This window comes from Cystobacter fuscus DSM 2262, assembly GCF_000335475.2.
Taxonomy (GTDB): Bacteria; Myxococcota; Myxococcia; order Myxococcales; family Myxococcaceae; genus Cystobacter; species Cystobacter fuscus.
The window spans coordinates 56,696-518,068 of sequence record NZ_ANAH02000001.1; the positions used below are offsets into that span (position 1 = coordinate 56,696).

The 461,373-nt window shown below is 68.8% G+C and carries 352 protein-coding genes, 2 pseudogenes and 1 riboswitch (2 of these 355 only partly in view); of the genes and pseudogenes, 185 read left to right on the forward strand and 169 right to left on the reverse strand.

The annotated features are described in order from the left end of the window. Positions 1 to 407: the end of a hypothetical protein gene (locus D187_RS00235; protein WP_002630077.1), read on the forward strand. The gene continues 712 nt to the left of window position 1, outside the view; only the last 407 of its 1,119 coding nucleotides appear in the window; its start codon lies off the left edge, out of view; its stop codon occupies positions 405 to 407. Positions 408 to 418: 11 nt separating this feature from the next. Here D187_RS00235 and D187_RS00240 read toward each other — a convergent pair whose 3' ends face one another. Both D187_RS00240 and D187_RS00245 read right to left on the reverse strand, forming a co-directional pair. Further along, entirely contained in the window at positions 419 to 1,417 is a 999-nt protein-coding gene (locus D187_RS00240; RefSeq protein ID WP_002630075.1) for an aldo/keto reductase family protein, read from the reverse strand. Between the two features lie 63 nt (positions 1,418 to 1,480). After that, positions 1,481 to 3,793 carry a Tex family protein gene (locus D187_RS00245; RefSeq protein ID WP_002630074.1) on the reverse strand — a complete coding sequence of 771 codons (2,313 nt, stop codon included), beginning with the start codon at positions 3,791 to 3,793 and terminating at the stop codon, positions 1,481 to 1,483. 261 nt (positions 3,794 to 4,054) lie between these two features. Here D187_RS00245 and D187_RS00250 point away from each other — a divergent pair, with 261 nt between their 5' ends. Continuing rightward, positions 4,055 to 4,573, forward strand: coding sequence for a Uma2 family endonuclease (locus tag D187_RS00250; RefSeq protein WP_002630072.1), 519 nt, complete (start codon positions 4,055 to 4,057; stop codon positions 4,571 to 4,573). An 11-nt stretch (positions 4,574 to 4,584) separates the two neighbouring features. On the opposite strand, the gene D187_RS00255 is transcribed toward D187_RS00250, so the two are convergent. The 6 genes from D187_RS00255 to D187_RS00280 form a co-directional block, all read right to left on the reverse strand. Next, positions 4,585 to 5,232: a hypothetical protein gene (locus D187_RS00255; protein ID WP_002630070.1), complete on the reverse strand. Its 648-nt coding sequence runs from the start codon at positions 5,230 to 5,232 to the stop codon at positions 4,585 to 4,587. A gap of 45 nt (positions 5,233 to 5,277) precedes the next feature. After that, positions 5,278 to 6,396 (reverse strand): tetratricopeptide repeat protein, encoded by a 1,119-nt coding sequence (locus D187_RS00260; protein WP_002630068.1) that lies wholly within the window; start codon positions 6,394 to 6,396, stop codon positions 5,278 to 5,280. 60 nt (positions 6,397 to 6,456) lie between these two features. After that, on the reverse strand, positions 6,457 to 7,683 hold the full coding sequence (locus tag D187_RS00265) for a hypothetical protein (RefSeq protein WP_002630066.1): 1,227 nt from the start codon (positions 7,681 to 7,683) through the stop codon (positions 6,457 to 6,459). A 189-nt stretch (positions 7,684 to 7,872) separates the two neighbouring features. Continuing rightward, the gene (locus D187_RS00270) at positions 7,873 to 8,589 is read right to left on the reverse strand and encodes a hypothetical protein (protein WP_002630064.1); all 717 of its coding nucleotides are present in this window, start codon (positions 8,587 to 8,589) and stop codon (positions 7,873 to 7,875) included. A gap of 24 nt (positions 8,590 to 8,613) precedes the next feature. After that, a complete protein-coding gene (locus D187_RS00275; protein WP_002630063.1) occupies positions 8,614 to 11,811 on the reverse strand; it encodes a TonB-dependent receptor in 3,198 nt (1,065 codons plus the stop codon). 61 nt (positions 11,812 to 11,872) lie between these two features. After that, on the reverse strand, positions 11,873 to 13,156 hold the full coding sequence (locus tag D187_RS00280; RefSeq protein ID WP_002630062.1) for a M14 family metallopeptidase: 1,284 nt from the start codon (positions 13,154 to 13,156) through the stop codon (positions 11,873 to 11,875). 124 nt (positions 13,157 to 13,280) lie between these two features. On the opposite strand from D187_RS00280, the gene D187_RS59680 reads away from it, so the two are divergent. Further along, a complete protein-coding gene (locus D187_RS59680; RefSeq protein ID WP_497463182.1) occupies positions 13,281 to 13,400 on the forward strand; it encodes a hypothetical protein in 120 nt (39 codons plus the stop codon). Further along, a complete protein-coding gene (sitI6, locus tag D187_RS51820; RefSeq protein ID WP_281171750.1) occupies positions 13,372 to 13,680 on the forward strand; it encodes a SitI6 family double-CXXCG motif immunity protein in 309 nt (102 codons plus the stop codon). The genes D187_RS59680 and sitI6 overlap by 29 nt, the downstream gene beginning before the upstream one ends. A 171-nt stretch (positions 13,681 to 13,851) precedes the next feature. Here the strand turns inward: sitI6 and D187_RS00285 are convergent, their stop codons facing one another. Next, positions 13,852 to 14,664, reverse strand: coding sequence for a YdcF family protein (locus tag D187_RS00285; protein ID WP_002630060.1), 813 nt, complete (start codon positions 14,662 to 14,664; stop codon positions 13,852 to 13,854). A gap of 223 nt (positions 14,665 to 14,887) precedes the next feature. On the opposite strand from D187_RS00285, the gene D187_RS00290 reads away from it, so the two are divergent. Continuing rightward, the gene (locus D187_RS00290) at positions 14,888 to 15,415 is read left to right on the forward strand and encodes an ester cyclase (RefSeq protein ID WP_002630059.1); all 528 of its coding nucleotides are present in this window, start codon (positions 14,888 to 14,890) and stop codon (positions 15,413 to 15,415) included. Positions 15,416 to 15,458: 43 nt separating this feature from the next. On the opposite strand, the gene D187_RS54580 is transcribed toward D187_RS00290, so the two are convergent. The 4 genes from D187_RS54580 to D187_RS00305 form a co-directional block, all read right to left on the reverse strand. Beyond that, positions 15,459 to 15,908: a hypothetical protein gene (locus D187_RS54580; RefSeq protein ID WP_155893093.1), complete on the reverse strand. Its 450-nt coding sequence runs from the start codon at positions 15,906 to 15,908 to the stop codon at positions 15,459 to 15,461. Then, positions 15,905 to 16,516, reverse strand: coding sequence for a hypothetical protein (locus D187_RS59070; RefSeq protein WP_306413552.1), 612 nt, complete (start codon positions 16,514 to 16,516; stop codon positions 15,905 to 15,907). The genes D187_RS54580 and D187_RS59070 overlap by 4 nt, the downstream gene beginning before the upstream one ends. A gap of 310 nt (positions 16,517 to 16,826) precedes the next feature. Next, the gene (locus D187_RS00300) at positions 16,827 to 18,029 is read right to left on the reverse strand and encodes a DUF819 family protein (protein WP_002630057.1); all 1,203 of its coding nucleotides are present in this window, start codon (positions 18,027 to 18,029) and stop codon (positions 16,827 to 16,829) included. Next, positions 18,026 to 19,051 carry a dipeptide epimerase gene (locus D187_RS00305; RefSeq protein WP_043427633.1) on the reverse strand — a complete coding sequence of 342 codons (1,026 nt, stop codon included), beginning with the start codon at positions 19,049 to 19,051 and terminating at the stop codon, positions 18,026 to 18,028. Before D187_RS00305 ends, D187_RS00300 begins: the two co-directional genes overlap by 4 nt. A 66-nt stretch (positions 19,052 to 19,117) precedes the next feature. Between D187_RS00305 and D187_RS00310 the strand changes: the two genes are divergently transcribed. After that, positions 19,118 to 20,515: a M20/M25/M40 family metallo-hydrolase gene (locus D187_RS00310; protein ID WP_002630054.1), complete on the forward strand. Its 1,398-nt coding sequence runs from the start codon at positions 19,118 to 19,120 to the stop codon at positions 20,513 to 20,515. A gap of 42 nt (positions 20,516 to 20,557) precedes the next feature. Continuing rightward, on the forward strand, positions 20,558 to 21,814 hold the full coding sequence (locus tag D187_RS00315; RefSeq protein ID WP_155893094.1) for a C39 family peptidase: 1,257 nt from the start codon (positions 20,558 to 20,560) through the stop codon (positions 21,812 to 21,814). A gap of 28 nt (positions 21,815 to 21,842) precedes the next feature. Here D187_RS00315 and D187_RS00320 read toward each other — a convergent pair whose 3' ends face one another. The 3 genes from D187_RS00320 to D187_RS00330 all read right to left on the reverse strand — a co-directional run bounded on the left by D187_RS00320 (position 21,843) and on the right by D187_RS00330 (position 25,435). Beyond that, positions 21,843 to 23,213: a hypothetical protein gene (locus D187_RS00320; protein ID WP_002630052.1), complete on the reverse strand. Its 1,371-nt coding sequence runs from the start codon at positions 23,211 to 23,213 to the stop codon at positions 21,843 to 21,845. A gap of 251 nt (positions 23,214 to 23,464) precedes the next feature. Then, on the reverse strand, positions 23,465 to 24,559 hold the full coding sequence (gene recA / locus D187_RS00325) for a recombinase RecA (protein WP_002630050.1): 1,095 nt from the start codon (positions 24,557 to 24,559) through the stop codon (positions 23,465 to 23,467). A gap of 108 nt (positions 24,560 to 24,667) precedes the next feature. Beyond that, positions 24,668 to 25,435, reverse strand: a complete 768-nt coding sequence (locus D187_RS00330; protein WP_051256146.1) for a hypothetical protein — start codon at positions 25,433 to 25,435, stop codon at positions 24,668 to 24,670. Between the two features lie 129 nt (positions 25,436 to 25,564). After that, positions 25,565 to 25,768, forward strand: a riboswitch (cobalamin riboswitch). 149 nt (positions 25,769 to 25,917) lie between these two features. Between D187_RS00330 and D187_RS00335 the strand changes: the two genes are divergently transcribed. Beyond that, positions 25,918 to 28,308 carry a ribonucleoside-diphosphate reductase subunit alpha gene (locus D187_RS00335; RefSeq protein ID WP_002630047.1) on the forward strand — a complete coding sequence of 797 codons (2,391 nt, stop codon included), beginning with the start codon at positions 25,918 to 25,920 and terminating at the stop codon, positions 28,306 to 28,308. A 26-nt stretch (positions 28,309 to 28,334) separates the two neighbouring features. After that, a complete protein-coding gene (locus tag D187_RS00340) occupies positions 28,335 to 29,366 on the forward strand; it encodes a ribonucleotide-diphosphate reductase subunit beta (RefSeq protein WP_051256191.1) in 1,032 nt (343 codons plus the stop codon). A 51-nt stretch (positions 29,367 to 29,417) separates the two neighbouring features. Here the strand turns inward: D187_RS00340 and D187_RS00345 are convergent, their stop codons facing one another. The 3 genes from D187_RS00345 to glmU form a co-directional block, all read right to left on the reverse strand. Further along, on the reverse strand, positions 29,418 to 30,191 hold the full coding sequence (locus D187_RS00345) for a DNA/RNA non-specific endonuclease (protein ID WP_002630045.1): 774 nt from the start codon (positions 30,189 to 30,191) through the stop codon (positions 29,418 to 29,420). A gap of 199 nt (positions 30,192 to 30,390) precedes the next feature. Beyond that, positions 30,391 to 32,226, reverse strand: coding sequence for a glutamine--fructose-6-phosphate transaminase (isomerizing) (gene glmS / locus D187_RS00350; protein WP_002630044.1), 1,836 nt, complete (start codon positions 32,224 to 32,226; stop codon positions 30,391 to 30,393). A 109-nt stretch (positions 32,227 to 32,335) separates the two neighbouring features. Next, positions 32,336 to 33,772, reverse strand: coding sequence for a bifunctional UDP-N-acetylglucosamine diphosphorylase/glucosamine-1-phosphate N-acetyltransferase GlmU (glmU, locus tag D187_RS00355; RefSeq protein ID WP_043427634.1), 1,437 nt, complete (start codon positions 33,770 to 33,772; stop codon positions 32,336 to 32,338). Positions 33,773 to 34,197: 425 nt separating this feature from the next. On the opposite strand from glmU, the gene ggt reads away from it, so the two are divergent. Both ggt and D187_RS00365 read left to right on the forward strand, forming a co-directional pair. Beyond that, positions 34,198 to 35,964 (forward strand): gamma-glutamyltransferase, encoded by a 1,767-nt coding sequence (ggt, locus tag D187_RS00360; RefSeq protein WP_245591571.1) that lies wholly within the window; start codon positions 34,198 to 34,200, stop codon positions 35,962 to 35,964. A gap of 20 nt (positions 35,965 to 35,984) precedes the next feature. After that, on the forward strand, positions 35,985 to 36,764 hold the full coding sequence (locus D187_RS00365; RefSeq protein ID WP_002630040.1) for a TatD family hydrolase: 780 nt from the start codon (positions 35,985 to 35,987) through the stop codon (positions 36,762 to 36,764). Here the strand turns inward: D187_RS00365 and D187_RS00370 are convergent, their stop codons facing one another. Continuing rightward, entirely contained in the window at positions 36,765 to 37,037 is a 273-nt protein-coding gene (locus tag D187_RS00370) for a hypothetical protein (protein ID WP_002630039.1), read from the reverse strand. A gap of 308 nt (positions 37,038 to 37,345) precedes the next feature. On the opposite strand from D187_RS00370, the gene D187_RS00375 reads away from it, so the two are divergent. The 3 genes from D187_RS00375 to D187_RS00385 all read left to right on the forward strand — a co-directional run bounded on the left by D187_RS00375 (position 37,346) and on the right by D187_RS00385 (position 39,017). Beyond that, positions 37,346 to 37,576 (forward strand): hypothetical protein, encoded by a 231-nt coding sequence (locus tag D187_RS00375; RefSeq protein ID WP_002630038.1) that lies wholly within the window; start codon positions 37,346 to 37,348, stop codon positions 37,574 to 37,576. A gap of 13 nt (positions 37,577 to 37,589) precedes the next feature. Further along, positions 37,590 to 38,546: an amidohydrolase family protein gene (locus D187_RS00380; protein WP_020917690.1), complete on the forward strand. Its 957-nt coding sequence runs from the start codon at positions 37,590 to 37,592 to the stop codon at positions 38,544 to 38,546. A gap of 93 nt (positions 38,547 to 38,639) precedes the next feature. After that, positions 38,640 to 39,017 carry a response regulator gene (locus D187_RS00385; RefSeq protein ID WP_002630036.1) on the forward strand — a complete coding sequence of 126 codons (378 nt, stop codon included), beginning with the start codon at positions 38,640 to 38,642 and terminating at the stop codon, positions 39,015 to 39,017. Between the two features lie 45 nt (positions 39,018 to 39,062). On the opposite strand, the gene purU is transcribed toward D187_RS00385, so the two are convergent. The 3 genes from purU to D187_RS59145 form a co-directional block, all read right to left on the reverse strand. Then, positions 39,063 to 39,938, reverse strand: coding sequence for a formyltetrahydrofolate deformylase (gene purU / locus D187_RS00390; RefSeq protein ID WP_002630035.1), 876 nt, complete (start codon positions 39,936 to 39,938; stop codon positions 39,063 to 39,065). A gap of 86 nt (positions 39,939 to 40,024) precedes the next feature. Next, positions 40,025 to 40,501, reverse strand: coding sequence for a bacterioferritin (bfr, locus tag D187_RS00395; RefSeq protein ID WP_002630034.1), 477 nt, complete (start codon positions 40,499 to 40,501; stop codon positions 40,025 to 40,027). After that, positions 40,498 to 40,734 (reverse strand): (2Fe-2S)-binding protein, encoded by a 237-nt coding sequence (locus tag D187_RS59145; RefSeq protein WP_076606063.1) that lies wholly within the window; start codon positions 40,732 to 40,734, stop codon positions 40,498 to 40,500. The genes bfr and D187_RS59145 overlap by 4 nt, the downstream gene beginning before the upstream one ends. Positions 40,735 to 40,949: 215 nt before the next feature. Here D187_RS59145 and D187_RS00400 point away from each other — a divergent pair, with 215 nt between their 5' ends. The 9 genes from D187_RS00400 to D187_RS00440 all read left to right on the forward strand — a co-directional run bounded on the left by D187_RS00400 (position 40,950) and on the right by D187_RS00440 (position 52,998). Then, complete coding sequence (locus tag D187_RS00400) at positions 40,950 to 41,780, forward strand: ABC transporter ATP-binding protein (RefSeq protein ID WP_043427953.1); 831 nt, start codon at positions 40,950 to 40,952, stop codon at positions 41,778 to 41,780. After that, entirely contained in the window at positions 41,777 to 43,432 is a 1,656-nt protein-coding gene (locus tag D187_RS00405; protein WP_002630032.1) for a hypothetical protein, read from the forward strand. The genes D187_RS00400 and D187_RS00405 overlap by 4 nt, the downstream gene beginning before the upstream one ends. A 46-nt stretch (positions 43,433 to 43,478) precedes the next feature. Further along, positions 43,479 to 45,335: a two-component system sensor histidine kinase NtrB gene (locus tag D187_RS49220; RefSeq protein WP_245591572.1), complete on the forward strand. Its 1,857-nt coding sequence runs from the start codon at positions 43,479 to 43,481 to the stop codon at positions 45,333 to 45,335. Between the two features lie 176 nt (positions 45,336 to 45,511). Continuing rightward, complete coding sequence (locus tag D187_RS00415; protein WP_002630030.1) at positions 45,512 to 46,645, forward strand: hypothetical protein; 1,134 nt, start codon at positions 45,512 to 45,514, stop codon at positions 46,643 to 46,645. A 16-nt stretch (positions 46,646 to 46,661) separates the two neighbouring features. Continuing rightward, positions 46,662 to 47,672 (forward strand): hypothetical protein, encoded by a 1,011-nt coding sequence (locus tag D187_RS00420; RefSeq protein WP_002630029.1) that lies wholly within the window; start codon positions 46,662 to 46,664, stop codon positions 47,670 to 47,672. A gap of 52 nt (positions 47,673 to 47,724) precedes the next feature. Next, on the forward strand, positions 47,725 to 48,255 hold the full coding sequence (locus D187_RS00425; RefSeq protein ID WP_002630028.1) for a M23 family metallopeptidase: 531 nt from the start codon (positions 47,725 to 47,727) through the stop codon (positions 48,253 to 48,255). Between the two features lie 132 nt (positions 48,256 to 48,387). Next, a complete protein-coding gene (locus D187_RS00430) occupies positions 48,388 to 48,915 on the forward strand; it encodes a hypothetical protein (RefSeq protein WP_002630027.1) in 528 nt (175 codons plus the stop codon). Positions 48,916 to 48,985: 70 nt separating this feature from the next. Beyond that, positions 48,986 to 52,108, forward strand: coding sequence for a tetratricopeptide repeat protein (locus D187_RS00435; protein ID WP_002630026.1), 3,123 nt, complete (start codon positions 48,986 to 48,988; stop codon positions 52,106 to 52,108). Then, positions 52,105 to 52,998, forward strand: coding sequence for a sigma-70 family RNA polymerase sigma factor (locus tag D187_RS00440; protein WP_002630025.1), 894 nt, complete (start codon positions 52,105 to 52,107; stop codon positions 52,996 to 52,998). Before D187_RS00435 ends, D187_RS00440 begins: the two co-directional genes overlap by 4 nt. A 54-nt stretch (positions 52,999 to 53,052) precedes the next feature. On the opposite strand, the gene D187_RS00445 is transcribed toward D187_RS00440, so the two are convergent. After that, positions 53,053 to 55,728 carry a response regulator gene (locus D187_RS00445; protein ID WP_002630024.1) on the reverse strand — a complete coding sequence of 892 codons (2,676 nt, stop codon included), beginning with the start codon at positions 55,726 to 55,728 and terminating at the stop codon, positions 53,053 to 53,055. Between the two features lie 365 nt (positions 55,729 to 56,093). On the opposite strand from D187_RS00445, the gene D187_RS49225 reads away from it, so the two are divergent. The 3 genes from D187_RS49225 to D187_RS00460 all read left to right on the forward strand — a co-directional run bounded on the left by D187_RS49225 (position 56,094) and on the right by D187_RS00460 (position 59,428). Beyond that, positions 56,094 to 57,677 (forward strand): serine/threonine-protein kinase, encoded by a 1,584-nt coding sequence (locus D187_RS49225; protein ID WP_081713501.1) that lies wholly within the window; start codon positions 56,094 to 56,096, stop codon positions 57,675 to 57,677. Positions 57,678 to 57,819: 142 nt separating this feature from the next. Continuing rightward, complete coding sequence (gene uvsE / locus D187_RS00455) at positions 57,820 to 58,758, forward strand: UV DNA damage repair endonuclease UvsE (protein ID WP_002630022.1); 939 nt, start codon at positions 57,820 to 57,822, stop codon at positions 58,756 to 58,758. A gap of 115 nt (positions 58,759 to 58,873) precedes the next feature. After that, on the forward strand, positions 58,874 to 59,428 hold the full coding sequence (locus D187_RS00460; protein ID WP_002630021.1) for a hemerythrin domain-containing protein: 555 nt from the start codon (positions 58,874 to 58,876) through the stop codon (positions 59,426 to 59,428). Positions 59,429 to 59,447: 19 nt separating this feature from the next. Here D187_RS00460 and D187_RS00465 read toward each other — a convergent pair whose 3' ends face one another. Further along, on the reverse strand, positions 59,448 to 61,352 hold the full coding sequence (locus D187_RS00465) for a glycoside hydrolase family 3 protein (RefSeq protein ID WP_002630020.1): 1,905 nt from the start codon (positions 61,350 to 61,352) through the stop codon (positions 59,448 to 59,450). A 274-nt stretch (positions 61,353 to 61,626) separates the two neighbouring features. Between D187_RS00465 and D187_RS00470 the strand changes: the two genes are divergently transcribed. Both D187_RS00470 and D187_RS00475 read left to right on the forward strand, forming a co-directional pair. Then, positions 61,627 to 62,622 (forward strand): lipin/Ned1/Smp2 family protein, encoded by a 996-nt coding sequence (locus D187_RS00470; RefSeq protein WP_002630019.1) that lies wholly within the window; start codon positions 61,627 to 61,629, stop codon positions 62,620 to 62,622. Between the two features lie 594 nt (positions 62,623 to 63,216). After that, entirely contained in the window at positions 63,217 to 64,098 is an 882-nt protein-coding gene (locus D187_RS00475; RefSeq protein WP_020917692.1) for a pectate lyase, read from the forward strand. A 66-nt stretch (positions 64,099 to 64,164) separates the two neighbouring features. Here D187_RS00475 and D187_RS56295 read toward each other — a convergent pair whose 3' ends face one another. Then, positions 64,165 to 64,515, reverse strand: coding sequence for an MmpS family transport accessory protein (locus tag D187_RS56295; protein ID WP_002630017.1), 351 nt, complete (start codon positions 64,513 to 64,515; stop codon positions 64,165 to 64,167). A 533-nt stretch (positions 64,516 to 65,048) separates the two neighbouring features. Here D187_RS56295 and D187_RS00485 point away from each other — a divergent pair. The 3 genes from D187_RS00485 (at position 65,049) to D187_RS00495 (ending at position 75,596) form a co-directional block, all read left to right on the forward strand. Then, positions 65,049 to 68,807 (forward strand): beta-galactosidase, encoded by a 3,759-nt coding sequence (locus D187_RS00485; protein WP_162159604.1) that lies wholly within the window; start codon positions 65,049 to 65,051, stop codon positions 68,805 to 68,807. 246 nt (positions 68,808 to 69,053) lie between these two features. Beyond that, positions 69,054 to 74,447, forward strand: a complete 5,394-nt coding sequence (locus D187_RS00490) for a trifunctional serine/threonine-protein kinase/ATP-binding protein/sensor histidine kinase (RefSeq protein ID WP_002630015.1) — start codon at positions 69,054 to 69,056, stop codon at positions 74,445 to 74,447. A gap of 144 nt (positions 74,448 to 74,591) precedes the next feature. Then, entirely contained in the window at positions 74,592 to 75,596 is a 1,005-nt protein-coding gene (locus D187_RS00495; RefSeq protein ID WP_002630014.1) for a M28 family peptidase, read from the forward strand. A 103-nt stretch (positions 75,597 to 75,699) separates the two neighbouring features. Here D187_RS00495 and agmC read toward each other — a convergent pair whose 3' ends face one another. The 6 genes from agmC to D187_RS00525 all read right to left on the reverse strand — a co-directional run bounded on the left by agmC (position 75,700) and on the right by D187_RS00525 (position 83,539). Beyond that, the gene (gene agmC / locus D187_RS58630; RefSeq protein WP_020917695.1) at positions 75,700 to 77,703 is read right to left on the reverse strand and encodes an adventurous gliding motility protein AgmC; all 2,004 of its coding nucleotides are present in this window, start codon (positions 77,701 to 77,703) and stop codon (positions 75,700 to 75,702) included. Beyond that, on the reverse strand, positions 77,700 to 78,182 hold the full coding sequence (locus tag D187_RS00505; RefSeq protein ID WP_002630012.1) for a hypothetical protein: 483 nt from the start codon (positions 78,180 to 78,182) through the stop codon (positions 77,700 to 77,702). Before D187_RS00505 ends, agmC begins: the two co-directional genes overlap by 4 nt. A gap of 465 nt (positions 78,183 to 78,647) precedes the next feature. Further along, positions 78,648 to 79,406 (reverse strand): slipin family protein, encoded by a 759-nt coding sequence (locus D187_RS00510; RefSeq protein ID WP_002630011.1) that lies wholly within the window; start codon positions 79,404 to 79,406, stop codon positions 78,648 to 78,650. Continuing rightward, positions 79,403 to 80,743 carry an NfeD family protein gene (locus tag D187_RS00515; protein WP_051256149.1) on the reverse strand — a complete coding sequence of 447 codons (1,341 nt, stop codon included), beginning with the start codon at positions 80,741 to 80,743 and terminating at the stop codon, positions 79,403 to 79,405. The genes D187_RS00510 and D187_RS00515 overlap by 4 nt, the downstream gene beginning before the upstream one ends. Positions 80,744 to 80,898: 155 nt before the next feature. Beyond that, positions 80,899 to 82,116 (reverse strand): cytochrome P450, encoded by a 1,218-nt coding sequence (locus tag D187_RS00520; protein ID WP_002630009.1) that lies wholly within the window; start codon positions 82,114 to 82,116, stop codon positions 80,899 to 80,901. A 43-nt stretch (positions 82,117 to 82,159) separates the two neighbouring features. Beyond that, a complete protein-coding gene (locus D187_RS00525; protein WP_155893097.1) occupies positions 82,160 to 83,539 on the reverse strand; it encodes a cytochrome P450 in 1,380 nt (459 codons plus the stop codon). Between the two features lie 166 nt (positions 83,540 to 83,705). On the opposite strand from D187_RS00525, the gene D187_RS00530 reads away from it, so the two are divergent. From D187_RS00530 to D187_RS00545, 4 genes are all read left to right on the forward strand, one after another. After that, entirely contained in the window at positions 83,706 to 84,419 is a 714-nt protein-coding gene (locus D187_RS00530) for an acyl-CoA-like ligand-binding transcription factor (RefSeq protein WP_081713502.1), read from the forward strand. A 147-nt stretch (positions 84,420 to 84,566) separates the two neighbouring features. Continuing rightward, complete coding sequence (locus tag D187_RS00535; protein ID WP_002630006.1) at positions 84,567 to 85,709, forward strand: hypothetical protein; 1,143 nt, start codon at positions 84,567 to 84,569, stop codon at positions 85,707 to 85,709. Between the two features lie 95 nt (positions 85,710 to 85,804). After that, positions 85,805 to 86,194 carry a VOC family protein gene (locus D187_RS00540; RefSeq protein ID WP_002630005.1) on the forward strand — a complete coding sequence of 130 codons (390 nt, stop codon included), beginning with the start codon at positions 85,805 to 85,807 and terminating at the stop codon, positions 86,192 to 86,194. A 129-nt stretch (positions 86,195 to 86,323) separates the two neighbouring features. Further along, the gene (locus D187_RS00545; RefSeq protein ID WP_245591574.1) at positions 86,324 to 86,848 is read left to right on the forward strand and encodes an RpnC/YadD family protein; all 525 of its coding nucleotides are present in this window, start codon (positions 86,324 to 86,326) and stop codon (positions 86,846 to 86,848) included. A gap of 131 nt (positions 86,849 to 86,979) precedes the next feature. Here the strand turns inward: D187_RS00545 and D187_RS00550 are convergent, their stop codons facing one another. The 3 genes from D187_RS00550 to D187_RS00560 all read right to left on the reverse strand — a co-directional run bounded on the left by D187_RS00550 (position 86,980) and on the right by D187_RS00560 (position 89,509). After that, positions 86,980 to 88,173 (reverse strand): hypothetical protein, encoded by a 1,194-nt coding sequence (locus D187_RS00550; protein WP_002630003.1) that lies wholly within the window; start codon positions 88,171 to 88,173, stop codon positions 86,980 to 86,982. A gap of 126 nt (positions 88,174 to 88,299) precedes the next feature. After that, entirely contained in the window at positions 88,300 to 88,530 is a 231-nt protein-coding gene (locus D187_RS00555) for a hypothetical protein (protein ID WP_155893098.1), read from the reverse strand. A 16-nt stretch (positions 88,531 to 88,546) separates the two neighbouring features. Next, positions 88,547 to 89,509 (reverse strand): LysR family transcriptional regulator, encoded by a 963-nt coding sequence (locus D187_RS00560; protein ID WP_002630001.1) that lies wholly within the window; start codon positions 89,507 to 89,509, stop codon positions 88,547 to 88,549. 140 nt (positions 89,510 to 89,649) lie between these two features. On the opposite strand from D187_RS00560, the gene D187_RS00565 reads away from it, so the two are divergent. Then, a complete protein-coding gene (locus D187_RS00565) occupies positions 89,650 to 90,639 on the forward strand; it encodes an MBL fold metallo-hydrolase (RefSeq protein ID WP_043427646.1) in 990 nt (329 codons plus the stop codon). Between the two features lie 46 nt (positions 90,640 to 90,685). On the opposite strand, the gene D187_RS00570 is transcribed toward D187_RS00565, so the two are convergent. The 4 genes from D187_RS00570 to D187_RS00595 all read right to left on the reverse strand — a co-directional run bounded on the left by D187_RS00570 (position 90,686) and on the right by D187_RS00595 (position 98,693). Then, a complete protein-coding gene (locus tag D187_RS00570) occupies positions 90,686 to 91,429 on the reverse strand; it encodes a sigma-70 family RNA polymerase sigma factor (protein WP_076606064.1) in 744 nt (247 codons plus the stop codon). A 174-nt stretch (positions 91,430 to 91,603) separates the two neighbouring features. Then, positions 91,604 to 94,750 carry a serine/threonine-protein kinase gene (locus D187_RS00575; protein ID WP_002629998.1) on the reverse strand — a complete coding sequence of 1,049 codons (3,147 nt, stop codon included), beginning with the start codon at positions 94,748 to 94,750 and terminating at the stop codon, positions 91,604 to 91,606. Positions 94,751 to 95,125: 375 nt separating this feature from the next. Next, complete coding sequence (locus D187_RS49230; RefSeq protein WP_002629997.1) at positions 95,126 to 97,006, reverse strand: golvesin C-terminal-like domain-containing protein; 1,881 nt, start codon at positions 97,004 to 97,006, stop codon at positions 95,126 to 95,128. Positions 97,007 to 97,154: 148 nt separating this feature from the next. Next, entirely contained in the window at positions 97,155 to 98,693 is a 1,539-nt protein-coding gene (locus D187_RS00595; protein WP_020917699.1) for a hypothetical protein, read from the reverse strand. 1,099 nt (positions 98,694 to 99,792) lie between these two features. Here D187_RS00595 and D187_RS00600 point away from each other — a divergent pair. From D187_RS00600 to D187_RS00610, 3 genes are all read left to right on the forward strand, one after another. Further along, a complete protein-coding gene (locus D187_RS00600; protein WP_306413553.1) occupies positions 99,793 to 100,533 on the forward strand; it encodes a DUF6310 domain-containing protein in 741 nt (246 codons plus the stop codon). Between the two features lie 12 nt (positions 100,534 to 100,545). Beyond that, positions 100,546 to 101,310, forward strand: coding sequence for a DUF5953 family protein (locus D187_RS00605; protein WP_043427653.1), 765 nt, complete (start codon positions 100,546 to 100,548; stop codon positions 101,308 to 101,310). Positions 101,311 to 101,931: 621 nt separating this feature from the next. Beyond that, complete coding sequence (locus D187_RS00610) at positions 101,932 to 102,183, forward strand: hypothetical protein (protein WP_245591576.1); 252 nt, start codon at positions 101,932 to 101,934, stop codon at positions 102,181 to 102,183. Positions 102,184 to 102,334: 151 nt separating this feature from the next. Here D187_RS00610 and D187_RS49235 read toward each other — a convergent pair whose 3' ends face one another. The 4 genes and pseudogenes from D187_RS49235 to D187_RS00625 form a co-directional block, all read right to left on the reverse strand. After that, a complete protein-coding gene (locus tag D187_RS49235) occupies positions 102,335 to 104,422 on the reverse strand; it encodes a tetratricopeptide repeat protein (RefSeq protein ID WP_051256151.1) in 2,088 nt (695 codons plus the stop codon). Between the two features lie 39 nt (positions 104,423 to 104,461). Continuing rightward, positions 104,462 to 105,529, reverse strand: a pseudogene (locus D187_RS59155) (serine/threonine-protein kinase); the annotation flags it as partial. A gap of 445 nt (positions 105,530 to 105,974) precedes the next feature. Further along, positions 105,975 to 107,009: an aldo/keto reductase gene (locus D187_RS00620; RefSeq protein ID WP_002629590.1), complete on the reverse strand. Its 1,035-nt coding sequence runs from the start codon at positions 107,007 to 107,009 to the stop codon at positions 105,975 to 105,977. Between the two features lie 130 nt (positions 107,010 to 107,139). Next, complete coding sequence (locus tag D187_RS00625; protein ID WP_162159606.1) at positions 107,140 to 110,283, reverse strand: RCC1 domain-containing protein; 3,144 nt, start codon at positions 110,281 to 110,283, stop codon at positions 107,140 to 107,142. 421 nt (positions 110,284 to 110,704) lie between these two features. Between D187_RS00625 and D187_RS00630 the strand changes: the two genes are divergently transcribed. Then, positions 110,705 to 111,082 carry a peptide chain release factor family protein gene (locus tag D187_RS00630; protein WP_002629592.1) on the forward strand — a complete coding sequence of 126 codons (378 nt, stop codon included), beginning with the start codon at positions 110,705 to 110,707 and terminating at the stop codon, positions 111,080 to 111,082. Positions 111,083 to 111,092: 10 nt separating this feature from the next. Continuing rightward, the gene (locus tag D187_RS00635) at positions 111,093 to 111,515 is read left to right on the forward strand and encodes an HD domain-containing protein (protein WP_002629593.1); all 423 of its coding nucleotides are present in this window, start codon (positions 111,093 to 111,095) and stop codon (positions 111,513 to 111,515) included. Between the two features lie 212 nt (positions 111,516 to 111,727). Here the strand turns inward: D187_RS00635 and D187_RS00640 are convergent, their stop codons facing one another. The 11 genes from D187_RS00640 to D187_RS00690 form a co-directional block, all read right to left on the reverse strand. Continuing rightward, positions 111,728 to 112,612 (reverse strand): alpha/beta fold hydrolase, encoded by an 885-nt coding sequence (locus D187_RS00640; protein ID WP_002629594.1) that lies wholly within the window; start codon positions 112,610 to 112,612, stop codon positions 111,728 to 111,730. Positions 112,613 to 112,764: 152 nt separating this feature from the next. Continuing rightward, positions 112,765 to 115,497 carry an aconitate hydratase AcnA gene (gene acnA / locus D187_RS00645; RefSeq protein WP_002629595.1) on the reverse strand — a complete coding sequence of 911 codons (2,733 nt, stop codon included), beginning with the start codon at positions 115,495 to 115,497 and terminating at the stop codon, positions 112,765 to 112,767. 145 nt (positions 115,498 to 115,642) lie between these two features. Further along, a complete protein-coding gene (locus D187_RS00650; RefSeq protein ID WP_155893099.1) occupies positions 115,643 to 116,752 on the reverse strand; it encodes a cyclic nucleotide-binding domain-containing protein in 1,110 nt (369 codons plus the stop codon). A 98-nt stretch (positions 116,753 to 116,850) separates the two neighbouring features. After that, positions 116,851 to 119,448, reverse strand: a complete 2,598-nt coding sequence (gene ligD, locus D187_RS00655; protein ID WP_002629597.1) for a DNA ligase D — start codon at positions 119,446 to 119,448, stop codon at positions 116,851 to 116,853. A 168-nt stretch (positions 119,449 to 119,616) separates the two neighbouring features. Further along, the gene (locus tag D187_RS00660) at positions 119,617 to 120,819 is read right to left on the reverse strand and encodes an AAA family ATPase (protein WP_155893100.1); all 1,203 of its coding nucleotides are present in this window, start codon (positions 120,817 to 120,819) and stop codon (positions 119,617 to 119,619) included. A gap of 84 nt (positions 120,820 to 120,903) precedes the next feature. Next, entirely contained in the window at positions 120,904 to 122,775 is a 1,872-nt protein-coding gene (locus tag D187_RS49240) for a serine/threonine protein kinase (RefSeq protein ID WP_002629599.1), read from the reverse strand. Then, positions 122,772 to 123,605: a DUF2381 family protein gene (locus D187_RS00670; protein WP_043427662.1), complete on the reverse strand. Its 834-nt coding sequence runs from the start codon at positions 123,603 to 123,605 to the stop codon at positions 122,772 to 122,774. The genes D187_RS49240 and D187_RS00670 overlap by 4 nt, the downstream gene beginning before the upstream one ends. A gap of 257 nt (positions 123,606 to 123,862) precedes the next feature. Beyond that, positions 123,863 to 125,140, reverse strand: coding sequence for a phospholipase D-like domain-containing protein (locus D187_RS00675; protein WP_043427665.1), 1,278 nt, complete (start codon positions 125,138 to 125,140; stop codon positions 123,863 to 123,865). Between the two features lie 48 nt (positions 125,141 to 125,188). Continuing rightward, positions 125,189 to 126,811 carry an FHA domain-containing protein gene (locus D187_RS00680; protein WP_002629602.1) on the reverse strand — a complete coding sequence of 541 codons (1,623 nt, stop codon included), beginning with the start codon at positions 126,809 to 126,811 and terminating at the stop codon, positions 125,189 to 125,191. 7 nt (positions 126,812 to 126,818) lie between these two features. Continuing rightward, on the reverse strand, positions 126,819 to 127,742 hold the full coding sequence (locus D187_RS00685; RefSeq protein ID WP_002629603.1) for a helix-turn-helix transcriptional regulator: 924 nt from the start codon (positions 127,740 to 127,742) through the stop codon (positions 126,819 to 126,821). Continuing rightward, positions 127,739 to 128,767 (reverse strand): helix-turn-helix transcriptional regulator, encoded by a 1,029-nt coding sequence (locus D187_RS00690; protein WP_002629604.1) that lies wholly within the window; start codon positions 128,765 to 128,767, stop codon positions 127,739 to 127,741. Before D187_RS00690 ends, D187_RS00685 begins: the two co-directional genes overlap by 4 nt. A gap of 336 nt (positions 128,768 to 129,103) precedes the next feature. On the opposite strand from D187_RS00690, the gene D187_RS00695 reads away from it, so the two are divergent. Then, on the forward strand, positions 129,104 to 129,580 hold the full coding sequence (locus tag D187_RS00695) for a hypothetical protein (protein ID WP_002629605.1): 477 nt from the start codon (positions 129,104 to 129,106) through the stop codon (positions 129,578 to 129,580). Positions 129,581 to 129,614: 34 nt separating this feature from the next. Here the strand turns inward: D187_RS00695 and proB are convergent, their stop codons facing one another. After that, the gene (proB, locus tag D187_RS00700; protein ID WP_043427669.1) at positions 129,615 to 130,742 is read right to left on the reverse strand and encodes a glutamate 5-kinase; all 1,128 of its coding nucleotides are present in this window, start codon (positions 130,740 to 130,742) and stop codon (positions 129,615 to 129,617) included. Positions 130,743 to 130,910: 168 nt separating this feature from the next. On the opposite strand from proB, the gene hflX reads away from it, so the two are divergent. Together hflX and D187_RS00710 are read left to right on the forward strand one after the other, a co-directional pair. Then, entirely contained in the window at positions 130,911 to 132,563 is a 1,653-nt protein-coding gene (hflX, locus tag D187_RS00705; RefSeq protein ID WP_002629607.1) for a GTPase HflX, read from the forward strand. Positions 132,564 to 132,621: 58 nt separating this feature from the next. Beyond that, positions 132,622 to 133,056: a hypothetical protein gene (locus D187_RS00710; protein ID WP_002629608.1), complete on the forward strand. Its 435-nt coding sequence runs from the start codon at positions 132,622 to 132,624 to the stop codon at positions 133,054 to 133,056. Here D187_RS00710 and D187_RS00715 read toward each other — a convergent pair. Further along, positions 133,050 to 134,036, reverse strand: a complete 987-nt coding sequence (locus D187_RS00715) for a LysR family transcriptional regulator (RefSeq protein ID WP_211241427.1) — start codon at positions 134,034 to 134,036, stop codon at positions 133,050 to 133,052. The two genes, D187_RS00710 and D187_RS00715, sit on opposite strands and share 7 nt — an antisense overlap. Positions 134,037 to 134,123: 87 nt before the next feature. Between D187_RS00715 and D187_RS00720 the strand changes: the two genes are divergently transcribed. Both D187_RS00720 and D187_RS00725 read left to right on the forward strand, forming a co-directional pair. Then, positions 134,124 to 134,606: an ester cyclase gene (locus D187_RS00720; protein WP_051256152.1), complete on the forward strand. Its 483-nt coding sequence runs from the start codon at positions 134,124 to 134,126 to the stop codon at positions 134,604 to 134,606. Continuing rightward, positions 134,603 to 135,532: an NADP-dependent oxidoreductase gene (locus D187_RS00725; RefSeq protein WP_002629611.1), complete on the forward strand. Its 930-nt coding sequence runs from the start codon at positions 134,603 to 134,605 to the stop codon at positions 135,530 to 135,532. Before D187_RS00720 ends, D187_RS00725 begins: the two co-directional genes overlap by 4 nt. A gap of 22 nt (positions 135,533 to 135,554) precedes the next feature. Here the strand turns inward: D187_RS00725 and D187_RS00730 are convergent, their stop codons facing one another. The 3 genes from D187_RS00730 to D187_RS00740 form a co-directional block, all read right to left on the reverse strand. Next, positions 135,555 to 136,133 carry a hypothetical protein gene (locus D187_RS00730; protein WP_155893101.1) on the reverse strand — a complete coding sequence of 193 codons (579 nt, stop codon included), beginning with the start codon at positions 136,131 to 136,133 and terminating at the stop codon, positions 135,555 to 135,557. Positions 136,134 to 136,237: 104 nt separating this feature from the next. Beyond that, positions 136,238 to 138,280 (reverse strand): alkaline phosphatase family protein, encoded by a 2,043-nt coding sequence (locus D187_RS00735; protein WP_002629613.1) that lies wholly within the window; start codon positions 138,278 to 138,280, stop codon positions 136,238 to 136,240. Positions 138,281 to 138,290: 10 nt separating this feature from the next. Continuing rightward, the gene (locus D187_RS00740; RefSeq protein ID WP_002629614.1) at positions 138,291 to 139,292 is read right to left on the reverse strand and encodes an NAD(P)H-dependent glycerol-3-phosphate dehydrogenase; all 1,002 of its coding nucleotides are present in this window, start codon (positions 139,290 to 139,292) and stop codon (positions 138,291 to 138,293) included. Between the two features lie 207 nt (positions 139,293 to 139,499). Between D187_RS00740 and D187_RS00745 the strand changes: the two genes are divergently transcribed. The 9 genes from D187_RS00745 to D187_RS00785 all read left to right on the forward strand — a co-directional run bounded on the left by D187_RS00745 (position 139,500) and on the right by D187_RS00785 (position 149,715). Next, positions 139,500 to 140,081, forward strand: coding sequence for a hypothetical protein (locus D187_RS00745; protein ID WP_002629615.1), 582 nt, complete (start codon positions 139,500 to 139,502; stop codon positions 140,079 to 140,081). A gap of 96 nt (positions 140,082 to 140,177) precedes the next feature. Further along, positions 140,178 to 141,122, forward strand: a complete 945-nt coding sequence (locus D187_RS00750) for an efflux RND transporter periplasmic adaptor subunit (protein ID WP_002629616.1) — start codon at positions 140,178 to 140,180, stop codon at positions 141,120 to 141,122. A gap of 48 nt (positions 141,123 to 141,170) precedes the next feature. Next, entirely contained in the window at positions 141,171 to 142,160 is a 990-nt protein-coding gene (locus D187_RS00755) for an efflux RND transporter periplasmic adaptor subunit (RefSeq protein ID WP_002629617.1), read from the forward strand. Then, positions 142,147 to 144,372: a peptidase domain-containing ABC transporter gene (locus D187_RS00760; protein WP_002629618.1), complete on the forward strand. Its 2,226-nt coding sequence runs from the start codon at positions 142,147 to 142,149 to the stop codon at positions 144,370 to 144,372. Before D187_RS00755 ends, D187_RS00760 begins: the two co-directional genes overlap by 14 nt. Before the next feature lie 81 nt (positions 144,373 to 144,453). Continuing rightward, a complete protein-coding gene (locus tag D187_RS00765) occupies positions 144,454 to 145,977 on the forward strand; it encodes a sensor histidine kinase (RefSeq protein ID WP_002629619.1) in 1,524 nt (507 codons plus the stop codon). Between the two features lie 253 nt (positions 145,978 to 146,230). Next, the gene (locus tag D187_RS00770) at positions 146,231 to 146,809 is read left to right on the forward strand and encodes a hypothetical protein (protein WP_051256154.1); all 579 of its coding nucleotides are present in this window, start codon (positions 146,231 to 146,233) and stop codon (positions 146,807 to 146,809) included. Then, on the forward strand, positions 146,806 to 147,720 hold the full coding sequence (locus D187_RS00775; RefSeq protein WP_002629622.1) for a DUF3396 domain-containing protein: 915 nt from the start codon (positions 146,806 to 146,808) through the stop codon (positions 147,718 to 147,720). The genes D187_RS00770 and D187_RS00775 overlap by 4 nt, the downstream gene beginning before the upstream one ends. Positions 147,721 to 147,728: 8 nt before the next feature. After that, positions 147,729 to 148,808, forward strand: a complete 1,080-nt coding sequence (locus D187_RS00780; RefSeq protein ID WP_245591577.1) for an alpha/beta hydrolase — start codon at positions 147,729 to 147,731, stop codon at positions 148,806 to 148,808. A 217-nt stretch (positions 148,809 to 149,025) separates the two neighbouring features. Next, positions 149,026 to 149,715: a response regulator transcription factor gene (locus D187_RS00785; protein ID WP_002629624.1), complete on the forward strand. Its 690-nt coding sequence runs from the start codon at positions 149,026 to 149,028 to the stop codon at positions 149,713 to 149,715. A 13-nt stretch (positions 149,716 to 149,728) separates the two neighbouring features. Here D187_RS00785 and D187_RS00790 read toward each other — a convergent pair whose 3' ends face one another. Continuing rightward, a complete protein-coding gene (locus tag D187_RS00790; protein WP_002629625.1) occupies positions 149,729 to 150,424 on the reverse strand; it encodes a class I SAM-dependent methyltransferase in 696 nt (231 codons plus the stop codon). A 133-nt stretch (positions 150,425 to 150,557) separates the two neighbouring features. Between D187_RS00790 and D187_RS00795 the strand changes: the two genes are divergently transcribed. Further along, positions 150,558 to 152,135, forward strand: coding sequence for a hypothetical protein (locus D187_RS00795; RefSeq protein ID WP_002629626.1), 1,578 nt, complete (start codon positions 150,558 to 150,560; stop codon positions 152,133 to 152,135). Between the two features lie 89 nt (positions 152,136 to 152,224). On the opposite strand, the gene D187_RS49245 is transcribed toward D187_RS00795, so the two are convergent. From D187_RS49245 to D187_RS00825, 6 genes are all read right to left on the reverse strand, one after another. Next, complete coding sequence (locus tag D187_RS49245) at positions 152,225 to 155,038, reverse strand: Kelch repeat-containing protein (protein WP_002629627.1); 2,814 nt, start codon at positions 155,036 to 155,038, stop codon at positions 152,225 to 152,227. A 320-nt stretch (positions 155,039 to 155,358) separates the two neighbouring features. Further along, complete coding sequence (locus tag D187_RS00805) at positions 155,359 to 156,726, reverse strand: hypothetical protein (RefSeq protein ID WP_002629629.1); 1,368 nt, start codon at positions 156,724 to 156,726, stop codon at positions 155,359 to 155,361. After that, positions 156,723 to 158,135 carry a DUF1501 domain-containing protein gene (locus D187_RS00810; protein WP_002629630.1) on the reverse strand — a complete coding sequence of 471 codons (1,413 nt, stop codon included), beginning with the start codon at positions 158,133 to 158,135 and terminating at the stop codon, positions 156,723 to 156,725. The genes D187_RS00805 and D187_RS00810 overlap by 4 nt, the downstream gene beginning before the upstream one ends. Before the next feature lie 17 nt (positions 158,136 to 158,152). After that, entirely contained in the window at positions 158,153 to 159,949 is a 1,797-nt protein-coding gene (locus tag D187_RS00815; protein ID WP_002629631.1) for a hypothetical protein, read from the reverse strand. A 31-nt stretch (positions 159,950 to 159,980) separates the two neighbouring features. Further along, entirely contained in the window at positions 159,981 to 160,985 is a 1,005-nt protein-coding gene (locus D187_RS00820) for a hypothetical protein (RefSeq protein WP_002629632.1), read from the reverse strand. Positions 160,986 to 161,028: 43 nt separating this feature from the next. After that, a complete protein-coding gene (locus tag D187_RS00825) occupies positions 161,029 to 161,901 on the reverse strand; it encodes an MXAN_6652 family MXYO-CTERM-anchored protein (RefSeq protein ID WP_306413554.1) in 873 nt (290 codons plus the stop codon). Between the two features lie 101 nt (positions 161,902 to 162,002). On the opposite strand from D187_RS00825, the gene D187_RS00830 reads away from it, so the two are divergent. Further along, a complete protein-coding gene (locus D187_RS00830; protein ID WP_002629634.1) occupies positions 162,003 to 164,666 on the forward strand; it encodes a carboxypeptidase-like regulatory domain-containing protein in 2,664 nt (887 codons plus the stop codon). A gap of 71 nt (positions 164,667 to 164,737) precedes the next feature. Continuing rightward, the gene (locus D187_RS00835) at positions 164,738 to 165,982 is read left to right on the forward strand and encodes an AAA family ATPase (protein ID WP_051256156.1); all 1,245 of its coding nucleotides are present in this window, start codon (positions 164,738 to 164,740) and stop codon (positions 165,980 to 165,982) included. A gap of 204 nt (positions 165,983 to 166,186) precedes the next feature. Here the strand turns inward: D187_RS00835 and D187_RS00840 are convergent, their stop codons facing one another. From D187_RS00840 to D187_RS00870, 6 genes are all read right to left on the reverse strand, one after another. Further along, complete coding sequence (locus tag D187_RS00840) at positions 166,187 to 166,891, reverse strand: SMI1/KNR4 family protein (protein ID WP_043427678.1); 705 nt, start codon at positions 166,889 to 166,891, stop codon at positions 166,187 to 166,189. A gap of 44 nt (positions 166,892 to 166,935) precedes the next feature. After that, entirely contained in the window at positions 166,936 to 171,018 is a 4,083-nt protein-coding gene (locus tag D187_RS49250) for an RHS repeat-associated core domain-containing protein (RefSeq protein ID WP_002629637.1), read from the reverse strand. After that, positions 171,015 to 172,325, reverse strand: coding sequence for a hypothetical protein (locus D187_RS00855; RefSeq protein ID WP_002629638.1), 1,311 nt, complete (start codon positions 172,323 to 172,325; stop codon positions 171,015 to 171,017). The genes D187_RS49250 and D187_RS00855 overlap by 4 nt, the downstream gene beginning before the upstream one ends. A gap of 10 nt (positions 172,326 to 172,335) precedes the next feature. Beyond that, positions 172,336 to 174,798 (reverse strand): type VI secretion system Vgr family protein, encoded by a 2,463-nt coding sequence (locus D187_RS49255; RefSeq protein ID WP_002629639.1) that lies wholly within the window; start codon positions 174,796 to 174,798, stop codon positions 172,336 to 172,338. A 111-nt stretch (positions 174,799 to 174,909) separates the two neighbouring features. Beyond that, positions 174,910 to 175,551, reverse strand: coding sequence for a zinc ribbon domain-containing protein (locus D187_RS00865; protein WP_002629640.1), 642 nt, complete (start codon positions 175,549 to 175,551; stop codon positions 174,910 to 174,912). 21 nt (positions 175,552 to 175,572) lie between these two features. Further along, positions 175,573 to 176,835: a glucan 1,4-alpha-maltotetraohydrolase domain-containing protein gene (locus D187_RS00870; protein ID WP_002629641.1), complete on the reverse strand. Its 1,263-nt coding sequence runs from the start codon at positions 176,833 to 176,835 to the stop codon at positions 175,573 to 175,575. Positions 176,836 to 176,993: 158 nt separating this feature from the next. Here D187_RS00870 and D187_RS00875 point away from each other — a divergent pair, with 158 nt between their 5' ends. Further along, the gene (locus tag D187_RS00875; RefSeq protein WP_043427686.1) at positions 176,994 to 177,338 is read left to right on the forward strand and encodes a hypothetical protein; all 345 of its coding nucleotides are present in this window, start codon (positions 176,994 to 176,996) and stop codon (positions 177,336 to 177,338) included. An 18-nt stretch (positions 177,339 to 177,356) separates the two neighbouring features. Here the strand turns inward: D187_RS00875 and D187_RS00880 are convergent, their stop codons facing one another. After that, positions 177,357 to 178,013, reverse strand: coding sequence for a putative metallopeptidase (locus D187_RS00880; protein ID WP_002629644.1), 657 nt, complete (start codon positions 178,011 to 178,013; stop codon positions 177,357 to 177,359). 66 nt (positions 178,014 to 178,079) lie between these two features. Between D187_RS00880 and D187_RS00885 the strand changes: the two genes are divergently transcribed. Beyond that, positions 178,080 to 178,916 (forward strand): LEA type 2 family protein, encoded by an 837-nt coding sequence (locus D187_RS00885; protein WP_002629645.1) that lies wholly within the window; start codon positions 178,080 to 178,082, stop codon positions 178,914 to 178,916. Next, positions 178,916 to 179,626 carry a leucyl/phenylalanyl-tRNA--protein transferase gene (aat, locus tag D187_RS00890; RefSeq protein ID WP_002629646.1) on the forward strand — a complete coding sequence of 237 codons (711 nt, stop codon included), beginning with the start codon at positions 178,916 to 178,918 and terminating at the stop codon, positions 179,624 to 179,626. Before D187_RS00885 ends, aat begins: the two co-directional genes overlap by 1 nt. On the opposite strand, the gene D187_RS49260 is transcribed toward aat, so the two are convergent. From D187_RS49260 to glgX, 3 genes are all read right to left on the reverse strand, one after another. Beyond that, positions 179,615 to 181,489 (reverse strand): ATP-binding protein, encoded by a 1,875-nt coding sequence (locus tag D187_RS49260; protein ID WP_002629647.1) that lies wholly within the window; start codon positions 181,487 to 181,489, stop codon positions 179,615 to 179,617. The two genes, aat and D187_RS49260, sit on opposite strands and share 12 nt — an antisense overlap. A 45-nt stretch (positions 181,490 to 181,534) precedes the next feature. Further along, positions 181,535 to 182,836 (reverse strand): ATP-binding protein, encoded by a 1,302-nt coding sequence (locus D187_RS00900; RefSeq protein WP_002629648.1) that lies wholly within the window; start codon positions 182,834 to 182,836, stop codon positions 181,535 to 181,537. 212 nt (positions 182,837 to 183,048) lie between these two features. Beyond that, positions 183,049 to 185,184 carry a glycogen debranching protein GlgX gene (gene glgX / locus D187_RS00905; protein ID WP_002629650.1) on the reverse strand — a complete coding sequence of 712 codons (2,136 nt, stop codon included), beginning with the start codon at positions 185,182 to 185,184 and terminating at the stop codon, positions 183,049 to 183,051. Between the two features lie 225 nt (positions 185,185 to 185,409). On the opposite strand from glgX, the gene D187_RS00910 reads away from it, so the two are divergent. The 4 genes from D187_RS00910 (at position 185,410) to D187_RS00920 (ending at position 189,180) form a co-directional block, all read left to right on the forward strand. After that, positions 185,410 to 186,123 (forward strand): DUF4142 domain-containing protein, encoded by a 714-nt coding sequence (locus D187_RS00910; RefSeq protein ID WP_002629652.1) that lies wholly within the window; start codon positions 185,410 to 185,412, stop codon positions 186,121 to 186,123. A gap of 115 nt (positions 186,124 to 186,238) precedes the next feature. Next, positions 186,239 to 186,694, forward strand: coding sequence for a hypothetical protein (locus tag D187_RS00915; protein WP_155893104.1), 456 nt, complete (start codon positions 186,239 to 186,241; stop codon positions 186,692 to 186,694). A gap of 140 nt (positions 186,695 to 186,834) precedes the next feature. Next, a complete protein-coding gene (locus D187_RS54595; protein WP_002629656.1) occupies positions 186,835 to 186,996 on the forward strand; it encodes a hypothetical protein in 162 nt (53 codons plus the stop codon). A gap of 99 nt (positions 186,997 to 187,095) precedes the next feature. Beyond that, positions 187,096 to 189,180, forward strand: coding sequence for a monovalent cation:proton antiporter family protein (locus D187_RS00920; protein WP_002629658.1), 2,085 nt, complete (start codon positions 187,096 to 187,098; stop codon positions 189,178 to 189,180). Positions 189,181 to 189,260: 80 nt separating this feature from the next. On the opposite strand, the gene D187_RS00925 is transcribed toward D187_RS00920, so the two are convergent. The 3 genes from D187_RS00925 to D187_RS00935 form a co-directional block, all read right to left on the reverse strand. Next, positions 189,261 to 189,671 (reverse strand): hypothetical protein, encoded by a 411-nt coding sequence (locus D187_RS00925; protein ID WP_002629659.1) that lies wholly within the window; start codon positions 189,669 to 189,671, stop codon positions 189,261 to 189,263. Positions 189,672 to 189,944: 273 nt separating this feature from the next. Then, a complete protein-coding gene (locus D187_RS00930; RefSeq protein ID WP_002629660.1) occupies positions 189,945 to 190,724 on the reverse strand; it encodes an SDR family NAD(P)-dependent oxidoreductase in 780 nt (259 codons plus the stop codon). Between the two features lie 213 nt (positions 190,725 to 190,937). Continuing rightward, entirely contained in the window at positions 190,938 to 194,036 is a 3,099-nt protein-coding gene (locus D187_RS00935) for a glycoside hydrolase family 2 TIM barrel-domain containing protein (RefSeq protein ID WP_002629661.1), read from the reverse strand. A gap of 246 nt (positions 194,037 to 194,282) precedes the next feature. On the opposite strand from D187_RS00935, the gene D187_RS00940 reads away from it, so the two are divergent. From D187_RS00940 to D187_RS00960, 5 genes are all read left to right on the forward strand, one after another. After that, positions 194,283 to 194,765, forward strand: coding sequence for a hypothetical protein (locus D187_RS00940; RefSeq protein ID WP_162159607.1), 483 nt, complete (start codon positions 194,283 to 194,285; stop codon positions 194,763 to 194,765). Between the two features lie 201 nt (positions 194,766 to 194,966). After that, positions 194,967 to 196,238, forward strand: coding sequence for a phospholipase D-like domain-containing protein (locus D187_RS00945; protein WP_155893105.1), 1,272 nt, complete (start codon positions 194,967 to 194,969; stop codon positions 196,236 to 196,238). 196 nt (positions 196,239 to 196,434) lie between these two features. Beyond that, complete coding sequence (locus D187_RS00950) at positions 196,435 to 197,082, forward strand: type IV pilin protein (protein ID WP_002629664.1); 648 nt, start codon at positions 196,435 to 196,437, stop codon at positions 197,080 to 197,082. Between the two features lie 234 nt (positions 197,083 to 197,316). After that, positions 197,317 to 199,038, forward strand: coding sequence for a B12-binding domain-containing radical SAM protein (locus tag D187_RS00955; RefSeq protein ID WP_002629665.1), 1,722 nt, complete (start codon positions 197,317 to 197,319; stop codon positions 199,036 to 199,038). A 40-nt stretch (positions 199,039 to 199,078) separates the two neighbouring features. Then, positions 199,079 to 199,867: a DeoR/GlpR family DNA-binding transcription regulator gene (locus D187_RS00960; RefSeq protein WP_002629666.1), complete on the forward strand. Its 789-nt coding sequence runs from the start codon at positions 199,079 to 199,081 to the stop codon at positions 199,865 to 199,867. A gap of 23 nt (positions 199,868 to 199,890) precedes the next feature. On the opposite strand, the gene D187_RS00965 is transcribed toward D187_RS00960, so the two are convergent. Beyond that, positions 199,891 to 201,156, reverse strand: coding sequence for an alpha/beta fold hydrolase (locus D187_RS00965; protein WP_002629667.1), 1,266 nt, complete (start codon positions 201,154 to 201,156; stop codon positions 199,891 to 199,893). 266 nt (positions 201,157 to 201,422) lie between these two features. Then, positions 201,423 to 202,199: a dimethylargininase gene (ddaH, locus tag D187_RS00970; protein WP_020917706.1), complete on the reverse strand. Its 777-nt coding sequence runs from the start codon at positions 202,197 to 202,199 to the stop codon at positions 201,423 to 201,425. Positions 202,200 to 202,866: 667 nt separating this feature from the next. Between ddaH and D187_RS00975 the strand changes: the two genes are divergently transcribed. The 5 genes from D187_RS00975 (at position 202,867) to D187_RS00995 (ending at position 208,180) form a co-directional block, all read left to right on the forward strand. After that, on the forward strand, positions 202,867 to 203,334 hold the full coding sequence (locus tag D187_RS00975) for a DUF3302 domain-containing protein (protein WP_081713546.1): 468 nt from the start codon (positions 202,867 to 202,869) through the stop codon (positions 203,332 to 203,334). Further along, positions 203,334 to 204,515 carry an HlyD family secretion protein gene (locus tag D187_RS00980; protein ID WP_002629671.1) on the forward strand — a complete coding sequence of 394 codons (1,182 nt, stop codon included), beginning with the start codon at positions 203,334 to 203,336 and terminating at the stop codon, positions 204,513 to 204,515. Before D187_RS00975 ends, D187_RS00980 begins: the two co-directional genes overlap by 1 nt. Positions 204,516 to 204,529: 14 nt before the next feature. Then, complete coding sequence (locus tag D187_RS00985; RefSeq protein WP_002629672.1) at positions 204,530 to 205,990, forward strand: efflux transporter outer membrane subunit; 1,461 nt, start codon at positions 204,530 to 204,532, stop codon at positions 205,988 to 205,990. 105 nt (positions 205,991 to 206,095) lie between these two features. Next, positions 206,096 to 206,755, forward strand: a complete 660-nt coding sequence (locus D187_RS00990) for a DUF4142 domain-containing protein (RefSeq protein WP_002629673.1) — start codon at positions 206,096 to 206,098, stop codon at positions 206,753 to 206,755. A 60-nt stretch (positions 206,756 to 206,815) separates the two neighbouring features. Further along, positions 206,816 to 208,180 (forward strand): DUF2254 domain-containing protein, encoded by a 1,365-nt coding sequence (locus D187_RS00995; RefSeq protein ID WP_051256194.1) that lies wholly within the window; start codon positions 206,816 to 206,818, stop codon positions 208,178 to 208,180. Between the two features lie 28 nt (positions 208,181 to 208,208). Here D187_RS00995 and D187_RS54600 read toward each other — a convergent pair whose 3' ends face one another. From D187_RS54600 to D187_RS01010, 3 genes are all read right to left on the reverse strand, one after another. Next, positions 208,209 to 209,135 carry a hypothetical protein gene (locus D187_RS54600; RefSeq protein ID WP_002629675.1) on the reverse strand — a complete coding sequence of 309 codons (927 nt, stop codon included), beginning with the start codon at positions 209,133 to 209,135 and terminating at the stop codon, positions 208,209 to 208,211. 136 nt (positions 209,136 to 209,271) lie between these two features. Continuing rightward, the gene (locus tag D187_RS01005) at positions 209,272 to 210,486 is read right to left on the reverse strand and encodes a chemotaxis protein (RefSeq protein WP_211241429.1); all 1,215 of its coding nucleotides are present in this window, start codon (positions 210,484 to 210,486) and stop codon (positions 209,272 to 209,274) included. 133 nt (positions 210,487 to 210,619) lie between these two features. Then, positions 210,620 to 211,360, reverse strand: coding sequence for an Ig-like domain-containing protein (locus tag D187_RS01010; RefSeq protein ID WP_051256157.1), 741 nt, complete (start codon positions 211,358 to 211,360; stop codon positions 210,620 to 210,622). Between the two features lie 63 nt (positions 211,361 to 211,423). Here D187_RS01010 and D187_RS01015 point away from each other — a divergent pair, with 63 nt between their 5' ends. Further along, the gene (locus D187_RS01015) at positions 211,424 to 212,797 is read left to right on the forward strand and encodes a hemolysin family protein (RefSeq protein WP_002629678.1); all 1,374 of its coding nucleotides are present in this window, start codon (positions 211,424 to 211,426) and stop codon (positions 212,795 to 212,797) included. Positions 212,798 to 212,810: 13 nt separating this feature from the next. Here D187_RS01015 and D187_RS01020 read toward each other — a convergent pair whose 3' ends face one another. The 3 genes from D187_RS01020 to glgA are packed head-to-tail and all read right to left on the reverse strand — an operon-like array spanning position 212,811 to position 215,662. Further along, positions 212,811 to 213,281, reverse strand: coding sequence for a hypothetical protein (locus D187_RS01020; protein ID WP_002629679.1), 471 nt, complete (start codon positions 213,279 to 213,281; stop codon positions 212,811 to 212,813). Next, positions 213,281 to 214,198 carry a serine/threonine protein kinase gene (locus D187_RS01025; protein WP_020917708.1) on the reverse strand — a complete coding sequence of 306 codons (918 nt, stop codon included), beginning with the start codon at positions 214,196 to 214,198 and terminating at the stop codon, positions 213,281 to 213,283. The genes D187_RS01020 and D187_RS01025 overlap by 1 nt, the downstream gene beginning before the upstream one ends. Positions 214,199 to 214,234: 36 nt before the next feature. After that, the gene (gene glgA, locus D187_RS01030) at positions 214,235 to 215,662 is read right to left on the reverse strand and encodes a glycogen synthase GlgA (RefSeq protein ID WP_043427692.1); all 1,428 of its coding nucleotides are present in this window, start codon (positions 215,660 to 215,662) and stop codon (positions 214,235 to 214,237) included. Between the two features lie 85 nt (positions 215,663 to 215,747). Here glgA and pdxH point away from each other — a divergent pair, with 85 nt between their 5' ends. The 6 genes from pdxH (at position 215,748) to D187_RS49265 (ending at position 225,652) form a co-directional block, all read left to right on the forward strand. Further along, on the forward strand, positions 215,748 to 216,332 hold the full coding sequence (pdxH, locus tag D187_RS01035) for a pyridoxamine 5'-phosphate oxidase (RefSeq protein ID WP_002629682.1): 585 nt from the start codon (positions 215,748 to 215,750) through the stop codon (positions 216,330 to 216,332). A 41-nt stretch (positions 216,333 to 216,373) separates the two neighbouring features. Next, the gene (gene hemG / locus D187_RS01040; protein ID WP_002629683.1) at positions 216,374 to 217,735 is read left to right on the forward strand and encodes a protoporphyrinogen oxidase; all 1,362 of its coding nucleotides are present in this window, start codon (positions 216,374 to 216,376) and stop codon (positions 217,733 to 217,735) included. Positions 217,736 to 217,752: 17 nt separating this feature from the next. After that, on the forward strand, positions 217,753 to 218,799 hold the full coding sequence (locus D187_RS01045; protein ID WP_002629684.1) for a sensor histidine kinase: 1,047 nt from the start codon (positions 217,753 to 217,755) through the stop codon (positions 218,797 to 218,799). Positions 218,800 to 218,845: 46 nt separating this feature from the next. Next, positions 218,846 to 222,421 carry a serine/threonine-protein kinase gene (locus D187_RS01050; protein WP_002629685.1) on the forward strand — a complete coding sequence of 1,192 codons (3,576 nt, stop codon included), beginning with the start codon at positions 218,846 to 218,848 and terminating at the stop codon, positions 222,419 to 222,421. 182 nt (positions 222,422 to 222,603) lie between these two features. Beyond that, on the forward strand, positions 222,604 to 223,959 hold the full coding sequence (locus D187_RS01055; RefSeq protein ID WP_002629686.1) for a GON domain-containing protein: 1,356 nt from the start codon (positions 222,604 to 222,606) through the stop codon (positions 223,957 to 223,959). A gap of 79 nt (positions 223,960 to 224,038) precedes the next feature. Then, positions 224,039 to 225,652: a trypsin-like serine protease gene (locus tag D187_RS49265; protein WP_002629687.1), complete on the forward strand. Its 1,614-nt coding sequence runs from the start codon at positions 224,039 to 224,041 to the stop codon at positions 225,650 to 225,652. A 66-nt stretch (positions 225,653 to 225,718) separates the two neighbouring features. Here D187_RS49265 and D187_RS01065 read toward each other — a convergent pair whose 3' ends face one another. Together D187_RS01065 and D187_RS01070 are read right to left on the reverse strand one after the other, a co-directional pair. Continuing rightward, on the reverse strand, positions 225,719 to 226,165 hold the full coding sequence (locus tag D187_RS01065; protein ID WP_002629688.1) for a hypothetical protein: 447 nt from the start codon (positions 226,163 to 226,165) through the stop codon (positions 225,719 to 225,721). Positions 226,166 to 226,236: 71 nt separating this feature from the next. Beyond that, positions 226,237 to 227,844 (reverse strand): sigma 54-interacting transcriptional regulator, encoded by a 1,608-nt coding sequence (locus D187_RS01070; RefSeq protein ID WP_051256158.1) that lies wholly within the window; start codon positions 227,842 to 227,844, stop codon positions 226,237 to 226,239. 256 nt (positions 227,845 to 228,100) lie between these two features. Between D187_RS01070 and D187_RS01075 the strand changes: the two genes are divergently transcribed. After that, on the forward strand, positions 228,101 to 228,583 hold the full coding sequence (locus tag D187_RS01075; protein WP_002629691.1) for a tetratricopeptide repeat protein: 483 nt from the start codon (positions 228,101 to 228,103) through the stop codon (positions 228,581 to 228,583). A gap of 27 nt (positions 228,584 to 228,610) precedes the next feature. On the opposite strand, the gene D187_RS01080 is transcribed toward D187_RS01075, so the two are convergent. From D187_RS01080 to D187_RS01095, 4 genes are all read right to left on the reverse strand, one after another. After that, positions 228,611 to 229,702 (reverse strand): M91 family zinc metallopeptidase, encoded by a 1,092-nt coding sequence (locus D187_RS01080; RefSeq protein WP_002629692.1) that lies wholly within the window; start codon positions 229,700 to 229,702, stop codon positions 228,611 to 228,613. 153 nt (positions 229,703 to 229,855) lie between these two features. Continuing rightward, positions 229,856 to 230,176 carry a hypothetical protein gene (locus tag D187_RS01085; protein WP_002629693.1) on the reverse strand — a complete coding sequence of 107 codons (321 nt, stop codon included), beginning with the start codon at positions 230,174 to 230,176 and terminating at the stop codon, positions 229,856 to 229,858. Beyond that, a complete protein-coding gene (locus D187_RS01090) occupies positions 230,173 to 231,240 on the reverse strand; it encodes an esterase/lipase family protein (protein ID WP_002629694.1) in 1,068 nt (355 codons plus the stop codon). Before D187_RS01090 ends, D187_RS01085 begins: the two co-directional genes overlap by 4 nt. Before the next feature lie 135 nt (positions 231,241 to 231,375). After that, on the reverse strand, positions 231,376 to 231,747 hold the full coding sequence (locus D187_RS01095; RefSeq protein ID WP_002629695.1) for a hypothetical protein: 372 nt from the start codon (positions 231,745 to 231,747) through the stop codon (positions 231,376 to 231,378). A gap of 345 nt (positions 231,748 to 232,092) precedes the next feature. On the opposite strand from D187_RS01095, the gene D187_RS01100 reads away from it, so the two are divergent. Continuing rightward, a complete protein-coding gene (locus D187_RS01100) occupies positions 232,093 to 233,142 on the forward strand; it encodes an SMP-30/gluconolactonase/LRE family protein (protein WP_002629696.1) in 1,050 nt (349 codons plus the stop codon). Positions 233,143 to 233,172: 30 nt separating this feature from the next. After that, positions 233,173 to 233,778 carry a cysteine hydrolase family protein gene (locus tag D187_RS01105; RefSeq protein WP_002629697.1) on the forward strand — a complete coding sequence of 202 codons (606 nt, stop codon included), beginning with the start codon at positions 233,173 to 233,175 and terminating at the stop codon, positions 233,776 to 233,778. Here the strand turns inward: D187_RS01105 and D187_RS01110 are convergent, their stop codons facing one another. From D187_RS01110 to D187_RS01120, 3 genes are read right to left on the reverse strand one after another with little or no spacing between them, the layout of a single operon-like run. After that, entirely contained in the window at positions 233,779 to 235,545 is a 1,767-nt protein-coding gene (locus D187_RS01110) for a class II glutamine amidotransferase (RefSeq protein WP_002629698.1), read from the reverse strand. It lies immediately after the preceding gene. Between the two features lie 11 nt (positions 235,546 to 235,556). Beyond that, positions 235,557 to 236,555: an alpha-E domain-containing protein gene (locus tag D187_RS01115; RefSeq protein ID WP_002629699.1), complete on the reverse strand. Its 999-nt coding sequence runs from the start codon at positions 236,553 to 236,555 to the stop codon at positions 235,557 to 235,559. Beyond that, positions 236,552 to 238,027 (reverse strand): circularly permuted type 2 ATP-grasp protein, encoded by a 1,476-nt coding sequence (locus tag D187_RS01120; RefSeq protein ID WP_002629700.1) that lies wholly within the window; start codon positions 238,025 to 238,027, stop codon positions 236,552 to 236,554. Before D187_RS01120 ends, D187_RS01115 begins: the two co-directional genes overlap by 4 nt. Positions 238,028 to 238,281: 254 nt before the next feature. Between D187_RS01120 and queD the strand changes: the two genes are divergently transcribed. After that, complete coding sequence (gene queD / locus D187_RS01125) at positions 238,282 to 238,680, forward strand: 6-carboxytetrahydropterin synthase QueD (protein WP_002629702.1); 399 nt, start codon at positions 238,282 to 238,284, stop codon at positions 238,678 to 238,680. Between the two features lie 6 nt (positions 238,681 to 238,686). On the opposite strand, the gene D187_RS01130 is transcribed toward queD, so the two are convergent. After that, on the reverse strand, positions 238,687 to 239,394 hold the full coding sequence (locus tag D187_RS01130) for an SDR family oxidoreductase (protein ID WP_002629703.1): 708 nt from the start codon (positions 239,392 to 239,394) through the stop codon (positions 238,687 to 238,689). Then, the gene (locus tag D187_RS01135; protein ID WP_002629704.1) at positions 239,387 to 239,884 is read right to left on the reverse strand and encodes a 6-pyruvoyl trahydropterin synthase family protein; all 498 of its coding nucleotides are present in this window, start codon (positions 239,882 to 239,884) and stop codon (positions 239,387 to 239,389) included. The genes D187_RS01130 and D187_RS01135 overlap by 8 nt, the downstream gene beginning before the upstream one ends. Positions 239,885 to 239,967: 83 nt before the next feature. Between D187_RS01135 and D187_RS01140 the strand changes: the two genes are divergently transcribed. Continuing rightward, the gene (locus D187_RS01140; protein ID WP_043427697.1) at positions 239,968 to 240,954 is read left to right on the forward strand and encodes a Rieske 2Fe-2S domain-containing protein; all 987 of its coding nucleotides are present in this window, start codon (positions 239,968 to 239,970) and stop codon (positions 240,952 to 240,954) included. Then, complete coding sequence (locus D187_RS01145) at positions 240,938 to 241,849, forward strand: hypothetical protein (protein WP_051256159.1); 912 nt, start codon at positions 240,938 to 240,940, stop codon at positions 241,847 to 241,849. Before D187_RS01140 ends, D187_RS01145 begins: the two co-directional genes overlap by 17 nt. On the opposite strand, the gene D187_RS01150 is transcribed toward D187_RS01145, so the two are convergent. Continuing rightward, entirely contained in the window at positions 241,818 to 242,438 is a 621-nt protein-coding gene (locus D187_RS01150; RefSeq protein WP_002629707.1) for an SgcJ/EcaC family oxidoreductase, read from the reverse strand. The two genes, D187_RS01145 and D187_RS01150, sit on opposite strands and share 32 nt — an antisense overlap. 83 nt (positions 242,439 to 242,521) lie before the next feature. Here D187_RS01150 and D187_RS01155 point away from each other — a divergent pair, with 83 nt between their 5' ends. The 9 genes from D187_RS01155 to D187_RS01195 all read left to right on the forward strand — a co-directional run bounded on the left by D187_RS01155 (position 242,522) and on the right by D187_RS01195 (position 266,248). Further along, a complete protein-coding gene (locus tag D187_RS01155) occupies positions 242,522 to 243,289 on the forward strand; it encodes an ROK family protein (RefSeq protein ID WP_002629708.1) in 768 nt (255 codons plus the stop codon). A 148-nt stretch (positions 243,290 to 243,437) separates the two neighbouring features. Next, the gene (locus tag D187_RS01160; RefSeq protein ID WP_002629709.1) at positions 243,438 to 243,686 is read left to right on the forward strand and encodes a hypothetical protein; all 249 of its coding nucleotides are present in this window, start codon (positions 243,438 to 243,440) and stop codon (positions 243,684 to 243,686) included. A 100-nt stretch (positions 243,687 to 243,786) separates the two neighbouring features. Next, a complete protein-coding gene (locus tag D187_RS01165; RefSeq protein WP_002629710.1) occupies positions 243,787 to 244,806 on the forward strand; it encodes a ligase-associated DNA damage response exonuclease in 1,020 nt (339 codons plus the stop codon). 4 nt (positions 244,807 to 244,810) lie between these two features. Beyond that, positions 244,811 to 246,406: an ATP-dependent DNA ligase gene (locus D187_RS01170; protein WP_002629711.1), complete on the forward strand. Its 1,596-nt coding sequence runs from the start codon at positions 244,811 to 244,813 to the stop codon at positions 246,404 to 246,406. Further along, positions 246,393 to 248,921, forward strand: coding sequence for a ligase-associated DNA damage response DEXH box helicase (locus tag D187_RS01175; RefSeq protein ID WP_043427698.1), 2,529 nt, complete (start codon positions 246,393 to 246,395; stop codon positions 248,919 to 248,921). Before D187_RS01170 ends, D187_RS01175 begins: the two co-directional genes overlap by 14 nt. After that, a complete protein-coding gene (gene pdeM, locus D187_RS01180; protein ID WP_043427700.1) occupies positions 248,891 to 249,574 on the forward strand; it encodes a ligase-associated DNA damage response endonuclease PdeM in 684 nt (227 codons plus the stop codon). The genes D187_RS01175 and pdeM overlap by 31 nt, the downstream gene beginning before the upstream one ends. A gap of 119 nt (positions 249,575 to 249,693) precedes the next feature. After that, positions 249,694 to 255,165, forward strand: coding sequence for an nSTAND1 domain-containing NTPase (locus tag D187_RS49270; RefSeq protein ID WP_051256160.1), 5,472 nt, complete (start codon positions 249,694 to 249,696; stop codon positions 255,163 to 255,165). Positions 255,166 to 255,366: 201 nt separating this feature from the next. Further along, positions 255,367 to 260,688 carry a trifunctional serine/threonine-protein kinase/ATP-binding protein/sensor histidine kinase gene (locus D187_RS01190; RefSeq protein ID WP_043427703.1) on the forward strand — a complete coding sequence of 1,774 codons (5,322 nt, stop codon included), beginning with the start codon at positions 255,367 to 255,369 and terminating at the stop codon, positions 260,686 to 260,688. 235 nt (positions 260,689 to 260,923) lie between these two features. Continuing rightward, positions 260,924 to 266,248 (forward strand): trifunctional serine/threonine-protein kinase/ATP-binding protein/sensor histidine kinase, encoded by a 5,325-nt coding sequence (locus D187_RS01195; protein ID WP_020917711.1) that lies wholly within the window; start codon positions 260,924 to 260,926, stop codon positions 266,246 to 266,248. Here the strand turns inward: D187_RS01195 and D187_RS01200 are convergent. After that, on the reverse strand, positions 266,214 to 266,546 hold the full coding sequence (locus tag D187_RS01200; RefSeq protein ID WP_002622083.1) for a DUF6881 domain-containing protein: 333 nt from the start codon (positions 266,544 to 266,546) through the stop codon (positions 266,214 to 266,216). The two genes, D187_RS01195 and D187_RS01200, sit on opposite strands and share 35 nt — an antisense overlap. Before the next feature lie 147 nt (positions 266,547 to 266,693). Here D187_RS01200 and D187_RS01205 point away from each other — a divergent pair, with 147 nt between their 5' ends. Genes D187_RS01205 through D187_RS01215 form a run of 3 tightly spaced genes read left to right on the forward strand, consistent with a single transcriptional unit; the run spans position 266,694 to position 269,045 of the window. After that, complete coding sequence (locus D187_RS01205) at positions 266,694 to 267,620, forward strand: TraB/GumN family protein (RefSeq protein ID WP_002622084.1); 927 nt, start codon at positions 266,694 to 266,696, stop codon at positions 267,618 to 267,620. A gap of 22 nt (positions 267,621 to 267,642) precedes the next feature. Then, positions 267,643 to 268,389 (forward strand): LytR/AlgR family response regulator transcription factor, encoded by a 747-nt coding sequence (locus D187_RS01210; protein WP_002622085.1) that lies wholly within the window; start codon positions 267,643 to 267,645, stop codon positions 268,387 to 268,389. Between the two features lie 44 nt (positions 268,390 to 268,433). Further along, entirely contained in the window at positions 268,434 to 269,045 is a 612-nt protein-coding gene (locus D187_RS01215; RefSeq protein ID WP_002622086.1) for an RDD family protein, read from the forward strand. 117 nt (positions 269,046 to 269,162) lie between these two features. On the opposite strand, the gene D187_RS01220 is transcribed toward D187_RS01215, so the two are convergent. The 3 genes from D187_RS01220 to D187_RS01230 all read right to left on the reverse strand — a co-directional run bounded on the left by D187_RS01220 (position 269,163) and on the right by D187_RS01230 (position 273,278). Continuing rightward, positions 269,163 to 270,257: a GGDEF domain-containing response regulator gene (locus D187_RS01220; protein WP_281171741.1), complete on the reverse strand. Its 1,095-nt coding sequence runs from the start codon at positions 270,255 to 270,257 to the stop codon at positions 269,163 to 269,165. Positions 270,258 to 270,353: 96 nt separating this feature from the next. Continuing rightward, positions 270,354 to 271,841, reverse strand: a complete 1,488-nt coding sequence (locus D187_RS01225; RefSeq protein WP_002622088.1) for a glutamate-cysteine ligase family protein — start codon at positions 271,839 to 271,841, stop codon at positions 270,354 to 270,356. A gap of 18 nt (positions 271,842 to 271,859) precedes the next feature. Beyond that, positions 271,860 to 273,278: an FAD/NAD(P)-binding protein gene (locus D187_RS01230; RefSeq protein ID WP_002622089.1), complete on the reverse strand. Its 1,419-nt coding sequence runs from the start codon at positions 273,276 to 273,278 to the stop codon at positions 271,860 to 271,862. 207 nt (positions 273,279 to 273,485) lie between these two features. On the opposite strand from D187_RS01230, the gene rlmN reads away from it, so the two are divergent. The 8 genes from rlmN to D187_RS01270 all read left to right on the forward strand — a co-directional run bounded on the left by rlmN (position 273,486) and on the right by D187_RS01270 (position 282,817). Continuing rightward, on the forward strand, positions 273,486 to 274,574 hold the full coding sequence (gene rlmN / locus D187_RS01235) for a dual-specificity RNA methyltransferase RlmN (RefSeq protein WP_002622090.1): 1,089 nt from the start codon (positions 273,486 to 273,488) through the stop codon (positions 274,572 to 274,574). A 145-nt stretch (positions 274,575 to 274,719) separates the two neighbouring features. After that, positions 274,720 to 276,078, forward strand: coding sequence for a sigma-54-dependent transcriptional regulator (locus tag D187_RS01240; protein ID WP_002622092.1), 1,359 nt, complete (start codon positions 274,720 to 274,722; stop codon positions 276,076 to 276,078). Between the two features lie 116 nt (positions 276,079 to 276,194). Continuing rightward, positions 276,195 to 277,826 carry a chemotaxis protein CheA gene (locus D187_RS01245; protein ID WP_043427707.1) on the forward strand — a complete coding sequence of 544 codons (1,632 nt, stop codon included), beginning with the start codon at positions 276,195 to 276,197 and terminating at the stop codon, positions 277,824 to 277,826. A 30-nt stretch (positions 277,827 to 277,856) separates the two neighbouring features. Continuing rightward, a complete protein-coding gene (locus D187_RS01250; RefSeq protein ID WP_002622095.1) occupies positions 277,857 to 279,548 on the forward strand; it encodes a methyl-accepting chemotaxis protein in 1,692 nt (563 codons plus the stop codon). Positions 279,549 to 279,559: 11 nt separating this feature from the next. Beyond that, entirely contained in the window at positions 279,560 to 280,090 is a 531-nt protein-coding gene (locus D187_RS01255) for a chemotaxis protein CheW (RefSeq protein WP_155893107.1), read from the forward strand. Beyond that, entirely contained in the window at positions 280,087 to 280,995 is a 909-nt protein-coding gene (locus D187_RS01260; protein WP_002622099.1) for a CheR family methyltransferase, read from the forward strand. Before D187_RS01255 ends, D187_RS01260 begins: the two co-directional genes overlap by 4 nt. Positions 280,996 to 281,048: 53 nt before the next feature. Beyond that, positions 281,049 to 282,254, forward strand: coding sequence for an NAD(P)/FAD-dependent oxidoreductase (locus D187_RS01265; RefSeq protein ID WP_002622101.1), 1,206 nt, complete (start codon positions 281,049 to 281,051; stop codon positions 282,252 to 282,254). A gap of 185 nt (positions 282,255 to 282,439) precedes the next feature. Further along, a complete protein-coding gene (locus tag D187_RS01270) occupies positions 282,440 to 282,817 on the forward strand; it encodes a hypothetical protein (protein ID WP_002622103.1) in 378 nt (125 codons plus the stop codon). Here the strand turns inward: D187_RS01270 and D187_RS01275 are convergent. Beyond that, the gene (locus D187_RS01275) at positions 282,808 to 283,695 is read right to left on the reverse strand and encodes a metallophosphoesterase family protein (protein WP_002622105.1); all 888 of its coding nucleotides are present in this window, start codon (positions 283,693 to 283,695) and stop codon (positions 282,808 to 282,810) included. The genes D187_RS01270 and D187_RS01275 overlap by 10 nt on opposite strands. A 145-nt stretch (positions 283,696 to 283,840) precedes the next feature. Here D187_RS01275 and gluQRS point away from each other — a divergent pair, with 145 nt between their 5' ends. The 4 genes from gluQRS (at position 283,841) to D187_RS51845 (ending at position 288,199) form a co-directional block, all read left to right on the forward strand. Then, entirely contained in the window at positions 283,841 to 284,785 is a 945-nt protein-coding gene (gene gluQRS, locus D187_RS01280) for a tRNA glutamyl-Q(34) synthetase GluQRS (protein ID WP_002622108.1), read from the forward strand. A gap of 100 nt (positions 284,786 to 284,885) precedes the next feature. Continuing rightward, the gene (locus D187_RS01285; protein WP_002622110.1) at positions 284,886 to 285,722 is read left to right on the forward strand and encodes a GNAT family N-acetyltransferase; all 837 of its coding nucleotides are present in this window, start codon (positions 284,886 to 284,888) and stop codon (positions 285,720 to 285,722) included. Between the two features lie 442 nt (positions 285,723 to 286,164). Beyond that, the gene (locus D187_RS51840; protein WP_076606069.1) at positions 286,165 to 286,905 is read left to right on the forward strand and encodes a DUF5131 family protein; all 741 of its coding nucleotides are present in this window, start codon (positions 286,165 to 286,167) and stop codon (positions 286,903 to 286,905) included. 25 nt (positions 286,906 to 286,930) lie between these two features. Next, positions 286,931 to 288,199 carry a three-Cys-motif partner protein TcmP gene (locus tag D187_RS51845; protein ID WP_020917714.1) on the forward strand — a complete coding sequence of 423 codons (1,269 nt, stop codon included), beginning with the start codon at positions 286,931 to 286,933 and terminating at the stop codon, positions 288,197 to 288,199. A gap of 160 nt (positions 288,200 to 288,359) precedes the next feature. Here D187_RS51845 and D187_RS01290 read toward each other — a convergent pair whose 3' ends face one another. Then, on the reverse strand, positions 288,360 to 289,112 hold the full coding sequence (locus D187_RS01290) for a hypothetical protein (RefSeq protein ID WP_043427709.1): 753 nt from the start codon (positions 289,110 to 289,112) through the stop codon (positions 288,360 to 288,362). Between the two features lie 214 nt (positions 289,113 to 289,326). On the opposite strand from D187_RS01290, the gene D187_RS01295 reads away from it, so the two are divergent. From D187_RS01295 to D187_RS01320, 6 genes are all read left to right on the forward strand, one after another. Further along, a complete protein-coding gene (locus D187_RS01295; RefSeq protein ID WP_002622115.1) occupies positions 289,327 to 290,367 on the forward strand; it encodes a nucleoside hydrolase in 1,041 nt (346 codons plus the stop codon). Positions 290,368 to 290,438: 71 nt separating this feature from the next. Further along, complete coding sequence (locus D187_RS49275) at positions 290,439 to 291,734, forward strand: AHH domain-containing protein (RefSeq protein WP_051256163.1); 1,296 nt, start codon at positions 290,439 to 290,441, stop codon at positions 291,732 to 291,734. A gap of 85 nt (positions 291,735 to 291,819) precedes the next feature. Further along, positions 291,820 to 292,317, forward strand: coding sequence for an imm11 family protein (locus tag D187_RS01305; RefSeq protein ID WP_002622117.1), 498 nt, complete (start codon positions 291,820 to 291,822; stop codon positions 292,315 to 292,317). 87 nt (positions 292,318 to 292,404) lie between these two features. Further along, positions 292,405 to 292,740, forward strand: coding sequence for a hypothetical protein (locus D187_RS01310; RefSeq protein ID WP_002622118.1), 336 nt, complete (start codon positions 292,405 to 292,407; stop codon positions 292,738 to 292,740). A gap of 178 nt (positions 292,741 to 292,918) precedes the next feature. Further along, complete coding sequence (locus D187_RS01315; RefSeq protein ID WP_002622119.1) at positions 292,919 to 293,767, forward strand: DUF5131 family protein; 849 nt, start codon at positions 292,919 to 292,921, stop codon at positions 293,765 to 293,767. A gap of 322 nt (positions 293,768 to 294,089) precedes the next feature. Continuing rightward, the gene (locus D187_RS01320) at positions 294,090 to 294,614 is read left to right on the forward strand and encodes a DUF2267 domain-containing protein (protein WP_002622120.1); all 525 of its coding nucleotides are present in this window, start codon (positions 294,090 to 294,092) and stop codon (positions 294,612 to 294,614) included. Positions 294,615 to 294,647: 33 nt separating this feature from the next. On the opposite strand, the gene D187_RS01325 is transcribed toward D187_RS01320, so the two are convergent. Then, positions 294,648 to 295,169, reverse strand: coding sequence for a SixA phosphatase family protein (locus D187_RS01325; protein WP_002622121.1), 522 nt, complete (start codon positions 295,167 to 295,169; stop codon positions 294,648 to 294,650). A gap of 126 nt (positions 295,170 to 295,295) precedes the next feature. Between D187_RS01325 and D187_RS01330 the strand changes: the two genes are divergently transcribed. From D187_RS01330 to D187_RS01355, 6 genes are all read left to right on the forward strand, one after another. Continuing rightward, on the forward strand, positions 295,296 to 295,919 hold the full coding sequence (locus D187_RS01330; RefSeq protein WP_002622122.1) for a MiaE family protein: 624 nt from the start codon (positions 295,296 to 295,298) through the stop codon (positions 295,917 to 295,919). 317 nt (positions 295,920 to 296,236) lie between these two features. Beyond that, positions 296,237 to 297,844, forward strand: coding sequence for a glycoside hydrolase family 44 protein (locus tag D187_RS01335; protein ID WP_043427713.1), 1,608 nt, complete (start codon positions 296,237 to 296,239; stop codon positions 297,842 to 297,844). 47 nt (positions 297,845 to 297,891) lie between these two features. Continuing rightward, positions 297,892 to 299,151, forward strand: coding sequence for an MFS transporter (locus D187_RS01340; RefSeq protein ID WP_245591578.1), 1,260 nt, complete (start codon positions 297,892 to 297,894; stop codon positions 299,149 to 299,151). 59 nt (positions 299,152 to 299,210) lie between these two features. Beyond that, the gene (locus D187_RS01345; RefSeq protein ID WP_002622126.1) at positions 299,211 to 299,891 is read left to right on the forward strand and encodes a (2Fe-2S)-binding protein; all 681 of its coding nucleotides are present in this window, start codon (positions 299,211 to 299,213) and stop codon (positions 299,889 to 299,891) included. Between the two features lie 18 nt (positions 299,892 to 299,909). After that, on the forward strand, positions 299,910 to 300,896 hold the full coding sequence (locus tag D187_RS01350) for an FAD binding domain-containing protein (protein WP_002622127.1): 987 nt from the start codon (positions 299,910 to 299,912) through the stop codon (positions 300,894 to 300,896). Continuing rightward, the gene (locus D187_RS01355; RefSeq protein WP_002622128.1) at positions 300,893 to 303,109 is read left to right on the forward strand and encodes a xanthine dehydrogenase family protein molybdopterin-binding subunit; all 2,217 of its coding nucleotides are present in this window, start codon (positions 300,893 to 300,895) and stop codon (positions 303,107 to 303,109) included. Before D187_RS01350 ends, D187_RS01355 begins: the two co-directional genes overlap by 4 nt. A gap of 40 nt (positions 303,110 to 303,149) precedes the next feature. Here D187_RS01355 and D187_RS01360 read toward each other — a convergent pair whose 3' ends face one another. Then, entirely contained in the window at positions 303,150 to 305,054 is a 1,905-nt protein-coding gene (locus D187_RS01360; RefSeq protein WP_081713547.1) for an SLC13 family permease, read from the reverse strand. A gap of 202 nt (positions 305,055 to 305,256) precedes the next feature. Here D187_RS01360 and D187_RS01365 point away from each other — a divergent pair, with 202 nt between their 5' ends. From D187_RS01365 to D187_RS01375, 3 genes are all read left to right on the forward strand, one after another. Beyond that, positions 305,257 to 307,050 carry a phosphoenolpyruvate carboxykinase (GTP) gene (locus tag D187_RS01365; RefSeq protein ID WP_002622130.1) on the forward strand — a complete coding sequence of 598 codons (1,794 nt, stop codon included), beginning with the start codon at positions 305,257 to 305,259 and terminating at the stop codon, positions 307,048 to 307,050. Between the two features lie 102 nt (positions 307,051 to 307,152). Continuing rightward, the gene (locus D187_RS01370; RefSeq protein WP_002622131.1) at positions 307,153 to 307,962 is read left to right on the forward strand and encodes a tetratricopeptide repeat protein; all 810 of its coding nucleotides are present in this window, start codon (positions 307,153 to 307,155) and stop codon (positions 307,960 to 307,962) included. Next, positions 307,962 to 309,371: an ABC transporter substrate-binding protein gene (locus D187_RS01375; RefSeq protein WP_002622132.1), complete on the forward strand. Its 1,410-nt coding sequence runs from the start codon at positions 307,962 to 307,964 to the stop codon at positions 309,369 to 309,371. The genes D187_RS01370 and D187_RS01375 overlap by 1 nt, the downstream gene beginning before the upstream one ends. 57 nt (positions 309,372 to 309,428) lie before the next feature. Here the strand turns inward: D187_RS01375 and D187_RS01380 are convergent, their stop codons facing one another. Both D187_RS01380 and gspG read right to left on the reverse strand, forming a co-directional pair. Further along, positions 309,429 to 309,830: a DUF5335 family protein gene (locus tag D187_RS01380; RefSeq protein WP_002622133.1), complete on the reverse strand. Its 402-nt coding sequence runs from the start codon at positions 309,828 to 309,830 to the stop codon at positions 309,429 to 309,431. 124 nt (positions 309,831 to 309,954) lie between these two features. Further along, a complete protein-coding gene (gene gspG, locus D187_RS01385) occupies positions 309,955 to 310,374 on the reverse strand; it encodes a type II secretion system major pseudopilin GspG (protein WP_043427715.1) in 420 nt (139 codons plus the stop codon). Between the two features lie 398 nt (positions 310,375 to 310,772). Between gspG and D187_RS01390 the strand changes: the two genes are divergently transcribed. The 4 genes from D187_RS01390 to D187_RS49280 are packed head-to-tail and all read left to right on the forward strand — an operon-like array spanning position 310,773 to position 322,835. Then, positions 310,773 to 315,845: a type I polyketide synthase gene (locus tag D187_RS01390; protein ID WP_020917715.1), complete on the forward strand. Its 5,073-nt coding sequence runs from the start codon at positions 310,773 to 310,775 to the stop codon at positions 315,843 to 315,845. Positions 315,846 to 315,848: 3 nt separating this feature from the next. Beyond that, complete coding sequence (locus D187_RS01395) at positions 315,849 to 316,772, forward strand: hotdog family protein (protein ID WP_002622136.1); 924 nt, start codon at positions 315,849 to 315,851, stop codon at positions 316,770 to 316,772. Beyond that, positions 316,769 to 322,159: an SDR family NAD(P)-dependent oxidoreductase gene (locus D187_RS01400; protein WP_002622137.1), complete on the forward strand. Its 5,391-nt coding sequence runs from the start codon at positions 316,769 to 316,771 to the stop codon at positions 322,157 to 322,159. The genes D187_RS01395 and D187_RS01400 overlap by 4 nt, the downstream gene beginning before the upstream one ends. Continuing rightward, on the forward strand, positions 322,146 to 322,835 hold the full coding sequence (locus D187_RS49280; protein WP_002622138.1) for a 4'-phosphopantetheinyl transferase family protein: 690 nt from the start codon (positions 322,146 to 322,148) through the stop codon (positions 322,833 to 322,835). The genes D187_RS01400 and D187_RS49280 overlap by 14 nt, the downstream gene beginning before the upstream one ends. Positions 322,836 to 322,862: 27 nt before the next feature. Here the strand turns inward: D187_RS49280 and D187_RS49285 are convergent, their stop codons facing one another. Continuing rightward, positions 322,863 to 324,695: a methyl-accepting chemotaxis protein gene (locus tag D187_RS49285; protein ID WP_002622139.1), complete on the reverse strand. Its 1,833-nt coding sequence runs from the start codon at positions 324,693 to 324,695 to the stop codon at positions 322,863 to 322,865. Positions 324,696 to 324,883: 188 nt separating this feature from the next. Next, positions 324,884 to 325,627: an SDR family NAD(P)-dependent oxidoreductase gene (locus tag D187_RS01415; RefSeq protein WP_002622140.1), complete on the reverse strand. Its 744-nt coding sequence runs from the start codon at positions 325,625 to 325,627 to the stop codon at positions 324,884 to 324,886. Between the two features lie 206 nt (positions 325,628 to 325,833). On the opposite strand from D187_RS01415, the gene D187_RS01420 reads away from it, so the two are divergent. The 3 genes from D187_RS01420 to D187_RS01430 all read left to right on the forward strand — a co-directional run bounded on the left by D187_RS01420 (position 325,834) and on the right by D187_RS01430 (position 330,127). Continuing rightward, positions 325,834 to 327,282, forward strand: coding sequence for an NAD(P)/FAD-dependent oxidoreductase (locus D187_RS01420; protein WP_020917716.1), 1,449 nt, complete (start codon positions 325,834 to 325,836; stop codon positions 327,280 to 327,282). 92 nt (positions 327,283 to 327,374) lie between these two features. Next, a complete protein-coding gene (locus D187_RS01425; RefSeq protein ID WP_002622142.1) occupies positions 327,375 to 329,456 on the forward strand; it encodes an OPT family oligopeptide transporter in 2,082 nt (693 codons plus the stop codon). 233 nt (positions 329,457 to 329,689) lie between these two features. Beyond that, the gene (locus tag D187_RS01430; protein ID WP_002622143.1) at positions 329,690 to 330,127 is read left to right on the forward strand and encodes a citrate lyase holo-[acyl-carrier protein] synthase; all 438 of its coding nucleotides are present in this window, start codon (positions 329,690 to 329,692) and stop codon (positions 330,125 to 330,127) included. Between the two features lie 12 nt (positions 330,128 to 330,139). On the opposite strand, the gene D187_RS01435 is transcribed toward D187_RS01430, so the two are convergent. From D187_RS01435 to D187_RS01460, 6 genes are all read right to left on the reverse strand, one after another. Next, positions 330,140 to 331,312: a pyridoxal phosphate-dependent aminotransferase gene (locus D187_RS01435; protein ID WP_002622144.1), complete on the reverse strand. Its 1,173-nt coding sequence runs from the start codon at positions 331,310 to 331,312 to the stop codon at positions 330,140 to 330,142. After that, positions 331,309 to 331,587: a hypothetical protein gene (locus D187_RS01440; protein ID WP_002622145.1), complete on the reverse strand. Its 279-nt coding sequence runs from the start codon at positions 331,585 to 331,587 to the stop codon at positions 331,309 to 331,311. Before D187_RS01440 ends, D187_RS01435 begins: the two co-directional genes overlap by 4 nt. A gap of 103 nt (positions 331,588 to 331,690) precedes the next feature. Further along, on the reverse strand, positions 331,691 to 332,404 hold the full coding sequence (bioD, locus tag D187_RS01445) for a dethiobiotin synthase (RefSeq protein ID WP_002622146.1): 714 nt from the start codon (positions 332,402 to 332,404) through the stop codon (positions 331,691 to 331,693). A gap of 13 nt (positions 332,405 to 332,417) precedes the next feature. Next, positions 332,418 to 333,590, reverse strand: a complete 1,173-nt coding sequence (bioF, locus tag D187_RS01450; RefSeq protein ID WP_002622147.1) for an 8-amino-7-oxononanoate synthase — start codon at positions 333,588 to 333,590, stop codon at positions 332,418 to 332,420. Continuing rightward, on the reverse strand, positions 333,587 to 334,618 hold the full coding sequence (gene bioB, locus D187_RS01455; protein ID WP_002622148.1) for a biotin synthase BioB: 1,032 nt from the start codon (positions 334,616 to 334,618) through the stop codon (positions 333,587 to 333,589). The genes bioF and bioB overlap by 4 nt, the downstream gene beginning before the upstream one ends. 146 nt (positions 334,619 to 334,764) lie before the next feature. Then, on the reverse strand, positions 334,765 to 335,034 hold the full coding sequence (locus D187_RS01460; RefSeq protein WP_002622149.1) for a GlsB/YeaQ/YmgE family stress response membrane protein: 270 nt from the start codon (positions 335,032 to 335,034) through the stop codon (positions 334,765 to 334,767). A gap of 185 nt (positions 335,035 to 335,219) precedes the next feature. Here D187_RS01460 and radA point away from each other — a divergent pair, with 185 nt between their 5' ends. Beyond that, positions 335,220 to 336,581 carry a DNA repair protein RadA gene (gene radA, locus D187_RS01465; RefSeq protein WP_002622150.1) on the forward strand — a complete coding sequence of 454 codons (1,362 nt, stop codon included), beginning with the start codon at positions 335,220 to 335,222 and terminating at the stop codon, positions 336,579 to 336,581. Positions 336,582 to 336,682: 101 nt separating this feature from the next. Here the strand turns inward: radA and D187_RS01470 are convergent, their stop codons facing one another. Continuing rightward, positions 336,683 to 336,904 (reverse strand): hypothetical protein, encoded by a 222-nt coding sequence (locus D187_RS01470; protein WP_020917717.1) that lies wholly within the window; start codon positions 336,902 to 336,904, stop codon positions 336,683 to 336,685. A gap of 150 nt (positions 336,905 to 337,054) precedes the next feature. Here D187_RS01470 and D187_RS51850 point away from each other — a divergent pair. Then, positions 337,055 to 337,399 (forward strand): annotated as a pseudogene (locus D187_RS51850) (DUF2000 family protein); the annotation flags it as partial. A 158-nt stretch (positions 337,400 to 337,557) separates the two neighbouring features. Next, the gene (locus D187_RS01480) at positions 337,558 to 339,864 is read left to right on the forward strand and encodes an RCC1 domain-containing protein (protein WP_076606070.1); all 2,307 of its coding nucleotides are present in this window, start codon (positions 337,558 to 337,560) and stop codon (positions 339,862 to 339,864) included. An 81-nt stretch (positions 339,865 to 339,945) separates the two neighbouring features. Here the strand turns inward: D187_RS01480 and D187_RS01485 are convergent, their stop codons facing one another. Genes D187_RS01485 through D187_RS01495 form a run of 3 tightly spaced genes read right to left on the reverse strand, consistent with a single transcriptional unit; the run spans position 339,946 to position 345,666 of the window. Beyond that, positions 339,946 to 343,095: an efflux RND transporter permease subunit gene (locus D187_RS01485; RefSeq protein WP_002622153.1), complete on the reverse strand. Its 3,150-nt coding sequence runs from the start codon at positions 343,093 to 343,095 to the stop codon at positions 339,946 to 339,948. Positions 343,096 to 343,116: 21 nt separating this feature from the next. After that, on the reverse strand, positions 343,117 to 344,286 hold the full coding sequence (locus D187_RS01490; RefSeq protein ID WP_002622154.1) for an efflux RND transporter periplasmic adaptor subunit: 1,170 nt from the start codon (positions 344,284 to 344,286) through the stop codon (positions 343,117 to 343,119). Positions 344,287 to 344,322: 36 nt separating this feature from the next. After that, positions 344,323 to 345,666 carry a TolC family protein gene (locus D187_RS01495; protein ID WP_002622155.1) on the reverse strand — a complete coding sequence of 448 codons (1,344 nt, stop codon included), beginning with the start codon at positions 345,664 to 345,666 and terminating at the stop codon, positions 344,323 to 344,325. A 271-nt stretch (positions 345,667 to 345,937) separates the two neighbouring features. Between D187_RS01495 and D187_RS01500 the strand changes: the two genes are divergently transcribed. The 3 genes from D187_RS01500 to D187_RS01510 all read left to right on the forward strand — a co-directional run bounded on the left by D187_RS01500 (position 345,938) and on the right by D187_RS01510 (position 349,486). Further along, positions 345,938 to 346,438, forward strand: a complete 501-nt coding sequence (locus tag D187_RS01500; protein WP_002622156.1) for a DUF6748 domain-containing protein — start codon at positions 345,938 to 345,940, stop codon at positions 346,436 to 346,438. A 1,156-nt stretch (positions 346,439 to 347,594) separates the two neighbouring features. After that, positions 347,595 to 348,548 carry a hypothetical protein gene (locus D187_RS01505; protein ID WP_162159608.1) on the forward strand — a complete coding sequence of 318 codons (954 nt, stop codon included), beginning with the start codon at positions 347,595 to 347,597 and terminating at the stop codon, positions 348,546 to 348,548. Beyond that, on the forward strand, positions 348,545 to 349,486 hold the full coding sequence (locus D187_RS01510; protein WP_002622157.1) for a type VI immunity family protein: 942 nt from the start codon (positions 348,545 to 348,547) through the stop codon (positions 349,484 to 349,486). The genes D187_RS01505 and D187_RS01510 overlap by 4 nt, the downstream gene beginning before the upstream one ends. 52 nt (positions 349,487 to 349,538) lie before the next feature. Here the strand turns inward: D187_RS01510 and D187_RS01515 are convergent, their stop codons facing one another. Next, on the reverse strand, positions 349,539 to 349,724 hold the full coding sequence (locus D187_RS01515) for a DUF1993 family protein (protein WP_002622158.1): 186 nt from the start codon (positions 349,722 to 349,724) through the stop codon (positions 349,539 to 349,541). 22 nt (positions 349,725 to 349,746) lie between these two features. Between D187_RS01515 and D187_RS01520 the strand changes: the two genes are divergently transcribed. From D187_RS01520 to D187_RS49290, 5 genes are all read left to right on the forward strand, one after another. Continuing rightward, a complete protein-coding gene (locus tag D187_RS01520) occupies positions 349,747 to 349,953 on the forward strand; it encodes an imm11 family protein (RefSeq protein ID WP_002622160.1) in 207 nt (68 codons plus the stop codon). Positions 349,954 to 349,983: 30 nt separating this feature from the next. Next, the gene (locus D187_RS01525) at positions 349,984 to 351,456 is read left to right on the forward strand and encodes a sensor histidine kinase (RefSeq protein WP_002622161.1); all 1,473 of its coding nucleotides are present in this window, start codon (positions 349,984 to 349,986) and stop codon (positions 351,454 to 351,456) included. A 208-nt stretch (positions 351,457 to 351,664) separates the two neighbouring features. Further along, positions 351,665 to 353,779, forward strand: coding sequence for a PAS domain-containing sensor histidine kinase (locus D187_RS01530; protein ID WP_002622167.1), 2,115 nt, complete (start codon positions 351,665 to 351,667; stop codon positions 353,777 to 353,779). Further along, on the forward strand, positions 353,779 to 354,198 hold the full coding sequence (locus tag D187_RS01535; protein WP_002622169.1) for a response regulator: 420 nt from the start codon (positions 353,779 to 353,781) through the stop codon (positions 354,196 to 354,198). The genes D187_RS01530 and D187_RS01535 overlap by 1 nt, the downstream gene beginning before the upstream one ends. Beyond that, the gene (locus D187_RS49290) at positions 354,195 to 356,651 is read left to right on the forward strand and encodes a PAS domain-containing protein (protein ID WP_020917719.1); all 2,457 of its coding nucleotides are present in this window, start codon (positions 354,195 to 354,197) and stop codon (positions 356,649 to 356,651) included. The genes D187_RS01535 and D187_RS49290 overlap by 4 nt, the downstream gene beginning before the upstream one ends. A gap of 39 nt (positions 356,652 to 356,690) precedes the next feature. Here D187_RS49290 and D187_RS01545 read toward each other — a convergent pair whose 3' ends face one another. Beyond that, the gene (locus D187_RS01545) at positions 356,691 to 357,263 is read right to left on the reverse strand and encodes an NUDIX hydrolase (protein ID WP_002622172.1); all 573 of its coding nucleotides are present in this window, start codon (positions 357,261 to 357,263) and stop codon (positions 356,691 to 356,693) included. Between the two features lie 58 nt (positions 357,264 to 357,321). Between D187_RS01545 and D187_RS01550 the strand changes: the two genes are divergently transcribed. The 4 genes from D187_RS01550 (at position 357,322) to D187_RS01565 (ending at position 362,010) form a co-directional block, all read left to right on the forward strand. Beyond that, the gene (locus D187_RS01550) at positions 357,322 to 358,731 is read left to right on the forward strand and encodes a sigma-54-dependent transcriptional regulator (protein WP_002622173.1); all 1,410 of its coding nucleotides are present in this window, start codon (positions 357,322 to 357,324) and stop codon (positions 358,729 to 358,731) included. A 194-nt stretch (positions 358,732 to 358,925) separates the two neighbouring features. Further along, entirely contained in the window at positions 358,926 to 360,038 is a 1,113-nt protein-coding gene (locus D187_RS01555; RefSeq protein ID WP_002622174.1) for a coiled-coil domain-containing protein, read from the forward strand. A 103-nt stretch (positions 360,039 to 360,141) separates the two neighbouring features. After that, positions 360,142 to 360,825, forward strand: coding sequence for a TetR/AcrR family transcriptional regulator (locus D187_RS01560; RefSeq protein WP_043427722.1), 684 nt, complete (start codon positions 360,142 to 360,144; stop codon positions 360,823 to 360,825). Between the two features lie 48 nt (positions 360,826 to 360,873). Further along, positions 360,874 to 362,010, forward strand: coding sequence for an FAD-dependent oxidoreductase (locus D187_RS01565; RefSeq protein ID WP_002622176.1), 1,137 nt, complete (start codon positions 360,874 to 360,876; stop codon positions 362,008 to 362,010). Positions 362,011 to 362,015: 5 nt separating this feature from the next. On the opposite strand, the gene D187_RS01570 is transcribed toward D187_RS01565, so the two are convergent. Next, the gene (locus D187_RS01570) at positions 362,016 to 362,555 is read right to left on the reverse strand and encodes a hypothetical protein (protein ID WP_043427725.1); all 540 of its coding nucleotides are present in this window, start codon (positions 362,553 to 362,555) and stop codon (positions 362,016 to 362,018) included. Positions 362,556 to 362,672: 117 nt separating this feature from the next. Between D187_RS01570 and D187_RS01575 the strand changes: the two genes are divergently transcribed. After that, positions 362,673 to 363,725 carry a hypothetical protein gene (locus tag D187_RS01575; protein WP_002622179.1) on the forward strand — a complete coding sequence of 351 codons (1,053 nt, stop codon included), beginning with the start codon at positions 362,673 to 362,675 and terminating at the stop codon, positions 363,723 to 363,725. A gap of 7 nt (positions 363,726 to 363,732) precedes the next feature. Here the strand turns inward: D187_RS01575 and D187_RS01580 are convergent, their stop codons facing one another. Then, complete coding sequence (locus D187_RS01580; RefSeq protein WP_002622181.1) at positions 363,733 to 364,071, reverse strand: tetratricopeptide repeat protein; 339 nt, start codon at positions 364,069 to 364,071, stop codon at positions 363,733 to 363,735. Here D187_RS01580 and D187_RS01585 point away from each other — a divergent pair. The 6 genes from D187_RS01585 to D187_RS01610 are packed head-to-tail and all read left to right on the forward strand — an operon-like array spanning position 364,070 to position 368,605. Continuing rightward, complete coding sequence (locus tag D187_RS01585) at positions 364,070 to 365,338, forward strand: glutamate-5-semialdehyde dehydrogenase (RefSeq protein ID WP_002622183.1); 1,269 nt, start codon at positions 364,070 to 364,072, stop codon at positions 365,336 to 365,338. The two genes, D187_RS01580 and D187_RS01585, sit on opposite strands and share 2 nt — an antisense overlap. Positions 365,339 to 365,355: 17 nt before the next feature. After that, on the forward strand, positions 365,356 to 365,889 hold the full coding sequence (rsfS, locus tag D187_RS01590; protein WP_002622184.1) for a ribosome silencing factor: 534 nt from the start codon (positions 365,356 to 365,358) through the stop codon (positions 365,887 to 365,889). Beyond that, positions 365,886 to 366,350 carry a 23S rRNA (pseudouridine(1915)-N(3))-methyltransferase RlmH gene (locus D187_RS01595; RefSeq protein WP_043427728.1) on the forward strand — a complete coding sequence of 155 codons (465 nt, stop codon included), beginning with the start codon at positions 365,886 to 365,888 and terminating at the stop codon, positions 366,348 to 366,350. Before rsfS ends, D187_RS01595 begins: the two co-directional genes overlap by 4 nt. 53 nt (positions 366,351 to 366,403) lie before the next feature. Beyond that, positions 366,404 to 367,528: an RNA ligase RtcB family protein gene (locus D187_RS01600; protein WP_002622186.1), complete on the forward strand. Its 1,125-nt coding sequence runs from the start codon at positions 366,404 to 366,406 to the stop codon at positions 367,526 to 367,528. Between the two features lie 13 nt (positions 367,529 to 367,541). Next, positions 367,542 to 368,150 (forward strand): glutathione S-transferase family protein, encoded by a 609-nt coding sequence (locus D187_RS01605; protein ID WP_043427731.1) that lies wholly within the window; start codon positions 367,542 to 367,544, stop codon positions 368,148 to 368,150. Further along, a complete protein-coding gene (locus D187_RS01610; RefSeq protein ID WP_002622188.1) occupies positions 368,147 to 368,605 on the forward strand; it encodes a GNAT family N-acetyltransferase in 459 nt (152 codons plus the stop codon). Before D187_RS01605 ends, D187_RS01610 begins: the two co-directional genes overlap by 4 nt. 30 nt (positions 368,606 to 368,635) lie before the next feature. Here the strand turns inward: D187_RS01610 and D187_RS01615 are convergent, their stop codons facing one another. Continuing rightward, a complete protein-coding gene (locus D187_RS01615; protein WP_002622189.1) occupies positions 368,636 to 369,535 on the reverse strand; it encodes a LysR family transcriptional regulator in 900 nt (299 codons plus the stop codon). A gap of 153 nt (positions 369,536 to 369,688) precedes the next feature. Between D187_RS01615 and D187_RS01620 the strand changes: the two genes are divergently transcribed. Next, a complete protein-coding gene (locus D187_RS01620; protein WP_245591579.1) occupies positions 369,689 to 370,717 on the forward strand; it encodes an alkene reductase in 1,029 nt (342 codons plus the stop codon). Further along, positions 370,714 to 371,646, forward strand: coding sequence for an alpha/beta fold hydrolase (locus D187_RS01625; protein WP_002622191.1), 933 nt, complete (start codon positions 370,714 to 370,716; stop codon positions 371,644 to 371,646). The genes D187_RS01620 and D187_RS01625 overlap by 4 nt, the downstream gene beginning before the upstream one ends. A 30-nt stretch (positions 371,647 to 371,676) precedes the next feature. Here D187_RS01625 and D187_RS01630 read toward each other — a convergent pair whose 3' ends face one another. The 7 genes from D187_RS01630 to D187_RS01660 form a co-directional block, all read right to left on the reverse strand. Beyond that, positions 371,677 to 372,978, reverse strand: coding sequence for a hypothetical protein (locus D187_RS01630; protein WP_155893109.1), 1,302 nt, complete (start codon positions 372,976 to 372,978; stop codon positions 371,677 to 371,679). 96 nt (positions 372,979 to 373,074) lie between these two features. Then, the gene (locus D187_RS01635) at positions 373,075 to 373,884 is read right to left on the reverse strand and encodes an aminotransferase class IV (protein WP_002622193.1); all 810 of its coding nucleotides are present in this window, start codon (positions 373,882 to 373,884) and stop codon (positions 373,075 to 373,077) included. Further along, positions 373,881 to 374,453, reverse strand: a complete 573-nt coding sequence (locus tag D187_RS01640; protein ID WP_002622194.1) for an anthranilate synthase component II — start codon at positions 374,451 to 374,453, stop codon at positions 373,881 to 373,883. Before D187_RS01640 ends, D187_RS01635 begins: the two co-directional genes overlap by 4 nt. After that, complete coding sequence (locus D187_RS01645) at positions 374,450 to 375,925, reverse strand: anthranilate synthase component I family protein (protein ID WP_002622195.1); 1,476 nt, start codon at positions 375,923 to 375,925, stop codon at positions 374,450 to 374,452. The genes D187_RS01640 and D187_RS01645 overlap by 4 nt, the downstream gene beginning before the upstream one ends. Before the next feature lie 204 nt (positions 375,926 to 376,129). Beyond that, positions 376,130 to 376,777: a LysE family transporter gene (locus D187_RS01650; RefSeq protein WP_002622196.1), complete on the reverse strand. Its 648-nt coding sequence runs from the start codon at positions 376,775 to 376,777 to the stop codon at positions 376,130 to 376,132. Positions 376,778 to 376,866: 89 nt separating this feature from the next. Then, entirely contained in the window at positions 376,867 to 377,487 is a 621-nt protein-coding gene (locus D187_RS01655) for a hypothetical protein (protein WP_002622197.1), read from the reverse strand. Positions 377,488 to 377,626: 139 nt separating this feature from the next. Beyond that, the gene (locus tag D187_RS01660) at positions 377,627 to 377,821 is read right to left on the reverse strand and encodes a hypothetical protein (RefSeq protein WP_002622198.1); all 195 of its coding nucleotides are present in this window, start codon (positions 377,819 to 377,821) and stop codon (positions 377,627 to 377,629) included. 70 nt (positions 377,822 to 377,891) lie between these two features. On the opposite strand from D187_RS01660, the gene D187_RS01665 reads away from it, so the two are divergent. The 5 genes from D187_RS01665 (at position 377,892) to D187_RS01680 (ending at position 385,459) form a co-directional block, all read left to right on the forward strand. Continuing rightward, a complete protein-coding gene (locus D187_RS01665) occupies positions 377,892 to 378,695 on the forward strand; it encodes a hypothetical protein (RefSeq protein ID WP_002622199.1) in 804 nt (267 codons plus the stop codon). Between the two features lie 245 nt (positions 378,696 to 378,940). Beyond that, entirely contained in the window at positions 378,941 to 379,564 is a 624-nt protein-coding gene (locus D187_RS54605; protein ID WP_002622200.1) for a hypothetical protein, read from the forward strand. Positions 379,565 to 380,551: 987 nt separating this feature from the next. Next, positions 380,552 to 384,967, forward strand: coding sequence for a CHAT domain-containing tetratricopeptide repeat protein (locus D187_RS01670; protein ID WP_002627057.1), 4,416 nt, complete (start codon positions 380,552 to 380,554; stop codon positions 384,965 to 384,967). Continuing rightward, positions 384,964 to 385,230, forward strand: coding sequence for a glutathione S-transferase family protein (locus D187_RS01675; RefSeq protein WP_043427737.1), 267 nt, complete (start codon positions 384,964 to 384,966; stop codon positions 385,228 to 385,230). Before D187_RS01670 ends, D187_RS01675 begins: the two co-directional genes overlap by 4 nt. After that, entirely contained in the window at positions 385,211 to 385,459 is a 249-nt protein-coding gene (locus D187_RS01680; protein WP_020917720.1) for a glutathione binding-like protein, read from the forward strand. Before D187_RS01675 ends, D187_RS01680 begins: the two co-directional genes overlap by 20 nt. Positions 385,460 to 385,545: 86 nt before the next feature. Here the strand turns inward: D187_RS01680 and D187_RS01685 are convergent, their stop codons facing one another. Further along, positions 385,546 to 388,029: a heavy metal translocating P-type ATPase gene (locus tag D187_RS01685; protein WP_002627055.1), complete on the reverse strand. Its 2,484-nt coding sequence runs from the start codon at positions 388,027 to 388,029 to the stop codon at positions 385,546 to 385,548. Between the two features lie 209 nt (positions 388,030 to 388,238). Continuing rightward, entirely contained in the window at positions 388,239 to 388,709 is a 471-nt protein-coding gene (locus tag D187_RS01690; protein ID WP_002627053.1) for a nuclear transport factor 2 family protein, read from the reverse strand. Between the two features lie 362 nt (positions 388,710 to 389,071). Between D187_RS01690 and D187_RS01695 the strand changes: the two genes are divergently transcribed. The 3 genes from D187_RS01695 to D187_RS01705 all read left to right on the forward strand — a co-directional run bounded on the left by D187_RS01695 (position 389,072) and on the right by D187_RS01705 (position 396,700). Further along, the gene (locus D187_RS01695; RefSeq protein ID WP_043427740.1) at positions 389,072 to 390,376 is read left to right on the forward strand and encodes an SMP-30/gluconolactonase/LRE family protein; all 1,305 of its coding nucleotides are present in this window, start codon (positions 389,072 to 389,074) and stop codon (positions 390,374 to 390,376) included. 333 nt (positions 390,377 to 390,709) lie between these two features. After that, positions 390,710 to 395,989 (forward strand): trifunctional serine/threonine-protein kinase/ATP-binding protein/sensor histidine kinase, encoded by a 5,280-nt coding sequence (locus D187_RS01700; protein ID WP_020917722.1) that lies wholly within the window; start codon positions 390,710 to 390,712, stop codon positions 395,987 to 395,989. Between the two features lie 171 nt (positions 395,990 to 396,160). Then, positions 396,161 to 396,700, forward strand: a complete 540-nt coding sequence (locus D187_RS01705; RefSeq protein ID WP_002627049.1) for a hypothetical protein — start codon at positions 396,161 to 396,163, stop codon at positions 396,698 to 396,700. A gap of 30 nt (positions 396,701 to 396,730) precedes the next feature. On the opposite strand, the gene thiE is transcribed toward D187_RS01705, so the two are convergent. Both thiE and thiM read right to left on the reverse strand, forming a co-directional pair. Next, complete coding sequence (gene thiE, locus D187_RS01710) at positions 396,731 to 397,387, reverse strand: thiamine phosphate synthase (protein WP_002627048.1); 657 nt, start codon at positions 397,385 to 397,387, stop codon at positions 396,731 to 396,733. A 14-nt stretch (positions 397,388 to 397,401) separates the two neighbouring features. Next, on the reverse strand, positions 397,402 to 398,265 hold the full coding sequence (gene thiM, locus D187_RS01715) for a hydroxyethylthiazole kinase (RefSeq protein ID WP_002627047.1): 864 nt from the start codon (positions 398,263 to 398,265) through the stop codon (positions 397,402 to 397,404). Between the two features lie 266 nt (positions 398,266 to 398,531). Here thiM and D187_RS01720 point away from each other — a divergent pair, with 266 nt between their 5' ends. The 3 genes from D187_RS01720 to D187_RS01730 all read left to right on the forward strand — a co-directional run bounded on the left by D187_RS01720 (position 398,532) and on the right by D187_RS01730 (position 402,065). Beyond that, on the forward strand, positions 398,532 to 399,836 hold the full coding sequence (locus D187_RS01720) for a hypothetical protein (RefSeq protein WP_002627046.1): 1,305 nt from the start codon (positions 398,532 to 398,534) through the stop codon (positions 399,834 to 399,836). A gap of 468 nt (positions 399,837 to 400,304) precedes the next feature. Further along, on the forward strand, positions 400,305 to 400,619 hold the full coding sequence (locus D187_RS01725) for a hypothetical protein (protein WP_002627045.1): 315 nt from the start codon (positions 400,305 to 400,307) through the stop codon (positions 400,617 to 400,619). Positions 400,620 to 400,862: 243 nt separating this feature from the next. Then, complete coding sequence (locus D187_RS01730) at positions 400,863 to 402,065, forward strand: acyl-CoA dehydrogenase family protein (protein ID WP_043427744.1); 1,203 nt, start codon at positions 400,863 to 400,865, stop codon at positions 402,063 to 402,065. A gap of 9 nt (positions 402,066 to 402,074) precedes the next feature. On the opposite strand, the gene D187_RS01735 is transcribed toward D187_RS01730, so the two are convergent. Beyond that, positions 402,075 to 402,944: a LysR family transcriptional regulator gene (locus D187_RS01735; RefSeq protein ID WP_002627043.1), complete on the reverse strand. Its 870-nt coding sequence runs from the start codon at positions 402,942 to 402,944 to the stop codon at positions 402,075 to 402,077. Positions 402,945 to 403,019: 75 nt separating this feature from the next. Between D187_RS01735 and D187_RS01740 the strand changes: the two genes are divergently transcribed. Further along, positions 403,020 to 403,523, forward strand: a complete 504-nt coding sequence (locus tag D187_RS01740; protein ID WP_002627042.1) for a luciferase domain-containing protein — start codon at positions 403,020 to 403,022, stop codon at positions 403,521 to 403,523. A 45-nt stretch (positions 403,524 to 403,568) separates the two neighbouring features. Here the strand turns inward: D187_RS01740 and D187_RS01745 are convergent, their stop codons facing one another. Further along, the gene (locus D187_RS01745) at positions 403,569 to 404,549 is read right to left on the reverse strand and encodes an NAD(P)-dependent alcohol dehydrogenase (protein ID WP_002627041.1); all 981 of its coding nucleotides are present in this window, start codon (positions 404,547 to 404,549) and stop codon (positions 403,569 to 403,571) included. Positions 404,550 to 404,820: 271 nt separating this feature from the next. Here D187_RS01745 and D187_RS01750 point away from each other — a divergent pair, with 271 nt between their 5' ends. The 5 genes from D187_RS01750 (at position 404,821) to D187_RS01770 (ending at position 409,312) form a co-directional block, all read left to right on the forward strand. After that, the gene (locus D187_RS01750) at positions 404,821 to 407,010 is read left to right on the forward strand and encodes an ATP-binding protein (protein WP_043427746.1); all 2,190 of its coding nucleotides are present in this window, start codon (positions 404,821 to 404,823) and stop codon (positions 407,008 to 407,010) included. Between the two features lie 103 nt (positions 407,011 to 407,113). Then, a complete protein-coding gene (locus tag D187_RS01755; protein WP_002627039.1) occupies positions 407,114 to 407,641 on the forward strand; it encodes a hypothetical protein in 528 nt (175 codons plus the stop codon). Between the two features lie 387 nt (positions 407,642 to 408,028). Then, positions 408,029 to 408,424 (forward strand): type II toxin-antitoxin system PemK/MazF family toxin, encoded by a 396-nt coding sequence (locus D187_RS01760; protein ID WP_002627038.1) that lies wholly within the window; start codon positions 408,029 to 408,031, stop codon positions 408,422 to 408,424. A 51-nt stretch (positions 408,425 to 408,475) separates the two neighbouring features. Then, a complete protein-coding gene (locus D187_RS01765) occupies positions 408,476 to 408,673 on the forward strand; it encodes a hypothetical protein (RefSeq protein ID WP_043427750.1) in 198 nt (65 codons plus the stop codon). 195 nt (positions 408,674 to 408,868) lie between these two features. Beyond that, on the forward strand, positions 408,869 to 409,312 hold the full coding sequence (locus tag D187_RS01770; protein ID WP_002627036.1) for a nuclear transport factor 2 family protein: 444 nt from the start codon (positions 408,869 to 408,871) through the stop codon (positions 409,310 to 409,312). 155 nt (positions 409,313 to 409,467) lie between these two features. Here the strand turns inward: D187_RS01770 and D187_RS01775 are convergent, their stop codons facing one another. From D187_RS01775 to D187_RS01790, 5 genes are all read right to left on the reverse strand, one after another. Further along, the gene (locus D187_RS01775) at positions 409,468 to 409,947 is read right to left on the reverse strand and encodes a VOC family protein (protein ID WP_002627035.1); all 480 of its coding nucleotides are present in this window, start codon (positions 409,945 to 409,947) and stop codon (positions 409,468 to 409,470) included. A gap of 12 nt (positions 409,948 to 409,959) precedes the next feature. Further along, positions 409,960 to 410,094, reverse strand: a complete 135-nt coding sequence (locus D187_RS58635; RefSeq protein WP_002627034.1) for a hypothetical protein — start codon at positions 410,092 to 410,094, stop codon at positions 409,960 to 409,962. 286 nt (positions 410,095 to 410,380) lie between these two features. After that, the gene (locus D187_RS01780; RefSeq protein WP_002627033.1) at positions 410,381 to 413,848 is read right to left on the reverse strand and encodes a TolB-like translocation protein; all 3,468 of its coding nucleotides are present in this window, start codon (positions 413,846 to 413,848) and stop codon (positions 410,381 to 410,383) included. Continuing rightward, the gene (locus D187_RS01785; protein WP_002627032.1) at positions 413,842 to 414,381 is read right to left on the reverse strand and encodes a YdbL family probable chaperone protein; all 540 of its coding nucleotides are present in this window, start codon (positions 414,379 to 414,381) and stop codon (positions 413,842 to 413,844) included. Before D187_RS01785 ends, D187_RS01780 begins: the two co-directional genes overlap by 7 nt. After that, positions 414,378 to 418,064: a translocation/assembly module TamB domain-containing protein gene (locus D187_RS01790; protein ID WP_043427753.1), complete on the reverse strand. Its 3,687-nt coding sequence runs from the start codon at positions 418,062 to 418,064 to the stop codon at positions 414,378 to 414,380. The genes D187_RS01785 and D187_RS01790 overlap by 4 nt, the downstream gene beginning before the upstream one ends. A 122-nt stretch (positions 418,065 to 418,186) precedes the next feature. On the opposite strand from D187_RS01790, the gene D187_RS01795 reads away from it, so the two are divergent. After that, positions 418,187 to 418,546, forward strand: coding sequence for an EamA family transporter (locus D187_RS01795; RefSeq protein WP_051256166.1), 360 nt, complete (start codon positions 418,187 to 418,189; stop codon positions 418,544 to 418,546). Between the two features lie 99 nt (positions 418,547 to 418,645). Here D187_RS01795 and D187_RS01800 read toward each other — a convergent pair whose 3' ends face one another. The 5 genes from D187_RS01800 to D187_RS01820 all read right to left on the reverse strand — a co-directional run bounded on the left by D187_RS01800 (position 418,646) and on the right by D187_RS01820 (position 425,731). Beyond that, complete coding sequence (locus tag D187_RS01800; RefSeq protein WP_162159609.1) at positions 418,646 to 420,331, reverse strand: methyl-accepting chemotaxis protein; 1,686 nt, start codon at positions 420,329 to 420,331, stop codon at positions 418,646 to 418,648. A 270-nt stretch (positions 420,332 to 420,601) separates the two neighbouring features. Then, positions 420,602 to 421,159: a GNAT family N-acetyltransferase gene (locus D187_RS01805; RefSeq protein ID WP_051256167.1), complete on the reverse strand. Its 558-nt coding sequence runs from the start codon at positions 421,157 to 421,159 to the stop codon at positions 420,602 to 420,604. A gap of 168 nt (positions 421,160 to 421,327) precedes the next feature. Next, on the reverse strand, positions 421,328 to 422,386 hold the full coding sequence (locus D187_RS01810; RefSeq protein ID WP_002627026.1) for an isopenicillin N synthase family dioxygenase: 1,059 nt from the start codon (positions 422,384 to 422,386) through the stop codon (positions 421,328 to 421,330). Between the two features lie 88 nt (positions 422,387 to 422,474). Beyond that, on the reverse strand, positions 422,475 to 424,907 hold the full coding sequence (locus tag D187_RS01815; RefSeq protein WP_002627025.1) for an FG-GAP repeat domain-containing protein: 2,433 nt from the start codon (positions 424,905 to 424,907) through the stop codon (positions 422,475 to 422,477). Between the two features lie 158 nt (positions 424,908 to 425,065). After that, complete coding sequence (locus D187_RS01820) at positions 425,066 to 425,731, reverse strand: oxalate:formate antiporter (RefSeq protein WP_155893110.1); 666 nt, start codon at positions 425,729 to 425,731, stop codon at positions 425,066 to 425,068. Between the two features lie 181 nt (positions 425,732 to 425,912). On the opposite strand from D187_RS01820, the gene pdxR reads away from it, so the two are divergent. Together pdxR and D187_RS01830 are read left to right on the forward strand one after the other, a co-directional pair. After that, the gene (gene pdxR, locus D187_RS01825; protein WP_002627023.1) at positions 425,913 to 427,406 is read left to right on the forward strand and encodes a MocR-like pyridoxine biosynthesis transcription factor PdxR; all 1,494 of its coding nucleotides are present in this window, start codon (positions 425,913 to 425,915) and stop codon (positions 427,404 to 427,406) included. Between the two features lie 30 nt (positions 427,407 to 427,436). After that, positions 427,437 to 428,993 (forward strand): hypothetical protein, encoded by a 1,557-nt coding sequence (locus tag D187_RS01830; protein ID WP_002627022.1) that lies wholly within the window; start codon positions 427,437 to 427,439, stop codon positions 428,991 to 428,993. Between the two features lie 8 nt (positions 428,994 to 429,001). Here D187_RS01830 and D187_RS01835 read toward each other — a convergent pair whose 3' ends face one another. The 4 genes from D187_RS01835 to D187_RS01850 form a co-directional block, all read right to left on the reverse strand. Further along, positions 429,002 to 430,177 (reverse strand): tetratricopeptide repeat protein, encoded by a 1,176-nt coding sequence (locus D187_RS01835; RefSeq protein WP_002627021.1) that lies wholly within the window; start codon positions 430,175 to 430,177, stop codon positions 429,002 to 429,004. Positions 430,178 to 430,207: 30 nt separating this feature from the next. After that, entirely contained in the window at positions 430,208 to 430,939 is a 732-nt protein-coding gene (locus D187_RS01840) for a hypothetical protein (RefSeq protein ID WP_043427757.1), read from the reverse strand. Positions 430,940 to 432,229: 1,290 nt separating this feature from the next. Beyond that, on the reverse strand, positions 432,230 to 433,030 hold the full coding sequence (locus tag D187_RS01845) for a hypothetical protein (protein ID WP_002623229.1): 801 nt from the start codon (positions 433,028 to 433,030) through the stop codon (positions 432,230 to 432,232). Between the two features lie 87 nt (positions 433,031 to 433,117). After that, on the reverse strand, positions 433,118 to 433,840 hold the full coding sequence (locus D187_RS01850; protein WP_043427759.1) for a hypothetical protein: 723 nt from the start codon (positions 433,838 to 433,840) through the stop codon (positions 433,118 to 433,120). A 217-nt stretch (positions 433,841 to 434,057) separates the two neighbouring features. Here D187_RS01850 and D187_RS01855 point away from each other — a divergent pair, with 217 nt between their 5' ends. Beyond that, a complete protein-coding gene (locus D187_RS01855) occupies positions 434,058 to 434,819 on the forward strand; it encodes an SDR family NAD(P)-dependent oxidoreductase (protein WP_002623227.1) in 762 nt (253 codons plus the stop codon). A 21-nt stretch (positions 434,820 to 434,840) separates the two neighbouring features. On the opposite strand, the gene D187_RS01860 is transcribed toward D187_RS01855, so the two are convergent. Beyond that, positions 434,841 to 437,426, reverse strand: coding sequence for a penicillin-binding protein 1A (locus D187_RS01860; protein WP_002623226.1), 2,586 nt, complete (start codon positions 437,424 to 437,426; stop codon positions 434,841 to 434,843). Further along, complete coding sequence (locus D187_RS01865) at positions 437,423 to 438,388, reverse strand: RluA family pseudouridine synthase (RefSeq protein WP_002623225.1); 966 nt, start codon at positions 438,386 to 438,388, stop codon at positions 437,423 to 437,425. The genes D187_RS01860 and D187_RS01865 overlap by 4 nt, the downstream gene beginning before the upstream one ends. A gap of 43 nt (positions 438,389 to 438,431) precedes the next feature. Here D187_RS01865 and D187_RS01870 point away from each other — a divergent pair, with 43 nt between their 5' ends. Next, the gene (locus tag D187_RS01870) at positions 438,432 to 439,907 is read left to right on the forward strand and encodes a pentapeptide repeat-containing protein (RefSeq protein WP_002623224.1); all 1,476 of its coding nucleotides are present in this window, start codon (positions 438,432 to 438,434) and stop codon (positions 439,905 to 439,907) included. 17 nt (positions 439,908 to 439,924) lie between these two features. Here D187_RS01870 and D187_RS01875 read toward each other — a convergent pair whose 3' ends face one another. Beyond that, the gene (locus D187_RS01875; protein WP_002623223.1) at positions 439,925 to 440,902 is read right to left on the reverse strand and encodes an MBL fold metallo-hydrolase; all 978 of its coding nucleotides are present in this window, start codon (positions 440,900 to 440,902) and stop codon (positions 439,925 to 439,927) included. A gap of 202 nt (positions 440,903 to 441,104) precedes the next feature. On the opposite strand from D187_RS01875, the gene D187_RS49295 reads away from it, so the two are divergent. Beyond that, entirely contained in the window at positions 441,105 to 443,516 is a 2,412-nt protein-coding gene (locus D187_RS49295; protein WP_002623222.1) for a sensor histidine kinase, read from the forward strand. Here the strand turns inward: D187_RS49295 and D187_RS01885 are convergent. Next, positions 443,491 to 444,414 (reverse strand): DMT family transporter, encoded by a 924-nt coding sequence (locus D187_RS01885; RefSeq protein ID WP_002623221.1) that lies wholly within the window; start codon positions 444,412 to 444,414, stop codon positions 443,491 to 443,493. The two genes, D187_RS49295 and D187_RS01885, sit on opposite strands and share 26 nt — an antisense overlap. A 143-nt stretch (positions 444,415 to 444,557) precedes the next feature. Here D187_RS01885 and D187_RS01890 point away from each other — a divergent pair, with 143 nt between their 5' ends. Beyond that, positions 444,558 to 445,112, forward strand: coding sequence for a cytochrome c oxidase assembly factor Coa1 family protein (locus D187_RS01890; RefSeq protein ID WP_002623220.1), 555 nt, complete (start codon positions 444,558 to 444,560; stop codon positions 445,110 to 445,112). Between the two features lie 108 nt (positions 445,113 to 445,220). Here the strand turns inward: D187_RS01890 and D187_RS01895 are convergent, their stop codons facing one another. From D187_RS01895 to fsa, 4 genes are all read right to left on the reverse strand, one after another. Then, positions 445,221 to 446,186 (reverse strand): electron transfer flavoprotein subunit alpha/FixB family protein, encoded by a 966-nt coding sequence (locus D187_RS01895; protein ID WP_002623219.1) that lies wholly within the window; start codon positions 446,184 to 446,186, stop codon positions 445,221 to 445,223. A gap of 45 nt (positions 446,187 to 446,231) precedes the next feature. Further along, positions 446,232 to 447,029, reverse strand: coding sequence for an electron transfer flavoprotein subunit beta/FixA family protein (locus tag D187_RS01900; protein WP_002623218.1), 798 nt, complete (start codon positions 447,027 to 447,029; stop codon positions 446,232 to 446,234). Between the two features lie 182 nt (positions 447,030 to 447,211). After that, positions 447,212 to 448,348 (reverse strand): acyl-CoA dehydrogenase family protein, encoded by a 1,137-nt coding sequence (locus tag D187_RS01905; RefSeq protein ID WP_002623217.1) that lies wholly within the window; start codon positions 448,346 to 448,348, stop codon positions 447,212 to 447,214. Positions 448,349 to 448,593: 245 nt separating this feature from the next. Then, positions 448,594 to 449,250: a fructose-6-phosphate aldolase gene (fsa, locus tag D187_RS01910; protein ID WP_002623216.1), complete on the reverse strand. Its 657-nt coding sequence runs from the start codon at positions 449,248 to 449,250 to the stop codon at positions 448,594 to 448,596. A gap of 173 nt (positions 449,251 to 449,423) precedes the next feature. Between fsa and D187_RS01915 the strand changes: the two genes are divergently transcribed. Further along, entirely contained in the window at positions 449,424 to 450,497 is a 1,074-nt protein-coding gene (locus D187_RS01915) for a KpsF/GutQ family sugar-phosphate isomerase (RefSeq protein WP_043427767.1), read from the forward strand. Between the two features lie 11 nt (positions 450,498 to 450,508). After that, positions 450,509 to 451,456, forward strand: coding sequence for a D-2-hydroxyacid dehydrogenase family protein (locus D187_RS01920; protein ID WP_002623214.1), 948 nt, complete (start codon positions 450,509 to 450,511; stop codon positions 451,454 to 451,456). A gap of 18 nt (positions 451,457 to 451,474) precedes the next feature. On the opposite strand, the gene D187_RS01925 is transcribed toward D187_RS01920, so the two are convergent. From D187_RS01925 to mutM, 8 genes are all read right to left on the reverse strand, one after another. Continuing rightward, positions 451,475 to 452,896: a tetratricopeptide repeat protein gene (locus D187_RS01925; RefSeq protein ID WP_002623213.1), complete on the reverse strand. Its 1,422-nt coding sequence runs from the start codon at positions 452,894 to 452,896 to the stop codon at positions 451,475 to 451,477. Further along, positions 452,893 to 453,420 carry a 2-amino-4-hydroxy-6-hydroxymethyldihydropteridine diphosphokinase gene (gene folK, locus D187_RS01930; protein WP_002623212.1) on the reverse strand — a complete coding sequence of 176 codons (528 nt, stop codon included), beginning with the start codon at positions 453,418 to 453,420 and terminating at the stop codon, positions 452,893 to 452,895. Before folK ends, D187_RS01925 begins: the two co-directional genes overlap by 4 nt. Before the next feature lie 46 nt (positions 453,421 to 453,466). Next, positions 453,467 to 454,252, reverse strand: coding sequence for a 4-hydroxy-tetrahydrodipicolinate reductase (dapB, locus tag D187_RS01935; protein WP_002623211.1), 786 nt, complete (start codon positions 454,250 to 454,252; stop codon positions 453,467 to 453,469). Between the two features lie 12 nt (positions 454,253 to 454,264). Next, positions 454,265 to 455,152 carry a 4-hydroxy-tetrahydrodipicolinate synthase gene (gene dapA / locus D187_RS01940; protein WP_043427770.1) on the reverse strand — a complete coding sequence of 296 codons (888 nt, stop codon included), beginning with the start codon at positions 455,150 to 455,152 and terminating at the stop codon, positions 454,265 to 454,267. Between the two features lie 16 nt (positions 455,153 to 455,168). After that, positions 455,169 to 456,410, reverse strand: coding sequence for a diaminopimelate decarboxylase (gene lysA, locus D187_RS01945; RefSeq protein ID WP_002623209.1), 1,242 nt, complete (start codon positions 456,408 to 456,410; stop codon positions 455,169 to 455,171). Further along, positions 456,407 to 456,616, reverse strand: a complete 210-nt coding sequence (locus D187_RS01950; RefSeq protein ID WP_002623208.1) for a hypothetical protein — start codon at positions 456,614 to 456,616, stop codon at positions 456,407 to 456,409. Before D187_RS01950 ends, lysA begins: the two co-directional genes overlap by 4 nt. 12 nt (positions 456,617 to 456,628) lie before the next feature. Then, entirely contained in the window at positions 456,629 to 458,482 is a 1,854-nt protein-coding gene (locus D187_RS01955; RefSeq protein WP_002623207.1) for a TIGR04551 family protein, read from the reverse strand. A gap of 77 nt (positions 458,483 to 458,559) precedes the next feature. Then, positions 458,560 to 459,420, reverse strand: coding sequence for a bifunctional DNA-formamidopyrimidine glycosylase/DNA-(apurinic or apyrimidinic site) lyase (mutM, locus tag D187_RS01960; RefSeq protein ID WP_002623206.1), 861 nt, complete (start codon positions 459,418 to 459,420; stop codon positions 458,560 to 458,562). A gap of 88 nt (positions 459,421 to 459,508) precedes the next feature. Between mutM and D187_RS01965 the strand changes: the two genes are divergently transcribed. After that, on the forward strand, positions 459,509 to 461,373 hold the 5' portion of the coding sequence (locus tag D187_RS01965) for an SIR2 family protein (RefSeq protein ID WP_002623205.1). Its footprint extends 94 nt past the window's final position; the window shows 1,865 of its 1,959 coding nt (coding positions 1-1,865); its start codon is at positions 459,509 to 459,511; its stop codon lies off the right edge, out of view.

Consider the following 461,373-nt stretch of genomic DNA (forward strand, 5'->3'; position numbering starts at 1 on the left):
GCGGAGACCGGTACTTCGTCAGCACCGTGGGCGAGCACCTGGAGTTCCTCGCGCTCACGGGGAACGTGGCGCGGGGGCTGAAGCTCTTCGAGCGGCACCTGGGCTGGGCACTGGAGCACGCGACGCCCCTCAACCGCTTCACCTTCCACGCGGCCGCGCTCGCCCTGATGGAGCGCGCCGGAGTGGAAGCGAGGGAGCGGGTGGAACTCGCCCTGCCGCGCACCTTCGCGCTGTACTCCCCCGCGGGCACCTACGAGACCCGGGCCCTGCGTGGCTGGCTCGCCGCGCAGACGGAGGAGCTCGCCGCGAAGTTCGACGCGCGCAACGGCACGGACCGCTTCCACCAACTGCTCGCGCGCACCCAGCGCCTCGCCTCTGAGGCTCGGCCCCTGCCCATCGACGACTGAGGCCCCTCAGCTCACGGCCGCTTCGGGGGACTCCCGGTGCGCGCGGGATCCCGTTCGGCGACGGGGCCGATGATCTCGTCGATCCGCCGCATCACCTCCGCGCTCAATTTCACCCCCGCGGCCTTCACGTTCTCCTTGACCTGCTCGGGCCGCGAGGCGCCGATGATGGCCGAGGAGACGTTCGGGTTCTGCAGCACCCACGCCACGGCGAGCTGCGCCAGCGACAGCCCCACCTCGTCCGCCACCGGCTTGAGCTGCTGTACGCGCTCGAGGATCTCATCGCGGATGAAGCGCTTGACGAAATCGGCTCCGCCCTTCTCGTCCGTGGCGCGGCTGCCCGGCGGCGGCGCCTGTCCCGGGCGGTACTTGCCCGTGAGCACCCCTTGGGCAATCGGGGAATAGACGATCTGCCCCACCCCCAGCTCCTGGCACGTGGGCACCACCTGGGCCTCGATGATCCGCCACAGCATCGAGTACTGCGGCTGGCTGGACACGAGCTGGATGCCGAGCTGCCGGGCCAGCGTCACGCCCGCGCGGATCTCCTCCGCCTTCCACTCGGACACGCCGATGTAGAGCGCCTTGCCCTGACGGACGATGTCGGCGAACGCCTGCATCGTCTCCTCCAGGGGCGTCTCGTAGTCGTAGCGATGCGCCTGGTACAGGTCCACGTAGTCCGTCTTCAGCCGCTTGAGCGAACCATGGATGGATTCCATGATGTGCTTGCGCGACAGGCCCCGGTCGTTGGGCCCCTTGCCCGTCGGCCAGTAGACCTTGGTGAGGGTCTCCAGGCCCTCGCGGCGTTGTCCCGCGAGGGCGCGGCCCAGGACCGCCTCCGCGCGCGTCTCGGCGTAGACGTCGGCGGTATCGAAGGTGGTGATGCCCTCGTCGAGCGCCGCGCGGACGCAGGCGAGCGCCGCGTCCTCCTCGACCTGGGAACCATGGGTCAGCCAGTTGCCGTAGGAAATCTCGCTGACCATCAGACCGCTGCCGCCAAGATGTCGGAAGTGCATGGGGGAGACTTAATTCGTCCCCCTCCCCCTGTCCGCTCCAAACCGCCCTGGATGCTGGCCGGGTCAGCGCTTGAGCTTGCTGAACGGATTGTTGAAGGGCTCGGCCGAGGGCTTCGGCGCCGCGGGAGCCTTGCCGCCCCCCTGCTTGCTCATGGGCGCATGGGACGGGCCCGAGGGGCGGCTGGACGGGGCCGCGGGACGGCTGGAAGGCGCCGTCGCCGGAGTGCCCTCGGTGAGCGCGCGCACGGACAAGCCGAGCCGCTTGCGCACCAGGTCCACGTTCACCACCTTCACCGTCAGCCGATCCCCTACCTTCACGGCCTCGGACGGATCCTTGATGAAGCGGTTGGACAACTGGGACACGTGCACGAGCCCATCCTGGTGCACGCCCACGTCCACGAAGGCGCCAAAGGCCGTCACGTTGGTGACCACGCCCTGCAACACCATGCCCTCCTTCACGTCCTCCAGCTTCTGCAAATCCTCGCGGTAGGAGGGCGCGGTGAAGTCGCCGCGCGGATCGCGGCTGGGCTTCTCCAGCTCGGCGAGGATGTCCTTGAGCGTCATCTCCCCCAGGTCCGGCCCGAGGTAGCGCTTGGGATCGATCTTCCGCACCAGCGCGGCGTTGCCCACGAGCTGCTTCACGTCCACGCCCAGGTCCTTCGCCATGCGCTCGACGACGCTATAGCGCTCGGGGTGCACGGCGCTCGCGTCCAGGGGCTCCGGGCCGTGGACGCGCAGGAAGCCCGCGGCCTGCTCGAACGTCTTGGGGCCGAGCCCACTCACCTTGAGGATCTCCCGGCGCGTGGTGAAGCGGCCCTTGGCGGCGCGGTGGGTGACGATCTTCTTGGCCAGCGTGGGGCCAATGCCCGACACGTGCTCGAGCAGCTGCGGCGACGCCGTGTTGACGTCCACCCCCACCGCGTTGACGCACGAGTCCACCACCTCGCCCAGCTTCTTCTTGAGCTGCCCCTGGTCCACGTCGTGCTGGTACTGGCCCACGCCGATGCTCTTCGGATCGATCTTCACCAGCTCCGCGAGCGGATCCTGCAGGCGCCGACCGATGGACACCGCGCCGCGCAGCGACACGTCCAGGTCGGGGAACTCCTCCCGGGCCACCTCGGACGCCGAGTAGATGGAGGCGCCCTGCTCGCTCACGGACACCACGGGCACATTCACCCCGAGCACCTTGAGCACCTCGCGCACGAAGCCCTCCGCCTCGCGGCTGCCCGTGCCATTGCCCACGGCGATGAGCTCCGGCTTGTGCTTCTGGATGATGGCGCCGCACTGCCGCGCCGCCGTGGCGCGCTCGTTGGCGCCGCGCTCGGTGTAGAGCGTGGCCGTGTCCACGAGCTTCCCCGTGGCATCCAGCATGGTGGCCTTGACGCCCGTGCGCAGGCCCGGATCCAACGCGAGCACGGCCCGGCCACCCGCGGGTGGGGACAGGAGCAGGTGGCGCAGGTTCTGACCGAACACGGTGATGGCCTCGCGGTCCGCGCGCTCCTTGAGCTCGTTGCGCAGCTCGCTCTCCAGCGAGGGCCCCATGAGCCGCTCCCACGAGTCCTCCACCGCGGCGCGCAGGTGCGGGGCGAACGGAGACTGGGGCTTCGTCACCACGCGCGAGGCGAGCGTGCCCTTCACCTCGTCATCCGGCAGGGCGAGCTGGAGGCGCAGCACCTCCTCGGCCTCGCCGCGCAGCAGCGCGAGGATGCGGTGCGAGGGCGCCTTGGACAGGTCCTCCTCGTGGTCGGCGTAGTTGTCGAACTTGGTGGCCTCGCCCTTCTTGGCGGCCACGACGGCCGAGCGCAGACGGCCCTTGTTCACGCACAGCTCGCGCGCGGTGCGGCGCAGGCCCGCGTCCTCGGCCACGCGCTCGGCGCAGATGTCGCGCGCGCCCGCCAGCGCCGCCTCCTGGTCCGGCACCTCCTTGTCGGCGTGGATGAACGGGCGCACCCGGGTGGCCACGTCCTCGCCGCGCGCGCCCTCCTGCTTCCAGAGCAGGTCCGCCAGCGGCTCCAGGCCCCGCTCCCGGGCGATGGCCGCGCGGGTGCGGCGCTTGGGCTTGTAGGGCAGGTACAGGTCCTCCAGCTCCGTGCGCGTCTTCGCCCGCTGCAGCGCCTGGGTCAGCTCGGGGGTGAGCTTCCCCTGCCCCTCGATGGAGCGCAGGATGGTTTCCCGGCGCGCGTCCAGCTCCTCGCGCTCGGCGGCGCGGTCGAGGATGGTCTGGATCTGCACCTCGTCCAGGCCCCCCGTGGCCTCCTTGCGGTAGCGGGCGATGAACGGAACCGTGGCCCCCTCGGCGCTCAGCGCCAGGGTACGGTCCACCTGCTCGGCCTTGAGGCCCAATTCCTTCGACAGCTCGATGGCGTAGACGTGCATGGCGACTCGCACCCTACACCATCCCACACCCGATGGCGAGGCCCCGTCCGGGAGCCCTCCCCCACCCCGCCCATATAAGGAGGGACCGGGCGGGCCCGTGGCACACGGATCCTCACTGGGAGGAATCCGGCCCCCGCGTTGCACGAGCCGCGGGCCATGCTGAATTCTTCCCTCATGCCTCCCCGCGACCCGCCAGGCTCCGACGCCACCGAACGCAATGCCCCGTCCGTGGAGGCGGCCTTCCAGGCGTCTCCACCTGAGATGGTGGCGGAGATCCTCGACGGGGAGCTGCACGTCAGCCCTCGCCCCGCCCGTCCGCATGCCAACGTGGCATCGAACCTCGGTGGCCTCATCACGGTGCCCTTCAAGCTTGGCAGGGGCGGACCGGGCGGGTGGGTCATCCTCGTTGAGCCGGAGCTGCACCTCGGCCCACGCCCGGACAAGCTCGTCCCGGACCTCGCGGGCTGGAGGCGAGAACGCCTGCCGGATGCGCTCGGCGGGGACGACGCTCCAGCGCACTACGACCTCGCTCCGGACTGGGTGTGCGAGATCCTCTCCGAGCGCACGCGGCAGAGGGACAAGGGGCCCAAACAGCGCATCTACGCCCGGGAAGGGGTCCAGCACATGTGGCACGTGGACCCGTTGGCCCGCACGCTCGAGATCTTCCGGCTCCAAGGCAGCCAATGGCTCCTGGTCGACTCCTTCTCCGGAGAGCAGCGGGTCCGCGCCGAGCCCTTCGAGGCCATCGAACTCGAGATGGCGTTGCTCTGGTCCACGTGAGGCATGCCTCCTCACCCGTCGAGCACGAGCTTTGAGAACCACGGCTGACGGACCGAGGTGATTGTCCGGAGCACATCCGCCCGCCGCTTCACCCAGGCGTAGCGGAGCCGGTACCCGGAGGGGAGTTCCTTCCAATAGGTGGCCCGCCAGGGCACCAACACCTCCCCCTGCTTCGACTCCGGAAGGGGCTGCTCGGTGCCGCCGTCGTCCATGCAGCGCTGAAACGCCGCCTCCGCGGCCTCACGGCTGGAGGCATTGATGATGCCCTCCTGTGGTTCGAAGCCATCGTATGAGACGTAGCGGCTCCAGTCTGGCCGGGCGTAGTGCTCCCAGGTGATCCCCCCGCGAGCGGTCAACAGAAAGCCAAAGCCCTCGGGGTCACGCGGCTTGCTCCCAGCCAATGCTCGCGCGATGTCCTCGCGGGTGCGCGCCACCTGCCCCCCATCCACGGACTGACGAATCTGTATGAGGTCACGCTCACACAGCGAGGCCAACTTCTCGCACAGAGCCTCGGGAGAAAGGCCATGTGAACGACGCATGTTCAACGCCACCGCCACATCGGGAAGCAGCAGCATGTAGAGCGGCGTACCGAATTCCGCCACGACTTCCAGGAACCACAGGTCATCCTTGTCAATGACGGCGGGAGGAGCAGAGGACATGGAACGCGAAAGCATCCCATCTGCTCGCGCGCGGAGCCACCCCGCTCAAGCCTCGCCCAGCTTCTGGAGCAGGGCCCGGGCATGGCCGTGGAAGGGATGTTCGGCGGGCAGAGAGCTCACGAGCCGCCGCGCCAGCTCGGCGCTCTCGGTGGTCCTTCCACCCTTGGAGCATGCCACCGCCAGGTTGAAGACCGGCTCGGGCCGGGTGGGCGCGCGCCGCCGGGCCTCGCGCAGCACCTCGATGGCGAGCGCCGCGTGCCTCTGGCCCCTCCGCAGCAGGAACAGCCCCAGATCGTTGCACGCCTCCCACGCCTTGGGATCCATCCCCATCGCCTCTTCATAGGCGCGGATGACCCCGTCCTCATCCGGCCGGAGCTGGGACTCGCGGGCCTTGGCCTCCAGGAGCTTGAGGGTCAACGAGCGCACGCCCTTGCCTTCCGCCTCCCGCACGAGCGCCAATGCCTCGCGATTGCGGCTGCGGCCCAGCAGCTCCACCACCTGTTCGATCAGGGCGGCGTTTGGATCCGCGGCCGGGGCGGGCGTGGGCAACGGCTCGCGAAGCACCGCCGCCTCGGGCACCAGTTCCAGGCCCCGCTTCAAGAGCCGCTCGGCGGAGCGCACCTTGCCCCGCTGCGCCAACAGCTCGGCCAGGAAGCGCCACGCCCGAGCATCCCGCGCGTCCAACCGCAAGCAGCAGACGAACTGACGCACCGCGGGCCGGACCCGCTCCCCCATCGCCCACGCACGACCCAGCTCGAAGCGGTAGGAGGGTGCCTGGGGATCGATCGTCACGGCGCGCTCCAGCGCCTCGCGCGCGGCCTCGGCGTTGCCCAGCCGGAGCAACACCACCCCCAGGCCATACCAGACCTCGGGCCGGTCATCGCCCTGGGCGGCGAGCGGCAGGTAGAGCGTCCTGGCCACCTCCCAGTCCTCGCGATGGAGCGCCAGGGCACCCCGCACGAGCGCCACGTCCCGCCGCGCGCCATGAGCGTCCGCCTGCTGGAGCAGGGACTCGGCCCGAGCCCCATCGCCCTCCACCAGCGACACCCTGGCCAGCGCGACGAGCGCCTCCCCATCGTTGGGATTGCGGCTCAACCGCTGAGTCGCCAGCACCGCGGCCTGCTTCACCTGGCCCATCGCCAACATCTCACCGAGGGATGGCATCACGACTCCTGGACTCGAGAACTCACGAACGGGCCGCCAGCGGGGGACGGCCTCGACTCATCACGTGGGGTGGGATACCTGGGGGAGCCCGGGCGCCGTGGCCATCTGGCTCGACTTGAGCAGGGCCCCGAGCGCCGACTTGGAAGGGCCGGTCATCGGGCCCGTGCTCGCCGCCGGGAGCGCGGGCGACAGGCCCATCAGTCCGGAGTTCACCAGTCCCTGCTTGATCGAGCGCTTCGGGTGGTGGCTGGTGTCGAGCGCCACCTCGGTCCTGACGCGAGTGCCCACGCCCATCGCGGCCTTCACGTCCGTGGCGAGCGTGAACTTGCCCTTGTCGAACCCGGCCCTGCCGCCGGCGGTCGCCACCGCGCCCGCGACCGCGCCCAGGGTGACGGAGCCGTGCATGCGGCCCAAATGGCCCCCGAAGGTGGCATTGGCCTCGGCGGACGCCCCCGTCCCGACCCGGCCCGCCACCAGGAGCGTGCGGTTCTTCGGATCGAAGGCCGCGCTGCCCTCCGCGACCGCCAGGGCGGAGGCCCTCGCCGACCCTGTCGCGTACGCACCGACGTGCTCGTTGAAGTCATGGCTCACCTGGCCCGCGACCCCCACCGAGGTCTCGGCCTTGAGGAACGCATTCGCCGTGTACACGTGGTTGCGCGTGTCGAGGCTGTAGCCCGCCTGGCCCTGCACCTTGAGGGCATTGGCGTCGGCGACGAACTGCACTGAGCTCGTCCCCAGGCGGCCATCGTGCTGCGCGTTGGCCACGAAGGAGGCGTTGGGCCCGTTGGCCTCGCCCTGGACGTACAGTTGGTGGGAGCCCTCGGCGTTGTGTTTGACGGTCTTCAGGTTCGCCGAGCCGGCCTGCGCCGTCAGCGTGGCTCCCGGGAGGTTCTTCTCCACCTTGGGGCCCTGGGCATCGACGAGCGTGTTCGGCTTGGCGCCCGTGGCCGGCTGGAAGGGCGCGGGGCCCGGCAGGTTGACCGCATTGCCCGAGCTCGCGAGCATCCCATTGTTGTTGTTGACGGGGACGAGCAGCGCACCGCCCGGGGTGCCGGGGGTCGGCTTCTTCGCCACCGTCGGCGCGCTCGCCGGAGCGGACGCCTGGGGCGACGCCGAGGGGGGCAGAGCCGGCAGCGGCTTGTTGAGGTTGGGCGCGGGGGCGTTCTTCGGCTGGGCCCCGGGGGGCATGGGCAGCGGCTTGGACTGCGAGAGTTGATTGGGCTGCGAGGAGGAGGGAGCGTGGGTCCGGTGGAACAGCGACCTGGGTGAGTGGAAGCGAACGCTCATCACGAAGTCCTCGAGTGAAACCAGTACGTACTCAGCGCACGTACTGGTTATATGTAGGATTATCGCCCCTAGAGTTCGCGGAGTTTCCGAGCGCGGAGCGAAAGCCTGTCACTCAAAGCTTTTGAGAAAAAGCGCCTGGGAGTGACGCTTTTTCTCACATCCGAAGAAAGAGCCGCCCGACGCCTGGGGCTACGGAACGGAAGGCACCTCGCCCGTGAGCACGCAGAGGAGGGCGATCGGATCGCACTTCACGGGGAAGCTCGGGTTGATGCCCGAGCCGCGCAGGCGCCTGGGCGGGTCCGCGTAGGGATCGCACTTGGACTCGTCGGGCTGATTGTTCGTGGCGCAAGACACCACGGGCCAGATGCCGCGCACCGTGTACTGGGCGGTGCACCCGTTCTCCGTGTAGCGCAGGTCCGCGATGAACTGCGTGCCGGGGATGGAGGGGGTGTTGTAGATGCGCAGCCCGGACCACTCGTACGTCAGCGCCTTGGCCCCCTCCGACGAGGACGCGAGCGTGACGAGTTGCGTGGGGTTGAGGACGGGCACCTCGCAGAAGTTGTCCGGCCCCGGGGCCTCGGTCGTCAACGCGCCCACGGAGTTGGGCTGGTTCGCGGCCGCGGGGTCCAGCATCGCCTCCTTCACCAGCTTGCCCACCCGCGCGGTGCGCAAGCTCACCGAGTCCAGTGCCCCCTCCTCACCGAGGTACTTCTGCAGGCCCACCGGCTCGGACTTGAGCTGGGCGCAGGCGCGTGCCGGATCCTCCCCCGGCTTGAGCGAATAGGTGGCCGCGAACGAGCCGGGGGCGCCATCGGACACGGCCCTCGCCACCACGCATTGCGGATCCTGCCTTTGGGCCCCACAGGCGCCCAGGAGCAACCCCAAACCAATCAGTCCACGCTTCATGATGTCTCTCCGGAGCGCACGCGCCTAGAAGCTCAGCCTCACGCCCAGGCGGACGGAGCGCGGCGCCTGGTAGGCGATGGGGCGTTTGAAATTGGGGTTGATGTCCGCGCTGGTGATGAGGGGGTTGCTGGCCGCCGAGGAGCGCACGAGGCACCCGGTGTTGCCCGGCTCGGCGCAGCTCGCCACATCCGCGGGCTTGCCGCCCTCCTCGATGGGGAGCACCTGGGTGAACGTGAATACTTGATCCACGTCCGTCACCTGCTGGAAGTTGAAGAGGTTGAAGACATCCAGGGTGACGCCGAGCGAGGTGTCGCGGCCGAGCCGATAGCTCAGGCCCAGGTGCCCGTCGATGTTGTGGACCCACGGAAGCCGGCCCGCGCTGCCACGCGGCAGGATGAACGTCTCCGCGCCACTGCGCCGCGGGTGGTAGCCCAGGTAGTTGAGCGGCGAGCCCGAGCGCACCCGGTAGCTCCCACCGAGGTCGATGTTCACGTCGCGCGACACGCGGAACTCCTTGGCGCCGAAGGCCTTGAACGCGTGCGTGCGATCTCCCGGCAGTGGCCCATCGCGGTTGGTGGTGAGCGACAGCAGGTCGAAGTCGCGCGTCAGGTTGGGAGACAACTGGTTGGTGTCCGCCCGGAAGAGGCCCGAGTAGTTGCCACGCAGCGAGGACGCCGTGTAGCTCACCTGCGCCAGCCACGAATTGGAGAAGGTCTTGGTGTAATAGACATTCACCGCGTCGTAGTCGCGACGGGCCAGGGGAAAGTCCGACGAGGTGCCCTTGCCGGGATTGCCCAGGAAGAAGGTGCTGCCGTCGTCGCGGCTCATGTCCTCGATGACGTCATTGAGGTAGCGCTTCGTGTAGGAAGCGCCCAGGCGGCCGAACACGAGCTCGTACTCCGCGCCCACGACGAGCTCGTCACTGGACTGCGCCCGGATGTGGGGATCCACCGGCACGCGGTCTCCGCCCTGGGCGATCCAATACTGGTTGGGGTTCTCCGGGTTGCCCCTGGGCTGCCGGTTGCTGTTCGAGTTGCAGGCGCCCCCCGGCGCGAGGTCGCCCGGGCGGGAGGGGTTGCAGGCGGGAGCGTTGTAGTAGGCCGACAGCAGCCGCTGCTGGGGGAAGGACAGGTCGGCCATGTCGAGCGGGACGTTCTCGTAGAAGCGCGCGAAGTTGGCGTAGAGCTTCGAGCGGCCCTGCTGGGTGAAGTCATAGATGACGCCCAGGCGGGGCGACCACTGGTGGGGCAGGCTCAAGCCCACCTTGCCATCCAACCCCCAGATGGTCTGCGTGTCGTAGCGCACGCCCACGTTGACCGTGACCTTGTCGAGCACGGACCAGCTGTCCTGCACGAAGCCGCCCAGGGTCATCGAGGTGGACGTGCCCTCCTTGTTCGGGTCGAACACGGGCACGTCCGGCGCCTCGAGGTAGCCGTACTGGTTCTGGGTGTAGAAGCACGAGCCGTTGCCGCACTCGACCCAGGGCGCGAGGCCCGTGCGCACCCGGTTGTTGTAGAAGCTGGCGCCCTCGCCATCGAAGCCGGCCTTGAGCACATGGTGACCCAGCGCCTGGAACAGGTACGTCCCCAGCACCTTGCCCTGATAGCGATTGAGCTCCGAGACACTGAGGGTGCCGGGCCCTCCCGTCGTGTACGAGGAGACCGGGCAGCGCCCGCCCTCACAGACGGAAGGATCCGGGAGGCGCTCGAACTCGGTGATGGAGTGGTAGCCCGGGTTGCTCGTGCGCCGCCAGGAGATGTTGGACTGGGAGGAGAGGCCCCAGCCGCCGGACAGCCCCGAGCCATCCGTCGGCAGCGTGGAGGCCTGCTGGTGGTGCCAGCCCACCGTCGCGTCGAGCAGCAGGGACTTGTCGAAGAAGGACGAGGACTGCTTGGCCACCACGTCCATCGCGCCCCCCGTGCGAAGGGTGGCGATGGACTCATACGCCCCCTGCACGTACGCGGTGCACGACAGCCCGCTGGTGCACACCTCCGGGGCTCCATCGCGGCTGAAGGAGTAGCGGCCCGGGCCGCCGGACTGGTTGGGCGTGCCATACACCGACACGCTCAGGGTGTGGTCCGGGTTGAAGAGGTAGGTCAGCTTGCCGATGTACTGCAGGGTCCGCTCGTCCGCGAAGCGCTCCACCCGGGTGCCCTCGATGGGCGTGGCGCGCTGGAGGCCGGTGACCGGATCCGTCTGGGCCGCCCCCACCTTCGCGCAGCCGATGGCGGGATTCACCTCCGTGCACAGGGTCAAGGCGCTGATCTGCCGGGCGACCTGGATGCGATTGAACGAGGGCGCCGCGCCCGCGTAGAACCAGAGCTTGTCGCGCAGGATGGGGCCGCCCAGCTCGAAGCCCACGTCCCCCTGGTTCCACGGCGTGCCCTGCGCGGAGATGACGCTGCCGGCCCGTCGGATCTCCAGCCCCGGCGTCTGCAGGAAGCCCGGGGCGATGGTGCCGAAGACGGAGCCATGGAACTCGTTGGAGCCGGACTTGGTGACCACGTTGAGCACCCCGCCCGTGGAGCGGCCGTACTCGGGCATGTAGCCCCCGGTGATGACGTTGACCTCCTTGATGAACTCCACCGACAGCGGCGTGCCGATGGTGCCCACCGAGGGATCATTCACCGACAGGCCATCCACCACGTACTGGCTCTCGGGCGAGGTGCTGCCATTGATGCTCACTCCGAAGGCGTCCTCCTGCGCGCCCGGAGCCAGTTCGGCCAGGGACTCGAAGGAGCGCGACGCCGAGCCCTTGCTGCCCGGGCGGATCAACGCGAGGTTGCGCAGCTGGGCGGTATCCACGCTCACCCCCTGCGTGCTCGAGCCCACGTCCACCGTGGGCGGCGTGGCCACGACGATCACGTCCTCGCTCAGGCCCGCCTCCGGCAGCAGCTCCACGTTGAAGCGGATGGTGCGATCAATCCGCAGCTGGATGTCCGTCCGGGAGTAGGGCTTGAACCCCTCGCGGTCCACCCGGAGGGTGTAGACGCCCGGCGGCAGTTGCGGAATGCGGTAGAGACCGCTGGCGTCCGACACCACCACCTGCTCGCCCTGGAGGCTCGGCGAGGAGGCCGTCACCACCGCGTCCTGCAAGGCCTGCTTGTCCGCGCCGTTGATGATCTTCCCGACGATGACCGCCGTGCCCTGCGCCATCGCGCTGGTGCCCCACAGCAACAACAGCACACACCACGCGCGCACGCGTCCTACCTGCGAGTTCACGGTCGTTCCCCTCCTGGGATGCGGAGGGGAATCCTTTGCCATATTTCTTGGGAACTGGGAATCAGCGCTCGTAACGGATGACCCGCTCCACGCGGTGGTTCCCGAAGGAATCCACCGGCCGCAGCACCATCAACTCCGCGGGTTGCTCCGTGCGCACCACACGGGCGCTCCGGGGAGGCAGCGGCAACACCTGTCCGACCGTCACGTCCCCGGGCGGGAGCGGGACGACCGTGAGGCCCGAGCCGTCCACCACCTCCATCGCCCCCAGGACGCTCAGGTCGCCCAGTTCCTCGACGGTTCCCGTGAGCACGATGCACGGGGCACCCTGGCGCTGGCGCAGCGCCCGCTGCGCGACCACCCCGATGTCCGCGACGAAGGCGTCTCCCGCCTCGCCAAACACCCGGGCGCCCCGGATGAGCAGGTGGAGGAGACCGTTGCTTCGATTGAAGGGAATGGACTCGTAGCGGCCGACGTCGGCGTGCTCCGCGCTGCCCTGGGCGAGCGACTCCAGGGCGGACACCAGGGCCACGAAGGTGAGCCGGAGCATGGGCTCATCGGGCTCGGGAGAGGGCCAGGGGCCCGTCTCGATGAGCACGGTGGGCGTGCCCCAGCGTCCCAGGTTGTCGCCAAAGGCGCGCGCCTCGAAGGAGTCATCGAAGCGGCCAAGCTGGCCGGGGATGAGCGGCTCCAGGGCATCGCGGATGACGGCGCACACCTTCTTGGCGAACACCCGCCCGGGGTTGTCGTTGCGCGCGGCGTCAAAGGGAGGAGCCAGCACGGAGATGGAGGCGGGCCGCCCCGTGTCGCCCACCGCCGTGCGCCAGCTCTGGTCGTGGAGGTTGAAGCCGAGCGCCGGCTGGAGCCGGTCGCGCACGGCCTTGAGCGTGCGGCCCTCGGGCGTCTGGAGCGCCAGCGCGTCGCGGTTGATGTCGATGCCTTGCGCGTTGCGTCGCTGGAAGCGCTCGGCGCCATCCGGGTTGAGCAGGGGGAGCGCATGCACGGTGAGCGAGGAGAGCCAGCGCGCGACGCGGGGGGAGTGGCGGTGGCGGTGGACGTACTCGAGGACATCGAGGAGCGCGGTGGTGGCGGAGGGCTCGTCTCCGTGCATCTGGGACCAGAGCAGGAGGTGGAGCGGGCCCTGGCCGAAGCGCACGAGTTCGAGCGGCCGGCCCTCCACCGAGCGACCCACCTCCTCGAGGTGGAACAGCTCCGGAGCGGCGTCGCGCAGACGCCGCAGCGCGGCACCCACGTGGGGCTGGCGCACGAGGGCGGGGGGCGGCAGATCCCCGGGGTGGACGTCCGCCCAGAGATCGAGGAGTTCACGGGAGGGGGTGGGAACGATCATGAGCGCAGTGTCCTCGCGATGGCGTACCGCGGAGGTTGCCACGGGAGTATGACGGAAGGTCATGCGGCCTGAATCCATCCGCCATGCCCTCGATGTAGCAAGCAACACGGTGTGGGGGCCGTGGATGTTGGCGCTCCTGCTGGGAACCGGTGTGTTCCTGACGATCCGGCTCCGGTTCGATCAGGAGGTGCGCTTTCGGGAGGCCCCGCGGGCCACTGAACACCCGCCAGACAGACCTGCCTGACTTGCACGAGTTGGAGCTCCTTCCCCAGGGCCGACTCCACCCGGACTGCCTTCCAACGAAGCGCGCTCCTCCCTGCCCACGCTGCGGTCGAACCGGACTCTCCTTGCCTGATGAGCTTCTGCTCGATGCCGAGACGCTACCAGCTCACATGGACCTGTTCCGGCTGGAGGACTTCTCTTCCGTAATGGTCTGCACCGAGCGCTTCTTCGCAACCCGCCAGCGGTCGGGCCTGGATGGAGTCGTGTTCCAGCCACTGCCCACACGGACCTCAGCCACATAGCGGCCTCTGAAGTCCCATGGGCTCCGTCGGCTGGCGACTGGCTCCTCCCCAGATGTCGCGCCTGGATGCGAGAGGCGGGCCTTGAGCCCGGCGAGGTGGTGCCGACCCTCGTGCACTGTGGCGTGCTGCCGGCGCGCAAGCCGGGCCAGCCTTCACGCTAGAGGCGCTCCGTCAGCCGGGCTTGCGCACCAGGGAGCCGAACTCCGGGAGGAGCTGGCGGTAGGCCTCCAGGATGTCCTCGGGCACGTCCACGTGGGCAATGAACCCCTTCCCACGAGGGCCATAGCCCGCCTCGTCATCGTGGAGCCGTGGAATCTCCCCCAGGAGGAGGGAGATGAAGCGCTCCACGCTCCAGATCGGCCCGGCATCAATCCCCGGCTCGATGGCGAACGCGCCGTCCCGCACGACGAGCTGGGGAACGAAGGGCGCATGGCTGATGAGCTGGATTCCTTCCGCCTGGGCGTTCCAGTACAGGTCGAAGGACGCGTGGGTCCTGAGCTGCATGGTCGGGTCCTGCACCAGGATGACGGTGCGTGGCGACAGCCCGAGCTGCTTCAAGACGCGTCTCGACTGGATCGCGTTGTCGCCGCAGTTGGTCGACACGGTTTCCAGGAGGATGTCGCTCGGCACCAGCCCCGCGGTGCGGGCGGAGATGTGGGCCATGATTTCCGCTTCGCTCCTGCCCTCCAGCTCGAGGTCCGAGTACCGCGGCTCCTCGCGGACCGCCGCCCTCAACATCGCGGTCGAGTGACCGATACCGCCGGCGATCATGAAGCGCTCGGCGATCCCCGAAGCGAAGGCGGCGGCGGCCCACTCGGCGGTTCGCGGCAGGCTGCTGCCCAGCAAGAGGAGCAGGTCCGCCCGCTCGATCCCCGCGCTCGTACGCAGAGCGGCCTTCGTCAGCGCTCCGAGATCACGGCGGGCCAGGAACGTGGCGATCCGATTCAGCATGTGTACCGCGCCAATGTTTCCCTGGGTCGTCATGCGAGGCTCCTGCTCCGGGGTCCTTCCGGTGAGGCGCCTCTTTTAGTGAGGGGAACATCGATATGCCAGGGCCGGAGTGGCATCGGCGGGCGTTCCAATCGAGCAACAGTGAAGCACGCTGAAGTCATCTAGTCGCTCGGGTGCAACGCCGACATATTGCTCTTCGAACAGCGCGACGGCGGGCTGGGCCCGACGTCACGCATCAACCCGGAGAAGCACCATCATGATCACTCGACCCCTGTTGCTCACGTTGTCGTTGCTCGGCACTGCCCCCTACACGAATCCGTGGCAGGAGTTGGAGCAGTACCGGGAGGACGCGCGCCGGGTGCGCGAGAACCTCGCCACCTTCGACACGCTCGACTTCGATGTGTTCACGAACCAGAAGTGGGACCAGCTCCATCACAGCCACGGCAAGAACATCATCGTCCACTGGCCCGATGGTCATCAGACGCAAGGGATTGACGTCCACATCGAGGACTTGAAGGCGATGTTCGTGTACGCACCGGACACGCGCATCCAGGTGCATCCCATCAAGTTCGGCTCGGGGGAGTGGACGAGCGTCATCGGGGTGATGGAGGGAACCTTCACCCGGCCCATGCCGCTGCCGGATGGAACGAGCATCCCGCCGACGGGCAAGTCGTTCAGGCTGGTGATGAACACCGTGGGCCGCTGGAAGAACGGCGTCATGGTCGAGGAGTACTTGTTCTGGGACAACCAGACGTACATGCAGCAACTGGGGCTGGCGCCGTAGCGCTGACGTGAGGACCCTTCCTGGGGTCCTTTGACACGGGCCCCTATGCGGTGAGAGTACAGACAAAACCCAGCAACTCGGCCCCCTCACAACATCGAAGAGCACACTCCCGATCATCGCTCTCCACTGCTGTTTCACCCAAGCCAACCAGTCGATCAACCAAGCGGCCTGCCTCATCCACCGCGAGGCCACCATCCTCCGAGAGCAAGTGAACCAGAGATTCCCGACTCGCGTTGGGTCTCAGGCCAGTGAAATAGATCTTCGGTCCCCTCACGGCGGCATATAGTCCGATACCCGCACCGAGTTCGCGCACCTGTTTCGCGACCATTTCATTGGGGACCTCGATCATCTCCACTGGTCGAGCAACAATAGAATCCACGATCCGCTTGGAAACACCAAGCGACAGCTTGAGCTCACGACGAAGAAGATGAACGAGATCCACTGAGCGCGGCTCGTCCTTCCAGCCCGAGAATACGAGTTGAATGGTGCTCATTTCACCCTGACTCGAATTGGACGAGGAATGTGACCGGGGCGCGCTCCCGTCGTTCGCGTCGCACCTTGAATGATGACTTCGCTTGCGCCACGTGATCGCCCGAACTCGCGGATGATCTCACCCATTTCCCTCAAACCGCTTGTTCCGGCGCCCTGACCTTGAATGTGGGTTTGATCAAGCGTGATCGTCTCCTCATTGGTTTCGATGTTGCCTATGATTCGAATTTCGCCATTCTCACCTTCTGCGACGATCTCAATCACCCCCTCCTCTTCCTTGACCTCGGTAATCCTCGGTCCCTGCTCCTTCGTGTTCTCATTGAACAGCGGCGTGAAAGATTCCGTTTCAGGTACGGGCTTCGTTTCAGGCACGGGCCTTACTTGGGGACGGCCCCTCTTCTCATATGCATCCAGCGCCTCTTTGATCGCGAATCCCACCACCACCACGCCCGCCACAACCACCGCTCCCACGACGATCTCCGGCGCCGCCAGGACGCAGAGTCCGACGCCCGCGGCAGCGGCACCCACTGAGGCGATCGCGCATCGTCCCATGGTGTCGTGAAATTCGATCCGGTCATGGTCGAGGGCATGAAAGCATCTCTCCGCCAGCACGGACCAGGGCTCGGAAGCCTCCTGGACGGCGCACCGCCCCCCATCCATCCAGGGCAGCGTCGCCGCTCGCTGGAGGTTGGTGAGCCGCGGGTCCCAGGCCGCTGGCTCTCTTGGGCTGGGGGCTGACGTAGCGCAGGCTGAGACATAAAGCAGAAGCGCGATGCACGCTCGGAAACGCATGGCCACGTCCCCCAAGGGTATATCAGGCGTTCCAAGGCCTCATCCGACGAGGCACGCACTCAATACAACCAACTGAACACTTGCTCTCATGTAACACTGGTTTATAGCATTCGACGTCGAACAGATGAATTCAGTGTAGCCAATTGTACACTTGTTCCAGCATCACCGCGCACACGAGCCCGCCGTAGGTGCCCAGCACATAACCCGCCACCGCCAGCATGACGCCCACCGGAGCCAGCGCGGGGTGGAAGGCCGCGGCCACCACGGATGCCGAGGCCGCGCCCCCCACGTTCGCCTGCGAGCCCACCGCCGCGAAGAAGATGGGCGCGCGCAGCCACCGCCGTGCCGCCAGGATGAAGCCCGCGTGGATCGCCATCCACACCAGCCCCACCGCCACCATCGCCGGCGCGTCCAGCAGCCGCCGGAAGTCCGCCTTGGCCCCGATGGTCATCACCAGTACGTAGAGGAACAACGCACCCACCCGGCTCGCCCCCGCCCCCTCCAGCTCTCGCAGGCGGGTGAAAGACATCGCCGCCCCCACCGTCGTCACCAACAACACCACCCACGTGAAGCCAGTGATGAAGGTGCCCACGTCCGGCAGGTGCCGCGCCACCTCCGTGCACACCACCGTCGTCCCGAGCCCCAGGGTGAGCAGCCACACCAGGTCCGACAACGTCACGGGCCTCGCCACCGAGGCCTGGAAGTGCGCCACCTGCTCGCGTACCGCATCGAGCGCCCGCCGGTCCGCGCCCATCCGCGCGTCCATCTTCAACTCCTGGCCCGCGAACCACAGCAGCACCGCCGTCCACAGGTTCGACACCCCCACGTCCACCACCACCATCATGCTCAACGTGTCCTCGTGCGCCCCGATGCTCCGCCCGATGGCCACGAAGTTCGCGCTCCCCCCGATCCACGAGCCACTCAGCGCCGCCAATCCCTTCCATGCCTGATCTCCCAGCTCCGCCGGCATCCACCGGCCCAGCAGCAGATAGGCGATCGGCCCCCCGAGCATGATGCCCGCCGTCCCCGCCAGGAAGGGCACCACCGCGTTGCGCCCCAACCGGGCAATGGCTCCCAGGTCCATCGACAACACCTGGAGCACCAGGCTCGCGGGCAGCAGGTACGCCGACACGAAGCCATACAGCGGCGATTGTGTGGGAATGACCCCCGTGTTCGAGAGCAGCGTGGGAATGAAATAGACGAGCACCAGCAGGGGCACGACCTTGAAGAAGCGCCCGAGCACCGGGTGCCGCTCGACGAAGAGCAGCAGCGCCAACACGGCCAGCAGCACCGTGAGCACCGCCATGGGCTCCTGGATGAGCGGTCCGCTCATGGTTGGGATGGGGGCTCCACGCCGAGCCCGGGCCCATCCCCCAGACGGATGCGCCCGTCCACCACCGGGTGCCCCTGGAAGGGATCCGCCGCCAGCAGCAGGTTGCCGTCCAAATCCAACCAGTCCGCCAGCGGCCCCAGGTGCGCCGCCGCCGCGATGCCCACCGACGTCTCCACCATGCACCCCAACATCACCTTCAGCCCGCACGCGCGCGCCGTCTCGATGATGCGCAATGCCTCGCGGATGCCCCCGCACTTCTGCAGCTTCACGTTGATGCCGTGATAGCCCTCGGCCAGCCGCGGCACGTCCGAGGCCTTCATCAGCGCCTCGTCCGCCACCAGCGGCAGCGGCGAGCGCTCGCGCAGCCACTTCGCGCCCTCGACATCCGCCGCCGGCAGGGGCTGCTCCACCAGTTCCACTCCCCGCTCCGCCAGCCACTCGATGTGACGCAGCGCTTCCTCGGGGCCCCACGCCTCGTTGGCGTCCACCCGCACCACCTTGGACGTGGCCTCCCGCACCGCGCCGAAGGTCTCTCGCACCGCCTGTGCGCCCAGTTTCACCTTGAGCACCGGATACGGCTCCGCCTCGCGCACCTTGCGCGCCAGCGTCTGTGCGTCGTCGATGCCAATGGAGAAGGACGTGATCGGCATGCGCGCCGGATCCAGCCCCAGCATCCGGTAGAGCGGAACCCCCAGGCGCTTGCCCGCCAGGTCATGCAGCGCCACGTCCAACGCCGCCTTGGCCGCATGGTTTCCCGGCAGGGCCTCGTCGATGCGCTCGGAGAGGACCCGGAAGTGCCAGGGGTCCCCCTCGAGCGCCGGAGCGAGCCGCCCGAGCGCCTCCGTCACCGTGTCGGCGGACTCCCCATAGCGCACGTTCGGCGCCGCTTCGCCCCGGCCCACCACCCCGTCCACGCTCAGCTCGACGATGACGTTGCGTTTGAAGGTGCTCGTCCCCCGCGCGATCGTCCAGGCGTGGCGCAGGGGAAGCTCGAGGACTCGGACATCCATGGGGAGTGGCATGCGGAGGACCCTGGGAAAGGAGCCGCATTAGCACAGCCCCGAGCGACTCCCCTAGACTCCCCACGCATGCGCCCCCTCCTGTTGGCCCTCGCCCTCCTGTTCGCGCCCGGCCGCGGACTCGCCGCCAGCGCCCCGCCCCCGGCGAAGGGAGAGATGCGCGCATTGCTCGCCGAGCTCATCGCCGTGGACACCTCCAACCCTCCCGGCAACGAGGCCGCCGCCGCCCAGGTGGCCGCGCGATGGCTGCGCGAGGCCGGCATCTCCTCCGAGCTCGTCGAGGCCACTCCCGGACGTGCCCACCTCCTCGCCCGGCTGAAGGGCTCCGGCGCCGCGAGGCCCCTGCTCGTGCTCGCCCACCTCGACACCGTGCCCGCGCGGCGCGAGGAGTGGGCCTCCGATCCCTGGACGCTCACCGAGCGCGACGGCTTCCTGTATGGGCGCGGCGTCCAGGACAACAAGGGCATGGCCGCGGCCAGCATCCTCGCGCTGCGGCGGCTCGCGCGAGAGGGAGGGAAGCGCTCGCGCGACGTGGTGCTCGTGCTCAGCGCCGACGAGGAGGTGGGCTCCCAGGCTGGCATCGACTGGCTGCTGGAGCGCCGCCCCGAGCTGCGAGAGGCGGAGTTCGCCATCAATGAAGGCGGGCTCACGGAGCTGAGCGAGGACCGCCGCCAGGTGCGCTTCGTCAACCTCCAGGCCGCCGAGCGCGTCTCGCGCCACATGGTGCTCCGGGCCACCGGCCCCGGTGGTCATTCCTCGGTGCCGCCCGTCACGCCCTCGCCCCTGGTGCGGCTGGCGGCGGCGGTGGCCCGCGTCGGCGCGGTCACCTTCCCCCCCCGGCTCACTCCCGTGACCCGGCTGAACATCGAGGGCCGGCTCAAGGTCACGGGCGGCGAGACGGGCGAGGCCCTCAAGCGGCTCGCCGCCACTCCAGAGGCTCCGCCCCAGGACGCGGTGGACACGCTCGCGCGGCTCGAGCCCGCCCTGGCCGCCGTGCTGCGCACCACGTGCGTGCCCACCGTCTTCACCGCGGGCACCCGCCCCAACGTCATCCCCGCCACCGCCGAGGCCACCCTCAACTGCCGGCTGCTCCCGGACGACGAGCCCGAGCAGGTCCGCGCGCGGCTCGTCGCGGCGATCGCCGACCCGGACATCCAGGTGGAATGGAACGCGCGGCCCCTGGACTCTCCCGCCTCGCCCGTGGGCGACAACGCGATGTTCCGGGCCGCCCGCGCCGCCGCCGCCCGGGTCTGGCCCGGCGCGCCCGTCTTCCCCCGCATGTCCACCGGCACCACCGAGTCCACCGCCCTGCGCCGCGCGGGCATCCACGCCTACGGCATCGATCCCTTCGCCCTCACGCCGGAGGACGCTCGCACGGCCCACGCCCCCAACGAGCGCATCCCCGTGGCCTCGCTCCAGCCCGGCGCCGACTTCGTCCACCGGCTCCTGTCCGAGTTGGTGAAGTGAGCCCCGGCGCCCTCCCCTTGCGCTTCATCCCGAGAGGATCTCATGACGACTTTCCCCAAGGCCCCTGTCCGCGCGTCCCTGGTCCTCCTGACGGCCGCGCTGACGGCGTGTAGCTGGCAGACCCGGCCCTCATCCCCCGAGGAGACAACACCCGTGGCGAGAATCTGGAGGAAGAGCGCCCAGGCGCGCGACTTCGAGCACTTCACCCGCGAGGGCACCCGGCTCACCCCGGAGGGCCAGCTCGAGCTGGATCCCTCCAGCCCCGCCCCCGCGGATCCCTTCCCGGGCCACACCCTCCCCGGCACGGACAGTCCCCTGCCCGAGGGGGGCGCGCTCGTGGGCCGGGCCCGCTCCGAGGTGCAAGCCATGCCGGGTGGCTTCGACAACGTGGTGCCCTCGTTCGACGTGCTCACCCCGCCGGGCACCTGGGTGCGGCTGACGCTCGCGGCGCGCGTGGAGGGCGAGTGGACGAAGGACTACGACTTCGGCGTCTGGGCGCTCGAACCGGGCACCGTGACGCGCCACAGCGTGGAGCGCCAGGAGGACGCGCGGGGCAAGGTGCTCACCGACACCCTCGTGCTCAAGCAGAAGGCGGACGGGCTGCGGATGACGGTGTGGCTCTTCTCCACCCAGCCCGGCACGAGCCCCCGCGTGCGCGCGCTCGCGGCGGCGGTGACCGACACGGGCCGCACCGCGCCCGAGGAGCCCTCGGACCAGCGCGCCTGGGGCACGGTGCTCGAGGTGCCCGGCCGCTCGCAGATGCTCTACCCGCCCCATGGCGGTGCCTGGTGCTCCCCCACCTCGGTCTCCATGCTGCTCGCGTACTGGAGCCACCGGCTCAGCCAGGACGCGCTCCAGGTGAGCGTGCCCGTGGCGGCCGCCTCCGTCCATGACGCGGTCTATGGGGGCACGGGCAACTGGCCCTTCAACACCGCCTATGCCTCGGCGCTGGCGGGCGGAGCGCTCCACGGGCTGGTGGCGCGCTTCGACACCTTCACCCAGGTGGAGCGGCTCATCGCCCAGGGCATCCCCGTGAGCATCAGCGTCGCCTACGAGCGCGGCGAGCTGACCGGCTCGCCCGTTCCCCGCTCGGATGGGCACCTGCTCGTGGTGAAGGGCTTCACTCCCCAGGGCGACGTCGTCTGCAACGACCCGGCCTTCCCCAGCGACGACACGGTGAGCGTGACGTACCGCCGCGAGGAGTTGCTGCGGGCGTGGGACCATTCGCGCCGCTCGGCCTACCTGCTGTGGCCCGCGGGAACGCAACTACCCCCGGGCGCGCTCACCTTCGTGCCCTGAGCCGCACGGCGCGGCTCCAGGCCCGCGCTCACGGCGCGCGCAGCTCGTCGATCTGCGCGAAGCGGGCGAACGTCATGTCCGCGCCCGCCGTGCACTTGATCTCCCCGGGGCCGGGATTCGAGCCACCGCCGCTGATGTCCTGCGCGCGGTACGCCACCCGGGGCAGGCCCTCCTTGCCCAGCGCGATCGACGGACTGTGCAGGAACCAGCCCCCCGCGATGTTGCAGTCGGGATAGGGGATGATCTTGTCCTTCTCCATGTCCGCGGCGAACTCCACCTTGGCCAGGTTCCACTTCGACTTCGTCTCGTCGGTGCAGTTGGCGTCACAGTGGGCGATCACGATGTTGTAGCCCGCCGCGTAGGCGATGCGCGGTTGATCCTTGCTGTCGAGCGCGAGCTCGAGCCCCGCCTTGAGCTCCGCGCCTCCTTTGTCGGACGGCAAGAGGATCTGCGCGAACCAGCCCTCCGCGGAGGTGCAGTTCGTGTCGCACTCCAGGTAGAGCAGGTTGCGGCCGCTGCCGTCATCGCCCATCAGCGCCAGGCGCGGCTTGCCCTGGCTCGAGAGCCGCAGCGACATGGCCGGGTACATGCGGACCGCCTCGGAGAAGCCGTAGAACGTCTTGTAGAGGGCCGTGCCCTTCCAGTTGGCGGCCGACGCGCAATCCGTGTCGCACTCGTAGTAATAGCTCAGGTGATTGCCGCCATCGACGAGCTCCGCCTTGACCAGGCGCGGCTGGCCCGAGGGGGTGAAGCGCAGCGAGTTCATCTGCCAGTTGCGCGCGGAGATCTGCCCCTGGGTCCAGCTCGCCGGGTTCTGGCAGTTGTTGTCACACTGCACATAGAAGGTCGCGGGAGTCGGCGCCCCGATGCCGATGCTGCGGTAGCTGTGCATGATGAAGCGCGGCTTGCCCTGGGGCGTGACGGCGAAGGCGTCTCCGGAGACCTCGCGCTCGCCGCCGTGCTCGATGATGGGCGTCACCGTCCACGAGGCGCGCTGGGTGCAGTCGCCCGAGCACGTGGCGTAGTAGACGCGCTCGTGGGTGCTGAGCAGCACTTGCGGCTTGCCGTCCGGACCGACCGCCACCCGGGCGTTGTCCACCGTGCCCTGCGTCTCCAGGTGCACCACCTTGGCCTGCTCGACCGAGCTGCAATTGGACGGGCAGAACGCGTAGTAGGCATCGCCCCGGGAGTAGGCCGGGTAGACGATGTGGAAGTTGCCCTGCGCATCCGCCTGGATGTGCGGATCCCCCGTGTTGCGAGGCTCGCCCGTGGGCAGGAAGAACTGGCTCGTCTTGCTGACGGGGCCGTTGGGATTGTCCTTCCCTCCACACGCGGAACAGGCCACGAAAACCACGGCACAGACGGCGGCGAACAGGGCGGTCTCGATGCGACGCATCATGCGGCTCCTTGTCTCCAGTACCTCACCGCGGCGCGGCCCGCGGTTGGGGACAGAGACCTTCCGGCGGAAGGCCCACCGTTGTCCACAGAGAACCACCACGCCCCCTCCAGGAGTGTCGGACCGAGGCGCCCCTCGCCACCCAGGCCAGGGTCCCGCCAGACGGCGTCGGAGCCGAAAAGCGAAGGGGCCGCCCCCCGGTGAAGGGAGACGGCCCCTGGGACTTCAGGCACGACAGGCCATGAAGGCGTGGACTACTTCACGGCCTTCACGCGCTGGCGCTTCTCGGTGTGGCCCTCGGCCGCGGGCTCGCCATCCGTCGGAGGCGGCACCGCCGCCACGGCCGGCTTGCCGATGCCGTACTTCTCGTACACCTGCCGCTCCACTTCCTTCATGACCTCGGGATGGTCACGCAGGTAGTCCTTGGCGTTCTCGCGGCCCTGGCCGATGCGCTCTCCCTTGAAGGAGAACCAGCTGCCGCTCTTCTCGATGATGTTGTCCGTCGACGCCAGGTCGATGAGGTCGCCCTCCCTCGAGATGCCCGTGCCGTACATGATGTCGAACTCGACCTCCTTGAAGGGAGGCGCCACCTTGTTCTTCACCACCTTCACGCGGGTGCGGCTGCCCACCACGTTCTCGCCATTCTTGATGGCGCCCACGCGGCGGATGTCCAGGCGCTGCGACGCGTAGAACTTCAGCGCGTTGCCGCCCGTCGTCGTCTCGGGGTTGCCGAACATCACGCCGATCTTCATGCGGATCTGATTGATGAAGATGACGCACGTCTGGCTCTTGCTGATGGTACCGGTGAGCTTGCGCAGCGCCTGGCTCATGAGGCGCGCCTGCACGCCCATGTGCGCATCGCCCATCTCGCCCTCGAGTTCCGCCTTCGGCACGAGCGCGGCCACCGAGTCCACCACCAGCACGTCGATGGCTCCCGAGCGCACCAGCATCTCGGCGATTTCCAGCGCCTGCTCGCCGGTGTCCGGCTGGCTCAACAGCAGGTCATCGGTGCGCACGCCCAGCTTGCGCGCGTAGCCGATGTCCATGGCGTGCTCGGCGTCGATGTAGCCCGCCACGCCGCCGCGCTTCTGCGCCTCGGCCACGATGTGGAGGCACAACGTCGTCTTACCCGAGGATTCCGGCCCGTAGATTTCCACGATACGGCCCTTGGGCACGCCACCGACGCCCAAGGCGATGTCGAGCGAGACGCTTCCCGTCGAAATGGCCTGAACATCCCTCACCAGCGGCTCCTCGTTACCGAGCCGCATGATGGACCCCTTACCGAACTGGCGCTCCACCGCGGACATCGCCAACTCGATCGCCTTCTCCTTCTCCGGATTCACGGCCATTTCGTCTTGCTCCTTGCGTATGCGGCGAGCCACCCCGGCTCACCTGAACTCACGTTTAGTACGCGATGGGAAAACCCTAGTCCATCCGTCTGACATGACCCAGAACGTTCAGCGTCGTGTCCGCACGAGCAGCAGGCAGGCCACCAGCCCGCCCAGGCCACTCGCCGCTCCGTGATAACCGGCGGGCCCCCCCAAAAACACCTCGACGAGGGAGAGCAGGAGCAGCACGAACAGGCCCGCCCGCCTGGAGGGAGAACGTTCAGGGGCCAACAGGGCCATCATCAGCCCCATCAGCGCCAGGCCCATGAGCACCACCAGGAACGGCCCCAGCCCCCCCACCTCGGAAGCCACCTCCGGGGGCAGGGCCCACCACTGCCCGACGAAGCCCACCCCCAACGCCCCCGCCGGCACCACGCCCGAGGGCAGCGCCGGGCCGCGCCGCCGCCGGGTCCACGCCCGGAGATGCTCCAGGTCCTCGGGACTCACCTCCAGGGCATAGGGAAAGCCGAGCCGCGTCAGGGACTCGACGGCCGCGCTCCGGCACGTCCGGCCCCCCCGCTCCACCAGCCCCTCCAACTGGCCGCTCTCCAAGAGGTGCAGGAGCAGATCCGCCACCTCGCGCGAGCCGCCTCCCTCCCCCAGCGCCTCCAGTTGGGCGCCCAACTGACCGGCCAGTACCTCCCGCTCGTCCCCCGTGGCGTTCCGGGCCGCCTCCACCAGGCGTGGCACCTCGCGCCGCGTCGCCTCCGGAAGGGACGCCTGGGGGGAATCGGGGAGCGGCTCCCAGGAGGCCAGCGACGGCACCTCCGGCTCCCGCCCGGCGTCACGGACGCGCGGGCCCGGAGAGAGGGGGTGGGGAGGGCGGAGCGTGCTCATGGCTCATGAAGGTAATGATCGCCTCTTATCGAAGCCGACGCGTTCCGCCCAGAGCAGCGCCCCCGTCGGGCACCCGACAACCCCCCCCGGCGCGCGCCGCTTTTTTGGACAGGTGGGGCACCTTCCGCGAATGTAGCGCTCGTCGCTGGTGCCCGGACGCACGTCGCCCGGGCTCAAAAGGGAATCCGGTGCGAATCCGGAGCTGCCCCGCAGCGGTCAGCGAGAACGAAGCCGTCCACACCACTGGCTCCTCGGAGTTGGGAAGGGGACGGTGTAGGCGGCATCACCCCAACGCTCGCGAGCCCGAAGACCTGCCAACGACCCGCGTCCGGGAGAGACATCCCGGGGCGGCGCAGACCTGGAGTTCCTCGGGGGAGGGACGCGGTCCAACACGCCACGAGCGCCGCTCGTCGCGTGCGGGCTCCCGTTGCTCTCCTCACCCGTCCGGGCTCCAGCCACGGTCGTGTAGGAGGAGCCGCAACATGTTGGACACCATCCCCGTCTCGCCCCCCAACTCGCAACCGACCGCCACCACCATGCGGGTGCGCAAGCGCAATGGGACACTCGAGGCCGCGGATCTGAACAAAATCGTCCGCGCCATCAGCCGCTGCTGTGATGGCCTGCGTCAGGTGGACGCCATCCGCGTGGCCACCAAGACGATCGCCGGCCTCTATGACGGCGCCTCGACCCAGGAGCTGGATCAGCTCTCCATCCAGACGGCGGCCTCGCTCACGCTCGAGGAGCCCGAGTACGCCAGGCTCGCCGCGCGGCTGCTCGCGACCTACATCGACAAGGAGCTGTCGGGCCAGGAGGTCCACTCCTTCTCGCAGTCCATCGCCGCGGCCCACCGGCTGGGGCTCGTCAACGAGCGCGTCGCCCAGCTCGTCGCCGCCAACGCGCGCAAGCTCAACGACTCCATCGATCCCACGCGCAACCGCCTCTTCGAGTACTTCGGCCTGCGCACCGTCTACGACCGCTACCTGCTCAAGCACCCCACCACGCGCGCGGTGCTGGAGACGCCCCAGCACTTCTTCATGCGCATCGCGGTGGCGCTCGGCGAGACGGTGCCCGAGGCCCTGGAGCTCTACCGGCGCTTCTCGCTGCTGGAGTACGTGCCCAGCTCCCCCACCCTCTTCAACTCCGGCACCCGGCACGAGCAGCTCTCCTCGTGCTTCCTGCTCGACTCGCCCGAGGACGAGCTGGGCAGCATCTACCAGCGCTACACCGACGTGGCCATGCTCTCGAAGTTCTCGGGTGGCATCGGGCTCGCGTACCACCGCATCCGCTCGCGCGGCTCGCTCATCACCAGCACCAACGGACACAGCAACGGCATCGTCCCGTGGCTCAAGACGCTGGACGCGTCCGTGGCGGCGGTGAACCAGGGCGGCAAGCGCAAGGGCGCGGCGTGCGTGTACCTGGAGACGTGGCACGCGGACCTGGAGGAGTTCCTCGAGCTGCGCGACAACACGGGCGACGAGGCCCGGCGCACGCACAACCTGAACCTCGCCAACTGGGTGCCCGACCTGTTCATGAAGCGCGTCGAGGCGGATGGCGCCTGGTCGCTCTTCGACCCCAAGGTGGTGCCCCACCTCACCGACCTGTACGGCGAGGACTTCGAGCGCGCCTACCTCGAGGCGGAGGCCAAGGGGCTCGCCGCCAAGAGCATCAAGGCGCGCGAGATGTACGCGCGCATGATGCGCACGCTCGCCCAGACGGGTAACGGCTGGATGACGTTCAAGGACAAGAGCAACCGCGCGTGCAACCAGACGGCGCGCCCGGGCCGCGTCGTGCACCTGTCCAACCTGTGCACGGAAATCCTCGAGGTGACGAGCAAGGACGAGACGGCCGTCTGCAACCTCGGCTCCATCAACCTCGCGCGGCACACCTCCACGGACGCGCAGGGCAAGGTGACGTTCGACTGGGAGAAGCTCGCCCAGACGGTGCGCACGGCGGTGCGGCAGCTCGACCGGGTCATCGACCTGAACTACTACCCCATCGCCACCGCCGAGAGTTCCAACCAGCGCTGGCGCCCGGTGGGCCTGGGCATCATGGGCCTGCAGGACGTCTTCTTCCAGATGCGCCTGCCCTTCGACGCCCCCGAGGCGCGCACGCTCTCGCGCAAGGTGTCCGAGGAGATCTACTTCCATGCCCTCTCGGCGTCCGTGGAGCTGGCGGCCGAGCACGGCGCCCACCCCGCCTTCCCCGAGACGCGCGCCGCCCAGGGCGAGCTCCAGTTCGAGGCCTGGGGCGTGACGCCCGAGGACAGCGCGCGCTGGGAGGCCCTGCGCACGCGGGTGAAGCAGACGGGCCTGCGCAACTCGCTGCTCATCGCCATCGCGCCCACGGCGACCATCGCCTCCATCGCGGGCTGCTACGAGTGCATCGAGCCCCAGGTGTCCAACCTCTTCAAGCGCGAGACGCTCTCGGGGGACTTCCTCCAGGTCAACCGCTACCTCGTCGAGGAGCTCAAGGCCCTGGGCAAGTGGAACGAGGAGATGCGCACGCGCATCAAGCTCGCGGAGGGCTCCATCCAGGGGATTTCGGAGATTCCCGCCGAGGTGCGCGCCATCTACCGCACCGCGTGGGAGCTGCCCATGCGCTCGCTCATCGACATGGCGGCCGATCGCGGCGCATTCATCGACCAGAGCCAGTCGCTCAACCTGTTCATGGAGTCGCCCAACATCGGGCAGCTCAGCTCCATGTACATGTACGCCTGGAAGAAGGGGCTGAAGACGACGTACTACCTGCGCTCGCGCCCCGCCACGCGCATCGCCAAGGCCACCGTCGAGGCCCCCCGCGAGGAGAAGCCCACCGAGGCGCAGGCCATCGCCTGCTCCCTGGAAAACCCCGAAGCCTGCGAGGCCTGCCAGTGACCGCCGCCCAGCCGCTCCACCCCGCCATGCCCTCCAACGCGACTCCCAAGACGGGCGGGCGCCTGCTCGACCCGGGGCTCAACCTCACCCTGCGCCCCATGCAGTACCCGGCGTTCTTCGAGATGTACCGCAACGCCATCAAGAACACCTGGACGGTGGAGGAGGTGGACTTCTCCACGGACGTGGGTGATTTGCGCTCGAAGATGTCGGCCGCGGACCGCCACCTCATCCAGCGCCTCGTGGCCTTCTTCGCCACGGGCGACTCCATCGTGTCCAACAACCTCGTGCTCAACCTGTACAAGCACGTGAACGCGCCCGAGGCGCGCATGTACCTGTCCCGCCAGCTCTACGAGGAGGCACTGCACGTGCAGTTCTACCTCACGCTGCTCGACACGTACGTGCCGGACCCCGCCGAGCGCGCCAAGGCGTTCGCCGCCATCGACAACATCCCGAGCATCCAGGAGAAGGCCGCCTTCTGCTTCAAGTGGATGGACTCGGTGCACCAGTTGGACAGGCTGGAGACGCGCGAGCAGCGCCGCGCCTTCCTGCTCAACCTCATCTGCTTCGCCGCCTGCATCGAGGGGCTCTTCTTCTTCGCGGCCTTCGCCTACGTGTACTTCCTGCGCTCGCGCGGGCTCCTGCATGGCCTCGCGGGGGGCACCAACTGGGTGTTCCGCGACGAGAGCGCCCACATGGCGTTCGCCTTCGAGGTGGTCAAGTGCGTGCGCCGCGAGGAGCCCGGCCTCTTCGACGCGCAGATGGAGCGCGACGTGGTGACCATGATGGAGGAGGCGGTGGCGTGCGAGCTGCGCTTCGCCGAGGACCTCCTGGGCGGCGGCGTGGCGGGGCTGTCGGTGAACGAGATGCGCCAGTACCTCGAGTACGTGGCGGATCAGCGCCTGGGGATGCTGGAGCTGCCCAAGCGCTACGGGGCGAAGAACCCGTTCGGCTTCATGGACCTGCAGGACGTGCAGGAGCTGGCCAACTTCTTCGAGCGCCGCGTCTCCGCCTACCAGGTGGGCGTCGTCGGGGAAGTCACCTTCGACGCCGCGTTCTAGGCGCCTGGACGTGGATGTCGTCCACCCCCTGAGAGCGCCGGGGTGGACGCATCAGTTGCAGCCCTGGCTCGACAGCCAATTCACGCCACGGGTCCGCTCGTTCGTGCCGTTCGAGCCACCGTAGTCCACGTTCGAGAAGGACATGGACACGTAGCTCCCCGTGGACTGGTTGGTGATCTCCATCGTCATGGTGTTGGGGATGAGCGTGGTGGAGTTCGGGTAGTTCGCCCCGATGGAGTAGCGCAGCCGGCCGCTCGGCAGGCTCCCACATTTGGCCATCTTGTTCTCGAGCTGCACCCAGTTGCCCCGGTTGAAGTTGGCATCCTGGGGCACGATGTTCGCCCGACCTCCCCAGCCCCCGAGCTGTGAACCGATGAGGTGTCCCCCGTCGTAGTCGTTGCTGGGGTTTTCCGCGTCGCCCCACTGACCCACGCTCGTCTGACAGGAGTCGAGGCGCGGCGCGGCGACGATGGGCGGCAGGTACTTGTACGCCCGGTTCGGCCGGCCCGCGCTGTCGATGAAGTAGTACTCGCCGTCGAAGTTGTGCCAGATGCTCCGGTCGCCCGACGGGAAGAACTTCGGGCAGTCGCTGATCAGCGCCGCGGTGACGTTGCCGTGGGCAACGTAGCCGACACCGTAGAGCGCCATCACCCCCCGGATCTCCTCCTCCGTGTGGCTCTCGAAGAAGTCCATGAGGCCGCTCGGGCCACCGAAGTCTTGCTCGAGCTGGCTGGCGACGCCTTCGCCGCCCAGGTCCGTGACTCCGCAACCGCCGAGCAACAGGCCCAACACCGCCACGACCGAAAGCCCGTTCAGGGTGCGCATTCTTCTTGGCCCTTCCTCATGGGATTCGTTGACTTCGAAACCCCAATTACCAAGAAATTGAGAAAAAGACGAGACGCGGATTGTCAAGATTCCGCCACAATGCCGGACATGAAAACGCCCGGGGCCTCGTGAAGGAGGCACCCGGGCGTCGTTCGCCATCCCCCGTGAGAGGGGGGGCGGCGGCCGGAGCGGCGGCGGACTACTCCACCGTCACGCTCTTGGCGAGGTTGCGCGGCTGGTCCACGTCGTTCCCGCGCATCTCCGCCACGTGGTAGGCGAGCAGCTGCAGGGGAATGGTGGCCACCACGGGCGCGAGCAGCGCGGTGGCGGCGGGGATGCGGATGACGTGGTCGGCGAGCGTGGCCGCGTGCGTGTCGTCCTCGTCGATGACGGCGATGACCTTGCCGCCGCGCGCGCGCACCTCCTCGATGTTGCCGATGATCTTCTCGTAGGCGACGTGCGGCTGCTTGGGGGCGATCACCACCACGGGCATCTTCTCGTCGATGAGGGCGATGGGGCCGTGCTTCATCTCGCCGCCAGCGTAGCCCTCGGCGTGGATGTAGGAGATCTCCTTGAGCTTGAGCGCGCCCTCGAGCGCCACCGGGTGCATGGGGCCGCGGCCGAGGAAGAGGAAGTCCTGGGCGTTCATGAAGTCACGCGCCACGCGCTTCACGGCGGGCTCGCACTTGAGCACGTCCTCGATCATCTTCGGAATCTCGGTGAGCGAGGTGAGGTGCTCCTGGGCGGCCTTGACGGAGAGCGTGCCGCGCATGCGGCCGAGCTTCACCGCCAGCAGGTACAGGCCCACGAGCTGCGTGGTGAAGGCCTTGGTGGAGGCCACGCCGATCTCCGGGCCCGCGTTGGTGAGCACGGTGACCTCGGCCTCGCGAGTCATGGCGCTGCCGATGACGTTGCACAGCGCGAGCGAGGAAGCGCCACGCGCCTTGGCCTCCTTGAAGGCCGCCAGCGTGTCCGCCGTCTCACCCGACTGGCTGATGGCGATCGCCAGGTGCGTGGACTCGACGATGGGGTCGCGGTAGCGGAACTCGCTCGCCAGCTCCACCTCCACCGGGATGCGCGCCAGCGACTCGATCATCGCCTTGCCCGCGATGCCCGAGTGCCACGAGGTGCCGCACGCGAGGATGGTGATCTTCGTGAGCGCCTTCACCTTCTCCGGGCTCATCGTCCAGCCCTCGAAGTGCACGTCGCCCTCGGACAGCATCATGCGGCCGCGCAAGGTGTCCGCCACGGCGCGAGGCTGCTCGTGGATCTCCTTGTGCATGAAGTGCTTGTGGCCGCCCTTCTCCGCCATCATCGGCGTCCAGTCGATGCGCCGCGTGACGCGGTTCACCTTCTGGTTGGAGCGGTTGAAGATCTCCACGCCGCCGGCGGTGAGGATGGCCAGGTCGCCCTCCTCCATGTAGATGAAGTCACGCGTGTGCTCGAGCAGCGCGGGCACGTCGCTCGCCACGAAGTTCTGACCCTGGCCCAGGCCCAGCACCATGGGCGAGGACTCCTTGGTGCACACGATGCGGTTGGGGTCGCTCTCCGTCACCACCGCCAGGGCGTAGGTGCCCTTCACGTGGGTGATGGCCGCGCGCACCGCCGCGGGCAAGTCCAGCCCGCTCTTGAGCTCGTCGGAGATGAGGTGGGCGAACACCTCGGAATCCGTCTCCGAGGAGAACACGTGGCCCTTGGAGCGCAGCTCCTCCTTGAGCGCCAGGTGGTTCTCGATGATGCCGTTGTGCACCACCGCCACGCCGCCATAGGTGTGCGGGTGCGCGTTCTCGTCCGACGGCCGGCCGTGCGTGGCCCAGCGCGTATGGCCGATGCCCACCGTGCCTTGCGGCAGGTCCGTCTGGACACGGCTCTCCAGGTTCTTCAGCTTGCCCGTGGCGCGCACCACGTTGAGGACGTTGCGGTTGATCACCGCCACGCCCGCCGAGTCATAGCCGCGGTACTCGAGCTTCTTCAGCCCGGAGACCAGGATGGGAGCCGACTGCTTGTCACCAACGTACCCGACGATTCCGCACATATTGTTCTGTCCTCTCTCACGCCCATGGTCCCCGAGCTTCCACCCGGGGAGCAAACCCACCTACATCGGGCGACCTCTGTCGCCCTGACGACAAGCAAGACCCACGCCACTACCCCGCCGACACCTTGTCCGACTTGGCCGGGCCTGATTCCGCGGACTTCTTGAGCCGAGCCTTGTTGCGCTCGACCCACCCTTCCTTGTTCACCTGCGGCGACCGGGACACAGCGAGGCTCCCGGAGGGCACATCTTTCGTCACCGTGGTGCCCGCACCGACATAGGCACCGTCGCCGACCTTGACCGGAGCGACGAGCTGGGAGTCGGAGCCAATGAACACTCCGTCCCCGAGTTCGGTGACGTGTTTGTTCACTCCGTCATAGTTGCAGGTGATGGTGCCGGCGCCGATGTTCACCCCGGAGCCGATCTTCGCGTCGCCCAGGTAGGCCAGATGGTTGGCCTTGGTGCCCCGGCCGAGGCGGGCTTTCTTCGTCTCCACGAAATTCCCCAGATGCACTTCCTCGGCGAGGTCCGTCCCGGGCCGCAGCCGCGAGAAGGGCCCCAGGATACACCGCTCGCCGACGCGGGCCTCCTCCAGCACGGTGTAGGGCTTCAAGGTCGTTCCGTCAGCGACCGAGGAGGCATGAAGTACGCAGCCCTGGCCGATGGTGACCTGGCGGCCCACCACGGTGGCGCCCGACAGGCTGACTCCCGGAGCGATTTCCGTGTCCGGGCCGATCGTCACGCCCTCCTCGATGTAGGTGGTGGCGGGATCGGCCAGGGAGACGCCGTTGCGCATGTGCCAGGCGTTGATGCGCAGTTGCAAGTCCTTGGCGCGCGCGGCCAGCTCCACGCGATCATTCACCCCGGCCGTCTCGTTGAAGTCCGCCTCGATGGCGGGCACCGGCCCCTGCGAGGCGGCCATCTCCACCAGGTCCGTGAGGTAGAACTCGCCCTGGGCGTTGGTGCTCTTGATGTTGGCGAGCGCCGCCCAGAGGAAGGACGAGTCGACGAGGTAGATGCCGGCGTTGCACTCGCGCACCAGGCGCTCCTCGGGGGAGCAGTCCTTGTGCTCGACGATGCGCTTGACCAGGCCGCCCTCGCGGATGACGCGCCCGTAGCCGGTCGGGTCCTCCAGGCGGGTGGACACGAGCGAGAGCACGCCCCCGCCCTGCTCATGCGCGGTGGCGAGCGCGGCGAGCGTCTCGCGGCGCACGAGCGGCACGTCCCCGTAGAGGATGAGCACGCGGCCCTTGAAGTCCTTGAGCGCCTCCTCGGCCGAGCGCACCGCGTCGGCCGTGCCCCGCTGCTCCTTTTGGAGCGCGAAGCGCAGGGGCGCGGCGGCGAAGAGGTCGCGCACGGAGCGTTCCACCTCGCCCGCCTGGTGGCCCACCACCGGCACCACGGGCGAGGCGCCCAGCTCCAGCGCACGCATCAGGGGATAGAAACACAGGGGCTTGCCGAGAATGGGGTGAAGGACCTTGGCCTTCTCCGAGCGCATCCGCGTGCCCTTGCCCGCGCACAGCACTACCGCCGCCAAAGGAGTTGTCATGTCGGCGATAACTAGGGATGGCTTGGGGGCACGTCAACCACGAGCCGCGGAACGGGGCCCGCGAGCGTCCTCCAGATGCGCCCTGACGGACACGGCCAGCGTGTTGCGGCTCACGGTGATGCCATAGACGGGCTTGAGGAAGAGCGTCGTCACGGACACATCCGACGGCGGTGGCATCGTTGGATTGACTGGGTTCGGATCGGCGTTCATGGTTCCCCGGCGCCATGCGACGTCCCGCGCAAGATGCCGGGCCCGCCAGGTCCCGTCCATCCGTGGTCCGTCGTTGTTGGCAGCCGCCGGACACTTCGAAATGAAATGCGTTGTGGTGGCTACGGTCGGCGGCCGGGATACTCCACAACCCCCGGTGCGGGGAAGAACGAGTTGCAGGCCTTCTCATGGAGACGTGGCACGTGCGGATGGGAAAGATGAGGACTCACCGGAAGAGCTGGGCGCTGGCACTGGGAGTATTCCTCGCGGCGGGCCCGGTGGGGGCGACGCGGCAGTACCGGGGCGGCGCGGTGGCGACGGCCCACCCGGTGGCGAGCGAGGCCGCGCTGAAGATGCTGAACAAGGGCGGCAACGCGGTGGACGCGGCGGTGGCGGCGGCCTTCACCCTGGCGGTGGTGGTGCCCTATTACTCGGGGCTGGGCGGGGGCGGCTTCGCGCTGGTGCATGACGCGAAGACGGGCGAGACGCGGGCGGTGGACTTCCGCGAGGTGGCGCCCCAGGCCGCCACCCGGGACATGTACGTCAAGGACGGCAAGGTGGTGCCGGGGCTGTCCACGGACGGCGTGCTGAGCGTGGCCGTGCCCGGGGCGGTGGCGGGCTATCTCGAGCTGCTCGAGAAGCACGGCAAGCTGTCGCGCTCGGTGGTGTTGCAGCCGGCCATCGACGCGGCGCGCGCGGGCTTCTGGGTGTCGCCCAAGTACCATGCCATCGCGAAGACGCGGCGCGCCTGCCTGGAGCAGGATCCGGAGGCCGCGCGCATCTTCCTCGTGAAGAACGCCGAGGGCGCGCTGGAGGTGCCCCCCATCGGGCACCCGCTGCGCCAGCCGGACCTGGCCCGCACGCTCACCACGCTCTCCAAGAGTGGCCCGGCGCCCTTCTACACGGGCGCGCTCGGCCAGGCGGTGGTGGACACGGTGAAGGCCGGAGGCGGCCTGCTCACCCGCGAGGACCTGAAGGCCTACAAGACGCGCACCCACGCGCCCATGGAGGGCAGCTACCGCGGCTACCGGCTGCTCACCATGCCGCCGCCGAGCGCGGGGGGAGTCGCGGTGGTGCAGGTGCTCGGCGTGCTGGAGAAGCTGCGGCCCCAGGGGCTCGCCTTCCGCGACCCGGAGGAGATCCACCTGTACGCCGAGACGCTGCGGCGCGCGTACGTGGACCGCACGAAGTACCTGGGAGATCCCGCCATGGTGCAGATCCCCCTGGAGCGCCTCACCTCGTCCGGCTACCTCGCGGACCTGGCCGGCGGCATCGATCCGAAGAAGGCCACGCCCAGCGTCTCGCTGCTGCCTCCCGGCGAGGGCGAGGGCGGCTCCACGCTCAAGCAGCCGGATGCCGGCTGGTATGATCCCGCCACGTCCTCGGAGAAGAAGAACACCACGCACGTGTCCGTCATCGACAAGGACGGCAACGCCGTGGCGCTCACCACCACGGTGAACTACGGCTTCGGCTCGTGCGTGGTGGCCAAGGGCACGGGCATCCTGCTCAATGATCAGATGGACGACTTCTCCGCGCGGCCCGGGGTGCCCAACGCCTATGGGCTCGTGGGCTACGAGGCCAACGCCATCGCCCCGGGCAAGGTGCCCCTGTCCTCCATGTCCCCCACGCTCGTCTTCTCCAAGGAGGATCCGAAGAAGGTGATGCTCGCGGTGGGCAGCCCCGGCGGCTCCACCATCCCCACCACCGTCATCCAGGTCATCTCCAACATCGTGGACCAGGGCATGGACGTGACGCGCGCGGTGGGCGAGGGACGCCTGCACCACCAGTACCTGCCGGATGAGCTGTGGGTGGACCAGTGGGGGCTGGAGGCGGCCACGCTCAAGGCGCTGGAGGCCAAGGGCCACAAGCTGCGCCGGCTGCCGGCCTGGGGCGACGCGGAGGCCGTCTACAGCGATCCCCGGACGAACCTGCGCAGCGCGGCGAGCGACCCGCGCAATGAAGGCGTCGCCCTGGGCCAGGACTGACCGAGAGGACGCGCGCCACCGTGCCCGAGCTGCCCGAACTCTTCGACGCACACCTCCACCCCGAGTCCCTGAGCGATCAGGACCTCGAGTCCATGCGCTATTTCGGGGTGGCGCGGGCAATCGTCGTGGCCCACCACCTGCCCGAGCCCACGCCCAAGGCGCTGCGCAAGCACTTCGACGAGCTGGTGCTCAAGCAACTGCCGCGCCTGGAGCGGCTGGGCATCCGCGCCTGGGCGGTGCTGGGCGTGCACCCGCGCTGCATCCCCCGCCGCGGCCTGTCCGAGGTGCTCTCCCACCTGCCCGACTACTTCCGGGGCGGCCGCGTCGTGGCCCTGGGCGAGACGGGCCTGCACTCGGGGGGCATCGAGGAGGAGGAGGCCTTCATCGAGCAGCTCGCGCTCGCGCGCCAGCTCAAGCTCAAGGTGGTGGTGCACACGCCCGTGCTCGACAAGGAGCGCCACACCCGGCGCATCCTCACCCTCGTGCGCGACTCCGGCGTGCTGCCCTCGCGCGTGCTCGTGGATCACGCCAACGGCCGCACCGTGCGCAACATCCTCGGGTGTGGGCATTGGGCGGGGCTCACCTTACATCCGGAGGCGCTCCGGGCCGAGCGTGCCGTGGCGCTGGTGCGCCGGTTGGGCAGCGAGCGGCTGGTGCTCAACTCCGATGCCGGCGATGGCGCCGGGGACATCCTCGGACTGGCTCGCCTGGCCAACCTGCTGACCAAGGCGAAGCTGTCCGAGAGGGTGGTGAAGCGCGTGGCCCATGAAAACGCCGCGCGCTTCTACCAGCCCCGCTGACTAATTCACCGCACTCGACTGCAACTCCGGCTGCAGGGTCAGGCGCTGGGCTCCATCATCCAGCGTCGCCTGCACCACGATGCCTCTCTGCCGGTAATCCGCCAGTGAGTCCGCTGCCTCATCCAACAAGCGCTGGTAGCGCTCGTCCAACTCCACTGCGATCAACATCATCGTCTCGCCCGCGTCATCGACGCCCGGGCGGTACACCTGGCAGCGCTGGAACCGCGCCCAGCGGCCGTTCGCCATCTTCACCAATTCGCCGTCATAAGCCATTGCGCAGTCCCCCTTTCGACCGTCCGACACGATGCCGGCACGTGAGTGGAATCACTGTAGTCACAAATTTTCCGCGCGCCATCCCCCCCTTTGAAAATTCGTGAAAGCCCCTCTCCAGGGTCCTATAGGAAACTCTTTCCCTCGAAGCCGCCCCGGCCGCCCGCCGGGCAGAACACACTTTGTAAATTTGCTGTGGTGTCAATCTGTTGATCGACCCGCCCGGCCGCCCTCCAATCTGGAGGAAGAGAGCGACGGCGGGAAGTGAGCGACAGTGGCCCTCGAACGGGTCATCCCTTAGATTGCCTGGGATGAAGTTGCCCTCGTTGTTCCGCCGAGAGCGGACCGTCATCAAGCGGGCGGACGCACAGGATCAGGTGGAGAAGGTCCTGGCCGAGTCGCTGCGTGTGCTGGGACAGGTATGCACCAAGGTCGCGGATGTCATCGAGACCCAGCGCCTGGAGCGTGCCGGCTACGCGCAGAACACCCTGCTGCGGCGCCTGGACACGCCCGAGGACGAGCAGGCGCCCAAGAAGCAGTAGCCGCGCTCCACCCATGGACCCCTCCGAGGACCCCTCCGAACAGCTTCCCGCCTGCCTGGGAGCCGCGGGATGGCTGGCGCCCGGCGAGACCCGGGTGCCACCACTGCCCGCCCTGGAGGACGAGGAGGGGCCCCGGCTGCCCGAGGGGCTGCCACCCGTGGTGGATGCCCACGTCCACCTCTTCCCGGATCGGGTGTTCGAGGCCATCTGGCGCTGGTTCGACCAGTACGGCTGGCCCATCCGCTACAAGCTGCACACCCCCCAGGTGCTCTCCTTCCTGCTGTCGCGGGGCGTGCACCGGGTGGTGGCGCTGCACTACGCCCACAAGCCGGGCATGGCGCGCTTCCTCAACACCTACATGGCCGAGGTGGTCCGCGCCGAGCCACGCGTGCTGGGGCTGGCCACCGTGCTCCCCGGGGAGGCGGGCGCGGCGGACATCCTCGCCGAGGCCTTCGCCGCCGGGCTCAAGGGGGTGAAGTTGCACTGCCACGTGCAGTGCTTCGCCCCGGACTCGCCCGCCCTGCACGAGGTGTACGCGGCGTGCGCCCGGGCCCAAAAGCCCCTGGTGATGCACGCGGGCCGCGAGCCCTCCAGTCCCCACTACGCCTGCGATGTCCACGCCCTGTGCTCGGCCGAGCGCGTGGAGCGGGTGCTGAAGGACCATCCGGACCTGCGCCTGTGCATCCCCCACCTGGGCGCGGACGAGTTCGACGCCTACACGCGGCTGCTCGAGCGCCACGACAATCTCTGGCTGGACACCACCATGGCGCTCGCGGGCTACTTCCCCACCACCCCGCCACGCCGCCTGCTGGAGGTGCGTCCCGAGCGCATCCTCTACGGGACGGACTTCCCCAATCTGCCCTATGCGTGGGATCGCGAACTCCAGCGGTTGCTGGAGCTCGAACTCGACGACGAGGTAGAAGCGGGCATCCTCGGCCAGAACGCCTTGCACCTCTTCGAAGGGTGTTGAAAAGCGGGCAGACCCCTTCCGCAACTGACGGGCCGTTCGCATCTTGCCCCCCATAGAATCCGGTTTTGTCACCGGATACGCTTCGAGGCTTCCATGTCCTACATCTTGGTCGTCGATGACGACGCGAGCCACCGCACGCTCATCTGCGATGCCCTTGAGGAAATGGGCTACCGCACGGGTCAGGCCGCCAATGGGCGGGAAGCCCTGGATGTCTTCGAGGGCGAACTGCCCCAGGCCGTGCTCCTGGACCTGCGCATGCCCGTCATGAGCGGCTGGGGGCTCCTGGACGCTCTCAAGAAGATGCCGCGGGCGCGCGGCCTGCCCATCATCATCATCTCCGGCTACGGCTTCGAGTGGGAGGCCGAGCTCGTGGGCGCCGCGGGCTACATCTCCAAGCCGGTGGACCTCGACAAGGTGCGCATGACCGTGCAGCGCATCATCGGACCGCCCGAAGTGGCGATGATGCACTGAGGAAGCGCTCGGTACCGCGCTGAAGGTCCCCGCCTCCCGGCGGGCTCAGGAGAAGACGACGGTCTTGTTGCCGTGCGGCAACACCCGGTCCTCCAGGTGCCACGAGACAGCGCGGGCCAGCACGGTGCGTTCCACCCGGCGGCCGATGCGCACCAGGTCCGCCACCGCGTCCCGATGCCCCACCCGGTGCACGTCCTGCTCGATGATGGGCCCGGCGTCGAGTTCCGCCGTCACGTAGTGGGCCGTGGCGCCGATGAGCTTCACGCCCCGCGAGTGCGCCTGGGCATAGGGGTTGGCGCCCACGAAGGCCGGCAGGAAGCTGTGGTGGATGTTGATGATGGGACCCCCGAAGCTCGCGATGAAGTCCCCGCTGAGGATCTGCATGTAGCGGGCGAGCACGACCAGGTCCACCTGGTGCGCGCGCATGAGCTCCAGCGTGGCCGCCTCCGCCTGTGCCTTGGTATCCGCCGTCACGGGCACGTGGTGCAGGGGGATGCCGAAGGGGGCCACCACCTCGCGCGCGTCCGGGTGATTGCTCACCACCAGCGGGATGTCGGCCATCAGCTCCCCCTTCTTCCACAGCCACAACAGTTCCTGCAGGCAGTGGTCCTGCTTGGAGACGAAGAGCGCCATGCGCTTGACGCGCGCGGCGGGGATGAGCCGCCACTGCATGCCGAAGCGCTCGGCCACGGGCGCGAAGGCCTCCTCCAGCGCCCCCAGCCGCTCCGCCAGCCCGGGCAGATCGAACTCCAGCCGCATGAAGAAGCGCAGATCATCCGGCTCGGTGTGCTGATCCGAGTCGACCACGTTGGCGCCGTGCTCGAACAGCAACCGCGTCACGGTCGCGACCACACCGGGACGATCCGCGCAGGAAATCAGGAGCCGGGCGCGCTCCGCGCTCGGACGCACGAGGGAAGGCATGGGAGCACTCATCGCAAGGGGTCACGGACCGGACGCGGTCCCCCCCACACTCCCCTCCCCCCCGGGAAGAGCGGGAGGCAGCGCGCTCAGCTTTCCTTCTTGATCTGCTGGGCCAGGTAGTTCGTCTCACCCACCTGCTTGATGAGCTCGAGCTGGGCCTCGATCCAGTCGATGTGCTCCTCGGTGTCCTCGAGGATGCGCTCGAGCACTTCCCGGCTGCCGTTGTCCGCCAGCGAGCGGCACAGCTCGATGCCCTCGTTGAGACGCTTCTGGGAGCCCTGCTCCAGGGCCAGGTCCAGGCGGAGCATCTCCAGAATGCTCTCACCCACGTTCACCTTGGCCAGGCGCTGCAGGTTCGGCAGGCCCTCCAGGAAGAGGATGCGCTTGACGAGCCTGTCCGCGTGCTTCATCTCGCCGATCGACTCTTCGTAGATCTTCTTGCCGATCCGCTCATACCCCCAGTTCTGGGCGATGCGCGCGTGCAGGAAGTACTCGTTGATCGCCGTCAGCTCGGTCGTCAGGACGTCGTTGAGCAGGTCGATGACCTGGGGATGGCCTTTCATAGGGCCACGGAAGCTACCCGCAGGGTCGCCGCGGCACAACTCTCGCGGCACGCAGGCCGCACGGTGTTGGACTGACGGGCCTCGCCGATGAGCTGGGTGAGCTGATCGTGACAACCACCGCACCCTGTCCCCGCCCCACAGGCCGATCCCAGCTCCTCGACTGTGTGGGCTCCCTCGGAGATGCGGGCACGAATGGTCCGATCCGAAACAGCACGGCACAGGCAAACGATCATAGGAGAGGCTCGAAACGGTGAAGGCCGCAACTCGCGGCGGTCAAAGTGATAATGAGAATAGGTTTCAAAAACGTCCCGGTCAAGTCACCCCCAGTAGCTCGCCCGCACGCCCGGAGCGAAGTGCCCCCTCGGCCGGGTGGGCCAAGGTGGGCGGAGCGGAGCAGAGGGGGGATTGTCAACGGGAGCGGGTGTCGGATGAGATCATGGGCTCGCGCATGGCACCCCCTTCCCCTGATCTGGCCGTCGACGCCCGTGGGCTCGTGAAGCGCTTTGGCGGCTTCACCGCGCTGCAAGGCATGGACCTGAACATCCCCCGAGGCGCCTTCTATGCGTTCCTCGGGCCCAACGGGGCGGGCAAGTCCACCACCATCGCGCTGCTCACCGGCGTGTACGCGCCCGACGCCGGACACATCCGGTTGCTGGGCGTGGACGCGGTGGCGCGCCCCCTGGAGATCAAACGCCACATCGGCGTGGTGCCCGAGGAGCTGAGCCTCTTCGAGCGGCTGAGCGGGCGGCAGTACCTCACCTTCTGCGGGCGCATGTACGGGCTGGCGGGCGACGAGGCGGCGGCACGGGCGGCGGAGCTGCTCGAGCTCACCGAGCTCACCTACAAGGCGGGCGCGCTGGTGGCCGAGTACTCCAAGGGCATGCGGCGGCGGCTGGCGATCGCCGCGGCGCTCATCCACGCGCCCGAGCTGGTGCTGCTGGACGAGCCCTTCGAGGGCATCGACGTGCTGGCCGCGGGCGTCATCCGCGAGCTCTTGCGCGAGCTGAGCCGGCGCGGGGTGACGCTGCTGCTCACCACGCACGTGCTGGAGATCGCCGAGCGGCTGGCCACGCACGCGGGCGTCATCCGCGGCGGGAAGATGGTGGACGAGGGCACGGTGGAGCAGTTGAAGGAGCGCCACGGCGCGCCCTCGCTGGAGGCCGTGTTCGAGAAGCTCATCTCCGTGCCGGCCGCGCGCAACGCGAGGCTGTCCTTCTATGGGGAGGCGCCCGAGGCGTCCGAGGCACCCGGAGTGGCACTGCGCCGGGGCTCCGCGTGAGCCGCCCCGCCGCGCCGGGGCTCTTGCGCCACCTGTGGTTGCTGTGGGGCCTGCGCCTCAACCTCGGACTCAACCAGGGCCGGGGCGGCAGCCGGCTGCTCGCGGTGGGCGCCTTCCTCCTGTCGAGCGCTCCCGCCTGGGGCCTGGGCATGACGTTCTACGGGCTCATGCGCCTGCCGGCCGTGGCCGGGGACGGCGTCTGGCCCTTCTTCATCCTCAACCTGCTGTGCTTCGTCACCTCGGCGGTCTGGGTCGCCTGGCCGCTGATGAGCGCGGGCGTGGATGACCACTCGGAGCTGGGCCGCTACGCCCCCTTCCCCATTTCCCCCCTGCGCCTGCTCATCGCCTCCACGGGCGCGAGCCTCCTGGAGCCGCGCGCGCTCGTCTTCTACGCCCCCCTGACGGGAGCGGCGCTCGGCTACGCCTCGGTCCACCCGGTGCGCCACGGGCTGCTCGCCCTGGCCCTCTACGTGCTCTTCGCCCTGCTCAACGCCGCCTGGAGCCGGGTGGGGCTGCACCTGGTGCTCAACGTGCTGCGCGCGAAGAACAGCGCCCAGCTGCTCGGCGGCGGCTTCGTGCTCTTCCTCACGGCCGCCTCGTTCATCCCCCCCATCGACACCTCGTGGCTCACCGCCGTGGGCGAGGGCGGCGTGGACAAGCTGGACATGGCCCTCATCGTCGACGCCACGCTCGCGCTCGGCCGCGTCCCCTCGGGGCTCTTCGGGGACTCGCTCCTGCAACTCACCTACGGCTCCACGCGCCGCGCCCTGGCCGATGGGCTGGGCATGCTCGTCTTCACCTTCCTGGGCATGGCGCTCGCCTACGCGCTGCTCTTGCGCTTCCACCGAGGCGTGGGCCGTGCGGGCCCGGCGGTCAAGGAGGCCGGCGACAGCGATCCCTTCGCCCACACGCGCACCCGCTTCACCACGCTGCTCGCGCGCGAGGCGTTGGACTTGTGGCGCAACCCCCGCGCCCGGCTGCTCGCCGCCGTGCCCTTCGTGCTGGCCATCCTCATGAAGCTCACCTCCGCGCGCGCCCTGGCCGGGTACGCGCTTGGCCAGGGCGCGGATGCCTGGCTCATGGGCGGCCTGTGCATCTATGGCGCGGTGGTCATGGCCTCCACGTTCTCGCAGAACACGTTCGCCTATGACGGACACGGGCTCGCCCAGCTGCTCGCCGCGCCGGTGCAGCTGGGCGACGTGCTCCGGGCGAAGAACCGGGTGCAGGGCCTGGCGGCCGGCGGCATGGCACTGGGGGTGGGCGTCTTCTACCGGGTGTATTTCGGCCAGGGCTCGGCGCTGGACTTCCTGTGCGCCATGGCGGCCGTCCTGGCGGTGATTCCGGTGATCCTCACCGCGGGCAACTTCCTGTCCCTGTTCTTCCCGGTGAAGTTCCACGCGAGTCTCAAGCGCCGGGACAAGCTGCCCCTCACCGCCTCCCTGCTGGGCATCGGCGCGGCGAGCGTGGGCTGTGCCCCCTTCGTCTGGGCCCTGCGCGCCACCGGGACGGCGGGCCCCGAGGGGCGCACCCTGGCCCTGCTCGCCCTGTGCGCCGCGCTCAATGGAGCGCTCTACCGCGCGCTGCTCCCGCTCGGCCTGCGGCTGCTCGAGCAACGCAAGGAAGGGGTGCTGCGCGCGGTCACCCGGGAGTAACCCCCCATTCCTGCTTGGGCAGGACTCCACGTTAGACTTCACGGCCATGAGTCAAGGGCCGCACGCGTGGATCCTCGGACAACTGGACATGTTCCTCACACGGGAGCAGCGCCGCCTGCCCCCCGAGGAACTCGGACGCTTCCGGGTGTTGGTCGGCACCAATCTCATCCTGTTGTTCGTCTCCCTGATGAACGTGGTGGCGGGGCCACTGCTCTCCTCCGCGAAGTGGCCCGTGGTGTTCGGGCTGGTGATGTCGGTGGGCTGGGTGTCGCTGCTGGTGTTCATGCGCGGACGGACCTCGCCCCGTCTCCCCGCGCTGCTGGCGTGCGGCCTGTTCACCGCCTCGTTCTCGGTGCTCACCTACATCGTGACCACGCCGGGTTTGAGCTCGCCCCACGAGAGCGCCCCCTCCGCGATCGCACTCGTCCCCGTGCTCGCGGTCTATCTGGTGGGAATCCGCACGGGCCTGCTGTTCACCGTGCTCTTCTGCGTCAACGTGGGGATGCTCCACCCGCTCTACATGTCGGGCTTCGGCACCCACCATCCGATCTTCCTCGAACTTCACAGCTGGATGAACGGGGTGCTCGACATCATCGTCCTGGTGCTCACCTGGGCGCTGAGCGCGTTGTTCAGCTCCGCGCGCGATGCGGCGAACGCCGCGGTCCGCGACAGCGAGCGCAAGCTGGCCAGCCTCCTGGAGAGCACGGACGACATCGTGTGCTCGCTGGACGCGCAGGACCGCATCGTCACCATCAACTCCGCCGCCAGACGGCGCTTCCGCGATGCCTACGGACGGGAACCGCGCCCGGGCGACACGCTGGCCGAGCGCGCCTCGCCCGAGATCCGGGACAACTGGCAGAAGACCCTGGCCCTGGTGCGCCAGGGCAAACCCTTCCGCCGCGAGGTCGCCTACCCCCTGGCCAACAACGAAATCCTGGACCTGGACATGTCGCTCAACCCCATCCTGGACGAGCACGGACAGGGGGTGGGCGTGACGCTCTTCGGACGTGACATCCGGGAGCGCAAGCGGGCCGAGGCCCGGCTGGACGAGTTGCACCGCGGCCTGGTGGAGGCCTCGCGCCGGGCCGGCATGGCGGAGATGGCCACGGGCGTGCTGCACAACGTGGGCAACGCGCTCAACAGCGTCAACGTCTCCGCCTCGCTCGTCAGCGAGCAGTTGCGCGGCTCGCGCCTGCGCATGCTGTCGCGCGCCGTGGACCTGATGAAGGAGCACGTCAACGACCTGCCCGCCTTCCTCTCGGACGACGCCAGGGGGCGCCAGCTGCCCGAGTACCTCGCCTCCATCACCCAGCACCTGAGCCAGGAACACGCGACGATGCATGAGGAGATGCAGCGGCTCATCCGCAACATGGAACACATCAAGGCCGTGGTGACCCTGCAACAGGAGCACGCCCGCTCCCGCGGCCAGGTGGAGCCCATCTCCGTGGTGGAGCTCATCGACGACGCGCTGCGCCTGCACGCGACGTCCTTCGACCGGCTGGGCATCCGCATCCAGCGCGAGTACGACGAGCTGCCCCAGGTGCCGGTGGACCGGCACAAGCTGCTGCAGATCCTCGTGAACCTGCTGACCAACGCCCGGCACGCCCTGCTGGAGAGCGGACGGGACGCGAAGCTGCTCTCACTGCGCGTGCGCAAGGGCGAGGACGAGCGGCTGCGCATCGAGGTGAGCGACAACGGGGTGGGCATCGCCCCGGAGCACATGCAGCGCATGTTCGAGCATGGCTTCACCACGAAGAAGGACGGCCACGGCTTCGGGCTGCACGCCAGCGCCCTGGCCGCGCAGGAGATGGACGGACGGCTGAGCTGCGACAGCGCCGGGCAAGGCCAGGGCGCCACCTTCACCATCGAGCTGCCCCTGCGTTCGCGGGAAATGGCGGGATAATCGGTTTATAATAATTCTTTAATCTTTCCTGGGATGGCGCGCCGGCCGGTCGCTCGTAGTCAGTGCAACCCCGCACCTGGCACGCCATGAACCCTGACTCCTCCCCCCGCTCCGGGCCCGCCCCGGTGAGTCCATCGTCCCGGCGCGGTCCGACGATCGCGGTCGCGCTCGGCGCCGTGGCCCTGCTCTCGGCCGTGGCGCTGCTCTCCCAAGGCTCCGGGGAACAGGGCGATGCGTCCGGGTCCGCCCGGGCTTCCACCCCCCGCGAGCCCTCGGCGAACACGGCCCGTGCGGCCTCGGGCTCCCCCACCGGCCAGGGCGGAGCCGAGCAGCCCCAGGAGAAGGCCCCCCGCTTCTCCAAGACGATCTGCTGGCAGGACCTGGAGCGCTTCAACGAGTCGGTGACGCTCGGCACGTTCCGGGACTGGGCCGGGCCCCTGCTCGCCTCGAAGGATCCCCACGTGCTCGCCTACCTCAAGGAGCGCCTCGCCGAGCTCATCGGCGAGGACGAGGGCCGGGCGCTCGAGGTGCTCGGCTGGGCGCGCGAGGCCTCCCCCGCGGAGTTCAAGCTGTTGCTGGCGGGCGTCCGGGGCGCTCCGGCGCTGCTCAAGCCCCGGGTCGTCGAGCAGTTGATGACCCTGGGGCTCGACGAGAAGCTGGACCTGGGACGGCGCGCGGGCTTCCTGGACGGACTGCAGAAGCTGCCCCGGCTCGAGCCCGCGCAGCTCGAGCGGCTCAGCCACTTCGCCAAGGACGCCGCCTCGGGCGAGGCGGGCTGGGTCACCACGCGCGCCATCGGCCGGGTGATGAAGCAGGACTTCGAGCGCACGGGCAACATCAAGCCCTACCTCGACAAGCTGCTCGCCATCGGCACCGAGTCGCTGGACGAGCCGGTGCGCTACCTCGCGCTCGAGATGGAGATGCACGCCGACGCGCCGCTCGACACGCAGACCACCGCGCGGCTGGCCCAGGTGCTCACCACCGAGGGCAGCGGCGACGTGCGGCAGGTGGCCGCGCACGACCTGTCCCTGGCCCAGGACAAGGCCCAGGTGCTGGACATCTACGCCCGGGCCTTCGCCACCGAGCGCGACCTGTGCGTGCGCTGGGCCCTCTTCCGCTTCTCCGCCCGCGCCGCCGGCAAGGACGCGCTGCCCGTGATGGCGAACATGGCCCTCGCGGATCCCCGCTTCCAGGGCGACTACCAGGACTTCGAGCGGCTCTACGCCAGCGGCATCGTCGACTACGACCGCATCTGGTTCAGCCTGCCGTCGCAGGACCCCCATGGCTGTCTGGATCACCATGACGGCTGAGGCCCGGAGACTCCCCATGACCCTTGCCCCTCGCAAGAACCCGCTGTCCGCCCTGGTGCTCGGCCTGGGCCTGCTCACCCCGGCCCTCACGCCCGCCCAGACGTCGACGCCGGCGTCCACCCCTCCGGCCGAGGCCCCCGCGCTCAAGGGCGAGACGTGCTCGACGGCGGGCCTGATGGATCAGATCCGCCGCGGGCTCGGCTCGAAGTCCGAGGCCTACAAGCGCTACCTGCGCACGCTCTTGCGCGAGTCCGCCACGACGCTGCCCCTGGAGGAGCTGCGAGCGGCCTTCGAGCGCGAGTACGACCCGGTCATGGTCGAGCACCTCGCGGCCGCGCTCGTCGCGCGCACCGAGCGCGGCCTGGAGGACACGTCGCTGGAGCAGGTGGCCCAGCGCGCCCTGAACGACCGCGACCCGGCCCTGCGCGCCGCCACCGTCCGGGCCATGCGGCAGACGGGCGCTCTGGAGCGCACGGGCGACATGTACGAGCGCCTGATGCGAGACCCCTCCCCCGAGGTGCGCCAGGAGGCCGCCACCAACCTCGTCACGGACAACCTCGAGGTGTACGGCGGGCGCGATGCCCGGGCGGCGGATACCGCGGTGGCGGCGGCGGCGGCCTCGTCGGATCCCAAGGCGACGGCCCGGATCCTCGGCAACCTCATGACGGGCGAGGTGAGCGCCGACTCGGCGCGCAAGCTCGAGCGGTTGCTCGGCAGCGAGTCCCCGGAGGTGCGCGCGGCGGCGAGCACCGCGCTCGGCGGCGTGCCCGCGGCGGAGATGGCCAGCGCGCGTCAGGCGCTCAGCGCCCAGTACCGCGCCGAGACGGACCCCCAGGCGCGCAAGGCCATGCTCGCGGGCATCGCCCGGCTCGGCTTCTCCAGCGCGGTGCCCGAGCTGCAACGCCTGCGCGACGTGGATCCGCGCCTGGCGCCGGAAGTCGACGCGTGGACGCGCGTGCTGAACATGAACCTTCAAGAGTGGAGCCTGATCCAGAGCGCGAAGCAGCGCTTGTCGCAGGCCCGATGAGTCGCAGTCCTCCCCCGTGGGGGCCGACGAGCCGGCCCGAGAGGAACCTCCGATGCGCAACCCCCTGAAGACGACCCTGGCGTCCCTGATGACCCTGGCCCTGCTGCCCATGGCCGCGAGCGCCGCGTACACCGTCTGCGCGCCCCATCCAGGCAACGTGACGGCCACCACCTACTATTCGAGCGGCGCCTTTCACGGCGCGGTGGACATCGCCAGCGGCGACACATGTGGGGTCAGGCTCGTCAGAACGGCGGTGAAGGGCCTGCTCTCCTGGAACGTCACCGTCCGCACCACCACCAAGGCCTGCTACGGCAACGGCAGCGGCAACCAGAACGAGGTGAAGCACACCTTCGCCAACGGCTACACGTTCCGCCAGTGGCACTTCCTCTACGACGCCGACCTCTCCAAGGACCAGACGTGCGACCGCTGCGCGATCGGCCGGGAGGGCGGCACGGGCAATGTCACGGGTCCCCACACCCACCTGCAGTACGACAAGAGCGGCACCAATAGCACCTCCTGGTACGCGGGCACCGTCAAGGGCGAGTTCCTGGACCTCGACGAGGTCATCGGCACCGTCGGCTAGCGCCTTTGGAAGTCCGTCCCATGAGCCTTCAGGAGTGGAGCCTGCTCCCGAGGGCCCAGCAGCAGCAGTCCCAGGCTCGATGAGCAGCACCCCCCCACGGGGGCCGAACCACCGGCCCGAGAGGAACCTCCGATGCGTAACACCCTGAAGACGACCCTGGCCTCCCTGATGACCCTGGCCCTGCTGCCCACGGCCGCGACCGCGTACTCCGTGGGCTCGCCCTTCCCGGGCACCGTGACGGCCACCACCTACTACTCGAGCGGCTCCTTCCACGGCGCGGTGGACATCTCCAGCGCCAACGCCTGTGGCTACTGGGGCGTGGAGACGGCGGTGAAGGCCTCGCTCTCCTGGAACGTCACCATCCGCACCACCGAGAAGGTCTGCTACGGCAACGGCAGCGGCAACCAGAACGAGGTGAAGCACACCTTCGCCAACGGCTACACGTTCCGCCAGTGGCACTTCCTCTATGTGTCCACCACGTCCAAGGACAAGACGTGCGACCGCTGCCAGATCGGCGACGAGGGCGGCACGGGCAACGTCACCGGTCCCCACACCCACATGCAGTACGACAAGAGTGGCACCAACAGCACGTCCTGGTACTCCGGCACTGTCAAGGGCGAGTTCCTGGACCGGGACGAGGTCGTCGGCACCGTTGGATAGCGAGCGCGGGTAGCTCGCGTCCCAGGGGAGATTTCCCAGGAACCGGGAAAAGTTGTACTCCTAGGAGGACGTGACTACCCCTCCGACGTGTCCGGACGAGACGACGCTGAGTGACTTCCTCGCGGGGATGCTCGCGGAGGCAGACCGGGCACGGGTGCTCGCGCACCTGGATGGGTGCGAGGGGTGCCAGCGGCAGGTGGCGCTGGGGGCGAGCTCCTCCCCGGGCGCCCCGGAGGAGGCGGCGGACACGCCCCTGGCGCCGGGAGCGCGGCTCGCGCGCTACGTGGTGCTCGGGCGTATCGGCCGGGGCTCCATGGGCGAGGTGTACGCGGCGCACGATCCCGAGCTGGAGCGGCAGGTGGCCCTCAAGCTGCTGCGCTCGGAGGGCCGGCACGTGGAGGAGCTGCGGCAGCGGCTGCTGCGCGAGGCCCAGGCACTGGCCCGGCTGTCCCACCCGCACGTCGTCGCGGTGCACGACGTGGGCGTGTGCGACCAGGTGGTCTTCCTGGCCATGGAGCTGGTGGAGGGCTGCACGCTGGCGGACTGGCTGAAGCAGCCGCGCCCCTGGCCCGAGGTGCTGCGCGTCTTCGTCGACGCGGGGCGGGGGCTGGCGGCGGCGCACGCGGCGGGCCTGGTCCACCGCGACTTCAAGCCCGCCAACGTCCTCGTGGGCCGGGACGGCCGCGTGCGGGTGACGGACTTCGGGCTGGCGCGCAGCTCCGAGCGGGAACACACGCCCGGGGAGGACTCCGGCCCCCTGTCCTCCTCCCGGGGGCCCGACGACGTCCGCTCCCCGCTCACCCGGACGGGCGCGCTGCTGGGCACGCCGGCCTACATGGCTCCCGAGCAGCTCGCCGGACAGAGCGCGGACGCGCTGTCGGACCAATTCAGCTTCTGCGTGGCGCTCCACGAGGCACTCCACGGCGTACGGCCCTTCGAGGGCAAGACGCTCGAGGAGCTGCACCAGGCCATGCACGCGGAGCGGATCCGTCCGCCCGGCGGCGAGTCGAAGGTGCCCGCCCGGGTGCGGCGCGCGGTGCGACGGGGCCTGCGGGCCTCGCCCGGCGAGCGTCACCCCTCCATGGAGGCGCTGCTGGCCCAGCTCGCCCCCGCCACCCAGCGCATGCGGACGTGGGTGGCCGCCTCCGCCGTCGCCGCCAGCCTGCTGGGCGTGTCCCTGGGCTACGTGGCGGCCCACCGGCGCGAGGTGCGCTGCGAGCAGGAGACGGAGAAGCTCGCCGCCGCCTGGAGCCCCGAGCGGCGCGAGCACGTGCGCGAGGCCTTCCTCGCCACCGGCAAGCCCTACGCCGCCGCCGCCTGGGAGGCCGTCTCCCGCGCGCTGGATGCCCACGCCGCCACCTGGCGCACGCTGCGCACCGAGTCCTGTCTGGCGGCGACCCGGGACGACTACCATACCGCGTGGCTGAAGACGGCCTGCCTCGACACCCGGCTGTGGCACTTCGCCGCCGTCACCGACGTGCTGGAGAAGGCGGACGCCCAGACGGTGCAGAACGCGCCCCAGATGGTGGCCTCGCTCGAGGGACTCGCCGGGTGCATGGAAGTCCCCCAGGTCGCCACCCGGCCCCAACCTCCCGACGCCCTGCGCCCCCGGGTGGACGCCGCGCGCCGCCGCCTCGCCGAGTCCCGCGCCCGCCTGGAGATTGGCAACCACGCCTCCGGCCTCGAGGTCACCACCGCGCTCCTGAAGGAAATCGAGGGGCTCGACTTCCGCCCCCTGGAGGCCGAGGTGCTCGCCCAGCACGGGCAGCTCCTCGGCCTGCTCGGCAAGACCAAGGAGGCCGAGGAGCTGCTCTACCGCGCCGTGTGGGCCGCCGAGGCCGGGCGCGATGACGAGATGGTGGCGCGCGCGTGGAACCTCCTGCTGTGGGTGGTGGGGGACCAGATGGCGCGCATGGACGAGGCCAACCGCATCGTCCATCACGCCCGGGCCGCCGTGGAGCGGCTGGGGCGCGAGCGCGTCCCGGCGCTCGCCACGGACCTGAACCTGCGCATGGGCGGGCTCCTGCTGATGCAGGGCAAGCTGGACGAGGCGGAGGCGGAGTTCTCCCAGGGGCTGGAGCTGTCGCGCCGCACCCTGGGCCCGGAGAGCCTGCGCACCTCGTACCTGCTGGCCGGGCTGGGGCGGGTGCGCTCGCGGCAGATGCGCGGCGCGGAAGCCCTGGCGTTCTTCCGTCAGGCCCAGGAGCTGCGCGAGCGGATGTGGGGGCCGGATCACCCCACGCTCGCGCTCAACCTCAACAACATCGCCACCCAGTTGCAGCAGCAGGGCCGGCCCGAGGAGGCGCTCGCCACCTTCCGCCGCGCCCTGTCCCTGCTGGAGGCGGCGCGCTCCCCGGACCACCCGAGCCTCGCCGCGCCCATCAACAACCTGGCCGTCCTGCTGAGGTACGCGGGCCGGCTGGAGGAGTCCCGGCGGTACTTCGAGCGTGCGCTCGCCATCTTCGAGCGCGGCAAGGGCCCGGATCACCCCAACACCATCACCGCGCTCGGCGGACTGGGCATGGTGGCCTACGACGAGCAGAACCTCGACAAGGCGCTCGGCTATGCCCAGCAAGCCCTCGAGCGCATCCAACGCAGCCTGGGACCGGACACGCCGCGCGCCGAGCTGCCGCTGCGCACCCTCGCCGCCGTCCACCTGCGCGCGGGCCGCCCCGCCCTGGCGCGCGAGCACCTCACGCGCGCCCTGCGCCTGCTGGAGAAGGCGAACGGCCCGGACAGCGCGGTGCTCACGGGCGTGATGCGCGAGCTGGGCATCGTGAACCTGCGCTCGGCAGCCCCCCGGGAGGGCCTCGCGCGCTGCCAGCGCGCCCTCGAGCTCGACGAGCCGGCGCAGGGCGCCGAGAGCCCGGACGTGGCGTTGGACCTCGCCTGTCTCGGCGAGGCCCACCTGGAGCTCGGGGCCCCCGAGCGGGCGGTGCCGCTGCTCGAGCGCGCCCGGCACATCCACGAGCGGGCCCCCGGAGACAAGCTGGACGCGGCCTGGGCGTCCTTCCTCCTGGCCCGGGCGCTCGAGCACGGCACGGCCGAGGAGAGGACACGCGTGGCCGCCCTGTGGGAGCAGGCCCGGAGCCAGATGGAAGCGCTGGGGACGCGCGCCCGCGTGGAGCAACGCACGCTGATGGAATGGCGGGCCCGGCACCCCCTGCTGGCCGAGCGAGGGCACACCCCATGACGAGCGGAGAGGACGCTCCCCTCACGCGGGTATTGCTGGCGCGGGCCCCCGAGGATCGCCGGGACTGGCTCCGGGAGTGGCCCGGACTGGAGGCGCTGCTCGCGGGACACCTCTCCGCGGGAGAAGGGGCCTGGCCCACGGTGAAGCTCACGCCGGAGTCCTTCCTGCGCCACCTGGCCCGGCACCTGCCCGCCCCGGGGGCGCCCGAGGACGCGCTGCGACAGCTCCACGCGGCGGACCTCTATCTGGCGTGCGCCTGTGCCGAGGGCGAGCCCCAGGCCCTGCTCGCCTTCGAGCAGCACGTGCTGCGCAAGGTGCCCGCGCGCCTCGGCTCACTGCCGGCCGCCACCCTGGACGAGGTGCTCCAGATGTTGCGCCAGCGGCTGCTGCTGGGCGTGGGGGGGGCGCCGCCGCGCATCGCCGACTACGCGGGCCGGGGCCCCCTGCTCGCCTGGGTGCGCATCGTCGCCGCGCGCATGGTCGGCGCGATGTCCAGCCAGAATGGACGCCAGGAGCTCTTCTCCGAGCCCCCCGAGGCGCTCGATCAGTTGCTGGCCCCGGACAACCCGGAGCGCGAGGTGCTGCGCGCCGACTCCTCCGAGGCGTTCTCCCTGGCGCTGCGTGCCGCGCTGGCGGCCCTGCCCGAGCGCGAGCGCGCCCTGCTGCGCATGCACCACCTGCATGGCCTCACCATGGACCGGCTCGCGACGATGTATGGCGAGTCGCGCTCCAGCATCGCGCGCCACGTGGCCCAGGCCCGCGAGCGGCTGCTGCGGCTCACCCGCCATGAGCTGGCGGCCCGGTTGAAGCTCGAAGGCCGCGAACTGGAGAGCCTGCTCGGCCTCGTGCGCAGCCGGTTGGATCTCAACCTCGGTGGGATGATGGACTGACGGGCCCCCGGGCCCGGCGGCCGCATCCGGGCCGCCAGACCTGGAGGGGGTGGCTCAAGGCAGGGCCACCGCCTGCTCCAGCGCCGCCTGGATCTGCGGCAGCCCGTAGGGCTTGGGCAGCACCACCACGCCCTCCAGCGGCGCCTCTCCCCGGGGCAGCGCCACGTGACCATGGCCCGAGGCGAGGATGATCTTGATGCCCGTCTTGCGGCTCGCCACCTCGCGCGCCAGGTCCACACCCGACGCCCCGGGCAGCGTCACGTCCGTGAACAACACGTCGAAGCCGCTGGCGGCCATCGCGCCCTTGGCCTCCTCGGCGCTGGTGACCGCCAGCACCTCGTGGCCCAGCAAGTCCATCAGCTCGCACGCCGAGGAGCGCACGTCCTCGTCGTCCTCCACCAGCAGCACGCGCAGCCGGCGCGACGCGGAGGGCGCGGGAGCACGCTCGGACGAGGAGGCCGTGGGAGGCGTGGGGGAAGGAGCCGCGGGGGATGGGGACGCGGGGGTGGCGGGCACCGGGCGGGCGGCGCCGCGGACCGCCAGCCGCTGCTGGCGGCCGTTGAGCAACTGCCTCAGCTTGCGGGCCAGGTCTTCCCGGCTGTAGGGCTTGCTCAGCAACTGCACGCCCGGATCCAACCGTCCGCCATGGACGATGGCGTTCTCCGTGTAGCCCGAGGTGAAGAGCACCTCGATGTCCGGGTGGAGCCCCTTGGCCTGCTTGGCCAGCTCGGGGCTGCGCACCGGACCGGGCATCACCACGTCGGTGAACAACAGCTCGATGGGCACACCGCTCTGGAGGATCACCAGCGCGCTCTGCGCGTCCACGGCCTTGAGCACGCGGTAGCCCAGCTCGCTCACCATCTCCACCACCGTGGTGCGCACCTCGGGGTCGTCCTCCACCACCAGGATGGTCTCCGAGCCTCCCTCGATGGGGCCGGTGATGACCTGGGCGTCCATCGACTCGGCCTCCACCGCGCGGGGCATGTAGAGCTTGATGGTCGTGCCATGCCCCAGCTCGCTGTAGAGCTTGATGTGGCCGCCACTCTGCTTGACGAAGCCGTACACCATGCTCAGGCCCAGGCCGGTGCCGCGGCCCTCGGGCTTGGTGGTGAAGAACGGCTCGAAGGCCCGCTCCATCACCTCCGGCGTCATGCCGCTGCCCGTGTCCGACACGGCCAGCAACACGTACTGGCCGGGAAGCACCTCGGGGTGCATCCGGCAGTAGCGATCATCGAGCACGGCATTGCTGACCTCGATCGTCAGCTTGCCGTTGTTGCTCATCGCGTCCCGGGCGTTGATGGCCAGGTTGAGGATGACGTTCTCGAGCTGGTTGGGATCGATGGCCGTGTTCCACAGCCCTCCGGCGGTGACGGTCTCCAGCTCCACGTCCTCGCCCAGCGTGCGGCGCAGCAGCTCGTCCATGCCGCGCACCAGCCGGCTCAGGTTGACGACCAGCGGCTGGAGCGGCTGGCGGCGCGCGAAGGAGAGCAACTGGGAGGCGAGCTTGGCGCCGCGCTCCACGGCGCGGGTGGCCGTCTGCACGCGATGCAAGGCGCGCTCGTTGCCCACCACGTCGCGCTGCAGCAGCTGGAGATTGCCGGCGATGACCTGCAACAGGTTGTTGAAGTCGTGCGCCACGCCGCCGGTGAGCTTGCCCACCGCCTCCATCTTCTGGGACTGACGCAGCTGCTCCTCGGTCTTGCGCCGCTCGGCCTCGCTCTCCTCGAGCGCGCGGGTGCGCTCGCGCACCAACTGCTCCAGGTGCTCCTGGTAGTGGCGCACCTGGGCCTCGGCGTGCGCCTTCTCGGTGACGTCCTGGCCGTAGATGAGAACGGCCATGACGGGACCGCCCGACACGCGCACCGGCCGGTACTCGAAGTCCACGACGAGGTTCTCGATCGGCCCATCCTTCTTCGTGCGGATGGAGAGATTGAAGCCCTTCACGGAGATCGTCTCGCCCTGGTGGAACACCCGCCGGAGCATGTCGAAGATGGACTCGTTGCCCGTGAGCTCGGGCCGCGCCTTGAGCAGCGGCAGGCCGATGACGTCCCGGAAGCCAACGTAGGGCAGGTAGTTGGCGTTCATCATGTCGAAGACGTAGTCAGGCCCGCGCAGGACCCCCACGACCCCGGGAAGCAGATCGATCAACTGGCGGAGATAGCGCCGCTCGTAGTCCAGCTCCTTGTTGTTCTCCTGGACGGTCCACGCCTGACCGATGAGGGCCGCGAGCTGCTCCCCGGAGACCCCTTCCAGCCGCTGCCCCTTGGCTCCGTTCGAGCCATTCGTGGTGCGCAGATCCGTGACGTCCACGGCGTGCTGGAGGATGAAGGCCACGTTGCCCGTGGAATCCAGCAGGGGCTTGTGGGAGTAGGTCCACACGCGCTTCTCGAGCACGGGGCCGCCCTCGCCGGGCCGGGAGATGGGCTGGACCGCCATCGCGAGCAGGTCCGGCATGCGACTGGCGAGCACCCGCTCGAGGGACTCCCGGAGCTTCCCCTCGCCGTCGGGGTCCGCGGGGTCCGAGTTCCGGGGGAGCACCTCGAAGAGGTTGCGCCCGATGATCTCGTCACGCCGTAGCGACGTAGCCCGCAGGTAGGCCTGGTTGGCCGCGACATACTTCAGTTCCCGATCCAGGACCATGAGCGGAGCGGGGGCGGAGTCGAACAGTTTCTGGGAGTCGATCATGTCGGACATGCGGAACCAGGAGATGGCGCCCCAGGGCGCGACCATGTGCTTAGTGCATCCAGGATATTCGTCTCACGACAAACGGCGCACCGGGTAAGAATCCCACTGGTGGAAATCTCCCGTGAAATGGGAGGGTCCCCAAGTGTCGACAGGCTGAAAGTTGGCCCGGCTGCCCGGTGGACAGGAGTCCCTTCATGCGCTTCCAGCGCGGGGAATACGCTCGGTCCCCACGGGAGGGAGAGCGGGGCCGCTCGCGATCCCGGACAAAGACAAACACGGACCACTCCCTTCGCGCTGATCGCGCCGCGCCCATGCCGACGCCCCTCCTCTGGTGAGTACCACGTTCCGCTGTCCGTGGCCGCCTTCACCCGCGAAGGGGGCGGGCCTGATAGGCTGTCCCCCCAAGCACCATGGAATCAACCGCTGTCGTCGACCCTCGAATTGGCACTGTCTTGCAGGAGCGCTACCGGATCCTCCAGCGGCTCTCCGCGGGAGGCATGGGGGTGGTGTATCGCGGCGAGCGCATCGAGCTCGGCCGGGCCGTGGCCATCAAGTTCCTCCACTCCTGGATGGCGACGGAGCAGAGCTTCCAGCGGCGCTTCCAGATCGAAGCGCAGGCCATGAGCCGGCTGTCCCACCCGTGCTGCGTCTCGGTCATCGACTTCGGCGTGCAGGATGGCGCCCCCTTCATGGTGATGGACTTCGTCACGGGACAGCCCCTGCGCACGGTGCTGCGCGAGAGCGGACCCCTGCCGGTGAAGCGGGCGGTGGGCATCGTGCGGCAGGTGCTCGCGGGGCTGGCCCACGCCCATGCCCAGAACATCGTCCACCGGGACATCAAGCCGGACAACCTCATCCTGGCCGAGGCCACGGGGCTGGGCGATCAGATCCGCATCCTCGACTTCGGGCTGGCGAAGCTGCGCGACACGGTCTCGGGCCTGACCACGGGACTGGCCGTGGGCACGCCCAGCTACATGGCCCCGGAGCAGATCCGCGCCGGGGAGATCGATGCCCGGACGGACCTGTACGCCGTCGGCGTGCTCCTCTTCGAACTGCTCACCGGGGCCAAGCCCTTCGACAGCGAGCGGATGACGGAGGTGATGCGCCAGCACCAGGAGGACGCGCCGCCCTCCCTGGGCAGCATCCAGCCCGGGGCGGGGTTCTCCCAGGAACTGGAGGCGGTGGTCCGCGAGGCGATGGCGAAACGGCCCGGAGACCGCTTCCAGTCGGCCGAGGACTTCGCCGCCGCGCTGGACGCGCTCCCGGACCTGGACTCCTCGTCCGAGAAACCCCGGGTGAAGGCGCACACGCCCGCCCCGTCCTCGGGCCACGAGGCCACCATGCCCAGCCGGCCCGCCCCGTCCTCGGGCCAGGAGGCCACCGTGTCCAGCCGGCCCCAGCCGATGGTGGCGCCCGAGTCGCGAGCACCCCTGCCCGCCCGGGGCAAGCGGCCGATGCTGGCCATGGGGGCCGCGGGCGTGCTCCTGGTCGGCCTCGGCGCGGCGTTCCTCTGGCGGACGAGCGCGCCTTCCGCCGCGAAGGGCGCTCCGCCCGCTTCCGACGACAGGTCCGTCCCGCCCGAGGACCTGCCCAACATCGAGCAGATCGAACGCTGGGTGAAGGAGGGAGAGCGGCGGAGGGATCAGTCGCTCCGAGCGCTCGCCAGCCTGCGCGCGCAGTACCCCCGGAGCGCCTATGCCCCCTATCTGGAGGGGCACGTCAACTTCGACAACCTCCGCTGGGCGGATGGCCTCGCCTCCTATGGGGCGGCCATCCGCAACAACGAGGCCTACCGCACGGACGCGAAGCTCATCCGCGATGTCATCCGCTGCCTGGTGAGCGATGGCTTCCACACGAGATGCGCGGACTTCCTCGCCCGCGAGGTGGGGGCCCCCGCGGCGCCCTTCCTCGAGGAGGCGGCGAGCTCGGACCCCTACGCCAACGTCCGTGACCGCGCGGCCAAGCTGCTGCGGAAGATGAACGCCCAGCGCTGACGACTCGCCGCGCCCCCACGGGCCATGACGGGTGGGACGTGCGCGGAGCGGCGGAGGGAGCGAGCCCCCGACGAACCCGGCCGCCTGTCCGCCGGGTTCAGCGAGCCTGGGCAAGCCGCCCCTCCGGACGAATCCTAGAGGGGTGCAAGAAGGACTCTCGACCTACCGTCTCGGCTATGTGGCCAACTGCCTCTCGCTCGGCCTGGGAGCGAGCCACACGTGCCGACTCGCCAGTGCCACCCCTCATCGGCTGGAGGAGCTCATCGAGCTGAACCTCTCCGAACTCGAGCAGATCCTCCTCTTCAACGAGGCCCATGGCATCGAGCTGTTCCGGATCGGCTCGTCGCTCATCCCGTTCGGCTCGCATCCCGTCAACACGCTGCCGTGGTGGCGGACCCGGGCGAGCGACTTCGAGCGCCTGGGACGCATCGCCCGGCGCTCGCGCCAGCGCCTGTCCCTGCACCCCTCGCCCGCGGCGGCCTCGCTGACGAGCGTGCACCAGCGGGTGCGTGACGCCGCGCTCGCCGAGCTGCGCTACAGCGCCCGCGTGTTGGATCTGCTCGGCCAGGGGCCCGAGGCGCGCGTGGTCCTCCACCTCGGAGGGGCCGCGCCGAGCCGCTCCGAGGCGCTGGACAACGCGCGCCGCATGCTGGACGCCATGCCCGAGGCGTTGCGCAATCGGATCGTCCTCGAGCATGACGACAAGATCTGGAGCGCGCGCGAGGTCGCCCCCCTGGCCCGGGAGCAGGGACTGCCCTGGCTCGCGGACAACCTTCACAACACCATCAAGCCCTCGGAGCCGGAGTGGCCGTTGGAGCAACTGCTGCGCGAGTCGGCGGCCTCGTGGCGGGTATTGGACTTGCGGCCCAAGTTCCACCTGGCGAGCCAGAAACCAGAGGGCAGGCCGGGAGCACACGCGGACCGTGTGGACCCCGGGGACTTCCGGGCGGTGGTGGCGGCGCTGGATGGACCGGCGGACCTGATGATGGAGGCCAAGGAGAAGGATCTGGCGCTCTTCGCCCTGCGCCGGGAAGCCAGACCGGCGGGTCAGGCCACCACCGGCGAGGCGGCGCCCACCTGAGTGGGCAAGCCGCCAGCGGGCACCTGACGCGCGCCCCGGAGGTGCGCAGGTTGCGCTTGGACTCACCCTTCCCCGGTACGCACCCGCTGCGCCAGGGGACCACCGTGGAGACGGCATGAGCGACACGATCATCGACCTGCAGAAGCGTGACCACATGCTTCTCGACGAGCTGCTGCAACGCCATGAGCGCGCCACGCCGATCGGGCGCCGCGACACGTTCAGGGAGATCGTGAACCTGGTCACGACCCACGCCTTCGCGGAAGAGACGGTGCTCTTCCCGTTTTCGCGCCGGGTGATGACCTCGGCGGAGGCCATCACGTCGGAGATCGAATCACGGCACCAGCGCATCAACGAACTCCTGAAGGAGATGGAGACGTTCGAGCCGGGTGAGGCAGGCTTCGAGGCGCGCGCCAGGGAGCTCTTCCCCTTGCTGCGCGTGGACGTCCGCGACGAGGAGGACCGTCTCCTGGTCACGCTGGAGCAGCGCCTGGACCGCGAGGAGTTGACGCGACTGGGCACCACCTGGGCCATCGCCAAGAGGGGTGCGCCCAACCGGGCCCACCCTGGGATTTCGCGCCGGCCGCTGGGCAACCTGCTCGCGGGCATCCCCCTCTTCTTCGTGGACAGGATGAGGGAACTGCTCGCCCGGTGGCGCCACGCCCCCCAGTAGACCGCGCCCCGACGGGGGCTCAGTAACGCAGCCCGAAGAAGAGGGGGTAGAGCGGATGGGCCGTGTCGTGCGGCATGTCCGAGCGCCCCGCCTCCACTTCCGCCATCGACGAGGGCAGCTCGAAGGGCAGCTTGCCTTGGGGCGAGGCCTTGCCCGTCAAGACATCGAACAGCGCGGAATCGCTCACGCCGAAGTTGCCGAGGAGCGCGCTGACCTTGTCCTTCACGTTCGTCAGGATCGCCGGGCGGTCCAGGTAGACCGTGACGATGGTGGGCACATGGGCGCTCACGCGCTGGATGGCTTCATGGTCGGCGTTGCCCTCCTCGAAGGCGAGGTTGCCTTCGTGTTGCCGGAGTCCGAACACGTACTGGGGATGGAGCGTCTCGAACGGAGTCACCGTCCGCATGATCGCGACATCCGCCTCCTCGGGGGTGTTGACGACCGTCAGCCCATACCCGGCGGCGACGGCGCCATCGATGCCATGGAGGTAAACCTTGCGGATGTGGGCCCCCAGCGGCAGCAGCTTGTCCTTGTTCTCCAGCAGGACGAGTGAGCGCCGCTGGGCCTCCGTCGCCTCGGCCTGGAAGGCGGAGTTGCCCACCACCTCGCCCGCCCGCTCCACGTCGACGTAGGGGTTCTCGAACAGGCCTTGCTGGAACTTCTGCAGCAGGATCCGGTACACCGACTCATCCAGGCGTGCCTCGGTCACCAGGCCGGCGTTGACGGCTTCCACGAGCGCGTCGGGGTCATCGACGCCACCGAACTGATCCATCCCTGCGTTCACGCTCTTGGCGAAGCGCTCCACCTTGGACAGGTGCTCCACGCCCCAGGGAGTTCCAAACCCCACGAAGGAGGGAGTCTGCCCGGGAGGCGCGCCATGGAGGCACGCCTCATCACAATCGTTGGTGATGGCCCAATCCGAGAGGATGACGCCGTCGAAACCATACCGGCCTCGCAGCAGCTCCGTCAGGAGCTGCTTGTTGAAGCCCCCGCCCACCTGCTCCAGGGGCTGACCATTCAAGGTGACGCCTTGGAGGATGGAGTAGGTCGGCATCACCCCGCCGGTCTTCGCGGCGAACGCGCCCTCGAAGGGCTTGAGGTGGTACTCGAAGTTGTTGCCCGGGAACACCGCGTATTGGCCGTAGGCATTGTGGCTGTCGAAGCCATCCTTCGCGGCGCCGTAGCCGGCCCAATGCTTCACGACGGCCACCACGCTGCCCTTGCCAATGCCGTTGCCACCGTCCTGGAAGCCCTCGATGTAGGCTCGCACGAGCGTCCTGGCGAGGTCGGCATCCTCGCCGAAGGTTCCATGGACGCGAGCCCAGCGCGGCTCAGTGGCGAGATCGGCCTGCGGAGAGAGCGCTTCCTGGATACCTACAGCACGGTACTCCCGCCGGGCGATGTCTCCGAAGCGCCGCACCAGGGCCTCGTCCCCGATGGCCGCGAACCCGAGCGCCTCTGGCCACTGGGAGAAGTTCCCCGCGGCGACACTGGCGCCCAACGTGAACTGAAAGTGGTTGCGGGGATCCGTGCTGAGGGTGGCCGGAATGCCCAGGCGCGTCGCCTCCGCGATCTCCTGCAGCGCATTGTTCTCCTCGGCGAGGAGCCGGGCATTGCCCTCCAGCCTCGTGATGAAGCTGTTGACCCCTTTCTCCGAAATCATCCGGGTGGCGAGTGCCCGGTCATAACGGCTGACGCCTTCCGTCTTCTGGGTGGGAGCCGTTCCATGCATCATGACGCCCGCTTTTTCCCGCGGCGTCATCCGGCCGAGGAGATCCCGCGCCCGCTCCTCAGGAGTCCGCCGCCAGTCCTCGTAGACCTCGACCTGGCCATTCTTGTTCAAGTCCTTGAACCGAAGACCCTCCTTGACGATGAAGCCAGCGCCCCTGCTCCCGAGCTCCACCTGAGACGTCAACAATCCCATACCCAATATCACCCACGTTCAGAGCTTGTTGGCTTCCAGCATGCCTGCCTCCACTCGTCCCCGCACGCGACAGGCCGGGCGGCACGGCACCATGCCCCAGGGGACAGGTCATATTTGGTACACCGATATTTTTGCAACGTATTCGCAACAGCAGCACGCCGTCCGGCACGATGACGCATGACGTCATGTCTGATAGTGCCATGACGCGAGATGTCGGGGGACGTCTGTCCACGTCGAGGGGTATGAGGCCAGACCCCCCAACCAGGAGTTCCTCGTGACACGACTCGTGACCCAGCGGCTGGCGTTGATGCTCTGGACTCTGTGTGCTGTTCCCTTTTCCGCGTCCGCGCAGCTCACCTGCCCGGACTATGCCTCGGTCACCAATCCCCCAGCGCTCCAGGGCCCGGCGCGCAAAAGCTTCCGGCACTCGGGCAGCCAGATCCTGTCCTGGACGAATCCGCCCTATCACATGGTGCATGACCAGATCGTCCCCGTGGGCACCCCGGCCACGGTCATGGGCAAGTTCGACTACGGCGGCGTCTTCCACAAGGATCTCGAGGACGAGGACGTCCATGTCTACATCATGGGAACCCTCACGCCGGGTTGGGAGTACGTCGGCAAGTACCGCACGGACACGGATGGCAAGGTCTACGTGCCCCTCACCCGCCCGGTGGGCGAGTACCGGGTGAAGATGATCGTCGAGGGCGATCTCAGCTCGGCCACCGGCTTCGTCTCCGTGGTGGAACCGGGCCGCAAGACCGTCCTGTTCGACATCGACGGCACCTTGACGCTCAATGACTTCGAGGCGGTCGGCGACTACCTGGGCGTCAGCACGGCCCAGGCCTACGCGCATGCCGTCGAGGTGGTGAACAGCTACGCGGCCCTGGGCTACCAGATCGTCTACCTGACGGCCCGGCCGTACTGGGTGACCAAGGACACGCGCGAGTGGATCGACTACCAGGGCCTGCTCGAGGGGCACGTGCACACCAACCCCTACGGGGACGGTCCCATCCCGCCGGACACCGAGCAATACAAGACCGATTATCTCACCTACCTGCTCGAGGACGTCGGGCTCGACATCGTCCGCGTGTACGGCAACGCGACCACGGACATCGGCGCCTACGCGGCCGTGGGCCTGCCCAAGTCCGAGACCTATATCATTGGCGAGCACGCGGGGAGCGAGGGCACCATGCCCATCCGCAACGACTATCTCCAGCACCTGAACACGGTCGTGGCCTCCACGCCCGGCGCCGGCTGCACTCCCCGCTAGCCGGGAAACCACCACGCCGTGAGCCCGTCATCCGGGGGGAACGCAGCCCCCCGGATGTTCCGCGAGCCCCGACACTCATTGCATCCTGGAAAACGTTTTCCGCCCGTCCAAGACCAAGGTGCGCATGAATGCGACACCGTCAAGCCACCAGCCCGGGCGCTCCCGTGGGAAGTCCACGACATTGACCTGAGCCAGGGCCACGCCGGCCCCACGGCATGTCGAGCAGGAGGGGCCCTCTCCGCGCAAGGCCTCCGAGCGGGCGGGGCAGCCCCCACTTGTACGTCCCCCGGGTTGCAGGTCCGGAGATGCGAACAGATTCCTGACAACGGCAGGCAATCGCTGCCGACGATGTCGCATGTCCACCCAATCGGCCGTCCACCCGGAAAAGGAAATCCCCCCTCATCCCCCTTCATTGACGCATCGCACGAAAACGTTTTCCCATTGAATTCGGCCTTTGCCTGGTATACAGATGATTTCGCTGATTCCGCGAATCTCAGCCCTCCTCGACCAGGGGTCCCGCGCACCTCATCGCGCGTGAAAATTGGCCGAGTGCGTCATCAGTTCCAACCGCCGGACCACAAGGAGATGCCAATCATGTTCACATCCAAGACACTGCGTACCCCTGCCCTGCTGCTCGCCATGGGAGTTTTCGGAACCGGGTGCCTGGACGGAGGAATGACGGCGGAAGAAGAGCTCCTGAGCGAGCAGACTGGCGCGCTGGAGACCATCGCGACCACCATCCCGACGCCCAGCAACGGCTCGGCGGGCGAGATCCGGAGCAGCACGACCCGGTTGAAGAACGCCGCCAACGGTGGCTCGGACGTCTACGACTTCGCCAACAAGAAGATCGGCGTGAAGAGCACCAAGTCATGTGACGGCGAAGGCCAGCCGACGGTGTTCGAGGTCGAAGACGGAGTGACGGTCAAGAACCTCATCATCGCGGGCGGGACCGCCGGCGGTAATGGAATCGTCTGTCTGGGCAGCTGCACGCTCGACTACGTCTACTGGGAGGATGTCTGCGAGGACGCGGCGACGAACAGCAAGGACGGGGCGACGATGACGCTCAACCACGTCATCGCCCTGCACGCCACCGACAAGGTCTTCCAGCACAACGCCAAGGGCAACTCCAAGACCATCATCAAGAACTCCTACATCAGCGATTTCGGCAAGCTCTGGCGCTCCTGCGGCGACTGCACGGCCAACGGCGGTCCGCGCAACCTCATCCTCGACAACGTCAAGGTCGAGGGCATCAAGTCGGCCACCGCCGGCGCGAACCAGAACTACGGCGACACGGTCACGATCACCAACCTCTTCGTCAAGGGCGGCTACAACGCCTCGACGGACAAGCCGAAGATCTGCACGGAGTTCATCGGCGTCACGGATCACAATGGCGAGTCGACGAAGGTCAACAATGGCAAGAGCCAGTGGAACACCCCGACCTGCCGCGTGAGCCAGAGCAACGTGCTGAGCTGGTAACGATATCCGGTTGATGGATGTGGGGCCCTGATGGATTTCGTCAGGGCCCTACTCCCGTTGGGAAGGTCAGTTCGCGCTCGTGCTCGAGCTGATCTGCTGTTCACACACCCTGCTGCCTGTCACCTGAGCGTCGCTGCTCCCTCCCGACGTGGAGTTCAGCGTCCCGTTGTACTTCACCTCGAAGCGCCCGTTGGTCACCGAGCCTTCCATCCCGATGCCCACGTTCGCGCCGGGGAAGAGGGTGACGGTCTTCGTCCACGGCAAGGTCGGATTCTCCACGACCGCCGGGGTGGAAGAGCCATCGCGGTAGGTGATCTTCGTGATCGTGCCCTCGCCGCTTCCGATGACCTCGTACTTCACGGCGTAGCCCATGGGCGCCGGCACGAACGTGGGAAGCAGGGAGGTATCGGTCTCCATGGTGCAGTCCCTGGGAAGAGTCTCCTCCGAGGCCGGCCCCCCACATGAGGCCAGGGCAACACCTGCCACCGCGAGGAAGGTACGAGCGAAAGAACGTGAGAGCATGAGTCTCCTCGAGCAAGGCACGCGTGAGTGCGTGCACGGAATCAGGGGCTCCTCTAACACACCGTGAAGACCTGGCCCCACTCCAGGAGCGGCTCGGCAACGGGGTGAAACCGACAACGGCATGGCGTATGGGTCGAGGCCCGCGTTGAACGTCCAAGGTCCGACGCTCGGGTGTCGACGATGGGCGGGAGTCAATCGTCCGGCGAGCCGTGGTGTATGGTGGCTTGGAAACAAAGACACGGGGCGGCATCCCTCCTCTCTCTCGTGCTGGAGCCGTGGCTCCGCGGCATGAGCGGCTCCGGATGACGCCACACGTCACCATGACGCCGTATGTCAATTCATTGAAGACATCGGCGGGAGAAGGATCACACATGAAGCATCAGGCAGGCGGACGGACTCCCCGAAGGACACGCTGGCCAGGCGGAACGATGCTGGCCTCATGGGTGGCGGCGCTGTCAGTGGCCTCGCTCTCGTGTGACAAGCCCCCGAAGCCACCACCCGACCCCCAGCCACCCACCTGCGGAGGCGAGGCCCCGGAGAGCCCTCCTGGTGCGGGAGTGCCCGTGTATGGGGCGGCGGTCGAGGCCTTCGGTGATGGCAAGCCCCATCAAATCACCTACGACAAGTACTCGCTGATGATCGATGGCAAGCGCGAGTACATCTGGTCCGGCGAGTTCCACCCGTTCCGGCTGCCCAACCCCGACCTCTGGTGGGACATGCTCCAGAAGTACAAGGCGATCGGCATGAACGCGGTCTCCTTCTACTTCAGCTGGGCGTACCACTCGCCAGCACCCGGAGTGTATGACTTCAGCTCCGTGCGGGACGTCGAGCGGTTGCTCGACATCGCCGAGGAGGTCGGCCTCTATGTCATTGCCCGGCCCGGTCCATACATCAACGCCGAGGTCGACTCCGGTGGCTTCCCCGGCTGGCTCCAGACGCAGGCAGGGCGTGCCCGCAGCGATGCCGACGACTACCAGGCCGCGTGGGAGCAGTACTTCGACGCCATCAACCCGATCCTCGCCCGCCACCAGCTCACCGACGGCGGAGGCTCGGTGATTCTCTACCAGATCGAGAACGAGTACGACCGGACGGACGGCACCGCGCAGAACTACATGGAGGAGCTCAAGGCCGCCGTCCGCGCGGATGGCATCACGGTGCCCCTCTTCCACAACGACAAGGGCCGCGAGCTGCGCTGGGCGTGCGGCAAGGGGGCGCCCGACCTCTACGCCACCGACACCTACCCAGGCACCTCCGTCACGGATTACGAATTCCTCCGCCATGGCGAGAAGTTCACGCCCCCCCGGTGTGGTGTCGAGGACCGGCCGTTCTTCTGGGCGGAGTTCCAGGGCGGGTGGTTCCAACCCTGGGGAGGCAAGCTGTACGAGGACAACCGCGACGCGTACGGGCCCACGTTCGAGCGCATCACCTACGGCAACAACATCAACAACCACTTCACCATCCAGAACCTCTACATGCTCTACGGCGGGACGAACTGGGGCTGGCAGGCGGACCCCAACGTCGTCTACACGTCGTATGACTACCACGCGGCCTTCGACGAGTACCGCCAGCAGACGAACAAGATTCCCCCGCTGAAGCAGCAGGGCTACCTCGTCGACGCCGTCGCGGACCTGCGCCAGCTCGACAACCTTCCGGAGCAGGTGGAACACAGCAACCCCGAGCTCCACGTCGACGGAGACGTCAATCCCGTCACCGGGGCGAGGTTCTTCTTCGTGCGGCAGGAGAACATCAAGTCGGTCTCGCGCCAGGACACCACGCTGCGGGTGCGGGTCTCCGACGGCGACTACACCGTGCCGCAGCAAGCGGACACGGCGCTGACGATCAACGGCCAGGACTACAAGATCCTCGTCGCCGGATACGACCTGGGCGCACAGCGGCTCGTCTACTCCACCGCTGAAATCTATACGCACCAGCGCATCGGCGAGCGGGACGTCGCCGTGCTCCACACGCGCAAGGGCGAGGCCGCGGAGCTGGTGTTGCGCTACACGGCGGAGCCCTCCGTCCAGGTGCTCTCTGGCGGCGTCACCTCCACGTGGGACAGCTCGAAGAACGACCTGCGCCTCAACTGGTCCGCGGACGGACTCGCCCGGGTCCGCGTCACCGAGGAAGGCCGCGCACCGCTGGAGCTCCTGCTCGCCGACAGCGACACCGCTTCGACCTTCTGGACGGCCCACACCGCACGCGGCCCGGTGCTCGTCCGCGGCGCACAGTTGATCCGCGAGGTCCAGCAGGATGACGCCGCCCTCCGGCTCGTGGGCGACGTCAGCGCGGCGGCGGACATCGAACTCTGGGCGGGTGCTTCGTTCTGTCAGCTCACCTGGAACCGTGGCGAGCAGACCTGGTCGGAGACGGAGTACGGCACCAAGGTCCTCTCCGTGCCCGGTCCCCAGCCGGTGACACTGCCTCCGCTGACCTCCTGGAAGCACACCGTGGATCAGCCCGAGGCGGCTCCCTCCTTCGATGACTCGGCATGGCTCGTCGCCGATCGCACGACGACGAACAACCCGACGAAGCCCTCCACCCTGCCCGTCCTCTACGCCGACGATTACGGGTTCCACTATGGAGACGTCTGGTATCGCGGGCGCTTCCAGGCCGTTGGCGACGAGACGGGCATCTCCCTGACCGCGGGCACCGGCAAGGCGGGAGCCTGGGCTGTCTGGCTCAACGGCACCTACCTCGGCACGGTGCGCACGAGCCCCCAGGCACAGAACTCGAGCAAGGACATCCCCTTCCCCAGTGGGCTGCTCGAGCCGGGGCAGGAGAACCAGCTCTCCGTGCTGGTGCGCAACATGGGGCACAACGAGGATGGTGGCAGCAACGACGGACACAAGAACCCCCGGGGTCTGCTCGCGGCGAAGATGATGGGTTCCGGGTCGGTGATCTCCTGGCGCATCCAGGGTGCACGCGGCGGCGAGAGCCTCGTCGAGCCGCTGACCGGGCCCCAGAACAATGGAGGACTGCACGGAGAGCGGGCCGGCTACACCCTGCCGGGCTTCCCCGACGAGACGTGGGAGTCCGCCACCCTGCCGCAAGCGACGGTGGCCCCGGGCCTCCATTGGTACCGCACGGAGGTCCAGCTCGAGCTCCCCGAGGGACAGGACATCCCCATCGCGCTGCGCTTCGGCGGAGAGACGGCCCCCAAGTACCGCGCGTTGATCTTCGTCAACGGCTACAACCTGGGTCAGTACGTCAATGACGTCGGTCCCCAGCGAGACTTCTCGCTCCCCCAGGGCTTCCTGCGCCATCGCGGGAAGAACACGCTCGCGCTCGCGGTGTGGAGCGACGACGGCGCGGGACCGGGCCCGGTGGAGTTCGTGGCGAAGGCGAACGCCGTGACGGGGCTCGTGGTCCGTGACGTGGAGAGCCCCTCGTATGCGCCAGTGCGCTACACCGAGCAGCGGGCGACCACGGCGCGGCTCGAACTGCCCGCGGAGGCCGAGGATGGTGCGTCCTTCACGGCCACCGCGCGGTTGGAGGTTCCCTCGGGAGAGCCAGCGGCCACGGGAGTACGATTCACCCTGGAGGTCCCCAGCGGCTGGACGTCCGAGCCGACGGGTACCACCCCCGACGGCATCACGTCCTGGAAGGTCACGGTCCCCTCCACGGGCCGCACGCCGGCATCCCCGCCCGCGCTGCTGAGGGCGACGGCCGCCTACGTGCAAGCAGGCGCGGCCCGCTCGGCGAGCGACGTTCGCTTCGTCGGCCGTCCGGTTCCTCCGCCGGTGGCTGGCGAGCAGTGGGTCAGCGACATGCTCTTCGACGCCAGCACCAACGCCTGGGGCCCCGTGGAGCGGGACATGTCCAACGGGGAGCAGGCGGCCGGCGACGGGCGTCCGCTCACGGTGGGCGGCACCGAGCACGCCAAGGGCCTCGGCACGCACGCGGATTCGTCCGTCACGGTGACCCTGAAGGGCTGCGAGTCCTTCACCGCGATCGTCGGCGTGGACGACGAGGTGGGGGATCGGGGAGATGTCACGTTCGAGGTCATCGGGGACGGCAAGTCCTTGTGGAAGTCCCCGACCGTGACGGGCAGCAGCGCGCCGCTCCCCGTGAGCGTCGATGTCACGGGCGTGACCCAGTTGCGCCTGGTCGTCGACGACCTCGGGAGCAACGGCAAGGACCATGCGGATTGGGCCTCGGCGAAGCTCACCGGCTGCACCGGCCCATGAGGTGGAACGAGCGCTGAGCGAAAGGAAGCCCAGCGCTCCGGTCGCATCGTCCCCCCCGAGAGCCCTCCGAGGGGGGTTGAGAGGGCAACCGGCTGCTTCCGAGCCCCCAGCGGCGTCCAACACCAGCGCCCTACCAGCTCCCGCGCCCCACGTGCTGTGACGCGGTTCATAGAAGAGCGAAGCGGACTGCGAGAAGATGGGCTCCTCTCGAACCCAACGGCGTCTGGCGGGGGAAACACTGAGCCCATGAACTCGAGCGCGAGCTATTCGATCCGGGAGACGCTGTTCACCAGCACGAAATCGCGCATCTACCGGGCGACGCGGACCGCCGACCAGCGGCCCGTGATCCTCAAGGTGCTGCACGCGGACTTCCCCAGCACGGAGCAGGTCGCCCGGCTTCACCGGGAGTACCGGCTCACCCGCGACGTTGCGATGGATGGGGTCATCGAAGTCTTCGGACTGGAGAGATTCGGAACGAGCACGGCGATCGTGCTCGAGGACTTCGGGGGGGAGTCGCTCGCACAACGGCTGTCCAGCCGCCCGCTAGAGCTTCCACATGTGTTGAGCGTGGCGATCCGGCTCGCGGACATCCTGGGGCGTGTCCATCGGCGCCACGTCATCCACAAGGACATCAATCCCTCCAACATCGTCTGGAACTCCGACACCGACAAGCTCGCGCTCATCGACTTCGGAATCGCGACCGAGCTGTCGCGCGAGACCCCCACCGTCCTCAACCCGAACGTGCTCGAGGGAACCCTCCCCTACCTGTCGCCAGAGGCCACCGGCCGCATGAACCGGGTGCTCGACTACCGCACCGACTTCTACTCGCTCGGGGTCACCCTGTACGAGCTGCTCACCGGGCAGCTCCCCTTCACCGCGACCGATCCCATGGAGCTGGTGCACTGCCACATCGCCCGCGTGCCGGTGCCGCCGTGCGAGCGGGTTGCCGGGTTGCCCGTCACCCTCTCCAACATCTTGCTCCGCCTGCTCTCCAAACGAGCCGAGGAGCGCTACCAGAGCGCCTTCTCGCTCGCCATGGATCTCCAGCGATGCCTCGACGAGGTACTCACCACCGGAACCATCTCCACCTTCGAGCTCGCACAGGGTGACGTCTCCGAGCGGTTCCAGCTCCCGCAGAAGCTCTACGGTCGCACGCGGCAGCTCGACGAGCTGCTCGCGGCCTTCGACCGGGTGAATGAAGGCGCGACGGAGCTGGTGCTCGTCGCGGGTTACTCCGGGATGGGCAAGAGCGCGCTCGTGCACGAGGTGCACAAGCCGATCGTGAAGCGCCGGGGCTACTTCGTCTCCGGCAAGTTCGATCAGTTCAACCGGAACATTCCCTATGACTCCCTCATCCAGGCCCTCCAGGAGCTGATCCGGCAGTTGCTCGCCGAGCCGCCAGAGCGCCTGGCGAGGTGGAGGGCGGAGCTCCTGGCGGCGGTGGGACCGAACATCTCGTTGCTCATCGACGTGCTGCCCGAGGTGGAGCTCATCGTCGGAGCGCAGCCGAAGGCCCCCGAGTTGCCGCCCGCCGAGGCCCAGAACCGTTTCACCCGGACCCTCGAGAGTTTCGTCCGGACCTTCGCCGGGCCGGAGCACCCGCTCGTCGTCTTCCTCGATGACCTCCAGTGGGCCGATCTTCCCTCGCTCGAGCTGATCGAGCGGCTCACGACGGATGCGAGCACGAAGTACCTGCTCCTGCTCGGCGCCTATCGCGACAATGAGACCGATGCCTCGCACCCGCTCGTCCACATGCTCGCCAGGATGCGCGAGGACGGCGCGACCCTGAGCACGCTGACCCTGGGTCCGCTGTTGCGCGAGCATTGCATCCAGATCCTCGCCGAGGCGTTGAGCAGCGCCGCGCCGGACGTCGAACCGCTCGCGGACCTCGCCGTCCACAAGACGGGGGGCAATCCCTTCTTCCTCGGGCAGTTCCTGCTGTCCCTCAACGAGGCGGGAATGATCGTCCTGGACGAGCGAACGCGCCGCTGGACCTGGGACATGGACCGCATCTCCCGCACACCGATGACGAACAATGTCGTCGAGCTGATGGCGGCGAAGATCCAGAAGCTGCCGGAAGACACCCAGCGTGTCCTGCGTCTGGCGGCCTGCATCGGCAACACCTTCGATCTGAACACCCTCACCCTCGTCGATGCCCGCCCTCCCCGGGAGACGGCGGACTCACTCTGGGCCGGGCTGCGCGAGGGTCTGATCCTGCCCTTGGACGACGCCTATAAGTTCATCGAGGACCGCTCCGTCGCCGAGGGGTTCGTGACGGGCCACTCGCGTGAGCCGGCGGCCCCGGGCGAGAAGGTCGCCTACCGCTTCCTGCACGATCGCGTGCAGCAAGCGGCCTACTCGTGGCTCCCCGAGGGGCAGCGGCGCGAACTCCACCTGCGGATCGGCCGGCTGATGCTCTCGGGACTCGCGCCCGAGGCTCGGGACGAGCAGCTCTTCACCATCGTGGGTCACCTCAACCTCGGCTCGGAGTTGCTCTCCCGTCAGGAAGAGCGCGACGAACTCGCGGAACTCAACCTCCTCGCGGGACGCAAGGCGCAGTCCTCGGCCGCGCGCACCGCCGCCATGCGCTATCTCGAGGCGGGGCTCGCGCTCCTCGGCGAGGAGCGCTGGACGCGCCACTACCCGCTGACCCTCGCGCTCCACACCCAGGCGGCGGAGGCGAGCCTCATGAGCACGGACTTCGAGCGGATGGAGCACCACGCGGACCAGGTGCTCGAGTACGCCCGGAGTCCGCTCGATCTGGTGAAGGTCTACGAGGTCAAGATCAGGGCCTGCACGGTCCAGAACCAGCTCCAGGAGGCGGTTCGCACCGCGCGCCGGATCTTCGCGCTGCTGGGCATCATGTTCCCCGAACAGCCGACGCCCGAGCATGTGCGCATCGAAATCACGAAGCTCAGGACGGCCATGGGGCAGCGCCGGATTGAAGAGCTCATCGAGCTTCCCCCCATGACGGATCCGGTGATGCTCGCCGCCACGCGCATCTTCGCGATCATCTTCTCCGCCGCGTATATCGGCGATCGGCTGCTCTTTCCGTTACTCGTGCTCCGCCAGATCCAAATCGCGGTGAAGTACGGCAACACCGGAGCGGTGGCGTACGGCTACGGCACGTATGGAATGGTCCTGCTCGGCATGAGGGGTGACATCGAATCCGCCTATGCGTTCGGCAAGCTGTCACTGCGGGTGCTCGAGCGCTACGACGCAAGGGAGTACGTTCCCCGCACGCTCTACCTCTGGCACTACTTCATCCGCCATTGGAAGGAACACGCACGCGAGAGCTTCCGCGGCCTCCAGGAGGTCTACCGGACTGGACTGGATCTCGGAGATCTCGAGTTCGCGGGTTGGGCGGCACAGGCGGGCCTGGGTACTGCCCGCTTCCTGGGCCTGGATCTCGCGGAGTTCGAACGAAGCTCCAGTGGCTGGCTCCAGGCCATTGCTCAGATCAAGCAGGAGAGCGCGCTCTACATGGCAAGGATTTCATGCCAGACCGCACTGAACCTGAGGGGAGTATCCGCCGACCCATGCCGCCTCATCGGGACCGCGTACGACGAGGACAAGCAGCTCCCCGTCCACCTGGAGGCCAACCACGTTTCAAGCCTGGCCGCTCTCTTCACCTGCAAAACGCAACTCTGCTACCTGTTCGGGCGTCACACCGAAGCGCTCGCTCACGCAGTGATGGCGGAGCGCTACCTCGGGGGGGCGGTGGCCACCCACGCGGTTCCCACCTTCTACTTCTTCGACTCGCTCGTGCGCCTGGCGCTCTACTCCGGCATGTCCACAGAGGAGCGCGAACAGACGGTGAAACGCGTGGAGGACGGGCTGGCCAAGATGAAGATCTGGGCCGAGCACGCGCCCATGAACAACGGGGCGAAGCATGCGCTGATGGCCGCGGAGCGCCACCGCGTGCTCGGCGAGGTGGAATTGGCGCGGGAGGAGTACTACCGCGCCATCGAGCTCGCCCGAGAGCACGAATACCGCAACGACGAGGCGCTCGCGACGGAGCTGTTCGCCGCGTTCCTCGCGGGCCGAAGAGAGCACGAGGTCGCGCGGCTCTTCAGGGCCAAGGCACGCCACCTCTACCACCTCTGGGGAGCCGAGGCGAAGGTGGCCCAGCTCGACCGCACCTTCCCGGAGCTGCGCACGGTGACGATGTCCAGCGCGCCGTCCAAGGTGTCCGACACCACGACTTCCGAACTCACCCACCCCTCGAGCGCGCTCGACCTCGTGAGCGTGCTCAAGGCCTCGCAGGCGATCTCCGGAGAGCGGGTCCTCACCCATCTGCTCGAGAAGCTGATGCAGATCGTGATCGAGAACGCCGGGGCACGCTGGGGCGTCTTGATCCTCGAGGACGAGCGTCCGCTCGTCGCCGTGGCGAAGCAGCCGTCGAAGGACGGGCCGGGTGGCGTCACGCTGCACGAGAGCCTCGAGCAGACCCCCGTCGCCTTCTCCGAGGCCATCGTGCGCTACGTGCAACGGACCCAGGAGGTGGTGGTGCTCGATGACGCCTCCACCGCCACCTCCTTCGATTCGGATCCCTACATCGCGGCGAACCGGCCCAAGTCGGTGCTGTGCATGCCGATCATCCACCACAAGAAGCGCGCGGGCATCCTCTACCTGGAGAACGAGCTGCTCGCGAATGCCTTCACCCCGGAGCGCTGCAAGGTACTCGAACTGCTCACCGCCCAGGCCGCCATCTCGCTGGAGAACGCCAAGCTCTACGACACGCTCGAGATGCGGGTGAAGGAGCGGACGCGGGAGCTGTCCGAGACACTCCAGCGCCTCCAGGACACGCAGAAACAGCTCATCCTCCAGGAGAAGCTCGCGTCGCTTGGCAGCCTGACGTCCGGGATCGCGCATGAGATCAAGAACCCGCTCAACTTCGTGAGCAACTTCGCCGAGTCCGCGGTATCGCTGGTCGCGGAACTCCGCGAGGAGCTCAAGCACCAGCGGGAGGACCCGAAGCAGGCGAGACCCGAGAACGTGGAGCAGATCCTGGATGACCTCTCGCAGGGAGCGACGAAGATCCGCGAGAACAGCGCGCGCGCGGACCGGATCGTCCGCGCGATGCTCGAGCACGCGCGGACGGGTTCCGGGAAGATCCGGCAGGTGGAGCTCAATGCACTGGTGCGCGAGCACGTGAGCCTGGCCATGAGCGGCCGGAAGGTCCGTGCCGGCAGCGAGATGGTCATGCCCACGCTCCTCGCCCACTACGACGAGTCACTCGGGAGCGTGTCCATCGCACCGGAGGACATCGGGCGGGTCATCCTGAACCTCACCAACAATGCCCTCTACACGCTCGCGGCCAAGAAGAAGACGCGAGGCAGCGGATTCACGCCCCAGCTCATGGTGTCGACCCAGGATCTGGGCGAGCGTTTCGAGATCCGCATTCGCGACAATGGGATGGGGATCCCCACGTCGGTGAGAGAGAAGATCTGCACCCCCTTCTTCACCACCAAGCCGCCAGGCGAAGGGACAGGGCTTGGCCTGTCGATCAGCCACGACATCGTCGTCCAGGGTCACGGCGGAGGTCTGAGTTTCACCTCCGCGGAGGGAGAGTACACCGAGTTCGTATTGGTGTTGCCCAAGCGCGCGAGCATCGGGCAGTTGGATTCGCTCAGGTGACGTGGCCCGCGTCGAATGCCGCCCTTGCCGACGAGGGGCCGCCGTCCTGGCACGCCTCCAGCCAAGCCTGGTTCTCTTTCAAGTGGGAAGCCCCACGCACGGGTTGCATCATGGCTCCCGAGAAGACCTTCGAGGGGGGTCGAGATGGAGAAGCGTCGCGAGAGCAGGAAGCGGATGGGGTGGATCCTCGTGGCCATGGGACTGGGAGGACTCGCCGCCGTAGGGTACGGGGTGGGCCGCGCGCCGTCGGAGCCCGAGAGCAGCGCGAGCCCGTGCACTCCCGGCCACGTGGACCCCGAGCGATTGAAGGCGCATGTACGCACCCTGAGCGAGACCTTCGTGCCTCGCGATCACCTGCACCCGGAGAACCTGGAGCGCACGGCGGACTACCTCGCCGAGGCGCTCACCCGCGCGGGCGGCCGTGTGCGCTCGGAGCCATACTCGGTGGGGGAAACACGCTACCGCAACGTCGTCGCCACCTTCGGACCGGAGAGCGGGGAGCGGCTCGTCATCGGCGCGCACTACGACGCGGCCGAAGGAGCACCGGGCGCGGATGACAACGCCAGTGGGGTGGCGGGCCTGATGGAACTGGCGGTGCTGCTCGGGGCGCGCCCCCCGCCGATGCGCGTGGACCTCGTGGGCTTCACCCTGGAGGAGCCTCCCCACTTCCGCCAACCCACCATGGGCAGCAAGGTCCACGCCCGGGCGCTGCGCCAGCAGGGGGTGAAGGTGCGCGCGATGATCTCCCTGGAGAGCCTGGGCTACTTCTCCGACGCGCCCAACAGCCAGCGCTACCCGGTGGCCGCGCTCGAGTGGCGCTATCCCTCCCGAGGCCAGTTCATCGCCGTGGTGGGACGCACCGACGAACAGGCCCTCATCACCACCGTGCACGACGCCCTGCGCGCGCGGGAGGGCCTGGCCACCGAGTCATTGGCCGCGCCTCGCTCGCTCACCGGCGTGGACTTCTCCGACCATGCGAGCTTCTGGGACGAGGGCTACCCGGCCGTCCTCGTCACCGACACCGCCCTGTTCCGCAACCCCGGCTACCACACGGCCGAGGACACCTGGGATCGGCTCGACTACGCACGCATGGCGCTCACGGTCCAAGGCGTCCAATGCGCCGTGGAGGCGCTCCTCCCACGGCGGTGACGGGTGAACCAACTCGGGCAGTGTGTCAGACGACTCGTAGGGGCGAGGTGTCGATACGATTCCTTTGACACCTTCGCCGGAGACACCTTCGCCGACGAGGACGTCAGCGTCCGAGATGCCGACGTCGCAGGCCCACGGCGAGCGCGCACAAGCTGAGCCACAGCATCGACGTGTCCCGGCCTGGGGCTGAGCAGCCGAATCCATCCCCGATCGACGCGCGATCAGCAGCCGCGACGCGGAAGTGCCAGGAGGCGGGGCTGTCGTCCTCGTTGCCCGCGCGGTCCCGGGAACGCACCCTCACTGTATGCGAACCATCGGGCACGTCCGTGAAGATGCCCGAGGCCGGACAGGGGTTGAATGCCCCCCCATCCAAGCTGCACGTGTAGGTCACCGTCTCCTCGCTCGATCCGAATTCGAAACGAGGGTTGTGCTCATGGATGGTCCCCTGGGGCCCAGAGACGAAGGTGTCCGGGGGCGTGATGTCCACGAGGAAGGTACTGGGCGTGCTGTCGAGGCTCTGCACGGCATCCACCGCCGCAACGGCCCGCACCGTGTGCGAGCCCTCGGCAAGGTCCTGGGGAAGCGCGAAGGAGAAACTCCCCGAGGCATCGGACAACACCCGGCCGACCTCCTCTCCATCAATGAGGAGGAGGATCTCGGTGTTGGGTGATGCCCGCTGCGGGTAGAGCGCGGAGGTGCCCGTGATGCGGGGACGCACGTTGTTGGTGATGGTCCCGTTGGGAGGTGTGACCACGGTGGGCGGCGTGGGGATGATGAAACCGTAGGCCAGCTTGATAGGCGTGCTGTTAACACCCGCCTGGGCACCGTAGGAATACGCACTGGCGTCTTGCTGTGCTCCGGGGGAGGACCCCATGGAGAGGATCTCGCAACTGGCTCCCGGCTCGGACTGGAACAGCGCCTGTCCCCCGCCGCCTCCTCCTCCCGGACCGACCCGCGGGGTGGGCGAGGAGCCACCAATACCACCCGTCACGGCGGCGATGTGACACCCGGCCGACCTGACGATGCGCACGTAGAGCGCGCCACCTGCGCCACCGCCACCGCTCCCCTCATAGGCCGACCCCCCCAAACCGCCCGAGGCGTCGAGCACCCCCCCACCCATGAGCTGGCGGGCTCGCAGGAAGACGGCCCCGCCTCCGGCCCCGCCGCTTCCCCCGAATGATGTGGAAGGGCCATGGCCCGCGCCGCCGCCCCCGCCGAACAGGAGTCGGGTCAACAAGGGGGCGGAGACGGCCGCCCCTCCCTTTCCTCCTACGTCCCGCCCACCATCGTTCGCGTCCGAGCGTCCACCCTGCCCGCCGCTACCGCCGTTGCCTCCCCCTCCGCCTCCAGACCGGAAGCAGATGCCGCCGCCCGCGCCATTGGCCACGTTGCCCCGCCCGGTCTGGGAGGCGCCATAACGGCTCACCCCCGCGAGACCCTCGCCCTTTTGAGCGCCATTGGGCACGCCCTCGTCCAGCTCGATACAGCCCCGGGTCACCCATTCATTGGCGACGTACTGACCGCCCCGGAAACCCGAGTCCCTCGCGGAAATGGAGCCCTGGTTGTTCACCTCGTCGGTGGCCAGGAACGCGACGACGCCGCCCACGCTCCCATTCCAGCGAGCGGCCGTGAGGCTCCCACCCGCGGGAACGGTGACAGTGGTGTATTCCGGCACGCGGATGACCTGGCTCAGGTTGGCCGGATAGTCCTGGACGAGGGGAGCGGTCAGCCGCAGCGTCGAGGGCGTCACCTCGGCCAGCCGCGCGAACTCCCAACGCCCCGCCCCGCTGGTGTTCACGTCCACGGGACCCGGGTCTCCAGACGCGGGAGCGGGCGAGAGGCCCGAGACCTGATACACGAGCACCAGGTCGCCTTGCGCGAAGCAGGTGTCCGCGAGACAAGCGCCTACCTCCAAGGAGGTGGCCTTGCGAGCCGCGGGGGCTGTCAGGGGCGCGTAGGCGTTGATGACGGTGTTCGACCCGGTCACGGTGAGCGCCCCGTCGCGTCCCGAGCCCAGTCCGAAGGTGTCGGGTTCCGCCCGAGCCAGTAATGGGCCCAGGGCCAGCAGGCCCACGGCGGGAAGCCACTTCCGCATGAATGGAGTCATGATCTTGGGTTCCCTTCGTCATTGAAGCGCGCGACATTGGAGGCCAGCTCAGTGCGCCCGAAGGCCACGCCGAGCAGTACCCGGAAGACGGGCGTGCCCAAGCCCGTCGTGGCTGGAGTGCCCAACTGCTCGGTCCGCAGGTCGTCCCCGCGCTGCCATGCCACCAGGGGCAGCTGGGCGTTCAATTCCAGCCAGCGCAGCGGAGCCCAGGCCAGCAACACGTGCGCCATGGCACGATCCGACACCAAAGCGCCCTTGCGGACTCCATCCAGGTAGAACACCAGGGGGTTGCGCTCGTAATGGCCCGCGACCGAGAGGCGGAATCCTCCTCGGGGCAACAGCTCTCCCGACCCCAACACCAGTGAGCCCTTGCCGCTGGGATTCAGCTCCAGGCGCTCCAGGTCGAAGACCGGAAGACCGGCGGGTTGGGCGAACGAGACCGAGGCTAACAACAGCGCCGCCACGAGAACCAGACGCACGTCTCTCACCCAGCGCCTCGGGGGGCAAGGCTTCGCGTGACTCACGAACTCTCCATATCGGCGAAGAGGTGCGCCTCATCGCGCTCCTACCCGGCCCTGTCATCAATGCATCTCAAGAATGACAAGAAGCGTGGCATGAAGCCGCGAGGCGCACAGCAGAAATCCTTGCCGCCCATGCTCGTTCGATGCGTATCGAGCAATTGGAGCAGGGCTCTGGGGTTCCCCTCACACTAATGCATCTCAAAAATGACAGGAAGCGTGGCATGAAGCCCGAGGCGCACAGCAGAAATCCTTGCCGCCCATGCTCGTTCGATGCGTATCGAGCAATTGGAGCAGGGCTCTGGGGTTCCCCCCACACTGGGACCCACCGCCCCGTCCGTAAGCAACCCCAGGCCCCCTAATCCCCTGAGGAGCCGTGTTGGCGGGGCAGCCATGGCCGACGTGTGCCCCATGGGCGGCCTCGAGTCACTTCCGCGTGAGGTCGAGCATGCGCATCAGGTCCAGGGGGATGGGGATGATGGTCTGATTGCCCCCTCCGGTGATCTCCACGAGCGTCTGCAGGTAGCGCAGTTGGAGGGTGATGGGATTGCGGCTGAGCACCTCGGCGGCCAGGCTGAGCTTCTCGGCGGCCTGGTGCTCGCCCTCGGCGGCGATGATCTTCGCGCGGCGCTCGCGCTCGGCCTCCGCCTGCCGGGCGATGGCGCGCTGCATCTCCACCGGCAGGTCGATGTGCTTCACCTCCACGTTGGAGACCTTGATGCCCCAGGGGTCGGTGTGGGCATCCAGCACCTTCTGGATCTCCCGGTTGATGCGCTCGCGTTCGGAGAGCAGCTGGTCCAGCTCGACCTGACCGAGGATGGCGCGAAGGGTGGTCTGGGAGAGCTGGCTGGTGGCGTAGAGGTAGTCCTCCACCTGGAGCACCGCCTTGTCGGCGTGGATGACGCGGAAGTAGACGACGGCGTTCACCTTCACGCTGACGTTGTCCTTGGTGATGACGTCCTGGGGGGGCACGTCACGCGCGACGGTGCGCAGGTCGATGATGACGATGCGCTCGATGAAGGGGATGATCCACCGGAAGCCGGCGCGCTTGAGGCCCACGAAGCGGCCGAGCCGGAAGACAACGCCGTTCTCGTACTCATTCACGATGCGCACGCCGGAGAGGAAGGCGAGCACGAGGATGCCCAGGGGAATGAGCAACCCGAGGGCGCCATAGACGTCGTTCATGTCTTGACCTCATCGACGAACAGGGTGAGCCCCTCCACCCGGCGCACCACCACGCGGGAGCCAGGAGGAAGGGGGGTGGAGGAAACAGCGGACCAGCGCTCGCCATGGACGAACACCGCGCCGCCGGAGGGCGAGACGGTGTCGAGCGTCTGACCCACCTCGCCGATGAGGCCCAGGTCTCCACCCTGTTGGGGCTGGCGGCGGGTTTCGGCGGCGCGAAAGGCGAGATAGACGGCCGCCCCGGCGACGAAGACGGCGGTGGGGATCAGCGTGGACAGGGGAACCCGAGGCGGGCTGTCGAGGAACCACCCCGGGTCGAAGCGGTCCATGAGGAACACGCCGCCGAGCACGAGCAGCCCCAGGCCGGCGGCACCGAGCAGGCCGCTGGTGACGAAGAGCTCGGCCACGAGCAGGGCGACCCCCAGCAGCAGCAGCACGATGGCCCCGGCGCGCACGGGCAGGGCGGAGGAGGCGAGCAGGGCCAGCACGAGGCACACCACGCCGGTGAGACCGGGGACGAAGAGGCCGGGGTGGGTGAACTCCACGGCGAAGCCGAGGCCCGCGAGAAGGAAGAGGATGTAGACGACGGCTGGCTGGGCGAGGGCGTGGAGGGCGCGCTGGGAGAAGGAGGGTTCCAGTTCCACGAGCCAGGCGTTGGCGGTGCGCAGCGTGACGGGGGAGTCGGCGACGGTGACGGAACGGCCGTCGGCCCACTGGAGAAAAGCCTCCTGGGTGGGGGCCACGTGCTCGATGACGCGCAGCTCGAGGGCCTTCTCGGCGGGGACGCTCTCGCTCTCGCGAACAGCGCTGATGGCCCACTCGGCATTGCGGCCGCGCTGTCTGGCGATGGACTCGACGAAGGCGACGGCGTCGTTCTCGATCTTCCGGGCCATCTCCTTGCCTCCGGTCTGTTCGGGGTCCTGCCCGGAGAGGCCGGAGACGGGGTGGGCGGCGCCGATGTTGGTGCCGGGCGCCATGCCCGCGAGGTGGGAGGCCAGGGTGATGAAGACTCCGGCACTGCCCGCCCGGGCGCCGGAGGGGCCGACCCACACGAGGACGGGGACGCGGGCCCCCAGGAAGGCGCGGACGATGTCGCGGGTGGACTCGAGCTCTCCGCCAGGAGTGTCGAGCCGGACGAGCAGGGCCTGATGACCGGCCTCCTGCGCGCGGCGGACGCAATCGACGAGGAAGGCACTGGAGCCGGCATCCACGGTGCCATCCAGGACGCAGCGGGAGACCACGGCGGGGGGAGGAGCATCCGCACGGCTGGTTGCCTGGCCAAACATCACCATCCCCAGCACGAGCACTCCCCACACCGAATGCCCAGACTTGCTCATGGCGCCGGTCCCCGTGTCCCATCCGTGAATCCGTCTGGGACATCTGGCCACCGCGCCCCAGGGTGTCGCCCCTCCCTGAAGGCCATCCATCCAGCCGCGAACTCCCCCCAGGGGCCAGTGTCTCCTGGTCTACACCGCGGCCAGCCCGTGTCTGGCTATGACCAGACCAGCGGCAGGCGCGTGAGGGCCAGGGCGAAGCCCCCCGAGAACCGGGGCGGGGCCTGGGGATCCAACCGGAACGGCGGCACGCGCTTCAACCACTCCTGGTAGAACACCTTCATCTCCAGGCGGGCCAGGTTCAGGCCGACGCACCGGTGCGGACCCGTGTTGAACGTCATGTGCTGCTCCGTCCGGCCGATGACGAACTGCTCGGGGTTGGGGAACGCCGCGTCGTCGTAGTTGGCCGCGGGCAGGAGCAACAACAACGCATCGCCCTGCTTGAACTGGACGCCATGGCAGACCGTGTCGCGCGTCACGTGCCGGGGAATGGACGCGATGCCATAGAGCCGCAGCAGCTCCTCGATGGCTCCGGGAATGAGGCTGGGGTCGGCCCGGAGCTTCGCCTGCAGCTCCTGATCGCGCGCCAGGTGCCGGACACCAAAGCACAGGGCATTCACCACGGTGTCCAGCCCCCCGAGGAACAGGAGGATGCTGTAGCCCATCATCTCGTGGAACGTGGGGTTGCGGCCGTCGAGGTTCGCGTCGAGCAGCCGGCTGATCAGATCATCCTCGCGCTTGTCCTGCCGGGCCTGAATGGTCTCCGCCAGGATTCCGGCGATCTGCTTGAAGGTCTTCGCGCGGGTCTCGGGATCCACCGTGGCGGACGCCGCCTGCAAGGCCAGCTCACGAAACTCCGCCAGACGGTTGGTCGGCATGCCGGCCAGCTTCAGGAACAACGTGACGGGCAGCGGCTCGGCGATGTCCGGGAGGAAGTCGCAGCGCCCCGCGGCGAGCACCTTGTCGATGAGCTCGTTCGTCATGGCCCGGATCGCCGTCTCCAGTCCGGCCACGGATTTGGCCGACAGCGGCTGGTTGAGCGGGGTCCGGTACATCGTGTGCTGCGGCGGATCCACCGAGATGGGCAGCAGCGACAACCCCCCCGTCGCTTCCTTGCTGTGTTCCCCCGGGTTCCTGCTGCTGTAGACCTCCGGGTCCATCGTGATGTCCACGATGGCCTTCTTCCGGGTCACGAACCAATGGCCCCCATTGTACGGAGAGAAGAAGATGGGCGGGGCCTCACGGATGAGCGAGCGCATCCGGGCGTGCGGATCCTCGAGCACCCGCGGATCCGTGGCGATGTCATATTCGTAGACCAGCTCCGGCGGAACGTGCGCGGGGATCTTGTCCACCTTCTGTCCGTTGAAAGCTTGCATGTTCGAACCTCTGGGGTTGTTGGAGAAAGGGTGATGGAGAGGCTCACCGCGCCTCGATCAGCATCGGCAAGCCGTTGCTCGAGCCGAGGGTGCCGAACATGTCGATTCGCGGCACGTGGCCGGGCTTCAGGCGCAGCTTGAAGCGGCGTGCGAGCATCGCCGTCATCACGTGGGTCTCGAGCAGGGAGAAATTATTGCCCAGGCAGATGCGCGGTCCGATGGCGAACGGGTGGTAGGCGTGAGCATGGCGTGCCGCCTCGCGCTCGGGCAACCAGCGGTCGGGATCGAAGCGCTCCGGCTCGACCCAGAAATCCGGGTGCCGGTGGGTGCCGTAGGAGAAGACCAACATCCTCGTGCCCGCCGGGATGCGGACCCCATCGAGCTCGTCATCGGCCACGGCATCACGGGCGTACATCGGCGCGGCCGGATAGAGCCGGAGGACCTCCTTCACGACCTGGAGGGTGTACGGGAGCTTCTTCAAGTCGTTGAGCGTCGGAGGCGCGTCGCCCAGCACCGAGTCCAGCTCGGCGTGCAGCCGCCGCTCCACCTCCGGGTTCTGGGACAGCGCGTACCACAAGAACGAGAGTGTCCGTGCCGTGGTCTCATGCCCGGCGGCGAACATGGTCAGGCCATTGTCGATGAGGAGCTGCTCCGCCATGAGCGTCCCCGTCTCCTCGTCCCGGATCGTCATCAGCTTCGTCAGCAGATCGTCCGGCCACTGCTCGGTGGGGAGGGCCCGGCGCCGCTCGATGAGCTCGCGGATGTAGGCCGTCACGAGCTTGTGGGCCCGGCGGAACCGCAGGTTGCCGGGGGTGGGCACCCACCGCGGCACCTGAACGGGGCGCATCCCCATCTCCGAGATGTGGGAAACCATCGTCTCGATGGAGTTCTTGATGCGCACCAGGGCCTCGTCCGACTCGGTGCTGAAGACCGAGTGAAGGATGACGGAGGCGGTGACCCGCATCATCTCCTCGAGCATCTCGACAGGGCGGCCGGAGCCCTGGAGCTGGGACCGCCAGCGCTCGATGAGCTGCTGCGTGTCGGAGAGGAAGATGGGGTAGAACTTCTCCACGCCGCGAGGGGTGAAGAACGGCGCCATGAGCCTGCGCTGCCAGCGCCAGTCCTCCCCGGTGGCGGTGACGATGCCATTGCCGAGCAGCTGCTCGCGGAGGACGTCGTAGCTCGCGCCCTTGTCGTAGCTCTCGCGGCGCGTGACGTTGACGTGGCGGACGTGGTCCGGGTGGGTCACCAGCACGAGCGACTGCGCACCCATCCGGATGCGGAGCAGATCCCCGTGCTGGCGCCAGGTGTTCGTCATCCAGCCGAGGAACCCCTCTCGCCGGATCGCCTTGAGCAGCTCGAGGGTGGAGGGGGCGTACTCCTTGAGGGGACGGGGCGTGTCGATGGCGAGTGCCGTATTCATGGTCGTGGGGTCCTCGGGCAGGCGCCCCATGCGAAGGCGCCTGAACCTCGTGGCAGTTTATGCCACGGAACTGGCAGAAACCGCCACATGCGTCAGCGTGGGGAGATGGGTGCGCGACCGCGCCCGGCTGTGACAGTTCCCGCCACGACTTGTTAAGTTCCGTACCATGCCCCAGCGAGTGCGCCCCCAACCCCAGGAACGACCGGCCGCGGGTACGGACCGGGAACCTCCGCCCCTCACCCTCGCCCCGCGCGAGGGGCGCGACCGGGCGATGCTCGAGGCCTCGCGCGCCATCATCGACCTGTTCCTGCGGAAGCGGACGAGTGACTTCTCCGTCAAGGAACTCGCGGCCCACGCGGGCCTCTCCGAGCGGACCTTCTACCGGTACTTCCCCCGGAAGGAGGACGCCATCCGCCCAGCCGTCGACGCGTCGCTCGCACGTCTCGTCTCCGACGTGCGCGCCGCCCCCCGCGACAAGCCCCTGCGCGAGGCGATGGTGGAGGCGCTCGGCCGACTTCCCGTGGAGGAGGACCCCATGAGCTGGGAGAACTTCCTCCCCGTGCTCAACGAGACGGAGAGTCTCCGCGCGGTGTGGCTGCAGATCCTCACCAACGCGGAGGTGGCGCTCGCGCACGTCGTCGCCGAGCGGCTGGGGATCTCTCCGGACTCGCAGCGGGCGCGCCTGGCCGGCGCTGTCCTGGCCACCGCGGGACGCCTCGCGCTGGAGCAGCCGTTCTCCGCGGGGCGGAAGCGAGACCTGGGCGAGGCTTTCGCCGAGTGCCTCGAGTTGCTCGGCCCGACCCTGTTCGAGGAGCCCGCGGGCGGGCGCCAGTCCGCGAGACGCCCGCCGCCCCAGCGCTCCCGCCAGGCACGCAGGTAGGAGCAGCACCCGACGCCAGGGCATTCCTACTACTCCTCGAGGGGTACAGACACACAGAGAACCACGGCGGTACATCTCCTGGTTCGAATCAGCAGGCGACGTTCGTCCTCATCGCGAGGGGAGTGCCTGAGTCATCAGGAGAAAAGAATGTCTCTCAAGGACGAGGCGCGCAGAGAGTACGAGGAGCTGAAGAGCCACTTTCGCTCCATGAACTTCGAGGAGTTCAAGGGCGGTGGATGGTTTCCAAAGTATGTCCGGTGGATGCTCGAGGAGTATTCGAAGGGCGTTGATGCCGAGTACATCCGCCGCAAATATCCCGGCGCGGGCCCTGTCAATCAGGCCAACAAGGCGATCGCCATCGCGAGCAAGTACTCCTCCCTGGTAGGCGGAGCCAGCGCGGCCGCCGTGACGGGGCTGGAGCTCGCGGTTCCGACACCGGGTGGGCCCCTCGCGGTGGCAGGGGTCGCCACGTCCATCATGGCCGACATCGGCCTCAACACCCGGCTTCAGCTCAGGACGACCTACGACCTTTCCGTCATCCACAACGCCCCGCTCTCCCTCCAGGATGCCGAGGATTGCTACCTCATCTTCTGCAACGCCTTGGGCTTGAAGATGTCGGAGGTCCTGGGTGAGTTCGCCCTCTCCGTCGGCCCCAAGATCATCCAGTACAACGTCCGGAAACTCCTGCGCGGCGGGTTCCGCAAAGCCCTTGTCGAGCTCATCAGGCGCGTGGCTGGGACGGCCATCGCCCGGAAGCTGACCGAGCGGGCCATGTTGCGGCTCCTCGTTCCTGGAATCAGCATCCCGATCTCCGCGGGCGCCAGCTATCTCTTCACGAAGAGCATGATGAAGGTCGCGAACATCCAGATGCAAAGGCGCGGGAGTGTGATCGATCCGTTGATTCGGCTCTACCGCACGGACAAGTCCATTCCGCGCGAACTCCTCATCCAGGGGCTCATCGTCGTGATGGAGGCGCCCCGCCGGGAGGGTTGGAGTGAGGAGCAGATGAATGCGCTGCGCCATACGCAGAACTTTCTCGCCCTCAATGATGAGCAGATCGCCGCGCTCGAAGGCTGGTGGGAGCGGGGGGCGAACGAGTTCGCCGCGAACCTCCCTCCCCTCTCCCGCCCAGCCAGGGCCGCATTCCTCCAGTTCCTCGCGCGCGCGGCCGCACTTGGAGATGAAGCGCACGAAGGACAGTACGTCACGGCGCTCCGGGCGATCGCTACGCGGTGGGACCATCCCTTCGGTTCCGAGGACATGGATGAAGCCCGGAAGGCGGTCGGTTGAACCCGCCAGGAGCGGAAGGACACCCATTCGCCATGCCAGGACCACGGGAGGCCTGGGTGCCGCTGGATCGAGACGGCCTCCAGTAGGATGAGCCCATGCGCATCGAACACATCGCCATCTGGACGCGGGACCTCGAGCGGCTCCGCTCGTTCTACGAGACGTATTTCCAGGCCAGCACGGGGCCTCGGTACGTCAACGAGCGCAAGCGCTTCTCCTCGTACTTCCTGAGCTTCGCCTCGGGCGCGCGCCTGGAACTCATGGCGAAGCCCCATCTGGTGGACGCGAGCGGCAACTCCGACACGCCCCCCACCGGCTATGCGCACCTGGCGCTCTCGGTGGGCTCGCGCGAGGAGGTGGACGCCATGGCCGAGCGCTTCCGCCGTGACGGGCTCCCCGTGGTGGATGGCCCCCGGCAGACGGGGGACGGCTACTACGAGTGCGTCGTGCTCGATCCCGACGGCAACCGCATCGAAATCACCGTGTGAGCCGTGTGCCCTGTTCCCCGGCGCCCTCCGCGAAAGGAACGGGGTGAGGGTGCTTGACGTACTCGGGACGAGAGCACCCGGGCGAATGAGTACCTGCTCGATGACCTGACGGTCGAGCGGGAAGAAGCGTTGAAAGCACGGCCGGGTCCTCCGCTTGTCCGGCTGGCGTGGTTGGTGCTGCGCTACGGACGGACTGGGGAACTGGCGCGCGAGCTGCCGGAGTGGGTGGGCCTCTTCGCCCAGGTCCAGGCGGCTCCAGAGGGTACCGAACAGCTGAGGGTGGTCATCCGTTACCTGCTGTGGACCGGGGACAAGGCCGTCCACGACAGCACGGGTCAGGTGCTACATTCAGTCCTGGATGAGCAACGCACGGAGGAGTTGATGCGAAGCTATGGCGAGGAACTCATCGAGCAGGGACGTCAACAGGGCCTGGCGCAGGGCCTGGCGCAGGGGCTGAGCCGAGGACGTGCCGAGGGCATCCTGCGGATTCTCAACATCCGGGGGATTCACGTGGAGGAAGGAGTCCGGCAGCGCATCCTCGACTGCACGGACGTGGACACGCTCGACAGCTGGTTCGACCGGGCCCTCCAGTCCACGAGCCTCTCCGAAGTGCTGGACGGCGAGGCACACGCCTCTCGGCGAAAGGACTCGTGACACGGTCTCCGCTCGCGTGCCTCTGACGTGGAGGCGGCGGGAATCGAACCCGCCGCCTGTCACTCCCAGAACTCCGGATGAGGTGTCAGACGACTCGTAGGGGAGGCCCAGTGGGGAAGGTCCAGCCCGGCTCAAAGTCCGTCGGGATAGCACCATCCGGAGGTGTTATCGGTCCCACCGTTGGCGAGCGGGTAAGCGATATAGCCAAGCTCTTCTCCCGCGCCGCAGTCCGAGCGGGCGCGTGCGTAGCGGTAGCAGGTGCCACGGCCCGAGCGTGTCAGGTCGACGCAGACGCCTCGTGCACCTTCGACGCCGCAGTACTCGGCCCAGTTGACGCTACAGGTCTCGCCGATGTGCGCCGGATCGAAGAGATAGCCGATGGGCTCCATGACCGACTGCTCGATGCACAGGCCATAGACGCCGCACACCGTGCCGGTCGGGCACCCCGGATCCGCCGCCATGAAGTCGCACGTGGCGAGGCACTGCCGCGTGTCGGTGTAGGTGTCAGAGCAGGCATGGCCAGGGGCGCAGTCCGTCGACGCGAGCTGGTCCACGCTCGCCGCGGGTGTGTACGTGCACGCCTCTCCCTGCGTCTTGGTGCCCAGCGACTGCTCGAGCGTACCGTCACTGGCCACGGTGTCGTCGGCGACACAGGTGTGGTTCGGGGGGATCGTGGTCAGCGCACCTTCGCGGGGATCGCAGCCGCCGTGGCGGATCGTGCTCCACTGCGCGAACCGGATCCAACGGCACTCACCGCCCTCCACCGGTGCGGTTCCGGCGTACGGCACACGGAGCGGCGGCGCGGCCACCGACTCGCGCAAGAGCACATTGGCGATCGCGCCGGCGGTCTGCTGGGGCGTGAGTTTGCTCGCGAGGAAGAGCTTGCCCGACTCGGCGACGAAGGTCTTCGCCGTCGACGCACCGGCGTCCTGGTAGCCATAGACGCACTGCTCGCACGAGAACAGGCTGGTGCCGCCGTTGGCCAGCTCATGAAGCCCCAGGGCGGTGTTCACGTCCAATCGGATGTACGCGGGATCCGCCAACGCGGGATCCCCGAGGTTCGAAAACTCCCCGCGATACGTCGGCTGTTGCCCATACATCACGGGTGACAGCTCGATGCCATTCTTGAGCTCGCCGAGGGTGAGCTCCGTACACCCGGCGGGCGGTGACAGCCCCAATGCCCACTGCTCGAGTGCTTGCACGGAGTCCCGCTCGGGAACCGGAGCTTGTTGTGTTTCCCGGCCACACCCGCCCACCACCGTCAGCAGAACCACGCCCCACCGCCACGCACTGGAAGATGCAACGTCGACTCGATGGTACGTCATGTGCCTTGCCCCATTCGCGAGTGGCTGAAATATTCCAGCCCAGCAGATTCATGGTTCACATGATTTACGCGGAGTGGTCAAGACAATTGCAGACATGAGAAGAGAACAGGAGACGCGGCGGGAGAATCATTTTCTCATGGCCGAAGAAAGTGCACGCTGGCTGTGCGCCTTGGCGAGCCTGTAGGTGGCCACGGTGAAGAACGCGTTGCGAGCCAGACGGCGACCGAGCTCATCCTGGTCGGGAGAGTCCTGCTCCGCGAGATCCGGGTAGTAGCGCTTGGGGAATCTGACCTGGGTGACGCTCACCGCCAGATCGACGATCTGGCTCGGGTTGCCCTTGAGCTGGTCAAGCACCACGCTCCCGTCATTGACGTCAGTCCGTGGTGCGGGGGGCCCGCGCATTGACCGCGCTTCGCCGGGCGACCTCGATGAGCTGTTCGCGCAGCCAGAGATGCCCGGGGTCCTCCTGGCAGCGCGGGTGCCAGGCCGCCGACAGCGTGAAGTCCGGGAGAGTCAGCGGCAGTTCGAAGCTGTCGAGTCTGTCGGCGAAGCCCGCCAGGAAGCGGGCGGGCAGCGTACACACATAGTCGGTGGCCTCGAGCACCATGGGGGCCAGGGTGTAGGTGTGGACCGAGACCGCGACGGTGCGCTGGTGACCCTGTTTCTCCAGGTGCTCATCCATGAAACCGTGAAAGCTTCCGCCGACGGACGACACGAGCACGTGCTGGAGCCCGCAGTACTCTTCGAGGGTCAAGGTGCCCGTTCCTCGGGGATGCCCCTTGCGCTGGGCCATCCGGAAGCGCTCGTCGAGGAGCTTGCGCATCTTCATCCCCCGGGGAATCGTCCGCTCCGAGCCGAGCAGGACATCCACCTCGCCTCGCTCGAGCAGGCCCGGCAGGAGCTCCGCGCGAGGGCCCTGGAACGAGACGCGGATCCCGGGTCCCGCCCCTGAGCGCAGGCGGTGGAGCAGGCCGAGCCCGAGCATCACCACCGCGTTGTCATTCGCCACGATCGAGAAGACGCGCTGGGCGGTCATCGGATCGAAGACCGGTGGGCGCTTGACGATCCGCTCCAACTCCTCAAGGGCCGCCCGCAGGGGCTCCTTCAACTCGAGCGCGCGGGCCGTGAGGGCCATTCCCCGCCCTGTCTCCGAGGGGACGAGCAGCGGATCCTGGAACACCTCGCGCAGCCGGGCGAGTTGGGCGGACAGCGCGGGCTGGCTGAGGCCCAGCCGGGCCGCGGCCCGCGTGACGTTGGCCTGCTCGAGGAGCGTGTCGAGCGAAACCAGCAGGTTGAGGTCCACACCGCGGATATCCAGCATGTTGATGGGTCCCATCCAGGTAATCGATTTCAAGCAGCCATGGGGCGTCGGTTATCGAAGAGTCTTCACGGGGAGGACCCGTGCCTCCGTCGCTGGCGTCAACGGCCTGGACGGTGTTCGCGAGGCCAGCTTCATTCAAACAAAGGAGACGTCCCATGACGATGAATACAGTTCTTGGGCCCGCCACGATGGCGGCCCTCCTCACCGCCGCGACGGGCGGCGTGTTCACGGCTACCGCTCACGCCGCCCCGCCCCAGGTTAGAACCCAGGCGCCAGCCTTCTACCGCATGAAGCTGGGCGACTTCGAGATCACGGCGCTCAGCGATGGCACCGTGTTGCAAGCAACGGACAAGGTGTTGACCAACATCCGGCCGGAGCTGATCGCGCCACTGCTGGCCGCCTCGTACCTCACCCCGCCGGTAGAACAGTCGATCAATGCCTTTTTGATCAACACGGGCTCCAAGCTATTCCTGGTGGATACGGGGGCTGGTGAGCTGTTCGGACCGGGAGCGGGCCACCTGGTCACCCACATGCGGGCGGCCGGCTACGAGCCCGAACAGGTCGACGCGGTGCTCCTCACCCATATCCACACCGACCATTCGGGCGGGCTGGAGATGGCGGGCAAGCGCGTCTTCCCCAACGCCGTCGTGTACGCGAACAAGCGCGAAGTGGACTTCTGGCTGAATCCGGCCAACGCGGAGACGGCCTCGGACATCCAGAAGCCTCTTTTCCGGCAGGCGATGATCGCGCTGAGCCCATACATCGCAGCGGGAAGACTCGGTACGTTCGAGGCGAACACGGAGCTGGCACCTGGCATCAAGACCTTCGCTGCTCCGGGCCATACGCCCGGGCATAGCTTCTACGTCGTGGAGAGCCAGGGCCAGAAGCTCGTGTTCTGGGGGGACGTGATGCATCAGGCGGCGATCCAGTTTCTCGAGCCCTCGGTGACCATCAAATACGACGTCGACTCCCATGCGGCGGAGACCCAGCGCCAGAGAGCCTTCGCCGAAGCCGCGTGGCAGGGCTACTGGGTGGCGATTGCTCACGTCCCCTTCCCGGGCATCGGCCATCTGCGCCCCAACTTCAAGGGCTACACCTGGTTGCCGGCCCACTACAGTCGCGCTCCGTGGGGCGGCTCGCCCTGACCGGGCGGTGGGAGGGTCCAAAACCGTGCGGGTCCAGGAGTAGCGCTCAGTCGGCCCGGCTTCGCAGCAGGCTCTCCAGGCTCATGTCGAGCGACAGGGCCAGGCCGAGCATGCTCTCGACCTGCGAGGAGGTCATCTTCAGGTGGGCGCTGAGCGCACCGCGGGTGCGCTCGAGCACCTCCTCGCGGGCTCGCGCGATCCAGCGGGAGATCGTCGAGGCGTTCACCCGGTACATGACGCCCAGCTTCTCGAGCTTGATTCCCTCCGCGTAGTACATGCGCAGGAGGTTGCGCTCGCGGCTCGACAGCGCCGCCATGGCCTCACGCAGCGCCGAGCGGAGCAGTTCCGCGTGGCGCTCGCGCAGCAACCGCGACTCCGGATCCAGCGCCGGGTCCATGGCCTGCAACAGGACCCGGTCCTCCGTCAGCACCTCGTGCCGGGTGCCCCGACGCAGGCTGATTCCCGTCCTCAGCGCGGCCACCCGGAGCCAGGCGGCGAGCGGCCCGAGCCCGGTATAGGCCGCGAGCTTCGGCGCCTCCCCCTCGCCCACGAGCAGTCTGTGGCCGAGCACCGACTTCACCTCATCGACGAGATCGAGCTCGGCGCCCATCCCCCGCAGCGCGGCGCGCACCTCGACGTCCAATCGATGGCTCAGCTCCCGCAGTGCGGCGGCGTCGCCCGAGAGGCACGCGAAGGCGAGCAGCAGGTCGTGCACCTGGACACAGGAGAGCACCTCCTCGAGGTCCCCTCCCTCGGTGAGCCGCTCCGCCATATAGCTGACGAACGCCACCTCATCCCCTCCGATGCCCGGGAGTCGGAGACGGGCTTCATCGAGCAGTGAGCGCAGGCGACGCTCGAGTGCGCCGATATCACCAAGCTTCGCCGCCGCCGCGGGTGCGAGGCGTTCGCGAAAGGCACGGGAAAGAGGGGGCAGGGAGTCCACACGGGCATGATACACACCGCCTCACGGGGACGGTGAATCGTGGCCCATGCTCCGGCCGCCTCCGGCACGCGCGCGGGCGAGATAGCTCCGGGCCCTGACGAGCGCTTCCTTGTTGCCGCCAGTTTCCCGCAGCTTCACGGCGCGCTCCAGTGAAGGGAGGGCCCGCTCGAAGCGCCCGAGGTGGAAGGCCGCCACGCCGATGACGTCGAGGGACGAAGCGAGGCTGGAGTGCTCGGGCCCCCACTCCTTTTCCTGGGCGGCGAGGGCACGCTCGGCCACCGTGAGCGCCTCGGCATACCGGCGCAGCCCGATCAAGGCCTCGGCGATGTGCAACAGGATGCCGGCCTTGTAGGCGCTGTCCGGCTCGAAGCTCTGCTCGTACACCGCGAGCGCCTTCTGGTACGCCGCGAGCGCATCGGCATGGCGGCCTTCCATGAAGAGGATCCTCCCGAGGATGTCGAGATCGTCGGAGACCGCGACATGCTCGGGGCCCAGCGCCTCGGTGTGGATGGCGATGGCCCGCTCCACCAGCTGCTTCGCGGCGGCATACCGCTTCTGGAGGGCCAGGAGATTGCCGAGCTCGGCCAGGACGATGCCGTGATCCGGATGCTCCGGGCCGAGCGCCTTCTCGGTGATGGCCCGCGCACGATGGAGCGCGGCGAGCGCCTCGTCGCGCCTGCCCATCCTGGAGAGCACCTGGCCGAGTTGCACCAGTGCCTTCGCGACGTCCGGATGCTCGGGGCCATGAAGCTTCTCGGCGAGGGCTCGCGCGCGGTCGTACACCCGGAACGCGCGGGCATCGTCACCACGGCGGTTCTCCTCCGTGCCGAGCGCCATCAGGATCCTGGCGACCACGGGGTGCTCACCGAGCCCGGCCTGCTCCATGATCTCGAGGGCACGCCGATAGCGCGCCGCCGCCTCCTCGTACTTTTCCTCGAGCTGGAGCACCACCCCCAGGTTGAACAGCGAGATGGCGACCTTCGGATGCCGGGGCCCGAAGACCGTCTCGAAGATCGCGAGCGCTCGCTCGTGGTGCGCGCGGGCCTCCTCGTAGAGGGAGAGACCCAAGGACGTGATGGCGACCTCGCTGAGGGACTGGGCAAGGTCCGGGTGGTCCTCGGGCAGCAGCCGGCGGTGGATCGCCAGCGCCTCCCGCGCGTCCTTCAAGGCCTCCTGATAGTCACCCTTCGCCCACAGCACGCCGCCGCGTATCGAGAGCAGCCGGGCCATTTCCAGCTCGGCGTTACCGAGGCGGACGATGGCGGCGTGCGCGTGCTTGCCGAGCGCCAGCGCCTCGTCGAAACGCGACAGCCTCCGGCCGACGATGTGGACGAGCTTCGTCCAGGCCCGCGCCGCGGTGACGTCATCGCGGCCGGCCTCCGCCGCGAGCACGGCCTCACGCAGGGTCTTCTCGGCGGCCTTCTCCTCTCCCAGAAACGCCTCGGCATCCCCCTGGAGCACACCGAGCCGCGCCTCGAGTGGCTGGTAACCCGTGGCCCTGGCCTCCTCACGTACCCCGCGCACCACCTCGAGGGCCTCCCTGGGCTTGCCCGCCTGGACGAGCGCATGGACCTCGGCCGCCTTCACGCCGAGCGCCTCCACCTTCGCGCGTACCGCCGGATCCGTCGGCGGCGGCACCTTCGCGCTCAGCGCCCGGAGGTCCGAGCACAGGGAGAGCGGAGGGAGGGCGCGCGCCGCTTCCACCGCGTGCTCCACGACACCCGGGTCCGCCCGGGTGAAGAACGTCCCGAGTGCCCTCACCTCCTCGAGCCGCTCGTCGAGGCACATCATCCGGAGCGCCTGATGCGCCTCGAGCTGCTCCCTGCGCACCTGGGTCGCCTCGCAGGCGTCCCGGCGGGCCTCGACCCAGGCACGTGTGTAGCCGTCGAGGAGCGCCGCGCTCATCCGCGCGGCGTCCCGTGCGAAGGGGGCGCCGGTGGCGAGGAACGCGTCGAGCATCGCGCGCTCGCGCTCGTCATCCCAGACGCCGGCGAGCCTGCGCTCCCCACCGGCACACACCTGGCTCGGCGACGTTCCGAGCGTGAGGGCCCCGAGCGCGCCCAGGGAGAGCAGCGCGAGGACGCCCACACCGAGGCGTACCCGGCGCCAGGGCACGGCCTGATTCGGCGAGAGCTCCGCGAGCAACGCCTCCATCGAGGCGAAGCGCTCTTCCCGCCGTGGACGCAACGCGCGGAGCAGGGCGCGCCGGACGCGCTCCGGAACCCCTCCGCCGACGGGCGGCTGCGCGGGGCCCCGCGCCTTGCTCGCCGCGAGCTCCTCGAGGCTGTTGCCCTCGAAGGCCCCGCGCCGGTAGAGCGCCTCGTGCAGCGCGACCCCGAAGCTGAACTGGTCCGCGAGCGGACCGGCCCGCTCTCCGCGGTGCTGCTCCGGTGCCATGTAGAGCGGTGTACCCATCAGCCCGCCCGTCCGGGACACCCGCGAGGACGACGAGCACCCGCCAGCCGGGCCCTCTCCAGAAGCGTCCTCGCTCGTCCACCCGGCGAGGCCGAAGTCAGTGACGCGGACGCGGCCATCCAGGCCGACCAGCACGTTGGCGGGCTTGAAGTCCCGGTGCACGAGGCCCACCGCGTGGGCCGCCGCGAGCCCCCGCCCCGCCTGCACGAAGCGCTCAAGGATCGCGTCCGCGGGATGGGGGCCTTCGTCCAGCCAGGTGCAGAGCGGCCGCCCGTCGACATACTCCATGGCGATGAAGATCTGCCCGTCGTGGCTGTTGACGTCGTAGATCGTCACCACGTTCGGATGGGAGAGCCGCGCGGCGATGCGCGCCTCGCGTACGAGCCGGGCCGAGGCGAGGTCCACCCCGATGCGCGCGGCCAGTTCGCCTCGCAGGACCTTGAGCGCCACCTTGCGCTCGAGCACGGAGTCGTGCGCGGCATACACGACCCCCATCCCTCCCCGGCCGAGCACGTCGAGCAGGGTGTAGCGGCCGAACCGCACGCCGCGCTCGAGCGGCTCGGGGCCGGAGGCGGGCGCCACGACGGCCTCGTCTTCCGCGCCTCCCGTGGTGAGCGATGCCCTGACGGCCGCGACCACCAGGGAGCGGCACGACTCGCAGATGTCGACGTGCGCGTCGAACGCGGTTGCCTCGGCGGCCGACAATCGCCCCTCGACGAAGGCAACAATCGTGTTCTCTCCAGGGTGCTTCATCGCCGTCCCAGGGCCATGCCGATTTATCCAGAATACCTGGATTAATTAGAGCATGTCGAGTGTCCGCTCCAGTCCCAGTATGGACGGTCTTGAGACCTCCATGCGAGTCAAGGCGGCGATGTTTTGTAGCCTCCTGGTGGCATGTTGGTGGCGGAGCGGGCCGGCCGCTGCCAGCGGGCACCCCGTCCAGTACGAGCTGGCTGCCGCCTACCAGCCGAAGGTTCGGGTGACCGCAGGCGCGGGGATGGACCTGGGCGCCCTGGATGCTGGGCGGCCTGTCGCATACCTGAGCCATCTGCGCTGTCGCTCACGGTGGACGCTGCCGCAGGTGCGTAGACGGCTACAGTACCTGCTCCCTCAACGCATTGAGCAGTACTAGGGCAGCACCAATTCGAAGCGCACGGCGTCGGCAACGACGTGTCCGGTGGTTCCGCCGTTTGAAATCACCACGCCGCCACTCGTCCCGGCGTTGAAGGGATAGGTGCCGAGCAACTGCCAGGAGCCGCCGTTCACCTGTTGATTCCTATACACGAGAACGGTGCCTGCGTTGTAGGTGATGCGATAGGGGACGTTGTTCGAGCGGGTATCATCAGCCGTCCATCGGGCATAGACATTGTAAGTGCCTGCCACGGGAAGGTTGGGGGTGAACCTGGCGGTCGTCGACCCCTTGCCGACGTTGTTGTCGTGGGCGTAGTCATATCCGTGAAACCCGGGGGCGCTCCTGCTGTGGACCCAGGTGCCGGTCTTGTCGCTGTTGCTGAGTCTGGCGTTGTCCACGATGACCTCGCTCGCGATGGGAGTGAAGCGAACGGCATCGGCGATGACGGTCCCGGTGGTGCCGGTCGTGCGAACCGTCACCGACGCGTTCCTCTTGGAGAGCGCGTAGGTGCCGAGCAGGTTCCAGGTGCCACCGTCAACCGTCTGATTGACAGTCACCGTGGTCGTCGTTCCATTGGCCTTGACGATGTCGACCGGAACGTTGGTGGCGCGACCGCTGCCGGAGGTCCACTGCATGTAGACGTTGTAGGTGCCGTCCTGGCTCAGGGTCGGTGTATACTGGACCGACTTGGTGCCCTTGCCGGTGTCATTGTCGTGCAGATAATTGGTGCCGATATGACCAGGGGTTACGGAGCTGGCCACCCATGCGCCGGTGCCGGCTGTCAGGGTGATGCCGGTCGAGTCCGTATTGTCCTTCACGGGCTCGGTCCGCAGGTAGACGCGGCTGTAATCCCATTCGTAATATTTTCCCGCCAGCTCGGAAGCAGGGATGGAAAAGTCATTTCTCGTCTCCGGCTTCCGGCTGCCCCACGTGCCGTCGAAATGGAAACTCATGTTGACGGCCGGAGCGGTCGAGCCGCCGCCAACGGTCCAGTGGATGGTGCCGCTTTGCACCTGGACGCCGTCCACGAAGGCCGCGTAGGTATTGTCCTGGCGATAGAGCCAGGTCCAGACATGCCATTCGGCTGGGTTGTAGACCGGGGAGGAATAAGCGGGGATGCCGTTGGCGGTCATGCCGTTGGCCCAGTTGGCGTGATAATTGGTCGCGGAGCTTCCTCCGACCACGCTTGAATGCCAATACCGGCCGTCGTAGTTGTTGCCGCCGCCAATCGAGGCGTTGTCATAGCCGAAACTCTCTATCAAGTCGTATTCGGCCCCCTTGTTCCAATTGTTGCCGTCGGCCCAGAGGGCGAACCAGAAGTGGCGCGGCGTGACATAACGCACCCGGGTTTCCCAGAGAACGTCCTGCCCGAGTCTAGAGCCGCCACCCGGCAGGTTCCACTTGGGCTGGAATGCCCCACTACCCGTGTTGAGCAAGTAGGGGTCAAGAGTGGTGGCACCGTTCAGCGGCACGAGATAGGTGCGCAGCGTATCCGTGAAGAACGCGCGAACCGGTGACGTGGTATCCACGCCCTCGATGGGCTGGCCCGAAATCGCGGTTGCCGCGTTCGGGGCCACCATGCTCGCGCCATAACCTGGGTTCGCGTCCAGCCCGTGCTGATCGTGATACTGGAAATGGCTGTTCATGATCGACATGTCCGTGACGGTGCTGCTGGGGCTCGTGCCGAAGTTCCAGTTCTTCACGAGAACGAAGCCGGAGCCGTCCACCGCGTATGCCGGAGCTGGTCCGACCGCCGGAGTGGCGATGGTGCCGCCGCCGATGGTTTCGGCCGCCGCCCATGCGGGAGAGAGGAGGAGGGCAAGGCCGACGGAGAGTGCGACTCCTCGGATCATGACGCGGCGCAGGGCGAATGACATTGTCGACATGAACTCCCCTTGGAACAGGCACGGAGTGCCACACCAGCGGCGTGGTGGATGAAAAGGGGCCCGCGGCAAGGCGGCGCCCCTCCTCTGCGGGAAACGAGGACCCCGAGGGGCCCTCATTCGTTGGCGACGTGCCGCGGCATCACTTCAACGCGCCCGCCGGAATCTCGACCACGTACGTATCGACGTCCGTGGCGCTGCCACTGCCCCAGTTGGAGCCGAAGACCACCCGCGTGAAGTCACGGTTGACGCTGGCGTGCGGCTCGCTCCAGTAACCGTTCGAAACGGTGCGGTGGTGCGCCAGCGTGTAGATGGTGGGGTTGGCATTGAGCTGCACGGCCATCACCTTGCGGTGCAGCCACTGCAGCGAGCCGCCGTAGTCGGCATAGGTGCTGACCACCACCCAGCCGGGTCTGGCGAACGCCTTGCCCGAGACATGCAGCGCCGTCGCGGTGCCGCTCAGGTAGGTCGAAAACAGCGCCGTGCGCACGCCCGTGCGCAGGTTCACCATGAACACGTCGCCCGCGTTGGACTGGTAGTCGACGGCCACGTAGACGTCGTCGCCGTTGGCGTCCAGCGCCAGGTCCGAGTGCTCGGACTTCGCGAGCAGCTGGGTCTTCTTGCTGAAGTCCCGAGAGAACGCCACCGTGCCCCGCGCACCGTCGCCGGACACCACGCAGGAGTTGCCGCTGGGGGACATGCTCACATGGTCGGGACGCTCACCCTTGGTGTCATACATGCCCAGGATGGTGTTGGTGTCGCGGTCCCAGGTGAACACGCCGACGCTGCTCCAGTCGCTCGCGTCGACCATGAAGCACCAGTAGCGTCCGTCCGCCGAGGGAGAGCCCTCCGATTTCGTCCATGCCGCCGCCGAGGTCGGCCACCTGGCTTTCAGCCGTGCGCCAAAGTCGCCCACGACGCGGGAGACCCCGGTCGAGACATTCAACTCGTGGAGCCGCATGCCGACGCCATTGGTGGGCAGGTAGTACAGCAGGTCCGGATTCGTCGGGTGCCATTGCGGCTCCGCGTCCGCGGCCGGGCCCGACAGCTGCTTCAGGCGCGCATGGGTGTTGGCGTCATACACATGCCAATACCCATCGAGGGCGTACACCAGTTGCTTGGTGCTGTTCGAGTTGAAGGCCTGGCGGCGCGAGTAGTCGTTTCGGGCAAAGCCCGACACGCCGTCAGCGGCGTGGTCGGTGGCGCGCACGACACACGTCTTGTAGGTGGGCTCCGAAAACGCCGCCCCCTTGGCGGGCTTCGCCACCGTGGGGATCGGCGAGGCCAGACGGGTGCTGGTAAGAGCGAAGTCGGGTGCATAGAACGAGGCACACGCCGGGCTGAGCGCCGACTCGCTCACCGGAGCCGGCTGCGTGCTGCGCTGGCACGTCTTGAACTGGCCGGGCGCGGGGTCTGGATCGAAAAAGCAGTACACGCGGCCCGCGGCCAACTCTCGAGTGACCCAGGTATCCCCTTGCCCGAATCTCACGGTCGACGGCTTGTCCAACGTGAAGGTCTGATACTGGTTCGCGACCGTCTCCCACCCCCCCGCGGCGAGTCCAGAAGCACCCGGCGTCAAAGGGGGACCGCCGTCGACCGTGTCCACGCCACAGCCCACCAAGGAGAGACACACCAGCGCCACCTTCCACACACCTACGTCGCACCTCAAGCCACGATTCATGCCAAACGCTCCTCGTTGATCGCCGACAGCAGGACACCGTCGTGTTATTCCTGACGCGCGGGGGTTGAGGGGTTTGCATTTTTTCATTTCTTGAGACTGGGCGAGGTTTCCACGGCTTCGCGCCTCCTCGTCAGGAGTGGGTTTGACTCGAGGCGGCGGGCAACCTCTATTGGAGGCGGCGGGAAGCGAAGCCGCTAACGGCGAATCCGCCTTCCCTCGGGACCAGAGGCCCACCCCCCTATTTTCCCTCTGAAAATGGGGGGCCCATCTGTCCGGGCGCGTCCATGCGCGTCCGTCCGATTTGGTCCTTTTTTGGTCCCCTTGGGCCCCTCGCTGGGAGAGAGCGGCGAGCCCTTCAGTCCTGAATCCACCTTCCGGCGCCGATACTCGAACCTACTACCACCAGCCCCCGAGGCTCCCACCGGCCCGAAGTGCCTGCCGGGCCCCGGGCGGCCCCCAGCGAGCCCAAGGTGCCCGCCATGGACGCCGTCGTGCCATGGAGACCCCCACCGCTCCGAGCCTCACATGCCAGGCCCCGGACACTGGCGCCGTTGCTGCCCTCCACACTGGCCCGGGGTTGTTGCCACGCTCTTCACGTCCTCGACCACGTTTCGGCTGTTGTGAACTGGGGCGCCTGCTCACTCCTGTTGCGGAAGACGCTTCGTGACTTCCAGGACGGAGAGCTGCCAGCACCCGCCCCCGACCCAGGGAGGCGGGTCGCTGAAATCTCGTGCCCTGGCGTTAGCACCGTGCCCGAGCATGGGCTGTCGGTTGCATTGGCGCTCGCCCCTGGCCCGAACTGCGGCTGACGTGTGCTGCTCTCCGCTCGTGCTCGTTCGTTGCTGTCGGAGCGCGCTGGCATACTGCGAACGGCCCAACCAGGACCCGTTAGGTCCTGACTCAATTGGAGAACGTAGCCATGCGTTTCCGATCGCGCATCGCTCTTCTGCTCTATGTCTCAGCCTGCGCGACGTCAGCGCCGAGCCCAAGAGAGCCAGCGGCCCGGGACCCGAGGCTCGCCAACCTCCAGCGAGCGGCGACGCGGCCCTGGACGGACGGGGGGCGTTGCACCGTACAGGAGGCTTCCGAGCCCTGGCCCGTGCTGGTGGAGAGGTGCTTTCATGCCCTCGACCATGACCGGATCGAGTTTCACGACACCACAGGACGATGCGCGGTCGCCTCTGCGGGTGCCGCTGCCGTGGGGCTCGGGGTCTGCGTCCTGGCGGCCCCGGAGATCGTCGTGGGAGCGGTGATCCTCACGGGCGTTGTGGTCGTGGGCTTCGCCATCAAAGAAGCGTTGGATACTTACGCGGAGAAGAGGGGCCGTCCCCAGGTAAGGCCCGCGCCTGAAACGCGGCCCGTGCCTGAAACAGCGCTCGCCCCGCCGAAGCCCTCGCCGAAAAAAAGGCTCAAGCCGGAGCCCAAAGGACCGGATTTCCCTCCCATTGGGCCAGTCGAAGTCACGGAGCGAGATCGCCCCAGGTGCGAGCCCGACCCAGTGCCGTACCACCTTGGCGGTAATAAACTGCACGACAAGTGCGCCGACAGAATTCCGAACAACAGTTTCCCCGGCGGGGATGTGTTCGTGAATGGGAAGAACTTCGACGCGCTGCAACTGTCCACGCGCACGCTCTGGGAAGTCAAGACCGACAACTTCGACACCTACCCGCCCGAACTTCGGAGAATTGTGCTTGAGGACCAAGTGCCGGAGCTAGCGCACGAGCGCGCTCTCGCTCTGGCCTGCGGATTTGACTTCAAGGTCGGCGTGCGCAGCGCACAGCGCACAAAGCCGCACTGGAATTCGCAGAGCCACGACTCAAGGGCATCATCGTCGTCATGAACTGGTGCTGAAATGCCTGCAACGCAAGAAAATGACATTGGAATTATCGTCTACGCACCTGCGCTCGTGAGCGCCGACAGTCGCCCCTTGGCCGTTGTTCATGGAATGGAACGCGCGTTCCCTGGCTTACGTCTGGAGTGGACAATTTCTCGCGAGGGGAAGCTGATCCGGCTGCCGCAGCGCGAGGCATGGCTCGCCCAAGGGAGGCCGACCGGAAGGGGGTTTCGGCTCATTTGCAATGGCGACGAGAGCTACCGGGTAACGGTGTCTGCATGGGAAAGCCCGGCGGGGCTCTCCCCGGGAGGGCAGGCACAGTTTGAAGTCCATGCAGCCCTGCCGCTCGACACAACCGGCATCGCGGCGGCAGTGGAGGTGCTGGAGGCCATAGCGGAGGGTGCTCGCTCATACTGGGGGCATGCGACGCCGTTCAACGCGGGGGTGGACATCGCACGCCAGACGAAGAATCGGCCAGACGACCTGGAGCCTCCACCCCGAGGGCTACCGGTGATCAAGTCCCCTAGTGCCATGCGCTCGCCTGAGATTCCGCATCGCCTCGGGTGGCTGAGCTACTGGTCGGCCGCTGCGGCACGGGCCATCGGCTTTCCGGACCCCTCACGCGACGCGGAGCTGCTGTCACGCTCACGGCGTACCGCGACGGGCGGGTGGGTTGTTCAGCTCACCGATGCGCCGCTCAACCTGGACAACCCCGCGCACCTGGACGCGCTTAAACAGGCCTACGAGCGCTTCCCGGAAATCGGCGGGCGTTCCACCCCTTGAGGCTCGGTACGGCTCGAAAGCCCCCAGTCGACCCCGGGGGAATGGGCGCCTCTTGCCACCGGGCAAGTTCCACCTCTTCACCCGCCGAGTCCACCAACGCCGCCCCCGCCAGAGTCCAGGGCTCAGCCGCCGGGGTTTAAGAGGAGCAATCGCACTGCCACGCTTGCCGGTTGGGACTCACCGTTGTGCGTGTAGTTGTAACTCCAGGCTGCATCACACTTGAGCGCGTCTGCCGGGTTGCGCTTCGCCTGTGGGCCAAATTGCCAAGACGCGAGGCGCCCGGCTCGCTCCATCCATGCGGCACCCATGAGCCCGCCCGGACTCTCACGCTCGGCCAGAAGCCGCGCCTTGTCCTCCTGGCACTGGCGCGCTTCGGACTGTGCCTCGTCCCTCTCTTTCTTGAGCACGTCCGGCGGGCGCGGCTGGCGGAACACTTCCACACGCCGCGTCCCCCTTGACGCATGGCCCACGAGCCAAAAGCTCGCGGAGAAGGTGTCAGACGATTTGTAGAGACGATTTGTAGAGCGCTACGGACGTACTGGGGAATAGGCGAGAAAGCTGCCGGAGTGGGTGGGCCTGTTCGCCCAGGTCCAGGCGGCTCCTGAGGGTGCCGAACATCTGATGGCGGTCATCCGTTACCTGCTGTGGACCGGGGACAAGGCCGTCCATGACAGCACGGGGCAGGTGCTACATTCAGTCCTGGACGAGCAACGCGCGGAGGAGTTGATACGGAGCGATGGCGAGGAACTCATCGAGCGGGGACGTCAGCAGGGCCTGGCACAGGGGCTGAGCCGAGGACGTGCCAAGGGCATCCTGCGGATTCTCACACAGCCAAGGACCCGGCCTGCACACCACCGCGCCGCTCCTCGCTGACCACCTTCCCGAGGCGAGCGGCAGGACCAGCGCGCCCTGTAGTCAGACGGCGGGTTCGATTCCCGCCGCGTCCATGCAGCTCAATCCGCCGTCCTGAGCCGAGCACCCAAGGCCGAGTTCGTTACTCGAGCCCATCAAAGAAAGCGAGCCGCTATTGCTCGGCGGAGGAATGCGTGGTGATACCCGAACCTTGTTGCTTCAGCAGTTTGTCCAGCCTGACCAGCTCGTTGGCGTGGCGGATGGGCGAGCGGGAGTAGGTGGCGTGGGCGGCCATGGCGAGCTTCCAGGCACGCTCCGGCTGCTGCTGGGTATCCCAGAGCGAGCGCGCGAGGGCGGCCTGCACGGCGGCGGTGTACGCCGGGCGCATGGGATGGGTCTCGATGATGCGCAGCACGCGCTCGAGCAGCGGAAGGGCCTCGGCGGCCCTGCCCAGTTGCTGCAGGGCCGCGCCCTTGCCCGCCAGCGGCAGCACGCCCGAGGGCGAATCCGCGCCCAACATCTTCTCGAAGAAGGCCTGCTCCTTGTCGTAGAGCGCCAGCGCGCGCGCGGGCTCTCCCAGCTCCAGGTAGCTGCTGGCGATGGCTAGGCGCATGAGCGCCGTGTGGATGTGCTCGGGGCCCAGGTCGCGCTCGCGCAGCTCCAGCGCCTGCTGCCGCAGGTGGAGCGCCTGCTCGTGCTGGCCGCGCGCGTCGTTCAGGTCCGCGAGCCCGGCGAGCACCTGGGTATGGACCTGGGCATACTGGCGCGGGTCCTTCTTCGTGAACTCCAGCACCTGCTGGTAGGTACGCTGGGCCGGCGCGAGCTGTCCGAGTTCCGTCCGGGCATCCGCTTCCTTCACCAGGGCCTGCATCAGCTCCAGGCTCTCGGCCCCCATGAGCTCGCGGAACAGGTGCGCCGCCTCCTCGTAGTGCCCGAGCGCCTCGGTGTCATGGCCCTCGGCGGCCTCGAGGTCTCCGTAGGAGATGTGGAACTGGGCCCACTCCTCCGAGCGCGCGCCATAGGCCTGCTGGCCGATGACCCGCACCCTGTCGAGCAGCTGGCGCGCGTCGGCGAAGCGGCCCTGGAAGGCGTAGAAGTTGGACAGGTTGGACAGGGGTTGGCCGAGGAAGGGGTGCAGGGGGCCGAGGTTCGTCTCGCCCAGGTGCACGAGCATCTCGAAGGCCCGCTGGGTCTCGTCGATGCGGTCCAGGTTGCCCAGCGCGGCCACCGAGTTGGTGGCGTAGCGCAGCGTCATGGCATTGGCGGTGCCCAGGCTATGCTCGGCCAGTGCGAAGGCCTTGTCGAAGGCCTCGTAGGCCTCGGCGAAGCTGCCCTCCTGGTAGAGCGCCAGTCCCCGGTTGTTGTGGAAGATGGCGCGCAATTCGCCGTTCTCCCCCAACCGGTCCAACCAAGCCCCTGCGAACTGTTCCCAGTGCCGCGCCTCCTCGGGGGGTCCGTGCGCGCTATGGTAGCCCATCAGCCGCACACTGGCCGCTACCACGACTCGATCATTGCGAGAGGCGTGCGCGAGCCACAGCGCGCGTTGGAGCAGCGCGGGCACCCCCTGGTTCTCCCCGGCGATGAGCTGTGTCCAGCCCTGCATGAAGAGGGCCTCGGCGTACAGGGGAGGGTAGTGGAAGTCCGCCGCCTTCTCGGCCACGTCCTTGGCCAGCTTCTGGGCGTGCTTGAACTTGCCCGCCTCGGTGAGCGCCTTGACGCGGGCGAGCTGGGCGCGCGCGGTGTCCACGGACTGGCGCGTGGCTTGATCCTCCGGAGGCGGCACATCGGCCATGAGCGCCTCCACGTCCGCGCACCCCTCGAGCCCGCGCAGCGCGCTGGTGGCGGAGATGGCCTTCTCCACCACCGTGGCGTCGGCCTCGGTGAAGACCTCGGTGAGCGCGGCCACGTCCTGCAGCCGGTTGTCCAGGCAGGCCATGCGCAGCGACAGGACGGCCTCGGACTGCTCGCCGCGCAGGCGCGTGGCCTCGCACGTGCTCTGGTGCATGTTGCGCCACGCGATGGTGTACGTGTCGAGCGCGTCGTACACCCGCTGCCAGGTGTCATGGGCGTAGGAGCGCTGGGTGGCGAGGAACGCCTTCTCGATGGCCTTCTGCCGGGGCACATCCCAGACGCCGAGCAGGCGCTCCGCGGCGCCGGTGCACAGGCTCGCCTGGCGCTGGTGCCAGGAGAACCAGGCGAGCGTCCCCGAGCCCACGAGGAGCAGCAGCAAGGCGGCGGCGGACAGCTGGCGGCGGCGCACCTGGGCGGGATCCCGCTCCAGTGTGGCTAAAAGTGTATCCAGGGAGGGGTAACGAGCCTCTGGATCAAGGTAAAGAGCGTGGATCAAGACATCATGCACCCAAGAAGGAACCTTGGAATGGGGAGGGCGCTTGATGCGCCCAGCCAGAACGTTTTCCTTCCGCGCAATAAAGGTATCGCCCTCAAAAGGATGCTCGCCATAAAGAGCCTCCCAGAGAGAGACCGCGAAAGAGAACTGATCGCTGCGGGCGTCTGCTGTGATGCCGAGAAATTGCTCGGGTGCCATATAGGCTGGCGTTCCCAGGAGCGCACCCTTTTGTGTCAGCGATAATTCCAGGGGGTTGGTGGTGGACTTGACGGGCGCCTGGGGGGAAGAAAAAATCCCTTGGTGGGTAGTTGCCGTTTCGATTGAATGCTGGCTGGATGATTCATCGCTCAGCTCTTCACTCTGCCGCACCAAACCAAAGTCAGTAACCCGTACCCTACCAGCCTGATCGATCAGCACGTTGTCTGGCTTGAAGTCGCGGTGGACCAAACCAGTCGAGTGAGCCGCCGCCAGCCCTCTCCCCGCCGCCAGAAACACATCCAGAATTACACGCCAGGATGGAGACTGCCGCGCACGCCATTGCCGCAGCGTTTGCCCCTGCACATACTCCATGGCGATGAAAAGTGAACCGTCCTCCAATGTTCCCGCGTCGTATATGGCCATCACATTGGGGTGCGAGAGACGAGCCATAGCCATGGCCTCACGCACCTGACGAGCCTTGTGTTCGCTAGCGTTGTCTCCTTGGCGCGCTCTCTCATGGCGAAGCAGCTTGATGGCCACGCGCCTATCCAAACGTGCGTCGTAGGCAGCCATCACAACGCCCATTCCGCCCTGCCCAAGTTGGTGGAGAATGGTGTAGCGGCTTGCCAGAGTATTCTCAGGAGCCGATGACAATGATGCGGAGATCGCCTTCGCCCAAGGAAGGTTGGGAGCTTTGCCCAATTCGGGAAATGCAGGGGCAATCCGAATCGGATCCACAGTGTGTGTCTCACCCAACTCATCCACTGCCGGGATGGCTACCTCGCCAGACTCCTGCTTTTCCATGATACGGACCTCGCTCATGCACGCGTAACGGCAGCATATCACTGGAGCTGGGCTTGTAGCTGTTCAGTGCGCCGAGGCATGACAAGGGTCAAGCCTGAGCCATCACCTCATTTTAGCAGGGGAGCAAGGGAGGGCTGTGCAGACTGATTGGCGCAAGAAGTAGGACGGGCATGATTACTGCTGCGGTTATGCGCAAGCCACACCTCAATAACCAGCAGGTGCACGCTCTCCTGGAGTCACTCTTCGAATGTGATTATTACCAAGCCATCCCCATGATGCCCGAAGACAAGCGGCTCCCCTTGATGGCTCGATTTGCCGAGTTGCTGGAGAGAACAGCCCATACTTCGAGAAACCTCAGGTCCAACATGTCTGATATGAGGGGATGCACCAGGGGTCGAGCTTGACTTCCTGAAGCTCATCAGTGGAGGCGGCGGGAAGCGAACCCGCCGCCCTCGTGCCCGGCTCAGCGCACCGGAGGCGGATTGCGCTCGGTGAAGCCGCGCTGGTGGAAGTAGGGGTAGGCCAGCGTCGTGGCGCTCGCCGCGTCCAGACGCTCCACCTGCTCGGGCGTCAGGTTCCAGCCCACCGCCGCCAGGTTCTGCCGCAGCTGCTCCTCGTTGCGCGCGCCGATGATGACGTTGGACACCGTCGGCCGCCGCAGCAGCCAGTTGATGGCAACCTGTGGCACCGTCTTGCCCGTCTCCTTCGCCACCTCGTCCAGCGCATCCACGACCCGGTAGAGGTACTCGTCCTCCACCGGCGGGCCCCCCTGCACCGTCGTCTCCGAGCGCATGCGGCTGGTCTCCGGCGGCGGCTGGCCCCGGCGGATCTTCCCCGTCAGCCGGCCCCACCCCAGCGGACTCCAGACGATGGCGCCCACGCCCTGGTCCAGCCCCAGCGGCATCAGCTCCCACTCGTAGCTGCGCCCGATGAGCGAGTAGTACGCCTGGTGCGCCACGTAGCGCGCCCAGCCATACTTCTCGGACACGGCCAGCGACTTCATCAGGTGCCAGCCCGAGAAGTTCGAGCAGCCGATGTAGCGGATCTTCCCCGCGCGCACGAGGTCATCCAGACAGCTCAGCGTCTCCTCCACGGGCGTGGAGGCGTCGAAGCCGTGCAGTTGGTAGATGTCGATGTAGTCGGTGCCCAGCCGCTTCAGACTGCCCTCGACGCCGCGGATGAGGTGGTAGCGAGAGGAGCCCACGTCGTTGGCGCCCTCTCCCATGCGGAACGTGCCCTTGGTCGAGATGATGACCCGATCGCGACGGCCCTTGAGGGCCTGCCCCAGAATCTCCTCCGCGAGGCCGTCGGAGTAGACGTCGGCCGAGTCGAACATGGTGAGCCCCGCCTCGAGCGAGATGTCGACCAGCCGCGTGGCCTCCGCGACCCCCGAGTTGCCAAAGCCCTTGAAGAACTCGTTGGCTCCGCCAAACGTCCCCGTGCCCAGGCTCAACACGGGGACCTTGAACCCTGAACCACCCAACCGTCTGTATTCCATGTGGCCTGATGCTCCTGAGAAAGGGGCGCGGATGGCGCCGCCAGCCCCGGTGCTTTCCCTCATCCCGCACCGGGCGCCAAGCAGCGCCCCCCGGCCGCTTCCTATTGGAGAACAGTCCGCGCGTTGCGCCTCACGGCGAGCTGACAGTGCCCCAGCTCAGGAACGAGTCGTCCGAGCGCAACACCACGGTGTGTTGGGCTCCCGCGGAGAGCGCCACGAAGCTCGAGAGCGTGGGACCCGCCCCTGGCTGGGAGCGGGAGTTCAGGGTGCCATCGCCGAGCTGTCCCGCGGAGTTGTTGCCCCAGGACCACACCTTGCCGGGCGTGAGCGCGAGGGAGAACGAGGCGCCCGCCACGAGGCCCTGGACGCCCGAGAGGCCCGACACCTGGACGGGCCGCGTGCGCGAAGTGGTGGTGCCATCGCCGAGCTGCCCCGAGCCATTGGCCCCCCAGGCCCACACCACGCCCCCTTCCGCCAACGCGAGCGAGTGCTGGGCTCCAGAGGCAATGGCCTGGACCCCCGAGAGCGTCGACACGAAGACCGGGAGGGTGCGCGAGGTGGTGGTGCCATCGCCGAGCTGTCCGGAGCCGTTGGCCCCCCAGGCCCACACCGTCCCATCGGCGCGCACCGCCAGGGAGTGTCCGGAGCCGCCCGCGACGGCCACGACATCGACGAGCTCCTTCACCTGCATGGGGACGGCGCGCGAGGTGGTGGTGCCATCGCCGAGCTGCCCGGAGCCGTTGGCCCCCCAGGCCCACACCGTCCCATCGGCGCGCACCGCCAGGGCATGGTCACTGCCCGCGGCGATCGCCACGACATGGGCGAGGCCAGGCACCCGCGCCGGCGCGGTCCGTGCCGTGACAGCGCCATCGCCGAGCTGCCCGGAGCCATTGTCCCCCCAGGCCCACACGCCGCCATCACAGCTCAACGCCAGGGAGAAGAGCGCCCCGGCGGCCACGGCCTCGATGCACTCGGGCCCGGTGAGCCAGCGCGGGGACGTCTGGGTGGCCGAGCCCTCGTAGCCGAGCTGTCCCCGGGAGTTGCTCCCAAAGCTGAACACGGAGCCGTCGGAGGACACGGCCAGCACATGCTGGGCGCCCGAGGCGAGCGGCACGGTGCGCGGATAGCCCACGGCCTGCACCGGCACGGGCGAGGCACTGGTGGCGCCGTTGCCGAGCTGTCCGAGGGAGTTGTCGCCCCAGGCCCAGACGGTGCCATCCGCGCGCAGCGCGAAGGTCGTGCGCAGGCCGGACGCGAAGCCCTGGACGCGCGCGAAGCTCGGTACCCGCCGGGGCGTACTCTCCGAAACCAGGGTGCCATTGCCGAGCTGGCCGGAGACATTTCGGCCCCAGGCCCAGAGCATGCCCGTGGTGTCGAGCGCCACCGTGTGGCTGCCCCGGGTGGAGAGCGCGACGAGGGTGGCCGGCAGGGAGACGCGCGCGGGCACCGGGCGCGCGGTGGTGGTGCCATCGCCGAGCTGACCGTTGCTGTTCTCGCCCCAGGTCCACACCGAGCCGTCCGCTCCCAGCGCCACCGAGTAGGAGGGACCCGCCACGATGGCCTGGATGCCCGCCGGCAGGCCGCTCACCCGCCCCGGTACGTTGCGCGAGGTGGTGGAGCCATCCCCCAGCTGTCCGTAGACGTTGTCGCCCCAGGCCCACACCTGGCCCGAGCTGTCCAGCGCCAGCGAATGGAAGAGGCCGGCCGCCACGTGGGTGATGACCGCGAGGCCGGGCACCACGGCGGGGGCCCTCGGGCCGCGCGGAGTCGCTCCCGCGCCGAGCTGGCCATAGCTGTTGTCACCCCAGGTCCACACCGTGCCATCGGAGCGCAGCGCCAGCGAGTGGTAGGTGCCCGCGGCGATCTCCGTGGCCCCCGCCACCCCGGGCACCTGGGCGGGGCTGGGGCGCCGGCCACCGGAGGTGTCCCCGAGCTGGCCATAGGCGTTGTCCCCCCAGGCCCACACCGTGCCATCGGAGCGCAGCGCCAGCGAGTGGTAGCTGGAGGCGGAGAGGGCCCGCACGGACGTCAGGGTGGAAGACAGCCGCACCGGCGCCGGCCGGGAAACGAGGGTCCCGTCGCCGAGCTGGCCATAGGTGTTGTCGCCCCACGCCCAGACCGAGCCATCCGCCTGCCGCAGGAAGACATGGTGGTCACCGGCCGCCAGGGACGCGCCCGCCGTGAGCGATGGGACGCGGCCCGGAAGCGCTCGCACGCTCGAGCTGCCATTGCCCAGCTGACCGGAGCCATTGGCGCCCCAGCCCAGGGTGACGTTGTCTCCGCGCCCCACCAGCGAGAAGGCATTGCCGCACGCGAGGGCCTGGGCATCCGAGACCCCCGACACCCGCACCGGGACGCGCTGGACGCTGGTCCCCGTCTGGGCCGTCTGGGCCTGGGCGTTGTCTCCCCAGGCCCACACCGAGTCATCGCCGCGCAGGGCGAGCGAGTGGGAGGTACCGCTGGCGAGCGCGACGACCTGGGTGAGGCCGGGCACCTCCAGGGGCAGCAGGGAGGAGACATCGCCGCCATTGCCTAGCTGGCCATAGGTGTTGTCCCCCCAGGCCCAGACCTTGCCGCCCAGGGTGGTGGAGGACGCCGCCACGCTGTGCGAGCCCCCTCCCGCCAGGGCCACGATGCCCGTGAGACCCGACACCCGCACCGGCGTGGAGCGCGAGTCGAGGGTGCCGTCGCCCAGCTGGCCGGAGTAATTCCCACCCCAGGCCCACACCGTGCCATCCCTCTTGAGCGCCAGGGAGTGGAAGTCACCGGCGGCGATGGCCACCACCTCCGTCAGCCCGGCCACCTTCGCCGGAGTGGAGCGGCTGGTGGACGAGCCATCTCCGAGTTGTCCGGTGGTGTTGTTGCCCCAGGCCCACACCGCCCCGTTGATCAGCGCCAGGGAGTGCAGATTGCCAGCGGCGATGGCCGTCACGCCCGTGAGCCCCGCCACCTGGGCCGGCACCGAGCGCTGCGAGACGCCGTCACCCAACTGTCCATCCGTGTTGGTGCCCCAGGTCCAGACGGTGCCCTCCTCGCGCAACGCCATCGAGTGGGTGTTGCCGGCGGCGACGGCCGTCACCCCCGTGAGCCCCACCACCTGCGTGGGCGTCGAGTGCTGGAGCGTGGAGCCCTCGCCCAACTGCCCCTGGGCGTTGGCGCCCCAGGCCCAGACCGTGCCCGCCGGCGTCACGTACAACGAGTGGTTCAACCCCGCCGCGAGGCGGTAGGGCCGGCCCTGCACGGAGATGGCCGGAGCGCGCCGTTGCCCAGGCACCCAGGCCCGACCGCCCTCCTCTCCCACGCCACAGCCGACGCCAGGCAAGAGCACGACCAGAAGGAGCGCGACCAGGGAGCTCCTCGACGAAAGTTGTTGCATCCTGAAATCCTTTTCTCCGTGCCTCGAACGGGGGCCGGGCACGCGAAGGGGGTCCTCCAGCGGCCTTTCGGGGGTGGGGAAGACCGCTGGCTTTCGGGGCGGGAACACCGCACCTGGACCAGGAATAGCCGTATATGTGGATAAATACGATAGAGTTTCAACTGGGTGGGAGGAGACTCGCCCGAGGAGTGGGGGTCCACCCGGCCCCGGGTGGCGAGCGCCAGGGGGTCCGGTGGACGAAGGAAAGCGCGTGCCTCCGGGGCGGGCGCCCGCGAGGCGGCTGCACAACCCGCGGGGAGATGACTAGGGTGAGCCTCCCATGACGGTCTCCCCTTCCCGCCGACAGGCCGCGCTGGCGGCGCTCGCGCTCGATGACGACGCCCTGCTGCGGGCCTGCGAGGTGGAGTACTTCATCGCCTCCGGCCCGGGCGGCCAGCACCGCAACACCACCGCCAGCGGCGTGCGGATGACGCATCCCCCCACCGAGCTGTCCGTCACCGCCACCGAGCGCCGCAGCCAGACGCAAAACAAGGGCGCCGCGCTCGAGCGGCTGCGCGCGGGACTCCAGGCGCTCACGTATGTGCCCAAGAAGCGCCATAAAACCCAACCCACCAAGGGCTCCCAGCGGCGCCGCCTGGACGCGAAGAAGCGCGTGGGAGAGAAGAAGGCGCGGCGCAACAACAAGGATGGCTGGTAGGGGAACACGCATGCCCACCCTGGAAGATGCCCTGGAGCTCGCGGTGCGGGCCCACCGTGGCCAGCGCGACAAGGCCGGACAGCCCTACATCCTCCACCCGCTCCGGGTGATGGCGCGGCTGGACACCGAGACGGAGCGCATGGTCGCGCTGCTGCACGACGTGGTGGAGGACACGCCCTATACGTTGGAGCGGCTGCGCGAGCTGGGCTACGGCGAGGACGTGCTGGGCGCGCTGGAGCGGCTCACCAAGGCCGAGGGCGAGGACTACGCGGCCTTCATCGAGCGGGTGCGGCCCCACCCCCTGGCGCGCCGGGTGAAGCTGGCGGATCTCGAGGACAACATGGACGTGCGGCGGCTGCCCGCCGTCACGGCGAAGGACGCGGAGCGGCTGGCGCGCTACCGGGCCGCCTGGGCGCGGTTGAAGGACACCTGACGCGCCGCTCATGCCAGGGGCCATGGCCGGCGCGACGGCATACAACGCCACCCCCACCTCATGGCGAATCCTCGCCAGCTCCAGGCAGCCGCATGGAATGTCCCCCCTCCCGGGAAGAATCCCTCCCAGGACGTGAGGCCAGAATAACCTGGATTCGCCGAACTGAAAACACCCTCCGGGAGACAAGTGGATGCGCCGGAGGGCGGAGCGCGTCAGTTCAGGGAGTCCTTGAACACGCCGCGCCGGGCGCCGAACGCGTCGAGGAACAGGCGTTGCTCCTGCTGAGACCGGGGGGGACGGTCCGCGAGGAACTCCGCGAGGGCGTGCGTCACCGCCCTGGGCGCGCTCAGGTGGGGCAGGTGGCCGCGCGCGTCAATCCGCGTCAGCTGCGCGAGCGGAATATGCTCGGCCATGTAGAGGCCGACCTCGTCGGGCACGGCGAAGTCCGCGCCGGACTGGAGGATGAGCGTGGGTGTCTTCAGTCGTGGCAGCTCCGCGCGCAGGTCGGACTCGAAGATGACGCGCGCGCTCGCCAGGGCGATGTCCGGGCGCATGGCGGAGAGCGTCCGGGCGAACTCCCGCGCCAGCTCCGGCATCTCCGGCATGTTCACCACCTGCTCGGCGAAGCCTCCCGCCCAGGCGAGGAAGTTGGCCGACATGGTGGCGTAGAGCGTGTCGAGCTGGGAGCGCTCGAAGCCCCCCACGTAGCCCACGTCATTGAGGTAGCGCGGCGAGGCCTTGACGAAGACGAGCCGCTGGAAGCGCCGCGGCTCGGCGAGCGCCGCCAGCATGCCCACCATTCCGCTCACGGAATGCCCCACCAGGGTGACATCGCGCAGGTCCAACTCCTCACACAGCTCCAGCACGTCCTCCGCGTGGCCGTGAATCCTGCCGTGGCGCTGCGCGCTATAGGCATTGAAGTCCGACCGGCCGCACCCCACGTGATCGAAGAGGATGATTTGGTATTGGCTCTTGAAGGCCGCCACCTGATGCCGCCAGGCGCGCTGATCCGAACCAAAGCCATGGGCGAAGATGAGCGGCGGGCCCATGGCGCCCATGACCCGCACATTGAGCCGATCGTAGATGGACTGACGCATTGCGTTCCCCCCTGTAAAAACTTGACGGGCCAGCCTACTACGCACGGCGAACCCCCCGGAAGAGCCCCCCACCGCAAGACGAACGGCCCGGTGCACTCCCGAAGGAGCACACCGGGCCGTCATGGACTCGGACTCACACGTCCGCGTGAGCCTCAGCCCTTGGCGAGCTGGCGCATGACGTAGAGCAGGATGCCGCCGTGGCGGTAGTAGTCCAGCTCGTTGGGCGTGTCGATGCGGCAGAGCGCCGTGAACTCCTTGGTGCCGCCCTCGCCCGTGGCCTTCACGGTGAGCTTCTTCTGCGGCGCGAGCCCGTCGGCCACGCCGGTGATCTCGAACGTCTCGTGGCCGGTGAGACCCAGCGACTGCGCGTCCTGGCCCGCCTCGAACTGCAGAGGCAGCACGCCCATGCCGATGAGGTTGGAGCGGTGGATGCGCTCGAAGCTCTTGGCGATGACCGCCTTGATGCCGAGCATCGCCGTGCCCTTGGCCGCCCAGTCGCGGCTGGAGCCCGTGCCGTACTCGGCGCCCGCGAGCACCACCAGCGGCGTGCCCTCCTGCTGGTACTTCACCGAGGCGTCGTAGATGCTCGTGCGCTCGCGCGTGGGGATGTGCACGGTGACGCCCCCCTCCACGCCCGGCACGAGCAGGTTCTTCAGGCGGATGTTGGCGAAGGTGCCGCGCACCATCACCTCGTGGTTGCCGCGGCGCGCCCCGTAGGAGTTGAAGTCCTTGGGCTCCACGCCCTGCTCCATGAGGTAGCGGGCCGCGGGGCTCGTCTTGGCGATGTTGCCCGCGGGCGAGATGTGGTCCGTGGTCACCGAGTCACCCAGGAGCGCGAGCACCCGCGCGCCCTTGATGTCGGCGAGCGGCTTGGGCTCGGCGGGGATGTTCTCCAGGAAGGACGGCTTGCGCACGTAGGTGGACTTGGGGTCCCACTTGAACGTGCTGCCGCCATCCACCTTGAGCTGCTGCCAGAGCGCGTCGCCTTCCATGGCGCGCGAGTACTGGTGGCGGAACTGCTCGGGCTTCACCGCGGTGGCGATGGCCTCGCGGATCTCCTCGTTGGTGGGCCAGATGTCCTTGAGGAACACCGGCTTGCCGTTGCGGTCCGTGCCCAGCGGCTCCTTGTTCAGGTCCTTGCCCACCACGCCCGCCAGCGCGTACGCCACCACCAGCGGCGGCGAGGCCAGGTAGTTCATGCGCACGTGCGGGTTGATGCGGCCCTCGAAGTTGCGGTTGCCGCTGAGCACCGCGGCCACCACCAGGTCACCCACCGTGACGGCCTCGGCCACGGGATCCGGCAGGGGGCCGGAGTTGCCGATGCAGGTGGCGCAGCCATAGCCCACCACGTGGAAGCCGAGCGCCTCCAGGTAGGGCATGAGGCCGGCCTCCTTGAGGTAGTCCGTCACCACGCGGCTGCCGGGGGCGAGGCTCGTCTTCACCCAGGGCTGCACGTTGATGCCGCGCTCCACCGCCTTCTTGGCGAGGAGGCCCGCGCCCAGGAGCACCGCCGGGTTGGAGGTGTTGGTGCACGAGGTGATGGAGGCGATGACCACCGCGCCGTGGCCGATCTCGTAGGACTGGGGACCGTTCTTCACGGTGACGGTCTGCGCCAGACGCTCGGGGGGCACCGGGGCCGCGGGGGCCTTGGCCTTGCCGCCCCCCTCGTCGTCCTCGCCCTTGCTCTTGCCCGCGGCGAGCATCTCCACGAGCGACTTCTCGTAGGAGGCCTTCATGTCCGTGAGCGGCACCCGGTCCTGCGGGCGCTTGGGGCCGGCGAGGCTGGGGACGACCGTGGACAAGTCCAGGGTGAGCGTGTCGGTGAAGACGGGCTCGGGGCTGCTCGCCGTGTGGAAGAGGCCCTGCTCCTTGAAGTAGGCCTCGGCGAGCGCCACCGTCTCGGCCGGACGGCCGGTGAAGCGCAGGTAGTTGAGGCTCTCCTCATCCACCGGGAAGAAGCCGATGGTGGCCCCGTACTCGGGCGCCATGTTGGCGATGGTGGCGCGGTCCGGCAGGGACAGGCCGGTGATGCCCTCGCCGAAGAACTCGACGAACTTGCCCACCACGCCGCGCTTGCGCAGCATCTGCGTGACGGTGAGCACCAAGTCGGTCGCCGTGGCGCCCGCGGGCAGCTTGCCGGTGAGCTTGAAGCCCACCACCTGGGGAATGAGCATGGTGATGGGCTGGCCGAGCAGCACCGCCTCGGCCTCGATGCCGCCCACGCCCCAGCCCACCACGCCCAGGCCGTTGATCATCGTGGTGTGGCTGTCGGTGCCCACCAGCGTGTCCGGGTACAGCAGGTTGCCCTGACGGAAGGCCACCTGGGCCAGGTACTCCAGGTTCACCTGGTGGCAGATGCCCACGTCCGGCGGCACCGCGCGGAAGTTCTTGAAGGCGTTCTGGCCCCAGCGCAGGAAGGCGTAGCGCTCCTGGTTGCGCTCGAACTCCAGTTCCGCGTTGGCGCGGAACGCGTCCGTGGTGCCGAACACGTCCACCTGGAAGGAGTGGTCGATGACCAGGTCGGCCGGGTTGCGCGGGTTGATCTTCGTGGGATCTCCCCCCAGGGCCGCGAGCGCCTCGCGCATGGCGGCCATGTCCACCACCGCGGGCACGCCGGTGAAGTCCTGCAGGAGCACGCGCGCCGGGTGGAAGGAGATCTCCGTGTCGGGCTCGGCCTTCGGGTCCCACGCGAGCAGCTTGTCCACGTGCTCGCGCTTGACCACGCGGCCATCTTCGTTACGCAGCAGGTTCTCGAGCAGGATCTTCAGCGAGAAGGGCAGCCGAGCCACGGACGCGTGGTCCTTGCCCACCTTGGCGAGACTGTAGAAGTCATAGGAAGCCGAGCCCACCTTGAGCTGGCTCTTGCTCTTGAAGCTGTCCGTCATTGTCGGTGCCGTCCTTCTTTCCCACAGGAGGAATCGGGAATCTGAACCTGGGAATCCGAATCTGATTCCGAATCTGAATCTGCGAATCTGCCGTCTTCTAGGCTCGCCGCCAGCGGCATGCAAAGGGATCCTTCGTCCGGCGGACTCAACCTTCCGCGAGCAGACGGGCCGTGCGCGCCAGGCGCTCCTTGGCCATCTGCATCAACACTTCCCGCATGGAGGGCTGACTGGAGCTGAGGCGCTCGAACGCCGGGCGGCCCAGCTTGAGCAACACGCTGGGGACGTCCGCTCGCACCGTGGCCGTCACCGACTGGTCCAACAGCAGGGAGATCTCCCCGAAAACATCCCCCTCGCGCAAGAGGGCCAGGGGCGTCTCGCTGCCGTCCGGGTGGACGTGAAAGGGCGTGCACCGGCCCCGCATCAACAGGTAGAGCCCGTCCCCCTTCTCCCCAGCGTGCAGCAACGTGGCCCCCGCCGCCACCCGCTGGAGCTGGAACTCGCGGGAGAAGAGCCGCCGCTGCTCGTGGCGCAGGGACGAGAAGAGCGGGTGGGTGCGCAGCAGGTGGTCCGCCGCGCGCTTGCGGCAGAAGGCCCGGACGATCCGATCCACCAGGGGGAAGCGCTGGGCGAGCTCCGTGAAGCGCGCCCGCGTCAGCTCCAGGAGGATCGACGGCACCGACGGCATCACCGAGGACAGCCGGGGACCCTCGGTGATGAGGGCCATCTCCCCGAACACCCCCCCCTCCACGATCGGCCCCTCCTGCGGTCCCCTCCCCTCCAGCAGCCGCAGCACGTCCCCGCGGCCCTCCACCATGAAGAACATGGACGCGCCCTGGTCCCCCTCGCGAATCACCGGGAAGCCCGTCACGTACGTGCGCACCTCCACCGCCTCGAGCAGCGCCACGAACGCGTCCTGGCCCAGCATCGAGAAGAGCGGCACCGCCACGGGATCCTCCCGGTCCGGCAGCAGCTCGAGCTCCTGGGAGAGCAACTCGCCCGAGGCCTCCACGGGAGCGGGGGGGTAGCGCGCGTAGAGCTGGGCGATGAAGAGCTGGGTGCGGGTATGACCCGGATCGAGCCGCATCAACTCCTTGCATGCCACGATGGCGCGTAGCAGCTGGCTGCCCTGTGCCCAGTGTCTCGCGAGCGCCTCGCACACGGTGGCGGCCTCTCGGGCGGAGGTCTGCTTCTCCAGCCGCCGGATCTCGGCAAGCGCCGCTCCCACCCGACCCCGTTCAGCGAGTCTCGTGGCCAACTCCCGCTCCAGAACCACTGGAACTCCCACACAGGCATCAATGCGAATACTCACGGGCGTCAGACGCTAGCACTTCCCCGCCCGGCGCTCGATGGGCATCAGCGATTGGGCAGCGATTGGCGCCCCTTCAGGGCCGGGGAGAACAGATCTCCCACCTTATCCAGGCGCTTGCGCAACGTGCCCAACGTGAAGCGCGAGGGCTCCAACCGGCGCGTCACCTCCGACCACGCGAGCGGTGTGGACACGGGTGCGTGCGGCAGCGCACGCGGAGAGTAGGGCGCCACCACCGTCTTGCCCCAGGCGTTCTGGTCCGCGTCCAGGTACAGCCGCCCCTGGCGCCGCGACTTGGAGCGCTCGATGGTCGCCAGCTCCGGGTACTCCTCCGAGAGCGCCGCGAAGGTCTCGTGGGCGAACGCGCGCACCTGCTCGTAGGTGTGATCCGGGGACAGGGGCACCAGCACGTGCAGGCCCCGCTTGCCGGACGTCTTCGGCACGCTGGCCAGCTCCAGCCGCTCCAGGTAGCGCCGCAACCCGGTGGCCAGTTCGATCAAATCCCCGAAGGTGCCCCCCGGGCCCGGATCCAGGTCGAACACCACCCAGTCGGGCTGCTCCAGGTGCGGCACCCGGCTCGACCACATGTGCAGGGTGAGCGCGGACTGGTTGGCGAGCCAGAGGAGGGACTCGGGCCGGTCCACCACCACGTGGGACAGCTCCCGCGTCTCGTGGGTGATGCGCACCGTGGTGAGCCCCTCCGGCACGTGCTCCACGCCCTGGCGGAAGAAGCCCGGCGCCTTCACGCCCTGGGGCCACTGCTGCAGCGTGAGCGGCCGGCCCGCCAGCGCCGGCACCATGAGGGGCGCGACGTCCTGGAAGTAGGCGTACACGTCCGCCTTGGTGTAGCCCGGCTCGGGAAAGAGGACCCGGTCCCCATGCGTGAGCCCCACCAGGGCCGCGGCGGCTCCCTTCTTCGCCGGAGCCGACTCCTTCTTCTTCGCCGGAGCGGCCTCCTTCACCGGGGCGGCTGCCTTCCGGGAGACGGCGGATCTGCCCGCGGAGCGCGCCCCCGGGCGGGCCTTGCGCCCCGTTTCACGGTGGGGACCCCGGCGAGCGGGCCGCTCGATGGGCCGCTCCCGGACACACTCCTCGGGGCGCTTGTCGCCGCGCAGCCCCTGGAAGGAGGGATGACGCAGCCGCCCATCCTCGGTCCATTCGGTGAAGGCCACCTGGGCCACGTGGCGGGGCTTCACCCAGATGGCCTCCTCGTGGTGCAGGGCGTCACGCACGCGCGGAGCATCCTGGACGAGGGGCTTCTTCACCTCGTCGCGCGACAGCAGCTCCCGCAGCTCCCGCCGCACCTTCGTCGTGTACCCCGTGCCCACCTTGCCCGCGTAGCGCCAGGCGTTCCCCTCGCGCACCCCCACCAGGAGCGAGCCCAGCTCGGGCCGCTCGTTGGCCATGGGCGTGAAGCCCACGATGGCCACCTCCTGGTTGGCCTGGACCTTGAGCTTGAGCCAGCTCTCGCCGCGGCCCGGTGAATAGGGGGTGCCCACGCGCTTGGCCATGACGCCTTCCCAGCCGCGCCGCTGAGCCTGGGCCAGCGCCTGCCGCGCGCTGCCCTTCACCCGCTCGGCGAGCTGCAGGGGCGCCTTCACGCGCGCCAGCAGCCGCTCGAGCCGCTCGCGACGCTCCTCCAGGGGCAGCGGCCGCAGGTCCTCCCCGTCGAGCCACAGCACATCGAAGATGACGTAGCGCTCCTCGACCCCCTTGCCGAGGAGTTGGAAGCGGGAGCGCCCCTCGTCGTCCAGGGCGACGAGCTCCCCGTCCACCACCGCCTCGTGCCCACCGAGCGCCCCGAGCGCCCGGACGACGTCGGCGAAGCGCGCCGACAAGTCCTTGCCACCGCGCGAGTGCAGCGCGACCTCGCCCTCGCGGAACGCGGCGAGCGCGCGGAACCCGTCGTACTTCACCTCGTAGAGCCACTCACCCTGCGCGGTGGACTCCACCTGGGCGAGCGTGGCGAGCATGGGCGCGCCCACCTTCTCCAGCAGCGCCACGGGAGAGAGGGCCTGGGCCTTCTTCGCGCGGGTGGGGCGGGAGATGCGCACGGGCATGGCCTCGGAGGTGCGCCGGGTGCGCCGCGCGGGGCCATGGGTGACGCGCTCGCCGGACTTCACGGACTCGGGGTGCTCCTCGGTGACGTCGTAGCCAGCGCGCTCGGTGCCATCCTTGGCCTTGAAGCACAGCCACTGGGCCTTCTTGCCCATGGGACGGGTGCGGATGAGGTGCCACTCGCCCTGGAGCTTCGTGCCGCGCAGCAGCACGTGCAGCCGCCCCTTCGCGAGCTGCTCGGAGGCCTGCCCGGGAGGCACCGTGTCGAAGGTGCCCGACTCCCACAGCAGCGAGTCTCCCGCCCCATAGGCCCCATCGGGGATGCGGCCCTCGAAGGTGGCATAGGCCAGGGGGTGGTCCTCGGTCTGCACCGCGAGCCGCTTCTCGGCCGGATCGTAGCTGGGGCCCTTGGGAATGGCCCAGCTCACCAGCACCCCGTCGATCTCCAGCCGCAGGTCATAGTGCAGCCGCGTGGCGTCGTGCTTGTGCACCACGAAGATGGGGGCGTCCCGCGACGGCGAGGCCTCGACATCGGGGCCAGGCTCCGAGGTGAGGGAGAAGTCACGCTTCTCGCCGTAGGTTCCCAATCGCTTCCGAGCCGAGGGTGTCGAGCGTCGCGGGGTCGCCATACCAGGTAAGGGTTGGCACTCCCTACCCGACCGGCAAAGCGCAGCCTCCTGCTCCCGAGCCGCCCGCTTCCTCTACCTCGACCGTCAAGCGGCGCGGAGCACCCGTGGAGTCGGGTTCGACACGCCCTATCCCAGACCCTTGTCCAGCAGCAGCTCCCCGAGCTGCTGGAAGCCGGCGCGATGGGAGGCGAGGAAGTCCTCGGCGAGCTCGGGCGGGGGCTTCTCCCAGCGCATCTGCCCGGCGTCCTCCCACCGGCAGAGCACGAGCTGGGAGCGCACCTGCTCCGGCGACTCGAAGGAGAGCGCGTCCAGGAGGATGGGGTTGGGGCTGGTGAGGAAGACCTGACGGGGGCTCAGCGCCTCGATGCAGTAGGGCAGCCAGGGGTGGGGCAGGCCGTTGACGAGCTCGTCGGCGATGGCGACGTGCTCGACACAGTCCAGGTAGTACAGGAAGGACAGGGTGCGCTTCTGCCCGTAGCTCAGGTGCCTGTCGGGGAGGGTCCACCCCGCGCGATGGGTGAAGTGGAACGCCTGACGTCCGGACTTGCGTGCCTCCACTCCCTCCTCTCCGGGCAGCCGGTTGAACTCGAGGACCGCGGCGGCCGTCTCGAAGTCCAGCAGACTGGCCAACTGACCCAGGAAGGGAAGCTGACGCTCGTCCAGGACGTACTGGTCCTCGTCCCAGCGCTCCCCCGCCAGCTCCGACACCCGCTCGGCGAGGACCTGACCCAGGGGCGAGCCCTCGATGCGGACCCGGCCATCCGCGCCCCGCACCAGGCCGATGTCGAGCTGCCGCAGCAGGGAATAGAACTCCAGGGACTCGTCGAAGCGGCGGGCCTCGGCATCGGGACAGAGCACCAGAACCACCTGCGCGAGCAGCTCCCGCCGGGGATGCGCCACGTCGATCCACCCCGACAGTCCGCTGAACAGGTGACTCCACAGGCACGTACCCACCGGAGGTCCCTCGGACAGGGGCACGTCCACGCCCACCTCCGCTTCCACGCGGATGACGCGCGCGGCCTCGTCGACCACGAAGATGAGCGGCGGTGCGGCGGAGCCGAAGGAGATCTCCACCCGGGCGAAGAGCACGGGCCGGACCTCGCGCTCGGCCGAGGAGCGGGGACGGTGTTCATGCCGGATGGCGAAGTGCGCCCTCACCTCCCCCTCCGAGAAGCCGTACTCCAGATCGAACTCGTCCTCCAGCAGGTCGGAGAAGTCCGCGCTGAACATGGCCGCGACGAGATCGAGCAACGAGCTCTTCCCCGTTCCGCTCTGCCCCAACAGGACATTGCAGACGGGATCGAACGTCAGGCGCGTTCCGGGTTTCACCTTTCGGAATCTATTGAGCTGGAGCCACTGGAGTTTGATCATGGACTGAGAGCCGTTTGGTCCCAAGGGGACTTCAATGGTTGTTTATTGATTGACGCGAATGTCGGGTTTTGCTTCGGGGTCGACCTGCTCGATGTCGAAGCGCCGCCGCTTACCTTTGGGCGGCTCGACGGCGGTCATGAACTGCGGATCATTGAGGACAACACTGCCCGGACCGTGGTCCACCAGCGCCGGGTCCACCAGGACATTTGGAAACGAAAAAGCCTCTCGCGTCAGAAGGCCATACACCATCTCCCCGGTGCTCGCGGCGGCGCCACAAAAGGGCAGCCATGAGCCATCCGGAAGTTGGACTCGGTCGAACTCGATATAGACCCGCATCCGAGTGGTCACCGCCTGTCCCGCGATGACCAGGTATCGAGAGTCCTCACCCTCAAAGGGATACATGTGGGCCGTGATGGGACCCGACTTGACGTTGAGCCCCCCTCCTTCGGTCAGGGGCTTTCTGCGCGAGACAGAGGAGACCGAGGGGCCCGGCTGGATGTAGCTGTCGTACATGTAGTCAGGCAGGAATCCCAGCTTCTGGGGAGTCTCAATCGCCTCGGGGGGACACCGCTTGAGGTAGCCACTGGGATCCGGACGCACGGTGGGGGCCGTGGCACAACCCACGAACTGGACCAGGGTCGCGCCCAGCAGGGCGCGCAGCAGGGCACAGGCACGCGAGGGAACCTCCGCCGAGGTGTCGGCGGCGAAATGAGTCGGAAGAGACGAAGGGGCTGGCACGGGTTGCACTCCTTGTTCGGCGGGCCTCGGCGAGACCGGCACGGTGGACTCCACACGAGGGAGGATCCCGCCTCCCACGTGGAGAAGGAGCCACCCTCCCCACCCAAGCAACCCCATCCCGAGCATCAACACCAGGAACACCTTCATCCAGCGGCGCGGTCCCCGCTCTCTTGCCGAGGACCCAGCCCTTCCAGCAGACCCCCGGACCGCTCTCCCTCGCACCAACGCCGACTCCTGCCCGGAGAACGCCCTTCCCGAGGTCCGCCACGGGGGCGACTGCCCCTCTTCCGCCCGGAGCCGTTGCAGTTCCTCGCGCACGACGCTGGCGCTCGGCGGACGTCGTGACGGCTCCTTCGCCAGCAGCCGCATGGCGAGCGAGCACAAGGACGCGGGAGCCTCGGGGTTGAGCAGCCGGGGCTCCACGGGCGGCTGGGTGAGGATGGCCACCAGCAGCTGGTCCACCGGCAGCTTCGGGTCGAAGGGATGATGGCCCGTGAGCGCTTCGTACAGGAGGACACCCACGGCGTAGAGGTCCGCGGAGGGATGGGCCTCGAAACGGGCGCCCTTCTGCCGGGCCTCCTGACTCATCACGAAACGGATGGCCTCTGGCGGCTGGCAGTACATCGTGCCCGGAGCAATCCCCTCGGTCAGCGGAGGCGCGCAGGGAAGGTGGACGGCCCCGAAGTCGATGAGGAAGGGCCGCGAGTCCTCGTCACGCACCAACACGTTGTCGGCCTTGATGTCCCGGTGGCACATGCCGCGCGCGTGCATGGCCTCGAGCGGACGCAGCACCTCGCACAGCACGTCCACCCACTCGAAGGGAGTGACGCGCCCGCGACGGCACCACTCGATGAAGGTCACTCCCGGGACGTAGTCCGTCACATAGAAGGAGTAGCCCGTGCGCGGATCCGGCCATCGTCCCCACTCGTGCACGGGCAGCAGGTTGGGATGGACCAGGTGTTCCAGGGACACCGCCTCGCGGCGCAACCAGCCATCCACCCGGTCCTCGTCCGCGTCCGAGACGGGTTGCAGCGCCATCTTCAAGGCGTAGTAGTGGCGCCCACGCTCCGCCAGGAAGACCATGGAGAAGCCGCCCACGCCCAGACGACGCAGGAGGCGGTACTCCCGCACGTGGTCCCCGGGCCGGAGCTGGTTGGGGTGAAGGGCCTTGCTCATGGTGTCGACCTCGACCGGGCCAGGGGAAGCGAGAGCGAGCCCTCCGCGTCCCCCTCGCCTCTCAGCACCACCTCCAGCGTGCTGGCCCCCTCCGGGAGGACCGACACGAAGGTGTACTGTCGAGGGTAAGAAGCTGACGACATCGAGGAGACGCGCAGGAGGGGCAAGGGCACGACAGACCCCTCCTGAATGACGGAGCGCAGCAGGAGGCGCTTGCTCACATCGACGGAGCGCCGTCGCTCCCAGAGGAGAAACGAGACGAAGACGTAGTGGTCGAGCCGCAGAACGGAGCGGAACCGCACCAAGGAGTCTCCACTGTTGAGGAAGCACATCCCCGGCGGGGCCATCTCGACGGGCTCCGCACGTGCTGCATTGAGGAGCCGGGCCATGTCTCCGGCGCCCTCTTCGACTTCCACAGCAGCGGACGCGTGGAGCAGGAGCCCGACCTGGGTATCCACCTCGTCGCGGACGGAACTCAACACGAGGGAGAGCAACCCTCCCTGCTCGAGGGGAACGGAAACAAGGAGCCGCTCACCCTTGGGGAGATCCACGGAGGGAAGGATGAGGAAGGACGAGCCCTCCACGGGAACGAGCCGGACGTGGCCGTGCTCGCTCTGGAGCCGTGGCCCCTCGGGGCCCAGGCGCACGTCGAGGGAGACGAGCGTGGGGGAGCCACCCGCGACATGAACTTCGGAGGGCGCCTCGCTCGCGCCAGCGGAGACCCGCACGATGCGCTGCCGGGACATACGTCCGGCGCTCCGGTCTCCAGCGAAGACCGGTACGGAGGTGAGCAGGAGAAGCACGAGGAGAGCCGAGAAAACGGAGCGCACGCGAAGCCTTCGTCGTGAAAGCGGGCGGGCAAGGTATTCGGGATGGCGCGCGACCGGCAAGAACTCGTTGACTTTCGAGGTCAGGTGCTAAAAGGTGACTTCCGGAATCAACTCCGGTAGAGAAGGGGCGCCTTTCGGGAGGAACACGTGCAGTCCCACGCCATGCGGGCGGGGCCATTACCTGTTCATCACCTGGTGGGAGAATCCACGTCTGGAATTGACGGGGTTGAATCCGAATCCATCACAGACGAGCGGATTCAGATGAGCCGGCGGAAGGTGTACAGCACGCGCTCGAGCACCTTGCGCCAGAGGGGCCGCTGGCGGAACACGGTCAGGTCCACCTCGCGGCAGTCCTGGCAGTCGCCGCGAATGGCGCTCTCCAGTTGGAAGCCCAACCGCGGATCGGTGAAGACGGCGTTCGCCTCGTGGTTGAAGGCGAGCGACAACCGCTCGAGGTTGAACGAGCCGATGGTGCCCCACACGCCGTCCACCACCGCCGTCTTGGTGTGCAGCACGCACCGCTCCCACTCGAAGATGCGCACGCCCGCGGTGAGCAGCTTCTCGTAGAAGGAGCGCGTGGCGTTCATGATCCACGGGTGGTCGCCCCGGGCGTTGAGCAGCAGGCGCACCTCCACGCCCCGCTGGGCGGCGTCGCGCAACGCGGCCACGAGCTTCCTGTCCGGCACGAAGTAGGCGGCCGCCACCAGCACGCTGCGGCGGGCGCGGGAGATGGCATGCAGGTAGGCGCGGTGGATGCTCCGGCGGTTGGAGAGCACCGCCAGGCCCACGCCGCCCCGGCCCTGGGACTGGAGCTGCGCGCGCACCTGCTTGCGCCGGCGGCGGCCCTCGCGCCAGGAGCGGAACTTGTCCTGGAAGGCCATGCGCCAGGTGGCCACGAAGCGGCGCTCCAGCTCGTACACCGCGGGCCCTTCCACCCGGAGCACGTCATCGCGCCAGCAGTCGCCCCCCTGCCCCTTCGGGGCCCAGTGCACGGCGATGTTCACCCCACCGATGAAGGCCACCTCGCCATCCACCGAGAGGATCTTCCGGTGATCCCTCCGCAAGAGGTGGCGCAGGCCCCGGCCCAGGCTGCTGAAGGGCTTGAAGGGACGGATGTCCACGCCCCGAGCACGCAGGGACTCGAAGAAGTCGCCGCGGCTCGACCAGGAGCCCAGGGCGTCGTACAGCACCCGCACGTGCACGCCGCGCTCGGCCGCTTCCGCCAGGGCCTTGCCGAACAGCTCGCCCACCGCGTCGGACAAGAACATGTATGTCTCGAGGTGGACATAGCGGCGCGCGTTGCGGATGGCCTCCAGCATGGAGGGGTAGACCTCCACGCCGTCGCGCAGCAACTGGCAGGCGTTCCCCCTCAACGGAGAGTGCGAGGGGGGCAGGTAGTAGCGGGCGAGCAAGGCCGTGGAAACCTCTGCGTTCCAGTGCGGGGTGTTGGTGGGTGGACGAGCGGATATCCGCCCGGGCCCATCCAGCGACCCCGCCCTGACCTCCGCCCCGCTGCCCCCTTCCCGCTCACGCATGGTGGGACAAGGGTGGGAACGCCAGGGCGATCTGGCAACCTTACCGGGTCATTGACTGATTTCCGCGCGCTTCATCTCCGCCTTCTGGGCACAGAGCTGATCCGTCTCGTCCGGGAAGTACTCGCGCGTGTGGTCCAGGGTGGCGTTGGCCTCCTGCCACTTGTTCTGGTTGACGTAGCGTTCCACCTCCAGCATGAGCTTGGCGCACACCTTGTCCAGCTCCTTCTGGGCGTCCTTCATGCGCTCGCGCGCCTCGTAGTAGAGGTCCGGACGGGGCTCGGGGTGGGCTTCCAGCAGCAGCCACGCCTCGCGGAACGACTTCCAACCCTCGTAGCCGTTGCGCGCGCCCACCTTGACGTTGTCCATGTTCTTGCGCCCACGCGTGTACGCCTTGCGCGCTTCCTCCAGGAGCTGCTCGGGGGAGATCTCCGGCAGCGGCACCCGCTCCAACCAGACGTTCCAGATGCGCCAGGGGTCCTCCCCGGGCGGATTCTTGGTGTTGTCGAAGGTGATGCGGTTGATCTCCCCCTTCTTGAGCAACTGCCAGGGGATCATGGTCTCGAGGACCCGGTCCTGGCTGGCGAGGGTATCCGGGGGCACCTTGCCCAGGTCCGCACCATTGACCGTCACGATGACTTCTCCCTCGGAGATGCCCTGCGCCTGGTAGTGCAGGATGGCGAGCGTACGGGTGGCGGCGGTGTACTCCCACTCGAAGTCCTTCCGGTCCGAGTGCTCCCAGTCCACGCCCTCGCCCAGACCGAAGGAGTCGGTGATGATCTGCTTGTTGGCGAAGCTGTCCGGCTCAGGGCCGCGCTGCACTGAGGCCCCGGTGTCGAGCACCAGCCAGAAGACGAGCGCCACGAGGCCCAGCCCCAGCACGCCGCCCAGGCCCATGATGCCGCGGCGCACGTTGGTGCTCGCATCGAGCCAGAAGAGCTTGATGTTGGCCACCAGGCCGGGGGACTCGCGCCGGATGCGGGCACGATCCGCGGCGGACAGGGAGGAGCCGGCGGGCGCACCGGCGGCACCGGTGGAGCGAGCCACCGCGCTGGAGGAGGAGGCCGGACGCCGGGAGGGAGGCGCCGCGGGAGCCGAGTCCGGAGCACGGGCCAGGGCCGCGGCGGAGGCGCCGCCGCCCCGGGCGGGACGGGGAGGAGGAGCGCCCGGAGGCAGCGCGGGCTGCACCCCGGTGCGCGCGCGCGGCATGGCGCGGGTGGAGCTGCGCCGCGCGGCGTCGAGGGTCTCCGCGTCCGCGCCCTCGGGAGCCAGGGCCTCGCCCCGGTTGCGCTGGCGCGACACGGCATCCACGGACACGATGCGCGTGCTGCCCTCATCCACCGTGACCTCGGCCCCGGGCGAGGTGGCATCCTCGACCACCGGCTTGAAGACGAACACCACCGGCCCGAGCGACAGCTGGGCCCCTTCGTCCAGGGCCAGCTTCTCCTTCACGGGGACCAGCGTGCCATTGACCCGGGTGCCGTTGGAGCTGCCCATGTCCTCGACGTAGTACTGGTCCGCCTCGGAGAAGATGCGGCAGTGGCGGCGGGAGATGCCCGCGTCGTACAGGACGACATCACACTCGGCGACACGACCGATGAGGACGGAGTCCTGTTCGAAGACGAACTCCTTGCCCGCCTCCTTGCCCTCGGCGATCGTCAGCTGGAAGCTCATGAAACCCTCAGACTCCTAGCGCGGCCTTCGCCGCTCGCGCCACGGCCGCACGGGCCGAGGCAGGCTCAAGCACCTCGGCCTCGCCGCCGAACGATAGCACCCACTGCGTCAACCAGCGCTCATTGTCTCCGGCGACCCGCACCTCGACGCTCCCGTCCGCGAGCAGGCGGGCGTCCTCGCCGAAGCGCTCCCGGACATAGGGGGCCACCAGGGGGGTGAAGCGCACCCGGACGTCCGCGTCCCGGCGGGCGGGGTTGGGCACCTCGGCCCGGGCGCCCTCGCGCGGCTGGAACAGGGTGGTGGTGAGCGAGAGCGCCCCCATGCGGTCCACCCGGAAGAGCCGCTCGTCCTCGCGGGTGAGGCAGAAGGCCTGCAGGTACCACTGGCCGCGGTGGCTGAGCAGTTCGAGCGGCCGGACGCGCCGGGCCTCGGGAGCGCCCCGTCCGGGGGCCGCGTAGTCGAACGTCACCTCGTAGCGGCCGTGGATGGCCTGGGTGAGCGGGGCCAGGGCCTCGGGGGCCTCCAGCGCCGCGTCGATCTTCCGGTACATCTCGCGGAAGCGCGCCCCCGCGCCCGGAGGCAGCACGCGCTCGAGCTTCTCCACCGCGCCGCGCAGCGTGTCGCCGGCCGCCGGACGCAAGAGCTCCGCCGCGGCGGCCAGGGCCGAGGCCTCGCCCACCGTCAGGCGCGGAGGCGCGGACAGGCGCTGATCCAGGTCCACGTAGACGCGGTCGTTCTCGACGTAGATGTCGATGTAGTCGTCCGGGTTGAAGGGGGGCCGGCCCACGCAGGTGAGCAGATCCAGGTCCTCGAGCAGGTGCTCCCGGCTGACGTTGAGGGCGCGCGCCAGTTCCTCCACGGAGATGCCCTGGCGCGAGGACACATAGGGCACGAGGAACAGCAGGCGGCGCAGACGCTCGTGGACGCTCATGCCCGCACCTCGGGAGTGGCGGACTTCTCGCCGTGTTTTTCCAGGATGCGCCGGGCCATGGCCGCCACGTCCTCGCGCGCCTTGTCCGGGGCCTCCACGTGGCAGTCCGGGCCGAGCTGGAGGCAGAAGCGCAGGAGGCCATCCAGGAACGTCACCGGCAGCGTCACGAGCATGCCCTTGCCCTCCGGGGCCGGGGTGACGTGCGCGCCGGGAAAGAGCGAGGTGGCGCGCGGGGCCAGCTCGCCGGTGAGGCGCAGGCGCGCCTCCACGCGCTCATGGAAGCGGTGCTGCCAGGGGTAGCTGGCCACGTAGTCGTCCGCGGTGAAGTTCGCGGGCACCTCGAAGTCCGGGGTGCGCGGCCGGGAGGTGTTCACCTTGAGGGTGCGGATGCGGTGCACGTGGAAGGTGCGGATGCCCTGGCGCAGGTGGCAGTAGCCCACCAGCGTCCAGATGCCCCGGCGCAGCGCCAGCCCGTACGGCTCCACCCGGCGCTCGGACAGATCGAGCCGCTTGGGCGAGCCGTAGGTCATCTGCACCCACTTGCGCGCGGCGCACGCGCTCCAGAGCTGCTCCAGGTACGCGGCCAGCCGGGGCCCGTCCTGCTCCACGCCCAGCTCCATGCGCACCCGGGGCGTGGGCAGCGCGTCGCCGGCGAAGAAGCCAATCTTGCGCAGGGCATGCGACAGGTCGTCCCGGCCGGGAAAGGCCCCGGAGGTGAGCGCGGCGCTGCCCGCGGCGTAGAGCACCGCCAGTTCCTCCTTGGTGAGGTCCACCTCGGGCAGGTAGTAGGCGTCGCGGTCGACGATGTAGCCGTCCTTCCGCTCGTCGTCGCCCTGGATGTAGGAGAGGGGGAAGCCGAGCTCCAACAATTCCGCCTTGTCGCGCTCGAACTTGCGCTCGGCGGCGTCGTCGGAGGTGCCCCGGTAGTCCTGGGGGAAGTGCTCGCGCAGCTCCGCCCAGGAGATCGGTTCCCGAGCGTCCAGGAACAAGGCCACGAGATCAAGGAGACGTTCGGTCCGGTCCATTCGGAAGGTTTTCGACAATGCGCAAAAGGCTCGCGCCGGGTCAAGGCGAGGACGCCCGGAGACGGACGGATGCCCGTCCCCGTTCCCCGCCTCCCATGGATCTACTCGGCGCCAGGGTCCCTGGACAGCTTTTTACTGAACGAAAGGACAGGTGTGCCCATGAATGGGCGACACCGACCCGGGCAGCAGGGGAGCGAGCCAGGGGGAAGACATCGCGAATGGCGAGCCGCCAGGATATTCCTTAGAATCGACCGCGCACGCAGCCGGCCGGGGCGTGCTCGTCTGGCGGAGGTCCAAGCGCCCAGACAAGGCGTGCGGCTCCACAAAGGATTCAACATGACGCGCTCCACCCTCATCAAGAAGGCCTGGCTCGCACTGGTGCTGGTGGGGTGGGCGAGTGTCGCGCTCACGGCCCTGCCCCGCGAGGCGGAGGCCGAGCCGCTGTACTTCGCGCTGGAGGTCCGGCGCGAGGGGCGGCTCGTGGCCCAGCCCAAGCTGCTGGGAGAGACGGGCCGTACGGTGCGCGCCGAGCGGCGCAAACCCGGTGCCCCGCAGCCCGACTACCGCCTGGTGCTCACCCCCACCGCCGAGGGCAAGGCGTTCCACCTGGAGCTGGACCTGGCCCTGCCGGAGCTCAAGGGCCACTCGGAGCTGTCGCTGCTGCACGGCCAGGAGCGCCGGGTGCAGCTCGGCCGCTCGCCGGGCGACCTGGAAGTGTCGCTGCTCCTCATGAAGGTGGACTCGCCCGAGTTCCGGGCCCTGATGGACCTGACGCGGGACGCCGAGGCGTCCGACTCCGGCCTCACCATCTGATCGCCCGCCGGGCGCGCCGTCGGCGGGCGGCGCCTCAGAGGACGGCCAGGTCGTCGCGGTGCACGGCCTCGTCGAGGTAGCGGTAGCCGAGCACGGACTCGATATCGGAGCTCTTGAGCCCCGCGATACGCCGCAGCTCCCCGTCGTCGTAGGCGCTCAGGCCCCGGGCGAACACCTGCCCCTGGGCGTCCACGAGATCCACCGGGTCTCCCCGGCCGAAGTCCCCCTCCACCGAGCGGATGCCCGAGGGCAGCAGGCTGCGCTTGCCCGCGGTGACGGCCTCGCGCGCCCCGGCGTCCACGAGCAGCCGGCCCTTGGGCTTGAGGGCATGGGCGATCCACGCGGTGCGCGCGCTGCGCCGGCTGCCGGAGCTCTCGAAGAGGGTGCCCACGGGCTCGCCCGACAGCACCGAGCGCAGGCGGCCCGGCACGGCTCCCGAGGTAATGACGCAGCGCACGCCCGATTCGGCGGCGCGCGCGGCGGCGCGGACCTTGGTGGTCATGCCGCCGGTGCCCACCTGGCTGCCCGAGCCCCCCGCGAGCGCGAGCAACTCGGGCGTGACGGCATCCACCTGGGGAAGCATCCGGGCGTCGGGGTTCTTGCGAGGGTCCGCGGTGAAGAGCCCCTCCACATCGGACAGGATGATGAGGGCGTCGGCCTCCACGCCGCCCGCGACCAGGCCCGCCAGCGTGTCGTTGTCGCCGAACTTGAGCTCGTCCACGGACACCGTGTCGTTCTCGTTGATGATGGGCACCACCTGGGCCTCCAGGAGGTGCTCCAGCGCGTGCTTCACGTTGAGGTAGCGCCGCCGGTCCTGCACGTCCCCATGGGTGAGGAGCAGTTGCGCCACGCGGCGGTTGGCCCGGTCGAATGCCTCCTCGTAGGCCCGCATGAGGCGGCTCTGACCGACCGCCGCGCAGGCCTGCTTGCCGGGAATATCCTTGGGACGCGCGGGCAGCCCCAGCCGCTCCACGCCCAGGGCGATGGCGCCGCTGGACACCACCACCAGCTCCCGGCCCTGGGCCGCCCAGAGCAGATCCTCGCTCAGCGCGTCGAAGTGGGCCCGGTTGAAGCGCCCCGTCGCATGGGTGAGGGCATTGGTGCCGATCTTCACCACCACGCGCCGCGCGGCGCGCACCGCGTCTCGTCCGGAAAGGTTCACGGGTGCAGGGTACGACGGAAGTTCGTGTCAGGGATGTGTGTTGTCACAGGTCGGCGATTTGGGCACCCCGGGGGATGAAACCTGCCGGTCAGACCCTTATGCTTGGTTCACCTCAGTTCCGACGGCGAGGCGCGGGCGCCCTTCCCCCCGCGCGGGAGAAGGACACTTTTGAAGGAAATCTACGGCAACACCCTGGGCCTCAAGGCGAGCGAGCAGAGCCGGCTGCGCAACACCTATCGGCGCCGCGTGTCGCCCCATGAGATCGTCTCCCCCGAGCTGGCCCGTCACCTCACCGAGCTGTCGAGGGAGACCAATCGTCAGGTGGGCGTGCTCCTCAACCGCAAGGGGGAAATCGAACACGTGGTGGTGGGCAACGCCCACAAGCTGGAACTGCCGGACATCGGCCGTGCCCGCGCCGGACAGGTGCGTCTGCGTGGCCTGCGCCTCGTGCACACCCACCTCAAGAGCGAGCCGCTCACCAAGGACGACCTGACGGACCTCGCGCTCTTGCGCCTGGACATGGTGGCCGCCATCGGCGTGGGCCACGATGGTCTGCCCGGCGTGCTGCACTACGCCCACCTGGTGCCCGAGAACGGCACGGGTGAGTTCTGGAGCGTCTCCACCCTGCCGGATGTCCACGACGGCCAGCCCGACGTGCTCGACACCCTGGAGGCCCTGGAGGAGGAGCTCAGCCGCAAGGCCGCCGCGCGCGCCGTGTCCGGTCGCGACAAGGCCCTGCTCGTGGCGGTGTGCCTGGATGGCAACCGCGCCGCCGCCGAGGCCAGCCTCTCCGAGCTCAAGGAGCTGGCGCGCACCGCCGGCGTCGAGGTGCTCGACAGCGTGCTGCAGATGCGCCGCGAGGCCGATCCGCGCTACCTCATCGGCCGCGGCAAGCTCGAGGAGCTCAACCTGCGCTCCATGCAGGCCATGGCCGACGTGCTCATCTTCGACAAGGACCTCACCCCCTCGCAGGGGCGCCACATCAGCGAGGCCACCAGCCTCAAGGTCATCGACCGCAGCCAGCTCATCCTCGACATCTTCGCCCAACGGGCGCAGAGCGCCGAGGGTAAGCTCCAGGTGGAACTCGCCCAGCTCAAGTACCGCCTGCCCCGGCTCGTGCAGAGCGACACCTCGCTCAGCCGGCTCGCCGGTGGTATCGGTGGACGCGGCCCGGGTGAAACGAAGCTCGAGATCGATCGCCGCCGCGCGCGCGATCGCATCAACCACCTGGAGAAGCGCATCGACACGCTCTCGCGCGAGCGCGAGGTGCGGCGGGCCCAGCGCAACCGGCGCGACCTGCCCATCATCTCCATCGTGGGCTACACCAACGCGGGCAAGTCCACGCTGCTCAACGCCATCACCGGCTCGGAAGTGCTCGCGGAGAACAAGCTGTTCGCCACGTTGGATCCCACCAGCCGCCGGCTGCGCTTCCCCCAGGAGCGCGAGGTCATCATCACCGACACGGTGGGTTTCATCCGCGACCTGCCCAAGGATCTCGTCGCCGCCTTCCGCGCCACGCTGGAGGAGTTGTACGACGCGGACCTCCTGCTGCACGTGGTGGACGCCAACGATCCCTCGCGCGACGAGCAGGTGGAGGCGGTGGAGAACATCCTCGACTCGCTCGATCTGATGCAGAAGCCCCGCCTCATGGTGTGGAACAAGGCGGAGCTGCTGGGGCCCGACGACGTGGAGGCCCTGCTGCGCTCGCGCGGAGGCGTGGCCATCAGCGCCGCGCGCCGCGAGGGCCTGGCCTCGCTGCTGGCCAAGGCGGACACCACCCTCTTCGCCGAGGGCGCCTCGCAGAGCCTGGGTGTGATGTAGGCCAGAGACGGGCGGCGAGGTTGCGGGCGGCCCCGGGTGCCTCTACAGTCCCGGGGCCGTGTCCCTTCCCTCCGCCCTCATCCTCCTGGCAGAAATCCAGATTCCGGGCCTCGAGCCGCGCCCGGACGGGCCCGCCTCGTCGGTGGACCCGAACTATTTCGAGCTGCTCGAGCGCAACAGCCACATCATCTATCCCGCCCTGGCCATCCTCGTGCTGGGACTGGTGTCGCTGGCCATCCTCCAGGCCTCCCGGGCCCAGGAGATGGATGGCGCCGTGAAGGCCGAGTTCAAGAAGCTCATCATCGAGGAGCTGCGCCGCTTCCCCGCCGGCCTGGAGACCCCCTTGCTGGCGGAATCCACGGGGCTGGAGCGCGGCAAGCTCGTGCGGCTGCTCAGCCAGATGGAGCAGGAAGGTCTGCTCCTGTCGCATCACACCACCAAGAACCAGACGGTGTGGTGCGTGAAGGGCGTGGGCGGCAGGAAGCGCTACTGAGTCCTCGCGCGCGAGGACCTCTTCCCTCCTCCCCGGCCTCCTCGACTCGCCTGCTCCTGGACCTGGGCCGCGATGCAGTCGCGGAACCAGCGCTGCGCGGGATGCGCATCATTGCGCCGGTGCCAGGACAGCACGAAGGCCGCGGGGGCCAGCGCTATCGGCGGCGGCAGGACGCGAAGCGCGTCCCCCATCCCCGAGGACTCGATCACTCCCTCCATCAACGTCGCGATCATGTCCGACGAGGCCACGAGCTTTGGCGCCGCGTACATCTGCGGGAGCGTCAGCCCGAGCCGGCGCTTCAGGCCACGCTTCGCGAGTTCCACGTCCACGTGGCCGAAGCGATCGTTCTCGGGCGACACCAGCAGGTGCGACAGCGCGAGGAAGCGGTCGAGGTCGAGCGGTTCGCGGCCCGCCGGATGATCCTTTCGCAGGACGCAGACGAAACGCTCCTCGAACAAGGGACGCGTGAGAATCCGGTCGGTCGATGCCGGCGGCACCCCGATGGCCACGTCGGCCTCGCCGGCATCCAACATGCCGATCGCCTCGTCCCGTGCCGTGAAGCCGCGCACGTGCAGCGTGACGTGGGGTGCCACCGCGCGCAAGGCCGACACCAAGCGCGGGAGCAGGACGAACGCGGGATGCTCCTGCAGGCCGATCGTGAACGTCCCCGTCGACGAGGCCGGCTCGAACACCTGGGTGAACTCCAACGTGCGCTGGATTTGAGCCAGGGCACGCGAGAGGGGCTCGGCCAGCTCGAGCGCCCGGGGCGTCGGCTGCAACCCGCTCGGGCCACGCACGAAGAGTTCGTCGCGCAAGAGCGCGCGCAGCCGTGACAAGGCGGCGCTCATCGCCGGCTGGGTCCTTCCAATCCGCGTCCCGGCCCGGGTGACGCTGCGCTCGGCCATGAGCGCGTCGAAGGCGACGAGCAGGTTGAGATCGATGCCGTGCAAATCCATGCCGTGGATGATCACACATATCATCAATCGATTTCAATAATGGCCTGCCCCCACCTATCTTGTCTTCGTCGGGCACGTCCCGAACCCAACCACGAGGCAAGGACAATCATCATGAAGAGAGAGAAAGACGTGGCGCCGCCGCAGGTGACCGGGCTGACAGCCACCGAGCAGCGCTCCATCGAGACACTCTACCGCGCGTTCAACGAGAAGAATCCGGACCTTCTCGATGAGGCCGTGACCACGGATTGGAAGGATATTCCGCTCGCGCCGGGCCAGGGCCCGGGACCCGATGGGCTCAAGCCCATCATCCGAGGCTTCATCGCGGCGTTTCCCGATCTCCAGATCACCCTCCAGGAAATCATTGGCGCACCGGGCCGGGCCGGCGTGCGCGCCCTCATCACCGGCACGCACCAGGGGGAATGGTTCGGCATCGCGCCCACCGGCAAGGCCATCCACGTCCCCCTCCACGAGTTCCACCACCTGGAGAACGGACGAATCACCCACACCTGGCATCTCGAGGATTGGTTTGGAATGCTCAACCAGGTCGGAGCCTGGCCCGCCCATGCCATCCCCTCCTCGGAGGCCGCGTCATGAAGGCCGCCCGCATTCATGGATATGGCGACCTCGGCAACGTGGTCATCGAGGACATCCCCACGCCGGAGTTCGGACCCGACGAGGTGTTGATCCGCGTCGAGGCGGCCAGCCTCAACCCGCTCGATGTCCTGCTCCTGGGGGGCAAGCGGCGCGAGGTCTTTCCCCTGTCCTTCCCCTACACGCTCGGCATCGACCTGGCCGGTACGGTCGAAGGCGCCGGTCCGCTCGCGGCGCGCTGGCGCAAGGGCGACCGGGTCATCGCGCGCCCGGATCCGGTGCGCGGGGGCGCCTTCGCTCGCTACGCCGTCGTTCCGGCGACACAGGTGGCCGCCGCTCCGGCCAACCTCTCCCTGGATGAAGCGGCCGGGCTGCCCACCGCGGCCGGTACCGCCTGGCAGGCCCTGTTCGAAGTCGCCCACCTGAAATGCGGTCAGACCGTGCTGATCCACGCGGGCGCGGGCGGCGTCGGCAGCTTCGCGGTGCAGCTCGCCAGGCTCGCGGGCGCCCGGACCCTCGCCACGGCGTCGGGCCCCAACGTGGAACTCGTGCGGCGGCTCGGCGCGGACCAGGTGATCGATTACCGGACGGAGGACTTCTCCGCGAAGCTGTCCGGCGTCGACGTCGTGCTCGACACGGTGGGCGGAGAGACGCAGCAGCGCTCCTTCCCCGTCCTCCGCGCGGGCGGCGTTCTCGTCAGCATCACCACACCAGTGGATGAGGCGCTGGCGAAGGCGCACGCGGTGACGGCCGTCCGCATCGCCAACAAGACCGATGCCACGCGCCTCGGCCTGATCTCCGGACTCTGCGATGCCGGCTCGCTCGAGGTCATCATCGACCGGAAACTCCCGCTCGCGGAGGTGGAGCTCGCGCTTCGCCATCAGGCCTCGGGCCGGGCGCGCGGAAAGATCATCCTCAAGCCAGACTGAGGGCGAGAACCGAGACGCCTCGCTAGTCCTCGTCCGGTTCGGGAAGCGCCAGTTCCCGCAGCCCCGCCGCGTCGAGCCCCCAGTCCCGCTTCTCCGGGGGAATGGGGCCAATGGACTCCACGGAGAGCCGCGTCCACCACTCCGCGCCCCGCTGCTCCTCAATCCGCAGCGGGACCGCGAACTCCCGCGACCAGCAGACCCGCGTGCCGGGCTGCCCGTCCGGCGTGAACAGGTACCACTCACACCGGGCACCACCCCACCGCGCCCCTGGGCCAGGCACACGTTGGAGCGTGTAGCGGGGACCCGGCAGGCTCAACAGGTGCGCCTGCGTCCACCAGGTGAACGTCGGCCCCAGACGCCCGGCCCGCTCCGCCGGCAACCGGCGCAGCGTCCCGGCTCGGCGATCCACCACCGTGAAGACATACGCGGGCGAGCCCGGACGGCCCTCGTCCTCGACCCGGAGCTCCAGGCCATCCCCGTCCACGCGCTTGAGCCGCCGCTCCCCCTCACGCCACAACTCGAACGACCGCGCTGACCCCGAGCCCTCGTGGACCTTCGCCCGCAGGTACACGTCCGGCTTCGTGGCGGGTGCTCCAAACACGCGCTCCCAGGTCAAGGCCGCGGCGCTCGCGGGGGGAGCCGCGAGCGCCCCGGTCCCGCCCGGGCCAGACAGCAGGACAACCGCGAGCCCGAGCGCGGCCCCCCTCACCGCCGCGTCACCCGGGCGAAGTCGAAGTAGGTGTACGTCTTGCCGTCGGCATCCGAGAGGCGCTTGAGGTGCAACGTGGCCGAGTACTCACCCGTGAGCGTGGTATCGAGCGCCGCCCCCGAGGGATCCGTCGGCAGTTGGAACGACAGCCCGCTCACGGGGGACGTGTTCACCTCCACCGGGGTGCTCGTGTAGCGCGTCTCCGGCACCCCACCCGTGGCGAGCGCCTCGTACAGCACGCGGCCCTGGGCCGTGGGCAGCGGCAACCCGAGCAGATGGGCCACCGTGGGCGCCACGTCCACGTTGCCGCTCGGCAGATTGTCCGTGTAGCCCTGCTTGAAATCCGGCCCCGCCGCGACGAGCGTGTTGTGCACGTCCACCGGGCTGAAGCTGCCGTGCATGCCCCGGTACGGCACATACGAGTTGAACTCGATGCCCGGCTTGCCGCCCACCACCGCCGTGTCATCCCAACTGAAGCTCACCGTCACGTCCGGACTGCGCCCGGAGGCATTCTGGATGTTCACGTCCGTGGCGGGGAACGTGCCGGGAATGCTCCCGTAGCGCGTGTCCACGAAGATGGCGCCGTACTCCTCGCGGCTCTGCAGGAAGGTCACCAGCCGGCGCACCAGCGCCGGGTCACGGCTCGGGATGTAGAACTGATCCGAGCCTCCCGGCGCGGCGATGATGATGGCGTCCTGTGGCAGCGTCGCCGGCACCGCGTAGGACGGCGTCGTGTACTTCGCGCCCGCCGTGCCGCACAGCGCTCCCGTCGTGTCCGTCTGGACCGGATACACGGGCGTGCCATCCGCGCGAATGCCGCTGAGCACCGGCGACAGGTCACACCCAGTCCCGTCATACGCGTGGAAGCCCGCGCGGGTCAGCAGATCCGCGCTGCGCACGTAGCCGGACACCGAGTAGCCGGCGTCGCTCACCCCGCCCACCTTGTTCTTGCCCGTCCCCGGATCCGGCTCGACGCCCCGCAGGGGAAAGAGCGACAGCGGCCCCGACACCGTCGAGTGCGCGTGGTCCGAGGCGATGAGGATGTTCGTCGAGTCGAGCTGCTGCTGCGCCTGGAGCTGGGCGAGGATCCGGCCGAGGAACTCGTCCTGAGCGCGCAGGGCCAGCAGGGCGTTGGCCGAGCCCGGTCCATAGTCATGTTCCGTGGCGTCCACCGTGCGCAGCCAGATGAGCGACAGGTCCGGCGAGTGCACGGGCAGCACGTACTCCGTGAAGTACTTCGTCAGGTTCGTGTTCTGCGTGATGTTGCGGCCGCCGCCCTGATCGGATGGATCCGGCGTCTTGCCGTCGGAGAAGTACACGAACGCGCTCGCGCCCGTCGGCGTGCCGTTGTTCGTCGTCAGGGTGAGGCTTCCCGCCGGATACATGTTCGGCGTGCTCGCCGGCAGGGGGAAGCCGCGCTGCTGCAAGTCCTTCGCGGACTCGAGCGGCCAGACCGTGTTCTCGTCGATGATGAGCCCCTCGCGCGACGAGTCCTGGAGGTAGGCCGGTCCACTCTTGCCCACGCTCGCCGTCACCAGGCCCGCGGCCCGCGCCGCCGAGAAGAGCGTCTTCGCGTTGAGCAGGGGCTCGTGGAAGGTCTGGTCATAATAGGCGGCCAGGTTGTCCAGGAGCCTCCAGTCATCCACCGCGACGGGCCGGCGGAAGTTCGTCTCCACCCCGCTCGCGTTCTGCCCCGAGGCGCCCGGCGCATAGGCGAAGTTGCCATTGAAGCCCGTCGCCCCCGGAAAGGCGCCCGTCGCGAACGTCGCGCCGTTGATCAACGTGAAGGTCGGATAGGTCGAGTGGTTGTCGCTGAACCACACGCCCCGCGTCCTCAACGCATGCACGTTCGGCGTGTCCTGGGGGTTGATGAAGTCCGGCCGCAGCCCGTCCCAGACGAAGACGATCATCCGGTGACGCGCGGCGGGAGCCGGCGGCGCGGGCGGCTCATGCCCCTTGCATCCCCCCGTGATGGCCCCCGCCACCGTCGTGAGCACGAGGACTCCCTTCCACCCCTTCATCCCATCGCGTCGGTGCATGTCAGCCCCCTCAGACCAGCTCGTTCTTCGGCTGGCGCGTCATCAGCTCCACCACCGCCGCCCGGGCGCTCTTGCCCTCGTAGGCGATGGCATACACCTGCTCGCAGATGGGCAGTTCCACCCCCACCTTGCGCGCCAGGTCCCTCGCGCTCCGGGCCGTCTTCACGCCCTCGGCCACCTGCTTCATGTCCCCGAGGATCTCCTGGAGCGAGCGGCCCCGACCCAGCTCCATGCCCACGTGCCGGTTGCGGCTCAGCTCGCCCGTGCACGTGAGCACCAGGTCCCCCATGCCCGACAGACCCGAGAGCGTCAGGGGATTGCCCCCCTTGCGCACCGCCAGCCGGGTGATCTCCGCGAGCCCCCGGGTGATGATGGCCGCGCGCGCGTTGTGCCCCATGCTCAGCCCGTCCGCGATCCCCGCGGCGATGGCGATGACGTTCTTGAGCGCCCCGCCATACTGCACGCCCACCACGTCGCTGGAGGTGTAGGAGCGGAACGTCTCCGTCTGCAGCGCCTTCTGGCAGCGCAGGGCCACCTTGTCCCAGGGCGCCGCGATGGTGACCACCGTGGGCATGCGCTGGGCCAGCTCCTTGGCGAAGCTCGGGCCCGAGAGCACCGCGATGTAGGGGTGGTACTCCTCCGGCAGGCAGTCCTCCAACAGCTCCGTCATCGTGAAGAGGGTCTCGTTCTCGATTCCCTTCGCCACCGTCACCAGGGGCACGTGCCGGGGCAGCGACGGCAGCGCCTGGGCCATCACCTGGCGCGTGGCGTGGCTCGGGGCCGCGAGCACCACCAGCTCCGAGCCCTCCAGGGCCTCGGGCAGGTGCGTCGTGGCCCGCACCCGCGGGGAGATGGGGATGCCGGGCAGGTAGGTGGCGTTCTCGTGGCGGGTGTTGATGGCCTCGGCCAGCGCGGCGTCCCGCCCCCACAGGCCCACGTGCTCACAGTTCACCGCGAGCACGTTGGCGAGAGCCGTACCAAAAGAGCCGGAACCAATGACACTGGCGCGCATGGAGTCGCTTCTCCCAGGGAATGAAAATGAAGGGGAGGCGCAGCTTAGAGGACCCGCCCCCTGGCGGGAAACGGGCTTTCCCGGACCCGGGGAGGCCAGCGTCCTGCATCGGGCAGGTCCTCACTTCCCCATGGCCAGCAGGGGGTCGGGTCGGTCTATACCCTCGCCGCGTCCCCGGGTATGCACCCGGTCAGGAGGAACTTCGGGATGAGGGCAGGCCGGGGCGTGGGAGTGATGGTGCTGGCACTGGCGCTGGGCGCCTGCCGCTCGCGCAACGCGGGCTCGGCGGACACGCCGCCGCCCGCCAATGATCTCTCGTGCGAGCGGCTCGTCGCCCCCGAGGTGCGCGACGTCCTGCCCGGCTTCACCCTCCAGCAGTCACGTCCCTGCCCCACCTGCGGACCGCTGTGCACCTTGCGCTCGGCGGAACAGAAGGACGTCACCGTCTCCATCGCCTACGACTGCCGCAAGCACTTCGAGGGAGAGGACGTCCAGGCCCTCTTGACGCCCACCCTGCGCGCGGGCGGCACCGAGATCCCCGCCATGGGCCGGGCGGCGGCTCGCCGGGAACCCGTGCCGGGCATGCTCCAGGTGTCCACCTGGGACGACGATACGCCCTGCGGCATCATCGTCACCTGGCTGGGGGCCGACAAGGAGCGCGCGATCGACATCGCCCGCGCCACCCTCTTCGCCACCACCCCCGAGCGCCTCGCGGCCGCCCACCCCGCTCCCTCCACCCCGGACGCGCTCCCCCCCGAGGTCTCCCCTCCGGACGCGGGCACGCCCTGAGCCGCGTCGCGGGCGGGCGAGGCTCGCCCGGCTGCCCGGTCGGCTGGGGCCACACCCGGAATCCAGAAGAGCAGGTCCGGACGCTATGATGCGCCCATGCCTCGCCCCCTCCTCGCCTGCCTGGTGCTGCTCACCCTGCTGCTGGGCGGAGCCGCGGCCTTGCGCCACGCGATGACCGGCCCGGGCCAGGAGGCCGTGGCCCCCGCGTCCGGGTCCGCTCGGGCCCCCGCGCGAGCGGCCGAGGTGGGACCCCGCGGAGACTTCCTGGGCGTCATCATCCCGAGTGCCTCCGTGGAGATCGTCTCCAGGACCGAGGGGCAGGTGGAGGCCATCGAGGTGCAGGTGGGCGCGCGCGTCCAGGCCGGAGCGCCCCTCGTCCGGCTGGATCTCCACCCCCTGCGCAAGGAACTCGCCATCGCCCAGGCGGCCCTCCAGACGGCCCGGGCCCAGGAGCAACTGGCCCAGGTGGCCTTGAGCGAGGCGCGCGACCGCACCCAGCGCTATGCCCACCCGAAGCTGGTCAGCCTCCAGGCCATGCCCGAAGAGGAGATCGCCGCCGCGGGCTTCCAGGAGAAGAGCGCCGCCGCGAAGCTCCAGTCCGCCCAGGCCCAGGTGCAGGAGCAGGTCGCCCGCGTGGAGCAGATCCAACAGCGCATCTCGGACGCCGTCATCAAGGCGCCCTTCGATGGCGTCATTGCCGAGCGCTATCTCGACCCTGGTGCCCAGACATCACCCTCGCGTCCCATCCTGCGCCTGCTCGGCGCGGGCGGCCTGCGGGTGCGCTTCGCCATTCCCGAGGACGAACCGCGCGGCGTCGCTCCGGGCGCGCCCATCCAGGTCCGCCTCCCCCGGGAAGGTCCCCCCCTCACGGGCCGGGTGGAGAACGTCGCCCCCGAGGTGGATTCGGCATCGCGGATGATCATCGCCCTGGCCCGCCTGGACGTCCCTCCGGGAGCCGACGTGCCCGCCGGCCTCGTGGTGCGCGTGCGGCTCGGCCCCCCGGGTGAACGCGCGGCGCTCGCCGCGCCGGAGACGCCATGAGGTCCGGCATGAGGCCAGGGCGCGACCGCGCGAAGAGAGGACACGCTCGTGGCTGAGAGCAGCTCCGGACAAGACGCTCCGGCGACGCCCGCGCCGCCTCCGCCCGGGAGCATCTACCGGCAACAAGCCCTCCAGGAGCACGCCAACCCCCGCGTGGACAGCGAGCTGTTGCGCCTGTCGCCGGAGTGGTCCCGGTGGACCTACTGGATCCTGCTGCTGGTAGTGACGGTGGGGTTGCTCTTCTGCGCCCTGGGCACCGTCAACGAGTACGCCGCCGGGCCCGCCGTGGTGCGCGTGGAGGGCAAGACGGAAGTCACCGTGGACGTGGCCGGCCTGGTCACCTCCGTGGAAGTCGAACCCGGACAGCGCGTCGCCGCCGGCCAGGTGCTGGTGCGGCTCCAGGCACAGGAGGAGCGCACGGCCCTGGAGCGCATCGAGCGCGAATTCGAGTTGCAGCTCGCCCGCGTCCTGCGCGACCCGAGCGACCAGGCCGCGCGCCAGGTGCTCACCACCCTGCGCGCCGAGCGCGAGCAGGCCCAGGCCCGCCAGGAGGCGCGCACCATCCGCGCCGCGCGCGCGGGCGTGGTCAACGACTTGAGGGTGCGGCCCGCCCAGTACGTCCAGCCCGGCGAGAGTGTCGCCTCGCTCCTGGACGAGGACGCCCAGGCCTCGCTCGTCGCGCTGTTGCCGGGCAGCAGCCGCCCCTTCCTACGGCCCGGCAAGTCGCTCCGGATGGAGCTGGAGGGCTTCCAGTACCAGTACCGCGAGCTGGTCATCGACTACGTGAGCGACCAGATCGTCGGCCCCGCCGAGACGCGCCGCTACCTGGGCCGGGAAATCGCCGACGCGCTGCGCCTCGACGGGCCCCAGGTGCTGGTGCGCGCGCGCCTGCCCGCGTCGACCTTCCGCCGGGACGGACAGACCTTCAACTACGTGGATGGAATGACGGCCCGGGCCGAGGCCCGGCTGCGCGCGGAGAGCATCCTGGTGATGCTCGTCCCCGGGCTCAAGGCGCTGTGGAGCGATGACACCGACTGAACCCAAGCCCAATGGCCTGCTCGACCGCTTCCCGGTGCTGCGCGAGTTGCAGGCGCGGCTGCGCGAGCACCGCGTGCCCGTGGTGCGACAGCTCTCGGCCACCGAGTGTGGCGCGGCGTGCCTCACCATGGTGCTCAACTACCATGGCCGCGCCATGCGCCTGGAGGAGGTGCGCGACCTGCTGGGCCCCCAGCGCGATGGCCTCTCCGCCCTGCAACTGCTCCAGGCCGCGCGCCGCTTCGGCCTGCGCGGCCGCGGCGTCTCGCTGGACAGTGACTCGCTGGAGTATCTGCCCACCGGCGCCATCCTCCACTGGCGCTTCTCCCACTTCGTCGTCTTCGAACGGCTGGGCAAGCACGGCGTGGACATCGTGGATCCGGCGCTCGGCCGGCAGCGGCTCCCCATGGAGGAGTTCCTCCGGGCCTTCACCGGCGTCGCGCTGCTGCTCGAGCCCGGAGACCACTTCGAGACGAGCACGGAGGGCCCCCGGCGCACGTCGCGCTACGTGAAGGAGATCCTCCGGCAGTCGGACTCGCTCTCGCGCGTCCTCGTCGTCTCGTTCATGTTGCAGCTCTTCGCGCTGGCCATTCCGGCCCTCACCGGGCTGGTGGTGGACCGGGTGGTGCCGCGGGGAGACCAGCACCTGCTGCTCGTGTTGAGCCTGGGACTGGCCGCCATCGTCGTCTTCAACCTGATGGCCTCGCTCATCCGCGGCCACATGCTGGTGGAGCTGCGCACGCGCATCGACTCCAGCCTGTCGCTGGGCTTCCTCGAGCACCTGGTCAGCCTCTCCTACGCCTTCTTCCAGGTGCGCTCCTCGGGCGACCTGCTCGCGCGCATGAACACCAACGCCGCCGTGCGCGAAATCCTCTCCTCCACCGCCGTCTCCGGCATCCTCGACGGCTCGCTGGTGCTCATCTACCTGGTGGTCATCTTCATCGCGAGTCCCCCGCTCGGGCTGCTGGTGCTGGGGCTGGCGAGCGCGCAGGTGCTCATCTTCGTGCTCTCGCGCAAGCCGCAGGGCGAGTTGATGGCGCGAACCCTGGAGATGGAAGCGCGGAGCCAGGGCTACCAGGTGGAGCTGCTCACCGGCATCCAGTCGCTCAAGGCCTATGGCGCCGAGCACCGGGCGGTGCAGCACTACGCGAGCCTGCTGGTGCGCGTGCTCAACGTGAGCCTGCAACGCGGCCACCTGTCGGCCTGGGTGGACGCGCTCAACGGTACGCTGCGGCTGGCCTCGCCCCTGGTGTTGCTGTGCGTGGGCACCTGGCGGGTGCTCCAGGGGGACGCCACCCTGGGCACCATGCTGAGCCTCAACGCGCTCGCCATCGGCTTGCTCTCGCCCCTGGCCAACCTGGTGGCGACGGCCAACCAGTTGCAACTGCTGGGCAGCTACATCACCCGGCTGGACGACGTGCTCGACGCCCCTCCGGAGCAGAGCGCCACCCAGACACGCGCCTCGCACGTGCTGCGCGGCGGCATCGCGCTGGAGGGCGTGTCCTTCCGCTACGGCCCCATGGCCCCCCTGGTGGTCAAGGACCTGTCGGTGCACATCGCCCCCGGGCAGTTCGTCGCCATCGTGGGCCGCTCCGGCGCGGGCAAGTCCACCCTGGCCAACCTGCTCATCGGCCTCTATCCCCCCACCACCGGACGCCTGCTCTACGACGGGGTGGACCTGGCCTCCATGGACTTGCAGTCGGTGCGCTCGCAGATGGGCGTGGTGCTGCAGGACGTGGCGTTCTTCAGCACCAGCGTGCGCGCCAACATCGCCATGCTCGACCCCGAGGTGCCACTGGCCGCGGTGGAGGAAGCCGCCCGGGCCGCGCAGGTGCACGAGGACATCATGGCCATGCCCATGCGCTACGAGACGCCCATGGTGGACCGGGGCGCGGCGCTCTCCGGCGGCCAGCGCCAGCGCCTCTCGCTCGCGCGCGCCCTGGTGCGCAAGCCCGCCGTGCTCCTGCTCGACGAGGCCACCAGCTCGCTGGACGCCATCACCGAGCGCAGGGTGCAGGAGGCACTCGCCGGGCTGCGCTGCACGCGCATCGTCATCGCCCACCGGCTGAGCACCGTGGTGAACGCGGACCTCATCCTGGTGATGGACGGCGGCCAGCTCGTGGAGTCGGGCACCCACGCGGAGCTGCTCGCGCGCGGCGGCCTCTACACCGCCCTCGTCCGGGCCCAGCTCGACTCCTCGGACCGCGCCGCGTGAGCCCCGAGGCGGGGTGAGACACCGCCGCACACCTCGGCGCCCACGAGCGTCCCGCCCCGGGGGGAGGTAGAGAGGGGAGCCGTGGCCACCCACCCGCCTCCCATCATCCTCAGTTTCCGGCGCACCTTCGCGCTGCTCATCGTCCTGGTGGTGCTGCCCTCGGCCGGGCTGTCCGGCTTCGGGGTGGTGGCCATCATCAACGAGCGCGCCGCCGTGGAGAAACGGCTCCAGGCCGCGTGGCAGGGGACGCTGAGCGCGCTGGCGGAGGAGCTGCCCGCGGTGCTGCGCGCCGCGAGCTTCCAGCAGGTCAACGGCCAGATGTGGCTGGTGGACGCCGAGGGCCGCCGCCTGTCCACCCGCGACTCGTTCCAACTGGAGGGCAAGCAGGTGCGCACGAGCGATCAGGAGCTCGCCGCGGCCCTGACGGCGGTGGAGTCCTCGTCCGAGGACTTCCCCCCGGGCACCTCGCTCTTCTCGCTCATGGTGGGCGGCCAGGCCACGCTCATCGCCGCCGAGCGCGACGGCCCGGTGGTGCACGGCTCGCGCGTCTCGCGGGAGGCGGTGGAGGCGCTGGTCGCCGAGCAGGCCGAGGCCCAGATGACGTCCGGAGAGCCGGTGCGCTTCGTGCTGCTCGCGCGCCAGGAGCCCGGGAGCGAGGGCCTCATGGGCAGGCTCGCCTCGGAGGTGGCCCAGGCGCGCGCCAGCGCGCTCGGGCCCCAGGTGCTCGCCGAGCGCACCCTGCCCCTGCCCCTGCAGGACTTCCGGCTGGGCGTGGTGCCCACGGGGGAGGATCCCGTGGCGCGGGCCTCCACGCGCAACCGGCTGGTGTACGGGGTGCTGCTGGCGCTCTTCTACCTCACGCTCACCTTCGGCGTCGTCTACACGGGCCGGGTGCTCTACCGCGAGGCGCGGCTGTCGCGCATGAAGACGGACTTCGTGTCGCTGGTGAGCCACGAGCTGCGCACCCCCGTCACCTCCATCCGCATGTTCATCGAGACGCTCGCGCTCGGCCGCGTGCGGGACGAGGCGCAGACGCAGGAGGTGCTGCGGCTGCTCACCCAGGAGACGGAGCGGTTGAGCACGCTCATCGAGCGCGTGCTGGACTGGTCGCGCATCGAGAGCGGCCGCAAGGAGTACCACCCGGAGACGGTTCCCGTGTCCGAGGTGGTGGACACCGCCGTGTCCGCCTTCCGCGCCCAGCACCTGGAGGGAGACGTGCAGCTGTCCGTGGAGATGCCCGACACGGCGACGCCGGTGCACGTGGACCGGAGCGCCATTTCCGGCGCCCTGCTCAACCTCCTGCAGAACGCCTACAAGTACAGCCGGGAGGACAAGCGCATCCAGCTCACCGTGCGGGCGAACCGGAAGTGGGTGGACCTGACGGTGGAGGACCATGGCGTGGGCATCGCCCGGAGGGACCACCGGCGCATCTTCGAGCGCTTCTACCGGGTGGACAACCTGCTCACCCGGCGCACCGAGGGCAGTGGGCTGGGGCTCGCCATCGCCCGGCGCATCGTGGAGGCGCACGGCGGCTACATCACCCTCAAGAGCGAGCTGGGCAAGGGCAGCCGCTTCACCATCCAGCTCCCCGTGGAGAAGGTTTGAATGAGCCCGTTGGAAGCGAAAAGAGAGTGCCCGAGGCTCCGGACCCACTGGCTCCTGGCCGGAGTTCTGGGGCTGAGCGCCTGCGCGGGAGTGCCCGGCCGGGGAGTCCCAAGCCACCAGGCCCTGGACTCGGTGAGCGCTCAGTGCGTGCGAGACCCCTTGTCTTGCGTCTTGCTGAACGGAAAGACGATCGCCATCGGTTCCGTATTGGCGGTAGGGGCGGGCGCATCGGCGGGAGTGGCGCTGAAGGTGCTTGGACGACAGGGCGCGGCTCTCGCTCAAGAAGGAGATGGAAGAGTGCGCGGATCAGGCACGCACGGACGTGTTGCTGCAGCATGGAGGCGTATTCGCGCGCCCGGTGCCCAGCCCCGCGGAGTGCAAGCGCCTGACTGTGGATGCGCAGGGCCGGAGCGTCACGTGGGCCATCCGACTGGGATTGGAGATGCACGAGGCCGCCTTGCGGTGCGCCCAGATGAAGCTGGAGAGGATTCGTCCAGGAGGGTTCAGCCTCGAGCCGCGCTACCGCTTCAATCGGGAGACGAAGGAGAAGGAGTTGATAAGTCCCGAGGAAAAGGCTGCCCTGCTACGCCAGGGAGGAGAGGGCTTGAAAGGCACACTGGAACCCGATGTCGTCATCCACTCAGGAGATCCGCTCCAGATCCAGGTAGTCTTCGACTTCAAATTCCGGTGTGTGAATTTCGATGAAGCGCCCAAGTGGAGGGAATATCCCGAAGGACACCACTACGCGGGCTTTTCTCAAGGAAGAATTTATCGAGAGGCTTTTGGAGAACACGTTGAACTGATTGGGCCCCGGACAGGAGTTTTCCGATGACCGAGCGCTACCCCCGAATCCGTTTTCAGGACAAGTTCAGTGGTGCGTGGCTCCGCGATGGATTGCGGTTCGACTTCTACATGCGCCAGCGCCACACGGAGATGGCTCGGGCGGTGTTTCAGTCGATGGAAACCTACATCCGCGCGGTAGGCTCGGAAGCACTCAGCATTTATGTCGATGAAGAAGGAGATTGGCAGGAACTCGACGAATCGGGCTGGTCGCTCATCCAGCGCAAACTGTTGGAGTACACGTGGCCTCGCGTGATCCTGGGAGGGTCATCGCCTGGCAGCCCAAACAACAACCGATTCGAGTACTACGGGAGCGGACGGGTCGATGTCCCCGGATGGAGAGGGGCGGACAAGGAGACGTGTGTAGCCTCGTTCTGGCTGCCCACTGAATACCTGGAGACCCATGGGCCAGAGCATGTGAGGGCGTTGGCGCTGGAGCTGGCGACCCCGTTGCCCTGGTGTTCGGGCAACGGAGGTCTGGCCATCCTGGCCCCCATCCATCTCATGGGGATGACCAGGGAGGTCTACGAGCGCTGCATGCGCTACCCAGGCATGGACATCCCCGATGTGGAAATCTTCTCGAGCACTATCGGCACGCGCATCCGCGGCCCCTCGTGGCTCACCTTCCTGGGTCAGCCGGTGCTCAGTGCATTGGGGGGGGTGGAGGCCCTTCGCGCCCGGCTGCATACCCCGGGAACCACCGTCCAGGCCCTCGAGGGAGAGCGAGCGGTGGTGACACTCGGAGAGTGGCCCGAGGCGGGCGACCGCGAGCGTGGCCTCACCTTGCCCGCCTATCGAGAGCTCGCGCGTGTCCTGGAGCCCTGGCTCTATCTCGAGCACCGGCTCCACCCTGACTTCCCGCCCGAGGCGCTGCGTCAATGGGAGCGCCGTTTCCTCGAATGAGCCATGGAGTGACACGCCCGAGTTCCGCGCCCTCCCGCGCTTCGTGGCTGCTCTTCGCCCTGGGTCTCCTCCTCGGTCTCCTGGCCGTCCTCCTCTTCGTGACGGCCTGCCTCATGGGAGCGTCCCCCTCGGGTTGGGGATACGTGGTGGGTGGACTCCTCCTCTCGGTGGGGCTGCTCACCAAACGCTGGAGGCGATGGCGGGGACTGACCCGGGCGGGACTCGGCCTGCTGCTGCTCATCATCGGGGCGCGGCTCCTGCTGACGGAGCGGCGAGAACTGCGCACCCTCCGGCTGCCGGACGAGGGCTCCCGGTGGGTGAACCGGCTCGTCGAGGAACGAGATGGAACACTCCTGGCGGCCCATGCGCTCCTGCGCTCCGGGCGAATCCCCCGCGCGGATGCTCATGACTTCGTGCCCGCCCTGGAAGCGGCCTTCGCCCGGCTGCGCGACGCGCAGGGCCCGGTCGCCACGCCCGCCGTCGCGACCTGGCTCGGGCTGCAATCGCCCGAGTCCTTCGATGCCGTCGTCATCCCTCCCCCAGGGAAAGCCGCACCCGAAACCGCCGTGGTGTTCCTCCACGGCTACGCCGGCAACTTCGCCGTCTACTGCTGGCAGATGGCACGCTCGGCCCAGGCCATCTCCGCGCTCACCGTCTGTCCCTCGGTGGGCCCAGCGGGGGATTGGGGATCACGCCAGGGCGAGGACACCCTCGAACGGACCTACGCCTGGCTCACCAGGCGCGGGGTGCGGCGGGTGTACCTCGGTGGCCTGTCCAACGGAGGCGTGGGCGCGAGTGTCCTCGTGCGGCGGGCCGCTCATCCGGGACTGGAGCTCCGGGGCCTGTTGCTGATCTCCGGAGCCGAGACGAAGGCTCCCCTGCCCCATGTCCCCATGCTCCTGGTCGAGGGAAAGCGCGACACCATGATGCCCGCGCGCCTGATGCGCGAGCTCGCCCGGCGAGAGGGCCGCCTCGCCACCTACGTCGAGGTCGACAGCGGCCACTTCGCCTTCCTCGACCGCCATGAGGCTTGTGAGAAGGCCATCGCCTCGTGGTTGCTCGACAGGGAGCGCCAGGCGCGTCCCTGAGTCCCCACCGCGATGACACGCCGCGACAGGAAACGGGGCCACACTCGGCGTGACGAAGCACTGACACAGACCCGCTAACTGTCGAGCGCTCCTAATCGGGAGGACAATCCACCGTGCCATCACCTCCAGGGTTCATGGGTTGGGACTGGCCATCGCCCGGCGCATCGTGGAGGCTCCGGGGCCGCCGCTTCACCCCTCAACTCCCCGTGGACAAGGCATGAGCGACAAGCCACGACGCATCCTGGTGGTGGAGGACGACCTGGCCATCCTCACCGGTCTCTCCATGAACCTGCGCTTCGAGGGCTATGAGATCCTCCAGGCCCAGGATGGCCGGCAGGGGCTCGCGCGCGCGCTCGACGAAACGCCGGACCTCGTGGTGCTGGACGTGATGCTGCCCGAGCTCAACGGCTTCGAGCTCCTCAAGGAGCTGCGCCAGCGCGGCCGGGACACCCCCGTCGTCGTGCTCAGCGCCAAGGGCGCCGAGATGGACAAGATCGTCGGGCTCAACCTCGGCGCGGACGACTACGTGGTCAAACCCTTCGGGCTCCAGGAGCTGCTCGCGCGCATCAAGGCCGTGCTGCGTCGGCGCTACCCGCCCGCCACCCAGGCCCCCGTGGGCTTCGGCGACGTGCAGGTGGACCTCACGGCCAAGACCGTGACCCGCGCCGGCCAGCCCGTGGAGTTCACCGCGCAGGAGTTCAAGCTGCTCGCCCACTTCCTCGCGCACCCGGGACGCACCTTCAGCCGCGAGGAGCTGCTCAGCGCCGCCTGGGGCTACGACTACGAGGGCAGCGCCCGCACCGTGGACAACTTCATGCGCCAGCTGCGGCTCAAGCTGGAGCCCGATCCCGAGGCCCCCGTGCACTTCCTCACCGTGCGCGGCCTCGGCTACCGCTTCGATCGCTGAGTCCCGCCTGCCCTCACCCGTCCACCACGCCGATGTGGTGCGCATCCGCCGGATCGAACGGCTTGCCGTCGAACCCTCCGTAGCGCTCGCGGGGCGTGAGCCCACAGGCCTTCATCGCCTCCTCCAGTTCCTCCCACGAGAAGGGCTTGAACTTGAGGCGGTGGATGCCCGAGGGGGCACCGGGCCGCTTGCGCTCGCGCAGGTGGAAGGAGAAGACGGGCCGGCGCGGCTCGAGCGCGGCGCCCGGCTCCTCCTCCGAGGGACGACCAGGCTCGACGGGGGGGTTGAGCACGTCGTAGATGAAGAGCCCCTCGGGCCGCAGGTGGTGGCGCACCGTGGCCAGGCAGGCCTCCAGGTCCTCGTGCGACGCCATGAGTCCCAGGGCATGTTGCGGCGCGAGCACCACCGGGAAGCGCTCCTCCAGCCGCAGCGAGCGCAGGTCCGCGTGCAACAGCCGCACCCGGCCCGACACCTCGGGCGACTCCGAGGCGCGCGCTTCCTCGGCCGCGTGGATCATCCGCTCGGAGGGGTCCACCCCGAGCACCGCCAGGCCCGCCTGGGCCAGCGTCCACGGCACCCGCCCGTTGGCCGCGCCCAGCACGAGCACGGGCCCACCCTGCGCCTGGGCCTGGCGCGTATAGAAGAGGAGATCGGGCTCCTGCCCGACGAGGGACAGCGGCGTGCGGCCGCGCGTGTCGTTTCCGGCCATTGCACCCGGCGTAGCACGGTTGGCGGCACGAAAGGGCATCCAGTCTGCCCCTCGTGGGCAATCTCCTACCCACCCGGTGTCGCCGAGTCGACGCATGGACCGGACTCCACGGACGGTGGGAGTGGCACCGCACTTGCGAGGCAAGGAGCCTGGAATCGCCACGGAGGCGTTCCAACTCTTCAAGGGTGGGCAGGACATGAAGGCTGGATGGCGGTGGGCGGCGGCGGTGGTGGCGACGGGCGCGGTCTGGACGGGCTGCACGCAAGAGCCCAACAAGAGGGACGTCTCGGAACAGAACAACCCGGGCCTGGACTCACCCAAGCCTGGAACTCCCCAGGACGGCCCGCCCACGGCTCCGCCCGCTCCCGTGCCCGACACGCCCGCTCCCGTGCCCGACACGCCCACGCCCGTGCCCGACACGCCACCGACTCCCACCACGCCGCCGCCTCCCCCGGAAGCGGCCATCGACTTCCCCACGGTCCCGGGCTGGACGTTCTACGGCACCCAGCACGGAGGCCCCCGCCGCATCTATGGGGTGTCCGCGGACGAGGGCGGCAACGTCTGGGTGGCCGGCGGTGAGGATGGCCTCTTCGTGCTGCGTCCGGGGGCGACCACCTTCCAGCGCTTCACCCTGGAGCATGGCCTGCGCCCCTACGGCTACATGCCGGACGGCAGCGCGCCCATGGGGGAGAAGTACCTCAAGGTCATCTCGGTGGCGGGCGGCCCCGCGGACACCGTCTTCGTGGGCTACGAGGGACGGCCCGGCAAGGGCGACGAGCACTGCGAGAACAACTGGGATGGCTCCCGTCCGGATCCCTCGCGCTACAAGAGCGGGGACGCGGACAAGGTGACGCTGCGCGCGGATGGCTCCCTGGCCGTCGTCCACTACGACATCTTCTCCGGCCCCGGCATCGTGGCCGCCGAGATGCGCGGGCGCGAGAAGCTCTGCAGCATCCTGCGCATCGCCTATGACAAGAACACCCAGAGCGTCTGGTTCGGCGGCAACCACGGCTTCGCCCGCGGAGACGCGAACTACCAGGGTGACCCCACGTGCAATGGCCAGCTCAACTGCTCGGGCGTGATGGAGCACGTGCACCCGGCCATCAACGCCTACCCCGACATCCTGCTCACCGACGCCTACTACGGGGTGTCCGTCCACTCGAGCGGAGACGTGCTCTTCGGCGGCGCCAACCGCTCCACCCGCTTCCTCTACGGCACCACGGGCAACGACTACTGGGAGGCGCAATCCAGGACCGAGGACTCGCCCTACGTGAGCAACCGCATCGACATCTGGCCGGACCTGGTGGGCGAGGGCAGCACGCCCAAGCCGGCCGAGCGCGATGACGACAACGTGTCCGCCATGTCCGTGGTGGGAGACACCGTGTGGGTGAGCTCCTTCACCAAGGGACTCGCGCGGATGAACGTGAACGGGGGGGACGTGCAGCACGTGCCGCTCGGCGAGAAGGCCCTGTCCGCGGTGGAGGCCAGGACCGCCGATGGCAGCGTGTGGGTGGGCGCCCGGTGGCTGGGGCTCGTCTACCGGCTCCAGGGGGGCGCGGTGAAGACCTATAGCTGCTCGGAGTTCGGCCGGCGCCTGTGCAGCAGCCGCGTCTCCGACATCAAGGCGGATGGCCACCGCGTCCTCGTGGCCTTCCTGGGCAGTGACGAGAACCACGTGCCGGGTGCCCTCGGCATCTACACCGGCCACTGAGTCCCGCCCCTCGAGGGCCACAGGAACACGGAGGGCGCGAGCGCCCGGGATGCGTCCCGGACTCCTCGCGCCCTCCGCGCATGCGCGGACTACGGACGGTAGTACTCGGCCGAGGCCTGATCGTGGTTGCTGGCCCCGCCCACCACGAGCACCGTGCCGTCGGGCAGCGGCGTGGCCGTGTGCTGGTAGCGATCCACATACATCGAGGCCGTCACCGACCACGTGCCCGTCGCCGGGTTGTAGCGCTCGGCGGCGTACTGGATGCCCGTATGCTGATCGTAGCCACCGGCCACCAACACCTCGCCGTTGGGCAGCAGCGTGGCCGTGTGAAAGCGGCGCGGCGACTTCATGCTCCCCGTGGCCTTCCACGTGCCCGTGGCCGGGTCATACAGCTCCGCCGCGGCGCTCAGGACGGCATCGACGCCCGCCCCGCCCACCACCAGCACCTTGCCACCCGACAGCAGCGTGGCCGTGTGCCAGGCACGTCCCGTGCTCATGCGCCCCGCGCTCGTCCACGTTCCCGCGGCCGGATCATACAGCTCCGCCTCGGGCACGAGCGTATTGCCCTCCGCGTCGGGATTCGGCTGGAGGCCGCCGCCCGTCACCAACACCTTGCCGCCCGGGAGCAGGGTCATGGTGTGGAAGCCGCGCGCATGCGTGAGGTCCCGCGTGGGGGACCACGTGCCCGTGGCCGGATCATACAGCTCGGCCGATTTCAACGCGGGCCCACTCGACTCCGAGCCGAAGCCACCGGCCACGAGCACCTTGCCGTTGGGCAGCAACACGGCCGCGTGGTTGAAGCGCGGCGTGGAGAGCCGGCCGGTGGCCTGCCACGTGCCCGACGCCGGGAGGTAGAGCTCGGCGGAGGGTCGGGTGGTGGAGCTGGTGCCCCCCGCGATGAGCACGCGGCCGTCGCTCAACCGGGTGGCCGTGTGGCCCCGGTGGGAGCCCAGGTTGCTGCCCGTGGCGGAGAAGGTCCGGGTGGACGGGCTGTACAGCTCGGAGGAGATGTTGAAGCCACCGGTCACCAACACCCGGCCGTCCTCCAGCAGGGTCGCGGTGTGGGACAGGCGGGGCTGCGCCATGCTGCCCGTGAGCGTCCATCCCGTCTGGGGCGCCTCGCACGCGCTGCTCGGCGTGACGGTCACCTTGCGGGTGGCACGGCCCACGTTGCCGGACGCGTCCTGGGCCGAGTAGGTGAGGACATAGGTGCCCGGCACCTGGGTGTTGACGGCGCCCGAGGCCGTCACCACCGGAGACGAGGCCTCTCCGTTGTCACAGAGATCCGTGGCCTGAACCCCCGCCTCCACATAGGGCGTGCCGCACGCGAGCGTCTGCGTCGCCTCGCCCACCAGCGTCACCGTGGGCGCCGCCGTGTCGAGCACCCGCACCTGGGTGGCGCACGCGGACGTGTTGCCGGAGCTGTCGAAGGCCTCGTAGCCCACCGGGTACGGGCCTCCCACCGGGAAGGAGGTCGTCCCCGTGGTCCGCTGGTAGCCGTACTCGCACACATCGGACACGACGGGCTCCGGAACCTCGACGGGGGTGAGGCGCCCGGTGCACTCCACCGCGAGCTCGGGCGAGCAGTCGATGCTCGGAGGCGTGGTGTCGGTGACGGTCACCCGCGCCGTGCAGCTCGCGCTCAGGCCCGTGGCGTCCGTGCACGTCAGCGTGACCGCGGTGGTGCCCAGCGCGAACGTCGCGGACGGCGTCTGGGTGCAGCCCACCATGTCTCCATCCGGATCCGACGAGCCATCGTCCACGCTGCCGGTGGCGCCGCACGTGGTGGTGGTGGGCAGGAGGAGATCCTTGCACCGGGCTACCGGAGGACGGGCCAGGGCGCGGCAGGAAGCGCTGCAGGAGCCCGAGCCGTTGGCGGCCCCCGTGTCGCACTCCTCGCCCGGGTCCACCACGCCATCTCCACACCACTGCGTGCGGCACACCGCCGAGCACGGCGTGCCCGGTACGCCATTCTGCGGGCCCGTGTCGCACTGCTCGGGGTACTGCACCAGGCCGTCACCGCAGCGCACCGGCGCCGCTCCGCGCGCCAGCACGTACGGCACGCCGTGCGAACCATCCGGGAAGTCCCGGGAGCCCGGCCAGCGCCCCCCGCTCGGCGGATCCAGCGCGATGACGAGCGGGGTGAAGTCTCCCTCCGGATAGGAGAGGAACACCTCATGCACCGAGCAGGCCCAGTTGGACAGCACCTCGTCCGTCAGGCCCGCGAGGGCCTCGTGCGAGGCGACGATGTGCGCGTCGTTGTAGGACGACTCCTTCTTGCAGTTGGCGCTCGTCCCCGACACCTGGAAGGAGCCGAAGGGGCTGAGCACCGGCACCGGCGTCGGGGAATCCGTCTCGTAGTAGTAGCAGCTCAGGCCCGCGTACATGCCCGTCTTGCCCGCCTCGGCGGCGGCGAACTGCACGGCGTTGAAGGTGACCTGGTTCTGCTTGTGGTAGACGGGGTCGGTGCCCACGACGATGACGTTGCCGTCGACCACCGGGCCCCAGATGTGGCGCGTCTCCTCGGCGGCGAGCAGCAGGCCCGGCGCGACGCTACAGGATTTGTCTCCCAGGACGAGGGCACGGTAGGAGGCGAAGTCCGCGGCGGACAGGGACCGCCACTCCTCGTCGGAGGCGAGCGTCACCTCGTACCCCAGCTGCCTCGCCACCTGGGCCTCGATGCTGTCCGTGCCCCTGGAAACGGTGCTCGCCAGGATCAGCACCTTGTTCAGGCTGTGCAGCCCCCGAGCGGGTGTCTCCAGGGCCTGGGTGGCCGTCTCCGGCTGGGAGGGCACGAGCGACGCGTCCTCCCCTTCCGGCTGCGTCACCCCACTGCAAGCCGCGAGGAACAGGACACTCAGGGCCATCCACATCCGGCCGCGCAGGCCATGACGACACTTCATGCGGGTCTCAGAGCGCATCCATACCCTCCCTCGATGGGCTGCACAGGTGGAGCGGTGAACACAGGCTCGCCGCCTCGTTCTCAGGACAGCCGACTCTTGAAAACCGGGGAAGTCCGGTACAAGACGGGTAACCTTTTTTCTACACTGAGACCGGTTGGAAAATGAATTCCGTTCTTCATGTTTTTTTCCAACGGAGCCGGATTATTGCGTTTTCAACGCTGTAACCCGTGGAGGCATCAGGCCCGGTGAAGAGGTGGGTGTGAAGACCACCCGCCGTTCCGGGAAGCGCGGGCGGCGAGTGGCCCGCGCTCCCGGCGCGCTCAGTTCTCGAGCGCGTTGAAGCTGATCCACTCCTGGATGCTGTTGAGCTGGTCCGCGGGAAGCGAGGCGTTGCCATTGAGCGGGTTGATGGGCATGCGCGCGCCGGTGATGGGACCGTCGCCGGAGATCTTGCGCCACAGATAGCTTTGAAGCGGAACGCCCGGTTGGATCAGCGCCAGAGCGGGCTGCTGGGCGGAGGGCTTCATCAGGCGCTGGTAGACGTCATGGGCCGAGCCGAGCAGGTTCAACCCACCCTGGGGGTTGGCGCCGCCATGGCACCCGCCGCAGTTGGACTGGAGGATGGGCAGCACGCCCTTGCTCCAGGTGGCGCCGGAGCCCGCGAGGTTGAGCGCCTGCGGGTTGGCCGAGTACGAGCACTTCGTGTAGTCGATGGAGGACTCCAGGCTCCACTGGCGGGCCTTGGGATCCAACCCCTCGATGAAGCACATGAGCGCCAGCATGTCCTGCACGGACGGGGGCTGGTTGGCCAGGGGCATGCGCGTGCCGGGGATGGGCGTCTGATTCATGCTCCCACGCAGGCGCGCCACGAGGTAGCTCTCCTCGGGCTTGCCCGGGTTGACGAGCGGCACGGTGGTGCCGGTGCGCGCGCCATACACCCCGTTGCGGTTCTGATCGCCCTGGACGATGCCGCTGGCCACCAGGCCCTCCACGGTGTCGCGCTGGTAGTCGCCCACCTCGGCGAAGAGGTGGCGCCCGTCCTCCAGCACCCACCAGTTCGTGCGGTAGCTGGCGAAGGCGAGATCCTGCACCTCGCCCGCGTCGTTGATGAAGGTGCGCACGAACGTGCCCGTGGAGAAGATGCGCGGCTGGGTGACCTGCACCGCGTCGTGCACGTACAGGTGCAGGCCCGGAGTGCCGGCGTCCGGCCGGGTGCCCTTGGGGTCCAGCTTGGGCGTCTCTCCCGGAATCAGCTCGAACCAGCCGATCTCGTTCTCCTTGATGGCCTGCTCGGTGAAGCGGAAGCGGTCACCCAGGCGCTCGCACCGGTCGAACACGCCGTTCCAGTTGCCGGACTGCACGTTGCACGGCGCGCCGATGGAGGCCAGGAAGGTGCCCGCCGTGTGCAGGTCCGGGTATTCCTTCTGGTTGTGGCACACGCCGTTGGAGCCGCTGCACGTGCGCATCACCAGCTTGCGGTGCAGGTCGAGCCCGGTCGCGTAGGTGTGCTGGGCGGCCTTCACGTCCGGATCCGAGCCCGTGTACGTGGGCGTGCTGCCCGCGCCCACCGGCGAGGGGCGCTCCGGCTCGAAGGGGATGGAGCCCGGGTCCGTCGGAGCCGAGCCCGAGCCCCCACCACAGGCGAGCGCCAGGGCGGCGAGGGAGGCGGAGAGAGAAGAGCGCGTCATGAGAAGAAGTCCTGGATGGGGGCATCCGCGGGGAAGATGCCCTCGTGGTCGGCGCCGAGCAGATCCATCATCGTCTTGAGGACCGAGCGGTACGAGTACACCTTGCCCGTGGCCTTGAGATCCGCGCCGCGCACCGAGCCGAGGCTCTTGCCGCCCTTGCCCGCCTCGCTGATGACGCCGCCCATGAAGGGCATGGACATCCACCGGGTGGCCAGATCGCTGCCGTGGTCACTGCCGTTGGCGGAGTTGAAGCGGCTGCCGCCCGTGGTGCGGCCGAACTCGCTGCCGATCACCACCAGCGTCTTGTCCCAGTACGTACCGCCCTCGGGGTGCTGCATCATCTTGAGCGCCGTGCGCAGACCGCTCACCAGCCGGTTGGCGCCATCCAGCTCGTCCGGCAGCTCCGCGTCCTCGCGCGAGTGGTAGTCGTAGCCGCCCTGGTTGAGGAACACCGCCGGGCAGCCGAAGTGGAACAGGCGCAGCGCGAGCGCCGCGCGCTGGCCCGTGGTGTCGGTGCCGAAAATGGCGCGCAACTGGCGGTTGGTGATGCCATCCACCACCTCGTCGGAGTCGGCGGTCACCCGGAGCATGGGGTCGCGGAAGATCTTCCCGTAGTCGCTCGTGGCCTTGCGCGTCTGCTGGTAGGTGTCCACGCCGCCGCGCAGCGGCAGGTGCAGCCGCGCACGGTAGCGGTTGTCCACCTCGGTGGTCACCTTGGCCGCCCACGGGGGCAGGCCCGCGCTCGGATCCGCGCCGAAGCCCTGGAAGCCACTGCCCTCCAGCACCGGAGGCCGATAGGTGGCGTAGCTCCCCGCCCCCGTCGCCATGCCCGCCTCGCCGAGGCTGAAGGCCGGCAGCAGGGTGTTGCCCTTGGCGGCCTCCTCCGCCACCCGCGCGCGCACCCCGTAGTTCACATACGAGAGGAAGCCCGTGGCTCCGCCCACGTACCCCGTGAGGAAGCGCTCCAGGCCCGTGCCATGCCCTCCGTCCGCGCGCGCCGAGAAGGGCTCGTGGTCCACGCACGGCAGCACGCAGATTTCATTGGAGAACTCCGCCACCGGCTTCATGCCCAGATCGCGCCGGGGCTTGGACGGCTCGCCCTCGAGCCAGCTGGCGCGCTCGAGCAACTTGCCCACGCCCCACTCGGTGCCCGCGGCGCGCTTGTCCGAGCGGCCGAACGGGTTGAACTCGTCGGCCACGTCCGAGTTGAAGGCGGTGGTGAAGCGGAAGCCGCCGGACAGACGGATGTAGATGATGTGGCGCACGCGGCCGCGCCCGTTCGTCTGGGCGAGCGCCGTGCGCGGCAACCACAGGTGGGGGAAGGCCAGCGCGGCGGCCCCCGCGCCCAGGCCCCGGAGGAGCTGGCGGCGGCCCGGGGACTTGGGCTTCGAGTCTTTGGGATCGGACATGGAAGGGCTCCGGGGGGTCAGTAGAAGATGCGCTCGGCGCTCGACAGCAGCGCGAAGCAGTAGGGACGGGCGAACTCCTCGGCCGAGCAACGCGTGATGGAGCACTCGCGGCCCGCCTCGCGCGCCTCGGCCACCTCCGTGGCGTCCGGCGAGCGGCCCAGCAACAGCCGGTACTGGTGGGTGGCGATGCGCTCACCCACCTCCTCGTTCACGGCGAGCGAGGAACTCACGCCCTCGGGCAGCAGCCGCGCCACGTCCGCGCCTTTGATCTTCGGATCCAACGTGGGGTTGCACAGCGACTGCACGAAGGAGAGCTGGGTGGCGGTGGTGAGGATGCTCACCACGCGGAAGCGGCCTCCCACCACGTTCTCCGGACAGCCGCCCAGGGTGCGCGCCAGCTCCGAGTAGCGCTTGTCCACGTTGCCCTTGTCGTTCGTCTTCCAGCGCGACTCGGCCAGCACGCGGTAGCCGGCGATGCTGCCCGCGTTGAGCAGGGACTCGGGCTGGCTGATGCGGTGGTCGCAGCCGGGCAGCTCGTAGCCCGTCTGGCGCGCGAGCGAGTCGATCCACACCTCGGCGTCCACCTGCTTGAGCGGCCCGTAGGCCCAGCGGTAGGTGGAGGCCGCCGCGCCCTCGGCGGACTGGAGGTACGCCACCGAGGTGGCCACCGCGTAGTGCACCGAGCGGATGTCCCCGTGGTTCTCGAGCAGGAAGCGCACCAGCTCCCCGCGCACCTCGGGCACGAGCGCCGGCAGGTCATAACCCAGGTACTGCGCGAGCACGTCATCCACCGCGCGCTCCCAGAAGGACAAGTCCCGCGCGAGGATGCGGCCGGGGATCTGCAACCGCGCCCACTCCTCGGCCGTGAGCAGACCGCTCCACAGCGTCAGCTCGTTGTTGAGGCTCGGGTCGCGCGCGGCGCGCAGGTCCGGGGTGAAGGTGAGCTCGTTGTAGCCCCACAACACGCTGGCGCACTCGCCCCGGGCCGCGTCGTTCACCTTCCCATCCTTGTCCAGGCAGCGAAAGCGCACGAAGGCGTCCGGCAGGCGCATGCCCAGCTGCGGATGATCGTAGTAGCCCGAGTACCAGAGCCGGTAGAGCCGGGCCATGTCCGCGCGCTCGTGCTCGAAGGGCGGGCGCCCCAGGAACTGGCGGAAGAGGGCCTCGGCCTTGTCGCCCGGGTCCGCGTAGCGGCGGGTGAACACCGGGTGGGCGCTCACCACCGACGCGAAGAGATCGTACGGCACGAGCCCCCGGTGCAGCTTGGCTACCAGCCGATCCATGTCGTAGATGGACTGGAGGCTCGCCACCTGGTTGGCGTAGAGGAAGCGGTCGGCGGCGTGGCGCTGCTGGACGAGGATGAACTCGTCGCTGTCCATCAACCGCTTCACCGTGGCGCCCCAGCCGCCCGCGCACGTGGCCTCGGCCTCGGCCGCGTCCGGCACGCGCCCCAGCATGTCCACGAAGAGCCGGCGGCACGCCTCGGAGAAGGAGATGGGCCGGGACGCCAGGCCCACGCCCCACAGGCTCCGGCACAACCCGCGATTGACGGGGTTGGTCAGGCCCGCGTCCCTGCAATACGCCACGCAATCCGCGTCACAGTCCGGCGGGCGCGTCTCGTTGGGCGGGGACGCGTCCCGAGGTGAAGGCAGGGCATCATCCCCGCCCGGGAAGTCTCCCGGGGTGAGCGGCGCGCCATTGCCCACCATGGCCCCCGGCCCGGAGGCGAGCTGCTCGGGCTCGAAGACGTAGGTGGGCTGACACGCGATCAGCGCCGCGAGCAGGGGAAGGATGAGCGGACGAGACACGGACATTCGCGGCTCCCGGAGGAAGGAAAGGGGGGATTCAGAAGTCAAACTCGACCCCGAGCGACAACCCCAGGCGCAGCGCCAGGGTGTTCCAGTTCTTGGTGTAGCGCAGCCCGTCGATGTCCTCGCTCGTGGCGAAGAGGAACTGCTGCTGGACCTGGGCGAGGATGTCCGCGCGCAGCAGGATGCGCTCCGTCATGCGCCGGCGCGCGCCCACGGACGGGCCCGCGAGCCAGCCCACGCGCGGCACGCTCCACACCCCCACGCCCTGCTCCTGCAGCCGGCGGATCTCCGCCGCGAACTCCTGGCCGGGCACCAGCAAGGAGAGGCCCCCGCGCGCGGCGAAGACCACCTCCGTCTTGTTCGCCACCGGCAGCCCGTACTCCGCGAAGGCGAAGGCCTCGTTGAGCAGGCCGAAGCCGAACGTCCGGCCACCGCCCGCGCCGTAGTTGCCGAAGATGCGCGCCCCGGCGCCCACCCTCAGCCGCTCGCTCACCGAGGGCACGGACGTGTTCAACCAGAGGGTGGCGGAGAGGAAGCTCGCGCTCGAGTAGTCGAAGGACTCGTCCCGGCGCGAGATGTTGATGCCCTGCTCGCCGTTGAGCCGCGAGTTCTCCAGGAAGAGATCCGGACCCACGCCGATGCGCATCCGGCCCGAGGTGGCCTTCGGGGAAGACTCGGCGGGCCGGGCCGCCGGAGCGGAACGAGGGGCTGGAGCGGGCCGGGCCGTGGCGGCGGGCTTGGCCGCCACCACGGGACGTGGCTGCTCCACGGGGACCACGGGAGCCACCGCCTCCGCCTCTTCCTCCTTGCGCTCCTCGGACGCGGGCTCCGCGGCGGGCGAAGGCGCCGGCTGCGGTGCGGGAGTCACGGGAGCGGCCTTGGACGTGCCGCTCCGGGTCTTGGAGCTCTTGGCCTTGGACCTGGACTTGGACGCGGCCAGGGCCTCCGGCGTGACGAGCACCAGCAGGGCCGACAACAAGGCACTGCCCAGGCGAAGCATCGAGGAGCGGGGAGCGTTCGAGCGGGGAAGAAGCGGCACGGGAGACTCGGAGACGAAGCGAGGCGGAAGGGGGAAGGAAGGCTCAGGCGCGACGGCGGCGCAGCAGCGTCAGGCCCGCGGAACCCAGCACGAACATCAGCAAGGGAGCACCACCCGTCGAGGAGCAGCCACCGCCCTTGTCGTCGTCCTGGTCGTGGTCGTGGTCGTGGCCAGGATCGCCAGTCCCGGTGCCCGCGTCGGCCACGGTGCCCGCGTCGACTTCGGTGCCCGCGTCGACTTCGATGCCCGCGTCGAGGGGCGTGCCGGAGTCCGGCTCCTCGACACCCGCGTCCGTGCCGTCCGAGACCTTGACGGTCACCTCCAGCTTCGTGGCCGCCACGCCGTCACCGCTCGTGCTGCTGCTTGCGTTGACGGAATTGCCGGCACCGTAGATCGTGACGAGGCCGCCATTGCCCGGCGCGATCATCGAGAAATCGAAGCGGACCTCTCCATTGGAAAACGCCTTGGGGGCGGCGTGCACCAGCTCGACGCCGTCCTTCCTCAGGCCCGAGTTCTCGACCAGATCGAGCGCGGCCTCCACCCGGTCCACCGCCAGGTTGACGCCCCCATTCACCGCGGGTCCTCCCTGGATGATGAAGGTGTACTGGTTCGTCGTCCCCGCCACCACCGACGTGGGACCGGAGATCGCCACGGTCGGTACGGTGGCGCCCGGCGTATGACACGTCGACGAGCAGGTCCGGCCCGCAGTCCCATCAGCGGCTGGCTTTCCAGAACGGCCAGTGATGCCCGTGGAGCGCGCCAGGGCCGGGGTGGACAGAAGACTCGCAGTGAAGACGCCAGCAACAACAAATGATGGGAACCGCATACTTCCTCCGGGAGAAGAAGTTACCTTTTTAACCTGATTTCCTCCATCGGCCCACGACCGTTTGCTGCATCGCGGCAATTCCTCTCTCATCCAGGACCGTGTCGCGAGAGAAGGACGCTGTCACCGGAAAGGCGCCCACGCGGGATAGAGTGCCAGCTCTGCGCCCCTCACGACCGGCCCCGAGGACAGACATGCGAAGGCGGCTCATCGTGGCGGCCCTCCTGGTGGGAGCGCTGCTCGCGCTCCTGTGGGCCGGACTTTCGGCGAGGCCAGACGCCCAGGAGGCGCCGCCGCTCCATTCCTCGTCCAATGAGCGGACAGCCGTGCCACGACCAGTCGCCTCACGGGAGCGGGCCAGAGGGGTCACGGACACGCGGCCTCCGCTGGACGCGAGCGTCGCCGAGGCGGAGGGAATGCTCGAGGTGGAGGTGCTCGCCGCCGAGCGGCCCCTGCCCGGGGCCAGCGTGCGGCTGTACTGGCGTGAGCGGAGGGATCCCAACCTCGGGGAGATCGTCTGGAGGCTGGCGGGCACGGGCCTGACGGATGCACGGGGACAGGCACGGCTCGCCTCCGGGCCCGGTTCCTACCTGGTGGCGGTCCACGCGAATGGCCATGCGCCCCGCGTGCTCTCCGTGGTGCGTCCCCACGGCGTGGCGCGCACGTCCGTGCGGCTCGTCCTGGAGCCGGGCCAGTCCCTCGTGGGCCAGACGGTGGTGAAGGAGACGAAGGAGCCGCTGCCGCTCGTGCAGCTCATCCTCTCGGCGGTGCCGCGCGACCTGGCGCCCGGAATCCCCCCCGAGCTGCCCTCCGAGGAGCGCGTGTACGCGACGAGCGACGAGCGGGGCCGCTTCCGAGTGGACGGGCTCGCCACGGGGGACTACCTGCTGGAGGCCCAGGCGCCGGGCCACGCCCACCTGTGGCTCGTGCCGGTGAAGGTCCCCGCGAAGGAGCCGCTGGAGGTGGCGCTGAGCGTGGCGGGGGTCATCGAGGGCTTCGTCGTGGACGCACGAGGCGCTCCCGCCGAGGGCGCCGAGGTGCGGGTGAGCGGCGTGTCGCCCCAGAGCGTCATCACGGGGCCCGGGGGCGGCTTCTCCGTCGAGGTGGAGGCCGGCACCTACGGCCTGTCCGCGCGGCACGGCGAGGAAGCGGGGGCACTGGAGCAACCGCTCACCCTGAGCGCGGGCAAGACGATCCGTGGCGTGCGGCTCCAGCTCGGCCCGGGGTCGGTGCTGGAGGGGCGCGTGCTGGAGCGCACCTCCGGAGCGCCGGTGGTGGGGGCCCGGGTCGACGTCAGCCCCCACGGACAGAACGGGGACACCGGCCGCGAGTCCACGGATGAAGCGGGTCACTTCCAGGTGGGCGGGCTCGCGCCCGGCAGCTACGACGTGGTGGTGACGGCGCCCGGCTTCACCCCGGCGTTGCGGCGCGGTCTGACGGTGACGCCGCGCGAGCGCTTCTCCGTGGATCTCGTGCTCACCCGCATGGGCGTGGTGGAGGGCCAGGTGCGCGACGTGGCCGGACAGCCGGTGGCGGGCGCACGGGTGATCGCCCCCAACCTCGGGCCAGACGAGCTGGAGTCCACGCCCCTCGAGTCCCGCAGCGATGCCACGGGGCACTACCGGCTCGAGGGCCTGAACGTGGGCCGCCAGCCGCTCACCGCCCGCCGGGAGGAGGCGACGCAAGGGGTCAACCGATGGGTGGACATCACCGAGGAGGGCACGGCCCAGGTGGACTTCACCCTGGAGGGCACGGGCATCGTGGAGGGCGTGGTGCGGGCGGCTCGCGGCGCGCTGCCCTCCCAGCCCCTGGAGGTCCTCGCCTCGCTGGACGAGAAGAGCCCCTTCGGCGCACAGGACTTCCAGCAGGCCGAGGTGGGAGCGAAGGGGAACTTCCGGATGGTGCTGCCCGCGGGCGGCTACGAGCTGTTGCTCTCGGCGCGCGACCACAGCCCCACCTTCCAGAGGACGCACGTCCAGGTGGAGGAAGGCCAGACGGTCCGGGTCGAGCTGCTCTGGGAGGAGAACGCTCCGGCCACCTCCGTGGAGGGGGTCGTCCTCGAGCCGGATGGCGCGCCCTCACCGAGAGCCATCGTCAGCCTGGGCCTCGAGCCCCAGGAAGGCGGGGTCATCCAGGCGAAGTACGCGGACGAGGAGGGGCGCTTCTCCTTCGGCCTCGGCTCCGACATCGAGCCCGGCATGGGCGGGCTGAAGGTCAGCGCGCTCAATGGAGGGCGGAGCGGCCAGGTGTCGGGCGTGAAGCCGGGGGAGCGCTCCCTGGTGGTCAGACTGCGCACCGCGGCCTCGCTGCGGGGCCGGGTGACCCGCGCGGGAGAGCCCGTGCGCGGCTTCACCCTCGGCATCGAGCCCGAGGGCGAGGAATGGCTCACCCCGGGCAAGGGCCCCTGGGAATTCCCCGGCGAGCGCTTCGAGCTCCACGACGTGCTGACCGAGCCGCTGCGGCTGGTGGTGAAGACACCGGATGGCTCGCGTGGGCAGGCGGTGGTGACGCCCCGTCCCGGAGCAACGGCCGAGGTGGAGATCCGCCTGCGCGGCACCGCGTCCGTCCAGGGACGCGTGGTGGACGCGGCCACCGGCGGCCCGCTGAGCGACGTGGTCGTGTTCATCGACAACGATCCCTCCTCGGTCCACATGCGCGAGAGCCTCGACCAGGGGCGCTTCTCCATCAGCGGCTTGGACCCGGGCGAGTACGTGTTGAACATCCTCGGCAGGCACACCGCCGGGCGCCTGCGCCTCCCCTTGCGGCTGGCCGAGGGGCAAGTCCTCGACCTGGGGGACCTGTCATTGGGTGGGACACCAGATGGGACAGGGAGTGAGACACCGCCTCCAGCGCCGTGAAGCCCTCGACGGCCCTCCAAATCTCTCTGAATACCCCACAAGTCGGTCAACTGAGGATATGGTGGGTGGGCATGTACCTGCGCAGCCTCACGCTCCAGAATCTGAAACTCCTGCGAGATGTGGCCATCTCCTTTACCCGTCCCGATGGGGAAGTGAGGCCGTGGACCGTCTTCGTGGGGGAGAATGGCGTGTGCAAGACGGCCATCCTCCAGGCCATCGGGCTCGCGGCGAGTGGATGCTCGCTGGGCAGTGAGCTCGCGGACGTCACGAGCCTGCCGGATCGGCGGCAGCCCTCCACCGAGCTGATGCTGATCGGCGCCGAGTTCACCTTCGGGCAGGAGGGGCACAAGGCGCGCCAGTACCCGGGACTGGAGAAGAAGCACTCGCTGCCGCCATACGTGCGCAGCTCCATCGCGGCCAAGAGCACCTGGCGCGAGCTGGTGGGCAGCTCGCGCTACGTGGGCGTCGAGCACACGCAGGTGTTCGATCCCATCCGCGAGGCGCGCCGCACGCAGCTGCCCGGCTGGTTCGTCGCGGGCTACGGCACGGCGCGCACCCTGCCCCGCCCCCACTCCTTCCACGCCGACGGCCTGTCGGATCCCCTGCGCCAGCGCATGGCGAACCTCTTCGATCAGGGGGGACTCATCGCCACGGGCTTCGCCGACGTGTTCGAGCCGGCGCAGGCCAAGGCCTATATCAAGCTGCTCAAGCAGGTGCTCCTGCAGGGCAACCTGCTGCCGGGCGTGGTGGACCTGGAGCTGCAGAGCCACGGCATCGTGCGCACCCGGCAGGATCTGCTCGAGGCGCACCGCTTCGAGTTCGAGATGGGGGGTCAGCGCGTGAAGCTGCCCGCCACGTGGCTGTCGCGCGGCTACCAGGGAGCGATCGCGTGGCTGGCGGACCTCATCGGCCACATCCTCTTGGAGGCGGGCAAGCCGGTGCCGCCCGAGCGCATGGAGGGGCTGGTGCTCGTGGACGAGCTGGATCTCCACCTGCATCCGCACTGGCAGACGACGCTCATCACCACGCTCAAGCAGGTCTTCCCCAAGCTCCAGTTCGTGGCTACCACGCACTCGGCGATGCTGCTGCCGGGACTGGAGCAGGATGAGGTGTTCGTGTTGCGCCAGGACGACGAGGGCAACGTCTACGCGTCCCCAGCGCCCTCGACGCCCTCGTTCCTCACCGGCAGCGAGCTGCTCGACGCGTTCTTCGATCGCAAGGGCAAGCCCGCGAAGGCCCCCGGACGCAAGCCGCCCCCGCCCCAGAAGAAGCCCCGCGCCGCCGCCCGCCCGGCGGCCCGTACCCGAAAGAAGTGAGCCGGCTCCGGTGCCCGCTGCCGCAGCGCCGGGCCTCGCGCGGATGGCCCGCCACGGCCACCGCGCGGGCGAAGCGGGTCGGCAGCGGGGCACGGCGAGAAACATAACCAGGGCAAATCCAGGAGGGGGAATCCACGCCTCATCTGGACAGCTCATCCCCCGCCCATCCGGGCGCTCTCGCTCAGCCGGACAAGTTTCCCGTTGTCACACCTTCCGCACGTTGAAGTTCTGAACGAACACAGCTCCAATCCTGTCGACTTCTTCCTGCCGATTGGCCGTGATGACCATCGACATCCCTTCCTTCGCATATTGAGAAATGCTGATGGCAGCCCCTGGCTTCTCCCCACTGAAGGAGACATCATCAGAGAACTCAAGCGCAGCGAACCCCAGACTCACGGAGAGATCACGAGCCTGAGCCAGTACATGCTTGCGACCTATGCTTTCATAGGAACTCGTATAAAAGGCTTTAGGCTCTTGATTCATACGATAGCAACCGAAAACGAGTCGGAAGAGCAGCTTCTCCAAGGAAGCCGCATAAGGACCCAGTACCTGCTTGTTTGTGACGAAGACGACACGGGGCTCTTCGTTTGCAGCACAGAGCAGACCAATTTCCGGCAGACTGATGGAGCCTACGCCGATAATAATGGTATCGGGCGGCGGCTCCCACACGCCTGGCTTCAACTCCTCCCGATAGTACGCAATGAGATCATCGATGCTAGCCGTGCCATCCACGGTGATGTTGAGTCCACCATCATCCGCCCCCATCACCTCGAGAAATGCCCGGTAGCTGGCAGGAAGAGGCCGCCCCACGAGCTTCTCGAATACAGCAATCCGCCCCGGCTCCACACCGCGAATCCGGCTGGTAATCCGTGGATCGAAGCTGGAAGCGTACTCAATATAATTTTGCACGACAAACGTTCCTCTCATATTTTGACGACCTCCGTACACCCCCACTACGGACGTGGTTCAATCTGAGTATCTCCAATGAACCCGCCTTGATTGAGGTCGCAACTTGGGCAAGGCTTCATATTTACATCTTCTGGATTGTTCTCGTCTACACGATATTTATTCTTGGCGGGATCGCCTCGGAATTTCACGCTCTGTCCAGTAACGGGTGAGGGGTTCTGGCTGGCGGCGTTCCAAGCCTTTGGCTCACCACAGGTACGGCTGGCAATCATCTGTCCATTCGGATAGAGCGCAGGCTCTACCGGAAAATCTTCCGGCAGTGCGTCCGCAACAGTGTAATTGGACGGAAGCCGATCCGAGAGAGCATCCTTGACATACTTGACTGTACTCGCTTCACCAGAGACGCCTATCGTGACACTACCATTCTTGTGAGATAGAACAGTGACGGACGGGACACGGTTCTTCCCGACCCCCGCCTTCTGCAATTCATCAAGCACAACCTGCATGGCGCGTTCACTGTCAATCGACGGACCAGGGTAGCGTTTGGGTGAGGCGTCAACGTGCGCATGACCTTCCGGAGGATTGCTGGGAACAGACTCCGTCAAGCCATCGTCACCCAGTGCACCATTCGAATCACCCCTCCCCTTGTGCGTCAGTCCAAGGACATCAAATTGCACAAGGGGATTGGGAGCATAGGCGTATAAGTTGATCCCCCCAGCAAGCCCCAGGGGATCTCCTTGCAAGTAACGGCCCAGAACCGGGTCATAGTACCGGAAACGATTGTAGACCAAGCCTGTGTCTTCATCCAAGTAATGTCCAGGAAGGCGTATGTTCAGTTCAAACTCAGCTCCGCTCCCCACCGCCACTTGACCGTAGGGCTCGATGTGCTCGGCCCACCATACCGTCCGGCCGCTCTCATCCTCCACATATGACGGCACGCCCGCCTGATTGGTGAACAAGGCATAGACCATCCCACTCTCTGGTGCTGCATTCACGCTCTCGTAGTCCACCAGCAGAACAGGAACGAGCGCATCATGAGCCGCATATACATACACTCTCAACCGCCCCTCGGCCGACACCTCAGCCGCCAGTCGCTCTCCATCCCAGTAGAAGTGCGTCTGCCTGACACCACGACCACAACACAGGCGCCGCCCCAACCCATCATAATCAGCTGTCCACGGCTCGCCCCGGCCATCCTCCACTCGGATCAACCTGTCCGAACTATCGTAAGTGTAGCGCGTCCGTGAGCCACCAGTACCGCGGCGCTCCGCGAGATGATTACGTGAGTCATAGGAAAATGTCTCATCGTTTGCCGCCGCCAACCGATTACCTTCCGCGAGCAGCACGCCACGCAGGCCCGGCTTCTCAAGAAGGTTGCCAGCTGCATCCAGCCGATAACGGGAATCGCCATGAGCGCCCTGCTCTCCAGTCAGGCGATGTGCAGCATCCACACTGTAGTAAATCCGTCCCCGCTGCCCATCCCATTGGGAAATCAAATCACCTTCCGCCGTGTATTCATAGCGTACCCAGCGCGCTGGTTGTATTCCCTCCCGAGGATGTCTCCATGCCAAGCTTGAGCACAAACGCCCCTGGACATCGTGCTGGAGCAGTTCACAGGAACCGTGGGCATGCGAGCGTAGCACCAGTCCTTTAGGATCTCGCCATATCTGGTGCTTGCCGCCCTTAGGGTCCACTACCACCAACAGCCCCTCCAGCTCATCCCCCTCCAACGTCCAGGTAAAACGCCCCAGTACGGTCGTACGGCACCTGGCATGTGTCCGTTCACGATCCACCCCGGACCCATCCCGTCGGTCGAAGAGTATCCTGCCGACCACATCCCGCCGCAGCTCCACCTCGTGCTTATCGGTAGAAGCCCGGGTGGGGCGGCCTCGCTCGTCATACTCCAGTTGGAGCCATCCCCCAGAGGCCAGGTGCCGCATCTCGGAGCGACTCTCCTTGAGGTACTCCATTCGCAATAGCACTTGGCCACAACCGTCTCTCTTCTGCACCAACCGGTCTCCTGTATTCCAAGTGTATTCCTCCTTCACCACCCCATGACGCCGCACCCGTACCAACCGGTCCTTCTCGTCATACTCATACTCACTGACAGTCCCCCCAGCATCCACTACTCGCACCACCTGCTCGGTGGATGAGTATTCGTAGCGAGTGGTATGCCCCAGCCCATCCACCTCCGCCCCCACCAGATTCCACCGCTGCATCCGTCGTTGTCTTACAACCCCATCAGCATCGTGAAACCACACCTCGTTGCCCGCTCTGTCATAGCGCCACTCGCGGCGGTGACCCGCGGCATCCACCGCCAACACCCGCCTGCCCAGCCCGTCGCAGAGACGTGTCGCCCACGGTGCGCAGCTCTCTGGACGCGTGAACACGAGCAACGCCACCAACTCCGCCAGTTCTATGGGGATTCTTGACAACAAAGACCAAGAGTCACCTGTTGCCGCTTCTGGCAGCACGTCCAATCCACTGCCCAATAAAAAACCTCGCGGAGTTTCCGGGTAGAAATAGCGTCTCAAGGGTGGTGAACGGGGCATCAATTCTGGGGACGGCAATTGGCGTCGATAGGGATCGGCGCGTCCCACCAGCGCGCCGTGCGCGTCGTACACCATCTGAGTCACGCGACCACCGGAATCCACCTCCCGAAGCACGCGTCCGTCCACGTCCACCTCACGCACCAGCGCGCCGCCGTATGGGTCGATCCGCTTCCGCAGGGTCAGGTTCTCATCGTACTGAAAGGTACTGACGCCGCCCTGTCGCTCGGCGACGCGCGACTCTCGTTTTTCGGGGTCGTATTCGAAGCGAGCCCACCACAATCCGTCCTCGCCCGAGGTCTCCGTGCAGCGTCCCTGTGCGTCGTAGCGCCACCAGAAACTGTAACCCGTGGGGGTGCGCATCCGCGTCCAACGGTGGGCCTCGTCATACAGGTACTCGTGCCGACCGCCCTCGGCATCCTCGGACACAATGAGATGCCCGTGACGGTCGTACTCGTACCGGGCCACGCGCCTCGTGCCGCTGGATTGCACGCGCAGCACCTCGGTGAGCCGTCCCGCGAGGTCGTGGACGAAGCGGTAGCGACAGCGCTCCCGCGGCGAGCGCTCCGTTATCTCGCTCAGCCGTTCGCCCACGTGGCGCAGTTCCAGTTCGGCTTCCGCCGAGCGCACGAAGCGCAGCCGCGCGATGTCCTCCCCCTCGGCGGCCTGGAGTATCAGGCGCGGAGCCCAGCCCTCGGAAATTTCGTATTGCCTCCCGTCCAGCCGACGCAGCACCACTCCGTGCCGCTTCGTCTCGCGCTCGCCCTCCTTCAGCGGTTCGAAGTCGATGACGCGGCCCCGGGCGTCTTCGTACCGCCACGCCTGGCGCAACAGGTGCAGCGTGTGCTGGTACTCGTGCCGGAAGCCCCAGCCCAGCACTCCCTGGCGGTCCGCGTGCGCCGTGGTGTAACGGCGCTGCCAGCAAAAAAGACCCGGAGGCGCCGAGCGAGCATCCACGAACTCGTCGAAGTTGGCCCCGGTAATCACATCCACCGGGTGCCCGCCGTTGCAGTGCACGCCGTTCTGCGACTTGCGTGCCGCACGCATCTTCTTCAGCTTCGACACCATTGCGCCCAGCAGCGCCATGCCCGCGCGCATGCCCAGCGCCATGAGCGAGACGGTCGGCGGTCCCCCCACCACCACCGGCACCGGGATGGACAGCACCATCGTCGTCGGCAGCACCAGGCTGTTGACGGTCTTCTTCTTCTTGAGCCGCGGGATGGGCGGCATCCCGATGTCCTGGCAGCTCAGCGCCGGCAGGGCCAGGTGGCTGAACGCGTCCCCGTCCACCGAAACGGTGGAGCTGCCCATGAAGACCTCGGACTCATTGGCCGGGGGCTTGATGAACACGCCGCCCATGGGGATGTGGGGCGGGAGCGCGATGCCCGAGGTGCCCGCCTGCGCGCGGGGCACGCCCCCGACCAGCACCGTCGCCCCCAGGATGGGCACGTAGTCCATCGGGTCGAACACCATCCCGATGTGCGGGTGGGGAATGGGCACCGGCGGCACTCCACCGGGCGGTTGGATGAGGTGGATGTCGATTCCCAGCAGCGGATCGAAGTGCTTGGCGGCTGGCATCATGACGGTTTCCCCCCAGAGTCCGAGGGCCGCCAGCGCGGTCCCAGGAGCTTCTCCATCCGCCGCGCGATGGCCTCCCCGTGGTCGCGGTACGTCCACGTCCGGGTGAGCCGCAGCAGGCCCTCACCCAGGTAACCCAGCGTGGACGAGCGGCGTGTCTCGTCATCCATCCGCTGCGCCACCTTGAGGCCTTCGATGCTACAGCGCCACGACGCATCAGTGGCCCGCGCCAGTTCGTGGCAGTACGCCGCCATGCGCCAGCACTCCAGCAGCATCCGCGTGTCCTGGAGTTGCTCGGCCAGGGGCGCGGTCTCCTCGTACACCGTGGCTCCCCGCTCGTACACGGCGGCCGAGACCAACGCGGCACCGAGCGCTAGCCGGACCTTCAGCCTCAGCGCGAGCGCCGAGGACTCTCCTCGCGCCTGCGCCTCCAGGGCCGCCTCCTCGGCCTGCCAGTAGGTCCGGATGGCCTCCACGGGCTTGCCCATGGCCAGGTAGCCCGCGCCGAGTGCGAACCAGGAAGCCACCAGCAGGTGCCCCCATTTCTGTTGGTGCGCCAGGGCCGCGGCTTCGCCCGCGAGCCGCTCGGCGCGTCCCAGTTCCTTCGCCGCCAGGGCCCGGCCCAGTTGCACGTACAGGTGCCGGTAACGGCCATACGGAGTATCCAGGCGCCCGGCGGCCGTGGAGACCTCCTCGAGTGCCGCGCCCATGTCCAGGTCCGCCACGCACGTGCGGACACGGTGCGCCTGGGTCCGGGCCACCTCGGTGAGAATCGGCGCCTCCCGGGAGTCGATGCACACGAGACGAACATTCGGCTCATGTGCACGCCGCACCACCCGCTCCACCCATTGCTCCCAGGCCTGGGCGGGCATTCCACCCTCGGGCAGGAGCACGAGCACCAGGTGCCGGAACAGGGGCTGGTGGTGCGCGTGGAAGGAGGCCGCGGCATCGAGGAACGCGTCCACGTCGTCCTGGCCTCGCGTGGGCGCGGGGGCCGTCCACGAGGCATCGGCGCCCGCGGCCGCCAGCTCGCCACGGATGGACGCGTATTGCTCGGACAGGGATTCCACCACGTCCAGCCCGTGGCGCTCGGGTTCATCGAAGGGCGCGGTGAGGCGCAGGAACAGATCGGGCGTGACGCCGCTCTCGTGGTCCTCCACCTGGAAGAACGTCTCCAGCAGGTTCCACTCGTCATGGGCGAGCACCCAATGCAGCAGCCGCGCCTCGGGGTCCTCCGCGAACTCGCGCCACTGGGCGCGCAACCGCTCGAGCCGTCGCTGGATGGGCGCTCGGATGTCGTTGTCGGCCATGTGCTGGGCCTCAGTTGATCTTCACCAACCCACCGGTGACTTCATTCAAATTGGCCCCCATCGAGCTGACTGTCGGACCGGCCACCGCCACTCCCGCCGGATCCAGCTTCACCGTACCGGCTCCGCCCGCGAGGGCGACCTCCACCGCGCCGAGGATCTCGATCTTCGTGGGGGTGAGCTTGATGGAGCAGCCACCGCAGCTCAGCTCGATTTCATTGCCCGAGCGCACCGAGATCTTCCCGCTGTCCTCGATGGTCACTTCCCCCGAGCCATGCACGAGCGTGATGTAGCTGCCCGCGTTCAACTCTACGTGCCCGCCCTCGAAGGTGAAGGTGGTGGGGCCCTGGGTGGTCTGGTGCTTCACGTCGGCGGTGACCAGGCGCTCGGCGCTCACGGTCAGCTCGTCGTTGGTGGTGACGGTGGTCTGCCGGCCGGCCACCAGTGTCACGGTCTCCTTGCCCGTCACCGTCTTGGCGCGCGTGCCTCCGACCGAGTATGTCTCCTTGCCGTCCACCGTGAGGCTGCGCTCCCCGTGGACGGTGACGGTCTCGTTCACGTTCACCGTCTGGGTGCGGTTCTGCTCGACCGTGACGGTCTCGTTCTTCTTCACCGTCTTGGTGCGGTTGCCCGAGACGGTCAGGGCCTGGTCTCCCCCCACGCTCTCGGTCTGATTGACCTTCACGGTGTTGGTCTGGTTGTTGTCCACCGTGGTGCTCTGATCATTCTTCACCTGCGTGGTGTCGTCGTGCTCCACCACCGCCAGCTGATCCTTCTGCGCGTGGAGAAACACCTGCTCCTGGCCCTTGGCGTCCTCGAAGCGCAGCTCGTTGGAGCCGCTGCCCCCCGGCGAGCTCTGGCTGCGCAGCGTGGTGCGGGTGCGCTCCTCGGGCAGCTTCAGGGGCGGCGGGTTGGCGCCGTTGTAGACGCAGCCGATGACCAGGGGCCGGTCCGGGTTGCCCTCCAGGAAGTCGATGACGACCTCCATGCCCACGCGGGGGATGGAGAACATGCCGAAACCGGCTCCTGCCCAGGACTGCGCCACGCGCACCCAGCACGAGGCCTTCTCGTTCTCGGGGCCCACCCGGTCCCAGTGGAAGCGCACCTTGATGCGACCGTGCTCGTCGGTGTGGATCTCCTCTCCCGCGGGCCCCACCACCATGGCCGTCTGCAGGCCGGGGACGCGGCTGCGCACCAGCGGGTACTCCGGCCGGAAGGGCACGGACAGGGGAATGCACTCGAAGCGGTTCTCGTACCGCTCCGGCTTCACCTCCTCGCCCGAGCCCTCCAGGGAGAACAGGGGGTGCTCCTCGGGCGCCTCGCCCAGGTGCTCGACACGGGTGAGCAGATAGGTCTGGTCCAGCCCGGCGCGCGCGTGGCCCCGAAGCTCGAAGGTGCGTCCCGGGCAAAAGCCCGTCACATTGCCACGGCCCCGCCCCTTCTTCTGACCCAGCTGCTGCCCCTCGCGCAGCAGGCGGGCCCGCGCGGCCGCGTCCTCCTGCGTGTACCGGTGGCTGCCGCCCTTGTCGTAGTCCGACAGGCTGAGCTCCGCCGGGTAGAGGTACTCCTCCCGCCCGCTCGCCTCCTGCTCCCGGGCGTCCTTGGTCAGCACGAACCTCGGCCGCGTCCAGTCGAAGTCCCGCACCACCACGCCCGTCGGGCGCAACGAGGTGGACCACTCCATCCCCTGGAGCGTCTCCATCTGAGCGAGACCACCGGCCTGGTTGGCGATCCACACGGGGCCGCTGTCGAGCGTCTGGCACGGATGGAAGGGCGAGTTGTCATCCACCAGGACGAGTTCCTCGGCCTCGCCCGAGTGCTCGAACAAGAAGCCGATGCCCTCCTCCTTCATCAGCCGCAGGACGAAGTCCAAGTCTGACTCGGCGTACTGCACGCAGTACTCGCGCTTGGGGTACTCGCGATGGAGCGACGACAGGTTCACCTTGCGCTTGAGTGGGAGGAGCCCCTCGTTCAGCACGTCCTCCAGCACCTGCGGCACCGTCATCTCCTGGAAGATGTACGAGTCGATGCGCTGGGAGAGTTCCCAGAGGGCGGGGACGACATGGACGCGCACCATGTGCTTGTCGGCCAGGGTGCCCAGGTCCTCCACGTGGCGCGCGATCCCCTGCACCTGGCGTGAGAGCAGGGCTCGCTCCAGGCCCAGCGTGCACGAGGAGCCGAGCAGCGCGTCGGCATCCACGAAGGGCCCATCGAGCACCAGGTCGACGGTGAGCTCGTAGAGTTCGGACAACGCTTCCCGGGTATGGACGCGCCGCACGTGCCAGGGAGCCTCCGGCTCGGCCGTGGAGCTGAACATGTAGCGCACATGGGCCAGGGGACTGCCGCCACCGAGCAGCGAGAGCACTCCGGAGAGGGCCGTGCCAACGACATTGCCCCCCTCGAGGCCCTGGGTGAGTTGGGTGGCCGTGGACGCGACCCGCGCCACCTGCCGCAGGCGCTCATCGAATGTGGGCATGGTTTCCCCCCGGAAAGAACGAGCGCGAAACAGAAGGGCTCGCAGTGCGAGTCTCGCACACTTCCCAGACGGAGGGGAGCGGGCGAGGACCCGCTCACACGGATGAGGGAATCAACTACCGCGGGCCGTGCCACACTCGGAACAGAAGCGCGCCTGGGACGCCAGCTCCGTGCCGCACTGGGTGCAGAAGGCATGGGTCGCCGCGAGCGGCTTGCCACATTCGGAGCAGAACTTCCCCCCCGAGATGCGCGCGGCGCAGTGCGGACAGGCCGACAGCGCCACCGAGCGCGGGGCCTTCATGTCCAGCGACTCGACCTGATCCACCGCGCGCGCCTTCGTCCACGCCTGCTCCACGGACACGTGGGCCTGGATGTGCGCGGCCTCTTCCTGGAGGTTCGGAGCGCAGGACTCGCACAGGCCGCGGGCCTCGTTCCAGCACGCCTGGGGGCAGACCCACTGTCCGCAGCGGGTGCAGTGCTTGAAGTGCTTCCTCGCCTCCTCCACCGCCTCGGCATAGGCCTCGTCCCAGGCACTGCCGCGCAAGGCGTCCTTCACGTGCTCCCCCGCGTAGGCCGCCCGCGACAGCGTGCCCCCGAAGAGAGAGCCCGCCGCCTGGAGCAGTCCGGTCGCCATGCCCACCTTGCTCGCGATGAAGGGCGACAAGTGCCCGTTGTGGCACTTGTCGCACTTGAACTCGAACTGGAAGCCGTAGTTGTTGGAGCGGTCGGTGTAGTTGCGGGTGAACGGGATCATCGCCCCCGCGACGCTAGCACGCTACTTCGTCCACACGGCGTAGTTGGTGCCCGAGGTGCCCAGCGTCCAGCCCGCGCCCGGCGACCAGTCGCCCGGGCCGATCTTCATCGCCACGCTGCCCTTGGTGCCGGTGATGATGGCGGCATACCGGCTCGTGTCCGCCACCTGGATGCTCACCGCCGACGAGGAGTGGATGCCCTTGGCCTTGCGGATGGACATCAGCGCCTTGATGGCCTCCTTGTGGCCCCAGTCGTAGAAGTGCACCCAGTAGACGCACGGGACGCCCGGGTGCGTGAGGATGTAGGCGTAGCCCTGCATGACCTTGTCGCTGGGGAAGGGCCAGTGGTTCTGGCTCGTGCCCGAGGTGCTCGGTCCCGTGTCGTGGTTGTCGATGAAGGTCACCGACTTGGCCGCCCACCACCCGATGGCGCCCGAGGGCTTGCCCGCGCTGTCACGCAGCCGCCAGAACTCGTTGTACTGCACGGCCTGCTGGAGGATGCCCTTGGTGGTGAAGTCGAACACGGTCGACTTGCCACCCGTGGCGTCGATCCAGTTCATCAGCTGCTGCCGGTGGGCATCGGAGTTGGCGAGGTTCAGGTCCGTCCACAGCTCGCCCACGGAGAAGTAGGGCACCGTGGCGGTGTTGTAGTTGCCCACGTACGAGCCGTTGAAGCCCTTCACGTAGTCATAGCGCCACCCGTCGTAGCCGATGCTGGACTTGAGCCAGTTCATCCAGCTCTTGAGGTCGCCCTGCACCGTGGCGTTGGTGTGATCCAGGTCGCGCGCCGCCCCGTAGCCATCCCCCGTGTCCGCGTTGCCCGTGGCGCTCGTCCACTCGTCCCCGCGCGTCACCGCCCACGAGCCCCAGGTGGGGTTGGTGAAGTCCGCCCAGTTGGTGGTGCCCACGCGGTGGTTGATGACGATGTCCGCGATGGCCTTCACGTTGTAGGTGTGCAGCGCGCCGATGGCCGACTTGAGCTGCGCCTCGGTGCCATAGCGGCTGTTGAGCACGCTGAGCTGGCGCGGCAGGTAGCCCTCGTTGGAGGCCGCGTCGCTGGAGGGCGGCAGCCACACCATGGTGAAGCCGCTGGCGCCAATGTCCGAGGCCTTGCCCTGGACGATGCTCCACCAAGGGGACGTCTGGTACGAGGTCCAGTGGAAGCCCTGCAGCATCACGTCGCCGCTGTTGCCATCCATGGGGCCCGCGAACACGGCCGGCGCGCCCAGCAACGCCAGCGCCCACGACAGCGACACTGCTCCGCCAAACACTTTCTTCTTGAGCATCGGGTTCTCCAGGAGAGAGGGGGTGAGGCGACACGCGCTCTACTGCCTTTCCGTCCGGCGGAGGAGAGACGGGGGGTCATGACGCGACGGGACAGGACGGAGCCGCGGCCCGGTGGAAAGGGGTGGGGGACGAGCCCGGGAGGCGTTAGGATCGGGAAATGGCCGAACAGTCCCCCCCCTATTGGGTCCTCATCTCGGTCTTGTTCAGCTCGCAGCCGTTGACGCCCGCGCTGGCCATGACCCTGCATCAGGCGGCGTATGACCTCTACCGGCGCGGCGACGCGGAGCAGCCGGTGGCGGGAGATCTGCTCACCGGCCGGGTGCGCAACCTGCGCAAGGACGTGCAGATGGGCAGCATCACGGGCCCCGCCTTCGAGGCGGAGATCGAAACGGAGCGCGGCTCCGGCACGGTGCGCTTCCTGCTCACCCGCCAGGGCCTGGAGCTGATGAAGGAGCAGCCCGCCGAGCCCTCCATGCCTCCGCGTCCGCGCTACCTCAACTGACGCGCACGAGCGGGTGCCTCAGTGCACCGGCTCCTTCTCCGCGCGCTCCTTGCGCCGCGGCTTGGCGAGCTTCACCGCGGGGCGCTTGTGCGTCACCATGCGGGTGATGCCGTAGTAGAGCTGCTCCTCGGTGTACACCGTGCGCCCGCGGAACGTGCCGGGGACATAGGCGGGCCCGGGGCGCTCCAACCACTGCAACACCCGCACCTCCTCCGACCGCGCGAGCGCCTCGAGCAGCTCCGCGGGGCACTGCTTGAGGTAGCGGCGCACCAGCGGCTTGAGCTGACGGTAGAAGTCCTCGCCCAGCACCGAATGCCGCCGCCCCGCGTGCAACGTGCCGTCGAACCGGCGCGACATGTGGAAGAGCTCGTGCATCACCGTCTGGACGCGGCCCTGGGGCGTGGACGCGCGGAAGAAGCGCGGACGCAGGGTGATGCAGTAGAGCATCCGCCGGCCGTGGATGCGGATGACGGGCTTGCGGCGGCCACTGGGGTCCGTGCAGCGCCCGCCCCGGAAGCACAGCGGCTTGACCGTGCCGCGCGAGGCGCGCCGGGCCTCGCCCGCCACCACGAGGATGCGGCTGGCCTTCACGTGGGAAAACTCCGGCATCTTCGCGGCGATATCGCGGATGAGCGCGCGGACGGCCTTGTTGAGGTTTTGGCGGAGGTAGGCCACGGTGTAGTCAACAGTGTACCGCAAAATGCCTTGAGGCCAGACGCCCCCCGCGCCACCTTTCCCACCATGCGTTTCGCCCCGCGTGCCATCGTCCACCTCTTGACGTTCGCCGCCTGGCTCTCCGGGTGTGCCTCCACCCCGCCCGCCGTCCCCCTGGGCCCCGTCTCGCTCGCCCAGGAGGAGACGCGCGTCATCGCCCAGGACCTGGCGAGCATGCAATTGCGCTACTCCGGCGAGCTCACCAGTCCCCAAACAGCCACCCTGGAGAAGGCCGACTACGAGCTCGTCTCCAACGGGCAGGTGCTGGAGAAGGGCACGGCGGCGCTGGGGGTCACCCTCGTGCCCGGCTCCCCCACGGCCTTCTCCTTCATGGCGAGTACCCCCTCCGTGAAGAGCCCGGAGGACCTCCAGGCCCTGAGCGACAAGGGGGGCGCGCTGCTCGTGGCCGTGCGCGGCACCCTGACGGTGCGCTCGGGAGACTCGGAGCGCACCCTGCCCTTCGCCGCGTCCCGGCAGGTGCGCGGGCCGAGGCTGCCCCGCGTGAAGGTGCTGGCCATGGAGGGCGCGCGCTACTCGGACGAGCAGGTGGACCTGGTGATGCGCCTGGGCGTGGAGAACCCCAATCCCTTCCCGGTGCGGCTGGACGGGCTCACCTGGGCGCTCGGCATCCAGGGGCGGAGGCTCGGAGAGGGCACGCTGGGCAAGCAGGACATCGTGGACGCGGCGGCCACCGGGGTGTATCCCGTGGAGGTGGCGGTGACACGGGAGACGTGGGGTCCGGAGGTCCGGGGGCTCATCGCCAAGGGCACGCTGCCGTACGAGGTCGCGGGTGAGCTCACCGGCCCGCTGGTGCGCGTGCCCTACTCGCTGTCCGGAGACGTGAAGCTCAACGTGTCGCGGTAGTGCCCATCTATCTGCTCGGAGACGACCCGCATCTCTTCCCCCCGCCCGAGCGCGCGGACCGCACCGGTCTGCTCGCCGTCGGGGGAGACCTGAGCCCCGAGCGTCTGCTCGCCGCGTACTCCCGGGGCATCTTCCCCTGGTACAACGAGGGCCAGCCCCTCTTGTGGCACTCGCCCAACCCCCGCTTCGTGCTGGAGCCCGCGAAGCTGCACGTGGGCCGCTCGCTGCGCAAGACGCTCAAGGCGGGCGTCTACGACATCCGCTGGGACACCGCCTTCGCCGACGTCATCGCCGCGTGCGCCCGCGTGCCGCGTCCCGGCCAGGACGGCACGTGGATCACCGACGAGATGCAGCGCGCCTACGTCACCCTGCACGAGCTGGGCTACGCGCACTCGGTGGAGGCGTGGGCCGGGGGCGAGCTCAAGGGCGGCTTCTACGGCGTGTCCCTCGGGTCGGCCTTCTTCGGCGAGAGCATGTTCGCGCACGCGCCGGACGCCTCGAAGGTGGCCTTCGTCACCGCCGTGGAGCGCTTCCAGTCCTGGGGCTTCCACTTCATCGACTGCCAGGTGGAGACGGAGCACCTGGCGCGCTTTGGCGCCGAGTCCTGGCCGCGCAAGCACTTCCTCGAGGCGCTCGCCCGCGCCCAGCGCGAGCCCACGCGCCGGGGCCGGTGGAGCGCGACGGACGCCCCCGCCGGCTCAAGCCCTTGATTCGGGAGGCGTCAGCTTGCCCAGGGGCAGCTCGAGGGTGAAGGTGGCGCCCCGGTAGCGGCCCTCGCTCGCGCACGACAGCTGGCCGCCCATCTCCCGCGCCGTCAGGGCGCTGGCGTGCAGGCCGAAGCCGTGCCCGTCCTTCTTCGTGGTGAAGCCCTGGCTGAAGAGCCGTGGCACCACCTCCGGGGCGATGCCCACCCCGTTGTCGCTCACGGAGATGCTCAGCCGCTCGCCCCTCGGCTCCACCCGCAGGGTGAGCCGGCGATCCTCGACGCCCTCCTCCAGCAGCGCGTGGCGTGCGTTGCTCAGCAGGTTCACGAGGATCTGCAGCAGCTTGTGCCGGTCCACCAGCACCGTCGGCACCTCGGCGGCGTACTCGCGCCGCAGCTCGATGCCCAGCCGATCGAACGACACGGCGAGCAGGCGCAGCGCATCGTCCAGGAGCGCGGGCACGGCCACCTGCTCCAGCGCCCCGCTGAAGCGCGCATGGCGCTGCTGCATGCTCACCACGGACTTGATGTGATCCACGCTCTGGACGAGCCGCCGCATCTCCTCCTGCATCGTCTCGCGCTCTCGGGTGAGCTGGAGCGAGAGCGCCTCCAGGTAGGCGGGAAGCTGCCGTCCCCGCGCGTCCTCGCCCAGGAAGGCCCCGAGCCGGGATTCGTTCTCGCGCAGCAGCGCCACGGCCCGCCCCAGCCCGGACACGCGCGAGTCGTGCAGCCGCTCCATCACCAGGCTGGCCGAGACGTTCACGCTGTTGAGCGTGTTGCCCACGTTGTGCAGCACCCCGGTGGCGATCTCCGCCATGCCCGCCTGGCGCGACGCGTCCAGCAGACTGCGGTGCATCTCCCCGAGCTGGAGCTCCGCGCGCTTGCGCTCGGTGAGATCCCTGCCGAAGAGCGTGAGGCCCACCACCCGCTCCCCCTCGCGCACCGGGTTGAAGAGGACGTCCACCGTGCGCGGCCGCCCCTCCACGAGCACGTCCACCTCCGCCCGCACGCGCTGGCCCCCCAGGGCCATGCGGCCACGCGTCGCCACCCACTCGCGCAGCGCCGGAGGACAGCCCGACAAGAGCGGGTTGCCCGGCACCAGCGCCACCCCATCCGTCATCCGCGCGAAGAGCTGCTGCGCCCCCGGGTTGGCCATCACCAGGCGCCCATGCGCGTCGAGCGACAGCACCACGTCATCCGTGCTCTCGATGAGGCTGCTCAGCTTGCCCTCGCTCTCGCGCAGCGTCTGGAGCGTGCGGCGCAGCTCCGCGTGGACCTCCTCGCGCGAGGTGCTGTACAGCCAGCTGAGCGCCCAGCCCAGCAGCAGCGACAGGCCCGCCATGAAGTTGCCCCAGGAGGTGATCGGCTCGGCGAACAGGGGGCGCGTCTGACCAAGGCCCGAGTGGACGAGCTCGTGCACGAACGCCGCGTTGAAGGCCAGCAGCGCGGTGAAGACGAAGCCCCTGCGCGCCCCCAGCAGATAGACGGCCAGCAGGGGCACCAACATGTACACCCCGTGCATCACCCCGCCGGGAAACTCCACCAGGAGCGAGGCCAGCAGGAGCGACACGGCGAGCGAGCCGCACAACAGCAGCGACGGCAGCAAGGGCGAGCGCAGACGGCGCACCAGCGCCAGCACCCCCAACGAAACGAGCATGCTGACCCCCAGCACCAGCACCTGGGGCCCGCGCTGCGCCGACGGGTAGAGGGGAATCATCACCAGGTAGGCCAGGTCGAGCACCAACATCAGGCCCACCGAGCCCACCACCACCCGGAGCCGGCCCAGTTCCTCCGCGGGCAGTCGGCGCTGCTCCGCCGTCAGGGATTCATCCAGACACCGCAGCCACCGGGAGCGGAGACCCTGGCTCATGAGCCACCTCGCCTTCCCGAGGAGCGCGCTCCGGGCTGGAACGATTCATCCCTCCTGGGGAGCGGCGGGCAGCATCACACGAAAAGTCGTCCCCTGTCCCAGGGTGCTTTCCACCGAGATGTCGCCTCCTAAACGAGTCACGATGCCATGGCAGATGGACAGGCCCAGGCCGGTGCCCATGCCCGCGGGCTTCGTCGTGAAGAAGGGCTCGAAGAGCCGCCCCAGGTTCTCCGGGGCGATGCCGCACCCGTTGTCCTCGACCTCCACGACGACGCGGCCATCCGCCCGCCGCAGCACGCCCAGGCGCAGCAAGGGCTGGGCGCGGCCGCGCAGGGCGTGGGCCGCGTTGACGAGCAGGTTGATGAACACCTGGCTCAGGCCATGCTCGCTGGCCAGCACGCAGGGAACCTCCTGGAAGGCGCGCACCACCCGCGACTGCGGCCCGAGCACCTCCGCCGCCATGTGCACGGCGCTCTCCAGCACCTCGCGCACGTCCACGCGCTCGCGCGGCGGCTCGTCCACCCGGGCGAAGACGCGCACGTCCTGCACGATGCGCGCGATGCGCTCGGCGCCCCGGAGCGCGTCACGGCTGGCCTCGTGCAGGTCCTCGCGCAGCTCCGTCGACTCGGGCGTCCACGGAATCGACTCGAGCCCCCGCACGACATGACGCAGGTTGGACAGGATGAAGCTCAAGGGGTTGTTGACCTCGTGGGCCAGTCCCGCCGACATGCGCCCCAGCGCCTCGAGCTTCTGCGCGTGCAACAGCCGGGTATTGGCCTCCGCCAGCGCCCGCGTGCGCTCCTCCACCGCCAGCGACAGCCCCTGCATCCGCTGCTGGCTCGCGCGCAACAGCTCCCACTTCTCACACAGCGCGTGCGCCATCTGCCGCACCTCGATGGTGTCGAAGGGCTTGCGCAGGATGAGCAGCCGCTCGCTCGTCTCCAGCTTGCGCACCAGCTCGTCCCACGAGTAGTCCGAGTAGGCCGAGCAGAGCACCACTTGGAGATCCGACGACTCGCGCCACATGCGCAGCGTCGTCTCCACGCCATCCAGCCCCGGGGGCATGCGGACGTCCACGAAGGCCAGCGCATAGGGGCGCCCCGCGCTCACCGCGTCGCGCACGCACCGCACCCCCTCCTCCCCCGCCGACGCGAAGTCCAACTCGAAGAACGGGGCGGCCGTGGAGCGTGGCACCGGCGCCTGCTCCCCGAAGAGCCTCGACTCCATCGCGTCCAACGCGTCGAGGCCCGAGGTGGAGTGCGCGAGGATGCGGTGGAAGTCCCGGTGGATGGAGGGATTGTCGTCAACCACCAGGATGCGGTGGCTCGCCTCCGAATGCGGCCTCATGCCCAGGCCTCCTGTCCGAGGCCTGGAACGTCCGTTGGAGAAGCATGGACCTGGAGCTGTCCTCCCGGGTCACGGCGGCTGGAATGCAGTGGGTTCACCACGATGTCCGCTAGTCTACGCTGGACCCGCGTTCCTGGGCACCCCGGGCGAGAATCCTCCGCCCCCCCTGGAAACCAACCCGAGAGGGAGCGGGCGAGACACCGACGCACCCCTCAGTCGTCGGCCGAGACCTGGCGGAACACCGCCATGGAGCGGCCCACCAGCTCGAAGCGCCCCGGGGGAACCGGCGCGTCCGGGCCCAGCTCGTCCGAGGCCGTGTACAGCTGAATCACCCACCGCTTGCCCTCGGTGGGAGGAGGCACGGTGAAGGATACGGCCTCGTGGTGCGCATTGAGCAGCACCAGGAGTGCATCCCCGATGATGCGCTGGCCCCGCTCGTCGGGCGAGGGGATGGCGTCGCCCCCGAGCAGGAACGCGAGCGAGCGGACGAAGGGCTTCTGCCAATCCTCCGAGCCCATCTCCGTGCCGTCCGGCCGGAACCAGGCGAGATCCTTGTGCTCCGAGTCCCAGATGTGCTCGCCCTGGAAGAAGCGGCGGCGCTGGAGCACGGGCTGGGTGTCGCGGAAGTGGATGAGCCGCGAGGTGAACTCCAGCAGGGATTGCCGGCGCTCGTCGAGGTCCCAGTCCACCCACGACAGCTCGTTGTCCTGGCAGTAGGCGTTGTTGTTGCCGCCCTGGGTACGGCCCATCTCGTCACCGGCCACGAGCATGGGCACGCCCAGCGACAGGAAGAGCGAGGAGAGCAGGTTGCGCTTCTGGCGCTCGCGCAGGGAGATGATGTTGGCGTCCTGCGTCTCGCCTTCCGCGCCGCAGTTCCACGCCTGGTTGTCGTCGGCGCCGTCGCGGTTGAACTCGCCGTTGGCCTCGTTGTGCTTGTGGCCGTAGGTGACCAGGTCGTGCAGGGTGAAGCCGTCGTGGGCGGTGATGAAGTTGATGCTCGCCTGGGGACGGCGCCGGGCGCTCTGGAACATGTCCGAGGAGCCCGTGAGCCGGTGGCCCACCTCGCCCGCGAGGTTCTCGTCGCCCTTCCAGTAGCGGCGCATGGCGTCGCGGTACTTGCCGTTCCACTCGCGCCAGGGCGAGGGGAAGTTGCCCACCTGATAGCCCCCCATGCCCACGTCCCAGGGCTCGGCGATGAGCTTCACGCGGCTGAGCACCGGATCCTGGCTGATGATCTGGAAGAAGGCGGCGTTGGGGGAGAACTCGCCCTTGCCGTGGCGGCCGAGCACCGTGGCCAGGTCGAAGCGGAACCCGTCCACGTGCATCTCCTGCACCCAGTAGCGCAGCGAGTCGATGATGAGCCGCGAGGCGTTCTGGTTGGAGGCGTTCACGCTGTTGCCACACCCGGTGAAGTCCAGGTAGTAGCGCGCGTCCGGCATCAGCCAGTAGTAGGAGGCGTTGTCCACGCCCTTGAGCGACAGCGTGGGCCCCATGTGGTTGCCCTCGCACGTGTGGTTGTACACCACGTCGAGGATGACCTCGATGCCCGCGGCGTGCAGCGCCTTGACCATCGCCTTGAACTCGTTGACGACGGTGCCCGGCGCCTTGCGGCTCGCGTACTTCTGCTCGGGGGCGAAGAAGGCCAGCGTGTTGTAGCCCCAGTAGTTGGACAGGCCCTTCTCGCTCAGGAACGAGTCGTCCACGTACTCGTGCACCGGCAAGAGCTCCACGGACGTCACGCCCAGCTTGGTGAGGTGCTCGATCATCGCCGGGTGGGCGAGCCCCGCGTAGGTGCCCCGCAGGTGCTCGGGCACCTTGGGGTGGCGCATGGTGAGGCCCTTGACGTGGGCCTCGTAGATGACCGTCTTGCGCCAGGGCACGTCCGGCGCGCGATCATTGCCCCAGTCGAAGAAGTCGCTCACCACCACGCACTTGGGCATGCCCGGCGCGCTGTCGCGCTCGTCGCGCATCAGGTCCTGCTTCTCGTGGCCCAGCGTGTAGCCGAACACGGGCTGGGACCAGTCCACCTCGCCGTGCAGCGCCTTGGCATAGGGGTCCACCAGCAGCTTGTAGGGGTTGCAGCGGTGCCCCTTCTGGGGCTCGTAGGGACCATGCACCCGCAGGCCGTAGAGCGTGCCCGGCTCCAGGGCAGGCACGTAGCCGTGCCACGTGTACTCGGTCGACACCGGCAGGTCGAAGCGCTCGATCTCCTTCGAGGGGTCCCGGGGATCGAACAGACAGACCTCCACCCGGGTGGCCACTTGCGAGAACACCGCGAAGTTGACCCCCGACCCATCGAACGTCGCGCCCCTCGGATACGGCTTGCCCGGCCACACTTCCCTCGTCATACGCTTCAACGTCCTTTCGACACAGACTCAGCGGTGAAGATGTGTGAAACGATTGGAACCCGCCACATTCGCCTTGGGCTGAACCAGGCAAGCGTCCGCCAGCCATCATCTGAAAGCCCCGCCGTGCGATACCGCACGCTTGCGACTGCAAACCAGTGCCCCCAGCTTCCAGCAGCCCCAATGTGCGCGGCCTCGCAGGTCGCACGAACGAAAGGAAGCATTCACATGAAGCGAATGATCCAGGGAGTGATGCTCGCAGGCGCGCTGGTCGCGGGAAGCACGTCGTTCGCGCAGCCGGCCACCAAGGCCGCGGCGCCCAAGGCCGGCACGGCCGAGTACAAGGGCTTCACCGTCCCCACGGACCCCAAGGGCCTGCTCGAGCGGCTGCACTACGTCAACCAGACGGAGATCAAGCAGGCCAGGCTCGCCCAGCAGAACGCGTCGAGCCCCGAGGTGAAGTCGTTCGCCGAGCAGATGATCACCGAGCACACGGCGGCCGATGAGAAGATCCTGGCGCTCGCCAAGACGCAGAACCTGAAGCTGGCGGACACGCCCAAGCCCATCAACGACGTGGAGAAGAAGGCCCTGGCGGCCGACAAGGCCTCGCTGGAGAAGCTCCAGTCGCTCAAGGGCGAGGCCTTCGACGGCTGCTACATGACCGAGCAGCTCGGGGCCCATGACGCCACGCTCGGCAAGCTCGCGGCGGGCAAGCAGGCCGTGGGCGCCAGCCCCGAGCTCACCGCGCTCCTGGACGAGCTGACCCAGAGCGTCGCCAAGCACCGCCAGCACGCCTACACGCTGCTCGGCAAGCTGAGCCCGCAGCCCGCCGCCGCGGGCGGCTCGGGCGCCGCCGGCACCATTGGGACCCCGGGCGGCACCACTGGCACGGGCACCACCGGCACGGGCACCAGCCCCACGGGCTCCGGCACGCGCAACTAGGCCGGGCACGACGCGGTGAGCGGGGCCGGGAGGGAGAGAACCGGCCCCGCGTGAAGAGCACCTTTGCCCGCCGCGTTCCGGATGGTGTAGGGATGAACGGGTCAGCTCTCCGCTCATGAAGATCTCTCCCCGCTCACCTCGGCGCGAACAAGGACTCGCCCGGTGGATGGTCCTGGGGGGCGCGGCCTGCGCCCTCCTGCTGGCCGTCCTCACCGGGGAGTCCTCGTCCAGCGTCCAGCGGCGGAGCGGGGTCCACGAAGTCGCCAGCACCGCGCGGCCAGCGCGAAGCGCCTCGGTCTCCGCGACCCGGCGCCCCCAGCACGAGCGGCTGGTGGGAGACCGTGAAGCACCGCTCCACGGCGCCCTGGAGCTGCCGCGCCCCGCGGCCAAACCCCTCCCCGGCTACAAGCGATTCGATTCCCGGTATGGCCTCGCGCCGCGCCTGGAGGCGGGACTCACTCCGCTCACGCGGATGCACCACCCGTGCGAGCCGGTGCGGCGCCATGGGCGCATCGCGGATCGCCCGCTCATCGAGAACTGTCCCGCGCAAGGACCTCCCCGGGTCGCGTGAGGTCGCGATCCCCGAGGTAGAGACGGCGTACGTCCACGACCCCCTCGTGCCCATGTGGGAAGGGTCCGCCCTGACGCGCGCCTGGCTTCATTTTCCCTTTCCGGCGTGCCGGCCCGTGCGGGCGCGCCCGAGGCAGTCCCTTGCGCGAAGAACAGACCCCCCCTGCGTCCACCCCCTCTCCGCAACCCTCCTCCCCGGCGCCCGTCGAGCACGAGCACTGGCAGACGGGCCGGCTCATCGTGGCCGTCCTGACCTGTTTGTTCATCATTGGCGCGGCCATCGCCTACGAGGCGCTCGGCTGAGGTGTTGAAAACGGGGGGCCGGTTCTTTGGACGGGCACCGGCCCCCCACTTCGAGTTATCCCCGTTGTCTGGCTTCTTCTTCCTGGCGGTGATCCGGCGATGCACGACGCACACGACTTCCTCAAAGCCCTGGCGACGGTGTTGTGCGTCGCGGCGGTGACGTCCGTCATCTTCCAGCGGCTACGGCAACCCGTGGTGCTCGGCTACATCATCGCGGGGCTCATCATGGGCCCCCATGTGCCCATTCCCCTCGTCGCGGACCCCACCATCGTCCAGACGCTGTCGGAGCTGGGCGTCATCCTGCTCATGTTCTCGCTCGGGCTGGAGTTCAGCATCGGCAAGCTGCTCAAGGTGGGGCTCACCGCGGGGCTCACCGCCATCATCCAGTGCAGCCTGATGATCTGGCTGGGCTTCGTGGTGGGCCGCTCCTTCGGGTGGACCGGCAAGGAGAGCATCTTCACGGGCGCCATCATCGCCATCTCCAGCACCACCATCATCGCCAAGGCCTTCGACGAGCAGGGCATCAAAGGCAAGCTGCGGGAGATCGTCGTCGGCATCCTCATCGTCGAGGATCTCATCGCCATCCTGCTCATGGCGACCCTGACGGCCATCTCCACGGGCTCGGGGCTGAGCGCGGGCCAGCTCACCCTCACCGTCGGCCGGCTGGCGCTCTTCCTGGTGGGGCTCATGGTGGTGGGGCTCATGGTCATTCCGCGCACGGTGCGCGCGGTGCAACGGCTCAAGCGCCCGGAGACGTCGCTGGTGACGAGCGTCGGCATCTGCTTCGCCGTCGCCCTGCTCGCGCAGGCGTTCGGCTACTCGGTGGCGCTCGGGGCGTTCCTCGCGGGCTCGCTGGTGGCCGAGTCCGGGGAGGAGAAGGAGATCGAACACCTGGTGCAGCCGGTGCGCGACATGTTCGCCGCCATCTTCTTCGTGTCGGTGGGGATGCTCATCGATCCAGGGCTCATCGCCGAGCACTGGGCGGCGGTGGCGGTGCTCACGGGCGTGGTCATCCTGGGCAAGCTGGTGGGCGTGTCGCTGGGGGTGTTCCTCACGGGCAACGGCACGCGCACGGCCGTCCAGTCGGGCCTGAGCCTGGCGCAGATTGGCGAGTTCTCCTTCATCATCGCGGGCCTGGGCCTGTCGCTCAAGGCCACCGGGAGCTTCCTCTACCCCGTGGCGGTGGCCGTGTCCGCGCTCACCACCCTCACCACGCCCTTCCTCATCCGGGCCTCGGGGCCGGTGGCCAACTTCGTGGACCGCAAGCTGCCCAAGCCCCTGCAGACCTTCGCGGCGCTCTATGGCAGCTGGGTGGAGGAGCTGCAAAACGCGCCGCCGCGCCAGACCGCCGGCACGAAGATCCGCGCCAAGGTGCGCCTGCTGCTCCTGGACGCGGCGCTGCTCGCCGCCATCATCATCGGCACCTCGGTCTTCCTCGGGCGCATGAGCGCGGCGCTGCAACTGCGCAGTGGCCTGGGCAACACGGTGACACGCTGGGTCGTCATCGTCCTGGCCACCGTGATCGCCACCCCCTTCTGCGTGGGCGTGGTGCGGCTCGCCCGCTCGCTGGGCACGCTGCTCGCGGAGGCGGCCTTCCCCGCCACCACGGGCCGGCTGGACCGGGCCGCGGCCCCCCGGCGCGCGCTCGTGGTGACGCTCCAGCTGGCGAGCGTGCTGGGCGTGGGCGCGCCGCTCGTCGCCATCACCCAGCCCTTCGTGCGCGGGTTCCTCGGCGCGGCGGTGCTGCTGGTGCTGCTCGCGGTGCTGAGCGTGGGCTTCTGGCGCAGCGCCACCAACCTCCAGGGGCACGTGCGCGCGGGCTCCCAGGTCATCGTCGAGGCGCTCGCCTCCCAGTCCCGGGGCAAGGCCCAGGCGCACCACGCCGAGAGCCTGGACACCCTGCACGCCATCCTGCCCGGGCTCGGCGAGCCGACACCGGTGCGGCTCGAGTCCGGCAGTGCCGCCGTGGGGCGCACGCTCGCCGAGCTCAACCTGCGCGGCATGACGGGCGCCACGGTGCTCGCCATCCGGCGCGGCGAGGACAAGGTCGTCGTGCCCACCGCGGACGAGCAACTGCGCGAGGGCGACGTGCTCGCGCTGGCCGGCACGCACGAGGCCATCGACTCGGCCCGCGCGGTGCTCTCGGGAAGCGCCCCCGCCGAGCAGCAGTCCGTGCCCGCCTGACAAGTCTTGCTATACTGAGCGCACGCCTCGGGCAATGCGTTACGTTCAAGTGAATCCTGGCGTGGCTCACACTTGTCACGTCACCGCGGCGCGGCGCGTGCCGCCTGCTCCAACTCGGCACGCAGCAAGGGAAGAACAGACAGCTGAAGCGACGAGTCCCTTCCCCCCACCCGTTGCTCGATGGACGAGGGCTCCGCCGGCATCGCCGTCAGTGTGAACAAGAAGTTCAGCGACAAGGACGACCCATCTGAACACCTGGAGTTGACGCTCCCATTGAAGCGGAGCTCGAGCGCCGGGTCACCTTCCGTCACGGTCCCCTTTCCATCCGAGAATCTCCAGACGTACGCGCAGCCCTCGTTCTCATACGAGGGGCATTCCCTCTCGTCGAGGGTGAAGGCGTTGGAGTTCTGGACCGTCGCCGTCAGGCCACATTGGAAGTCCAGGTAGAGTTTGTCGGAGCCAAAAGCATCGGCCACGACCCTCAAGGTCATCTTGACATCCTGAGTCTGCATGCGACCGCCGCTGGACAAAATCAAGTTGCCCGATGCATCGAAGGAGCCGACGAAACTCCTCCGAGGATCTTCACAGGAGCAGAGGCCCAGGAGCAGGAGGAGGGCGAACGGAAGGGCGAAGGGGCGCAAGAGGTGACCTCGGTTAGGAGTTCACCCCTGGTATGAATGAGGATTCGCGAAAGGCGAAATTTCCATCAAGCTGCTCGCGATGTTTGGCGCCTCAGCCACCCACGGTCGCACCAGGGCGCCGGTTCACCGACCTCGGACGCCCGCCGTCATGCCACCGTCCGCCACGAACACCCCGCCCGTGCTGTAGCTGCTCTCGTCACTGGCGAGGAAGAGGTTCAGGCGGGCGATCTCCTCGTTCGTCCCGTAGCGCTGCATCGGAATGCGCTGGGACATCCGGCTCTTCACCGCCTCCTCGTTGCCGGGCGCGAGCCGCGTGTGGATGCCCGCCGTCATGTCGTTGTCGATGACGCCCGGGCACACCGCGTTCACCCGGATGTTGAACGGCGCGCCGTCGTGCGCCAGCGAGCGCGCCAGGCCCACCACCGCGTGCTTGGCGGCGGTGTACGCCGAGTTGGCCGGAAACGCGACCATCCCCATGATCGAGGAGGTGAGGACGATGCTCCCGCCCCCGCGCTTGCGCATCTCGGGGAACGCGTATTTGACGGCCAACCAGCAGCCGCGCACGTTGACGGCCATCACTTCGTCGAAGTCCTCCACGGAGTGCTCGTCCACGGGCTTGTAGGGACCCTCGGCGCCCGCGTTGCCCACCAGCACGTCGACACCGCCGAAGCGCTCCGCCGCCTGCTGGAAGTAGCGCTGCGTGTCCTCGACCTTCGACACGTCCGCCACCGCGTAGCCGAGGTTCTCGTGGTGGAGCTCCTGGAGCGTCTTGCGGAGCTTCTCCTCGGTGCGACCCACGATCAGCACCCGGGCCCCCTCCTGCAGGAAGAGCTTCGCCGTCGCCGCGCCAATCCCACCGCCACCGCCAGTGATGACGGCGACCTTGTTCTCCAACCTCTTCATGACCCGCTCCGTGCCTGTGAATGCCCGAGGCCGACCCGGGCTGGCCGTATTCTCGGAAGAAGTGAAGGCGCATCGCAAGACGGCGCCCGGCGAGCAGCAGCTCCTCGGACGCCCAGATGAACGCACGGTCCTGCTCACGCAACTCCCGCGGTGGGATGTATCCACTCGGGGTGTCGAGCTCTTCGACACCCTGAGTGGATACCGCATGAATCCTCAGTGGCTCACTGGCACCTCGAGCTCGGAGATCTGCAGGAAGCCCGTGGTGGATCCCGGAGCGGGGCTCATCATCTCGAGCCGCAGCTCGGTGGTCTGGACCGGGTCGAAGGAGATGACCGTGGGCTGGTTCGAGGCGGACGCCCAGGTGATGGAGAGGTGGGAGACCGGCACGTAGCCCTTGCCGTCCCAATAGGTGACCACGAGCGAGGCGGGCAGCACGCGCTTCGGGCCGGTCGTGAACCAGGCCGTCATGGAATCGAGGGACTGCTCCTGGGGCCACTTGAGCGAGACCCAGTCCGACGCGTTGGCCGAGCTCACCGCGGGCAGGAGCGCGGTGGCCGCCTTCTCATAGAAGTTCGACCAGCCCCCCGAGACCTTGTTCCCATCGAGCATCGCCGCGGGCACCGTCTGGGGAGAGCCCGAGTAGCTCGCGTCAGCGGTGGGGATTCGCGGATCCACTGGCGGCATGGACCCCACGCTCCTGGCCGAACCCGCCGGTGCCGCGGTCACCGCGGAGCCGGCCGCGGAACCACTCCCGCCCTCGGAGACAATCGTCGTGGAGCCCGGAGTCAGCCCGTCCGATGACGCGGTGATGGTGATGGGCCCGGCGGTGACGCCGGACTGGATGATGGCCAGCGCCTTGCCGTTGAAGGCCGTCCGGGAGGAGGCCTTGTAGTTCTCCGCGCTCTCCTGACGCCCGTTGTCGGCACCCACCAGGGTTCCACCCGTCACCTGGAAGTGGATCAGGTTCGCGGCGCTGGGAACCATCACCCCTTGCGCGTCCACGACCTCGACCGTCACGAACGCCAGGGACTTGCCGTCCGCGGTGAGGACTGTCTTGTCTGGCGTCAGCCGCAAGGTGCTCGGCGCCCCGGCGGTCCGCAGCACGTCCCGGGCCACTTCCACGCCATCGCGTCTGGCGATCGCCACCAGTTCCCCCGGCGCGAACGGCACATTCCAGGACAGGTGCAGCTTGCCGGCACTGCCATTGGGACTGGTGTAGCTGCCCGGGAAGGGGCCCGTGGTGAACGTCTTGTCGTCACCGGTGGCCTCGTCCGTCTCCAGATACGCCCGGCCATCCAGGGTCTTCTTGTGGCTGAACTTCCGCTCGCCCAGGGACTGGCCGTTCAGCACCAACTCCACGGTATCGACATTGGCATAGGCCCAGACAGCCACGGGCTGGCCGGGCTCGTGGTCCGTCCAGTTCATGGGAAGCAGGTGGACCATGGGCTCCTGGGTCCACTGGCTCTTGAAGAGGTAATACATGTCCTTGGGGAAGCCGGCCGTGTCCACGGCGCCGAAGAACGAAGCCTTCACGGGATAGACGTCGTACGGGGTCGGCTCGCCGATGTAGTCGATGCCCGACCAGAGGAACTCGCCGGCGAAGAACTTCCGGTCCCGGTCCTTCTTCAAGCCGTACTCCCCACTCATGGTCCAGGAGGCCAGGTTGTTGTCGTAGGAGGACGTGCCCCGCTTGCCCGGGGTGTAGTTCTCACCGGTGTTCAGCAGGTGGGGGTCCTGGTACACGCCCCGGGTGGACGTCTCCGACGAGGACTCCGACTCGAAGAGGAACTTGCCCGGAAACGCGGCCCGGAGCCCATCCACCGACTTCGCCGTGTTGTAGTTCAGGCCCAGGCCATCCAGCAGCCCGAGGATCCGCGCGGCCGGCGACGTCGGCGCGGGCACGCTCCGGTACTTGTCCGAGCCGATGACGATGGGCCGGGAGGTGTCGATGGACTTGATGTCATCGACCAGCCGTTGGGCGATCGCCAGACCCGCCTCCGAGGTCGAATCCGGAATCTCGTTGCCAATGGACCACATGATGACCGCGGGAGAGTTCCTGGCGGCGTTCACCATCTCCTTGATGTCGGCATCACTGTGCTCAGCGAAGAAGCGCCCATAGTCATACGGGTTCTTCCCGGTCCTCCAGGAGTCGAAGGCCTCCACCAGCATGACGATGCCCATCTCCTCGCAGATGTCGATCAGCTCGGGAGAAGGCGGGTTGTGCGCGGTCCTGAGGGCGTTGACCCCCATGCTCTTCATGATCGTCATCTGCCGCACCTGGGCATCGCGATGGACGGCGGCCCCCAGCGCGCCGAGATCATGGTGCAGATCGACGCCCTGGAGCTTCGTGGACTCGCCGTTGAGCGAAAAGCCCTCGTTGGGATCGATCCGGAAGTACCGCATGCCGAAGCGGGTGGAGGTGGTGTCCACCTCCTTCCCCTCGGAGACGAGGGTGGTTTCCAGGGTGTACCGGTAGGGATTCGCCAGCGACCAGAGCGTGGGGTGCTCGACCCGGATGGTGGCCGTGAGCCGCTGGGGGGCCGGGCCCAACGCGGTGGCGTTCGACGTGGCCTGCGCCACGACCTTCCCGTTGGCGTCCTTCACCACGGAGCGGACCTCCACGTCCTTCGGGGTGCCGCCCTCGTTGACCACGCCGGTCCGCACGAGGACGTCCGCGTAGCCCGCCCCCACCGTCTTCTCGAGGTCCGGGACGGTGACGAAGGTGCCCCAGCGCGCCACGTGGATGGGGTCCGTCACCGTCAGGTGGACGTGCCGGTAGATGCCACTGCCGGAGTACCACCGGCTGCTCGGAAGCTGGTTCTGGACCTTCACGGCGATGACGTTGGGCGTCACCCCATCCGTGTACACCCGGGAGGACAGGTCCACGTTGAAGGCGGTGTAGCCATAGGGGTGGTTACCCGCCGGCTCACCATTCACATAGACGGAGGAGTCCATGTACACGCCATCGAATTCGATGGAGAGCTTCTTTCCCGCCAGCGACGGCGGCAGGGTGAAGGTCTTCCGGTACCAGCCCAGGCCCCCCTGGAAGAAGCCCGTCCCACTGGTGGTCCCCGGCCCCGGGCTCGGGTCCCGCTCGATGCTCCAGTCGTGAGGAACATTCAGCGTCCTCCACGACGAATCATCGAAGGACGGCTCGTGCGCGGTCGCATAGGAACCGCTCGGGTCGGTGATTCCCTCGGGGTTGACCAGGACGAACTTCCAATCCCTGTCGAAGTCCACGCGCCTGCCAGGGTTCTGCTCCGTGGCGGGGGGAGTGGGCTCTTCGCCCTTCGGGGGGGCCGGCTGGTTCACCACACATCCCAACCCCAAGCACACCAGCAAGACAGCCCGTACCGCGTGCGCGTTCCTCCCCATCCGATTCCTATCGTTCATGAGTCCTGGCTCCCATTTGTTCAGCGCGCATGATGGACAGGCACAGCATGTAAGGAGCGGAGGAGAACCGCACCGCTCAATCTTCCTCCGCCCGCCCCGCCGTCTTTCTGGAGGGCCGAGATGTTCACTGCTCCACCCACACACCGCGCAATCCGCACTCCGGGTATGGAAGTGACCCGATTCGTCATCGATCGACGTAGTTACTCGGAGAACGTGCGTACCGTGGGCTTCCTGCCCGAGCGTGGCAACCGCTACGCCTACTACTTCGGGACGGGCGGCATGTCCTGCATCATCCGCAATGCGTCGGGCGTCACCAACACCCCGAACGCCAACTGCATCACCGTCGACGGGGCGGAGTTCCCGAACCGCTACCTGACGCCCAGGGCCCTGCCGCCGGCCGCGCCCTTTTACGTGGGCGAGGGCGCGAACCCGGGCATGCCCGGCCTCAACGGCTGCACCCCGGGCATGAACTGCAACATCTCCGGCCTGGCCGCTGGCAACCTCGACGACGAGGACATCGGCATCGACACCTGGTGGATCTCGACCAAGGCCACCTCCATCCTCCACGCGGGCTGCGGCAACAGTGAGACCACGAGCATCCCCGGCGAGCCCTACAAGTCCTACGACGACGTCGACTGCGACAGCTGATGCTCGTCCGAGCACGGGTCTGACCCAGCTCAGCCAGTTCTCACGGTTCCAAGGACATCTGGACCCCCTCCAGATGTCCTTTCTGTTTTGGATGGCGCAGCCTTGAGGAAAAAATCGTGATTCCTCACTTTCCAAGATAATCTGTTTTCCATGCGCTCCAGTCGTTACGGACTCGGAGGACGGAAGGAAGGAGACGGCACCATGCATTCGAAGATCAGTGGTACCCGGTCAACGCTGAGGGCAATGGCCCTGGGTTTCTGCACGTGGACCGCCACGGGGTGCGACCCCCTGCCCTTGGAGCACGAGCCCCAGGAGGTGGACGTGGGTTCCGTTCAGGCCGGGGTCAGCTCCGCCTCTGGGACGATCGGTGGCAAGGCAGTCTGGGCCCACTTCAGCAACCCGCCCGCGTTCGCGGGCCGGGACTACACGATCATCACCGAGTTGAGACGGCTCATCGACTCCACGCCCGCTGGCGCCACGATCAAGGGGACGATCCACTCCATCAGCATCGACGGCGTGGCCGATTCCCTCCTCGCGGCGCAGAACCGGGGCGTCGTGGTGCACGTCGTTCTGGACGGCAAGAACGCGACCTCCACCGACCCCTCGGTGGCAACCATCAAGAAGCTCACCCACCACAGGTTCTGCACCAACACGAGTGGGGGTGGCGGCTGCATCGGCACGAGCGCCGCGGGCAACATGCATACGAAGATGTTCACGTTCAGCCAGACCACGGACCCCAACGGGGCGGCTCGCTCGAACGTCGTGTGGTTCGGCTCGTCCAACCTGACCTACGCGAGCGGCCCGGATGCGTTCAACAACACCCTCACCGTCTACGACGAGCCCACGCTGTTCACGGGCCTGAACGCCAACTTCTCGGACATGTGGAACCGCAAACACTACGCCGACAATGATTACTACGATTCGGGCAGTGGGCGCGGTTATTACCAGGCCACCGGGGCGGACGCCTATGCATCTCCGGAGGGATTGAACCAGACCGATACGATCGTCACCCGCCTGAACGACGTCACGCCCGACGCGAACTGCCGGCTGCGCATTGGCATGGCGTTCGTCACGACAGGGCGCCCCGAACTCCTCGCTCAGGTCAAGCGCTACAAGGCGGGTGGATGCGCCGTCTGGATGGTGGTGGGGACGGACGAGGCTGGCGGAATCAGCATGTCGCAGCCGGTCTACAACGAGCTGCTCGACGCGGGCGTGGCCATCCGCAGGAAGGACAAAGTGCACGACAAGTTCTTCCTCGTCTACGGCAAGTACGGCACCAGCTATGCCTACCGGATCTATACCGGCTCGCAGAACTGGTCCCAGGATGCCCTCAACGAGAACGAGGAACTCTTCATCAAGATGGCTCCCGAGACGGGGACGGTGCACCCGCTGTACGACGGGTACTACAACCACTTCAACGACGCCTACAACAACGGCGTGGCGTGCACCAGGGCCAATTATCCCTGCCGGTAGCACCAGGACAAGGGAGGCCGGACGGAGTGACTCGATTCGTCATCAATCGACGAAAAGTGTCACTCCCCCGCTCCCCAGTCAGCGGGATGGCCTCTCATTCCGAGTGCTTGGCCATCCGCCTGCCCTGGCATGGCTCGTGCTGAGAGACCCAGCGCACGTGCAACCCCCTTGAAGTGACTCGCTCGATAGGAATCCCATGAACCGTCTCATCATTCGCAAGCACCGTGGCTTCTCGATCATCGAATTCCTGATCGTGGTGGCCCTCCTCAGCATCCTCGCCGCCGTCGCCCTCCCGAACTTCAACAGGTTCCAGACCAACGCCAGGCAGGGTGAGGCCAAGGCCAATCTGAAGTCCTGGTTCTCCGCGCAGCGCGCCTACCACCAGGAGAACAGCAATTACTCGGAGAACGTGCAGACCGTGGGCTTCCTGCCCGAGCGTGGCAACCGCTACGCCTACTACTTCGGGTCGAGCGGCATGTCCTGCATCGTCCGCGATGCGTCGGGCGTCTTCGACCCCGCGAACCCCAACTGCATCACCGTCGACAGGGCGGAGTTCCCGAACAGTTCCCCGACGCCCAAGACCATGCCGCCGCACTCGCCCATTTACGAGGGCGAGGGCGCGAACCCGGGCATGCCCGGCCTCGGTGGCTGCCCCCCGGGCATGAACTGCAACATCTCCGGCCTGGCCGCTGGCAACATCGACGACGAGAACATCGGCATCGACACCTGGTGGATCTCGACCAAGGATACCGTCGTGATCCAAGCGGACTGCGGCAACAGTGAGAGCGAGAGCATCGCCGGCGAGCCCTACAACTCCTACAACGACGCCGACTGCAACATCTGATGCTCGTCCGAGCACGGGTCTGACCCAGGTCAGCCAGTTCTCACGATTCCAAGGACATCTGGACGCCCTCCAGATGTCCTTTCTGTTTCGATGTCTCGCGTCCTCTCAGTGAAGCGCGAGGTTCCGCCCGCCAGGAGGAGCGGGTAGCAGCCCGGCGAGGCCCCCCCAGGAACGGCGACGCCAGGGGGTACCCCGTCTATACTCACCGACCTTCGGAAGGTCGGGTCTCCGCTCATGAATGGCCGTCGCGTCCTCTCTCCAGTCCTCCTCCTTGGCGCCGGAACCGGCGAGGCCACCTGTGGCATCCTCTATCTCGCGGGCTATTTGCGACGCGGCGGGATCGAGGCCTTCGTCCGGCTCTACGACGGGGACCAGACCGAGGACGAGGTGGCCCGCTCGCTCGAGGCCCTGGTGGCCCGCGTGCGCCCCCGGCTCGTCGGCATCAGCCTCAAGTGGTTCCACCACGTCCACCGCGCGCTGCTCCTGGCCCGGACGCTGCGCGAGATCGACCCCAGCATCCGGATCGTCGTGGGCGGCAACACCGCCTCCTACTGGTGGCGGGAGCTGCACGCGTTCGACTGCATCGATCACATCGTCCTGGGCGACGGCGAGCGGCCGCTGCTCGCGCTCTGCGAGGGCGACCCCTCTCCGCCCAACTGCGTCACCCTGGGTCCGAACGGCGCCCCACGGCGCTTGCCCCTGGAGTACGTGCAAGGCGCCACCAACAGCGAGGACGTCTACTACTCGCACTTCGACGACATCTTCCTGAGCCACCAGGATCGCCATGCCTTCTCGGGGTGGGTCGCCCCCGGCAAGGGCTGCGGCGAGAACTGCCTCTATTGCGGTGGGGCCCGCGGCAACCAGAAGGCGGCCTTCGGACGCGCGAAGCCGTTCCTGCGCTCCGAGGAGAGCGTGCGCCGCGACCACCAGGAGATCGCCCAGCGGGCATGGCAGCTGCGCTACGACTTTTCCGGAAGCTCGGCGGCGTTCCTGCAAAGTACCTGGGCGGGGGTCGATCTCTCCCGCCACTCCTGCATGTACTTCCTGTGGGGGGTGGCCCGGGTGGAGCTCATCGACGCCCTGGCCCAGACCTTCGAGCACGTCCACATGGTGCTCGACATCGGCTGCTTCTCGGAACAACAGCGGCACGAGCAGATGCGCCGCGGTCTGCTCAAGCCGTGTGCCTCGGACCAGCAGCTCCTCGAGATCATCGAGCACTGCCGCCGCCACGAGAACCTGGACGTCGAGGTCTCTGGAATCGCGGGCCTGCCCTTCGCCAGCGAGGCCACGCTCAAGGAGGAAGTGCGCCTGGTGGAGCGGGTGATCAGCCTCGACTGCCTGGTGGGCTATCAGCGGCTCGAGGCGCAGCCCGGGGCGCTGGCCACCGAGCACCCCGCGCGGTTCGACATGGTGAGCGAAGCGCGGACGTTCACGGAGTTCCTCGAGTACTTCGAGCAGCGCGAGCCCGGTGATGTGTCGTCGGTGCCGATGCTGCGCTTCCGCGACGCGGCGCTCGAGCGGGCGGTGCAGCGCACGTCGGAGCACGTGGATGCCCTCGCGAGGAAGCACGAAGAGAAGAAGCAGCGGATCGCGCTCAACGGAGGCACGCGACTGAAGAACACCGCGCCCTCGACGCTTCGGTTCGAGCTCGGTGATTGGTTGGGTGCACATCGAGTCCCCGCGAAGGTGGCGCGGGAACAGGTGACCGTCGTCCGGTCGGTGAACGGAACGGGCCTGGCCTGTGCACCTTCGCTCAGCCCGCGACGGTTCACCGACCCGACGCTGGACCAGGGCGAGGACGGGCGGATCCTCCTGGCCACCCTGGCCGCCTTCGAGCGCCCGACGACGGTCGCCCACGCGGTGACTCAGTTGGGGGCGAAGGTGAAGCTCGACCCGCACTCGGCGCGCGAGGTCATCGAGCATCTCGTGGGCGGACGCTTCCTCCAGCCGGCATGATTTTGCTACTGAAGCGGCACGGAGTCCTGGGAGGCCCGCGATGCTGAAGGAAGAGCGCCATCGCCGCATCCTCGAGATCCTCGGCACCGAGGGCCGCATCGTCGCCGGGGAGCTGAGCGAGGTGCTCGGGGTGTCGGGATTCACCATCCGCCGGGACCTGGACGAGCTCGCCGAGGCCCATCTGCTGCGTCGGGTCCATGGCGGGGCGGTGGCGCGCTCTCCGGTGGCGCCCACGTACGAGGAGCGCCAGCAGCAGGGCGTGCCGGGGAAGATCGCCACGGCGCGCGCCGCCGCGACGCTGCTCGCGCCAGGGCAGGTCGTCATCCTCGATGGCGGGACGACGGCCTTGCATCTGGTGGATGCCATCCCGCCGGCTCACACCGGGACGTTCATCACCCACTGTCCGGCCGTGGCCACGGCGCTGGCCCGCCATCCGGGCATCGAGGTCGTCCTGGTGGGGGGCACATTGGACAGACGGGCCATGGTGGCGGTCGGAGCCAACGTCATCGAGACCTACCGGCGCATCACCGCCGACGTGTGCTTCCTGGGTGTCTGGAGTCTCAACGCCACCAGTGGCATCAGCGGGCCCTACTACGAGGAAGTGGAGGTGCGCCGCGTGCTGCTCGGCTGCGCGGACCGCATCGTCGGGCTCGCCTCACGCGAGAAGCTCGGCACCGCGGCGCCCTTCTCCATCGGGCCGGCCACCGGGCTGACGCACCTGGCGACCGAGCCGGACGTCCCCGAGGAGATGCTCCGGCCCTTCGTCGAGCTGGGCATCCATATCGTCCAGGCAGGGCGCCCGCCTCCCACGCCCTCCCGACCGCGATAGCCACTCCACCTGGGAGCGGCGGGTCAGTGACGCAGCAACCACGTCGCGAGCGGTTTCCAAGCGAGCGTCGGCGCATCCGCCGCGTACAGAAGGTCACCGTGGCCGAAGTCCTCGGCGACGCGCTCTGGCCCGAACCGCCGGACGACGAGCGTCGTGACGTCGCTCGACGACACCCGGGTCGTCGAGTACAGACCATGGTCGCCGAACCCGCCAGCGGCGCCGAGATAGAACAAGGGGACGCGGATGTTCGCGAGCGAGGGCCTCGATGAAGCACCGCACCAGATCTCATCGAGTTCCACGGTCTCGCGCATCGACTGGTGCGGCGGCGCACTGGCGAACCACGCGCTCACGACCTCTTCGGACGACTCGTGCAACTCCGAGACATTGCCCTCGGCATCGAGGAGCGGCGCGCTCAGGTGGTACACCGGCGTGTAGGGCGCGAGCCACCAGGTCAGACCCGCCAACGTGAGCAGGACTCCGCGATTGGTATAGGACGGGAACAAGGGAGAGATCTCATCGGGCGTGCTCCGAGCCAACTCGCCCGCCGTGATGAAGAGGCTGTTGCTGGAGTCGGTCACCCCCTGGGCCAGGGCGTCGCGTCCCGCCGAGGCATTGGCGCATGCCAGGGCCCGCAGGTCGGCGTCCTCGGGCGCGATGTCGTAGTAGATGTCGAGCGCGGCGATCGCCGAGACGTGGCGGCCGTCGGCGGCGGCGTACGCGTAGGCGAGCTGGGCGCCATGCGAGAATCCGCCGAGCACGATCCGGCCAGCATCTCCGTCGGTGAGGCCCCGCGTCGCCCGTGCGAAGGCGAGCGCGACGGAGACGTCCCCGAGTTCCTGGGTGACCCCCATCTCGCCCAGGTCCGAGATGTCACCGTCGGCCCCGGGGAGCGTCCAGCGCCGATCGACTCCCCAGGTGTCGATGCCACGGGCCACCAGGTACGGGGCGAGCCCCGACGCGGACGACGCGGGATGGCCACGCGTCGGCACGAAGTTCGTGACGAAGTTGGCGAAGTCGCCGTGAAGCAACATGACCGCGTGCGCGGTCCGGCGCGGCCTCCACGGCGCGAGTTCGCGGACGACGCGATGGATGCGCACGCGTGCATTGGGCGTGGAACCGACACGAATATCGAATTGATAGTGATAGATGTCCGCGGTGACATGCTCGCGCACCACCGCGAACGGTGAACCCACGGAGGCGACCTGCTCGGCTTCGGCGAACGTGGGAGGGGATGCGGCCACGGACGCGGTCGCGGAGAGAACGACGATCATGAAGCCAAGACGAGACATGAGAGAATCTCCGGGAACACCCGAGAACAAGCGAAAGGGCGATCCGGAAGGATACCAGGAATCAATCCATCGAACCAAGCCCGAGAAGACAATTCATCGAGGCCACACTCCCAATGAAATACCTCGAGTTCATGAAGACCTGATCGATGCCATACAGGAAACGTCTGGCGCCCCTCGCGTGAGAGGGGAAGCGGCGTGGAGCGCGGCTACCGGGTGCTACCCGGAACCTCCGGCAGAAGAGGGATGCTCCGCGGGAAGCCGAAAAGTCAGCCCCGGAGCCGCACCGACAAGCAGGTCACGCAGCCCTCGAGCTTCTCGAACTCGCTGATGTCCACCGCCACCACACGCAGGCCACGGTCCTCGAAGAGCCGACGCGTCCGCGGCGCGCTGGTGGACATCAGCACGGTCTCGGTGCCTTTGTTCTGGCCGAGTAGAACCACGTGGGCGCCGGCTGCCTCCGGCACCGGAAGGAAGCGATCCCACGTGCCCGGCTCTTCGACGAGCGGTTCGTGGCCGATGACCGTGCCATCCGGCAGGGCGGTGACCGCCGACTTCAGGTGCAGCACCTTGGTGAGCGGGACCCCCACGACCTCCGCCCCGAGGGGTGCGAGGTGGGCGCGGAGTTGCTCGACGCCAGGAGGGTTCGTGCGGCCGCCCAGGCCGACCCACACGGCGCCGTCGTGCTTGAGGACGTCGCCACCATCGAGGGTACCGGGCGCCTCGATCCGGGCGATCCGGTAGCCGAGCCCCCGCAGCGCCGCCTCGGTGCCGGCTGTCTCCGGCTTGCGCTCGTCCGCCCCGGGACGGCTGATGACCGCCAGATCGCCATACACGACGACGGTATCCTCGACGAAGACCGAGTCCGGGCAATCGTCGGCCGGAGCCACCTCGATGGTCTCCCAGCCCTCGGCATGCAGGGCCGCGACGTAGGCCTCCCACTGCCGCCTCGCCAGCGCGAGGTCCACCGGCGTGCGCTCGATATGGGTGGTGATCCCGTCGGCCAGCCGCGGACTCGGCCGGCGAACCAGCGCCAGTTTCCTCATGCCCCCCATCCTGCATCGCGGCTCGAACTCCCTCAAGCGGCTGGGTAGGCATCCGAGTCCCTGCGCCAACCCCATCTCGCCCAGGTCCGAGACATCACCATCTGGCACGGGAAAGATCAGCGTCTATCGGCCCCCATGTGTCGATGCCACCAGCCACCAGATGAGGAAACCAGGGACCGAGCGATAGCGTGGCCGCGGCGGTGCGATGGCCAGCACCACCGCTCGTTCTTCTCTCTGCCCGAGACCGGCCTCCTCATCGAGGATCACGCGCTCATCGGAGATTCGTACACGGCCGCGCTCGTTGCTCGAGATGGGTCCATCGATTTTCTCTGCCTCCCGGATTGAGGGCCCTCGAGCGCACCGCGCTCTGGGTGTCCGAGGTCTGGACGCAGCCCGACCATGGCATCTGGGAGATGCGGGGTCCGAAGCGTTCGTTCACCGCGTCCAAGGTGTCGGCAGCCATCTCGCGCTCGTGAACACCGCCTATAGCCTCTTCGAGGAGCGCAAGCCCCCGCGGCAAGCGGAGGCCGAGGCCTGGTCCTGAAGGGCGCGGAGCGGGATGGCGGGTGAACAGTGACGCGGGACTCGAGTGCCGCACGCGCGAGCCCTGCTTGCCGGTGCGCCGTCCCCCCCCTAGTTTGCCCTTGAGGTGGGGGGGGTGGGCTCCATGAAATGGCCACGAGGGGTGACCACCGCGGCGGCGCGGTGGCTGGGACTGTTGACGTGGGTGCCATTCTCCGCGCAGGCGTCGGTCCTCGGCGGCGACGCGCTGGACACCCTGGCGGAAGTGCTCAGCTGGATCGTCATCATCGTCGCCCCGGTACTGTTGATCGCCGGGTTCTGGATGATCCACATCCTCCCCGAGAAGATCGCCGAGAAGCGGCATCACCCGCAGCTCGAGGCCATCAAGACCCTCTGCTTCCTGTCGCTGTTCTTCGGTGGGCTCTTGTGGCCCCTGGCGTGGCTCTGGGCCTACTCCAAGCCGATCCTGTACAAGCTGGCGTATGGCGAGGATCGGGTCCGCCCCGAGCCCCGCGCCGAGCTCGCCGAGGCCGGCGTGGAAGCGCCGCCCACGGCCCACCCCGAGCCGCCCACCCAGGGGCCTGCCGCCGACGGGCGGGGGGAGCCGCACTGATGGAACTGATACTGCTCCTCATCTACTCGCTCGTCGTCTGGCTGGTCTTCTTCAAGCTCAAGCTCCTGCCGTGGAACTTCGTCTCCCAGGTGATCGTCATCACCCTTCCCGTGATTGGGATCGCGGTGTTGATCCTGCTCGCCAACGTCTACGCGCCGTCTTCGTCGGACGTGCGGGTGATGAACTACGTCGTGCAGATCGTGCCGCGCGTCTCCGGACGCGTCATCGAGGTGCCGGTCGAGCCCAACAGCGTGGTGAAGAAGGGGGATGTGCTCTTCCGCATCGATCCCACGTCCGCGCGGCTCGAGGTCGACGGGATGAGGGCCAAGGTGAAGGAATTGGAGGCGAGGGTCGCTGGCGCCCGAGCCAATGAGCGGCAGTTGGGTCTGGAGCGCAAGACGGCCCAGGGGCGGAGGGCGGCCATCGCGGCCCGGCTCGAGCTCGCCCGGCGGCGCGTCCGGCAACACCAGACGCTCGCGTCCAGCGGGGCCGGCAATCAGTTCGATCTGCAGCAGATGGAGGCGGAAGCCAAGAACCTCGAGGGCGAGCTGAGCGCGGCGGCTGCCTCCGTGGGACAGGCCACGCAGAAGCTCGAGGCACGGACGGACGACGGTACACTCGTCGAGCTCGCCGCGGCCAAGGCCGCGCTGGACCACGCGCGCGCCGCCCTGGCCGATGCCGAGTGGCGCCTCAAGGAAACCGTGACGTATGCGCCCGCCGACGGGACCGTGGTGAACCTCCAGCTTCGCGCTGGCTCCTACGCGGCGGCCCTTCCCATCTCCCCCGTGATGGGCTTCGTGGAGAACGAGCAGTACCTGGTCGCGCTCTTCAATCAGAACGAGCTGCACAAGGTGCAACCTGGTGACGAAGCGGAGGTCACGCTCCTGGCGTTTCCCAACCGGGTCATCAAGTGCCGTGTCGAGTCCGTGGTCTGGGCGACAGGACAGGGGCAGCTTCCCTTATCGGGAACGATCCCCGAGACGGGGGCTCAATCCCAGGCTCCCGGGCGCTATGCCGTCAAGCTCAGGGTCGACGAGAAGGAGGGCTCCGTCCTCCTGCCCGCGGGAGCGCGCGGAAACGCCGCCATCTACACCCACGGGCTTCACCCGGTCCACATCCTGCGCAAGGTGATTCTCCGGGTGGGAACCAAGGTGGATTGGTTGATTCTCAAGCTGCACTGAGCAAGGGAGGGAACATGCTCGATCGCGAGCGGCGGGTGTGGCTCCGGGTCGGGGCGATGCTCCTGGTGGGCTGCGGTGTCTCGGCGTGCCCCACTCACGCCCCACCACGGGGCCAGGCGGTCCGCCAGAAGGCCCTCGTGCATACGTCGCTCGCCACCGCCTGGACATCCCCGGGCGGGCTGGAGGGAGACATTCAGGACGGGTGGCTGGCGACGTTCGCGGACGAGCAACTCCAATCCCTGGTCACCGAGGCGCTCCACCACGATCCGGACCTCCGCGCCGCCGCGGCGCGGGTGGAGCAGGCGGCGGGCTACCTGGGGGTTGCCCGCGCGGCGCTGTTTCCTTCCCTCGACGTCCAGGGAAAGGAGTCGCTCGGGCTCGGCCAGGGCCTGACCGGCGTGCTCCGTGGCATCGACATCTCCGCCGGATGGGAGATCGATCTGTGGGGGAAGCTCAGGTATCGATGGAACGCGGCCGGCGAATCGATGGCCGCGGCCGAAGCCGAGCTCGAGTTCGCCCGGCAGTCCATGGCGGCGACCCTGGCCAAGGGTTGGTTCCTGGCCACGGAGGCCCACCTCCTGAGGGGGATCGCGACCCAGAGGGTCTCGATGGGCGAGGAGCTCGTTCGACTCACGACCACGCGCTGGCAGGTCGGAGCGGCCAGTGAGCAGGAGGTGGCGCTGGCGCAGGCGAGCGTGGAGTCGTATCGAGACACCTTGAAGCAGGCCGAGCTGGCCCGCGTGCGGGCGGTACGCGCGGTGGAGCTCCTCGTCGGGCGTTATCCGGCGGGGGCGCTCGCCCCCAGGGAAGACCTGGTCGAGCTTCCGGGGGCGGTCCCCGCCGGGATTCCCGCCTCGGTGCTCGAGCGGCGGCCGGACCTGCTCGCCGCCGAACGGCGCGTGGCCGCCGCGTTCGACCGGATGCAAGAGGCCAAGGCAGCGCGGCTCCCCTCGCTGCGCCTCACGGGCGCCGTGGGCTTCGTCGACAGCGACGTGGTGGTGTTGAGGGAGACGCTCACCAATCCCGCCGGAGGCCTCGCGGCGGGGCTGTTGGCGCCGATCTTCCATGGAGGAGCCCTCGCGGCGCAGGTGCGCATCCGGACGGCGGAACAGGAGGAGGCCCTCGCCGCGTACGCGGCCGCGGCCTTGCGCGCCACGAACGAGGTGGAGAACGCGCTGACGAGCTCGATGATCCTCCGCGAGCGCCGCCAACTCCTGGAGAAGGCGCTCGCCGGACACGAGCGTGCGCTCGAGCTCCTGACCATCGACTACGACGTTGGGAAGATCGATCTCCGGACATTGCTCCAGCAGAACCTGCTCACGGATGCAGCGAGGATTTCGCTCTTGCGCGTCCGGAGCGAGCAACTGCTTCAGCGAATCAATCTCCATCTGGCGCTGGGGGGCGGCTTCCTGACTCCGGCGGAGGCGAAGCCTGGTGGGCAGCAACCGATCGGGAGCCCCACCCCGGGGAGGTAGGCCCGTCCTTGCCGGGCCCCCGCCGCGCCGTCTGCCCATGGCACTTGTGAGCCACCACCCCACGCCCCAGTTTTGCGGCATCCCTGTGGAGGAGGTTCTGAAGACATGAGAATGCGTCGATGGTTGTGGAGCGCGGGGCTGCTGGCGGTCATGGGCATGAACGTTGGCTGTGCCCACAACGAGGAAAAACAGGCACGCCACCAGACCGAGAAGGTGGGTGAGGCCGTCGCGGAAAAGGTCCGCTTCACGGACCAGCTCGTCCTGTTGAATCAGGGGCAGATCACGCTGGGCCAGCTCGCCATGCGCAAGTCCAACAACCCCGAGGTGAGGCGCTTCGCACAGGATCTGATCCGGGACCATCAGCGAAACCAAGCCGACCTGGAGGCACTGGCCCGGACCAAGGCCTTGTCGTTGGCCGTGCTGGACCTGGGCTGGGAACAGCGGGGGGTCGGTGGCGCGGGCTACGAGGGCGCGCAGAAGGGCGTCGAGAAGGGTGGCCGGCACTACGACAAGAAGCTCGACAAGCAGGTGGACCAGTTCATCGACAAGCGCGACCAGCTGGCGGTCCTGAGCAGCAGAGAGTTCGACAGGGCCTTCCTGGACGAGGTGCGCGAGGAGCAGAAGCAAGGCGGGAAACTCGTCGACGAGGGCCTGGACAAATACCGCGATGACGCGGCGATGGCCGTGTTCCTCTCGAGGACCGCGCCGGTGCTCAACAGCCACGAGCAGCGGGCCGAGTCGCTCCAGGGCATCATGAGGGAATGAGCGCCCGTGGGGATGAACGTGGGAGCGGCGCCCGCCCCTCGCGGCTGGCGGGCGCCTTCCGTGAGACCGCGGCCCACCGGGCTCCGGGGCGAGCACCCGCGGAGTCGGCTCTGGGCACGCAACAGCGTGTGGCTGCTGCCCGCCTTGGGAGCGGTGCTGGGAGCCGGGCTGGCCGGGTTCTTCGTGGCCAACCCCCTCGACACCAACCACTGGCTGCTGCGAGGCCTGGCCTGGCGCACCTCCGTCCAGCAAGCACGGACGGGCCTTGGTTCGGTGTTGGGGGTGGTGCTCACCATCCTGAGCATCGCCCTGTCGCTGTCGCTGTTGGTGCTGCAGAACATCGCCAGCCAGTACTCCCCGCGCCTGCTGCGCCTCTTCATGCACAGCCTGGGCTTCCGCATCCTCATCCCCACATTCGTGGCCACGGTTGTCTACTGCCTGGCCGGCATGTACGCGTTCGGCTTCGTGGAAGACCATGGCGTGGCGCCTCGTCCGGCGCTCTCCATCGCCATGCTGCTGCTCGTCTGCTGCGGCATGGCCCTGATCTTCCAGACGACGTCCACGCTCGCCCTGGTGCGCGCCGAGCAGATCGTCCGCCAGACGAAGGCGTACTCCCTGAAGGTGGCGCACAAGCTGGACCGGCGGCGCCGCCTGGACGTGGAGCAGCCCCTCTCCGCCCCAGCCCACTCCGGCACGTGGCGGCCCGTGTCCTCTCCTTCCTCCGGCTTCGTGGTGGACATCGACGCGCGGGCACTGCTGCGGCTGGCCGAGGCCCGCGGGCTCGTCATCCACGTGGACGTGGTCATCGGCGAGCCCGTGGTGCGGGGCGGGCGGCTCGGCCGGGTGATCTCGGAGAGGGGGCCCCTCACGGAGGACCCGCCCATGGAGCGAGCCGTGGAGCGCACCGTGCTCATCGGCCCCTGGCGCGAGCCGGACAGGGACCTGGCGCTCGGAGTGCGGCAGCTCGTGGACGTGGCCATCAAGGCGCTCTCGCCGGGCATCAACGATCCGTCCACGGCGGTGGAGTCCCTGGACCAGCTCACCGTCCTGCTGTGCGAGCTGTGCGCGCTGCGGCAGGGACCCCGCGTCCTGGCGGACCCGGAGGGCCGCCCGCGCGTCTTCCTCCCCGCGCTGGAGCTGGGGGACTACCTCCTGCTGGCCACCGAGCAGATCAGCCGCTACGGCGCCGGAGAGTCGGCCGTGGTGCTGCGGTTGCTACGATTGGCCGGAGAGGTGGGGCTGAGAGCCAGGCGGGAGCAGGACCAGCGGGCCACCCGCGAGGTGCTCCATCAGGTGCGCGCGGACGCCGAGTCGGCCCTGGGCGGCTCCTCGCGCCTGCCGCTGCTGCGGCGCTACGCCGAGGAGGTGGAACGGGCCCTGGAGCACACCGAGCCCTTGCCGCCCCTGCCCGCGCTCGGCTTCTGAGCGGCCCGAGCCGCCGCCCGCCATCGGCTCAGCGCGCCCTCGCGAGGAACACGCCGAGCAGGAGCACGCCTCCCGTTCCCGCCGCGAGGACCCAGGGCTCGCGCAGGCGCTCCGCCAATGGGGCCAGGAGGCCGTGCGACACCTCCCGGCTCGCCCGATGGAGCACGCTCTCTCCCGCGAGGGATGCTTCCAGCGCGCGCACCTGGCGGACCAGTTCCTCGGAGGCACCTCGCACGCACGCCGCGGCGGCCTGCTCCGTCACCTCCACCGTGGCGCGGCGCACGGCTCCCTCCGCCGCGCCCCGCCGGGCCTTCAGCTCCGTGTCGAGCTGCTCGACGAGCGCGTGAACGAAGCTCCGCCCCGCGCGCTCGAGAAAGGAGGAGAAGACCTCGGTCTTCTCATCCATCGTCGAGCCGACTCCCTCGACGAAGCCGCGTCCCACCTGGGATGCGAGCCCGGCCACCTCCGGCGCCAGTTGGGGCATGCAGACATGGAGCTGCTCCAGCGCTCCTTCGACCGCTCCAGTGGCCATCATCCGGGCCCGGTCTCCAGGCCTGCGGATTTCCAGCTGGCGGCTCGCGGCCACCTCCGCCGAGCGCTCCAGCCACTGGTTCACACGATCGAGCAACTCCTGGGAGAGCGCGGTCCAGCCAGGCGTCGAGCGCCGGAACTCCCCGAGCGCGCCCTGAACCACCTCCTCGGCGATGACGCGCGCCCTGGCTCCCGGTTGCCAGGCTGGGCGCTCGGCCGCCTCGTGCGCCATGCGTCCGAGAATCGCCAACACATCCCGCAGGAGGTCCTGGAACTGTCCGTCGAGCTCCGGAAGTCCGGCCCGCAACTCCTCGGTGGCACCGCGCACGGCGCCGCTGGCGATCCCCTCGGTCGCGAGACGCCCGGCGGAGAGGGTGAGTTGCCGCAACAGTTCCCCCGGAGACAGGCGCGACTCCTTGCTCATCACTCGCTCCCATCCAGCCCTCGAGACACCCGGGCCCACGTCCCTCCCCGAGGAGACGGTGGGCATCTCACGCTCTGGTGGACAGTGCGCGGCCCCGGGCGTGCCCAGGGGTCCCCCTCTCGCCGCCTCGCTCTCTTCAATGATGGGGCTCGGCCGGGTGCTCGCCCATGGACGGCGCCGGACCCGGCACGGCGGGCTCGCCCGGGGCACTCCGCTCCCTCGACGACCCAACGCCCCCCCGTGAACGGTCCCAGGGCAGACCCTCGCCCTGGCGCCAGGCCCGTGCCAGCAGCGCCGTGACCAGAAGCAGGCCCAACAGGAACAACACCAGCAGTCCCAACAGCCAGAGGAAGACGTGATTCACCAGGCCCGTGGCTCGGTCGAAGGCGTGGTCCACCCAGCCCCGGGCCAGGGGCTCCAGCTGCGCCAACGTCTCCACGCGCTCGACGTGGAGCGAGTCCAACACGGCCACGCGCTCGCCCCGGACACCGTCCAGCACCGCCCGCCGCTCGGAGGAGAGGAAGTCCTGCAGCGACTGGCGCTCACCCGCCACCCACCGGGGGGTCCTGTCGGCCAGCGCCCCCACGCGCACGAGCACATCCACCGCACGCTCCAGCTCGTGCACGGCCGAGACCAGGGCCGGTGCCTCCAAGACTTCCTGGGTGGCGAGCTCCGCCTGCCAGCGGACCTGCCGCGGTAGGGTGCCGACGTAGAGGTCCACCCGTTGAACCAGGTCCTGCGTGTCCTGGAGGGCGGCGGCCGTCGCCCCCAGCAGGCCCACCCCGGAGCGGTCCGTGAATTCGGCCAGCAGGGGCACGGTGGACTCGCGCGAGACGAGCGTTCCGGTCAACGGGTGCTCGGCGGCCCACGCATGGACGAGCGCCCGCAGGTTGGACACGTCCTGACGGCCCGACAGCTCCCGCCAGAGCAGCTCCACCTCCGACTCCAGCTCCTCGAACGAACGCTGGAGGGTGTCCACGACCTCTGGTGGAGCCCGCATCGGGAGCGACTGCTCGAGCTGCGCCAGCAAGGCCCAGCCGTCGATCAGCGCCGCCACCGGATCCGGCTGGAGGAGCGCCGACTGCATGACGGGCACCGCGTTGCTCTTGAAGCGAAGCAGCGCCTCGCGAGTCCCAGCCGAGTGGGAGCGCTCGGCGGCCACGTCCGCGGTGGCCTCGAGGACGCCCGGGAAGCGGCGCGCCATGTCGCCAACGCGGATGCGCAGCTCGCCCACCGACAGCTTCGATCTGCCCACGCGCTCGAACAGGGGCGAGCGCGGCTTCAACGCGGCACAGGCCGGCATCAGCACCAAGAACAGGACCGGGAACAGGAGCCGCGGGAGTGTGCGCATGGGGAGGACCGACTCCGCAACCTGCACACGCCCTCCCGCTCCGCCGAGTCGACCCACGGTGGGAGGCCGCGTTCCGCGCTGGACGTCTGGCGGCCCTCACGTCAATGGCGCTCAGCAGCGGGAGCAGGGTGAGTCAGGGAGCGGGCGACGGCGGCGTGCCCGCGTCGGGGGGAGCGGGCCGCTTCACCTCGACCCGGTCCTCCAGGGGCACGCGGCCCACGGACTGGCGGAACAACTCCCAGAGCGCCTGGCGGTGGCCCTCGGGCGTGGTGGACCCCTTCAGCAACAGCCCCGCACCGCGGTAGCTCGCCTCGAGGCCCAGGGCCTTGAGCGCGGGGGACAGGCTCGCGAGCTGCTCCTGCAACAGCGCCAACTCGAAGGTCAGGTCCAACTCGCGTGCCAGGTACGCGTCCGTCTTCAACACCGCGCGCAGCGCCTCGCGGCAGCGCGCGTCCTTCACCTCCGCCGTCAACGAGCGCTCGGCGCCCTCGGTCGCCTTCAGGCCCGGGCAGGCCTTGCGCGCCGCATCCAGGGGCGCCGCGACGGGCTCGGCCTCCACCGGCTTGCCCGGCGCGCCCACTACCAGCCGCCACACGGCGAACTTCCCCCCCGCGTACAACAGCAGCAGCGTGCGCCCGGGCTTCACCCCGGTGAGCATCAGCTCCTTGCTCTCCTGGAAGATCTCCGCCGTGGCGATGGACGGGTCCTCCACCTCCACCCAGTCCACCACCGTCAGCTTGTGGAAGCGCTCCTTGCCCGCCTCCAGGTTCATCGCCAGATCCACCGGCCAGGCCCGCACGGAGGGAGCGGCCAGCAGCACGAGCAGGGTGGCCAGGGGCACGAGGAGGGTAAAGCGGCTCACTGGTGGACGCATGGACGGGGCGCCTTGGCGGAAAGGGTGCATGGTCTCTTACCACGGGCTAATAAGGGGCTACCTATGCCTACCTGGGTCCTCTGGACCGCCTGCCTGGCCCTCGTCTTCCTCCGGGGCTTCATCGCCGCCGCCGAGTCCGCCCTCTATGGGACGTCCGATCTCAAGGCGCAGGAGTTGGCGACCTCCCACCCGAGTGCCGGCGGACGGATCCTGCGCCACAAGACCGAGCGCGAGTCCACCGCCACGGCGCTGCGCGTGGGCATGGTGCTCAGCGGCTTCCTGGCCGCGGCCATCGGCTCCTTCGTGCCGCCGCAGATGCTCAACTTCACCCGGCTGGGGGAATCGCCCTGGCTGAACGTGGCCACGGTGCTCGCCGGGGCCCTGCTCGTGGGCCTGCTGGCCACGCTCGTCGAGGTGACGATGCGCGGCCTGGCCAACGCCGGTCCCGAGCGCTGGGCGCTGCGCCTGTCGTGGCTCGTGTCGCTGCTCGTGGTGCTCTTCTACCCGCCCATGCGCCTGCTCATGGCGCCCATCAACCTGGTGGCCCGCGGCTTCGGCCGCACCCTGCGCTTCGAGCCTCCGCCCCCGCCACTGGAGGAGCTGGAGAAGCTGCTCGCCGCCCAGGCCGCCAAGGAGGAGGTGGATCAGAGCGCCCCCCAGCTCATCCGCTCCATCTTCGAGCTGTCCGACAAACGCTGCCGGGACGTCATGGTGCCGCGCACCGAGGTGGTGTGCGTGGACCTGTCCACCCCGTCCGTCGAGGTGCTGCGGCTGCTGGCCGAGGAGAACCACTCGCGCATTCCCGTCTACCGGGACGACGTGGACCACATCATGGGCGTGCTGCACGCGCGCGACCTGATTCCGCTGTTGCAGCACCCCGAGCTCATCGTGTTGCAGGACACCATCCGTCCCGCCAACTTCGTGCCCTGGCTCAAGCCCATCGGCGACCTGCTGCGCGAGATGCAGCGGCAGAAGATCCACATGGCCATCGTCGTGGACGAGTACGGCGGCTTCATGGGCATCGTGACGCTGGAGGACATCCTCCGGGAGATCGTCGGCGACATCGGCGACGAGTTCGAGGTGGAGGAGAAGCAGGTGGAGAAGCTGGCCGACGGTGCCTTCCTGGTGGACGCCGCGATGGAGGTGGACGGCTTCACCCAGGCCTTCGGCTTCCCGCTGCCCGAGGGCGACTTCGACACCCTGGGCGGCTTCCTGTCCTCGCTGGCCGGGCACCTGCCGGACGTGGGCGAGCGCTTCACCTACGACGGCTGGGCCTTCACGGTGCAGGCGAAGGAGGGCGCGCGAATTGATCGGATACGGATGGTGAAGCTCAAGCAGCCCGTCAAGGAGGCCACGCACCGGGAAACGCCGGGAGAGCCGCCCGCGGGCGAGCCGCCGGGCCCGAGGGAGTCCGCATCCGCCAACCACAAGGGCTGAGCGCGGGCGCGCCTCAGTCCGGCTCGAGGTGCAGGGGCCGGAAGTGCGCGAGCCGCAGGTAGCGCTCGGCGCGGAAGGGCAGCAGGCGGAGGCGCTCGCCGAAGGCCAGGGCCACCGTGCCGCTCACCTCCACCCGCCACGCGCGCGTGCGCCCCTCGGCCGGCGTGGGCTCGCACCGCAGCGGAAAGGACACCGTGAGCGTGCGCCGCGCGTCCGAGGCCAGGGGCCCCTGGACACCGCGCGTGCCCACCGCGTAGCGCTGCCCGTCCAGCGTCAGCGCATAGTCCACCCCGGTGAGCTCCGCGTCCCAGAAGGTGGGGTTGCCCACGTCCAGGGTCACCGAGAGCTCCCCCGCGCCCGAGGGCGTGAAGGACAGGCCCAGGTCCTCCACCCGCACCGCCTCGTCCAGGGCGTCCGGGCGCAGCGTCATCCCGGCGCACCCGGCCACACCCGGCAAGAGGAGCAGGAAGGCGCGCCGGTGCATCAACCCCCCAGCAGTGGCTTGAGGGCCTCCACCGTGAGCGGCCACCCGGTGCGGCGTGACAGCGCCTCCAGCGCGCGGATGAACTCCGCGGCCGACTGGAAACGGCGGGCCTTGTCCGCGAAGAGCGCCTTGCGCACCACCTGCTCCGCGTAGTCCGGCAGCCCCGGCACGAGCGTGGACAGCAGCGGCGCGCGCGCATCGCGCACCCGGTGCATCAGCTCCGCCTCCCCCTCCCCGGTGTACAGGCGCCGGCACGTGAGCAGCTCCCAGAGGATGATGCCCACCGAGAACAGATCGCTGCGTGTGTCCACCGGCTGGCTCAGCACCTGCTCCGGGCTCATGTAGGGCAGCGTGCCGCGCAGCGCGCCCGTGTCTCCCCGCACACCGCCCTCCACGTCCGCCACCCCGAAGTCGGTGAGCTTCACCTCGCCCGTCACGCTCAAGAGGATGTTGGCCGGGTTGACGTCGCGGTGGACGATGGTGGCCCCGCCCTCGCCCGCCTTGGCGCGGTGGATGTAGTCCAGCGCCTTGAGCACGCACCAGGCGATGTAACAGGCCGCTTCCGGCGGCATCGCGGCGCCGGCCTTCATCAACAACTCCTGCATGAAGCCCAGCGTGCGCCCCGCCACCAGCTCCTGCACCATCAGGTAGTCCGGCCCCGCCTTGAAGAGCCGGAAGGTGCGCACGATGTTGGTGTGGCGCAGGCGCACGGTGAGCTTCGCCTCGTCGACGAAGGCCTTCACGAAGGCGCCATCGTTGCGGTACGCGGGCAACAGCCGCTTGAGCACCACCTCGTCGGGCTCACCCGGCGAGCGCTGCGTCGTGGGCTTGGCCCGTGCTTGATACACTTCCGCCATCCCGCCTACCGCGAGACGGCCGATGACCTCGTAACCACCCAGGTCCAGTTGTGACGCCACAAGGGCCACCCTATCGCGCTTCGCTTGAAACCCCCACTATTCCGCCAGCAGGGAAGCGAAGAGGCGCTCGTACATCCGGGCCGACGCGCCCCAGGAGAAGTCCTGCACCATGCCGCGGCGTTGGAAGGCGCGCAGACGCTCGGGGTCGGCGTACAGGGCTCGCGCCCGCCCCAGGGCCCAGAGCAGCGCCTCCGGCACGAAGTCATTGAAGACGATGCCGGTGCCGTCGTCGCTCCCATCCACCGTGTCCGCGAGCCCACCTGTGGCCCGGACGATGGGCACGGTGCCATAGCGCAGCGAATACATCTGGTTGAGGCCGCACGGCTCGTAGCGGCTGGGCATGATGAAGAAGTCCGAGCCCGCCTCCAGCAGGTGCGACAGGGCCGGATCGAAGCCGATGAAGGCCCCCACCTTGTCGGGGAAGCGCCGCTGCAACGCGCGCAGCCCTTCCTCGTAACTCCACTCCCCATTGCCCACCGCGACGAAGCGGATGTCCTCCTGGAGCGCCGTGGGCAGCACCTCCAGCAGCAGGTCCACCCCCTTCTGCCAGGCCAGCCGCGACACGATGCCGAACACCGGCGCGCCCGTGTCCTCCAGGCCGAAGCGGCGCAGCAGCTCGCGCCGGCACGCGGCCTTGCCCGTCAGGTCCTCCACGCCATAGCGCGCCGGCAGGTGGCGATCCGTCTCCGGGTTCCACTCGTCCACGTCCACGCCGTTGAGGATGCCGGTGAGCACCCCCTGGCGATGACGCAACAACCCATCCAGGTTGGCTCCCGCCTCGGGCCACTGAATCTCCCGCGCGTACGTGGGCGACACCGTGGTGAGCGCATCCGCGAACTGCAGGCCGCCCTTGAGGAAGTTCACCCCGTCGTAGAACTCGAGCCCCCGCTCGGCGGTGAAGAGCTCCCAGGGCAGGCCCAGCTCGTCCATGACGTGTTTGCCGAACTGCCCCTGGTAGGCGAGGTTGTGGATGGTGAGCACGCTCTTGGCCCGCCCGAGCTCCGTCTCCTGGAAGCCGCGCCGCAGCGCCACCGGCAACAGGCCCGTCTGCCAGTCATTGACGTGGATGATGTCCGGAATGAAGCCCAGACGCTGGGCGGCCTGGAGCGCGCCCAGGCAGAGATAGGCGAAGCGGCGGGGGTTGTCCCCGTACTCGCCCCCGGAGTCGCCGTAGAGGCCCGGGCGCTGGAAGTAGTGCTCATGCTCCAGGAAGAGCAGCTCCAGGCGGGGCGCCAGTTGCAGCGAGAGCAGCGGGCCGCGCTCGGTGCCGAAGGGAAAGCGCAGCTCCACCGTGTGCCCGGTGGGCGTGAGGCGGGCGTCCTGGACGGAGGAATAGCGCGGGGAGACGACCTTCACTTCATGGCCGAGTGCGGCGAGCGCGGCGGGCAGCGCGCCCGACACATCCCCGAGGCCACCCGTCTTGGAGAAGGGCGTGACCTCGGACGCCACGTAGAGAATCTTCATGGAACGAAACGATGACGTGAGAAATGGGTGAGTCAACACCCACGAGAGGACTCGCACCCGGAGAGTGGATTGGTATGGTGGCGGCGTGGAGCCACCCGAAAATCCCTTTGAGCGATTCGCCGCCATCTTCGCCGAGGCGCGGCGCGTCATCCCCGTGGACCCCAACGCCATGAACGTGGCGTCCGTGGGGCCCGATGGCCGGCCGTCCTCGCGCGTGGTGCTGATGAAGGACTTCGACGAGCGCGGCTTCACCTTCTTCACCAACCTGACCAGCCGCAAGGGCCGCGAGCTGCTCCAGCACCCCTGGGCGGCGCTCTGCTTCCACTGGCCGCCGCTCGAGCAGCAGATCCGCATCGAGGGCCGCGTGGAGCGCGTGTCCGACGCGGAGGCGGACGCCTACTTCCAGAGCCGGCCTCGCGGCAGCCAGTTGGGCGCGTGGGCGAGCCTGCAGAGCCAGCTCCTGCCCTCGCGTGAGCTGCTGGAGCAGCGCCTGGCGGACGTCACGCGCCAGTACGAAGGGCAGCCCGTGCCCCGTCCCCCTCACTGGTCGGGCCTGAGGGTGGTGCCGGATCGCATCGAGTTCTGGCACGCCCGCCCGAGCCGGCTGCATGACCGGTGCGTCTACCTGCGCGAGGGCGAGGGCTGGAGGACGGAGATGCTCTACCCTTGAGCGGGCAGTGAGCAGGGGAATCACGGAGAGTGCGAGCGGACATGCGCGTCATCATCGTTGGAGGTGGAATCAGTGGCCTGGTGCTCGCGCAGGGGCTGCGCGCGAGGGGCACGGAGGTGACGCTGCTGGAGGCGGGAGCGCAGCCCGGCGGCAACATCCAGACGCACCGCCGGGACGGCTTCGTCACCGAGGCGGGCCCCAACAGCTTCCTGGACCGGGAGCCCAGCTTGCGCGCGTTGGCGGCCCGGCTGGGCATCGAGGATCGCATCCGGACGGCGGATCCCTCGGCGAAGCGCCGCTACCTCTACAGCGGGGGCAAGCTGCGCGCCCTGCCCCAGTCCCCGCCCGCCCTGCTCAAGTCGGACCTCCTGCCCTGGACGGCGAAGCTGCGGATGCTGGGTGAGCCCCTCACCCGCCGGGGCCCCACGGGCGACGAGTCCCTGGCGGACTTCGGGCGCCGGCACGTGGGCAGCGCGGCGACCGAGGTGCTGGTGGACGCGATGCAGACGGGCATCTACGCGGGCGACATGGAAGCGCTGAGCGTGGGCGCCGTCTTCCCCAAGGTGGCACAACTGGAGAAGCAGCACCGCAGCCTGCTGCTGGGCATGGTGCGCGAGCGCAAGGCGGAGCGCGCGGCGCCGCCCCCCGCGGGCACTCCGGCCACCACGGGCGCGGTCGCCTCGTTCGACGGGGGCCTCGGGGTGCTGGTGAAGGCGCTGGCCGGGGCGCTCGGACCGGCCCTGCGGCTGGAGGCGCGCGTGGTGGGACTGCGGCGCGAGGCGGCGGGCTGGCGGGTGGCGGTGGAGGAGCGGGGACAACGCACGGAGCTGGAAGCGGACCGGGTGGTGCTGGCGGTGCCCGCGTTCACGGCGGCGGAGCTGCTGCGACCCCTGGACGCGACGCTCGCGACTCAGTTGGACGGCATCACCTACGCGCCCATCGCCGTGGTGCACCTGGGCTTCGCGCCGGGGGCCGTGCCACCACCGGACGGCTTCGGCTTCCTGGTGCCCGCGGTGGAGAAGCGGCGGGTGCTCGGTGTCATCCACGTCTCGTCGACCTTCCCCTGGCGCACCGAGGGGGGCCGCGTCCTCTACACGTGCCTCATCGGCGGGGCGCGGCGGCCGGACCTGGTGGAGCTGGACGAGGCGGCGCTGGTGACGCTCGCGCGCGAGGAGCTGCGGCTCATGGCGGGCGTGACGGCCGAGCCCGTGCTCACGGAAACCATCCGCTGGAAGCGAGGCATCCCCCAGTACAACCTGGGCCACCTGGGGCGCCTGGCGGCCATCGACGAGGGGGTGACGCGCCTGCCCGGGTTGTTCCTCACCGGCAACGCCTACCGGGGCGTGGGACTCACCGACTGCGTGCGCGAGGCCACCGGACTGGTGGACGCGCTGGCCCGCTGAGCCGCGGCGGCGCTCCCATGCAAGACTCCATCGTCCGCGCCACGCTCCGGGCGCTGCTCGTGCCCCGGCGGCTGTTGCCCATCCTCCTGGTGAGCGTGCCGCTGGTGGCCGCCCAGGTGCGCTTCAGCAACGAGGAGCCCATGGCCGGGCCGCTCGGGCTGCTCTTGTGCGTGCTCTGCGTGAGCGTGGCCCCGGTGTCCTACCGCGTCCTCTTCCCCGAGGGGCTCGACCTGAGCCACGGCGGCATCCGCCTGCTGCTCTACGCCACCGTGGGACTGGGCGTCGTGCTGTCCGCGGGCGTCGTGCTGCCCAAGCTGCTGCGGCTCGGGCCCACCTTCCTCACCGACCGCTACAGCCTCGCCGTCAGCATGGGCCTGTTCCTCGTGGGCGGCTGGGGGCTGGGGCGCGACATCGGCTTCGAGGAGAGCCTCGCCCACGAGCGCGCCCGCGCCGAGCGGCTCGCCCTGGAGGCCGAGCAGGCACAACTGCTCGCCCTGCGCAGCCACCTGGATCCGCACTTCCTCTTCAACACCCTCAACGCCATCGCCGAGTGGTGCCGGACGGACGGCGCCGTGGCCGAGGCCGCCGTGCTGCGGCTGTCCGCCATGCTGCGCAGCGTGCTCGCCGGGGTGCGCGCCGCCACCTGGCCCCTGGCGCAGGAACTGGAGCTGGTGCGCACCCTCTTCGAGCTGCACCTCTTGCGCGACCCGGACCTCTTCCAGTTCACCCAAGAGGTGGAGCCCGGCCTGGAGTCCTTTCCCGTGCCACCGCTCGTCCTCTTGCCGCTGGCGGAGAACGCGGTGAAGCACGGGCCCGCCGCCGGACACCGCGGCCCCATCCACCTCACCGTGCGCGCGCACGGGGACACGCTCGTCTTCACCCTGGAGAACCCCGGCGCCTCGCGCGGCCCCCGCGAGGGCAGCAGCGGCCTGCCCACGGTGGAACGCCGGCTCGCCCTCGCCTACGCGGGCGGCGCCCGCCTCACCCTGAGCAGCGAGAACGCACGCACCCGCGTCACCGTCACCCTGCCCCGCACGGGTCCCCCCACGGGGCTCACGACCTGAGATCGACATTGGAAGTACGATCGGCGCTCCGAGGAGCGTTTCCCCCATGCATCCGGATTTCGAGGTCGAGCTGCGGGTAGCCCTGGCCGAGGGCCTTGTCTCCGAGCAAGAGATGGACAGTCTGCGCGAGGAGGCTCGGCGCCTGGAGCGCGGTCCCCTGGCGCTGCTCCGTGAGCGAGGCCGTTTGTCCGAGGGGACGCTCATCTCGATGATGGCCCAGGTCCGGAGCGCCACGCCCCAGGTGGCCGACGCTCGAGACGAGAAGGCTGCCGAGACCCCGGCCTTCCCCGTCAGCGGTTGGGAGCGCTACCAATGCATGCGCTTCCTCGGCGAGGGGGGTATGGGGCGGGTCTTCCTCGCGCATGATCCACGGCTGAACCGGAACGTGGCCTTGAAGTTCGTTCGGGGTGACGATCCCGAACTCACCCGGCGCTTCCTCTCCGAAGCCAGGGCCCAGGCACGGGTGAACCACGAGCGGGTGTGCAAGGTCTACGAGGTGGGCGAGGTTCAAGGGCGCGTCTACATCGCGATGCAGTTCATCGAGGGGCGGACGCTGAGCGCGCTCGCCCGCGAGCTCTCCGTCGAACAGAAGGTGCTGGTGCTCCGGGAGGCCGCCGAGGGCGTGCACGAGGCGCACCGCGTGGGTCTCATCCACCGCGATCTCAAGCCCTCCAACATCATGGTGGAGCGCGCGGAGGACGGGATGCTGCGCCCCTACGTGATGGACTTCGGGCTGGCGCGAGACTGGAACGAGGGGGCCACCGTCACCGGCGCGGTCATGGGCACGCCCCAGTACATGTCGCCCGAGCAGGCGCGCGGCGAGGTCTCCCACCTGGATCGCCGCTCGGACGTCTACGGTCTGGGCGCCACCCTCTACAGCGTGTTGACGGGCCAGCCGCCCATCCCCGGCGGCAACGGCCTGGAGGTGCTCAACAACATCTTCACGGTGGAGCCACGCCCGCCGCGCGCGGTGGATCCGAACATCCCCGCGGACCTCGAGGCCATCGCGCTCAAGTGCCTCGAGAAGGAGCGCTCGGCCCGGTATGACTCGGCGCGCGCCCTGGCCGAGGAGCTCGGCCGCTTCCTGTCGGGCGAGCCGGTCCAGGCCCGCTCCCACGGGGCCGGGTACCGCCTGCGCAAGAAGCTCCGCAAGCACCGGCTCGTGGCGTCCGTGGCCGCGGTGGCGGCCGTGCTCGTGCTCCTGGCCCTGGGCCAGGTGGTGCTGGCCCGCCGCGAGACCGCCGTGCGCGAGCGCCTGGCCCGGCGATTCGCCGAGTCCGTGGAACGCATCGAAGCACTGGCGCGCTACTCGGACCTCTCCCACCTGCACGACACGCGCGCGGATCGGCGCGCCATCCGCGCGAGGATGGCGGCGCTCGAGGCGGAGATCCACGCCGCGGGCGAGCCCGCCGTGGGGCCCGGTCACTACGCGCTGGGGCGCGGCTATCTCGCGCTCGGAGACGAGACCAGGGCTCGCGAATCCCTCGAGTCCGCCTGGAAGCACGGCTTCCGCGAGCCCCGGGTGGCCTACGCGCTGGCCCTGGTGACGGGGCACCAGTACCAGGAGCAGCTGCTGGAAGCCGAGCGCCTCCGCGACACCGAGCGGCGGGAGGCTCGCAAGCGCGAGGTCGAGCGCCGCTACCGGGAGCCGGCGCTGGCCTATCTCCGTCAAAGTGAAGGTGCCGAGGTTCCCTCCGCCGCGTACGTGGCGGCGCTGCTCGCCTTCTACGAGAACCGGTGGGAAGAAGCCCTCTCCCAGCTGGACACGATCGGCACCGAGCTGTCCTGGTTCCATGAGGCTCCCACGCTGCGCGGAGACATCCTCCAGGCCCGCGCCATGCGGAGCTGGAACCGGGGCGAGCACGAGCGCGCGCTGGCGGACTTCGAGGCGGGCCGGAAGGCCTACGCCCAGGCGGCGGCGAGCGGCGAGAGCGTGGCCTCGATCCACACGGCCCAGGGAGAGCTGGAGTACGGCGCGCTGATCCTGGAACTCTACGGGAAGGGCGATGTCGCGCCCCGCTACACCCGAGCCCTCGAGGCCGTCTCCCGCGCGCTCGTGGCCATGCCGGAGCATTACGACGCCCGGGTGCTGGAGTCCCGCCTCCACCGGCGGCTCGCCGAGCATCGACGCAATCTGGGCGATTATTCGGAGACATTGCCAGAGAAGGCGGTGAGCGCCGCGCGGAGCGCGCTGGAACTCGAGCCCTCGCGTTCGAAGGCCCGGCTGGAATTGGGGCAGGGTTATTGGATCTGGGGCTACACCCGCCAGAGCCACTCCCTGGATCCGCGCGAGCAATTGCGCAAGGCGGTCGAGAGCTTCGAGAGCATCGCCCCGGAGGAAAGGGATTACGACTTCCACCTCAACCTGGGCATGGTCCACAAGACGTGGGCCGACTACGAGGAGCAGGTGGGCGCGGATCCGCTGCCCGGGTACGGCAAATCTATCGAGTCCTATCTCTCCGCCCTCCAAATGGACGGCCAGGTGCCGGAGGGTTGGATCAACCTGGGCATCGCGTACTACACCCGGGCCACCCACCCGCGGGCCCCGGCTCCGGACGGAGACCTCACCCAGGCACTGGCGGCGCTGGACAAGGCCCGGGCCCTCAACCCCGGGCACGTGGTGCCCTACTTCTACGCGGGACTGGCGCATGCGCTCGTGGCTCAGCGGCTGCGCGTGTCGGGAGGCGAGCCCGGTGCCTCACTGGAGCGCTCCGCGGAGATGTACCGCAAGGGGCTCGAGCTCAGCCCCGGCATTCCCCAGCTCCACAATGGCCTGTGTCTGACGTTGGTCCAACAGGCCCAGGCGGCCTGGGACCGCGGTGGGGATCCATTTCCCACGCTGGACCAGGCCCGGGAGGCCTGCGAGCAGTCCATGACCCTCGCGCCCGAAAGTGGCTACGGGCACATCAACCTCAGTGAGGTGCTCGCCCATCGAGCCCTGTACCAGCGCGCCCGGGGAGAGGATCCCAGCCCGAGCGTGCGCGCGGCCGACGAGGCCCTGCGACAGGCGCTCCAGTGGCTTCCGGAGAACGCGGGAGCCCTGGCCAACCGCGGCATGGTCCATGCCATCCTGGCCACGTTCGAGCTGGAGCACGGGCGCGATCCCCGCCCCAGCAGCACGCGGGCCGAGGCGGCGCTGCGGCGGGCCCTCGCTCACAATCCGACCCACGCCGAGGCCTGGTACTCCCTGGGTGAGGCGTTGGGGGCCAAGGCGCTCGCTCCAGGAGGACGCCCCCAGGACTCCGAGGAGGCGATCCAGGCCTTCCAGAAGGGCCTCGAGCTGGCTCCGGAGCGGCAGGAGTTCCGCATCGGCTTCGGGCATTTCCTCCGCCGCTGGTCCACCCGACTGATGCAGGGCAAACAGGACCCGGGCCCCTCGCTTCAACGAGGACTGGAGCTGGCCCAGCAGCTCCTCGCGGTTCGTCCCGGATGGCCAGACGCCCGGCTCTTGCGAGGCAGTCTGTTCGCGCTCCAGGCGTCGCTCCCCTCCGCTGCCCCCGGACAGAAGCAGGAGTGGCGGAGACAGGCCCGGGAGGATCTCTCCAGCGCGCTCTCCGCCAACCCGGGCTTCCAGCGGGAGTGGGGCGACACCCTCCAGCGCCTCCAGCCCAGCGGGCCCTGAGCCCCTGGGGCCGCGACGTTTCGCGATTGTCGGCGACATGTCGCCGACAGCCGCTCCCCTCCTCCCAGACCCTTTCCCCGCGGGGGTTCTCCTCTGAAGCGCCCCCAGGGGCGTGCTGGCACGCGGCGTGCTCAAGGACACCCCGAGTTCATTCAAGACTCTCCGAACCCGGAGTTCCCGCCATGATGTACGCCCCCCGTTGGAAGAAGCTGATGTTCGCCGCCAGCCTCGCCGTCCTCCCCGCCTGCGGGATGGAGGAGCCGAACAGCCCCGAGGCCCAGGGGCTCGACCCACGGGCCCCCACGAAGCCAGGCCAGACGCGGGCCGCGCTCACGACCGGCCCGTCGAGCTGCCAGGACATCAAGAACGCCAACCCCTCCGCGGCGGATGGCCCGTACGTGCTGTTCCTCGGCGGCGACAGGTCCAAGCCCTGGACGACCTGGTGCCGCGACATGGCGGGCACCCCCGCGGAGTATCTGTCGCTGCCGTCGACGGGCCCCTCGCTCAACTTCTCCCAGTACACCGCGGGCGTTCACAACGGCGGGGGCACCAACGTGCGGACCCTCTTCTCCAAGGTTCGCATCGACCCCACCACCCTGCGCGTGAGCACCGGTGACCAGACCTTCTCCACCTCCTCCGGGCTGCTGTGGCACGGAGATGCCGTCACCTCCATGGCCTATGCCGCCGCGATGAACTGCGACTTCGGCAACCCCGGACTGGGCAACGTCGACCTGCGAGGCACTTCCTTCGCGGTGGCGCCCAGCCATTTCGTGGCGGTCGGCTCCTACCCCTCCGGTGGGGCCACCTACAGCTCGAACAACCAGGTGGTGGACCTGTGGGGCCGGGGGGATTGCGGCTGGATGTCGGTGCAGGGCGCCGACCATCCCTTCAACGGCCGCAGCGCCCAGTTGCAACTCCAGTACAGGCAGAGCACCCCGGCGAGCTGCCAGGAGCTCAAAACCGCCCATCCCGCCGCGGCGGATGGTGAGTACGTGCTGTACGTCAACGGCGATGCCTCCAAGCCCTGGACGGCCTGGTGCCACGACATGGCGGGCACTCCCGCCGAGTACCTGTCGCTGCCGTCGACGGGCCCCTCGCTCAACTTCTCCCAGTACACCGCGGGCTACAACAACGGCTGGGGGGGCACCAACGTGCGGACCCTCTTCTCCAAGGTTCGCATCGACCCCGCCACCCTGCGCGTGAGCACCGGTGACCAGACCTTCTCCACCTCCTCCGGGCTGCTCTGGCACGGGGATGCCGTCACCTCCATGGCCTATGCCGCCGCGATGAACTGCGACTTCGGCAACCCCGGCCTGGGCAATGTCGACCTGCGCGGCACTCCCTTCGCCGCGGCGCCCGGCGAGTTCGTGGCGGTCGGCTACTACGGTTCCGGCGGGGCCACCTACAGCTCGGACAACCAGGTGGTGGACCTGTGGAACCGGGGCGAGTGCGGCTGGATGTCGGTGCAGGGCGCCGATCATCCCTTCAACGGGCGGGGCGCTCAGTTGCAGCTCCAGTACGCGCCTCCTCCCGCGTAGCCCACCACCGGATCCCAACAGGAGAAAATCAATGTCGCGAGAACACAATACTCCAGGAGTCCCGAGGTCTTCGAGGGTCGTGCGCTGGTCGTCGGCGCTGTGTGTCTTCCTTGGCGCATGCACCACTCAGGACGGTCCGCCGGAAACGAATCTCCAGTCCTCGGGCCAGGAGATCATCAACGGCACCCCGTACGAGGCGGAGAACAGCGGCCTCGTCATGATGGTCAGCAACGGCTCGCTCTGCAGCGCCACGCTGCTCAACAACGAGTGGGTGCTCACCGCGAAGCATTGCAACGTCGTCGTGGGAGCGACGGCGTATATGGGCTCGCAGTCCCGCGGGGTGATTCAGGTGGTCAACCACCCGAACCTGGATGTCACCCTGGCACACCTGCAGAGCCCGCTGAGCATGAGGAACTCGAGCAACGGCTACTTCAGGGCACTGCGCACCACGCCGCTCGCGGTGGGGGAAGCGGTGCAGTGCTTTGGATACGGCCTCGACACCTTCAACGCGGGTGCTGGCACGTTGCGCACGGCGCCCCTGAGCCTCAGCAGCCGCACGGAGAACGAATACAACTTCGACCGGAACGGCTCGGGCCAGGTGCAGTGGAAGGGGGACTCGGGAGGCCCCTGCATCGACAGCGAGGGCAGGGCCGTCAGCGTCACGTCCTACTGCTGGTACGGGAACAACGAAGTGTATTCCTGTGCCTCGGTGCGCTCCGATGTGTTCGCGAGCTGGGCGAATGACTATACCAACCTCCGGACCGGTGCCAGCTATCGCATCCAGGTGAAGGCGGATGGCCGCTTCCTCCACGAGCATGGCTGGGGTGACAAGTTGATCAGCACACGCTACCAGCCCAACGACGACTACACCCAGTTCATCCTGGAGCCCAATGGCGAGGGCTGGCGGATCAAGGTGAAGGCGGATGGCCTCTACCTCCACGAGGATGGCTGGGGTGACAAGTTGATCAGCACGCGCTACCAGTCCAACGACGACTACACCGTGTTCCTGTTCACTCCCTCTGGAGATGGAAGCTGGCGCATCTCCGTCAAGGCAGACGGTCTCTACCTCCACGAGGATGGCTGGGGTGACAAGTTGATCAGCACGCGCTACCAGTCCAACGATGATTACGCCCGGTTCTATCTGACGCGGGTCGACAGTCCGGTGAACTTCGAGTTCGGGGATGCGCGCCGCACCACCTCCACCGGCGACTGGGCCGCCTTCAGCTGGAAGTCCGAGTGCGCCAACGGGGAGATGGTGGCCGGCCTGTCCCTCAACCCCACCTCGCGCAATACCCGCATCGCGCTGTGCCGCGCCAGCGGTGACTCCCGCTTCCCGCACAACGGCTGCTACACCCGGCACTTCTCCACCGGCGACAGCCGCGGAACCCTCGCCACCGGCGACTGGGATTCCGGGTACTACAAGGGGGAGTGCGGCACGAACGAGTTCGTCGCCGGTGTGGCCCAGGACACCGCCCACGGGATCACCGCCATGCTCTGCTGCCCCGGCGCGGTGGCCCACAACGCCTGCGTCGCCCGCGTCTTCGACGGCCAGAATGGAGGCTGGAACCCCGCCTCGGGCGACTGGGACCCCGGGAATTGGAAGGGCGAGTGCGGTCCCGGCAGCTACGCCGCGGGCCTCTCCCGCAGCACCTCCACCGGCAGGCCCCACGCGCTGCTCTGCTGCGGCCCGTAACGACACATCCGTCGCGAGGGGAGTGGGCGGTCAAGGCCGCCCACGCGGAGTTCCCCTGAACCGCCCTCAGGGCTTGGAAGCCGTCAGGGTGCCGGCCTGTCCCTGCCCGACGATGGGCTCTGGAAACTGTCCCAGCTCACTGACGCGCAGGTCATAGCGCGACTCTCCCGAGTCACGAGAGAGCGCGTGGTTCACCTGGAGCACCCTGCTCCCGCGCTCGAGGTCCACGCGTTCCCAGGTGCGCTCACTCCGGACCGCATTCTCTGGCAGGAGCAAGGGGAGCTCCCGCTTGAAGAGCCACAAGCTGCCCCCCTGGTGCCGCTCGGCAGAGAGCACGATCTCGAGCTCATCCCCTGGAGCCACCACCAGAGACAGCTCGGGGTCATCGTCTGGCGCCCAGGTCCCCTTCCAGTTGATCACCAGCGTGCAGAGCTCCTTGAGCCGCCCTGCTTCGGAACGGACCGGGAAGGACGTGTAGATGCTCTCGGGGATGATCAGTTGATGCTTCGCCATGGTGCTATTCCTTTCGAATCTGCGCCAACGCTTCGCCGCCGACCTGCCGCGACTCAGGGAGTTCCTGGCGCTCAAGCCAGCCCCAGTTCCTTGAGGCGCCGGTTGAGCGCCTTCTTGGACACCTCCAGGCGCTGGACCATGGCGTCCAGGTCGCCTCCGCACTCCCGGTGGCAGGCGGCGATCTCCTCCGCGCTCAGGGTCCCCGCCCTGCGGATGTTCGGGTGCTTGTCGATGAGATCGTAGATGGAGGAGCGCGGAATGCCGAGCGCGTCCGCCGCCGACTTGAGATCCCAGGCGTGCCGCCGGAGCGCCGAGAGGAGCTCGTCCCCGGTGACCTCGGTGGACTTGCGGCGAGCCACCGCCGTGGGGGGAGCGGCGGGTTCCGCTGGCTTCTGGACGGGCCCCGTGGCGTCCAGTTCCCCGGCGAGCCGCGAGTCCAGTTGCAGCACGGGCTGCCCCCGGCTGCCAATCACCAACTGCCGGGTGAGGTTGCGCAACTGCCGGATGTTGCCGGGCCACGAGTAGCGCAGCAGGCGCACCGCGAGCGACGCCGACAACCACGGCTCGGCATAGGGATCCCGGGGCGTCAGGCGGTGGGCCTCGCCAATGGCCTCCAGCTCCTCCCGGGCGAAGTGCTGGAACAGCATCCCGATGTCCTCACGGCGCTCGCGCAAGGGGGGCAGCCGGATTTCATAACCCGCCAGACGATGCAGCAACGGCGCCTTGAAGCGCCCCTCCCGGATGTGCTCCTCCAGGTTGGCATCGGTCGCGGCGATCAGCCGGACATCCGTCTTGATGGGCGTATGCCCACCCACCGGGTACAGCTCACCGGTCTCCAGCACCCGGAGCAGCATCACCTGCACCTCCGGAGGCGCCTCGCCCACCTCGTCGAGGAACAGGGTGCCCCCCTGGGCCGCCCGGAAGAAGCCCTCGCGCTCCCGCGTCGCTCCAGTGAAGGCGCCCCGGTGCGCGCCGAACAGCTCGGCGGCCGCCAACTCCTTGGGGATGGCGCCCAGGTTCACGCTGATGAAGGAGTGCCCCTTGCGCGGGCCGTGCTGGTGGATGGCCTGGGCCACCAGTTCCTTGCCCGTCCCGGTCTCCCCCCGGATCAACACCGGGACATGGAGGTCGGCGATGCGCTGGATGTGCTCGCGTACGCGCCGGATGCCAGGACTCTCGCCCACCATGCCCAGCGTGTCACCGGGTGCTCGCGCCCTGCCCGAGTCCAGGTGCAGCAGCAACACCACCCGGCCCGAGAGTTCCAACAGCACGCCCGCCGCCAGTTCCTCCGGCGTGAATTCACGGCTCGTCACGAGCCGTTCGTCCGCCACCACCCGGGTTCCGCCCTCGCCCACGCGCAGCCGGAGCCGCCCCCCTTCGCCCGGTGAGAACACGAGGGGGTTGCGGCTCACGAAAGGGTCGGACAGGGGCTGCCCGAAGGTCTCTCCAGGCCGGGTGAAGTTCGGGCCGTTGCGAGACAGGGCCACCTCCCGACCGGCGGCGATCCCCTCCAGCAGGAGCCGCTCTCCGGCCCGGGTGGCCGTGGGATGGGACAAGAGGGTCAGCACCGGCACCACCTGGTCGGCGGATGCCGCGGCGCGCCGCTCGTGACCGATGGCCGTGGAGACCTCGGCGACCAGCGGGGGGGACTGGGAATCGCGGGGCTCGGAGCGGGACATCGTCCACGACTGTAGCACTTCCCTCCCGCGGCCCATTCCACGGCTCGCCGGATGTGCGCTCCCCGCCTCCGCGACGTCTCGCGGATTCGGCGATACGTCGCCGACCAACACGCCACGGCCTCCGAGGCCTTCCCCGCCGGGGACATCACCACCAGTACGAGGTGTTTGACACCTTCTCGGTGGTGTACGAGGTGTTTGACACCTTCTCGGTGCCCCGCTCTCCTCCCCGAAACGGACGCGTCACCTGAGGAACGACATGACTCCACACGACAAGTTGGTTCAACAGGTCTCCGAATTCCTGGAGAGGAAGCGCAACCGGGAGGCCTTGAAGCTGGTGCGCGAGGCCTGGACCCAGGGAACGCGCTCGGTGCACCTCAAGCTGCTGGAGGCGGAGGCCTGCAAGGCCCTGCTGCCCCCGGATACGACGGGCGCCCTGCGCGCCTACGAGGAAGCCATCGCGCTGGAACCGGACAACTGGCGGGCCTACAACGACATGGGCCTGTACCTGATGAGCGAGGGCAAGCGCTACCTGAAGCGCGCCGTCGAGGTCCTCGAAGAGGCACGGCGCCGAGCGCCCACCCAGCCCGAGCCCTCGCTCAACCTCGTGCTCGCGTACGCGCGGACCGGCCGGGACAACGAGAGCGTCGAGCTGGCCCAGCAGATCCTGCGGGACCTGCCTCCGGACCACCCCCTCCACCCCCAGGCCACGGCGCTCGTGGAAGCACTGCTCGCCCCCTGAAGCGTCCCCAGGCGAGCGCCGGACCCCTCACTTCGTCTGGAGGTTGTTGAGGTAGTTGTCCATGTGGCCCTTCGGATCGACCACCTTCGGCGGGCCGCTGCTGGGGAAGCCCATGAACCCGGACACCTTGACCTCGGCGGACGACGAGTAGAAGAGCCGCTCGGGGAGACCACACTCCTTGCGGTAGGTGTTCTCCGAATAGATCTGGGGCTTGGAGGACTGTCCTTGCATGTACGCGTCGTCGCGGAACTTGCTGACGCCGGTCGCACGCGCCTCGTTGACCTTCATCGCCTTGTTCTGGCCGAGCTGGATGTCATTGGCGTTGTTGATGCCGCGCACGATGTCATCCGCATGGACGAGCTCATGCATCAGCGTCACGTGCGAGGGCTTGTTCGCATCCGCGTTGAACGCGCCGTACTTCGGCTTGAGCGAGGACTCATTCTTCGCCTCCTCGGGGGAGAGACCGAGGCCCGGCTTGCCGTTGATATCGACCCGCGCCCCCTTGTGCATTTGCAGTCCGGGCGACTCCGAGGCCTTGTCGGTCGAATTGCCCAGACCCTCCCGGTGGTAGACGGCGACGTTCTGGGCGGTCTTGCCGTTGGTGCCATCGTACGAGTTGATGCTGTTGAGCATGGCCTTGCCGGACGGCTTGCTCGAGATCATCGACAGGTCATTGAGCACGCCGTTGGTGAACTTGAGGTCGGCGTTCTGGTCCACGATCTTGATCTGGCCCACCTGGGTCGCGTGGTACTGCTCCTTGCCGCCCTGAACCGAGTACGTGGTGGTCGGCCCCACGTGGAGATTCGGCTGACCCAGGTTCTGCTTGATGGTGTTCAGGTGCGCCGTGGCCTCCTGCTTCTGCGCGTTGTTCGGAAACTCCTGCTGGGTGACGCTCGCCGGGAGCGCAGGCGGAGGCGTGCGCCCCGTCGGGGCGGCAGCCGTCGTGGAGGGAGCGGGCGATGCGGTGCGCGTCGGCTGAGGCGCCGCGGGACCCGTCGTGGAGGGAGCGGGTGATGCGGCGCGCGCCGGCGGAGCGGACGGAGCACTCGGCGTGGAGGGACCGGGCGATACGGTGCGTGCCGGCGGAGGGGACGGGAGACGTGACGAGATAGGAGCCAAGGCAGGAACCTCCTGGATCAACTGGACTATCTCGTTTTAACGTATTGAACGACCCCCCAGCAACCCACAATGTGCCACATCGGCGGGTTCCCAGCGCCCCCCGTCCTCTCTCCCTCCCATCTCAGGGGCACGGCGCCTTCGAGAAGTACAAGGTCAGTCAGCGCTTCGACGGCTCGGTGCGGCACCCGGAGTGGTTGGGCCGACGTCTTGCGCGCGTGACTGCTCGAGCAGGTCGAGCGCGATGCCCACCGTCGTGCCGACCACGCGGTTGACCCACCGGACCATCCCATACGAGCCCGAGACAGCCAGGTCATGGAGCTCGTGCACGCCCCGGACGGGGACCGCGATCGAGGGCACCTTCTCCAGCAACTCGAAGGGCTTCGCGGCGGTGCGCTTGTGCACCTGCTCCACCGCCGTCGCGCCCTTGTCCACCGCGTCCCGCACCAGCTCCGTCAAGCCTTGCCACTTCTTCATGGAAGCTCCTGTTCGCACCAGGCCCTCACCTGGGCATAGACATCCGGGTGGTGGGCCAGGGCGAAGTGGTCCAACCCCGCCACGACCTTGACGTTCTCCTGCGGAAACACAGGCGAGCGGTCCTCCGGATCCGCCCGTCCCGCGGCGCTTGCCAGGGGCACCACGCCGTCGCCGAAGAGCATCGAGAGCAGGTGGCGCTCATCGTTACCCAGTGATCCGACGAGCAGGTGATGGGACAGCTCCGGGAGCAGCGGGACGGGGTGGCGGCGGTTCTGGAGGTGAGCCTCGCCCTCGGCGTCCTCCCAGTCCTGCTTCACCAGGTTGCCGTAACCCAGATCCTTCACGCCGCTGCTGCGCAGGTCGACGACGTCCGCCACCAATTGCGTGTAGGGATTGGGAATCGCTCGCAGCACCTGGCTCACCGCCTTGCCCGCCCGTTCGAGTGGCGAGCCCAGGTGCGGTACGCCCAGGTAGAGGGCGCGGCGGACCCGGGACAACCAGGAGTGCCCCGCCTCGGCGGCCACGTGGCACGCGCTGCGCACCACGAGCCCGCCCATGCTGTAGCCCACCAGGATGAGTTCCTCGATGGGGACGGGGTAACAGACCATCAGCGTCTCCAGCAGCCGGGCCAGGGCCTCGCCGTTGTCGGAGATGTGCAGACCCGTGTTGTAGCGGAGGTAGAGCGGCGTCACGCCCTGGTCCCGTTGCAGCAGCGCGCCGTAGGTCACCGCGGGCTCGCCAGGGAAGGACCAGATGGCCTCGGTGACGGCGAGCCCGTGTACCCAGAGCGCCAGCCGGCCCGTGGGGGCGGGGTACGCACGCCGGAGCGACTCCCGGTCGAGCCGCACCGGGTGCCCGTCGAGGAAGAGCTCCATCGGCGTGGCCAGCCCGTTGTTCTGGCGGTGGAGGTAGTCCCCCAGCACGCCGTTGAGGACCCCGAGGGCGAACTCCAGCTTGCCGCCACCGGCCCGGGCGGCGGGCAGCGGCGCGGCGAGTGCTCCAGCGAGGGCGGGTGGGGCCAGGTCGGCCTGCGCCGCTGGAGCTTCAGTGTCTTTGGGTGTCATCAAGGTTCGCTCGCGGCGGACCATGACACGGGTGACGCGCCGCGTAAATCCTACGACGCGTAGACGAGCGGCATCACGCGCCAGGGTCCCGTCCCGCGCAGCAGCCCGGCCCCATCAAACCGTGGCGTCAGTGACCTACCCTCCACTCGCGTGAAATGCTTCGAGGATTTGTGCCGCGGACATCGTCGGAGTCACCTTCACCTCGCCATTCATGCTCTCGTCGCAGAAAAGGAGGGACACATGAGAGGGCACGAGGGAGCGGCACCACTGGACGAACTCTGAAATCTCCCGAAGAGGGACACCTTCAAATGTCATGGAGCCCCTCGTCTTGTGAAGCAACCCCTCCAGTCGCGAATCAGCCATGGGGACATGGAACTCCAAGGCATAGCTTCTCTCGGGATTGGAGATTGGCTTCACCGTGGCGCCGGGCCAGCGCGCGTTCAGGTAGGAAGCCAAGTCGGATGCGGATGGCAACCCGCCGTCCTCCGCGATGATGAAGAATTTCATTCGCTATTCCTCTCCTCAGGGACGAGCAACAACGGAACAGCCATGCCATCGTTGACTATCACCTTGAGGCCCATGACATGAGTATCGGCACCGTCCGCCCAGACATCCCCACCACCTCCGGAAGCCTGAACTTCCTCCGACCCCGCCTCCTTGCGCTGATACGAGGCTTACTCCAACGATAAGCCAGAGAAGGGTGTTCGCACGCGCCACACCAAACCCGATGGGCCCGAGTGCTCGTGGAGACGCCGCGCGAGGCATGAAGCGCATGGGGGTTGACGCGCCGAAAGAGTGGCGAGCGGCGACGGGAATCCCCATCTTCGGGTCCCCTCATTTCATGGAGACCCCATGCGTTCGTTCCTCCTGGCCGTCACCGCGCTCGTGATGGCGTCCTGCGCCCACCAGGCCCCTGGCTCCTCCCCAGGCTCGTCCTCCACCCCCCTGGAGCTCGTGGCCAGCTCGCCCCGTCAGTGGACGGGGATCGCCGTGTCCCAGAAGGGCCGCATCTTCGTCAACTTCCCCCGCTGGTCCGAGGACGTCCCCGTCTCCGTCGCCGAGCTGAAGGACGGCGAGATCGTCCCCTATCCCAACGCCACCTGGAACACCTGGACGCCCGAGACGCAGGATCCCCAGCGCTTCGTCGCCGTGCAGAGCGTGGTCATCGACGACCAGGACCGGCTGTGGGTGCTGGACACCGGCAACCCCCAGTTCAAGGGCGTCATCACCCCGCCCCGGCTCCACCAGTTCGACCTCGCCCGCGACGAGCTGGTGCGCAGCTACACCTTCGCGCCCGAGGTCTCCTCCGGCGACAGCTACCTCAATGACGTGACGTTCGACACCAAGCGCAACGTCGCCTACCTCACCGACTCGCAGGCCGGGGGCCTCGTGGTGCTCAACCTCGAGAGCGGCAACGCGCGCAAGGTGCTCGCCCAACACCCCTCCACCCACGCCGAGGAGCAGCCCCTCACGGTGATGGGCCGGACGATGAAGAAGCGCGTCCAGTCCGACGGCATCGCGCTCTCCCCGGACCGCGAGACGCTCTACTGGACGGCGCTCACCGGCCACGTGCTGTGGCGCATCCCCACCGCGGCCCTGCTCGACTTCCAGCAGAAGGACGAGGCGATCGCCCCGCGCATCGAGCGCGTGCACACCATCGTCGCCACCGACGGCATCATGTTTGACCGCAACGGGACACTCTGGCTCGGCGGCCTGGAGGACAGCTCCATCCACCGCTACGTTCCCGGGGGTGCCTACACGCAGGTCGTCCAGGACAACCGCCTGCGCTGGCCCGACAGCTTCGCCCAGGGTCCCGATGGGAAGATCTACGTCACCACCTCGCAGATCCACCTGCCCCCCGCGGAGCGCGGCCCGTACGAAATCCACCGCTTCACGCCCTGAAGCTTCCGCTCACCGCCCGGAGGAGTCCCCGTGCCCGACCAGCGTTCCGACACCGCGTTGTTGATCATCGATGTCATCAACGATCTGGAGTTCCCGGGCGGGGAGCGGGTGCTGCCCTGGGCGGAGCGGATGGTCGAGCGGCTCGCCCCCTTCGCGCAGCGCATGCGCAAGGCGGGCGTGCCCGTCATCTACGTCAATGACAACTTCGACCACTGGCGCAGCAACTTCAGCGATGTCTACAAGTACTGCACGCGCCCGGGCGCTCGTGGCCGCAAGGTGGCGCGAGCCCTCAAGCCCGATCCGGACGACTACTTCATCCTCAAGCCCAAGCACTCGGCCTTCTTCGCCACGTCGCTCGTGCCGCTCCTGCAGCACCTGGGCACGAAGAAGCTCATCCTCTCGGGCATCGCCACCAACCTGTGCGTCTTCTTCAGCGCCCACGACGCGCACATGTATGAGTACAAGCTCACCGTGCTCAGCGACTGCTGCTGCGCCGAGAGCGACACCGACCATGATCTCGCGCTGCGGCAGCTCCAGCAGTTCCTGCGCGTGCGCGTCTGCCGCGGCGACGAAATCAAGCAGGTGAAGACCGGGAACCGGCGCCCGGCCAGGAAGAGCCCCCCGTCGAGCAAGTGATCACTTCGCCCCGGGCTCCACGGGCTCGCAGCGCACGGAGACCTCGAGCTTCTCGCCGCCTCCGCCCAGGAAGATGGTGCCCGCGGTGGGCGTGCAGTCCGAGTACTGCCGGCCCACGGCGACGCGCACGTGGTCCGTCTGGGTGAGGATGCCGTTGGTGGGATCGAAGCCCTTCCAGCCCACCTCGGGCAGGTACACCTGCACCCAGGCGTGCGTGGCCTCGGACTGGGCGTGGTTGGCGTGCTTGGGCCCGGTGTAGATGTAGCCGCACGTGTAGCGCGCGGGCACGCCCAACAGCCGCGCCAGGCAGATGAAGACGTTGGCGAAGTCCTGACACACGCCCTGGCGCGCCGAGTACACGTCGAAGGGCGTGGTGCCCAGGTGGGTGGAGCCCTGGACGTAGCGGTACTCCTTGAAGATGCTGAAGTTGATGTCCAGCAGCGTGTCCAGCAGGTCGAAGTCGTTGCGGCGCGCGAAGCTCATCGCGTACTCGACGAGCTCCTCCAGTTGCGTCTCCGGCAGCTCCGGCGGCAGCAGGTAGGGCTGGAGCATGTTGCGCTGCCAGGGCATCCACACGAGCGGCAGCGTGGAGCGCTCGCGCAGCGGGCGGTAGCCCAGCGGATCCGTGTCGCGCAGCTCCACGCGCGAGCGCCCCTCGATGACGAGCTCCGTGTAGGGCGTCTCCACGAGCACCTTGCGCACCCGGTTGCCGAAGACGTCCTCGTACTCGGAGCGCGTCACCCCCGAGGAGAGCGTCACCTCGTGCGAGAGCAGCGACTGGAGCCGGTCATGGGAGGGGGTGAGCCGCAACTTGTGCGCGCTGCGCTCCACGGGCTGCGCGTAGCGGTAGACGGTGCGGTGGTGCACGTCCATCACCCGCACCGAGGCCTCGGGCGGGCGGCGCAGCCGGCGGCGGGCCTCGAACTCGGCGACGGCGGCGGAGGGGACGGCGCCCGCCTCCTGCGCCCAGGGCGGCAGCACCTCGGCGCGCACGGCGCCCTGGCGGAACACCATCAACGCGCCCGGGGGCAGCTGCGTCCAGTTCGTGGGCGTATCGGTGCGCGAGGCCAGGGGATCCGTGCTGACGATGAAGCCCTTGCGGCTCTTGGCCCCACGCCGCGTGAGATCCAACTCCAGGTCCTCGTCGCCGAGGATGAGCCGCTCGTAGGGCGGAGACACCTGCCACACCCAGCACCGGGTGGCCGAGGTGCGGTCCGCGTAGACGCACAGGTCCAGCCCGTCCGAGAGCACGAGCGTCAGCGGACCCAGACCATTCATCTCCTCCAACCAGCCGCGAAGCTGGGCCGGGTCCACGTCGCCCAGCGAGCGCCAGCCCCGCTCCTGCATCCACTCCAGCAGGCGGCAGAAGAGCGCCTCCGAGTCCGTGGAGCCCACCGGCTGGAAGCGCGCGTCCAGGGGAATGGGCAGCCGCTGCTCGAGGCTGCCGCTGTGGGCCAGGATCCAGTCGCGGCCCCAGGCACTGCGGCAGAAGGGCTGGGTGTTGGCCTCGGTGATGGGCCCCCACGTCGCCGTGCGCAGGTGCATGAGGAAGATGGAGGACTCCAGCGGATCCCACGTGCGCACCATCTCACTGCGGATGCTGCCCGCGTGCGGAGCGGCCTCCTTGAGGAGGCTGGCCGCGAGTTCGCCCCCCGGGTAGTAACCCACACCCCAGCCATCCGGCGGCTTGCGGCCTGGAGCCAGGCAGCGCAGGTCGAGGCTGGGGGCGAGCTCTCCTTCGAAGGACAGCGCGAGCAGGTTGAGCATGACGCGCGAATCTAACCAGTCATCACCTGCACGCCCAGCGTTTGGTCGGGGATGACCGGCTTGCGGCCGAAGTACTCCTGGGAGATGAGCGAGCAGAGCTCCGCGGTCCCCTCCACCATGCGGGTGAGCAGGGCGTGCACGGTGGCGTCCGGGCTCGCCAGGGACTGGGGCCGCAGTTCGGCGAGCAAGGGGAGGATGAAGGCGAGGGATTCCCTGCCCGGCTGTCCCTCGACGTCGGGGGGACACAGCCGCACGAGGTAGCGGTACACGGAGTCCAGGCAGTAGTGGACCGAGCGTGGAAAGCGCGAGTCGAACAGGAGGAAGGCCGCCACGGCGTCCCCCGTCACCCGGCCGGAGTGCGTCTTCATGAAGGGCTCGAAGCCGGAGCAGGCCCGGAGCAGGGACAGCCACAGCGTCGTCTCCACCACGGGGTGGCCGGGCTTCATCCCCGAGAAGACGTGGTGGTGCACGTCCAGCAGCCGCGCCGTCTGGCCCACGCGCTCGAGCATCACCCCCAGCCAGATGAAGTCCAGGGGCGTGTCGTGCAGCATGGTGCTGCGGAACAGCCCCAGGCACAGTTGCACCATGCGGCGGATGTGCTGGTAGAAGCCGAAGCGCGACAGGGCGTACTCCTGCTGTCCCGCACCGCCCACCAGCCACAGGTACAGCTCGTTCGTCACCTCCCAGCACTCGCGGCTCACCACCTCGCGGATGGTGCGCGCGCCCTCGCGCGCCTGGGACAGGGTGCTCACGAGGCTCGACAGGTTGCTCTCCTCCCAGGTCATGAAGCCCTGCACGGCCTCGCCATCCGACTCCGCCTCGACACCATGGCGGGCGGCGAAGGCCTGACGCTCGCCGAAGATGGCCAGCACCGGCGTCCAGCAGTGCTCCGAGGCCAGCTCCGCGTCCAGCGAGAGCTGCTCGGTCATCTGCAACACCCGGGCGAGGCTCTCCGCGCGCTCCAGGTAGCGGCCCAACCAGAAACAGTGCTCGGCGATCCGGGCGATCATACGGCCTCCTTCTGCACCCAGGTGTCCTTGGAACCACCCCCCTGACTGGAGTTGACGACATAGGAGCCGGCGCGCAGCGCCACGCGGCTCAAGCCTCCCGGCAGCACCCACGGCCCCTGGGGACCGGTGAGGATGTAGGGCCGCAAGTCCACCCGGCGCGCCACCACCTGGCGCGAGGCCGTGTCCCAGGTGGGGCACGTGGACAGCTCCACCCGGGGCTGGGCGATGTAGCGCCGGGGCTGGGCGAGGATGCGCTGGCGGAACTCGTCGCGCTCGGCCTGGGTCGACTGCGGCCCCATCAACATGCCGTAGCCGCCCGCCTCGTCCACCGTCTTCACCACCAGCTCGCCCAGGTGCTCGAGCACGTACTGGCAATCCTTCTCGCGGGCGCACACGTAGGTGGGCACCTGCTCGAGGAGGGGCTCCTCGCCCAGGTAGTAGCGGATGAAGTCCGGCACGAAGGCATACGTCGCCTTGTCGTCCGCCACGCCGTTGCCCGGCGCGTTGGCCAGGGTGACGTTGCCCGCGGCCCAGGCGCGCACGAGCCCTCGCACCCCCAGCATGCTGTCCGGCCGGAACGCCTCGGGATCCAGGAAGGCATCGTCGATGCGCCGGTAGATGACGTGCACCCGGCGCGGGCCCCGCGTGGTGCGCAGGAAGACCCGGTCATCCTCCACGAACAGGTCCTCACCGTGCACCAGCGGCACGCCCATGGTGCGCGCGAGGAAGCTGTGCTCGAAGTAGGCGGAGTTGTAGGGGCCGGGGGTGAGCACCACCACGGTGGAGCTGTCGGGGGACTCGGGAGAGACGGCGCGCAGCGTCTCCGCCAGCCGGGCCGGGTAGTGGTCCACGCGGCGCACCCGCGCCAGCTCCAGCACCTCGGGCACCACGCGCTTGGAGAGGATGCGGTTCTCCATGACGTAGGACACGCCCGAGGGCGTGCGCAGGTTGTCCTCCAGCACCCGGAACGTGCCCTGGCCGTCGCGAATCAGATCGATTCCCGCGATGTGGATGCGCACGCCGCCTGCGGGCCGCACCCCCCGGAGCCTGGGCAGGTAGAGGGGGGTGTTGAGGATGATGTCCCGCAGCTCGGGCCGCTCGGAGAACAGGCGCTGCCCGTCGTAGACATCGTCGAGAAACAGGCCCAGCGCGCGGATGCGCTGCTCCAGCCCGCGCTCCAGGTGCGCCCAGTCCGGCGCCGAGATGATCCGGGGAATGAGACAGAAGGGGAAGATGCGCTCGGTGCCGCGCCGGTCCGAGTACACCGAGAACGTCACTCCCTGGTTGAGCAGGGCCCGCTCGGCCAGCGTCTGCATGTGGGAGAAGTCCTCGGGGGAGCGCGCTCCCAACACATTCAGCAGCTTCTGGAAGTCCGGGCGGGCGCTTCCATCGGCGCCCATCAGTTCATCGATGCTTCCCGGGGTGGGGGTGTATCCGGCGAAGAGTCCCGGTTCGGGCGGTGGTTGTCTCATCGAGAGGGGGGCTCCGCTGCCCGGACGACAGCGCCCGGGAACGCACGACGCCGTGCGTCAATCCGGAGTGTACAGACCTGCCCAGCAGGCGTACAGGGAGGGGCCCCCCTGCTTCCATGAATGTCGACGGACACGCACCGTGAGCGCGGCCTGAGTCCTCTCATGACGGCCGCGACCCGGGCGAGCCGGGCCGGCGCCGAGGGGGGAAGGCTTGCTCGACGCATGCGCCGGAATGAGGGTACAAGGCCGCCCGAATGGAGTCCGCGACCTTGAGCAAGCCCCCCCTCATCACCGAGATCTCGAAGGAATTCACCTTCGAGGCCGCGCACCGTCTCCCCAACGTCCCCCCCGGCCACAAGTGCGCGCGAGTGCATGGCCACAGCTACCGCATCGAGATCACCCTGCGCGGCCCCGTGCACCCCACGTTCGGCTGGGTGGTGGACTTCGCCGAGCTGACCGCGGCCTGGCAGCCGCTGCAGGCCCAGCTCGACCACCGCCTGCTCAACGAGGTGCCCGGGCTGGAGAACCCCACGAGCGAGCTGCTCGCGGCCTGGGTCTTCGAGCGCGTGAACATCCCCGGCACGCGCGTGACGAAGGTGCGCGTCGCCGAGACCTGCACGTCCTCGTGCACCGTGTTCGCCGCCGAGGGCTGACGCCCCTCAGGTCTCGATCTGCCCGAGGTTGGCGTGGAGCACCGCGCCGTTGAAGACAGGCATCTCCGCGCACCGCAGGAGCACGTCGGCGATCTCCTCCGGAGCGATGAGCCGGCCGTAGGTCATCCTCGCCGCCGTGCTCGCGCGCGCCGCCTCGCTGTCGCCCACGTTCTCGCGCATCATCTCGGTGTCCGTGAAGCCCGGGCAGACGCAGACGGTGTGCACGCGGGTGCCCACGAGATCCTGGCAGGTGGAGCGCATGAGGCCCGCGAGCGCGTGCTTGGACGTCACGTACGAGGCCGCGCCCCGCACCGCCTTCTCCGACAGCGTGGACCCCACATAGAGGATGGAGGAGCCGTCGGTGAGGTAGCCGCGCACGAGGCGATTGAGCGTCGCGGGAGCCACGACATTGACCTCCAGCACCCGCCGCAGGTGCTCCGCGTCGAGCGACAGGGCGTCGTCATGCCCATAGAGGGCGGCGTTGTGCACCAGGCAGACCCGGCCCGGGGAGGAGCCCAGCGCCGTGGACAGGGCCGGCGTGAAGGTGGCCTCCCATCCCGGCACGGAGAGATCCACCCGCACGTCCACCACGCCCGGCTCCGGACAGGGCCGGCGCGAGACATTCATCACCCGCCAGCCCGCCTGGAGGAAACGCGCGGCCGCCGCACGGCCAATGCCCCGGCTGGCGCCGGTGATGATCGCCCAATCAGCCATGGCTGTTCCACTCCCAGGAGCAGTTCTGACCGGGCTCGGAGGAGCACTTCACCACCACGCGCGAGATGCGGCTGTCCCTCATCAGCGCGCCATCGCCCACCAGGTTCTCGCCGAAGAGCCGCGCCAGCTCCTCGAGCGACACGTTCTCCACGGGCAGGATCGTCACGTCCCGCGCGAGGAAGCGCAGTTCCTCGCCATTGAAGCGCGCGAGCACGTCTCCGCGCGCATCCCGCTCCACCTGGAGGTGACGCGAGTGGGCCGGCAGCATGAAGGTCTCGTTCCAGGTGCGGCACTGCTCGAGCGCCATCCGCTTGAAGATGTCGTAGTCGGCGAGCATCCCATTGTCGAGCACCTCGCCCGTCAGCGAGATGAAGACGGCGAAGTTGTGGCCGTGCATGTTCTCGCGGTGCGTCGCGGAGAAGATGGTGAAGTGCCCCGCGGCGAACTTCATGTCTTCTTTGTGCAGCTCAATCGTCGTCGTGCGTGCCATGGCGCAAACCGTTGGCCTTACCATGAAGATCCAACCATCTCAACGCACCGGGCGGGGCCGGCGGGGATGGTAGGTTGCGCGCCATGGCGGTCACTGTCGTGGCAGGCACGGAGGGCATCCGTCACATCGAGCCGGCCCGGTTGCACTCCTGGTACGCCGTCTGTCCGTCCGAGTCCCTGCACCCCGGACAGGTGATCGGCTGGAACCTCGCCGGGCGAGAGTTCGCCATCTTCCGGACACGGGGCGGTCAGGTCCAGGCGCTCGCGGCCCACTGTCCGCACCTGGGGGCCCACCTCGCGCGGGGCACCGTCATCGGCGAGCACCTGCGCTGCCCGCTGCACCACCTGCGCTTCGACGGCAGGGGCGTCTGCCGTGCCGCGCCAGAAGGCTCTGGAATAGCGGCCCGCCCCACCCAACGGGCCTTCCCCGTGGTGGAGCGGCATGGGCTCGTGCTCGTCTTCAACGGGCCCGTGGTCCTCTTTCCGCCTCCCCAGGTGGGCGCCCCCGAGCTGCGCTGGCACGCGGGCACTCCCGTGTCCGTGGGCTGCTCCTGGCTGCCGCTCGTGGCGAACGCCTTCGATCTGGAGCACCAGGTCACCGTGCACCACCGCGCCCTGCGCGGCCCCCCGCTCATCGAGCGGCCCGACCCCTTCACCCTCAGGCTGCGCTTCACGTCGCGCGTCACGGGCCGGGCGCTCCATGATCGGATGATGAAGGCGCTGTCGCGCGACCACATCCAGGTGACGCTGACGCTCCATGGAGGAACGCTCCTCTCGGTGGAGAGCGACCTGGGACGCACCCGGAGTGCCCTGCTCGCCGGGTTGCACCCGGACCCCGGCGGCATGTCGGTGTTGCCGTCGTTCGCCGCGCCCCCGAGCGCCGTTCCGGGACTCACCCGGCCACGGCTCGCCCTGTCGCGATGGCTCTTCACGTCGTTCCTGCGCGGGGATCTCTCCGTGCTCCAGGGAATGCGCTTCCGCCCGGCCGCCGCCCGGGAAGATCCCGTGCTGGCGTCCCTGCTCGACTTCACCGCCCAACTGCCAGAGGACCCGGATGACGCGCCCGCCTGAGGACTCGTCCGTCCAGGCCCTCCCCCTCCCGGCCCTCCGCGTGGAGGCACTCTGCGCCCGGGAGATGTACCGCTTCTCCCGCCGTCACCCGCGCTACCTCCTGGCCGCCCTGGGGCTCTACGGCGCCTCCGTGCCCCGCTGGAGCGCCCTGCGAGGAGCCCGCGTGGGCTTCTGTTTCCTCCAGCTCGTGGACGACGTGCTGGACGGAGACCGGGCGGTCGTGGGCGAGCCGCTCGATTGGGTGGACGCCCTGCTCGTACGGCTGGAGGCGGAGCGCGGCGGTGACGAGGACGTGGCCACCATGCTGGGCCGGGTGTTCCTCGCGGAGCTCCGGGACGAGGGGGCACGGGCGGACGCGCTCCAGCTCGTGCGCACCATGCGGAGGGACCGGGTGCGCGTGCGCGAGCGCCAGGAGCTCGACGCCGCGGCGCTGCGCGCCCACCACCGGGACACCTTCCGGTTGTCGGTGGACCTGATGCTGCACACGGCCCGTGCCGAGGTGCGCACCCTGGACGCCCCCTCCCTGCTCGACGCGTTCGGCTGGTGCTCGGCGATGCGCGACCTGCGGGAGGACCTGGACAAGGGCCTCTCCAACGTCCCGGCCGAGGTGGCCCGGGCGGTGCGGGCCGAGGGCTCGGACCCCTGGGACGCCGAGGCCCTGGTGGGCTCGGTGGCCGGACGGGAGTGGCTGGTGGCCGAGCACGGCCGCGCGCGCGTCCTTCTCTCCCAGACGGGCGCGGAGCTGGCCGCGCTCGGAGATCGGCCCGGGGTGGCCCTGTTGCGGCTGTTCCACCGCTCCATCGAGGGCTTCTGGACGAAGCGGCTGCCCCGGCGACTGCCGTTCCTGCGCGCCCCCGCGAGTGTCAGGGATTCCCTCTCGGGTGCCCCGCCGTGACGCGGCCGAGCACGAAGCCCACCCCCAGCATCACCACCGAGACGACAGCGCCGATGCTCAATGACACACGCTCCACCTTGTCGAGCACGGGGTTGTCGAACACATTGGTGGAGTAGTGGAAGGCGGCGATGAGCCATTGCTCGCCCTGCTTCACCAGGGCGCAGCTCCAGCGGCCGTGGACGACGAAGTCCGAGCCATCCGCGAGCACGTAATGATCCGTCGAGGAGCCCTGGGCAAGGCCCGTGGTGCCATACAGGCGCGTCAGGCCATCCACCTCGAACTTCGTGGTGAGCTTGTCCACCACGCGGCCCGGTCCGATGAGCATCTTCTCGTAGTAGGCGCGGATGGCGCTCTTGCCCACGCGCACGTCGTTGTTCATCGTGGTGAAGACCACGTCCTCGGTGACGTGCGAGAGCAGGCGGTCCACGTCCCGAGCGTTGAGCGCCTGCTCCATGTCGTTCTCGAGCGCGCGCAGGACCTCGTGCGCGGCCGCGTCACCCGCCGCCTCCAGAGGCACCTCTTGCGCGTGGGGCGCCGCGGGCATGCCCAGCACCCAACACAGCATCAACCCCACGACCATCCGCTTCATGGCGTCTCCTGAAAGGACGTCACTCTAGCCCACGCGGCACCCTCATCCGCTTGTACACTGACGCTCCACCCCTCGGAGGATGGATGTCCCAGAAAGCTCCCCAGCCCAGCCCCCGCAAGAAGACCGTCCGCGAAACCCATGCCACCGGGCCGCGCACCCTGGCCATCGACATCGGCGGCTCGGGACTCAAGGCGCTCGTCCTCGGACCCGAGGGAAAGGCGCTCGACGAGCGGCGGCGGGTCAAGACGCCCAAGCCCGCCACCCCCAAGGCGGTGCTGCGCGCGATCGAGAAGCTCATCAAACCCCTGGGAGACTTCGAGCGCGTGTCCGTGGGCTTTCCGGGCGTGGTGGAGGAAGGCGTGACGAAGAGCGCGCATAACCTCCACCCCGATTGGGTGGGCTTCAACCTCGCCGAGGCCGTGCACCAGCTCACCAGGCGCCCCGTGCACGTGCTCAACGACGCCGGCGTCCAGGGCTTCGGCGTCATCGAGGGCAAGGGCCTGGAGATGGTCCTCACCCTGGGCACCGGCATGGGCTGCGCCCTGTACATCGACGGCAAGTACGTGCCCAACCTGGAGCTGGCCCACCACCCCTTCCACGGAGGCAAGACCTACGAGGACTACGTGGGCCAGGCCGCGCTGGATCGCGTGGGCAAGAAGAAGTGGAACAAGCACGTGGAGCGGGTGCTCCAGCAAATCCAGCCCATCTGGAACCCGCGGCAAATCTACGTCGGCGGAGGCAATGCGCGCCTGCTCGACATCAAGCTGCCCCCCAACGTGAAGATCACCGAGAACATCGCCGGGCTGCTCGGGGGCTTCGCGCTCTGGAAGGACGAGCCCCGGCAGCGCTGAGCATCCGCTCGGCACCTCGCCCGCCCTCCCAGCGGCCCATGCGGGGAGGCGCGGTGCGGCACCCTCACCATCCGATGCACACCTTGGGGGAACACGCGCCTCCCCTCCCGGGAGCGCGAGCGGGTTCTCTCACCAAGGGAGCGACGTCATGGACGAGAAGGAATACCTCAACCGCAGGATGGGCATCCCCTTGGACCCGGCCAAACAGAAGGATCCCGAGGAGCACGGCGACCGTGTTCCCGCCGAGGGCCGGGCCGAGCATCTCAACGACATCACGGAACAGAATGGCGGCCAGCGCTCGGAGGCGGGCCCGCCGTGGAACGATCGCAGTCTGGAGCGCGGCTTGTCGCATGAGTTCGACAAGTACGGCGGACGCGGCAAGCCGAAGAAGAAGTAGCGGGCGCCCCCCGGGCAAGCGGGGGGCCAGGCCATCGCGACGACGTCCCATCCCGGCGCCGCGCCCGTGCGCGGCCGTTATCTCCAGGAGCTGGATGCCCATGGCCCGTTCCGCGACCCGACAGCCGCTCGTCACGGTGACCCCCGAGGGGCTCTACTGCCCCCAGGGGGATTTCCATATCGACGCCTGGCGGCCCGTGAACCGCACCCTCATCACCCACGCGCACGGCGACCACGCCCGCTGGGGCAGTCAGCAGTACCTCGGCACCCGCCCCTCGCGCGGCCTGCTGCGCAAACGCCTGGGCGCGGAGGCTGACATCACCACGCTCGACTACGGGGAGTGTCTCACCATCGGTGGCGTGACGGTGAGCTTCCACCCGGCGGGCCACGTGCTGGGCAGCGCGCAGATCCGCCTCGAATACAAGGACGAGGTCTGGGTCGTCTCCGGCGACTACAAGCGCGACGCGGACCCCACGTGTCTGCCTTTCGAAGTGGTGCCCTGCGACACCTTCATCACCGAGGCCACCTTCGCGCTGCCCATCTACCGCTGGGACGACACGCGGCGCGTGGCCGAGGAGGTGTTGCGCTGGTGGGACGCCAACCGCGAGGCGGGCCGGGCCTCGGTCCTCTTCTGCTACGCGCTGGGCAAGGCGCAGCGGCTGCTCGCGGAGCTGGCCCGCGTCACGGACCGCGAGGTGTTCGTGCACGGGGCCACGCACGCGCTCGTGGAGCTCTACCGCGAGGCGGGTGTGCCCATGCTGCCCACCCGCCCCGTGTCCGAGGCGGAGAAGGGCACGTCCTACGCGGGAGCGCTCGTGCTGGCGCCGCCCAGCGCCGCGGGCTCCACGTGGATGCGCCGCTTCGGCGAGCACGAGACGGGCTTCGCCTCGGGGTGGATGCGGGTGCGCGGCAACCGGCGCCGCCGCGGCTATGACCGGGGCTTCGTCCTCTCCGACCACGCGGACTGGCCGGGGCTGTTGCGCACGGCGAAGGAGACGGGCGCCTCGCGCGTGCTCGCCACCCACGGCTCCAGCGACACCCTCTCGCGCTACCTGCGCGAGAACCTCGGCATCGACGCCGCCCCCCTGGCCACGCCCTTCGAGGGCGAAGCGGAGGACTGAATCCATGCGCCGGCTCGTGGATCTCTACGAGACACTCGACTCCACCACCTCCACCAACGCCAAGGTGGACGCGCTCGTGGCCTACTTCCGGCAGACGCCCCCCGAGGACGCCGCCTGGGGGCTGTTCTTCCTCACCGGCCGCCGCATCAAACGGCTCGTGCCCTCCAAGGCCCTCAAGCAGTGGGCGCGCGAGCTGAGTGATACCCCCGAGTGGCTCTTCGACGAGGCCTATGCCTCGGTGGGAGATCTCGCGGAGATCATCGCGCTGCTGCTCGACTCGGCCGAGCAGCCCCAGGTGACCGAGGAGCTGTCCCTGTCTCGGTGGATGGAGGAGCGCATCCTGCCCCTGGGCGGACTGGCCCTGCCGGAGCAGCGCGAGCGCATCACCGGCTGGTGGCACACGCTGCCGCGCCGCGAGCTGTTCATCTTCAACAAGATGCTCACCGGCGAGCTGCGCGTGGGCGTCTCGGACACGCTCGTGGTGCGCGCGCTGGCGCAGTACGCCGGGCTTCCCCCCGCCGCCGTGTCCCACCGCCTCATGGGCACCTGGGCCCCGAGCCGCGCCTTCTTCGAGCAGCTCGTCGCGCCGGACGTGTCCGACGGGGATCGCTCGCGCCCCTACCCCTTCTACCTGGCCAGCCCCCTGGAACAGCCCGTGGAGGGCCTCGGGGACCGCTCGGAGTGGATGGTCGAGTGGAAGTGGGATGGCATCCGGGGCCAGCTCATCCACCGCCAGGGCGGCATCTACCTGTGGAGCCGCGGCGAGGAGCTGGTCACCGAGCGCTATCCGGAGATCGCCAAGGCGGCCACGAGCCTGCCTCCGGGCACCGTGCTCGACGGGGAGATCCTCGCCTATGAGGATGGACGGCCCCTGCCCTTCGCCCGCCTGCAGCGGCGCATCGGCCGCCAGAAGCTCACCGCCAAGGTGCTCGCCGAGGCCCCCGCGGTCTTCATGGCGTACGATCTGCTCGAGGACAAGGGCGAGGACGTGCGCGCGCTTCCCCTGCGCGAGCGCCGGGCGCGGCTCGAGGCGCTGCTGAGCGACAAGCCCCAGTTCCCCATCTCCCCCCGCATCCCCGCGGACACATGGGAGGAGCTGACCCAGGCCCGCCGCGAGTCGCGCGAGCGCAACGTGGAGGGCTTCATGATCAAGCGGCTGGAGTCGCCCTACCAGCACGGCCGCAAGCGCGGGGACTGGTGGAAGTGGAAGATCGATCCCTTCACCGTGGACGCGGTGCTGCTCTACGCGCACCCCGGCCATGGCAAGCGCGCCGCCCTGTACACGGACTACACCTTCGCGGTGTGGAAGGGCGAGGAGCTGCTGCCCGTGGCCAAGGCATACTCGGGACTGACGGACGAGGAGATCTCCCGGCTGGACCGGTGGATCCGCGCCCACACGAAGGAGAAGTTCGGCCCGGTGCGCTCGGTGGAACCCGCCCAGGTGTTCGAGCTGCACTTCGAGGGCATCGCCGCCTCGCCCCGGCACAAGTCCGGCGTGGCCCTGCGCTTTCCCCGCATCGCCCGGTGGCGCTCGGACAAGGCCCCCAAGGACGCGGACTCGCTCGACCAGCTCAAGGAGCTGATCCATGCCCCCACCTAGGCGCGCGCGCACCAGCTCTCCGCGCACGGCCGCGCCCCGGAAACGCGCGGCACGCAAGGCCGTGCCTCCCGCTCCGCCACCGGAGGCGCGCGCCCTGGGGGTGGACGCCTGGTTCGAGTCGCGCGGGTGGACGCCCTTCCCCTTCCAGCGCGAGGCCTGGGCGGCGTATGCGCGAGGAGAGAGCGGCCTCATCCACGTGCCCACGGGCGCGGGGAAGACGTATGCCGCTTACCTCGGCCCGCTCGCGGAGGTGGCCGAGCGCCGTGAGAAGGGCTTGCAGATCCTCTACATCACGCCGCTGCGCGCGGTGTCGCGGGACATCGAGCTGGCGCTCCTGGCGCCCCTGTCCGCCTTCGACGCCGACATCACGGTGGAGAGCCGCACGGGAGACACCTCGAGCAGCATCCGCCGCAAGCAGAAGGACCGGCTGCCCGAGGTGCTCATCACCACGCCCGAGTCCCTCTCGCTGCTGCTGTGCCATGAGCGCGCGCACGAGCTCTTCGCGCCCCTGCGCTGCGTCATCGTGGACGAGTGGCACGAGCTGCTGGGCAGCAAGCGGGGCACGCAGGTGGAGCTCGCGCTCGCGCGGCTGCGCCGCTTCGCGCCGGGGATGCGCACCTGGGCGCTGTCGGCCACGCTGGCCAACCTGGACGAGGCGGCACGCGCCGCCGTGGGCCCGAGCGTCACGCCGAGCTTCGTGAGCGCGGGGCTCGAGCGGCCCGTGCACATGGAGACGCTCCTGCCGGACAGCGTGGATGCCTTCCCATGGGCGGGCCACCTCGGCATGACCATGCTGCGCAAGGTGTCGGACTGGTTGGATCCGGCGCACCCCACCCTGCTCTTCACCAACACGCGCTCCCAGGCGGAGCGCTGGTACGAGGGGCTGCGCTTCCTCCGCCCCGAGTGGGAGGGAGTGCTCGCCCTGCACCACGGCTCCATCGACCGGGACACGCGCGAGGCCGTGGAGCGGGGGCTCAAGGACGGGAGCGTGCGGCTCGTGGTCTGCACGTCGTCGCTCGACCTGGGAGTGGACTTCGGCCCGGTGGAGCGCGTGGTGCAGATTGGCAGCCCCAAGGGCATCTCCCGCACGCTCCAGCGCGCGGGCCGCAGTGCCCACCGCCCCGGGGCTACCGCGCACCTGCTCTTCGTCCCCACGCACGCGCTGGAGCTGGTGGAGATGGCGGCGGCCCGCGACGCGCTCGCCCTCCGGGAGGTGGAGCCCCGCGCGCCCCTGCGCCAGCCGCTCGACGTGCTCGCCCAGCACCTCGTCACCTGCGCGCTCGGTGGTGGCTTCGTCCGCGAGGAGCTGCTCGCCGAGGTGCGTGACACGCACGCCTACCGCGACCTGGGCGAGGAGGACTTCGACCGCGCCCTGCTGCTCGTGACGGAAGGAGGCCCCACGCTGCGCGCCTATCCGCAGTTCCACCGGGTGCGGCGCGTGGAGGAGCGCTACGTGGTGGCGGACGCGCGCGTGGCGCGGCTGCACCGGCTCAACGTGGGCACCATCGCCTCGGACGCCACGGTGGAGCTGCGCTACTGGACGGGCGGGCGGATCGGCACGGTGGAGGAGTCCTTCGTGAGCCGGCTGCGTCCGGGAGACACCTTCCTCTTCGCGGGCAAGCGGCTGGAGTTCAGCCGGATGAAGGATCTCACCGCCTACGTGAAGGTCGCGAAGCAGCGCGCCTCGGCCACGCCCCGGTGGCACGGGGGACGCCTACCGTGGTCGGGCTCGCTCGCCACCGCCGTGCGCCGCGCCTTCCACGCCGCGCGCGAGGGACACCTGGACGCCGCGGAGCTGCGGGCGGCCCGGCCCGTGTTGGACGTCCAGGCCCGGCTGTCACGAGTGCCCGCGAAGGACGCCTGCCTCGTGGAGCTGTGCCGCACGCGTGAGGGCCACCACCTCTTCCTCTACCCCTTCGAGGGGCGGCTGGTGCACGAGGGGCTCGCGGCGCTGCTCGCCCTGCGCCTCACGCGGCTGCAAAAGGCCACCTTCAGCCTCGCGGTGAATGACTATGGGTTGGAGCTGCTGAGCCCCTCACCCTTCCCCTTCGAGGAGGCGCTGCGTCCCGCGCTCTTCACGCGAGAGCGGCTGGTGGAAGACATCCTGGAGAGCGTCAACCTGAGCGAGCTGGCGCGGCGGCAGTTCCGCGACGTAGCGCGGGTAGCGGGACTGGTGATGCCGGGGCTGCCCGGGGCGCGCAAGTCCACCCGGCAGATTCAAGCGAGCACGGGCCTGCTCTATGACGTCTTCGCGCGCTACGAGCCGGACCACATGCTGCTCGTCCAGGCGAGGCGGGAGGTGTTGGAGCAGCACTTCGAGCAGGTGCGGCTGGTGAGCACCCTGGAGCGGCTGGAGCGCACGCCGCTGGAATGTGTCCACGTGCCACGGCCCACGCCGTTGGCCTTTCCGCTCGTCGTCGAGCGCATGGGCGCCACCGTGTCCAACGAGACGCTGTTGGATCGGGTGCAGCGCATGAAGGAAAAATGGCTGCGAGAGGACTCCCTGTCCGCCTAGGCGGCACCGAGGTGGAGCTGCGTCCCGAGCGCGCTCTGTACTGGCCCGAGGCGGGCGTGCTCGCGGTGGCGGATCTGCACTGGGGCAAGCCCGAGAGCTTCCACCAGCACGGCATTCCCCTGCCCACGGGCGTGCTGGAGGACGACCTGGCGAGGCTGTCCGCCGCGCTGCATGCCACGGGGGCGCGGCGGGTGCTGCTCGTGGGGGATCTCATCCACTCGCGCCGGGGACTCACGGCGGACGTGGTGGAGCGCGTGACGGCCTGGCGCGAGGGCCACGACGTGGAGCTGGTGCTGGTGCGCGGCAACCATGACCGGCACCTGGAGGCACTGCCGCCCTCGTGGCGCATGCGGCTGGTGGAGTCACACCTGGACGAGGGGCCGTTCCGCTTCGCCCACCACCCGGAGCCCGCCCCGGGGAGGTATGTCTGCGCGGGCCACCTGCACCCCACGGTGCGGCTGAGCACGGGCGCGGACCGGCTGCGCCTGCCATGCTTCCACCTGGGTCCTCAGGTCGGAGTGCTGCCCGCATTCAGCGCCTTCACGGGTGGCCTGGACATGCGGGCGGGAGAGGGAGAGCGGCTCTTCGTCATCGCGGAGGACGCCGTGGTGGAACTGCCTCCCGCGCGCTCCACGCGCCGAGCGCGCAGCTGACACGGGAGGGCTGATCATCAGCACACGGTCCACTGGACTCCCCGCGAGACCGCGAGTTGTTCTGTTGGCCAATGCGATACTCTGGCTTCGATGTGGCCCGGCCGGACCTCGAACGAGGTTTGGCAATTGTCATTGGCATCAACACCTACGCGCACGGCATCCCGCCCCTCTCCAATGCCGTCCGGGACGCCAGCTCCGTCGCGGACGCACTGGAGGGCCAGGGCTTCGAGGTCATCTGCCTGCTCGATGACCAGGCATCCCTGTCAGCCCTCACCACCCTCCTGTCCCAGCAACTCGCCTCCCTCCAGCCGCCCCCGGACAGGCTGCTGGTCTACTTCGCCGGACATGGGCTGGCGCACACCGACGAACACCACCACCTCTCGGGTTTCCTGCTGCCCGCCGATGCCCGCCGTGACGACTTCTCTTCCTACTGGCGCATGGACGCGCTCCGCGAGGCGCTGCGTGACCTGCCCTGCCGCCATCTGCTGCTCATCCTCGACTGCTGTTTCGCGGGGGCCTTCCCCCACTCTTCCTCAAGGGACCTCCGCGCGCCCTCCCTCCCCGCGCCCCTCTTCCTCGAGCGCTTCCGCCACTTCTCCTCCCGCCGCTCCTTCCAGCTCCTGGCCTCCACCGCCCACGACGAGCTGGCGTCCGACAGGCTCCTGGCCAAACCCTCCCAGGAGTCGCTCGGCGACGGACACCACTCGCCCTTCGCCCTCGCACTGCTCCAGGCCCTCCAGCACCCCTCCTCCGCGGACACCAACCAGGACGGCCTGATCACCGCCTCCGAGCTCTACACCTTCCTGCGCGACAGGCTGATCGATCTGCTGCCCGTCCACTGCCAACAGACTCCCGCCCTGTGGCCCCTGGACTGGCATGACAGTGGCGAGTTCCTCTTCCTCCTCTCGGACACCTTCCCCACCCTGCCCCTGGCGGCACCGCTCTCCCGGCACTCCAATCCCTATCTGGGCTTGAGGCCCTTCGCCTCGGCCCACCGGCACCTGTTCTTCGGCCGCGAACGCCTCATCGATTCACTGCTCGGGCACCTGCGCGTCCAACCCCTGTTGCTGCTGTGCGGCCCCTCCGGTGTGGGCAAGTCCAGCGCCGTCCACGCGGGCCTCCTGCCACGGCTGGGCGACGACCCCACCTGGCGTGTTCCCCGCTCCCTGCGTCCCTCCGCCCAGCCACTCCACGCGTTGTCCTCCTGGCTCGCCTCGATGGAGCCCGGCCCCTCCGTGCCCTCGGCCACGGGCCTCGCCGTCAATCCCCACGTCGCCGCCGCCTGCGTCGTCTCCTTCCTCACCCGTAATGAGGACCTGTCGCTCCTGCTCGTCGTCGATCCCCTCGAGGAGCTCGTCACGACCTGTCCCGATGACGCCACGCGCCGCGCCTTCCTCCAAGCACTGGGCGCGCTGCTCCAGCTCTCCCACCCTCGGCTGCGAATGTTGTGGTTGCTGCGCTCGGACTTCGAGCCCCACTTCCACTCCCTGCTCTCGCCCTCCGGAGTGACTTCCGCGCGCTGGCACGAAGGCCGCCTTCCACTGCCCCCCATGAACCGGGACGAGTTGCGGCAGTGCATCGAGAAGCCCGCGGAGAGCTGTGTCCTCTTCTTCGAGCCAGGGCTTGTCGAGCGCCTGCTGGATGACGTGGATCAAATGCCCGGGGCCCTGCCCCTGCTCTCGGTGGCCCTCAGCGAGTTGTTCGACGCCTGTCTCGCCAGTGGCCGGGAGGATCGCACGCTCTCCTTCGAGGACTACCGGAGCATTGGCGGTGGCATCGCGGGCGCGCTCCAGCGCCGGGCCGAGCTCGTCTTCGCGGGCACGCCGCCACCCGCGTCCGACGGACAATCCCTCCCTCCACTCCCCCGTCTAGGGGAACTGCCCGCCTTCCAGCACACGCTGCGCAACGTGTTGCTGCGCATGGTGTCTCCCGAGGAAGGAGGATTGGCGCGCCGCAGGGTTCCCCGCGCCGAACTGGAATACACCCACCCGGAGGAGAATGACCGCGTCCAGCGGGCCCTGCGCACGCTCGAGGCCTGCCGCCTCGTGGTGGCCAGCGATGACGGCGGCCCTTGCGTCGAGCCCGCGCACGATGCGCTGCTCTCCGCCTGGCCTCGGCTCCACGACTGGGCGCTCCAGGCGAGGCGCGAGTTGTTGTCGCTGCGTCGCGTCTCCCATGCCGCGTCCGAGTGGCACCGCCACGGCCGGGACAGCGACTTCCTCTGGGCGGATGGACGGCTGGAGCAACTGGGCCTCGCGCCGGTGGCCCTGCGCCGCGCGGCCCTGCCGCTGGCCCTGGGCAACGTGTCACCCGGGAGCCAGCCCACCGAGCCCCTGGTCTTCAACGCCACCGAGAGTGGCTTCCTCCGGGCCAGCGCGGTGCGCCGGCGCGTCCTGCGCGCCCGTCGCTCCTCGGTCGCACTCACGGTGGGCATCGCCCTCGTGCTGCTCACCATGGTGGCGCTCATCCAGGCCAACAGGGCTCAGGCCAAGGCCGGGGAAGCCGAGGCCAGTGCCTGGGAGGCCCAGCGACGCAAGGAAGACGCCGAGTCCAGCGCGAGGGAGGCTCACGAGCAGAAGGAGAAGGCCGAGAGCCTCGCCGAGGAGGCCCGGAGGCAGGAAGCCGCCGCCGTGAGCAACTTCGCGGAGGCCCAGCGGCAACGGGAGTCCTCCGAGCGCCATGCCCACGAGGCACTCGAGCAGCAATACCGCGCCGAGGCCAATGCTCAGGAGGCCCTGACCCAGAAGCTCCTCGCCGAGGCCAATGCCCACGAGGCCCAGCGACAGCAGGAGCTCGCCGAGGCCAACGCCCAGAGGGCGCGCGAACAGCAGTACCTCGCTGAGATAAACGCCCAGGAAGCCCTCTCCCAGAGGAACTCCTCCGAGTCCAATGCCCGGGAAGCGCGCAGACAACAGGAGACAGCCGAGGCCAATGCTCGGGAGGCCCAGCGGCAGCGGGAGAACGCCGAGGCCAATGCACGAGAGGCCCAGCGGCAGCAACGGACCGCCGAGTCCAATGCCCAGGAAGCACTCGAACAGCAGCGGACCGCCGAGTCCAATGCCCAGGAAGCACTCGAACAGCAGCAGATCGCCGAGGCCAATGCACGCGAGGTCTTGCTCCAGAAGGAGATCGCCGAAACCAATGCCCTGAGGGCACACGTTCAGCAGGAAGCCGCCGAGAAGAATGCCCTTGAAGCACGCAAGCAGCAGGAAGCCGCCGAGAAGAATGCCCTTGAAGCACGCAAGCAGCAGGAGTTGGTCCTGGTCAACGTCCGGATATCCCGTGCGAGAGCCCTCATCGACAAGAACCCCACCCAGGCGCTGTTGGTTCTGCGCGAGGTGTATGGCATGAATGAGGCGTCGGACAACGAATGGTTGCAGTCCGCCTTGCAGGTCAGCCACCACATCGTCAGTCAAAACGTCTTCATCGGGCACAACGGCAGCGTTGAAATGGTCCAACTCAGCCCCGATGGCACCCACGTCCTCACGGTCTCGGACGACGGTACTGCTCGCCTCTGGCGCGCCGACGGAACAGGTCAGTCACGCGTCCTCTCGAGCCATAGTGGAGCAATGAACTCCGCCGTCTTCAGCCCCGACGGTTCCCTTATGCTCACTGTCTCAGATGCTGGCACAACTCGCATCTGGAGCGTCACGGATACGACCCAGCCCCTCCACATCTTCAAGGATCCTGAGAACGCGCATGTGAGGTCTGCCATATTCAGCCCCGGCGGAAACCGCATCCTCACCACCTCGGATAGCGGCACCCTTTACCTCTGGAATGTGAAAGGAGAGGATCTCGTCAAGTTCGAGGGCCACACGGACAGGGTGACCTCCGCCGTCTTCAGCCCCGATGGAAACCGCATCCTCACCGCCTCCAGTGACGGAACCGCCCGCCTCTGGAGTTTAGAAGGACAGGAACTCCACAAGTACAATGGCCATCAGGACGAGGTGACCTCGGCCAGCTTCAGTCCCGATGGGGCCTATGTTCTCACGTCTTCAGCCGACTACACCGCTCGTCTCTGGCGCATCAACGGGACAAAAGCGCAGCACGTATTCCGTGGTCATTCAGCACATGTGAATACAGCCACGTTCAGCCCCGACGGCTCCCTCATCCTCACCGCAGCAGACGACAACACTGCTCGCATCTGGCCTGCCAATGGTTCGCGAGAGCCACTCGTACTCTCGGGCCATTCGGGTTGGGTGACCTCCGCAGTCTTCAGCCCTGACGGCTCCCTCATCCTCACCGCCTCCAGTGACGGAACCGCCCGCCTCTGGCCCACCTCTGGCATGAAGAACCCCATCATACTCTCGGGCCATTCAGACTGGGTGAACTCAGCCACGTTCAGCCCCGACGGCTCCCGCATCCTCACCGCCTCGATTGACGGCACCGCTCGCCTCTGGAGAATCCGGGGACAGGGACAGGGCATACGGTTCTTCTTCAACCCGCCAGACGCGAACATGCCCGCGACTATCAGCCCCGAAGGAACCCGCATTCTCACCTCCGCCCCTGATGGCACTGTTTACCTCTTCAGCATCAACGGCACGAGTCAGCGGATGGACATCCTCCAGGGTCACAAGCACCCCGTGAATACGGCCACGTTCAGTCCCGATGACTCTCTCCTCCTCACCGCCTCGGACGACGGCACCGCTCGCTTATGGAACGTGCTGGAGTTGTGGCAGCCCCCCCGCGTTATGCATGTCAACAAAAGAAATGGGGTGACTTCCGCCATCTTCAGTCCCGACGGATCTCGCATCCTCACCACCTCGAACGGCCCCGTCGTTCGCCTGTGGCACACCTACAGCTCAGAGGATGAGCCATTCCTCCGCCTCAAGGGACACAAAGGCCCGGTGACAATCGCCGCCTTCAGCCCCGATGGTAGCCTGATTGCCACCGGCGCGGAGGATCACACGGTGCGCCTCTGGCGCGCCGACCGGGAGGAGCCGCCTCGACTCCTCAATGGGCATGAGGGAAGCGCAACTTCCGCCACATTCAGCCCCAACGGGGCCTACATACTCGTCGCCTCCGAGGATGGACAGGCCCGCCTCTGGCTTACCAGTGATACGACAAAACCACTGCGCGCCTTCAGTGGCTCCACCAACCCACTGAACTCCGCCACATTCAGCCCGGATGGCTCCCTCATCCTTACCGCTTCTGACGATGGCATCGCTCGCATCTGGCGGACAGACGGCACCGGCAAGCCGATCATCCTCGAAGGACACACAGGCCCGGTAAGCTCTGCGAGCTTCACCCCCGATGGCACGCGTGTCTTCACTGTCTCCGACGATACCACCACCCGTCTCTGGTCTTTGGATGAACAGAGCACACCACTCGTTCTACGGCCTGAGGAGAATCAGGATAAGTGCCGTGTCGACGCGCATCTCACACGGGATGGGACGCGAGCCCTCACAGTGTGCGGAAATGGATTGGTCCGCATCTGGCCCCTGCGACCCGAACCCCTGCGCGAGTACTTCCAGACGGCCACCACGGCCTGCCTCTCCGCCCTGGAGCGGATGGAATACCTGCTCGAGACTCCCGCCGTGGCACGCGCCGCCCATGAGCGCTGCGAGCGGAAGCACGGCCGAGCCCCCTGAGCCTCGTCTTCACGAACCTCCAGGCGGCCCGTCTCTTCCCGGGAGGCGCCGTGCCCGGTACCACGACGAGCATGCGCCCAGGAAGCACCTACGAGTGGGAGCGTTTCCACTCGCCGCGCCCCGCCGGGAACGACATACGCTCAGGAGTGCTGGCGCCCTGCTTCACCAAGGAGTGAAGCTCGTCCACGAGGACACCTCTTCATGTTGGACATCCCGGGTTACAGAGTCCTTGGCACGCTCCGCGCGACGAGTTCGAACGTGCTGTTCCACGCGGTGCGCGAGGCCGATGGTGTCCCCGTCATCCTCAAGACGCCCCTGGCCCCCTCCCCCGGCTCCAGCGAGAACGAGCGCTACCGGCGGGAGTTCGCCATCCTGCAGCGGCTGCGGGACGTGCGCGGGGTGGCCAGGCCCTACGCCTACGAGCGGATTCACGAGCGGCCCGTCCTCCTGCTGGAGCGGGTGCAGGGCGAACCCCTGTCCGAGACCACGGGTCAGCCGATGGAGGTCTCCCGGTTCTTGAGTCTGGCCCTCTCGCTGGTCTCCACCCTGGCCGAGGTCCACCTCCGCGACATCATCCACAAGGACATCAAGCCCTCCAACATCCTCCTGGAGCCGTCCGGCGAGGCGCGACTCATCGACTTCGGCGTGGCGACGTTGCAGCGGGTGGAGCACCTGGAGGCGGCCCCCGCGCATCTCATCGAGGGCACGCTGGCGTACATGTCACCCGAGCAGACCGGGCGGATGAACCGCGTGGTGGACTACCGCACGGATTTCTATTCGCTGGGCGTCACCTTCTACGAGCTGCTCACGGGGCGCAGGCCCTTCCAGGCCAAGGACGCGCTCGAGTGGTTTCACGCGCACCTGGCGCAGAAACCCAAGCCGCCCCACGAGCTGAATCCCCAGCTGCCGCCGGCCTTGTCCGCGCTCGTCATGAAGCTGCTGGCCAAGGTGGCCGAGGAGCGCTACCAGAGCGCCGAGGGCTTGAAGGCCGATCTGGAGCGCTGCCGCGAGGCACTCGGCCAGGGCGTGCGGGAAGAGTTCCCCCTGGGGACCCAGGACACGCCCCAACGCTTCCAACTGCCGCAACGGCTCTATGGGCGTGAGGCGCAGGTGGCCTCCCTGCTCGAGGGCTTCGAGCGCGTGACGCGCACGGGCCGGCCGGAGTTGCTGCTGCTCAGTGGTTACTCGGGCATCGGCAAGTCCTCGCTGGTGCACGAGCTGTACAAGCCGGTGGTGCGGCGGCGCGGGCTGTTCCTGAGCGGCAAGTTCGACCAGTTCCAGCGGGACATCCCCTACGCCACCCTGGCCCAGACCCTGCGCGGGCTGGTGCAGCAACTGCTCGCCGGCAGCGAGGAGGAGCTCGCCCGGTGGCGCGAGCAGGTGAACCGGGCGTGGGACGGCCAGGGCCAGGTGCTCGTGGACCTGGTGCCCCAACTGGAAGTGCTCGTGGGCCGGCAGCCCGCGCTCCAGGAGTTGCCCGCCAGCGAAGCGCAGCAGCGCTTCTTCCGGGTGGTGCGCCAGTTCACGGCGGTGTTCTCCACGAAGGAGCACCCGGTGGTGGTGTTCCTGGATGACTTGCAGTGGGCGGATCCCTCCAGTCTGCGGCTGCTCGAGCAGATGCTGTCCCATCCGGAGAGTCCCCCGGTGTTGTGGCTCGGCGCCTACCGGGACAACGAGGTGAGCCCCACCCACCCGCTGATGGCGATGTTGGAGAAGGCGCGCGAGGCGGGCACGCGCCTCACGGACCTCCGGCTGGAGCCGCTGCGCGTGGAGCAGGTGGAGGAGTTGGTGGGCGAGACGCTCCCGGGAGCGGGCGGGGAGGTGGTCTCCCCCCTGGCGGAGCTGGTGTACGAGAAGACGGGGGGCAACCCCTTCTTCCTGCTGCGACTGTTGGTGACGCTCCACCAGGAGGGCCTGCTCGTGCGCCTGCCGAAAGGAGGCTGGCGGTGGGATGCCGAGGGAGTGCGGGCCCGGGACTACTCGGAGAACATCGTCGACTTCCTGGTGGGCAAGCTGCGCCAGTTTCCTCCGGACACCCAGCACCTGCTGCGGCTGGCGGCGTGCGCGGGCACCGTCTTCTCGCTCCAACTGTTGGGCACCCTCTCGGGGCTCCCCGGGGAAGAGGAGGTGGAGCGAGGCCTGGAGCCCGCGCTGCGCGAAGGCATGCTCGGGCGCGTGGGCACGGAGACGTACCGCTTCCTGCATGACCGCATCCAGCAGGCGGCCCACTCGCTCAACTCCGAGGCACAGCGCCAGGAGGCGCACCTGCGCATCGGCCGCCTGCTGCTCCAGGGCTTGTCCCCGGAGCAGGTGCGCGAGTCGCTCTTCGAGGTGGTGAGCCAGCTCAACGCCGGGTTGGCGCTGATGGAGGACCCCACCGAGCGCCACCAGCTCGCGCGACTCAACGCCGAGGCGGGGACCAAGGCCCAGGCCGGGCTCGCGCTGCACCCCGCCCTCACCTACTTCTCGACGGCCTTCGCGCTCATTCCCGGGGACCCCTGGGAGACGGACCCCGCCCTGTCCTTCCAGGTGCGACTGGCCCAGGCGCGCACGCAACTGCTGAGCGGCTCGCCCTCCGAGGCCTGGCGCCAGCTCGAGGAGTTCCGCCCCCGGGCCCGCACCCGCGCGGACACCGTGGCCCTCCACATGCTGACCCAGGACATCCACTTCGCCACGGGTGCGTTCCTGGAGGGCATGAACTCCATCCGGGAGTGCCTGGAGCTGCTGGGCATGCCCGTCCCGTGGCAACCCACCTGGGAGGAGGCCGTGGCCGCCCATGAGGAAGCGTGGGCCCTGTTGGGGCAGCGGCCCATCGAGAGCCTCCTCGAGCTGCCCCTCATGACCGACCCGGACATGAAGATGGCCGTCGTCGCCCTCTTCAAGCTCTTCCCCGGCGCCTACTCCTCCGACCCAAACCTGCTCATCATCATCCTGAGCCGGATGGTCTCCCTCACCCTGCGCCACGGCGTCGTGGACGCCGCCGTGCCCGGGTACACCTGGTTCGGCGTCATCACCGGCTCGTTCTTCAAGCGCTACCGGGAAGGCTTTGCCTTCGCACGGCTCGCCCTCGGCTTCGTCGAGCGCTACCACCTGTCCGCCCGCCGGGGGGATGTGCTGCTCGGCATGCAGTTCAGCAGCTACTGGGTCCAGCCCCTCGCCCGAGCGCAGGAACTGCTCATCAACGGCCTGCGGTATACGCTTCAAGTGGGCGACATCGCACCCGCCACCTATTGCAGCGTCTATCTCGTCACCAACCGTCTGGCCATGGGGCACTCCCTGGACGAGGTCTACCAGGAGTCGCTCGTGCGCGACGAGTTCCTGCGCAAGACGGGCTTCGTGGATCCCCAGGAGGCGCTCGTCGTGGCGCAGCGCTACGTGCAACAGCTGCGTGGCCACTCCCTGTCATTCTCCACCCTGAGCGGGGAGGGCTTCGACGAACGGGCCTACGAGGCGCGGATGACGCCCGAGCGACTGGGCGGCTCGCGGTGCCATTACTGGCTCTTCAAGATGCAGTCGCGCTTCATGTGCGGCGCCTACGGGGAAGCCCGCGATGCGGCGGACAAAGCAGCCGGGTTGTTGTGGTCCTGCTTCGGCACGCTCAATTCCCGCGAAGGCCACTTCTACCGCGCCCTGACCCTGGCCGCGTGCTTCGCGGGGGCCTCGCCCGAGCAGCAGCGGGAGTGGATGGAGGCCATCGAGCGGCACCACCAGCAGCTCGCGGAGTGGGCGGAGAATTGCCCGGAGAACTTCCGCGCGCTCGAGCGGCTCGTCTTCGCGGAGCGGGCCCGGCTGCTGGGGCACGCGGAGGAGGCGACACGGGCCTACGAGCAGGCCATCCGCTCGGCCCGGGAGAACGGCGCCATCCAGTACGTGGGGCTGGCCAGTGAGCTCGCGGCGAACTTCTGGCGCACGCGCGAGGCGCCCATCGTCGCCCACGCTTTCGCGCGCGAGGCCCGGGCGGCCTATCAACGGTGGGGAGCGCGGGCCAAGGTCCAGCACCTGGAGTCCCTGTGGCCAGAGCTCGCGCCCACCCACTCCCCCCAGGAAGCGCTGAGCACCAGCAGCACGGACTCCACCCGCATCGACGCGCTCACGGTGGTCAAGGCCCAGCAGGCCGTCTCCGGAGAGATCGAGCTGGAGCGCCTGGTGACGGCACTGATGCGGGCGGCGATGGAGAACGCCGGCGCCCAGAAGGGTGCCCTGCTGCTGCCTGGGGAAAACACGCTCGCGGTGGCGGCCCTCTTCCAGACCTCGCCGGAGGGCGCCCTGGTGGCCTCGGACGAGGGACACCACCACGAGCTGCCGTGGACGCTCCTCACCTATGTCCGGCGCATGCGCGAACACGTGCTCATCGGCGATGCCTCCCAGCCCCATGCGTTCTCCTCCGATGCGTACCTGGCGCGCGGCGGAGCCCGCTCGGTGCTGTGCCTGCCCCTGATGCGGCAGGAGCACTTCTCCGGGGCCCTGTACCTGGAGAACGACCTGGCCACCAACGCCTTCAGCCCGGCACGCCTGGCGCTGCTGGGACACCTCGCGTCGCAGGCGGCCATCTCCATCGAGAACGCGCGACTGTACGCGGACGTGCAGCGCGCCCGGACGGAGCTGCGCCGGGCCAATGACGAGCTGGAGCGGCGGGTGGAAGAGCGCACGCGCGAGCTCTCGCGAGCCCAGGCGCGCCTGGTGGACACCGCACGCGAGGTGGGCATGGCGGAGGTGGCCTCCAACGTGCTGCACAACGTGGGCAACGTGCTCACCAGTGCCGTCGTCAACATGGAGGTGATGAGCAAGACCGCGGGCGCCCTGCGCGTGGGCCGGGTGAGGCAGGCCGGCGCCCTGCTGCTGGAGCACCGGGAGTCCCTGGCGGACTTCCTGACGAAGGATCCGCGGGGCGGCCAGATGCCGGAATACCTGGTGGCGCTCGGCGACGAGATGATGCGCGAGCAGACGCGCCTGATGGAGGACATGGCGGCGATGAACCGGCACATCGAGCACATCCGCGCCATCGTCCAGGTGCAGCAGACGTATGCGCGCAACTCGCTGATGACGGAGGAGTGCGAGCTGTCCCAGCTCATCGACGACGCGCTGCGCATCCAGCTGGCGTCCCTACGGCGTCACGGCGTCACCGTCCATCGGGAAGTGTCGGAGCTGCCCCGGGTGAAGGTGGACAAGCACAAGGTGCTGCAGATCCTCATCAACCTGCTGAGCAACGCCGAACACGCGCTGGACGGAGTGCCCGAGGGCCGGCGCGACCTCTGGGTGAGACTGGTGGCCGAGGGAGGCGTGGCGCGCATCCAGGTGGCGGACAGCGGCGTGGGCATCGCGCCGGAGCTGATGGACAGCCTGTTCACCCACGGCTTCACCACGCGCAAGGACGGCCACGGCTTCGGGCTGCACTCGAGCGCGCTGGCGGCACAGATGCTCAAGGGCCGCCTCCTCCTGGAGAGCGCGGGTCCCGGCCAGGGCGCCGTGGCCACGCTGGAGCTTCCGCTCACCTCCGACGGGAGTCCCCGCGCGTCGTCGTGAGCAGAGTGGCCTTCCAATCCGAGGGCCCGCCCAGCGGCCCCGCCAGTCCACCCGCGCGGCATACGCTCATGCGGTCCCATCATCCCAAGCCGTGCCCAGTACCACGACGAGCATGCGCCCGAGAAGCACCCGCGAGGGTGCACTTCCACTCGCCGTGCCCCGCCTGGAACGGCATACGCTCGGGAGTGCTGGCGCCATGCGTCCCCGAGGAGCTGGCCCAAGAGGACACGTCTTCATGTTGGACATCCCAGGTTACAAGGTCCTAGGTACCCTCCTGGCCAAGGGCTCGAACGTGCTGTTCCACGCGGTGCGCGAGGCCGATGGTGTCCCCGTCATCCTCAAGACGCCCCTGGCCCCCTCCCCCGGCGCCAGCGAGAACGAGCGCTACCGGCGGGAGTTCGCCATCCTGCAGCGGCTGCGGGACGTACGTGGGGTGACCAGGCCCTACGCCTACGAGCGGATTCACGAGCGGCCGGTGCTCCTGCTGGAGCGGATACAGGGCGAGCCCCTGTCCGAGGCCACGGGCCAGCCGATGGAGGTCTCCCGGTTCTTGAGTCTGGCCCTCTCGCTGGTCTCCACCCTGGCCGAGGTCCACCTCCGCGACATCATCCACAAGGACATCAAGCCCTCCAACATCATCCTGGAGCCATCCGGCGAGGCGCGACTCATCGACTTCGGTGTCGCGACGTTGCAGCGGGTGGAGCACCTGGAGGCGGCCCCCGCGCATCTCATCGAGGGCACGCTGGCGTACATGTCGCCCGAGCAGACCGGGCGGATGAACCGCGTGGTGGACCACCGCACGGACTTCTACTCGCTGGGTGTCACCTTCTACGAGCTGCTCACGGGGCGCAGGCCCTTTCAAGCCAGGGACGCGCTCGAGTGGTTTCATGCGCACCTGACGCAGCGCCCGAAGCCGCCCCACGAGCTGAATCCCCAGGTGCCGCCCGCCTTGTCCGCGCTCGTCATGAAGCTGCTGGCCAAGGTAGCCGAGGAGCGATACCAGAGCGCCGAGGGCTTGAAGGCCGATCTGGAGCGCTGCCACGAGGCACTCGGCCAGGGCGTGCGGGAGGTGTTCCCCCTGGGGACCCAGGACACGCCCCAACGCTTCCAACTGCCGCAACGGCTCTATGGGCGTGAGGCGCAGGTGGCGGCCCTGCTCGAGGGCTTCGAGCGCGTGACGCGCACGGGCCGGCCGGAGTTGCTGCTGCTCAGTGGTTACTCGGGCATCGGCAAGTCCTCGCTGGTGCACGAGCTGTACAAGCCGGTGGTGCGGCGGCGCGGGTTCTTCCTGAACGGCAAGTTCGACCAGTTCCAACGGGACATCCCCTACGCCACCCTGGCCCAGACCCTGCGCGGGCTGGTGCAGCAACTGCTCGCCGGCAGCGAAGAGGAACTCGCCCGGTGGCGCGAGCAGGTGAACCGGGCGTGGGACGGCGAGGGACAGGTGCTCGTGGACCTGGTGCCCCAACTGGAAGTCCTCGTGGGTCCACAGCCCGCGCTCCAGGAGTTGCCCGCCAGCGAGGCGCAGCAGCGCCTCTTCCGGGTGGTGCGCCAGTTCACGGCGGTGTTCTCCACGAAGGAGCACCCGGTGGTGGTGTTCCTGGATGACCTGCAGTGGGCGGACTCCGCCAGCCTGTGGCCGCTCGAGCAGATGCTGTGCCAACCGGAGACTCCCCCCGTGTTGTGGCTCGGCGCCTACCGGGACAACGAGGTGGGCCCTTCGCACCCGCTGATGACGATGTTGGAGAAGGCGCGCGAGGCGGGCACGCGCCTCACGGACCTCCGGCTGGAGCCGCTGCGCGTGGAGCAGGTGGAGGAGTTGGTGGGCGAGACGCTCCCAGGAGCGGGCCAGGAGGTGGTTTCTCCCCTCGCGGTGCTGGTGCACGAGAAGACGGGAGGCAACCCCTTCTTCCTGCGGCAACTGCTGGTGACACTCCATCAGGATGGCCTGCTCGTGCGCCTGCCGAAAGGAGGCTGGCGGTGGGATGCCGAGGGAGTACGGGCCCGGGACTACTCGGAGAACATCGTCGACTTCATGGTGGGCAGGCTGCGCCAGTTCCTCCCGGGCACGCAGCACCTGCTGCAACTGGCGGCGTGCGCGGGCGCCGTCTTCTCGCTCCAGATGTTGGGCACCCTCGCGGGACTGTCCGAGGTGGAGCAGGTGGAGCAGGGCCTGGAGCCCGCGCTGCGCGAAGGCCTGCTGGGGCGCGTGGGTCCGGAGACGTACCGATTCCTGCACGACCGCATCCAGCAGGCGGCCCATTCGCTCAGCTCCGAGGAGAAGCGCCAGCAGGTGCACCTGCGCATCGGCCGGCTGCTGCTCCAGAGCCTGTCGCCGGAGCAGGTGCGCGAGTCGCTCTTCGAGGTGGTGAGCCAGCTCAACGCCGGGTTGGCGCTCATGGAGGATCCCACCGAGCGCCACCAGCTCGCGCGGCTCAACGCCGAGGCGGGCAGGAAGGCCCAGGCCGCGCTCGCGCTGCGCCCCGCCCTCACCTACTTCTGGACGGCCTTCGCGCTCATTCCCGGGGACCCCTGGGAGACGGACCCCGCCCTGTCCTTCCAGGTGCGACTCGCCCAGGCGCGCACGGAGCTCATGAGCGGCGACCCCTTCGTGGCACAACGTCTCGCCGAGTCACTCCTCCCCCGGTCACGCTCCCGCGCGGACACCGTGGCCGTCCACGTGCTGCTCATGGATGTCCACCTGGGCACGGGAAAGTTCCGGGAGGGCATGAACTCCATGCTGGAGTGCCTGGCGCGGCTGGGCATGCCCGTCTCGCCGAACCCCACCCGGGAGGAGGCCGTGGCCGCCCACGAGGAGGTGTGGACCCTGCTGGGGCAGCGCCCCATCGAGAGCCTCCTCGAGTTGCCCCTCATGACCAACCCGGACATGAAGATGGCCGTCGTCGCCCTCTTCAAGCTCTTCCCCGGCGCCTACTCCTCCAGCAACCCCCACCTGCTCGTCATCATCCTGAGCCAGATGGTCTCCCTGACCCTGCGCCACGGCTTCGTGGACGGCGCCGTGTCCGGGTACGCCTGGTTCGGCGTCATCACCGGCTCGTTCTTCAAGCGCTACCGGGAAGGCCATGCCTTCGCACGGCTCGCCCTCGGCTTCGTCGAGCGCTACCACCTGTCCGCCCGCCGGGGTGGCGTGCTGCTCGGCATGCAGTTCAGCAGCTACTGGGTCCAACCCCTCGCCCGAGCGCAGGAACTGCTCCTCAACGGCCTGCGGCATGCGCTTCAAGTGGGCGACATCGCGCCCGCCTGCTACTGCAGCGTCTATCTCTTCGCCAATCGCCTGGCCATGGGGCACTCCCTGGACGAGGTCTACCAGGAGTCGCTCGTACGCGCCGAGTACCTGGGCAAGACGGGCTTCGTGGATCCCCAGGACTGGCTCCTGGTGATTCAGCGCTACGTGCAACAGCTGCGCGGCCACTCCCTGTCATTCTCCACCCTGGATGGAGAGGGCTTCGATGAACGGGCCTACGAAGCGCGGATGAAGCCCGAGCGCACGGGCGGCGCGCAGTGCAACTATTGGGTCACCAAGATGCAGTCGCGCTTCATGTGCGGCGCCTACGGGGAAGCCCGAGAAGCGGCGGACAAAGCAGCCGGGTTGTTGTGGGCCAGCCCTGGCCACCTCAATGCCCGCGAAGGCCACCTCTACCGCGCCCTGACCCTGGCCGCGTGCTTCGCGGGGGCCTCGCCCGAGCAGCAGCGGGAGTGGATGGAGGCCATCGAGCGGCACCACCAGCAGCTCGCGGAGTGGGCGGAGAATTGCCCGGAGAACTTCCGCGCGCTCGAGCGGCTCGTCTTCGCGGAGCGGGCCCGGCTCCTGGGGCACGCGGAGGAGGCGACACGGGCCTACGAGCAGGCCATCCGCTCGGCCCGGGAGAACGGCGCCATCCAGTACGTGGGGCTGGCCAGTGAGCTCGCGGCGAACTTCTGGCGCACGCGCGAGGCGCCCATCGTCGCCCACGCCTTCGCGCGCGAGGCCCGGGCGGCCTATCAACGGTGGGGAGCGCGGGCCAAGGTCCAGCACCTGGAGTCCCTGTGGCCAGAGCTCGCGCCCACCCACTCCCCCCAGGAAGCGCTGAGCACCAGCAGCACGGACTCCACCCGCATCGACGCGCTCACGGTGGTCAAGGCCCAGCAGGCCGTCTCCGGAGAGATCGAGCTGGAGCGCCTGGTGACGGCGCTGATACGGGCGGCGATGGAGAACGCCGGCGCCCAGAAGGGTGCCCTGCTGCTGCCTGGGGAAAACACGCTCGCGGTGGCGGCCCTCTTCCAGACCTCGCCGGAGGGCGCCCTGGTGGCCTTGGACGAGGGACACCACCACGAGCTGCCGTGGACCCTCCTGGCCTATGTCCGGCGCACGCGCGAACACGTGCTCATCGGCGATGCCTCCCAGCCCCATGCGTTCTCCTCCGATGCGTACCTGGCGCGCGGCGGAGCCCGCTCGGTGTTGTGCCTGCCCCTGCTGCGGCGGGAGCACTTCTCCGGGGCCCTGTACCTGGAGAACGACCTGGCCACCAACGCCTTCAGCCCGGCACGCCTGGCGCTGCTGGGACACCTCGCGTCGCAGGCGGCCATCTCCATCGAGAACGCGCGACTGTACGCGGACGTGCAGCGCGCCCGGACGGAGCTGCGCCGGGCCAATGACGAGCTGGAGCGGCGGGTGGAGGAGCGCACGCGCGAGCTCAAGCAAGCCCAGGCGCGCCTGGTGGACACCGCGCGCGAGGTGGGTATGGCGGAGGTGGCCTCCAACGTGCTGCACAACGTGGGCAACGTGCTCACCAGTGCCGTCGTCGACCTGGAGATGATGAGCAAGACCGCGGGCGCCCTGCGCGTGGGCCGGGTGAGGCAGGCCGGCGCCCTGCTGCTGGAGCACCGGGAGTCCCTGGCGGACTTCCTGACGAAGGATCCGCGGGGCGGCCAGATGCCGGAATACCTGGTGGCGCTCGGCGACGAGATGATGCGCGAGCAGACGCGCCTGATGGAGGACATGGCGGCGATGAACCGGCACATCGAGCACATCCGCGCCATCGTCCAGGTGCAGCAGACGTATGCGCGCAACTCACTGATGCGGGAGGAGTGCGAGCTGTCCCAGCTCGTCGACGACGCGCTGCGCATCCAACTGGAGTCCTTGCGGCGTCACGGCATCACCGTCCATCGGGAGCTGTCGCGGGTGCCCCCGGTGAACGTGGACAAGCACAAGGTGTTGCAGATCCTCATCAACCTGCTGAGCAACGCCAAACACGCGCTGGACGGAGTGCCCGAGCGCCAGCGCGACCTCTGGGTGAGGCTGGAGGCCGAAGGCAACGTGGCGCGCATCCAGGTGACGGACAGCGGCGTGGGCATCGCGCCGGAGCTGATGGACAGCCTGTTCATCCACGGCTTCACCACGCGCAAGGACGGCCACGGCTTCGGGCTGCACTCGAGCGCACTGGCGGCGCGGATGCTCGAGGGCCGCCTCACCCTGGAGAGCGAGGGCCCCGGCCAGGGCGCCGTGGCCACGCTGGAACTTCCGCTCACCCCCGAAGGAAGTTCCCGCGCGTCGTCGTGAGCAGCGCGGCCTTCCAGTAAGCGCCCCCCGCCCGGCGCTGCTCCCAGAGCCGCTCGAACTCCGCCCGGGTGATTTCCAGGGGCGCCGACTCCGTCTCGGCGGCGATCTCCTCCAGGCCGGGCATCGGCACCAGGGCCAGCTCCGCGTCGCGCTCCTCGTGCGCATCCGCGAAGCCCACCCGCCCATCCCGGTAGACATCGATCTTCCGCTGCTCCCACCCCCCACCGTCGTACTCGCCAAGACGCAGGACCGGATACTCCGGATCCGAATGAACCCACCGCACCGCGAAGTACTTCATCGGGGCCTCCCTGGTTGGAGAATGTCCGTGCACCTAGCAAAACACGAATTTCCGTGGAGGCAAGCCCGATAACGGCGTGAAGCGTCCCCCGCCCGACGGGAGCACACTCCACCCCCCCCATGGGGCATGGCAGGCTCGCGCCCACTCATGCGACCCCTCCGATTCCCGCTGCTGCTCGTCGCCCTGCTCGCCACCGCTTGCGCCACGACCTCCGCGCAAGCCCCCGCCGCCGTGGCCCAGCCCCCCGCCTTCCTCTGGGAGGTGACGCGGCCGGGCGCTCCGGACAAGCCGCTCTACCTCACCGGCTCCATCCACCTGGGCCTGCCGGGCCAGTTCACCTTCCCACCCTCCCTGGAGGCCGCGCTCGCGCGCTCCCAGGCGCTGGTGGTGGAGCTGGATCCGGACAAGGCCCAAGCCAACGCGAAGGAGACCCAGAAGCTGGTGCTGCGCCTGGGCACCTATGCCCCTCCGGATGGACTCCAGGCGCACCTGAGCGAGGAGACCCGGAGCCGCCTGCCCGAGCTGCTCGCGAAGGTGGGACTGCCCCCCGCGGCCGTCGAGCGCATGCGGCCCTGGTTGCTCTACATCACCCTCTCCGTGCTGGAGCTGCAACGGGCGGGCTACTCGGAGGCGGGGGGAATCGATCGGCTGTTGCTGGCGAAGGCCCGCGACACCAAGCGCATCGTGGAGCTGGAGACGATGGAAGGGCAGCTGGGCATGCTCGCGAGCCTGCCGGATCCGGTGCAGGAGCTCATGCTGCGCGAGATGATCGAGCAGTCGCCCCTGACGGCGGTCAACATGGCGCGGATGAGCACCGCGTGGGAGGGAGGCAATCCCAGCGCCCTCGCGGACCTGCTCTTCACCCAGGCGAAGGAGCCCGCCTTCCAGCCCTTCTACGAGGCCCTCTTCTACACCCGCAACCGGCGGATGGCCGACAAGCTGGCCGGGCTGGTCGACGCGCCGGAGACGCACTTCGTGGTGGTGGGCGCCGGGCACCTGGTGGGGCCGGAGGGACTGCTCGCCCTGCTCGAGCGCGCGGGCTTCCAGGTGCGCCAGCTTCCCCGCGAGCCCTGAGCGTGGCCTACACTGCGCGTCCGTGAGCCCTCCCCTGCGTATCCTCATCGCGGATGACGAGCTGGTCGCGCGCAAGCGCCTCGCGCGCCTGCTGGCGGCCCTGCCCGGCACCACCGTGTGCGGCGAGGTCTGCGACGCGCAGGCCGTGCTCGACACGGTGCGCGCCGGGGGCGTGGACGTGGTGCTGCTCGACATCCACATGCCCGGGCTCAGTGGCCTGGACGCGCTCGCCCTGCTTCCCGAGGGCGGCCCCCAGGTCATCCTCATCACCGCCCACCCCGGCCACGCCGTGGAGGCCTTCGAGCACGGCGCCGTGGACTACGTGCTCAAGCCCGTGGAGGCCTCGCGCCTGCAGAAGGCCCTGGACCGCGCGCGCGCCCGCTTCGCGCCTCCCCCCCAGGAGCCCGTCCGCCTGGATCGGCTGCCCATCCCCACCCGCCAGGGCATCGTCCTGGTGGCGCCGGAGAGCATCTCCCACGCCACGCTCGAGGACGAGCTCGTCACCATCTTCACCCTCCAGGGCGACTACCTCACCGACTTCAGCCTGCAGGAGCTGGCGGACCGGCTGCCCACCGAGGGCTTCTACCGGGTGCACCGCCGCGCCCTGCTCAACCTCGCCCAGGTCACGCGCCTGGAGCCCCTGGAGACGGGGGGCTACCTGGCGCGCACGGCCCGCGGCCACACGGTGGAGGTGAGCCGCCAGTCCGCCCGCGAGCTGCGTCGGCGGCTCGGCCTGCGGCGCGGCGGCGAGGAGGAGCCCGGGGGGTAAGCCCTTGAGCGGGGTGCCGCCGCGCTGCGAACATGCAAGCACCCATGTCCGAACCCGAGATCTCCGCGCCCCAGCGCCCAGGCGCCTTCTGTGCCCTGCATGCCGAGCAGCGCGCCGTCACCCTGTGCAACCGGTGCGGCAACTACGCGTGCGAGCAGTGCTTCCAGGTCGCGCACGACCGGCAGGACTACTGCACGACGTGTCTGCCGCTCATCCGGCCCCCGCTCGCCGACCGCGGTGCCCGCTTCGTCGCGGTCCTCGTGGATCAGCTCGCCCTGGTGGCGCCGATTCTCGCGTGCTCGTTCCTCGGCATCCTGCTGTCGGGCGGCGGAGTCGAGAGCTCCCTGCTCGTGATCGGCTTGGGGCTGCTGGGCTCCCTGGGCGTCGCGGGCTACCAGCTCTACCTGCTCGCCACCGTGGGGCAGAGCCTGGGCAAGCGCATGATGCACATCAAGGTGGTGCGCACCGATGGCGGTCCCGTGGACCTCGCCCGGCTCATCTTCCTGCGCAACGTGGTGCCGGCGCTCATCGGCATGTGCACCTGGAACGTCTTCAGCCTCGTCGACACGCTCTGCATCTTCACCGAGCAGCGCCGCTGCCTTCACGACCACATCGCGGACACCCAGGTGGTCGTCGTGAACAATACCGACGACTGAAACGGGCACCTTCATCATCCGGGGCTCCCGGGAGAAGGGGGCGGGAGCGCGAGCCCGCCCTCCCCGGGTGACCACCGTGCTCCCCCCGGCCGTATCGACGGCCGGGCGGAGCGGCCCTCAGCCCTGGTTGGCGATGACCACCCGGTTGGGGCCCACCAGCTTGGAGGCGCGCAGGGCCTTCTCCGCGAAGGAGATGAGATCCTGCTCGGAGCGGGCTGGATCCGGGAAGACGGAGATGGCGGCGCTCACCGTCACCTCGCCCTGTCCGCCGCCCGTGCCCTCCGGGAAGTCGAGCTCCTCCACCGCCTTGCGCAGCTTCTCCGCGTAGGTGCGTGCCCGCTCCACGTCCGCGTTGCACAGCACCACGCCGAACACGTCCCAGTCGTAGCGGGCGGCGATCTCCGAGGAGTTGTCGCTGCGCGCGTGGGTGACGGGATCCTCCATCAGCTCCGTCACCAACTGGGCCACGCGGCGCAGCAGCTTGTCGCCCTCGGCGTAGCCGCGCGAGAGGTTGAAGCGCCGGAAGCCGTCGATGTCGACGAGCACCAGCATCAACTTCTGCTCGCGGCGCCGCGCGCTCAACAGACCCGCGCTCAGCGCCTCCTGGAAGTAGCGGTGGTTGTAGAGGCCCGTGAGGCCATCGCGGAAGGCGAGCCGCTCGCTCTCCGGGATGAGCGGCTGGTTGCCGCCGCCCTTGGCATCCGGCGCGCGCGGCTCCACCGTCTTGATGCGGGTGCTCGAGGGGGGCGAACGCCCCGCCGCCGGCTTGGCCGGACGCAGCCCGAGCTGCTCCTTGAGCTCCTGCACCATCTTGTCGCGGATGGCCACCAGCGCGGCGTTGTGCACCGCCTGGCCCACGGTGTTCTTCAGTTCCTGCTCGGTGAAGGGCTTGGTGAGGAAGTGATTCACCCGCGCTTCATTGATGGCCTTCTGGGCGTCCTCCAGCTTCTGGGATGCCGTCACCAGGATGCGCGCGGCATGGGGTTGGAGCTCGGAGACCCGCTTGAGGAGGTCCACTCCCATCAAGCCGTCCCCAAGGTTTTGATCCGATACGACCGCGTGCAGTTGCTCCCGCTGAAGCACTTCGAGTGCTTCTTCAGCGGACCTGGCGAGGAAGACCGTGAAGTCCTTGCTCAGGTAGTACTGCATCAGGGCCAGCATGGTTCGATTGTCCTCGACGACGAGGACCTTCGCGGCAACAGGCTCACTCACCAGGGCAGACCAACGAAACGAGGGGCATGCAAGAGGGTTGGAGCGTCGCAAAGGTCAGGCCCTCGTCGCAAGCGCGGAAGCACTCCCCACCGCTTTTCACGCTCCCGGCCACTCGTGGACCGGCCTGCCGGACGCCGCATGGGTCAAATATCGCTCCAGCAAGGCCCCCAGGGCATCGGGTCGGGGCATGTGTGCTTCCAGGTAGGCCAACATCTTCCGTTGCCAGCGTGCCCCCGTGCACCCGGCGCCCACCCGGGCCTGGATGATGCCCAGGAGCGCGTCGGCCTCGTCCGGGTCCACGCCCGCGCCCACCAGCCCCTCCCGGGCCACGGGCAGCAGCCGCCGCACCAGGTCCGGAGCGGGCAGGGCCCGGGGAGCGTGGCCGGGACGCTCGGGCCACAGGAGCACCGCGTCCAGGCCGTGGCGCGCGGCGCGCAGGAAGTTGTCCTGGGCGTAGGCGAAGGGCATGGAGGGCAAGAGCCGCTCCACCTCGCCGCCCAGTCCCAGCGTGAGGCCCAGGAGCAGAGCCCCGTTGGCCAGCATGTCCTCCACCGTGGGGCCCGCGGGCAGCGCGCGCATCTCGATGCGCAGGTGGCCCCCATCGGCGGGGTCGTAGATGGCGCGGTTCCAGTTCCACACCGTACCCTGGTGCAGGCGCAGCTCCTCGAGCCGCGGCAGGCCGTCCTCGGTCAGGTGCTCCCGGGGGGACGCCGGCGCCAGCACCGGCAGCAGCGGCGGGTGCAGCGCCACCGACTCGGCGAACAGCTCCCACGCGCCCTCGCGCGCCCAGCCGTGGCCGAAGCTGACGCGTCCGGGCCGGGGCGCCTCGCCAGAGCCCTCGCCCCGGTCATCCACCGCCTGGCGGAAGAGCGCCACGCGCGTCTCGTCCCACAGCCGCCGGCCCAGGAGGAAGGGCGAGTTGCCGCTCACCGCCAGCACCGGCGCCGTGGCGAGCTGGCACGCGTTGTACAAGCGCGCGAAGTCCGCCGGGAGCACCCTCAAGTGGTACTGCAACGAGGTGTTGGCCCCCTCGAGCGTCACGTCGTCCCACTCCAGGGAGAGCGGATCCTCCCCCTGGATGACCACGCGGAAGGGCGCCTCGCCCCGGCTGCGGCGGATGGAGGTGGACATGGCGCGGTAGCGCGGCATCGCCGTGAGCGAGCCCGGCCGCAGGTCCGCCTCGCGCAGCGTGGGGAGGATGCCCATCACCGCCACGCGCGCCCCCTGCGTGGCCGCCGCGCGCGCCACCTCCGCCAGCGCGCTCTCGAACTCCGCGCGCATCGCCGAGAAGGGACGTCCCGCCAGGGGCCCCGGCCGCAGGTTGCACTCGATGTTGAAGCGGTTGAGCTCCACCGTCACCCGCGGATCCTTCGTCTGACCCAGCACCTGCCGGTTCACCGGAAGGGGCCGTCCGTGGGCGTCCACGAGGAACATCTCCAGCTCGGCGCCGAGTGACGGCGCGCCCTCACCGAAGCCCGGCCGCGCCATCAGGGCGCGCAACACCTCGAGGCTCTCGGTGAGTCGTTCGCCGAAGGCCTCGTATTCCTGGGTCTCGAACTTCTCGCAGTCGATTTGAAGGCCCATGGGAAAGAAGAAGTCTCCTCACGACAAGGGATGGACATCACGGGAAGCGAACGCATCCGGGCGCGCGGCGAGCTCGCGCCGCAGCCGCCAGGCCAGCGCGGCGGCCTGGTCGCGGATCTCCGGCACCGCCGTGCTCTCCCACAGCTCGCCCCGGCGCAGCGGCCCGAGGGTGAAGAGCACCGCGGAGGGCTGGCCCTGGCCGTCGAGCAGCGCGCCTCCCTCGTCCGTGGAGAGCCCGAGCCCCAGGGCATCGCGCCGGGCCAGGCCGGACTCCAGCAGCGAGCGCAGCAGGGGCTGGCCCCGGGAGAAGGAGCAGTCGGGGCCGGTGCAGTTGATGACGTGCTGGACGCGGAAGGTGGCCTCGAACACCACCCCGCGAGGCCGCGCGCGGGCCTCCACCCAGCCCTCCTCCAACATCTGGAAGCCACGCAAGCGCCCCGCGTGGACGTGCAGCACCCCGGCACGCCGCAGCTGCGCGAGGGTGTCCGCCACCGAGGCGGCCATGCGGTGACGGTGCACGTCCCACAGGGTCCTCAGGTGACGCAGGAAGCGGCGCTGGGCCGGCACGGGCAGGCCGCGCCAGAGCGAGGCCGTCACCGGCCGCAACCCATCCACCACGCACCGCCAGTCACTCCCCTCGGGCAAGCCCTCGATTTCGCGGCGCAGCTCGTGGAAGAGCGCTCGCGTGCTGCGCGGCTCGGAGAAGCGCGGCGGCGGACTTGGCTGGACGCCGGGACGGTGGACCTGGGGCAGCAGGCCATGCCGGGACAGGGCGTGGATGCGGCCCTCGTGGTTGCGCTCGGCCAACGAGAGCACCGTGTCCACCATCGTCAGGCCCGTGCCCACGAGCAACACCGAGTGGTGCGGCTCGATGTGCTCCAGGGCTCTCGGGGCCCAGGGCGAGCGCACGTAGTTCACGCTCTCGAAGAGGCCGCCCCCGTCCACGGGCAGGTCGGCGGGCGAGGCATTGCCCAGGGCCAGCACCACCGCGCGCGCCTCGAGCGACGGGCCCTGGGCGAGCGACACCCGGACGACGCCATCCTCCTCGGAGAGCGCCGAGACCTCGCCCCGGATCAACTCCAACACGACGCCCGGCGCCGCGGCGCGCCGGCTCTCCCGGAGGAGCGCCTCGAGGTACTGGCCATAGCGCTGGCGGGCAACGAAGTCACCCGGGTCCGTGTCGGGTTCCACCCGGCGCATCCAGCGCAGGAAGTGCTCGGGGTCATCCGGAAAGGCGCTCATCCGCCCCACCGGGACATTGAGAAGATGACTCGAATGGGAGGTGGAGTAGGCCAGCCCCGGTCCCGTGCGGGCCTCCCGCTCCACCAGCGCCACCCGCAACGGGCCGGGTGCGTTTCGCAGGAGCTGGGTCACCAGCAACGTCCCACTCGCACCGCCCCCCACCACCAGGACGTCCCACCGCCGCTCGATTTTCACCGTGGAAATTTAAGTCCCCACGGAAGGTCTCACAGCCCCCCAGGGCACCCGTGCCAGGGCAGGCTTCCGATCGACAACAAAACGCGCCCCGGCGCCCGGCTCCGTCCTCTGGTGGACCCAGGGCCCGGACCGGAGGAACGGCGCCCGCCCGCTCGTCTGTCCCCTCCACCCCTTCGTCCAGGGCCGGGGTGTGTTATCCGTCCGACGATGGATGCCTCCCCCGCCCTTCCCCTGGTCAACCTGTACGACCTGCCCCGCGCCGCCCTGGGCGAGCTGCTGGGTCGCTGGGGCTACAGCGCCCACTACCGGGATCTGCTCTGGACGGCGCTCTACCGGCAGCAGGTGGAGTCCTTCGACGCCCTCACCGGGCTGAAGCCGGAGCTGGTGGCGACGCTGCGCGAGCGCACGCTCCTGGAGCGGCCCACCACCCACCATGAGGTGTTCAGCTCGGACGGCTACACCCGGAAGCTGCTCTTGCGGCTGCGCGACGGGCAGACGGTGGAGACGGTGCTCATGCGGTTCAAGGGCCGGGCCACGGTGTGCCTGAGCACCCAGGCGGGGTGCGCCATGGGGTGCGTGTTCTGCGCCACCGGGCAGATGGGCTTCGTGCGCCACCTGTCGCCCGGGGAGATCATCGGCCAGGTGCTGCACGTCACGCGGCTGTTGCGCGAGACGAACGAGTCCCTGCGCAACGTGGTGCTCATGGGCATGGGCGAGCCCCTGCACAACTACGAGGGCACGCTCGCGGCGGTGGACATCCTGGTGGACGCGCTGGGGCTGGCGCTCGGGCCGCGCTTCATCACCCTGAGCACCGTGGGCGTGGTGCCCGGCATCCGCCGGCTCGCGGACGAGGACCGGCCGGTGCAGCTCGCGGTGAGCCTGCATGGCGCCACGGACGCGGAGCGGGGCGCGCTGGTGCCCGCGGCGCGCAAGTGGTCGCTCGCCGAGCTGATGGACGCCTGCCGCTACTACACGGACAAGCGCAAACGCCGCATCTTCTATGAGTGGGCCCTCATCTCCGGGCGCAACGACACGCCCGAGCAGGCCCACGCGCTCGGCGCGCTGCTCCAGGGCATGGACGCGCACGTCAACCTCATCCCCCTCAACCCCACGGTGGGCTACGCCGAGCAGCCCAGCGGCCCCGACTCCGTGCGCGCCTTCCAGGACATCCTCGCGGGCTACGGCCTGCCGAGCACCGTGCGCCAGCGCCGCGGCATCGACATCGACGCGGGCTGCGGCCAGCTCAAGGCCGCCGTGGAGCGCACGCGCCCTCCGCGCCAGCCCCTCGCCTCCTGATGCGGGCCCGGCGCGAGGGCCGCGATGCCCGGGCCACCCCGAGTGGCTACATCACAAGCAGCGGCGACCTGAAGGGCCTTCGCACTGCTCGAGCGTCGGGGTGCCACCCTAGCGATCCCTCAGAGGAGGTGAGTGATGAGCCACCATGACGGGTAGGTGTCTGATCGCCGACGCGGACCTGGAACTCCGCTCTGCCCTCCGCCGGTTCATCGAGCCGCGGGGGTGGGAGGCACTGGAAGCGCGCAACGCCCACGAGGCGCGAGAGCTGCTGCGTCGCGCCCGGCCGGACGTGGTGTTGCTCGAGGAGCACCTGCCAGGGAGCCCCTTGTCCGAGATGCTCCCCGAGTGGCGCGCCAGCCATCCCTCCGTCCCCCTGCTGGTGCTCTCCGCCACCCCTTCCATCGACGGCGCCGTCCAGGCCATCAAGCTCGGAGCGGAGCAGTTCGTGCCCAAGCCGGTGGAGCCACCCACTCTGTTGCGTCTGATGGAGCACGCGCTGGAGGCGCAACGCACCCGCGCCCTTCCTCCCCCGGACACGGCCGGCGGGCCCGAGCCGTTCCTGGGCGTCAGCCCGCTCATCCGCCAGTTGGAAGCCACCGTCCGCCGGTTGCTCGACAGCGATCGCGCCCTGCTGCTGCTGGGAGAAACCGGGACGGGCAAGGGCATGCTCGCCTCGTGGATCCACCTGCGCGGGCCCCGGGCGCGCGCGCCCCTGGTGCAGCTCAACTGCGCGGGCCTGGCGCCGCAGCTCCTGGAGACGGAGCTCTTCGGCCACGAGCGCGGTGCCTTCACCAGCGCCGTCCAGCGCAAGCTGGGCCTGCTCGAGGTCGCCCACAAGGGCTCCCTGTTCCTCGACGAGGTGGGCGACATGGATCCGCTCGTCCAACCCAAGCTGCTCAAGGTGCTCGAGGAGCGGCGCTTCCGGCGGCTGGGCGAGGTGGAGGAGCGCACGGTGGACATCCGGCTCATCGCCGCCACCCACCAGAACCTCGTCGAGCGCGTGCGCGCCGGGCGCTTCCGCGGCGATCTCTACTTCCGCATCAGCACCCTGCCCCTGCGCCTGCCCGCGCTGCGCGAGCGCCCCGAGGACATCCCCATCATCGCCCGGAACATGCTCGAGCGGCTCTCCGACGAATTGGGACGTCCCGGGCTCGGGCTGACGGCCGAGGCCGAGGCCGCCCTGTGTGGCTACACCTGGCCCGGCAACCTGCGCGAGTTGCGCAACGTGCTCGAGCGCGCCGCCCTCCTCTCCGCCCACCCCGTGCTGAAAACGGAGGACCTGGACTTCAACGCCGCCCTCGCGGGCATGCGCCCCGACGCGCCCACCGCGTCCCCGCCGGAGTCGGACCTCTCGCTCACCCTGCGGGAAGTCGAGCGCCGCCACATCTCCCGGGTACTCGCCTCGGAGGGAGGGCACGTCGGCCGCGCCGCCCAGCGGCTCGGCATCCCCCGCAGCTCGCTGTACCAGAAGCTCAAGAGCCTGGGCCTCTCGGCCAAAGTCTAGAATCCAGACTCAAGATCTTGGAAACCGAGCCGGGGGCAGCCGCCAGGGCCGAGTAAATTCGAACGATTGTGAACAAAAGAATCCTGGCGCGCGGATTGCTGTTGCATTCGGCCCCCATGACTCCCGAGATGGAGAAGATCCACGGCCTCTTCCTCGCCGAGGCCGAAGAGCAACTCGCCACGCTGGAACAGGGCCTGTTAGCGCTCGAGCGCACGTCTGGTTCGCCACCGCTCGCCTCCCTGCAGTGCACGCTGCACACGTTCAAGGGCGGAGCGGGCGCGGTGGGCCTCACCGCGGCGGTGGAGCTGGCGCACCTGCTGGAGGATCTGCTCACGCTGTTGGAGGCGCGGGCCGTCGTCCTGCACGCCGGGCTGGGCTCGCTGATGTTGCAGGCCGTGGACGTGCTGCGCGAGCAGGTGGGCCTCGAGCCCGCGAGCGAGTCCGCCCAGCGGCTGCCGGCCCTGGAGGTGCGGCGGCTCCTGGAGAGCACGCTCAAGGCCTCCCAGCCCGTCCAGGCGCGCGTGACGGCGCCGGAGCGGCCCGCGTCCCCGGCCGAGCCCACCGCGCACCGGGAGCACACCCTGCGCGTGGGGCTGGGGCGGCTGGACCGGATGTTGGATCTCACCGGGGAGATCGCCATCGCGCGCGGGCGGCTCGCGGAGATGCTCACGCAGGCGCACCGCTACACGCCCCAGCAACTGATGGAGGCCCACCGCGACGGGGACCGGCTCTACCTGGACCTGCAGGAGCTGGTGATGAAGGTGCGGATGGTGCCCATCGGGCGCACCTTCCAGCCCTTCGTCCGCACGGTGCGCGACCTGGGCCTCGCCATGGGCAAGCAGGTGCGCTGCGAGCTGAGCGGCGAGGACGTGGAGGTGGACACGACGATCGCCGAGCTCATCCGCGACCCCCTCACCCACCTGGTGCGCAACGCCATGGACCACGGACTGGAGACGCCCGAGGTGCGCCAGGCGCGCGGCAAGGCGCCCACCGGCACCTTGAGTCTGCGCGCCTTCCACGACGCGGGCACGCTCGTCATCCAGGTGGTGGACGACGGCACGGGCCTGGACCGCGAGCGCATCACCGCGCGAGCCCGGACGCGGGGCCTGCTGGGGCCGGAGGAGACGCCGGATGAGGGCGCGCTGCTGCGGCTCATCCTCGCGCCCGGCTTCTCCACCGCCGAGCGCATCACCGAGCTGTCCGGCCGCGGCGTGGGCATGGACGTGGTGAAGCGCAACGTGGAGTCGCTCCGGGGCACCGTGTCCGTGGACAGCCTCCCGGGCCAGGGCACCACCTTCAGTCTGCGCCTGCCGCTCACCCTCTCCATCATCGAGGGCTTCAACGTCGCGGTGGGGGGCGAGACCTACGTCATCCCCCTGCAGAACGTGCTGGAGTGCGTGGAGCTGCCCGCGGCGGAGAGCCGCCCGGGCAGTACCGGCGTCTTCCACCTGCGCGGCTCACCCCTGCCCTTCCTCCGCCTGCGCGAGCACTTCGCCCTGGGAGGCAGCACGCCCGCCCGGGAGAATCTCGTCATCATCAGCCACGAGCGCGGCCTCGCCGGCCTCGCCGTGGACACCCTGCTCGGCCAGGGCCAGACGGTCATCAAACCCCTGGGCAGGTTCTGCCAGGGACTGCCCGGACTCTCGGGCTCCACCCTGCTCGGGGACGGCAGGGTCGCCCTCATCCTCGACGTCCCCGCGCTCCTTCAGCAGGCGCTCCAGGCGGCCTCTCCCGCCGCCCTCGCCTGAGTGTTTCCCCACCCCGAATCACCCCCATCCATGACCTGGTTCTACAACCTGAAGATCTCCACCAAGCTGCTCCTCTCCTTCATCGGCCTGAGCATGCTCAACGTCGTGCTGGGTCTCTTCGCCACCCAGCAGCTCAGCAAGATGAATGACGCGACGGACGTGGTGACCGACACCTGGATGCCCAGCATCATCTACGTGTCCGCCGCGAACACCGACACCTCGGACTTCCTCATCCTCGAGCAGCAGCACATGATGTCGACCGATCCCGCGCAGATGACCGAGTTCGAGCGGCTCATGCGGCAGGAGCAGGAGGCCATCCAGAGCAGCTTCAAGAAGTACGAGCCACTCATCTCCTCCGAGAAGGAGCGGCTCCTGTACGAGGAGTTCACCCGCCTCTGGAGGGACTACCTGGAGGAACACGACCGCATCATCGAGCTGTCACGCAAGAACCCGACCCTGGACCAGCTCCAGGGCATCAACCAGGGCCGCGCGCAACAGCTCTATCAGGCTTCCTCCGACAAGCTGGATCAGCTGGCGGTGGTCATCCAGGAGTCCTCGCGCAAGGCGTCGATTGACTCGGACAACATCTACGCCGTCGCGCGGGGGTGGATCCTCTCCGTCGTGGGGGCCAGCCTGCTCGTCGGCGTGCTGCTCAGCATCCTCATCGCGCGGATCATCGCCCGGCCGCTCCACGAGGCCCTGCGGGTGGCGGATCGCATCGCCGATGGCGACCTGAGCGTGCGGGTCACCTCGGAGACCCAGGACGAGACGGGCCGGCTGCTCTCCGCCATGCAGCGCATGGTGCTCAAGCTCTCCCAGGTCATCAGCGAGGTGAGAGAGGGCGCCGGCACGCTCGCCTCCGCGTCGGCCCAGGTGTCCTCCTCCTCGCAGAGCCTGTCGCATGGCACCAACGAGCAGGCCACCAGCGTGGAGGAGACGACCGCGAGCCTGGAGCAGATGACGTCCACCATCACCCAGAACCGGGACCACAGCCGGCAGATGGAGCAGATGGCCCTTCAGGGCGCCCGGGACGCGGAGGAAGGCGGCCGGGCCGTGAAGGAGACCGTGGAGGCGATGAACTCCATCGCGGAGAAGATCACCATCATCGAGGAGATCTCCTACCAGACCAACCTGCTGGCGCTCAACGCGGCCATCGAGGCGGCGCGCGCGGGGGCCCATGGCAAGGGCTTCGCGGTGGTGGCCACCGAGGTGCGCAAGCTGGCCGAGCGCAGCCAGACGGCGGCGCGGGAGATTTCGGGGCTGGCCTCCAGCAGCGTGAAGGTGGCGTCGCGCTCGGGGCAGTTGCTCTCGGAGCTGGTGCCCTCCATCCGCAAGACGGCGGACCTGGTGCAGGAGGTGGTGGCCGCCTCGGCCGAACAGGCCACCGGCGTCACCCAGATGAACAAGGCCATGCTGCACGTGGACCAGGTCACGCAACGCAACGCCTCGGCCTCCGAGGAGCTCGCCTCCACCGCCGAGGAGCTGTCCGCCCAGGCGGAGGCGCTGCAGCAGCTCGTGTCCTTCTTCCACCTCGCCACCGAGGGTTCCGAGCGCGGCACGCGTCCCCCGGCCGCCCACCGCCCGCAGACGCACTCGCCCACCGCGGGGTTGAAGGCCGCCACGAGCGGGCTCGGCGCCGGAGCGTCCAAGCCAGCCCCCCGGGCCTCCGCCCCCGCCCACCATCCCGACGAGGATCGGGACTTCAAGCGCTTCCAGGTGTGATGATGAATGACATGAGCGAGGAGAATTCCGCCGCCACGCAGTACCTCAGCTTCATCCTCGCCGGAGAGGAGTACGCGCTCGGCATCCTGCGGGTGAAGGAGATCATCGAGTACGACACCGTCACCCGCGTTCCCGGAGCCCCGGCGTGGGTGCGCGGCGTGTTCAACCTGCGCGGCAGCGTGGTGCCGGTGGTGGACCTGACGGTGAAGCTGGGCCTGCCGCCCATCCAGCTCACGCGCCGCAGTTGCATCGTGGTGGTGGAGGTGCGGCAGGGCAACGAGGACATCGTCCTGGGCCTGCTCGCCGATGCCATCGGCCAGGTCATCGAGCTGGGGCCCGAGGACGTGGCGCCGCCGCCCGCCTTCGGCACGCAGGTGCACGTGGAGTACCTGCTGGGCATGGGCCGCGTTGGCACGGCGCGCAAGTTCATCCTGCTGCTGGACATCGACAAGGTGCTCAGCGGCCAGGAAGTGCTGTCGGCCACGGCGCTGCGGGCCCCGCCCGGGGAGGACACCGAGCGCACCACCGGGAAGGTCGCATGAAGAAGATGCTCCGGGAGGAGCCCGGGGAGTCCGTGCCCCCCGAGCCGCCGCCGCTGTCGGATCGGGAGTTCACCGGCTACCAGCAGTTCGTCTATCGCGAGGCGGGCATCTGGCTGTCGCCCGCGAAGAAGGCGCTGGTGGTGGGGCGGCTGTCGCGCCGGTTGCGCGAGCTGGGCAACCCCTCCTTCGGCACCTACCTGCGGCGGGCGGAGGAGGACAGCGCCGAGCGCGTGCGGCTGTTGGACGCGCTGTGCACGCACGAGACCCACTTCTTCCGCGAGCCCCGGCACTTCGACTTCCTGGCGCGTGACGTGCTGCCGCGCTGGCGTGCCCAGGGGGACACCGGTAGCGGCGAAGGCAAGCGGGTGCGGGTGTGGAGCGCGGGGTGCTCGACGGGCGAGGAGCCCTTCTCCCTGGCCATGGTGCTGCGCCACCACCTGCCGGCCGAGGAGGGATGGGAGATCGACATCCTCGCCACGGATCTCTCCACGCGCATCCTCGAGCAGGCCCGGCAGGCGCGCTGGCCGGTGGAGAAGGCGGTGCAGATTCCCAGGCCCTACCTGCGTGCCTACATGCTGCGCGGCGTGGGTAGCCAGGAGGCGTGGATGAAGGCGGACGCCCACCTGCGCGCGCTGGTGCGCTTCCAGCGGGTGAACCTGAACGACGAGAACGGGATGCTGGGGCGCTTCGATCTGCTCTTCTGCCGCAACGTCCTCATCTACTTCGACCCGGCCTCGAGGGCCCGGGCCGTGGAGCGGCTGCTCAACCATCTCCACCCCCAGGGAATGCTCTTCCTCGGCCACTCCGAGAGCCTGCTGGGCCTGGGCACGCGCGTGCGCGCGCTGATGCCCACCGTCTACGCGCAGCGCGCCCCCCCGGCCGGAGTGTCCGCCGCGCGAGGGTGAGACGGGATCCCTCCCTTCCGAGCGGAGCCGGCGTAGTAAAGAGGGCGTGACACATGCCCGGCCGTGCCTCCGCCCCCCATATCGTCATCGTCGGAGCAGGACCCGCGGGCTCATCGGCCGCCACCTTCCTCGCGCAGCAGGGCGCCCGGGTGACGCTGCTGGAGCGCGGCCATTTTCCCCGCGACAAGACGTGTGGGGATGGCTGCACGCCGCGCACGCTGTGGATGTTGGAGCGCCTGGGGCTCGGCACACTGGCGAGCACCGACGGGACGCCCGTGGACTCGGTGTACGCCGTGTCCCCGGGCGGCGTGGTGTGGGACGCCGCCATTCCGGCCCGCCTCTTCGGCGGCAGGGCCAGCATCATCCCCCGGGAGGTGCTCGACGAGCGGCTCGTGCGCAGGGCCGTCCAGGCGGGGGCCACCCTGCGCGAGGGCGTGCGGGTGGTGGGCCTGGAGCGCGAGGGCGACGTGCCGCGGCTGCGCTGCCTCGGGGGCGAGTCGCTGCTCGCCGACGTGGTGCTCGGATGCGACGGCTCGCCCTCGGTGATCCGCGGCGCGCTCGGGGCCCCGGGCTTCCCCGCGCACGAGTGCGCCTTCGCCATCCGCGTCTATTACGAGAACGTGCGCCTGTCACACCCCCGGGGCCTGGGCTTCTTCTGGGACGAGACGCTGCTGCCCGCCTATGGGTGGATCTTCCCGCTGCCCGGAGGCCGGGCCAACGTGGGCCTGGGCATGCGCGCGGACCAACTCGCCGCGTCCGGCGCGCGGCTGCCCGAGCTGCTCGAGCGCTTCTGCGCGAGCCCCCGCGTGGCGGCGGAGCTCGCCGGGGGCCGGCGCGTGGGGCGGCCCAAGGGACACCACCTGCCCTTCGGCTCCTCGGCCCGGCACACCACCTTCAATCAGGCGCTGCTGCTGGGGGACGCGGCCGGCTTCGTCAACCCGCTCACCGGCGAGGGCATCGAGTTCGCCCTGGAGTCCGGCGCCTTCGCCGCCGAGGCGGTGGCCGAGGCCGTGCACGCGGGAGACCTGTCGGCCCGGGGGCTCGGCGGCTACGCGCGGCGCTGGCGCACGCGCTTCCGCACCGCGTTCCGGCTCAACCGCCGACTCATGTGGGCCTTCGAGCGGCCACGGCTGTTGGATCGCGTCTTCCGCACGGCGTGCCGCGACGAGCGCACCCGCGACGAACTCATCGACGTGCTCAGCGGCGAGGCCACCCGGCTCTCGTGGCGCTTCATCGCGTCGGTGGCACTCGGACGTTGAGGCCCGGGACGCACTGTGAGTCCTTCCCCCGAGCGCCGCTACACCGCGCACCGCGTTACTGACGAGTGGTTGACGTGTGGAGGACGCGCGGGAGAACTCACCGCGAGAAGCGCTCCCCGCCCCCTTGCACCCCCTGGGAGCTGGGCACATCCTCGATCGCGATCGGCCACGACAGGAGGTGGGGAATGCTTTCCATCCATGAGCATGCGAGTCTGGAAGAGGCGAGCGTCGAGCTGTTGGAGTTCGCCCTGGATCCATCCAACTGGACGGCGGCCCTGGCAACTGGGGCGACGGTGGTGCCCGCGCAGGACGTGCAGAACCAGCGGCGCGTCGGGCCGCTGCGCGTCTACGCCGTCATCGAGGTGACGCCCTCACTGGAGGTCTTCCTGCGCGTCGCCTTCCGCGCGCCGGGCCTCACGCCGGTGAAGGCCGCGGACCACCTGGAGTCCTTCCTCAAGCGGCGCCTGCCGCTCACGCCCAACACCGAGTGGCAGGTGGAGGTGGACGAGCGCCGGTGGATCCACTTCGTGCGGCGCTACGCCTCGCCTCGTCTTCAGGCGTGAGCCTCGGCGGCAGCGGGCGTGTGCGGCCCTCCGGGGACGTGCTGGCGCCCGCCCACCACCAGGCCCTCCTTCACCTCGATGATCCAATAGCCCTCGCGCCCAGCCTGGGTGGACGAGCCCGCGCAGAAGACATGCGGCCGCTCGGCCGTGGCCGGCAGGTGGTAGCGGTGATGGATGTGGCCGTGCAGCACCGCGAAGCGCGGGCCCCGCAGCAGACGGATGAGCGCCTTCGCGTCCCGCAGCCGATGCAGGGGATGATCCGCCCCGCCTCCAGGCGTGAAGGGCGCGTGGTGCACCACCACCAGCAGGGCCCGGCCCTCCAGCCGGGGATCCGCCACCACCGCCGCGAGCCCCTCCAATTGCTCCGCGCCAATGAAGCCGGAGGCGATGCCAGGAACCACCGGGACCCGAGCGGACAGCAGACCCACCACCGCGGCATCCCGCCCCACCAGGCGCACGAAGGGGAAGGCCCCCTCGCGTTGGTGCTCGGGCAGATCGCTGTGCAAGAGCTGGCCGAAGTGCCGCGCGAAGCGGCCCGAGCGGTGGCTGCCCGGCGTGAAGACATCGTGGTTGCCGGGGATGATGGTGCACCGGCCCGGGTCCTCGGCCAGCTCGCCCAGGGCCTGACGGGCGAGCACGAACTCGGGCTCCAGCGCGTACTGGGTGACGTCACCGGAGAGGATGAAGTGATCCACGCCCCAGCGCCGCGCGTCCTGCGCGATGGTGGCGAGCGTCGCGGGCGCCCGCGCGTAGGCCTTGCGGCGCCCTCCCACGGTCTGCTCGAACATGGCGAGCCACCGCCTCCAGCCCAGGGGGCGCATGGGCAGCGACGGGTAGTCCGCCGTCATGTGGACATCGGAGCAGTGAAGAAAGCGCATCGGGTTCCATCCAGGGCACACCGGGTGGCACGGGCACGCATGCTCGCCCGCCTGAAGACGCATGCTCCCCCATCCGAGGGGCACGGCGGGTGAAAACTGCGCACGCCTCCCGGGGAGGCCAAGCTAGTCTGGCCGCCACCACGTCATGAGCCTTCGCGGACGCTTCGCGCCCAGCCCCACCGGACGCATCCACCTCGGCAATGCCCGCAGCGCGCTGCTCGGCTGGCTCCAGGCCCGCGCGGCGGGAGGCCGCTTCCTCTTGCGCATCGAGGACCTGGACCGGGCGCGCTGCCGGCCCGCCTTCCTGGACGACCTGTATCGGGATCTGACGTGGCTGGGCCTGGACTGGGACGAGCCGCCCCTGGTGCAGAGCGAGCGCGGGGAGATGTACCAGGCGGCCCTGGAGACGCTGGAACGGGCGGGCCGGGTCTACCCGTGCTTCTGCACGCGCGCGGAGATCGCCCGCGCGGCGAGCGCCCCCCATGGCCTGGGAGAGGAGGGGCCCCGCTATCCGGGCACGTGCGCGGCCCTGACGCCCGAGGCCCGCGCGGCCCGGGCCGCCACGCGACCTCCAGCATGGCGCTTCCAGGCCGTCCCCGGGGAGTGGTGCTTCGAGGACGGACTGCACGGCCGCTCCTGCCAGGACGTGGCCGCGGCGGTGGGGGACTTCGTGGTGCGCCGCAATGACGGCGTGGCGAGCTACCAGCTCGCCGTGGTGGTGGACGACGCGGCCAGCGGCATCACCGACGTGCTGCGCGGCGATGATCTGCTGTCCTCCACGCCCCGGCAGCTCCAGCTCTACGACGCACTGGGGGAGACACCTCCCCGCTTCTGGCACGTGCCCCTGGTGCTGGGCGAGGACGGCAAGCGGCTGGCCAAGCGGGAAGGCGCCTTCGCGGTGGCCGAGCTGCGCGAGCGCGGCATCGCCGTCGAGCGGGTCCTGGGGCTGCTCGCGGCCTGGAGCGGACTGGGAGATGGCTCGCCAGTGACGCGCGAGGAGCTCATCCACCGCTTCCGCCCCGAGTCGCTGCCCCGGAGCCCGGTGGTGGCGCACGAAACGCTCTTGAAGGAGGCCCTGGGGTTGGGCTGAAAAATTCCACCTGCTACACTCCGCGCGGGATCCCGTGAAGCGGGAGGCTCTTGAAAACCCGGGCGGGGCGCTATGGTGTAGCACCTCGCACGCACGCCACATGTCCGTCACCGTTCAACAGCTAGCTGCCCGGGACGCCGAAGCGCTGCGGGCGCTGCTCGCCCGGGATCCGGCCCACAACCTCTACCTGCTGGGACTGCTGGAGGAGTTCGGCCTCACCTCGCCCGAGGGGCAGGGCGGCTTCTCCTATTGGGGGCGCTTCGATGGGCAGACGCTCACCGCGGCCGTGTTCGTGGGCGGCGCGGGAGGGCTGCTGGTGCCCTCGGCGAGTGACGGCACGGCCACGGGGATGATCGCGGACGCGCTGGCCGATCGCGTGCGGCTCCGGGGGGCGGTGGGAGAGAAACCCGCGGTGGACGCGCTGGTGCGCAGCCTGTGCGTGGGCCGGCCGAAGCTGTCGCGCACCTACCGGCTCTTCTCCGTCTCGGCGGATGACCTGGGCCCCTTCACCAACCCGCTCTTGAGGCCGGCGCGCGAGGAGGATCTCCCGCGCCTGTTGCCGCTGGCGGCGGGGGCCATCCAGGAGCTGCACGATCGGGACGCGCTCGCGGAGGATCCCCACTTCGAGGCGCGGGTGGCACAGCGCGTGCGGGCGCGGCGCACCTACGTGCTGGAGGAGAACGGCGAGCTGGTGTTCAAGGTGGACATCGGCAGCCGCTCGCAATACGGCGCGGAGTTGGAGAACCTCTACACGCTGCCGGCGCAGCGCAAGAAGGGCCACGCCACGCTGTGCCTGGGGCAGATTTCGCGCTTCCTCCTCTCGTCGCTGCCGCGCCTGACCCTGCGCGTGGAGGAGAAGGACGAGTCCCTGGCGCGCATCGCCCGCCGGGTGGGCTACCTCGCCGGCCGCACCCAGCGCGTGGTGCTGGTGGATTAGCGCGGGGCGAGGGGCACGAGGTGTTCTGACTCACAGGTCAACCGCAGTGGTCACCATACCTCCCCCTTGCCTAGCCATCCCACCTGCTTTCACGAGGAGAGCACTAGGAGCTTGTCGAAGTACCGCCAAAAAAACGACTCCTACATACCAACCGTAGCGGTGCGTTCAAATCGCACTACCCGATATGTAGTGGGTCGTTGAGATATTCCGACAGGCACCTAGGCGTGGGCCGCTTGCTAGGAGGAGGGCTGGCAAGGCTGGAGGTCGTCCTCTCGACCTAGCGGGCACACAAATCCGGAGATTTTGCGTGACTTGGCACACCTATCGAGGTTCGCTCAATCACCATCTCATACCGCTTGACTGAACATCCGAGCAGCTCTACTTTTTCTTATTCCGTTCGTAGCCGCACTAAACGCCAGCGCCACGAGCCAAGGACAGCGCGATGAGTACAAAGTCCTCGATCGAGTGGACGGAGCACACTTGGAACCCGACGGTGGGTTGCACCAAGATCTCGCCGGGTTGTAAGCACTGCTATGCCGAGACGATGGCATACCGTCTTCAGGCCATGGGCGTCCCCGAATACGAAAATGGCTTCAAGCTCCGACTCATCCCCGAGCGACTGGATGAGCCCCTGAAGAGGAAGAAGCCGACCATGTACTTCGTCAATTCGATGAGCGACCTCTTCCATCGAGAGGTACCCTACTCATTTCTTGATCGGGTCTTCGACGTCATAAGCCGGTCGCCGCAGCACATCTTTCAAATCCTGACCAAACGAGCGGAACTCATGGCGCGGTACTTCGAGCAGCGCAACGTGCCTGCCAATGCGTGGCTTGGTGTCTCGGTCGAAGATCGGAAGTATGGTGTTCCGCGTATCGCTGTTCTTCGTAGAATCGATGCAAAGGTCCGATTTTTGTCTGTCGAGCCATTGCTTGGACCCCTAGGCGAACTCCAACTTGACGGTATTCATTGGGTCATTGTCGGAGGAGAGTCAGGTCCCGGAGCAAGGCCAATGGATCCTGCTTGGGCAGAGGATGTCTTGAGACAGTGCCAAGCAATGAGCATTCCCTTCTTCTTCAAACAGTGGGGCGCCTACGGACCTGATGGAATCCGTCGTTCCAAGAAAGAAAATGGTCGTATGCTTGGAGACAAAGAATGGAACGAGTTTCCGGTAGGTAGCTTGTAGTCATTGGCCGATTAGGGGGACGTCCATGTCGAAAAAGGAGTACCACTGGGAGATCGGTCAGCCACCGCCCGAACTCAATGTCCATAGCCTTGCCAAGCACGATGTACTTCGGGCGTATCTCTCCCGATACCTGAACGTCTTAACCAGCAATCCGAAGATTGATCGCTTCCGGTTGACTCTCGTGGACGGTTTCTCCGGTGGAGGCGTTTACCTTCATGAGGTCAATCGGAAGGAAATTAGTGGCTCACCATTGATCTTTCTTGAAGCAACGAGAGAAGCAGCCGCAGAGATCAATGCACGGAAGACAAAGCAATTCACGCTTGACGCTCACTACTTCTTTATAGAGAAGAGCAAGACGACACTTGAATATTTGCGCAAAACGCTCCTGGAGCGCGGTTATGGCGCTCTCTTACAGGATGAGCGAATCAGATTGATGCAAGGGGATTTCGCAGCCAGAGCGAGTGAACTTATCGAGTTCATTCGACAGAAGGGCCGTACTGGAAGAACGATCTTCTTGCTCGATCAGTATGGCTACCTGGACGTACCGTTCCCACTTCTTCGAAAGATCTTCTCGGAACTGCCCTCCGCAGAAGTCATCCTGACCTTCGCCGTGGACGCTTTCGGTGACTTTTTGACCGATAGCCCAGAATCTCGGATAATTCTCTCCAAGATGGGCATTGAGAATCGTTTTGATTTGACTCAGATCGCGCAGGCCAAAGGCGCTAGAGATCGCAGATTCTTCATTCAAGCAGCATTTGGCCCTATCTTTAATGAAGAAAGTGGTGCTCGATTCTACACTCCATTTTTCATCACCTCACGTGAGAGCAATAGAGACTACTGGCTTGTACACCTCTCCATGCACGCCCGCGCTCGCGATGAGATGGCAAAACTGCATTGGGAACTCAAGAACCACTTCCGTCACAACGGTGGCTCAGGCTTGAATATGCTCGGATATGATCCAAAGAAGGATGAATCCTTCACTAGTCAGCCTGACTTCAACTTCGACAAAAGCTCGCGAGAACGAAGCATTCGAAGTCTAAGAGAAGATCTGCCAGAGTTCATGATCCGCCGGACGGACGGAATTGAATTCCAAAAGCTTCTCGAAGAAACATGCAATACGACTCCGGCAAGTAGCGATATTTACCGAGAGGTACTAGGTGAGTTACTCATTGATAAGGATATCTCCGTTACTAGCAAAGAGGGCGGGCAACGAAGGAAGGGCGACAGCATCGAGAAAACAGACATCATCAAAGTTTCTCGACAGGTGTCACTCTTTTTCCGTAAAAAACAATGATTTCAATGCTGGTTACCCGGCCCAGCCAGCAACAACCGATACCTCCAACTCTACCAGTTCGGCTCCTTCCGTCTTGAGGTGCCCGTCGCCCGCCGGGTGGGCTACCTCGCCGGCCGCCCCCAGCGCGTGGTGCTGGTGGATTAGCGCGGGGCGTTCTTCCTCACGGCTCGACCGATTGCGGCGGCCGCGTGGCCTTCTTCTTTCCAACGGGGAAGTAGCACCTGCCCTGATACTCGGCGTGGGACTCTCGAACACAGGGGGGCCGATGTTCGAGCGTCAACCAGCAGCCTCCATTGATTTCCACCTCAACGGGACCACAGGGCGCCGTGGCCTGGTCCGGCCAAGGCTTCTTGGGCATGGGATAGGCGATGGGAGAGCTTCCCTGCCCGGCACTATTCGTCCATTGGTTCAGGGACGTCTGGGCCTCCAGACCCGAGGTATCGCGGAGTCCACGCAGCCAGAAGCCCGCGCCGAGCGAGAGCAGAGCCAGGGCCGTCACTGCCAGACCCCACCCCGGGCTCGAGGTCCTCACGCGTCCGCTCACCGGCTTCAGCTCGCTTTTCCGACCGCTCCTCAGGTGCGTGTCCATGAGCGCATCATCCTCCACCCGCTGAAAGGCAGCGGCGAAGAGCACGAAGAGGTCCGTCAATTTCGTCGTCCGACCACGAGTGGGCGCACGGTGCACCACCAGCTTCACGAAGGGCGGCCTCCGGTGGGTGGAGAGGCTCACCCGCCAGCCCGCTTCGAGCTGCCAGTCCACGCGCTTGTCGGGCCGAAGGAGCAGCACGGGTCGTCCGGTGCGAACATGCCGGGCCTCCTGGAGTCGGCCGAGCCCCGGTCCCAGCTGCTCCCAGCTACGCCCGAACCGCAACTCTCCCAGCCGCCCCCCGTTCTCGTTCTCTTCGTCGGCCACGTGCTCGCCCTCCAGGAGTCCGGACTTCGCCCCCCAGTCAAAATCGATTTGACCTTTCGAGTCAACTGATTGGACGTACCTGTAGGGTTGAGCGTCCTGACGATGGGTGGATGAGAAGAGCAGCCCATGGCGGGCCTTGATCCTGGTAGGCCTCCGCTCGGCGCGCGACCTGTCGCATGAGGACGAGCACCCCGCCCTTCCTGGAGAAACACCGATGACGCCCCCCTCGCCCCTGTTCCGATGGAGTGCCGTATTGCTGTCCCTCTCCCTGGCCGCGTGCCGGCCCTCCGGAGCGCCCGTGGACCGACGCACTCCCGTGGTGATCGACACCGACATGGGATCGGATGACGCCATGGCCATCGCGTTCCTGCTGCGTCGGCCCGACGTGGAGGTGAAGGCCATCACCGTCACCGGCGCGGGGCTGGCGCACTGCGAGCCCGGTGTGCGCAACGCGCTGCGGCTGCTGGCGCTCGCGAACCACCCGGACATTCCCGTGGCCTGTGGCCGCACGACGCCCCTCCAGGGCAGCCATGCCTATCCGGATGACTGGCGCCAACAGGCGGACATCCTCAACGGCGTCCCACTGCCCGAGCCGAGATTCTCCGCCTCCGCGTCGACGGCCGTGCAGGTGCTGACCTCCGCCCTGGAAGGCTCCGAGCGGAAGGTGACGGTGCTCGCGCTGGGCAACCTCACCAACCTGGCGGAGGCCCTCCAGGCGAGGCCCTCCCTCGCCGAGCGCGTGGAGCAGCTCTACGTGATGGGCGGAGCCGTGACGGTGCCCGGCAACGTCGGTGACAGTCCGGGCGTCAATCCTCCCAATCCGTATGCGGAGTGGAACATCTACGTGGACCCCGAGGCGGCGGCGCGAGTGTTCGAGACCGTGCCGGCCATGCTCGTGCCGCTCGACGCGACCAACCACGTGCAGGTGACGGAGGAGTTCCTCCAGCGCTTCGAGAAGGACCGCCAGACAGCGGAGGCCGACTTCGTCTACCGGCTCCTGGCCAGCGATCCGGACTACGTCCGCAGCGGCACGTACTTCTTCTGGGATCCGCTCGCGGCCGCGTCGCTGGCGGTGGAGGGAATCGTCACCTTCGAGCCGAAGAAGGTGCGGGTCGTCGTGGAGGAAGGCGAGAGCAGCGGGCGGACGCAGGAAGCGGAGACCGGGCACACGGTGCGAGCCGGAGTCTCGGCGGACCGCCAGAAGTTCGAGTCGGCCTTCCTGGACACGCTCAATGGAAGGGTCCACGTCCCCTGAAGGTGGGCGGCGGATCGAGAGTTCTGACATCTCTGCCGGCCACCTGACTCCGTGAACAGTTAGAGTGTGGAATGAGCAAGACTTTCTTGTTGCTGCGCCTGGGCATGGCCTTGAGCTTGGTGCTGCTCACATCGTGCATGACGACCCGAGGCTCGGAGGTGAACGAAGCTCACCCGAAGCAGGAACCCATGGCGGTGCGGGTGAGCGAACTGCCCGGAGGCAAACTGAGGCTTGCCTTCAAGCCGGTGGCGCCAGACCTGGCACTGGAGCAAGTACGGCCGCAGGAGGCGCGGGAAGTACTCGCGACCTTCCATGCGTCCTTCCCGAGGGAACAAGGGCGTCGTTTCCGGCTCGTGCGAACCTCGACGGAGCCAGAGCCCGAGGAGTGGGAACGACGGCTGAGAGAGGAGTTCGTGTCCCGCTATGGAGTTCCCGAGGTGCCACTGCCCGGAGCACTAGAGACGAGCCCCGTCTTCATGGCATTGAAATTGTCACCTCCCCATATGGGTGAAGGTGCCCGGGATGCGGCACGGGAACTGTTCCGCTCACCCGTGTTCCTCTCTAGCGTCGCGTTGTCGGTGCTGGTGTATTTCTCCGCCTGGCTGGCACCGGAGCCCTTGTTCACCAAAGCCTTTGTGACGGCGCTGACGCTGAGGCTGGCTTTGCTGGTGGGCGTGCTGGAACTCAACCGATTCGCGAGGGCATGCGCGAGGTTGTACCAGGAGGCCGAGGCGGCGAGATCGGTGGAGGAATTGGAGGTGGTCGCGGAGCGCTTCGGCAAAACGGTGGGAGGAACGGGGCTGCGAGTGCTGATGCTGGCAGCCAGCATGGGAGTGGCCAGGGGATTGCCGGAGGTGCCCCAAGGAGGCATTGGAGCGCTGCTACAGGCGCCACGGCACGCGTTGACCGGGGGAATGACTGTAGAGGGAGCGGCAACGGTGCAGATGGTGGCCGACGGCACCATTGTCGTAACGGGCATAGCAGCGGGCACGGCGACTTCAGCGGCGGGCAAAGCCTGCACGGATGGAACCGAGAGCCAGAATGACTACCACTGGCACCACCTCGCCACGAACAAGAATGAGATTTCATCGCGATATGGCGGCCCATGGACGCCCTTGTTCGAAAAGCTCTTCACAAAGGCTGGGATGAGTCTGGATGCGGCGGAAAACCTCGTCTATCTCAAGGGACATAAAGGCCCCCATCCCGAGGAGTACCATTCGGAAGTCTATCAGCGACTTGAAACAGCACTCAGGAAATGCCAGACCGTTGCACAATGCAAAAGCAATCTGGTGCGAGCACTCCAAAAAGTGGCGGATGAGGTATGCTCTCCCGGAGCCTCGCTCCACCAATGGGTGACGAAGACCTAGGGAGCCGAGAATGAGGCACATGGCCCGGTATTTCGAACTGATGGACGACAGGCGATCCGAGTCACGGTGGCATCTGGGAAGCCCCATGGATGAGCAAGGGAAGGAACTAGACCCCTGGCAATTCAAGGATGGGAAATCGCTCGAACTCGGCTGCGTTCCTCGGTTTCCACTCGATGCGCCAGGGCGTCCTCTGGACTATTGCTGGGCGGCGTTTTCCATTCCTGTCGTCCATGAACGGGTCGTCCAGCTCTTCGAGCGGCTGGATGTCCAAGAAGTGCAGTTCCTTCCCGTGCGCGTCGAGGGCCATGATTCACCCTACTTCATCCTCAACGCGCTTCGCTTCATCCGGTGTATCGACGACGCCCGGTGCAGACGGGTGGCGTACTGGACGCCCGAGGATGAACAGCCAGAAAAAGTGGGGGAGTACCGTGTTGTTTCGGGCCTGCGCATCGACCCCGGAAAAGTAGGAGGGGCCCACATCTTCCGGCCCTGGGGCTGGCCGGTCGCCCTCATCGTCTCCGGAGATCTCAAGCAGGCCATGGAGGCGGAGGGCATCACCGGCACACGGTTCGTCGAGGTGTGACGCTTGTCCGCCTCGGGCGCACACCAGGGCGAACAGGGCTCATTCACCTGCTCGCCCCTCCCCAGCGGAACGCGAGGAGATGACCACGTGCAGGTGACGGAGGAGTTCCTCCAGCGCTTCGAGAAGGACCGCCAGACAGCGGAGGCCGACTTCGTCTACCGGCTCCTGGCCAGCGATCCGGACTACGTCCGCAGCGGCACGTACTTCTTCTGGGATCCGCTCGCGGCCGCGTCGCTGGCGGTGGAGGGAATCGTCACCTTCGAGCCGAAGAAGGTGCGGGTCGTCGTGGAGGAAGGCGAGAGCAGCGGGCGGACGCAGGAAGCGGAGACCGGGCACACGGTGTCAGCCGGAGTCTCGGCGGACCGCCAGAAGTTCGAGTCGGCCTTCCTGGACACGCTCAATGGAAGGGTCCACGTCCCCTGAAGGTGGGCGGTGGGACTTACCGTCCAGCGGTCGAGATCCCTGATACCTATACTGGACTACGTTGCGGCCGGTGAGCATGCCCGCCAGGCAGGCTCGCCTCCATTTGGTGGAGGCCGCGAAGGCGGGGCGCTACTGCAGCGTCAGTGCGGCATGACATGCTGGCGAGCCAGGTGAGGACGTGAGCGACCATTCCAAGATCGAGTGGACGGATGCGACGTGGAACCCGGTGAGGGGCTGCACGAAGATCAGTCCGGGCTGCAAACACTGTTACGCGGAGACGTTCGCCGAGCGTTTCCGAGGAGTGCCCGGGCACCCCTATGAGCAGGGCTTCGACTTGCGGTTGGTGCCCGAAAAACTAGCGGAGCCCCTTCGCTGGAGGTCCCCGAAGTGCATCTTTGTCAATTCGATGAGCGACCTCTTCCACGCGGACGTTCCTGTTGACTACATCGTCGCGGTGGCGCGAGTGATGGCGCTGGCGAACTGGCACACCTACCAGGTGCTGACGAAGCGCTCAGAACGGATGAGGGAACTCCTGAGGGGCGAATTGGCGTTCGCTGCCCAGTTGCCACATATCTGGTGGGGCGTCAGCGTAGAGGATCGCCGCTACGGGGTACCGCGCATCGAGCACTTGCGTGAAGCACCTGCTCGGGTCCGGTTCCTCTCGGTAGAGCCACTGCTCGATGACCTGGGCCGGGTGGACCTGTCCGGCATCCACTGGGTCATCGTGGGTGGGGAAAGCGGCGCAGGGGCGAGGCCTCTGCACAGGGAGTGGGTCGCATCCCTCCGGGATCAATGCGCCGAGGCGGGCGTGGCGTTCTTTTTCAAGCAGTGGGGCGGCGTGCGCAAGAGCAAGACGGGCCGTCTACTCGATGGACTGACTCATGATGAGCTTCCGCATCGAGTCGTCATACCGAACCCACTCGAAGCACAGCGGCAACATGCACTGGCGCAGGCAGAGGCTCTTTCACAGGCGTGGCAGGCACGACTCAAAAGCCACCAAGCGGGTGCTCGAACCGCCGAGGCATGACGCTTCATGTAGTGGCTGAATAGCATCGCAGGCGTGTCTGCCCTGGGCGGACGTCCAGGCGAACGCGGGCTGCATCCACCCGCTCGCCCGCTCCAACGGAGTGCGGGAATGCACCCGCCCCCACACACTTGCTCCAGTGCTGGCTCATCGGGAGCACAGCGAAACAGCCGACATCCCCACCCAAAGGAGATGACCCGGAGCGCGCCTGGAGGTCGGCCCGCACAGGAACCAGGGTGGGCCTCCCGTCGCGCCACCCCCGCTGTCCTCCAGACCAACGCATGGTCAAGGTCGAAGGGAACCCTTCAACTCGAGGGAGGCGCATATGGCGGACACCAATCAGGGTGAGATGGACATCAACCCACAATCGCAGCGCACGGAGGAGCCAGATGCAACACGGCGCGCCTCGGGAGTCGACCTACAAGCCCGGCGCGAGCAGCGCCGAGAAACCAGGCGCAACCAGACCTACAAGGCCTTCCTGCGCAACCTCATGGCCATCGGCTCGATGAACGAGCAAGACGCGGAGCGTGCCGCGATCTCGGTGCTCTGCGTCCTGGAACAGCGGCTCTTCGGCGGGGAGCCGGCCCACCTGGAAGCCCAGCTCCCCGGCAAGCTTCAGGATCTGCTGATCCGCTGCGAGCGGCACACGGGCAAGCCCGCGAGCAAGTTCGGCAAGGAGGACTTCATCCAGATGGTGGCGCAGGACCTGGAAGTGGAACCCCTCTTGGCGGAGCGGAGGATCCGCGCCGTCTTCACCGCCTTGAGGGATCAGGTCTCCGAGGGGGAGATCGACGACGTCATCGGCCAGCTGCCCTCCGACCTGCGCGAGCTGTGGCACCTCACCATCTGACGTGCGTCGAGGCCCGGTCTCCCCCGCGCGCGGTCAATCCTGTCCCTCCGAGGAGCGACCGCGTGAGGGGGCGTCGGGCTTGAAGAGGGAGCGGCCCGGGGTCGCCATCCACGCCAGCGAGAAGTGCTTGCCCTGGGGGTGGAGCGCCAGCACGGCCCCCTTGCGCAGCTTGCCGGGCAGTTCCTCCTGCTCCAGGGCGCGCGCGCCCGCGACGGCGAGCGAGGGATTGTGCCCCACGAGCATCCAGCCCGGGCCCAGCTCGCGAGCCATGTGGAGGATGCGCTTGGGCGCCTGGGGACGGGGCCGCAGCTCGGGGAGGAGTTCCACGTGCGCGAGCCCGAAGGCCTCGGCGAGGATCTCCGCGGTCTGGATGGCGCGCACCAGGGGACTCGTGGCGATGCCCACCATGGGCGTGAGGCGTGCGAGCTTGCGTGCGTGGGCACGGAAGGTGGCCCTGCCCTCGAGCGTCAGGGGACGGCTCTCGTCACCCAGGCGGTGGTCACCCTCGGCCTCGGCGTGGCGGACGAACATCAGGGGCATCTGGTGGGAAGACATGGCGGGAGTGTCCCTAAAGCCCCGGGGCCCAAGGGACAAGCAACGTTCCCGCGTCAGGACTCCCGGCGGCGCGACACGTTCGTGACGGTGGAACCCCGCGTCCGGCGGGCGGTAGAGTCCGCGCCCATGTCCCGTCCCACGCCTGACCGCCGTCCCCTCTCGGGTGAGGGCCCCGTCATCCTCCGGGCGCCCAGTGATCCACGCTGGCTGCCCCTCGCGCTCGAGCGCTTCGACGAGGTGCTGGTGGACCATGCCCACTGCGAGAAGAAGGCCGCGGCCAACGCCCTCTCGATGATCCAGGTGTACCCGGACCTGCCGGGCCTGCCCGCGCAGATGGCGCGGCTGGCGCGCGAGGAGAGCGCGCACCTGGCCCGGGTGCTGGAGCTGATGGCCGCCCGCGGCCTGACCTTGAACCGGGACGCGGGAGACCCCTACGCCCAGGGCCTGCAGAAGGCCGTGCGCACCTCGCACGAGGGCCGCAAGGTGGACCGGCTGCTCGTGGCCGCCGTCATCGAGGCCCGCTCCTGCGAGCGCCTGTCGCTGCTCGCCGAGGGACTGGAGGAGGACTCGCTGCGCCGCTTCTACGCGGAGCTCGCCCAGTCCGAGGATGGCCACCAGTCGCTCTTCTACCGGCTGGCCGTCACGGCGGCGGGCGGCGACGAGACGCCGGTGCGCGCCCGCCTGGAGGAGCTGCTCGTCCTCGAGGCCGAGGTGCTCCAGCGCATCGGGGTGCGCGCCGCCATCCACTGAACGGATGAAACGCCCTCCAGGGCGAGCCCCGCCCCTCCTCGCGGGGCGAGCTCAATGCCTTGCATCCACCATGGCGGGCGCGGCCCGCCCAATCCCAGACATTCCAGCCTCCCCTCGCGACGACCTGAGTCCCCGGGTCCGTGGATTTCCATTCGGATCCAGGTTGCTGTGAAACCCACGCATGTTCAGGTTCGCCCCCCGCTATCAGGCACAGGGGTGGGTCCGCGAGGGCGGGGAGGGGCGAACGAATGCAAGAGCGTCGGCAACGCGGCGGGACCAGAGCGGGAAGCAAGAGGGGCGGTGGGGTCAGCTGGCTCGTGGGACTGCTCGTCGGCATGGCCTCGTCGGCGCTGGCCCAGAATCCAGCCACGACGGTGCACATCGACGTGAGCGCCGGGCGGCATCCCATCAACCCCTTCATCTATGGCGTCGCCCACGCCACCCGGGCGCAGTTGGAGGATCTCAACGCCACCGTCAACCGCTGGGGGGGCAATGCCGCCAGCCGCTACAACTGGCGATTGAACGCCGCCAACCGCGGCGCCGACTACTTCTACGAGAGCCTTGCCTACCCGAGCGCGCAACCGGGTGGCCAGGTGGATGCCTTCATCCAGGGCACCCTGGCGGCGGACGCCGAGCCCCTCATCACCATTCCCATCCTCGGCTGGGTGGCGAACCTGGGGCCGGACCGCTCCAGGATGTGCAGCTATTCCATCGCCAGGTATGGCGCGCAGCAGGGCAGGGATCCGTACTACCCGGACGCCGGCGACGGGGTGCTCGTCTCGGGCAAGGACGTGACCAACGATCCCCGGGACGCCAACGTGGCGGTGGACGCGCGCTTCCAGAAGGGCTGGGTGGAGCACCTGCGCCAGACCTGGGGCACGGCCGCGCGCGGGGGCGTGCGCCACTACATCATGGATAACGAGCCGAGCCTCTGGCACCAGACGCACCGGGACGTGCGGCCCAGGGGTGCCACCATGCGGGAGCTGCGCGACATGTTCCTCGCGCACGCCGCCGCGGTGAAGGACGCGGAGCCGGACGCGCTCATCCTCGGCCCCGAGGAGTGGGGTTGGAGCGGCTACTTCTACAGCGGCCATGACCATCAATACGCGCCCCAGACGGACTACACCCGCTACCCGGACCGGGAGGCCAACGGGGGCTGGGACTACCTGCCCTGGCTGCTCAACCAGCTGCGCGCGCACGAGCGCACCACGGGCCGGCGGCTGCTGGACGTCTTCACCGTCCACTACTACCCCCAGGGCGGCGAGTTCAGCGGCAACACCTCCCAGCGGATGCAGCTGCGGCGCAACCGCTCCACGCGCTCGTTGTGGGATCCGGGCTACGTCGACGAGACGTGGATCAACGACACGGTCATGCTGGTGCCCCGCCTGAAGGATTGGGTGCGCACCTGGTACCCGGGCACGAAGGTGGGCCTCACCGAGTACAACTGGGGCGCGGAGGCGCACATCAATGGCGCCACCACCCAGGCCGACCTGCTCGGCATCTTCGGCCGCGAGGGGCTGGACTACGCCACCCGCTGGGAGACACCGGCGACGTCCACGCCCACCTACAAGGCGATGAAGCTCTACCGCAACTACGACGGGCGCAAGTCCACCTTCGGGGACGTGAGCGTGGCCTGCTCCGTGCCCGAGCCGGACCACCTGTCCGCGTTCGCCGCCCAGCGCACGCGCGATGGCGCCCTCACCGTCATGGTCGTCAACAAAGTGTTGACGGGCTCCACCCCCCTCACCTTGAACCTGTCCGGATTCCACCCGGGAGGGCGTGCCCAGGTCTGGCAGCTCACGGCCGCCAATACCATCACCCTCCTGAGGGATGTACCCGTGGCCGCGGGCGCCGTGCACACCCTCGTGCCTGGCCAGAGTGTCACCCTGTTCATCATTCCCCCGGGACAGGCCCCCCACCGTTGAACGGGCCTGGGTCGGTGACTCAGGGGCGCGTATAGATGGCGCCGCCCATGAGTGCCCCGACCGCGTCCACCTCGCCCGCTCCTCCCCGCCCGCTCCTCCTCGCGCTCGCGTACCTGGCCTTCGTGAGCCTCGGGCTGCCCGACGCCGTGCTCGGCGTCTCCTGGCCCTCCATCCGCGACACCTTCGCGCTGCCCCAGACGGGCATGGGCATCATCCTCGCCACGGGGGCGACGTCCTACTTCCTCTCGGGCCTGCTCGTGGGCCGGCTCATGCGCGCGCTCGGGGTCGGCCTGCTGCTGGTGGTCAGCACCGTGCTCGTCACGCTCGGTATCACCGGCTACGCCACCCTTCCCCTCTTCGCCCTGTTCCTCATGGCCTCCTGTGTCATCGGCTTCGGCTCGGGCGCCATCGACGCCGGGCTCAACACCTACGCCGCCCAGCACTTCGGCGCGCGCCACATGAACTGGCTGCACGCGGCCTACAGCACCGGCGCGGCCCTGGGTCCCGTGCTCACCACGGCGCTGCTCGCGCGCGACGCGGGATGGCGCGCGGGCTATGCCGTCATCGCCGCGCTGCTGGGCACCCTCGCGCTGTCCTTCGTGCTGATGCGCCGGCAATGGGACGGCGCCCCCGGGGCCTCCGCATCCACGGAGTCAGGTGGGGCGGGCGACGTGACGCCCACGGTGGGTGCCCTCGAGGCCCTGCGCCGCGCCCCGGTGTGGTTGCAGATCCTCATCTTCTTCATCTACACCGGCATCGAGGTCACCGCGGGCCAGTGGAGCTACACGCTCCTCACCGAGGAGCGCGGCCTGGGCACGGCGGAGGCGGGCACCTGGGTCAGCGTCTTCTGGGGATGCCTGCTCGCCGGACGCATCTCGCTCGGCTTCGTCATCGAGCGCATCGGCACCGTGCGGCTGCTGCGGCTGAGCACCGCGCTGGCCATCGTGGGCGCGCTCCTCTTCGCCCTTCCCTCGCTGCCTCCCGCGCTCGGGTTGGGCCTGCTGGGATTCTCCATCTCCTCCATTTTTCCAGCCCTCATGTCCGAGACCCCCCGAAGGGTGGGCCAGGACGCGGCCGCTCACGCGGTGGGCTTCCAGGTAAGCGCCGCGACGCTGGGGATCGCCGTCCTGCCGAGCCTCGCGGGCCTGCTCGGGGCGCGCTTCGGTCTCTGGGTCATCGGGTGGCAGATCCTCGGATGCGTGGTGCTGCTGACGGTGCTCCACGAGATCCTTTCCGCCTTGACGGACCGCGACTCCACGGCCACTTCACGCGAAGTGATGACGCGGTCCGTGGCCCAAGAGAAGTAGGGGCGCGCGCGCGTTCTTCGCGTTAGCGTGCGGGCCGTTGTCTTCCGAATGGAGCAGCAATGACGGACCCGAAGAACACCTCTCCGGACGCTTCCACACGTCCGGAGACCCCCACCTCCGAAAGCGCGGAGGGCGCCACCCGCCGGGAGTTCATCGCCACCGCTACCGTGACCGTCGGCGGAGCCCTGTTGTTGGACGGTTGCAGCCATACCCCGTCCACCCCCGACACCCCCACTCCTCCCGGTACCCCGTCCTCGCCCCCGGCCACCGGTGACGTGGAGGTGTCGTTCACCCTCAACGGCCAGCCCCGGACGGTGAAGGTGGACACGCGCACCAGCCTGTTGGACGCGCTGCGTGAGCGCCTGGACATGACCGGGACCAAGAAGGGCTGTGATCACGGCCAGTGTGGCGCGTGCACGGTGCTGGTGAACGGCCGGCGCGAGCTGAGCTGCCTGTCGCTCGCCGTCATGAACCAGGGCGCCGAGGTGCGCACCATCGAGGGCCTCGCCCAGGGTGACAAGCTGCACCCGATGCAGGAGTCCTTCCTCACCTGTGACGCGCTGCAGTGCGGCTACTGCACGCCGGGACAGATCATGAGCGCCGTGGGCCTCATGTCCGAGCCCTGCGGGCCCGCGGACGACGACGTGCGCGAGGCGATGAGCGGCAACATCTGCCGCTGCAGCGCCTACCCCAACATCATCGCCGCCATCCAGCAGGTGCGGCAGCAGCCCAAACAATAGCCTCCAGGTGTCTCGCCCATGAATCCCTTTCAATATGAGCAAGCGCAGGAGCTGAACTCCGGCGCGGAGCGGGTGCTTCGCACCCCCGAGGCCACCTTTCTCGCGGGTGGAACCAACCTGCTGGACTTGATGAAGTTGGGCGTGGAGAAGCCCGCCGTCCTCGTGGACGTGCGCAAGCTGCCGCTCGCCCAGGTGGAGGAGCTGCCCGATGGAGGCCTGCGGCTGGGCGCGCTCGCGCGCAACAGCGACGTGGCCTTCCATCCGCTCGTCAAGGAGCGCTACCCCCTGCTGTCCCAGGCCCTGCTCGCGGGCGCCTCGGCGCAGCTGCGCAACATGGCCACGGTGGGCGGCAACGTCATGCAGCGCACCCGCTGTTCGTACTTCCGCGACACCTCCACCCGCTGCAACAAGCGCGAGCCCGGCACGGGCTGCTCGGCGCTCGAGGGCATCAACCGCGGCCATGCCGTGCTGGGTGTCAGCGAGGCGTGCATCGCCACCCACCCCTCGGACATGGCCGTGGCGCTCGCGGCCCTGGGCGCCACCGTGCGCGTGAAGGGCGAGAAGGGCGAGCGCTCCATCCCCTTCACCGACTTCCACCTCCTGCCCGGCACCACGCCCCAGCGCGAGACGGTGCTCGAGCACGGGGAGCTGATCCTCTCGGTGGACGTGCCCGCGCTGCCCGCCGCGAAGCAGTCGCTCTACATCAAGGTGCGTGACCGTGCCTCGTACGCCTTCGCCCTGGCCTCGGTGGCCGCGGCGTTGGAGGTGAAGAACGGCCGCATCGAGCAGGCCCGGCTCGCGCTCGGGGGCGTGGGCACCAAGCCCTGGCGCGTGCCCGCCGCCGAGGCGAAGCTCGTCGGTCAGGCCCCCTCGCCCGAGGTGTTCCAGGCGGCGGCCGCGGCGGCCGTCGAGGGCGCCCAGCCGCGCGAGCACAACGGTTTCAAGGTCGAACTGGCGCGACGGCTCGTCGTGCGTGCCCTGACGGTGTTGGGAGGTCGTTCATGAACGGCAAGCTGATTGGCAACCCCGTGGACCGGGTGGATGGCAGGCTCAAGGTCACCGGCAAGGCCACCTACGCCGCGGAGAACCACCCGGAAGGCATGGTCTACGCCGCCATCGTGCAGAGCACGGTGCCGCGCGGCAGCGTGCTGCGCATGCAGACGGGCGAGGCGGAGAAGGCCCCGGGCGTGCTCAAGGTGCTCACCCCCCGCAACATGCCCAAGCCCGGAGGACTGGAGCAGTACAGCGCCATCCCCATGCTGCCCAAGCTCGGCATCATGCAGGACAGCGAGGTGCTCTATAACGGCCAGCCCATCGCGCTGGTGGTGGCCGACACGTTCGAGCGCGCCGTGCACGCCGCCTCGCTCGTGCGCGCCACCTACGTGGAGAAGCCCGCCATCCTCGACCTGGAGAAGGCGCGGGCCAACGCGCAGCCCGCCCCGGGTATCTTCGGCGGACCCCCGCCCGGACACACGCGCGGTGACGTGGAGGCCGGGCTCAAGGCCGGCCCCGCGCGCGTGGAGGCCACCTACGTCACCCCCACCGAGACGCACCACCCCATGGAGCCCCACGCCACCGTCGCGGTGTGGACCGACCCCGAGCACCTCACCCTGTACGACGCCAACCAGGGTGTGCACTTCATGCGGCAGTTCCTCTCCATGCTGTTCGCCATGCCGCAGGAGAACATCCACGTGCGCTCGCCCTTCGTGGGTGGAGGCTTCGGGTGCAAGGCGCTGCCCTGGTCCCACGTCGTGCTGAGCATCCTCGCGGCGAAGGAAGTGGGCCGTCCGGTGAAGATCGTCCTCACGCGCCAGCAGATGTCCATGCTGGTGGGCTACCGGCCCACGACGGTGCAGAAGGTGGAGCTGGCGGCCAGCCCCAAGGGCCAGCTCACCGCCCTGCGGCACACGGGCTTCTCGGAGCTGTCCGAGCAGGACTCCTTCGCCGAGACGTTCACCGCCGTGAGCGGCATGCTCTACGCGTGCCCCAACGTGACCACCTCCCAGCAGGTGGTGCGGCTGAGCACGTCCACGCCCACCTTCATGCGCGGCCCGGGCGAGGCCCCCGGCACCTTCGCGCTGGAGAGCGCCCTGGACGAGCTGGCGCACCAGCTGAAGATGGATCCGCTGGAGCTGCGCCGCATCAACCACGCGGACAAGGATCCGGAGCACGGCCGCCCCTGGTCCAGCAAGTCCCTGCTGGAGTGCTACCGCGTGGGCGCCGAGCGCTTCGGCTGGAAGAAGCGGCCGCTCGCGCCGCGCTCCCTGCGCGAGGGCGACAAGCTCATCGGCTGGGGCATGGCCACCGCCACCTTCCCCGCCATGCGCGGCCAGGCCGCCGCCCTGGCGCGCGTGCTGCCGGATGGCACCGCGGTGGTGCAGTGCGGCGGCTCAGACCTGGGCACCGGTGCCTACACCGTGCTCACCCAGGTGGCCGCCGACGCGCTCGGCATGTCCCACCAGAAGGTGCGCATGGAGATGGGCGACAGCCAGCTGCCGCTCGGCCCCCTCGCGGGCGGCTCCATGAGCACCGCCACCGCCTCGCCCGCCGTCCAGGGCGCGGCCGCCTCGGTGCGTGAGCAGCTGGTGAAGCTCGCCGTGGCGGACAAGGCCTCGCCCCTGCACGGCCTGGCGGAGAAGGACGTCCTCACCGAGGACGGACGGCTCTTCTCGCGCAAGGACAAGTCCAAGGGCGAGACGTACGCGCAGCTCCTCACGCGCCAGCAGCTGCCCCACGTGGAGGGCAAGGGCGAAGCGGCTCCCAAGGAGGAGGAGAAGAAGTACAGCAGCCACTCCTTCGGTGCCCACTTCGTCGAGGTGCGCGTGGACGAGGCGCTGGGGACCGTGCGCGTCAGCCGCATCGTCTCCACCATGGCCGCCGGCCGCATCCTCAACGCCAAGACGGCCAGCAGCCAGATCAGCGGCGGCGTCATCTTCGGCCTGGGCATGGCGCTCACCGAGGAGACCCTGCGCGACCCCCGCAACGGGCGGGTGATGACGGCGGACCTGGCCGACTACCACGTCCCCGTGCAGGCCGACGTGCCGAAGATCGACGTGCAGTTCATCGAGGAGGAGGACAAGTTCGTCAATCCCCTGGGCATCAAGGGCATTGGCGAGATCGCCACCACGGGTGTCGCCGCCGCCGTGGCCAACGCCGTCTTCCACGCCACGGGCAAGCGCATCCGCGAGCTGCCCATCACCCTCGACAAGCTGATGTAAGGGGGCCGGGCGGAACGCCTCCCGCGTTCCGCCCCCCTCTCTACCGGTTGAGCCCGGCTCCCTCCCGCACGGGGGCGGCTGTCGGCGCCTCGGGCCCCGCCCCTCGCGGGCCCGGCGCGCGCGCGGCGGCCGCCGGGGTGCCCTCCCTGCCCTGGAAGGGCCAGCGCATGGGCACCAGCACCACGAGCAGGGCGAGCAGCGCGGCCGTCAATGGCGTGCCGAGCCGGAAGAAGTCCGTGAAGCGGTAGTGGCCGGGGCCGTACACGAGCACGCAGCTCGGCTCGAGCGGGGTGATGAAGGAGCAGCTCGCCGCGAGCGTCACGCCCATGGCGAAGGGCCGGGGATCCACCCCCAGCTTCACCGCGGCGCCCACGGCCACCGGCAGCACCACCAGGGCCGCGGCCTGGTTGCTCATGGGGGCCGACAGCACGATGGTGAGCACCATCATCGCGAGCATCACCAGACGCGCGCCCCCATAGGCCCCGAGCCGCGCCGCGTGTTCGCCGAGGAAGCGCCCCGCCCCGCTCGTCTCCATGGCCACGCCGAGCGCCATCATGCAGCCGATGAGCAGCACCACCCGCCAGTCCACCCGGAAGGCCCGGCCCGCGTCCACGCACCCGGTGGCGATCATCCCCAACATCCCGGCGAGCCCCGCCACCGACAGCGGCACCACCTCGAGCGAGCCCAGCAGCAGCGCCCCGAGGAACAGCACCACGGCCAGCAGGGCCTTGGCATGGCGGGGCGGCTGGTACTCCACGCCCCCCAGCACGAGCAGTTGGGCACCCTCCGTCAGCTCCTGCACCCGCTCGCGTGCCCCCCACAGCAACAGCACGTCCCCCGCCGACAGCTCCAGGGTGGACAACGAGCGCCCGCCCACGCGCCGGCCCAGCAGCTGCAACTTGGTGAGCCGCTGGATGACGGGCCTGCGATGCAGCGCCAGCGCCACCAGGCCGTAGCGCTCGAGGAAGTGCGTCTCCTTGAAGCTGTGGCCCACGAGCGGACTGTCCGGGGTCACCGTCGCCTCCACCAGGATGGTGTCCTGGGGGCGCAGCTCCGAGTCCGACAGCTTCACGTCCGGCCGCAGCTCGATGCCCTTCAGGTCCTTCACCCGGAGGATGTCCTCGCGCTTGCCCTCGATGATGAGCCGCTCGTCGCCCACGAGCTGGTACGCCGGGAGCGCCGGCAGGGACTGGCCGTCGCGCACGATGCCGATGACGCGCAGCCCGAGCCCCGTGGTGATGTCCGCCAGGGTCTTGCCCAGGTAGGCGGAGTCCGAGGGCAGCATCGCCTCGGTGAGGTAGTCGCGCACGGTCCAGTCCTCCATGGAGTCCGCGCCCTCGCGCGCCGGCAGCAGCACCGGCCCCAGGAACACCACGAGCAGCATGCCGAGCACCGCCAGCGGCAGGCCCACGGGCGTCAGCTCCGTCACCCCGAGCGGCTCGAGCCCCAGGCGGGGCAGCGCCGCGGAGACCACCAGGTTGGTGGAGGTGCCATAGAGCAGCACCATGCCCCCCAGCATGGAGGCATACGCCATGGGCAAGAGCACCTTGCTCTTGGGCACCCTGGCGCGATGCGCCGCCCCGATGGCCACCGGCAGGAAGGCCGCCGTCGTCACCGTGTTGGACACGAAGGAGGAGAACACCGCCACCGCCCCCATCATCGCCAGCACGAACGTCTGGTGGCCAAAGCGCGCGAAGAAGGACAGCCGCTGCCCCACCAGCAGCACCACCCCCGTGCTCGCCAGCCCCTGCGTCATCGCCAGCAGGGTGAAGATGAAGATGACGGTGTCGTTGCTGAAGCCCGCGAACGCCTGCTCGGGCGTCAGCACCCCCGTGAGCGCCAGCAGGCACACGATGGACAGTGACGTCACCTCGATGGGGATCGCCTCCAGGGAGAACAACACGAGCGCCAGCAGCACGGTGCCCAGGACGATGGCGATGGTCATCATGTGAGGGCGCGCAGCCTGGAGCCCGCCAGGCGCGGAAGGAAATCTTCCGGTACTGAACGTCGGCTTCTGAATAGACACGATTCAATTAGTAAAATTGAATGAACAAGCGAGTCTCCGAGGGAGGCGAGGAAGCGGGCGTCGTTGCTTTTACAAGCGGGAGCCAGAAATGTAGCCGGACCTTTTACAAGGAGATGTCCACATGGCCTCGCTCCAAACCCCAGGGACCCAGGGCAGCGCTCCCACGAAGAACCCGGAGCTCCTGGCCTGGGTGGCGAAGATGGCGCAGATGACCCAGCCGGATCAGATCGTCTGGTGTGACGGCTCGGAAGAGGAGAAGAAGCGGCTGACGGAGCTGGCGGTGAAGCAGGGCATCCTCATCCCGCTCAATCCCCAGAAGCGCCCGGGGTGCTACCTGCACCGCTCCAACCCCAACGACGTGGCGCGCGTGGAGCACCTCACCTTCATCTGCACCACGAACAAGGAAGACGCCGGGCCCACCAACAACTGGATGGAGCCCGAGTCGGCGTACACCAAGCTGTCCCACCTGTTCACCGGGAGCATGAAGGGCCGCACGATGTACGTGGTGCCCTACGTGATGGGCCCGCTGGGCAGCCCCTTCGCCAAGGTGGGCGTGGAGCTGACCGACAGCGTCTACGTGGTGCTCAACATGCGCATCATGACGCGCATGGGCCGCGCGGCGCTGGAGATGCTGGGCGACGCGGGCGAGTTCAACCGCGGCCTGCACAGCACCGGCGACCTGGACCCGGAGCGCCGCTTCATCTGCCACTTCCCCCAGGACAACACCATCTGGAGCATTGGCAGCGGCTATGGCGGCAACGCGCTCCTGGGCAAGAAGTGCATGGCGCTGCGCATCGGCAGCTACCTGGGCCAGCACGAGGGCTGGCTCGCCGAGCACATGCTCATCCTCGGCGTCACCAGCCCCCAGGGCGAGACGACGTACGTGGCGGCGGCCTTCCCCTCGGCGTGCGGCAAGACGAACTTCGCCATGATGATTCCGCCCAAGGAGTACGCGGGCTGGAAGATCGAGACCGTGGGCGACGACATCGCGTGGATGCGCGTGGGACCGGACGGGCGGCTGTGGGCCATCAACCCCGAGGCCGGCTACTTCGGCGTGGCCCCCGGTACCAACACGAAGAGCAACCCCAACGCCATGGCCAGCGTGGCGCGCGACACCCTCTTCACCAACGTGGCCCTGACGGCCGATGGGGACGTGTGGTGGGAGGGCATGGACGGCGAGGTGCCCGAGGAGCTCACCGACTGGCAGGGCCGGCCCTGGAAGAAGGGCAGCACGGAGAAGGCGGCGCACCCCAACAGCCGCTTCACCGCGCCCATGACGAACAACCCCGTGCTCAGCCCCAAGGCGAACGACCCCATGGGCGTGCCCATCTCCGCCATCATCTTCGGCGGCCGCCGCTCCAACACCGTCCCGCTCGTGCTCCAGGCCTTCAACTGGACCCATGGCGTCTTCCTGGGCGCCACCATGGGCAGCGAGACCACCGCCGCCGCCACCGGCAAGGTGGGCGTGGTGCGCCGCGACCCCATGGCCATGCTGCCCTTCTGCGGCTACCACATGGGCGACTACCTCCAGCACTGGCTCAACATGCAGAAAGCCATTGCCCACCCGCCGAAGATCTTCCAGGTCAACTGGTTCCGCCAGGACAAGAACGGCAAGTTCATCTGGCCGGGCTTCGGCGAGAACATGCGCGTGCTCGAGTGGATCGTGAACCGCGTCCACGGCCGCGTGCCCACCGAGGAGACGCTGCTCGGCTGGGTGCCGCGCTCCGATCAGGGCCTCAACACCAAGGGGCTGGACCTGGCCAGGGAGTCGCTCGCCGAGGTCACCTCCATCAAGCCGGACGAGTGGAAGGCGGAGCTCAAGAACCAGGAGGTCTTCTTCGAGTCCCTGGGACTCAAGGCTCCCGAGGCGTTGACGTTGCAGCGCAAGCTGCTCATCTCTCGTCTCGAGAGTTGACGGATCCGACACACGGTGGGTGGGCCCCGCTCGACGGGGCGTGGGCCGCCCTTCCGCATCAGGAGGGAGCGGCCCGAGTGTTTTGGAGTAGACTCGGCCGCCATGAGATTGGTCCTGCTTCTGTGGACGGCCCTGCTGCTCACCCCCTTCGCGGCACACGCCAAGGCCCCCTCCGCCAAGGAGCTCGTGAAACAGGCGGAGCGGCTGTATGACCAGAAGAAGTACGTGGAGGCCGCCGAGGCGCTCGAGAAGGCGAACGAGCAGGCCCCCGACTCGCGGCTCGTCTACAACATCGCCCGCGCGTACGACCAGGCGGGCCGGGCGCGCGAGGCCATCAGCTACTACGAGCAGTACATGACGGACGGCGAGGACGCGCAGCTGCGCAAGCGCGCGCGCTCGGCGGTGGATCGCTTGCGTCTGCAGCAGCAGAAGGAAGAGGCGGCGGCGGCGGCGGCGGAAGCCGAACGCAAGCGCATGCAGGACGAGGCCGAGGCGGCCCAGCGGCGCATGGAGGCGGAGCGCGAGGCGGCCCGGCAGGCGGAAGCAGCCAACCAGCTGCGGCTCGAGGAGGCGCACCGGGACGCGCTCGCGGAGCGCAAGCGCACGCAGATCACTTCCTTCGCCCTGGGAGGCCTGGCGGTGGCGGGCGTCGGCATGGGCGTCGTCTTCGGGGTGCAGGCGGGGAACGCCCGCGCCCACTTCGACAACGCCCAGGACCTGGACACCAAGCTCGCCGCGCGCACCGCCACCCGGAGCAACGCGCTGCTGGCGGACATCGGCTATGGCGTGGGCCTCGTCAGCGCCGTGGCGGCCGTGCTGCTCTATCCCCGGCAGCCCGCGCCCGTGGCGGGACAGGCCCGGTTGATCTCCGCGCCCCGGGGCTCGGGCGCGGGTGTGGAGGTGAGCTTCTGATGCGCGCACTATGGATGACGGGAGTGTTGTCGGTGCTGGCCAGTGGGTGCAGCTTCACCACGGCCGCGGGGCTCGACGAGTGCGAGACGAGCGCGGACTGTGGCAGCGACCGGGTCTGCACCCCCGAGAAGCTGTGCCTGCCGCTGCCCGTGGGCTGCGGCACCGTGTACGGCTCCCAGAGCCCGGATGCCATTCCCATCGGGGGCCTGTTCCCCGTGCATTCCGGCACGGGCGTGGGCGCGCCCATCGACGAGTCGGATGAGCAGGCGCTCAACGCCGCGGTGCTGGCGGTGGAGCAGATCAACCAGCGAGGCATTGGCGGCAAGCAGCTCGCCCTGTACTTCTGCGACACGGGCAACGACGTGGGGCGCGCCCAGCGGCAGGCCGAGTGGCTGGTGAAGGAGAAGAAGGTGCCGGCGATGATCACCGCCGGCAGCAGCCAGACGCTCCAGGTGGCCCAGGCGGTGACCATCGCCGCGAGCGTGGTCACCCTGAGCTACAGCGCCACCTCGCCCGAGGTGACGGACCTGCCGGACAAGAATGGCGGGCAGGTGGGATTCGTGTGGCGCACCTCGGCCTCGGACGCCATCCAGGGCAGCGTCATCGCGAACCTGCTGCGCAACGACGCCCGCTTCGGCGCCCCCAAGAAGGTGGGCATCTTCTACGTGAACGATCCCTATGGGCAGGGGCTCTTCAACATCGTCTCCGAGCGACTCGACGCGACCCCGAAGGTGGAGAACGAAGGGGACTCGTATACGCGCCAGGGAGACGTCAAGGCGGCGCTGGACACGCTCAACCAGTTCGATCCGGACCTCACCGTGCTGGTGGGCTTCGCCAGCGACGTCACCACCATCCTCACCGAGGCCGCCACCCGGCCCAACCTCCAGCGCAGCGTGCACAAGTGGCTGTTCTCCGACAGCGTGAAGGACGTGGCCGTGCTGGCCAATGGCACGGCGTCCGCCCAGGCGCAGGGCTTCTATGGCACGGCGCCGGCCCAGGGCACGGGGCAGGCCTTCCGCGCCTTCCAGAGCAGCTTCAAGGACCGCTTCAACAAGGACCCGAGCGCCTACGCCTATACCTCCAATGCCTATGACGCCATGTACCTGCTGGCCCTGGGCGCCTCCTACGCCCAGGGAACCAGCGGAGCCGTGACGGGCCCGAAGCTGGCCGAGGGCCTGACGAAGGTCTCGTCCGTGCAGAACAGCCCCGTCCAGCTCACCAGCAGCAGCTTCACGAGTCTCGCCGCGGAGCTCGCCGCGGGCCGGAGCGTCAACGTGGATGGAGCCAGCGGCGCCCTGGACTTCAACAACGACACCGGCGAGGCGCCCTCCCCCGTGGAGCTGTGGCAGGTGGCCGGCAACAACTTCGCGACCATCGAGACCATCCCGGCGCCCAGGACCACGCCGTGACGCCCCCTCCCCCGCGCGAGCGCTTCCCCGAGGGGCGCGGCGCGGGGGAGCGGCACGCTACGCCCAGGACGCCGCCCCGTCCGCGCCCGGAGCCTCCGCGTGGAACCAGGCCGGTACCGGCTCCCCGCCCTCGAAGTACAGCAGGCTCCGGGCCCCGTCCCGGTCCTCGATGCGGATGCACTGGATGTTGCCCTCGTCGTCCATGAGCAGGTGCACGTGCTCCGGCTCACTGACGTGGTGGGTGAACTCCCGGCGCAGCGTGCCCACCGTCACCTCCAAACTGCCCGGCTCCCGCGACTCCACGTCGATGCCCACCAGCGGCAGCGCCTGCTCCATCCGCCACGACGCTCCCTGTCCGGCCTCCACCTCCAGCCGGAGGGGATGACTCGACGCCCGCTCGCTCAACAGCTCGAAGTAGGCGAACCAGCTCCGCCGGGGAATCTCCGCCGCATAACCCATGGCCTACCTCCTCCCCGGAAGGTAGGTCCGCGAGCGCCCCGGCCATCCACCCCTTCCGCGATGGCGCGACCCAACGACTCCCCAGGCCGGAGAGCGGGCGGGCGGACATGCACCTCGTGGCTCGTCAGGAGCCCGTCCCACCTTCCGGCTCCGGGTCACACGAACACAGGTCCGCGTCGTTGGCGTCTCCTCCGGACACCCCATCGCCCCCATAGGAGGTGATGCGCGGCTTGCCCCCTTCATTCACATAGACGTACTCATTGCCCCAGGGGTCCTTGGGCAGCCCTTCCAGGATGCGGTTGTCCACCAGCCCGCGCAGGCCGGAGGCCGTGTCTGGGAAGCGGCCCTTCTTGGCGTAGTACACCTTGAGCGCGTTACCCAGGGCGTGGAAGTCCATCCGCGCCCGGCGCTGCTTGGCCTGGTCCAGCTGGGTAAGCACGGACACTCCCACCGCGGCCATGATGAGACCCAGGATGGTGATGACGACCATGATCTCGATGAGCGTCATGCCGCGTGCCCGGTGGTGCCGCGCCCCCTTCTTCATCTGTTGCACCTTGTAGCTCCCTTGTCTGGCCCCACGTGGAGCCAGACATCCGCCTGTGCAACCCGTGCGCCGGACCCGGCGGCGCGCGTGGCGTCGAGGAGCGCGGAGCGGACGCGAGGAGGCCAGGGTCGGCATGCACGCCAGGCTGTCCCGGGCGATGACGCGTTCATGGGACAGTGTGTCGGGACAGGATGACGGGACACTTTGTCCCGCCGAGCGCCACGTCCTCTGGCTGCTCCACGAGTGGCCATCCACCCGGGCACACGCATGCGAGTGGATGCCGCCCATACCCCCCAGCGCTCCGCTGGGCACCCATGGCCGTGGTACAATTCAATCCCCCTTGAAGTTCTCGCCTGAAGCCCCCGCTGGGTTCGACCCGGTCTAAAGAAAGAGCCTGAATGGATGCCATCGCCGTGGTGGGATTGGGTTGCGTCCTGCCGAACGCGCACCGCGTTTCCGACTTCTGGACCAGCATCTCCACCGGAAGGATTTCACTCGCGAAGGTGCCCGCCCGCGCGTGGGACCACTCACTCTACTTCAGCCCGGATCGCACGATGCCGGACCGGGCCCACGCGGACGTGGGCGGATTCATCAACGACTTCGTCTTCGATTGGCGCAAGTACAAGGTGCCGCCGGCGGACGCACAGAACGTCCACCCCCTGCAGTGGATGATTCTCGAGGCCGGCACCCAGGCCCTCTCCGAGGTGCGCGTGCTGCCGCGGGAGACCACCGGCATCCTGCTCGGGGCCACCAGCCTGGGATGGCAGCGCGACAGCGGCATGCACATCCGCCTGGAGGACATGCTGGACGCGGTGCGCACCACGGACGAGTTCCGTGCCCTGCCCCTCACCCGGCAGCAGGAGGTGCTGGAGATCACCGCCCAGCGCCTGCGCGCGCGCCTCAAGGAGTGCAGCGACGACAACGTGGTGGGCTCCTCGGCGAGCGTGGCCGTGGGACGCATCAACATGCAGTTCGACCTCAAGGGGCTGCACTACTCGGTGGACGCGGGCTACTCCTCGGCGCTCGCGGCGCTGGACCTGGCGGTGCGCGGCCTGCGCGACGGGGAGTTCGACCTCGCGGTGGCCGGCGGCGTCAGCGAGATGCTCACGCCGCTGGAGTTCATCGCCTTCTCCAAGCTGGGAGGGCTGTCCTACAAGGGCCACGTCCGGCCCTTCTCGGATGACTCGGACGGCACGCTCCTGGGCGAGGGCGTGTCGCTCTTCGCCCTCAAGCGGTTGGAGGACGCGGAGCGGGACGGGGAGACCATCTACGCGGTGCTGCGGGGCATCGGCGGCTCCTCGGACGGGCGGGGCAAGTCGCTGGTGGCGCCCCGGCGCGAGGGACAGGCGCTCGCCATGCGCCGCGCCATCGAGGACGCGGGGGTGGACCCCACGAGCGTGCAGTACGTGGAGTGCCACGCCACGGGCACCCAGGTGGGGGATGCCAGCGAGGTCCAGGCGCTCGCGAGCATCTACACGGGCGCTCCGGGCTCCATCGCGCTCGGCTCGGTGAAGGCCAACATCGGTCACCTGCGCGCGGGCGCGGGCGCCGCCGGTCTGCTCAAGGCGGTGCTGTCGCTGCACCACGGTCAGATTCCGCCCCAGCCGGGCGTGGAGCGCGTCAACCCGAAGCTGGAGCTGGAGCGCACGCCCTTCTTCGTGCCGCGCAAGGCGCAGCCGTTCCGTCCGGGCACCACGCCGCTGGCGGCCGTGAGCTCCTTCAGCTTCGGCGGCAACAACTACCACGCGGTGCTGGAGGCCTACCGGCCGGGCCACGGCCGCACGCCCCAGCCCCGTCGCCACCAGGCCGAGCCGCTGGCCATCATCGGCATGGGCGGCATGTTCCCGGGCGCCCCCAGCGTCGAGGCCCTGTGGAAGCGGCTGCTCGAGGGCCACGACGCCACGCGCGAGGTGCCCCCGGAGCGCTGGAAGGCCGAGCGCTACTCGCACCCGGACCGCAAGGATCGCACGTACACGAAGCTGGGCTGCTGGTTGGAGAACCTGCCCTCTCCCACGCTGGAGATGCGCATTCCCCCCGCGGCGTGGGCTTCGTTGGATCCCTCGCACGTGGTGACGCTGCTGAGCGCCGAGCAGGCCCTCAAGGACGCGGGCTACGCCGCGGACAAGTGGAACCGGGAGCGGGTGGCGCTCGCGCTCGGCTTCCTGCCCTACCAGGGCATCAAGTTCCTGGCGGACACGCGCGTGCGCTGGGCGGAGTTCGCCCGCGAGCTGCGCGAGACGCTGGAGAAGTCCGGCATGCCCGAGTGGATGCGCAACGTCATCCTCAAGGGCGCCGAGGAGCGCTACAAGGCGGGCCTGCCCCCCATCAGCGAGGACAGCCTCACCGGCTACCTGGGCAGCCTCAACGCCGGGCGCATCTCCTCGCTGTATGACTTCCACGGCCCGCACATGGTGATGGACTCGGCGTGCGCCAGTTCGCTCGCCGCGCTCCACGCCGCCGCGAAGCTGCTCAACCACCGGCAGGCGGACGTGGTGCTCACCGGCGGCGTGTGGGCGGACATGTCCCCCGAGTTCTTCGTCGCCGGCTGCCGCTTCAACGCCCTGTCCTCCCGAGGCAGCTCGCCCTTCTCCGCCAACGCGGACGGCTTCGTGCCCGGCGAGGGCGCGGGAGTGCTCGTGCTCAAGCGGCTGTCGGACGCCGAGCGCGATGGCGACCGCATCCACTCCGTCATCCGCGCCATCGCCGGCTCCAGCGACGGCAAGGGCCGCTCCGTGCTGCCCCCGAGCGAGATGGGCGAGACGCTCGCCATGCGCCGCGCGCTCACCGCCGCGAACGTGCCGCCCACCAGCGTGGACTACGTGGAGTGCCACGGCACCGGCACCGCGCTGGGCGACGTGGTGGAGACCAAGTCCACCCACAACGCCTACGGCGAGGGCCGCACCCGGCCCCTGCTCATCGGCTCGGTGAAGAGCAACATCGGCCACCTCAACGCCGCGGCGGGCGTCGCGGGGATGATCAAGGTCACGCGCGCCATGCAGGAGCACCTGCTGCCCCGCTCGCTCAAGAGCGAGCCGCGCAACCCGAAGATTCCCCAGGGCCTGGAAGTGGTGACCGAGCAGCGCGAGTGGCCCGTGCCCATGGGCGGCGGCCCGCGCCGCGCCGGGGTGAGTTCGTTCGGCGTGGGCGGTTCCAACTTCCACGCCATCCTCGAGGAGTATAAGGCCCCTTCACCGCGGACCGCTGGCAAGGAGCCGGAGCCGGGGAAGAAGGAGTCGGTCAAGAAGGAGGCCGGGCCGGTGAAGGAAGCCGCGCCCATGAAGAAGGAGGAAGCGGCGGTGAAGAGGGAAGGCGAGCCGGTGAAGAAGGAGACGGAGCCCGCCGACGCGGAGCCCCGGCTCATCGCCGTGGCGGGAGCGGACGCGCGCGCGTGCCTGACGCAATTGGACCGGCTGTGCGAGGCGACGGGCGCCCTGGAGGACACGCGCCGCGTGCCCGAGGGGCCCTACCGCGTGGCCGTCACGGCGCGCACCCGCGAGGAGCTGCGCAAGAAGCGCGACTTCCTGCGCAAGGCGGTGGAGACGGGCGGGGACATGGAGTTCCTCGGCCAGTCCGGCATCTTCGCGGCCGGGCCGGACGCTCCCCTGCGCGGCGCGCCGGTGGCCATCACCTTCCCGGGCCAGGGCGGCCAGTACGCCAACATGCTGCGCCCGCTCGCGCGCGCCTACCCGGTGGTGCAAGCCACGCTGGACGAGGCGGACCGCGTCTACCTGCACCTCACCGGACGCACACTCACCTCGAGCTTCTACACCGAGGACGCCAAGGGCTACCGGCAGAACGACGAGGACATCCACGCGGCCGTCTTCCTCGTCAACGTGGCGCTCTACCGGCTGCTGCGCGCCCATGGCATCCGCGCGGACGTGCTCGTCGGACAGAGCGCGGGGGAGCTGGCGGCGCTGGTGGCCGCGGGCACCCTCACCCTGGAAGAGGGCCTGCGCGCCATCCACTCGCGCACCCTGGCCGTGCTGGAGATGCCCACGGTGGACCCGGGCCAGATGGCGGCGCTCACCTGCGCCTCCGAGCAGGTGCCCGAGCTCATCGCGGGCCTGCCCGGCTATGCCACCCTGGCGGCGGACAACGGGCCGCGCGCCTGCATCGTGTCCGCGGATCGCGAGGCCCTGCCCGCCCTGGTGGAACGCTGCGCCGCGCGTGGCATCGAATGCACCGTGCTCGCGGTGTCCCACGGCTACCACTCGGCGCTCATCGCGGGCGCGCGTCCCGCCTACCAGCGGGTGCTGGAGGGGTTCGCCTTCCGCCCGCCCACGGTGCGCCTGGTGTCCACCATCGACGCGAAGGAGTATGGCGGCCGGCCCTCGCGCGACTACCCGGCCTTCCTGACGAGCCAGTTCGTCGAGCCCGTCCGGTTGCGGCAGGCCCTCGCGGAAGCGCACCGCCTGGGCGCCCGCATCTTCATCGAAGCCGGACCCAAGTGGTCTCTCACCCAATTCACCCGGGAGATCCTCAAGGGTCAGTCCCATGGTGCCATCGCATCGATTCACCCCAAGGTAGGTGACATGGAACAGTTCAAGCGAGTCGTCGGACATTCGTACGTCAATGGCGTCGGGCAGCTCTCGGCGGACGCCGTGAACGGCGAAACCGTGGAGCAGGTGCTGCTCGGACTGCCCCTGGACGGGGTGCTCGAGCCCGCCACCGCGCTCAAGATCGCCATCGCCCTGGGCCGTGAGTTCAGCGTGGACGCCTCGGTGGCCCGGCCCGAGAACCTCGTCACCCTCGAGACGATCATCGCCCTGGTGGAGCAGCTGCGCACGGGCCAGAGCGCGGCCGGCCTCGCGGCCCCCGCCCCCCGGGAGGCTCCCGCCGCGGCCCCCGCCAAGGCCGCCGCGCCCGCTCCCGCCGCCCAGCCCGTCACGACGGTGCAGAAGTCCATCGCGCTGGAGGAGGAGGTGCGGCGCGTGCTGATGGACACCGTGGTGGCCAAGACGGGCTACCCCGAGGACATGCTGGAGATGGACCTCGACCTGGAGGCCGATCTCGGCATCGACACCGTCAAGCAGGTGGACATCTTCGCGCGCACCCGCGAGGCCTTCGGCGTCTCGCGCGACCCCAACCGCGCCCTGCGTGACTTCAACACCCTGCGCAAGGTCATCGAGCACATCGTCGAGCGCGCGCAGCACGCGAGCCCGCCGGCCGCGGCGGCTCCCGCTCCGGCTCCGGCCGCGTCGGCCACCGCCACCGCCGCGGCGGCGCTCGCCAAGGCCGCCGTGCCCGTCACCGTCTCCGAGGAGTCCTCGAAGCGCGCGGGGGGTGGGGGCGGGCAGCGCTCGGTGCGCGACGCGCTCTTCGCCCTGGACCTGCGGCAGGTGGGCGCGAAGCAGGACGAGCTGAACCGGCTGGGCGAGGCGATGGCCTCGCGGGTGGGTGTCGCCGCGCCCGACATGGGCCAGGTGCGCACCTTCGGAGACCTCCTCCAACACTTCGTGAAGGACCGCTAGTCCGTGCAACCCGACACCTCACAATACCCCCTGGTGGAGGACGTGGCCGAGGTCTTCCGCGGGGAGAGCGCGGTCGCCAAGCGCGACGTGCGCCTTCCCGTGGAGCTCGACGAGGAGACGCGCCCGCTGTCCGCGTCCCTGGAGCTGGAGTTCCTCGCCGAGGTGGGCGCGCTCGTGTACCCGGACCGGGTGCTGGTGGGCATGCGGGACGTGCGCTGGTTCCTGCGCGCCCCGGTGCCCGCGGCCGCCGCGCGGCTGGTGGGGCGCGCGCGCCGGGAGCAGGATGGTGAGGTCTCGGTCTTCCTGTCGCTGGAGCAGGAGAGCAGCGAGGAGCCCATCCCCGTCTGCCGCGCCATCCTCCAGTTCGGCCAGGCCTATGGGCCCGCCCCCTGGCCCCAGCAGCAACGGCAGCTCGCGCCCCGCACGGAGAACCTCCAGAACGGGCGGCAGCTCTACACGAGCGTGGGCGGCCAGGGCGACCGCGTCCCCGAGTCGCTCCAGGTCGTCTCCTGGGCCCGGCTGTGTGAGCTGGGCCGCATCCAGGGAGGGCTCATCCACCCCCGGACGCTCTCCAAGGTCCTCCCCGCCAGCCGCATCCAGGTGGCCCCCGCCGCGCTCGAGGGGGCGCTGCACCTGGTGAAGTGGCTCTGGTACGCCTTCTCCGGCGAGGGCTCGCGCGAGATGGCGATGACCGACGCCAACTGGTACCGCATGCCGCGGCGGGACGAGCGGCTGCTGTGCGACGCTCGCTTGAGTGGCGCCGGCAGCGGCCTCGCCTCCTTCAACGCCCAGCTCCTCGGCCAGGACGGCATCCCCGTGCTCGAGTTGCGCGGCATCGGCATGGCCTCGCTGCCCTCCGAGGACACCACCCCCACCCTGCCCCGCGTCACCTGGCAGGCCTTCGTCAAGCTCCTGACCCCGCGATGACCTCCTCCGCGAACATCCCCCTGGCCATCATCGGACTCGGCTGCCGGCTGCCCGGCGCCGACACGCCCGCGCGCTTCATGAACCAGTCCCTCGAGGGGATGCGCGCCCTGACCCAGGCCCCGGAGGACTGGAACGCCGGCCTGCCCGTGCACCATCCGCTCCTGGGCGGCTTCGTCCCCGAGGAGGGCAAGGATTGGAAGCAGTTCAAGCTGCCGCCCGCCCACGTGGAGAAGATGCACCGCATGGAGCGGCTGCTGCACCTCACGCTCCTGCAGGCCACCCATGACGCCGGCTATGGCCCCGACAAGAGCCCGGGCAGCCGCTGCGCCATCTTCCTGGGCTCCACCGGCCTGGGCGTGGACCTGAAGACCGATCAGGCCCTGCGCCTGCGCGCCCCCGAGCTGAGAGATCATCTCGCCCCGCTGCTGGCCCACAGGCCCGACGGCGCCCGGCTGCTGGCGGCCGTGGAGCGGCACGTGGAGCAGCACGCCCCGCCCATCATCACCGAGACGGTGCCCATGACGGCCACCATGGTGGCCAACCGCCTGTCCACCCTGCTCGACACGCGCGGCGGCCACCTCGCGGTCGACGCGGGCACGGCCTCGTCGCTGGCGGCGCTGCGGCTCGCCTCGCTCTCGCTCCAGCATGGCCAGTGCGACGTGGCGGTGGTGGGCGCGGTGGCGCCGCTGCTCAGCCCCTCCTCCTTCGGCCTGCTGGCCGCGCGCGGCTGGTTGGCGGAGCGCGAGCTGCTCGCGCTCGATGGGCGCTCCGCGGGCACGCTGCCCGGCGAGGGCGCCGTGGCGCTCGTGTTGTGCCGGCTGGATGACGCGCTGGCGGACAAGCAGCGCATCTACGCCGTGCTCCACGGCGTCACCGCCGAGGTGAACCTCAAGCAGGGCCTGTCGCGCCTGTCGCGCATGGTGGATCGCGCCGCGCGCGCCTGCCTGGACCTGAGTGGAGTGGAGGCCGAGCAGGTGCGGCACGTGGAGCTGCAGGCCTGCGGCGTGCCGGGCCTGGAGGACCAGGAGCTGCTCGGGCTCAAGGCGGCGCTCTCCGCGACACGCTCCGAGCCGCTGACCTTCTCCACGGCGGCGCCCCAGGTGGGCTTCCAGCAGGCGGCCAGCGGGCTCGTGTCGGTGATGCGCGCGGCGCTGTCGCTGCACGGCAACGTGCGCGCGCCCGTGGCCGGACTCACCTCGCCCCGGCCGGGCGCGGACGGGCTGTTGCACTGCCTCACCCGCCCGGAGCCGCTGCCGCCGCGCGCCTACGTGGGCGTCAGCAGCCTGGGCTGGAGCAACATGGCCTATCACGCGCTGCTCGGGCCCGCGCCCACGCGCGAGGCGTGGACGGACATCCGCCCCGTGCGCCCGGCCGTGCAGAAGTTCGCCATCGTCGGCATGGGGGCGCTCGCGCCCGGAGCGCCGGATGCCCAGGCGCTGTGGACGAACACGGTGTCCAAGGCGGACGCCATCGGCGACCTGCCGACCTCGCGCTTCGACGTCAACCGCACCCTGGGCGCCCTCTTGAGCAAGAACGAGGTGGTGCCCCGGCTGGCCGGCACGGTGGAGATTCCGCTCGCCGAGCCGCGCTGGCTCAAGCTGCCTCCCGCGCAGGCCGCGGCGTTGGACCCATCCGTCCCCATCTTCGTCAAGGCGGCGGAGGAGGCGCTCGGCCAGGCGGGCCACGAGCCCGGCGCGTGGAATGGCAAGCGCGTGCAGGTGGTGGTGGGCCAGTTGCCCGTGCGCTACAAGGAGTTCGAGATCGAGGTGCGCTTCGTCGGCGAGCGCTACCTCAAGCTGGCGGCGCAGGCCCTGCGCGCCGAGGGCCTCACCGACGCCCAGGTGGCCCCCCTCATCGAGGCCGCGCGTGCCAACCTGGTCTCCAAGCTGCCCCCGCTGGATGAGAACACGTCCCAGTACTACTCGGGCATCGCCTGCGCGGCGCGGCTGGCCGCCCTGCATGACTTCAACGGCGGGGTGATGGCGGTGGACGCCGCGTGCGCCAGCTCTCCCGCGGCGCTGCACGCGGGCATGCTCGCGCTGAGCAACCGCGACGTCGACGTCGTGGTGGCTGGCGGCGTGGCCTTCAACCTGGTGCCCGAGTACGCCGCCGCCCTGGCCGCGCTCGGCATCCTCTCGCCGCGCGGGACCTTCCCCTTCGACGATCGCGCCGATGGCTTCGTGCCGGCCGAGGGCGCGGGCGCGGTGGTCATCAAGCGCCTGGAGGACGCGGAGGCGCAGAAGGACCGCATCATCGCCGTCATCTCCGGCATCGGCTTCTCCAGTGACGGACGGGGCACCAGCGTGTTCGCGCCCAACCCCAAGGGACAGGCGCGCGCGGTGGAGCGCGCCCTGGAGGACGCGAAGATCCACCCGGACCAGATGGGCCTCCTGGAGGCGCACGGCACGGGCACGCGCATGGGAGACAGCGCGGAGGCCACCGCCTATGGCGAGGCCTTCCAGTCGCGTGGGCGCGACAACCCCGTGCCCATGGGCACGCTCAAGTCGCAGATCGGCCACACCTCGTCGGCCAGCGGCATCCTCGCCCTCATCAAGACGGCCTTCGCGGTGAGCGAGGCGTACCTGCCGCCCATGAACGGCGGCGAGTTCCCCAAGGCGGAGATTCCCTTCGACAAGCTGCCCATCGCCCTGTCGCTCGAGGGCCGTCCGTGGCCGGCGCCCCGGGAAGGCAAGCGTTACGCGGGAGTGAGCTCGTTCGGCGCGGGTGGCACCAACTACCACGTCATCCTGGAGGAGCACGGCAACGTCCACCGCAAGCCCCAGACGGTGGACCCGCAGAGCCTCACCTCGGGCCATCCCCTGCCCAGCCGCGGCCTGTCCGCGCAGCGCTGGAGCGTGGACCTGGTGCCGCTGGCGCTCTCGTCGGAGAAGCGCTACCCGCTCGCGGGCCGCAAGCTGCTCTTGCTCGGGGACGAGCCGGGCCTCGTCGCCGCCTTCAGCCGCCTGCTCGTGGGCAAGGGCGTGCGCCTGGCCACGGTGCAGGTGACGGGCCTCACCGACGCGCTGGAGGTGGAGCGCCGCGTGCGCATGGCCAGCGCGGAGCTGGGAGGAGCGGATGGCGTCATCGACCTGGGCGCCTTCGGTCCGGTGGAGTACTTCCTCACGCTGGGCAGCGCCCGCTTCGCGCGCCGCATGGCGGAGACCACGGCGCGCTGGCACGGCACCGGCCGCGCGCTCTACGAGCGGATGCGGGACGCCAAGGGGCGCAACGCCTGCTACGTGGCCGTCACCACCATGGGCGGTGACTTCGGCTTCGTGGGAGATGGCGGCAACGTGATGGGCGGCGCGCTCGCGGGCTTCCTCAAGGGGCTCAAGCAGGAGCTGCCCTCCACGGTCGTCAAGACGATCGACTTCGAGCCCCGCGTGTCGCACTGGGTGGTGGCGGAGACGGTGGCGCGCGAGCTGGAGGAAGGCAGTGATCGCACGGAGATCGGCTACCTGGCGGGCCGCCGCTTCGTGGTGGGGCTGCGCCGCTCGGACTTCTCCCAGGAAGACAACACGGTGCTGCGGCGGGTGGACCCGAGCTGGGTGCTGCTCTTCTCCGGAGGCGGGCGCGGCGCCGTCTTCGAGGTGGCCAAGGCGGTGGCGAGACTGGGCCCCAAGGTGATCGTCACCGGGCGCACCCCCACGCCCACGGGAGACGAGCCCTACCTGGCGCTGGACGACGCGGACTTCGAGAACTACCGCAAGGAGGAGATGGTGCGCCGCAAGAAGGCGGACCCGTCCCTCACGGTGGTGCGCTTCAACGAGATGTTCGAGTCCTACGTCCGGGCACGCGAGCTGTGGCGCAACCTCCAGGAGGTGTACGCCCAGGGCCTGTCCATCGAGTACGAGACGTGCGACGTGCGCAGCGCCACGGACGTGCGGGCCATGGTGGACCGGGTGCGCGAGTACCACGGCCACATCGACGGCATCGTCCACGGCGCCATGGTGGAGTCCTCCAAGAGCCTGCCCGACAAGACGCCCGGCATCGTGGCCTCCACCATGGCGGTGAAGGTGCTCGGCCTCATCAACCTGCTGGAGGCCACGCGGCGCGATGACCTGAAGCTGATGATGTGCTTCGGCTCGGGCGCGGGCCGCTTCGGCAACAAGGGCCAGGCGGACTACAGCGCCGCCAATGACTTGATGAGCAAGTGCGCCATGGCGTACGCGCACCGGGCCCGGCCCCACATGCGCTGCGTCACCATCGACTGGACGGCGTGGGAAGGCGTGGGCGCCGCGGCGCGGCAGATGGACGTGGTGCAGAACACCGGCGTGTCCTTCATCACCCCGGCGGAGGGCGCCTACTGGTTCATCAACGAGCTGATGCTCGGCCGCTCCGAGCGCGAGGTGGCCATCTTCGACGAGCGGCTCTTCCGCGAGTGGCCCTTCCTGGGCGCCTCCGCGGACGGCCCGGACGCGCGCACCGTGTACGACGACCGCGGCTTCCTGCTCGTGCGCTCGGACTACCCGATGCTCGACTGCGTGGAGCGCCATGACGCCGAGGGGCTCATCGCCACGCGCACGTTCGACCTGAGGACGGACCCGTTCGTGCTCCAGCACCAGCTGGACTCGGTGCCCATCATGCCCGGCACCTTCGGCTTCGAGATGCTGGGCGAGACGGCCTCCCTCTTCCGCCCGGACCTCTCCGTGCTGCGCGCGGAGAACCTGCGCATCGAGACGCCGCTCAAGTTCTTCAAGGCCCCGCTCACCGGCGAGCGCGCCAAGGGCAAGCCCGTCCACGTCACCCTCACCGCCAAGGTGCTCAAGCGCCAGGGCGACGAGCTGACGCTCTACGTGGAGTCCAGCAGTGACCTGGCGCTGGGCGGGCGCTCCGAGCAGACCCAGCGGCGCATCCACCAGCAGGGCATCTTCGTGCTCGGACCACCGCCGCCCGCGGAGGCCAGCCAGGGCAAGCTGCCCGAGGCGCTCCCTGGCGCGCGCGCGCGCTCCATCTTCCACCTGGCCAAGGAGCCCCTGTACCTGGGTCCGCTCTTCTGCCGCGCGGAATGGGTCTACGTGGGCGAGCGCGAGGTGGAGGGCATCATCCGCGCGCCCCGGCAGCGGGAGATCTTCACGCACGTGGCCAGGCCCCGCTTCCAGTTGGATCCGCTCCTGCTCGACGCCGCCTTCCAGGTGGCGGCCAACTGGGACGGACACCACAACAACCTCGTGTCGGTGCCCATGGGCGTGGACCACCTGGTGCGCGGGCGCCAGCGGCGGCTCGGCGAGTCGGGCCACGTCAAGGCGCGGATGATGCGGGTGGAGGGCGAGGACGTCATCTACGACTTCGAGGTGCGGGGCGAGGACGGCGCGCTGCTCTTGGGCGGCAGCGGGCTGTGGTTCCGGCGGCTGCGCCGGGGTGAGCAGCGGAGTGCGGAGAGCTGAGCGGCTCCAGCTCCCCGGCGGGCGGGAGCTCTTCCTGGGCTGGGCCGAGGTGGGGGCGGAGGACGACGCCACCCTCCGCGGCCTGGAGCGCGAGGGGCTCGCCCGGTGCCGCACGGCCAAGCGGCGGCGGGAGTTCGTCGCGGGCCGGCTCGCCGCGCACCGCGCCCTCGAGCGCCTGGAGCCCGGAGCCCGGGCGGAGGTGACGGCGCGCGCCGAGGGGCCGGACGCGGGCCGCCCGGTGCTCGTACCCGAGCGGGGACTCGCGCTGTCCATCTCCCACTCCACGGGCCTGGCGGTGGCGGCGCTCGCGCGCGGCGGCGCGCTGGGGGTGGACCTGGAAGAGCGGGTGGAGGCGGGCGAGGCCTTCCTCGAGGAGGCCTTCGCTCCGGGTGAGCGCGCGGGCTACGCCAGCGTGTGCGGAGCGGAGGTGGACGCCACCACCGCCGCCTGGGCGATGAAGGAAGCGGTGCTCAAGGTGTGGGGCGTGGGGCTGCGCGCCCCCTTGCAGAAGGTGGCGGTGCGCCCCGTGCTGCTCCACGCGCACGCGGGGCTCCTGGCCCTGCGGGTGAAGCTCGACACGTGGGAGCTGCCCCCGGGGCTCTGCGAGCCCCCGTCCGTCCTGGACGCGCTGCTGCTCACGGACGGCACGGGGCGGGTGCTGGCGGCCGCCGGCTGACGGCCGCCAGGGTTGCTTCCGGGTCCGCTAGGCCCGCTCGGCCCGCTCGGCCGAGGAAGCCTCCTCGGCGCTCAGGGCGGTCTGGAAGTTGTACTCCTCGACGAAGGACGTCACGCGCGAGGCCACGATGCGCATGTGGTCCGCGGCCTCGTCGCTCGTGCGCAGACTCGCCATCGTCTGATCCATGATCTTCGTGAGATCATTCACCGCCTGGAAGATCTGCCCGATGCCCTGGTTCTGCTGGGTGACGGCCGCGGAGATCTGCCGCACGGAGTTCACGTTGTCGCGCACGATGCCCGACAGCTGCTTGATGTTGTCGCCGAAGGAGCGCAGCTGCTGCACGCTGCCCTGCACCTTGCCCGAGCCGCTCTCCGTCATGTCGGCCGTGGCGCGGATGGACTCGCTCAAGTCCTGCAGGATGTTCTGCACGTTGTAGGTGGCCTTGACGGACTGGTCCGCCAGGCTGCGGATCTCCCGCGCCACCACACTGAAGCCCTTGCCGTGCTCACCCGAGCGCACCGCCTCGATGGCGGCGTTGAGCGCCAGCATGGTGGAGCGGTCCGCCAGGCTCTTCACCGTGGTGGTGATGTTGGCGATCTGCTGCGCCCGCTCATCCAGCGAGCGGATGCTCTGCGCCATCTGCACCACCTGCTGCTGGATTTCATGCATGCCCGCGAGGCTCTGCTCGAGCGCCGCTTCGCCCGCGCGGCCGATCTGATCCGCGCGCTCGGCCTGCTGCAACACGTCCTCCGCCTTCTGGGCGGCGACCATCGACGTCTGGCGGATCTCCTGGGCGGTGACCTGGGTCTCCTGCAGCGCCGCGGCCTGGATGGAGAGCGCCTCGGTCTGCTCCTTGTGCGAGCTGTTGAGCCGTCCGGCCGAGGAGCCCAACGTCTGCGCCGAGTCACTGAGCGACGAGGAGAAGGTGCGCAACCGCTCGAACGCGGAGGCGGTGGCCATGGACAGATCACCCACCTCGTCGGTGGAGACCCAGTACGGCAGCGCCGGCCGGCCCGAGGCGATGGAACCGATGGACTTCTGCACGGCGCCCGAGCCCTCGCTCTGGTGGCGAGCGATTTCCCAGGCGCACCACGCCGCGGCGAAGGTCATGAACCCACCGACGCCCACGATGGGAACGACGAGCGAGTCCAGGATGCCAATCACCCGCGTCTGCACGAGCGTGAGGAGCGTCGGGGCCACCTCCGACAGCTCCGCGAACAAGCTCTCGTAACCACTGCCGCTCTTCTTCGAGATGATCATCCCCGTCACCGTCAGCGTGGCGAACACGAAGATGGCGAAGCAGTAGGGCAGGAACCAACGCTGCTTGGGCCACAGGAAGCCGCGCTCGTCGTCGATGCGCAGCTGCGGGTACTTGTGCAGCTCCTCGATGGCATGGGGCCGCAGCACGCGCTCCATGCGCAGCGCCATGCGGATGCCGACGACCATCGCCAGCAGGCCGAAGGCGAGCATCGACTGGGGGATGATCCACGGATTCAGGTCGTACTTCACCACGGGCCAGGTGGCCCACGTGATACAGGAGCCCTGGTAGGCCAGCATCACGCCGATCTCGATCTTGCGCGGGGCCTTGAGGATGCGCCGCAGACGCTCACCCGGCAGGTCCTCGGGCCGCGGCGTCACGGCGCTCGTCACGAAGTGGCGGATCACGAAGAACGTGATGACGTTGCCGAAAATGGGCGTGTTGCACGTCGCGTTGATGAGGAAGACCTTCAGGGCCAGTTTGGACTCCAGGCCCATCACCAACGTGAGCAGGTAGGCCACCGGCACCAGCGCGGTCAACATCGCGAACTGCTGCTCCAGGTAGCAACGCCAGACCAGACGCTTCAACTCAGGCTTGTTCATCGCGTTTTCATCCTAGCACCGTTTTTTCCCGCGCCGCTGTTTCACGCCGCGGATCATCCCGCCCGGAGAAGCTCCCGGCCTCCTCGGGCGGAGGGCAGGAGAGGAGCCTGAGAGGTCCCTCGCGCCCGACCCGATTCGACAGGGCGGGTCACGCTCGGCGGCCAGGCTCCACGGGGCCTCCGGGTGGCCTACTTCATGAGGTAGCCACCATTGACCCCCAACGTCTGCCCGGTCACCCATCGGGCGTCCTCGGAGGCGAGGAAGGCGACCGAGCCGCTGATGTCCTCGGGGCGGCCCACCTTGTCCAGCAACGTCTGCGACGCGATGGTGCGCCGGACCTTGAGGGGCACGTCGCTCACCATGTCCGTGGCCACCAGGCCGATGATGAGCGCGTTGACCGTGATGCCCCGCGGGGCGAGCTCGATGGCCGCGGTGCGGGTGAGCGACTCGACGGCGGCCTTGGTGGCCGCGTACATGCCATCCCAGGCGATGTTCTTGTGGGCGCTCACGGACGAGAAGTTGATGATGCGCCCCCGGTCCGACATGAGGCGCCCCGCCAGACGGCAGCCCACGATGAGCCCCCAGATGTTGACCTCCACGAGCCGTTGGAAGAGCGCCCGGTCGAGGGTGTCCAGGGACGCGGGGGCCTGGGCCGCCGCGTTGTTGACCAGGATGTCCACGGACCCGAAGTGCTGGCGGGTCGTGTCGAAGAGCGCCTGCATCTGCGCCTCGTCCGCCACGTCCGCGCGGCAGGAGATGGCCTCGCCCCCCGCGGCATGGATGGAGCGCACCACCTCCTCGGCCGCCTGCGCGCTCTGGGCGTAGTTGACCACGACCCTGGCGCCCTCGGCCGCCAGCCTCCGTGCGACCGCGGCACCAATGCCGCGGGAGCTTCCCGTGACGATGGCCACCTTCTGATCGAGCCTGGGCATGCGTTTGCTGTTCCTCTTGATGTGGATCTTTCCGTGAAGGCTATCCCGAGCCACGAGCGAGCGCAGCCATTCACACCGGCAGCGAACCACCCTTCACCCGAGTGGAGGGGAAGCACGCGAGGCACACGAGTACCCTCTCGGATTCTCATATATCGTCCGGGACCGAACGGTCCGGCGAGTCTGACCAATCGACAAGGGGGAAGTAGATGAAGCCCAACACGCACAGGTTCGGACAAGCGGTGATCATCGGAGGAAGCATCGCGGGGCTGATGAGCGCCCGGGTGCTGGCGGATCACTTCGACAAGGTGCTCGTCCTGGAGCGCGAGCCGTTTCCCGAGGGGCCCGAGGCGCGCAAGAGCACGCCCCAGGGGCGCCACATCCACGCGGTGCTGGAGGCCGGGCTCAAGACGATGGAGGGGCTGTTCCCGGGCTTGCGGCGGGAGCTGGAGGCGGGGGGCGTCGAGTACATCGACATGGCCCGGGACGCCGCCTGGCTCCAGTCGGGAAGCTGGAAGGCGCGCTATGAGGGAGACATCGAGACCATCCTCGTGTCGCGGCCCTTCCTCGAGTGGAAGCTCCGCGGCCACGTCGCCGCGCTGCCCAACGTGGAGCTGCGCACGGGGTACTGCGTCGAGGAGTTGGTGTTGGACGCCTCGCGCACCCGCGCGGTGGGCGTGAAGGTGAAGGGCCCGGAGGGAGAGCAGGAGATTCCAGGCGCGCTCATCGTGGACGCCAGCGGCCGGGGCTCCCGGGCGCCGCAGTGGTTGGAGGCGCTGGGCTTCGGCCAGGTGGAGCAGGAGCAGGTGCGCATCGACCTGGGCTACACGAGCCGCCTCTACGAGCGCCCCCCCGGCTTCGATGCGTGGAAGATCCTCGTGCTCAATGGCAAGGCGCCCGAGAGCCAGCGCTCGGGCTTCATCTCCAACGTGGAGGGAGGGCGGTGGATCGTCAGCCTCAACGGCTACTTCGGCGACCACGCGCCCACCGACGACGCGGGCTTCCTGGAGTTCGCGCGCGGCCTGCCCACGCCCGCCATCTACGAGTACATCCGCGACGCCCGGCCCCTCACCGACCCGGTGCTGCACAAGATTCCGTCGAGCCGGTGGCTGCACTACGAGCGGCTGGCGCGGCGGCCCGAGGGCTTCGTGCTGCTGGGGGACGCGGTGTGCGCCCTCAATCCCGTCTTCGGGCAGGGCATGACGGTGAGCGCCCTGGGAGCGAAGTTCCTCGGCGAGTGCGTCGCCCGGGCGAAGGCCTCGCCGGAGGGCCTGCCCCTGGAGGTGGCGCGGCCCTTCCAGAAGAAGCTCGCCGGGCTCATCGGGCTGTGCTGGACGCTCACCACCACCATGGACCTGGCGCACCCGCGAGCCGAGGGCAAGCGCCCCTTCGGCTTGAAGTTCCTCCAGTGGTCCTTCCAGAACATGATCGACCTGACGTCCCAGCACGCCGCGTCGTGCCGGACCTTCTACGAGGCGCTCCACCTGCGCAAGGGCATCATGGGGCTGCTGCAGCCCGGCTTCCTCGGGGCGCTGATGGTGTACAACCTCAAGAGCTTCTTCGTGCCGAGGCACAAGCGGGCCAACCTGGACCGGATGCCGGCCCGGCCGGGTCCCAGCCCGCGCCCGGGCCTGGGGCGGGTGGACGTCGCCGCCTGAGCCCCTGGGGCACCCAGTCATTTGGAGGACCCGGGAGGCGGTTGTAGAACCCTCCCCGACCCGGCCGTCCCCCTCCTGGGAGCCCCATCACAATGAAGCCTGATTCCGCTGGTCCCGCCGCGACCCAGTCCCTCCAGCCCGCCACAGAATTCCAGCCCTACATCCCCGCCGAGCGGATGGACGTGGCGGAGTTCACCCCCAAGGCCGTCATCATCGGGGTGTTCTTCGGCATCATCTTCGGCGCCGCCACGGTGTACCTGGCGCTCAAGGCGGGCCTGACGGTCTCGGCGTCCATCCCCATCGCGGTGCTCGCCATCTCCCTGCTCAAGAAGCTGGGGGGCTCGACGATCCTCGAGAACAACGTGGTGCAGACCATCGGCTCGGCGGGCGAGTCCATCGCCGCGGGCGTGGTGTTCACCCTGCCCGGCTTCCTCTTCCTGAGCCCCGCGAGCCAGGGCGCGAGCTTCTTCGAGTACTGGACCATCTTCACGCTGGCGCTGCTGGGCGGCGTGCTGGGCACGTTGATGATGGTGCCGCTGCGCCGCTCGCTCATCGTCAAGGAGCACGCCAACCTGCCCTACCCGGAAGGCACGGCGTGCGCCTCGGTGCTCATCGCGGGAGAGAAGGGCGGTGACCTGGCGAAGATCGCCTTCCAGGGCGTGGGCTTCGCGTTCGTGTACGCGCTCCTGCAGAAGATCGTGAAGCTCATCGCCGAGACGCCGGGGCTGGTGACGAAGCAGACCAACCGGTTCTTCCCCTCCGCCACGCTCAACGGCGACATCACCCCGGAGTACCTGGGCGTGGGCTACATCGTCGGACCGAAGATCGCCGGCGTGCTCGTGGCCGGTGGCGTGCTCGCGTGGCTGGGCCTCATCCCGCTGCTGGCCACGCTGGTGCCGGGTGACACCATCGCCGAGCAGTTGGTGAAGCTCGGCTACCTGCAGAGCCTCACCACGGCGGGAGGCCCGGGCGGGTGGGATCCGGCGACGCACACCTTCCGCGACACCGCGGCGGCCATCTACCGCGCGTACGTGCGGCAGATTGGCGCGGGCGCGGTGGCCGCGGGCGGCTTCATCACGCTGCTCAAGACGCTGCCCACCATCGTGTCCGCCTTCCAGGAGAGCCTCGCGTCCTTCAAGGAGGGCGCCGGGAAGGCCGTGCAGAAGCGCACCGAGAACGACCTGCCCATCACCGTGGTGCTCTTCGGCAGCGCGGCCCTCATCCTGGTGCTGGCCGTGCTGCCCTTCCTGCCCGGGAGCGTGTTCGGCCGGCTGATGCTGGGCATCCTCATCGTGGTGTTCGGGTTCTTCTTCGTGACGGTGGCCTCGCGCATCGTGGGCATCATCGGCTCGTCGTCCAACCCCATCTCCGGCATGACGATCGCCACGCTGATGGCCACCTGCCTCATCTTCATCGGCATTGGCTGGACGGGGGACATCTACCAGCCCATGGCGCTGTGCGTGGGCGGCATGGTGTGCATCGCGGCGGCCAACGCGGGCGCCACGTCGCAGGACCTGAAGACGGGCTACCTGGTGGGCGCCACCCCGCGCGCGCAGCAGATCGGCCTGATGATTGGCGCGGTGGCGGCGGCGATCGTCATCGGGCTCACCATGAAGCTGCTGGACACGCCCACCGAGGCGATGCGCGCCCAGGGCATCCTGCACCGCATCGGCACGGACGCGTACCCCGCCCCGCAGGGCACGCTCATGGCCACGCTCATCAAGGGCCTGCTGTCCTTCAACCTGGACTGGCAGTTCGTGCTCGTGGGCGTCTTCCTGTCGGTGACGATGGAGCTGTGCGGCGTGAAGTCGCTGTCCTTCGCCGTGGGCGCCTACCTGCCCCTGTCCACCACCGCCCCCATCTTCGTGGGCGGCGCCATCAAGGGCCTGTCCGACTTCGTGGCCCAGCGCAAGGGCGAGCACGTGGAGGAGTCGGAACTCGGCCCCGGCAACCTCTTCTCCACGGGCCTGGTGGCCGGTGGCGCGCTCGCGGGCGTGGTGGTCGCCATGCTGTCGGTGTACGGGCCCATCAACGACGTCATCTCCCGGCTGTCGGTGGAACACGCCCTCACCAACGTCCTGGGCGCGGGGGGTTACCAGCTGCTCGGCGTGCTCGCCTTCGCCTTCATGTGCTTCGTGCTCTACCGCGTCTCGCGCCGCCCCTCGCGGGTGTGACGCACCGCTTCCCCCACCCCGCCTGGCGCGCCAAGCGTGTGCTTGTCACCAGTGCGGGGGGCATTCCCGACGGATTTTTGAAGGTTGCAGGACGATCGTCGGCCCGCCCGCATGAAGAAGGAGCAGGCACTGCACATCTTTGTCACCGAAACGGCGAAGCGCTGTCCGCATCACTCCATCTAGGTAGTGGAGAAGGACATCGCGAAACCGGAGCGGTTCCGGGGGAGGCGACCATGGCCATGACCGTGACGAAGCTGGTGGAAGGACGAGAGGGACAGAACCGAGCCCTCGAGGCACGGGAGCGCCGCAACAAGGCGCGGCAGGCGGTGGCGCGGAGCATGTCGGGCCGATCCCTCGTCGAGCTGTCCCTGGACGGAGCCCGGGAGAGCGCCCTGGAGGATGACCGGGAGCGTCGCTTCCTCACCGCGCTGCAGCAAGTGGAGGCGGAGCTGGGGGTGGCGCCCTCGGAGATGGTGGAGGATGAGACGGGCTTCTATGGCCTCTTCGTCACCTCCATGCCCGCCCTGCTCGCCCGGCGCCGGGCCAGCCGCATCGAGGCGCGGGAGGCGTGGGATCAACGCCTGAGCATCGAGTGCTACGGGCTCGCGGGAAGCCAGGTGGCCACGGGCAAGGTGCCCCGCGAGGCCGTCAGCTCCCCCCACCTGCACTGACGCTCGGAGACCCTAGCCGCCCGCGGCCAGCACGCGCGCGAGCGGCCCCAGGGCGGCGGTGAAGACGTCCGGGTGCGTCAACAGCGACAACACGAGGAAGGCCCCTCCCCGGAAGTCATAGAAGTATCCCGGCTGCACGCTCACCCCTTCCTCCAGCAGGGCCAGACACGTGGCCTCCTCGCCGGGCTCCAGGGGAATGCGCAACACGGCGCTCCAGCCGCCCTGAGCGGGCACCACGTCCCAGGGCGCTCCCGCCGGCCGGGCCTCGAGCAGCCGGCGCCGGTTCTCCTTCACCCGCGCGAGCACCGCGCCCTGGAAGACAGGCGCGTGGGCCAGCCACTCCGGCAGGCTGAGCTGCACGGGCGTGTTCACCGGCAGGTACGTGTCCGCCACCAGTTCCAGGCGCGCCAGGGCCTCGTCCCGCGCCGCCTCGGGTCCCCCCACGTGCATCCACGCGAGCTTGAGGCCCGGCAGGCCGGCGACCTTCGACAGCCCCGACAGGCTGAAGGTGGGCATCGGCAGCGCCCGCCCGGCCACCGAGCCCACCCGCCCCGGCTCCGCGTCCCAGGCGAAGTCGGAGAAGACCTCGTCGGACACGAGCGCCAGCCCGGTCCGCGCGCACAGGGCACTCAGTGCCTCCAGCTCGCCCTCGCGCAGGTAGTGGCCCGTGGGGTTGCCGGGATTCACCACGAGCACCGCCCGCGTGCGCGCGTCACGCGCGGCATCCACCGCGTCCACGTCCAGGCCGAAGCCATGCGCGAGGGGCAGGCGGTAGGTGCGCGTCTCCACCCCCTCCAGCCGCGCGAGGTACTCGAAGAGCGGGTAGCTGGGCGCGGGCACGAGCACGTTGTCCCCCGGCTCGCACAGCAGCTTGAAGAGCCAGCCGTATGCCTCGCTCGTGCTCGCCGAGAGGACGAGGTGCTCGGGGCGGAGGGCGGCGCCCCGCGTGCCCAGGAAGGCCGCCACCGCCTCGCGGGCGGAGAGCAGGCCCAGGGACTCGGGGGCGTAGCGCAGGGCCTCCGGGTGGGCCAGCGGCGCGGGCGCGGGCAGGGGCAGGTCCGCGCGGGTGGGGTTGGTCTCCGTGAGGTCCATCACCGGCAGTCCCCGGGCGCGGCGGCTGGCGAGCGCCAGGGCCAGGGCGTTCCACGTCCGCGCGAATCCCGTGCGCGCGGAGAAGGGACTCACAGGCCCGTCTGGAGCATGGCGGAGGCCACGCGCCGGATGAGCTCGCGGCGGATCTCCTTGCGGCAGTGGTCGATCGCCTTGGGGTGGGGCTTGGGCAGTGTCCCCTCCCGCGAGCGGAGGGCGGTGCGCAACACCAGTTCGACCTTGGTCGGCTCGAGGTGGAAGAGCCGGGCTCCCTCCTTCTGCAGGAAGTAGGAGAGACCGCGCGTATCGAGGAGCTTGGAGAGGTATCGCCTGGAGTCAGCGAGGAGCGAGAGGTCGATGATGTCGGCCATTCGCCGAGGTTTCTCACCCGGATCGAAACATGCGTCCATTTCGCGGCCGGACGGTGCGAAAATTTGATCTCCGGCGCGCGTGCGAAACGCGGCGGAGGCCGATTTATCGGGCTCGCGCGCGATCCATCCCGAGCAGCGGGGCGAGTGCCGCGCGGAACGCCGCGTGACGGCGTACCGGCTGCAACAGGTAGGGAACAGGGCCCAGGACACGGACGCCATGACGCTCGGCGATGAGCGCCGCGTTGTCGCGCTCGGAAGGGTCGCGCGTGGGGGTGCTCCGCGACAGCAGCACCGCCGCGACAGGGATGTTGCGCGCGGCGAGGGCCTCGAGGGACAGGGCCGTATGGTTGAGCGTGCCCAGGCCCGCGCGGGCCACGAGCAGCACGGGCAGGCCGAGCGTGGAGATGAGATCGATGACGTCGTGGGAGGAGTCGAGCGGGACGAAGAGGCCGCCGGCGCCCTCCGCGACCACGGCCCCCTTGCCCACCCGCTCCCAGGCGGCGAGGGTGACGCCCCAGTCGGGCTCGCGGCCGAGGCGGCGCGCGGCGATGCCCGGGGCCAGGGGCGCTCGGAAGCGGTGGGGACAGACGAGGTCCAGGGGCAGGTCGCTGCGCGCGGCCTCGCGCAGGCTCAGCGCGTCCGCGGGGGCGCGCAGCGAGGCACACCCGCTCTCGTAGGGCTTGAAGCCCTGGGGGGACAGCCCCGCGTCGGCCATCAGGGACAGCAGGGCACGCGAGGCCTGGGTCTTGCCCACGCCGGTGTCGGTGCCCGTGACGAAGAAGCGGGGGACGGGGGGAAGCGCACGTTTGCGGGCCATGGGGCCTCCGGTGTCAGAGATTGAGGGAGCGCAGGGCGGCGAGCGCCAGGTCGAGCTGGCCCTCGGTATGCGCGGCGGACAGGCAGAAGCGCAACCGGCTGGTGCCTTCGGGGACGGTGGGCGGGCGGATGGCCTTCACGAGCAGGCCCCGGGAGCGCAACGCCTGGGAGGCCGCGACGGCGCGCTCGGGCTCGCCCACGATGACGGGGAAGACGGCGCTGCGCGGCTCCGCGGCGAAGCCGAGCTCTCGCAGCCCCTTGGAGAAGCGGTGGATGTTGCGCCACAGCCGGGCGCGCAGGGCGTCGTCCCGCTCGACGATGTCCACGGCGGCCTCGGCCGCGGCGCACAGGGCGGCGGGCAGCGCGGTGGAATAGACGAGCGGCCGGGCGCGCTGGAGCACGAAGTCCACCACCGGGCGGGACGCGGCGATGTACGCCCCCAGCCCGCCGAGCGACTTGCTCAACGTGCCCATGCGCACGTCCACGGCCCCTTCCAGGCCCAGCGCCTCGCACAAGCCCGCCCCCCGCTCGCCGAGCACGCCCGTGGCATGCGCCTCGTCGACGAGGAGCGCCGCGCCGTGGGCCTGGCACACCTGGACGATGTCGCGCAGGGGGGCGACGTCTCCATCCATGGAGAACACGGTGTCGGTGACGACGAGCCGGCGGCGCGCGGGGGTGGAGGCCAGGGCGCGCTCCAGCGCCTCGACGTCCGAGTGGGGGTAGACGACCGTGCGGGCGCGTGACAGCCGGCAGCCGTCGATGAGGGAGGCATGGTTGAGGGCGTCGGAGAAGACGGCGTCCTCGGGGCCCACGAGCGCCTGGAGGGTGCCCACGTTGGCCGCGTAGCCCGAGTTGAACAGGAGCACGGCCTCGGCGTGCTCGAAGGCGGCGAGCCGGGCCTCCAGCCGCTGGTGCGCGGAGGTGTCGCCCACCACCAACCGGCTCGCGCCGGAGCCCACGCCATGCACCTCGAGCGCGGCGGCGGCCGCGGCGCGCACGGTGGGCGACGCGGCCAGGCCCAGGTAGTCGTTGGAGGCGAAGTTGACGAGCGTCTCGCCGCCCAGGCGCACGAGCGGCCCCTGGGCGGAGTCGAGCGGCTCCAGATAGCGGCGCAGCCCCCGGGCCTTCAGGGCGGCGAGCCCCTCCTCGGCCCACGCGGTGGCCACGCCCGCGGCGCGCGCGCTCACCGGGACATGTCCGGCTCCATCGGCCGGATGCCCGCCTTCTCCAGCAGGGCCATGTCCTGGGCGTACTCGGGGTTGCCCGTGGTGAGCAGCTTGTCGCCGAAGAAGATGGAGTTGGCGCCCGCGAGCATGCAGAGCAGCTGCGCCTCCTCGTTCATCTGCTTGCGGCCCGCGGACAGGCGCACCATGGACAAGGGCATGAGCAGGCGCGCCGTGGCGATGGTACGCACCATCTCCACCGACTCCACCGGCTTCTGGTTCTCCAGGGGCGTGCCCTTCACCGCCACCAGCGCGTTGATGGGCACCGACTCCGGGTGCACCTCCTGGTTGGCCAGCGTGAGCAAGAGCCCGCAGCGGTCCTCCACGCTCTCGCCCAGGCCGATGATGCCGCCCGAGCACACGGAGATGCCCGCCTTGCGCACGCGCTCGAGCGTGCGCAGCCGATCGTCATACGTGCGCGTGGAGATGATGTCCCCGTAGTGCTCGGCCGAGGTGTCCAGGTTGTGGTTGTAGGCGGACAGGCCCGCCTCGCGCAGCCGCGCGGCCTGGCTCTCGGAGAGCATGCCCAGCGTGGCACACGCCTCCATGCCGAGCGCCTTCACGCCCTTCACCATCTCCAGGACGCTGTCGAACTGGGGACCGTCCTTCACCTCGCGCCAGGCCGCGCCCATGCAGAAGCGCGTGGCGCCCGCGGCCCGGGCCTGGGCGGCGGAGGAGAGCACGGCCTCCACCGGCATGAGCTTCTCGGCCTTCACGCCCGTGTGGTGGCGCGCCGCCTGGGGGCAGTAGCCGCAGTCCTCGGGACAGCCGCCCGTCTTGATGGACAGGAGCGAACACAACTGCACCTTGTTGTCCTGGAAGACGGCCCGGTGGACGCTCTGCGCCTTGTGGATGAGCTCCAGCAGCGGCAGCGCGTAGAGGGCGCGCACCTCGGGCAGCGTCCAGTCATGGCGGACGGTGACACCGGGAGGCGGCGTGGCGAAGTGGGCGTGGCCGTGGAACGAGTCGTCGGAAGGGGCGTGGGCGGACATGGGCTCCTCGGAAGAGCGCCGAACGTCGTGGATGGCCCCTGGCTTGTCAACCACGCAGCACGCCCGGGTTGACAACCCCCGGGCGTGCCGAAAATCACTCTGAAATCAGGGACTTGCGGAGGTCATCCCCCCGAAGGCCCGCCCTCTCAGGCGTGGATTCTGCGTCCGCGGCCCGCCCAGCCCGCCAGGAACAACACGACGATGGAGCCAATCACCGACATGATGAGACCCGAGGGATGCAGGTCGAGGACGCTCCGGCCCGGCGAGAACAGCGCGCCGATGAAGCCACCCACGAACGAACCCACGATGCCCAGGATCATCGTCATGACGAGACCCATGGACTGGCGGCCCGGAACCAGAGCACGCGCGATCAGACCCGCCACCAGACCCACCACGATGAACCAAATGATGCTCATCTGTTCTCTCCTCGATCGGGCACCGCCCCGTGCGGCCCCAGTGGACTGCAACTTGGGGAGCCCCTCCCCGGAGCACAACTTGTTCCGGCGAATTTGGATGGATCCCCACGCCTCCCTGCCTGCTCTGCTTACGGCCAGGAAATGAAGTGGGGCGGCGTGGGAGGGGTGCGCTAGAGACAACCTCCATGGCGAAGGCGAAGACGCATTACGCGTGTCAGGCATGCGGGTACCAGTCGGCGAAGTGGTTGGGGAAGTGCCCCGACTGCGGCGCGTGGAGCTCGCTGGTGGAGGAGACCGAGACGAAGGTGGACGAGAAGCGCCCGGCCTGGGGCGCCTCGGGCGGAGCCTCCAAGCCGGTGCGGCTGCGCGAGGTGAGCGGCGAGCAGGAGCAGCGCCGGCACACGGGCATCGCCGAGTTCGACCGGGTCCTCGGCGGCGGAGTGGTGGACGGCTCGCTGGTGCTGCTCGGCGGAGACCCCGGCATCGGCAAGTCCACGCTGCTGCTCGCCGCGTTGGACCGGCTGGGCCACGCGGGCCCGGTGCTCTACGTGTCGGGCGAGGAGTCCCTGCGGCAGACGAAGATGCGCGCCGAGCGCCTCCGGGTGGAGGGCGAGTCCATCCACCTCTTCGCGGAGACGGACGCGGAGCGGGTGCTCTCGGTGGCCGAGTCGCTCAAGCCCCGGGCGCTGGTGGTGGACTCCATCCAGACCATGTACCTGCCGGAGCTGGGCAGCGCGCCGGGGAGCATCTCCCAGGTGCGCGAGGTGGCCGGACGCTTCATGGCCTTCGCCAAGCGCAGCGGCGTGCCCACCTTCCTCGTGGGCCACGTGACGAAGGAGGGCTCCATCGCCGGCCCGCGCGTGCTCGAGCACATGGTGGACACCGTGCTCTACTTCGAGGGCGAGCGCGGCCACCCCTTCCGGATTCTGCGGGCGCACAAGAACCGCTTCGGCTCGACGAACGAGATTGGCGTCTTCGAGATGAAGGGCGCGGGGCTCGTGGAGGTGGCCGACCCCTCGGCGCTCTTCCTCGCCGAGCGCCCGGCGGGCAAGGCGGGCAGCGTGGTGACGTGCACGCTCAATGGCACCCGGCCCCTGCTGGTGGAGGTGCAGGCGCTGGTGGCGCCCACCGGCTACGGCACCGCGCGGCGCACGGCCATCGGCGTGGATGGCAACCGCGTGGCCCTGCTCGCCGCGGTGCTGGAGAAGAAGGAGGACATTCCCCTGGTGGGCTGCGACCTCTTCGTCAACGTGGCCGGCGGCATGCAACTGTCCGAGCCGGCGTGTGACCTGGCGGTGTGCGCGGCGCTGGTGAGCAGCCTGCAGAACCGGCCGCTCGAGGCGCACACCCTGGTGCTCGGCGAGGTGGGACTCGCGGGCGAGGTGCGCGCGGTGGGCCAGGTGGAGCCGCGGCTCGCCGAGGCGGCGAAGATGGGCTTCCAGCGCGCCGTCATTCCCAAGGGCAGCGCCCGGCGACTCGAGGACTCCAAGCTGGAGGTGGTCGGCGTGGAGACCCTGTCCGAGGCGCTCGGCGCCATGTTCGACTGAGCGGGCCCCTGCCCCACGAACGACGACCGGCCCCGCGCCGCGTCCCCTTTATCGGAGGACCGCGCGAGGCCGGTACGGATGAGCCGCTCGAGGAGCGGGAATCAGCCGCCGATGTTCTTGATGACGGACATGCCCATCTCGTGCAGCTGCTTCATCATCTGCGTGATGAACTGGTTGAGCTCCTGCTCCTTCTGCATCTTCATCTGGGCCTCCAGGAAGGGCTTCATCTCGGCGGGAGCGGTCGCGAGCATCTGGTTCTGGGCAGCGCTCAGACCGCCCATGGCACCTTGGGTCGAATTCACGATCGAGGACAGAGAGGACATGTGATTTTCCTTGGGCCCGCTCGGGGCCGAAGCTGGGGTTCGAATCCAACTGCTTGATAAATTGATTATCGATTCTTGAGAGCCGGAGTTTCCTCCCGGATTTTCGGAGCCATTTCCGGGCGGTTTCGGAGCACCCCCAGGGAGCCCGCCATGTCGGTGCGTCCGTGGTGGCGGGCAGGGGGGAGCGCGCGAACCACGCCGCGCGCCGCGCCCGGCCACGGGAATCGCCGCCTCGGCCCCGGAAGCCATCGACGAGCCCTACTAACGAGCCCTACTGAGGACGCCGTGGGCGGGCGCTACAGCCGGATGCTCGGCCAGCCGATACTCGTCTTCAGCGCCACGCGGGCCCAGCTCCAGGGCACCCACCGCGCCGCGCTGGAGCGCGGATTGGAGTCCGCCGTCTACGTGGGCGCCATGTTCTCCACCGGCAACGACGAGGCGAACCGCGCGGCGTTCCGGGCCGAGAACCCGGAGGATCTCGACCTCGTCGGCCTGGCGATCCGGGGTGACCGGAAGCAGGTCGACAAGGCCGTGAAGGGCCTGGCGCTCCACAAGGGAGTGAATGCTCGCGGAAATGGACCCGCACTCCACGCGAAGAGACGCCCCTATTCGTGTTATACTCGCGCGGAGGGAGGGGTTGAGTGCAAACAAGAATGTTGTATGGCCACACGTCGTGGAGTGCGTATTGTGCTGTCTTTTTCCTGCTCGTCATGGGGGGTTGCCAGGGAACAGACGGGCAGGGAACACCGGGTGGTGACGAGAGCATCACGAAGGCCGAGCGAAACATCGAGGCCCGCGGAACCCCCATCAGGATGGAAGGAGGAGCACACCATACGCTCGCTGTTCGCCAGGATGGAACGGTCTGGGCGTCTGGATACAATTATCATGGCGAGCTCGGCAACGGAACCGCGACCGATAGCCTTTCACCGGTCCAGGTTTCCAACCTGACCGGTGTCATCTCCGTCGCCGCCGGGTATTACCACTCGCTGGCCCTCAAGTCCGACGGCACCGTATGGGCCTGGGGCCTCAACACCTATGGCAACCTCGGTGACAACACCACGACCACTCGGACCAAACCCGTGCAGGTGCTCAACCTCACTGGCGTCATCGCCATCGCGGCCGACTATTACCAATCCTTCGCGTTGAAGTCGGATGGAACGGTCTGGTCGTGGGGGTACAATGGCAATAGCGCACTCGGAAACGCGTCACCCGCGACCCAGAAACTCCCAGCGCAGGTGCAGCAGTCGTTCGGCGGTATCCTCTCCCCCCTCACGGATGTCGTCGCGATTGCCGCGGGCACCCACCACACACTCGCCCTCAAGTCGAACGGAACGGTCTGGAGTTGGGGCCTCAATAGCTCTGGCCAGCTCGGAAATGGAACACTGGCGACCCAGTCCGCCGCCGTGCAGGCCGTGAACCTGACCGATGCGGTGGCCATCTCCGCCGGAGCAGCACACTCCCTCGCCCTGAGAGCGAACGGAGCCGTGGTTTCCTGGGGCGCCAACACCTACGGCCAGCTCGGCAATGGCACCACCACCACCAGTGCCAGCCCCGTGGGCGTTTCCGGACTGAACAACATCAAGAGTCTGGCCGCCGGAGGCAACCACTCACTCGCGCTCAAATCCGATGGAACGGTCACCGCCTGGGGGTACAACGCTTACGGGCAGGTGGGCAATGGCGCCACGGCCAATGTGCTTTCTCCCATAGCCGTATCGACGCTCAGCGGAGTGACAGCCGTGTCCGCGGGGGTCTCTCACTCCCACGCGATCGGAAGCTCGAACGGTGTCATCTGGGGCTGGGGGCTCAATACCTATGGAGGACTGGGTAACAATACCAAGGTGAATCGCTCCACACCTGGAACCATCCTGCTCACCTCGGGGCTCCAGGGTGTCGCGGGTGGCGCTCAACATACGATCTACGTCAAGGGGGACGGTACGGTGTGGGCCTGGGGCTCCAACACGTACGGACAGATCGGTGATGGGACGCCCTTGAGACGATTGACGCCGGTTCAGCTCAGCACCCTGACCGGCATCATCGCGGTAGCGGCTGGAGCGAACCATTCGCTCGCCCTGGCTGCCAATGGCACCGTCTTCGCCTGGGGCCGTAACAACCACGGCCAGCTCGGAGATGGAAGCACCACGAACCGGAGCCTGCCCACCCAGGTTCCGAACCTGACCGGCATCGTGGCCCTCGCGGCGGGAGCAACGCACTCGCTCGCCTTGCGGTTCGACGGGACGGTCTATGCCTGGGGAAGAAACCACCTGGGGCAGCTCGGAGATGAAACCTGTACCGATCGACTCTCCCCCGTCGCGGTCCATTACCTCGAAAAAGTCGTCGCCATTTCGGCGGGTGACAACCACTCCCTGGCGATCCACCAGAACGGCACCGCCTTCGCCTGGGGAAGCGATGAGCACGGACAGCTCTGTGATTCCGGCTCGGGTTCCGGGCGGTTCAGCCCGCTCATCTCGCAGATTCCCGGCATCGTGAAGGGCATCGGCATCGCCGCGGGTGCGAACCACACGCTGTTGCTGGAAGCCAACGGAACGGCCTGGGCCTGTGGTGACAACCTGTACGGCCAGCTCGGTGACGGCACGACGACCGACAAGTCCGCGCCCGTGCCCATCACCACCCTGACCAATGCCGCGCGCCTCGCGGCTGGCGGAAATACCTCCGCGGCCCTGACCACGAATGGCACCGTGTCAACCTGGGGTCTCAACAGTTCCGGACAGCTCGGCGATAACACCACCGCCAGCAGGACCACGATCGCCCCGGTTCTGCGCACTGTCTACCCGACGGTTGAGGTCTTCTCCGGAGTGGCCAGCCTCGGAGCCGGTACCGCGCACCTCACGGCGGTGAAGACCGATGGCTACGTCCATTCATGGGGCCTCAACGACTCCGGGCAGATAGGGGATGGCACCCTGGTGAATCGTCCGCTGCCCACGGCGGCCCTGCTTCCCTGAGTCACACCTTGTCCGCCGGGACCGGAGTGGTCCCGGCGGGGTGGACCAGCGGCGCGGCGGCCTCGGGTGAGCGCACCATCCTCAGCCCGCCTTGCGAATCTTCTCCGCCGACGGCACCACCTCGAGGAAGCGCACCGGAATCCTGTCCACCAGCCGCTCGGTGTACTGGGTGAACAGGCGGTAGAGCACCGGCAGCAGCACCAGCGTCAGCACGCACGCGGAGATGGTCCCCGCCACGATCACCACCGCCAGCGGCTTCTGCGTCTCCGAGCCGATGCCCCGGCTCAAGCACGCCGGCACCAGGCCCAGCGCCGCCAGCGACGCCGTCATCAGCACCGGCCGCAGGCGCTCGGTCGCGCCGTTGAGGATGGCGGATTCCAGCGGCTCGCCCGCCTCGCGCCGCTCGGCGATGGCCGACATCACCAGCACCCCGTTGAGCGCCGCCTGGCCGATGAGCGCGATGAAGCCCACCGCCGCCGCCACCGACAGCGGCATGCCCGCGAGGAACAGGCCGAAGACTCCTCCGATCAGCGCGAAGGGCACGTTCATCAGCGTGATGACCGCGCGGCCAAACGAGTTGAACGCCTTGAAGAGCAGCAGCAGCGTCAGCACGAGCGCCACCGGCACCACCGTCAACAGCCGGTTCATCGCGCGCTCCTTGCTCTCGAACTCGCCGCCCCACTCGATGCCCACCCCCTGGGGCAGGGGCACCTCGCTGGCCACCTTCGCGCGGGCCTCCTCCACGAACGAGCCCATGTCGCGCCCACGCACGTTCATGCGGATGCCGATGTAGCGCCGGCCATTCTCGCGATTGATGGACGCGCGGCCCTCACCGCTGCCCACCCGGGCCAGCGCCTCGAGCGGCACCGTCACGCCGCCGTCCACCGGAACGCGCAGCTTGCGAATCTTCTCCACGTCGTCGCGGCTGGAGGAGGGCAGACGCATGACGACGTCGAAGCGCCGCTCCCCGTCCCAGAACTCGCTCACCGGCTGGCCGCTGAGCGCCGTCTGCAGCACGTGCTGGAACTCGCCCATGTCCATGCCGTAGCGCGCGAGCGCCACCCGGTCCGGCGTCACCTGCACCTGCAGCACCGCCGCGCTCTTCACCAGGCCCAGGTCCGCCACGCCCTCCACGTGGGAGATGCTGCCCTTCACCTTCTCCGCCAGTTCCTGCAGCGCCGCCAGGTCGTCACCGAAGAGCTTCACGGCGATCTGCCCCTGCTGGCCGGAGATGCTCTCGTTGACGTTGTCGCCGATGGGCTGGCTGAAGTTCACCTCCAGGCCGGGGATGCCGTCGATGGGCTTCTTGAGCGCGTCCATCACTTCGTCGAGCGTGGGCGTCTCCTTGGGCCACTCGTGGGGCGGCCTGAGCTTGACGAAGAACTCCAGGTTGTTGGCCAGCTTGGCGTCCGTGCCATCCTCGGGGCGGCCCAGGGCGGAGAGCACCTGCTCCACCTGCGGCGCCTGCTCGATGAGCTGGGTGATGCGCGGCACCAGCTTGCGGCCCTCGGTGAGGGAGACGTTGGGGGGCAGGCTGAAGGTCATGTAGATGCTGCCCTCGTTGAGCGCGGGGAGGAACTCGCTGCCCAGCCGCGGCACCATCACCCCCGCCACCACCAGGCCCGCCGTGGCCACGCCCAGCACCCACGCGGGCCGCTTCAGGGCGAACCTCAGCGTGGGGCCATAGGCGCGCTCGGCCAGCTTCAGCACCGGGCTCTCCTTGTGCCGGGCCCCCTTGCGGTAGACGAACGAGGCGAGCACCGGCACCAACGTCACCGAGAAGACGAGCGCGCCCACCAGCGCCGCCACCACCGTGTTGGCCATGGGGCTGAAGATGCGCCCCTCCACCCGCTCCAACATGAAGATGGGCAGGTAGGCCGCGATGATGATGAGCATGGAGAACACCGTGGGCCGCACCACCTGGGAGGTGGCCTGGCGGATGCGCTCCTCCACCGGCACGTCCTCGCGAGCCGCCCCATGCCCGTGGTCCAGCGCCAGCTTGAGCAGGATGCTCTCGATGATGACCACGCCGCCGTCCACGATGACGCCGAAGTCCACCGCGCCCAGCGACAACAGGTTGGCGGACATGCCTCGCATCTTCAGGTAGATGAACGAGCTGAGCAGCGAGAGGGGAATCAACGTCCCCACCACCAGCGCCGCCCTCAGGTCCAACAGGAAGATGAAGAGGACGAGCGTCACCACGATGCCGCCCTCGAGCAGGTTGTGCCCCACCGTCTTGAGAGTGGTGTTCACCAGGTCCGTGCGATCATAGAAGGGCTCCACCTTCGCCCCGTCCAGCTCCAGGCGGTGGTTGATCTCCCCCACCGCGTCACGCAGGCGCGCGAGCACCTCGGAGGGATTCTCCCCGCGGCGCATCAGCACGATGCCCTCCACGGAGTCGAGGTTGGAGCCACGGCTCACCACGCCCTGGCGCGGGGCCCAGCCGTCCGCCACCTCCGCCACGTCCTTGATGAAGACGGGCGTACCGTCATGCGTGGCCACGCGCACGTCGCGGATGTCGTCCAGGGTGGAGAAGAGGCCCTGGCTGCGGATGACGAGCTGCTCGGCACCGCGCTCCAGCACGCCGCCCGAGGCGTTCTTGCTGCCGCTCTGGAGGGCCTTCTCCAGATCATCCAGCGTCAGACCGAACGAGGCCAGACGCGCCGGATCCGGCTGCACGTGCACCTCGCGCAGCAGGCCACCGATGGACACCACGTCCGCCACGCCGTTCACACGCAATATCATCGGGCGCACCACCCAGTCCTGCAGGGTGCGCAGCTTCATGGGGTCCCCCTTCGCGCCGCTGAGCGTGTAGCGGTACACCTCGCCAATGGGCGTGGCGTAGGGCCCCAGCTCCGGGGTGATGCCCTCGGGCAGCTCCACTTCACGCAACCGCTCCAGCACCTGCTGGCGCGCCGCCAGTCCGTCCACCCCGTCGTTGAAGGTCAGGGTGACGAAGGACAGCCCGAAGAGCGACAGGTTGCGCAGCCGGTTCAGACCCGGGGTGCCATTGAGCGCGCGCTCCAGCGGCAGGCCAATCTGCCGCTCCACCTCCTCCGAGGGCTGGCCGGGAAAGAGGGTAATCACCTGCACCTGCGTGTCCGTGGGGTCCGGGAAGGCCTCCACGGTGAGGCCCTGGAAGCTCACCCAGCCCCAGATGGCGACCAGCACCGAGAAGAAGAGGACCGCGGCCCGGTTCTTGAGTGAGAAGTCCACGATTTTGTCGAACATGGATGTGTCTCCGGTGCGCGGCTAGTTCGCCAGCTCGATGGTGTTCTCCAACAGCAGCGCACCTCGGGCGACGTAGCGGCTGCCCGTCTCCAACCCAGCGCGCAGCTCGACCTCACCGTCCCGTCGGCGGCCCGTCGTCACCGCCACGCGCTCCAGCCTTCCGGCCTCCCGCGCCACGAAGACGACCGAGCGTCCCCCGTCCGTCACCACCGCACCCGCCGGCACGCGCACGCGCTTCACGTCCGCGGGCGCCTCGGGCGTCACCTCCATGAAGGCATTGGGGCGCAGCACCCGGTCCTCGTTCACCACCCGCACCCGCACCTCCACCGTGCGCCGCCGCGGATCCACCACCTCCGAGACCCGCTCCACCGTGCCGCGCCGCTCCACTCCACCCGACTGCGTGCGGACGATGGCCGCCTGGCCCTCGCGCAGGTCCGCGGCGTCTGACTCCTGCATGTCCGCGAGGACCAGCACCTCGCTCAGATCCGAGACGCGCACGAGCGGCTTGTCGCGCTCCGGCGTCACCTCCTGGTTGGACACCACGTCCAGGTCCACCACCGTGCCCGCGCGCGGCGCCGTCACCCAGAAGAGATTGTCGCCCTCGGCGGACACCGAGAGGCTCGCGCGCTTGGCCCGAGCCGCCTCCAGGGCCAGCTTCGCCTGGCGCAGCTCGGCCTCGGCGGCCAGCAGCTCCTTCTCCGGCGCGGCCTGCAGGTTCACCAGCTCGCGCAGCCGGTCCGCCACGCGCTGCTTGTCCGCCACCTCCGTCTCGGCGCTCTTCTGCTCGCGATCCAGGTCCGCGAAGGCCGCCGAGCGCACGGAGAAGAGCCGGTCTCCCGCCTTCACCCGATCACCGATGCGCACGCGCACCTGATCCACCCGGCCCGCCAGGGGCGCGCCCATGGAGGCGGTACGGTGCTCGTCCAGATCCACGCGGCCGGGCGCGGGCAGCGGCGCGAGCGCGGACGCCTCCGCGGCCACCGCGAGCTCGATGTACTGCCACTGCGGCCCCTCCGGGGGCAGGTGCACGCTCTCGCCCTTGATGGCGAGACCGGGCACGGGCGCGGGCTCGGCCTCGGCGGTCGAGGGGCGGCCAAACACCACGCCCAGGGAGATGGCGGCGCCCACGCCGAGACCGGCGGCGGCGAGCAAGAAGGGACGGCGGGGAGGACGGGAGGAGGAAGCGGTCATGGGGGACTCCGAAGGGGGAGAGAGGTGGAAAGGGGGTCAGAAGTGCTCGCCGAGCTCCGGCGGCGACTTGGGACCGGCCGAGCGCACACGGTCCAGGTCCAGCGAGAGGCGGAAGGCGGCGAGATCGATGTCGGCGGCATCCAGCAGGAGCTGGCCGTAGGTGCGCCGGGCGAGCAGCAGGTCCTGCAGCGAGGCCCCACCGGCCTTCACCGCCGCCTCCAGCCGCTGCACCAGCGCGGAGGCCAGGGGCAGCGTCTGCTGGCGCACGCGCTCGCGCCGGGCCGCCACCGCGTCGCGCTGGGTGGTGAGGGATTGGGTGTCGCGCTCGGCCTGGGCGGTGAGCTGCATCCGGGCCTGCTCGGAGGCCTCGGCCTGGGCGCTCGCGGCGAGCGCGTCCGCCTGGCCATGATCGAACACGGGCAGGGGAAAGGAGAGGCTGACGCCCAGCGAGTCGCGCTGGTTGCCGGAGATGAGGAACTGGTCGCGCAGATAGCCCACGCGCACGGTGGGGTCCGGAATCCAGCGCCGCCGGGCGAGCGTGAGCGAGGATTGAGCGCCACGCCGCTGGGCCTCCAGCGACAGCAGGTCGGGCCGCTGTTCCACCTCGGAGGGCGGGAGCGGACGCGACAAGCGAGAGGAGAGGAAGTGGCTCGCGGCCTCGCGACCGCCGAAGGGCGAGCAGGACAGTCCCACCGCCCGCGAGCATGCCAGCAGCGCCGCGGCCAGCCGGCTGTGCTCCTCGACGAGCTGCCCCTGGAGCTGAGTCTCCTCCAGCGTGGCCCGGTCCACGTCCAGGCCCGCGGTGTCGCCTCGCTGCGCCCGGACGCGTTGCAGCTCCGTCAGCCGCGTGGCGTCCTCGGCCAGGCGCTCCAGCTCGGCCAGACGCACCTCGGAGGTGGCCACCTCCGCCGCGCGCTCCAGCACGTCATAGGTACGCTCGCGCAGGCTGGATTGCACCTCGAGCGCGGTGGAGGCCAGGGCCGCCCGGGCCGCGTCGCCACGGGGGCCGCGCTTGCCCAGCTCGATGAGCTCGGAGATACCCACGCCCGCGTTGGGCACCTGCGTCAGCCGATTCAGCCCCGGCGGGTTGGTGGGCCCCACGGCGATGGTTCCGACGGAGAGATCCATCTCGGGATTGGGGAGCTGGCGCGCGCGTATCAGCTCGGCGCGCGCGGCGACGATGCGGGCACGGGCGGTGGCGAACTCGGGCGAGCGCGCCCACAACAGCGCGGCCATGCCGTTCTCGTCGGGCAGCGAGGCCAGGGGCAGGGAGGACGAGGCGGCGGGCGCTGGCGCGGCGGTGGGGGAGTCGGACTGGGCGAGGGCGGGGGTGGCCCCGAGCAACAGGCAGGAGACGAGCAGCGGTGGAACACGACGCACGAAAGGGGCTCCCGGTGGGGTTCGGGGGAGTCCCTGGGCAAGCCGCGTGCCCGCGCCATTTCAAGTGATTCCGCGAGGTTGGGCCTCACGGTCACTGCAAGGATCTTGAAGTGCCGGCCAGACTTCAAAATCCTTTCATTGAAGATTCTTGAACCGCCCGGTGCCAGGCCGTGGTGGCGAGCAGGCCGAGACACGGGGGGCGGGACGCCAGAAGTGGCATTCACCGGGAGAGAAGACGAAATTGCGCGCGTCCCTAGCTGGAGTTCGAACCATGACCGCACGCCGTCCGCTGTTGGCCGCCACCCTCGCCCTGGGCCTGCTCGCTGGATGCAGCCGCAATGCACCGCCCCCGGCTTCGCAGCCCTCCGAGTCTGGTGGGACGCCGCCCGCGCAGACCGACAAGCCCGCCACCGAGACGCCCACCCCGCCGCCCGCCGACACCCCGCCGGCCGGGAGCAATGCGGCGGAGACCGCCGCCACCCAGCAGAGCGCCACCTATTACGTCCGGGACAGCGGCATCCGCTGCATCGCCCCGCCCTGCCCGGCCTTCATCGCCACGCGGGTGGACAAGCCCGACGAGGACGGGCTTCAGGTCACCGAGTTGGATCTCAACGCGTTGGGCCTCAGCCAGGAGAAGGTTGACAGCCTGATGGAGGCGACCCACACGGCTCCCGGAATCAAGGTGGAGGCCATCCTGGGCATCGGCGCGAGCGTCGGCCCCGCTGGCCACGCCAAGATCCTGCGCATCAGCCGGGTCCTCGACAGCAAGTAGTCACTGGCTTCGCGGTGCACGACCTCCGGCCCTCGGTACACGGGCACGGAGGTCTCGTGCACCGGGTCACCCCCCCTCTGGGGTTGGCTCGGTGTCCATGTCCCATTGCTCCGGCGAGAACATGCAGACACCGTTGCCCGCGTCATCGGTGCTCACGCAGAACGAGTTCACACACGAGGAGGGGCCTGACAAGGAGCAGCGTCGGCGGCACCGGCCCTGGACGCACGCGGAGTCTTCCGGACAGCTCGCGTCGCCCTCGTGTCCACAAGGCTGGACGCACCGGCCCTGGGCTCGCCCCACCAGGGTGAGGAAGGGCTCCGTCTCGCAAACCTTACCGTCGGGACAAGACAGGTCGCTGAGGCATGAGCGTCCCAGAACCACGAGGCACGCCGACACGCCGCCCTCCAGGCGAACGCACTCCTGGTCCTCGGCGCACACACGGCCCTCACACGTGGGCAGGCACACGGGCCCCTCGGGGTCTCCGCGAGCGCAGAAGAAGCCCTCGGAACACGTTCCCTCCTCACCGGGTACACACCGTCGGCCGCACCAGCCGGAACCCGCGCAAACGAGTCCCTCCCCACAGGCCCATTCCCTCGAGGCCAGCAGAGGATCCCGAATGCATCGTTCCCCCTCCTTGCGCGAGCCCACGAAGACACACTGGCGCAAGGCCATCCGCCGTCCACGCACGGGGATGGCACGGCAGACGTTTCCATAGGGCGCGCACCACCGATCGGATTCACATCCACTGGTCGTGCATCTCCGCATCTGGTAGCGCGGATCGTGAAAACACACGAGCGGAGGATCACACTGCTCATCCCCCTGGCATGGCTGGAGCAGGGTCGGCCGTTGACGGGCCTCCGCGGGCGGCAACCAGGAAGCGACGTGCCACCCCTCGACGAACAGCTCAGCGGGGGCCCGGTGCCAGAGCAGGAGGACTCCCACCAGTGGGAGAATCAACAACGATGCGGCGGAGATCCCCAGCACGACGCGCCACTTCGTCATCGACGCGTCCTCTCGCTCGAATCCAACAGTCCATCCCTATCTAGCGGCTGTGCTCGCCCGTGCTGGTACATCACGCGGACCATGTTACCTCTCCAGTCAACCCGGCGCACCATTTCACCCGCCAGGACCAGAAACCGAGCGGTAACATGTGCACATGGCCACAGGGCACAACGATCCCAAGGTTCGGACCAGCACCCACTCTGTGGTTTCTCGAGCCCACCCCACCAGAAAGAGCGAAGCACGGGCGGCATTCCTGGTCATCCTGCTCGCCAGCATGGGCACCAGCGGTTGTTACGCGGACGCCAATTGCACGCCCGCGGATACGACCCATAGCTGCTGCGTGAAGAACAACCCCAAGAAACCTGAAGCATGCGACGGGATCGAGGGAGAGGGAGGCACGGCCTTCCGGAGTTCCTCCACCCCTCAACAGGTCAAGACCTCCAGCGGCAAGGGTCCAATGATCGCCGTCGCGACCGTCGCGACCGCCGCGGCGGCAGGGACCGCGGCGGTGCTGGTCAACATGAGCGATGCCGTCCAGTTCAAGAAGCTACAGGCGGAGTTGGACAGGGTGATGGAGGAGTGTGTGGATCTGGCGGACCGGATCATCGATTCGCGACGACCCAAAGGCGAAATCCTCGACTCGGTCAGATGCAACGAAGAGGTGGGAAGAGACGCCAACGGGAAACGGGTGACCCGCGCCATGCAGTTGGGCAATGAGAAGCACCAAGAAGCATCCAGCTGTGTCGAAGAGAAGCTCAGCAGACTTATCGAGGGGCAATTCAGCATCGAGCAGCGTTACCAGTACAATCCGTCGACGAAGAAACTCAGGCGCGTGAGCACAGAAGAAGAACAACGCTTGATACGGCAGGGACGGAAACACGAACTCAGGGGCACGTTGAAGCCGGATGTCGTCATCCACTCAGGAGATCCAACACAAGCCCGGCTTGTCTACGACTTCAAGTTTCCCTGCGGGGACGACAAACCTCCCACATGGCGCATCTACGAACAAGGCCCTTACCGAGACAAAACACAAGGGCGAATATACGAGAATGCGTTCGGTGTACAGCCTGGGCGCGTCGCGCCCGGTAGAAAGGGCGTCATTCGATGATCGAGCAATACCCGAGGATCAGACAATACGACGATCATGGCCAGTTGGATCTACGTGAGGGGCTGATCCTCTGCTTTTTCATGCGTCGTCCGCACAATGAAATATCACAAGCCGTCATGCGCGCCCTGGACATCTACCTCGATGCGGTAGGACCCGAGAAGCTAGGCTGGTCCCTGGAGCCAGAGAGTGACGACGACCCCGATGAAGAGGGCGTCGAGACGGTCATGCGACCACTGGACAGCGGGCAGTGGGCAAGAGTTCGAGAAAAATTGCGTGATCCCATCAGTTGCCTCCTCCAACTGGAAGAGCATAAAAGCCAAGTGGGGGGATTCCATGTCGAGTACTACGGCAGACAACGCACCACCCTCGAACGCCCTGCTCGGTCACAAACCGTTAGCGCGCTGTCCTTCTGGTTGCCCACGGAGTACCTGGAGGAGAAGGGCCCCTCGCGCGTCAGGGACATGGCCGTGGCAATGGCTCGCGAGCTTCCCATCAACTCAGGCTATGTCAGTCTCGCCTTCAACTACCTTTTCAGGTTCCGAGATGTCGTCCACGCGGTACACGAGCATTGCTTCCGCTACCCGGGGCTGGATGTGCATGACCTGAGCGACGCGTCCATGGAACTCGGCACACGGGTTCGAGGGGCGTACTGGTTGAACTTCTACGGACAGCCGCTGCTCGGACAACTCGGAGGGGCGGAAGGTCTTCGCCAGCGACTCGATTCACCCCAGGTCTCCGTCGAAGAACTCGGGGAAGGAAAGGTGTTGGTGGCGCTCGGGACAGAACCAACGACAGGGGAAGTGGAACAGAAGGGCGAGTTACATCCGTATCGGGCCCTGGCCCGGGTGCTGGAACCCTTTCTGCATCAGGAGAAACCGGACTGGTTCAGCTTCTCCCTGGAGCAACTGCGTCATTGGGAACGCCGATTCACGACCTGATAAACCGGGGCGCCCTCGAAGTCCTGCTTCCCGAGGGTGACTCCCGCCGATCTCAGAAGGCGTACACCACGGTCACGTGGAAATAGAGATTCGGCAGAACACACTGGAGGACGAAGGCCCGGGGATTCTCGAAGACACGAGCCTCTCCTGGCCTGGCCACCGAGACGGGCCGCTCTGGCGCGGCGTCGATCTCCTCCGGAGAGAGGGTCTCCAGATAGCCGAGCGCCTCCTGATGCATCGACGATGCCCGGTGCGAACGGGTGGAATACTGGAGACCCGAGGATGGAGCACCCGACAGGGTAGGTGACTACCGCCTCGTCAGGGGACTGCGCATCGACCCATCCCAGGCGGGTGATTCGGACATCTTCCGGCCCAGGGGTTGGAGTTCCGTCCTGCTCGTCTCCGAGCGGCTCAAGCAGGCGCTGGAAGACGAGCAGCTGGGCGGTATCCGCTTCATCGAGGTCTGAGCCCCACCGTGAGTAGAGTGAGGGTCCGCCATGGCCTCCTGGACCCCGCTCACCACCCGGCTGTCGGACGCGCTCGGCTCGCTCTCGGCGCGCCTGCTCGTGGCCTTCCTCCTGCCCACCCTGCTCTTCCTCGCCCTCACCGGCACGGCCGTCTACGCGCTCGCCCGCGGCATCCTCGAGGACGAGCTGGGCACGAGCCTCACCGCCATCGCCGCGGCCACCGCCACCCAGGTGAGCGGCGAGCGCATGCTCACCATCGAGCCGGGGGACGACACCACCGGCACGCGCACGTGGCGCAACCTCGTGCGCCTGCTCACCGACGTGCGCGCCGCCAGCGGCGTGCGCCGCGTGTACGTCGTGGACACCCGCGGCCAGGTGCGCGCCGACGTGGGCGGCGGCCTCCCCGTCGGCACCGAGGTCCCCGAGCTCGCCCGCGACCGGCTCGAGCTCTCCCGCGTCTTCTCCGGCGAGCGCGCCGCGAGCCAGGTGCTCTTCCAGGGCTCCGACGGCCTGCTCTACAAGACGGGCTACGCGCCCGTGCGCCGCGAGGGCGAGGTGGTGGGCGCCGTGGCGGTGGAGGGCAGCGCCGCCTTCTTCGGCCCGCTCGCGCGTCTGTCCCGGGGCTTCGCGGCGGCGAGCGCCGGCGCGCTCGGGGTGCTCGCGCTCGTGGCGCTCTTCACCGCGCGCGGGCTCGCCCGGCCCTTGAGCCGGCTCATGGACTCGGCGCTGCGCATCGGCCGGGGCGACCTGACCACCCCCGTTCCCCCCGAGCCCACCCGGGAGATCGGCGTGCTGGCACGCGAGCTGGAGGTGATGCGCGGGGCGCTCGAGGGCCGAGACCGGCAGCTCAAGTTGATGCTCGCGGGCGTGGCCCACGAGGTGCGCAACCCCCTGGGTGGCATCTCGCTCTTCTCGGGCCTGCTCTCCGAGGACCTGAAGGCGGGCGCCACCCAGGAGGCCGCCGGGCACGTGGCGCGCATCCAGCACGAGGTGGACTACCTGCAGCGCATCGTCGAGGACTTCCTCGCCTTCGCCCGCGAGCAGCCGCTGTCGCGCGCGAGCGTGGCGGCCTCGGAGCTGCTCTGGGAGGCGCGGGGCCTGCTCACCTCGGACGCGGTGGCGCGGCAGGTGGAGGTACGCGTGGACGCGGAGGAGGCCGTGCTGGAAGCCGACGGCAGCCTGTTGACGGCCGCGGTGGTGAACCTGGTGAAGAACGCCGTGCAGGCCACCCCTCCCGGCGGCCTCGTGCGGGTGACGGGCCGCGGCGAGGGCCCCCACTACACCATCCGCGTCGAGGACCCCGGCGCGGGCGTGCCCGAGGCCGAACGCGAGCGCATCTTCGAGCCCTTCTTCACCACCCGGCAGAAAGGCACGGGCCTGGGCCTGCCCCTGTCGCGTAAGATCGCCCGGGCACACGGCGGCGACCTGCGCCTGGTCCCCACTCCGGGGGTGACTTGTTTCGAACTCACCCTTCCCCGGGCCGCTCCACCGCCTCCTCATTGACCCGGCGGGCCAGCACCTGCCCGCCCTGCCCTCCAGAGAGGAAATGAAGTAGGGAAAGGACCTGTTGCGCGGACGACAGCCTGTCCCACGCGGCGACCACCCCCCCCACCACAGGTTATAAGGGAGATCCAAGGGGGCCCGGACAGGCAATAGGTGGATGGCTGCTCGGTGAAAACCATCTCCTCAACTCAGCGGAGGCCTCCTCCTCGTGTCCTTGCCATCGGATAACGATCTCTCCTCGCCCGGCGCCCTGCACGCGCTCTTCGGGGGCGGGGGTCACGAGCAGCGGCTGGACACCGAGCGGGAACAGTTCCGGCTGCTCGCCGAGGCCCTGCCGCAGATCGTCTGGACGGCCCGGGCCGATGGGGTCCAGGACTACCTCAACCGGCGCTGGTTCCAGTACACGGGCATGTCCGCCGAGGAGTCCCGGGGTGACGCCTGGATGCGCGCCTTCCACCCCGATGATCTGCTGGAGTACGAGCAGCGCTGGCGCCACAGCCTCACCACGGGCGAGCCCTTCGAGGCGGAGTCGCGCTGCCGCCGTCTGGACGGGGTCTGGCGCTGGTTCCTCGCCCGCGCCATCCCCGTGCAGGACCCCCAGGGTCGCGTCATCCGCTGGTTCGGCACCTGTACCGACATCGACGACCAGAAGCGCACCTCGGACGTCCACAGCTTCCTGGCCGAGGCGAGTTCCCTGCTGGCGCTCACGCTGGACCCGGAGGAGACACTGCGCAACTTCACCCGCCTGGCGGTGCCTCGGCTGGCGGACTGGTGCACGGTGGACCTGGTGGGAGTGGACGAGAGTGTGGAGCGCGCGGCGGTGACCCACATCGACCCGGCCAAGGAGACCCTGGCATGGGAGCTGGCGCGCAAGGTGCCGGCGGACCTCCAGAGCGCCTCGCGGGGGGTGGGCCAGGTCATCCGCACCGGCGAGTCGGAGCTGCTGGAGCTGGTCTCCGACGAGCTGCTCGCCAGCCTGGTGCGCACTCCGGACGAGCTGCGCCTGCTGGGCGAGCTCGGCCTGCGCTCCTCCATCATCGTTCCCCTGGTGGTGCATGGGCGGACGCTGGGCGCCATCACCCTCGCGCAAGCCAGTGGCACCCGGAACTTCTCCGCCGCGGACCTGCCCCTGGCCGAGGAGTTCGCGCGCCGGGCCGCGCTCGCGCTGGACAACGCGCGCCTGTACCGCGAGAGCCAGGAGGCCGTGAGCCGCGCCCAGCACGAGCGCTACCTCGCCGAGCAGGCCCGGGCGATGCTCGACACGCTGCTCGACGCCGCCCCCGCCGGCATCGCGCTGTTCGATCGGATGCTGTGCTTCGTGCGCGTCAACCGCACCCTGCGCGACATCAACCGCCTGTCCACGGACGACCCGGCCTTCTCCGATGCCATCTCCACGCAGGGCCCCGGGGCGACGCTCGTGGTCAAGTCGCTCGTCAAGGCGCTCGAGACGGGAGAGACGCAGACGGTGGAGTCCACCACGCGGCTGCCCAATGGCGAGGAGCGGGCGTGGCTGGCGCGCTACGCGCCCGTGCGCTCGGCGGAGGGCAGCACGCTGGGCGTGGCCACCGTGGTGCTCGACATCACCGAGCGCAAGCGCGCCGAGGCCGAGCGCGAGCGCCTCATCGCCGCGCTGGAGCGCAGCAACCAGGATCTGGATCAATTCGCCTACGTGGCCAGCCATGACCTGAAGGCGCCCCTGCGCGGCATCGCCAACCTGTCGCAGTGGATAGAGGATGACCTGCAGGAAGTGATGACCGCGGAGACGCGCGAGCAGATGCGGCTGTTGCGCGGGCGCGTGCAGCGCATGGAGGCGCTCATCAACGGCATCCTCGACTACAGCCGCGCGGGCCGGATGCGCGGCCGGCCGGAGCGGGTGGACGTGGGGCGGCTCATCACGGAGTGCGTGGAGCTGCTCGCGCCACCCGAGAGCACGCAGATAGAAGTGGCGCCGGACATGCCCACGATGCGCACCGAGCGCGTGCCCCTGCAGCAGGTGTTCCTCAACCTGCTGAGCAACGCCCTCAAGCACGCGCAGGGGGCCGAGCCGCGCATCCGCGTGGGCGTGCGCCCGGCGGACGGCTTCTGGGAGTTCTCCGTGGAAGACAACGGGCCGGGAATCGCACCGGAGTACCATGAGCGCATCTGGGGCCTCTTCCAGACGCTCCGGGCGAGGGATGAGATGGAGAACACGGGCATCGGGCTGTCGGTGGTGAAGAAGAGCGTGGAGGCGCGCGGCGGGCGCGCCTGGCTGCGCTCCACGCCGGGGCGGGGTGCCACCTTCCTCTTCACCTGGCCCGGCCACATGCCGGATGAGGGAAGGTGATGGTTCCCCTGAAGATGCTCAACATCCTCCTGGTGGACGACGACTCGGTGGACGTGATGAACGTCCAGCGTGCCTTCAAGAAGAGCAACATCCAGAGCGCCCTCTACGTCGCGAGCGACGGCAAGCAGGCGCTGGACATGCTGCACGAGGGCCGGGTGCCGTCGACCAACCGGCTCATCCTGCTGGACCTCAACATGCCGCGCATGAATGGCCTGGAGTTCCTGCGCGCCATCCGCGCGGATCCCGACCTGTCCAGCACCCCTGTGGTGGTGCTCACCACATCCAACGATGACCGGGACCGGGTGCAAAGCTACGCCCACCATGTCGCCGGCTATCTCCTCAAGCCCGTCACCTCACCGGCTTTCGTGGAGTTGATGACCGCGCTCAACGCATACTGGGCACGAGTGGAGTTGCCGTGAGAGCCGAGGGGCACATGGAGGATCAACGGCTGCGCCTGCTGGTGGCGGATGACGACGAGGTGGACCGGCTCGCGGTGCGGCGCGCCCTGCTCAAGGCGGGGCTGAGCGCGCAGCTCGTCGAGGTGGCCGACGGTGCGTCCGCGCTCGCGGCGCTGCTGCAACAATCCTTCGACTGTGCCCTGCTCGACTTCCAGATGCCCGGCCAGGACGGGCTGCAGGTGCTGCGCAAGGCGCGCGCCGCGCTGGTGGAAACCCCCATCATCATGCTCACCGGCCAGGGGGACGAGCAGACGGCCGTGGAGCTGATGAAGGCGGGCGCCACCGACTACCTCGGCAAGTCGGCGCTCACCGCCGAGCGGCTCTCGCACCTGTTGCGCCAGGCGCTGCGGCTGCACGAGGCCCAGCAACAGTACCGCACGCTCGCCGAGGTGCTGCCCCACACCATCTGGACGAGCCGCCCGGATGGGCACATGGACTACCTCAGCCACCGGGGCCTCGAGACCATGGCGGTGCCCGAGGCCAACCCCTCGCGGTGGATGGAGGCGGTGCACCCGGAGGATCTGCCGCGCCTGCGCGAGCTGTGGCAGCGCAGCCTGAACACGGGCGAGCCCTTCGAGGTGGAGAGCCGCCTGCGCGGCCCCGAGGGCGGCGACCACTGGCACCTCATCCGGGCCCACCCCATGCGCGACTCCCGGGGACGGGTGCTGCGCTGGTTCGGCACCAACGCGAACATCGACGGCCAGCGGCGGGCCCAGGAGCGCATCTCCCGGCTCCAGGCCGTCACCGCCGCCCTCTCCGAGGCGCTCGCCCCGCGCCAGGTGCTCGACGTCATCGTCACCCAGGGACTCGTGGCGATGGACGCCCAGGCGGGCGCGGTGTGGCTCGTGTCCGAGGACAACCAATCCCTCGAGGTCGTGGGCCCCTCGCCCCATGCCCGCGAGCTGGCCCGGGGCCTGGAGCGCCTCACGCTCGACACCGCCGTGCCGGTGGCCGAGGCGGTGCGCCAGGACCGGCTCGTCACCTACGCCACGCGCGAGGAGCGGGACCGGCGCTATCCACTGCTCGCCCGGCAGGGGCTGCCCTTCGAGGCCTCGGCGGTCATCCCCCTGCGCGGCAGCCGCGGCGTCATGGGCGCCCTGGTGGTGGACTTCACGCGCCGGCGCGTGCTGCCCCAGGACGAGCAGGAGTTCTTCCTCGCCCTGGCGCGGCAGGGGGCCCAGGCGCTCGAGCGCGCCCGCCTCTACGAGGCCGCGCAGCAGGCACGCGCCGCCGCCGAGGCCAGTGAGACGCAGTTGCGCCACGTGCTCGCCGAGCGCGAGCGCATGGAGGCCACGCTCCAGGAGCGCGACGAGCGGCTGCGCGCGGCCCTGTGGGCGAGCAGCACCGGCACCTTCCGGTGGGACTTGCGCACCGGGGCCCTGGAGTGGGACGAGAACCTGGATCAGCTCTTCGGGCTGCCGCCGGGGCGCACGGTGCAGAGCATCGAGGACTTCCTGTCGCTGTTGCACCCCGAGGAGCGCGACGAGGCGCGGCGGCGCACCGAGGCGTGCGCGCGCGAGGGCGCGGACTTCGACATGGACTTCCGCGTGGTGTGGCCGGACGAGCGCCTGCACTGGCTCAACTGCAAGGGCAAGACGTTCGTGGACGCGGGCGGGCGGCCGCTCTACATGACGGGCGCCTGCGTGGACATCACCGTGCAGAAGCAGCAGGAGGCCGAGGCGCGTCAGCTCGCCGAGTTCGAGCGGCAGATCCTCGGCATCGTCAGCCACGACTTGCGCAACCCCCTGAGCGTCATCCGCATCTCCGCCTCCACCCTGCTCGCGCGCGAGGGGCTGGACGAGCGGCAGAGCAAGAGCCTCACGCGCATCATCACCGCCACGGACCGCTCCACCCGCCTCATCCGAGACCTGCTGGACTTCAGCCAGGCGCGGCTCGGGGGCGGCATCCCCGTGGAGCGCAAGCAGATGGATCTCTTCGAGCTGACGCGCGGTGTGGTGGAGGAGCTCGCCGCGAGCCACCCGGAGCGCGAGGTGGAGATCAGCCAGGAGGGCGAGGGCGCGGGGGACTGGGATGGAGACCGGCTCGCGCAGGTGCTCGGCAACCTGGTGGGCAACGCGTTGCAGCACAGCCCCGCGCACACCCCGGTGCGCGTGCGCTGCCAGGGCGAGCCCTCCACGGTCGTCATCGAGGTGCACAACGAGGGCTCGCCCATCGATCCCGCGTACCTGCCGGAGCTGTTCGAGCCCTTCCGCCGGGGGCGTCACGCGGGCAGTGGCGCGGGCAGCGTGGGGCTCGGCCTCTACATCACCCGGCAACTGGTGCTGGCCCATGGAGGCCGCATCCAGGTGACGTCGCGCGAGGGCGAGGGCACGCGCTTCGCCGTGCGGCTGCCACGCGGCCCCCAGACACCTCCGCCCCTACCGGGAGTGGCGAGCCGCCCCTTCAGCGGTTGAGCATCTTCCCCCCCCGGACGGTGCCTCGGCCCGGGTGGCTCACTCCGGGCGCGCCACCGCCCGGGCCTTCTCCAGCAGGCGCCGCAGCGGCGCGTCCTCGCCCACCCGCGCGAGGGCCTCGTCCCACGTCAGCCACTGCGCGCCCGTGGACTCGTTGGGATCATGCACCAGCGCCTCCGGATTCTCCGCCACCACGAGGTAGCGCACGTCCAGGTGCTGGTGCTCCGCTTCATCCTTGCGCGCGGGAATGGTGTGCACGTCCACGTCCAGGGGGCGGGGAGCGCGCGGATGGAGCACCACGCGGCAACCCGTCTCCTCCCGCGCCTCGCGCAGCGCCGAGTCCTCCATGCGGCCCGCGTCCGCCTCCTCCGCGTGTCCGCCGGGTTGCAGCCAGCGCTTGAGCTTGCCGTGCAGCAGCAGCACCACCCGCGCTCCCGCCGGGTCCACCACCACCGCGCTCCCGGTGAAGTGCGCTCGCGGCTGGACGCGGGAGAAGGGCTGCTCCAGCTCCTCGGCGAAGCGGCGCATGCGCTCCAGGTCCTCGCGCTCCCGCGCGTCCGCGGGAACGTGGTGGGACAACAGGGCGCGCAAGGAGTCCAGGGAGGCGGTCATGGGGCGCGCATTGTGCCCGCTTCGATCCCGAGTGCCAGAACGATATAGGTTCGCCCCCATGGCCCGAATCCTCGTCATCGACGACCACGACACCCTCCGAGAGGGCATGGCGGTCACCCTCACCCGCTCCGGCCACGTGGTGACCGCCGCGCGCTCGGGCACGGATGGCGTCGCCGCCTACAAGAAGACGCCGTTCGATCTCGTCGTCACGGACTTGAAGATGGATGGCATGGACGGCATCGCCGTCACGCGCACCCTCAAGGCCCACGACGCGGCCGCCGTCGTCATGGTCGTCACCGCCTTCGGCACCATCGAGACGGCCGTGCAGGCCATGCAGCAGGGCGCCTACGACTTCATCACCAAGCCCTTCACCCCGGACGTGCTGCGCGCCAAGGTGGACAAGGGCCTGGAGCTGTCGGCCACCCGCCGCCAGGTGGAGAAGCTGTCGGCCCGCACCGAGGCGCTGGAGTCCGACGCCGCGCGCGCCAGCGGTGGGCTGCTCGTGGGAGACAGCGAGCCCATGCAGCGGCTCGTCGCGCAGGTGCGCAAGGCGGCCGCCACCGACGCCACCGTGCTCGTGCGCGGCGAGTCCGGCACCGGCAAGGAGCTCGTGGCGCGCATGCTCCACCAGTACTCCCCCCGCAAGGACGGGCCCTTCGTCGTCGTGCACTGCGCGGCCCTGGCCGAGACGCTCCTGGAGAGCGAGCTGTTCGGTCACGAGCGCGGGGCCTTCACCGGCGCCGTCAAGCGCAAGCTCGGCCGTTTCGAGCTCGCCGACGGTGGCACGCTCTTCCTCGACGAGATTGGAGAAATCCCCGCCTCCGTGCAGACGAAGCTCCTGCGCGTGCTGCAGGAGAAGGAAATCCAGCGCGTGGGCGGCGAGGAGACGCTCAAGGTGGACGTGCGCGTGGTGAGCGCCACCCACCGCGACCTCCAGGCCGAGGTGAAGGCGGGCCGCTTCCGCGAGGATCTCTACTACCGGCTGCACATCGTCCCGCTGATGCTGCCGCCGCTGCGCGAGCGGCCCGAGGACATCCCCATGCTGGCGCGGCACTTCGTGACCCGGCATGGGACGCGGGTGAACAAGCGCGTGAGGGGCCTGGAGGACAGCGCCCTGCGCGCGCTCACCCGCTATGCCTGGCCGGGCAACGTGCGCGAGTTGGAGAACGTCATCGAGCAGTCGCTCGTCTTCGCCGAGGGGGAGACGCTCGCCGCCACGGACCTGCCGGCGCACCTCTCCCAGCTTCCCCCGCGCTCCGACGCCGGCCTGCCCGTGCCCACCGGCGACCGGCCCCTGCCCGACATCCTCGAGGACCTGGAGCGCCAGCTCATCTCCCGCGCCTACGAGAAGGCCGGCGGCGTGAAGACGGAGACGGCCCGTCTGCTCGGCATCAAGACGTCCGCGCTCTACTACAAGCTGGAGAAGTACGGCTTCATCTCCAAGGGCGACCCTCCCGAGGACTCCTGACGCGGGGCGCCGTGGACCCCTCCCCTCGAAAATCCACTGCCCCCGGCCTCCCCTGGCGGATTTCCACGGGACGGTGCCCCGGCCCCGCCCGTCCCCCCTGGCCGAACCCCCTGGAACCACGCGGGTTGCATGGGAAACGGCTCGCCTCGCCGTGTAGTGGCCCTGGCATCCGTCTTGCTGATAGGAATCGGGTGATGAAGCGCGTCCTGCTCGCCCTGTGGCTGTGTCTCGTGCCGGGAGGCCCCGTGTGGGCGGCCTCTGGTCTGGACGCGCCGCGGACGCAGGCCCAGGAAGCGCGCGCCCGGGTGCGCGAGTTGCGCGAGCAACAGCAGGTGCTGCGCGCGGAGTTGAACACCCTGGCCGGACGCATCGAGCAGCTCAAGGCCGGGCAGAAGGGCCGGCTGGTGGCGGGCTCGGAGCTGGAGCAGGCGCTGCAACGCTCGCAGGAGCTGTCCGGACAGCTCACGGGGCTGGCCCAGTCACTCGCCGGGGCCGAGTCCGAGGCGGAGCGGCGCCACCTGGCGTTGCACACGGCGCTCTCCGCGGAGCTCGACCGGGTGCGCGCGGCCTGGGACGCCACGAGCGATCGGCGGGCGCGGGCCGGACTGCTCGAGCGCATGCGCACCCTGCGCGCCGAGCGCGATGCGGTGCGCACCGCGCTGCCCCCCTCCCAGGTGCCGACGCTGCCCGAGGCGGCCACGAGCGATGACACCGAGGATCTGCTGGAGCAGGCGGACGCGCTGCGCGACACCGAGGACAAGGTGAAACAGCGGCTCCAGGCGCTGCGGGCCCGCCTCACCGAGGTGCGCGAGGAGCGGGAGCTGGAGCGGCGCATGAGCGACTTCCTCGGCGAGGAGTCCATGTTCGACGAGCAGGACCGGCGCCTGCGCCTGAGCATCGACTCCACCACGAGGAACGTCTCGGTGAGCGCCACCCCGCGCACCGGGCTCCCAGCGCTCGTGGCGAGGGACGAAGCCCCCGCCGGGGGAATTGGGTCGGGGGGAGTCTCGCCTCCGATGTCGCCAGGGAGCGGCACGAACGACCCCGTGGACCCGGCCCCGCCATCCGGGCCTCCGAGCGGCCCCGGCACGGGCGACCCCTACAACTACAACAACGGGACGCCCCCGGTCCCCCAGGCCATCGACAACCGCCCGCAGGTGGGCACGGTGCGTGCCCAGGTGCTCGCCAGTGACTTCCCGGAGGACGTCCGGGGCCTGGAGCAGGAAGCCGCGCGGCTCGAGTCGCTCGCTCGAGAGCTGGACTCGCGCGCGGACTCGCTGGAGCGCCGCGCGCGAGAGCTGCGCTAGCTCACCTTCCCGCGAGCCAGGGGCCTCGGATTCAATGTCCCTGCTGACGAACATGTTCGTTACGAACTTGTTTTCGACGAACATGTTCGTTAGAAGGGGGGGCATGAGTTCGACCCCACCACCCACCAGCCGTCGTGAGCGCCCAGCCAAGCCGGCGCTCACCCGCCAGAGCATCGTGAGTGCCGCCCTGGACGTGGTCCGCGAGGAAGGACTGGAGCGGCTGACCATGCGCCGGCTGGCCACCGAGCTGGATACGGGCGCGGCGTCGCTCTACGTCTACTTCCGCAACGTCGCCGAGCTACACGCCGGCGTGCTCGACGAGCTGCTGGGCACCGTCGACCTCGGCGGTGGGAAGGGCGACTGGCGAACCCGGCTCGTCGGGGTGCTGCGCTCCTACACCCAGGTGCTGTTCGAGCAGCCCAGCCTCGCCCGGTCCGCGATGGTCTCCCGTCCCTCGGGACCGCACTACCTGGCATTGCTGGAGAGGCTGCTGGCCCTCCTCGCCGAGGGCGGCGTGCCCGACGCCCAGGCGGCGTGGGGGGTCGATCTGCTCCTGCTGTATGCCACGAGCACGGCGGTCGAGCATGGCTCCCGCGGTGAGGCCGGGAACGAAGAGGACGAGGTCAACGTCCTGGCCGCCACGCTGCGCACCCTCTCGGCGGCCAGTCACCCACACATCGCCGCGCTCGGTGACGACCTGTTGTCCGGCCCCGGCACCGACCGCCTCACCTGGGGTTTCGACGTCCTGCTCAACGGAATCGCGCGCACCTCCAGACCGCGGCGCTGACGCCCCCCCCCCCCGCAGCACGACCCACCACATCGAAAGACCCTACTCATGACCGCGACCCCCTCGATCACCATCGTCGGAGCCGGACTGGGCGGATTGACCCTTGCCCGCGTCCTGACCCGCTCCGGCATCCACGCCACCCTCTACGATCTCGACGCCTCACCCACTGCCCGCCACCAGGGCGGAATGCTGGACATCCACGAGGACTCCGGCCAGCGAGCCCTGCGTGAGGCCGGGCTGTTCGAGCAGTTCCTGCCGCTGATCCAACCTGGCGGCGAGGAGCTGCGCATCCTGGACAAGAACGCGACCGTGCGCCTGGCCCACGAGGGCGGAGGGGGCCGGCCCGAGGTCGAGCGCGGCGCGCTGCGCGACCTCCTGCTGTCCTCCCTGCCCGAGGGCACGGTCCGCTGGGGCTCCAAGGTCACCGCCATCCGCGCGCTGGGCGACGGCCGGCACCAACTGACGCTGGGCAACGGGGACGTGGTCGACACCGAGCTGCTGATCGGCGCCGACGGAGCCTGGTCCAAGGTCCGTCCCCTCGTGTCGGCGGCCGTGCCGGTCTACTCGGGGCTGTCCTTCATCGAGGCCCACCTGAACGAGGCCGACACCCGGCATCAAGCCAGCGCCGCCCTCGTGGGCCGAGGCTCGATGTTCGCGCTGGGCGCGCACAAGGGAATGCTCGCCCACCGCGGAGGCAAGGGCGAGCTGCACGTCTACATCGCGCTGATGAAGCCGGCCGACTGGGCGGCCTCCCTCGACGTCACCGACCCGGCCGCCATCAAGGCCCACCTGCTGAAGCACTTCGCCGGCTGGGACGACTCGCTGCTCGCGCTGATCTCCGACGCCGACGACCACCTCGTGCCCCGGCCCATCCACGCCCTGCCGGTCGGGCATTCCTGGCCCCGGACGCCGGGGGTCACCCTGCTCGGCGACGCCGCCCACCTGATGTCGCCCTTCGCCGGGGAGGGCGCCAACCTGGCCATGCTCGACGGGGCCGAACTCGGGAGGGCGCTCGTCACCCACCCGGGCGACGTGGAAGCAGCGCTGGCGGCGTACGAGCGGGAGCTGTTCCCCCGGAGCGAGAAGTCGGCCGCCGAGTCCGCCGCCAACCTCATCGAGTTCTTCAAGCCCGACGCCCCCCAGGGCATCCTGGACATGATGGCCCGGTACGCCGCGGTTGGCTGACCGACTCACCGCCCCACGAGCACATCCAGCTTCACGTCGGCCTGCAGGCGCACCTCGCGTGACGGCATGCGGCCCTTGCCCCTCACGATCAGGCTCATGGACGGAGCGGCGAGGAAGGGCTGCAGCTCCGCATCCGTCAGCTCCAGGAACAGCACGGGATTGGGCGCGCTCAAGTTCAGCGAGGAGATGTTCTGCTTGTGCGCCACCCGCACCTCCCGATCTCCCGAGCGCGCGTAGCATTCCACGGTGTCCAGGAAGGAGAAGTCCTGGTCCGCGGGCGCGAGCACCTTGAGCTGGAAGGAAAAGACGCGCGCGGACGTCACGCGATCCTTGGTGATGTCCAGGTTCTGGAAGTCCTGGTTCCGGTTGAAGTCGAGGTTGGTGAAGCTGCCAAAGGCCGGGAAGGCGTCGAGCGGGGTGCCGGTGTCGCTCGGGGGAGCGGCGGGAATGGTCGTCTCGCCCTTGAGATTGGCGACATACGAGGGGGACGCGCAGGCCACGAGCGCGAGCAGGGCACACATGGGGAGCACGAAAGGGGGGCGCATGGGGCGGGAATCTACCGGCCCGCCGGGGAGACGTCACCGAGGCCCCCGTGAAGCCCCCTGGGAGGCCGATCCTCATCGTGGACAGGGCGGGCTTGGCCCGGAGTATGGTGCGCCCGCTTGAAACGCATCCTCTCCACGCTCCTGGTGCTGGTCGTGGCGCGGGCCGGTGGTGCGCGGGCCGCCGACGTGGAGGGACGCCTGCGCGTGACGAGCCGGGTGCTGTGGGATGGCAACGCGCCGCGCGACTTCTCCCAACGAGGCATCTCCCGTGACACCTCGGATGGGGTGTTCAGCCTGCTCGCCTCGGCCGAGGGCCGCTACACCGCCGAGCGCTGGCAGCTCGTGGGCCGCTACGACGGGGGCGCTCGCGTCTACCTCGGCTACACCCAGGAGAACACGCTCGTGCAAGCCGCCGCGCTGGAGGGCTCGCACGCGCTGGGCGAGTCGCTCGGCCTGGGCGTGGAGGGACGTGCCAAGGACCGGCGAGGAGGAAGCCGCGAGTACACGGACCTGGCGGCCTCGGCCTTCGCCGAGTACGTCCCGGACGCGCGGCTCGCCCTGCGCCTGCGCCTGGGCGCCCACCGCTTCGTGTACCGTCCGGACTCCGCCGCGAACTTCGGCAGCCCCGAGCTGGGAGTGCTCGCGCGCTACCGGCTCGACCGCCGCCATGCCTTCAGCCTCACCGGGGAGTACGGCGCGCGCCGCTACGACTCGGCCGCGCGCCTGGCCCCGGCGGAGCCCCCGCGGATGACGGCTCAACGCGCGGACACGGCCCTGCTCGCGAGCGTGGGCTACACCTACAAGGGCCCCCTGACGCTGGGGCTCGCGTACACCTACGCGGAGAACAACTCCAACAGCTTCGGCGAGTCGGTGCACCGCCACCGGCTGAGCGCCACCCTGGGGATGCGCCTGCCCTGGAAGCTGACGCTGCTGGCCCAGGGCGCGCTCGGGCTCAACCTCTACCCGGATGGCGTCTACCTGTCGCCGGAGATCACCCTGCTCGAGGAGGACGAGGCGCAGAACATGCTGTCGGTGCGGCTGGTGCGGCCGCTGAACGACTGGCTCGACGTGGAACTGTCCTCGGCCATCTATGGCAGCAGCCGGATGCCCACCACGGGCCTGTCCTACTTCCGCCCCGTGGTGGGCGTGGGCCTGACCTGGCGGCCCTGACGCCCGCTCACTCCAGCCCGGACAGCCGCTCGTCGATCTCCTCGGCGAGGCTCGCGTGGCTCTGGGCGAGCGCCGTGTCGCGGGCGCGGGTGAGCACCTCGCGCGCCCGGGACGTCTGCCCGGCTCCAGAGTAGGCGTCTCCCAGGGACACCAGGGCGGCGGCGTACTGGGGATCCAGGCGGACGGCGGTCTCCAGGGCCTCGGCCGCCTCGGCGTAGCGCCGCGCCTCCAACAGGGCCTTGCCCAGGGAGAAGTGCGCCATGGGGGCGTCGGGGAACTGGGCGGCCATCTTCTTGAACTGCTCCAACCGGGCGTCGCTCATGGCGGGGTGATAGAGGAGAGGCATGTCCGTTGCCAAGCAAGACGTGCGCTCCCTCGCCGAGGCCGCCCGCAAGGCCTCGCGCGTGCTCGCCTCCGCCCCCACCGCCCAGAAGGACGAGGCCCTGCGTGCCATGGCCCGCCACCTGCGCGCCGCCCTGCCCTCGCTGCTGGCCGCCAACGCCGAGGACGTGGCCGCCGCGCGCGCCGCGGGCAAGCCCCCGGCCTTCCTGGACCGGCTCCTGCTGGACGCCGCACGGGTGGAGGCCATGGCCCGGGCGGTGGAGGAGGTGGCGAACCTGAAGGATCCGGTGGGCGAGCGGACGGAGGAGTGGGACCGGCCCAACGGCCTGCACGTGAGCAAGGTGCGGCTGCCGCTGGGGGTGGTGCTGATGATCTACGAGGCCCGGCCCAACGTGACGAGCGACGCGGCGGCGCTGTGCCTCAAGAGTGGCAACGCGGCGCTCCTGCGCGGAGGCAGCGAGGCGGCGCGCTCCAACGCGGCCATCGCGGCGGCGCTGGGGGCGGGGCTCACCGAGGTGGGGCTGCCGGCCGCGAGCATCCAGCCGGTGCCCCCGGGCGAGCGCGAGACGCTGCTGGAGCTGCTCAAGCTCGAGGGCCTCATCGACCTGTGCATTCCCCGGGGCGGCGAGAGCCTCATCCGCTTCGTGGCGGAGAACGCGCGCATTCCCGTGGTGAAGCACTACAAGGGCGTCTGCCACGTGTACGTGCACGCCGCGGCGGACCTGGAGATGGCCACGCGCATCGTGCTCAACGCCAAGACGAGCCGTCCGGGGGTGTGCAACGCCGCCGAGTGTCTGCTGGTGGACCGGACCATCGCCGGGCGCTTCCTGCCCCAGGTGGGCCGGGAGCTCGCGGCGCGGGGCGTGGAGCTGCGCGCGGACGCGACCTCGGCGGGGATTCTGGGGCAGGCCGGCGTGGCGGCGCGGCCCGCGTCCGAGGAAGACTGGGGCCGGGAGTACCTGGAGCTCATCCTGGCCATCCGGGTGGTGGACGGGCTGGACGAGGCGCTGGAGCACATCGGCCGCTACGGCAGCGAGCACACCGAGGCCATCGTCACGGCGGATGCCGGGGTGGCCGGGCGCTTCACCCGGGAAGCCCAGGCGAGCGCGGTGGTCTGGAACGCCTCCACGCGCTTCAACGACGGGGGAGAACTGGGCCTGGGGGCCGAAATCGGGATTTCCACCAGCCGACTGCACGCCTTTGGACCCATGGGCCTGAGAGAATTGACGAGTCAAAAGTACGTCATCCACGGACAGGGCCAGGTGCGCTAGGGTGCGCCCAGACACGTATGGCGACCAAGAAGACGACGAAGAAGCCGGCGGCGAAGAAGAAGAGCGCGACGAAGACGCCCGCCGCCCGCAAGAAGACGGCCGCGAAGAAGACGACGGCGAAGAAGCTGGCCGTGCGCAAGAAGCCGTCCGTCCGCAAGAAGAAGGCGCCCGCGCCGGCGGCGGCGGCTCCAGCCATCCTGGAGAATCCGCGCGCCCATGCGCTCGCGCGAAAGATCGCCAACCTGCTGTCGGACAAGAAGGCCGTGGACATCGTCATCCTCGACGTGCGCGGCATGACGTCCTACGCCGACTACGTCGTGGTGGCCTCGGGTGAGAGTGACCGGCAGGTGTCCTCCATGGCCGAGCACGTGCTCGTCAAGCTCAAGGAGAGCGAGGGCCTGCGCCCCGTGGGCCACGAGGGCATGGACACCGGCCAGTGGGTGCTCCTGGACTTCGGCGAGGTGGTCGCCCACATCTTCTACTCGGAGATGCGCGCCCACTATGACCTCGAGGGCATCTGGGCCGACGCGCGCCGGGAGAAGGTGGCCTGAAGGTCCGGCTCGTCTCGGTGGGCAGGGATCGCTCGGGCCTCTATGAGCCCGCGGTCCAGGAGTACGCCTCGCGCCTGGCCCACTACACCCGCTTCGAGCTGGTGGAGCTGCCCGAGGCCGGTGGCAAGAAGGGCAAGGCCACGGACGCCCGCGCGCTCGAGGCCGACGCCCTGCTCGCTCGCAGGAAGCCGCAAGACTTGCTGGTGGCGCTCGACGAGCGGGGCAAGCTGCTCGACTCGGTGGAGTTCAGCCGCTACGTGGGCCGGGCCCGGGATGGCGCGAAGGATCTCCTCCTCGTCATCGGTGGGGACGAGGGGCTGGACGAGCGGGTGCGGCAGTCGGCCGACCTCATCCTCTCACTGTCGAAGATGACGCTGCCGCACCGCCTGGCGCGCGTGGTGCTGGTGGAGCAGCTCTACCGCGCCTTCACGCTCCTCAAGGGCGAGCCGTACCACAAATAGCCCGCCCCGCCCGGCGCGTCAGACAGCGCGCGCCGCGCGCGTCCAGGGGCGGCATGAACTCCACCCTGCCCCGCGTCCGTGTCATCGCCTCGCCCCAGTCGTGGGTGGAGGGAGAAGCCCTGCGTCAACTCGAGGCCGCCGCGCGGCTTCCCGGCATGCGCTCCGCGGTGGGCCTGCCAGACCTGCACCCGGGCAAGGGCGCTCCCGTGGGCGCCGCGTTCACCTCGCAAGGCGTCTTCTATCCCTTCCTGGTGGGCAACGACATCGGGTGCGGCATGGGGCTGTGGGCGTTGGATCTGCCCGCGCGCAAGGCGAAGCCGGAGCGATGGGCCGCGCGACTGGACCTGGAGGGCCCCTGGGAGGGCGACGCGGAGGCGATGCTCGCGGACGCGGGCGTCAGGCCCTGCGGCTTCGAGGCCTCGCTCGGCACCGTGGGCGGCGGCAACCACTTCGCCGAGGTGCAGCGGGTGGAGGCGGTGCACGACGCGAGCACCTTCCAGACGCTGAAGCTGGAGACGGATCGGCTGCTGCTGCTGGTGCACTCCGGCTCGCGGGGCCTGGGAGAACACATCCTGCGCGCGCACGTGGACCGGCATGGCGCGGGGAGCCTCGCGGAGGAGTCGGCCGAGGCGCGCACCTACCTCGCGCGGCATGATCAGGCGGTGGGCTGGGCGCGGGCCAACCGCGCCGCCATCGCCGAGCGGGTGATGCGGGGCGTGAGCGCGGCGGGGCGGCGGGTGCTCGATGTCTGCCACAACAGCGTCACCCCCAAGGAGTGGGAGGGCGGACGGGGCTGGCTGCACCGCAAGGGCGCGGCGCCCTCGGATCAAGGGCCGGTGGTGATTCCCGGCAGCCGCGGCGCGCTGAGCTACCTGGTGCTGCCCCTGGGAGACGGCGAGGACCATGCCCACAGCCTCGCGCACGGGGCGGGCCGCAAGTGGACGCGCACCCATGCCCGCGAGCGCCTGCGCGAGCGCTTCACCCCCGATGCGCTCCTGCGCACCACCTTCAAGAGCCACGTCGTGTGCGAGGACCGCGACCTGCTCTTCGAGGAGGCCCCTCCCGCGTACAAGGCCATCGATCGCGTGGTGGGCGATCTAGTCGATGCTGGACTCGTGCGCGTGGTGGCCACGCTCGCCCCGCTGCTGACCTACAAGACCCGGAGCCGGCGGGAGTAGGCTCGTGCCCGCCATGATCAAGCTCTACCAGTCCCATCCCTCGGGAAATTGCTACAAGATCCGCCTGCTGCTGCACCAGCTCGCCATTCCCTTCGAGACGGTGGAGGTGGACATCGCCGCCGGGCAGACCCGCACGCCGGAATTCAAGGCGAAGAATCCCATCGCCAAGCTGCCCACCGTGGAGCTGGAGCCGGGCGTGTTCCTCGCCGAGTCCAATGCCATCCTCTGGTACTTCGCCGAGGGCACGCCCTTCATCCCCTCGGACAAGCTGGAGCGGGCGCGGATGCTGCAGTGGATGTCCTTCGAGCAGTACAGCCACGAGCCCTACATCGCCGTGGCGCGCGCGTGGGTCTCCCTCTTCGGGATTCCCACGGGCAAGGAGCAGGAACTGGAGGAGCGCATCCACAAGGGCTACGCCGCGCTGGACGTGATGGAGGGCGAGCTCAAGAAGCGCCCCTTCTTCGCCGGAGACACCTACAGCCTCGCGGACATCGCGCTGTATGCCTATACGCACGTGGCGGACGAGGGCCGCTTCGAGCTGGGACGCTACCGGGCCATCCGCGCCTGGTTCGAGCGGGTGCAGGCCCAGCCGCGCCACCTGCGCCTGCGAGACCAGGCATGATGCGAATCCTCCCAGGAGACCTCGACGACCCGCGCGTCATCGGGCTGCTCGACATCCACCTGAAGAGCGCCCGGGAGGAAACGGCACCGGGCAGTGCGCATGCCCTGGATCTCACCGGGCTGCGCGCATCCGGCATCCGCCTCTGGACGATCTGGGAGGACGAGACGCTCCTGGGTGTCGGCGCGCTGAAGCGGCTCTCGCCCGAGCATGGTGAGATCAAATCGATGCATACGGCGCAATCCATGCGCGGCCGGGGCGCAGGGAGCGCCATGTTGCGCCACATCATCGAGACCGCACGGGCCAGCGGCATGTCGCGCCTCAGCCTGGAAACGGGCTCCTGGGACTATTTCCAGCCCGCACGGGCACTCTACAGGAGCCATGGCTTCGTGGAGTGCCCACCGTTCGGCGACTATGTGCTCGACCCGAACAGCGTCTTCATGACGCTCGAACTGTGAGCCCGCCAGCCCGTCCGGAGAGACACCTTGTCAGCGAGGCTTCTTGCCTCCGAGATGAGCCGTGAGCGCGTCGATGAATACCCGCACCTTGGCCGAAAGGCTCCGGTGGCTCGGGTACAGGGCATTGACCTCGGTCGTGTCCGGCTTCGTCTGGGGGAGCACCCGCACCAGTTCGCCAGCGGCAATCGCCTTCTCGGCCATGAAGCGTGGGAGCCTGCCAATACCCGCTCCGCCCATCAGCATCACCAACCCGACCGCGGGCTCCGGGCAAACCGCACGGGGGTAGATGGCGATGTGCTCTTTTCCACGACCAGGGGTATCGAACGTCCACTCCGTCGTTCCATCAATCCTGTCCATGAAATCGTGGCCCGCGAGGTCCGCGACCGAGGTGGGCGTCCCCCGCGCCTTGAGATAGGAGGGACTGGCGCAAAGCCACATCTCCAGTGATGGCAGACGGCGTGCGACGAGCCCGGAATCGACGAGTGAACCCATACGGATCGCCACGTCGATCTCCTGGGCGATCATATCGACGTTGCGATGGTTGAGATCGAGCACCACCCGGACCTCGGGATAGCTCGCGAGGAACGTGGGCAGCATCGGCGCGATCAGGGTGTGGACGTACGAGAGCGGCGCGCTCACCCGCAGGGTGCCGCGCGGTACGCCGACGAAGCCCCCCAGCGCCGTCTCGGCCTCGTCCACGTCGTTCATGATTCGCAAGGCGTGCGGGTGCAGCAGCGCCCCCGCGTCCGTGAGCCGCACATGGCGATTGGATCGTTCCACCAGCGCGGTGCCCACGACGGCCTCCAGCCGGGCGAGTGAACGGCTGACGGACGACTTCGGCATGTTCAACGCTCGCGCGGCGGCCGAGACACTCTTCAAGTCGGCGATGCGCGCGAAGGCGCGCAGATCGGTCAGGTCCAGGTCGAACATGGCCTCGAGCGTTCCAGAACTGGAACATCATGTCCACACCTGGCAACCGCGCTTCCAGTTGGAACGACCCGGGGCTCCCCCTAGAAATGATTGGCAACAGGAACCCAGCAACAGGAACCCGGTATGACCTCAATCCTTCATCAAGACAGACTCTTGTCCCCCGTCACCCTTGGCGCGCTGACACTGCGCAACCGGGTGATCATGTCCCCCATGTCCCGCGTGCGAGCGGATGCGGACCTGGCTCCCCCGGACTTCGTCGCGAGGTATTACGCCCAGCGGGCCAGCGCGGGGCTGATCATCACGGAGTCCACCGCCGTCGCTCCCTACGGCGCTGGCTTCCCACCACTGCCCGGTCTCTTCACCGCCAGACAGGTCAATGGCTGGCGCAAGGTGGTCGAGGCCGTGCACGACACGGGCGGCCTGATCGCCGCCCAGCTCTGGCACACCGGACGCGAACGCAAGGAAGACGAAGCCCGGGGACGGCCACCCGGCTGGGCCATGATGGAAGCGATCACACCGGCTGATCTCACGACCTCCGAAATCGCCGGCATCGTGAAGGGGTACGTCAACGGCGCACGGGCCTCCCGGGAAGCGGGCTTCGACGCCATCGAGCTCCACAACGGCAATGGCTTCCTCCTCGATCGCTTCCTCCGGGCCGGAACCAACTGTCGCGAGGACAGCTACGGGGGGAGCCTCGAGAACCGCACGCGCTTGACGCTGGAAATCCTCGCGGCGGTCTCGGAGGTCTACGGTGCCGAGCGCGTTGGGATCAGGTTCTCGCCCAGCGCCACCGTCGCGGGGAGCCCGGATCCGCGGGTTGAGGAGACCTTCGCCTATCTTCTCGAGCGGCTCCGTCCGCTGGGTCTCGCCTGGGTCGATGTGACCCGTGTCACCGCGCAGGATATGGCCCATGGGTCTGGACCGGGAATCCCGCTGGAGTGGATCCGGTCGCACTACGAGGGCCGACTGATCGGGGCTGGCGAGTTCGACCGCGAAAAGGGCGAAGAGGCGATCGCCCAGGGCACCCTGGACGCGGTCGCCTATGGTCGACTGTTCCTCGCCAATCCGGACCTGCCGAAGCGCTTCGCCAGGCGGGCCCCGCTGAACAATCCCAACCCTCAGACCTTCTACGCGCCGGGCGAAACCGGCCTGACGGACTACCCCACGATGGAGGCGGCATGAACACCCAGTTCATGACAAGCGGAGTGGCCCCGGCGACTCCCCAGGCAGACAGCACGGTGAAAGGACTCGACGGATTCACGCATCGCTACGCCGAGGTGAACGGCACCCGCATCCACTATGTGGTGGGCGGAAAGGGCCCGGCCATCGTGCTCGTGCATGGATACCCATACACCTGGGCCTCGTGGCGCAAGCTGATGCCCCTGCTCGCCGATGCCGGCTTCACCGTGATCGCCCCCGACCTTCGCGGCCTCGGCGATTCCGCCAAGACCGAGACGGGTTATTCGAAGGTCAACGTCGCCGAGGACATCCGGCAGATCGTCAAGTCGCTCGGCTTCGACACCATCCACCTGGTCGGCACCGACATCGGCACGATGGTCGCCTATGCCTACGCGTCCCGCCATCCCGACGAGGTCCGCCGGCTGATATTGGCCGAGTCCCTGATCCCCGGCTTCGGACTCGATGAGCTGATGAACCCGGCAACGGGCGGCTATTGGCACTTCGGCTTCCACGCCCAGGTCGATGTCGCCGAGCTGCTGACGGCCGGGAAGGAAGTGGCCTACCTGCAGCCCACGATGAAATGGGCGTCCACGTCGAAGGACGCGGAGGAGGTGGCGCTGAAGCTCTTCCTTCCGTACTACCTCGCGCCGGGTGGCATGCGCGCCGGCTTCAAGCATTACGAGACGATGGTCGAGGACGGCAGGGAGAACCGCGCGGCCTTCCGCTCCAAGCTGAAGATGCCCGTGTTGGTCCTGAACGGCGACAAGGGCATCCCTCAGGCCCAGACGCTCGGATGCGTGCTCCAGGTCGCGGAGAACGTCGAGGCGGAACTCGTCCCCCAGAGTGGCCATACCTTCGCCGAGGACAATCCGGCCTGGGTCGGCGAGAGACTCGCTCGCTTCTTCGCCCCTCTCTCGCCAGCCCATGGATGAGCGAGTCCTCCAACCAACGCCGACACGCGGCTACTCTAGGTGGCACCTCGAGCCGGTACAGCTCATGTCGTTGAAGTCGTAGACCTCGGAGTGACCTGGATTGCCACGCGGGCGCTTCGTGCCTTTCGGTACGAAGAACACCGCCGAGTTCGATCCATAGAGGCCCGCAGGAAACGTCATGGGCCGCAGGACGACGTATGCATTGCGCATCATGCGCGACGACCTGAACCTGGCGGCCCGCCCATCGCCCGAGACGGATGTCGCTCCGCGCCCAGGCGCCACGCGCGCCATCTGCGCGTCCCACGCATTGAGGTCGCCAATGTTCGCGCGCCGCAGCAGCCCCTTGCGCACGGCGTCATCAAGACCCATTTCGCCCGCCAACGGAGCCGTCTTGTCGACGTACGACTCCACTGGCACGTCACTCCCCCCCACCCAATTGGAGGGCGTGCCCTTCGCATCGCCCAGGATGACCTCACCGTTGTGTGCCGGGTAGACCATGTCGACATCACGCCCGAAGAACCGCCGGGCCATGGGGTTCAGCGTCTCGAGGTAATCCGCATCCACGTAGAAGAAACCGCACGCACTCCTGTTCTCGGCCGTAAGAATGGTGACTGGCGTAGTGGCATCCAGGCCCGCGACGATCTGTCGATAGGAGCTGCTGACCAGCACGGCCAGGAGGGTCGTCTGCTGAGAGCGCCTGATCGACCAGACGGTGGGATCCCTTGCACTCAGCATCAGCACGACGGGCTTGCCGGGGTTGTCGACACTTACCGTCATGGTCGTGGCGACGTGCCCACTCTGATCGATCTGCACCGCGCTCCTCTTCCCCGCACCACCGGCGGCTAGAACGGCGAAGTCGGTGGGCAAGGACAAGCCCCTGAAGCCGCACGCCGGCGCGACGGGTGGCGTCTTGATGGGCAGCCCTGGCGGGAGTTGCTCCCCGTGTCTGCTCGGTCCGCTCGACGAACCCTCGAGAATCATCCACTGTTTGAACGAGATCGACACCCTGCCATCCATGTCATCCATGGCGACGCTCGCCCCCTCTTCCGGAGCCTCGACGAGCAACGAGTTGTTCGAATTCCAGACCATGCGCGGTGGCGAGCCGGGGGGCAATCTCAGTTGGTTCGAGGCCCTGGTCTCGCAATCGGCCGGTTCACCCGAGCGAACCACCTTGAGCAAAGTGAATCGCTCGCTCGCACCCTTCTGGCAATCCAGCGTGATGGCTCGGTAGGTCCCGTCGGGCGAAGGGATGAGCTGCAACACCGCTCCCCTCGACTCACCACCCAACAACGCCATCGCGCCCAGCACGCACAGCATCAGAAGCCGCTTCATGACCATCCCTGTCATCGACGCACAAAGAGTGTGACCATCGTCCTCCGAGGTTTTACCCAGCGTCAACCATCCTCGGGAGAGCAGCGGTGCGGGCCTTCACTCCTCATGCCGTGCGTACTCCCACACCACGGCCCGAGCGCGCTCGGTCAACGCATGACTCCCGGGCAACTCCCGCCCGAGCAGCCGCGGGACGGCGAGCGCGAGGCTCACTGAGTTGGTGAGGACACAGCCTCGGGCGGCCTCCAGATGCTCCCGTCCCACCGGGCGCTCCACGACCGGCATGTCCCCGAGCCGTCCTTCCTCCAGCAGCACGGAGCGGATGATGCCGGGAAGGCAGGGAGCCTCCAGGGGCGGAGTCACCACCGCATCATCCAGGAGGAAGAACAGATTCCCGTTCGGCGCCTCGCAGAGCTCCCCGGCCTCGTTGGCGAAAACCACACCCCGGCCGAGGTGCGCGTACTGCCGCAGGTACGAGACGCTCTTGTGTCTCAAGGAGGGATCGCCCCTGCGGTAGCCGTGCGCCTCCCACTCGTCGAGGACGGTGTGCTCGTGCGAAGCCGGCAGGGCCCGGAAGGACAGCAGCAGCCGCCCATCTCCCGCCACCAGCTTGCCCACGCCCGTGAAGCCCAGGCCCAGGCTGGCATCCGCCGCCAGGCACCGACGCAAGGACTCGCGGACGGCGCTGACGGTGAGCACGTCCTCGGGTGGTGCGCGCACGCAGCCCGTATGGGCTCCGAGGCTCGAGCGGAGCCGCGCGAGATGCCGCCCGAGGAACATGGGCGTGCCCCTGGTGATGAGGAACGTCTCGAAGAAGCCCGCGCCGAAGAAGAACGACTGGAGGAAGTCCTGGAGCCGCAACTCCTCGAGCCGCCGCACCTCTCCGTTCACCGCGACCGTGTCCATCATCCGCTTCGCGCCTCCAGGAAGTTCGCGAGCAACGTGTTGCCGTGCGGTGTGAGGAAGGACTCGGGATGGAACTGGATGCCCTCCACCCACGGGTACTCGCGGTGGCGCAGCCCCATCACCAGGTCGCCGCACCAGGCCGTGACCTCCAGGCAGTCCGGAAGGCTCGCCCGCTCCACCACCAGCGAGTGATAGCGCGCGGCGACGAACGGGTTGGGCAGGCCCCGGAAGACGCCCCGGCCATCGTGGTGGATGTCGGCCGTCTTCCCGTGCACGGGCACCGGAGCCCGTACCACGCGCCCGCCGAACACCTGGCCGATGGACTGGTGCCCCAGACACACCCCGAGCACCGGCACCCGGCTCGCGAAGGCGCGGATGACCTCCAGGGAGATGCCGGCCTCGTTCGGCGTGCACGGACCCGGCGAGATGACGATGCGCCCGGGCCGCAGGGCCTCCACCCCGGAGAGGGTGAGGGCGTCGTTGCGCACCACCTTCAGCTCCGCCCCGAGCCCACCCAGCACCTGCACGAGGTTGAAGGTGAAGGAGTCGAAGTTGTCGATGAGCAGCATCATGCCGTGCCCTCCACCGGGCACGCGGACAGCGCCAGCAGCAGCGAGCGCGCCTTGTGCAGCGTCTCCTGGTACTCGCGCCTCGGCTCCGAGTCGTGGACGATGCCCGCCCCCACCTGCACCCAGGCCCGGCCGCCTTTGAGCACCATGGTGCGGATGACGATGTTCAGGTCCAGTTCGCCCGTGAAGCTCACGTACCCGAGCGAGCCCGTGTAGAGGCCCCGCGCGTGGGGCTCCAGCTCGGTGATGAGCTGCATGGTGCGGATCTTCGGCACGCCGGTGATGGTGCCGCCCGGGAACACCGCCGCCACCACGTCGAGCGGCGCCACTCCCGGCGCCAGCCGGCCCACCACCTCGGACTCGATGTGGAGCACGTGGGCGTACTCGATGATCTCCATCAGCTTCGTCACCTGGACGCTCCCGTAGGCGCAGACGCGCCCCAGGTCGTTGCGCTCCAGGTCCACCAGCATCGCGTGCTCGGCCCGCTCCTTCTCGCTGGTGCGCAACTCGTGCGCGAACCGGGCGTTCTCCTCCGGAGTGCCCTTGCGGCGCGTGCCCGCGATCGGGCGGGTGATGGCCCGGCCGTCCTCCACCCGCACCAGACGCTCGGGCGAGGCACTCACCACCTCGAAGCCGTCCACCTCCAGGTAGCTGGCGAAGTGCACCGGGCTGATCGACGAGAGGGCCTCGTACAGCTCCAGCGCGGGGAGGCGCGGCTCCACCTCCAGCCGCTGCGAGAGATTGACCTGATAGGTGTCTCCCGCGCGGATGTACTCCTGCACGCGCTCCACCGCGCGCTGGTAGCCCTCCTGCGTGAAGTTGGAGCGCCAGGACACGTCCGGCGTCTGGCCGTCCGCGAGGCGCCAGGCCGGTTCCCGGAGCCCGGTCGAGGCGACCGTGCGCACGACGCGCTCCAGCGCCTCCACCCGTTGAAGGCAATCCTCGTAGTCACGGCCCGTGGCCACCACGAGCGCCCGGTCCTCCAGGTGGTCCACCGCCACGAAGGTGTCCACGAAGTCCAGCGCGATGTCCGGCAGACCCAGATCGTCGTTCCGGTGGCGTGGCAGGGACTCGAAGTAGTGCGAGGCCTCGTAGGCGAAGAAGCCCACCGCCCCGCCGCAGAAGAGCGGCATTCCCGGCAGCCGCACGCCCCGCCAGCGTCCGAGCAGCCCACGCAAGGTGGCCAGGGGCTCGCCCGGCTGGGGCTCGCCGTTCACCTCGCACCGCGCGCCCCGGGCTCGGAACGTGAGGAAGGGTCTGGCTCCCACGAAGGAGTAGCGGCCCTCGTTGGAGACACGGGTGCTCTCGAGCAGGAAGCGCTGTCCCGAGGGGAGGGCTCGCAGCAGGTCCACGGGCCGCGAGCCGTGCAGTTCCACCGAGCGGACGAGGGGTACCTGGTCGTAGCCTTCCGCCACGAGTGCCTCGAAGCGCTCGCGATCCAGCGGAGAGCGAGGCGGAATGGGGACGACTGACATGGGCGGGCTTGTAACAGAGGCCTCGCGTCCATGCGTCCGGGGTTCGACCCGGGATGGGCTTGCCTTCACGTCTCCGGGGCAAGCCCACGGGGGGATACGCGTAGGTCCACAGGTCGAGGTGGCCGGACGTCTTGAGGGGACCGTCGACCAGGACGACAGAGGGGCCTCTGCCTGTGTCGATGTGCCACGCTGTAGTGCTGGCGCTCAGCGCTGGGTGCGCTGGAACGAGGCCAGCAGCACGCCGGCGAGGATGAACAGCGTGCCGAAGGTCTTGTTCAGCACCGACAGGTGCCGTGGCGAGCGCAGCAGCCGCAGCGCGCGCGACGCCAGCAGCGTGTAGCCGCCCATCACGACGAGGTCGGTGAACCCGATCGTCGCGCCGATCGCGAGGTACTGCGGGCCCAGCGGTTCCGACAGCGCGACGAACTGGGGCACGACGGCGAGGATGAAGACCGTGCCCTTGGGGTTCAGCGCATTGACGATCCAGCCCTTCAGCACGAGCTGGCGGCGCGGCACCACGCCCCGCCCACCGGCAGGGCCGGCATCGGCGTCCGCGACCAGCGGCAGCGCCGACGCGCGCCACTGGCGCACTCCCAGCCAGACGAGGTACGCCACACCGGCCCACTTCACCACCGAGAACGCGAGTGTCGAGGCGGCGATCAGCGCGCCCATCCCCATCGCGACGACGAGCACCTGCGTGACGATGCCGAGCACCAGACCGAAGGTCACGAAGTAGCCGCGGCGAAAGCCGTGGTCGAGACCCGCGCTCATCGCGGCGACCGCGCCCGCGCCGGGCGACAGGCTGATCGCCCAGGAGGCGGCGAAGAAGGTGAGCCAGACGGACAGGGCCATGCCAGCTTTGTAGCACGGCCCTGTCCGTCCCCGTTCAAGCTGGGAACACGCCCGAGGTGGAGCAGGGTAGCCATCTCGGGGGTGAGCCGTCAGTGATCCCAGTGCTGTCGGCCCACCAGCTGCAGCCCGTCAAGGCCCTCTCCCAGGTGCACGATGACCTGGGACGTGCTCCAGCTCCAGACGCCCTCCATGTTCCAGGGAGGCTCGCTGTCACCGAACGTCGGCAGAAGCCGCCGGCGCTGCTCCACGCTCAGGCTGGCGACGAGCGCGAAGTTCTGGCGCAGCGTGAAGAACAACTCCAGGAGGTCACGCGAGCGGGCCACGAGGGCTCGCACCTCGTCCTCCGTCGAGACCCGCGCCGAGAGCGCATCGCGGCGCTCCTCCTGGACAGCCGCCACCGGCGCTTGCTCCACTCGGGTCGTGGCGACGCACTCTCCCCGGAGACCCAGCACCAGCGCTCCGTCAGCCAGGCGCAGCGTCTGCGAGCCCGCGTCCCAGAGCCCCCACCGGACCACGGGGTCGACATCGCTGGCCTGCGCCGCCCGGTTGCCGCCGACCACCAGCGTCTCCACGAAGCCATCGATCTCGACGACGGCCGGGCACACGTAGCGACGGACGGCACGCCCGGACGCCAGCGCCTGGGCGGCGGCCTCGCGCAGCCCCGTGGAGTCGATGAGGTGCAGGTTCCCCGGGTGGATGGTCTGGGCCATGCGGTGCTCGGCGGACGGGCGGGAGTGCCAGCGGGAATGATGCCATGCTATCGCCCTGCCCACGGGTTCAAGTCCCGTACTCCTCGCCACAAGCGAGGATGTGGCACGCGAAGCCTGACCCGGAGCCGCCGAGAGAGCGTCAGGTGGCGGGAGGACCGCCCTCCTGGCTCTCCCCGCCCTCGGCGTTGCCTCCCGGAGTGGGCGTAGCCGCCAGGGCGAGGCCGACGTCCACCGCGATCTCCGGCTCGTCCTTCACCAAGTGGAACAACTCGTGACGGAACGCCTCGGGGGTGAGCTGGCAGGTCTCCGCGAAGTGCGCCAGCTCAGCTCGCATGCTATGCGGGCCTCGTGCATGCGCTTCGTGCGCATCCCCCTTGAGAAACCAGTTTGGTAGGACGCGCTTCATGGCATCAGGACAGACCTCTGCGCTGCAACTGCCATCGTTCCTACATGGCACCTTCCGCTCGGTGCAGCAGAAGACGAGACGGGACGGCTCGCGGTGTCGCGAGCAGTATCGAGAGGAGGGCACCTTTCCCGTTCCGCGGCAGATGCTGGAGGTCTCCCCGGGAGAGGTGGTGGTGGCGCACGAGGTGGTGGACTTCCAGCGAGAACGCCCAGCCTGGCGGTTGTACATGGTGTCGAGTGTCCTGGACAGTCTGCTCGATGCAGTGGACTCGCGGAACACGTTGTCCACGAGGGATGCCTATGAAGCTACCTGCCTGGAGACGGCCTGGGGAGCGCTCTACTTCACCCTCGCGCAGCTGGGTCCGGTGAGCGCGGAGCGGACGGCGCGGCGCCTCCAGGCGGTGCTGCGCTTCTGGGAGCCGCTCCAGTGCGCGCGTTATCTCTTCAAGAAGCTGGGGGCGGCGCACTCGCTGGAGGAACTGATGGTTGCATCCTGCGACTGGGCCATGGATGCGTGGTGCCCATTGGGGGAAACCTCGGTGCGCGAGCGCCTGGAGGTGGTGGCGCAACGCATGGAGAACGCAACGCGGGAGGACTGCATCAACGCCATCTTCCGGGAGATGCCGCGAGCGCTCGCACATGTCGGCGAGTTGAAGCACGGGAAGGTGGTGGCCGACCCTGACTTCCAGCGCGAGCGCCTCACCTCACTCGACCCGAGATCCTTCGAGCGGGTATCGGGTGCATGTACAGCGGACCTGATCTGGCTGTTGACTCGCTGGGACCGTGAGCTGGAGAAGCAGTAGGAAGCACTCTCGGTCGAACATCGCGTCCAGCAACTGCTTACATGAGCGGAACGAGAGGTACACGTGAGTGCCGCCGCCGGTTGTCCAACCATGTCCCTGGCCGCGAGGTACATGGCCCTGTACCTCGTCGCGCTACTCGCCGGCTGTACTACAACGTCCTCTGCGTGGTCCCAGGAGAGGCTGATGTTCGAGGCGCCGCGAGTTGCCGCTCCGCGTCAGGAAGTACTCTGCTTCCGAACGAGGACTTGATAAGCCCGGACATCACCGACGTCTCTCTCTTGGTGCTCTTCGAAATCAAACCATGGAATGAGCGAGCCCTCCAGGAAGGCCGTGAGGAGGCGCGGAGATACATCACCGCACTGAACCGGACCATTTTGGACGGTGCCTACTTCAAAGGTGGCACGAACTTCCACGGCGAACTCCTGATTCGCTTCGCAAGAGGGCAGTACATCTGGCGGCTGGAGTGGAAGACTTCAGAACCAGGAGTAGTGCAGTACCAGTGGACACGCAGCCAGAAGCCTTTTGATTCGGAAGCAGCGGCATACAAGGCCGCTCAGTGGGTGGACATCGAGGCGGAAGAATTGCGCCAGTATGGTGGGTGGGTGGAAAAGGCAGTGGAAGGCATGATGAGCCGACGTGAAAAGCTCGCTACCGTCACCGGGACCATTGGCCTGGTCATCGACCTCATCGGTGGAGTCGCGACGGCAGTCTTGTGGGGTGCAATCCTTGGCAAGAAGAGTTCAAACACGGGGGTTCAGCAACCGCCCACTCAGGGAGGAGGACAGGTCATTCCATTCCCGACACGTCCACCCCCCACGGCTCCCCCTACCCAGGTGCCTGCCGCTGCGGGCATGTCCCTTTCACCCTGATAAGTTGGCGGAAGGTCCCCCCTCCTGGCTCTCTCCACTCTCGGCTTTGTCTCCCGGCGTCGGGTCACCCGTCCACCCCCTTGTCGGGTAGGCCGGGGCAGTTGCCCACGTTGAGACGGTTGTAGGGCCTCGGTGTCCCCGCCATCTTTCCCTCCCTCGGTTCCATGTTCCGGTGCCCCCTTCCCTCCACAGGGTCCGCCCGGGTGCGTTCCCCTGCTTCAGCGGTACTACGAGGCACTCCGACTTCCTGACGACCTTCACGCCCGGCTTCGTTTCCTTCGCCAGCGCGCTACCACCGCCACCCGTCCTTCGCTCCCGCGGGAGTCGGGCGCCCATCTCCCTCGGGCCTGGGCTTTCTTCCGGTTGCCCTCCGGCCACTTCGACGTGGAGTCGTCAGCACCTCCCAGGTTCCTGGAGGACCCTCTTGTCTGCGTGCCCCGCTCTCAGACCCCGGCGAGACCCCAGGACCTGGCCTGTTTCGGCCCTGGGCTGCTGCCTTCCGCTACTCGTACGGCGTCGGCTCTCGCGACGATTCAGATCTTTCGAGGCTCAATCACGCGGCCCACATACTCGCTGTCTACGCTTCGCAGCCCGGGTTGCCCCGGCACCACGCAAGACTCGCTTCCGGCTGGTGGCCTCCTTTGCCGGGCGGGGTTTGAACCCGCAGGGTCCCTTCGTGAAGTTTCCGCTCCTACATCGCTTCCTCCTCACCCAAGCTTTGCCTGGCGCACACGAATCGTCTGACACCTTTCCAGGACACCTTTCCAGCCTTTCCAGCCTATGCTCTCCGAGCCCATACGCGTACACGTAGTTGTCGAACCGGCGCGCGAGCATAGGCGGCACTCTCGGAGGCAACGCGCCTGTCGCCACACCGGCGCAGAGGAGTATCCTGTCTCCCACCATCGTACTGGCACAGCGCTCGCGCCCCTGCTTCCGGCATGAGCCGCGCCGCATCCGGCTTCCCGGAACGACGATCTGGAGGGGTGAATGAACCGAGCACTCGTGTCGACGACGCTCATCGTCTTGCATTGTGTGACCTTCGCGACGGTAGCGCGGGCTTCGTCGGACGCCCCCCCGGAGGCAGCACCAAGGGCCGCGTCCGATGATCAGACGCTGATGAAGGTGGCGAGGTGTGCCGATGCGGACGCCACCGGACCCACGAGACCGGACGTCCCCGACGACCAACAGCTCGAACTCGCCCAGTCTCTCGACAGTCTCGCCATACATCACCACGAGCAGGGGCGTTACGAGCGCGCCGAGCCCTTGATCCGTTGCGCACTCTGGCTGCGGGAGAAACTCCTCGGGGGGCACCATGCCACCCTTGCCTTCTCGCTCAACAACCTCGCCGCGCTCTACCAGGCCCAAGGCCAATACGCGCGTGCTGAACCCCTGCTCGTCCGCACACTGGAGATCTGGGAGGAAACCCTGGGAAGGAACCATCCCCAGCTCGCCACCGCGCTCAACAACCTCGCTTACGTCTACTACCTACAGGGGCACTACGCGCGCGCCGAACCCCTGTATGTCCGCGCGCTCCGGCTCGAGGAAAAGAACCTTGGTGAGAACCATCCCAAACTCGCCACGGTGCTGGGCAACATGGCCCTCCTCTACACACGACAGGGGCTCTATGCGCGCGCCGAGCCTCTATTAACCCGCGCGCTCAGGATTCGGGAAGCAGCCCTGGGTGAGAATCACCCCGACGTCGCCACATCCCTCAACAATCTCGCCGGCGTCTACGACGCACAAGGAAGCCACGCGCGCGCCGAGCCGCTGTATGTCCGTGCGCTCCGGATTCGAGAAACGATCCATGGGAAGAACCACCCCGACGTCGCCACCATTCTCAACAACCTCGCCTCCCTCTACAAGCATCAAGAAGACGTGGTGCGCGCTGAGCCCTTGCTGGTCCGGGCACTCGAAATCCGGGAAGCGGCCCTTGGCGAAAACCATCCCGACGTCGCCAGCTCCCTGCAGAACCTCGCGAGCCTCTACCGGAACCAGGGGCTTCACGCACGCGCCGAGCCTTTGTTCGAGCGTGCCCTCAAGATCTTCGAGGCGACGGTTGGCGAAAACCATCCCAACGTCGCCATTGTCCTGGGCAATCTCGCCGGCCTGCATCAGGCCCAGGGCCATGCCGGGCGCGCCGAAGCCCTGTACGTGCGCTCACTGCGTATTCTGGAGGGCACACTCGGTGGGAATCACCCCGAGGTCGCAACCATCCTCCGCAGCCTCGCCAAGCTCTACCAGGACCAAGGCTTCTACACCCGTGCCGAACCCTTGTTCGAGCGCACACTTCAAATCCAGCGGGCGAACCTCGGAGAAAACCATCCCAAGCTCGCCGAGGCCCTCGACGACCTCGCCAGGATCTACCTGGAACAAGGCACCTATGCGCGCGCCGAGCCCTTGTTCACACGCGCGCTCGAACTCCGCAAAGCGGCATCCGGCGAGACGCATTCCGATGTCGCCCTGTCGCTCAACAACCTCGCCGCGCTCTACGTCTCACAAGGGCACTACGCGCGTGCCGAGCCCTTGCTCACACACGCGCTCGAGATCTGGGAAGAGGTGCTTGGCAAGACCCATCTCCAGGTCGCCACCGCGCTCAACAACCTCGCCTACGTCTATTATTTACAAGGGCACTACGCGCGCGCCGAGCCGCTCTATGACCGCACGCTCGGGATCGAGGAAAAGACACTTGGCGAGAACCATCTTCAGGTGGCGAGCACGCTCAACAACCTCGCACTCCTCTACAACGCTCAGGGACACTACGCACGCGCCGAACCGCTCTATGTCCGCGCGCTCCGGATTCGGGAGACGGCCCTGGGCGAGAACCATCCTGACGTCGCGGGTTCCCTGAGCAACCTCGCGGCCGTCTATGACTCACAGGGGGAGCCCTGGCGGGCTGAGCCGCTCTATGTCCGTGCGCTCCGGATTCGGGAGATGGCCCTGGGCGAGAACCATCCCGACGTCGCGAACACCCTCAACAACCTCGCCGGGCTCTACCAGTCAGAGGGACTCTTCGCCCGCGCGGAGACCTTGCTGGTCCGCGCGCTCAGGATTCGCGAGACCACTCTTGGAGAAAACCACCCGGACGTCTCCATTTCCGTCCACAATCTCGCCGCCCTCTACAGGAGCCAGGGACTTCTCGAGCGTGCCGAGCCCTTGTACACACGCGCCCTCAAGAGCTTCGAGGCGACACTCGGCGAGAACCACCCCAACGTGGCGCGATCCCTCGACAACCTCGCCGGAATCTACTCGACCAAGGGAAACGCCGCCCGTGCCGAACCCCTGTACACACGCGCGCTCCAGATCCTGGAGGCCTCGCTCGGCAAGAAACATCCCGAAGTCGCCACTTCGCTCAATGGTCTCGCCAGCCTCTATGAGGCACAGGGCCAACACGCACGCGCCGAGCCCTTGTTCGTTCGGGCACTCGACATCCGGCGGGCAGCCTTCGGAGAGAACCACACCGAGGTCGCCGCGTCCCTCAACAACCTCGCCAGCTTCTATGAGGCCCAGGGCCAGCACGCGCGCGCCGAGCCCCTGTACGTCCGCGCGCTGGGAATCTGGAAGAAGACGCTCGACAGCAATCACCCCACCGTCGCCACCAGTCTCACCAATCTCGCCATGCTCCGCCTGGCCCAAGGCCGACTGGACGCGGCGCTTCCCTTGTTCGAAGAGGCGTTTTCGTCCTCCGAGTCCCACCTGCGCCAGGAACTCCTCGGCTTCTCCGAGCAGAACCTGTCCACCATCCTCGGCCGCCACCGCACTCGGGAAGAAATCCTCTACAGCCTTGTCCGCGAGTACCCGGACAACCCGCGTCTTCTCCAGCTCTCCCTCACCTCGGCGCTGCTGAGCAAGGGCCGCTCGTTCCAGGAAATCGCCAACACCTCGCGCATCATCTACCGCCACCTGGAACCCGCCGACCGCGAGCCCTTCGAGCGCCTGCGGGCGATGAGGGCGCAGCTCTCGACGCTCTCGCTCTCGGGTCCCGGCTCGCATTCGTCCGCGGATCACCAACTGCGGCTCAAGACCCTCTCGGACGAAGTCGATGCGCTGGAAGCGGACCTCGCCAAGCGCTCAGAGCCCTTCCGCGCGCTCTACCGTCCGCCGCCTGTCGATCAGCTCGTCTCCCGGGTGGCGGCCGCGCTTCCCCAGGATGGCGCGCTCGTCGAGTTCATCGCCTACCGCAATCGTCTCTTCGCCTCCAGGGCGGATGAGTCCCTGTCGAAGGAGTACCCCCCCGCGCGCTACCTCGCGCTCGTGCTTCTTCCCTCGGGGCGCATCCAGGCCGTCGACCTGGGTCCGGCCGAGCCTCTCGATCGTGCCGCCCAGGAGCTGCACGACGCCCTGGCGAAAAGACTTGTCGCCTATCTGCCCGCGGCGCAAGCCCTCCACGACGCGGCCTTCCGGCCCCTCCTTCCCCACCTCGACGGCGTGCGGCGGCTCTTCCTCGCCCCCGATGGTCAGCTCAACCTCGTTCCCTTCGATGCCCTCCACGATGGGGAACGCTTCCTGATCGACGCCTTCAACGCTTCCTACCTCTCCTCGGGCAAGGACCTGCTGCTACGTACCGAAACCCTCTCCAGCAGGGCCCCCATGGTCATCCTGGCGGATCCCTCCTTCCCTCCGCCGGATGCCGTCGCGGCACTTGAGGAGCGGAGCGCCCCCGATGCCACCACCTCCAGGCCACGCCTGGGACTAGGCAACGTTCCCTGGGTCCGACTGAAGGGCACCCGCCAGGAGGCCGAGGCCATCCACCGCATGTTTCCCAGGGCGCGATTGCTCCTGGGTCCGGACGCCACCAAGCAGGCCCTGATGAGCCTCTCCGCGCCCGACCTGCTGCACATCGCGACCCACGGCTTCTTCCTGGCTCAGGGACAGGCCTCGCCAGACACCCGGGTAGTGGTCGTGGATGCCGGAGGGATGAACCCCAAGGCGCTTCCCACCAACCCCCTGTTGCGCTCGGGCCTGGTCCTGGCTGCGCCTCCTGGCGAGACCGAGGCACCTCGCCGAGAGGACTCACTGGCCACGGCCATGGAACTGGCGGGGCTCGACCTCTGGGGCACTCAGCTGGTGGTCCTGTCGGCCTGCGACACGGGCCGCGGCGGCATCAAGGTGGGCGAGGGGGTCTACGGCATGCGCCGCTCGTTCCTGATCGCGGGAACCGAGACGTTGGTGACGAGCCTGTGGCGTGTCGATGACACGGTGGTTCCCCAACTCATGCGGGATTATTACCGCCATTTGTTGGAGGGCCAGGGCCGCACCACCGCGCTGCGTGAAGCCATGAGGGAGCTGCGCCAGAGTCAGCCCCATCCCTATTTCTGGGCCTCGTTCACCGCCCTGGGCTCGGATGCGCCCCTGCGGTCCCGAGCCGGCCCCGCCGCGGCGAAGCAGGCCACCCCGCGGCCGTGAGTAAGAACCATTGCCTCGAGACCGGGGACGGCCTCGTCATCCGGCAATCCCTCGCGATTCTCGAGTACCTCGAGGAGCGATTCCCGGAACCGAACCTGCTAGGCGGGACCCCGGCGGCGCGGGCCGCGACGCGCGAACTCATGGCGCTGATCGACGAGGCGAACACCTTCTTCGGGCTCTGGTGCCACAAGGGCAGCCCCTTGTTCGCGGGGAGTGAGCCGCAAAGCGCGGAAGGCGGCGGCCATGGCGGCGGAGGAGTATGACAAGAGGGTTCGGCGGCTCGACACCATGATGGCCGATGCACCCTTCCTGACCGGCGACAAGGTGACGATCGCGGACTGCATGGCCATGGCGCTGTTCCAATTCGCCAAGGGCGTCTATGGAGTTGCACTGCCAGCCGACGGCTCGAAGCTCGTCGGCTGTTCGCCAGGCGCCCCAGCGTGTCGATACCCGAATACCCTCCCGACCTGCTGCGCCTGTCATATGGATTGAAGACCACGCCCTGAGCCTCCACCGTGCGCAGGCGGGTATGCGGCCTATGGCAAGGACCGGACCGCTCCGGAGCGGTCCGCCAGGGGCTACAGGTCCAGTCGACGCAGCCGCAGCGCGTTGCTGATGACCGACACCGACGAGAGGCTCATCGCCGCCGCGGCCAGCATCGGACTGAGCAGCAGGCCGAAGAAGGGGTACAGCACCCCCGCCGCGATGGGCACCCCCAGCGCGTTGTAGACGAAGGCGAAGAAGAGGTTCTGCCGGATGTTGTGCAGCGTCCCCCGGCTCAGCTTGCGCGCCCGGGCAATCCCGCGCAGGTCCCCCTTCACCAGCGTCACCGCCGCGCTCTCCATGGCGATGTCCGTCCCCGTGCCCATGGCGATGCCCACGTCCGCCTGGGCCAGCGCCGGCGCGTCGTTCACCCCGTCCCCCGCCATGGCCACCGTGTGGCCCCCCGCCTGCAACCGCTTCACCACGTCGCCCTTGCCCTCGGGCAGCACCTCCGCCACCACCTCGTCGATGCCCAACTCCCGCGCCACCGCCTCGGCCGTGGTGCGACTGTCCCCCGTGAGCATCACCACGCGCACGCCCTCGCGGTGCAGCGCGGCCAGCGCCTCGGGCGTGGTCGCCTTCACCGGATCCGCCACGCCGAGCAGCCCCGCGGGCTGGCCGTCCACCGCCACGAACATGACCGTCTGGCCCTCGCGCCGCAGCGCCTCCGCGCGAGGCCGCAGCGAGCCCGCGTCCACGCCGAGCGACTCCAGCAGCGCCACGTTGCCCAGCGCCACCCGCGCCTCCCCCACCAGCCCCGTCACCCCCTTGCCCGTCACCGAGCGGAAGTCCCGCGCCGCCGTCAGCACCGCTCCGCGCGCCTCGGCCCCCGCCACCACCGCCGCCGCCAGCGGGTGCTCACTGCCCCGCTCCAGGCTCGCCGCCAGGTGGAGCAGCCGGGCCTCGTCCATGCCGTCCGCCGCCCCCACCGACACCAGCTTCGGCTTGCCCTCGGTGAGCGTGCCCGTCTTGTCCACCACCAGCGTGTCCACCTTCTCCAGCAGCTCCAGGGCCGTGGCGTCGCGGATGAGCAACCCCACCCCGGCGCCCTTGCCCATGCCCGCCACCACGGACATGGGCGTGGCCAGGCCCAGCGCGCACGGGCAGGCGATGATGAGCACCGCCACCGCGTTGACCAGCGCGTGCGCCAGCCGCGGCTCGGGCCCCAGCGAGGCCCAGACGAGGAACGTCACCCCCGACACGGCGATCACGGCCGGCACGAACACCGCCGCCACCTTGTCCGCCAGCTTCTGGATGGGCGCGCGCGAGCGCTGGGCCTCGCTCACCCGCTGCACGATGCGCGCGAGCAACGTGTCCCGCCCCACCCGCTCGGCCTTCATCACCAGGCCACCCGTGCCATTGACGGTGCCGCCAGTGACGCGGGCACCGGGGCCCTTCTCCACGGGGATGGACTCGCCCGTCACCATGGACTCGTCCACCGCGCTCGCCCCCTCCAGCACCACGCCATCCACCGGAACCTTCTCGCCGGGGCGCACGCGCAGCGAGTCCCCCACCCGCACCTGCTCCAGCGAGACGTTCTCCTCCGCGCCATCCTCGCGAATGCGCCGGGCCACGGCCGGGGCGAGGCCGAGCAGTGCCCGCAGAGCGCCCGAGGTGGCCCGGCGGGCGCGCAACTCCAGCACCTGCCCCAGCAGCACCAGCGTGACGATGACCGCCGCCGCCTCGTAGTAGACGGGCACCGCGCCCCCATGGCCGGTGAAGGCATGCGGGAGCAGTCCCGGCGCCAGCGTGGCGACGACGCTGAAGAGGTACGCCGCCCCCGTCCCCAGGGCGATGAGGGTGAACATGTTGAGGTGCCGGTTCTTCACCGAGGCCCAGCCCCGCTCGAAGAAGGGCCAGCCCGCCCAGAGCACCACCGGAGACGCCAGGACGAGCTGCACCCAGGCCAGCACCCGCGGGTTCAGGACGCGCCCCAGCGGCTGGCCCGGAATCATCTCGGACATGCCCAGCAGGAACAGCGGCACCGAGAGGACGAGGCCCACCCGGAACCGCCGCGTCATGCTCACGAGCTCGGGGTCCGGCGCCTCCTCGGGCAGCACCGCACGGGGCTCCAGCGCCATGCCGCACGTGGGGCACGCTCCCGGCACATCGCGCACGATCTCCGGGTGCATGGGGCACACCCACTCGGTGCGCGCCGTCATCGTCACCGGCTGCTCGGGCTCCAGCGCCATGCCGCACATCGGGCAGGCCCCGGGGTGGTCCTGGCGGACCTCGGGATCCATCGGGCAGATCCACATCGTGCCCGGCGGCGCCTCCACCGGCTCCGGCGCGGCCTGGGGCACGAGGAACTTCTGGGGCTCGGCGGCGAAGCGCTCCCGGCACTTCGGATTGCAGAAGTGGTAGGTCGCCCCCTTGTGGACGTGGCTGCCTCCCTTGGCGGTCGCCGGATCGATCGTCATCCCACACACCGGATCCAGCACCTTGCCCTCCGCGTTCGAGGGGGGAGCGTGCTGGGGGTCCGCGTGGGGGTGCTGCGAGTGGATGTGCTCGTGAGCCATGGGAAGAACGACTCCTTTCACCCCGGCGGACGGAGCACCCGCCAGGGCCTTACAGTGGGCACGCTCCACACCGCGCAACGACGTGGGTGGGGCCGCGGCGCCCTGCCTGGCGAACGAGCAACTGGCGGCTCCCCGCCTGCTCCTGGCGGGGGCATCGCCTCGGCGGTCGGCTGGACCCTACACGATTACCTCGAGGGGACCCATCAACGTCAGAGACCGAGTTCGCGCAGCCCCGGGTGATTCGCCGGGCGCGGGCCCAGGGGCCAGAGGAACTTGCGCTCCGAGGCGGAGATGGGCACGTCGTTGATGCTCGCCTCGCGCCGACGCATGAAGCCGTTCTCGTCGAACTCCCATTGCTCGTTCCCATGGGAGCGAAACCAGTTGCCCGCGGAGTCCTGCCATTCGTACTGGAAGCGCACCGAGATGCGGTTCTCGTGAAACGCCCAAAGTTCCTTGATGAGACGGTATTCGAGTTCCTTCTCCCACTTGCGGGTCAGCAGACCGATGATCTCGGAACGACCCTGGACGAACTCGGAGCGGTTGCGCCAACGGCTGTCCTGCGTATAGGCCAGCGCCACCCGCTGCGGATCGCGTGAGTTCCACGCGTCCTCGGCCTTACGGACCTTCTCGACGGCGGTTTCGTAGGTGAACGGAGGCAGGGGCGGTCGGAGTTCAGACATGAGGCATCTCCTGTGGGATAAGAGAGAGGGCGCGTAGGTTATGACACCCCTGCTCGCGCGCAACCTCATCCCGTCGAGGTCCGCGAGCGGCTCGGGGCAAGTCCAACTCAATGTTCACGCGAACTGGCGTGAAGCCAGATAGCGGTCCTCCGGGTGGTGGAGCGCAGCGCCGAGCTGGAACAGGCCATGCGGCGGCAAGCTGGGCTTGTGGGCCATCGAGCCCCACATCGGCTGGGAAGGTGGCGGCAGGTTCGAGGGTATCCTGGTGGTCGGAGCGGAGCGTGCGTATTGGTTGGATGACGATGCGCCACAGGTGAACGGCGTCCCCAGGCAGGTGGGCCATGGTGCGTAGGAGGAAGGGCTTGGTGGGAGGGCTCGTGGTCATGGTCCTCGCGGCCTGGTTGCTCAGCGCGCCACCGGCGCATATCCGTCCGGCCGAGGCCTATGTCCTGCCGGAGCCCAGCGCGGCGCTCCTCGCGGTCAAGGCGGCCGTCGATGACATGGGCGCGGCGGGCCTGCTGGGGCCGACGGTGCCCGGCCACGACGACGTGGTGCTGCAGGAGGAGCGCGGCCAGGCATTCATCACCGCTCGAGACGGCTGGATCTGGCGGCTGGAGCTCGGCAGTGGCAAGGCCGAGCGCTTCGTGCGGACCCCCCTGGTGGCGTCCGGCGCGAAATTCCCACCCCGGGATCCGGACCGGATGCTGTTCTGTGCCTCGCATCTCCATGGGTTCCAGCCGGAGCACGAAGCCTCCGTGGGCGTCTATGAGCTGCGCCTGTCCACGCGGGAGATACGAGCCGTCGCCCTGCGGGTTCCCCTGCCTCCGCCCCTGAAGCCAGCGGGAGGAGGAGGCGAGGGCGCGGTGTACCCCCTCGCGTCCACCCCCGCGCTGCGCTTCGCCGACATGACCGAGGCCAACAGCCGGCCCATGGCGTTCTGCAACGACCTGGACATCAGCGAGGACGGTCAACGCGTCTATGTATCGGAGCCCTATGACTATCCCGGCGCGGCCATGGGGCATGAGGCGGGCTTCCGCGAGGCAATCACGCTGGCGCGCAACGGACGGCTGTGGATGTTCGATCTGGAGGGGAAGAGCGCTCAACTGGTGGCCCAGGACTTCCATTTCGTCGACGGAGTCCTGCTGGATCCCGGTTCCGCATCCGCCCAGGGCGGCACGGGAAGGGAGGAGTCCATCGTCATCTCCGAGACGCCCAAGTTCCGGCTGCTGCGCTTGTTCATGGGGGGCCCCAAGGCGGGCACCGCCGAGATCCTGCAAGAGGGCCTGCCAGGAATGCCAGACGGACTGAGCCGGGATGAGCGCGGACGCATCTACGTGGCGCTCTATCGTGGCCGCCCCAGGAGCGCGGCATGGATTCACGCGAACCCGTGGATCAAACCGCTGCTCTTGAGATTGCCGCCCGCCTTGCTCCCCATCTCGCACGAGACGGGCTACCTGGTGCTGGATCCAAGTGGCAGACAGCCACTCTACCTGACCCTGCACGACGGGCAGCGCGTCAGCTCCATCTCCAAGGTCAACCCGGGCCACGAGGGCATCTTCCTGGCGAGCTTCGCGCGCGACAACCAGGGAGTGCACGTCGTTGACTATCCCGCCGTGCTGACGCTCCAACAGGGGAACCCGCCCAGCGGAGCGGCGTCCGGAAGATAGTGGCCTCACGGTCGCTCCATCCCAAGGGGAAGGAGCGTGGCCATGGGCAGGCAATACACCCGGGGCGTGGTCACCTGCCTGTCGCCGTACACCCGTGGCTCCGCGCGAGGCTTCGAGCGCCTGTCCGCACGCGGCGTCACAGTCGGGCCACATCGCGGGTTCCAGCGCTCGTCCTGGCGAAACCCCGGAGGAATGCCCCCTCGGCAGGTTCTCGGGGGCACACCATGCACCCCTCCTCCCCTGTGGATTTCGCATGCGCTCGAACACGTATGATCCGAAGTGCTGGCGCGACACCGTCATTGAGACTGGTTCTCGCCCACGAGGGTCCTCCGCATGCTGGACATACCGGGTTATAGGGTTCTCGGCGCCATCCGAGCGATGGGCTCGAACGTGCTGTTCCAGGCGGTGCGCGAGGCCGATGCCCTACCCGTCATCATCAAGACGCCGATCGCGGCCTCGCCGGGTCCCGTCGAGAACGAGCGGTACCGGCGGGAGTTTGGAATCCTGCAGCGGCTCAAGGACGTGCGGGGCGTGGCCAGGCCCTATGCCTGCGACCGACTCCACGAGCGGCCCCTGCTCCTGCTCGAGTGGGTGCTCGGCCAACCCCTGTCCGAGACCACGGGTCAGCCCATGGAACTCTCCCGGTTCTTGCACCTGGCCATCTCCCTGGCGTCCACCCTGGGGGAGGTCCACTGCCGCAACGTCATCCACAAGGACATCAAACCCTCCAACATCATCGAGGAGCCGTCGGGTGAGGCACGGCTCATCGACTTCGGGGTGGCCACGCTGCAGCAGGTGGAGCACCTGGACGCGGCACCGACGCATCTGGTGGAGGGCACGCTGGCGTACATGTCGCCGGAGCAGACGGGGCGGATGAACCGCGCGGTGGACTACCGCACGGACTTCTACTCGTTGGGGGTGACCTTCTACGAGCTGCTGACAGGGGAACGACCCTTCCAGGGGAAGGATGCGCTCGAATGGTTCCACGCGCACATGGCGCGCAAGCCCCGCCCTCCCCACGAGCTGAATCCGCGGGTGCCGCCGGCCTTGTCCGCCCTCGTGCTCAAGCTGCTGGCCAAGGTGGCCGAGGAGCGCTACCAGAGCGCCGAGGGACTCAAGGCGGACCTGGAGCGCTGCCGCGAGACGCTGAGCCAGAGCGAGCAGGAGGTGTTCGCGCTGGGGACGAGCGACACGCCCAACCGGTTCCAACTGCCGCAACGGCTCTACGGGCGCGAAGCGCAGGTGGCCACCCTGCTCGAGAGCTTCGCGCGGGTGGCCAAGACGAGCGAGCCGGAGTTGCTCCTGGTCAGCGGGTATTCGGGCATCGGCAAGTCCTCGGTGGTGAACGAGCTGTACAAGCCCGTGGTCCAACGCCGCGGCTTCTTCCTGCGTGGCAAGTTCGACCAGTTCCAGCGAGACATTCCCTACGCCACCCTGGCGCAGACCCTGCGCGAGCTGGTGCAGCAACTGCTCGCGGGGAGCGATGAGGAGCTCGCCCGGTGGCGCGAACAGGTGAACCAGGCCTGGGAAGGCAAGGGCCAGGTGCTCGTGGACCTGGTGCCTCAGTTGGAAATCCTGGCGGGCCCGCAGCCCGCGCTCCAGGAACTGTCCTCCAACGAGGCGCAGCACCGCTTCTACCGGGTGGTGCGCCAGTTCCTCTCGGTGTTCGCCACCCGGGAGCACCCCATGGTGGTGTTCCTGGATGACTTGCAGTGGGCGGACCTGGCCAGCCTCCAGATGATCGGGCATCTGCTGTCGCATACCCAGCCGGAAGCCCCGCCGGTGCTCTGGCTTGGCGCCTACCGGGACAACGAGGTGGGCCCCGCGCATCCCCTCCTGCCGATGCTGCGCGAGGTGCTCGCGGCGGGGACCCGGCTGACGGACATCCGGCTGGAGCCGCTGAGCGTGGCGCAGGTGGAGCACCTGGTGGGAGACGCGTTGCCAGGAGCGGAACGCAAGGTCATCACCCCGCTCTCGGCGCTGGTGCACGAGAAGACGGGAGGCAACCCCTTCTTCCTGATGCAGTTGCTGGTGGCACTCCACCAGGATGGCCTGCTGGTGCGGGTGCCCGAGGGCGGGTGGCGGTGGGATGCCGAGGGAGTGCGGGCCCGGGACTACTCGGAGAACGTCGTCGACTTCATGGTGGGCAAGCTGCGCCAGTTCCCCCCGGGCACCCAGCACCTGCTGCGGCTGGCCGCGTGCGTGGGCAACCACTTCACCCTCCAGATGCTGGGCACCCTCGCTGACCTGGGACAACTGGAGGAGGTGGAACAGGGGCTCGAGCCCGCGCTCCAGGAAAGCATGCTGGTGCGCTCCGGCCCGGAGCAGTACCGCTTCCAGCATGATCGCATCCAGCAGGCGGCCCACTCCCTCGTCTCCCACGAGGAGCAGAAGGCCATCCACCTGCGCATCGGTCGCCTGCAGCTCCAGAGCCTGACGCAGGAGCAGGTGCACGAGTCGCTCTTCGACGTGGTGAGCCAGCTCAACGCCGGGGTGGAGCTGATGGAGGATGCCGCGGAGCGCCACCAGCTCGCGCGGTTGAACGCCGAGGCGGGACGCAAGGCCGCGGCCGCGGTCGCGCTCCGCCCCGCCCTCACCTATCTCAAGATGGCCTTCACGCTCATCCCGGGAGACCCCTGGGAGACGGATCCCGAGCTGGCCTTCAAGGTCCGGCTCGCGCGGGCCAGATGCGAGCTGCTGAGCGGCAACATCACCGAGACGCGCCAGCTCACGGAGGAGCTCCTGACCCGCGCGCGGAGCCGTGCGGACATCACCACCGCGTATTGCCTGAAGAACGACATCGGCCTCGTCACGGGCGACATCCATGGCGCCGTCACCTGCATGCTGGAATGCCTCGACGTGCTGGGCATGCCCGTCTCACGCCACCCCACCCAGGAGGAGGCGATCGCCGCCCACGACGAGGTGTGGGCGCTGCTGGGGGAGCGCTCCATCGAGAGCCTCATCGACCTGCCGCCCATGACGGATCCGGACATGAAGCTGGTGATGGGGGTGCTCGCCTCGCTCTTCGGACCGGCCTACTTCAGCGATCACCACCTGCTCATCATCGACCTGAGCCGCATGGTGTCGCTGACCCTCCGCTACGGATTCTCGGAGGCCGCGGTGCTGGGAATCTGCTGGTTCGGGGTGCTGACCAGCTCCTACTTCAAGCGGTACCGGCAAGGCGAGGCCCTGGGCCAGCTCGCCTGCGAGCTCATCGAGCGGCACCACCTGCCCGATCGCCGCACGCGGGTGCTCTTCGGGGTGCAATACACCGACTACTGGACCCGCCCCATCCACCTCGTGCACGAGATCTCCCTGCGTGGCTTCCGGGAAGATCTCCAGTCCGGGGACTACCTGAACGCCAGCTTCTTCTGCCACATGATCGTCCAGAACCGTCTGGCCATGGGGCACAACCTCAAGGACGTCTACGAGGAAGCGGTCTCGCGCGGCGAGTTCGTGCACAAGGCGGGGGTCGTGGATGCGATGGACATGCTCCTGAGCTACCAGGCCTACGTGCAGCAGCTGCGCGGGCTCTCGCGCTCCTTCGACACGTTGAGCGGGGGCGACTTCGATGAGCAGTCCTTCGAGGCCACCCGGCAGATTCCCGCGCGCATGGGCACCATGCGGTGCGTCTATTGGATCGTGAAGCTCCAGTCGCGCTTCATGTGCGGCGCCTACGCGGAGGCCCTGGAGGCGGCGGACAAGGCGACCGAGCTGCTCTGGTCCATGCACGGCATGCTCTTTCGCAGGGAGTACCAGTTCTTTCGCGCCCTGAGCCTGGCCGCGTGCTTCGAGGAGGCCTCGCCCGAGGAGCAGCGGCGCTATCTCGAGGCCATCCAGGCTCACCAGCGGCAGCTCGCGGACTGGGCGGAGCATTGCCCCGAGAACTTCCACGCGCTCGAGCAGCTCGTGTCCGCGGAGCTGGCGCGCCTCGCGGGCCGGGCGGACGAGGCCACACGCGCCTATGAAGAGGCCATCCGCTCGGCGCGGGAGAACGGTGCCACCCAGTACGTGGGACTGGCCAGCGAACTCGCGGCCAACTTCTGGCGCACGCGGCAGGCCTCGGTGGTCGCCCATACCTTCGCCAGAGAAGCCCGGGCGGCGTACCAACAGTGGGGAGCCGTGGGCAAGGTGCAGCACCTGGAATCCCAGTGGCCCCACCTCGCGTCCCCGGTGGACGCCGAGGAGGCACTGACCACCCACAGCACGGCTTCGACCCGCATCGACGCGCTCACGGTCGTCAAGGCCCAGCAGGCTGTCTCCAGCGAGATCGTGCTGGAGCGTCTGGTGACGACGCTGCTGCGCGCGGCCATCGAGAACGCGGGCGCCCAGAGCGGCGCCCTGCTGCTGCCGGAAGGCAACACGCTCTCGGTGGCGGCCATCTCCGGGACTTCGTCGGAGGGGGCAGCGCACGAGCTGCCATGGACGATCCTGTCCTATGTCCGGCGCACCCGAGAACACGTGCTCATTGGCGACGCCTCCAAGCCCCACCCGTTCTCGGCCGATCCCTCCCTGGCGCGTGGCGGAGCGCGCTCGGTGTTGTGTCTGCCCCTGATGAAGCAGGAGCAGTTCTCCGGAGCGCTGTATCTGCAGAACAACCTGGCCACCAATGCCTTCAGTCCGGCGCGCCTGGCGCTCCTGGGACACATCGCGTCGCAGGCGGCCATCTCCATCGAGAACGCGCGGCTGTACGCGGACGTGCAGCGCGCCCGGACGGAGCTGCGCCGGGCCAATGAGGAGCTGGAACGGCGGGTGGAGGAGCGCACGCGCGAACTCAAGCAGGCCCAAGCCCGTCTGGTGGACACCGCGCGCGAGGTGGGCATGGCCGAGGTCGCCTCCAACGTGTTGCACAACGTGGGCAATGTGCTCACCAGCGCCGTCGTCAACCTGGAAATGATGCGCCAGGCCGTGGGCTCCTCCCGCGTGGGTCGGCTGAAGCAAGCCACGGCCCTGCTGATGGAGAACCAGACGAACCTGGCGGAGTTCCTGGCGGAGAGCTCGCGTGGCAGCCGCCTGCCGGAATACCTCTCGGTGGTGGCAGACGAGCTGGTGCGAGAGCAGACCCGCCTCATGGAGGACATGGATGCGATGGGCCGGCACATCGACCACATCCGCGCCATCGTCCAGGTGCAGCAGACGTATGCGCGCAACGCGTTGATGACGGAGGAGTGCGATCTGGCCCAGCTCATCGATGATGCCCTGCGCATCCAGATGGAGACGCTGCAGCGTCATGGCGTCTGCGTCCAACGCGAGCTGTCGGTGCTCCCCAAGGTGAAGGTGGACAAGCACAAGGTGTTGCAGATCCTCATCAACCTGCTCAGCAATGCCCGGCACGCGCTGGAAGCCATGCCCGAGGGCAAGCGCCACCTGTGGGTGAGACTGGCCGCGGAGGGGCCGGTGGCTCGCATCCAGGTGGAGGATGACGGGATGGGCATCGCTCCCGAGGTGAAGGGCAAGCTCTTCACGCACGGCTTCACCACGCACAAGAATGGCCACGGCTTCGGGCTGCACTCGAGCGCGCTGGCGGCGCAAATCCTGAATGGACGCCTGACGCTCGAGAGCAATGGGCCCGGCCAGGGCGCCGTGGCCACGCTGGAGCTGCCTCTCATCTGAGCCAGGCGCGGACCGGTGTGCCCTCACCGGAGAAGGGCCCGAGGGTCTGGCCCCACCGTGACGCCTCGTGAAAAGCGTTACAGCGGGGCCTCGTTTTTCCAGGCGACTTGCGTCTTGAGATGGCTCGCGCGTGCGTGCTTGAGTGAGGGCTCCCCATCCCGGAGGAACACCATGACTCGCGTCATCCAGGCATCCGACGTCGAGGCGCAGGGTCACCTCGTCAACGCCCTGATCGACTCCGGGGAGGCCGTGCGGCCCGAGGTGAAACGCATCATGGCCGCGCACGGGTTCACGGCCACCTCGCTCCAGCCGTGGTACCCCCTGCCGGACTTCCTGCGCTGCCTGGAGGACATCCAGACCCACGTGGGCCGCTTCTCCCTGCGCGCCATCGGCCAGCAGCTTCCCCGGTACACGGTCTTTCCTCCCCACATCACTTCCTTCGAAACGGCCCTGTTCCTGGTGGATGAGGCCTACCGGATGAACCACCGGGGCCCGGGAAGCATCGGCGGCTATCACCACGAGCCCGTGGACGGACATGCCGCGCGCATGCGGTGTGACAATCCCTATCCCTGTGAGTTCGATCAGGGCCTGCTGGAAGCCCTCCACATGCGCTTCGCGCACCCGGGCTCGTTGCGGCTGCGCATCACGCACGGCCCCGGCGGTTGCCGCGCCCTGGACGACGCCGCCTGTACCTACCACCTCAAGTGGTGAGGGGGCGCATCCCCCTGCTTTTGTTTGGCCTTACAAGGCGCCCCTGCGCGCGCGCCCCTCGCGGACGGCGCGGACGAGGGTGCTCGCGGCCACCTCGCAGTCGTCCGCGGAGCAGATGGCGGACACCACCGAGACCCCATCCGCCCCGGCGGCGACGACCGCCGCGGCGTTGGCGGCGGAGATGCCACCGATGGCCACGGCCGGCACGGGCAACAGGCGCCGCAGCCGGACGAGTTCCTCCAGCCCGAGCGCCGGGGTGGCATCCGGCTTGGAGCCGGTGGGGAAGATGGGACCCACGCCCGCGTAGTCCACCACCGCCGGATCCAACGTGGGCAGGTCTTCCGCCCCGGTGATGGACAGGCCCACCAGCGCGTCGGGCCCCAACAGCCGCCGGGCCACCTCGGGCGGCAGGTCGCCCTGCCCCACGTGCACCCCGTCCGCCCCCATCGCCAACGCCAGGTCCACCCGATCATTGACGATGAGCGGCACCCCGAGCGGCCGAAGCCGCTCGAGCAGCGCCCGGCCCAACGCCAGCGTCTCGCGCGCCGGGACGTCCTTGTCGCGCAATTGCACCAGGGTCGCCCCGCCGCGCACCGCGGCGAGCACCACGTCCACCAGCCCGCGCCCGCGCGACAGCAGACGGTCGGTGACGAGGTAGACGGACAGGTCGGGCACACGGCGGCTCATGGCGACGGTCTCCTTCAGCGCAGGCGCGCCCGGGCGCGCACGGTGGCCTCATCCAGGGTGTAGAGCGCGTCCAGGAGGTGGAGCTGCAGCGACCCCGGACCCTTGGACTGCTCGGCGGCGAGCTCCCCGGCCAGACCCAGCACGGAGAGGGCGCGCGCGGCGGCCAGTACCGCGTCGGGCTCCACCGCGAGGAAGGCGCCCACGAGCGCGGACGCCGTGCACCCCATGCCCGTCACCCGAGCCATGAGCGGGTGGCCGTTGTCCACCGCCACCACACGCGAGCCGTCGGTGACGTAGTCCGTCCTGCCCGTGACGGCCACCACGGTCCCCAGGCGGGAGGCCAGCCCCCGTGCCGCCTCGAGCGAGGCCTCGGAGGACTGGGTGCTGTCCACCCCGCGCGAGGCCCCCGCCTCGCCCGCCATCGCGAGCACCTCCGAGGCGTTGCCGCGAATGACCGTCGGAGCCTGTCGCGCCAGCTCGGCGGAGGTGGCGGAGCGATAGCGCGTGGCGCCAGCGCCCACCGGATCCAACACCCAGGGCACCCGCGCCTGGCGCGCGGCGTGGACGGCCAGCCGCATGCCCTCCACCCACTCCGGAGACAGAGTGCCGATGTTCACCACCAGCGCCTGCGAGAGGACCGCGAAGTCGGCCACCTCCTCCCGCGCATGCACCATCGCGGGCGAGGCCCCCACGGCGAGCAGGGCGTTGGCCGTGTTGTTCATCACGACGTAGTTGGTGATGTTGTGCACGAGCGGCGAACGCTCCCGCACCGCCTTCAGCGACTCCCACACCCCAGCGCTCAGTTCCACCGCCAGCTCCTCTTCATCCGTTCTCTTCCGCGCCTCGACTTCGACCGGCTCCTGGAGCTCCTCCTTCACCCGGACACCCTACGCCCGGCAAGCCTCAACCGCCGGTCCGAATTGTTATGAACTCCATCGAGTTGCCTTCGGCGGGGCGAAGAAGAAGGCGCGACCCACGCCCACGGTATTGCCCGGCCGGACAAAGGGAGAACCCTTCGCCTGGAACCTCTCACCCTCATAGGAGTTTTACACGGATAACAGCTTTGCCTGGTTCTCCTTGAAATCAGGTTTAGAAAAGCCTTATGTTCCAACCGTCAGGTTTTCATCACTCCCGGAGCCAGGACATGAAGCGTCAAACCCTCTCCTTCCGCCGACATGTCCAGATCCCCCTCGTCTGTCTGATGGTGGTGCTGAGCAGCTCCTGCCAGGAAATCAATGGCGCTGTCACCACGATCCAGGGCGCGATCGACATGATTGGCCGTGAATCCTCATCATGGCAGGGCACGATGAAGGAACTCGAAGCCAACCTGTTCAAGGATGGAGATGACCTCATCGCCCATCAGGTGACGATGTTGGCGGAGCGAGGCATCGCCACGGGCAGCGCCGAGATCAGATGTGACGTGGACTTCATTGGCAATCGGATGATCGAGGGGCTCAAGCGGATTCTCGATGAGATGGAAGGCCGGACCCCAGCGCCCCCGGTGCCACACTTCTGCACGGTGTCTCCGACCGTGATCGAACTGGAGCAGATCCAACAAGGCTCCCTGGTGGGCGTCAATTTCTATGGCTATGACTTGTTCGAGAAGGACATCCGGGACTCCAACGTCAGGATCTTCCTGCAGAACAGGAATGGCTCCCAGCAGGACATCACCTTCGCCAGATCCTTCCTGTCGCACTACCTCATGACCATCCGGGTCGACGATACGCGCATCGACTACAGCGGCGAGAGCGAGAAGCTGGTGATCACCGCGGGGAAGAAGGTCCTGAGTGAGATCAGCATCGTCTCCAAGCTGCCGACGTATTTCGATTGGTGCCAGGGAGACGCTCCGCCCCGCCTCGCGGAGGATGTCGGGCAGACCTGCGCCCTGAGCCGGATGTCTGGCAGGTTTGGAGGCGCCACGGACTCGGTCTCCACCCTGACGAGCAATGGCTCCTGGTACCTCTCTGGGAATTCGAGCGAGGCTGGGGTGTGCGCGTCGGCGACCTGTGCCAATGGTTATCCCAGGAGCGGTGATTTCATGTGGAGCGCGGGGACGTCCCCCGTGCGGATGGTGCTTCAAGAGGGCAATGCCTGCTTCCTCACGAGCATCTCGGGCCGGCTCCAGGGGGCGAATGATCGCATCGAGATCTCCGTGGGGAGCGACGGCTACTACTATCTCGGGGGCGGCTCACAGCCCGACGCCTCGGCGACCGCGCGGTGCGTGGGGAAGGTCACCAGGCACAGCGAATTCTCCTGGTCCAAGGGCATGGGGACCCTCCCCCTGGGTACGGCGACCGGGCAGGTGTGCTTCTTGAGCAGGGTGTCGGGCCATTTCGGAGGCACGTTGGACTCCGTGCGTGCCTACATCAAGAACGGCTCCTGGTATCTGGATGGTGTGGCTGAACACGCGAACCTCACCGCATCCGTCTCATGCATTTCCCGGTTGTAGATGAGAGTCAAAAGGCCTCTGGTGGCACACAAGGGAGACGGTATGAAGATTTCGAAATGGCTTGTTTTCTCTCTCCTCGTGGCTCCACTGACCGGGGCCGTTGGGGGTTGTGGTCTGGGGCTGGAAGATCTGCCCAGCAGGGGAGGTCCCCCCCTCGAGTCTCCACAGCAGGGTGGGCCCGCGGAGCCCGGTGGACCCACGGAGCCCGGTTCGCCCGCGGAGCCCACCTGCACCCCGCAGAGTTGCGAGGGCGGTTGCTGCCTCAGGGGCGCGTGTTACCGCACCCAGTCCGATTACGCGTGTGGAAGCATGGGGGCGCAGTGCTCGATGTGCCAGTTGCTCCAGAGCTGCCAGAAACAGGATGTGCTCCGGGGTTGGGAATGCCTCACCGATCGCGCCACGCACTGGTCGCTCCAGCCACTGAGCGCCTCGGTTCCCCCCACGAAACCGGATGGAGGTTCCTGGGACATGGGCTCCGACGCGCCCGACGTGGTCGTGGAACTGGACTGCCCCGTCGAGGGCTCCGTGAGCAAGGTGAAGACCGAGGAGTCCCCCAGCTTCACTCCCAGCTGGAAGGATGGCACCTGTGTGACGACCTCACCCGAGTGGCGGAACGCGCCCATCCGCATCAAGGTCCTGGATGTCGATTTCCTCTCCAGCGAGGAGATCCTCACCACGTCCTACACGCTCGAGGAGAAGGACTTCGCGACGGGAACGATCGAGCTCCCCCTCTCCGCGGACGGGACCCATACCCTGAAGCTGCGGCTGTCCCGGGTTCAGTAACCAGCGTTTGGGTTGGTGACCTGGGCCCCGTCGCTTTCTTACAATACAAGCGGATTTCTGCCTCGGCAGGCAACCCGGGTCGACCATTCGCTAATTGACAGCCAGCCAGGCACGGCACTAGATGGGCCCGCACCGTCACACCGCTTTCCATCGCGGTCTTCCGGAGGGAGCCCTCCGCGCGGATGCGCCGCATGGAAAACACCGATCGGCTGCTCCCCGGAGCGCCGGGAACGGATGAATGCCATGTCGAGACAGGGAACGGCTGTTCAAAGCAACGAGTTCACCGAGGTGGAGTTGATGATGCGTGCCCGAGGGCTCGCCGAACTCGCCTGGAAGCACCGGGAGGAGACCGAGTCCACCCGTCGGATTCCCCGCGTGGTCATCGACGCGCTGTTCGACTCGGGACTGCCGCGGCTCGGGACGTCGAGGCGAATGGGCGGCCTCGAGGGGCACCCGCTGACGCTCGTCGAGGTCGGACGGGAGCTGTCGCGTGGGTCGGCGGCGCTCGGCTGGCTCTACGGCCTGACGGTCGGGCATCAGTGGTACCTGTCGTTCATGTCCGAGCGCTTCCAGCAGGAGGTCCGCGACTCCAAGCCGGGGCTGATCGTCGACTCGCTGGTTCCCGCCGGCCAGGTGGAGCCCGCCGACGGAGGCTTCCTGCTGTCCGGTCACTGGAAGTTCGTCAGCGGCGTGGAGTGGTGCTCGTGGGCCGGTCTGGCCGTCGTCGCGAAGCTGCCCGGCCGGACGGAGCCCGAGCCGCTGGTGATGTTCGTCCCGGCGGACAAGCTGAAGATCGAGGACACCTGGCACACGGTCGGCCTGCGCGGCACCGCGAGCAACGAGATCAAGCTCGAGCGCGTGTTCGTGCCGCTGCACCGCATCTTCGCCCTGGCGCGCTTCGCCGCCGACGGCAAGCCGCAGGGTGAGGTGAGCGAGCCCGGCACGCTGTACAAGCTGCCCTTCATGGCGATGGCGGCCATCCAGCTGTGCTATCCGGCGCTCGGCGCGGCGCAGCGAGTCATCGAGGAGTACGCGGCATGGACGAAGAAGCGCGTGCGCGCCTACGAGCACACGGCGGCGAAGGAGGCCCCGTACTCGCAGATGACGCTCGCCGATGCCACCGTCAAGTGGGACGCCGCGCGGGCGCTCATGCTGCAGTATGTCCGCGACGCGTGGGAGGCCGCCGAGGCCGGGCAAGGGGTGCCGAGCCCGGAGGAGCGCGCGCGGATGTTCGGCCAGCGTGCCTTCATCACGCGGACCTGCGCCGAGCTGACGAACCAGTTGTTCCTCGACTCGGGGGCCATGTCCCTGTTCGAGACGTCCGCCATGCAGGCGCTGTGGCGCGACGTGAACGCGGCCTCGATGCACATGGTCCTCAGCCGCGGGGACGCACTCACCAGCCTCGGCCGCACGCAGATGGGTCTGCCCGGCCACCACTTCGCCTGACGCGGGGCCTCAAGGCTCCGACCGCAGGCTGTCGAGCAGCGCCTTCAGCGCCAGCGACGGCGTCACCGAGCGCGCGTAGACCGCGGACACCTGTGTCTCCGGCAGGGGTTGATCTGGCAGGAGCCGCAGGAGCGACCCCTGGGCGAGTTCGTGCGAGACCAGGAACAACGGCACCAGGGCGATTCCCAACCCCGCCCGCACGGCATCGCGGGTGACGAACATGTTGCCCGTGCTCATGCGCCAGGCGATGCGCACCGTTTCCTCGCCGATGCTCCAGTGATCGATGTCGATGCGCGTGACGATCGCCCGATGACGGCTCAAGTCCACGGCTCGCCGCGGCGCGCCGTGAACCTCCACATAGGAGGGAGCGGCGACGAGCACCATGGGCACCGTGTCGAGCTTCCGGCTGATCAGCTCACTGTCGTCCAGCACGCCCATGCGGATGGCGAGATCATAGCCCCCCGCCACCAGGTTGACCCGCTCGTCGCTCAGGCGCAGATCGATGTTCACGGCGGAATGGCGCTCGAGAAACCGGAACAGCCTCGGCGCAATCACCAGCTGACCATAGGCCACCGTCGCGGACACGCGCAGCAGGCCGGAAGGCGCGGCGTGCTCCGCCATCGCCTCGACCTGGGCCAGCTCGGCATCGCGCACGATGGGACGGATGCGTGTGAAGTAGCGCCGGCCCACATCGGTCAGACTCAGTGCGCGCGTGGAGCGGTGCAGCAACGACGCGCCGAGCCGCTGCTCCAGGAGCGCGATCTGACGGCTGACCGTCGCCTTGGGCATGCCGACCGCGCGGCCCGCCGCGCTGAGGGAGCCGTGCTCCACGACCTTCACGAAGAGCGCCATGCCCTCGAAATCGATGAGCTGATCCATTGTTCCACTTCCTGGACGCCGCGGTTTCAAAAGCGCGTCTATTGTTCCAAAACCCGGCTCCTATACTTCAGCATCATGTCCAACCCCACCGCGCTCGACGCGGGGAAGTCGGTCGCCGACCTCGCGCTTCCCGTCCGCCAGGGCAGTCGCCCGAGGACCACGCCGACCAACCCGCACAGCCAGCTGGATCAGATGCCGACCCCGCTCCTGAGCCAGGAGCTCGCCAAACGCATCGCTCAACTGCCCGGCATCCGGCTCGGCCTGAGCGGACGGGCGCCCCCCGGCACGATCGGCTTCTATCTGAAGGAGCAGGAGGCCCACGGTCCGCAAGAGGCCTTCCTGCTGGGCCTCGAGTTCGCCCACCTCCATCCGAGTCCGGACGGCAGCCTCCACCTGCCCCTGCCGGAACCGCTGCGGAGCAAGGCGATCGCGAGCGGCTGGGCCGAGCAGCATCCCCTCGCCGGCCATCCCACCGTCTCCCGCGACATCGTCATGGTGTACGCGCCCCGGAATCCGGCCGAAATCGAGGTGGTCCTCACGCTCGTGACCGCCTCCTGGCGCTACGCGCGCGGCCACTGAGTCACCCGCTTCGCCCGGGGCGCCAGGCAATCGTCCCGGGTCGATTCAGACGACTATCACCGTCTTGCCTTGCGCGTGCCCCTCGGCCACGTGACTCAACGCCGCGGCGGTCTCGCGCAGCGCGTACCGCTGCTCGATCACCGGAGTCACCTTCCCGGCTTCGATGAGCGACCGGAGGACGAGCAGATCTTCCCGCCGCGGCCTGGCCATCAGCGAAGTCATCCTCTGGCTGCCGAACATTCCCGCCAGCATCACCCCGAGAATCCAGACGACCGGCCCGATCCAGTTTCCGCCCGGAGAGCCGGCGGAGGAGACGAACACCCCCTTGGGCGCGAGCACCGCCCGGCAGTCGGACACAGGGCGGTTGCCCACCAGGTCGAGCATCACGTCGTAGCGCTCCGGGCCCCGCGTGAAGTCCTCGCGGGTGTAGTCAATCACCCGATCGGCGCCGAGTGAGCGGACCTTGTCGACGTGGCGCGTGCTGCAGACCGCGGTCACCTCCGCGCCCAGCGCCTTGGCGATCTGCACCGCGAAGGTGCCTACGCCGCCCGAGGCGCCGTTGATCAGAACCTTCTGCCCCGGCTTGAGCTGCCCGACGTCGCGCAGCCCCTGCAGCGCGGTCATTCCTGAAATGGGCACCGCCGCCGCCTGCTCGAAAGTCAGATTGGCCGGTTTGGGCGCGAACAGGTCCGCGGGCGCGCACACGTATTCGGCGAAGGCGCCACCCGGCACCTGGCCGTAGACCTCGTCTCCGGGTTTGAGCGCGGTGACGTGGGGGCCCACCTCCTCCACCGTCCCGGCCATCTCCTGTCCCGCGATGCGGCGCTTGGGCCGCAGCAGGCCGAACACCAGACGAACCAGGTACGGCGTACCGGTGAGCAGGTGCACGTCACCCTGGCACACCGCGGCCGCATGCACCCGGACCCGCACCTCGCCGTCTCCCAACTCTGGCCGCTCCACCTCCTCGAACCGAAGCACCTCGACCGAGCCGTATGCCGGTTGGACGATCGCATTCATGGTCTTCATCGGGCGCTCCTGGCCTACGCTGTAAGTTGACCCGATCCGACACTAGGCTTGCGGTGTAAGTCGTATCAAGCAGACGAGCCAGAGCACGCACGCCGCTGACCCGGACTCGGGTGGCCGCGGCGTCGCAGGCCAGCGCCGAGCCCCTCGCGCCCTCGCGGGCCCACCGAGGAGCATTCCCGCGATATGGTTCCCGCCGGTCCCCGACCCAGCGAGCCCCATGTCTCCATCGTCCAGCCCCCGAGCCCCGCTGGCCCGATCAACGCTCCTGAAGATGGGGGTGCGCATCGGGATCATCATCGCCCTCGGCACGCTCTTCAGCTTCCTCCACATGCTTCACACCGTGCGCACCAAGGCACTCGCGCAGTTGCAGCAGCATGTCGCGGAGCGGAGTGAGCAGGAGCAGGCCATCTTCGTGCTGGCGGAGGACAACCACACCTTCCTCAAGAAGGCCCTGGAGGAGCGAATCCGGGAGCTCGAGCGGGAAGACGTGAGCGCCCGCTTCGATCGCCTGTTCGCGCGGCGGCCCGATGGCACGGTCCGCAACAGACCCGAGCTCGTCGACGGAAAGAGGGAGGTGCAGGGCTTCATCTCCCCGAACGTGGTCATCGATGACGGCTTCCGCTCCCGGTTCATGGCCGCCCATGACGTGCTCACCCGGTACGGGCAAGCCATCGGCGTCCGGTTCACTACGACCTACATCAACCTGACGGAGGGGGGGATCGTGGGCTTCTGGCCGTGGGCTCCCACCTGGGCCCAGCAGGTCGGGCCGGACTTCTCGATCACCAACTATGAGGACTACACGCTCACCCTGCCCGAGAACAACCCCCAGAGGCAGACCATCTGGACTGGCATCTATCTGGAGACCGTCTCCAAGGTCTGGATAGCCTCGGTCTCGACACCACTGGACGTGGACGGACACCATGTCGCGTCGATCGGCAACGATGTCCTGCTCGACGAGTTCATGCACCGCACCGTCAACGAGCACCTGCCCGGTGTCTACAACATCATCTTCCGCGAGGACGGCCAGCTCATCGCGCATTCCGAGCTGAAGTCGAAGGGCGCCACCACGCCCTACAACATCCTGCGCGCCGCCGAGCAGCCCGGGGATGCGGCCCATCGCCTCGGGTCCAAGGAGAACGCGGCCCATCTGCGCGGCATCTTCGAACGGGTGAAGAACCGCGAGCCAGCCCAGACCCTCCTGGCGCTGCCGGAGTACGGCGAATACGTCGCGGTGATGCGGCTGAAGGGCCCCGGCTGGTACCTCGCCACGGTGTTGCCCGAGAGCATGGTGTCGCGGCCCGCCTTCGCCGCGGCACGCTACATCCTGCTGCTCGGCATCCTGTCGCTGCTGGTGGAGCTGGTCATCATGTCCCGGGTGCTCCAACAGCAGGTGTCCCATCCCCTGAAGAAGCTGCTCCAGGCCACCGACAAGGTGGCGGTCGGCGACTTCCAGGTGGCGTTGGACACCGCTCGCCAGGATGAGCTGGGACAACTGGCCCACGCCTTCCAGCGCATGGCCGACCAGGTCCAACACCGAGAGGAGGCCCTGCGCCAGGGCAACGAGGGTCTGGAGCAACGGGTGGAGGAGCGCACCCGTGCACTCAATGATGTCCACGCGCGGTGGATGCAGACGGCCCGGCGGACGGGCATGGCGGAGATCGCCACCAACGTGCTGCACAACGTGGGCAACGTGCTCAACAGCGTCTACACCTCGGTCCAGCTCGCCAGGGATCGGACGGCTGGGATGCGATTGGAACACGTGGGCCGGGTGACCCGGATGCTCGAGGAGCACCAGTCCGACCTCGCCACCTTCCTGACCGGGGACGCGCGCGGGCGTCACCTGATGCCCTTCCTGGACAAGCTGGGGGAGAACCTGCGCGAGGACCGCGCGGAGATCGTTTCGCTGCTGGATGACGTGGGCCGCTATACCGAGCACATCGGTGACATCGTCAAGGTGCAGCAGAACTACGCCCGCATGCCCCGGCTGCACGAGCCCGTCGACTTGGCGCTGCTGGTGGAGGACGCCTTGCGCATCAACTCGGCCGAACTGACGCGTCATCAGGTGAAGGTGGCGCGGAACCTGGCGTCCCTGCCCCCCGTACTGACGGACAAGCACAAGACGCTGATGATCCTCGTCAACCTGGTCTCCAATGCCAGATACGCCCTGGACACGGTGGCACCGGGCGAACGGCGCCTGACGGTGACGCTGGAGCGGGCCTCCACGGACCGCGTCCGCATCGGCATCCATGACAATGGGATGGGAATCGCCCCGGAGATGCGCCCCCGCGTCTTCCAGCCTGGCGTCACCACGCACGAGGACCGACACGGCTTCGGCCTGCACGCCAGTGCCCTGGCGGCGCAGGAGCTGGGCGGCTCCTTGACCGTCCACAGCGAGGGGACCGGACACGGAGCCACCTTCATCCTGGAGTTGCCCTACCACCCGGCCCGGCCACGGGCCTGAAGACAGGTTGCGCCTCGCCACGCGGCATTGTTCCGTCCCATGGACGCCGCTGTTCCAGAGGTGACGCTGTTGGTCCAAGGCAGCGCTTTCTATATCCAGGACCATGACTCCTCCCCCCGCGACCGGCCCCGAGATGCCGGTCTTCCCCACCGCCCCCCATGCCTCGACCCGGACCCGGCTCACCAAGGCCCTCTTCGGGTTCACCATCGTCGCGACGGTCGTCGTGGTCGCCATCGCCGACGTGTTCAACTCCACCCACCTGTTCAATCCGCGGTGGCCGGGTCATGCCCGCTTCCACATCGGCATGCAGTTCACCACGCTGGTCCTGGTGTCGCTCGCCTCGCTCGGCGCGCTCGCCGGGCCGCTGGACAAAGCCAAGGCGTGGCTCGCGGCGCTCGCGCCCCTCACCTTCTGGCCGGGTCTGCTCGTCGCCTGGTTCATCCCGGGCACCGACGTCTATGCCACCGACGAACTGCGCCAGATGGGCATCCCCATCAACCTCGGGCTTTCCCTCCTCTTCATCGCCATGACGCTCTGGGGGGTCTGGCTGGCGAGCACTCCGGAGAAGACGGCCCGTTCCGCCACGGACGTGCCACGGCGGATGGACGTGGGGCGGCAAACCGCTCTGTAATCCTCGCGCGTCCGCTCAGCCCGCCCTCCGGGGGTGTCACCACGGCCCCCACCCGCCTGACGTTCGTGCCAGCGTCCTGCTATACGAGCGCTCCTTCCAGCGCCTCCTTCTCCAACGCCACCGGGACAGCCCGTGGAGGGGGCGCTGTTACGGGGTGCAGATGGTCGGCCTCACTTCTTCAGCGCGAGTACCTTCCTGGTTCCCCTCCGGTCCGCGTCCCCTCCAATCGACACGCTTCCCCACCTCGCGTGGATGTCCCGGGCCGACCGAGCTGCACGGAGGTCACGTCTCGGCGCACAGTCCGGGAGAGGGCCACGGCGCGACCTTCGTCCTGCACCTGCCCCGGGAGCCCCGCCCCCCACCTCCGGCCCCTCCCGTGAGCACGACATGAAGACAACCCCAGAAGAACCCACGGGCGCACGCTCAACGAGGATCAACCGAGGTGACGTGTTCTGGATAGGGCCAGATGACTCGCGAGGCCCCGTCCCGAGCTACTCCCATCCCCACGTGGTGGTTCAGGACGACGTCTTCAACCACTCGCGCATCACGACCGTGGTCGTGTGTGCGTTGACGTCGAACCTGCACCGGGCGAACGAGCCGGGGAATGTCCTGCTCGAGGTGGGCGAGGGGAACCTTCCCAAGCAGAGCGTCGTGGTCGTGTCGCAGATCTCCTCGGTCGACAAGGCCCGCCTGGGTGAAAGGATCGGCTCGCTGTCCGACGCGCGGGTGGAGCAGATCCTGGCCGGTCTGCGCTTCCAGCAGGTGTCGTTCTTCGGGCGGTAGCCCACCCGCGCGAGTTCTTCGACACCCGCGGGGGTGAAGACACTTCTCCGCATGGCATGCAGTACCACCCCCAATGAGAACGGCGCGGTCAAGGAACCCACCCTCATCAGCCGGGCGATCCTGCCCGCGGAGCTCTACCAGTCAGGGCAGCCCTCGGGTTCGCTCGTCACCCCCGACAACGGCGTGACGGTTACCCTGGCAGTGACGGGCGCTGGCTCTCTCGCGATCGGCCAGACGATACCGAGTTGATCATCGTCCGCGTGCCGCCGCTGCGTCCCTGAGCGCTGCCTGCTGGCGCTCCCATTCCCCAGCTCCCCTCCGGAAGTCTCCAGTATCGACAAGCCTGCAACGATGGGTTGCAGGCTTTTCTATTTCGCGAAGTTGGGCGTGTGGATACCTCTGCATCAACACATCCCTTCACCCACCCCGACGAGGAGAATGGCAATGACCACGAACGAGCAGGTAATCCGCGCACTCTACGAGGCAGCCGAGGTCCAGGACGTCAAGAAATTCGTGTCGTTGTTCGCGGACGACGGCTACTTCTACGACGTGTCCGCCGGCCAGAAATATCGTGGCGACGAGATTGGCCTCACGGTCGAGATCTATGCGACGGCATTTCCCGACATGCACCGGGAACTCGACCAGTTCTATGTCCGCGGTGATGTCGTCGTGGTGGAGCTGTCATTGAATGGCACGCATCGGGGGCCGCTGAAGCTGCCTGCCGGAACAATTCCCGCGACAGGCAAGGAAATCCACGCACCCTGCTGTGACGTCTTTCACTTGAAGGACGGCAAGGTCCAGTCGTTCCACTGCTACACCGCCGCGACCATTCTGTTGGGCCAGCTCGGGGTTCTCCCGAATCTCGAAGCCGCATTCAAGCGTACCTAGCGCCCTCTCACGCCGCCCTCCTGCCCTACGGCGGCTACTGAATCCGCTGTGGTCCGGAGCACGCCTTGACGCGCTCCTTCGAGGCCGTGCCACTGTGCTGGGTGTACGAGTAGACGAGGCCCCGCGCGCGGCGAGGACGAGGTGCTCGGGGAAGATCAGGCGCCGCCCGCCGCGGCGCGCTCGACCGCGGCGATGTCGATCCGCTTCATCTTCAGCATCGCCTCCATCGCACGCCGGGCCTTCGCGGCATCCGGGCTGCTGAGCAGCTCGCTCAGGCGGCGGGGAACGATCTGCCACGACAGGCCGAACCGGTCCTTCACCCAGCCACACTGCTCGGCCTCGGGATGCGCCGACAGCGCCTGGGTCAGCCGGTCGACCTCGGCCTGATCCTCGCAATGGAGCTGGAAGCTCACCGCCTCGTTGAACTTGAAGTGCGGGCCGCCATTGAGCCCGACGAAGCGCCGGCCGCCGAGGGTGAACACGACCGTCAGGACGCTGCCCTCACGTCCACCCGGGTTGTCCGCGGGCGAGCGCACCACCTCGTCGATCCGGCTATCCGGCACGAGTGACACGTAGAAACGGGCGGCCTCCTCGGCCTGTCCGTCGAACCAGAGGCAGGGACTGATCTTCTCCATGGCCGTTCTCCTTTACGCCTGACGTGGACCGGTGAGCGCGAACATGGCGACGAGCGCTCCGTAGAACCTGGCCGCCGCCTCCGGCTCCGGGGGATGGAACTCCTGCCAGATGAAGCGCGCCATGGTGCCCTCGTTCAACCTGGTCATGACATGAATGACCTCCTTGGTTTAAAAAACAACCATGCCTGGGGAGACGAAAACGAGCCCATCTTCCAGGTGATGGGCCACTGGGCCGTCCGCTCGCCGGACCACGCTCCCTCGCGCCCCCTGTCCCCGGCGGCCCTGATGCTGTCCTTCCGGACAATGTTCGCGCCCGAGCGCGCCGCCGGAACCGAGGCGACCGTGGGCTTTCGCCGCGGGGAGCAATCGTTCGTGGCGCGATTGGATGCCGGGGGCCTGACGATCTCGCGCGGCGAGCCGGTGGACACCGACACTAGGGCTGTGCGGGCAGCACCAGGGCGTCCCGGAGTTCCGCGGGCGGGTTCGCATCAAGCGCCAGATAGATCTCGAACCACGCCAGATAGGAGCGCCAGGAAGGATCACGCTGGTCGATGAGGGAGCGTTGTGCCTGGCCCAGACGCTTGGGCACATCGAAAGGAACCTGCGTGTTCCCATCCGAGTGCAACTGCGCCGCGAACCAGAGCACGTCGAGCTGACCGGCATCGAGCGGCGCGTGGGTGCGCTCGATCAGGGTGTCGGCGTGCTCGAGCGCCTTGCCCAACCAGCGGCCCGCCCGCGCCGTGTCCCGGCGATCCACGGCATTCTCGGCCAGCCGCATCTCCGCCAGCGTCACCGCGCGGAGATCCTCATCACGATCCGACTCGGCGAACTGTTCCAGGAACAGCTCGCGCCGCTGTTCGAGTGCGTGGGCCGCGGCGTCCAGATGCCCGAGTCGGGTCTCCGCATTGGCGCGCAATCCCGCGGCGATGATGCGATAGGAGCGCTGAACGTGCTGGGGGGTGGCGTGTGCCTGTTTCAGCGAGGCTCGCACGGCGGGGGTCACCAGGTCGCGCTCAACCCTGTCCAGGTCCTCCAACGCCCGCTGGGGCTGACCCGCCCCCAACTCCGCGGCGCAGCGGGCCAGCCGCACCACCAACCGGTTGCGTAGACCCTCCGCGTCGCTGGGGCCCGTTTCCACGGTGGGCAGTTCGCGATCGTAGAGCGCCAACGCACGCTCGAAGCGGCCCGCGGCGAGGTTGTAGAGCGCCGCGCGATCCATCACCAGCAGGGCGAACCTGGCCAGCTTCGGTGTGGCGTCCACCATGGACAGGGCCTGCTCCGCCGCCTGGGCCGCCTCTTCCTCGCGGCCAACGTGCAAGAGCGCCCGGGCGCGGGAAAGGGACACCGCCAGCCCCGCCGCGTTGTCCACGTAGGGCAGCTTGTCCCGTTGCTCGAGATAGCCCAGGGCGATGTGGAAGTTGCCCACCTGGGTGTGCAACAGCCCCAACGCGCCGAGGATCATCGCCCGGTAGCGGACGTTGTTGCGCACCAGGTCCAGGGCGATCAGGTAATGCCGGTTGGCGCGCTCGGCGGCGGCGGGAGCGTGGCCGCGGAGGAAGTCCTCGTGATGAATGGCACCCGAGAGGGCATGCACCTCGCGTTGGTTCTTGAGCTCCTGCCACGAGGCACGCAGCTCCTTCACGGCCGCCGCCACCGCCCGGGCGTGGGCGCGGTCATCCTCCAGCTTGGGCAACTGGCGCGCCGTGAGGTAGGCCTTCACGAAGTGCGCGAGCGGCCTGGCCATGCTCGCGGAGGTGGTGGTGACTTCCTTTTCCACCACCTCGGGGCTGACGCCGGCACGCAAACGCAGGCTCATGGACTCGACAGCACTTTCCAGTGAGCCCGTCCGTTGAGTCACGAGGTCGAAGTCGGCACGGGCTTCGTCCAGACGCTGCCTCCCCAACCGGCGGTAGGCGCGGCCCATGATCGCGCGACGAAACAACCGCTCGGCCTGGCGGCGTTCCTCGGTGCCGGGCGGGGCGTCGTCGACGTAGACCGTCGCCAAGGCCTCCAGCACGCCATCGGCGCCGAGGCCCGCCGCGCGCTCGACGGCGTCCTGCACCAGGACGCGCCGGCGAAGGGGCTCCTTCTGCTGACGGTAGAACGCGATCAATGCATCCCGGACGGCTCGGGGGGGTCGCTCGTCGTGCAACGCGTTGACGTGCCGACCCAGCTCCAAGGCGAACGCATAGGCCGAGCCGGCCGGTGCCGAGGCGAGTGCCCGGGCCATGGCGGCATCCGCTTCGTCATAGGGGCGTCCCCGGTACAGGGAGCGGACGGCGGCGCGAGCGAAGTCGAGCTGGTCGTCGTCGGGAAACACCTTGTTCATGGACAGCCTGCGGCCGGCTTCGACCAGGGCCTCCCGATCATCGAGCTTGCGGTACAGCGCGTCCGCTCGTTCGTAATAGGCCTCCAGCACCGCGCGCGGCGTGGTGTCGGTCAGCTGCGCTGCCTCCAACTCCTGACGTGCCCGCGTGAAGTCACCAGCGGCCTCCGCCAGCTCACTGCGCACCACGTGTTGGAAGACGGCGGAGGGTGGGCTGGGAGCGGCGGCGGGATCCAACGCGGCCATGCGTTTGCGTTCGGCGTCGAGCGGCTCGTCCACCATGCGGCCGCGTTCGTTCTCCTTCATCGCGCGCCGGTGGTCGATGAGAAGCCGCAGCGGCTCCGATAGTCCCGCGGTGGCGGAATCGTTCACCGAGTGCATGTGGCGGGCGTAGAACTCCGCCGCATCGAAGTCCTCGGCAGCCAGGTGGAGCTGGCTCAGGCGCATCATCAGCAGACGACGCAGCTTGGGCCGGACTTCACGCAACAGGCGTTGGTGGTAGAGCAGGAGTTGATCCGCGCGCCTGCCGACCATTTTCAATTCCGCGCTGAGACGAGGAACATCCCAGGTGCTGGGAACCTGGCCATCCAGCGGCAACTGATACACATCCAGCGACTGATCGCGCGAACAGGTCGCGATGAGTGACGCGGCCGCGGGCGCCGGGTACTCGCAGCTCCAGGACACACTGGTGAGCTGGTCCGGACTGGAGGCGGCGGCCAACCCGGGCGCGTCCTCGCGCTCGGTGGCCCAAGGCACCCGGAACAGCACTCCCCTGTCGCTGGCGTCAATCACCCCGTCCGTATTGGAGTCGGTGAAGAACTGCACCACGTACAGGGAGCGCCCATCGCGCGCGAACACCGGCTGGCCGGTCTGTCCCGGAAGATCGAGCGCCAGCGGGATGGGGGCCGCGCCGGAGCGATCCAACCGAAGTGCCTCCAGATGGGACGAGGCGCGCGCGGCGAAGCCAGGGCCCACCTGCTGCACGGAGCGTTCGACCGGGACGTACACCAGCCAGCGCCCATCGGGTGAGAGGGCGGGACTGGTCAGGTTGCGCTCGAGCAGGGGACTCGCGCTCAACTCGCGCGCCACCGTGACTCGCGACAAGCGCAGATCGCCCTGGATGGTCGCCCGGCTCACCAGCGCGATATGCGAGGCATCGATCCATTCCGCCTGCAGCGCGCTGGTCTCTTCCTCGAGGCAGCGGCGGCCTTCCGCCCCAGGCAGTTCCCGCACACACAACTGGCCGCTGGCCTGGTTCCGGAACGAGATGTAGAGCAGGTGCTTGCCGTCGGGACTGACCCGCGGCCAGGTCACATCGGCGCCTTCGTCGAAGAGGCGGCGCTCGCGGCCCTGTTCCAGATCCTGAACGTAGATCTCGGTCGCGATGTTGCGGTTGGACACGAAGATCAGCGTGTTCCCATCGGGCGCCAACTGCCCCAGGAATTGATCTCCCATGCCCACGGTGAGCCGTGAGGGCCTGCGCAAGCCTCCGTCGTTCTCATCGTCCTGCGCCCAGGCACTGCCCGCGAGGAGAACAGCCAGGACCAGGAAGCACCGGCCACGAGGCGTCAGCACTTCTTTTCTCCCCAGGTGCCGTCCTCGGACTCCACCCAGCCGCCGCAGATCACCCCCTGCGCGTGCACCTGTTGCCAGCTCCGGCGCAACGACTCCTCGGGCACACCGGGGCGGACCGTCCGCATCCACTGCCACAGCTGCCGCCGGGCCCGGTTCACCCGATCCACCAGGGCGGCGTCATCGGCCGACAAGCGTCCGGACTGGCAGCGGCTCCGGGTGTCCACCAGCAACCCGTCCCTCCCCTCGCCCACGCAGTGGCGCCGCAGCAGCTCATCGACGCGGTCCGCCTGCGTCCTGCCCAGGTTCTCGACCAGCGGCGTGGGTTGGATGCCCAGCTCCTCCAGTTGGTTGGGCGTGAGCGGCACCGGCGTCGGGCTCATGCCCGCACGAGCCAGACGCCGTTCCACGTCCTCGAACGATCCCGAGGCCTGTTCCTCGAGCGCCGTCGCGCGATCGACCATGACGATCTCGGGGGCGCGGATGCACCCGGGAAGGGCAAGGGCGGCGAGCAGCAGCAACCCGCGGCGTTTCATGGCGTGGCCTCCACAAGGGACAAGGAGTTGATGGCACGGTCGACGATGGGGCCCATGGGAATGCCCCGGATCTCGTCGATGCTGAGCAGCCTGGCCAGGCCGCCCATGGTGATGCTCAGGCGGCCGAAGCCGCGGTTGAAGCTCACCCGCACGTGTTCCGGGTGGCCCAATCCCAACGCGTAGCGGACACGGTTGGTGGCGGGATCCGTGTGGAGCGGATCCTCGAGATCGAGCAGATCGAGCAGGTGTCGGTTGCCGATGCGCAGGATCTCCGCGCGTCCGTTGACGCTGCGATCCTTGCCGGAGATGACCACGGCGGCATTTCCGTCAAAGGGCTCGCCCCGGGACGATTTCACGCCGGTCGCCCGCACATGCGCCTCCAGGGTGGAGTGCTTTCCCTGCCAGTCCAACATGCACTGTCCGGTGATACGCCCACCGCGGACGCCCATCTCCAGCTGACTCAAGGACACCATGTTCTGGTTGATGGACAGGTTTCCGGCCAGGGGCGCAATGGAGATGAGCGGCGTGGTGATGCTGCCCACCGACATGAAGCCGTTGCGCGAAAGCAAGGGGTGCTGGTCGGCGAAACGCAGCATCGAGTACGGGTTCACGTCGATGTCGTTCAGCAGCCGTACCCGGCCCTCGGTGAACTCCACGTTCTCGGTCAGCGGCACGTTGCCATCGAGCCTCTCGACCGCGACGCCCGATCCGGGCAGCTTCAGGTTCACGTTCTGGAGGAGAAGCTCGGAGAGGGTTCGGAAGACCACCAGGTTGGGCGAAGCCACCTGGAAGTTGACCGTGACCTTGCCGCTGCTCTCGAGCAGGCCGGGCTGCGCGAGCTTGGACAAGTCCTGCTCCAGCTCCCCCCGGACCGCCAGACGGCGCCGGTCGTCACCGAGCTCGAGCCGGCCCCTGGCTTTCAACCAGGTGCTCGTCCCCGCGTTGGACAGTTGCAGGTCGGGGATGTGAATGACGCCATTGGGCTCACGGCGAGCGGAGAACGACCCTTCCAGGTCCTGAACCGGATAGGGCAGCGCTGGCCTCTGTTCGAGGGAGCGGACCTTCAAGTGTTGTTTCAGTTCGATTTCGTCCGCTTCCCACTTCTCGGGGATGGTGGCGGTGGTGTCGCTGGACACGTCGGCGAATGACAGCCGTCGATCGCCCATGCCCACGGAGAGCTTTTCCACCGCCAGGTTGCTGTGGACGATTCGCCGTGACCCCTCGGCGTGCGACTCGACCCGCCAATGCAACGCGGGGAGGTTGATCGACCGGCCCTCCTGTCTCCAGCGGATGCCGCGCGCGTCCACCACCACCGTTCCCTCGAAGCTGCCGGTCCGCAGTGGTGCGGGGACCAGGCTCGGGGTTCCGTCGGCGGCGATGTCCGTGATCACGCCGAGCAGCGTCCCATGCAGCTCGACGTTCAACGCGAGCCGCGAGGGATCCAGCTCCGCGGGCACCCGGGCCTTGGCCAGCAGAGGCGACAGCGCACCGAGGGGCGGAAGGTCGCCTTTGATATCGCAGCGAAGCGCTCGGGCTTTCCGGTCGAACGCCAGCGCGGCATCGAGCGCGATCTTCAGCCCCTCGTGGCTGGTGAGCCCCAACTGGAGCGACGGCTTCCGGCGATCGAGGTCCAACGTCAGGGTCTGATGCTGAGGACCCGCGTCGTTCTCACCAACGCGCAGCCCTTCGACGCGAAGATCCAGTTCGCCCTTGTGCCGCCAGGCATCTCCTCGCGAACGCATCACGACGGCGAGGTTGCTGGCCGACACGTCGTCCCATCCCGGCCGCTGCAGGCCCAGCTCCGTTCGGTGCTCCAACCGTGGCGAGGAGGAAAAGAGCGCCGCCAGCTTGCCCGTGGAAACCAGGTTCACGGCCAGGTGCTTCCAGGGAATGCGTGCGGCGATCGACTCGGGGATGAAGGGCCGGGCAACGGCGAGGTCCGGGGTCTGGACGGCCAAGGTGTACGCCACATCGTCGAGCCCCTTGGTGGCATCCATCGACGCGTGCATCGTGCCAACGTCGAGCTCCAGACGGGCGCGGGCCCGGCCAAGCCGTGGCTCGTCCAACCGAGGGAACGCCTCCGACACGTTGAGCTTCACGTGCACGGGGCCCTTCAACACCTCGCGGCCATCCGCCATGACCACCTGGAGTGCGCCCACGGGCACGTCCGCTTTCAGTGCGAAGGGCGGCTCACCCGCCAAGGGGGCATGGAGCTGAAATCCCAGACGTTCAGCGGTCGCACGGATCCCAGAGGCACGGACGTCCAGTGCATCCACCATTCCGGACAGGGAGGCATCCCCCGCGACCTTGATGGGTGAGGAGGGGTCTGGCCGCAGCTGGTGACCCTTCAGTTCGCCGTGGGCCTTCGGAACACGAAGCGGGGTGGGCCCTCCAACATCGAGCCCCTGGAGCGCGAAGGCGAGTTGGGCGGCCAGCCCCTTCTGGGGCTCAGGGGTCGCCACCAAGGAGACGCGTCCACCTCCGAGTGCCACCCGAAGATCGTCTCGAACAAGCTGGAGCGCCGCGACGTCGACATCCAGCCCGAGTTTGCCTTGGGAGCCCAGCTGAGGCATGGCGCTGAGCGTGACCTCGTGGGCGTCCAGATGCACCTTGCCGCGCTCGATGGAGAATGGAAGCCATTCAGCGGGGAGCCGTTGCAGCAGCCGTCCGAGATCAACATCCGCCAGGGCCCGCGTCACGACTGGCGGAACCTCCGCTGCATCCGGAAGCACCAACCGGGCTTGCACTTCGGCGCTGTCGGCCAACTGGGCGCGGTCCAGCTCGATGGCGATGTGCCGCTTCTCGGCATCGAACTCCGCGGAGGCCGTGCCGTGCAGCAGTGTGCGGACCGTGAACCGCGGATCGAACGTCTGCCGCGCGACATCGAGGTCCACCCGCGCACGAGCGGCCGACGCCCCTGCTTCCGCCGAGAGGGTCAGTTCCAGTTGGGCCAGGGCCGACGAAATGGCCGGGCCTTCACGGCTCAACTCCAGTGGAAGCGGCGTACCGGTCTGGCCCGTTCGCGCGAAGACCTTCCATCCATCGTCCTGATGCTTCGCTTCGACCGTGGCCGCGAGCCCACGCAAGGACCAGCGATCGATCACTTCACCGTGCCGAACGCGGACGTAGCTCAACGACACGCCCGACACCTCGACCTTCCCGATGGGAGGCGCCAAGGCCAGGAGGGCAGCGGCCTGCCGAGAAGCCCCGAGAGGCTCGTCAACGGGCGGCGGCTCGGGGGCTTCCGACCCCATCAAGCCCGTGAGCGACGTGGGCCCCGCCTCGTCGGCCACCAGGGTCATGACCACGTCCCGCACCGCCACCCGCTCGACCAGGGTGGTCCCGCTCAGCACGGAGCCGAGCGACCATTGCGCCTCCAGGGCTCCGACGCGCAGCAGCTCGGGCGCGACGTCCTGAAACGGCGCTGGGGTACGCACCACCAGTCCTTCCAGGCGCAGACCCGAGAGCACGGCGACCTGGGTTGTCTGGTAGTCCAGCCGCAGGCCAGTGACCGCCTCCACCGTGGAGACGATGCGCTGCTTCAGCCAGGGGCGGTCGAGGCTGTGCAGAGCGACCACCGCCGTGACCAGCACCAGCGCGAGGGTCGCCACGAGAAGCAGGAGCACGCCTGCACAGATTCGAGCCAACCGCCGACGAGGTCGTCCAGCTCCGGGGGATTCCATGATGTTCGGTCGGGAGCGAGCGGCCCCCCTCGTCCTACCATGCGGCGGAATCGGGTTTCAATCGCCAGGACCCGGCGGGCTCGGCCCCCAACTCCTGTGCCCTGGAAACGGACACAGCAGGAGTGGAACCGCGAAAGAGCGGCAACATCATCGCTCCCACGGGAGACCCTCCTCGCCGAGGGGTGGTGCTAGTCTTCGCCTGGAGCATCGCGCTGGCCCGGGGAGAGGGGGCCGCCCTTCCCACCCTCAACGCTCGCACGCTCCTCTTTCTCGCCCTCTCCGGTGTGGCCACGGGCCTGTCCTGGCTGGCCTACTTTCGGGCGCTCCAGCTCGCCCCCGCCTCGCGGGTGGCACCCCTCGACAAGCTCAGCCTGGCCCTCACGCTCGTCCTGGCGTGGGGTCTTCTGGGAGAGCCCATGTCGTGGAAGCTCGTCATGGGCGTGGGGATGATGGTCTGCGGCGCACTGCTGACCCTGGGCTGACGGCCGGAGGCGAGGCACTGGCTGTAGCCATTTGGCGAAGCATCCTCGTCCAAGGAAGAATCGAACCGTGGATGAAGCCCCAGGGCGAGCCCTGGTGATTCATGTCATCGGTGATTCGTCGGCGGGAGGGGGAGCCGGAGCCACGGGACCATGGGCATTCACCGCGGCCTTGAGCGCGTGCGCCGTGGGTGGAGTCCGCCCATGGGGGGCGCTCCCCACTCCAGGACGGGGCCGCATGCGAGCGCCGCGCTCGTGGCGGTCCTCCACACGGAAATAGGACACCAGTTGGGTGAGCACCTCCGCCTGCGCGGAGAGCTCCTCGGCGGTAGAGGCCAGCTCCTCGGAGGCCGAGGCGTTGCGCTGCGTCACCTGGTCCACGTGCCGCATGGCCTTGTTCATCTGGACCACCCCGTCGGCCTGCTCGTTGGAGGCGGCCACCACCTCCTGCACCAGGTCCGCCGTCTTGCGGATGGAGGGCACCAGTTCCTCCAACAGATGTCCCGAGTGCGTCGCCACCTTCACACTGCTCGTCGCCAGCTCGCTGATCTCCTTCGCCGCCGTCCGGCTGCGCTCGGCCAACTTGCGCACCTCCGTGGCCACCACCGCGAAGCCCTTGCCGTGCGCTCCCGCCCTCGCCGCTTCGATCGCCGCGTTGAGCGCCAGCAGGTTCGTCTGGTAGGCGATCTCCTCGATGATGGAGACCTTCTCCGCGATGGAGGTCATCGCCTCCACCGTCTTCTTCACCACCTGGCCACTCTCCCCGGCGTCCCTGGCGCCCTTCACGGCCATCTGTGCCATCTGCCGGCTGTGGTCCCGGTTCTGGGTGATGCTGGCCGTCATCTGCTCCAGGCTGGCGGTGGTCTGCTCCACGCGGCTGGCCTGCTCGCCGTTACCTTGAGAAAGGCTCTGCGAGGAAGCCGAGACCTGCGTGGCGGCCGCGCTGAGCGTGGCGGCTCCCATCCGCACCTCCGCCATCGCCTCGGAGAGCTTCCTCACCATTTCCTTCAGGGCGAACAGGAGGCTCGTCCTGTCGTTCCCCTTCGTCTCCACGTTCACGGAGAGGTCTCCGTCCGCCACCCTGTGCACCATCTCCGCCGCGTATCCCGGCTCCCCGCCGAGCTGCTCCGCGATCACCACCGTCGTGAGCAATCCGATCCCGAATGCGATAACGACGGCAGCGAAGATGACGCCCATGACGGACCACCTGAACTCCGCGTATGAACTCGTCGACCGCGCCGAGAACTGCTCCATCGCCGCGAACTGGTGCGCCTCGAGCTCCTTGATGGCCGCCTCGATCTGGTTCTCGACCGCCCGGACCTCCTTCACGCCCGCGTCGACGTAGAGATCCTTGCTCGTCGTGAGCATCCCGGGCAGCCGCCCGCTCACCGCGAGTCGCAGGATATCCTGCTGCTCGCTCCGGAGCTGGGTCAGGAGCCGGTCCACCTCCGCGGCCTTGAGCTGCTGGGCCGAATCCGAGCTGTAGATCGTCCGCCGGTATGCCGCGAACGCCTCCTCGAGCTGCTCCCGGCTCTTCTCGAGCTCCTCGGTGCGATTCGAGAGCCGCTCCGTCCCCACGTCCAGCACCACGTTTCGAATGGTGCGAGACATGTGGAGCATGTGTACATCCGCCTCGAGCAGCTTCGCGAGACCGAGCGCGTGGTGCTCGTGTATCTCTTGGAGGCTCTCGTCTGTCTGGGCCATGCCACGCAGGCCCTGCACGCCGACGAAGACGGCAAGCACCGTGATCAGCCCGAATCCGAGCGTGAGTTTCGTGACGACCTTCAAGTTGCGGAACCACTTCACTGTGTTTCCCCCCGCGGTTGTCGCATGGGGCCAGGGAGGCAGCTCAACCAACGCTGTCGGCACCGGCCCGGGGCTCCTTCATGGAACCCCTGCCCAATCTGAATCCAGCATCACATGGGCCCCTCGTGATGGGAACAGCGTCAGGTGCGCGAGCTACCCGCCCTCCAGCACGGCCCCGGAGAGAGAAGGACTTTGACGAAAAACGAACAAAAGAGACAGAGCCCTGAGTGCTTGCATGGAGTCGTGGCGGAGCTAGCCCGGTGAAGAAGAGGTGGTTGGTTCTCTCCACATGCCAGGGTAGGGAGGAGCACTGCGTCCCAATTGCAGGTGAGAGACGACCTTGAAGCCGAAGTGCTGGTAGCGGGCCGTGTTCTCCGGAGTGGTGCTCTCCAGGTAGGCCCCCACGCCTTCCCGGTCACAGCGCTCGAGCACGGGCCGCAACAGCGCGGAGGCATATCCTCGCCGCTGGTGCTCGGGCTCCACGCCGAGCAATGCCAGGTAGTAGTGGGACCGGGATGGATGGTGCTTCTCCATCTGTCTCAACCCGCCCAGGGTGCGCACCACCTTGCCCAGGCCAACGCAGCGGACAATGGTGGATGACGCCGAAAGCTGCTCGCTCAGCCCCAGCTTCCACCGGCCCGGGGGAACCCAGAGCGCGGTCCCCGCACCATCCTCGGTGGTCAATACCTCTCCATGAGGCAGGGTGAACTCGCGCAGGGTGATCTCGAAGTACATCTCCAGCGCCCACACACGCCGCTCGTCCTCGCGCAGGAACCAGCGGAGGATCGGGTCCCGATCGAACGATCGCACCAGCGTCCGGACGAGCTGGGGTATGTCTTCGTGGGTCGCACGGCGGACAGGAGGCGTGGGGCTGAGCATGGCCCGTAGACTACCCGTCCGCCGACTCGGGTAGGTTGCTCGGCTCGCAGCCGTTCTCGGCCAGGGAGCGCTCCACCCGCGCTCCTGAAGCCAGACGCGCTAGGACTCGGATTTCGAGAGGACCTCGGAGCGGAGGTCTGGGAAGACCTTGCCCACCTTGCCGAGCAGGTAATCGCCGTAGGTGCCACGAAAGGCGTGGACACTCTGCCTGTCCCAGCGCTCGCTGGAGTCCTCGGCGGTGGTGACGCCACGAAGGGCCGGGGCGTCGATGGAACGGACCTCGGCGGTCCAGCCGGGGTCGAAGAAGAAGGGCAGCGACAAGCGGTCGCGCCCAGAGCGGTTGAGCACCCGGTGCGGCGTGGAGCGGTACACGCCCCGGGTCATGCGGTCGAGCATGTCACCGATGTTGCAGACGAACGAGCCGGGGATGGGTGGCGCATCCACCCAGCGCACCTCGCCGCCCAGACGGGACTTCACCTGGAGGCCACCGGCCTCGTCCTGCTTGAGGATGGTGAGCACGCCATAGTCCGTGTGCTCCCCGACGCCCCAGGCGGGCTGTCCATCCCCGGCGGTGCCAGGTCCAGGCGGGTAGTTGAAGATGCGGAAGAGCACGAGCGGATCGGCCATGACCCCCGCGGCGAAGTAATCCTCCTCGAGGCCAAGGCTGAGCGCGATGCCGCTCATGAGCGAGTGGCCCAGGCGGGTGAGCGCGGCCAGGTACTCGAGCACGGCCTCGCGCAGACCGGACGGTTCACTCGGGAAGAGGTTGGGGCCATGCAGGGGCGTGCCGGCCCGGACGAGAGGATGGTCGGGGCCGAGCTCGGTCCCGAGATAGAGGCCCTCCTTGCGGTCGGGACGGCCCGAGGTCAGCTCACCTCCCACGGGGAAGTAGCCCCGCCAGGCCAACCCGCCAAGAGCCATGCGGATGGCCATCTTCTCTTCCACGGGCAGCGCGAAGAAGCGGCGGCTCAATGCCTCCAGGCGCGTCTGGAGGGCCTCGTCGACACCGTGACCGACGACGTAGAAAAAGCCGCTCTCCCGACAGGCGGCACCGAGCCGCTCCGCGACGGCGCGGCGCGCGGCGGCACCCGACGACGCGTCCACGAGCGCGCGAACATCGATGACGGGGACTTCATCCACACTTCCAATCTCAGTCATACCTCTCCCGCCCCGCGGCATACCGCCGCTCATCAAGGGGAAACTCCGTGCCGAGCGCCGAGAAGAAGGAGCAGGCGTCCCGGCGTGCTCAGCGACAGCCCTGGTTGCGGGACACCTGGAGCACGTCCCCGTGGAAGGAGGCGGTGAACAGGTCCAGCGCCCCATCCCCATCCACGTCCGCCACGGCCAGCGAGCCCGGGCTGTCGAGGACGCCGTGGTTCGTCGGCCGCTCGAAGGTGCCGTCACCCCGCCCGGCGAGGATGCTCACGAAGTCGCTGGTGCGCGTCGCCGCGAGGATGTCCAGCCGACCATCCCCGTTCAGGTCCGCCAGCGCCAACTCGAAGGCCGTCGCTCCGAGGGCCTGGATCGCCTGCGCCTGGAACCCGCTCGCCGAGCCCAGGAGGACCTGGACGCCGCCGGTGCCCGCGACGGCCAGATCGAGAAAGCCATCCTTGTTGAGGTCGCCCGCCTTCACATTCAGGGGCTGGCGCAGCGTGAACACCCGCTGCACGTGGGTGAGGCCACCGCTCCCGTCGTTGCGCAGGATGATGACGGAGTTCGCGCCGCGATTCGCCACGGCCAGGTCCACCCTGCCATCGCCGTTGAAGTCGCCCGGCGCCACGGAGTTGGCCCCGCTCGCCGCGGGGATGTGACGGATGGTGCCAAGGCCGCCCGTGCCATCGTTCAAGAGGACCGTCACCGTTCCCGAAATCCGGTTGGCGGTGACCACGTCCAGCCTGCCGTCCCCGTTCAGGTCCGCCAGGGCGACACCGTTGGGCACCTCGTCGACGAAGTAGGTCTGCCGGAGTGGAGCGCCCGTGGCGTCCTGGCGCAGGACGGTGATGGAGTCATCCCCCGCGTTGGCGACGACGAGGTCCGGCAGGGGATTGTCATCCAGGTCGCCGACCGCGAGGGCGGCGGGGTTGTCACGCACCACGGTCGCCAGCGGCGTGCTGAACCCACCGTCCGGCAGGCCGTGGAGTCGGTTGACGGTTCCATTGAGCCCATCCGCGACGGCCACGTCCAGCCGCCCGTCCCCATTCAGGTCCGCCACGGCCAGCGCCGACAGCATGGACGAGGTGGCGGGGGAGGCCCGGGCCATGTACGCCCGGTGCGGCGCGAGGAGGCCACCCCGGTTTCCGTAGAGCGCGCCGAAGGTGTTCGCGTCCCGGGAGGACATGACGACGTCCACCATTCCATCCGAGTTGATGTCGCCCACGGCGGTCTGGACATAGTCGTCGTCCGTGACGTACCGGAGCTGCTCCTCGAAGGTGCCGTCCGTCTTCGCCAGGAAGACATACACATCCGCGCCGCCGTTTCGTTCGTTGAGGGCAATGGCATCGGCGCGGCCGTCACCGTTGACGTCCGCCACGTTCACCGCGTCCACGAAGGTCTGGGTGGGGAGGTACTGACTCGAGGAGAACGTGCCCGTGCCAGAGCCGAAGTAGACCATGGCCCGGCTCTCGTTCAGGTTCCCGAGCAGCACGTCGAGCTTCGAGTCCGCGTTGAAGTCCGCCAGCCGGATGTCGGTGTGCCGGGTCCAGCCTCCCGTACGGCGGGTGGGAAACGTCCCATCCCCCTTGCCGAGCAGGACCGCGAAGCCGCCCTCGGAGTACAGGGTGATGGCCACGTCCAGGATGCCATCCCCATTCACGTCGGCCACGTCGAACGCCGGGGGCGTCGTGCTCACGCTCGTGAGCAGGGGCTCCGCGAAGGTTCCATCCCCCTTGCCGAGCACCACCGCGAGGCCGGACGCGTACGGCCCCATGAGGTCCTGAATCCCGTCCCCGTTGAAGTCCCCGGCCCGGAGCGTGTAGCCACTCAGGCCCTGGGGCCGGGTCTCCGCCAGGACGAAGGTGCCATCTCCCCGCCCGAGGAGCAGGCTGGCCGAGTTCAACTCGCTACCGGTGGTGACCACATCCACCGAGCCGTCGCGATTGAAGTCCGCCACGGCAATCGCATACGGGCTGAACGGAACGGTGTATGCCACCGCGGCCGTGAACCTCCCGGTGCCCTCTCCGAGAAGCACGGCCACCTGGCCGGAGCGCGCGAAGACCAGGTCCAGCCTTCCGTCCCGGTTCAGGTCCGAGAGCGCCACCGCCCGAGGCCGCCCCGCTCCCGTCGACTGCGACGTCGCGAAGAACGGCGCGGTGCGTCCACAGGTCGTCTGCGCCGTCACCGGCGTTCCCTCGAACGTGAGCCCTGCGTCCGGCACTCCCGCGTCCGTCGGACCGGCGTCCGGCGCGCCGCTGTCCGGACGGCCCGCGTCGGAATCGTGGGTTCCACTGTCCGGCGGGGGCTCCTGCGTGCCACCGTCGTCCGGGTCCTCGCCGCCCGCGTCGGCTCCGCTGACTCCGGCGTCCGGGTCCTCGCCGCCCGCGTCGGCTCCGCTGTCTCCGGTGGAGGCATCCGCGCCAGGTCCGTTGCCCCCCGCATCCCGCGCGGGGGAGTCATGCGTGTCGGTGTCAGCACACGCGGCCAGGAGGAGGGTCAGGATTGCGAGCAGGGACAGTCGACGCATGGGCTGGAAACCGTGGGAGGTGTGGCGCGCGTATCCCGCTGGGTGGCGGTCCCGCGCACGCGCGAAGGCTTCACCCTGGCGGGAGCCACGTCGAACCTATCACTCTCACCCGTGTTCCCCCAAGCCACCAGCCCCCCTCAACAGCTCCCCCAGTTCTCCTATGCTCCCAGGTAGGCGCGGACGACAGGCTCCGCCGGTGAGTGGCGCGGTCTGTCCGACTCCTGGAGCTGACCGCGCAGCACGGTGTAGAGTTCGACCGCGGCGGCCAGCGCGCGACGACACTCCTCCGCGTCGTGGCGCGCACAGACCCGCGAGAGCGCCGAGGCATGGCGTGAGGCCTCGAGCCGCCGCGCCCCGCGCCACACGCCACCGTCGATGAGTTGGATCAGCGGCGCCAGGGCCTGGGCCCGCAGGAACGCCAGCATGTCCAGGCATTCGAAGAGCTCTCCGCGCCGGAGCTTGTCGATGCCGTAGTGGATCCACACCCAGAAGCGATCTTCGATCCACTGCGCCGACGGCATCCCCAGAGGACTCGCCCGCGTCGAGCCCAACCGCTCCGTGATGATGCCAGCACGCTCGAAGAGGACCTCGGGGTCCTCGATGCGGGAGTCGAGCTCGGCGACGGAGATGAACTTCAGATCGACATGGAGCAGCGGCGGGCCGTAGAGGCAGATCAGCAGGCGGGGCTCGCCCACGTGCTCCCCCGTGAATCCCTGGAGGAGGGGACCCGCGGCGCGGGCAATCACCATGCGCTCCCGCGCGATGGTGGCCCGCAGCTCGTCCGAGACGACGAGGATGAGGTCCAGGTCGGAGAACTCGTCCATGTTCCGGCCGAGGTACGAGCCACCCGCCAGGACCCCCAGGATTCCGGGGTGGGCCCGCCAGATACTCAGTGCGGAGGTCAGGAAGTCACGGTGTCGGACCGGTAGGTGTTGCATGCCACCCTGATAGCATCCTGCCTGGACCCATCCATAGGGCCAGAAACCGCACGAAGCATGGGGCCAGATGCGAAACGCTCGAGCCGAGGTCTCACACCCACTCGTGACGCTGCGGCGGGATGCACCGCTGCGGAAGCAAATCGTCGGAGAGCTCCGGGCACGAATCCTCAGCGGCGAGCTTCCCGGTGGCGCCAGGCTGCCCTCCGCGAGACGTCTCGCGAGCGAGCTGCGCGTGGCGAGGATCACCGTCGTCACCGCGTACCACGCGCTCGCTGACGAGGGGTACGTCGAGCTCGAGGAGCGCCGTGCTCCGAGGGTCGTCGACGTTCCTCCCGAGGCGCGCATGAACGTGGCGGAACACGCGCCCGCGCGGCGGGTGGAACGAGAACCTCCGAGGATCTCCTCCCGTGCGCGCCAACTGCTCCACACGGGCCGCGGCGCGTTGCTGTCGTATGACGGAGGCCCCCGTCCCTTCCGGGCGGGTCTTCCACCGCTCGATCTCTTTCCACTGGAAGACTGGACTCGGGCGGTGGCACGTGCCGCCCGGCGCGCGACGAGGCGGGATCTCGTCTATGGCGAGCCGCAGGGAGCGCGCGGGCTTCGGGAGGCCATCCTCGAGCATGTCTGTGCCGTGCGGAGTGTACACGCCCATGTCGACCAGGTCTTCGTGACCGCGGGCTCCCAGGCGGGCTTCGATCTCTGTGCCCGCGTGCTCATCGAGCCCGGCGCGACGGCGTGGGTCGAGGATCCCGGCTACCCGGGCATCCGAGGCGCGCTCCTGGCCAATGGAGGCCGCGCGGTGCCGGTCCCCGTGGATGAGGAGGGGCTGTGCGTGGGGAGGGGACGGGCTCGCGCTCCGGACGCGGCCGTGGCGTTCGTCTCACCGTCGCACCAATTTCCCCTGGGCGTCCGGCTCTCGCTGTCGCGGCGTCTCGAGCTCCTGGCGTGGGCGCGAGAGGGACGGCGCTGGATCGTGGAAGATGATTACGAGAGCGAGTACCGGTTCGAGGGCCGCCCCGTGGCCGCGCTCGCCGCGTTGGATGAGTCACACCGGGTGCTCTATGTCGGCACCTTCAGCCGGGTCTTCCTTCCAGGCTTGCGTCTTGGATACGTCATCGTGCCCGAGCAGCTCGTCGAGGCCTTCGCCGCGGTGCGAGTCCTCGTGGATCGTCACTCGCCGTACCTCACCCAGCTCGCCTTCGCGGAGTTCCTCGAGAGCGGTCGGTTCGCGCGTCACCTGAGACGGCTTCGTGCCTCGACGCTCGAACGGCGTGACCACCTGGTCTCCGCGGTGGGGCAACTGTTTGGAGCGCGCCTCGGAGTGGAGGTGCCCGATGCGGGGAGTCACGTCCTGGGTTGGTTGGAGCGGGGACGGGATGACCAGGAGGTCGCACGGGCCGCGGCACGGGTCGACGTGGACGTGTTCCCGCTCTCGCGGTTCACGATGCGCCGGCGAATGCCTCCGGCGCTCGTGCTGGGGTATGGGGCGTATCCGCCCAACGCCGTGTGGGAGGCCCTGGAGCGGCTCTCCTGGGTGCTCCCCGCCCTGGCGAGTCATTAGGACTGGAGGCCCTCCGCTATAGTCGAGGGCATGAGAAGACGTCTGCTGTGGTTCTGGCCGCTGGTCCTCGCCATCCCCGTGGCCCTTGGCGTGGTGCTCCACTCCAACCAAAGCACCGACCGGTTGGGAGGTGGAGGTTGGCTGGTAACGGGCCTGTTCTCCTATACGCTCTACTACTTCGTGCTCACCTGGCCGGTGTGGTTGATGCGCATGTCCCAGGCACGCAGGATGGTCATCAGCGCGCTCGTGCCTGGGATCCTCCTGATCATCCTGGCCGTGCTGCCCCTGCCCCGAAGAGCCCCCTTCCTGGACGTCACGGTGTACGTGCCGTCCTTCGACGTGTGGTTCATGCCCGGGGCTACCCTCTATGGCAAGCTGAAGAGGGTCACGTTCGCCTCGCCCTGCGAGGTGTCCCTGTGGGAAGCCGGCCAGCATGGGCTCCGCACGGAAATCCTGGGTGTCACGTACCAGCCCGACGGCAAGATCCTCATCCAAGGCTTCATCTCCAAGGAAGGAACGTGGAATAACGGCGTGAAGCTCTCCCGGCTCCTGCCGGATGGGAGCATCGATCCCACCTTCAAGGGACAGGACCGCTGCATGAGGCTCACCACGCCCGCGCAGCCAGGCGACGTCTGGCTTCAGACGGATGGAAGAATCCTCCTGGGCGCAAGGACGATCTCCAGCTCTCCGAATCGCGAGAACGAGCTGGCCCTGATCGTCAGCCCGGAGGGAGAAGAACTCCGCCGGGTGTCCATCCCCAAGCTCCCGGCCGAGCAGCACGTCGAGGGCCTGGTCGCGGAGGTCCAGCTCCAGCCGGATGGCGGGCTGCTGCTGTATGGAAGCTTCCGTCGTGAGGCGGATTCCAAGTCCAGGAGCCCCATCCTGCGGATCACTCCCGAGGGGCTGCCAGACCTGTCCTCATGGAGGGAGATGCCAGGGCTGGATGTGGCCGATTCCATTCGCGGCGTGAGCGGTGCCGATGGGCGACATTTCATCGTCGCCGACAATCCCAACTACGCGGAGTCTCTCCTCCCGGCGGTCTACTCCTTCAGCGCGGAAGGGCAGCCCGATGAGGTCTTTCATGAGCGGCTTTTGGGGATGCAGCGCGAGAAGGAGTTGCGCCAGGCAACAGCCCTGGCTGTTCAGGCGGACGGAAAGATCGTCACCGCTTTCGTGACGGGTGAGGCTCGTTCCGAGGTGATGCGTCTGAACCCCGACGGAACCCTGGACGACACCTTCCAGCGGGAGGAGTTTCCCTTCGAAGCCAACCACCTGAGCGCGCTCGCGGACGGAGGCCTCCTCGTCGCCCGAGTGGGTATCTTGAACGCGTTCGAAGAACGGACTCCAGTGGTGCTGGCACGCCTGGACTCGAACGGGCGGGTCGACAGGGCGGTCGCCGAGCGACTCCGTTCAGCGTTCGCCGCGCAAGAGATCTCGAGCATTCGCGAGCTCACGGTGAGGCCCAACGGCACCGTGCTTCTCGAGCGCTTCGCGCCTGATTCGGCTGGCGGAAAGACGTTCCACCAGCTCGTTCAGCTTCTGCCAGACGGCAGCCTGGACACCGGCTTTCATCCGCCGCCGCTTTAGGAGTCGGCTCAGCTCGGCCGGGCGCCCAACCGTCGCAGCAGTTCCTGGGCCTGCTCGCGCACCTCGGGATCCGCGCTCGTGCTGGCCTTGCTCGCGTGCCGCTGGGCAGCCCCCTTGTCGCTATCCAGCAGGGCGATGGCGTGGTTGAGGTGGAGGCCGGGATGCTCGGGGTGAACGGCCAGGGCGCGCGCCAGGATGCCGCGGGCGCGCTCCGCTCCCCCCTTCATCCGGAAGTAGAGGGTGGCCAGGTCGTTCACCGCGTCCACGTCCGTGGGCGCCTGCCGCACCACGTCCTCCAGCAACATCTGGGCGGCGGGCAGGTCCTCGAGCTGCTCGCAGGCCTGGGCCAGTGCTCGCCGGGCCTCGAGGGACTCCGGGACCTGCTGGCAGAGTTCCTCCAGCACCGCGCGCGCCTGGGCGAACTCGGCGCTGGCCAGCAGTGCCACTCCGTGCATGTACAGGTAGTCCGCATGCCCGGGCACCCGCAGCCGCAGGTCGATGGCCTTCTGTGCCGCCGCCGGAAAGTCCCCCGCGAGCATGCACAGCCGGTAGAAGTCCTCATGAGGGACGGGATCGTCCGGTGACAGCTTGCACGCCAGACGCACCAGATTGAGGGCCTGGCCCAGCTCGCCCTTCAGGGTGTGGGCCCGCGACAGCAGCAGCACGGGCAGGCGCTTGTCGGAGCTGAGCTTCGTGGCACGGCCGAGGAGGTCGATCGCCTCGTCGATGCGCTCCTGGCGCAAGGTCAGCCGGCCCAGCTCGAACAGGGCGAAGGCATTGTCGGGCCAGCGCTGGAGTCCCGCCCGAAAGGCCGCCTCGGCGCCGGCCTCGTCCCCTCGCTCCAGCAGGAAGTGACCCAGGTTGTAGTGCTCGAAGAAGCCCGCCGTGGGCTCGGCGGCGATGGCCTCGAGCCGCTCGCCGGCCGCCGCCTCTCCCGCGGACGCCTGGAGGACGGCGAGGTGGCTGTGGGCCTCCAGGTGCTCCGGACTCAACTGGACCAGACGCCGCAGGGGGGGCTCGGCCCCGGCGGCATCGCCCTGGGCCAGATGGGTCCGGGCGAGCCCCAGCAGACACGCCTCATCGTCCGGCTGGGCCTGTAGCCCTCGACGGAAGGCGCGAACCGCGTCCTCCAAGCGTCCCACCTTCAGACAACGCAGCCCTTCGGTTGCCGCATCGGATGCCATCTCGGACTCCTGGCCAGAAGGCGCTGGGGTTCAGTGGGAGAGATCCCAGGTGGCCCGAACGATGTTGCTCGTGTACGCCCGGCCATCCAACTCCATGCCGACGCCCGCGCCGACAGCCGCGAACGCCCTGGCCTTGAAGTGGGTCAGCGAGCCTTCCAGGGAGGCCGCGGCCCCCACGCCCACGCCCATGTTGATCTTGATGTCGCTGCCCAGCACCTTGTTGTCGTTGACGGCCACCTTGATGCTGCCGGCCAGGGTGCCCCGGGCGCCCGCGAACCCCGCGCCCCCGGCGTTGAAGGACGGGTTCTTCGGAGTGAGATTGAGCCGGAGCCGGAGCTCGCCATCGGCGCCCACCTTGGTCTCTGCCCCCAGCTTCACCTTCATGTCGATGCGATCATCGCCGTGCGTGACGGTGAAGGTGCGGCTCACCTCCGTGCCCGCCCTGATGGCGTTGGCATCGATCTTCAACTTCAAGTCGGCAACCAACCCGTCGTGGCTGCGGTGCACCTTGGCGCCGCCCTCGACCTTCAAGTAGGAGCCGGTGGTGTTCGCGGTCACCCGCGTGCCGTCGTGCGAGGTGTGCTTGAAGACGTCCTTGCTCTTGGTGTCGCCCAGCTCGCGCTGGCCCTTCTTGTCGGCCAGCACGGTGGGGGTGTGCGCCGCGTCGGGACGGCCGTGCTCGGGAGTCTTCTGGGTCGGGGGGGTGTGAACGGGGCGCGACCCGCCGCGACCAGTGCCATGAACATTGGATCCGAAGCCCATACCTGGTGTCCCCTGGAAATCGTGGCGAGTCGACTGCTCGTGCCAGGATTGTCGGCACGGGGGCGGCGGAGTTGCCCCGCCAGGACCGTCTTCGCATCATTCCCGATTCTTGGAAAATGGGGCCGCCAGACAGGTGTCAAAGGACTCGTTCCGCTCCCCCACAGGCTTGATTCAAAGTCCCACGAGAGAAGTTATCCCACCTGGACCTACGGGCGAGGTAAGGTGCCCATCCATGGGACGAGGTGGCGCGGGCAGCGGTGGGCTGATCGCGAGGCACGAGTCCGGCACAGGTAGGACGCGGGCCAGATGAGGCCGTTGGAGAGTCGACGTGGACGGGGAGAAAAACCGGGGCGGGAGAGCTGGCGGGCCCTCCACACCCCCTGAGAAGCAAACAGGGACGAGGAAGCAGCAGGGAGCAAACACCTCGGCCGTGCAGCAGATGCTGACGCGATTGGGACTGACGTTCAAGGAGATAGTGGACCCGCGGGCCAGTCGCGGCAAGAGGCACGGGTTGGGGGCGCTCCTGTCGCTGCTGGTGGTGGGGATGGCGACGGGAAGAAGAGTGCTGCGACAGGTAGAGGCATTGGGGGAGGACCTGGTGCGTGAAGGGACGGAGCCGAAGGGGTTGAGCGGAGCGGTGTCGGACACGACGTTGGATAGACTGCTCAGTCAGCTTGGGCCCGAGGGATGGGACAAGGTGTTGCAGCAGTCGGTGCGGACAGCACTCGAGCAGGGAGTGCTGAGGCAAGACAGGCTGGCGGCGGGAGTGGTGTCGATTGACGGCAAGGCGGGGGAGAGCACGCGAGGACAAGCGCCGTGCGAGCCCTGTCACACACTCCGGGATGAGCAAGGGCAGGAGTATTGGTACCCCTTCGCGCTCCGGGCGGCGCTCACCAGCAGCAGGGCGTGCCCGGTGCTCGACCAGATGATGTTGGAAGGCAAGCAAGGAGAAGCGACGGCCTTTGCGAAGTTGCTCGGACGAGTCGTGGAGAAGTATGGCGAGCACTTCAAGTATGTGACAGGGGACGCGGGGCTGACGAGCGCGGCGAACGCGAGGGCCGTCTGGGAGAACGCCACCTCATTGCCTGATACGGCTTGTCTCCCTCCCACCCCTCCTCAAAACCTCCCCCCAGGACTTTGGATCAAGCCTGCGGGGCAGGGTAGGCCGGCGAAGGTGTCATGCAGAACGGATTCTGCCGGAACATCTACAAGCCCCAAAGGACCTATGGGGGGGGACCGGGTCACGCCCGCCTGTTCCCGCATCTCGACCGGGCCTGGGGATGAACACCCTCAGTGCCGCCCCAACTCCCTGTCCCAGGCAGCCAACTGTACGGACACCGTGTATTTGTAGGCGCTGGAGAAATCCTCGAAGTCCTCCAGGGAAAGCGCGCATAAGCGCTCGCGCAGGAAACCCGGGTCGCTGAGCACCTCGCGGTGCTTCAAGTCAGTGTCCTCCTTCGCCAGGATAGGCATCATCCGAAGCACGGCATCCAGACAATCCTCTCGGGAAGCGCGAGACATGCGCTCCACCGTCAGGGCCAAGTGCTCGCGAACCGAAGCAGGGCCTCCAGGGCACCATGCCTCCAGAGTCTTGCGGTAGATATCCTCCATGAGTTCTTCCAGCGTGTACTTCTTGCCAAACCAGAACGCATAGCGAAGGCCCTGGAGCACATCCCAGAAGCGGAGCACCGAGGCGAGCCGTTTCGCCATGCGCTCAGCGTTCCGCAAGGGGGGCGGAGACACGACATGGTAGAGGGCCCCCCAAGAGGTGCTCAGGCAGAAGGACTCGAAGGCATCTTCCGTGCGTTGACGCTCTTCCTTCGGGACGCATTCGTCCACGCTGGTGAAGACGCCGACAAACATGTGCATCCACCAACGCGGGCGGCTCAAGTCGAATTCGGCCCCGGGGCGCACCACCAGCACCTCGCCGGGAGGCACCTGACGCATCTGCCGGGGATGGGGAAAGGCACCGGTCTTGCGATACTCCCGGGCCCACCAATGGCCCTCGGCTCTCACTTTGCGGAGGATGGCGGAGGAGGAGCCGTAGAGCATCGCTGGAAACTCGAGCACCGGGGAGTGTTCCTGGGTCATGGCTTTTCGCCCTAACACCGAGTTCAGGTGCACCTCAAGCGCCAGGCACTTCACTCGCTCCGAGGGCGGCAAACGCCTTTCGCCCACTCAGCGGCAGTCCACGGGCAGGTAGACCTGGCCCTGGAATACACTGGGCCATTCACCCCTTCCATACGCAGCCTGGATCGCCTGCTCGGCCAATTCACCGCGCAGCGCTATTTCTTCCCTGGGCAACTCTTCTGCCTTCTGGGCCGCCCGCTCCTTCCAGGAGGCATTGGGCTTCTTGCGCCGGTAGTTCCAGCGGTACAGAGTCACGCCGGGCTCTGGTGTGCGCCAAGACAAATGCCAGAGTGCGCCCCCATTCTCGAATTCGAGGAAGAGGGACCCCTCGAAGTCAGTGCCTCCCACTAGTTTCTTGTCGGGCTCGACGGCTGCATTGAGCGCCGCCAAGTAGCGCCCCACCAGTCCTCTCCCTTCCCTGCGCGACTCCTCATTGTTCGGCTTGATCTCGAACAACACCAGGAGGCGGGTATCGGTGATATCCGGGCGCAAGAGCCTCACGAATTCTGAAAGACGCTCGGGATCCCCCAGCCTCCCCTCCTTCACAATGGTGGAGAGGCTGACAGTGTTGAGGAAGACGACGCTGGAGGGGTGCTGCAAAGTGTATTCTATGCCAATGGCCTCATGTGCGGCCTTGCCAAGAAAAGCGCCCCAAGGCTCCCTGGAGTCCGGATTACGACCAGGGAGCGTGAAGGAAGGTGGCTCCGCCTGAGCACCGAGCGCCGCCACGAGCACCAGGAGAAAACCTGCCAGCCCCAAGGTGCTACGCATCCTGGTTCCACATCCTCTCATATCCAACATGCTACTCCCGGCGCGGTGCACGCTTGGGGAGGGAACCATGCAGAAGTCGGGTCATGAAGTGGCCTTTGCTGTCCCAGCGTCATTCCGGCCCGCGGCCCAATCGCGCCAGCGTCCCGGCCCGCCGCTTTCCCTCCCCCGCCAGGGCGTTCCGTGGCAGGAAGCCCCCCGGATTCAGGGAGGCACACACATGGCGGAGTCGAGCTATCGGACGGCGTTGATCACGGGGGCCTCGAGTGGCCTGGGGCGCGGGCTGGCCCTCTGGTTCGCCCGGCGAGGGGTCAAGGTGTACGCCGCGGCCCGGCGCAAGGAGAACCTGGAGGCGCTCGCCCAGGAGGCCCGCGCGGCCCATGCCCACATCGAGCCGGTGGAGCTGGACGTGGCCCAGGCGGACGCCACGCTCGCCCGGGTGCGCGAGCTGGATGACGCCTGTGGGGGGTTGGACCTCATCGTCGCCAACGCGGGCTTCGGCCAGGAGACGTCCGGCAAGCGAATCAAATGGGAGACGGTGAAGCGGACAATCGACGTCAACGTCAGCGGGGCCGCCGCCACGCTGAGCGCGGTGCTGCCACGCATGGTGGAGCGCAAGCGGGGCCACGTCGTGGGCGTGGCCAGCATGGCCGCCTTCCGGGGCCTGCCGCGCAACGCCGCCTACTCCGCCTCCAAGGCCTTCCTCCACATCTTCCTGGAGAGCCTGCGCGTGGACCTGCAGGGCACCGGGGTGAAGGTGAGCTGCCTCTACCCGGGCTTCGTCAAGAGCGAGATGACGGCCCAGAACAAGTTCTCCATGCCCTTCCTCCTGGAGACGGACGCGGCCGTGGAGCTCATGGGCCAGGCCATCCTGCGCGGGGAGGCCGAGTACGCCTTCCCCTGGCAGATGAAGGGCGTCATGGGCCTGGTGAAGCACCTGCCCAACGGCCTCTTCGACGGCATCGCGCGCCGAGCCCGTTGAGGCCCGGCGCACAAGGCGCGCTCAGGGCGCGCCCATCATGAAGTCCTGCGCGCCCACGGCCCCCTTCTCCGGGGCCACGTCGGCGGGCTGGGTGCCCTTCTTGAACCAGATGTTCACCGCGTCCTTGTCGCGGGCTCCGGCCGAGGCGAGCTTTCCCGTCTTCTTGTCGATGCGCAGAAGCCGCAGGTTGTCGCGCATCCACTCGGGCGGCCAGAACTCGTACTGGGGACGCGCCGCGAGCGCCGGCTTCATGTAGTTGAGCCAGATGGGCAGCGAGGCGCGGCCACCCGTCTCGTAGCGGCTGAGCGGGTGCTCGTTCTTGTCGTAGCCCACCCACGTCACCGTCACCAGGTCGCGCGTGTAGCCGGCGAACCAGGTGTCGAAGGAGTCGTTGGTGGTGCCCGTCTTGCCCGCCGCGGGCTTGCCCAGCTTCTGCGCCGGTCCGCCCGTGCCCTCCTGCACCACGCCGCGCAGCATCGACGTGAGGATGAAGCCCGTCTCGGGGCTCATCACCTGCTCGCCCGGCTCGAACAGCCGCGCGTAGCCCGCCGCCACCCGGTCCTGCAGGGGCGCCCACGGATCGTCGTAGGAGGTATGGTCCTCCAGCGTGCGCCCGAAGCGATCCTCCACCTTGCGCAAGAAGTACGTGGGCTTCTTGCGGCCGTAGCGGTTGAAGGTGGCGTACACGTTGGCCAGGTCGTACGGGTACACGCACGAGGAGCCCAGCGCCGCGGAGAAGTCCATGTTCATGGGCGTGGTCAGGCCCAGGCGCGTGGACCACTCGGCCATGGGCTTCACGCCCACCGCGCCGAACGTCTTCACCGCGGGGATGTTCATCGAGTTGACCAGCGCCGTGCGCAAGAGCACGTCGCCGAGGAACTCGTCGCTGTAGTTGTCCGGCTTCCACGCCACGCCGCTCTCGGGATCATGCTCCACGATGGGCGAGTCCACGATGATGGTGGCGCCCGTCCACCCGAGCTGCTCGATGGCCGCCGAGTACACCAGCGGCTTGAAGGAGCTGCCCGGCTGACGGCACGCCTGGAAGGCCCGGTTGAACTCGTTGGCGTCGAAGTCGTAGCCGCCCACCATGGCGGTGAGGTACTGGCGGTGCGGATCGATGGACACCAGCGCGCTCTGCAGCTCCGGCTCCTGCTCCAGGCGGAAGAGCGTCACGCCCTCGGGGATCTCCTTGTTCAGCTTGCGGTCGAACTGGACGTTGTCGTCCGTGAGCTCCTTCTGCACCACGTGGCGCACCACGATGACGTCGCCCACGGCGACCGCCCGCTTGACGGAGGTGAGCTGCGCGCCCGGGTAGTAACCCTCGGGGTTGACCTTGCGCGCCCAGCGCATGCCCAGCAGCGGCAACAGGCCCTTGTGCGGTCCCACCTGCACCTGCGCGCCCGAGCCGTCCGGCTCGATGCTGGTGACGAGCGCCACGTAGAACTTGTTCTCCACGAGCTTCTCGTCGCCCATGACCTTGATGGCCTTGTCGAGGAAGGCGCGGCGCTCCTGCTCGGTGGCGAGCTGCTGCACCGGCCCGCGGTAGCCCTGGCGCTTGTCGATGGCGAGCAGCCCCTCGAGCACCGACTCCTGGGCGGCGCGCTGGCGCTCGCTGTCCATGGTGGCGAAGATCTTCAGGCCCTCGTTGAGCAGCGCCTTGTTGGTGTAGCGCTCCACCATGTTGCGGCGCACCTGCTCGGTGAAATACGGGGCGAACTCGTGGAAGACGTCCTCCACCGGGTACACGCGCACCGGCTCCTCGTCGGCCTGCTTGCGCTCGGCCTCGGAGATCATCCCCTCGTCGCGCATGCGACGCAGCACGTACGAGCGGCGCTTCTTGGCCGCCTCCGGCCGCAGGAAGGGCGAGTAGCGGCTGGGCGCCTGGGGCAGGCCGGCGATGAGCGTCATCTCCCCGAGCGTCAGGTCGCGCACGTCCTTGCGGTAGTAGTTCTCCGCCGCGCTCTGCACGCCGTAGCTGTGGTGCCCGAGGAAGACGTTGTTGAGGTAGAGGTAGAGGATCTCCTCCTTGGTGAGCGCCGCCTCCAGGCGCCGGGCGAGGATGGCCTCGCGCGCCTTGCGCGTGAGGTTCTTGGCCGTGGCGGACGCGTAGCCCTCGGCCTCGATGAGCACCGCCTTGGCCGTCTGCTGCGTCAGGGTGGAGCCACCCTGGGTGCTGCCGCCCAGGCCCAGCTTCTTGGACGCCGTCTTGAAGGCGGCGCGCGCCGTGCCGAGCACGTCCACGCCGTGGTGATCGAAGAAGCTCGAGTCCTCGCTGGCGATGAAGGCCTGCACGAAGCGCTTGGGGATGTGCTCGTAGGGCACGACCTTGCGCCGGTGGTGGTAGAACTCGCCGGCCAGCACCGCGTCGTCGGTGAAGACCTCGCTGGTGATGGGGGGCCAGTAGCGGCTGACCTGGGGGATGTCGGGCAGCCCGTCGGAGAAGTGGTAGTAGAGGGCGAGGCCCGTCACGCCCGCGGCCGTGGCGCCGGTGAGCGTGGCCCAGGCGGCGAACTTCAGCAGGCGCACCCACCAGGCGCGCTTGGGAGGGACACCGTCGAGCACCAGCTTCGACTCGGAGTGGTTGGGCTTGGGGGAATTCGTGCTCATGAGGGTTCCAGCGCGGCGCGCTTCAACACGTCCTTCAACTCCGGCGGCAACTCCGCCTCCACTGCCACCTTGCCCTGATGGGCCGGGTGGGGAAATTCGATGAACTCGGCGTGCAGGAACAGCCGTTTGAGACCCCAGCGCGCCCGCACGTCCCGGTTGAAGGCGAAGTCTCCATACTTCTTGTCGCCCGCCACCGGATGTCCGATGGCCACCAGATGCCTTCTTATCTGATGGGTGCGTCCGGTTTCGATGACGCAGGAGAGGAGGGCTGCCTCGCTCGACTGCCGGATGACCTTCCAGCGGGTAACCGCCTCCTGCATGTTCACCCCCCGACGGGCCTTGGACTCGGCCGTCTGCTGGTGCTCGGAGAGCGGCAGGTTAATGACCCCGGAGTCGCGCGGCATCTTGCCCTTCACCAAAGTGAGGTAGCGCTTGCGCGGATGTCCATTGGTGAAGAGATCCGTGAAATGGACCATGGCCGGGCGGCGCTTGGCCACGAGGATGACGCCGCTGGTCTCCCGGTCCAGGCGGTGGGCGGGACTGGCGGTGAAGTCGTTGCGCGTGGCCTTGGGGCCGAGGTAGGCGCGCACATAGTCCACGAGGGTGCCCCCGGTGATGCCGCTGCCGGTGTGGACGGCCATCCCACTGGGCTTGTTGACGGCCATGAGCCAGTCGTCCTCGAGCAGGATGTCCAGCTCGGAGGGGTCCACTTCGGGTGCGGGTGCGGGTTTGCGCTCCTCGGGCGCGGCGGGGGCCATGAGCTGCTGCTCGGTCCCCCGGATGGAAATGGTGTCCCCGGCGGCCAGGGGCTGCTCGGGTTGGGCACGCTTGCCGTTCACCCTCACCTTCTTCACGCGAATCATCTTGAAGAGGTGGGAGGTGGGCACGTTCGCGAGCTTCTTGCGGAGGAACTTGTCCAACCGCATGCCCGCGCTGTCTTCCTCGATTCGGAACTCGATCATTTGACTGGCGCCCGGACCTCACCACACCGATAAATTCGGGTCCATGCCGAAAGCCCCCACGATTGAACAGCTCCTGCAGAACGGAAGCGCGGACTGGAACCGCCTGCGCAAGGCCGGCAAGGTGCCAACCGAGCACACGGGCGCGACCTTCTCGCAGCTCTTCTCCGCCAACGCCGACCTGTCCGGCCTGGGACTGGTCGGCAGCGAGTGGGAGCGCTGCGACCTGTCCAAGATGAACTTCCGGGACGCGGACCTCTCCAACGCCTACTTCCACGGAGGCCGCATGCAGGACTGCGACTTCCGCGGGGCCAACCTGGAAGGCGCCACCTTCGAGAAGCTCAAGCTCCTGCGCTGCGACTTCACCGGCGCCCAGGGCCTGGAGGAGGCGGACTTCGACGACGTGGACATGGACCGCGTCGTCGGCCTGGATGGTCAGGAAGCGCCCCCTCCCCCTCCCCCGCCCGTCCAGGGCATCACCGCCTTCACCCGCGAGCAGCGCGACAAGGTGATGGGACCGGGAGCGGTGCTGGGCCTGCCCTCCACGGAGGCTCCCGCCGAGGGCGAGCTGCCCCCATTCCGGCCCCAGGACAACCCCGGCCAGCTCTTCTTCCGCGCCCTCAAGCGGCTGGGGGCCCCGCCGGTGTGGGTGCTCGACGTGCCCGGCCTGCGCCCGCTCATCCCCACGCGCCTGCCGCCGGGCAGCTCCCTGGAGACGCTCTACCGCGAGTCGGTGAAGACGCGCCTGGAGAACAAGAAGCCCTCGGCGGACCCGGCCGCCGTGGAGCGCGCCCAGCGCTCGCTGCGCATGGGCTCCAAGGACGCCAACATCGCCGCCATGTACCTGCGCGAGGTGGGCGTGGTGCCCTCCTTCCGTTTCTCCGCGGCCAAGGTCCTCAAGGGGGCCCTGCGCGAGGAGCTCCAGGTGGATGACCTCACCGGCACGGTGGACCCGCGCACCACGGGCGCCCTGCTGGAGCTGCGCCTGCCCCAGGAAGTGGTGGAGCACACCCACGAGGTGCGCCGCCGCCACGCCGCCACCCAGCTCTACACCGCCCTCTTGGAGGCCGGCTTCAACCCGGAGAACAACTGGGACGAGGCGCTCGAGTCGGCCGACGCCGCCATGGAGCTGGCGCAGCTGGCCACCGGGGATGACCGGCAGGCGCTGCTCGAGGGCTTCCAGGTGTTCGCCGCCCTCCCCGAGGAGGCCCGCCTGCGGCGCCTCGCCTACCTCGCCGAGGCCCTGGGCCACCTGGAGCTGCTCGGCCGGCTGCCCGAGGGCATGGAGCCCGCGTGGCTCACCGGCCCCGAGACGCGCGAGTGTCACGACCGGGAGATGACCTACGTGCAGTCGCTGCGCGCCGAGGACATCCCCAAGAAGGTGCCCGCGCTGGGCAAGAGCGAGCTGGGCGTGCCCGAGGGCGAGGTGCCCGAGGACAGCGACGAGGATCTCTTCGTCCACCTGCGCTGCGACGTGTGCGGCAAGGAGAAGCTCATCGTCCAGTCGCCCGGCGAGGCGTGACGGAGGCGGGAGGGGCACTACAGGAGCGCGAGCTGCCGGGGTTGCCCGAGCGCTCGCGCGTCCAGCCCCTGCCCGCGCAGCACCTCGGCCAGCTCCTCGGCGAAGCCGTGGTGGGTGAGGATGTCGCGGGCGCCGGTGGCCTTGGCGTAGCGCACCAGGGACGCGCAGTCGGCGTGGTCGGACACCGGGAAGGCCACGTCCGCGCCGTAGCGCCGCGCCGCCCCCGGCCCATCCAGCGCCCAGCCGGTGAGCACGGCGGTGGCCCGGGGCCAGAAGGACGCGAGCGCCCCGTTGCGAGCCAGGTGCGGCGGGAAGAAGAGCACCTCGCCCGGCTCCACCCGGCCATCGAAGCGGCGCATGCGCTCGATGGGCACCCCCAGCTCACCATAGAGCAGGGCCACCTCGTGGATGGACTCATGGGCCACGAGCGAGAAGCCCCGGCCCGACAGGTACTTCATCGCCTCCTGGCTCTTGCCCAGCGAGTAGCCCAGGAGCACCGGCACCGCCCCGCGCTCCAGGTGGCGACGCACCCAGGACTCCACCTGCCCGAGCACCTCCTCGCGCGGCGGAAACGCGTAGCGCGGGTGCCCGAAGGTGGACTCGATGATGAGCAGGTCGCACTCGGCCACCTGGGCGGGCTCGGCGGTGAGCGAGGGCTCGAGGTTCAGGTCCCCCGTGAAGACGATGCGCTTGCCGTCCTCGCGGATGATGCGCAATTGAGCACTGCCGAGCACGTGGCCCGCGGGAAGCAGTTCGAGCGAGAGCGGGCCCAGGTCGAAGGGACGACCATAGGGCGCGGGCAGGGGCGCGGCGACCTTGCCCAGGCGGTGCGCCATGAAGCGCAGCGTGGCGGCCGTGGCGATGGTGCGCTCGTGCCGGGCGATGTGGTCCGCATGCGCGTGGCTGACGAAGGACAGCGGCGTCTTCCGGGTGGCGTCCAGGAACAGGGGCGTTCCGGCCAGTTGCAGCCCATTCCTTCGCAGTTCGACGCTCATGGGAGACGCTGGGTATAGCGCGTCCGCACGGGCGTGCACGTCTTCTGGCCCCTCTCGCCCGGGCGCCGGGCGGGCAGCGGAGCGCAGGGCATCCCCAATGTCACCCCACGGCCAGCGGGCCACTTACCCGGGGAAGTGGGGAAATACATCGTACTGGCACGCCGCCGCCCGCCGAATGCACGAACACCGGAGACCGAGCCCGATGCCCCAGGTGGCCGACTTCATCGAGAACAACCGCGACCTCCTCGTCCGGCGCTTCCTGGAAGAAGCCAGCAGGTTGGAGTCGGCCCAGGGCCTCAAGCCCCACCAGATCATCGACACCATGCCCGAGTACCTCGCGACGCTCGCCGCCATCTCCCGCCTGGGCCACCGGGGAGATCCCGAGGCGACGAAGCGGCGCCTGGAGGAGACGCACATCGGCATGCGCCTGCGCTCCGGCTACAACCAGGAAGAGGCGACGAGCGAGTACGTCCTCCTCGGACGCCTCATCTCCTCGCTCTGGGAGCACCTGCCGCAGCGCGAGCAGCCCCCCTATCCGGACAAGGCGCTCCTCTTCTCGGAACTCCAGGAGGCGATGAACCAGGTCATCGTCACCTTCAGTGGCTACACCGTGGAGGACCGGCAGCGGGAGAAGCTCTTCCTTCGCCGCCTCGAGGCGATCGCCTCGGGGCTCTTCGCGACTCCCGAGGTGCCCGTGCCCCTCCACGAGCGGCTGGGGGCCCTGGTCGAGGTCGTGCAGCAGGCGATGAACGCGGACGCGGCCGCGCTCCTGCTCGCGGACCCGAACGCCACCAGACTCGAGCCCGCCATGTACACGGGCCGATGGAGCGGCCGGGTCGACGCCGAGCCCGTGGACGACCCGGAGTCCTTCGTGGGCCGACTGGCGGCCTCGGAGGAACCCCTCACCCTGGCGGACGCGACGGACGCCCATCTCCCCCTCGCCGAGGGCATCCGCCGCAGTGGCCTGCGCTCGCTGCTGGGCTTGCGGCTGTGGCCCCATGGCAAGCTGCTCGGGGTGCTGTACCTCGGCGTCGAGGAGACGCGCGTCTTCCAGCCCCAGACCAAACGCTACCTCGAGACGCTGGTGGAGTATCTCTCCGGCATCATCGAGAAGGCGCTCCTGCTCCAGCGGCTGCGCGCGAGCAACGAGCGGCTGCGCGCCTCCGAGACGTTCCACCGGATGGCGACCGAGGCCATCAGTGATGCCCTCTGGGATTGGAACCTGCTGACGGACTCACTCGCCTGGAGCCCCAGTGTCCAGACGCTCTTCGGGTACACCCCGGAAGAGCTCGGCCCGCACATCTCCGGCTGGTCCGACAACATCCACCCCGAGGAGCGCGAGCGCGTCGTCCACGCCGTGCACGAGGTCATCGACGGGGGCGGAACACGGTGGAAGGGCGAGTACCGCTTCCGCCATCAGAACGGCGATTACGTCCACGTCACCGACCATGGCCTCATCGAGCGCGACGCGAGGGGCAAGGCCGTGCGGATGGTGGGGGCGATGCAGGACATCACCGCGCGGAAGATGGCGAGCGTGGCCATCCAGGAGAGCGAGGAGCGGCTGCGGGTGGCGGCGTGGGCGGCGCAGTTGGGCACCTGGGATTGGCAGCTGGTCACGGACACGCTGCGCTGGGACGAGCGCTGCAAGAGCCTCTTCGGCCTGCCGCCCGAGACCGAGATGACCTACGAGTTCTTCCTCTCGCGGCTCCACCCGGGGGATCGCGAGCGCACACACGCCCTGGTTCAGCGGGCGCTCACGGGAGAGGGCGGGGGAGAGTTCCGCTCGGAGTACCGGACGGTGGCACGGGGCCTGGGAGGAGAGCGCTGGATGCGTTCGGCGGGCCGCGTCCTCTTCGAGGGGTCGCGGGCCGTGCGCTTCGTCGGCATCCTCCAGGACATCTCCGAGCGCAAACACCAGGAAGAGCAGGCGCGCTCGCGGGCGGAGTTCGAGGAGCAGCTCATCGGCATCGTCTCCCACGATCTGCGCAACCCCCTCAACGCCATCAACCTGTCCGTGGCGGCGCTCGTGCGGCAGGAGGACCTGAACGAGCGGCAGGCCAAGGGCATCTCTCGCATCCAGGCGTCGGCGGAGCGCGCCACCCGGATGATCCGCGACCTGCTCGACTTCACCCGGGCCCGGCTCGGCGGGGGCATCCCCCTGCAGCGCGGCTCCTGTGACTTGCACGCGCTCACCCAGCAGGTGGTGGAGGAGGTGAGGCTCGCCCACCCCGAGCGGGACGTGCACCACGCGGCGAGCGGCGCGGGCGAGGGCGAGTGGGATGGGGACCGGCTGGCCCAGGTCATCACCAACCTGGTGAACAACGCCCTGGCCTACAGCCCTCCGAGCACGCCCGTGCGCGTGGAGACGCGCGGCGAGGACGGCACCGTCCTGCTTCACGTGCACAACGCGGGCGAGCCCATCCCCCCCGAGTTGCTGCCGCGCCTCTTCGAGCCCCTGACCCGGGGCAAGGAGAAGGTGGGCACGGCCAGCCGCAGCATCGGCCTGGGCCTCTACATCGTGAATCACATCGTGAATGCTCACGGCGGGCGCGTGGAGGTGCGCTCCAGCACGGCCGAGGGCACGACCTTCACCGTGCGGTTGCCCCGCGGCTGACGAAGAAGCGCGCCCAGAGCAGCCCGCTCACCTCGGCCACCAGGACGCCCAGCACGATGAGGCCGCCGCCCACCCACTCGCGCGGGCCGAGCCGCTCGTGGCCGACCCCCACCGAGGACAGCGCCGCGAAGACGGGCTCCGTGCAACAGAAGAGCGCCACGCGCACCGCCGTCGTGCGGGCCTGCGCCCACACCTGCAGGGTGAGCGCCAGGGCACTGGCGGCGACGCCGCAGAACAGCGCCGCGCCCACGAAGGAAGGTGTCCAGTGCACCCGCGCGCCGGTGAAGGGCAGGCAGAGCACGGACAGCAGCGCCACCACCCAGAGCTGCACCGCCACGAGTGCCACCACGTCCGTCTTCGAGGCGATGCGGTCGGTGAAGAGGATGTGGAAGGCATAGGCCGCCGCGCCCCCCAGCGTCAGGACATCCCCCAGGGAGAGTCCCTCGCGCAGGTTCGCGCCGGTGAGCACGTAGAGTCCCGCCACCGCTATCGCCACGCCCGCCCACGAGGAGGCGCTCGGCATCCGGCGGAAGAACGCCCAGCCCAGCACCGGCACCAGCACCACGTACGTCCCGGTGATGAAGGCCGAGCGCGACGGCGTGGTGGACACCAACCCCAGCGTCTGCATGGCGAAGCACAGGAAGAGGAGCACGCCCAGCGCGCCGCCTCGCAGCAGCGTGTCGCGCTCGAGCATCTTGCGCCGGGCGAGGGCCGAGAGCGTCAGCGCGCCGATGCAGAAGCGCAGCCCGAGGAAGGAGAACGGGTCCCCGTGGCCGAGCGCGTCCTTGACCATCACGAAGGTGACGCCCCACAGGGCATTCATGAGGAGCAGCACGCCATCCACCTGGAGGCGCTCGAGGGAGGCCCGGGGGCCGGGGGTGACGAGGGGCGTGCTCACGGACGGGCTCGGCAAGACACGAAGGGGGAAGGAATACCTCCGCCTTTTGGCCTACCCTCCCGCGCGATGCAACAAGCGCGGCGGCGCTTGCCGGCCCTGGAAGAAGCGCTAAGAGGGGGGCGCTCGCCGCCAGGAGAATGACCATGAGCACGACGTCCGAGGGCCCCATGGCCCCCCAGAAGAGTTGGTTCAGCCGCAACTGGGCCTGGTTCATCCCCATGGGGTGCCTGGGCCTGCTGCTGTCCTGTGGCTGCCTGGGCGCCCTCATCGCGGGCATCACCTTCAAGAGCCTCCGCGACAACAACGTCGTCACCGAGGCGCTCGCCCAGACGAAGCAGTCGCCCGAGGCCCGCGAGGTACTCGGCGAGCCCATCGAGGCGGACTGGAAGATCCAGGGCTCGCTCTCCACCACGAATGGCCAGGGCTCGGCCCAGCTGGCCATTCCCGTGCGCGGCCCCAAGGCCGAGGGCACCCTCCACGTGGAGGCCTACAAGCGCGACGCGGACACGTGGACCTTCACCACGCTCGAGCTCGACGTGCCCGACCACCCGGAGATCAACCTGCTGGGCGACTCGCCCTCGGCGCCTCCGGGCACCGTGCCCGCCCGTCCGGACCTTCCCGACGTGGAGCCCCTGCCCGACGAGGAGGAGATGCAGGAGGAGCCCCCCGCGCCCGACGACAAGGACGTCGAGCTGTAGCCTCCCCCGCAACGCCGAAGGGGCGGCCGCGAGGGAACACCCCCCGCCACCGCCCCTCCGTGGAAGGCCCGGACCCGCGAGGGCCCGGACCTCATACCGCTCCGAGGACTACTTGGCCTTGTGCACGGCCTCGCGCAGCGCGGGCAGGACCTTGAAGAGATCCTCCACCAGCCCGTAGTCCGCCACCTGGAAGATGGGGGCCTCCGGGTCCTTGTTGATGGCGACGATCGTCTTGGAGCTCTTCATGCCGGCCAGGTGCTGGATGGCGCCGCTGATGCCCGCGGCGATGTAGAGCTGGGGCGCGACCACCTTGCCCGTCTGGCCAATCTGCAGGTCGTTGGGCACCCAGCCGGCGTCACACACCGCGCGGGACGCACCCACCGCGGCGTTGAGCTCGTCGGCCAGCGCCTCGATCTCCTTGAAGTCGCCCTTGGTGCCACGACCACCGGAGACCACCACGCGCGCCTCGGTCAGCTCGGGCCGCGCGCTCTTGACCTCCTTGAAGTCCACGAACTTCGTCTTGCCGCCCTCCACCTTGGGGGAGAACGTCTTGACCTCGGCGGCGCCCTGGCCCCCGGCGGCGGCCGGGAACTCGGTGGCGCGCAGGGTGAACACCTTCACCGGCGTGGCCAGCTTCACCTCGGCGAAGACGTTGCCGGCCCACATGGGACGCTGGAAGACGATGTCCGCGCCCGAGCCCCCGAAGCCCATGACGTCCGTGGCCATGGCGGCCTGCAGCCGGGCGGCCACGCGCGGCAGCAAGTCCTTGCCCTGGGCGGTGGACGCCGCGCCCACGAAGGAGGCGTTGAGGCTCTTGGCCAGCTCGGCGATGGCCGGGGCGTACGTCTCGGCCAGGTAGTGCTCGAACTCGGGGGCCGTGGCGGTGTGCACCACCTTGGCGCCCAGGCCCTTGAGCTCCTCGGTGACCTTGGACGGATCCTTGGAGAGCAGCACCAGGTGCAGCTCGGCGCCCGCCTTGTCCGCGAGCTGCTTGCCCGCGCCCACGGCGTTGAGGGTGGCCTTGCGCAGGTGGCCGTCCGGCTGCTGCTCCGCGACGATGAGAACGATCGACATGTTCGACTCCAATTCTTGTCGGAAGAAGGAAGGAAGGGGCCCGGACTACAGGGCCTTGGCCTCGTTGCGCAGCTTGTCCACCAGCGTCGCCACGTCCGGCACCTTGATGCCGGCCTTGCGCGCGGGAGGAGAGGCCATCTTGAGCACCTGCACCTTGGGGGTGACGTCCACGCCGAGCTTCTGCGGGGTCAGCTCCTCGATGGGCTTGCTCTTGGCCTTCATGATGCCCGGCAGGCTCGCGTAGCGCGGCAGGTTCAGGCGCAGGTCCGTGGTGACCACCGCGGGCAGCGTGCACTCGATGGTGGCGAGCCCGTTGTCCACCTCGCGCACCACGCGCACCGACTTGCCATCCGCGCTCACGTGCAGCGCCGGCGACTTGCTCTTCTCCTGCTCGCTCTCCAGCGACTCGACCTTGGAGGCGAACGTGGCCTGGCCCCAACCGAGGTACTCGGCCAGGTACTGGCCCACCTGGTTCTGGTCATCGTCGATGGACTGCTTGCCCAGGACGACCAGGTCCGGCTTCTCCTTGTCCGCCACCTTCTGCAGCAGCGCCGCCACGCCCATCTGATCCAACGTGCCCGTGTGGTTCACCCACACCGCGCGCGTGGCGCCCATGGCGAGCGCGTGCCGCAGCTGCTCCTGCACTTCCTTGCCGCCGATGGAGACCACCACCACCTCGCCGCCGTGCTTGGCCACGAGGCGCAGGGCCTCCTCCACCCCGATCTCATCGAAGGGATTGATCTTGTACTTGAGCCCTTCCTTCACGATGTCCGAACCGTCCGGCTTCACCTTGATCTTGGACTCGGGGTCTTCCACGCGCTTGGCGGTGACGAGGATCTTCACGGTCGTTCTTCTCCATTCCGAAGACGAAGAGCGGCTATCTCCCACTCGAAGAAGGCGGGGGCGTCATGTCGGATGACGCACCGCACTGGGGAGATAATCGAGGGCATTGATTTTCGCATCAACACCCCCAACCGGCAACCGGGAAGCGCGCGTGGACTGTAGGATTTCTTATCCGACGAGCCCTATTTGAACAGCTCCTTGGCGATGACGAGCCGCTGCACCTGGCTGGTGCCCTCGTAGATCTGGATGAGCTTGGCGTCGCGCATGAGCTTCTCGACCGGGTATTCCTTGATGTAGCCGTAACCGCCGTAGACCTGGACGGCGTCGGTGGCGACCTTCATGGCCATGTCGGCGGCGAAGCACTTGGCGTAGGAGGACAGGAGGGTGTTCTTCTGGCCCTGGTCGAGCAGCCAGGCGCTCTCGTGGCAGAGCAGGCGCGCGGCGTGGGTGTTCATGGCCATGTCGGCGAGCATGAACTGGATGGCCTGGTGCTCGCGGATGGGCTTGCCGAAGGTGCGGCGTTGGCTGGAGTACTCCAGGGAGTACTCGAGGGCGGCGCGGGCGATGCCCACGGACATGATGGCGGTGATGGGACGGCTGTTGTCGAGCGTCTCCATGGCGATGCGGAAGCCCTCGCCCTCCTCGCCGATGCGGTTGGCCACCGGCACGCGCACGTCCTCGAAGGTGAGGGTGACGGTGTCGCTGGCGCGCTGGCCCATCTTGTTCTCGTGCTTGCCGGGAGTCAGCCCCTTGGGACGGCCCTCCACCACGAAGCAGGTGATGCCCTTGTGCTTCCTGGCCTTGTCCACCGTGGCGAACACCGTGTACTGGTCCGCGTGGCCGCCGTTGGTGATGAAACACTTGGAGCCGTTGAGCACGTAGTGGTCGCCGTCACGCACGGCGGTGGTGCTCATGTTGGCCACGTCCGAGCCCGCCTCCGGCTCGGTGAGACAGAAGGCCGCCAGCTTGAACTTCTCCGTGAAGGGGGTGAGCAGGCGCTTCTTCTGCTCCTCGGTGGCCCCCACGACGATGGGCAGGTTGGCCAGATCGTTGGCGGTGATGGAGGTGGCCATGCCCGAGCAGCCCCACGCCAGCTCCTCGTAGGCGAGGAGCTGGTCGAGGTGCGCCAGCCCCAGGCCGCCGCACGACTCGGGGAGGTTCATGTTGAGCAGGCCGTTCTCCCAGGCCGAGGCGATGATGTCGCGGGGGAACTCGCTCGTCTCGTCGTGGTGGGCCGCCTTGGGGCGGATGACCTCGCGGGCGAACTTGCGCGCCATCTCCTGCAGGGCGCGCTGGGATTCGGAGAGCTGGAAGTCCATGGGGGTCCTCGCTGCGTGGGGCCGGGACCGCGTGGGCGCGAGGAATCCGTCCTCTCCGCCAGGGCCCCAGACGACTGTAGGTGCCCAGACGAATACTCCGCGGCCCGGAATTCCGCCAGTCCGCCCGCCCCCTCGCGCGGCCCGTGCTCGCTCGTTCCCCCTGATGAAACGAGAAGGCCACCGGCTCCGGAAAGGAGGCAGTGGCCTTGGACTTCAACGGCGTTCCCGGAAACCGGGGTTGCGGCTCAGGGCTTGGCGGCCTTGGGGACCTTCTCCCAGTCGGCCAGGAACTTCTTGATGCCCGCGTCGGTGAGCGGGTGGTTGGCCAGCTGGGCGATGACGTTGAAGGGCAGCGTGGCCACGTGGGCGCCCATGCGCGCCGACTGCAGCACGTGCACGGGGTTGCGCACGCTGGCCACCAGCACCTGCGTCTGGAAGTCGTAGTTCTGGTAGATCTCCAGGATGTGGGCGATGAGCTCCATGCCATCCTGGGAGATGTCATCCAGGCGGCCCACGAAGGGCGAGATGTACGTGGCGCCCGCCTTGGCGGCCAGCAGCGCCTGGTTGGCGGAGAAGCACAGCGTCACGTTGGTCTTGATGCCCTCGGCGGTGAGCGTCTTGACGGCCTTCATGCCTTCCACGCCCATCGGGACCTTCACCACCACGTTCTTGTGGATCTTGGCGAGGCCCCGGCCTTCCTTGACCAGCTCGTCGGCCTTCTCCGAGACGCACTCGGCGCTCACGGGCCCATCCACGATGGAACAGATCTCCCGGATGGTCTCCTCCAGACCCCGGCCCGCCTTGGCGAGCAGCGACGGGTTGGTGGTCACACCGTCCACACAGCCCATGTCGTAGGCGGTGCGGATCTCCTTGATGTCGGCGGTATCGATGAAGAACTTCATCTCGTCCCCTCTCCAGGTTCAGGTCAGCGGGCGGTGGGCCCTCGGTCAGTCAACCCGCGGGGTGGGCTCAGGCACTCCCGAATGCCCGCCGGGCGAGGAGGCGCGTAGCCGATGCCCCCGGGGGCGTCAAGCTGGCAGGCCCACTGTGTCCAGAGGTACAACGGCGCCCCACCATGGCCCGAGCCCCCCGCAACACCGCCCGCAAGCCACGCCTTCGGGCCGTGCCTCCCCAGGAAGATGCACCCACGGCTCCGTCCGTGCCCATGTCGAACGAACGCGAGGCCACGCTCGCCTACGCCCGGAGCGTGCTGGAGGCGGAGGCCCAAGCCATCCTCGGGCTGATGGGGCGGGTGGGCGATGCATTCCTGCGCGCCCTGGAGCTGGTGCGCGACTGCCCGGGCCAGACGGTGGTGACGGGCATTGGCAAGGCGGGGCTCATCGGCCAGAAGCTGTCGGCCACGCTGGCCTCCACTGGCATCCGCTCCGTCTTCCTCCACCCCACCGAGGCAGCGCACGGAGACCTGGGCCGGGTGGGCCGCGGGGACGTCATCCTCGCGCTCTCCAACAGCGGCGCCACCGAGGAGCTGGTGCGGCTGCTCCCCTCCTTCAAGCGGCTGGGCGCGCCCGTCATCGCCCTCACGGGTGACGCGGAGAGCCCGCTGGCGCGCGGCGCGGACGTGGTGCTGGACATCGGCCGCATCGAGGAGGCGTGCCCCATGGGCCTGGTGCCCACCGCCTCCACCGCGGCGCTGCACGCCATCGGGGACGCGCTCGCCATGGCCGTGCTGCGCTCGCGCCCCTTCGGCTCCGCCGAGTACGCCCTGCTCCACCCCGCGGGCAAGCTGGGCCGCTCCGTCATGCGCGTCGTCGATTTGATGCGCTCGGGCACCGCCAATCCGCTCGTGCGCGACAGCGCGAAGCTGTCCGAGGCCGTGGTGGTGATGACGAACACGCCGGGGCGCCCCGGGGCCACCAACGTCGTGGACAAGCAGGGGCGGCTGGTGGGCATCTTCACGGATGGAGATCTGCGCCGGCTCGTGGAGAAGGGCTTCACCGACTTCGAGCGGCCCCTGCGTGAGGTGATGGGCGGCAAGCGGCCCCGGTGCGTGGGCCCCGAGGTGCTGGTGCTCGAGGCCACCCGCCTCATGCGCGAAGCGCGCGTGGATCAGCTCCCCGTGGTGGACGCCGAGGGCCGCGCGGTGGGCCTGCTCGATGTGCAGGACCTGCTCGCCGCGCGATCCTTCTAGACTGGGGGGGCATGAAGATCGCCCTTCTGGATGACTATCAGCGCGTCGCGCGGGACTTCGCCGACTGGACGCGCCTGCCCGCGGACAGTGAACTCGTGGTGTTCGACCACCACATCGCCGAGCGCGAGGTGCTGCTCGAGACGCTCCAACGCTTCGAGGTGATCGTCCTCATGCGCGAGCGCACGCCCTTCCCCGCCGAGGTGATCGAACGGCTGCCGAACCTGCGCCTGCTCATCACCACGGGCAACCGCAACGCGTCCATCGATCTCGCGGCCTGCCGGGCGCGCGGCATCACCGTGAGCGGCACGGGCGCGGTGGGCACGTCCACCGCGGAGCTGACCTGGGGCCTCATCCTCGCGCTCATCAAGCGAATCCCCCTCGAGGACCGGGCCCTGCGCGCGGGGCGCTGGCAGACGGGACTGACCACGAGCCTCACGGGCAAGCGGCTGGGGCTGCTGGGGCTCGGGAAGCTGGGCACGCAGGTGGCGCGCGTGGGTCAGGCGTTCGGCATGGAGGTGGTGGCCTGGAGCCAGAACCTCACCGACACGCGGGCCGCCGAGGTGGGCGCCCGCCGGGTGGAGAAGCGCGAGCTGTTCGCCACCTCCGACATCGTCAGCCTGCACCTGGTGCTCGGTGAGCGCACGCGGGGCATCGTCGGCGCGGAGGAGTTCAACGCCATGAAGCCGGAGGCCTGCTTCATCAACACCGCGCGGGCGGGACTCGTGGACGAGGCCGCGCTCGTGGAGGTGCTGCGCGAGCGGAGAATCGCCGGGGCGGGGCTGGATGTCTTCTCCATCGAGCCCCTGCCGGCGAACCATCCCCTGCTCGCCCTGGACCACGTCGTGTTGACGCCGCACCTGGGCTACGTGACGCGGGAGAACTACACCGTCTTCTACCGCGACGCGCTGGAGGACATCCTCTCCTGGAAGGCCGGCAAGCCCGTGCGCCGGCTCGCCTGAGGCACCGCGCGGCGGCGGCTACTCCAGCTTGGCCTGGAGCGAGGCGCTCGCCGCGTAGTCCGGCGCGGAGGCCGCCAGCTTCGTCCACAGGGCCTTGGCGCCCTTGGTGTCGCCCTTGGCCTTGAGCGTCTCGCCGAGCTTGTCCACCGCCGCGGGATCCGAGCTCACCGCCACACCCCACACCCGGTCCGCGGTGGGCTTGCCCAGGCCCACGAGCGTCCACGCCAGGCCCGCCTTCACCCGCCCATCCGGACGCAGCGGCATCACCTGGCGGTACGCCGTGAGCGCCTCGTCGTAGCGCCCCTTGGAGAGCAGCTCCTCGCCCTGCGCCACCGTCTGGTCGAGCTGGGCCTCGAGCTCCGGCGTGTGCTCGACGTTGTTCATCGCCTCCATGGTCTCCTGGGAGATCATGGGCGCCGAGGCCCCGCCGCCCTGCATGGGGCCCGCCGCCATGGGCCGTCCACCCGCGTTGGGCGCCGGCGCCTGGGCCATGGGGGCACCGCCCCGCGACAAATCGAGCTTCGTGGCGCGGATGCGCCGATCCTCGTCGCGCGTGGCCTGCCACTTCTTCATGCCGCCGGCCTTCTCCGCCTCGTCCGTCATGCGCGACAGCTTGCGCGCCAGCGACACCCGGGGAGAGCTGGGGTGCGCCGCGATGAAGGCCTCGAAGCCCTCGTGCGCGCTGCGCAGCGCCTTCACGTCCTCGCCCCGCGTCTCGTAGAGCACCGCCGAGCGCCCGAAGAGCGCGTCGGCGAACGACGGCGCCACCTCCAGCACGCGCTCGTACACCTTGAGCGCGCCCGGGGCGTCATTCGTCAGGAAGAGCGCGTTGGCGCGCATCGACTCCACGTCCAACGACAGCTCGAGCGCCGCGCGCGCACAGGCCACCGCGCCCGCCGTGTCGCCCTTCTTCGCGCGCTCGGCCGCCACCTTCCCCCGCTCCTCCATCGCCATCTGCTCCGTGAAGCCGCAGCGGGCCTCCTCCGCGCTCGGCACCGCGCCCGCGCCCAGCTTCTTGCGCTGCGCGAGGAACAGCTCGCGTGTGGGCTTCGCCTTGTCCTCGGCCTGCTGGAGGTAGGGGATGGCTTCCTCGAAGCGGCCGCTCGTGTAGTAGAGCTTGCCGAGCGACGAGGCGATCTCGAAGGTCTTCTCCCGCTCGCGCAGGCCCTGCATCCCCTCCAGTTGATTGAGGAGCTCGTCCGCGCTGGGCGCCATGCGGCCCGTCATCGCGGGGTGGCCCTGCGGCAGCGCGGAGGGATCCACGGGGGCCGGGCTGCCCACGCCGACGGCGGGGGGATGGCCCGGGGGCAGACCCGTGGCGGGCGAGGAAGCAGCCGAGGGCTCGGCGGTCGCGCCGAGGGTCGGGTGACCGGCGGGCAGGGAGGGAGGCTCAGCGGCGAGCAGCGCCGCGGTGGCGGTCAGGGCCAGCGAGAGGGTCATGACTCGGTCAGGGGGTAGGAGGGTTCAGGCCACTGGGTGGACTCGCACCGCTGCACGTCCTGGGGCGAGAGCTGCGCGAGCAACTGCGCCACGGTCAGGCACAACACCGGGTGCTCCACATCGGGTGCCAGCTCGGCCAGGGGCTCCAGCGCGAAGCGGCGTTTGTGCAGCTCCAGGTGGGGCACCTGGAGGGTGGGGTCGGCCACGATCTCACCCTCCCACAGGAGGATGTCGAGGTCGATGGGACGCGGACCCCAGCGCGCCCCTCCGGGCTCGCGGCCCAGGTCCTTCTCGATCTGCTTCAGGATGCACAGCAGGCGCTGGGGGGACAGCGCGCACTCCAGCTCCACCACGGCGTTGAGGTAGCGCGGCTGGGGAGGCCCCACCGGAGCGCTCTCGAAGAGCGAGGAGCAGCGCAGCACCATCACCGCGTCGATGCGCGAGAGCGCCTCGAGGGCGGAGACGAGCTGGACTTCCCGGTCTCCCTCATTGGAGCCCAATCCGACGTAGACGGTGGAGTTCAAGGCTCCATCTCAACAGGAAGAGCCCGCGTCCGGATTCCCGCGAACCTCATGGGGCCCTCGGGAAGCCGAGCACGTCGGCCATGTCGTACAACCCCGGCGTCCGGCCCGTCACCCAGCGCGCGGCGCGCAGGGCCCCGAGACCGAACTGATCCCGGCTGGTCGCCCGGTGGGTCAGCTCGATGCGCTCGCCCTCGCCGTAGAAGAACACGGTGTGCTCGCCCACCACATCCCCGCCACGCAGCGTCTGGACGCCGATCTCCTTCTTCGGCCGCGCGCCGATCTGACCATGGCGGGCGAAGGTCAGGTCCTCCTGGCCGCGCCCCAGCGCCGAGGCGAGCACCTCGGCCAGCTTCAGCGCCGTGCCCGAGGGAGCGTCCTTCTTCATGCGGTGGTGGGCCTCCAGCACCTCCACGTCGTAGCCGTCGCCCAGGACGCGGGCGAGCTCGGCGGCCATGCGGATGACCACGTTCACCCCCACCGAGGTGTTGGGGGCGAGCACCACGGGGATGGAGGCCGCGCTCCGGGCCACCTCCGCGCGGGCCTCGGGGCTGAAGCCCGTGGAGCCGATGACCAGGGCCACGCCGCGCTCGGCGCACTGGCGCGCATGCACCACGCTGGCCTCCGCGCTGGTGAAGTCGATGACCACCTGGGCCCGAGCCGCGTCGAGCACCCGGCCCAGGTCATCTCCCGAGGGGACGCCGAGCGCCGCCAGTTGCCCGGCCTGACCCCGGGCGGTGGCGCCGGCCAGCTCCAGGTCCGGCGCCTCGCGCACGAGGCGGCTCAGGGTGGCGCCCATGCGCCCGGTGGCGCCCGTGAGGACGGTGCGAATCATGGGAGGCGTCTCCTAGCCCTGGACGAGGCCCAGCTTGCGCAGCTCGGCCTCCATCTTCCGGGCGTTGGGCTCGGTCATGGGAACCAGCGGCAGGCGGACCTCGGGACCGAACAGCCCCAGGACGTGCAGCGCCCACTTCACGGGGATGGGGCTGGACTCGACGAAGAGCAGCCGGTGCAGCTCGTTCATCCGCACCTGGAGCGCCCGCGCCTGCTCGAACCGCCCGGCGCGCGCGGCCTCCACCAGATCCGCCATCATCCGGGGCGCCACGTTCGAGGACACGGAGATGACGCCCTTGCCGCCGCACGCGATGAAGGGCAGCACGGTGAAGTCGTCTCCGGACAGCAGCGTCAGCCGATCACCGCACTTCTCCACCAGGTCCACCGCGCGGGGCATGCTGCCCGTGGCCTCCTTGATGGCCACCACCTCGGGCACGTCGCACAGCCGCAGCACCGTCTCCGGCAACAGGTCCACGCCGGTGCGGCCCGGCACGTTGTAGACGACGAGGGGAAAGCCCGGATGGGCGCGGGCCACGGCCTTGTAGTGCTCCACCAGGCCCGCCTGCGTGGGCTTGTTGTAGTAGGGCGTCACGAGCAGCGCGCCGTCCGCTCCCACGTCCCGCGCGAGCCGCACGCCCGCGATCGTCTCCGAGGTGCTGTTGGAGCCCGCGCCCGCCACCACGGGCGCCCGGCCGGCCGCCTCGTCCACCGCCACGCGGATGGCGAGCTGACGCTCCTCGGCGGACATCGTCACCGCCTCGCCCGTCGTCCCCATGGGGATGAGCCCACGGGTGCCCCCCGCGAGCTGCTGGCGGATGAGTGCCCGGTAGGCTCCCTCGTCGAACGCTCCCTGCCGGAACGGCGTGGCGAGCGCGGTCATCGAGCCTTCGAAAGTCTTCATACAGCGGCTTATACGGTCAGGGGCTCTCGCCGCGCCAGAGGTCCTCGACGCGCTCGCGCTCGCGCACCACCCGCCATGCACTCCCGTCAACCATCACCTCGGCCGGGCGGGGTCGTGAGTTGTAGGTGGAAGCCATGCTCATGCCGTAGGCCCCGGCGCTCATGAAGGCGTACAGCTCGCCCTGCTGGGGCAGCACCAGCGGTCGCTGCCGGGCCAGCACGTCGGTGGACTCGCACACCGGCCCCACCACGTCCACGTCCACGGCCTTGCCCCGCCGCTGCACCAGGGGCTGGAGGCCATGGTGGGCGTCATAGAGCGCGGGCCGCATCAGATCGTTCATCCCCGCGTCCACCACCACGAACTGCCGCGCGGGCGTCTTCTTGCGGAAGAGCACGCGGGTGAGCAGCACGCCGGCATTACCCACCACCGAACGGCCGGGCTCGAAGACGAGCGTGGCGCCCGTGGACCCCACCGCCGCGAGGATGGTGCGCGCGTACTCGGCGGTCGAGGGCGGCTTCTCCTCGGTGTAGGTGATGCCCAGGCCGCCGCCCACGTCCAGGTAGCGCAGCCCATGCCCTTGCGCCTTGAGCTCCTGGTAGAGCCCGCCCACCTTGGTGAGCGCCGCCTTGAAGGGCGCGGTCAGGGTGATCTGCGAGCCGATGTGGCAGTCCAGACCCACCGCCTCCAGGCCCTTCATCTTCCGGGCACGGGCGTAGAGCCCCACCGCCTCCTCGAAGGGGACGCCAAACTTGGACGTCTTCAGGCCGGTGGCGATGTAGCGGTGGGTGCGCGCGTCCACGTTGGGGTTGACGCGGATGGCGAAGGGGGCGCGCCTGCCCTGGGCCCGGCCCACCGCATCGAGCAGCTCCAGCTCCTCGGGGCTCTCCACGTTGAAGAAGAGGATGCCGGCGGCGAGCGCCGCGGCCATCTCCTCGGCCGTCTTGCCCACACCGGCGAACACCGTCTTGCCCGGCTCGCCCCTGGCCGCCTTCACCCGGGCCAGCTCTCCACCCGAGACGATGTCGAAGCCACTGCCCTCCTCCGCCAAGAGGCGCAGCACCGCCAGCGTGGAGTTGGCCTTCACCGAGTAGCACACCAGGTGCGGGTGCTCGCCGAAGGACTCCGTCACGGCCCGGAAGTGCGAGCGCAGCGCGGCGGAGGAATAGACGTAGGTGGGAGTCCCCACCGCCTCGGCGATGGCGGGCAGGGGGACGTACTCGGCGTGCAGGACGCGCTTGCGGTAGGTGAAGGCGGTCACGGGGTTCCAGCGTCCTCGGGAGGGGGGGCCGAGGGGGCGAAGGGACCGCGCCCCGCCTCGGCCGGAGCCTGCGTCTCGGTGGTGGGCGGAGCGGACGGCGGCAGGGGGGGCCGGGCCGGCCCCTTGATGCCGCAACCCGCGAGCCCCCACAGCCCCGCGAGCACCCCACCACCGAGCACCACGACGAGCACGCGCGAGCGTTGCATGGAAGCGCCTTCCTAGAACCGGATGCCGATGGTGCCGCGCACGGCGTGGGCCGTCTTCAGCTCGGTGATCTGCAGGCCCGTGCCCGTGTTGTAGTCCTGCAGGCCGCTGAGCGGGAAGAGCACGGACCAGTCCACGCGGGCGATGAAGCCATCCTCCGTCTCGTACTTCGCGCCCAGGTTCGTCTCCAGACCCAGGGGCCGGTCCGTGAAGGACGGCGTGGACTGGGGGTAGATGGCCTGCGAGTAGATGGCGCTGCCGAAGACGTCGAAGCCCTGGGTGAGCGTGTAGCGCAGGGTGGGCTTGGCGTAGAAGGCATCCGTCACGGTGCCGATGAGCTCGCGGAAGAGGATGTTGTCCACGCGGTAGGCGCGGTTGAAGCGGAAGTTGCGCAGGTAGCTGTCGGCGCAGTCGGTGCCGCCGCAGCGGAACTGCGGACCATCCGCGTCACCCGGCTGGGTGAAGCCGCCCGGACCCGAGCCCCGCCGCCCCGGGTACGCCCCGAAGCCCGGCGCCCGATCTCCCGACGCGAAGCCCAGCTCGAGCTGGATGTTGAGCTTGCCGTTGAGCAGCCGGTACTCGCCCACCGCCGCGCCACCGAACTCCGCCACGGTGAGCGACTGGCTCTGGTTGGGATCCTCGACGCCGGGAGCCGAGGGCGTGTTCTGCCGGCTGCCGATGGTGCCCAGGTAGGCGGCCACCTCGAACTCCACGCGGAAGTTCTTCTCCTCGTAGCGCAGCCACACGTCCGGAATGACGAGCGAGGCGTTGCGCGGCACGTAGGTGCTGTTGCCCACCGAGCCGTCCGGGTTGAGCACCGCGCCCGAGCCGTTGAGCCCCTCGGACGAGGACTGCTGGCTGCGGTAGCTCACGTGGAGGCCGTAGTTGAGCACACCCTGGTTGTTGTCCAGCTTGGCCTTCACCTGCTGCGGCGTGTCGCGCCGGGCCACCGCCAGCACGAAGCTGTGCACGTCGTCCGTCTTGGACACGTCCACCGGCTCGCTGTCCGGCCCGTTCGGATAGGCGTAGCGGCCCTCGTTGTTGAACTCGAACATGGGCGTCACGTAGAAGCCCTCGAGGGGCTCGGTGACAAACATGACCCGGTCCACCTGGTCGCCGAAGTCGCACTCCAGGCAGTTGCCGTCGTTGCGCAGCAGGCCCAGACCCCAGTGCGCGTTCATCCGGCCGAAGCGGAGCAGACCCACCGGCGTGGACACCTCGCCGTAGACCTCGCGCACGGAGAACGCGTCGCGCAGGGCGTTGAGGCCCGCCCGGGGCGACGTCTGCCGGTCATTGAAGAGATCGAACAGGTAGTAGCCGTCGCTCGGGAAGCTCGTGGACGGCGTGGAGCCGAGCAGCAGGTTGTCCAGCACGTCGAACTGGGCCTTCACCCGCACCTCTTCCGAGATGTTGAAGGTGGGCTCCAGGCGCAGGCGCATGTCGGCGCCCGACTGGGTGCGCTCGTTGGTGCGCGGCGAGGGGAAGAGCCGACGCTCCTGCTGCTTGCCCAGATCGAACTGGTAGTAGAGGTTGGGACGCAGGCGGAAGTAGCCATCCAGCGTGAAGAGCTCCAGCTTGCGCTTCTCCTCCATCCACTCCTCCTGCCAGTCCGAGGCGAGGGATTGGGTGGCGAGCTGGGCGCGGATCTCCTCGCGCATCTCCTGCTTGGCGGCTTCCACGCGCCGCTCCACCTCCTGGCGGATGCGCTCCTCGGTGGAGTCGGTGGGCTCCAGGGAAGAGGGCGGCGTGGCGGGCTGGGCGCTCTCGGGCGCGGGGGCCGGCGAGCCCGTGGGGGGCGTCTCCGGCGTCTGCGCGGCGGCCGTGGCGGAGGCGACGAGGAGCGCCGCCAGCAGGGCGTTGGACGACATAGGGGATTCTTCTCCGAGGCCGCGCGATTGCGGCGGGTGCAAAGGGCGGGCGAGTCAAGCGGAGTGCGTGGGGGGTGTCAACGACGGCGAGCGGTCCGCGCGCCGCGTTCCGCCCGGGATTCCGGGGCTGGGCCCGAGGGCTGGCACGAGGGACAGAAATGGGTGGTGCGCCCCCCCTGGGTCACCGACTCCACGGTCGTTCCACACCGGACACACGCCGTCCCGGCGCGGCCATAGACGAGGAAGCCGTTGCGGCCCCCCTCCTTGAGGTAGCGCACCTCCTCCTCCGCCTGCTGCTCCTGGAGGCCGAAGTCGAGCGCGGCGCGAACCCCCCGGGCCAGACGCTTCCACTCGGCGTCGGTGAGCGAGGCGGGCGGGCGCGAGGGGTGCAGGCCCGAGCGGAAGAGCGCCTCGGCGGCGTGGATGTTGCCCAGCCCCGCCACCCTGCCCTGGTCCATCAGGGCCACCTTGAGCTCCTGCTTCGAGTTGCCCACCGCGTCCCGGAGCCGCGCGACGTCGAGGCCATCGGCGAGCGGATCGAACCCCAGGGCCTGGATGGGCGCGAGCGCGTGCAGGTGCGAGGCGGGACACGTCTCCATGCGTCCGAGCATGCGCGCGTCGGCGAAGTGGACGACGTCCTTGGAGTCCAGGTGGAAGCGGGCCCGGCTGTAGGGCACGGGGGCGTCCGGGGGGCGGCGCACGAAGCGGCCCGACATGCCCAGGTGCGCGAGCAGTCCCCGATCTTCCTCGAAGGAGAAGAGGAGGTACTTGCCGCGCCGCTCGAGCGAGAGCAGCCGGCCCCAGAGGGAGGCGAAGTCCTTCCAGCGCGCGCCCCGGAAGATCCGGGTGTCGTCCGCTTCGGCCTTCACCACACGGCGACCGTCCAGCCAGTGGACGAGGTGGCGCCGGGCGATCTCGACTTCGGGAAGCTCGGGCATGGCGTGCGCGCAATACCACCTCGGGGGGAGCGACCTCACGTCTTCCGTCGTCTGCTACCGTTCATGCCTCGCGAAGCGAGAGGACTCGATGAGCTATCCGAGGGAACTGGTCGAGGCGATCCGCAGACACCAGGTCGTCCCCTTCGTGGGGGCAGGCATCAGCATGGGCATCAAGCCGGGGCTGTTCCCCTCCTGGCCCAGGCTCCTGGAGGGTCTGGTCGAGCGGATGCGCGAGGAAGCCAGTCCGGAGGACACCATCGCGGAGGTGCGCCAGCGCATCGACCAGGGGGACTACCTCACCGCGGCCGAGCGGGCCTTCCAGGAGCTGGGGGCCTACCGCTTCAACCGGTTCCTGCGCGAGCGCCTCCGCCACAAGCGGCCGGACGACGTGGATCTGTCCGTGGTCCAGGCCCTCTGGGAACTCCAGCCCCCGGTGGTGGTCACCACCAACTACGACGACGTCCTGCTGTGGGGCCGCGGGGACGCCGAGCCCGTCTCCAATGACCAGGACGACGAGCTGAACCTGTTGGACATCCAGGCCTCCCCCACGGACCCTCGCGTCTGGCACCTGCATGGCACCATCCACCGGCTCGCCACGCTGGTGCTCGCGGGCGCCGACTACAAGCGCCTCTATGGGGACTCGGCTCAGCCCGCCAGCTACTCCCACTACACGAGCGCGCTGGTCCGCCTGCGCGAGTGGATCCGCTCCAGGCCCTTTCTCTACATGGGCTTCAGCTTCAGCGACCCCTACGTGCTCAAGCAGCTCGAGCATGTCATTGGCATCACCCGGGGGCGGCAGGTCCCCAGCTTCGCGCTGATGAAGAAGGGACAGATCGATCGGGGGGCGCTCTGGCCGAAGTACAACATCCAGATCGTCGAGTACGAGGACCACGGAGCACCGCTGGCGGAGACCCTGCTCGGACTCGCGCGGGCGGCCTTCGGCGCCAGCCCCGCCCCCGCCCCCGTGCCGCAATGGCCGCCCGTGATGCCCGCCGCCGCGCCCGGAGCCTTCACGTCCAGCCACATCCCCGCCTCCGCGCCGCAAGCGCCGCCCGTGATGCGCGGCTCGAGCCCCGCGGCGTTCTCGTCCGGCCCGCCTCCCGCACCGGTGCCGTCCCAGCCCTCCGTGGCCCGGCCCGCGCTGGAGGAGGAGTACACGCGCATCCTCCGAAGCCAGCACCGGCTGGTGCTGCTCGCACCCGAGGATGGCGGGGCCCGCTCACTCGCCCGGGGCGTGGCGGCACGGTATGGGGAGCACGTCACCTGGCTGGCGCCCCCCAACGTCCCCGACTGCACCGAGGCCGAGTACTGCCGGGCGCTCCTGGGAGAAGCCTACGTCAAGGGCTTCGACGCGCTGGTGGAGCACCTGCGCGAGAAGGCCGAGCGGCTCGGGCGCGAGCACCTGATCGTCCTGCGCAACGAGTGGGGTCCGTTCGAGCACCTCAAGCGGCTCGGCAACACGCTGCGCCGGATGATGGACGAGCCCTCGCCGGTGGACTTCCACTTCCTCATCGCGGGAGGCGAGCGCTCGGCGTGGATCCTCCACAACGTGAAGAGTTTCTCCGTGTTCACGGGAGCCCCCCGGCGCGAGGTGCCGGACCTCACGGTGGAGGAAGTGGGGCGCTATCTGGCCGCCCTGGGTGAGGACGCGGCACGCCACGCGGCGGGCGTTCACGAGGCCACGGGAGGTCATCTGGGGCTGCTCCGGGAAGCCTTGAGCAGCGAAGGGTCGCGCGACGCGGATGCGATCACGGCGCGGCTGGCTCGCAGCCCCTCGCTGCGAAGCACGGTGCAGGAGCGCCTGCTTCAGGACGAGCGCAATGGCTACCGGGGGGAGCGCAGTTGCCACGCCGTGCTCGGGAAGCTACTCGCCGGACAAACCGTGGAGGCGCTGGAGCCGCTCGACCACCGGGTGGAGTACCCCGAGGTTCGATTGTACTTCGCGGGACTGGT

Excerpts from the sequence above, each read along its gene's own strand:
- D187_RS00240 (WP_002630075.1), bottom strand. The coding sequence starts at position 1,417 with ATGCACTTCCGACATCTTGGCGGCAGCGGTCTGATGGTCAGCGAGATT.
- D187_RS00245 (WP_002630074.1), bottom strand. The coding sequence starts at position 3,793 with ATGCACGTCTACGCCATCGAGCTGTCGAAGGAATTGGGCCTCAAGGCC.
- D187_RS00250 (WP_002630072.1), top strand. The coding sequence starts at position 4,055 with ATGGTGGCGGAGATCCTCGACGGGGAGCTGCACGTCAGCCCTCGCCCC.
- D187_RS00255 (WP_002630070.1), bottom strand. The coding sequence starts at position 5,232 with ATGTCCTCTGCTCCTCCCGCCGTCATTGACAAGGATGACCTGTGGTTC.
- D187_RS00260 (WP_002630068.1), bottom strand. The coding sequence starts at position 6,396 with ATGCCATCCCTCGGTGAGATGTTGGCGATGGGCCAGGTGAAGCAGGCC.
- D187_RS00265 (WP_002630066.1), bottom strand. The coding sequence starts at position 7,683 with ATGAGCGTTCGCTTCCACTCACCCAGGTCGCTGTTCCACCGGACCCAC.
- D187_RS00270 (WP_002630064.1), bottom strand. The coding sequence starts at position 8,589 with ATGAAGCGTGGACTGATTGGTTTGGGGTTGCTCCTGGGCGCCTGTGGG.
- D187_RS00280 (WP_002630062.1), bottom strand. The coding sequence starts at position 13,156 with ATGATCGTTCCCACCCCCTCCCGTGAACTCCTCGATCTCTGGGCGGAC.
- D187_RS59680 (WP_497463182.1), top strand. The coding sequence starts at position 13,281 with ATGTTGGCGCTCCTGCTGGGAACCGGTGTGTTCCTGACGATCCGGCTC.
- D187_RS00285 (WP_002630060.1), bottom strand. The coding sequence starts at position 14,664 with ATGACGACCCAGGGAAACATTGGCGCGGTACACATGCTGAATCGGATC.
- D187_RS00290 (WP_002630059.1), top strand. The coding sequence starts at position 14,888 with ATGATCACTCGACCCCTGTTGCTCACGTTGTCGTTGCTCGGCACTGCC.
- D187_RS54580 (WP_155893093.1), bottom strand. The coding sequence starts at position 15,908 with ATGAGCACCATTCAACTCGTATTCTCGGGCTGGAAGGACGAGCCGCGC.
- D187_RS00300 (WP_002630057.1), bottom strand. The coding sequence starts at position 18,029 with ATGAGCGGACCGCTCATCCAGGAGCCCATGGCGGTGCTCACGGTGCTG.
- D187_RS00305 (WP_043427633.1), bottom strand. The coding sequence starts at position 19,051 with ATGCCACTCCCCATGGATGTCCGAGTCCTCGAGCTTCCCCTGCGCCAC.
- D187_RS00310 (WP_002630054.1), top strand. The coding sequence starts at position 19,118 with ATGCGCCCCCTCCTGTTGGCCCTCGCCCTCCTGTTCGCGCCCGGCCGC.
- D187_RS00315 (WP_155893094.1), top strand. The coding sequence starts at position 20,558 with ATGACGACTTTCCCCAAGGCCCCTGTCCGCGCGTCCCTGGTCCTCCTG.
- D187_RS00320 (WP_002630052.1), bottom strand. The coding sequence starts at position 23,213 with ATGATGCGTCGCATCGAGACCGCCCTGTTCGCCGCCGTCTGTGCCGTG.
- recA (WP_002630050.1), bottom strand. The coding sequence starts at position 24,559 with ATGGCCGTGAATCCGGAGAAGGAGAAGGCGATCGAGTTGGCGATGTCC.
- D187_RS00330 (WP_051256146.1), bottom strand. The coding sequence starts at position 25,435 with ATGAGCACGCTCCGCCCTCCCCACCCCCTCTCTCCGGGCCCGCGCGTC.
- D187_RS00335 (WP_002630047.1), top strand. The coding sequence starts at position 25,918 with ATGTTGGACACCATCCCCGTCTCGCCCCCCAACTCGCAACCGACCGCC.
- D187_RS00340 (WP_051256191.1), top strand. The coding sequence starts at position 28,335 with ATGCCCTCCAACGCGACTCCCAAGACGGGCGGGCGCCTGCTCGACCCG.
- D187_RS00345 (WP_002630045.1), bottom strand. The coding sequence starts at position 30,191 with ATGCGCACCCTGAACGGGCTTTCGGTCGTGGCGGTGTTGGGCCTGTTG.
- glmS (WP_002630044.1), bottom strand. The coding sequence starts at position 32,226 with ATGTGCGGAATCGTCGGGTACGTTGGTGACAAGCAGTCGGCTCCCATC.
- glmU (WP_043427634.1), bottom strand. The coding sequence starts at position 33,772 with ATGACAACTCCTTTGGCGGCGGTAGTGCTGTGCGCGGGCAAGGGCACG.
- ggt (WP_245591571.1), top strand. The coding sequence starts at position 34,198 with ATGAGGACTCACCGGAAGAGCTGGGCGCTGGCACTGGGAGTATTCCTC.
- D187_RS00370 (WP_002630039.1), bottom strand. The coding sequence starts at position 37,037 with ATGGCTTATGACGGCGAATTGGTGAAGATGGCGAACGGCCGCTGGGCG.
- D187_RS00375 (WP_002630038.1), top strand. The coding sequence starts at position 37,346 with ATGAAGTTGCCCTCGTTGTTCCGCCGAGAGCGGACCGTCATCAAGCGG.
- D187_RS00380 (WP_020917690.1), top strand. The coding sequence starts at position 37,590 with ATGGACCCCTCCGAGGACCCCTCCGAACAGCTTCCCGCCTGCCTGGGA.
- D187_RS00385 (WP_002630036.1), top strand. The coding sequence starts at position 38,640 with ATGTCCTACATCTTGGTCGTCGATGACGACGCGAGCCACCGCACGCTC.
- purU (WP_002630035.1), bottom strand. The coding sequence starts at position 39,938 with ATGCCTTCCCTCGTGCGTCCGAGCGCGGAGCGCGCCCGGCTCCTGATT.
- bfr (WP_002630034.1), bottom strand. The coding sequence starts at position 40,501 with ATGAAAGGCCATCCCCAGGTCATCGACCTGCTCAACGACGTCCTGACG.
- D187_RS59145 (WP_076606063.1), bottom strand. The coding sequence starts at position 40,734 with ATGATCGTTTGCCTGTGCCGTGCTGTTTCGGATCGGACCATTCGTGCC.
- D187_RS00400 (WP_043427953.1), top strand. The coding sequence starts at position 40,950 with ATGGCACCCCCTTCCCCTGATCTGGCCGTCGACGCCCGTGGGCTCGTG.
- D187_RS49220 (WP_245591572.1), top strand. The coding sequence starts at position 43,479 with ATGAGTCAAGGGCCGCACGCGTGGATCCTCGGACAACTGGACATGTTC.
- D187_RS00420 (WP_002630029.1), top strand. The coding sequence starts at position 46,662 with ATGACCCTTGCCCCTCGCAAGAACCCGCTGTCCGCCCTGGTGCTCGGC.
- D187_RS00425 (WP_002630028.1), top strand. The coding sequence starts at position 47,725 with ATGCGCAACCCCCTGAAGACGACCCTGGCGTCCCTGATGACCCTGGCC.
- D187_RS00430 (WP_002630027.1), top strand. The coding sequence starts at position 48,388 with ATGCGTAACACCCTGAAGACGACCCTGGCCTCCCTGATGACCCTGGCC.
- D187_RS00440 (WP_002630025.1), top strand. The coding sequence starts at position 52,105 with ATGACGAGCGGAGAGGACGCTCCCCTCACGCGGGTATTGCTGGCGCGG.
- D187_RS00445 (WP_002630024.1), bottom strand. The coding sequence starts at position 55,728 with ATGGTCGCGCCCTGGGGCGCCATCTCCTGGTTCCGCATGTCCGACATG.
- D187_RS49225 (WP_081713501.1), top strand. The coding sequence starts at position 56,094 with ATGGAATCAACCGCTGTCGTCGACCCTCGAATTGGCACTGTCTTGCAG.
- D187_RS00460 (WP_002630021.1), top strand. The coding sequence starts at position 58,874 with ATGAGCGACACGATCATCGACCTGCAGAAGCGTGACCACATGCTTCTC.
- D187_RS00465 (WP_002630020.1), bottom strand. The coding sequence starts at position 61,352 with ATGGGATTGTTGACGTCTCAGGTGGAGCTCGGGAGCAGGGGCGCTGGC.
- D187_RS00475 (WP_020917692.1), top strand. The coding sequence starts at position 63,217 with ATGTTCACATCCAAGACACTGCGTACCCCTGCCCTGCTGCTCGCCATG.
- D187_RS56295 (WP_002630017.1), bottom strand. The coding sequence starts at position 64,515 with ATGGAGACCGATACCTCCCTGCTTCCCACGTTCGTGCCGGCGCCCATG.
- D187_RS00485 (WP_162159604.1), top strand. The coding sequence starts at position 65,049 with ATGCTGGCCTCATGGGTGGCGGCGCTGTCAGTGGCCTCGCTCTCGTGT.
- D187_RS00490 (WP_002630015.1), top strand. The coding sequence starts at position 69,054 with ATGAACTCGAGCGCGAGCTATTCGATCCGGGAGACGCTGTTCACCAGC.
- D187_RS00495 (WP_002630014.1), top strand. The coding sequence starts at position 74,592 with ATGGAGAAGCGTCGCGAGAGCAGGAAGCGGATGGGGTGGATCCTCGTG.
- agmC (WP_020917695.1), bottom strand. The coding sequence starts at position 77,703 with ATGACTCCATTCATGCGGAAGTGGCTTCCCGCCGTGGGCCTGCTGGCC.
- D187_RS00510 (WP_002630011.1), bottom strand. The coding sequence starts at position 79,406 with ATGAACGACGTCTATGGCGCCCTCGGGTTGCTCATTCCCCTGGGCATC.
- D187_RS00515 (WP_051256149.1), bottom strand. The coding sequence starts at position 80,743 with ATGAGCAAGTCTGGGCATTCGGTGTGGGGAGTGCTCGTGCTGGGGATG.
- D187_RS00520 (WP_002630009.1), bottom strand. The coding sequence starts at position 82,116 with ATGCAAGCTTTCAACGGACAGAAGGTGGACAAGATCCCCGCGCACGTT.
- D187_RS00525 (WP_155893097.1), bottom strand. The coding sequence starts at position 83,539 with ATGAATACGGCACTCGCCATCGACACGCCCCGTCCCCTCAAGGAGTAC.
- D187_RS00530 (WP_081713502.1), top strand. The coding sequence starts at position 83,706 with ATGCCCCAGCGAGTGCGCCCCCAACCCCAGGAACGACCGGCCGCGGGT.
- D187_RS00535 (WP_002630006.1), top strand. The coding sequence starts at position 84,567 with ATGTCTCTCAAGGACGAGGCGCGCAGAGAGTACGAGGAGCTGAAGAGC.
- D187_RS00540 (WP_002630005.1), top strand. The coding sequence starts at position 85,805 with ATGCGCATCGAACACATCGCCATCTGGACGCGGGACCTCGAGCGGCTC.
- D187_RS00550 (WP_002630003.1), bottom strand. The coding sequence starts at position 88,173 with ATGACGTACCATCGAGTCGACGTTGCATCTTCCAGTGCGTGGCGGTGG.
- D187_RS00560 (WP_002630001.1), bottom strand. The coding sequence starts at position 89,509 with ATGGGACCCATCAACATGCTGGATATCCGCGGTGTGGACCTCAACCTG.
- D187_RS00565 (WP_043427646.1), top strand. The coding sequence starts at position 89,650 with ATGACGATGAATACAGTTCTTGGGCCCGCCACGATGGCGGCCCTCCTC.
- D187_RS00575 (WP_002629998.1), bottom strand. The coding sequence starts at position 94,750 with ATGAAGCACCCTGGAGAGAACACGATTGTTGCCTTCGTCGAGGGGCGA.
- D187_RS49230 (WP_002629997.1), bottom strand. The coding sequence starts at position 97,006 with ATGTCATTCGCCCTGCGCCGCGTCATGATCCGAGGAGTCGCACTCTCC.
- D187_RS00595 (WP_020917699.1), bottom strand. The coding sequence starts at position 98,693 with ATGAATCGTGGCTTGAGGTGCGACGTAGGTGTGTGGAAGGTGGCGCTG.
- D187_RS00605 (WP_043427653.1), top strand. The coding sequence starts at position 100,546 with ATGCCTGCAACGCAAGAAAATGACATTGGAATTATCGTCTACGCACCT.
- D187_RS00610 (WP_245591576.1), top strand. The coding sequence starts at position 101,932 with ATGGCGGTCATCCGTTACCTGCTGTGGACCGGGGACAAGGCCGTCCAT.
- D187_RS00620 (WP_002629590.1), bottom strand. The coding sequence starts at position 107,009 with ATGGAATACAGACGGTTGGGTGGTTCAGGGTTCAAGGTCCCCGTGTTG.
- D187_RS00630 (WP_002629592.1), top strand. The coding sequence starts at position 110,705 with ATGACGGTCTCCCCTTCCCGCCGACAGGCCGCGCTGGCGGCGCTCGCG.
- D187_RS00635 (WP_002629593.1), top strand. The coding sequence starts at position 111,093 with ATGCCCACCCTGGAAGATGCCCTGGAGCTCGCGGTGCGGGCCCACCGT.
- D187_RS00640 (WP_002629594.1), bottom strand. The coding sequence starts at position 112,612 with ATGCGTCAGTCCATCTACGATCGGCTCAATGTGCGGGTCATGGGCGCC.
- acnA (WP_002629595.1), bottom strand. The coding sequence starts at position 115,497 with ATGACGGACAGCTTCAAGAGCAAGAGCCAGCTCAAGGTGGGCTCGGCT.
- D187_RS49240 (WP_002629599.1), bottom strand. The coding sequence starts at position 122,775 with ATGAGCAAGGCCCTTCACCCCAACCAGCTCCGGCCCGGGGACCACGTG.
- D187_RS00675 (WP_043427665.1), bottom strand. The coding sequence starts at position 125,140 with ATGCGTGAGCGGGAAGGGGGCAGCGGGGCGGAGGTCAGGGCGGGGTCG.
- D187_RS00680 (WP_002629602.1), bottom strand. The coding sequence starts at position 126,811 with ATGAGCTTCCAGCTGACGATCGCCGAGGGCAAGGAGGCGGGCAAGGAG.
- D187_RS00685 (WP_002629603.1), bottom strand. The coding sequence starts at position 127,742 with ATGAGCGTCCACGAGCGTCTGCGCCGCCTGCTGTTCCTCGTGCCCTAT.
- D187_RS00690 (WP_002629604.1), bottom strand. The coding sequence starts at position 128,767 with ATGGACCGGACCGAACGTCTCCTTGATCTCGTGGCCTTGTTCCTGGAC.
- D187_RS00695 (WP_002629605.1), top strand. The coding sequence starts at position 129,104 with ATGACGCGCTCCACCCTCATCAAGAAGGCCTGGCTCGCACTGGTGCTG.
- D187_RS00715 (WP_211241427.1), bottom strand. The coding sequence starts at position 134,036 with ATGATATGTGTGATCATCCACGGCATGGATTTGCACGGCATCGATCTC.
- D187_RS00720 (WP_051256152.1), top strand. The coding sequence starts at position 134,124 with ATGAAGAGAGAGAAAGACGTGGCGCCGCCGCAGGTGACCGGGCTGACA.
- D187_RS00725 (WP_002629611.1), top strand. The coding sequence starts at position 134,603 with ATGAAGGCCGCCCGCATTCATGGATATGGCGACCTCGGCAACGTGGTC.
- D187_RS00735 (WP_002629613.1), bottom strand. The coding sequence starts at position 138,280 with ATGCACCGACGCGATGGGATGAAGGGGTGGAAGGGAGTCCTCGTGCTC.
- D187_RS00740 (WP_002629614.1), bottom strand. The coding sequence starts at position 139,292 with ATGCGCGCCAGTGTCATTGGTTCCGGCTCTTTTGGTACGGCTCTCGCC.
- D187_RS00745 (WP_002629615.1), top strand. The coding sequence starts at position 139,500 with ATGAGGGCAGGCCGGGGCGTGGGAGTGATGGTGCTGGCACTGGCGCTG.
- D187_RS00750 (WP_002629616.1), top strand. The coding sequence starts at position 140,178 with ATGCCTCGCCCCCTCCTCGCCTGCCTGGTGCTGCTCACCCTGCTGCTG.
- D187_RS00760 (WP_002629618.1), top strand. The coding sequence starts at position 142,147 with ATGACACCGACTGAACCCAAGCCCAATGGCCTGCTCGACCGCTTCCCG.
- D187_RS00775 (WP_002629622.1), top strand. The coding sequence starts at position 146,806 with ATGACCGAGCGCTACCCCCGAATCCGTTTTCAGGACAAGTTCAGTGGT.
- D187_RS00785 (WP_002629624.1), top strand. The coding sequence starts at position 149,026 with ATGAGCGACAAGCCACGACGCATCCTGGTGGTGGAGGACGACCTGGCC.
- D187_RS00790 (WP_002629625.1), bottom strand. The coding sequence starts at position 150,424 with ATGGCCGGAAACGACACGCGCGGCCGCACGCCGCTGTCCCTCGTCGGG.
- D187_RS49245 (WP_002629627.1), bottom strand. The coding sequence starts at position 155,038 with ATGAAGTGTCGTCATGGCCTGCGCGGCCGGATGTGGATGGCCCTGAGT.
- D187_RS00805 (WP_002629629.1), bottom strand. The coding sequence starts at position 156,726 with ATGACGCGCTCTTCTCTCTCCGCCTCCCTCGCCGCCCTGGCGCTCGCC.
- D187_RS00810 (WP_002629630.1), bottom strand. The coding sequence starts at position 158,135 with ATGTCCGATCCCAAAGACTCGAAGCCCAAGTCCCCGGGCCGCCGCCAG.
- D187_RS00815 (WP_002629631.1), bottom strand. The coding sequence starts at position 159,949 with ATGTCCGTGTCTCGTCCGCTCATCCTTCCCCTGCTCGCGGCGCTGATC.
- D187_RS00825 (WP_306413554.1), bottom strand. The coding sequence starts at position 161,901 with ATGAGAGAGGAATTGCCGCGATGCAGCAAACGGTCGTGGGCCGATGGA.
- D187_RS00830 (WP_002629634.1), top strand. The coding sequence starts at position 162,003 with ATGCGAAGGCGGCTCATCGTGGCGGCCCTCCTGGTGGGAGCGCTGCTC.
- D187_RS00835 (WP_051256156.1), top strand. The coding sequence starts at position 164,738 with ATGTACCTGCGCAGCCTCACGCTCCAGAATCTGAAACTCCTGCGAGAT.
- D187_RS49250 (WP_002629637.1), bottom strand. The coding sequence starts at position 171,018 with ATGATGCCAGCCGCCAAGCACTTCGATCCGCTGCTGGGAATCGACATC.
- D187_RS00855 (WP_002629638.1), bottom strand. The coding sequence starts at position 172,325 with ATGGCCGACAACGACATCCGAGCGCCCATCCAGCGACGGCTCGAGCGG.
- D187_RS49255 (WP_002629639.1), bottom strand. The coding sequence starts at position 174,798 with ATGCCCACATTCGATGAGCGCCTGCGGCAGGTGGCGCGGGTCGCGTCC.
- D187_RS00865 (WP_002629640.1), bottom strand. The coding sequence starts at position 175,551 with ATGATCCCGTTCACCCGCAACTACACCGACCGCTCCAACAACTACGGC.
- D187_RS00870 (WP_002629641.1), bottom strand. The coding sequence starts at position 176,835 with ATGCTCAAGAAGAAAGTGTTTGGCGGAGCAGTGTCGCTGTCGTGGGCG.
- D187_RS00875 (WP_043427686.1), top strand. The coding sequence starts at position 176,994 with ATGGCCGAACAGTCCCCCCCCTATTGGGTCCTCATCTCGGTCTTGTTC.
- D187_RS00885 (WP_002629645.1), top strand. The coding sequence starts at position 178,080 with ATGCGTTTCGCCCCGCGTGCCATCGTCCACCTCTTGACGTTCGCCGCC.
- D187_RS49260 (WP_002629647.1), bottom strand. The coding sequence starts at position 181,489 with ATGAGCCAGGGTCTCCGCTCCCGGTGGCTGCGGTGTCTGGATGAATCC.
- D187_RS00900 (WP_002629648.1), bottom strand. The coding sequence starts at position 182,836 with ATGAGGCCGCATTCGGAGGCGAGCCACCGCATCCTGGTGGTTGACGAC.
- glgX (WP_002629650.1), bottom strand. The coding sequence starts at position 185,184 with ATGACGAGGGAAGTGTGGCCGGGCAAGCCGTATCCGAGGGGCGCGACG.
- D187_RS00910 (WP_002629652.1), top strand. The coding sequence starts at position 185,410 with ATGAAGCGAATGATCCAGGGAGTGATGCTCGCAGGCGCGCTGGTCGCG.
- D187_RS00915 (WP_155893104.1), top strand. The coding sequence starts at position 186,239 with ATGAAGATCTCTCCCCGCTCACCTCGGCGCGAACAAGGACTCGCCCGG.
- D187_RS00920 (WP_002629658.1), top strand. The coding sequence starts at position 187,096 with ATGCACGACGCACACGACTTCCTCAAAGCCCTGGCGACGGTGTTGTGC.
- D187_RS00925 (WP_002629659.1), bottom strand. The coding sequence starts at position 189,671 with ATGACCTTGAGGGTCGTGGCCGATGCTTTTGGCTCCGACAAACTCTAC.
- D187_RS00930 (WP_002629660.1), bottom strand. The coding sequence starts at position 190,724 with ATGAAGAGGTTGGAGAACAAGGTCGCCGTCATCACTGGCGGTGGCGGT.
- D187_RS00940 (WP_162159607.1), top strand. The coding sequence starts at position 194,283 with ATGGAAGTGACCCGATTCGTCATCGATCGACGTAGTTACTCGGAGAAC.
- D187_RS00945 (WP_155893105.1), top strand. The coding sequence starts at position 194,967 with ATGCATTCGAAGATCAGTGGTACCCGGTCAACGCTGAGGGCAATGGCC.
- D187_RS00950 (WP_002629664.1), top strand. The coding sequence starts at position 196,435 with ATGAACCGTCTCATCATTCGCAAGCACCGTGGCTTCTCGATCATCGAA.
- D187_RS00955 (WP_002629665.1), top strand. The coding sequence starts at position 197,317 with ATGAATGGCCGTCGCGTCCTCTCTCCAGTCCTCCTCCTTGGCGCCGGA.
- D187_RS00960 (WP_002629666.1), top strand. The coding sequence starts at position 199,079 with ATGCTGAAGGAAGAGCGCCATCGCCGCATCCTCGAGATCCTCGGCACC.
- D187_RS00965 (WP_002629667.1), bottom strand. The coding sequence starts at position 201,156 with ATGTCTCGTCTTGGCTTCATGATCGTCGTTCTCTCCGCGACCGCGTCC.
- ddaH (WP_020917706.1), bottom strand. The coding sequence starts at position 202,199 with ATGAGGAAACTGGCGCTGGTTCGCCGGCCGAGTCCGCGGCTGGCCGAC.
- D187_RS00975 (WP_081713546.1), top strand. The coding sequence starts at position 202,867 with ATGAAATGGCCACGAGGGGTGACCACCGCGGCGGCGCGGTGGCTGGGA.
- D187_RS00980 (WP_002629671.1), top strand. The coding sequence starts at position 203,334 with ATGGAACTGATACTGCTCCTCATCTACTCGCTCGTCGTCTGGCTGGTC.
- D187_RS00985 (WP_002629672.1), top strand. The coding sequence starts at position 204,530 with ATGCTCGATCGCGAGCGGCGGGTGTGGCTCCGGGTCGGGGCGATGCTC.
- D187_RS00990 (WP_002629673.1), top strand. The coding sequence starts at position 206,096 with ATGAGAATGCGTCGATGGTTGTGGAGCGCGGGGCTGCTGGCGGTCATG.
- D187_RS54600 (WP_002629675.1), bottom strand. The coding sequence starts at position 209,135 with ATGAGCAAGGAGTCGCGCCTGTCTCCGGGGGAACTGTTGCGGCAACTC.
- D187_RS01005 (WP_211241429.1), bottom strand. The coding sequence starts at position 210,486 with ATGCGCACACTCCCGCGGCTCCTGTTCCCGGTCCTGTTCTTGGTGCTG.
- D187_RS01010 (WP_051256157.1), bottom strand. The coding sequence starts at position 211,360 with ATGCGTCCACCAGTGAGCCGCTTTACCCTCCTCGTGCCCCTGGCCACC.
- D187_RS01015 (WP_002629678.1), top strand. The coding sequence starts at position 211,424 with ATGCCTACCTGGGTCCTCTGGACCGCCTGCCTGGCCCTCGTCTTCCTC.
- D187_RS01020 (WP_002629679.1), bottom strand. The coding sequence starts at position 213,281 with ATGCACCGGCGCGCCTTCCTGCTCCTCTTGCCGGGTGTGGCCGGGTGC.
- glgA (WP_043427692.1), bottom strand. The coding sequence starts at position 215,662 with ATGAAGATTCTCTACGTGGCGTCCGAGGTCACGCCCTTCTCCAAGACG.
- hemG (WP_002629683.1), top strand. The coding sequence starts at position 216,374 with ATGCGCGTCATCATCGTTGGAGGTGGAATCAGTGGCCTGGTGCTCGCG.
- D187_RS01045 (WP_002629684.1), top strand. The coding sequence starts at position 217,753 with ATGCAAGACTCCATCGTCCGCGCCACGCTCCGGGCGCTGCTCGTGCCC.
- D187_RS01050 (WP_002629685.1), top strand. The coding sequence starts at position 218,846 with ATGCATCCGGATTTCGAGGTCGAGCTGCGGGTAGCCCTGGCCGAGGGC.
- D187_RS01055 (WP_002629686.1), top strand. The coding sequence starts at position 222,604 with ATGATGTACGCCCCCCGTTGGAAGAAGCTGATGTTCGCCGCCAGCCTC.
- D187_RS01065 (WP_002629688.1), bottom strand. The coding sequence starts at position 226,165 with ATGGCGAAGCATCAACTGATCATCCCCGAGAGCATCTACACGTCCTTC.
- D187_RS01070 (WP_051256158.1), bottom strand. The coding sequence starts at position 227,844 with ATGTCCCGCTCCGAGCCCCGCGATTCCCAGTCCCCCCCGCTGGTCGCC.
- D187_RS01075 (WP_002629691.1), top strand. The coding sequence starts at position 228,101 with ATGACTCCACACGACAAGTTGGTTCAACAGGTCTCCGAATTCCTGGAG.
- D187_RS01085 (WP_002629693.1), bottom strand. The coding sequence starts at position 230,176 with ATGAAGAAGTGGCAAGGCTTGACGGAGCTGGTGCGGGACGCGGTGGAC.
- D187_RS01090 (WP_002629694.1), bottom strand. The coding sequence starts at position 231,240 with ATGACACCCAAAGACACTGAAGCTCCAGCGGCGCAGGCCGACCTGGCC.
- D187_RS01095 (WP_002629695.1), bottom strand. The coding sequence starts at position 231,747 with ATGAAATTCTTCATCATCGCGGAGGACGGCGGGTTGCCATCCGCATCC.
- D187_RS01100 (WP_002629696.1), top strand. The coding sequence starts at position 232,093 with ATGCGTTCGTTCCTCCTGGCCGTCACCGCGCTCGTGATGGCGTCCTGC.
- D187_RS01110 (WP_002629698.1), bottom strand. The coding sequence starts at position 235,545 with ATGCTCAACCTGCTCGCGCTGTCCTTCGAAGGAGAGCTCGCCCCCAGC.
- D187_RS01115 (WP_002629699.1), bottom strand. The coding sequence starts at position 236,555 with ATGATCGCCCGGATCGCCGAGCACTGTTTCTGGTTGGGCCGCTACCTG.
- D187_RS01120 (WP_002629700.1), bottom strand. The coding sequence starts at position 238,027 with ATGAGACAACCACCGCCCGAACCGGGACTCTTCGCCGGATACACCCCC.
- queD (WP_002629702.1), top strand. The coding sequence starts at position 238,282 with ATGGAGTCCGCGACCTTGAGCAAGCCCCCCCTCATCACCGAGATCTCG.
- D187_RS01130 (WP_002629703.1), bottom strand. The coding sequence starts at position 239,394 with ATGGCTGATTGGGCGATCATCACCGGCGCCAGCCGGGGCATTGGCCGT.
- D187_RS01135 (WP_002629704.1), bottom strand. The coding sequence starts at position 239,884 with ATGGCACGCACGACGACGATTGAGCTGCACAAAGAAGACATGAAGTTC.
- D187_RS01140 (WP_043427697.1), top strand. The coding sequence starts at position 239,968 with ATGGCGGTCACTGTCGTGGCAGGCACGGAGGGCATCCGTCACATCGAG.
- D187_RS01145 (WP_051256159.1), top strand. The coding sequence starts at position 240,938 with ATGACGCGCCCGCCTGAGGACTCGTCCGTCCAGGCCCTCCCCCTCCCG.
- D187_RS01150 (WP_002629707.1), bottom strand. The coding sequence starts at position 242,438 with ATGAAGCGGATGGTCGTGGGGTTGATGCTGTGTTGGGTGCTGGGCATG.
- D187_RS01155 (WP_002629708.1), top strand. The coding sequence starts at position 242,522 with ATGTCCCAGAAAGCTCCCCAGCCCAGCCCCCGCAAGAAGACCGTCCGC.
- D187_RS01160 (WP_002629709.1), top strand. The coding sequence starts at position 243,438 with ATGGACGAGAAGGAATACCTCAACCGCAGGATGGGCATCCCCTTGGAC.
- D187_RS01165 (WP_002629710.1), top strand. The coding sequence starts at position 243,787 with ATGGCCCGTTCCGCGACCCGACAGCCGCTCGTCACGGTGACCCCCGAG.
- D187_RS01170 (WP_002629711.1), top strand. The coding sequence starts at position 244,811 with ATGCGCCGGCTCGTGGATCTCTACGAGACACTCGACTCCACCACCTCC.
- D187_RS01175 (WP_043427698.1), top strand. The coding sequence starts at position 246,393 with ATGCCCCCACCTAGGCGCGCGCGCACCAGCTCTCCGCGCACGGCCGCG.
- pdeM (WP_043427700.1), top strand. The coding sequence starts at position 248,891 with ATGGCTGCGAGAGGACTCCCTGTCCGCCTAGGCGGCACCGAGGTGGAG.
- D187_RS01190 (WP_043427703.1), top strand. The coding sequence starts at position 255,367 with ATGTTGGACATCCCGGGTTACAGAGTCCTTGGCACGCTCCGCGCGACG.
- D187_RS01195 (WP_020917711.1), top strand. The coding sequence starts at position 260,924 with ATGTTGGACATCCCAGGTTACAAGGTCCTAGGTACCCTCCTGGCCAAG.
- D187_RS01200 (WP_002622083.1), bottom strand. The coding sequence starts at position 266,546 with ATGAAGTACTTCGCGGTGCGGTGGGTTCATTCGGATCCGGAGTATCCG.
- D187_RS01205 (WP_002622084.1), top strand. The coding sequence starts at position 266,694 with ATGCGACCCCTCCGATTCCCGCTGCTGCTCGTCGCCCTGCTCGCCACC.
- D187_RS01215 (WP_002622086.1), top strand. The coding sequence starts at position 268,434 with ATGTCCGAACCCGAGATCTCCGCGCCCCAGCGCCCAGGCGCCTTCTGT.
- D187_RS01225 (WP_002622088.1), bottom strand. The coding sequence starts at position 271,841 with ATGGGCCTTCAAATCGACTGCGAGAAGTTCGAGACCCAGGAATACGAG.
- rlmN (WP_002622090.1), top strand. The coding sequence starts at position 273,486 with ATGGATGCCTCCCCCGCCCTTCCCCTGGTCAACCTGTACGACCTGCCC.
- D187_RS01240 (WP_002622092.1), top strand. The coding sequence starts at position 274,720 with ATGACGGGTAGGTGTCTGATCGCCGACGCGGACCTGGAACTCCGCTCT.
- D187_RS01245 (WP_043427707.1), top strand. The coding sequence starts at position 276,195 with ATGACTCCCGAGATGGAGAAGATCCACGGCCTCTTCCTCGCCGAGGCC.
- D187_RS01250 (WP_002622095.1), top strand. The coding sequence starts at position 277,857 with ATGACCTGGTTCTACAACCTGAAGATCTCCACCAAGCTGCTCCTCTCC.
- D187_RS01255 (WP_155893107.1), top strand. The coding sequence starts at position 279,560 with ATGAGCGAGGAGAATTCCGCCGCCACGCAGTACCTCAGCTTCATCCTC.
- D187_RS01260 (WP_002622099.1), top strand. The coding sequence starts at position 280,087 with ATGAAGAAGATGCTCCGGGAGGAGCCCGGGGAGTCCGTGCCCCCCGAG.
- D187_RS01265 (WP_002622101.1), top strand. The coding sequence starts at position 281,049 with ATGCCCGGCCGTGCCTCCGCCCCCCATATCGTCATCGTCGGAGCAGGA.
- D187_RS01270 (WP_002622103.1), top strand. The coding sequence starts at position 282,440 with ATGCTTTCCATCCATGAGCATGCGAGTCTGGAAGAGGCGAGCGTCGAG.
- D187_RS01275 (WP_002622105.1), bottom strand. The coding sequence starts at position 283,695 with ATGCGCTTTCTTCACTGCTCCGATGTCCACATGACGGCGGACTACCCG.
- gluQRS (WP_002622108.1), top strand. The coding sequence starts at position 283,841 with ATGAGCCTTCGCGGACGCTTCGCGCCCAGCCCCACCGGACGCATCCAC.
- D187_RS01285 (WP_002622110.1), top strand. The coding sequence starts at position 284,886 with ATGTCCGTCACCGTTCAACAGCTAGCTGCCCGGGACGCCGAAGCGCTG.
- D187_RS51840 (WP_076606069.1), top strand. The coding sequence starts at position 286,165 with ATGAGTACAAAGTCCTCGATCGAGTGGACGGAGCACACTTGGAACCCG.
- D187_RS51845 (WP_020917714.1), top strand. The coding sequence starts at position 286,931 with ATGTCGAAAAAGGAGTACCACTGGGAGATCGGTCAGCCACCGCCCGAA.
- D187_RS01295 (WP_002622115.1), top strand. The coding sequence starts at position 289,327 with ATGACGCCCCCCTCGCCCCTGTTCCGATGGAGTGCCGTATTGCTGTCC.
- D187_RS49275 (WP_051256163.1), top strand. The coding sequence starts at position 290,439 with ATGAGCAAGACTTTCTTGTTGCTGCGCCTGGGCATGGCCTTGAGCTTG.
- D187_RS01305 (WP_002622117.1), top strand. The coding sequence starts at position 291,820 with ATGGATGAGCAAGGGAAGGAACTAGACCCCTGGCAATTCAAGGATGGG.
- D187_RS01320 (WP_002622120.1), top strand. The coding sequence starts at position 294,090 with ATGGCGGACACCAATCAGGGTGAGATGGACATCAACCCACAATCGCAG.
- D187_RS01325 (WP_002622121.1), bottom strand. The coding sequence starts at position 295,169 with ATGTCTTCCCACCAGATGCCCCTGATGTTCGTCCGCCACGCCGAGGCC.
- D187_RS01330 (WP_002622122.1), top strand. The coding sequence starts at position 295,296 with ATGTCCCGTCCCACGCCTGACCGCCGTCCCCTCTCGGGTGAGGGCCCC.
- D187_RS01340 (WP_245591578.1), top strand. The coding sequence starts at position 297,892 with ATGAGTGCCCCGACCGCGTCCACCTCGCCCGCTCCTCCCCGCCCGCTC.
- D187_RS01345 (WP_002622126.1), top strand. The coding sequence starts at position 299,211 with ATGACGGACCCGAAGAACACCTCTCCGGACGCTTCCACACGTCCGGAG.
- D187_RS01350 (WP_002622127.1), top strand. The coding sequence starts at position 299,910 with ATGAATCCCTTTCAATATGAGCAAGCGCAGGAGCTGAACTCCGGCGCG.
- D187_RS01355 (WP_002622128.1), top strand. The coding sequence starts at position 300,893 with ATGAACGGCAAGCTGATTGGCAACCCCGTGGACCGGGTGGATGGCAGG.
- D187_RS01360 (WP_081713547.1), bottom strand. The coding sequence starts at position 305,054 with ATGACCATCGCCATCGTCCTGGGCACCGTGCTGCTGGCGCTCGTGTTG.
- D187_RS01365 (WP_002622130.1), top strand. The coding sequence starts at position 305,257 with ATGGCCTCGCTCCAAACCCCAGGGACCCAGGGCAGCGCTCCCACGAAG.
- D187_RS01370 (WP_002622131.1), top strand. The coding sequence starts at position 307,153 with ATGAGATTGGTCCTGCTTCTGTGGACGGCCCTGCTGCTCACCCCCTTC.
- D187_RS01375 (WP_002622132.1), top strand. The coding sequence starts at position 307,962 with ATGCGCGCACTATGGATGACGGGAGTGTTGTCGGTGCTGGCCAGTGGG.
- D187_RS01380 (WP_002622133.1), bottom strand. The coding sequence starts at position 309,830 with ATGGGTTATGCGGCGGAGATTCCCCGGCGGAGCTGGTTCGCCTACTTC.
- gspG (WP_043427715.1), bottom strand. The coding sequence starts at position 310,374 with ATGAAGAAGGGGGCGCGGCACCACCGGGCACGCGGCATGACGCTCATC.
- D187_RS01390 (WP_020917715.1), top strand. The coding sequence starts at position 310,773 with ATGGATGCCATCGCCGTGGTGGGATTGGGTTGCGTCCTGCCGAACGCG.
- D187_RS01400 (WP_002622137.1), top strand. The coding sequence starts at position 316,769 with ATGACCTCCTCCGCGAACATCCCCCTGGCCATCATCGGACTCGGCTGC.
- D187_RS49285 (WP_002622139.1), bottom strand. The coding sequence starts at position 324,695 with ATGAACAAGCCTGAGTTGAAGCGTCTGGTCTGGCGTTGCTACCTGGAG.
- D187_RS01415 (WP_002622140.1), bottom strand. The coding sequence starts at position 325,627 with ATGCCCAGGCTCGATCAGAAGGTGGCCATCGTCACGGGAAGCTCCCGC.
- D187_RS01420 (WP_020917716.1), top strand. The coding sequence starts at position 325,834 with ATGAAGCCCAACACGCACAGGTTCGGACAAGCGGTGATCATCGGAGGA.
- D187_RS01425 (WP_002622142.1), top strand. The coding sequence starts at position 327,375 with ATGAAGCCTGATTCCGCTGGTCCCGCCGCGACCCAGTCCCTCCAGCCC.
- D187_RS01430 (WP_002622143.1), top strand. The coding sequence starts at position 329,690 with ATGGCCATGACCGTGACGAAGCTGGTGGAAGGACGAGAGGGACAGAAC.
- D187_RS01440 (WP_002622145.1), bottom strand. The coding sequence starts at position 331,587 with ATGGCCGACATCATCGACCTCTCGCTCCTCGCTGACTCCAGGCGATAC.
- bioD (WP_002622146.1), bottom strand. The coding sequence starts at position 332,404 with ATGGCCCGCAAACGTGCGCTTCCCCCCGTCCCCCGCTTCTTCGTCACG.
- bioB (WP_002622148.1), bottom strand. The coding sequence starts at position 334,618 with ATGTCCGCCCACGCCCCTTCCGACGACTCGTTCCACGGCCACGCCCAC.
- D187_RS01460 (WP_002622149.1), bottom strand. The coding sequence starts at position 335,034 with ATGAGCATCATTTGGTTCATCGTGGTGGGTCTGGTGGCGGGTCTGATC.
- radA (WP_002622150.1), top strand. The coding sequence starts at position 335,220 with ATGGCGAAGGCGAAGACGCATTACGCGTGTCAGGCATGCGGGTACCAG.
- D187_RS01470 (WP_020917717.1), bottom strand. The coding sequence starts at position 336,904 with ATGTCCTCTCTGTCCTCGATCGTGAATTCGACCCAAGGTGCCATGGGC.
- D187_RS01480 (WP_076606070.1), top strand. The coding sequence starts at position 337,558 with ATGTTGTATGGCCACACGTCGTGGAGTGCGTATTGTGCTGTCTTTTTC.
- D187_RS01485 (WP_002622153.1), bottom strand. The coding sequence starts at position 343,095 with ATGTTCGACAAAATCGTGGACTTCTCACTCAAGAACCGGGCCGCGGTC.
- D187_RS01490 (WP_002622154.1), bottom strand. The coding sequence starts at position 344,286 with ATGACCGCTTCCTCCTCCCGTCCTCCCCGCCGTCCCTTCTTGCTCGCC.
- D187_RS01500 (WP_002622156.1), top strand. The coding sequence starts at position 345,938 with ATGACCGCACGCCGTCCGCTGTTGGCCGCCACCCTCGCCCTGGGCCTG.
- D187_RS01505 (WP_162159608.1), top strand. The coding sequence starts at position 347,595 with ATGGCCACAGGGCACAACGATCCCAAGGTTCGGACCAGCACCCACTCT.
- D187_RS01510 (WP_002622157.1), top strand. The coding sequence starts at position 348,545 with ATGATCGAGCAATACCCGAGGATCAGACAATACGACGATCATGGCCAG.
- D187_RS01515 (WP_002622158.1), bottom strand. The coding sequence starts at position 349,724 with ATGCATCAGGAGGCGCTCGGCTATCTGGAGACCCTCTCTCCGGAGGAG.
- D187_RS01525 (WP_002622161.1), top strand. The coding sequence starts at position 349,984 with ATGGCCTCCTGGACCCCGCTCACCACCCGGCTGTCGGACGCGCTCGGC.
- D187_RS01535 (WP_002622169.1), top strand. The coding sequence starts at position 353,779 with ATGGTTCCCCTGAAGATGCTCAACATCCTCCTGGTGGACGACGACTCG.
- D187_RS01545 (WP_002622172.1), bottom strand. The coding sequence starts at position 357,263 with ATGACCGCCTCCCTGGACTCCTTGCGCGCCCTGTTGTCCCACCACGTT.
- D187_RS01550 (WP_002622173.1), top strand. The coding sequence starts at position 357,322 with ATGGCCCGAATCCTCGTCATCGACGACCACGACACCCTCCGAGAGGGC.
- D187_RS01555 (WP_002622174.1), top strand. The coding sequence starts at position 358,926 with ATGAAGCGCGTCCTGCTCGCCCTGTGGCTGTGTCTCGTGCCGGGAGGC.
- D187_RS01560 (WP_043427722.1), top strand. The coding sequence starts at position 360,142 with ATGAGTTCGACCCCACCACCCACCAGCCGTCGTGAGCGCCCAGCCAAG.
- D187_RS01565 (WP_002622176.1), top strand. The coding sequence starts at position 360,874 with ATGACCGCGACCCCCTCGATCACCATCGTCGGAGCCGGACTGGGCGGA.
- D187_RS01570 (WP_043427725.1), bottom strand. The coding sequence starts at position 362,555 with ATGCGCCCCCCTTTCGTGCTCCCCATGTGTGCCCTGCTCGCGCTCGTG.
- D187_RS01585 (WP_002622183.1), top strand. The coding sequence starts at position 364,070 with ATGTCCGTTGCCAAGCAAGACGTGCGCTCCCTCGCCGAGGCCGCCCGC.
- D187_RS01580 (WP_002622181.1), bottom strand. The coding sequence starts at position 364,071 with ATGCCTCTCCTCTATCACCCCGCCATGAGCGACGCCCGGTTGGAGCAG.
- rsfS (WP_002622184.1), top strand. The coding sequence starts at position 365,356 with ATGGCGACCAAGAAGACGACGAAGAAGCCGGCGGCGAAGAAGAAGAGC.
- D187_RS01600 (WP_002622186.1), top strand. The coding sequence starts at position 366,404 with ATGAACTCCACCCTGCCCCGCGTCCGTGTCATCGCCTCGCCCCAGTCG.
- D187_RS01605 (WP_043427731.1), top strand. The coding sequence starts at position 367,542 with ATGATCAAGCTCTACCAGTCCCATCCCTCGGGAAATTGCTACAAGATC.
- D187_RS01610 (WP_002622188.1), top strand. The coding sequence starts at position 368,147 with ATGATGCGAATCCTCCCAGGAGACCTCGACGACCCGCGCGTCATCGGG.
- D187_RS01615 (WP_002622189.1), bottom strand. The coding sequence starts at position 369,535 with ATGTTCGACCTGGACCTGACCGATCTGCGCGCCTTCGCGCGCATCGCC.
- D187_RS01625 (WP_002622191.1), top strand. The coding sequence starts at position 370,714 with ATGAACACCCAGTTCATGACAAGCGGAGTGGCCCCGGCGACTCCCCAG.
- D187_RS01630 (WP_155893109.1), bottom strand. The coding sequence starts at position 372,978 with ATGAAGCGGCTTCTGATGCTGTGCGTGCTGGGCGCGATGGCGTTGTTG.
- D187_RS01635 (WP_002622193.1), bottom strand. The coding sequence starts at position 373,884 with ATGATGGACACGGTCGCGGTGAACGGAGAGGTGCGGCGGCTCGAGGAG.
- D187_RS01640 (WP_002622194.1), bottom strand. The coding sequence starts at position 374,453 with ATGATGCTGCTCATCGACAACTTCGACTCCTTCACCTTCAACCTCGTG.
- D187_RS01645 (WP_002622195.1), bottom strand. The coding sequence starts at position 375,925 with ATGTCAGTCGTCCCCATTCCGCCTCGCTCTCCGCTGGATCGCGAGCGC.
- D187_RS01650 (WP_002622196.1), bottom strand. The coding sequence starts at position 376,777 with ATGGCCCTGTCCGTCTGGCTCACCTTCTTCGCCGCCTCCTGGGCGATC.
- D187_RS01655 (WP_002622197.1), bottom strand. The coding sequence starts at position 377,487 with ATGGCCCAGACCATCCACCCGGGGAACCTGCACCTCATCGACTCCACG.
- D187_RS01660 (WP_002622198.1), bottom strand. The coding sequence starts at position 377,821 with ATGCGAGCTGAGCTGGCGCACTTCGCGGAGACCTGCCAGCTCACCCCC.
- D187_RS01665 (WP_002622199.1), top strand. The coding sequence starts at position 377,892 with ATGGCATCAGGACAGACCTCTGCGCTGCAACTGCCATCGTTCCTACAT.
- D187_RS01670 (WP_002627057.1), top strand. The coding sequence starts at position 380,552 with ATGAACCGAGCACTCGTGTCGACGACGCTCATCGTCTTGCATTGTGTG.
- D187_RS01680 (WP_020917720.1), top strand. The coding sequence starts at position 385,211 with ATGGCGGCGGAGGAGTATGACAAGAGGGTTCGGCGGCTCGACACCATG.
- D187_RS01685 (WP_002627055.1), bottom strand. The coding sequence starts at position 388,029 with ATGGCTCACGAGCACATCCACTCGCAGCACCCCCACGCGGACCCCCAG.
- D187_RS01690 (WP_002627053.1), bottom strand. The coding sequence starts at position 388,709 with ATGTCTGAACTCCGACCGCCCCTGCCTCCGTTCACCTACGAAACCGCC.
- D187_RS01700 (WP_020917722.1), top strand. The coding sequence starts at position 390,710 with ATGCTGGACATACCGGGTTATAGGGTTCTCGGCGCCATCCGAGCGATG.
- D187_RS01705 (WP_002627049.1), top strand. The coding sequence starts at position 396,161 with ATGACTCGCGTCATCCAGGCATCCGACGTCGAGGCGCAGGGTCACCTC.
- thiE (WP_002627048.1), bottom strand. The coding sequence starts at position 397,387 with ATGAGCCGCCGTGTGCCCGACCTGTCCGTCTACCTCGTCACCGACCGT.
- D187_RS01720 (WP_002627046.1), top strand. The coding sequence starts at position 398,532 with ATGAAGCGTCAAACCCTCTCCTTCCGCCGACATGTCCAGATCCCCCTC.
- D187_RS01725 (WP_002627045.1), top strand. The coding sequence starts at position 400,305 with ATGGGCTCCGACGCGCCCGACGTGGTCGTGGAACTGGACTGCCCCGTC.
- D187_RS01730 (WP_043427744.1), top strand. The coding sequence starts at position 400,863 with ATGTCGAGACAGGGAACGGCTGTTCAAAGCAACGAGTTCACCGAGGTG.
- D187_RS01735 (WP_002627043.1), bottom strand. The coding sequence starts at position 402,944 with ATGGATCAGCTCATCGATTTCGAGGGCATGGCGCTCTTCGTGAAGGTC.
- D187_RS01740 (WP_002627042.1), top strand. The coding sequence starts at position 403,020 with ATGTCCAACCCCACCGCGCTCGACGCGGGGAAGTCGGTCGCCGACCTC.
- D187_RS01745 (WP_002627041.1), bottom strand. The coding sequence starts at position 404,549 with ATGAAGACCATGAATGCGATCGTCCAACCGGCATACGGCTCGGTCGAG.
- D187_RS01750 (WP_043427746.1), top strand. The coding sequence starts at position 404,821 with ATGGGGGTGCGCATCGGGATCATCATCGCCCTCGGCACGCTCTTCAGC.
- D187_RS01755 (WP_002627039.1), top strand. The coding sequence starts at position 407,114 with ATGACTCCTCCCCCCGCGACCGGCCCCGAGATGCCGGTCTTCCCCACC.
- D187_RS01760 (WP_002627038.1), top strand. The coding sequence starts at position 408,029 with ATGAAGACAACCCCAGAAGAACCCACGGGCGCACGCTCAACGAGGATC.
- D187_RS01765 (WP_043427750.1), top strand. The coding sequence starts at position 408,476 with ATGGCATGCAGTACCACCCCCAATGAGAACGGCGCGGTCAAGGAACCC.
- D187_RS01770 (WP_002627036.1), top strand. The coding sequence starts at position 408,869 with ATGACCACGAACGAGCAGGTAATCCGCGCACTCTACGAGGCAGCCGAG.
- D187_RS01775 (WP_002627035.1), bottom strand. The coding sequence starts at position 409,947 with ATGGAGAAGATCAGTCCCTGCCTCTGGTTCGACGGACAGGCCGAGGAG.
- D187_RS58635 (WP_002627034.1), bottom strand. The coding sequence starts at position 410,094 with ATGACCAGGTTGAACGAGGGCACCATGGCGCGCTTCATCTGGCAGGAG.
- D187_RS01785 (WP_002627032.1), bottom strand. The coding sequence starts at position 414,381 with ATGAAACGCCGCGGGTTGCTGCTGCTCGCCGCCCTTGCCCTTCCCGGG.
- D187_RS01790 (WP_043427753.1), bottom strand. The coding sequence starts at position 418,064 with ATGGAATCCCCCGGAGCTGGACGACCTCGTCGGCGGTTGGCTCGAATC.
- D187_RS01810 (WP_002627026.1), bottom strand. The coding sequence starts at position 422,386 with ATGACTGAGATTGGAAGTGTGGATGAAGTCCCCGTCATCGATGTTCGC.
- D187_RS01815 (WP_002627025.1), bottom strand. The coding sequence starts at position 424,907 with ATGCGTCGACTGTCCCTGCTCGCAATCCTGACCCTCCTCCTGGCCGCG.
- D187_RS01820 (WP_155893110.1), bottom strand. The coding sequence starts at position 425,731 with ATGGACGAGTTCTCCGACCTGGACCTCATCCTCGTCGTCTCGGACGAG.
- pdxR (WP_002627023.1), top strand. The coding sequence starts at position 425,913 with ATGCGAAACGCTCGAGCCGAGGTCTCACACCCACTCGTGACGCTGCGG.
- D187_RS01830 (WP_002627022.1), top strand. The coding sequence starts at position 427,437 with ATGAGAAGACGTCTGCTGTGGTTCTGGCCGCTGGTCCTCGCCATCCCC.
- D187_RS01835 (WP_002627021.1), bottom strand. The coding sequence starts at position 430,177 with ATGGCATCCGATGCGGCAACCGAAGGGCTGCGTTGTCTGAAGGTGGGA.
- D187_RS01840 (WP_043427757.1), bottom strand. The coding sequence starts at position 430,939 with ATGGGCTTCGGATCCAATGTTCATGGCACTGGTCGCGGCGGGTCGCGC.
- D187_RS01845 (WP_002623229.1), bottom strand. The coding sequence starts at position 433,030 with ATGACCCAGGAACACTCCCCGGTGCTCGAGTTTCCAGCGATGCTCTAC.
- D187_RS01850 (WP_043427759.1), bottom strand. The coding sequence starts at position 433,840 with ATGCGTAGCACCTTGGGGCTGGCAGGTTTTCTCCTGGTGCTCGTGGCG.
- D187_RS01855 (WP_002623227.1), top strand. The coding sequence starts at position 434,058 with ATGGCGGAGTCGAGCTATCGGACGGCGTTGATCACGGGGGCCTCGAGT.
- D187_RS01860 (WP_002623226.1), bottom strand. The coding sequence starts at position 437,426 with ATGAGCACGAATTCCCCCAAGCCCAACCACTCCGAGTCGAAGCTGGTG.
- D187_RS01865 (WP_002623225.1), bottom strand. The coding sequence starts at position 438,388 with ATGATCGAGTTCCGAATCGAGGAAGACAGCGCGGGCATGCGGTTGGAC.
- D187_RS01870 (WP_002623224.1), top strand. The coding sequence starts at position 438,432 with ATGCCGAAAGCCCCCACGATTGAACAGCTCCTGCAGAACGGAAGCGCG.
- D187_RS01875 (WP_002623223.1), bottom strand. The coding sequence starts at position 440,902 with ATGAGCGTCGAACTGCGAAGGAATGGGCTGCAACTGGCCGGAACGCCC.
- D187_RS49295 (WP_002623222.1), top strand. The coding sequence starts at position 441,105 with ATGCCCCAGGTGGCCGACTTCATCGAGAACAACCGCGACCTCCTCGTC.
- D187_RS01890 (WP_002623220.1), top strand. The coding sequence starts at position 444,558 with ATGAGCACGACGTCCGAGGGCCCCATGGCCCCCCAGAAGAGTTGGTTC.
- D187_RS01895 (WP_002623219.1), bottom strand. The coding sequence starts at position 446,186 with ATGTCGATCGTTCTCATCGTCGCGGAGCAGCAGCCGGACGGCCACCTG.
- D187_RS01905 (WP_002623217.1), bottom strand. The coding sequence starts at position 448,348 with ATGGACTTCCAGCTCTCCGAATCCCAGCGCGCCCTGCAGGAGATGGCG.
- fsa (WP_002623216.1), bottom strand. The coding sequence starts at position 449,250 with ATGAAGTTCTTCATCGATACCGCCGACATCAAGGAGATCCGCACCGCC.
- D187_RS01915 (WP_043427767.1), top strand. The coding sequence starts at position 449,424 with ATGGCCCGAGCCCCCCGCAACACCGCCCGCAAGCCACGCCTTCGGGCC.
- D187_RS01920 (WP_002623214.1), top strand. The coding sequence starts at position 450,509 with ATGAAGATCGCCCTTCTGGATGACTATCAGCGCGTCGCGCGGGACTTC.
- D187_RS01925 (WP_002623213.1), bottom strand. The coding sequence starts at position 452,896 with ATGACCCTCTCGCTGGCCCTGACCGCCACCGCGGCGCTGCTCGCCGCT.
- dapB (WP_002623211.1), bottom strand. The coding sequence starts at position 454,252 with ATGATTCGCACCGTCCTCACGGGCGCCACCGGGCGCATGGGCGCCACC.
- dapA (WP_043427770.1), bottom strand. The coding sequence starts at position 455,152 with ATGAAGACTTTCGAAGGCTCGATGACCGCGCTCGCCACGCCGTTCCGG.
- D187_RS01950 (WP_002623208.1), bottom strand. The coding sequence starts at position 456,616 with ATGCAACGCTCGCGCGTGCTCGTCGTGGTGCTCGGTGGTGGGGTGCTC.
- D187_RS01955 (WP_002623207.1), bottom strand. The coding sequence starts at position 458,482 with ATGTCGTCCAACGCCCTGCTGGCGGCGCTCCTCGTCGCCTCCGCCACG.
- mutM (WP_002623206.1), bottom strand. The coding sequence starts at position 459,420 with ATGCCCGAGCTTCCCGAAGTCGAGATCGCCCGGCGCCACCTCGTCCAC.